Raw genomic sequence first — 413,483 nt, forward strand, 5'->3', positions numbered from 1 at the left:
CTGATCGTCTAGCTACCTATCAAAAGGTATCAGGAGCTGCTCTAGGAAACAATCGCAACGCCGTAATGAAGGATTTAATAGCTTGGTCGATGGTAGCAGTTCCTTCATCAAAGTGGGCATCGAAGGTGTTCCCGAATTTAGCAGCTGAGGATCAAGTACCAGCATTATGGGAGGCTATTTTTAAAGCTGTTCGTATCGGTGAAGGAAAGGCGGTTGAAAAATGGCGTGAACATGTAACAAATATAGAATCTCGTGCGGTCCTATTAAACAATAAAAAATATGCGATGCTTCACTATACAGCGCCAGGTACTCATTTAACAATTGCATTAGCGTCACAGCATAAATGGATTACTGGAGGTGGTAAAACGCCAGATGATACTACCTTTATGGCTAATATGCCGACAGAAGAGGTTTATACGTTACCGATGAAACAAGGTGTAAATGGCTATGTAAGCAGTACAAAACCATTAGTTTATCAAGGGAATATTATCGACGGTTTTAAACTGACATTTGAAGAAGGAAAAATTATTAAAGCTGAAGCACAGATAGGACATGATTTATTACAGGAGCTTATTAATGTGGATGAAGGCGCCTGCTATTTAGGTGAGGTAGCACTTGTACCACATCTATCGCCAATTTCAGCATCGGGGATTTTATATTTTAATACATTGTTTGATGAAAATGCCTCGAACCATTTAGCGATTGGTAAAGCTTATCCAACTTGCTTAGAGGGTGGAAGGGATTTAGATAACGATCAGCTTGAAACGTTAGGTGCAAATAGTTCAGTAATACATGAGGACTTTATGATCGGCAGCAGTGAGATGGACATCGACGGTATTCTACCTGATGGAACTGTAGAGCCAATTTTCCGTAAAGGAAGCTGGGCATTTTAAGTTTTTAATTTGAAGAAAGGAGTATAGTGGATGAAACGATTATTAAGCATAATTGGTGCAACTATATAGGTGTTTCATCTGTTTTTGCTGAGACTGAAAACTACCTCTTTAATTTAGAAGTAAAATGCATTTAAAGGAGATAGGCCAATGAATTTCTGGGAAGTCGTTTTGATAGTTGTGAATTTTAGTCTATTGAGTTGGATACTGTTTGTAGCCGGGGAAACGAAAAAATGGTTTAAATTAGCTACTTTGGTTGCTGTTGTAATGGTTACAGTTCAGCTATTGTCAGAAGGTTTTAGATGGCAGATGATTCCGGCATATGTATCCCCAGTTATCTTGATTTTATGCTATTTATTAGCTGGACGGAAAAAGGGATTTAGAAGCCGGGGGATATTCATAGTTAAGACTTTGTTGTTGTGCATCTATTTGTCTGTAGCAGTTGCGCTACCCTTACTTATGCCAGTATTTTCATTTGAAGAACCAACTGGTCCACATAGGGTCGGTACGAAGCTATATCATTGGGTTGATCATCAAAGAAATGAACCATATTCGAAAAATCCAACTGATCGACGCGAACTGATGGTGCAAATTTGGTATCCTGCAGCTGAAAAAAGCAAGGGGGATCAAGAACCTTATATTCGTAACATAAATGAGCTCTCCAAGGGATTGGAAAAAACATTGTCTATTCCTGCATTTGCATTTAGCCACTTGGAATTGGTAAAATCTCATTCGTTTATGGATTTACAACTCTCAGACTCAGAGAATCAATATCCCATATTACTTTTCTCTCATGGTTTTAATGGTTTTCGTAATCAAAACACGTTTGAAGTTGAGGAGTTGGCTAGTCAAGGATATATTGTTCTAAGTATCGATCATACTTTTGATACTGCAGCTACCGTCTTTCCAGATGGTCGAACTGCTTACGTACAGCCCTTCAATTTAACTGATGACGAAGGGGATAGCCACATAAAATTATGGGAGGAAGATGTCACCTTTGTGCTTAATCAGATAGAGAAACTTAACCAAAACGATGAGACCGGCTTCTTTACAGGAAGGCTTGATACCTCACGAATTGGAATGTTTGGGCACTCTTATGGTGGAGCTACCGCAGCACAAATACTTGCAAAAGATTCTCGTGTCAAAGCAGCTATCAATATGGATGGCGCATTGTATGGGGAAATTTTACCTGAAAGTGGGATTGGAAAACCATTTCTGCTCATGAGTGCAGAAGAGCCTGATGAAGCAGATCCCGATAAAGTGAGGGAGCGATATGAACGTGGGTTAGCTGGCGGTGGTATGTCAATGGTCATTCCTCATACGGATCATACAAGCTTCACTGATTTACATTTGTTCTCCCCTCTGTTGCAGAGCCCAGGTGAAAATCCAAAGGAAGTTCATCGCGTTATCAACGAATTCAGCCTGGCATTTTTTGACCAGTATGTAAAACAGAAGGATGACGGCTCAACCCTTAAAAGGCTGATGACCAAATACCCGGAAGTAAATTTTAAAGTAAACCGATAACTTTATGCAGAAAGTACCTTCATATAAAAGTAGAAAAATTACTGTAATTATTAATTCTTCATGAAAAAATGCTGGGAAAATTAGCAAGAAGGATAACAATATTAGTGAAAAAAATAAAAATATCACAAGGGAACATCGTGAAAAATAGCTTAAAAAACCCAGCTAATGTGATTATTTTCTCTACTAAGAAAGCGACTCGTACCATTTCCTTTGGCTTTTGTATGTATTACATCAAAAAATTAATCTCTTCATCGTCATCTACATAATGAAATGCTAAAAATGAAACATTCAAAGTACTATCAGTTTCAGTAATATAATTCTTTTGGAAAAGCTAAATTCAGCAGCTGGACACTTTGTTTGAGATTGTTTATCATAATATCAAATGATATATTTATCTATCAAAAAATGACGACTTTATATATAAAAAGGGAGAGATTGACGATGAAGAAAGACTTATCAACGTTAAAGGAAGCGAGATTTAACGCAATTCTTGATTCAGCTACTATATTGCTTGTTGAAAATCCTACTGCTTCGATGAATGAAATTGCGGAATATGCGGGAATTGGCATTGCTACACTCCATCGTTACGTCGAAAGCAGAGAGAAATTGATGCTGTTCTTGGGCCATCGGGCTATACAACTGGTAAGTGATACCGTAAACCAGATCCCACTGGATGAAGAAAGAAGTGAAAACTATATTTCAGAACTCATTGAAGCGTTAATCCCTTTAGGTGACAAAATCTATTTTCTAGGTCATGATGCATCTGTATTTAACAACAAAGAATTAGGTGAAGCCGAAGAGAAGCTGAGGGAACCTATACGACGCGTTATTGAGCTGTTACAACAACGTGGTTACTTTCAGCAAACGGTTAGCAGCGAATGGATTTTGAATACGCTTTATGCCCTGATTTTCCATACTTGGGAACAAGTACATGAAGGAAATGTGGCTAAAAAATCTGCTGCAGAGCTTGTTTTAAATACATTTTATTATGGTTTCAAAGCTAAGGATGAGTTGAGATGCGAGTAAACTAATACAAATCCATGATAATTAACATCAATAATATATAAAGCGGAAAGGAGTACTGGGAAATGAATCAAATCTCTATAGTAAAGGCTGTTCAACAATCCATGGTCGGCGCCCAGCTAAATGTAATGGCATTGGAATATATGGCGTTTCCACTTGCAGGATCTGAGGAGAAGAACACAGTCGAAGGGACATTTTGTAAGCTATGGCGGCAGGGGAACAACCGTTTTAGTCATCAATACGCTTATGAAGCTCAAATGGACGGGAAAACTTTAGGGATGATTACTTGCTATCCCATCCCCGTTTTAAATCGTCTTGCCTGGCCCACTTTTAAACAGCTGCTTTCATTCCGAAAGTTGGGTTTTCTTGTTTATAACATTCGGAATATCAAAATGCTTTATTCCATGATTACCTTGAAGGAGGGAGAAGATGACGAGTTTCACATCGGAACAATTGCCTTATTTCCCGAAAGTCGAGGATTAGGGATAGGTACCAGACTACTTGAGTTTGCTGAGGAACAGGCTTCCCTGCAAGGCTTTGCCAAATGCTCTCTAACAGTAAAGAAAGAGAACCAACTTGCCATTAAATTGTATCAGAGATTAGGCTACCAGATTACAAGTGAAATCAATAAACCAAAGTTATCGTTGTACAGAATGGTCAAAAACGTAGGACGTTACAACCTTTTTTAAAAAATTTGTAACGTATTAGGGCAGTACTAATGGTACCGCCCCATCGCTATCAATCCAAGATTAAATAAAAAACAACTAAATAGATTTTTTTCAAAAATTTAATATAAACTATTTGAAGATTCGCACTAAATATTTAGAAAAAGAAAAAAACTCACCTGAAATTAAACGTATATTACCTTAGCTTGATGGGCATGAGGGAATACCACCGTTTCTTTAAAGTGTGATGTGCTGGGAGTACTTCAAATAGAGAGGAAATAGAAAAATGAGAAATAAGAAAAATATTTTTTTAGTTAGTCTTGTATGGAAGCGTAATTTATATATCAATGATGGGTGCCCCTGGTGCCGCAGTATTTGCGGATATTTTGGATGAGAAGTTAAAGAATTAATGGGATATGTTCATAATCATGAATTTTTGGAAAACCAAAATTACAATGTTAGGTTATTTTGAATCAGTAGTGGATAATATGCAAAATTGCATATTATAAAATAAACATCGTAATTTTTGGATTCTTAGTATAAAATACATTACTTAAACTATATATTAGAATGGAGAAAATGAATTGGAATTATTAAGAAACAGTAAGGTTGGTACAAAACTAAACATACTAATAGCTATATCAAGTATTGCATGTATAGTATTATCCCTAATAGGATTTTTTGGATTAGAAAGAGGGAAAAGTACTTCTTCTAATATGTATGAGGATAATTTACTACCAATTGAGAGGATTGGGATTGTAGAATCTAATTTTTATCATGTTAATATGAACTTTATGGAAATTATGTTATCAAAAGATGAAAAAAGAATGAATGAATTAATAAGAGAAATGGACGGAATTCGTAAGGAAAATGATCATCTTTTAAAGCAGTTTGAGGCTAAAGTTATTTCTACTAAAGAAAAAGAATTATATAACACGTTTCATGAAACATTTAATGAATTAAGAACTCAAATGAAGAAAGCGCAAGAATTAGGGGAATCTAATAATGAGGAAGCATATGCATATTACCTAAAAGAGATTGAACCTAATATGCAAAAATCAATTCAATCAATTCGTGAATTGATTTTATATAATAGTAATGATGCAGAGCTTTTACAAAAGGAAAATAATAATGGTGCTCAAAATACAATGATAATGTTTGTTAGTATTTCGATTTTAGCAATTTTAATAATTATGTTAATTGGATATATTATTAAATTAACTATCCGAAAACCACTTGCGTTACTACAAAATGATATGGAAAAAGTAGCAGCTGGAGATTTAACAACACGTACTCCTTATAAAGCAAATAATGAATTAGGGCATATTGTCCAGTCTTTTAATAGTATGTTAGATAACCTTCAACAATTAATTGCGAATGTTAAAATGACAACACAAGAGGTTATTTCTTCTACTGAGGGCGTATTACAAGATACAAAGCGAGCATCTAATATTTCAGCTGAGGTTGTCCAGACTGTTTTAGAAGTAAAAACAAAAATAGAAGGTCAAGTAACTAGTATTCAGGAGAGCTCATCCTCAATGGAAGAAATTACAACCGGGGTGCAAACTATAGCTGAATCTTCAGCAGTAGTCGCTGAGGTAGCAGTAACGACTACGGAACGAATTAATATCGGTAGTGAAGTGATAAATCACTCTATCCTTCAAATGAACAGTGTGCATGATGTTGTCGAGGAAACATCAAAAGTAATAAATAAACTTGTTACACGTACACAACAGATTGATACAGCTCTCGCTGCAATTACTAATATTGCCGAACAAACGAACCTTCTTGCCTTAAATGCTGCTATTGAAGCGGCACGTGCTGGAGAGAATGGGAAAGGATTTGCAGTGGTTGCCGCAGAAGTTAGAGACTTGGCTGAGCAATCAAAAGAATCTGCAAAGGAAGTTAATCATTTAATAAAATCCATTCAACAAGATACCCAAGATACAGTTAATGTCATGCAAAAAGGACAACAAAAGGCAGTAGAAGGAAAAGAAGCTGCTCACAAAGCGAAACAAACATTCTTGTCTATTATGAGAGATATTGATAAAATTACAGTTCAAATTCAAGAAGTATCCGCAGCGACAGAAGAGATGTCTGCTGGTACAGAAGAAGTAAATGCTTCTCTTTCGCTAGTTTCTGAAACTGCAACAGATGTAAAGAAGGAGACTCTTCAAACAGTAAAGTCAATTCAATCACAGGTCGTATCAATTGAACAAATATCAATTCAATCCAATAAAATGAAAGAAAAGGTGGAAGAATTAACGGAATTGGTTTCAAAATTTAATATTACAGAAAAAAAGGATGAGTAAATCGTAAAAGTTTAGGTACGGCTATCAGTCTAAAAATAATTGATTTTTTGCGATTAAAAAGATTTTAGTAATTAATTCAATCACAAGTATAAAAACATGAAGACTTAAGGGGCTTCGTGTTTTTTTATTGAATAATGTATGAAAAAAATATTGATCATTATACGATATTTCGGAAGTTAACACGAAATATTAATATATGCAAAATTACATACATTAAATGATTGATAATCATGAATTAATGTAACTATAATAATTACACTGATAAGTAACTTACTGACGACAGTTATAAGTGAAGAAGGAGGGTTTTATTGTATTTTGTATATAAAAAAATAGAAAAGGAGATATGTAAATGAAAAGGTTACTTGTTATAGGCATCATGTATACAATGTTTTTCCTCATAGGAAATATACACTTACATGCTGACGAACGAACAAATGTCAAAGAAATCACTAGTTTAGAAGAGCCTACGTGGATATTTCAAGCAGGAATAAGTAAGGGGAAATATCATGATCGACAAGATTTAGGATTTATTTTGCAGAGAAATACACCATTAAAGGTAAGACAAACGAATCCTAATTTTAAAGACAAATTAACATTACGTTTATTGTCTAATGACTCAAGAAATGAAAAGTCCATCCAAGTAGGAAATGAATGGGTTACGATTCAAGGTGATACGCCTTTAGTTCCTTTCATAGATACTCCGTATGGTGAAGAGCCTGCCATACTTGAGTACCAAGTAGAGAGTAAAAGTGCTACTAAGCCTCTTCCAATTTATAAACCACAAGAAAGTGTATCTCAATTTTTTAGTACATGGGATCAATTTGATGGAGAGTATGCATTAATTCAAGGGGAGAGTTTCCAATTATTTATACCTAAAAAAGATAAAGAGTTAGTAAGGTCTTTAAAAGATTTTCAATCGTTAGATGAGTTAATTGCGTATTATGAAGATATTTTTGCGATGTATGATTCAATTATTGGTTTAGATGGCTCAACTGTTGAAAATAGAAAAAGTCAAAATCGTTATTTCTTAAAAGCAGATATATCCGGTGCTGGCGGTGCCTATTATGGCGCAAATTGGACAGCGAATAGTACAGATAGTACAAAGATGTGGTTAGATAAACTTAGTTGGGGAACTTTACATGAAATTGCCCATGGATACCAAGCTGGTTTAGATAATCAAGGAATATTTACAGGAGAAGTTTCTAATAATCTATTTGGTGTTCAATATCAATATAGTAAATACGGCAAAAAAGCAGATCAAGTTGGTTGGTTATTTAATTTTGGGAAAAAGGAACAAGTAGAACGGAATTTATACAATGCTTTAATGAAAGAAAATAAAAATTATGATGACTTAGATTTACGACAAAAACTTATTCTTTTAACGATGGCGAAACAAAAAGCTGGCGATGAAGCTTTTGCAAAAATGTATAAAGGTTATCGAAAACTAGCTAGCAATGCTGCTTTTAAAAAAGGTGACCATTCTTTACCAGATTTAATGAATCAGTATTATAGCGAGAATGGACAAGTGGATTTTACACCTGTCTTTGAAAGATGGGGCTTTAAGCTTAATCATAAACAAATAGAGATGAATAGGGCGAAAGGTTATCCGGCTGTTACTTCTTTAGCTTATATAGTGCCTGAATCACAATTAGTTAAAGCGAGAGCTCTAGTTAATCCTGATATTCCGATAAACTCCAACTTTGAAATAGTTACAAATCAGCAAATTGCTTCACTTGGGCTAAAAGGGAATTTGCATATCCATTTAAATACAAATGAAATAGATACATTGAAAGGAGGAAAAATTAAATTAAAAGAAGGGAATAAAGTTATTCAAGAGAAAACAATTGAAACAACAGATATCAATTTACAAGACGTACCAAATGGAGTTTATACAGTTGAGATTTCAGGTGGAAAAACGGATAGTATGTACCATTTCAGTTCGTATTATGCCTATATAAAGGAAAAAGATAACAGTCTAACCATTGATGTTAACGAAATGAAAGTGAGTAAGTTGGTAAATGAAACGATTCAATTCCTAGGATTAGGAGATGACCAGTTTGCCGAATTAAATACAGACTTAGAGCAAGAGCAAGCTGTTTTTACGGTTACTACTAAAACGCCTCATAGCTATTATGCAGGTGAAAAATACGCATCAATAGAGGTGTTTAATGATAAAGGTGAAAAAATTTATACGAAGGAAATGGAAGGAACAAATGTAGCGATTGTAAAAGATACCATTCCACTAAAAGAAGGATATAGAATTAAAATCTATCATGATGAAATTAAAAAACGATTAACTAGTAAAGCTACTATTATGAATCCTATGAATAAAACAAATGAATTTATAATGACAAAATGGGGATTGAAAAATACTTATTTGCAAAATAATCCGGAAGAAAATCTTATGCAAAGAATTGATGAAGAAATGGAAGCAATTATAAGTAATCCTGTTTTAAAAGAGATACCAATGCAAAAATTAGAAATGAAAAAGAATGTGTGGATGGCAATAAATATGTTATCAGAACCACAAAAAATACTGTATATGAATAAATATAAAGATAGTTTATATAATGAGTAATTTTTGAGAAATGAATGGAATCTAAAAAAGTAGCAAACTATGTATGTAGAGGTATGTAAAAACGATTGACTATAGTTAAAATTTTTATCTATGCTTAAAATTCCAAACTACATTTATTTAATTATATAATAAAATTATAAAGGAGTAAGAATATGAAGAATTTCGTAAAGGTAGGTTTAACTACAGGAGTGGTGTTATCGGCGATTATGCCTTATGGAGGAGTACATGCGGCAACAGAAGATTTAAAAGTGGAAACAAAGGAGGATACGTTCCGAACAGGTAATTTAACAGCACCTTCTCAAAAATCAGCAGAAAATGTAGCGAAGGATGCGCTGAAAGGGAAAACAGAACAAGCATTATCATCAAAGCAAATTAACACGGAATCAAAAGTTAATTATAATGTTACGCAAAGTCGTAAATCTTATGATGGTACTACATTGGTGCGTCTTCAACAAACATATGAAGGACGTGATGTATACGGATATCAACTAACAGCACATATTAATGATGATGGTGTCCTTACGAGTGTTTCGGGGGATAGTGCCCAAGATCTACAACAACAAGAAGATTTGAAACAACCTATTACTCTATCAGAAGAGGATGCAAAGAAGCAGCTTTTTAAAATCTATGGAGATAATCTCACATTTGTTGAAGAACCAGAAATTAAACAAGTGGTATATGTAGATGAAAATACAAATAAAGCAACAAACGCATACCAAATTACTTTTAGTGCATCTACACCTGAATATGTATCTGGTACAGTATTAATTGATGCTTTTGGTGGTAATCTATTAAAAGAACTCGTTCAAAAATTGGGTATACAAGTAGATAGTAGTATTGTCCAATCTGCGACAGCAAATAAATCACAAGATCCTTCAAAATTAACAGGCACAGGAAAAGATGACTTAGGTATTAATCGTACATTTGGAATTACACAACGAAGTGATGGAACGTACATGCTTGCAGATTATTCTCGTGGTAAGGGAATTGAAACGTATACTGCTAATTATAAAGATTATAATAATTATAGAAGAAATGTATGGGGTTATTTGGATGATTTAGTAACAAGTAATTCTACAAATTTTACAGATCCTAAAGCAGTTAGTGCACATTATTTAGCAACGAAAGTATATGATTTTTATCAAGAAAAATATAGCCGTAACAGCTTTGATAATAATGGGCAAAAAGTAATTTCTGTCGTTCATGGCTGGAATACAAATGGTACGAATAAAGGAAATCCTAAGCAGTGGTTTAATGCATTTAGTAATGGAGCTATGCTAGTATACGGAGATCCAATTGTTAGAGCATTTGATGTGGCAGGACATGAATTTACACATGCGGTTACAAGAAATGAGTCTGGACTTGAGTACGCGGGAGAAGCTGGTGCAATTAATGAAGCGTTATCTGATATTTTAGGAGTAGCAGTTGAGAAGTATGCAAATAACGGAAAGTTCAATTGGACAATGGGAGAACAATCTGGTCGTATATTTAGAGATATGAAAAACCCATCATCTATCTCTTCTAGATATCCAGAGGATTATAGACATTATAATAACTTACCTATTGATGCTGACCACGATCATGGTGGTGTACACACGAACTCTAGCATTATTAATAAAGTAGCTTATTTGATTGCTAGTGGTGGAAATCATAATGGAGTAAATGTACAAGGCATTGGGGAAGATAAAATGTTTGATATTTTCTATTATGCAAATACCGATGAATTAAATATGACTTCTGATTTTAAAGAATTAAAAGAAGCTTGTATTCGTGTAGCAACGAACTTATATGGTAAAAATTCATCAGAAGTACAAGCTGTCCAACAAGCCTTTAAAGCAGCTTATATTTAAGACTATTGTGATGGATTACAAACCCTTTTATTTTAATATAATGATTGATTTGTATGTATAGACAAAAAACCTTGTAGAATTTTTCTGCAAGGTTTTTGAGAATGTTATGTTACTTCAAGGATTATCATCTCGTACTAATTGGTAATTCGGATAAGTAAAAAGTTGTTTTTAAATTACTCTTTTCTAAGTGTATAAAACTTCTTATAACATGGACAATAAGATGTATTATATAGTTTTTGAGTTAATTAAGATAAAAATAATCCTATAACTGTATGTAAGAATATCTAATTTTACACTCTTTTCTATGATAGAAAAGGATACTACGTTAGTAAATATAAAAAGTTAGAAATTATAGTATATAGGGCACTTTTTTGTTCCTATGGAACTTTAAAGTGCGTAATTTTCTTTCTAGTTAATATAGATCATAATGGTATTTACTAGTTGGTTTTAGCTTTACTCTGCAGTTTATGTGATTTTTTACATTAGAACGATGCAAAATGATTTGAAGCAGGATTATCGAGTAAATCACAATGTTGATAATTTCGATTTTTAATTCAGTGCAGAGTGAAATAGCTACATAATTTTCGTTTACCCCACTATTTGCCGGGCAGTAAGACCCCCCACCTCAAAATTCAGCGGAAGCAAAGAAGTTAGGTGGGGGGATCAACTGCCTGTAAAAGCCCGATTGGTGAGGGCTAATAATCAGTGGGGGATGAACAAAACCCCCACTGATTAAAGTTTCACTTTATACTCTTTTGAAAAAAGGTGGATCTACTTATTTTCTGTTAAAGATAAGAGAAGTGAACGACAATATAAACGTAATTATTTATTCCAACGTAAGTCAATAATCTAGCACATGAATTTGGAGGGGTCTATATGCATATGCAATTAAAAGGAAAAACAGCACTGGTTACTGGATCTACGGCAGGGATTGGAAAAGCAATTGCCACTTCATTAGTAGCGGAAGGAGCTACTGTACTTATTAATGGACGCCGTGAAGAAAATGTTAATCAAACGATAAAAGAAATTCGAGCGCAGTATCCTGATGCTATCCTTCAACCTGTAGTAGCTGATTTAGGAACAGAACAAGGGTGCCAAAATGTGATTGAAAAGTACCCTGAAGTAGACATTCTCATTAACAACTTAGGAATTTTTGAACCTGTAGAATATTTTGATATTCCTGATGAAGATTGGTTTAAATTTTTTGAAGTCAATATTATGAGTGGTGTTCGACTTACTCGCTCGTACTTGAAAAAAATGATTGAAAGAAAAGAAGGAAGAGTCATCTTTATTGCTAGCGAAGCAGCTATTATGCCATCTCAAGAAATGGCTCATTATAGTGCGACTAAAACGATGCAACTCTCACTTTCTCGTAGTTTAGCTGAGCTGACGACAGGAACGAATGTGACTGTTAATACTATAATGCCTGGTTCGACTTTAACCGAAGGAGTGGAGACTATGTTAAATAGTCTTTATCCTAATGAGCAATTGACAATAGAAGAAGCTGAGAAGCGATTTATGAAAGAAAATCGACCAACCTCTATTATTCAAAGACTTATTCGACCAGAAGAAATTGCCCATCTTGTCACTTTCTTAAGTAGCCCACTTTCTTCAGCAATTAATGGTTCCGCGTTGCGAATAGACGGGGGATTAGTACGTAGTGTATTTTAAAAAATTTAAAACAACATAGTATTCTGTTGAAGGTAAAGATAGTAAGACAAATGAGTTGTGTGTTACTTATTAACAGAAATATACAAAAAGTAAATTGTGATATGAAAACAGCCGGATTTTCTACTATAAGAAAATCCGGCTGTTATTTTGACTTGTTGTAAAGGATGGAAAACTTTTAGCGTTGTGGCATCTTTCATGTTAAATTGGTAATCAAGAAAAAGGTATGCTCCATTTGAAGCATATCTTTTTAGTGTGCAATTTTATTTATTTGTATCTAGCTCGTCTTGATTATCAAATTTCTCTAAAACCTTTAATAAAATAGTTAAGATAATTGTGGATACTATCGCTATAATTAGAATGCCATGAGGTGATAGTTGAACCGAAGTTAATCCAATTTTAGCTATCCCAAAATATCCTACATAAGTAGCTAAGAATGATGTAACCACTGAAATCGTAAATCCTAAAAATCCTAATTCATCTAGTTTCTTTTCAGGTAATCCACATACACTTAAAATCTTAGTAAAAATAGCAGCTACTATGAATAACTCAATGGACAGAATAAATAATGACATGACTCCAGAATATACAATTTCATCTGGCAGCCATTTCCCTAATGCTAGCATTAGAAGAGCAGGAAGGAAGAGTGGTAAAAATAGTCCTAAAATCATGACTATGATTTCCATTTTATTTGGTGTTTCATTATTATTTTGATTGCTCATAAATCCTCCTAAATAGTAATATGAATGATAGTCTCATGAAGAGTTCAACATATACTATCACATTAAATTAATGAATTTAATATTATTTTTTATTCAGAAAATGGGGTGCAATTGAGGTCCTCAAAATATGGGTTATTTTCGTATTTTAACTGTAAGAAATTATATAGTTGGATTCAGCTGGGGTTTTCAAGGATTAGATAGTTCAACAGTAAATTTTAGATATATAGGTTTTTATGGAAGAGGGACAGCAATTTGAAGTTTTCGTAATTCAGATATATCAATAACTTTTCCGTTGGACATGTATGTAACATACATGTAGAGGGGATTAAAAAACTATAATAAATAAAGTTGCATAAATTGACCTTTATGCAACTTTACTATTCTTCCTATGATCGCTAGCAGCATGAAATTTGATAAATGATGTTAGCGATAAAGGAGTTTTATTTACTCTGTTACTTTCTAGCAACGAGCAATCGTTATTTTTATCGGATTTTAGTTACCAAACGTTTTTCAACACTATTTTCCCAATTGCTTCCTTCGACTCTAAATGATCATGTGCTTGTGCAACTTTATCAAACGTAAAAGATTTAGAATCTAGCAATGGACGAAGTTTGCCTTCTTCTACAATTTGCGTTATTTTCGTTAAGATTTCTCCACAATCATTACGCTTATCTGTATGTAATATTTTTAACGCCATAAAAGTAACGTGCAGAGATAGTCCTTTTGCGTGTAAAGAAGAGAGGTCATGGGTTGAACGGGCTGCAATTGTTACGACAGTTCCATTGACTGCAGCAGCTTCAAAAGAATTATCAAGATTCTTGCCGCCTACCGTATCGAATATAACTTCAAATCCGTCGCCATTCGTATGTTTTTGAACATATTCTTGAACAGATTCTTCTTTATAATTAATAACTATGTCGGCTCCTAGACGATGAGCTATTTCAATTTTGTTCTGCTGAGAAGCAGTTGTAAAAACTTTAGCACCTGCCCATTTAGCTAATTGAATGGCTACGTGTCCTACGCCACCAGTAGCTCCATGAATGAGGACATTTTGACCTGATTTAATATTTGCACGATCAAATAAAGATTCCCAAGCCGTAATTGCGACTAATGGTAGAGCAGCTGCTTCTTCCATTGTTAAATTGTTAGGTTTGTGAGCAATCAATCGTGCATCAGCAAGCATAAACTCTGCAAGTGCACCACCAGTTTCCTTAAAACCTCCGGCACATCCATATACTTCATCACCAGTTTTGAATTTTGAAACGCCTTCTCCTACTTCTATAACAATACCTGCTACATCACCATGCAAAATAGCTGGAAATTCAGGAGCAACTGATGAAACAGCGCCACTACGCATTTTTGTATCGATTGGATTTACACTAGTTGCTTTTACATGGATTAGAACATGACCAGGTAAAAGTTTCGGTTTTGAAACTTCTTCTAATTGAAATACAGATGAATCTCCAAAAGAATGGATAATTTGTGCTTTCATTTTTTCGTACCTCCTGTTCGTGGTTATAGCATAGCAAAGTACAATAAATAAGTATAATATTATGATTTAGTTAAAAAATGAACGCCAGTTAGCGTTTCACTTAATTCCCAAAGCATTTCTGCATATTCTGTATTACTAGCCCAAGGTCTAACTCCTGATGGATCTGGATTGTCAGCAGAAACAGCTTCTGCAATATCAACATTTTCGCAATACACGCCACCTTTGTCATCAAGTTGATCGTTTGCGGCGCACCATACAATTGTAGCGGCTCCTTCTGGGATACTTTTAAATTCTTCATCGTATTTTATTAAAGCTCGATTTCCATGCTCGTCCAGTGCTCCCATTGAACGCATTTCTTCATCAGTTAAATTTCGAGATAAACTTGTGACGATTGTTCCAGGGTGGGCAGAGAATGCACGTACATGAAATTCTTTACCACGTTTATCTAATTCGACCGCAAATAATGCATTTGCTGTTTTGGATTGTCCGTAAGCTTGCCATTTGTCGTAATGACGATTATTAAAGTTTGGATCGTTAAAATCAACACCACAAATACGATGACCGCGCGAACTAACTGATATAACTCTTGCTCCATTTGCTTTAACTAAAGCGGGCCAAAGTCTTGCTGTTAACTGGAAATGTCCTAAATGATTCGTTGCGAACTGCGATTCATATCCTCGTACATCGCGTTTTAATGGGTTTGCCATTATTCCTGCGCCGTTTACTAAAATATGTAGTGGACGATCAGTGTTAAGAAATCTACTTGCAAAAGCATCTATAGAATTTGGATCCATGAGATCTAGTTTTTCTAATTCCACTCGTGCAATATTTGAAATGGCTTCTTGAGCTTGTTCTATTCTTCTTGCGGGTACGATAACTGTTGCACCAGCTTCCGCAAGTACGCGTGTTATTTCAAGTCCTAATCCTGAGTATCCTCCAGTTACAATAGCTATCTTTCCGCTTAAATCTTTTTCTCCTAGAGCTTCTTTAGCGGTAGTTCTTGCGCCGAATCCAGAATAAATTGGTTTTTGAATTGTGTTTTCATTATTTTTGTTCATTGTGTAACGCCATCTCCGTTCCTTCATTAACTTTCCCTGTTTTTATACGCTCAAAGTGAGTAATCTTATAATTTATAATATCCAAAGTCGATTGCAAATCCGTTAGTTGTATTATGATTTGCTTTTGATGTTCCTCAAGTATTGCTTTACAAGCTTCATCGTTTTTTGTTCGTGAGAATTCCATATATTTTTGTATTGTATGTAAGGGCATTTGTGTTCTTTTTAGATGATTAATGAAAAGTATTCGATCAACATCTAATTGAACATATTGCCTATTATTATTCCTATTTCTATTAGCTGGGGGAAGAAGGTTGATTTTTTCGTAGTATCTAATTGTATCTGTACTTAATCCTGTTTTCTTTGCAACATCTGATATTGTGAATATATCGTTCATTTGTAATCACGCTCCTTTCACTTCAAGTGTATTACTTGGAGTCAACTCCAAGTCAATCATTTTGTTTGAGGAATTTTTATAAAGAAAAGGAGATTACGTGAAATAGTGTAGCGCACATGCAAAAGCAACTTTGGAAGTTGCTGAAGGAAGGGGAATTGTTATTTTATGCAGCATACTAATTGCTAAAAGTGATAAGCAAGCATGTAGTATAGGTACTTAAAAGTGCCTACATCACTTTAAAGTACGTACTGTTATTCATGTTATGACCGATTTATAATAACACTCGTAGCACAAAGAAAGTTATCACGATGACAATCGGCAACAATGTGGTGTTACAGTATTGCTCATGAATTTTGAGAAGAAATATGAAAAGTAAAGAAAACTATAGATTGATATGAATGAAGGAAAGTGAGTGAAACACATGGAAAAGTTTGCGAATCATTTTGGATATAATCGTATGTTTGCGAAAGATCAACTTACATTAGGAGTTCACATTCCGATTGAAAATTATCAGTTTCATGCTCCAACGATGGAAAAACAAGTAGAGTTGGTACAAAAAGCGGAACAATATGGTTTTACAGGCGTATGGCTTCGAGATGTTTTACTGCAAGACCCTGACTTTGGTGATCCTGCAACAGGTCAAATTTACGATATGATGATTTATTTAACGTATTTAGCAAGCAAAACAGAGAAAATCGCATTTGGAACGTCGGCAACTGTATTATCACTTCGCCATCCATTGCGTGTGGCGAAAGAAATTGCGACATTAGATCAACTGTTTCCAGAAAGAATTATGCTCGGCGTTTCGTCCGGTGACCGACGTGCTGATTTTAAAGCGTTAGGTGTTAGTCATGAAACAAGAGGTGAAAAGTTTAGAGAAGCGTTTGCTTACTTGGAAGAGATTTTGTATAAAAACTTCCCAACAATTGAGTCGACACTAGGAGAAGTGCATGGTGCAAATTTAGTTCCAAAACCGTCTAAACGTGTTCCAACCTTTATTACAGGTTTTAGTCAGCAAAATATGGACTGGTTCGCTGAACATGGTGATGGATGGATGTATTACCCACGTAGTCCGGTACATCAAGCAGCAGCAATTGGACAATGGAGAGAACGAGTAGAGGATTATCATCCAGATGTATTCAAACCATTTATCCAACCGATGCATTTAGACTTATCGGAAGATCCAAATGAACGTCCTACGCCGATACGTTTAGGTTACCGTACAGGACGTAAGGCACTAATTGAATTACTTGATATTTATAAAAGTATTGGTGTAAATCATTTATTCCTTGCTCTATTTGATGGTCAACGCCCGGCTAATGAAGTGTTAGATGAGCTAGGAGAAGAAGTACTACCTCATTTTCCAGCATTGTAAAGGAGTGTAAAGAATGAAAGCGATAGGACTTATGCAATATGGAGATAAAAGTGTACTACAAGAGATTGAAATGAAAACACCCCTATTGGGAGAAAACGATGTACTGATTGAAGTATATGCAGCTGGTGTAAACCCCGTGGATTGGAAAATACGTGAAGGTTTACTTCGAGATGTGATTTCTTATGACTTCCCGCTCGTTTTAGGATGGGATGTTGCAGGTGTAGTTGCTGCTATAGGGCCAAACGTTACAGCATGTAAAGTGGGGGATGAAGTATATAGTCGTCCAGATATTGAACGAAACGGTACTTATGCAGAGTACGTGGCTGTAGATGAGAAATATGTCGCGAAAAAACCGAGAAATCTATCTTTTGAAGAAGCAGCATCAATCCCTCTTGTAGGTTTGACAAGTTGGCAAAGTTTAGTGAAGTTCGCTAATGTTCAAAAAGGTAATAAGGTTTTAATTCATGCTGGATCTGGCGGGATTGGCACGTTTGCTATTCAGCTGGCGAAAAGTTTCGGTGCACATGTTGCAACAACGACTAGTACGAAAAACATGCAGTTTGTAAAGGATCTAGGCGCTGATACTGTCATTGATTACAAAACAGAAGACTCTTCTTTACTTCTGCATAATTACAATATTGTATTTGATGTGTTAGGCGGGGATGTACTAAAGGATAGTTATAAAGTACTTGCACCAAATGGAAAGTTAGCGTCTATCTATGGTCCGAAAGGTATGGAAATTCCACAAACTGAAATAGCAAGAGAGAAAAATATTCAGAGTGACCATATATTTACTGAACCTAACGGATATGAACTTTCTCTTATTACAGAATTAATTGAGGGTGGGAAGATTAAACCTGTTGTAACACATGTGTTGCCTTTACATGTAGAAGGCGTAAAAAAAGCACACCACATAAGTGAGTCAGAACGTGCTCTTGGCAAAATTGTATTGAAGAAACATTGGTAAAGTATGAGGTTTTAGAGACAATATTGTGCTAAGTAGCGAATGAGCTTATATATTCTATTCTAGCAATTGTTTTAAAAGGGAGATAGCAAATGGATTCAATGACATTTCTTTTATTCGGAGCGACAGGGGATTTAGCGAAACGCAAAATTTATCCTGCTTTATACAATCTATTTAGTAATCAAAATATACCGCAATCTATTTCGATTATCGGTATTGGCAGAAGGGCAATGTCAGATGTGGAATTTCAAACAATAGTAGGACAATCCCTTACTACATTTTCTAGAATATCTACTGATGACCAATCAGGAGTAGAGGAATTTATTAGCACATTTCGTTATTGTCAATTAGATACAGCGAATATAGTGGGCTATCAAAATTTGCTGAGCCTTGTAAAAAAGCGTGAAACAGAATTAAACATTCCTGAAAACCGTATGTTTTATCTATCTGTTGTACCAGAAGTATTGAATGTGATTGCTTTAAATATTAAAGAGAGTGGATTGTGGGCTACAAAAGGATTAAACCGTCTTATTATAGAGAAGCCTTTTAATTATAATGTAACGTCTGCTCACGAGTGTAACGGAAAATTAATTGAAGATTTTGATGAAACTGATATTTATTATATTGATCATTATCTTTGAAAATGAATGGTAACTAGGAATACACTTAGAAAAGTATTACGAAATAAATAGTATTTAATTCAAGACATTTTTATTGACGATAATAATTTATGTGGTTAATATATTAGACATAAGATTACTTAATTACTAAAAGTAATTAGATATAAAATATTTCGTTAAGTTCTATAAATAAGTAAGTTGCAGTAGAAATGCTTTGAATTGCCACTATTAATATTGGGGACAATGAGAGAGCGAAAGGTATAAAAAGAATTGGAATTAGATAGCTCTTTGTTTTTTATAAAAACATGAGCTTCTGTACAATTCATTTTTAGTATATTGACGAGGATTATACAACAAGAGGGGGACTGAAATTGGAATCAATGACCTTTGTTTTATTTGGAGCGACAGGGGACTTAGCGAAACGCAAAATTTACCCCGCGCTATATAACTTATATAGAGATCAAAAGCTTCCAAAGCAGATATCTGTTATCGGGCTTGGAAGACGTCAAGTATCTCATGAAGATTTTCAAGAAAGAATAAAAGAATCAATAGAGACGTTTTCTCGTCAGAGGGAAGAAGGTACTCCGGAACTCGAAAGTTTTTTAGATAATTTTCGCTATTGTCCATTAGATGTGAGTAAACCGGAAGACTATGAGAGGTTATTACAAGTCGTTCGTGAAAGGGAAGAGGAACTACATATAAAAGGTAATAGAATGTTCTATCTTTCAGTTGCTCCTGAATTTTTCGAGACCATTGCTTTAAATATTAAGGAAAGCGGACTTGATAAAACAGATGGATGGAAACGCCTAATGATTGAGAAACCGTTCGGGCACGACCTTACATCTGCTCGTGAGCTGAATGATAAGCTTAGTCGCACGTTTGAAGAAGACGAGATATACCGTATTGATCATTATTTAGGTAAGCCGATGATTCAAAATCTTGAAGCATTAGAATTTGCAAATCCTGTTTTACAATCGATTTGGAATAAAGAACATATAGCGAATGTACAAATTACAGCGAGTGAAACAGTTGGGGTTGAAGAAAGGGCAGGATATTATGATCAGGCAGGAGCCATTCGAGATATGGTTCAAAATCATATGTTACAAATATTAATGATGACTGCTATGAATCTGCCGGAAAAGGTTAATGCATGTGAAATTCGAGAGGAAAAGCGAAAGGTAATGGAGACGCTTCGTAAAGTGAAAAAAGAAGACGTTCAAAACCATATCGTTCGCGGTCAATACGCTTCAGGAGAGATAAAAGGCGGGCAAGTTGTAGCATATAAAGAGGAACCAGGAGTAAATCCTTCTTCTAACATAGACACATTTGTTGCTGCTCGCTTGTGGATCGATAATCCATTTTGGACCGGCGTTCCATTTTATATACGAACAGGTAAACGAATGAAAGAAAAGTCCACTCGTATTGTAATTGAATTTAAAAATACGTTAAAACAGCAATATCAAGATAGTAATCCAAATGCAGCACCTAACTTATTAATAATTGAAATTAGCCCAGGTGAGAATGTTTCATTACAGTTAAATAGTAAAAATCCATTGAAAAATGGAGAAATTGAACCGATGCGTATTAACTTTACTTGTGAGCAAGCGGATGTGGGAGTACCTGAAGCGTATGAAAGACTCATTCATGATGCTGTGAGTGGAGACGCTACATTCTTTGCACATTGGAGAGAAGTTGAATTGTCATGGGAATGGGTACAACCAATTCTTGAAGCGTTCGAGGAAAACTTATTGCCGCTTCATGAATATGAGTCTGGTTCATATGGTCCAGAGGCGTCTAATGAACTGTTGCAAGAAAGTGAATTTAAATGGTGGTTAGATCAAGAAACGGAAAAATAAGTATATTCTTAAATGAAAGCATTTAGGGGGACGATTACTATGACACAAAACATAAATCAATTAGCAGTGAATACACTTCGTACGTTATCAATTGATGCTATTAATGCGGCAAATTCAGGTCATCCAGGTCTTCCGATGGGAGCAGCACCGATGGCTTATGCATTATGGGCGAATCATTTAAATCATAATCCTAATCATCCGAAATGGTTTAACCGTGATCGATTCGTTTTATCAGCGGGACACGGATCGAGCTTACTGTATAGCTTACTTCATTTAGCTGGATATGACGTTTCAATTGATGACTTGAAAAGCTTTAGAAAGTTAAATAGTAAAACACCAGGACATCCTGAGTTTGGTCACACTTCTGGAGTTGAAGCGACGACAGGACCGTTAGGACAAGGGATTGCAAATGCTGTCGGAATGGCAATGGCAGAAGCTCATTTAGCAGCGAAGTTCAATAAGGATGGTCACTCTATTATAGATCACAATACGTACGCTTTAGTTGGAGACGGTGACTTAATGGAGGGTGTCGCTTATGAAGCGATGTCAATGGCAGGGCATATGAAACTTGGCAAGTTAATTGTACTATATGATTCAAATGAAATTTCACTTGATGGTGAATTAAACATTGCTTTTTCTGAAGATATGCAGAAAAGGGTAGAATCTGCACATTGGCAATATGTAAGAGTTGAGGATGGAAACGATGTTGATGCGATTACAAAAGCGATTCAATTAGCGAAAGACAATACGGACCAACCTACTCTTATAGAGATTAGAACCGTTATAGGTTACGGAAGTCCAAAAGTTGCTGGAACGAACAAAGCACATGGTAACCCGCTTGGAGTAGAAGAAGCGACAGCGACAAAACAAGTGTATGGTTGGCATTATGAGGAAGACTTCTTTGTGCCTGAAGAAGTAACAGCTCATTTTAATGAACTGAAACAAAAAGGTATTGAAAAAGAGAACGAATGGAATGAGCAGTTCAACGTATACAGAGAATCGAACCCTGCACTAGCAGATGAATTAGAAAAAGCGATTACAGGCGAGGTTTTAATCGAAGCGAAAGACATTTTATCCTTCGATACTGAAAAAACGATTTCAACTCGTGTTGCAAGTGGGGAAGCTATTAATCATTATGTGAAATCGATTCCTTCTATTTTTGGTGGAAGTGCGGATCTTTCTCATTCTACGATGACAGATATAAAAGGTGAAGCAGTATATGCGGTAGAATCGTATGCTGGCCGAAATATATACTTTGGTGTACGTGAACATGCAATGGGCGCGGCAGCGAATGGGCTGGCACTTCATGGAGGAGTAAAACCGTTCGTAAGTACATTCTTTGTATTTAATGATTACCTTCGTCCATCTATTCGACTGGCTGCATTGCAAAAGTTACCTGTTACTTACGTATTTACACATGATTCGATTGCTGTAGGAGAAGATGGTCCAACGCATGAACCAATTGAGCAATTGGCAGCTCTTCGAGCAATTCCTGGTTTAACAGTTATTCGTCCGTCAGATGCAAATGAAACAGCGAGTGCTTGGGCTTATGCATTACAGCAAACGGATGGTCCAGTCATTTTAGTACTTAGCCGTCAAAATTTACCGGTGTTTAATGAAACGAAAGCGAACATAGAGAATCTTTCTAAAGGAGCTTACGTATTAATACAAACGAATGAAAATCCGGATGTGATTTTAATTGCGACAGGTTCTGAAGTTTCTTTAGCTGCTAGTGCAAAAGCAAAACTAGAAGAAGACAATGTCTCTGTTCGCATCGTTGCAATGCCAAGCTGGGAGCTATTCGATCACCAATCGAAAGAATATAAAGAATCCGTTCTTCCGTCTTCTGTAACGAAACGAGTATCTCTTGAGATGGGTGTATCTCTCGGTTGGGAACGTTATGTAGGACAAGAAGGAAAAATATTATCAATTGAAACATTTGGAGCTTCAGGAACTGGGGCTGAAGTCATGAATCTATTTGGATTTACGACAGAAAATGTTGTTCAAATTACAAAAAATGTATTGAATTCTTAAGCTATGACTGTGAATACCTTTCTGGACAGATCAACTTATCAGTGCTGAAAGGTATTCAAAATCGTAGTGATATGGATTTTTAATAAAAGATGATTTGAGGAGGAATTATATTATGCAAGTAGGATTAATTGGTTTAGGTAAAATGGGATTAAATTTAGGGAAAAATTTAATGGATCATGAACACGAGGTAGCAGCATTTGATTTAAATACGAGCGCAGTAGAAGAAATGAAAGAGTATGGGGCTACAGGTACATCTAGTTTAAGTGAACTTGTTCAGTCATTACAATCACCAAGAATTCTTTGGGTAATGGTACCACACGCTGTTGTTGATTCTGTTATTGATGAGGTTACACCATTGCTTTCAAAAGGAGATATTTTAATTGAAGCGGGTAATTCACATTATAAAGAGTCTATCCGCCGATATGAACAATTAAAGAAAGATGGCATTCACTTTATGGATGCAGGAACTTCTGGCGGAATGGAAGGCGCTCGTAATGGTGCTTGTTACATGATCGGAGGAGATCAAGAAGCTTGGGACATCGTTGAACCTATCTTCCGTGATACTGCTGTAGAAAATGGATTCTTATATGCTGGAAAAGCTGGTAGTGGTCACTTCTTAAAAATGGTTCACAACGGAATTGAATACGGTATGATGGCTGCTATTGGCGAAGGATTTGAGATTCTAGAGAAAAGTGAATTTGACTACGATTATGAAAAAGTATCAAGAGTATGGAACAACGGTTCAGTAATCCGTTCATGGTTAATGGAATTAACAGAAAATGCATTTTCTAAAGATGCAAAACTGGATGAAATTAAGGGTGTTATGCATTCTTCTGGTGAAGGGAAATGGACAGTAGAAACAGCATTAGATCTTCAAACAGCAACTCCTGTTATCGCAATGTCGTTATTAATGCGCTATCGCTCATTAGACAATGATACATTTACAGGAAAAGTTGTAGCAGCTCTGCGCAATGAATTTGGCGGACATGCTGTAGAAAAGAAATAAACATCTTAAAAATTTAACTCATTGACGTTTAAAAAATGGAGGGAATAGATCATGAAGTTTTTTATTGATACTGCAAATCTTGAGGACATAAAAAAAGCATATAAACTTGGAGTTTTAGCTGGTGTTACAACGAACCCGTCTTTAGTAGCAAAAGAGGGCATTAAGTTTGAAGATCGTATTGCAGAAATTTGTCAGGCAGTACCTAAAGTTGAATCTGTTTCGGCAGAAGTAACACCAGATGCTGTTACAGCTGAAGAAATGATCGCTCAAGCAGAAGAACTGATTAAAATTAACGGTGGCGATGAAAAAGTTACAATTAAACTTCCGATGACGCTAGCAGGATTAGAAGCTTGTCGCTATCTTACTGAAAAAGGTGTTAAAACGAACGTTACACTTATTTTCACGGTGAACCAAGCACTTTTAGCTGCTCGAGCAGGTGCAACGTACGTTTCTCCATTTTTAGGACGTTTAGATGATATTTCTGAAGATGGTGTGCTCTTAGTTGCGAAAATTGCTGAATTATTCGATATTCATCAATTAGATACACAAATTATTGCAGCTTCTGTCAGACACCCAGATCATGTAACTCGTGTAGCGATGGCAGGTGCTCACATTGCAACAATTCCTTATAAAGTAATTGAGCAACTTGCTATGCATCCATTAACAGATCAAGGTATTGAAAAGTTCGCTGCTGATTGGGCAAAAGCACCTAAATTATAATATATGAAAGTGAAGGAGGCTTTCCGAAAATTGCTTTTCATGAGAGAACAGATTCCTAGGTAACTTCATCGTTTAACTTGGATCCCGAGTTTGGAGTCTTACTACGTGAAAACAGCAAGAGAAGAAAGTGTCATTCACTTTCGAAGAAGGAAAAGTTGCTCACGTGAAGCGTTTATCACAATAACATTATAATTATGAAAGAGAAATCCCCTTATTAGAGAGATGGGTTAAAGTGTATCTCTGATAAGGGAGATTCTTTTTATATAAATCATTATGATGTGAATCTGCTTTTTAAGTGTATATCAATATGTAAATGTATCTTTTACTCAAGAAAGAACTATATAGGTTCTCTTAATTATAAAGTAATTTTGAAAGGGTTTACATAAAGGGTTAGGTGGAATTGAGTATGAATATGTATCTTTTAATTATTACATTATTATCGATTGTAATTGTTATTTTAGGGGTGTCGTGGTGGAGATGGCATGCGTTTATTAGTTTAACGATTGCAAGTTTGTTTTTAGCAATTATGTCTGGAATGCCTATGGATAAAATAGTGAGTGCTTATGAAACGGGAGTCGGAAGTGTTCTCGGGCATTTAGTAGGTATTTTAGTTTTAGGTACAATTTTAGGGAAAATGATGGCAGAATCAGGTGCAGGAATGCAAGTGGCAGAGTTCTTTATTAAATCCTTTGGAATAAAAAACTTACCATGGGCGATGTTAATTGCAGGTTTTATTATTGGAATTCCGGTGTTTTTTGAAGTAGGCATTTTAATATTATTGCCGTTAGTAATTTCTATTCATAAATCAACGAAACAAAATATTCTATTGATAGCATTACCAGCAATTGCTGGATTATCTGTTGTACACGGCCTTGTTCCTCCGCATCCAGGGGCAATTGTTGCAATTGGTATTTATAAAGCGAACCTTGGGAAGGTACTATTGTATTCACTCATTATTACATTTTTTGCAGCGATTATTGCTGGTCCTATATTCGCTAAATGGATTCACAAACGTGTAATTCCTGAAAATGAGCCAGAATTGATTCGTGTAAATACAAAATCAACGAAATTACCAGGAATAGGAGTTTCATTTTTAGTTATTTTGTTACCTGTTCTGTTAATGGTTTTAGCTGCAGCAGCTCCTTATGTGCCTCTTTCTACTACTTTGATGAAGATTGTCACATTAATCGGTAGTCCTATAATTGCGCTATTGATTGCATGTTTTGCAGCGTTTTATTTTCTTGGATTTCGTCAAGGTATCGATAAAAAGGCTATTAAGAAGGTAACAGAAGATAGCTTATTACCAATCGGTTCAATTGTTGCGATTATTGGTGCTGGCGGCGGATTTAAGCAAATTCTTATCGATAGTGGTGTAGGTAATGCTATTGCTCAAATGTCTGAGCATTTAGCTCTATCTCCAATAGTATTAGCATTTATGGTGGCTGGATTAATTCGAATTGCGACAGGATCAGCGACAGTCGCCTTAACAACAGCAGCGGGTATCGTTTCGCCAATCGTTGAAAATACGACAGGTGTGAATTTAGAATTACTTGTCATCGCAACAGGTGCAGGAGCATTAATGTTTTCACACGTAAACGATGCTGGATTCTGGATGGTAAAAGAATATCTAGGGTTAACAGTGAAAGAAACATTTAAAACATGGACAGTATTAGAAACATTACTTTCATTTATCGCTTTTGGAGGAGTTTTATTACTCGATATGTTTGTTTAAAATAAGGATACTTTTATATGAATTTAGAAAGACAACTTTAGCACACAACGTTATGAATAGATAAAATAAATGTATTTTTATGGTTTTTATATTATTAGGATACTATAGGGATTTTTGTTAGGAGGAAGAAATGGTGAGCTCAAAATATATGATTGGTGTAGACATTGGGACAACTAGTACAAAATCAGTTCTATTTTCTACTGATGGGTCTGTTATTGCAAGTCATGGAATTGAATATCCTTTATATTCTCCTACGCCTGAAACAGCAGAACAAGACCCAGAAGAAATTTTTCATGCAGTAATAAATACGATTAAAGAAACTGTACGAGTAAGTAATGTACAGCCGAATGATATTCTATGTGTCTCTTTTAGTTCGGCAATGCATAGTATCATTGCTGTAGATGAAACGGGAAAGCCGTTAACGAGATGTATCACTTGGGCAGATAATAGAAGTGCAAGCTGGGCAGAGAAAATAAAGAATGATATGAATGGTCATGAAATTTATTTGCGTACTGGGACACCAATTCACCCCATGTCACCACTTTCGAAATTAGTTTGGTTACAGAATGAGCAGGCAGAATTGTTCGCGAAAAGTTATAAATTTATTTCTATTAAAGAGTATGTTTTTTATAAGTTATATAAGGAGTATGTAATTGATTATTCTATAGCATCAGCAACAGGAATGTTTAATTTGAAATCTTTAAAATGGGATGAAGAGGCTTTACATGTTGCGGGAATTACAGATGAAAAGCTTTCTAAACTTGTTCCAACGACGCACAGCTTAACAGGATTAGATGAAGAACTCGCACATGAGATGAATGTACTTGTTTCCACTCCTTTTATAGTAGGAGCGAGTGATGGAGTCCTATCCAATTTAGGTGTAAATGCAATAGATCCTGGGGTTGTGGCTGTTACAATTGGTACAAGCGGCGCGATACGTGCTGTAACAAATCGTCCTGTAACAGATCCGAAAGGTAGAATTTTTTGTTACGCCTTAACTGAAGACCATTGGGTAATTGGTGGACCAGTTAATAACGGTGGTATGATTTTCAGGTGGGCTCGTGATCAATTAGGCACTTCAGAGATTGAGCTTGCGAAGCGTTTAGGAAAAGATCCATATGAAGTGCTTACTGAAATAGCAGCAAAAGTGAATCCGGGGTCCGACGGTTTATTATTTCATCCGTATTTAGCGGGGGAAAGAGCTCCTTTATGGAATGCAAATGCACGAGGATCTTTCTTTGGACTTGGATTGCATCATAAGAAAGAACATCTTATCCGTGCTGTTTTAGAAGGGGTAATTTATAATTTATATACCGTTCTTCTCGCTTTAAAAGAACTAATTGGCGAACCGAAAAAAATTCAAGCGACAGGCGGTTTTGCAAGATCGGAACTTTGGAGACAGATGATGGCAGATATTTTCCATCAAGACGTATATGTTCCGGAAAGTTTTGAAAGCTCTTGCTTAGGAGCTGCAATCCTCGGTTTATATAGTTTAGGTGAAATAGATACGTTGCATGTAGTTTCTGAAATGGTAGGTGCGAATTTCCACCATGAGCCAAACATGGAAAGTGTGGAAAAATATAAAGATTTAACACCAATCTATATTCGTCTGTCCCGTCAATTGGAAGAAGAATATGAAAGTATAGCAGCGTACCAAAAAAAGTGGGTTTAAAAGCTATTTAGCAGAGAAATATGGTAACGTATAAAGAGGTACTCCAATTTTTTTAGGATACTCTTTCAACATAAAATATTTTAAAAAGTACGATGTATGAAAAATATAGGGAGAGAGGGTTATGAAAATGAAGGATAACAAAGAGTTTATTGGATATGTTGGAACTTACACGAAAGAAAACAGTGAAGGAATATATAAGTTTACTTTAGATACGGAAGCAAAGAAAATTAGTAATGTAATACTTGCGGCTAAGCTGGATAACCCTACATATGTAACGATTAACAGAAATAATGAATATCTCTATTCCGTTGTTAAGGAAGGAGAATCTGGCGGTGTAGCTGCTTATTCAATTGATAGTAAAACTGGGGAGCTAAAGGAAGAAAATAGACAAGTAGTAGAAGGTGCTTCTCCTTGTCATATTAGTGTTGATAGTGGAAATCACACAGTAGTTACAGCGAATTACCATAAAGGAACGATTGAGTCTTTTGAAGTAAATGAAGAAGATGGAACTGTAAATCCTGCCGCATCTATTATGGCACATGAAGGTTCAGGTCCGAATAAAGAAAGACAAGAAAAACCACATGCACATTATGCGGGTTATACTCCTGATGAAAAATATGTGGTGGGTGTAGATTTAGGAATAGATAAATTAATTACGTATGAAATAAAAGATAGTACATTAACAGAAGTGAATAGTTTATCTGTAAATCCAGGGAGTGGTCCGAGACATATTACTTTTCACCCGAATGGAAAGTACGCGTATGTGATGACGGAGCTTAGTTCAGAGGTTATTGTGTTAACATATAACTCGGAAGAAGGATCCTTTACAGAGGTACAGTATATTTCTACTCTTCCAGAACAATTTGATGAAAATAGTCAAGGAAGTGCTATCCATATTTCTTCTGACGGCCGTTTTGTATATGCAGGTAATCGTGGACATAATAGTATCGCTGTTTATAGCGTGGATCAAAACTCAGGTGAGCTTACATTTGTGGAACACACATCTACAGAAGGAAATTGGCCAAGAGACTTTGTATTAGATCCTACTGAAAAGTTCCTTGTTGCTACAAATGAAAAGTCACATAATCTAGTACTATTTTCAAGAGATGAATCTACAGGTAAGTTAACATTTTTACAATCTGACGTTGCTGTGCCAGAGCCTGTTTGTGTGAAGTTTTTAAATATTTAAGTTGTGTTCGATATAATTTCATATACTCAGAAAACAATAAAAAGCAAAGCGATATCACTTTGCTTTTTATTGTTTCTTTTTCGGTCTACGTACTAACTCGCCGCCGCAGTTTGGACAAACGTTATGTCTTTCTTCTGTACATGGTGCGCAAAATGTACATTCATACACGCAAATGTATGCTTCAGAATCTTGCTCCAGCGATTGATTGCAAATTTGACAGTTTGTTTTCATTTGTAGTGCCATAGTAACTCTCCTTTTAGTTTGAATATTTATAATTTAATTATAATTCAATGGGCAGAGTTAGTCCTTTTCAATTGAAAGGAAATAGAATGATAAAGTTATGATTTGAAATGAAAGGCGCTCGTTTATTTTTAAATTGATTATTTCATGCAGTTAGAATATTATGAAATAGTCAAAAGACAACAGGGGGTATACGTTTTGACTAATCATAACGATCATTTAAAAGCAAACTGTGAAAAATGCTTCGGTTTATGTTGCGTGGCGTTACCGTTCGCAGCATCGGTAGATTTTGCGGTGAATAAAGATGGTGGTAAACCATGTTCTAATTTACAGTCAGATTATAAATGTAGCATACATAAAGATCTTAGAGGAAAAGGTTATAAAGGTTGTACAGTATTTGAATGTTTCGGCGCTGGACAGAAGATTTCTCAAGTTACATTTAACGGGATTGATTGGCGGAAAGATGCTAAGCATGCGAGGAAAATGTATGATGCTTTTCCAGTTATGCATCAACTTCATGAAATGCTTTGGTATTTAAATGAGGCTATTTTATTGAAGGCGACACAATCGATTCATAAAGAATTAAGTAAAGCGATTGAAGAGACAGAGCGACTTTCAAATTTAAATGCGGACGAGTTAATGAAAGTAAATATTCCATTACATCGTGCAGAAGTAAATACTTTACTTTTAGAAACGAGTGAGCTAGTTTGGAAGGAAATGAATGCTGCGCGTAAGAAACGAATCATTCACCGCGGAGCAGACCTTATGGGAGCAAATCTGAAAAAGAAAGATTTACAAGGGGCGAATTTAAGAGGAGCTTACTTAATTGCGGCTAACTTAAATGGTGCAGACTTAAGAGGAGCAGATCTCATCGGAGCAGATTTGCGAGATGCAGATATTCGCGGGACTGATTTTACAAATAGTATTTTTCTGACGCAAGTTCAAGTTAATGCGGCGAGAGGGGACAAACATACGAAATTGCCGAAAATGTTGTCTCGTCCATCGCATTGGGGTGCGTAAAGAGTGTATAAAAACAGGCAGAGACTAAGAATCTCTGCCTGTTTTGTTATTTCTTTTCAAAAGTAGTAATAAAAACACTACATATAATAAGAATACCACCAATAAAAAAGTTACTACTCAATGTTTCGTTTAATAGAAACCAACCAAGCAACGATCCCACGATAGGTTGGAAGAAGAAAAATAACGAACCGATGCTTGCGTCCATTAATTTTAATCCTTTATTCCAAAGGAAAAAGGCACCTGCCGTTGAGACAATTCCTAAATAAAGTACGCCTAATAATACATACATATTCACATGTTCAATAGGGCTTGATTGGAATTCCCATACCATAAAAGGTGTAATGAAAAAGAGTGAAAAGAATATGGCATACGTTGTAATAACTAAAGATGAGAAGCGAGTGGAAGCAATCTTCACATAAATGGATAGTAAAGCCCACGTAATAGCTGCTCCAACTAATATGATTGTACCGATAAAATAGGAGCCAATTTCAATATCCCATCCGATTACGATAATGACACCGATTGTCGCTATGATGGTAGATAAGAATCTACGAGCGGTTAGTTTTTCTTTTAAAATGATCGCTGCAAATATAACCATAAATGCAGGTGTAGCTGATGTTACTAAAGATCCTGTATGAGCGTCGGATAATTTTGTTCCGATAAATTGACAAGTGATCGAAATGAAATATCCGATAAATCCAATCCAAGCGAATAATAGCCAATCTTTTTTACGAATGGTTACTGTTTTCTTTTGCTTTTTCTCAGCTATTTTTAAAATCATATACAAAACAACAAAAGCAATGATAAAGCGTAGCCAAACGAGTGTTAGTGGCGGGATAAAGTCGAGTACGTATTTGCTAACAACATACATACCGCCCCATATACTAGCTGCTAGTGATAAACATATAGCTCCTAAAATGGTTTGTTTCATTTGAAGTACCTCCGTCTATTTTTAGGGTAATATGAGTTCCCTAAGACGAGGCATAGTGTATGTGTTATAAGCCCGTCTTAGTTTATAGACGGCCTACAGGTTGATCGTTTTCGAATGAAGTGTTGTAGTACATGCGTACATTCCTCCTTCATAATTTTATAATGATATTATAACTTAATTTTCAGTTTATTAGGATGTTTCTTTAGAAAATGGAAATGGTGGTTGTGTAAGAAAGCATAGTATAGTATATGGTAGAAAAACATATTTTTTAAATAAAAGAAACCAATTACATAATTGATAAGTATATTAAGAGTAGGATGAAAAAGTAGATTAATAGAGAAAGTGGAGGAGATTGTTATAACTACAACCGTTATTTCGCATTTTTACAATGAAGAGTATTTATTACCGTGGTGGCTTGCTCATCATACGAAACTGTTTGATCATGGCATTTTAATTAATAAAGGCTCAACAGATCGTTCGGTTGAAATTTGTAAAAAATTCGCGCCACACTGGGAAGTACGAGATTCTGTAAATCCAGAGTTTGATGCATATGCGACAGATCATGAAGTGATGAGGGTAGAACAAGAAGTACAAGGATGGAAAATGATTTTAAATACGACTGAGTTTCTTTGTGTGCAAGATAAAAATCAGTTTTGGAAGTCACTAAATGAATTGGGAGGGAGGATGTATTGGTTGGAAGGGCTTATTATGGTAGATGACCCTAACTACAGTTATCCGGACCTTAACTTTGGACTACCTTTAATGAAACAGCGATTTCATGGTTATTTACCAGAAGATTGGCCGTTGTGGAGAAGAGGTAGATTTATTCATAATCATGAACACGGAAGTTATACGGTTGGAAGACATTTATCCGCGCATGAATCGATGATTTATCCGCCTCTTGCTTGTATATTATGGTTTGGGTTTAGTCCGTGGAACGATGCGATGAGAAAAAGAAAGTTACAAATTGGTCCGACTCTTTCTGAAGCTAGTAAGCATGGAGGAATGGGTACGCATCATATTATTACGCCGGAAAGATTAGAAGAATGGTATAAGGAATTAGCGAGAGGAACGAAGGATTTACGTTTTAGTGATGCATATCGTTATGTTTTTGTATAAATGATTCCCACCATAAAATTGTTTCTTCGATTCCTGTATTCAGATCGTATGTTGGTTTCCAGTTTACTTCAGTTTTTAAACGTTCTACATTAACCCCGACGAATAAAGGTTCATCTTTAGAGAAAGGGATTGCACCTAGTTTAATTAAATGTTCTTTTCCTATCTTTTTAGCGATGATAGAAGCTAATTCTTTAATTTGTACAGATTGACCAGAAGCGATGTTGATTGTGCCTGTAACGCCATGTTCTAATACTGTTACGAGAGCGTCAGCGACGTCGCTCACATGGAGGAAATCTCTTGATTGTTTTCCATGTGTACATAGTGCTTCCTCATTTTTTAATAAAGAAGTGATAATGTTAGAAACGAGCCGATTCCCTTGTTCGTGAGGGCCATATAGATGAAAAATGCGGCCCCAACAAATGCTGAGGCCTGTTTGTTCGGCGTACGTTTGTAGCCAGGAGTGTAGTGCGTTTTTACATAATGAATACGGGGTTTTATAGGAAAGGAGCGGTGAATCTTCAAATAATACGCCGTTAAACCATTCATATTCTGCGCCAGTACCTGCAACAATGACTCGCTTTCCGCCGCATGTTGTGAAGTGTTGAATCAATGAGATGCTGGATGTAAGCCAATAGTAATTGTTAATGGATACATAACACGCTGGAGGCACTGCTTCCCAAGCTAAATGAATGAGATGACTAGGTTTCATGTCGTAAATGAGTTTTTCTATTTCTTTATCGCAAAGTAAGTTTACTTTATGCCAATGGCAAGAAAGGTAAGAGGGTTTATTTGTATTGTAAGTGGCGTGCACTTCATAGCCCTTTTGTATAAGAAAATGTACAACATATTTACCAATCCATCCGCTACCGCCTGTTACAAGGATTTTTTTCATGGCTCAATTACCTCAACTTCTGGTATTGTTACTAAAAATTTGCCGCCCCATTCACGAATGAAAGAGCATTCTTTCATAATTTCATCTTTCAAATTCCAAGGAAGTATGAGAATGTAATCAGGTTTTGTACGTTTTATTTCTTCTGGAGATTGTATTGGAATGCGGGTACCTGGTAGAAGGAGATTTTGTTTGTGAGGGTTTTTATCGACTGTATAAGCTAGAAATTCTTTTCCTATCCCGCAATAATTTAAAAGGGTGTTCCCTTTAGCTGGCGCACCATAACCGATAATTTGTTTGTTTAAAGCTTTCGCTTCGATAAAAAACTGTAAAATATTTATTTTCAATTGTTCGATGCGTTTAGAAAAAAGGAGATAGCAATCTAATGTATCTAGCCCATGATCTATTTCTTTTTGAATTATTTTTGCAACATTGGAATGGATAGAGGATTGGTCACTTAGATGGTTTACAAAAATCCGTAAGGAACCACCGTGTGTTGAAAGTTCTTCTACATCGACAATTTGTAAATGATGATGAGCTAAAATTTTTTGAAGGCTTATAAGTGAGAAATAGGAGAAGTGTTCATGGTAGATCGTATCAAACTGTTTAAAGGATATGAGGTTTAGTAAGTGAGGGAATTCAATTGTTATCGTGCCATCTTGTTTTAATAACGTTTTTAAACCGGCAACAAAATCATGCAAGTTCGGAACGTGTGCTAATACGTTATTTGCGACGATTAAATCGGCTTGCGGTAATTTTTTTGCTAAGTCGTTGCTGAAAAAATTCACTTCAGTAGGAATTCCTTTTTGGATAGCAATTTCTGCTACATTTTTTGCTGGTTCAATTCCTAACGTTTCGATATGTTCTTTTTGAAAGTATTGTAATAAGTACCCGTCGTTACTCGCAATTTCAACCACCTTTGAATGTTTCTTTAAGTGGAAGCGCTTAATCGCCATTTCTACATATTTTTTAGCATGCAGTAGCCAGCTTGATGAGTAAGAGCTAAAGTATAAATAGTCATGAAAAATATTGTGCGGAGATTCAAATTCATCTAATTGTACAAGTAAACAAGAGTGACAAACAAATGTGTGCAGCGGATAAAAAGGTTCCATTTTATATGAGTTTTCTGGAGTGACAAATGAGTTGGCGAGAGGAGAAACACCTAAATCTAAAAAAGTGTTTGTGAGTAATGAGTGGCAAAAACGGCATTTTTTCTGTTCCATTTTATAGCCCCCTTATAAATTTTTGAATGCATCGATTTGTTGCCGCGTGAAAGATTCTATATTTTCACCGAATGCATATTTTTTGTACCAATCAACAGTCCAAGTGATAGAATGATCTGTTGATAACTTAGGTGTCCAACCGAGTTTATTTACTGCCTTTGTACTGTCGAGTGTTAAAATAGGTGATTCATAAGGAGTGTTTGTAGGAGGGGAAAGGATTGTTAATGGTTTATTCCATAATTTTATTATAGATTGAATGACGTCATGAACTGTTCGGTTAGGTTCGTTCAGCGGACCGAAATTCCACGCTTCTGCATATGCAGCGTCTGTCCAAAGTTTTTCAGCTAAAAGGATATAGCCATGTAAAGGATCTAATACGTGTTGCCACGGGCGAATAGCGTTTTTGTTTCTAATAGTTAATGTACCATCTTTTAAATATGCACGAATGACATCTGGGAATAATCGGTCTTCTGCCCAATCACCACCGCCGATGACGTTACCTGCTCTTACTGAGGCGAGTTTCTGTGTATTAGTGCGGAAGAATGATTTTTGATAGGATGTTGCCACTAGTTCAGCGCAAGCTTTACTAGCACTATAAGGGTCGAAACCTCCTAGCCGGTCACTTTCCACGAATGCCCGGTTACCGCTCCCCTCATTTTCATAACATTTATCACTTGTAACATTAATGATACCACGTATACTTTCTATATGTTTTGCCGCTTCTAATATGTGAACAGTGCCTAAAACATTCGTTTTAAATGTTTCGATAGGATTTTTATATGAAGTGGTGACGATTGGCTGGGCTGCTAAATGAAATAGTATGTCAGGATTATGTTGTTTTAGGGCGTGGAATAAAGAATCGTAATCTGTAATGTCGCCATGAATTGTTATGCACTCTTGTGCTACGTTACCTTGTTCGAAAAGGTTAGGGATGGATGGGGGATGAGAAGAAAAGCCAACTACTTCTGCACCTAAAGAAGTTAAGAAAAGGGTGAGCCAGGAACCTTTAAATCCAGTATGTCCCGTAATAAATACTTTTTTCTTATTCCAAAAAGATGATGAAGCCATATTACCAAACCTTCCATGGAGCGTTATTACTTTCCCATAGCTCGACTAATTTATTTTTATCGCGCAATGTATCCATCGGATGCCAAAAACCAGTATGTTGATATGCTGATAGTTCGTTTTTGTTTACTAACTGAACTAAAGTGTCTGTTTCAAAAACAGACTTATCGCCACTAATGTAATTGAAAACTTCAGGGTTTAAAACGAAAAATCCACCGTTAACCCATCCGCCATCCCCGAGTGGCTTCTCTTGAAAGGATGTTACAGACTGTTTATCTAATATGAGAGAACCGAATCTACCAGGAGGTTGTACGGCTGTAACAGTTGCCATTTTGCCGTGTTTTTTATGAAATGCAATAAGTTCTTTTATATTTACGTTACTTAATCCATCGCCATAAGTGAGGCAGAAAGGTTCGTCTCCAACAAAATTTTGAATCTTTTTCACTCGTCCTCCCGTTTCGGTATTTACACCAGTATCGATTAGTGTAACTTTCCACGGTTCTACATGATGAGTATGGCTAGTAATTGTATTATCCCTTAAATGTATCGTGAAATCTGACATGTGTAGGTTGTAATTTAGAAAGAACTCTTTAATTGCATATCCTTTATAGCCTAAGCAAATAATAAATTCAGTAATGGCGTAATGACTATACAAACTCATAATGTGCCATAAAATGGGCTTTGTTCCAATTTCAATCATAGGTTTCGGTTTTAAATGTGTTTCTTCCCCAATCCTTGTCCCGTATCCACCAGCAAGAATAACAGCTTTCATTTTTTCCTCCTAAAATAAAAATTTATTATATATACAGTATTCATATTGTATGCAAATGGTTTTGTTTTTGACTAAGTGCGTAAAAATGTGTGGAAAATGATGATGTGAGAAATATTAAGGTTTAAATTTAGGGAATAATTGTTGATATTCAGGGTGATTACGTAGATCTTGTGTTATGTTACTAAGCTCTAAAAATCGAGTTTCGAGTTGCTCAGGGGACAGACCATAATGTGTTTGAAGTCCCATTCGAATGCCCTTTTTTGAAAGGGTAGGTGTTATTTGTAATTTTCTTGCCTTTGCATGTTCGTTCCAAGGGCTAAAATAAAATTTAACAATAAATGAAGGGGAGTTATAAACGATAGGTTGATGCCGAGTAAAATGTCTACCAGGTAAATATGCGCCATCAAGGTGATTGTGTATAAATCTCCAGGCACAGCTGATTTCTGGTTTATAAGGAAAGAGCCCGTGATATCGTTGTTCTACTAAAGGAATAGAATATCTTAGTTTTGAATAATGATAATCATGCTTATCAATCATGACAATCATTCTAATCGCATACATATTTTGACCTAGCATATGAAGTGAAGAGAAAAATTCTTCTACATTGTTACAACAAAGAAATTCCGTAGTATTTAATACCATCTTCCAACCTGAAACTTCTCTTTCGATTTCCATTACTTCCATATCAGTATTAGTGGGGTCAAAATCAAGGAATTTTGAATTTCGTACTTCCCAGTTGGGAGCAAATAATTTACAAATCTCAACGGAACGATCTGTAGAACCTCTATTAATTAATATGCCGTGATCAAATATTTTTGTGTGATGCATAAGCCACCATGGAAGTAGGTATTCTTCATTATAAAAATGAGAAATGAGTGTCTTTCTCATGTTAATCATCTCCTATACAAGCAATCATTATTAATAGGATATGTTTTTTAATAAAAAAGGTTAAAAGTTGCAGACAATGTAGTGATGAAGTAATAGTTTAGTAATTTTGTATAAATTATGAACGATAAACCGTCACGTTTGACTGTACAGTTTATGTATTGTATGATGTTAGTAATATAAACAAGGGGGGAAGATCGTTGGGAAGGTGTATCGAATCGGACAGTTGGCTCTCATGGCTCACGTGTCGAAACGAACGATTGATTATTATACGAATCTAGGTATCTTAAAAGCGGAGCGATCTCAATCTAATTATCGCTATTACGACGAAACAGCATTTGAGACATTACAATTTATTGAGAAGTGCAAAGAAATGCATATGCCGCTTTGTGAGATTAAAGAGAAAATCGAGGAGAAGAAGAAGCTGCTCGGTATCAATGAACACGTTTCGAAACAAGTGAATGAAGTGACAGACCATATTCATCGATTAGAAGCAGAGTTAACGGAGTTAAAGCCGCTTTTAGATGAATTGACTGATTCACAACGTGAAAAAATATCGAAATCTTTATCTGGTCAAACGACAGCTTTAATACAGACACTTGTTCTATTATTATAGAAAAAAGTGTAATCCGACCTCTTTAATTTTTGTATCGGGCTATGTTTTCTAAGAAACAAATAAGAAAACATTATAGTATACAGGAGGTGGACACCTTAGTTTTTTTAACTAAGGGGATTCATTGGAAATATTTAATTTAGTCATGGTTGCGATTTTAATCGCATTTACTGGATTTTTCGTAGCAGCAGAGTTTGCGATTGTAAAGATACGTTCAAGCCGTATCGATCAGCTTGTTGCGGAAGGAAAACGCGGTGCTTTAGCAGCGAAAAAAGTAACAACAAATTTAGATGAATATTTATCTGCTTGTCAATTAGGTATTACAGTTACAGCTATGGGATTAGGTTGGTTAGGTGAACCGACAATCGAAAAGTTATTACACCCGTTATTTGAGAAATGGAACTTAAATCCTTCTATTTCATCAGTATTAACATTTGGTCTTGCCTTCATGCTAATGACGTATTTACACGTTGTAGTAGGGGAATTAGCTCCGAAAACGATGGCAATTCAAAAGGCTGAACAAGTAACGTTGTTATTGGCAGGTCCGTTAATGATGTTCTATAAAGTCATGTATCCATTTATTTGGGTGTTGAACGGTTCTGCACGTATTGTAACTGGTTTATTCGGTTTAAAACCAGCTTCTGAGCATGAAGTAGCCCATACAGAAGAAGAGTTACGTCTCATTCTTTCAGAGAGCTATGAAAGCGGTGAAATTAATCAAGCTGAATACAAGTATGTAAATAATATCTTTGAATTTGATAATCGCATTGCGAAAGAAATTATGGTACCGCGTACGGAAATCGTTGGTTTCTACCTTGAAGATTCAGTAGAAGAACACATGAAAGTAATCCAAAATGAGCGATACACACGTTATCCGATTTTTGGAGAAGATAAAGATGATATTATCGGTATGGTCAACGTAAAAGATTTCTTTATTCGATATATGACCGAGGATCAAAAAGATTTATCATCTATTCGCTCGTATATGCGTCCGATTATTGAAGTGATGGAAACGACTCCAATTCACGATTTATTACTTCAAATGCAGAAGAAGCGAATTCCGATGGCTGTTTTATATGATGAGTACGGAGGAACAGCAGGGATTGTAACGCTTGAAGATATCTTGGAGGAAATCGTCGGCGAAATTCGTGATGAATATGATGAAGATGAAGCACCACCAATTCAGCATGTGAACGAGCAACATATCATTGTTGATGGAAAAGTGCTTATCTCAGAAGTGAAAGATTTATTTGGATTACACATCGAAGAAGATGATGTGGATACAATCGGTGGATGGATTATGATGCAAAATCATGAAATCGAAGAAGGACAACACGTTGAGGCGGAAGGTTATGAATTTAAAGTGTTAGAAAAAGACGCTTACCAAATTAAACGTGTTGAAATTCGTAAGATGGAACAAGAGCAAGAAGAAGAGAAAGCAGCAACTGTTTAAGTTGCTGCTTTTCTTCTAAAGTATAAAAAATGCGAAATTAGGAGCGGATATTTTGATTCAAGAAGCCTTACGTGTATATCGATTACAATTGTACGTAATCTTTAGTGGTTTACTACTTATGTGGACGATTACTCCGTTTGGAAAACAAGTAACAGGGTTTGGGATCGGATTAGCTGTAAGCGCATATTGCCTTTGGTTATTAGCTCGCAGAGTGGAGAAACTTGGGAAAAGTATCGTAATGAAGGAAAAGGCTCCCGGATTAGGAGTTTTAAACCGATTTGCGGCTGCCATTTTAGGAGCTATCATCATGTATGAAATTGAGCATGAAATGGAAATGTGGGCATTTGGTACAGGCATTTTAGGTGGTCACTTTTTAATGATTGCGAATCTAGCTTATGCAAATATGCAGTTAGTGAAAGAAGAAGAGAAGCAAAGGGAACATGCTTCGAAAAACATAGAGCTATGATGAAAGGGACCTAAAGAGGTTCCTTTTTTGAGTTTAAGCGAGTTAATGAAAGGAATCAAATTTACGACAAATATGATACGCTTCTTTTTTGCGTTTTTCAATAGTATGAAAAATAATGTAAAAAAATTTAAAAACCCATCGATTTCTAAAGGTTATGTATGTTATTATGACAAAAGACTTTTTGAAAGAGGTGGATACCAATGTTACAAGCGTTACTTATTTTTGTGCTTCAAATTATTTACGTTCCCATTTTGACAATCCGTACGATTTTGCTTGTAAAGAACCAAACAAGATCCGCTGCTGGTGTTGGATTGTTAGAAGGAGCTATTTACATTGTCAGTTTAGGTATTGTGTTTCAAGATTTATCAAATTGGATGAACATCGTTGCCTATGTCATTGGCTTTAGTGCGGGACTATTATTAGGCGGTTATATAGAGAATAAATTAGCAATTGGTTATATTACGTATCAAGTTAGTTTGCTAGACCGTTGTAATGAATTAGTAGATGAATTACGTCACTCTGGATTTGGCGTTACAGTATTTGAAGGCGAAGGTATTAATTCGATACGTTATCGCTTAGATATCGTTGCAAAACGTTCTAGAGAAAAAGAACTGTTAGAAATTATTAATGAAATTGCACCGAAAGCATTTATGTCTTCTTATGAAATTCGCTCATTTAAAGGTGGATATTTAACGAAGGCGATGAAGAAAAGAGCGTTAATGAAGAAGAAAGATGAACATGCATCGTAAAAAAGAGGAGTAGTACTGCATTAAAAGTTCAGTATAAGTCCAAATGTAAAAGAGAGGAATCTATTTTGATATAGATTCCTCTCTTTTTTATTGTTAATTGAAAAACTAAATCGTATAATTATTTTTTCTACTCATCCTCAAATTAATGATTAGCCATATAACTTGAAAAAATACCGGTATGATAAACGCGATTAATATAACGATAAGTGATATTGATTTAATTGCAGGTGTTTGAATAACACCAGCACCATCAACCTCTCGTAACCAAATAATAGCGGCCCATATTCCAAAAACGATAATCCAAAATAGGTTACCAATCCACCAAGAAATCCATCGTTTTTTCATGTTAACACCCCTTACATTTATCCACTGTTAAAGTATATTTTCGTTCGTTACATTTATAATGAAACAACTTTAAAATTAGTTTTTAACCGTATATCTAACTTGTTTGAAGGTGATTAATTCTCCATCATCATTATCATCTTTCGTTTGCAAAAGTTGAACTTTTGGTTTGTAGTCTGTCCTATGAGCGTGTTCGATATCTTTAATGTTAAGCTTGTAGGATTCGCCATTCTTTAGCGTTTGTTCCAACACTTTTTTATTGGCAACATAAATAAAAGTTACTTTATTTTCATCAATACCTTTAGTCTTAATTTCTAATTCATTATCTTTTGTTGTAATCGTTGGTGTTAATAATTCCATACTGCCACTTCCGGTTTCTAAAGAATTTTCTACTATAGTTGAACATCCTGATAATATGATTCCAGTGAATAGAAGAACAATTAATTTCTTTTTCATAACATCCCCCCGATTCTATGTGATTTCTGATTTTGGCATTGTTAGACTGCTAGTGTGGAGCGTAAATGTTTAGCTAGTACTCGTTTTAATTGTACCATAATATGTAAATCAGGGCAGGGTGTAAATCCAATTTAAGGGAGATTGAAAAGTTTACTTATTGTTGAGTATCAATATTTTTCTAGTAGGTATATATCTTCTTTAGAGCGCTCTTTTTTTATATTTAAAATATGAAGTGAAATAAAACCTATAAGTCCTATTCCGCCGAAAATAAGCCAGGGTGTATACATTCCGTTTAAGTTGGATGTAAACCATGTACCGGTATAATTACCGATGATAAAACCAAATGCGAGTGATAGTTGATAAAATCCGAAGAATGTAGCTGTATATGATTCATTACTGTAATTTGCAATAGCGATATCAGCGTTAGGTAACACGAGTGTTTCACCAATTGTAAAGAAAATTACACAAATAAATAGCCAATATGGGTGTTGAAATAAAGGTATGAGTAAAAAAGAAATACTCATTAATAAAATACCGTATTTAATAAATGAAAGCGTGTTGTATTTGTGAAAGAGTTTTCGGAATAACACCATAAATATGACGCCTGTTATTGCATTTATCGTAATGACTAATGTAGCAAGCTGATTGCTATTACTAATGTTTTTCATATGAAGTGGAAGTGCGACAGTAAGCTGAGTAAACATAATATAGAAGAAGATCATGATAAGTGAAAACAGAAGGAAAGATTTGTTTTGTAAGATAGTCTGTATTCCTAATGTAATAGACGTATTTTCAGTAGTGACTTGGAAGTGGTTTTTAAGTAAGTAAAAGATTAAAGCAAATATCAGCATAAGAGATCCTGTTAGAGAGAAAGCATAGATTGGATCGAGTAAGAGTAAAAAACCTCCTGCAATTGGTCCGATTATTGCACCGCAATTAAAACTAAGGTTTAAATATGTAAATAAATTTTTTCTCAAATGAGCTGGTTGTGAGCCGAATATAGCGCGAGCAGCAGGTTCGTAAAATGCAGTTCCGAAGCCAATAAGTGCAGAAGAAATAGAAATTGTATAGAAATCAGAGCATATTCCTAAAGCGATAAATCCGATTCCTCTTAAAAATAATCCGGTTATCATCATAATGATATAGCCTATTTTGTCAGCAATTAAACCTGAGAATAAAGGGATAACTCGTGATGTAATTATCATAACCGTCAACACTGTTCCTACTTGAAAAGCTGAAAAATAAAGAAAGTTTAGTAGATAAATAGCTAAAAATGCGTATACTGCAAAATATCCAAAAGACATAAAAAATGAAGAAATAAGCATGAAACGTATCGGTGTTGAGAAAATTTTCATAGAACTCCTCCTAATATTGTAACCGGTAAAATCATTTAATGGTTAACTATTTTATATTATAATTATACATAAAGTCAGAAAAAAGTAAATTTTAAGAAGAAGGTGGATGGAATTGAATCAGAGCGCACCACATGAATTAGAATATATTCGAGAATTTTTAAATACATGGAGAATACCAAACGATACGAGAGAAGCAATTGATTTGCTGCAAACAGAAGAGGATGTAAAGCTCCTTATAAAAGAATATTTTCATGAAGAGTGCCCTTTTCATACGATAGAGGAATTAAAAGGTTTTCGAGAAGATATTCGGATGACAATTGAAGGAGAAGGATCGTTGCAAAAATGGTTAGAGAGATACCCATTTCATGTACATATAAAGGAAAATATGAAAGGTATTATGCATGAGCCAGTATACGAAGCGAATGTGTATACAAAAGTATTAAGTATTGTCTTAATGTCGATTCAAGAAAATTGGTGGGGCAGGTTAAAAGCATGTCCAGATTGTCGTTGGGTATTTTATGATTATTCGCGAAATGGAAGTAAAAGATGGTGCGGTATGTATGCTGGAGAAGAAGGGGGAAGAGCGTGCGGTACAATTGCAAAAGTAAAAAACTACCGGTCAAAGAGAAAAGGAAGATCGGGTTATGATGTGTAATTGATATTAGGGGAAGAAAATAGGATGGGGGAATGTAGAATATGGAAGGTACACAAATGTTAGCGTTAAATAAAAAGTGTTGGGATACAGTTGCACCATACTTCTTTCAAGTGGATTGTTTACCTAAATATGGACCGTATACAGCGTCTGAAGATGAGCTTCATTTGTTCGATTCAATTAGAAATAAAAAGGTTCTTGATATTGGATGTGGAAGTGGGCATTCGTTGCAATATATGGCGGAACATGGAGCAGAGGAATTATGGGGGCTTGATCTTTCAAGTGAACAAATTAAAACAGCGAATGAAACGTTAAAGAGTTGGAATTCAACGTTAATATGCGGAGCAATGGAAGAAGAAGGAGATATTCCAAAGGGGTATTTTGATATTGTGTACTCCATTTATGCATTAGGTTGGACTTCAGATTTAGAGAAAACGTTAGAACTGATTTATTCATATGTAAAGCCAGGAGGAAGTTTTATTTTTAGTTGGGAGCATCCAGTGTATTCAAATTTACAGTATGGTACAGAAGCAATTGCTTTTAAGTCTTCTTATCATGAGGAAACCCCTATTACGTTTGAAACATTTAAAGGAGAAAATGTAGAAGCAACATTATATAAGAGAAAAATAAGTACATACATAAATGAGTTAAATAGAGCTGGGTTTACAATTGAGAGAATAGAAGAGCCTAAACCATCGAGCTTGTTTGATGGAGAACTAGCTGAGCCGTCTACGAAATATTATTCGTTATATAAAGCTAGAATGGTGCCAACTACTTTTATTATTAAGGCGAGAAAGTAAAGTGTTTTTATAAAAAGAGGTCAGGTGTGTACTTTTCTTATAAAAATGCATTTCATATAAAAGGTGTAATTATTTTGGGGGAAGGGGGATTGTTGTGCGTCATCATAGAAAGTGCAAAAAATTTGGAGTGGCACTGCCTCTTCCACTTATAGGAGCAACAGGCCCTACTGGTAATAGTGGCCCGATTGGTCCAACTGGAGGGCATGAAGGGCCAGTCGGGCCTCAGGGAATCACTGGACCTAGAGGAGCAACTGGTCCCCAAGGTCCACAAGGTATACCAGGAGTACAAGGGAATCGAGGAACAATTGGTGCTCAAGGAATACAAGGAGCAATTGGCGATACCGGTGAGCAAGGGGTAACAGGGCAAACTGGTCCCCAAGGTCTACAAGGATCAATGGGAGAGCAAGGTCCAATTGGTGATACTGGAGTACAAGGTCCAGAAGGGATACAAGGAGCGGCTGGCCCTGCCGGTAGTCAAGGAATACAAGGCACCCAAGGAATACAAGGAGAAATAGGCGAGCGAGGGCAAACGGGAGCAAAAGGAATGCAAGGCGTGATAGGTGAAGCTGGTATTACAGGTGTAACAGGTCCTCAAGGTAATCAAGGAGCGCAAGGAATACAAGGAGAGGACGGAACTACAGGTATACAAGGAGAAGAAGGTCCACAAGGAATACAAGGAATTAATGGAGAGGAAGGTCCACAAGGAGCGCAAGGAATACAAGGTGTAGTAGGCCCAACTGGTTCTATTGGAATACAAGGACCTCAAGGTATAAGCGGAATAAAGGGGATAACAGGTGTAATAGGCCCTCAAGGTCCACAAGGTGTTCAAGGAATACAAGGGATAACAGGAGCAACAGGTTTTCAAGGAGCAAAAGGAGTACGAGGGATAACAGGAGCAACAGGGAGTATTGGTATGCAAGGCACAGAAGGACCTCCGGGTGGTCCGACGGGTACAACTGGTCCGATTGGTCCATCTAGTGGAGTGACTGGTCCATCTGGGCCGCCCGGTCCACCTGGGGGACCAACAGGTCCAACGGGTGAAACAGGTGCACGGGGTGTAACCGGGGGAACTGGTGCAATAGGAATGCAAGGGTTACAAGGTATAACTGGTCCAACTGGTCCTCAAGGTGTAAGAGGAGCGCAAGGAGTTCAAGGTGTAGTTGGAGCAGTTGGATTTCAAGGAGCACAAGGTCCTCAAGGTAGCCAAGGTATAACAGGAGCAACGGGTGCAGAAGGTCCAATAGGCATACAAGGCCCGCAAGGAGAAATCGGTCCAACGGGTGCAGAAGGACCTAAAGGTGTGCAAGGAATACAAGGAGTAACAGGTCCAACAGGAGCACAAGGCATACAAGGTACACAAGGAATAATAGGTCCAACAGGAGTGGCAGGAGCGGCAGGAGCTCAAGGTGCACAAGGAATCCAAGGGGTAACCGGTCCAGCAGGAGCACAAGGCATACAAGGTGCACAAGGGATACAAGGAGAAACAGGGGCAGCTGGAGTGCAAGGAATACAAGGAGTTCAAGGGATACAAGGGATAACGGGATTGACAGGTCCTCAAGGTGCACAAGGTCCTCAAGGAGTGCAAGGAATAATAGGGCCGACTGGAGCTATTGGTTTGCAAGGACCTCAAGGAATACAAGGTATAGTAGGCCCAACAGGAGCACAAGGCTCTCAAGGTATGCAAGGAATACAAGGAATAACAGGTCCGACAGGTGCGCAAGGAATTAGAGGTCCCCAAGGGAATCTAGGAGAAAACGGGATAACAGGTCCCCAAGGAGTGCAAGGTGCGCAAGGTAGTCAAGGTTCACAAGGTCCCCAAGGGAACGTTGGAATTATTGGTGAAACAGGAGACACAGGAGTGACGGGAGCAACCGGAGCGACTGGATCACAAGGTGTTCAAGGAATACAAGGAATTATAGGGATACAAGGGATGACAGGACCGACAGGAAATACAGGAGCAACGGGTCCACAAGGAATACAAGGAATACAAGGTATTCAAGGCTTGCAGGGTCAGGCTGGTGTAATAGGGATGACAGGAGTTAGCGGAAGTATAGGACCGGTTGGAGCACAAGGTAGTCAGGGCCCAAGTGGCGTGGTGGGACCGACAGGCGCAACTGGTAGTGCAGGTTCAATAGGTTTCTTGGGAATAGCGGGAGCGACTGGTGCAACAGGACCGACTGGAATACAAGGCATACAAGGCATAACTGGAGCGACAGGGGGAACAGGAGTAACAGGCCCAACAGGTGCTACGGGCCCAACCGGTTTAACAGGAGCAACAGGATCATCTGCTCTATCGACAGGTGGTGGATATTTCTTTTCTACCTCAACAAGTACAATTGCAGCAAATGCCAATATTCCAATTAATTCAGGATCTACTGTATATGGAACTGGTGTATCATTAACTAGTGCTACAACTGTCACAGTATCGACGCCAGGAATATATTTAGTAAGTTATTATTTCCAAGGGGACGCAAATGGTGGGAATGAGACAGTATCTGTTAGATTGCTATTAAATGGAACACAACTAACAGGGAGTTTTATACAAAATGTAACGACATCAACTGTAGTAATCGAACCAGCCATTTCAAATACGCTCCTCGTGAATGTAACGAGTGCTAATTCAACGTTAGTATTACAAAATGGTCCATTAGGTGTAGGGCATGTAACGACTATAGCAGGCGCGATTACAGCAAGTTTAAATGTAGTGAGAATTTTATAAAAAATATAAAAAAACACAAGGAATGTCTTTTTAGACACACCTTGTGTTTTTTATTCTAAATGAACATTTTTTATCGTTTTGGTTGAAAAATATGTTGGAAGAAGTATTTGTGATGCAAATTATCTACAACTTTATTTGCTTGATATGTGCGATGTTGCTCTAGTCGAAGTCTTTGCTCCATCATTTTTATTGCGTGATCAGATAAACGTAACATTATACATATCTCCTTTTCTATAAAGATAGGTGACTATTTGGTATCGTTCCCATATTTATAATTAAGGAGGCACACTGTGTAACATAGGCAAAAAGCACCTTCCTCTCCCATTACGCTTACGAGGTTAGCTGTCGGACTCGGGAAGTGAGAGTTCCCTACTTAAAAAAGATTCGCCCCAAGTAGCATAGCTACAAAAGTGGTTCCCCCGCTCCAAAATTTGGACTCAGCAAAAGGTATTATAAAGTAAAAGATAACATAAATAAACTGATGAGTCAAACTATTTATTGTTTTCTGATTTTTTGAGTGAGGTTAAAATTACTCCATCGGGTAATATGATATCCTTTAATTCAATAAAGCCATGTTTTTTATATAAAGACAGAGCGGGTGTATTTTCTTTCCCTGTTTGTACAATATATGTTTTGGAAGGGGAGAACATGTCAAATACATAAAGTAGTAGTTTTGTAGCAATTCCTTTATGAAAATGATCGGGGGATACTACTAAACGATGAATATCAACTTCCTCTTCATCTATTTTAAAAGAAATAAAACCGGCAAGTGTATCTTCATAAAAATAGCCGTAGAAAATTTCATCACATGATTGAATATCAGCTACAGTATCATAAAGGCGAGGGATAGCTGTACTATTTATATATTTTGCCTCGATTTCATAAGCGGGTATTTGAATATTTAAAATAGAAGTAGCCGTGTTGTGAGAAGTTGTTATTAATTTTTGAATCATAGTGTAAAAACCTCCTTGTAGACTTTATTTTCATAGATTTGACAACATTTTTCTTTTTTGGATATAATAATTATAATAGTTACATAATCATTTAGTATTAAAAAGAAATACACCGTAATAGAAATGGAGGACTAAAAATGGGGTGGATTATCACATTAATAGTTGGTGCTATTATAGGTGCAATTGCTAGTTCTATAACGGGTAAAAATTTCCCAGGCGGTATGTTCGGCAATATAATCGCAGGTTTATTAGGTGCTTCGTTAGGCGGTAGATTATTTGGGTCTTTTGGGCCATCTTTTGGTGGGATTCATGTTGTGCCAGCATTATTAGGAGCAATCGTGTTAATTTTTATTGTATCATTTGTAGTGAAAGCTGCAAAGAAATAGATATATAGATTATGATGAAAAGCCCTGAATAAGGGCTTTTCATCATTCGAAGAGGTGGTTTCGTTGGAAAAAATAAATATAAGAAAAAGAGATAAGCTGAAAAGGTTTTTTAGAGAACACAATTATTTAGCAGTGTTACTTGGGTTTGCACTATTGTTCATTAATATTTTATTACTAACAAAAATATCATTTGTTTTTACACCGTTTATCGTCTTTTTAAAGACAATTTTCTTCCCAGTGTTATTAGCGGGCGTGCTATTTTATATATTGCATCCATTTGTTTCGCTTTTAGAAAAGAAGGGTGTTTCAAGAATCGTATCAATAGCTTCTATATATATAATAGTACTAGGATTATTTGTATTTTTAGTTGTAACAGTAATCCCAATTATTAAAGATCAAATCGATGCGTTGATAGATAACTTACCGTATTTCGGCCATGAAATTGAACGCGCAGCACGTAGATTTGGAGAAAGTAATTTACTAGGGAAAATTCAGGAGAATTTAAATATTGATGTAGCGGGTATGGTAAAAGACTATACAGTTGATTTTACGAAATCTTTATCATCAGTAACAGGGAATGTAACTGGATTTTTAAGTACTGTTACAGAGGTCGTTTTAACGTTTGTAATGGTTCCGTTTATATTGTTCTATCTTTTAAAAGATGGTGAGCAATTACCGAATCACTTTTTAAAGTTTATTTCAGAACAAAGACGACCAGCAGCGATGAGAATACTAGATGATATGCATTATGCAATTAGCTCGTATATTAGAGGGCAAATTATCGTTAGCTTGTTTATCGGTATTATGCTATTAATTGGTTACCTTATTATTGGTATTAAATATGCGGTACTACTTGCTATTTTAGCGATGATTGTAAATATCGTTCCGTACGTAGGACCAATTATCGCAATAACTCCAGCATTAATTATCGCATTTATTGATTCGCCAGGAATGGTTTTAAAGGTAATTATTGTTATGATGGTTGTACAATTAGCAGAAGGTAAATTTATTTCTCCGCAAGTCATGGGGAAAAAGCTAGATATTCACCCGATTACTATCATTTTTATTATTTTAACTGCCGGAAATTTATTTGGAATTATGGGGATTATTTTAGCAATTCCAGGGTATGCAATATTAAAAGTGTTAGTTACGCACGGATATCGATTTGTTAAGTTGAATACGTGAAAAAAGCTAGAACAGATATTACTGTTCTAGCTTTTTTGCTCTTTCTATAGTAGACAAATTGATCTTATGCGTAGGCTTTTAATTCAACAATAGGTAGATTGCTTTCCTTCAGTTTGTAATCAAATATTAAATCGTCCATGCGAAAATTAGCATCCACTTCAAGAGAAATAAAAGTACCCCCGATTTCTACTTGATTTCCGTTCTCATTTTCAAAAGTGAGCGCACCTTCAAATGATTCTATATACTCATCGCAGGTGTATAAATATATAGCGATAGGTGTGAAATGTATAATTACTCCTAAAGTATCACCTTGCGTTGTATCATCCTTTTTAAACTCATCAATCTTTTCATTGTTCTTTTTAGTAAACCAACTCATGACATCACCTCTTTTTTGTATTACAAATAGCTTCTATATATATTGATTATATATTGCACGGAATAAATTGGTAATATTTATTGTTAAAATGATAATAAGTTTGAATATTTAGTTTTTCGTTGAGGGAAAATGTGATAAACTGTAAAAAATAACAAAAAGCGATGAAAGAGAAGAGTACATATTCGAAACTTTTCAGAGAGCTGATGTATGGTATGGTGGGAATCAGTAAGGGATGAATGTGGAATGGGCTCTGGAGCTTCTAACTGAAATGAGTAAGTAAAGACGGTTGCTTCACGTTAAGAAGTTAAAGTGAGCTATAATGATAGCTAATTAAGGTGGTACCGCGGGAGTCTCTCGTCCTTTTTTAAGGATGAGGGACTCTTTTTATTTTGAGAAAGGAGGAGTTAGGATGGATGGAAAAATAATGTTAACAGGAATTAAGCCGACAGGTTATCCGCATTTAGGAAATTATATTGGTGCGATTAAACCTGCGTTGCAAATGTCAAAGAAGAATGAAGGAAAAGCATTGTATTTTATAGCGGATTACCATGCGTTAAATGCTGTGCATAATCCGAGCCAGTTTAGTAGCTACACGAAAGAGGTAGCAGCTACTTGGTTATCACTTGGGCTTAGTGAAGACGTTATTTTTTACCGACAAACAGAAGTGCCAGAGATTCTAGAATTAGCTTGGATATTAGCTTGCCTAACTCCGAAAGGACTTATGAACCGTGCCCATGCGTATAAAGCGAAGGTAGAGCAAAATAAAGAGGCGGGGTTAGAAGTCGATGCTGGAGTGAATATGGGATTATATACGTATCCGATTTTAATGGCAGCGGACATATTACTATTTCAAGCTACTCATGTACCTGTCGGAAAAGATCAAATTCAGCATATTGAAATCGCGCGTGATATTGCGACGTATTTTAATCATACTTTCGGCACGACATTTACACTTCCGGAGTATGTCATACAAGAAGAGGGCGCAATATTACCAGGGCTTGATGGAAGAAAGATGAGTAAAAGTTATGGGAATGTGATCCCATTATTTGCAGAGCAAGAAAAACTACGAAAGTTAATATTTAAAATCAAAACAGATTCTTCACTTCCAAATGAACCGAAAGAACTAGAAACGTTATATACAATATATAAAGAATTTGCTACAGAGGATGAAATACAGTCTATGCGTGAAAAATATGAGACTGGAATCGGATGGGGCGATGTGAAAAAAGAGTTGTTTCGCGTTGTAGACCGTGAGTTAGCTGCACCTCGGGAGAAATACACAATGTATATGCAGGAGCCGAATTTATTATATGAAGCGTTAGAAAAAGGTGCTGAACGGGCAAGAGAAATCGCGAAGGTAAATTTAGCGGAAATTAAAAAACGGATTGGATTTGAAGGGGGACGTTAAGCGTTCCCTTATTTTTTTACAAAAAAACCGAACGAAATTTCAATTTGTTACCAATATAGAGTGAGGAGGGATAAAAATGGTTACAATTCTCGAATTAAAAATGTTGCTCGTTCAAATAGGAACAGAAATTGTACCACCTAGTAATCTAAAAGAAAAAATTTTAATTCAAGTTAATCTAATGGAGGAAATAACATTTAATCATGTTGAGGTGAATAAAGATGAGTGAAATTGTGTTAGCAGTTCAAGATTTAAGTAAAACATATGAGAGTGTAGATACAAATGTTAGAGCATTACAAAATGTATCTTTGGAGTTAAATAAAGGAGAACTCCTTGCCATAATGGGAACGAGTGGATCTGGAAAGAGTACATTACTAAATATTCTTGGTGCTCTAGATAAGCCTGATGAGGGGGTTATCTATGTAAATGGTGAAGTGCCTACAAATATGTTTGTTGAACCATATGCGACGGAGTACAGGCGGGATAACATAGGATTTATTTTTCAGTCATTCCATTTATTAAAGGATTTATCTGTAGAAGAAAATATTGCGTTACCTCTCATATTATCAACTGATTCACAAGAGGAGATACGAGAAAAAACAAATAACATATTAGATGTTCTTGGTTTAGTAAATTGGAGAAATCATCGACCAGTTCAGCTTTCTGGGGGACAACAACAACGTGTTGCAATTGGTAGGGCGTTAATAACATCTCCTCCCATTATTCTTGCAGATGAACCTACTGGAAATTTAGATTTCAATACGTCTAATGATATTTTACTAGTATTAGTCGATATGAAACAAAAATTTAATCAAAGTATGATTCTTGTTACTCATGATCCCCACATTGCTACGTATGCAGATCGGGTTCTCTTCTTTCATAATGGAGAAGTTGTTGATGATTATACATGTTCTCATGGAGTAAATGATATCAATGTTATTTTAGATAAATTCAAAAAATTAATGGAGAAATCAAAATGATAAAATCAGTACGAGGATTAAGTTTACGCTTTTTTAAGACGAATAAATTCACTGCTATTTCCTCTATAGTTAGCGTTATGTTGGCCGTTTCTCTAATTGTTACGATGATTGTATTTTCGAGTCATGCGAAGCAGTCTGTTATAAATGAAGTTAAAAGTTTATATGGAGATATGGATTTATCTGTTGGATATAACCCTGATCAAAATAAAGTGATTGATAAATCTTTATTACAAAATATTCAGGAACAAGAAAATATTGAATACATGTCAAAAGTATTAGTAAATCATTTGCAAGTGAATAAATTGAATACAGCTATTTATACAGTAGGTGTTCAAAATGATTCGTTATCTAAAAATCTATCAAATGAAGAAGTAACATTAAATCATGGATTAGCAGAAACTTTACAAGTGAAAGTTGGGGAAAAGATTGAAATAGAAAATAAATCCTATGTAGTAAAAGAAGTGTTACCTGATATAGAAGCTGGAGGTTCAGCTCCAGATATACTCATTTTATTGGAGAGTGCGGTGAAACAGCACGTATATGAAAAAACGGGTAAATATAATGAGGCTACTTATGTGTTGATAAAAGCAAAAGCGAATTCGGATGTACTAGCTTTGTCTAATCAAATTCATAAAATAGACAAAGAATTAAGAATTGATATTGCTGAGGAAGACGAGTTTTTAAAAAGTAACTTAGCGTCATTACATATTTTTATAGTTATTTTATCTGTATTAATACTTATTATTACTTCGTTATTATTGATGTCTAATTTTGAAGTATTTTTATATAAATATAAAAGTCAATTTGCTATTATGCGATCAATGGGAGCCACAACGAAACAAATGTTTACAGTTATATTCATTCAATGTAGTGTAATCAATTTCTTTGGTGGAATATTAGGTTTGTTACTAGCTGTAATAAGTAACCGTTTTTTACAAAGTTGGCTAGAGAATTTATTTGCTTTTCAAATTAATTCAATGAATTTTGACTATAAAATAGCAATTGTAACAGTAATTTGCAGTATCTTTTTTATTGAACTGTTTATGTTATATCCGTCATACAGAAGTTCAAAAATATTGCCAGTAAAGCTTATGCGTGAGAATGAAGAATCCGATTTTTCTAATAAAAAAACACGCAGTATTATGGGGAAATTCCTTTTAATTAGTAGTATATTTTTAACTGTTTTAGGTGGATTTGTAGCAAATACGGGAGATACGCCGGCAATAGTGATATTAATAGGAGCTATATTTCTCGTTTTAGGAGTATATATTTTATTTCCGACGTATCTTTCTTCGATATTAATAGTATGTCTACCTATAATGAAAAAAATATTTGGAAGGAATACATTTGTTGCTATTAAAAATGTAATTCCGCAAGTAAGAAAAAATACATTTGTTATCTTAATGATAAGTACAATGATGGTGATAGTCGTCTTCGGTTCCACTATATTTAAAACGATGCAAAAAAATAATGAAAGATATTTAAAACGAGAATTTCCAACACATATTGTTGTGGAAAATCGTTTGAATAATGATTCAACAATTACCTCATCTCGTATACAAAATATATTTAAAGAAATAAGTAGTGTAAAAGGAGCTAGTACAATTAGTACGAACTCACTGGCAGAATTAAAGCAAGGTGAAACATATATTACTTTTGACTATAATTTAGGTGATGTAAAGCAAATGGAAAAGCAAGGATTACTGCCAGAAGTGCCTGCAAATTTGGAGAATAGTATAATTGTTACAGAAGAGTTGGCGGGGCGATATAAACTTCATGTAGGCGATATCGTTCAATTGGGTCTATTTTCAGAACAGGAACAAAAAGTTAGACCGACTGGTAAGGTAGAAGTTGGATTAATTGTTAATGAGCTACCGAATTCTCCTTCGGTACTCATGGATTGGAGTAATGTAACATATAAACAAGATTATACAGTTTTTGAGCGTGCATTTATTAGTTCAAATAATGAGAGAGAGACGTTGGAGCAATTAAAGAAAGTGAAAGGTCAATATCCACAATTAAAAATAAGTAGTTATACTCAATCGTTAAAACAATCTAATTTAATGTTTCAGCAAAGGTGGTCCATTTTCATCGTTGTTATTGTAGTAATTTTGTTTAGTGTAACATTAGGGGTATGTAATACACTTATAAATAATATTCAATCTAAAAGAAAAGAGTTTGCTATTTTACGAGCAATAACAGTTAAGAAAAAAGGGATTGTACAAATTATTTTGACGCAAGTTAATTTATATGTACTTATTGGAATCGTACTAGGGGCTGTTATAGGAGCATTATTAACCTATATGGTAAGTATAATAGATCGTACACCTTTATTTTTTGATTTCAAACTTATCGTAACGGTAATAGCGGGGATGTTTGGAATAGTCCTTATTATTTTTATCCCTTTTGCTAATAGAATAGGGAAAAGGGACATTGTAGAAGAGTTGAATAAAGATAATAAATAAAAGAGGTTAACCCAAGTAGCTATTCAGCTACTTTTGGGTCAATCTCTTTTTTATTAACAATTGATTTCCATATTGGAGTGCTCATTCATAAATGTATAGTGCATTATTTTAGTTAAATGCCACCGAGTAATATCATTAGGTGAAGTAAGGAGTTCACATTTCTTTTTGAACCTTTTTAGTTGTATATGTTAAAAAGTATGCTACTATAGGAATACTTATTAAAGGAGTTTAATAAGTGGAGTTCATTCGATAACGAAGGAGAGGATTGTATGAAAACAGAAAAAGAAAAGATGTTAGCGGGAGAAATGTATATTGCGGATGACGAAGAGTTAGTAGCTGATAGGGTGGAGGCAAAACGTTTAACACGCCTTTATAACGAAGCGATGGAGACAGGAGATGAACAACGTTTTACGTTGTTAAATCAGCTTTTAGGTTCTTCAGCTGATGGGAAAGCGCAAATTAATCCTGATTTTCGTTGTGATTACGGCTACAATATCCATGTTGGAAAGAGCTTTTTCGCTAATTTTAATTGTGTAATTTTAGACGTTTGTGAAGTTCGAATCGGTGATCATTGTATGTTTGCACCTGGTGTTCACATTTACACTGCTACTCATCCTTTACACCCAGTAGAGCGGAATTCTGGTAAAGAATATGGAAAGCCTGTAAAGATTGGTAACAATGTTTGGGTTGGCGGGGGAGCTATTATTAACCCTGGTATTTCAATTGGAGACAACGCTGTAATTGCTTCAGGGGCAGTTGTGACAAAAGATGTACCTAATAATGTAGTAGTTGGTGGTAATCCAGCTAAAGTTATTAAAACGATAGACTTATAGAAATCGTTTTTCATGGGTATATGAATAAACTGGTGTCGTATCGTATAGACAATGTGAAAGGTGTTTTATTATGAAGAAAAATAGTGCGGACAATTGTACAAAGACATTACTTGCTTCTTGAAACGCTCTTTTTCTCTTATTTGTTTTGCCGGGTTTTTCGTTTGCTGTAAGTTTCTATCATCGGTTATACAGCCTTTTTAGTTGGCTGGTATACTAGGGGAATCATTTGGAACACGTAATGCCTTGCTAGCTGTTTTATTATTTGTTCTCTTATCTGGAATTGTATGAATACATGAAGCGAAACAGAGAGTGCATGCAGCGGAAATATATCATCTCTATTGCTTTAGAAAATGATGTATGATATATTGTCAACGCAACTTATTAAAAGTGTTTAATAAGTATGTTGATTAAGGTGGTGAGCGATTTGAGTGAGCAATTTGTTACTCAAAAATCGATTAAAGAGACGATCCTTCGTGGCATTCGTACAGCTCTTCTAGAGCGAGGTAGTGCAACGAAAGTTGAACTTAGTAATACATTAGAAATTAGTTTTCCAACGATAAGTAAATTTATAGAAAAAATGAAACAAGATGGTGAAGTCACTTTAGTTGGTTTAGATGATTCAAGTGGCGGAAGAAGAGCGAAACGATATGCGTATAATCCGGAATATATGTTAGGTTTAGCGATATTTTTAGAAAAAAATGAAACAAACTATACAATTTTCAACTGTTTAGGGGAAGTAAAAGAACAAGGAAGTACTTCAAGTGTATTAATTGATACTGGCGTAAATGTATTATCTAAACATATAGAAAGTCTTATCTCTACATTCCCGAAAATAAGCTCTATATCAATTGGTGTGCCTGGTTCGGTTGATAATGGTCGTATTTTCTATATTCCTGGATATGAAAAGTTCCAAAATTTTAATTTGAAAAGTCATTTGGAGGAACTGTTTTCTATACCAGTAGTAATAGAAAACGATATGAATGCTGCAGTACTCGGTTATCATAAAAATAGTGGGAATAATGAAAAATCCTCTCTTGTATATTTGTATTCAGGTCAAAATGGCCCAGGTGCGGGGATTATGGTAAATGGAGATGTCGTACGCGGAAGTACATTTTTCTCAGGAGAGATATCTTTCGTTCCGCAATATGATAATAAAAATTTCTTACAAGCTTTGAGAAGTGAAGATTCGAACAATCCAGAGGAATATAATATAGATGCTATTACTCGTTTAATAGCTACATGTATAGCTATTATTAACCCTCATGCCTTTATCTTCTGTGATGATGAAGTGAATCAATTTGTAATAGAGCAAATTGTAAAAACTTGTCCGCAGTACATTCCAGCGGAACATATTCCGAAAATAACAGTGAGCAACTGGAAAGAAGATTATTTATATGGGTTAAAAAGCCTTGGACTTGATCTTATGATTACGAGAACGAATAAAGAAAATTAAATGTACTGGCAATGAAGCATCCGATTGTCAGTTGAATCATATAAAAGAAAAGGTGTCATTTATGAAAATTGAACATGTAGCAATTTGGGTGAATGATTTAGTAGGAATGCGTGATTTTTATAAACAGTACTTTAATGGTGAAGAAAATAACTTATATCACAATCCGAAAAAGCAGTTTGAATCTTATTTTATAACTTTTGAAGGTGGTGCGCGTCTAGAACTTATGAAGCAGGTAGGGATAGATGATGCATTACAAACACAAACAATAGGATATGCGCATATTGCTTTTTCTGTAGGTAGTGAAGAAAAAGTGAACGAATTAACGAATACATTAAGAGAAGCAGGATACCCTGTGTTAAACGGACCGCGTACTACAGGGGATGGTTACTATGAAAGTGTAGTAAGTGATCCTGAAGGAAATCAAATTGAGATAACAATCTAACATTTTATCCCGCTTTAATGGGCAGTAAGACCCCCACCTCAAAATTCAGCGAAAGCAAAGAAGTTAGGTGGGGGGCGGGCTGCCCATTAAAGTCCGATTGGTGAAGGCTAATAATCAGTGGGGGATGAAGAAAACCCCCACTGATTAAAGTTTCACTTTATTTACGGTAAACGATAAAAACCTCATTTCACGTTGTAATGACGAGAAATGAGGTTTTTATATTACTATATAAAATGAAAGGAAGAGCCATTCTATTTCACGTATAAATTGGATTGTTGAAACTCCTTAATAATCCTCTCAATAATAGGAGGAAGATTACTCGGTAACTCATCCAGTGAAAAGAAGCGTAGTTCTTTCGATTCCGTATGGTCGCATACAAGCTCACCGTGAAATTCGTGGCAAATATAAACAACGAGTACACCGTGTACTTGATCACCGTTTGGATAGATTTGAAAGTAATCTGGTCCAGAGTATGTACGGAATAGTTCTGGATTTTTAATAATAAGTCCAGTTTCTTCATATACTTCTCGCTTTAAAGCGTCTTCTAACGTTTCGTTATATTCTAAGGCGCCGCCAATAATGCCCCAGCGGTTAAAGTCAGTGCGTAGTTGTAGTAATATTTCATTTTTCTCATTTACTATAATGGCGTGTGAACCTATTAAAATAAGTGGATGATTTCCTACTAAATTTCTCATGTCTTCAATATAACCCATATTTGTTCTCCTTATATGTTAATAATAGTTAGGAAGTTCTTTTAACATTCTTTCTGTTTTACGTGCTGTAAAGGCTAAGTTATGATCATCTTTCGTTCTGAAAAATAAAGTGCGTAAAAAGGTTTTAATATTGGCACATAAAATACAATATTCATTAAGTGAAAGGCGTTTTCTAATTTGAGGAAGCCTTTTTATTTTTTTATAAATAATAGAAATTAACTCCTCTTGTGGAAAGTCATGATACAACATTGCTAGTAATGGCGTAACAATTCGTTCATCTTCGTTATTATGAAAAAGGTCAGATGGAATGAAGATTTTATTTAATAAGCAATGAATTAACTCTTCGTACCATTCAAAAGTTGTATACGTATTATGAACAATTTCAGTAAAAGCATCAGATACGTGAGCAAGACAATGAGCCCATCCTTTATTTTCAATATAGCCCCGAAAATCCGTTTCTAAGTTTGTATATGTAATGAGTTTATTTTTTATTTCCTCGATATCCTCCTCTGTAAAAAAGTAGTGCGAGTTAGCGAATTGGAGTATTAATGCAATTAACGAAACAGTGTAAGAACGTGTGAAAACCCCATCTGAATGTGGGGAATAAATGTCACAATATAAATACTCATCACTTAAACAAGTTTGCAACAGTAATTTCAGTTGATCATCCATAAGGAATTCATGGTGAATGAAGTGTGAAAAACATTTATATATAAGTTGGTAACGAACGTAACTATCAGTCGTTCCGATAAACTGAAGCATATGGAGCGTCAATTCATTAATATCTATATGTCGCAGTTGCGTATAGTCATTTTGTTGTATAAGCTCTAACTGTTGTTGCAGTGCTGTAATATCCAATGGAGAACCTCCTCCGCACTTTAAAGATGCGATGTTTTCTAGTATTCTATATATTCAAGGACAATCCTGCTCATGCAAGGAGAACAAGTAGAAATTCGAGTATGACATAGATGAGGGAAGTATATGATGAATAAAGAACAGTTAGAAAAACATTTTAAAATAAGAAAAAGCGCTTCTTATATAATGATAAAAGAAAATAATGCAGAGGCTTTTACAGAAGAGCAATTAAAGGGACTCATGCAATATTGCGTTGCTGAGGCTGAAAAAGAGGGGATAGAAAACTTACATTTTGAGATTTCTTCAAAAAGTCCTAATTATGATGTGTATAAAAAATGCTTCGAAACGTATTCATTTGAATATGTTACTAAAAACATGATCGTATGTAAGGATATATACGAGGTAGAAGATGTAGAAAGTGAAATTGATTTTAAGCTGATTGAAGAAGTAGGTGAAGATGCTTTTTATTCTCTTTGGAAGGAAACGACTGGAGAACAAATCGCTCATGATCAATTTGTAAATATGATGCTACAAGAAATTGGTGAGCAATGGAAAGAACATTGTTTAACAGCGAGTGTAGGTGAAGAGCCGATAGGAATTGTAATCCCGCATATTGAAAGGGGTACGATAGAAGAAGGGAAACTCATGTATTTCGCAGTCGCTCCAAATATGCGAAAGAAAGGGTATGAAGCAGCATTCTTTACAGGAGCAATGTTTGTTTTAAAAGAAATAGGAGCATCTTATTATATCGGTGAGACAAATGTGCAAAATGAGTGGATGAAGGATATTTTTAAAAAGAATGGATGTCAGCTGCTGAGTTCAACTGAGAGATATGTGAGAAAGTTTTAGAAGGATGAATGATGTATACTCTCGAACTCGTATAGCGGGAGGGGACTATATATGTTAAAACAATCCATGCATTCATTCGTTTTACTGTATCCACATGTATTGTTAGAAGGTTGGAAAGTTGAAGAGGTTTCAGAACGTTATGAAGGTGAAAAGTGGGAAACTTTTTGGTTTCAAGTTGTTACTCCAACTGGAATGTTTCGGGTAAAAGAGTTTTTTCTCGATATAATGGAGCCAGTATTTCCAGATACCTGTATTTCTCAAGCAAAAGGGGATTGTTTTCAATATAAAAAGCTTGTGTATTGGAAAGGTGTAAATTATAAAGGAAAAGAAAGTTACGTTACATCTGCATGGAAAACACAAGTTGAAATTTCTGTTGATCATGGATATGTAAACCAAGGCGAAATGGAAAGGTTTCTATTCGGATTACAACCGGTACATACAGAGTTTGCGAAAACGATATTACATACACCATTTCACTTATTAAGCTTTCAAGCTAAGAGAGGTGAAATGGGCGAGATAGGAAGATGTAGAGAGTGGAATGCTCCAGATGACGTATCCTATGTAAAATTGTCAATTCATGAAAAGCTGAGTGGGAAACTTGAATCGGTCGGTTTTGGAAATGATGAAACGCAGTATGTATACTGGGACGAAGATAATAAACTATATGCACTTTGGGTTTGTAGACATAAAAACAAAGCGTATTATCCTGTTTCTTCATGGGCAATGAATTATGGTCCACAACAAATTATAAACGGATTAGAGTTTTATTCTCACCCTGATCGCGGAATAGTTGTATATGAAAATCTCGGTAATGAACAAATCGCATACGTATTTCGAGGGAATCCATGTACAAATTTTGAACAAGTAAAAGAACTTTTTGCCTGTTTGTAAGGTAAAAAGAAAAATGAGAACGACAAATTAGATATTCCTATAATACAATGAACACTCCCCCACTTAGCGAAGCTTGAAGTGGGGGTTTCTAACGTTTCGACCTAACGGACGATTAACGTCAGGGGAGTTAACACATTAGCGAGCTGTTTCACGCCTAACCCCTCTATCCCATTTGTCCATGCATTTGGGATTACTTTTCGTAAAATGTTAGCCGCAGCATTTACATCTGCATTAATTAAAGTTTTATTTGCTGAACTATATATGCCGCGCTTTATTCGTTTTCCTGAAAAAGTTGTATTTTGGTCATTTTCTCCATACGTTGGAATGAAGTCGTTATCCAGAAAACTTGCTTTCGATGTATATGATTCTTCAGTTACAACAACTTGAATGCCTACAGCATTTGCTTTGTATGTAATCATTTGAATCAATAAACTATGTGGGATATGACAAAACGATTGGTTATTTCTTTTTCCCATATTCGTTTCTTGTTTCCAATTTTTGTTTTGACCAATAACGATTTTACAAACTTCTTCTTCTTGAGCTAGTTTTACGATATGGTGACTAACTTTATGGAAGACGTCTTTTATTTTCAAATAACGTTTTTGATGAAGTTTTTCTATCCTTTTAGAAGTAAAAGGTCTTTCATTAGTTTGTTTTCCATTTCTAAGAACGCTTGTAAAATGACTCTTCATTTTGTTGTAATATTGATTTATGCTTTTGACATGTTTGCCCTTAACAAGGACAGGTTTCATACCTGTGTTTGTTACGATGGTTGCAAGGTTATCAATCCCTAAATCAATGCTCATATAACGTGCATTCTCTTCAATCATTTGTTGTTCAGAAGGAACATCAATTACCAATTCCACTACATATTCATGGTATTTTGGAATCACACGAACTTGTTTCAGTTTACCTTCAGTGAAACCTAGTTTCCCAATATTTAATTGCAATTTCGTCTTTGGAAACTTTAAAAATCTACTGTTTTTAATGATGCAATCTTGGTTTGTATACAGAATCTCTTTTTCAGAAGAACGAATATACTTTGGAATCCTAGGCATTCCAGCATATTTGTTTGGATTCTTTTTATAGTCTTTTAAACTAGAAAAAAAAGATTTCCAATTTTGGAACACACCTTTCATGATTGACTGGCTACATTGCGTAGGCAAAGCTCGATAATCATTTTGAATCATAGCCTTAAATAGTGCATCTAGAAAGTTGTAATCTACATAAGGTTTTTCAAAATTAGGTTCTGAAAACAAATTACATGTAATCTCTTTCTGTTCTTCTTTAGGTTTTAATTTCTCTTTTTCCAATTTCTTCTGATAGGCAAGAAGTTGTGTGTCATTCATCTTACCAATATTTTTATGAATATTAGCCAGAACTTCTTTTTGCAAAGGCTGCAACTCTTTTTCTTGTGTTAATCCAGTGTACACCTGGCGTATATAAAAGTTTGTGGTGTTGTACATGTTCTTAGCGTTATGACAACATTCTTGAAAATAAGAATACATACGATGCCCTTTTTTAATCCAGATTCGAAGAGTTTTATAGTTTGATGGATTTTCTTTTGCCATTTTATTCACCTCCTTGTTAAGGATATTATAGCAAAAAAAGAACGTATGTTTCTGTTTTTTATTTTTTTGAAAATAAAATATTTCTTTCGATTCACCTCACCACCTTCACTTACGTTTAGAGGTGGGAGTCCTCTCGAAAGGTATGATAGAATAAGATTTGACTATAAGAGAAAGCGTTGGTGAAAGAATGGAGCAGCAAAGACATTGGTTACAAGCAACTGTAGAAAGAAATAAAGATAATACGTTACAAATAAAGTGGGAAAATAATATAAAGGAAGTTCGCATTTACTGGAGTACTTCGCCAGATCATATTGAAGAAAATGGAGAATTACTTGCAACGGTAAATGGAGAATCATCATATTCAATTGAAAACCCGAGCGACAATGAGCGTCCATATTTTAGACTAGTAGGTAGTAATGGACAAGCAGTGACAGTAGCTGAGCGTAGATTGCCATTACAAGGTGCGTTTAACTTCCGTGATATGGGTGGATATGAAACGACAGATGGACGTAAAGTGAAATGGGGCAAATTATACCGTTCTGAAGAATTAGCAGGACTAACAGAGTGGGATATCGACTATTTACAAAAGTCTGGTTTAAAGTTAATTTGTGACTATCGTACAGACTTTGAGGTAAAGCATAAGCCAAATCCTGAGATTACAGGTGCTCGTCAAGTGTGCTTACCAGTTATGCAAGACCTAGCGAAAGATTTAAATATAAACGAGTTTTTCCAAGTTGGTGACCTTTCTCTGTTAGGAAAACCAGGCGAATACCTTGTGAAAATGAATCAAGACTTCGTAAGTGGTAACGAAGCATTCGTGAGCTTCTTAAAACTTGCGCAAGACCCGGAAAACTTACCGTTAGTAAACCATTGTACAGCTGGAAAAGACCGTACTGGATTTGGATCAGCATTATTATTACTTTTACTAGGTGTACCAGAGAAAACAGTAATGGAAGATTATTTATTAAGTAATGGTTTCCGTGAAAAGTTAAATGAAAAAATGATGGCCTTTTTAGGTGCAAAACTACAAAACGATGAAAGTAGAGCGATATTAGGTGCGATGTTCGAAGCACGCGCTGAATATTTACAAGCTGCGATTAATGAAGTGAAAAAGCAATACGGTTCAGTTGAAGCGTATGCTGAAAAAGCACTTGGCTTTACGAAAGAGTCGTTAGAAGAAATGAAAGTTTTATTGTTAGAAGATAAATAAAGAGGAGGGAGGCTAATTGGATTAGCCTCCGTTTCTTATTGTTCCATAAAGTGCTCCATAACTAAATATCGTTGTCTGTTTGGTCGTATTATGAAATTTTTCGTTGCCTTATGATTCCTAGAATAATTGGAATAGCTGTCCCAATTAATAATATCGGTAAAAATAATTTACCAAAACCACCGCTCCAATTTAAAGCTATTGAAATTGTTTCAAATTGGATGAAAGAAAAAATAAGTAAACAGACATTTTTTAATTGATTAAGCATTTTTCTGCTATTTAAATAAAACTGATCAGCATTCGATTCATTAAATCTTTTTGGATAGTTATGAACTTCTGGAAACTTTTCTAAAGTCTGCATTAAAAGGAGTATGAATGCTCCTATTCCTGGTAGAAGTAAAAGCTCCCATTTGGATCCCCAACGATCTACAGCCCCATATGCGTTATAATGTGCGGGTACTTCCTCAGGTAATCTTCCCCAAATGATAATCAAAAAAATGAGTGATCCAAAGAACAATGAATATCCAATAATATCTCCAATCCATTCACTTTTTGTTTTTGGGATTTGTATTTTTGGTCTTCCCCATGAATTTACTATATTTTTCCGCCCCCTTCTATAGTAATACAATTCTTGTAGTATCTTTTTAAAATTTGGATTTATTATCCAAATTATCTCAAATTTATAGTGCTTTCACAATTAATTATTGTTGAATAATGTGACTCATGTGTCTTAAAACAACTGTAAGATCTCTGTACAGCAACTATTCGTAAAGGAAAAAGTTCGACTTAAGAGACAATTAATGAGAAAATACAAGTTGTAAATAACGTACTAGTTGAGGAGAGCGTAATGAAATACAAAGTTATATTATTTGACGTAGATGATACATTATTAGATTTTCCTGAAACGGAAAGAAACGCATTACATAACGCGTTTGTGCAGTTTGGCATGCCTACAGGGTATGATGATTATCTAGCAAGTTATAAAAAGATTAGTAATGGGTTATGGAGAGATTTAGAAAATAAAATGATTACGTTAAGTGAATTAGCGATAGATCGATTTAGACAATTATTTGCACTTTATAATATAGAAGTAGATGCGCAGCAATTTAGTAATGTATATCTTGAAAACTTAGGGAAAGAAGTACACCTCATAGAAGGTGCAGTGCAATTATGTGAAAATCTACAAGATTGCAAGCTAGGTATTATTACGAATGGATATACGAAGGTGCAACAATCTAGAATCGGAAATTCACCTTTAAGTAACTTCTTTGAACATATTATTATTTCTGAGGAGGTTGGCCATCAAAAACCAGCCCGAGAGATTTTTGATTATGCGTTTGAAAAGTTTGGGATTACGGATAAATCAAGTGTACTAATGGTTGGAGATTCACTCACTTCTGATATGAAAGGTGGAGAAGATTACGGCATTGATACGTGTTGGTATAATCCGAGTTTGAAAGAGAATAGGGCAGATGTTAAGCCGACTTATGAAGTGAAGAGTCTGCTACAAATTTTAGAAATTGTGGGAGTGGCTCAAGAAAAGGTAGCCTCATTTTAATTGTGTTGAAATTTGATGAATCGTCGATATAATTTCGTATACTAAGATATGGAACAAAAAAGATGGCACCAAGTCAAAACAATTTTACTGAAAGAAAACAGAAATAAAATCAGAACCATTTAAACAAGCTGGAATTAAAATTGAGGGTTAATGTGGAGAAGGTTTTGGAAAACAGAAATAACACGAAATAATATTTTAAGCAGTTTGTAATGACAAATTACAAACTGCTTAAAAATAAAAAAAGATTGCCTCTTAGGATATGAGCAATCTTTTTTATTTTGTTAGGAGATGAAATGTATATTTTTGTACCCTATCTCCATCAAGTAAAAAAATGTTTGTTCCCCAATAATGAAAAAATGAATTTAATTTTCATAAATAACTGTAAAGTGGTAAAAATTTCGTTTTGGAAGTAATTCGAAATTTTAAGTTAATGGGCATGGGTTGGAACCATTTCCTTGTTTAGACTGGATATCCGCCTGTTGGCGGTGGCCAAGCACTAAATAATCTGCGGATCAGCACAATTTCTCCTAAATGGTAGGAGTTGTGAGATGCAATATTGCGTAGAACACCGCCAGTGGTTTCACCAGGCCATTCCTCCAATATTTTGTTCAATTGAACAGTTTGGGCAATCGTGCATGCCTGTTCAATCCCTTGAAGAAAATACTGAATAATCTGTTGCCACTCTTCCTCACTGGCAGGACATTCTTCTTCAGGCCAGCTCTCTTTTACATGGGCGGGCAATGCAGGCTTCTTCCCCTGGGCGGATAATAAGAGAAAATCTTGCCAGTAGGTCATGTGTTTTACTAATTGATAAATAGAATAAGGTAGTTCCTCTCTGCGTTTTCCCGCAAGCACCATGTCTATATCCGACAAAGCATTTTTGATGGGAAGATGTCCTCGTTCTCCTCTTAACGATTTTACTAATGCTAGGCTAAATGCCTTATTTGATTGAACCATAATAATTGACTCCCATCCTGTTTTATTTTCTAATTTGCTGATTTTAAGGTTCCGTTTCATTTATATGTACTAAATAAATTATAGAAGATTTATGACTATTAAGAGAAAGTAAAATAAGGAAAAAATAACAAGAATCACTGACTTCTTAACGCACAGGAAATCGTTATTTTTTATTTGAATAGTCCTTAATATACAATTGTAGTAACAGATAAATCAAAGGTTCGAATGACAATATCCAGGTCTGCGATAATGTCAGCCACTTTTGATTTTAACTATTCCAATCCCTCCTGAATTTTATCCAATTGATTTTATTGTGAATGAACTATGAGTTGATTATAATGGTTAGAGTGAACTCTAAGTCAAGAAAAAATAATAAAAGGATAGTTATTCTATTATGAGGGAGTTCGTAAAGCGAAAATAGTGTTTCTATACTAAGGTCATTTACGTGTTATAATACATGAATTAAATGTGTATATATACATAGTTTCTCAGAGTGCTGCAATGTTAGGTATGAACTGTGTAACAACTAGAGGTGAATAAAGAATGTTAAAGTTTTTATTTGAGTTAGATAAGGCTATTCCGCAGAAGGATGAGCCAAAGTATGATGCTTATACAAAGGGCTTTATTGAAGGGGAATTAACGATTCTCGCGAATGACAGCGTACTTTTTCAGAAGTCATGTATGAAGGTCGCAGAGCTTGGCATTTATTTAGGACAGTGGATGGAACAAGTGCAACACGGGCAGAATGTACATATGAATTATGAAACGCCTGACCGTGATGAGATCATTCTTAGTTTCTTTTATGAAGAAGACGATCAGTGGAAGATTTCTTCCAGTTGGCAACAATTTGAACTTCAGGAGAGTATCTCGACTACAACATTAGTAGAGAGCGTGCAACGCTATTTATATGAGTTAAATAAGGAACTGCGCGCGATAGAATATCCTGTGACATTTGATCAGTACTTAAGAGGAGAGCGGATGATGAAGCTTTCTTATAAACGGCTGTGTGATAGTAAAGCGGATACGACATCTATAGAGGTTTATAAGGAAAGCAAACAAGTAGGCGTAGTACGGGGCTATTATAAAAATACGTTGATGAGAGTGCTAGATTTCATTCCGAAAGTCGGTAGTAATATCATTTATGAAATAAAGGATAGTAAGGACAATATTCGCGTCATTGCAAAGGATGTAAGTAGGCAACGTCAAAGAAGGATTTTAGTAACGTACAAAGATAATAATGATGCAGATCATGAAATACTTGTATGTGATGGAAAGTTATTGGATGCAAATTTCTTATTTACCTTTACATATAAGGGAGAAGAATATGTTGTTCACAAAACTTCTTTTGGAATGGGAAAGTTATTACGAAAAGGCTATGTAATTGCAGATTGGAATATTCTTCTTGAGGAAGATATGTATCACATCGAGATGAATGTATACGATGAAGATTATATAGAAGACCAATATTTACTGTTAGGTGTATTTCATGCAGTTTTGTATGGGTGATCGTTGTATAAATGAAAAATACCGGTATTCTTTGTGAAAAGAATGCCGGTATTTTTTATTTATCCTCAAAAATAAAAACTTCATCAATCGTACTATGAAGTGCCTTCGCTATATCGTGAGCAAGCTGCAAGGAAGGATTATATTTTCCTTTTTCAAGATGGCTAATTGTTTCACGACGTACACCAACACTTTTTGCTAAATCTTCTTGTGTCATATTTAATTTGGTGCGGTACTCTTTTATTTTCGTTACGAACGCCATGGTGCATCTTCCATTTCATCAACAGGTTTATCGTAAAAGAACATAGAGAACCCGAATGTAAGAATGAGTGTGCCGAAAATAAGAGCGATATCAATCTCTTGTAGCGCCGGGTTTGGAAATAATATTTCAATAAACATAATGATAGCAGTAGTTAGTAATGTAACGATAAAGGCATTGCGGCACGATTTATTGACGATTTGTTCAAATAGTTCATCGTGTTGAACTGTTCTATACGTTGTGAAAAAGGAGAAGAAACAAAACATAGTAAACAATCCTTTTTCATAAAAAAATCCGAGGAAACCGAAGAAACCGAGAAATCCTAAATATTTTATCCAAGTTGTTTTCATGATAGGGACTCCTTTCAATGTTAGAAATAAAGCACATTATGTTATAAATATATCACATGGGTAATGTATAGTAATAATAGTTTTCCAATTCTTTTCATAATAATAGTAAAAAGAGGAAATATACTGCGGAATAAAGAGGATAATATTGTAAAATGGTTGTAAGGAGGGGGAGGAAGGAATGTTAACTTGGATCATGATTGTTGTATTACTTGTAGTGATTACTGTAGTGGCGACGGTGTTAATTGGACGAAATGGTGATGCAAATTATAGTAAAGCGACAAAAGGGAATATTAAACGACTAACGATGATTTATATTATACTAGCTGTCGTTTTAATCGTTGGATTAGGGGTTTACATTTATTTTAAAGGTTAAATAAACTGAAAAATACAAAAATCTGAAAATAAAAGTATGCTATAATGTTAATATAGTTATTTGGTAATTAAGGAAAGGATTGGATGTAATGATTGAAATTACGAATGTGTCAAAAAGTTATAATGGGTCTACCTATGCAGTAAAAGATTTAAGTTTATCTGTGCCTAGCGGAGAAATCTTTGGATTTTTAGGACCGAATGGTGCCGGTAAATCAACGACAATTAAGATGATTACTGGTATCCATGGGGTGGACAAAGGAACAATTACGATTAATGGTATAGATATTATGAAAAATCCGATGGAAGCGAAAAAGACGTTTGGTTATGTTCCAGATAGTCCAGATATGTTTTTACGGTTAAAGGGAATTGAATATTTAAACTTTATGGCAGATATGTATGAGGTGCCGAAAGAAGTACGCCAAAAACGAATCGAGTCTTTAGCGAAGAAATTTGATCTTTACAATGCATTATCGGATCAAATTCAAAGTTACTCACACGGTATGAGACAAAAAATCGTTATTATTGGTGTGCTCGTGCATGAGCCAGATGTATGGATTTTAGATGAACCGTTAACAGGGCTTGATCCGAAATCGGCATATATTTTAAAAGAAATGATGAGAGAACATGCGGATAAAGGAAAGATTGTATTTTTCTCTACACACGTATTAGAAGTAGCGGAAAAAATATGTGACCGCGTTGCAATCATTAATAAGGGGAATCTTCAGTTTAAAGGGAATTTAGATGAAATGAGAGATCATTTTAAATCCAATGAATCACTTGAAAAAATGTTCTTGGAGATGACGGGCAATGAGTAAAATTTGGACGTTAACGAAAGTATTATTGAAATTAAATTATGCAGATTTTTTAACAGATAAGAAGAAGCGATCGGCGTACGTATTTTCATTTATAGCCATTTTATTTGTCGGCTTTTTACTGTTTGGTTCTATCACGCACGGAATGTATGAAGGTATGATACATTTAGGGCAAGACCCAGGAATGATTGTCGCAATGGGACTTGCGATTGCGAGTATATGGGTATTTTTAATGAGTATTACGAACATTTTAACTGTATTTTACTACAGCAATGACATTGAAATGTTATTACCATTACCATTAAAACCAGCGCAAATTATTTCGGCAAAATTTTTAACAGTATTAATTACACAATACGTAATGAGTTCATTCATTCTATTACCAATATTTATTACGTACGGTTTAAAAAGTGGTGCATTTATTACATATTACATATATATGATTTTCATTTACTTACTCTTCCCGATTGTGCCGTTAGTACTAGCTTCGTTACTGATGACAGTTATTATGAGGTATACAAATATAGGGAAAAATAAAGACCGAGGCAATATATTTATCGGAATCGTAAGTATACTATTTATTGTAGGAATTAACGTATTTTTGCAGTGGAAAAATAAAAGTTCGTTTTCTGAAGATGCAATTGCGGATTACCTTGCAAACAACCAGTCTTCTCTTTTAGTACAAATGACAAACTATTTTCCAACTACATATTTTGGAGCAGTGGCATTAGTAGAAAATGCAAATTGGAAGGGACCTTTATACGTAATAATCTTTGCACTTATTTCATTTGTATTCTTTGTGTTGTTTTATTACATTGCAGAGCGTACATATTTAAAAGGGGTTATTGGACTTTCAACGAGTACGGCAAAAAAAGAGGTCATTTCAGCAGAAGGTTTACAAAAATCAACGGTACAAAGTTCACATTTAAAAGCGTATGTGAAAAAAGAATTTAAAACGTTATTTCGTACACCGCAATTTTTCTTAAATTGTATCGTGCAAACTTTCGTTATGCCGATTATGTTATTCTTTGTTTTATTCGTGCAAGATGGAAATTTAAAGTGGATCACAGGTTATATTGATAATCCAAAATCAGCAGGTCTTGCAATTGGTGTTGGGCTTTGTGCCTCTCTATTTTTAATGGGAAGTAACGTCATCGCAACAACTTCATTCTCACGAGATGGAAGTTCATGGTTTGTGAATCGCTATTTACCAGTAAAGGCTTCAGATATCTTTTTTGCGAAAGCGATAACGGCTTGGTTAATTAATGTGATCATTTTAGCAGTATTCGGTATTACGATGGCAGTTGTAGCGGGAATTTCTGCAGTATTTATGGTTCTTTGGTTCTTATTAAGTGCGAACGGTTTATTGTTAATTAATTTAATCGGTACACGCTGGGATGCACAAACTGCAGATATACATTGGGATACAGAACAAAAATTATTTAAGAGCCGATATACAACATTGTGGAATTTTTTAGCTAATATTTTAATAGCTTTAGTTATTGTAGCGGGAGTAAGTCTATTATACTTCTTCCTTCAAGTAGGACTTTGGGTTATGTTTATCGTTTTATTTGTAATGTTTACGATAGTAAATTATATCTTTATTAAAATTTTAAAATTAGGTGCAGAACGCATATTGTCAAATATTGAATAAAAAGATAGATCCTCTGTATTCGTGCAGAGGATTTATCCATAGATGGAGGAGAAAAGGTGAAGAAAATAGCAATTGTAACAGGGGCAACTCGTCTGAATGGAATTGGTGCAGCTGTATGCAAGGTGCTTGCTCAAAAAGGAATAGACATTTTTTTCACGTACTGGTCTCAGTATGATAAAGCGATGCCATGGGGAATGCATGACAAAGAGCCCTTTTTGTTGAAAGAGGAGATTGAAAGTTTAGGTGTTCGATGTGAAATGGCAGAAATCAATTTATCGCAGTCATATTCGCCGAATCGTTTGTTTTATATGGTCTCAGAACGTTTAGGTGATCCATCTATTTTAATTAATAATGCAGCGTATGCTACTCATACGAGAATTGAAGAATTAAATATAGAACAGTTAGATAAACATTATACAGTAAATGTTCGCGCTACTATGTTATTAAGTTCATTATTTATAAAACATTATGCAAGCAAGACGAATGGAAGTATTATTAACCTTACTTCAGGACAGTCACTAGGGCCAATGCCTGATGAACTAGCATACGCAGCAACAAAAGGAGCAATTGAAGCATTTACAAAATCAGTAGCACCAGTTGCGATGGAGAAGGGGATTACAGTGAATGCTGTTGATCCAGGACCGACGAATACAGGATGGATTACAGAGGAGCTGAAGCATCATTTAGTATGGAAGTTCCCGCAAGGTAGAGTTGGAGAACCAGTGGATGCAGCGCGTTTAATTTCTTTTTTAGTAAGTGAAGAAGCAAAATGGATTACTGGGCAAGTCATTCATTCGAATGGTGGTTACTCATAAATATATTATGTTAACAATTATTGAGAAACAAAAAAACGAAAGAAAATTTTATTTTTTTGTATAAATAAAATGTCAAGAAAGATAAAAATTTGATGGAAGAGTATATCGTCATATGAAGATCGTAATTCTTCATGTGACAATATACTCTTTTTCTTTTACAACAGAGAAGAAAAATGAAGTAGAAGAAACTCGAATATTCAAATTGATTTATCAGTTTTTGTACGTATTATTATGAAGATTACTGTCGGAAAGATGGTAATTCGTATGAAAAGGGATTTTTTAAGGAGAAATCGAATCGTAAAGGGGAGGATAAATTATATAAACATAGGGGGATTTATATGAAAATGAAAAAGGTCGCTATCGCATCGATAACAATTGGTACAATGCTTACTATGGCAGCTTGTAGTCCTTCAGCAGATAAAGAGACAGAAAAGAAAGAGCAAGTAACAGCGCAAAATGAAGGAGAATCAAAAACGACAAGTGCAGATGAAGCGTCAAAAACAACGAAAGATACTGAAAAAGAAACAAATACTTCTTCAAATGAAAAAACAGATAAAGATGCAAAAAACACGAAAGAATCATCAGGAACAGAAAGTAACGGTAAAACGTCAACCCAAAACGAGAATGTAAAAACAAAAGAAAAAGAGACGACAGGAAAAACCAATGATCAAACGACTAGCGGGAAAACAACAGATCAAAGTACAAGTACAAACTCAGACGGAAAAACAACGAAAGATCCGAAGAAAAGTGTAGCTGTGAAAACGAGTGTTAAAGAAGTTGCTGCATTAGTTGATAGCTTAGACAAGCAGTTAGCTGCTAATCCGAAATTAGATACAGTAAATAAACTTGGAAAACAAATTAATGCAAAGTGGGATGTAATTGAGAAAGAGTTAGAAACATCACACCCAGCTGAATATAAAACAATTGGACAAAGTATGTATCCATTAATTGTAGGAGCGGAGAAAGAAAAGATAGATATAAATAAAATGAAATCATTAACGACGAAAACGAAAAAAGATTTAAATCAGTTATTGACGAAACTTTCGTAGTTTCAAAAGCCTACTTGTGTGAGTAGGCTTTTTTTATGTAGAGAGTGTAATTAAAGTTTATGGGAAACCTAACGAAAAAGGATGGTGATAAAAGTGACAATCGATCGAGTTTGTACAATTGGCCCAGCAAGTAATAATAAAGAAACGTTAGCGCAATTAATAAGCAATGGTATGAAAATTGTTCGGCTAAATTTATCACATGGCACGCATGAAGGTCATAAAGATATCATTCGTTTAGTCAGATCGATAGATGATTCTATTAAAATTTTAGGCGATGTACAAGGTCCTAAAATAAGGTTAGGTGAAGTAAAAGGAGAACAAATTACACTTCAGGCGGAAGATTCTTTTATTTTACATACGCAACCAGTTACAGGAAGTAATAGAGAAGCAAGTGTTGATTATGAAGGTATCGCGAATGACGTGAAAATTGGCAGTAGAATTTTAATTAATGATGGAGAAGTTGAATTAATTGTTGAAAAGGTAAGTGCGGATAAAATAGAAACAAAGGTCAAAACAGGTGGTAATATCTCATCGCATAAAGGGGTGAACTTACCAGGGGCAATCGTTAGTTTACCAGCTATTACAGAGAAAGATAAAAAAGACATTCAGTTTCTTTTAGAAGAGGATGTTGAATTTATTGCATGTTCTTTCGTAAGAAAACCTAGTCATATAAAAGAAATAAGGGACTTTATAAAAGAGCATAAAGAAACTGCTCCTAATTTAATTGCAAAAATAGAAACGATGGAAGCGATTGAGAATTTTCAAGATATATGTAAAGAAGTAGACGGAATTATGATTGCAAGGGGCGATTTAGGAGTAGAGTTGCCGTACCAATTTATTCCGCTCTTGCAGAAAATGATGATTCAGGAATGTAATCGAACGAATACATATGTTATTACAGCAACACAAATGCTTCAATCTATGGTAGATCATTCTATTCCAACAAGGGCTGAGGTAACTGATGTGTTTCAAGCTGTACTGGACGGAACGAATGCCGTTATGCTTTCTGCTGAAAGTGCATCAGGCGAGCATCCAATTGAAAGTGTAAAAACATTACGTCTCGTTTCTGAATTCGCTGAGCATGTGAAAAAAGACGGGCCTTTTGTGATGAAAGATGTACTGGAATTGCTGCATAAGATTTTGGATGAGTGATGAATAAAAAAGAGGGCGGATATGTATCCGCCCTCGTGTTTTTCATTCATATTATTCTTGCTCTTGCTCATCCAAAATTTTATCAAAAGCAGCAGATACTTTATCAAACTCTTCATCATTTTCAATGTATGAAAACTCATTATCTTCTTCTACTTTTAAAAAGAAAATATCAATGTCTTCCTCAGATTCTGTTTGAATGTCCTCTACAAAGGCAACTGCGATATATTCAGCGCCTTCGACATCCATCGCTCCGAGTACTTCTACTTCCTGATCCTCATTATTCTCATCGCTAAGAGTAAACACTTCGCCAACTTCAATATCAGACATATTCATTCTCCTCCTGTTCGACTCTAAAAATAGAGCGTTCAAACTGCATACATACTAATATATCTTTCCATGAAAAATTAATTTCATACATAAGAAAAATCAAATTCTACTTCTTTCGTATGAGTATCCAGTAATAAGGAGCATGATTTTTTGCGTGCTATATAACTAAATCCATTCAACAATTGTATCTATAGTCTGTCTTGTTTTATCACGCTTTGGCTCTTCTTTACGATAACCAAAGGCAACCATAACAGATACTTCAAAGTTATCGCCATTGATAATGCCTTCTTGACGAAGTAAAGAATCTACTTTCTCTTTATCAAATCCTTCTATTGGACAAGAATCAATGCCAATTTGAGCTGCGCTCGTCATCATATTGCCTAAAGCAATATAGGTTTGTTTTGATGCCCAATCAAATACAGCACGATCGGATTGTAACAAGTTAAAATCTGTTTCCTGGAACTTTTTGAAGAATTCATATCTAATTTTTTGCGTGTCTTCAGGTAATTCAATAATATCGTTCATCATATATTTAATATACTCTGCATCATAATGCATATCTTTCATGTTTCTTGAAAGAACAATGACAAAGTGACTAGCAGTTGCAAGTTGCCCACCAGCGCCCCATGAATATGGTTGTAGTTTTTCTCTTACTTCTTTATTTTGTACGACAATAAATTTCCAAGGTTCATATCCAAAAGAAGAAGGAGATAATCTGCCTGTTTCTAAAATGAAATTAAAATCTTCTTCTGAAATTTTTTGCATAGGATCGAACTCTTTACATGCATGTCTGAAATGGAAAGCCTCCATAATTTTTTCTTTTGTAATTTGGTTTGTATTTGTCATAAAAGTTCCTCTTTTCATTCATTTATTTTGTAAGTAAATTATATTTTTAAAGTAACATAGAAACAAGTACGCACATTTATGTGGTATAGTATCAAAAAAGATACTAATGTTAAGGGAAGGGATTTATTATGGATTGTTCAAAAGAAAATAATATAAATTACCCATTTCTAAATAAATATTCTTGTCCAGTGGAAGCGATGGTTGAGGTGATTGGAGGGAAATGGAAAGGGGTTATTTTGTATCATTTATTAGATGGTACAAAGAGGTTTAATGAATTAAAAAGATTAAAACCAAATATCACACAAAGAATGTTAACGCTGCAGTTGAGAGAACTCGAAGCAGATGGCATCATACATCGTGAAGTATACCGTGAAGTGCCTCCGAAAGTAGAATATTCGTTAACTGAGCTTGGTGAATCACTTCGTCCAATGATTCTATTAATGATGGAGTGGGCAACTCATAATATGGAGAAAGTTTTGGAGAGTAGAAATACGAAAAATAACAGTTAAGAGTTTTAGAAATAAAAGGTGTTTTCCATATGTGAAGACACCTTTTATTTCTATGTCTTTTACTTTTTAACTTCAACTGCTGAAATTACAAAGTCATTCAAGTTTACAGTTTTTCCATACCAATCAGCGTGTTTAAAAAAAACACCTTTTCCATATCCTTCAGTTGAAGTACGTTCCCATAGCGTAGTTGAATAGCTAGCAGTAGGGGATGCTGTACTTACAGAAGAAATTCTATTTTGCCAACTAGGGGGCAAATTTTTAAAACCGCTACTAAGAGAAAAATACTCGCCACCTTTATTTGCATGTTCATAGAAGTCGGTACTATTAGGTCCGCTCCCGCCAACACCAAGGGGAGTGATTGCATGATTCAACCGTTGTTTATCTTTTTTAATAAAAGACTCTAAACTTTCTTTGCTCGAAAAACCATAAGATAACCAGTCTCCATTTTGATTTTGTTTCGGTAGAACTCACGTTATTTTTACGTCTTCCTTTGATGGAGCACCAAACTTATTAAACGCATCTACAGTCTTTTCATCTACAGTTACATATTCAAAAGAGGAAATCGTATAATCTTTTTCGGTACTAGCTGATACTGATCCTAATCCCACAGTTAATGATGAAATGGCGATCACTGCACCTACTATCAATTTTTTTAGCATGCATTCATCTCCTTTAAATTTAGATTTTTTACATAACTAAAATGTATGATAATTAAGTTGTATTGTAAATATTTAGAATTTTATAAAAATAAAACAGAATATTCTTTTATTAATTTGAAGTAAGGAAAGTAAATTCTTTTTGGGTGTTAGCGATAAAGTTATTGTGTGAATTTTGCAATTTGCTAACTGACTTCAAAATTCTACTGATTAAAGTTTCATTTTATCCCGTTATGAATCATAAACTTCTTTTGTATTCATAGAAGCTGCATCTAATAAAAGGAAAGCGGCTGCTATCATATGTAGAACGATTACTATATAAGGAAAGAAGGCAACTAGAGTAACGATAATGCCGATATAATGAGGATACGTATTCATGCCGCCTTTTTTAGCTAATAAAATAGTAGTGATATGTAAAACAATCAATAGTAGTAAAGGTATCCCATGTAGGTTAACAAGACTTGGAAATAAATAATAACAAGGAAGTAATAAAAGATGATAGATCCCTGTAGTCCACTTTAGTGCTTGGATGTAGGTTTTCAAAGTTAATCCTCCTAAAATAATTTACAGCTATATATTACCAAAAATAATAGGTAATTGGATATTATATATTTGTAGTTTTTAGTAGATTATAATTATTTTATGTAAACTAATTATTGGTAGCTATAAAATAAAAAAACCACCCAAACGAGGGTGGTTCGTATTATAAATAATTACTTAAAGAAGAAAGCGAAACCTTCACCTCACTACCTTCCTTCATATTCCGCAGCACAACAGTGTTTGTACTAAGTTCTTCTTCCCCAATAATAAGCACATAAGGGATATTCTCTTTATTGGCATAATTAAGGGCACGTTTTAATTTGCGTCCTGCTAGTTCAAGTTCGACTTTTAAGGAAGTGGTAGAACGTAATTGCTGGGCGATTTGTAAACATTGTAATTCTGTCCCAAGCGGGATGATAAATATATCTGCTGTAGATGATATCGTTTCTTTTTGTGATAGTGCCGTATAAATAACGTCTAAACCGAATGAAATACCGACTGTTGGATAGTTCATATTATCACCACGGAATGCTCCGATAATATTATCGTATCGACCACCGCTACCGATGCTAGATGTAATCGAGCCATCTTTTAAAAAGATTTCATATACGGTACTTGTGTACATTGTGAGTCCTCGTGCTAAAAATGGATTGAATATAGCATTTTCATTTATTCCAAGGGCGATTAAATATTGCTGTAATTGTTGCAATTCGTTTACTCCATCGATAATGAGTGGATTATTGAAAGTTTCTGTAAAGTCAGCAATTGTAAGCTTTAGACAAGATAAAACGGTATTACATATCGTATCAGCCATTTCTTCAGAAATTCCGCGCTCTAATACATCTTTTCGTATACCATCAATCCCAATCTTTTCGATTTTATCTAATGATAAAATGACGTCACTCGTTAACTCAGTAGGGATGTTAATGGCCTGAAGGATACCGTTTAACAATTTTCGGTTATTATATTGGATTGTTACTTCTAAGTTTAACGTTTGGAACAGCTCAAACGCCATGCTCATGAGTTCCGCTTCTGCCATGACAGACTCAACACCGACTATATCAACGTCACATTGTATAAACTCACGAAATCTTCCTTGTTTAATAGGGCCATCTCGAAACACTTTCCCAATTTCATAGCGTTTAAAAGGAAGGCGGATGTTCGGATTCATTGCCACAACTTTTGCGAATGGAATTGTCAAATCGTAACGTAAGGCAAGTTCGCGTTTTCCTTGATCCTTAAGTGTATATATTTCTTTTAAAATTTCATCGCCACCGCCGTACTTGTATGACATAAGCTCATACATATTTAACGTTGGTGTCTCTAACGGTTTACAGCCATAACGTTCAAACGTATCTTCACACGCTCTTTTAATTTTATTTCGCAGTACTTGTTCTTCTGGTAAATAGTCTTTCGTTCCTTTTACATTTCTCATTTCCATCATAATCACTCCTTTTTTAAATTAAAAAAAGCTATGCAGGTATAAAAATACCCACATAGCTTTATGAACGCTTCGTGGGTCAACAGGAAAAGCCCTGTACCCACGAAGAAAAATTTTTCTTCAGATACACGGCGTTACGTATGATGATGAAGTTGGAAAGAAGTATTAAAATTTTGCATTAGAAATCTCTCCTTAACAATAAGTTTTTCCAAATTATATCAGATGATTTTTGAATTATCAATATTTTTAGTTTTGAAATATACGTGAAGTTATGTAGGAGAAATGGAAAAGGGTGTATAATAAAACTTAATAATATGAAATAACCTTTTAAGGAGAACGTTATGAAAAAAGATAAAACAAATGCGATGCGAATATTAGATAAAGAAAAAATTGAATATTCGATAATGTCATATGATCCAGACGATGGGAAAATTGATGGCGTATCAGTAGCCGAGAAAATTGGACGAGAAGTGAGAGAAGTATATAAAACGTTAATCGCTCAAGGGAATAGTAAAAATTATCATGTGTTTATTATTCCGGTAGATGAGGAACTAAATTTAAAAGCTGCCGCAAAAGCAGTAAGTGAAAAGAAAATTGAAATGATTCCTGTAAAAGATATTACGAAAGTGTCAGGATATATTCGAGGCGGTTGTTCACCAGTCGGAATGAAAAAGTTGTTTTCTACATGTGTCGATGAAAGCGCCCAATCGCTTGAAACGATCATTGTAAGCGGCGGGAAAATCGGTATACAAATTGAGCTTAAAGTGGATGACTTGGCGAAAGTGACGAGAGCGCGGTTTGGTGAGATAACAAAATAATGATACACAGGAAAAGAAACTCTAGTTTTATTAAATTTAGATAAAGATTTATAGGATAATTAGTCCATTATGAGGGCGGATTATCCTTTTTATTTACGTAATAAAACGTTATGTTAACCGACTATGTATACAGTATTCAACCGAAAACAAACAACATATCAACTCTCTAAAATGGTAAAATAGGGAAAAGGGCATTCTGAATAATACCTTTAGAAACCACTATTTATCACATAGGGTTTTTCAAAAAAGTAAAGGGGGGGGATAAATGAAATATATTAATGGATTGTACATATCACTTATATTGATGATGTTCATTAATTTACTTAATTTCACAATTTTTGATAATAAATACTCAGGGATAACAATGTATCTTTCTTCCGTTATATTCATAATTGGGAGCGCATTTTTCGGAAGTGCAAAACGGCTTAAAATGAGTGAGAAAAAATAAACCATTTAGGAGGTGATAATCATTAATGAAACAACAAGAGCGAGTTATCTTTCGTGAGGTTCAGCGATCCCCAATTTGGGTATGGATACTCATATTAGGGATCGCCATGCTGATGTGGTATGGATTTATTCAACAAATTATTCTTGATATCCCGTTTGGAGATAAACCAGCTCCTAATGGTGTATTAATTGTTATATGGTTGTTTTTCGGGATTGCCTTTCCTGTATTAATGCTTGGAGTATTGAAACTGATCATTGAGGTCCGTGAAAAAGGTCTTTATGTCCGCTTTGTTCCTTTTCATTTTCAATATAAGCAGTACCTTTTCAAAGATATACATCATTATGAATGCATTACTTACAGTCCTATAAAACGATTTGGAGGATGGGGAATTCGTTTTAATCTTAAGAATGAAAAAGCCTATAACATGAATGGAAATAAAGGTATAGAGTTAAAGTTGCAATATAACACAGTAGTAATCGGCACTCAAAAATCAGACGAATTAAAAAAAGCACTGGACTCAGTACAAAAAGTATAATGAAAATTAAACTTCAACAAACGGGCACAATTCAAAAATTTCTACTAGGTATACCTACTTTAAAAACAACTTAAATTTACTTCCAATATCGAAAATTATGTAAAGAAGCTGTTCACTGGATTACCATAGAAAACTGTGGTGAAATGAGATTTTTGATTTTGAAGTACTTTAAAATCTTAGCTAGATGGCTATGTAGCGGTACCCACATTAAAAAGGCAGGAACATATCAAATATGTTCCTGCTTTTGATTTTATTTTAGACAGATGTTTCCTAACAGTTGATTTTGTTAACGGAAATCCACTTTAAATCCATATTTTGTGTGAAATAAAAAACATATACTAAAAGTAAGAGGTGATACAGTGAGAGAGATTCATATTCATAAAAAAATTGCGGATAAGAGAAAAGAAAAGGGAATTACGCAGGAAGAATTAGCGGCGTATATAGGTATTACGAAGGCGTCTGTTTCCAAATGGGAGACGGGGCAAAGTTATCCGGATATTACATTTTTACCACTATTAGCATCATACTTTAACATTAGTATAGATGAGCTAATTAGTTATACACCGCAAATGAAACAGGAAGATATTAAAAATTTATATCATAGACTCGCAGAAGCTTTTAGTGAAAAACCGTTTGATGAAGTGATGATAGAGTGCAGAGGAATAATCAAAAAATATTATTCTTGTTTTCCATTATTACTTCAAATGGGACTACTTTTTATTAATCACCATATGTTAACAGAGGATACGGATAAAAGAATTGAAATTTTAGAAGAGGCAATGTCTTTCTTTAGCAGGGTACAGGAAGAAAGTGACGATGTTTCTCTTGTGAAAGAGGCGGTATCGTTTCAAGCAACTTGCTATCTTATACTCAATAGACCGAATGAGGTGCTTCAATTACTTGGCGAAACGATACGTCCTAACGTCCCAGCGGAAGATTTAATCGCACAGGCGTATCAAATGCTTGGAAATACTGAAAAAGCGAATGAAATAATGCAAATTAGTATGTACCAACATTTAATACAACTTGTTGCGACAATACCGAATTATGTAGTAGTAAATGCCTCAAGCGCTGAAAAGGTAGAGGTAATTTTAAATAGAGCTTTCATGTTAATAGATATATATGAAATAGAAACATTACATCCCAATATGACTTTAAAAGTATACTATGCTGCTGCACAAGTATATTGTATGCAAGGGAATTTTGAAAGAGCATTAGAAATGTTACGGAAATATGCAGCGGTTTGTGCGGCGAGCTTTACAGTAAATAGTCTACATTTACATGGAGATTCCTATTTTGATGCGATTGATGAATGGTTTGCAGAGTTTCCGCTTGGCGCTAAAACGGTTAGAAATGAAGAGATTATAAAGAAGAGCATGCTACAAAGTATTGAAGAGAATCCAGTTTTCGCTCCGATGAAAGATGTAAGAGAATACAAAAATATAATAGCGAGTTTGAAATTTAAATTGGATTTAAAAGAATAGAGGGAGGAAAAAATGATGACTTTTGATGAATATGAAATAGCGATAAATAGTGAATTTACTTTGCATGGAACGATTACAAAGCCGAAAGTTGACGGGAAGTATGCTACTGTTGTCATTATCGCTGGATCTGGAGAGATTGATCGTGATGGAACGATAGTACCGCTAAAGCTTGAGGCAAACATATATAAAGATTTAGCGCATGTAATGGCGAAGCTGGGAGTAGTGACGCTCCGCTTTGATAAGCGCGGGGTAGGAAAGAGTGGTGGAGAATTTCTAAAGACTGGAATGTGGGATTTAGTTAGTGATATAGAGTCTACGATTACGTATTTAAAAGAACAACCATTTGTTGATTCGGAAAATATCATTTTAGCTGGTCATAGTGAGGGATGTATGTTGGCAACAGTAGTAAATGCTAGAACACCAGTTAATGGTCTCATCCTTCTTACAGGAGCTGCGGAATCATTAGAAGAGGCTACGAAAAGACAAAGAGAGATTGCTTATAAAGAGTTAAAAGAACAAAAAGGAATAAAGGGAAAACTAATGCGCCTTCTCAATGTGGAAAAACGTGGAGAGAAGCAGATGGAAAAAATAAAAGAGAAAATGATGAACACAGAAAAAGATACGATTAAAGTTGGTTTTAAACCGATGAACGCAAAATGGTTTAGAGAGCATTTTCAGCATGACATTTATAAAGATTTACAACAAGTAACATGTCCAGTGCTAGTTATTGCTGGTGATAAAGATATTCAGGCTGATCCTGAAAGAGCGAAGCGGATCGGTGATTATGTGAAGGGTGATTCTGAAGTATATGTAGTACAAAATATGGATCATAGTTTGAAAAGTTTTGAAGGTGAGTTTAAAGCATTAGAGTTTAAAAAGAATTATGAAGAAGGGGCAGGAAAGCCACTACATCCAGAGCTGGAAGAAATAATTGTGAATTGGATGGAAACACATTTTATCTCGCAACATGCGGGTAGTAAGATCCCCGGCTCAATATTAGGAGAAAGTGAGGAAGTCGGAAGGGAGAGTAATTGTCTGTAAAAAAACGGTTGTTATAGGTTGATTTAGTCATAGTATATGAATTTATTTTTTTGTGAATTCATTCATTATAAAATGTTCGTTTTTATTAATTAACGAGATAAAAACGAACATTTTTTTATTTTAAATAAATTGGATAATTAGTTTATGACGTTATTGTGTATTATTGAATATCATAATAACATAATGGAGGTGATGTTATATGGCTCTTACTACAGGACCAATTGAAAACGTAGGAAATCAACCTGCTAATGCAAATAGAGTTAGGGTGAAGATCCTTAATCGTACTGCTGGCCCACTTACTGGAGTAGCTAGAGTTTTTAGACTTGACGGTTCATTAGTATTAATTGAACAGGTAAACTTTAATGTGAATTCTAATGCTTCTACTATTGAAACCTTAAGTTTAGTTCATCCTACTTTTGGACAAGCACTTGAATATGAAGTTCAAATTGTTCCTAATCAACCTGGTGGACTATATAGTGTTTATGGGCTAACAGCTGAAAGTGTTATTATTACTGCACAACGTGTTGTGAACTCAGAATTGACACAGTTTCTTTAAGTAAAATAGATTGGTTCCTACATGGTATCCAATCTATGTTTGTACGTATTATTCAGAGAAAGAAAGGTTTTACACAAAAATAAAGACAGTTATGGAAAAAGGAAAAGTCGAGCTATCATCTTAATTTTTATTATTTCTGTCCTAAACGCTATCTTTTTTGTTGTATGGTTTTCTTTGAATGCTTTTTATTCAAACTGCTTTTTGAAGTATTTATCAAATATGCATTATTGCATAAATAAATTGAAATTTATAAGTTAACATTAAACTACTTTTAAATTGCAAAGAATATTTTAACAATCTTTACTAGAGAGGAATATTCCTTGTGAAAAGTAGATAAGCCAAAAGTGTGGAAATGATACAGACTCATTAGAGTTTTGTATTAAATAAAAAGAAAAGGGGTATGGGCTTCTAAAAGTTTTTTTGGGGTTAGAAAGTATTTTTTAGTTAATAGCTTCAAATTATATATTAAAGGGGAAATGGGTATATGAAGTTTCGAAATACAAAAATTGCTATGGTTACACTATCTTCATTTTTTATTTTAGGTTCTGCATCTCTATCATTCACAGATACTATACACGGTGAAGTAGCTTCTGCATCACCACAAGAGATTACTGTAAAAAGCTATGACGATACATATTATAATAATGCAATAGGAAAGACTGGTTTAGAATTAAAGAAGGAACTTCATAATATTATTGATGATCATACAAAGTTATCATACAGTGCGGTTTGGGAAGCGCTAAGAGATACTGATGAAGATCCGAATAATAAAAATAATGTGATACTCTTATATACGGGGCGTTCGCAAGGGAAACTTACGAATGGTTCAGGAGTTGATAACTGGAATCGAGAGCATGTTTGGGCAAAATCACACGGTGATTTTGGAACGACTGCAGGACCTGGAACAGATTTGCATCATTTAAGAGCGACGGATGTATCTGTAAATAGTTCACGTGGAAATCTGGATTTTGATAATGGTGGTGTGAATCATTCAGAAGCGACAGAATGTAAATATGATAGTGATTCTTGGGAACCTCGTGATAGTGTAAAAGGAGATATCGCTAGAATGCTATTTTACATGGCAGTTCGTTACGAGGGAGATAATGGTGAAATAGACTTAGAACTAAATGAAAAGGTGAATAACAATAAAGACCCATACATGGGCAAACTATCCGTTTTACTAAAATGGAATGAACAAGACCCGGTCGATGATTTAGAGAAAAAGCGTAATGAAGTGATTTTTACGAAATATCAACATAATCGTAATCCTTTCATTGATCATCCGGAATGGGTAAATAAAATTTGGAACTAAAATATTTAAAGGTATTTTATCTTGAGAAAAGGGATTAATCATTATGATTAATCCCTTTTTATATCTATACTAGAATAAGTGATTTTTATAGGATTGGAGAGGAAAATAGGATAGATATTTTATCAAGTTAAGTATAATACGCGTCTTTTAATACGGTCCCCACTCAATATTCACCCCAACAATAAGAAAAATAAGTCCAATGATAAACCAAATGAATGCAAGTGGAGCCATAAATCGAATCCATTTTCCGTAAGAAATGCCGCTCGCCGCGAGTACTCCCATTAAAACACCGGAAGTTGGATTGAGGCAGTTCACTACACCCTCGCCGAGCATAACAGCTTGTACTGTAACTTGGCGCGTAATGTGCATGAAATCGGCTAATGGAGCTAATATCGGAATGAAAATAACAGATTCACCTGTCCCTGATGAAATAAGGAAATGTAATGCGGCACTACTTACATACATACCGATAACGCCAAATACAGGGCTTTGTCCTTCGAGAGACTGGGCGAGCTGGTTAACGATTGTATCAAGTAATTTTCCTTGTTCTAAAATGACTGAAATACAGCGGGCCATTCCGACGATTAGAGCACCGTATATGAGATTTTGGCAGCCTGCTAGAAAAGTAGAAGCGATATCGTTTGCTTTCATACCACCTATTATTCCCGCTGTAATTGCGATGAAAATAAAAGTAGCGGTCATTTCTGCATCTGTCCAATGTAGACGAAAAGCGCCTATTAAAAATGCAATTAACGATAAAGCTGAAACGAGTAAAATTAATTTATGACGTATTGTCCAAGGAACTTCAGTTTTCTCTATTTCTTTCTCACTTGAAAGAGCATTACTTGGAAACCAATTATCTCCGAGTATGCTTCCTTTATTCGATTTTTTCAAGCGTTTTATATACCAATTAATATATTGAATGGTAGCCAATAAAAAAGAAATATAAATTGCCGTACGTAAACCAATTCCCGAAAACATCGGAAGTTCTGCGATTTTTTGTGAAATGCCTAAAGGTGAGGGAGATAAAATAGTAGCATTAAAACCAGCATAAGTGCCTAAATAAATAATTGCTACGCCAACGATAGCGTCCCATTTCAATGTGCGTGCCACGATGATGCCAATGGGTATAAAGCCGATAACCGAGTTAACGATAATACCAGTCGTTCCGAGAATAGAAAAAAGTGCGGCGACAATGCATATAAAAAGTAATTGCTGATTACGAAATTTGTTAATAACATGATAGATTAAACCGTCAAGAGCGCCTGTTTTTTCAAGAATGGCAATGGCACCACCGGTAAATAAAATTAAAAAGATGATCGGAGCAGCAAGTGTCATTCCTTTTTCAATAGCGGTAAAAAAAGAAACAAACCCTACCGGTGATTGCGGAACAGAATGGTAACTTCCTGGTATTGTCGTTGTAACAGTCCCGTTTGTCACTCTTTTAAATTCTCCAGCAGGAACGAAATAAGTAGCTATTGCACAAAGTAAAGCAATAAAAAATAGTAGTACGTACGCGTCAGGCATTTTAAACTTTCGTTTACTAGGCTGTTTTTTTGCCTCGGTTTGTAATTGCATAAAACTCCCTCCTTTTTTATTTAGTTAATTTTTAATATTCTGAAATTTATCTGTGAAATAGATTATAATAAAGGTGGCTTCTTAAGGCAATAGTTTTTCTGTCCTTTCACGCACATACAAATTATTGCAACATTAGACAGGGAAACGAGAATAATCAAAGAATATGTTATATAGAAAGAATAAGGAAAAGAGGGAAAAAAGATGTGGAAAACTACGGATCTATGTGATGAGTTTGAAAATGAATTGCAAATATGTCGCCAGTCTTTTCGGTCTTTTGGGAAGAAAGAACAATTCTACGGGAAAATTGCAACGGTAAAAGTGAAGGATGATAATGTACTAGTGAAGGAAGGATTACAAACATTACCAGAAGGAACGGTATTAGTTGTTGATGGGGGAGCGTCTACGAATTGTGCGTTACTCGGTGATAATTTGGCAGCTATTGCGGAGGAAAGAAAGCTAGCAGGAATTATTGTATATGGATACGTTCGTGATTCTAGTGAACTAAAGAATATAAATATAGGTATTTTAGCGTTAGGGACAATGCCGAATAGAAGTGTAAAAGAAGGGAAAGGAGAACGAAATATTTCATTGCAATTTGGGCAAGTTGAATGGAAGCCGAATGAATATGTGTATGTGGATGAAGATGGCGTCATTATTAGTGAAAAGAGTTTGCATCGTTAAAGGTTAGTACGTTACTATTCTTAGAAAATAAATCCAATAAAGCATGGACAAAATTCTATGTCAATAGTAAAATAATACAGAAATTTATAATTTACAGAATGTATAGGTTTATCGTTTTACGATAACTTAAATGGAAGTAAGTTGTGCCTAGAAAAGTGAATGTTATCACAATGATACGTTCATGAACAAAATTATTTTTCCTATACAAATATAGCCGCGAATGATGCGGGTAGGAGGTGTTGCACAGTTTGTTCGACACTTACAAAAAAAGAGTGTCAATTGCACGCCCTTGAAGGGCCTTTTTTTGTGTGAATAGTAGTAAGGGAGGAAATTTTGGGATGGCAATCTTTAAAAAATGGCTGCTTATGTCGTTAATGGCAGTTACACTTGTATTTGTTTCTTTTGCGAATACAGTACATATTACGTTTGCTGAAGGAAATACAGCAAAACTTGCAATTATAGGTGAATCACAAAAGGGCATTATGTTATGTCCGAAAGAAGAGCAAATTAAAGATGGGGAAACAGCTTTAAGTTTGCTGCAAAAAGTCATGGGGGACAAAGTAGAAGCTGAAACGATGTCGTTTGGAACGTATGTGAAAGGCATTGATGGGCTAATGGCCGGGGCTACAAGTGGCTGGCTGTATGATGTAAATGATAAATCTGCAGAAGTTGGAGCGGATAGTTATAAATTAAAATCTGGAGATGTTGTTGTTTTTCGCTTTGTTTCAGACTGGAGCAATATGAGCCAAGAAACATTACAACAAACATTAGATAAATTTGGTACTTGTAAAACGGTAGAAGAACCAAAGACAGATGATCCAAAACAAGAAAAACCAGAAGAACCAAAAACAGAAAACAAGAAAAGCCAGAAGAACCAAAGACGGATGATCCAAAACAAGAAAAGCCAGAAGAACCAAAAACAGATGATCCAAAACAAGAAAAGCCAGAAAAACCAAACACAGAACAAAAGACAGATGATCCAAAACAAGAAAAACCAGAAGAACCAAAAACAGATGATCCGAAACAAGAAAAGCCAGAAGAACCAAAGACGGATGATCCAAAACAAGAAAAGCCAGAAGAACCAAAAACAGATGATCCAAAACAAGAAAAGCCAGAAGAACCAAAGACGGATGATCCAAAACAAGAAAAACCAGAACAACCAAAACAAGAGAACATTCAAGTTCCAGCAGCACAAGTAAATGAAGCAATCTCTAAGACATCTGAAAAGATGTTACAAGATGGAATTGAAAGTGATTGGGTAGCATTAGGCCTTTCTCGTTCTGGAAAGAATGTGCCAATTGAGGCGAAATTAAATTATGTTAATGCAGTAACTGAAAAGGTAGAAAAGCGCATGAATCGTTTTTCAGCGACAGATTTAGCTAGAACGATTATTATGATGAATGCAATGAATGCAGACCCGAAAATGGTAGGCGAACATAATTTAGTTCAAAAATTGTACGAATCAGATAAAGTAAATTCTGTTACAGGTTATACATTTGCTTTACTTGCATTTGATACGAAGAAATATGAAGTTCCAGTGAATTCAAAATGGAATCGAGTTGCTTTAGTAGAGGCACTTATAAACGCGCAACATACGGATGGCGGCTGGACTTACGATAGTGCAAGCAGTAAAGATAGTGCTAGTAGTGTTGATGTAACAGGTATGGTTTTATCAGCGTTAGCTCCTTATCAAGACCGAGCAGATGTGAAACCAGCTGTGCAAAAAGCTGTTGCATACTTATATAATGAACAACTAGAAAATGGTGGTTTCTCTGCTGATGGACAAGAAAATTCTAATAGTGCTGCACAAGCAATTATTGGATTATCACTTGTGAAAGATGTAGATCAAAACCGTCTACATAAGGCAGTGCAAAATCTATTATCATATCAACTTCCAAATGGTGAATTTAAATGGTTACCAGGCGATCAAAACGGTAGCGGAATGGCAACAGAGCAAGCGTTATTAGCTTTACTTCAGTTTAAAGACCTTGGAAAATCGATTTATGACTGGTCAACTGAATCTGTTACTGAAATTAATCCAAAGCCAAATGTAGATTCAGAAAATATTGTAGTAGAAAAAGAAGTTACTGAACAACCACAAGAACAAAAACAAGTACAACAAGAAACAAAAGATGACAATTTAAAAGTTGTTGTCGATAATGAACCGGTTAAAAATAAAAAGTCTGGAAACGGTAGCACACTACCGAAAACAGGAGCATCTTCTCATAGTGCAGCTACAGAAGTAGGTATGGGTGTATTATGTATTGCTTCTGCATATGTATTATGGAGACGTAAAGCAGCTTAACAAAAATTAGGAGCAATCATTTGCTCCTAATTTTATTATGAAAGGTGAGAGACAACATGAGTAAGATGAAGTGGTTTATTTCTTTCATGCTTTCACTTGGGCTACTTGCCGGATGTGAAGAGGCAGCTGTAAAGCCTGAGAAGAAAGTAGAACCAAAGCAAGAAGAGGTAGCAAAACAAGAAGAGAAAAAAGATGAAGCGAAGCCGGAAGAAAAACCGGAGGAAAAACAAGCTGAACAAGAGCAAAATAAGCAAGAAGAGCAGAAAGAGAAACAAGAACAAAAAGTAGAAGAAAAGTCGAAAGAAGACAAGACGCAGGCACAGCCGGAAGTAAAGAAAGAAGAGAAACAGCAGGAACAATCGAAAGAACAACCAGCTGTAAATAAGCAACCAGAACAACAAAAAGCACAAGAAGAGAAGCAACAGCAACCGAAAGCGCAAGAAGTAAACGAAGAAGCGAAGGTTGTGAATCAGCCGAAAGAAACACCGAAGCAGGAGCAAAAGGTTGATCCGAATAAAGAGGAGAAAACGATACCGACTCCGCACGTCCCAAATTCTGAACAACGAAAACCAGACCCAGTTCCACCACCAAAACCACAAGCAAAACAAGTTACAATCTCAGTAAAAGGTAATGAAGGATATTTATTAGGTGCGAAAAAGGTTGATGTACAAGAAGGCGATACTGTGTATAAAGTATTGCAGCGTACAGGTTTAGATGTTGATGCAATGGGCTCTAAAGATGGAGTTTATGTAAAAGGTATTAATGATTTATATGAAAAAGATATTACCGCTACTAGTGGATGGAAATATCGTCTGAACGGTGCATTCCCAAACCATAGTGCAGGTGTAGTTACAGTAAAACCAGGTGATACAATCGAGTGGGTGTTTGTATTAAAATAAGAAAGGCATTCGGTAAAGGACTATGAAAATAAGTTTTTCTTCTTTACATCCTTTTGTGAATTTTTTCTATTATATTGGGGTGATGATACTATGTATGATGTGTCTTCATCCTCTTTTTTTAATTGGGGCAATACTATTAATTGTTATGTTAAATGTGATGCAAGGGAATAGCGAAAAGATAAGAAAGATGTTACCGAGCACAATCGTTTTCTTTTTTATGGTCATTTTATTTAATTCGTTATTCACGCATAGGGGCCGAACTACGTTATTTTGGTTAGGTGATAGCCGTATTAAACTTGAGGCAATTATGTTTGGAGTAGTAATGGGGTTATTACTAGTTGCGATTATGTTTACGTTTGCTTCGTATAATGATATTATTTCAAGTCATAAATTTTTATATTTGTTTTCTAGAATTTCACCGAAAGTAGCATTGTTAACGATGATTACAGTAAGGTTTGTTCCTTTGTTTATGAGACGATTACAGAAAATAACACTCGTCCAAAAAACGAAAGGTGTACAAGTAGATGCAGGTTCCATTGTTGAACGCGTGAAAAATGGTATGCAATTGCTTCAAGTATTATTAATTTGTTCATTAGAAGATGCACTGCAAACGGCAGATTCTATGCAAGCTCGTGGATTTGGTGTAACGAAGCGTACGACATATATTCGGTATAGAATGGAAAGACGCGATTGGTACACGCTCAGTTATTTAAGTATTCTATTTATAATTGCTATTATATGTAGTACGTATGGCGGAGGAAAGTTAATCATTTATCCGAAAGTCGAATCGATTTTATTTCAGCAATACGATGGGATGATGTTTGTCGTATTTACGATGTTTATTAGTTTACCAATCATAATGGAAGGAAGGGAATGGATATGGTGGCGCATGCAGAAATAAACAATTTATCATTTGTATATGCTGATGAAAACGAAAAAGCGTTACAGCATATTTCTCTTTCTATTCAAAAAGGAGAGTTTATTGCACTTGCTGGAGGATCAGGATCCGGTAAGACGACTTTATTAAAACATTTTAAAAAGGAATTACTTCCAATCGGTAAGCGTACTGGGGATACATATTATGATGGTACTTTATTAGAAAATGTACCGGATTTGTTATCTGCTCAAGAAATTGGCATGGTATTTCAAAATCCAGAAAACCAGCTCGTAATGGATACAGTAATTCAAGAATTAGCATTTTCTTTAGAAAATATCGGATTACCATCTCATATTATTCAAAAGAGAATAGCTGAACTTATTAGTTTCTTAGGGTTTCAAGATTTATTGCATCAATCTGTTCATACGTTATCTGGCGGGCAGAAGCAACTTGTTAATTTAGCTGCAGTATTAGTGATGCAGCCGAAACTATTATTATTAGACGAACCGACGGCGCAGTTAGATCCAATTGCTGCGAAAGAGTTTTTAGGATTGTTAAAACGTATTAATGAAGAGCTTGGAATTACGATAGTATTAAGTGAACATCGTTTAGATGAAGTAATTCCGCTTGCAACACGCGTTATTTGTATGAATAATGGCCGAATCGTGTATGATGGTAGTCCAAAAACAGTTATAGCGAATATGTGGGAAGTTGAAAAGTTCCGTCCATTTATTCCGCAAATTCCAAGATTATTTTTAGAGTGGAATGCGAAAGATATTCCGTTTACAGTGCGAGAAGCACAAATGAAAATGAATGATTTTTCAGCGATATCATATGTAAATGAGCCAATAGCACAAAGGGAAAAGCAAGAAGTCATTTTAAGTGCAGAGCATATTTCGTTCCAATATGAAAAAAATAGTTCGCTTATTTTACGAGATTTAACAGTTTCGATTGAAAAAGGGAAATGGGTGGCTCTCGTTGGAAAAAATGGTACGGGTAAGTCTACACTGTTAACGATTTTAGCTGGATTACAAAAAGCGAGAAGAGGGAAAGTAAAGTGGAATGGGAAAGTGATACATAAAATTGATTCGAAAGAACGATTTAAAAGGATCGGGTATGTATCACAGCATCCATATTATCATTTTACATTTGATACAGTGTGGGATGAGGTTTATGAACGAGCGCGTGAATTATACGGAGAACAAGGAAAAGAAATAGCAGAAGATACGCTAAAACAGTTTTGGTTGTATTCGCTTAAAGAGCGCCATCCGCATGATTGTAGCGGGGGAGAGCAACAACTACTTGCATTATGTACAACGTTATTATCAAAGCCGACTTTATTATTACTGGATGAACCGACAAAAGGATTAGATCCGTGGAAGAAAGAAAGAGTAGGAGAGCTATTTAGGAAGTTGCAAAAGGAAGGCACAACAATTGTAATGGCAACGCATGATATTGAATTTGCGGCGAAATACGTGGATCAATGTATGATGTTATTTGACGGAGCAGTTATTATGAATGATGCACCGAAAGAATTTTTTAGTGGTAACTTCTTTTATACAACATCTATTAACCGATTTATTCGAAAAGAATTGCCATATGCATTAACGTGGGAGGATGTGTACGAAGCGTGTCCAAACGATATGTTGCATTCATAATATGTATTTTTGCAGTAATAGTAGGCACATTACTCTTTACTACACTGATCATGGATGGGTATTACCTGTTAAGTAGTTTGTTTTTATTAGTTGTTATTATGTTACCTTTCTATATCCGTTTTGAAAGGAAGGCATTTGTTTCACGTGAAATTGTTCTCGTTGCCGTATTAGCGGCAATTGCAGCAGTGAGCCGCGTGCCATTTTCTATTTTACCGAGTGTACAACCGACTTCTTTTGTCATTATCGTTTCTGCAATTGTGTTTGGAAGCGAAACTGGATTTATGATCGGGGCAACAGCGGCTATCGTATCTAACATTTTTTTAGGACAAGGTCCGTGGACGCCGTGGCAAATGTTTTCATGGGGTATGATTGGTTTTATAGCAGGCTTACTTCGCAATACATTTTTAATGAAAAAGTTATGGGGAAGACTACTATATGGGTTCTTCGTGGGCTTTTTATTTGGCTGGATCATGAATTTCTGGGGGCTTCTCGGTTTTATACGTGAAGCAACGTGGGAAGCTGTCATTTCATATTATATAGCAAGTTTTTATTTCGATTTGAGCCATGCGATTTCGAATGTTGTGTTCTTACTATTATTTAGTACTTCTTGGATTACGATTCTTACAAGATTTAAAAGGAAATACGGCATATTAGATAAGCATAACATGGCATAGAAAAGCATACTCATATAAGGTAGGGTCGCGACTTACATATTCGTTTGCCTCTTTCATGCTTCTTACATATTGTAAGGAGCATTTTTTATTTGTCAAAAAATCGATTCAATATATATCCGTTGTTATATAAAATTATTCGTATAATAGTAGGTGAGAACTATTTTCAAAAGGGAGGTGTATAGTTAATGAAGTTAGTTATTCCGAAGCAACATGGTGCATGGGCCATGCTTGTTATACCATTTCTATTAAGTGTTATTCTTGGGAAACCTACTATGTATCATATTCCATTGTTTTTAGCTTGGTTCTTTATCTATTTAGCTACGTATCCATTTCTTATATACATAAAACAAAAAAGAAAAAAAGACTATTTACATGCTTCAATTGTATATTTTATTATTGCGTCCGTATTTGGGATGATTTCTCTATTATATGAATGGCGCATTCTTTTATTCATAGCAGTCATGATTCCCTTATTTATAGTAAATATGTATTACGCTCGTCAAAAGAATGAAAGAGCATTACTAAATGACATTAGTGCAATTATTGTTTTCTGTATAGGTGGTGTAGTTAGTTATTATTTTTCAATGAAGCTTATAGATAAAACAGCATTATTTATTGCGCTTATTTCATTTTTATATTTTTTAGGAAGTACGTTTTATGTGAAAACGATGATTCGTGAGAAAAATAATCCGAAGTATCGTTTTATATCTTGGGGTTATCATATCGTGTTAACGATCATCGTATTTGCTATCAATCCATGGTGTTCACTTATTTTTATACCAAGTGTCATTCGAGCGATTATATTGTATGGCAAGAAAATTTCAATTATAAAAGTAGGGATTTTAGAAATTGTTAATTCTGTATATTTTTTAATTATAACGGCAATAATTATGGAGTATGCCATTTGAAAAAGCTTCCCATCAATTGATGGGAAGTTTTTTCAATCTTTTTCTAAAATGTGAACGGTGTAATCGCAGCGTTGAATAGCTTGTTCGATCGCATAAAGGGATTGCTCAATACGAGCGCGATTAAAATCTTTTTCAACAGTCTGTAATGCTTCTTCTAAACAATGTTTTGCTTCTTGTAATGATTGAAAAGAATCTTGTACATATCCGCGAGCATTTTGATGCATTTCATAATCCTCCTTGAATACTCATATATGTATAGTATGAACAGTAAAGAAGAAAATATAATTCGTTATATTTGTTTGACAATTGAAATGAAATTACGTATAGTAAGAATTAAGTGAATATTTTCTTATCCAGAGAGGTGGAGGGACTGGCCCGATGAAACCCAGCAACCGCGATGCAGGTGCTAATTCCAGCAGAACATATTTGTTCTGGGAGATAAGACGAAGATATATACGTAACTTCTTCTTATCGGAGAGGTTTTTTTGTTGCAAAAAAACCGATTACGAAAATTTATATTAAGAAGAAAGGGGTTGCGCATTACTGTGACACTCGAAAAATACGTAAAACTGCGTAGTACAGTTTATGAATATATGATAGAGCAAGATAAGCCGATATCATTGTTAGATATTCAAGAACATATCGTTTCGCATCATGAAGGAAAATTCACGAAAAAGATGTTACATCAATTTTATTTATCAAGGCTATTAGATGAACTGAAACTGGATGGGAAAATTACATTAGCTGATGAATATCTGTATACTGAAAAAGGGGTATTTTATAAGGCGAGAAAGGGGAGCTAAGCTCTCTTTTTTTTGAAGTATGTAGAGTAAAAGACTGCTAAAGCAGCCTGATACAGGGAATGGTGTTGAGTGTGTAGTGTCAAAGATTGAATGTGCCTGAAAGAGGCACTTCATATCGGCTGCAAATGAAAAGAGACACCTCCGCCGAATAGGTGTCAGTCGTTTTGTCATATAGACTTGCTATTTGACAGTTATTAGAATAACATGCAGTGGTTGTGGAAGTCAAAAGGGAATTAAAGGAAGAGGTGCTATTATGTACGCTTACTTATTACATGATATAACGAAATGGATTCCTAAGTACATTATAGATAAAGGTTATGAATATTATGAAGAAGGACATGTAGAAGATGTTGAAATACAAGACAAAAAAATATTTGCTTTCGTTACTGGAAATGCGGGAAACTATGAAGTAATTATTAATCTCGAAGATTTTACAGAAAGTAGCTGTGAGTGTCCGTATGAGAATCTTTGCAAGCATATGGCGGCAGTTGTTTATGATATTCAAGATGCTGGTGAGAGTAAGGTGAAAGAGAAACTGAAAGATTTAGAAAAGGAAGAGTTACTCACAGTATTAAATCGTTTGTTGCAAAGTTCGAAAAACGTGCAAATTGTAGAGAAGATGTTAAAGAAGGGGAAACTTTAACTTATAGAGGGAGTTGTTTGGCAGTGAATGTACTAATTGTATACGCTCATCCTAGTCCTTCAAGTTTTAACGCAGCAATTTTAAAGCATGTACAAAACGGACTACAGGAAACAAATCATTCAGTTACGGTACTTGATTTATACAAAGAACAATTTGATCCAGTCCTTGTTTTTAATGAAGAGAAGAAAAGGCGTGATTTAGTAAATGAAGAAGAAACAGCTCGGTACAGAACGTTAGTGGAAGAAGCGGATACTCTTCTCTTCATTTATCCAATATGGTGGTGGGGGATGCCAGCTATTTTAAAAGGGTTTATTGATCGCATTTTTGTAGCTGGATTTGCTTATAAATATGAAGGTGCCCTGCCGAAAGGATTATTGAAAGGTAAGAAGGCGTGGGTAATTAATACATTAGACTCACCGTTGTGGTATGTCGCACTATTATATCGATCCGCAGATTGGATTATGATGAAGAGAGGTGTTTTACGTTTTTGCGGCATCCACGATATAAAACGGTCAGTTTTTCAATCTGTGAAAACGAGTAAACGAGAGAAGCGGGAAAAGTGGTTATTACAAATAGAAGAAAAGGCTCGTACATTATGAATGAAATCGATCGTATTATAAACTGTTGTGGGTATGATGACGAACTTTTTCGAACGTATATTACATGTTTACTTCAATTGAAAAAATGTAGTGAAACATTTCAGCAAATTCAAATACAATTAAGAAATGACTACTTGATAAGAGGAATTTGTGAAAGAGAAGTGGATGAAGTAGTAAGGGGAAGTAAGGAGTATGAAATGCATTTTCTTCCTAAAGCGTTACAGTGGGATTTCTTGAGGGGAAATCCGCATCTAATTGAAAAAGTATGTGAACATTTTTTTGCATGTGAGGCATTACATCTTACGGATATAGAGTGGAAGAAGATTATAAAATGCGTGGGAAATAAATGATTTATTATGTAAAAAAGCTAGTATAAAACTAGCTTTTTGTTTAAATAAATAAGAAACATAGACTTATGATGAATCCTGCATATAGTAAGTTCACAACGCAAAATCCCATAATATCACGAGCGCCTAAACCGGCTATCGCTAATGCCGGTAATGCCCAGAAAGGTTGAATCAAATTCGTCCAAGCATCTCCCCACGCAATGGCCATTGCTGTTTTTGCAGCGGGTACACCAAGTTCAGCGCCAGCTGGAATCATAATGGGTGCTTGCACAGCCCATTGACCGCCACCAGATGGAACGAAAATATTAACGATGCCAGCACTTAAAAAAGTAAAGAGCGGGAAAGTCGTTTCGTTTGAAATGCTAATAAAGAAATTCGAAATAGCTCCTCCAAGTGAAAGTCCATCACTATTTACTCTAATCATCATCCCCATAATTCCTGCGTAAAAAGGAAATTGAAGTAAAATACCAGAAGCACTTTTCGTGGAATCTGAAAAAGCACGAATATATTGAATCGGAGTACGGTGGAAAATAAGTCCAGCAATTAATAACATAAAAATAACGATATCTAGCGTAAGGTTAAAACCTTTCGTATAAAAGTAATTGAAAATATAAATGAGACCTAACAATCCAACGCAAAGTGTAATGATGATACTATTTTCCATTTTCTCAGCGAACGTATTGTTTCCTACTTCTTGAGCGGCAGCTTCTTCATGGAACACGCTAGGGTCTACTGTAATCGTATGTTTTTCATCTGGATGCATCGCTTTATTAATGAGAGGCATCGTAACTAAAAAGATAATAACCGGAACGAGAGCGTATGGTGAGAATAACGTTTCTGTGATTGGAATCGCTTCTTTAATACTTCCAGCTGTCGTTTTAATTAATGTTTCGCCGCCTGTTGCTAACGTAAGAGGAATAGAAGCAGAAAGCCCCGCATGCCAAATGAGAAATCCAGAGTAGGAAGAGGCAATGGCTAGTCTATAATCTAATCCTTCTAACTGCCTTGCTACCTCTTTTGCATATAAAACAGATACAACAATACCAAATCCCCAGTTTATGTATGCCCCTAGTAAACTTACGATTGAAATGGCAATAATACCTTGTCCAGTCGTTTTCGGTAGTTTTGCTGCTTTCGTTAATCCTTTTTTAATAAGAGGTGCGTTTGCTAAAGCCGATCCTGTCACGAGTACAAGTGCCATTTGCATAGAAAAGGCGAGAAGCCCCCAAATGCCATCACCCCAATGAGTGATCATCTCGACTGGTGTTTGGTGCGTTGCAAACATGCCGAAGAAGATAACAAAAACAGTTAATAAACATGATAAAATAAACGGTTCTGGCAAGAAACGTTGCACCAAGGCGACGCAACCATTTGTAAAAGAACGAAACAAAATAGATCAACCTCCTTATGTATATTTATTACAATTATTCGAGGTTTTTAGTTCATAACCTTTTATAATTGGAAAATTCAGATATTTTTATAGGGATTGAAATATTTTTAATAAGAGTAGTAGCATCTTCACCTTGACAGAAAAAGTTGCTTTTTCCCCAATATGAAATATTGCATATAAAAATGAATTGATGTAAGTGTAAAAGCTTATTATAATGAAAGCATAAATATTCAACACATCTTAATACAACAAAGAGGAGGAAGTAATATGGAGATCGCAATGGCAGTTTTGAAATTTTTAGGTGGAGTAATTCCGTTAGTCCAAGAACTTTTAAAAGCGTTTATGTAAGTTTATTCGTTAGCTATCATTTATCAATCATTATTATATCTTACTAAAAAAAGAACGGGGTGATTTTTCTGAACATTAAGAAAAATACCAAAAGAAGTAAGTTCCTTGCATGTTTATTAGTTAGTTTATGCACTCTTAATTATTCATCTATTTCTTTCGCAGAAACACAAGCTGGTAATGCAACTGATATAACTAAAAATGCTAGTAGTATTGATACTGGTATAGGAAATCTTAAATACAATAATCAAGAGGTTTTAGCTGTAAATGGTGATAAAGTAGAGAGTTTTGTTCCGAAAGAAAGTATCAATTCAAATGGTAAATTTGTAGTAGTGGAACGCGAGAAAAAATCACTTACAACGTCACCAGTCGATATTTCGATTATTGATTCTGTAGCGAATCGTACGTATCCAGGAGCTGTACAACTTGCCAATAAAGCTTTTGCAGACAATCAACCGAGTTTATTAGTGGCTAAGAGAAAGCCTTTGAATATTAGTATAGACTTACCTGGTATGAGAAAAGAAAATACAATCACTGTTCAAAATCCGACATATGGTAATGTGGCTGGAGCAGTAGACGATTTAGTATCTACCTGGAATGAAAAGTATTCTACAACACATACGTTACCTGCAAGAATGCAATATACAGAATCTATGGTTTATAGTAAATCACAAATCGCAAGTGCTCTTAATGTTAACGCTAAATATCTTGATAACAGTCTAAATATTGACTTTAATGCGGTAGCAAATGGAGAAAAGAAAGTGATGGTGGCCGCATATAAACAAATATTTTATACTGTAAGTGCTGAACTACCAAACAATCCATCTGATCTCTTTGATAATAGTGTTACTTTTGGTGAGTTAACTCGTAAAGGAGTAAGTAATGCGGCTCCACCTGTTATGGTTTCAAATGTAGCTTATGGTAGAACGGTGTATGTAAAATTAGAAACAACATCTAAGAGTAAAGATGTACAAGCTGCTTTTAAAGCCTTACTTAAGAATAACAGTATCGAAACGAGTGGACAGTATAAAGATATTTTTGAAGAAAGTACCTTTACTGCTGTAGTATTAGGCGGAGATGCGAAAGAGCATAACAAGGTTGTTACAAAAGATTTCAATGAAATCCGAAATATCATTAAAGATAATGCTGAATTAAGTCTTAAAAATCCAGCATACCCAATTTCATATACAAGCACTTTCTTAAAAGATAATGCAACTGCTGCTGTTCATAACAATACAGATTACATTGAGACGACAACAACAGAATATTCAAGTGCAAAAATGACACTTGATCATTACGGTGCTTACGTTGCTCAATTTGATGTATCTTGGGATGAATTCACATTTGATCAAAATGGGAAAGAAGTACTAACGCATAAAACATGGGAAGGTAGTGGTAAAGACAAAACGGCTCATTACTCTACAGTTATCCCTCTTCCACCAAATTCCAAAAATATAAGAATCGTAGCAAGAGAATGTACAGGTCTTGCATGGGAATGGTGGAGAACAATTATTAATGAACAAAATGTTCCATTAACAAATGAAATAAAGGTTTCAATTGGAGGAACAACATTATACCCAACTGCTAATATTAGTCATTAGGTTGGAGCAAAGCGCCCTGGTTATAGGGCGCTTTTTTAATTAGGTGGAAGGTGAATCGGCGTTTCTCCCTATCAGATTTATATTTTACTCTAATAGTCTATGAAATTTAATTGATTAAATGTAAAATTTATATAGTAAGTTATAATGATTTTTGGAGAACTTTAAATATATTATTCTACAATTCGGCCAAATTGTAGAGTGCAAGTTCTACTAGGCTTAAAACTATTGAGAAATATGAGGAGAGGATTACATTGACTATTTATGAGCAATTCATAGAGGTTCTTAAAGAAAAGATAGGTGATACTGTAACATCTGCAGAGATAAAGGACAGATTAATAACAAAATTTAATACAAAACCGGGGAGTATTAATCCTGCTGATTATTGTTATAACCGTTATAACAAAGGGAGAGCTGTTAATAAAAATCTGTTTATATATATAAATAAAAAACTTATAGATATGTAGGTGAAAATTATCCTTATACAGGATTAGTTTTTCACAAACCTAAAGGGACAGATTGTGAATCTGTTGTAGGTGAGTGGGATAATGGGAAACTTCTTGTCTATGGAGATAAGGATAAAATAGGAATCTCACAAATTAAAAAGTTATATGAGGCATACTTTGAAATGTTACGATTTGAAATGAATGTTCTTGGTTGTAAGGCGACTGAATTAAGACATCTTATAGGTCGTCTAGGTGAATTTTTTTGTGTTCTTTATACGAATGGTGAGCTATCCAAAGTGACGAATCAGCATGGATATGATGTCATCAAAGAAGGGAGAAGAATAAGTGTTAAAACAACTGCCCAAGAAAAAGGGTTTATTACGATCAATCAAAACACATTTGACCAATTTGATGACTTCTTCGTAGTTCAGTATAAAGATGATGATTTAAAACTATTATTTTATGGGCCGAAGGAAGAGATTCCATCGCTTAGACCATATGGGAATACTTATGAGGTTGATATAAATTCTTTAAAGAGAGTAGAAAAGACACTTGTATAAGGGTGTCTTTTTCTATAGTTTTTTAGCAGAAGCAAGTAGCTATAACAATAATTATTCAGCTTTGTAATTATTATAGGAATCATATGAAAAAAGGACTGCTATTGAATTTATAACCCTTTGTTTGTTACTCATTAAAAACTATTAGTGCTCAGTGATTGATATTTTCTATCCAGACTCATCAAGCTAAAAAAGAATATATGCCAACATAGCCTTATAGAGCTGCATTTAACTTTTTTAAGACTTCATGTATCAATGTTATTTATACATTCACTTGATTGTTGAATATGCAGGTATGATCCTCATCGCTCTCATGTTTTACCTGTTTCAAGTTGAAAAATTAGAAAATTTTAAATACCTGTTGTATATTGGCCATGCCCATCAACTTAAGAAAAGGAAATACCCCAAAAACGAAAAAAGAGCAGACTTCTCCAAATAATTAACTGTAGAAAAAGGGAATTTTCATTTTGGGGATACTTCAAAATATTAGCTTGATGGCGATGTGGCTGTACCTCTATTAGTAAATTATTTAAACTAGTTCTACGATTAGCGTACAGAAAATAGATTTAAATGTGTTGAAATTGTACCAATATTTGTTCCAAAATCCTTACTTTTTGGAACAAATATTAGTGTGTTGCTTATCAGTATAATGGATTGAGAAAACAAAAGAAAATTACATAATTAAAAAACTGAAACCCGTTAGGGTTTATTTGGTATACCTATTTTTAAGAATATACTTTTATTTTAAGAATGTTTTAATCCGGCTGAACAAAAGTTCAATTTGTTTACACTTTTAAGTTGATGGGCATGTATGATGACCCCTAATAGAAAGAATGATTTGTCTAACCAATACGTACAATAAATAGATTGGGATTTTGTAATACAAATTGTTTTTAAAATTGATATACATAGTATGTAAATATTTTCTTGCTATTGGAGGGGTTCCCTATTGGTTGATAATATTCAACAACTTATTCAAGAACATAAACAATTTTTCCATCATGATCATACAAGAAGTCTTCAATTCCGGCTTGAACAGTTAGAACAGCTAAAAAATTCTATTCAAAAATATGAAAATCAAGTGCTGAATGCATTATATCAAGATTTACACAAAAGCGAGTTTGAAGCATATGCTGCAGAAATTGGTTTCGCCTATAACAGTATCAATTTTATAATGAAATACTTAAAACAGTGGATGAAACCTCAAAAAGTAAAAACACCTATTCATTCTTTGCCTTCCAAAAGCTACATAATAAAAGAGCCTTATGGTATAGTGCTAATTATTGGACCTTTTAATTATCCATTCCAATCATTAATGGAACCTCTTATCGGGGCAATAGCGGCAGGAAATTGTGTAGTTCTCAAGCCTTCAGAAAATGCACCCAATGTTTCAGCTGTAATTAACAAAATGATAAGTGAAACATTTGATAAGCAATATATTCGTGTAATTGAAGGAGACAGAGAAATAACTTCTTTATTAATTCATGCACCATTTGACCATATCTTTTTTACAGGTAGCATTCAAGTTGGAAAAATTGTTATGGAAGCTGCGGCGAAAAATCTTATACCAGTAACATTAGAGCTTGGTGGCAAAGGACCAGCTATTGTCGATGAAACAGCTAACCTCAATATAGCTGCCAAACGGATTATCTGGGGAAAGTTCATAAATGCTGGGCAATCCTGTATTGCACCTGATTATGTTATTGTACACGAATCTGTTAGGGTAAAACTGATTTCAAAAATGAAAGAAATCATCACAAGCTTTTATGGATCAGATGTATTAAAAAGCAATGATTATGGTCGAATTGTCAATGAGAGACAATTCGATAGACTTATTTCTATATTAGAACAAGACCAAAGTCATATAATATTTGGTGGTAAATCATCTAGAAGTCATTTATATATTGAACCAACACTTCTTGAAGTAAAATCATGGGATGTTGCAGCTATGAAAGAAGAAATTTTCGGGCCGATTTTACCAATCATGGAGTACATCGATTTAGATAAGGTTATCCATATGGTTAACAACCATCCTAAACCGCTAGCTTTGTATGTGTTTACTGAAAATAAAAGCGTTGAAAAACAAGTATTAAGCCGGATTTCTTTTGGAGGAGGATGCGTCAATGATACAATGTCACATATGGCTAATCTCCACTTGCCTTTTGGGGGAGTAGGAAGTGCGGGGTTCGGTGCCTATCATGGGAAACATAGCTTTGATGTTTTTACACATCGTAAAAGCATTTTAAAGAAAAGCTCAAGGATAGACTTAGGGATTGTATTTCCGCCATATAGGGACAAAATTAAAATTTTGCGAAAGATTTTTAAGTAATCAAAACAAATTAGCGACCGCCCTTGGTGAAATGGGACGAATAGAAAAAACTATCTTTACCTTAGACTATATCTCAAGTAAATCGGTGAGAAGAAAAATACAAAAAGGCTTAAATAAGGGTGAAGCCACAAATGCCTTAGCCAGAGCCATATTTTTCGGAAAGAGGGGAGAGTTTAGAGAGCGAGCCCTTCAAGATCAATTACAACGGGCTAGTGCACTTTTAACATTATTATTAATGCGATAAGTGTATGGATTGCGGTCTATATGGAAAAAGCCGTAGAAGAATTAAAACGTACAGGCGAATTTCGAGAAGATTTAATGCCGTATATATGGCCTTTAGGTTGGGAACACATCAATTTCTTAGGAGAATATAAGTTTGAGGTATTGCATTCAACAAGTTTACAATCCTTACGCCCTTTAAATATGAAAGAGCCGATTTACTCTTAACGGGGTAAAATTCGGCTCTTTTTTCAGATGGATTCTCTTAGCGTGGTTTTTTCTGAAATGCTGGCGGTACCCCATGCCCATCAACTTAAGAATTTAGAACTCCCCCAAAAAATTATGAGTTTTTTGTTACAAGTTATCACAAAATTTTCGTTTTTTGGGTAGTTTTATTTTCTTAGCTTGATTGCGATGAGCGGTACCCCATAAAGGCCCCTGATACATAATTGATGTTCTGCCATTTGTAGAAAACAATCCACTTATACCATTTTAACAAGAAGAAATATCTCGTCCATGTTGTAATATTGGCTTACGTTAAGCTTGTGAAAAAAACATATTCATGTATAATACAATTGATGTATGATACATTAGTTATAGGAGGGTGACCTATTTGAAAAGAGAAGATGCCTTAAAACTAAGAACAGATATTAAGAAAATGATTATAATAACTGGGGTTTTTGAATCTCAAAATTTGCCCAATGGACCATTTGAAAAACCTTTACCAACTTCTCAAATGATGGCGTTAGAGGAACTAGAGGTGGAAAAATTAACTGTTTGGCAACTATCCAATAAACTTAGATTAGAGACTTCAACTGTAAGTAGATTGGTAGATAAGTTAGTAAAAAAGGGGCTTATTTATCGTGAAGTAAATGAAAAAAATAGAAGAGAACTTTTTCTGCACCTCACAGAAAAAGGTCACATAACTGTTAATTGCTTAAGAGAGCAATCCATTACATTTTATCAAAGTATTCTCAATAATTTATCAGAATCAGAACAAAAAATAGTTGTGGATGGTTTTGAATTATTTATTGATTCTATTTCTAAGCCTTTTGATTAGAGTGAGGTAAATCATAACATTTGGAGGGTAAAATGAGTTTGGATTTTGAACGTCCTATTATTGAATTAAAAGAGAAATTTGATGAATTAAAGAAAATTATGAAAGAAAATAATGTAGATTTATCGCCAGAAATTCATGTATTAGAAAAACGTTTAAATAAAATGCAGGATAAAATTTATTCTAATATTACACCTTTTCAACGAGTTCAAATTGCAAGGCTACGTAACCGGCCCACGACATTGGACTATATACCTTTATTATTTACAAACTTTCTCGAACTTCATGGTGATCGATTATATGGTGATGATAAAGCAATGATAGGTGGTATTGCAAAATTTAAAGGGATGCCCGTTACGGTTATTGGTCATCAAAGAGGTAGAAATACAAAGGAAAATATAGAAAGAAATTTTGGAATGGCACATCCAGAAGGTTATAGAAAAGCGCTAAGACTTATGAAACAAGCTGATAAATTTAATCGCCCTATTATTACATTTATTGATACAATAGGCGCCTATCCAGGGAAAGGGTCTGAAGAACGTGGAATTTCTGAAGCGATAGCTCGAAATCTATTTGAAATGGCTACACTTAAAGTGCCAATTGTTTGTATTGTAATTGGAGAGGCATCAAGTGGTGGAGCTCTTGGCATTAGTGTCGGTAACCATATCCATATGTTAGAGTATTCATGGTACTCGGTAATTTCGCCAGAAGGAGCAGCATCTATCCTATGGAAGGACGCTAAGTATGCTCCAGAAGCTGCTGAACATATGAAAATTTCAGCAAAAGATTTAAAACATTTAGGAATTATTGATGAAATCATTCCTGAAATTAAAGATGGAGCACAAAATGATATAAAATCACAGGCAAAAGTGATTGAATCTGTAATCGAATCATCTCTGAAAAAATTGATACTATTATCCGCGGAAGAGCTTATACAACAGCGGTATGAAAAGTATAGACAAATAGAGAATTATAAATGAAAATATTTAAAGTCCGTATTACATTTCGGAGGATTATCGCAAAAAAATTCTAAATATTTCGTGAGTAACCTCTTAAACTGGGATATGCTGATACTATTACTCTACAAAAGGTGTGTGATCGGTATGGAAAAGGAAAATTTGTTCAAATGGATGCATTATCACATACCCATCAACTTAAGAAATTGATTGTTCCCCAAAACGAAAAAATGAGCTGAATTCTCATAAATAACTGTAAAAAGGTGAAAATTTCGGTATGGGGGTATCTCAAAAGCTTAGGTTGCTGGCAATGGGGTATCGCCAGCATTTTGGAAAAAACCACGCTAAGCCAAAAATAAAATAAGCCCGGAAAGCGGAAGTATCAATAATTCATATATGATAAGACAAGTTTTCCAACCCATACAAAAACAAGAATCCAAATAACAATGAAAATAGCACCTGTTATCCAATTTTTAGGTTTACCTGTTGTTTGTCTTTCTTCTACTTTTCTTTTACAGTCCTCCAACACTTCTTTAGGAATTAGTTTTAATGCCAAGGAAACACCCAATGGTACAAGAATTACATCATCAAGATACCCCAAAATTGGAATGAAATCTGGGATTAGATCAATAGGGCTAAAAGCATACGCAACAACCAGCATTGTAAATAATTTTGCATACCAAGGAACTCTTTCATCTCGATATGCAAAATAAAGTGCAAAAAGTTGTTTTTTTAAGTTTTTAGCCCATTTTTTTAGTTTTTGTATGATAGATAAATTCTCTATTGCTTTCATCGATTTATCTTGGTTCAAATTACTTCCCCCAATTTCTTTGTTCTAAGTTTATAGTATCAGAGTAGTTACACAAAAACATTATGTATATTTTATACATATTAAGTTAACATAACGCATCATTATCAGTAGTCAATACTGCATAGAATTTTTGTTATGGAGAGGTTTTATTACTTCGAGATAGGCTAATATATGTTCACCTGTGTTTTTAAGAAATAGCCTATTCTTGGTCCATTGGAGAAGTAATATTATCTTTATATGTGTCAATATAAATGTTTCCATTTGCTGCAAGTACAGCATACGTAACATCTTTGTAGCTAAGGTTACGTTTTTTTAGCTCACATTGTAATTCTAACTCCGTCTGATTGTTTTGCCTTTGGTTTTCTGTCATAATTTCTCCATCCATAATTAGCTCGATGGGGAGTTTACACTCTTTTTTTGTTGGTATATTTAAATCTTGTTTTGTAACAGTACGATATTCAGGTTTTTTCAAAATAGATATTTTACCATTTGTTTCAACTACGACATAAAGAACTTCTTCAATGTTAAAAATACCATTCTCTCTTAATTGTTGGTTTAAATAATCTAGAGAATAGCGCATTTTCCGCATATTATTTTCTAAAATTTTTCCGTTTTCCATAATGACTGTTGGATTTCCAGCAAATACTTTTCTGCCTATCCGACTTTTCATGGATATATAGCTAACCATTAAAATGACAAATACTAAAATAAGAAAAGCTATAACTGTATGATGAGTTTTTACATTTAAATTAAATGCTAAATTTGCAATAATACTTCCGATAGAGATAGCACCAATAAAATCAAAGGTATTCATTTCAGCGATAATCTGCTTTCCCAATATTTTAGCTCCGATAAATAAAATCGAGAAAGATAACAGTGTTCTCAAAATAATCTCTATATGTTCAGACATAAGTAGCTCCTCCTCTTAAGATTGCATGTTCGTATTATAACGATTTATATAAGGATAGTATGTATCATTGTAAAAGAATTTATTAGATTCAATGGCATTAAATAGTTCGTGTAGATGAATTAATCTCGGTTCTGTTGTCAAGTTTCTCAAGAAATAAAAAGAGACATGAATGTAAGAGGAAATATAATGATGTTGAATGTTTTGATACAGAGTATATTTTTTGAAAGCAAATAAAATATGAATTATCAAAAAGAGATTGGATTCCCTTAAAGAGTAATAACTGGATAATATGAACTGATTTGAATTACTGGGATATGTTTTCTACCTACAAGATCCTGTATCACTCTTACCTGTCCAGAAAATCATAACTTTTTTAACTAATGATTTCTTTGAGGAAAAACAATCATGTATCGACAAGTATTAATATTTTAAGAACATCCTAAAAATATATTTTTGGTGTTTTTAAATTAAATGAGAAGTGAATATGATATGCATTGTTTTCTTATTATCTAAATAAGAGTTACTTAAATTACTTATATAAAAGCTAATGGACGAGTATTAATACTTATATAGTAACTTTTATCTGATAAGAAAGGGGTATAAGATTTATGAACAACCTTAATTTTCTTTGTGAACAATTTGCTAAAATTCTTAATGGAAAAAGCAACATAAATCAGGGTGTTTGTTCTGTCTCCTTGCGTCGTAATATTAAAGTGCTGGTTCAAGGACGACCAAGCACCTCAGTGATACCGGTTGGGATATCTTTTGAATCGTTAGATCAAAATGGCAATGCGTTGAACTTTGGAGAAATCGCTATTTTACAAGAAGAAGTTCCTTTATTTATGCAATCAATTGTTCAACAAGGGATTATTGTTAGCGCCTTACATAATCATTGGTTATATATGAAACCATTGATTATGTATATTCATATCCAATCTATTGAACCACCATTGAGTTTTGCAAAAAAATTGGCAAATTCCTTTTCGGTTTTAAGTAGTTATCCAATTACTGATAACGGGAGCTAATGTTAAGTAGATACTATTTATTGATTTTCTATATCGAGAATCATGAGAATTAAAAAAGCCCTCCAGTTAAGCAATCTGGAAAGCATTTTCATAAATTTCTAGATACATTGAATTGCGACTTATTGTATTTTTTGCTTGGCGTGAGGGGCTCCGAAATGCTGGGGGTAGCCCCTCACCACATAGTTATCAAACTGAAATTTTTTAGTAACCCAAAAACGAATTTTTGTGCTAGCTTGTAACAAAATTGCTTATTTTTTGGTTTTGGGGTAATCCTGAATTCTTAAGTTGATGGGCATGTGTATATTGGCTCATAACAATTTTTCATATAATTCCGCAAGAATATTTGTTTAAAGATTATGAAGACCCTATTTTAGTAGCATGGAACTGGTCTTTTTTACCCTTGGATTTGTTAATCTCTTTAACGGGACTTTTAAGTTTGTATATGTATTCTAAACAAATACATATTTGGAGCCACTTTGCGTTTTTATCATTAATTTTAACTTTTTGCTCAGGGTTACAAGCTCTAGCATTTTGGACAATCCGTTTAGATTTTGATATGTCTTGGTGGATCCCTAATTTTTACCCATGCTTCTTTTTAAAAAGTGTTTGGAGAGAGTGTGGATCGTATGAGACTAACACGAGAAAAGAAAGAAAAGAGTTTATTTAATACAAGAAAGACAGGATCTTTAAGCGCATTCTAATACTAGATTTTACAATATTTCAGCTCCTAGATAAGTTTTTTCGCGAGCCATACAGTAAAGGCTAAAACAATTTTCGAAATGAAGATAGCCGATGTTTCTGATGGGAAGGAAGCATCGGCTTGTATGATGTATATTGAGTGAGTTCACGTTTCTGGAATAATTGTAATAGCGATGGTCCGAACCGGAGCCACTATTTCATCTTTATTTTGGCTATTGTAGTATTTAATCATTAATTCGTTAAGTTCGCTTTGGAATTTTCCAAAGTGTTCTTCATCTAGCTTTAATTCTACTACAGAAAAAGTAGCAGTATCTTCTTGACTGTTTTGTTCCTCTAATTTCTTAAGGTAACTTTGATATTGTGTCATAAGTGACAATTGATAATAGGAAATGTAGTTTAACTTTTCATCATCAGATAATCCTTTCCATTCACTTCCTTCAATTTTTGCATCTTCTTCATTGATTGCATAATATTTTTCAGAAACAGATTTCACCTTTTTTTCTTTAATTACATGGACGATACCAGAATCAACCATAGTTTGTAGCTGTCTATATAGTGTGGCTTGTGGTACATTTTTAATGATTTTTACCATTTCTAATGGTGTTAGCCCATCTTCCTTATTTCTCATTAACACTTGGCAAATTTTCATTCTTACCGGATGCATTAAAATTTCAACTTTATTACTCATTATATCACCTTATGTATTGTTTTTTTATTCTCATTATAAATAATGAGAATAATGATTGCAATCCATCCGTTTTTATTTTATCATTATCAATAATGATAATGAAGTTAGAAAGGAGTGGTAATAATGAAAATACATTATGGATTGAATGATCTTAAAGACATTGATATTATGGCTTTTCTACCCATTATATTACCAGTTATTGCAGTAGGGGCACTTTTAGTTTTCATTGCATTCATTGATTTATATCGAAATAGGAAAACAAGAAAAAATGTAATTGTATGGACGTTCATTATTCTTTTCGTTAATATATTGGGACCTATTTTGTACTTTGTTATAGGGAGAAAGGACAGTGAGAAATTATGAAATTAGAGATTAAAAATGTAACAAAATCATTTAAAGGAAAAACTGCGGTCAATAATTTCTCGATGGAATTGCAAGCGGGGGAATGCGTTGGATTAATTGGACCAAACGGAGCAGGGAAATCCACATTAATAAAAGTAATTTCGGATATTATTCATCCAACTGTTGGTGAAGTTTTATTGAATGGAATAAAAATATCAAAAATGAAAAGTGAAATTGGTTATTTACCTCAATATCCTAATTTTTTTCATTGGATGACAGCGAGAGAAACGCTTACGTTTATGGGCCAACTTTCGGGATTGAAAAAAGAAGAATTGTCAAAGTCGATTCCAAAAATGTTGGAGAAAGTTGGACTAAGGGGCGAAGAAAATGCAAAGGTTAGTACATTTTCTGGTGGAATGAAACAACGACTTGGCATTGCGCAAGCATTATTGCATAAACCTTCGCTTATTGTCATGGATGAACCGGTATCCGCATTAGATCCGATCGGCCGGCGGGAAGTATTAAATCTGATTGAAGAAATAAAAAAAGATACAACGATTTTATTATCAACCCACATCTTAAGCGATGCAGAAGAAATCTGTGAACGATTTGTCATTATAAAAGATGGAACAAAAATAGAAGACACAACGATTACGGAACTTTTACACCGTAATAGTGAAAATAAATTGATTATTGAAATAACAACTAAAGATCAAAAGTGGATTGAAGTTGTAAAAAAATTACCGTATGTGAAGGACGTAGAAGTAGTTGGGCTTAAAATCAAAGTGAAGGTTGAAAGTATCGAAATAAACAAAAATATGTTACTGCAAAATGCACTCGAACATAAAGTGGACATCGTTAAATTTGAAATGAGCAACGATACTTTAGAAGAAATTTTCTTGAAATTGGTGGTGCAAAAATGAATAACTCAATTGTATTGATAAAAAAAGAATGTGTTCAAATGTTACGTGATTTTAAGATTATTTGGCTACCAATTGTTTTTATATTTTTAGGCGCAACACAACCGATAGTAACTCATTATTTGCCATCAATTTTAGAAGCGTTAGGTGGAGGACAGGGAATTACTATTGATCCGAATATGGCAGCGCAACAAGGGAGTGAAGTATTAGCGAGTACTTTGGGATCTCAGTTTGATCAGCTTGGACTTATGATTCTAGTGATTTCTATGATGGGTACTATTCAAACAGATAAAGCAAATGGTATGTTGGCTTTTATTTTAACAAGACCCGTTACTGTTACTTCATATGTAGGTGGGAAAATAGTGTCAAACTATTTAATGGTAGCGTTTAGTGTAACAATTGGATACGTAACTTCTTATCTATATGTAAATTTTCTTTTTACTGCCGTTCCATTTGCACACCTAATTACTGGATTACTATTTTATCTAATTTGGGTTTTTTTTATCGTATCTTTCACAACAATGATAAGTGCTATTTTTCACAGTCAAGGTATGATTGCATTAATTTCAATTGTTTTCCTGTTAGCCTGTAGAGTAATCGTCGGTTTGAATCCAATAATGGATCTGCTTAATCCAGCCAGTATGAGTAAGTATGCAATGGAAACGTTAGTTACGGGGGGAGTAAATTCAAACGCAATAATTACTGGATTACTAACTATAGTGTGGATTTTATTGACACTCTTCGTAACGTATTATTGGATTGCTAATAAAAAGTTTCATTATGAATAAACGTGATGAGGGTAGTGGGTTTAAATAAAACACCCCAACAATGAAAAGCTTCCACTACTGTGGAAGCTTCTCTAACTGAAAGTGTTGGAAGTACTACGAGAACAGTGGTGCCTTATGAATAAGGGACAATAAAAAAACTTCTGGATGCAAGAGGATTTTTTTATTGGGAATAGTAAGGATGAGGGGAGGTGTATTACATATGGGAAAAGGTAGAAGTAATAATGCTGGTAAAAAGCAACCAAATTTCGATGATTCATCTAATTTCGCTAAACAAAGTCAACCGACAGAAAAGAAGAAGAAATAAAAAAAGGAGCTCTCTTTATCAAGAGAGCTCCTTTTTTAGATATATTGATGTTTCAACACAACAGATTGAGTGTTCAATGTTGAATAATCAAGTGGCTTAATTCAAAAAAATAAACCTTTAGGGTTTATTTAGTATGCAAATCTTTAAAATTTCTACACTTAGCCTTTAGAAAGAAGAAGCAACCTCTACTATAATTGGCGTTGTATGAGCTTAGCTTGATAGCGATGGGATAGCACCAATAAAACGTGAATACCGTATGCTGAGGGGTTTTTAAGTTAAAAAAGTTCCGTAAATGATATTTCATGCTGCATTTTGATATGTAGTATGGGAAAAAATTTTATTTTATTAGCTGTATCCTATAGACTTTGAAGTTACTTTAAGGTTTATACTAATTAATGATTATATAAAAAGGCCTCTTTATATTTGATTAATTAGGGAATGAGGAAAAATATATGGATATATACAATAGAAAAAAATTATCTTTAGCTTTAGTATTATTTAATTTATTTATCGTGTTTTTAGGGATTGGTCTTGTTGTCCCCATAATGCCAACATATATGAAAACATTACAATTAGGAACTGATATTATGGGGTATTTAATTGCTACTTTTGCATTTTTCCAACTATTAATATCTCCTATTTCTGGAATATGGGTAGATATATTTGGTCGAAAAAAAATGATCATAATAGGGTTAATCATTTTTTCCTTTTCTGAGTTTTTATTTGGATTTGGAAATCAAATATGGGTATTATTTCTTTCTAGAGCATTAGGGGGGATTAGTGCTGCATGTATGATGCCGGCAGTTACTGCTTTTATTGCTGATACAACTTCGTTAGAAAACAGGGCAAAAGCATTAGGATACCTATCGGCAGCAATCAGTACAGGATTCATCATCGGTCCTGGTATTGGCGGTTTTATATCTGATTTTGGCATACGTGCACCATTCTTTTTTGCAGCAGTAATTTCTGGTATCGCTGCGTGTTTTTCAGTATTTATTTTAAAAGAACCTGTATCTAAAGAACAACGTATTAAAATGCGAGATAACAAAACACAAATTAGTTTTGTTAATGAAATGAAACAATCTTTTCACCCTGTATATTTTATCCCATTGGTACTTGTTTTTGTTTTAGGATGTGGTTTATCAGCTTATGAACATATGTTTAGCTTTGTAGTTGATAAAAAGTTCGGTTTTACACCTAAGGATATATCAACGATTATTTCAATAAGCGCCATATTAGGAGTAATAGCACAAATCTTGTTCTTCGATAAACTAGTAAAAAGATTTGGTGAAAAAAGAATCATTCAAGGTAGCTTATTCATAGCCGCTATATTTATATTCGTGTCTACATTTACTAGTCATTATGGGGGCATCATGATTGTAACATTTGTCACTTTTTTGGCATGTGACTTACTTCGACCAGCAATTACTACACTACTATCTAAAATAGCTGGAGAAAATCAAGGGTTTGCTGGGGGGATGAATTCTACTTATACAAGTCTCGGAAATATAGTAGGTCCAGCAACGGGAGGTGTTTTACTTAATGTAAATGTTAATTTACCTTATATCTTTGCAGGAGTAATACTTATTATTGGATTTTGCATAACGGTATTCTGGTCTAAATATATAACAGTCAACAATAACAATTACAATAACAATAATATTAAAGTTTCAATTTAATCCTAGTTTATACGATAAAGAAAATAGCATTTCGATAATATTTTACGTTTAAATACAACTCAGAAATATTTGAATCAGTTCCTTAACGTACAATTTTTCTGTAATTGTATTGTAATCCCTAATAGAAAGTATTTTTTATATTGAATATTTTAAAAAATAATTAAATGAAACATCTATCAGTATAACCCCGTCCTAAATTTAGAACGGAGTTATACTGATTTGAGCTTTTAAAATTAAATAGTTTTGTTGTCATTCTCACTATATAGTTATATTTATTATTTAGCTTTTTCAAAACTTAATAAGTATCTAATGAAAAGGGGACATTCTCGCATGCTAAATCATTTTGAAAAACGATTGCTCCATCACCAATCGCATGAATACGGATTTAAAAGCCTTCTCGATCAGCCTCTACTATCCATTTTTTAATTGTCTTTGGAGAAACAGCTGTTTCCCCAAAGGTTTCTGGTTTATCTGAATATGGTTCAACTAAATACGCGGTATAGCCGGTTATTACTCCATCAGCAAACTGTTTCAACCCGGAGACTCGACGCTTGCCTGATGCATAAGTATCACGCAATTGTTTCGCACGTTCTATATCATCATTTAAGAGAGGGGAAAGATGAATCCGCGCAGTTAATTCTCCGCTTTTATCGAGATGACTAAACAATTCGAAATCCAGTAATTTTTCCATAGCAGGCGATCTATATAAATCGTTAACTGACGTCACACCTAGCGAAGCTGCCTGTTCGAGAAACTTTTTCATCATTTTCATACGACGTTCCTTTGAAAAATTGAATGCCTGATTTGATACTAACACAATCGTTGTCTCATACAAAACACCTGTTGATTCTCCATTACAATGATCACGTAGGGTGGATTATCTGTATATCTATTAATACCCGCAATCTCAAGTGCTTTGCTGTTTACCTAGATATAATGACTTTTTATTTGTAATAGAATAACAGGACGCTCTGGGAATATGTGATCGAGTGCTGCACGGTTTGAAAGCTGCAACGTGCATTCTACCACCGTAGCTTTGCAGTAAATTATTAAAGAAAATAATAGAAAAAAACATCATGAGCTAACTCGAAAAAGATGCAAAGCCTGTCCAAGCGAATTCACCAATTGTCTTAAGATTAATCATTATATCTTTTATTTTGGGTTTAAGCTTTGTTTTACCGAACCAAAAGTAATTAGTAAAACAGGGGTAGGTTGTACAATGGTGTTTGCCCAGGCGGAACCCATCATACCCATGTCATATTTCGTTACCATAATCCACTCTGTAATTCCGGCAACACTCGCCGCAACTAACCAGCTTTTCATTGATAATACAGGTCTTTCATCGGTATTGGTTAAAATACTTAGTACAACCGCCAATATCATTTGATTTACCGATCGATGGTATTTTTATCCACAGGAACCTTTCCATGTACAATACTTAATTCTTTTTGTCTGAGGGATAGGATGACCATACAAGCGAAAATCGCTAATATACCAATCACGAACATCCCATTTGAAACTGATAATTTCCCGAAAATCATAGGACCCAAAAAACCACCTAAACTTGCAAATGCATTAACCGTTGCAATGCCGGCTGGTGCGGTTGATTCCGTGAAAAACAGAGTCATAAATGAGAAAAAGGCGCCTACAAATCCATATAGTCCAATTGCTGCGAAAGCGATTAATACGATCATTGTTAATGCGTTACCAGCAAATCCACACATAATAAAGCCTGAAGCTGCAATGAGGAAGCTTGCAATCAAATGCTTTTTATGCTCATTTTTTTTATCAGAACTCCATCCAAAGAGTAACATGGAAGGGATTCCGATTAGTGCAGGTATAATTGTTAACCAGCCAATTTCCATATTATTTGAACTAGTAGCAAATGATTTAATGATACTTGGCAGCCAAAAACTAAGAGCGTACATTGCTGTATAATTAGCAAAATAAATAAAAGCTAATTTCCATACCTTCGTGTCTTTAAACATTTCTAATTTTGACGCTTTATTTACTGCAATGCTTTGACTTCTTTCTCTATCTAATTCATTTTCTAGCCAATTCTTTTCTGTCTCATTTAACCATTTAGCGTCTTTGGGAGCATTATTTAAGTAAAACAGCGTGACAACTCCTAAAATAACGGCTGGGATCCCCTCGAGGATAAACATCCATCTCCAACCAGATATCCCATACCATGCAATGTTGTCCATAATCCAGGTTGATAAGGGGGCTCCTATAATCGTACCAATCGGCAAAGCCATAACTAGAGAAGCGGAAGCGCGTCCTCTTTCTTTATTCCGAAACCAATATGTGAAATATAAAATAACTCCTGGGAAAAAGCCTGCCTCAGCAATTCCAAGTAAAAAACGAGCAATGTACAAATGAGTGGCTGATTGTACAAATGCTGTTAAAGCTACAATGATCCCCCAAGAAATCATAATTCTAGCAATCCAAATTTTTGCACCAATTTTGTGCATAATCAAGTTGCTAGGTATTTCAAACAGGAAATATCCAAGAAAGAAAATACCTGATAATAACCCAAAAACTTCTGCGGATAATTCCAGGCTTGCATTCATTTCCAAAGCTGCAAAGCCTAAATTCACACGATCCAAATAAGCAACGACATAGCATATAAACGTAAATGGTAAAATGCGTATCATTGTTTTTTTGATTGTTGTACTTTCAATTGATTGATTCATTGAATTCATACTTATAAATCCCTCCTAAAATAACGAAATACCTTTAGGCTCTACAGTATTTAGTAAATTGCTTTGGTAAAAATACTTATAGATTTGACACCTCTTCTTCAATCACAAACCAGAGAGCATTTTCAGTCAGTTCAGCCTTCATCTTAAATTCGGATAAAGTCCCATGAAGAACGAACAAGATTTCTGCTGTGAAAGATACTTTTATTAGTAGGAGGACATGTTTTGGCTTTTGCGTATAATTTTCAGTTGTAAACGCTAATATTTTTAGGTCTGCCAAATATTTAAGATCTAATCTACGAATTCTTTGTGTAGAAAATGACTATTCGTTAAAATTAGATTTCTGAAAAAACATAATCGATCTGCTTCATACACTGTTCATTCCGTTCTTTTGGACCTGTTTCTTTAATTTCCCATTTGTAAGTTCAAATAAATTCCTCCTTTTTAATGATTGGACTGATAGTAACATGGGATTTTGTCGTATATAAATAATAAAATTCTGCTATGTGATAATTTATATTATTTTAAAAAAAAACAGAAAAATGAATCGTGTTTTAAACTATCAATTGGTGACAGTTAAAATACTGCTTTTACTTTGAATTTGTATTGATAATAAGGAGTTTATCTATCTAAATATTGATCTAGCTTGAGCGTAAGATTAAACGGATAAAATAAATAGACATTTGAATTCTCCTTTTTGTTATGCTATTGAAAAGATATATTTTAATGATTGAAAATTGTTAAAATACGATATAAAGAGGTAATATGTATTACAAAATGGTAGAGAATATAAAGGGGTGAATGAGATTAATAGAGATTATACAATCCAGACTGTGCAAAACGCTATGCAAATCTTACGTTTGTTCACCGTAGAAAAACGTGAATGGACATTGTCGGAGATTGCTCAAAAAAAATCTATGAGTATTAGTACTACTAAGCGTCTTTTGAAGGTATTGGAAAAATACGGGTATTTGGAGAGAGGTTCAAGAACTAAAAAATATAGACTTAGCCTGTCAATTTTAAAATTATCGGGTATTGTCAAAACAACAATGGAAATTCATCAAGAAGCTCGGCCGACTTTAAATAAATTAGTTATCGATTTTGGCGAAGCTGTTCATATTGGAGTTTTAGAAGGAACAGAAACTATATATTTGGAAAAAATAGAAGGCTTACATCCAGTTAGATTATCTTCTCACATTGGAAAGAATAATCCAGCATACTGCACTGGATGTGGGAAAGTTTTATTAGCTTTTAAAGAACAAACAGAACAGGAAGAAGTCATTAAAAAGATTGAACTGCAACAATTTCATCAATTTAGTTCAAAAACAGTTAGGAATGTAAAAGAATTAAAGAGTCATCTTAGTCAAATCAAAAAGCAAGGATATGCAGTTTGTATAGATGAATTTAGTGAAGGCATAACCAGTATTGCAGCTCCTATCTACGATTATAATGAATCTGTCGTCGCGTCGATCAGTATTACGGGGCCTAGTAACCGGATAGACCTCCCACATGTTGTAGAAGGTGTGGTGAAAGCAGGAAAAGAGATTTCGAAAAGTCTTGGATTTATATATTAATATAATTATATAACAAGAAATAAGGAAAGGTTATGAAACGAAGTAGCTTTTCATCACTTGAAAATGCATTACGTATATTGGATGTATTTAGTATTGAAGAACCAGATTTTAGTGTGAAAGAGATTGCAGAGCGACTTTCGATCGCTGATAGTACAGCTCATCGATTGTTGTCCACTTTAAAAAAAGAAGGATTCATTGCTAAAGATAATATCAATAATAAATATCGTCTTGGTGTTTCTATACGCGCATTAGAATCAGTATTAATAAAAGATTTAGTCCTATATAATGCATCTATTTCAATTTTATATTCACTAACTAAAAAGGTGAATGAGGCATCCTCACTCTGCATTTTATATAATAATCAAACTTTTTATGTTAATACAGTAGATTCTGATCGTCCTATGTATGACGGATTGACATATGTAGGGAAATCTCAGCCTCTCTTAAGTACAAGCGCAGGAAAAGTGTTAATTTCCACTAAATCGAAAGAAGAAATAGAGGCAATTATTTCGATGGAAGCAACACTTAATACAATAGATAAGCTTCAATATGATTTAACGGAGTTATTGCAAGTTCAAGAAAAGGGGTACACAATTAGTTATAACAACTTTTCCTCTGGATTAACATCAATTGCTGCCCCCGTAAAAAACAAGAACGGAGACATTATAGCTGCTATTGAATTAATTGGCCCTGAGCAACGCATTCGGCCATCTTCTGTTAATACGTATGTAAAAAAAGTGATAGAAGCCACGAGGGAATTGGAAACACTTTTAAACAGTAAAAATTAATGAAGAATAAGTGAAAAACTTTCTAACAATTAGAAAGTTTTTTGTATTGTATCTTTAAATATTCACTGCGTTAATTTGTTGCGATATAAAGAGACGAAGAAAGATTAGGTCGTGGAAACGGTTTTATACAAGAAGATAACCTATTTTTGAAGGAAAAAAGGTTATCTTTTCGTTATTATTGGGAAACGTTAGGGATATTTATGATTTAATATTCTGAAAATAAAAACATGATTTGCTACATAGAAGAATATTCGGTTTATAACTGGTGAAAAATTGTGATAATATTCAAAAAATAATTATGGAAGTAATTACAGTTAAAGGGGAATGAGAATAATGATTTCTGAAAAGAAAACAGAAGTATTTATAGAACCTGACATTTGCGTAGAGGATATTCAATCTCGAAAAATTCAAAAACAAATGGATTATATTTTTGGGAACTCTAAATTTTATCAGAACAAGTTTCAAAATTTTAATATTGAAAGAAGCGATATTAAAGAGTTAACTGATTTAGCCAAACTGCCGTTTACCTATAAGGATGAAATTAGAGAAAGCCAAAATGTATTGCCGCCACTAGGTTCTCATGCCATTGTCGATATGAAAGAAGTTGTTCGTGTGCATTCATCATCTGGTACGACTGGCCGACCGACTTATGTTGGAATAACAAGACATGATTATGATGTTTGGACTGAAATGCTAGCTAGAGCTGCATATACTCATGGGATTAGAAAAGAAAGTAAAGTTGTTTTCGCAATGGGTCTATCCTTTTTTGTTGGAAGTTCTTTCAAGGATGGAATAGAAAGATTAGGTGCCACTTTTATTCCGATTGGTACAGGGGCTTCGGATCGAGTTATACGAAGTATCATCGACTTTAAAGCTGATGCGTTGTTCTGTACGCCATCTTATGCATCCCATTTAGCTGAATTTGTAAGAAAAAATTACAACATGAACCCTTCCGAGTTAAGCATTAAAATCATGTCTGTCGGTGGAGAGCCAGGCGGGGGATTACCTGAAGTTCGTAAAAAAATTGAACAGGATTGGGGCTGCAAAGTCGTGGAAGCGATGGGAAATGCTGATATGGCTCCTGTGATGTTTAGTGAATGCCAAGAGCAAAATGGTATGCACTTCATCGGATCGGATTACGTCATTTGCGAGATAATTAATCCTGAAACAGGAGAAGTTGTTACACATAGCGATCGTATGGAGGGGGAACTTGTTTATACAGCTATTGACCGCGAATGTGTCCCGCTTGTCCGATTTAGAACAAGAGATTTAGTTCAAGTCGATACAACGCCATGTAAGTGTGGTCGACGCAGTTTCCGTCTGCGCTGTGTTGGAAGAACCGACGATATGTTAATTGTTCGTGGAGTGAATGTTTTCCCATCAGCGATTAAGGATGTAGTGAATAGTTTTAGGCCGAAAACAACAGGTGAAATTCGAATTTTACTGAAAGAGAAACCGCCTTTAGCAGAGGCACCACTTCCAATTAAGGTGGAGTATTTCGAAGGATTAAATGAAAATGAAAAAGGCGCATTGAAGAAAGAAATCGAATCTGTTTTACGAGCTAAACTATTTTTTACTGCTGATATTCAGCTCGTTCCAGGAGAATCGCTACCACGTTTTGAAATGAAAGCAAAATTAACTGAAGATTTATATGAAAAGTGAAATAGTTTGAATTTAAGAAGGGATGAATAGAGTGAGCAACATCGTATTGATAGAAGGAGCACGTACTGCATTTACGGAAATTTCAGGCACATTTAGAGAGATTTCTGCAATAGATTTAGGAGCAGAAGCAGCCCGAGAAGCGATTTGTAAAGCAAAAATTGACCCAGTAGAAATAGATCAAGTCGTATTTGGGAATGTCCAACAGTCCAGTAAAGATGCACATTATCTCGCTCGCCATGTTAGTTTAAAGGCAGGACTTCCCATCCATGTTCCTGCATTGACAATCAATCGCTTATGCGGAACGGGTGTAGAAGCCATTTTAACGGCCGCACGCTTAATTATGACTGGCGAAGCAAAAGTGGTATTGGCCGGAGGGACGGAAAGTATGAGTCAGGTCCCGCACGTGATTCCTGGACTCAGATGGGGGAGCTCGTTGGGTGGGCCTACTATAGAAGATTGGGTGTGGGATGGATTATATGATACGTACGGTGGATGTAGTATGGCTGTTACTGCGGAAAATTTAGCGGAAAAATATAGAATCACTCGTGAAGAGATCGACAGTCATGCATTATTAAGTCATGAGCGGGCGCTGGCGGCTATGCAAAAAGGATATTTGAAGAAAGAAATCTTCCCGATAACGGTTCAGGACAGAAAAGGGAGCAGAGTGATTGAAGAAGATGAACATGTTCGGAAAACGAGTATGGAAAAGCTCGGTAAACTAAAAGCCCGCTTTATCGAAAATGGTGTTGTGACAGCTGGAAACGCGAGTGGGATGGTCGATGGTGCAGCAGCTGTTATTGTCACTTCAAGCGAGTATGCAGAAGAGAAAGGCCTGAGACCTATTGCGAGATTAGTTTCCTGGGATGTGGTTGGTGTTGATCCACAATACATGGGGATTGGACCAGTACCAGCGATTCAAAATGCTTTACAAAAAGCAGGATTAAGAGTGGAAGATTTAGATTTAGTTGAAATTAATGAAGCTTTTTCTGCGCAGTATTTAGCATGCCAGAAAGAGCTAGGTTTTGATCCTGAGAAAGGAAATGTAAATGGTGGTGCGATTGCGCTAGGTCATCCACTTGCGGCTAGTGGAACAAGAATTACACTTTCTCTTGCTTATGAATTAAAAAGGCGTAACAAAAGGTATGGAGCCTCAGCGGTCTGTATTGGTGGGGGGCAAGGGATAGCATCCATTTGGGAACGATTGTAATAGAACGATAAACTACTTTATAGAAATGCAGATATATCTGATTTTAGATATCGTAATATTCTGAGTTTAAAAGGGGTGGTGAAAATGATCGTAGATTACAAGTTCAGAGTAAGATGGGGTGATACTGATGCTGCGGGCATAGTATTTTATCCTAACTTTTATAAGTGGATGGACGATGCTACACATGAGTTTTTAGCTGTTATAGGATCTCCATCATCTACTTTGTACGTTGAACAGAAAATTAGTGTTCCACTTCTTGAAGCGGATTGTCAGTTTAAGAGCCACTATTTTTTGAAGATTATGTAATAGTTCGTAGTTCAGTCGTGGAAATGCACCGAAAAGTGTTCAAAATAAGCCACATGTTTTTTAAAAATGAAAAGATGGTAGCGGAAGGATATGGAATTCGGGCTTGGACATCGTTTAAAGAAAAACCGAAGGCTCATCCGATTCCGAATCATATCCGAGAAAAAATGATGGCTGAAAATATTGGGATATTGAAAAAGTGATTCACTTTTTTTACCACTTTTTTCAGATAGTACTCTTAAAACAACAATAGATTATAGCCAGTTCATCATTCATAGTTATAAGCTTTTAATTTTATATATTCCATAAAACTTAGAAATGAGGCATAATTTCATGAAAAGTGTAAACGTGATGGATATACAACCGCGCTTCGCCATTTGTAGGGAGTAGAAAAAGAAATTCATATGAAACGAGCAGTCGCAGTTTCTCTCACATCCATTATTCCAAGACTTGGTCTTTGGCTAGATGAAGATCCATACGGTCCGAAGTTTTAAGGTTTTAGTATTGAAAACTATTTAATAGGGACGTCAAACCTACATGGAATGTTCAAGTATTAATTATGGTGTAATTTAAAATGACTTATATATAAATCTAATTTTAGCTAGGTGATAATCTTATTATTAAAAAAACATACTAAGATATGTTGTCTTCAATGTGAATCATTGGTAGTAGAGATAGAAAAAATTAGAGGACTCATGGTATTTACTGCCCTTGAAAAAGGATTTACAGATCCTAAGACAATAGAGATAAGCCAGAAACTAGATCAGCTGTTGAATAGAACTAACTAATAGAGGCCTAAATAGATGTGCAATTTAGTTCTCTATTTTTTGATTATTGTTAGTTTGATGGGGATGGAGTAGTACCAATAAAACACAAATTTCGTATGCTACGACAATGTAAAGATTTTATGCTGCCCGTAAATAACTGATTAATGAGGGCTAATAATTAGTGGGGGGGATGTCCATCCTCATGGATCTAAGTTTCACGTTATAAAAAAAGCTTCCACTACTGTGGAAGCTTCTCTAAATGATGTGCAATATCAACATACATATTAGAGTAAACGGAATGGATTTCATTACTTGGTGTAGCGTTAGAAGAGAAGTGGACAATTACCATATTCGCTTTCGGATCGATGTAAAGTGTTTGTCCGTAACTACCTAACACTTCAAAAGCACCTTGTTCATTGTGCGGAATCCACCATTGATTATGATAAGAAATGGAAGCTCCAGGGCCAACTGCAAGTTCGCCTTCTTGAACATTTTTTATATCTTCAGTAATAGAAGAAGGGAGAATTTGTTTTCCGTTATATTCCCCGTTATTTAATAATAATTGTCCGAATCTCGCCATATCTCTAGCAGTTGCATTTAAACCAGCGCTAGCTTGTTCTACTTTTGTTTCATCTGTAACGTAATACGCGTTTTCTTCCATACCAATTTGAGACCAAATTCGCTCGCTAACATTTTCAGCTAATGATTTACCAGTGATTGTCCGAATAACCCAAGCGAGTGTTTCGGCTGACCCGTTATCGTAAGAGAAATCGGAACCAGGCGGTGCAGTTTCTTCTGCTTCTCGTAACATATCATAAATTTTCATCGGGCCGTCGTAGTTTTTACCTCGAGGTAAAATGTTGCTCGCTAAGTATAGTTGTGCATCTTGATTTTCTAACGCTGGATGTTCGTATCCGTGAGTAGGGTACTCTGCAGACACTTGCATGTCCATTAATTGTTGCAGCGAGGCTTTACCGAACGGTGTATTTTTTAATTCTTTTATATATGTGTCAGCTGTTTTTGCTAAATCAATACGTTTTTCTTCAGCGAGAGATTGTATAATTGCTCCGGTAAAGACCTTTGCTAACGATGCCATACCATGAGGTTCACTTTCTTTATAACCATTGAAATATCGTTCATATACAAGTTGTCCATTATGTACAACGACGAAAGCATCCGTTTTGTTATCATCTAAAAGTTTTTTTAGAGGAGTTGTATTTCCAAATCTACGTTCCACAGCAAAATCGTCTAAGTTTTGCAATGCAGTAGGGAAGTGGGAAATTTGATTAGGGTTATTATTTACCTCGTTAATTAAAGTGAATTCTTTCATATGTGTGTACGACCAGCGTAAGTACGGATCATCTAGCCAATTTTTTTTCGTCACGTTATTTTTCGATGGGATTGTTTTATTGTGTTTGAAGTATGTAAAACCGAGCCCTGTAATTACAAATATGAATGTGATTATGAGTAAGAGTAGGGGAGATTTTTTAAGTTTCATATCGGTCCCTCCTTTTTATTTCTATTATAAGTATACGCTTCAATTAAAAGAAATACAAAATAAGGAAAGTAAACGGATAAGTTTACTTTCCTTATTTACGTTAAGCGGATATTTGTCCGTCTGTACGCTGTTTCTTGAATTTTTGTTTTCGTCCGTGTAATCCATAGTATAAAAGTAAAGTGAACGCAACGATAATAGCTGCGATAAAATACATATTATGATAACTTGATTTTGCTGCGACGATACCTAAAATGAAAGAACCAAAGCCAATACCACTATCAAAGAATGAGAAGTACGTAGCTGTCGCAGAACCACGTCGATGGTTTGGAGCGGCAGAAATTGCAATCGTTTGGAAGCTAGGAATTAATGTTCCGTAGCCTAAACCGATTAACATACCTGCACCAAGGAACCAAAATGAAGTTTGTGCTTGGCTTAAAATGAACATCCCAATTGTGAAAATAATGATAGCTGGGTAAATAAGTACATTTTCACCGAAGCGATCAAAAATCTTACCTGTAAATGGACGAGAAATTACAACAACAAGTGCGTATAAAATAAAGAAGTAACTTGCAATGTCAGCTAAACCGAGCTCTTTTGCATAAATAGGAATAAAGGATAAAATGCCACTATAAGAAAAGGCTAAAACAAATCCTGTAAGAGCGATCGGAATAGAAGATGGTTCAAGTAAGTCTTTCCATTTCATTTTTTCTTGTTTGTGTTTCTTTACTGGTGCTTCATGCGGAATATTGACAAGTAGTCCTAATAAAAATGCAAGCAATGAAAATACGGAACAAACGATAAATAATACTGTAAATGAAAAATGAGAAATAATTGTTAAACCTAAAAAAGGACCAATTACCATCGGCAGACTCATAAATACGCCGAAATAGGCAAGTGCTTCGCCGCGTCTATGAGCTGGCGCAACATCTGTGACAATCGTACCCGTTGCAGTTGTTGCCATACCGAACCCAATACCATGTAAGAAGCGAAGGGCAAGTAATAAAAATAAACTTTGCGCACCGAAATACATAACAGTGGCGGCTAAAAATAATGAAAGTGAAATAAATAATATTTTCTTTCTTCCTAAATCATCGAGCCATTTTCCTGTAAATGGTCGACATAAAACAGATGAAATAAGAAAAACAGTTGCAACTAAACCAATTTCCTCAGGTTTTCCTTTTAGGCCGTCTATTACATAGACAGGTAAAGTAGTCATAAGCATATAAAATGTTAAGAAGAGAAATAGACTACTAAAACAAGTTCCGAGGAAATCCTTCGTCCAAAGTTTCTCACTTTGCATGGTCATCCCTCCAAGTTAATCTAAGTTTTTAATAATTTGTTGTAATACTTGAAATGCTTGATGTAAATCATCTTCGTTAATACCTTCTAGCGTCTTTTCTTCGAAAGTATCAACTTCTTCTTGCCATACCGGAATCATTTTTATCGCTGTTTCTGATAACGAAATGAGCTTCTCACGGCGATCTTTTCCTTCTGTACGAATAATCCAGCCCATCGTTTCCATACGTGTTAACGTACGGGTCATCGTTGGTGATTCAACATTTAAATACTGACATAATTCTGTTTGCGTACAAGAACCAGTTTGATTGATACGGAAAATAACAGCCCACTGCGCACTAAATAACCCAGTTGGAGATACGCGTTCATTAAATTTCTTCGTAAACTTGCGAGAAGTCTGGCTGACAATGTGAAAAAAATGTTGTTTTTCGTCCATATAGTTAGATCCTTTCAAATTAGTTACCTAGCTAACTATATACTTTTTTATTTTAATTGTCTAGTAATAGACATGTTGATTTATGTAAAAAATTCGTATAGCTTTTTTGTTGAGAACATACATTCTGCGTGTTATTCTTTAAGTAAGTAAAGAATTTTCTTTCTATTAAAAAGAATGGGGGAACTTGTGATGATTAAGCCTGCAACAATGGAGTTTGTTTCACTATCGAACGGAGAAACGATTGCGTATCAGGAAGTTGGAAGGCAAAATACAGAAATTCTTGTGCTCATTCACGGGAACATGACATCGTCACAACATTGGGATTTAGTTATTGAAAAGCTGCAAGATCAATACCATATTTACGCTCTTGATTTAAGAGGATTTGGTCAATCAACATATAATCAATCGATAGATTCATTACAAGACTTTGCAAGAGATGTAAAACTATTTATCGATCAATTAAAATTAGAGAAATTTTCATTAATGGGCTGGTCAATGGGCGGTGGTGTTGCGATGCAATTTACAGCGAATCATCCAACGTTTGTCGAAAAGTTAATTTTAGTAGAATCAGTAGGAATGAAGGGCTATCCAATCTTTAAAAAAGATATTAACGGGCAACCGATCGTAACGAGTCTATTAAAAACGAAAGAAGAAATCGCGCAAGATCCAGTACAAATTGCACCAGTGCTAGATGCGATAAAAAATATGAATAAACTATATTACCGCACAGTATGGAACTTATTAATATATACACATAATCAACCTGAACCGGATCGTTATGAAAAGTATTTAGATGATATGTTAACGCAACGTAATTTCGTAGATGTGAATTATGCGCTCATTACATTTAATATTTCGGATGAACATAACGGGGTTGTAGAGGGAAATAAACAAATTCATCATATTAAAGCTCCAACACTCGTCATACAAGGTGACAGAGATTACGTCGTACCGCAAGTAGTCGGTGAGGAATTAGCAAAACATTTGCCAAATGCAGAGTTGAAGATATTAGAAGATTGCGGACACTCACCGTTTATAGATTGTTTAGATGTATTTATAAAGCATGTAGAGCATTGGTTAGAACAGAAATAATCCCCGAAATGAAAGGTATTGCATATACTATAACATTGTAGGTAAAAGGGGAGATTATCCATGCATCATCCGCTCTTAATTGCGCATTCGCCATATAATCATCATGTATATACAAAAATGATGATAGCTCCGCTGTATATGCAAGTTTCACCAGCCGTAGTTCCGTTACAAATACAACAGCCACCAATTGTTCATTCGCATCATTATTTATATGAAACTGCTTTTTATAAACATCCGTATTTCAAGCAATTCCATAACAATGTGAAAGCACAAGTTTGGGAAGGTTAAGAAGCTGAAAGGTTCATTCTTTTAGCTTCTTTTTTATTGATAATATTCGTACACGCATCTAAAGAAACAGTTTATAATGAAAGGTGGAAAGCGTGAGAAGGAGAGGGAAATGGATGTCAATGCGTTTTACTTTTTGGATTATGGTTGGGATTGTAGCAATCTCAGGTTTGTCACAAGGTATGCTTTTACCAGCCATTGCAATGATTTTTGAACAAGAAGGGGTTAGTTCAAGTATTAATGGTATTCATGCGACGGCACTATACATTGGGATATTAGTTATTTCACCGTTTCTTGAAAAACCGATGCAAAAGTTCGGAATGAAGCCAATTATTGTGATTGGTGGGTTTCTCGTTATCATTTCATTATTCTTTTTTACACAAACTTTTTCATTCTGGGTATGGTTTATCCTTAGATTTCTAGTTGGAGTCGGAGATCATATGCTGCATGTCGGAACACAAACATGGATTACGACAACATCAGACCCGAGTAAAATAGGGAGACAAGTATCGATATACGGTGTATTCTTCGGAATTGGTTTTGCCGTCGGTCCGTATTTAGCAAGCACTGTGCAGTATGGTCTTGCAACGCCATTTATTATATCTACTATACTGTGCTTAATAGGTTGGCTCCTATTACTGCCAACGAAAAATGCATTCCCAGCGCAAGATGAAAGAGAAGTGAAGAGTGAATCATCATTTTCTCGTTATAAACAAGTTGTTGGATTAGGATGGATTGCGTTACTTGGGCCACTTGCATATGGCGTACTCGAAGCAATGTTAAATAGTAACTTACCAGTATACGCGCTTCGTAAAGGATGGTCTGTTTCAGAAGTATCCTTCTTATTACCAGCATTTGCAGTTGGGGGCATTATTACACAAATTCCACTTGGTATATTGAGTGACAAATACGGAAGGGACCGTATATTAACGTGGACGTTTAGCATAAGTACGGGTATTTTCCTACTGGCAGCCGTATTTGATCAATATTACTGGATCGTCTTTGCCTGCATGTTGTTAGCGGGTATGGTCATTGGATCTTGCTTCTCTTTAGGACTTGGATTTATGACAGATTTATTACCGAGACATTTACTACCAGCGGGTAATATATTATCTGGAATCGCCTTTAGTTTAGGAAGTATACTGGGACCTGTATTAGGAGGCGTATTTATAGAAAAAATACAGTATACAAGCTTTTTCATTGCGGTTATGATTATAATAGGAATTCTCGCAATGGTATATATGATCTACATGAAGAATCAATTCGCATCAAGAAAAATAGAAAGTAGGTTAGGGCATGACAAAACAACCTAATAAGAAAAAATTTGAAGTACTCGAAAATGAAACAATTACAGACTGCTTAGCACGTATGGAACAAGAAGGCTATGCACCGTCTCGTCGCATGGAAGAGCCAATTTTTCATGAAGTGAAGAAAAACGGCAAAACAGAAGTTGAACCGTGCGGTAGAAAAATTGTTTTTGAGGGGAAATTGAAGTAATAAGTTATTTAAAAAGAATTTGCTTTCAGGTACAAGCAAGATAAAAGATATAGTCACATAAAAAATCGCTATTGATTCCAATATCAATAGCGTTTTTGTTTTTAATAAATATATAGATCAAAATGAATTTCTGCTTGAATGAAACTAGCAAAGTCAATAATCTCTTTTTGTAAATACATTGCGGGTGATTCGTTATTCTCCACTTGAATCACTATCATAAAAAGAAACTCTAAACCAAACTTCTTCTTGAGATGTTTTAATTGTTCTGTTTTTCCTTCAAGGGATTTTAGAATAACATGCAACTGATCATTTATATCATATGATTCTTGATAGCCAGTGCTTAAAGTCCAATCCGTAGCTTTTCTATATAGGGTTTTGGTAGATACAAGATTCGGATTATCACGTCTTACAACAACATCACCTTTTTTATAAGTTTGTGTCGGCTCGATACTTAAGGCCTCGGTAATTGCTTCAACAGGGAACATTTCACCTGTTACACTAAAATAAGCCATAACTTTAGTTTTATCCAGAACGGTTCCTCCTCTATTATTAAGATGTTACTTTTATTACATTATAAAAATTTATGAATGTATTTGCTAGAATGTAAATGTGTTTTTTTATTGAATTTTGACGTTGGTATATGAATGATAAAGCTAGATATATACCTTTGTAGGAAAGAACAATTATACAAAAGTAGGATGATTTCAAATGTGTTTATTTGTATTATAAAAACAAAATATTTTTAAAAAATTGGAATGTAGGGAAGGGGGATCATAATGATACAAAGCATATATGAAACGCATTTACATGTAAGAAATTTAGAAAAGGCGATAGATTTCTATCAAAATAAGTTAGGTTTAATATTAGCAAAAAAACTATCGAAAAGGCGGGTTGCTTTCTTTTGGATAGGAGAAAATAAAAAACAAATGATTGGATTATGGGAAGTACATCGTAATGAGGATTTTGAGATAAAACACTTCGCTTTTCGTGTAGATTTAGAGTTTTTAAAGACTGCTAAATTGTGGTTAGAGAAGCGGGGAATAGAGGTAGTAGGGAGTCAGGGGAAAGGGAATGAAGAGCCAATTGTTCAAAGGTGGATGCCAGCTGCAAGCGTATATTTTCTAGATTGTGATGGAAATAAATTAGAGTTTATTTCTATGTTACATGATGATCCAGATGAATTAGAATATGCAACGTATTTAAGTGAATGGGATGCGGAGCATCAAGAAAAATAAAGTTTAATCAGTAGGAGTTTCATAGCTTTGTATGATGTAAAATAGCTAGAAACAAAATAAAACCCTTCAAGAATAAGGGTATCCTTGAAGGGTTTTTTCTATATTTTATATTGCTTGTAACGTATTAATGATGTTCAATTTTAGATATTTCGGCGCGTTGAATATAACCATCAGAGAAGCTGAAATAAAGAGAATAGCTTTCTCGATTATATATAAAGCCTTCACTAGTCATATCCTCTCCGACTCCATCTGGTTCACCAAACCACTCTTTTAATTCGTTGATAGAGATATCCATTTTCACCCATATATATCTAGCGTCTGAAGGATACATATCAATATTATAATCTCCGTATACCGCTGTATTAGGTGCGTCACATTCTGTACATGGTGCTTTTTTCAAAACATCAGGCACTCCATATTCTTTTTTTACATCAGATAGATCTTTACCCAATGAATTTAATTTAAATGGACCAAACGTCCCATTCTCTAAAGCAGTTGTTAACATTTGTTTCAGTTCTTCTTTTGAATTGATGTTGAAATTATGATCTCTGTTTTTTGCTATTGCATTATAGAAAAATTGTGCATACTGCTCACGCTTCACAAATGTGTTTCCGTTAAAATTACCTGCCTCGTCACCTTGTGCTATACGGTTACTACGCAGTGTATTTACAGCTTCATAAGCCCAATGACCTTTTGGTACGTCTTTAAATTTTCCTTGTTCTTTTGATTCTAAATGAAATGCTTTTTGTAATATTACTGCCATTTCATATCGAGTTAATACATCATCTGGACGGAATGTACCTGTTCCATCACCTGTCATTATTCCAGCTTGCGCAATGGCTTTAATATCTTTTTCAAACATATGATTTGCAATATCACTAAACATATTTCCTTGTTTATCGTCTGCTATTAAACCTAAATGTCGATTGACTAAAGAAGCTACCTGTCCTCTAGTGATGTTGTCCCCAAAACCAAATTTGCCATTTCCATATCCCTTATAAATCCCTGCTGCCGCTAAGTAATCAATAGCATCTTTTGACCAGTGGTCCTTTGGTACATCTGTAAATACAGTGTTCGTATTGCTAGTTACCTTATAGCTATTCGTAGTTGTTTGTGCATTTACTGTACCTACCATCGTTGTAGTTGCTAGTGCTGCGGTGATTACGAATCCGAAAAATTTTTTAGCTTTGCTTGTTTTCTTGCCCATTTGCGAAAGCCTCCCCAGTTTCATTTAACTTTATTAAATATACTCATTACACATATGCATGTAATACAACTAAATGCATGCATCGTAATTATAACATGTAAATTATAATTATTTGTCATTTATTTCCGTAATATGGATAAAATTTTGATAATATAACTGAAAATGTAATATTTGGATAATGGATATTAAGTAAAACATGCTGCTTTCCAATCTGTAATAGAAAACAGAACGTATATTTGGTATAATCGAAATATACTATATGCAACGATGTACATGAGTTTGACATTTATGTATTAAGGTACGTACTACATAATAATAACTACGCTATAGAATTCAGTTCATGTTATACAAATCAATCGTTAGAAAGGAAAAGAAGTAATGAATCAAATTTCATTTGAAGATTTATTTGAAGAAGAAAACAAACCAGAAAAGGTGGAGGTAGCTGATATACCAGTACCTTTATCGCCATTACAAAAAGATATATTGGAATTAGTGGATTTTGAAGAAATAAGTGCACTTGAGCTATGTGAACAATTAATACGATCTGGCAAAATATCAGATGAAAGATTCACAACGAATAAGCCGAAAGCATATGGACAAGTATGCTTAGTATTAGAAGATTTTGTTAAAGAAGGAAAGCTTATTTTTGTCAAAAGCGATGAGAAAAGAGATAGAGTTTATAAATTAAATGAAGAAGTTTCTAACATATAAGTTGTCCAGAGGTAAATGAATGTTTTCTAAGAAGAGAGTTCAGTAGTTAAAGAAAAAGGTGGTATCAATCAGGAAAGATTGATACCACCTTTTTCTTTTTTAACATCTTACATACTTACGTTTGAAACCAAGTCTGCCTCTATCAAGTTCTTTCTGAATACTTTCGGAAGCATTTAGCAAACTGTTTTTTTTATTATCGCGTTTTACTTCAACTATACCAACTTCTTTTGCAATCTCGACTGCCTTTTCGTGTAGTGGCACATATGAAATTGCTACAGTGTTTAGGAAATTATTCATAGCGGATTTAGTTCGTTCTGGCGAATCATGGATTGTCTTTTTCACCATTTCAAGCATATCGGAAATTTTACTTTCAGAAAACTCATTGTCTTTGCGATTTCCTAAAAGCCAGCAGTAGCAACTCCAGCCCGCTGACATTCGTAGCTCGTCTCCACTTGCAATCCATTTATCAGCAACATCTTGTGCAATATTTGATTCTGATAAAGTGACTGCCACGACATAATCAGACAACATATAAAAATATGCTCCGTCTATCCAGCGATCAAAATCAGACTCATTCATAACTTTTGGATCCGCAATAATACCTGCAAAGTACATAGCATCGTAGTTGCCTGTCACATAAAGTTCTTCAGCTAACTCTTGGTTTACTTTTATTTTTTTAGCGATTGGTTTCATAGCACCTGTAGCAACGCCGAAAACTGGCTCGTGCGCACCGTTAGATATGTATATTTTTTTCGTTCGTTCTTTGCCTAGGGCTTCAAGCTCCTGCATAACGGTTTTAAAATCCAAAGCTGTGCACTTCCTTTCTTCATGTAAAGACCATTTTAATTGCGAACAACTAGCCTATATTTTTTATCATGTTTTCCATACATTCTAATTTTAAATCTTATGTGAGTAGGATGTCTACTTTCTATAATTTATCGATAATTCAGTTAGTAATTTTGAAAGTCTAGCTATCTATAATTGTAAGGGTACTATATGAAAGTAGACGGGAAGGAAATACAGAAGTATAGCTTTTTACATAGATTGTTGGGATGAAAATAATATTGTACCTTTGGCTCTTTCTCGATATTATCATGTTATTATTTGGTAAGGGGATAAATGGAATGTAAAGTTAAATATGTGAGGTTGGTTATAAATGATAAAGAAATTTACGAGAGTAATATTAACTGCAGTTATGCCAATTGGTATTATTGCGGGTTGTGGAACTGCTGAAAAAACTGAAGAAAAAGAGCCGAAAGCGGTACAATCGGAGAAAAAGGACTATACGGATTACTCGTATGGAAGCAAAGGTATATTAGTAAGCGGCAAAGCGAAAGAACGTCAACAATACGAGGTTGGATATATGGATGACAATAAGTTAATTGGAATTGATGAAAATATTGAGGATTGTATTATTTTAGATAATAAAGATGAAGCAGGTCTCGTTTGGAAACAAATAGAGCGTGGATCTATTATTGAAGTGCAATATGGTAAAGGTCGCAATGATATTGTAGGCGTACAATTAGTAGGAGATCGTGAGCCATATGAAATTAGTGATAAGTTTGATCGAAATACGATAAACGAGATTGTCGAAAACGTTAAAGGAAATTTGTAATAAAAGCTAAAATGAAAAAATATTTAAGTTTACTATTAATAAAGTCGATTCCTTATTGAGATAAGAAATCGACTTTATTAATTATCTTTTTTGTAAGTTGTCTTTCCAAAAATTATAGCTATTATCAATAACTTCTTTTAATTTGAAATAGTTTTCCCAAGTATCTTTTACGTGGTAGAGAGTTTCTTCGTCTATAAAAACGTCTGAGTAATCACTTATATACTTCCATTCCTCATCATTATTAAAGTAATACATCGCGAATTGGTTGCCTTCGTCATTTAACATGTCGTCTGCCAAAACGCCATCCCAGTTCATATAAATTTCTGTGCCAGTCATTTGTCTAAGTTTAAACTGATTAATTTCGTCTTGAGACTCTTCTTCAAATTCTTCACTAAATAAATTATGTTCAAGTATCCAGCCTAAAAACATACCAGTATGTACAAAAGCTTGATCAATTGGTAAGTCCTCAGGAAAATCACCTTGATAATGGTACTTCGCTTTATCGTAAACAATCGTATCTAACAATCAGTTCATCCCCTTTAACTAATAAACTTGTACTGTTTGTTTTAATAGTTCAACTATGTTTTCAAGCCATTCTAGCGGTGTTATTTCTAGCCCTTCAAAATATATCCCATCTGCTGAATATCGTATGTATGCTTGTTTTTCTTCACTACTATAATCACTTTTTAGAAATTCAGATAGAAAAACGATCGCGTCTTGTAAATATTCCTTGTGTGTCTCTTCTAATAATTCTTTAAGTGCGTCTTCGTAGAAAGTATCTTGATGGAAAGTGCCAGCTAGAAATTGGAAAACTTCATCATCTTCCATATTTTCTATTCGTAGCATACTCATCCTCCTTGTTTCGTATATAGTGATATCGCACAATTAATCTAGAATAATTAATTGTGAAAATAAACTTTCTATGTCTTTAGCATCTTTCTTGAAAAATTTAAGTATGCGTGCCATAACGTAGTAATTTTCCCCACCACGCTTTGATACTAGAACATTCTTTTCGTTTTCTTTTGTAACTTCATTTTCTAATACAGAGTAGATGTGTTTGAAATCGCCTTTTTCAAATACTACACAACATGTTAATAATGCTATGCTGTAGTAATAGCCAATCACATCATACATAGCAAATTGATTGTTTGGCATTAAATCTAATTGGTAAGAGTGTACTGTATTGGCAACGAGTCTAGTTATTCCTTCAGATTCAATAAAAGGTTTCATACGTAAGCAGTGATTTTTAATTAGTGGTGTATGAGCAAAAGATTTTAACTTATTAACTAGTTTCTTTACAATTTTTTGGTCTTCTTCATTTAATGTATCAATATTAGTGAGTAAAATATGAGCAATTTCTTTCATATAAAAACTCCTTTCAATGTAAAAAGATGACAACTATATTATAACGAAAAATTGAAAAAGTTAGTGTCTTCAAATAGGGAAATTACATTAAAACAGGATCTAATTAATAGATACATAGTAGTTATGAAACATCATAAAATTCCTTCTTATTGAAAAAATAAGTAAAAGGTATCCTAATCTATTTTTTGAGAAGTAGTAGGGTGTAAGGTGGATAAGTGCTTTTGACGGCAATTGCAATTGGTCTTAAAATAATGTCTGTTAAGGAATTTTATAGAAACTATCATTCACCTGCTGGGGAAAGTATTTATAAAAGGGTGGAATAAACATAGTTTTATACATACATAGTAGATTCATAGTCTTTCACGAATGAGAAAATAAAGGGAGGTTAGAATGCTTACACGAACTGTGTAGGTATTTCATACAGCAATGAATATTAAAAAACAAGTAATCACACTATCAACAAGTTTAGTAATGTTAGGGAGCGCACCTTTAGCAATATCAGCAGAAGAGAGTAAAAACCTTCAAACGGATCAACTTCGTATCGCACAAGGGGAACATGGAACGAACGGATTAAGCTATTCTAATTTCAATCTAGAAACTCCTGATCACATGCAAATTAACGAAACGGAAGTATCAGAGAATGAGAAAATACTTCTAGAAGAATATAAGCATAAACATGATGAAACAGAAGAACTAAATAAAATGAAGGAAGCTAAAAAAGGTCAAGTAGCAGAAGATGAAGCTATTTCAAACATTGAAAAGGCATTTGAAAATGTAGACGGTCGAAATGATGGCTCTACTCGTGAAATGAAGCCGGTTGAAAAGCCAAGAGCTATTCAGTATAGTGCATCGATGACTACAAAGAAATATGGAACACTTGCAGGTACTCCATTTGTAGAGTGGATTGTTCCAGCAGGAAATCCTGATATTCGCCCTGCTAATCCGATGAAAGCACGCTACATTACAATTCACGAGACTGCAAACACAGCCCGTGGTGCGAATGCTGAAAATCATGCGAAATATTTGTATAAACAAGCAACGGAAGGTACGTTCCGAACAGCTTCTTGGCATTTTACAGTGGATGATAAACAAATTTATCAGCACTTACCAACAAATGAAAATGGATGGCATGCAGGAGATGGCGATGGCTCAGGAAATAGAGAGTCTATCGGTATCGAAATTTCAGTTAACCAGGATGGAGATTACAATAAAGCGTTAGAGAATGCAAAGAGACTTGCAGGTTATTTAATGAACAAAGAAGGAATTAGCGCGGACCACATTTATAGGCATCAACAATGGAGTGGAAAAAACTGTCCTGATATTTTAATTTCTCGTGGGAATTGGACTGGCTTCGTACAAGGTATTCAATGGTATGCAAATGTTAACGCACAAATTGATTCGCCTTTACAAGAAAGAAATGAGCTATTTGATTCAAATGAATATAATCCAGCTGAACCTAATATGGAGCTTGTAGTGAATGGTGATGGTATAAACGTACGTAGTGGTGCAGGACTTGAACATCATATCGTTCGTAAAGCTTCAAACGGAGATCGTTACAAAGTGTTAGCAGTTAAAAACGGTTGGTATAAAGTAGGTAACGATGAGTGGATTTTCTATAACCCAAGTTGGATTAAGATAAACTACAATGTGCCAAATAAAGAAGTGCAAAAACCAAAAGATGATATTACAGGTGGATGGTTTGAAGGGCATATTCGTAAGCTGAACAGCCTAGGAATTATGCACGGTGAAGGAAATGGTGTATTTGCGCCTTATCGTAATGTAACGAGAGCTGAGTTTGCGACATTAATCTCAAATGCTCTAAAGCTACCAGAAGGAAATAAGTCATTTGTAGATATGAACAAAGCGCATCCATCCCTTCATAGCGGTATTAAACGTAGTGCAAGTGCAGGAATTATTAACGGTCGTGGCGGCGGGATTTTTGATCCTAACGCATCTATCACACGCGAAGAAGCATCGATCATGATTGATAACGCATTACAGTATAAAGGTGTTACAGGTGAATTAGTCGCATTACCATTTAGGGATCAACATTTAATTACATACAAACAGCATGTTCAACGATTATATAGTTTAAAGGTAGTTACTGGTGTTGGAAATAATGAGTTTAATCCTAAAGGGACAACAACTCGTGGTGAAGCAGCTGCCTTTTTAGTGAAGATGTTAAACTCTATGCAGAAATAAATGAATTGTATAGTTTATATTGGTACAAGGAAAAGTAATAAGGATTTTAAAGGAGCTATTCAAATGGAACAGCTCCTTTTTATATTAACCACTATGAAGCCCCTTCCAAGCCCCTTATAAGCACCTACCAAGTAATAAATCACTAAGAAAAAACAAAACAAAACAAAAACAACTACAAGAACAAAAAGCGCGAAAAATAAAACCGTCGTTGTAGTAGTTAAAAAAATTTGAAATTCAAATGCAAAAACCAAGCCCTCATTCCTATATGTATATTGAAGGATTGAACTCTGTCTTTTTATGAGTGACAGGAGGAGGTAAACATATGGCGGTGTACCGTAATGTGCAGGTGAACTTTTGGCAAGATGAATTCATATTAGATTTAACGCCAGAGGAGCGTTATTTTTACATATATTTGTTAACTGGTACGAAAACGAAGCAATGTGGAATTTACGTATTACCGAAGCGTGTGGCAGAACTTGAAACAGGCTACAATATGGAGACTGTTGAGAAGCTATTAAATAGGTTTGTTGAATATGGAAAGATTTTATACGATGCGGAAACGAAAGAGTTATACATACTAAATTGGTTACACTATAACCCTATTTTAAATAAGAACGTAGAAAAGTGTGTGTTACGTGAATTAAAGACTGTAAAAAATAAAGAGTTCGTACATATGTTTTTACGTAAATGTCTTGAAGAAGAATGGAAGATTCCGTTGTTATTGCAGCATTTTGGTATGCCAGAAGAAGAGGATAATAGTAGTTTAGAAGTAGTTGTTGAAGAAGAGATAGAAGAGGATACTCCGCATGGTGAAGTTTATAAATTTTACGAGCAACATATAAGTAGTCTATCTCCATATATTGTGAAGGAATTGAAGGGGTGGATACGAAAAGTTTCAGGAAATACCGTACTAGAGGCACTTAAAATTGCGTTTGAACAGAATAAGCGAACGCTTGCTTATGTGAAGGGGATTTTGAGGAATTGGTGTAAGAAAGAACGGGGGGATTTAAGGGAAGGAAAGGAAGGAGTATTCAGTTTACATGATCCATAGCATGAGCAAGGAAGGATTTTTTCTTTTCTAAAAGGTTCTATCAAAATAGAAGCGAATAGTTTGAGAAAGGAGGGGGTTAACATGGAAGTCGTTATAAAGAAGAAACGAACTAGGGGTAAGAGAATTTTTATTTGGTCCAGTAGTATCGTTCTTTTGTTAATGATTTGTACAGCGATTTTTTTGAACATATATACGCTTAGTTCTGTGCCAAAGATAGATGGAACGATAAAGCTAGAGGATTTACAACATGCTGTTAAGGTGAAGCGAGATAGTAAAGGGGTACCGCATATTAAAGCGGAAAATGCACATGATTTATATTTTTCGCAAGGGTATGTACAAGCGCAAGATCGTTTGTTTCAAATGGATTTAAGTAGAAGACAAGCTTCTGGTATGTTGAGTGAAGTTGTAGGAGAAGCAGCTGTTGATCGAGATAAGTTGTTTCGAACGCTCGGTTTACGGCGTGCGGCAGAAGCATCTGTTAGTCAATATGATGGAGAAGCAAAATATGCCCTGCAGTCATTTGCTGATGGGGTGAATGCTTTTATACGTGAGGCGAAAGAGGAAAAGAAATTGCCGGTCGAGTTTACTATATTAGGTTATGAGCCGGCTGAATGGTCAATTGTGGATTCTTTAACAATTGGAAAGTATATGGCGTTTGATTTAGGTGGACATTGGCACGGACAGGCGTTTCGGTATTGGGCGCTGAAAAATCTACCGAAAGAGCAAGCAAATGAGCTATTTCCTACATATCCGAAAGATGCACCTAGATTGCTAGCTGAACTGAAAAATACAAATGTGGATGTAGCACAAAGTTTTGCAAAAGCGATCATTCCACCAGAGTTTAATGGTAGCAATAACTGGGTCATAAGTGGTGAGAAGAGTGCGTCTGGTAAGCCGATTTTAGCAGATGATCCTCATTTATCTCTTGCGACGCCTTCTATTTGGTATCAGTCGAAACTTGAAACGAAAGATTTACATGTGAGTGGCGTCATTTTCGCTGGAGTGCCAGGTGTTATATTAGGTCACAATGACAAAATAGCATGGGGCGTTACGAATACCGGTCCTGATGTACAAGATTTATATATTGAAAAGAGAAATCCTAATAATGAAAATGAATTTCTGTATAACGATAAGTGGGAAAAAGCTACTGTTGTGGATGAATCTATTAAAGTAAAGGGCGGAAAGACAATCCCGTATAACGTTACAGTTACGAGGCATGGCCCAGTTATTTCAGAGTTTGCGGATAAAGGGAAAGAGAAAACGAAAACAGTATTTGCTTTAAAGTGGACAGCTTTGGAGCCTTCCGCTGAATTAAAGGCTGTATTAAATATGAATAAAGCGAAAGATTGGAATGAGTTTGAAACGGCTCTTCAAGATTTTCATACACCAACTCAAAACTTTGTATTTGCATCAAACGACGGCACTATTGCTTATAAAGCGAATGGAAATATACCAGTACGTAAAAAAGGTGATGGTAGTTTACCAGTGCCAGGGTGGACACATGAATATGAATGGGAAGGGTATATCCCGTTTGATCAGCTGCCAAAAGTAATCAATCCAAAACAAGGGTTTATTTCCACTGCGAATAATAAAATTGTTGATGATAATTATCCGTATCATATTAGTAATACGTGGGCGCAGCCATATAGGCAAATGCGTATTCAAGAGTTTTTGCAAGAGAAGGAAAAGTATACGGTGAAAGATTTAGAAGAGTTACAGATGGATCAAAAGAATTTATACGGGAAAGAGTTTACCCCTATATTTTTAAAAGAGTTAAATAAAGCATCTTTAAATGAAGTAGAGAAAGAAGGCGTAAAACAATTAACAAAGTGGAATTATTACGATAGTAAAGATGAAGCTGCACCATTAATATTCCATTTGTTAATGAAAGAGATTTCAAATACGTTATTTTCAAAAGAAATACCGAAAGATGTGATGGAGTTATTTGAAGGGAAGGCACAAGTCGTTGATGAATTAATTCGAAAAGAAGTAGCAGGAGAAAAGAGCGCTTGGTTTACGAAGTACGGAGGCTTCACAAAAGTTGTGCATACATCGTACGAAAATGTAATGAAAAAATTACAGAAGGAATATGGACCAAATGTTACGGAGTGGAAGTGGGGGGATTACCATCAACTTGCTTTTACACATCCAATCTCAAAATCATCTAGTATGTTAGCACTACTTGCATTTAATCGTGAGAAACCAGTTCCAATTGGCGGAAGTCAAGTTACCGTTCAAGCAGCGAGTTACGGAGATAACGGTATTGTCAATCACGGGGCTTCTTGGCGATTCGTTATTGATACGAAAGATATGTCAAACGGTTATCATATCGTAGGGCCAGGACAATCGGGACATTTTAGAAGCGATTGGTATCATGATCAAATAGATGATTGGGTAAATGGAACGTATCATACGACTTCACTGAATACGGATGGCATAGAGGGGAAAGTGTTAACTTTGCAGCCGAAGTGATAGGATGTTTTTGTTTGGGGATGGGGCTGTTAGATAGTATGAATCGAATAAATTAGATACTGAGATTGAGAGTCCTGTAACAACTATAACTAGGGAGGATTAAATAAAATATTGAGGGTTGTTAAATTTGTTTTTTTGGGATTAGGAATACCTGAAATCGGAGTTTATGCTTCAATTCACTATGAAAAAGAGCATCTTTATTTACTAAGATGCTCTTTTAAGGCTTTACGCAGCGTGTTATTTGAGAAGTAAGAATGATTTTATCAAAAAAATCCATTGGAGATCCAATGGATTTATATATAACAATTTTTTCGAGACTTCATTCAACATCATAACAAATTATTAATAAATAGTCTATATTTTGGGTTAGATTTTTTATATAGTTTGGTTGATAGCAAAACTATATAAAAGGGGTGTTATTCATTGGAAAACACTTGTCACCTTGATCAATCTGATTTACAGGAGTATATGCAAAAGGTCTTTGGTACCAGTTATTTGGTTTCTAATGTAACGAAAATGCATGGAGGTGCACAAAAGGTAGTCTATAAGATTGATTGCAGCAATGGATTTTCCAGCGTTCTGTATGTGTGGGATCTTACCATGAATTATTTTCAAGAAGAAATAGCAAGCGGAGATATACATGAGCAATCTTATAGTAGTGATTTATTCGAATTAAATAACAATTTTTTAATTCAACAAGGAATTCAAACCCCCATTTTATATGATCTGAATAAGGAAAGAAACCGTTATCCTTATGATTATGCTCTCGTTGAATATGTAAATGGACAAAAGGCAGAAGTGTATTTTCAACATACTGATTCATATGTGAAAGATAAAGTGTTTCAGCAGATAGGAGATATGCTGACAGGCATGCATGCCAATGAGAGAAATACTTATGGGAAAGCGAATCAAAGTGGAATCAACACGGAAAAATGTCATCACTTGCAAATGAAGCATGCAAAAAAAGATTTAGATTACGCATCACAACATATTGAGAGCATAAAGGCAAGTCATAGTAAGCTACTCGATACATTGTACGAGCTTGAATCAAAAATTGAACCAAGAAGTCGATATGGATTTATACATGGGGAATTAGGCCCAGATCATGTATTAATTAATGACAAACTAGAACCTTATTTGATTGATATCGAAGGAGCCAAGTTCTTTGATATTGAGCATGAGCACAGTTTTTTACAGTTTCGATTTGGGGATTATTATCGATATTTAAAGAATGATACTCTTGATTCCGACAGGATTTTATTTTATCGGTTCCATCATCATATATCCTTAACTTCAGGCGGATTGAAATTGCTTCACAGAGGCTTTCCGAATCAACAATTTGCAAAAGATCTAACCGATTACCATTTCCGTTGTGCACTGCGTTTTATTGAAGGTTGAACTTATGTCCTTAAGTTACATATTACCTTTCCTTATAACGACAAAACTACCATGTTAGAAAGTGATTTTCATACATTTCCTGTGGTGAGGCTCTGTTTCATGGTTGGCTAACAGCATGTTTTTTTAGAAAACAATCTTCTTAAATACAAATTTAACTAGAAATGCTTTTCCGCAATCGGGACTATTGTGGAATAAAGCTTAGATTTTTAAACGACTTTATTATTATATTTTTACCCCCATCCTAAATTTAGAACGGGGTTATGCTTGTGTGAGCTTTTAAAATTAAATAACTTTATTTTCATTTTAGGGGAATTTATTTTTCTTAGTTTGATAGCGATGTGTCATTTCCACTATATGTTAAAATGAAATTAATTTAAATTAATTAAGAAAGCAGGAGTGAATATGGCATATTGCAAAGTTCGTCAAGCTGATATCTATTATGAAGATATAGGGGAGGGGATACCAATCGTGATGATACATGGCTATTCTTATGATCATCGATTAATGAGTGGTTGTATGGAACCTATATTTACTGAAAGAGATAAATAGAGACGTATTTATATTGACCTTCCTGGAATGGGACTAACAAAAGAATATAACGAAATAAATTGCTCTGATGAAATGTTGGATGCTGTTTTAGATTTTATTCAAGCTGTTCTTCCTAATCAAGAATACTTAATTGCTGGGGAATCCTATGGTGGCTATTTAGCTAGAGGAATTATTGAAAAGCAAAAAGAAAGAATACTCGGAGCGGCTTTTATATGTCCTGTTATTGTTCCTCTAAATAAGAATAGAAAAGTTGAGAAACATATAATTTTGAAGACTGATAATGAATTTATTGGCAGTTTATCAAAAGATGACAGGGAGGATTTTAGTGCTAACCATGTTGTGCTTGATGAGTACAATTGGTTACGATACAAAAATGAAATCCTGACAGGTTGTAAAGTTGCAAATGAAGGATTTTTAAATAAGGTTAAGAATAACTTTGAGTTTTCATTCAAAGTAGATCATTCTGATTTTGATAAACCAAGTGTATTTCTTTTAGGAAGACAAGACTCTTCTGTTGGATATAAAGATACACTCGACATCATAAACAAATATTCAAGGGGAACATTCGCTGTGCTGGATACAGCTGGTCACGATTTACAAATAGAACAACCACAAATTTTTAATGCTCTAATAAATGAATGGTTGGATAGAGTTGAAGAAACTTATATTTAACTATGAGGTCCCGCCCATCACTATCAAGTTAAGATAAATTTGTATCCATATCAAAAATAGGGTGTAATAAAGTGAACTGATTTCATAGTAAAGAATTAATCAAAGCTTTTAAAAGAATACATAGAGCAGTTAAAATTAAATCTTAATTTTATTAATCTTGGAAATAACACTGTACTGAGATACTACTCAAATCTTAAATAACCTTAAAAGCCTACTAACAGTTAAGTGGATAGTAGGCTTTTGTATTTTAGAGAAAAAATTCACTGATTTTATTATTACAAAACAGTAAGTGTTTTAATATTTACTTATACGATAACGGGCCTTATTTACTCTGTTACAAAGGAAACCACACAAAGCGTTCTGTTTCTTTGTTACTCATTTTTATACACCGCAAAATATTTTGTTATTCAATAATTCCAATTTCTAGAGCCTTTTGAACAGCCTCTTCTTTGTTACGGACTCCTAGCTTTGTATAAGCTGTGGAAGCATAATTTCTGACCGTACCATTCGATAAATATAACCTTGATGCTATGGTAGTGTATCGAAGTCCTTTTGCTACTAGCTGCAATATTTCTATCTCCCTTGTTGTTAGCTCATAAGCGGTTGCTTTTGATTGTGGTGTCTCTTTTTGCTCATCAAACTTCTCAAATATTTTGTGAGACATTCCCTGATCAATCAGTGTCCCACCTTTGTGAATAAGTCGAATCGTATTAGCTAGTTCCAACGTTTCAATAGATTTGAGTAAAAAACCATCCGCACCGTTGCGAAATGATTCCAACGCTTGTTCGGTATCCTGAAAAGTTGTAAAAATCAATACGCGGATATGTGACCATTGTTGCTTAATCTTTTTGGTTGCTTCGACTCCATCCATGTGCTGCATATCTAAATCCATAAGTATAACATGGGGTTGAAGGCGCCCACACAAATCGATGGCTTGATTGCCATCCTCGGCCAAGCCGACTACATTTAAATCTTCATATCTATCGAGTAGTGTCCTCAAACTTTCTCGAACAAATGGCTGATCGTCTACAATTAACAAACGAATAAGTCCATCTTTTATTTCAGTTTGTCGCGGTATAGTACATGTAACAAGCATTCCTTCATCTGGCTTTGTATATACAGATAATTGACCTTGCAAATTCATTGCCCGTTCTTTCATCGCATTCATACCGAAGCCTTCCTGCCATTCTACATTTCCTTTTCCATTATCTTGAACTTCTAACCTCGTATATTGTTGTTCAAACTGCAATGAAACTATAATTTCAGTCCCTTGACCATGACGTACTGCATTCGTAAGGGACTCTTGTAAGCAACGAATGAATGCGATTTTCGCTTGCCGAGACAATTGATACTCCTCTCCGAATGTCCTAAAACTTACATTTACCTGAGCGTGCTCCTGAAATTCGGCTCCAAGGTTTTGTAGGGATTGAATCAAGGAAGGCGATTGACACGGAGAATCCATTTGATGTAGGTAACCTCTCACGTCCTCGATGCTTTTACGTCCCATTTCAAGCAGAGAATCTAGCCTCTGTATACCCATTTCAGTAGCAAGTTCGGTGCGCAACGTTTCCATTCCCATAATAATAGAAGTATAAGCGTGACCAACTGTATCATGAAGCTCATTCGACAGTCTGTTTCGTTCCTCTGCCAGCGTAATGCGTTCAATTTGAGACATATATTGCTCAAGTACTGCGTTTTGTTTACGAATTGCTTCATTTTGCTTATGATTGACGATTAATAAATGGAAGGCGAATCCCATTACATAAGCGAATCCATAATAAATGACCATAACCCAATAGCTATTACTTGGCGCAACCGCATAGAAAATTCCAGTTGTTATAAAAACTGTTATTGGAGCTGTCCAATAATAGGACAAATGCTTACTATTTGCTGCGAGAAGAAACACTGATATAAGAAAAATATTGTAAGCCTCTGGAAATAAAGAGGTTAAATATATACATAGTCCACCATAAAGCAATATTTCTGTGAATAAATAATATTTATAATTGAATAGTAAGGCTACCCATGGAACAGAGAAGGCAATAATTTCCCAAAGAATAATAATCCAAAGTGGTAATGTTAAACCATCCTGAAAATTTAATGTAGCTAGAATGATAGACACACTAGCAAGCAGACGGATTCCTAACATAATCCAATCATACCAAAACCAATATTTAACCATATCAAACAAGTCATTTACCCCCTAAATAACCTACCTTTTTACTTCCTATATTATAATTTAATCCTTTCTGCCTTATTATACTTTTTATTTTAAAACTGCGATACTACTCACAGACTGCAAATTTCTATTGATTTAGTTGCCGAATCATACTACGTGTATAGCCTCCAATTTCCTTTGTCAAACCATCGACTATTCTAATACTTATGGCGGTAAATACTATACCTATAGACATTACAAAGAGTGACTTGGCAAAAGTATCTATCTGTATGAATATAATGTTCATTTCGATGTATCGATATAGTAGTGGTGCCAACAGCAACATAAGTGGCATTACATAAAAAATGGTTGCAATAATGAGACTAATAATGCCAATCGCAAATTTCTGCATTAACCAATAGACAGCAGACCAAGTGCGACGATCTGTAAGCACTAATTTCACCTGAGCCCAGTTCGATGTATCCATTGTTATACTTCTATCGTAAGAGTCTGTAGAAATATCTGTATAAATTTTCGTTTGTATGCGCTCGAATTGGATAAAAGGTGTAGTAGTTTGTAGTACGCGTATAACTAGTGGAATCCCAACTACCGTAAATGAAAGGGTGAAACTGAATAGCAGAGCTATTAGATAAAAACAAAAATAAAACAATCCTGTAACGAAAGTTAGCAATAAAAAATAACCATTCTGGATGAATCTTGATTTCATAATGTTCATCGCTCCTATCTATGTAATAACCGAATCATACTGCTTTTTTTGTCATTCTCACCAGTGTAAAAGTGTCATATGACATTTCTAAATGATGTTAAAAAGGGGAGGGTAACCTACTTATGGTTAAAAAAGATGCTTTTATTAATCCTCCACAAAACAATCCCGCTTTTGCATCTGCAAGAACGGGATTGTTTTGTACTTTTATTTAATATGAGATGGACTTGTTTTTCGAATGTGAAAAATAATATCAAATTGCTCAAGCAATGAAGTATCAAAGTATAATGAACCGTTCGGGAGGATTTGTCCCCCTATACTTAGTAATGGTCTTTTTGCTTTAACCCATTTCTCTGCTTGACCTTTAAGGTGACGGTTATCCAACAAAAACATATTATATGGTACTTTTCCAAGGGTATAATTAAAACTAGTTACATCTTGTGAAATCGTATCTGTTGTAATCTTACCTCCGGTGGAAGGGTTATATTCGCTGTATAAGGTGAAATTCCCCTCCGTAGTTGTACTACCAATTGTGACATAATTATTGTTTAAACGTTCCTTCAAAAATTGCCCCGCAACATAAGGGTATAATTCCTCATCGATAATTCCTTTAGCTATATGAATATTGTGTGCCCATACCATCGTTTTACCACCAAATGTCTCTTGTGCCCACATTGCATGATCGGCCAAGTATTGCTCATGTAGTTTTATTATGCTTGGATAGTCGTTAGGAAGTAGCATTGTGGTAAATTTCTCTATTGCACTTGCTGTTGCTTTCACCCAGCTGTACTCGGATGGAATTATTTCTGTGTTGGCTTGCTCATTCTCATCTTTTAGTAATCGGACTACTCTCTCAGCGTTTGCTTTGAACTTCTCTTTCATTTCAGGAGCAAGTTTCATATATTCCTGTATATTTCCAGTAAAAGATGACAATTCTTTATAATTTTCTTCTACTTCTGCCAGCAAATCTGGTCGATGCACCCTTACATAATCAATTACTTTATTAAAGCTACCTTGGTCCAACGTTTTTAAGTCGAGCCCAATAAATTGGATCTTTTTTTTATTGGATGGATCAGCATTATAATCTTTCATCCACTCAATCATGGCTATAATTTCATCAGTAGGATATAACAAGTTTAAAAATTCCCTAGGGTTTCCTTTTCCTGTTTGGATATATTCATTTAGCTTTAAGCCGTTTCCCCAATCTTCTTCCATTGTGAAATTTGTAAAACCCATCTCAGTAACTAAATATTTCACAAGTCGAAACTTCATAGTGAAAATTTCAGAGCTTCCATGAGTATTCTCTCCTAATCCTACATATTGTGCACTCCCAATCATTTTCTTAAGTGGTTTTAAATCCTCAAATGATTTTGACGGCTCAATCGTTTTTAATGGGTAAGCCTGTGATTGTATGGATTTAATTATATTTTTTTGAATTGATTGACCTGAATTTTCGACTGCTGTCGTTTGAGCGTTTCCTACTTCCACACATCCTGTGACTAATAAAGCTGTACTAACCATTGCAATGATTCTTTTCTTATTCATCTCTGCCACCTCAATTGAATTGTTTTTATAAGCAAGATTGATTCATGTACTTGCACGAATCAATTGCCTTAATTCAATTGTTATCTATTCCATATCATATTTTCTAGTTACATATTGTCATAAGGTTAAATTGACACAAGTCATAGGTTAATCATTACACTTTTGTACTATCGGCTATGACAACTTATAAATAATACTTACATTGATGAGTCGCAAGTAAGATTAGATTATGAGTTTGGGAGGGATTTTAAAGATGAATGATCTGTATGCCAAAATGTTTTTATTCTAAGTTGTGTGTTTGGAAATGACAAGAAGTAAATTCGATAAACAAGTGAATGAAAGGGGAAGGACGGATTACAATGATATTACACGCAAAATCGTTCCGCAATAAAGATAAAATCCAACGTGCTAAAATAGGACTTCAACTCTTTCTGAGTATCTTAATCATTACTTCTATTATCCTAAATGTAGTAGTAATGGTTACTAAAAGTATGCCGCTTATTGTGGTATATATGTTTACCCCAGCATTTTCTTCTATTTTGACTCGCATCATACTGAAAGAAGGGTTTAAAGATGTATCTTTTAGTCTCGGTAACTTAAAGATATGGAAGGGGATTGGTCTTGGTCTGTTAATACCTATGATAATATGTGGAATTACGTATTCTATCGCCTGGTTGAGCGGAATTGCGAGGTTTCAGCATCCCGAAGGTGGTATGTTAGAACCAATCTACAACATACTGGGACTTCAGTATGTACCGGAACCATTCAGTTTCATTTATTTAGTAGTATTGAGCGGCATTTTAGGAAGTTTGTTTAACTTAATCCCAGTTTTGGGAGAAGAAATGGGCTGGCGAGGTTATATGCTTACAAGGCTAGTCGATGCAGAGTTTTCACAGCCTATCCTTATTAGTGGATTGATTTGGGCAACGTGGCATGTTCCAATTGTTATTGCTGGTCTATATGTAGAGGGACCATCTGCCCTACTTTCAGTACTTGGCATCTATTTTTGTATTGTGCCATTCAGTTATATTACAGCTTATTTACGACTTATCACAGGTAGCGTTTGGCCTTCGGTTATCATCCATACCACTTGGAATGCCATTATTCAAGGACCTTTCGCACGTGCAAGCACAGGATATCAAACTGAGATTTGGATTGGAGAATCTGGCTTGATAACCGCTATTATTATCTTAATTACTGCAATAATTACGTCTCGGATAGTAAATCTTACGAAATAGCATACGGATGTGCTTTAAATTCAATTAGTGAAATATAACAAGGCGAAATAAGATGCTCCTAAAAATATAGTTAACTTATGCATAAATATCATAATTAGGCAGGTGTAATGTGCAAATATAATGAAGGTGCAATTATGAATATTCAAAGACATGAAAGTAATACAAATGAAGTAAATGTAAAAGTAATACAAACAAAAAACGAATATAGATAAAAATTTTTTGATACATTTATGAGCATAAAAATTTAATTATACGAAAAGATAGATGTGGTTAGATTATGAGAAAAAGTTCAATAACTTCAATCGTAAAAAGATAAAAAAGGGGCGGAAATACGCTCTTTTTTATTTACCTTACTATTTTTAGGAGGTTAGTATGAATAAGATGTGAATAAAGGATGAATAGCATTTTTATCGATAAAAATTTATTGGATTTTTTGTGGAATATATATGAAACGTTGTATAAAATAATCAAGAAAGCCAAAAATTATAGGGGGAAAGTTGTGAAGAAAAATAAGAGATTAATAAGTTTTTTAGGAGTGTTTATTATGCTGTTTTCTTTTTGTTTTCAAGGAAATGTACAGGCAGATGTAAATACTGTTCAATCTGGAAAAATCAAATCAGGAAATGTAACGGTATGGGAAGTTGGAAATGTGGCGAAAGTGTTAGCTGATGTAGAACGCTTGAATTTAAATACAGTAAATGTGCCGATTCAGGTAGATATTCCGAACGTGACTTCTACGAACATGGTAATTAATCAAGCGCAAAAGCAACAGGCTATTATTTTAATTCAAGAATTATTAAAGCGTAATATTCAAGTTATTGTGGAACCGTTCCCATATATTCAGCAAGGGAATGTTGGGGAAACGGAATGGAATCCAAGTAATATTAATGATTTCTTCTGGAATTGGAAAACAGTTATTCTACAAGATATTTTTAATTCGATTACAAGTAAATACAATGTATACGGGCTCAAGATTGCTTCTAATTTCGTAAATATGGAATATGCAGAAGGATATTGGAGCGATACGATTGATTTCGTCCGTCAGCAGTATAAAGGAAATGTTTTGTATCAAATGAATTGGTGGTTAACTGCAAGCTTTGATTCTTCCTATGAAGCGAAGTTTGTAGAGAAAATAAATCGTCCGTATTTAAAAAAGGTTGATATTGTAAGTATTGATAGTTGGTTTGAAGTTTCAGGAAAAAGAAATCCAACATACGAAGAAGTAAAGAAAAGTTTATTTGCGACGACAGTGTATAATCGTGGGCAAAATGTTGTGCAGCAATTGGAACAATTACATAAAGCAACAGGAAAACCAGTTTACTTTGGGGGATTTAACGTTCCAGCACGTGAACTTGGACTACAAAATCCGTGGAATCCAGATGTTTCTAATGTGTTTTCAAAAGACGTACAATTAAACGGATGGCGCGCTTACCGTGATGTGTTAGAACCGAAACCATATTTTAAAGGTTTTTCAATTTGGTTTATTGGTTCTAATGATAGTACGCATGCGTATCAAATACATAGTAAAGAAGCAGAGGCAGTTATTAACGGCTGGTATCGAAAATAATTTTTATAAAATAGGTAAGTTTTGAAGTTTACCACATATATTTCTAGTGAAAGGCCTTTCACCATCTTATCACCTAGGGGGCAATCATAATGAAATTTTTGTCTTACCTTACAGTAATTTTGGTGATTCTTGGCGGTTTGAATTGGTTATTTGTAGCGTTAGATTACAATGTAGTTGAGAAATGGTTTGGTTCTATGCCGGCGCTTGTGGACACTATTTATTGGCTCATTGGTCTTTCTGCTATTTATCAAATTTTTGATCGGTTCTTCACGGACAATTAGCAATTATACTTTATTACTAGAGTGTTAAGTACGATTATGTACTTAACACTTTTTTATATGGTTATAAAAAGTAGTCTGCACATGCAAGCGATTCCATTGCGTCTTACGCCGTAATAATAGAAAACAAATTGACCACGTATTATATTTCGGGTTATAATTCAGAAAGTTTAAAAAATAATAAAGATGAGAAATAGGGAGGTTATTAGGGTGATGGAGAGAGTATATAATTTTTCAGCTGGACCATCAATACTCCCTTTGCCAGTTTTAGAGAAAGTGCAAAAGGAGCTTGTAAATTATAACGGGACAGGCATGTCTATTATGGAAATGAGTCATCGATCTTCTTATTTTCAAAGTATTATAGATGAAGCGAGTAGCCTAATTCGTGAATTAATGAACATTCCTGATGAGTATGAAGTTTTATTTTTACAAGGCGGTGCGTCATTACAATTCTCTATGATACCGCTGAATGTAATGAATACGTACAAAAAAGCAGGGTACGTATTGACTGGCTCATGGTCTAAAAAGGCGATGCAAGAAGCTGAAAAAATAGGGGAAGTACAAGTGATTGCATCTTCTGAAAAAGAGAAGTTTACTACAATTCCTAAACTGGATGGTTTACTAGGCGATGAAAAACTAGATTATGTACATATTACAACGAACAATACAATTGAGGGGACGAAATATGTGGACATTCCACATGTAGATAAAGTACCACTCGTTGCGGATATGTCCTCAAATATTTTATCAGAACGATATGATGTTTCGAAGTTTGGTCTTATATATGCGGGAGCGCAAAAAAATTTAGGGCCAGCGGGCTTAACGATTGCTATTATAAAAAGAGATTTAATTGGAGGAGCAGATCGCTCTTGTCCTACGATGTTAAACTATGAAACTTACAGCAAAAATAACTCCTTATATAATACACCGCCATCCTTTAGTATTTACGTAACGAAACTTGTATTAGAGTGGTTGAAAGAGCAAGGCGGCGTATCTGCGATTGAAGAACAAAATAGAATGAAATCTTCACTTCTTTACAATTTCTTAGATGAATCAAAATTGTTTACTTCACCAGTTGATTCTACGTATCGATCACTTATGAACATTCCGTTTACAACGCCATCAGAAGAGCTTAACAATCAATTTTTACAAAAAGCGAAAGAACGCGGCCTTGTTACGCTAAAAGGACATCGCTCAGTCGGTGGTATGCGCGCTAGTATTTACAATGCGATGCCAGTACACGGTGTACAGCAATTAGTAAATTATATGAAGGAATTTGAGCTTGAGAATAGATAGGGAGATGGGGATATGTTTCGTGTTCAAACGTTAAATCAAATTGCAGAAAAAGGTTTACAAGTACTTAGCGGAGAGCGCTATGAAGTAGGGGATAGAATTAATCATCCAGACGGCATTTTACTTCGCAGCTATTCTTTACATCAAGAAGAGTTTTCAAAAGACTTAAAGGCGATTGCAAGAGCTGGTGCCGGTGTAAATAATATTCCTGTCGAGCGATGTACAGAAAAAGGGATTGTAGTCTTTAATACGCCAGGGGCAAATGCTAATGCAGTAAAGGAACTTATTATTGCCAGCCTTATTATGTCTTCACGTAACATTATTAACGGCGTAAGCTGGACGAAAAATTTAGAGGGTGAAGAAGTACCGCAGCTTGTTGAAACAGGAAAAAAACAATTTGTTGGATCAGAAATTGCGGGAAAACGTCTAGGAGTTATCGGCCTTGGTGCAATTGGTGCTTTAGTTGCGAACGATGCGTTAGCTTTAGGGATGGACGTTGTCGGATACGATCCTTACATTTCAGTTGAAACAGCATGGCGCCTTTCTACACATGTGCAAAGAGCATTTAGTTTAGATGAAATTTTTGCAACATGTGATTATATTACACTGCATATACCGCTTACGAATCAAACGAAGGGAATTATTGGTGAACACGCTGTAGAGAAGATGAAAAAAGGAATGCGTCTATTCAATTTCTCTAGAGGGGAACTTGTGGATGAAAAGGTTCTTCAAAAAGCGTTAGAAGAAGAGGTTATTACACATTACGTAACGGACTTCCCAAATGAAAATGTGATAAAGATGAAAAATGTAACAGCGACGCCACACCTTGGTGCATCTACATCTGAATCGGAAGAAAATTGTGCAGTTATGGCAGCACGTCAATTACGTGAATATTTAGAGACAGGAAATATTCGTAATTCAGTCAACTATCCAAACGTAGAACTTCCGTATATCGGAAAGAAACGAATTACGATTATGCATCAAAACGTTCCGAACATGGTAGGACAAATTACAGGATGTTTAGCAGAACATCATATTAATATTGCGGATATGATAAATCGTAGTAAACATTCTTGGGCGTATACAATGATTGATATTGATAACGGAATTGATGATATAATAAAAGAGAATATAGTGGAAAATATAAGCAAAATTACAGGTGTTGTAGCCGTTCGAATGATTGTGTAAAGGAGAGAGGGAATTGGCAAAAATCCGACCGTTTCGGGCCATTCGCCCAGTAGAAGAAAAAGCAGCACAAGTTGCAGCTTTACCGTATGACGTTTTAAATAGTGAAGAGGCAAGAGAGGTTGTAAAAGGGAATCCATTTTCTTTCTTACACGTTGATAAAGCAGAAATTGATTTAGACCCGGCACTTTCACCGTACGATGATCGCGTATATGAAAAAGCGGGTGAAAATTTAAATCAATTAATACGAGAAGAAGTGTTCATTCAAGACGAAGAGCCAGCACTATACATTTATGAACTGACGATGCATGGAAGAACGCAGTCAGGTCTTGTCGTTTGTACATCTATTGATGAGTATGAAGATGATACAATTAAAAAACATGAAAGAACGCGTCATGAAAAAGAACTAGATCGTATTCGGCACGTAGATGTGTGTGACGCAAATACAGGTCCTATCTTTTTAACGTACCGTACAAAAGAAGAGGTAAAGCGTTTCATTGCAAGCTGGAAAGAAGAACATGCGCCAATCTATACATTTACAGCAGAAGACGGCGTAGAGCATGTTGCGTGGAAAATAGCTGATGAAGAAGTAATTGCAAGTTTAGTAAGCTTATTTGAAGATATCCCAAATCTTTATATTGCAGATGGACATCACCGCTCCGCATCAGCTGCTAAAGTAGGGCTTATGCGAAGAGAACAATATCCGAATTACACAGGAGAAGAAGAGTTTAATTTCTTCTTATCAGTGTTATTCCCTCACGATGAATTATCCATTTGGGATTATAACCGAGTTGTGAAAGACTTAAACGGCTTATCAGAAGAACAGTTTTTAAAACAAATCACGCAATACTTTTATGTAGAAGAAGCATCTGTTTCTCCGTATAAACCAAATGAGCCAAAAACATTTGGCATGTATGTAAACGAGAAATGGTATAAGCTCATAGTGAAAGAGGAAACGTTTGATGCGAACGACCTTGTAAAAGGTTTAGATGTATCTATCTTGCAAGACCATTTATTAAGCCAAGTACTTGAAATACATGATCCGCGATCTGATTCACGTATCGCTTTTGTCGGAGGAATCCGCGGATTAGAAGAACTAGAACGCCTTGTAAATAGCGGTGAATATAAAGCGGCATTCTCGTTATATCCGACATCAATGGAAGCTTTATTAGCAATCGCGGATGCCGGGGAAGTTATGCCGCCAAAATCAACGTGGTTTGAACCGAAACTGCGTAGTGGGTTGTTTGTACATTCTTTAAAATAAATATAGACTTCATTAGTTTGAAAAACCGAAATGATTTTAGTTTCGGTTTTTCTTATTTTAAAAGAGCTTTTGAGGAGGGGTATGGATGAAATTGCAAGTAGGCGAAAAAATCACCTTTGAACGAACGTTTACAAAAGAAGATGTTGCGTTATTTACGGAAGTATCAAAAGATGAAGGTGTTCATCATGTGACACCAGATGAGCAGGGGAGATTTGTTGTACAAGGCCTGTTAACATCAACACTACCTACAAAAATTGGCGGTGATTATAACGTGTTAGCTCGCAAGATGGATTTTGAATTTATACGTCCTGTTTTTAGCGGTGATACGATTCGTTGTGACGTAACCATTGAGCAATTTGAGCCTGATGAAAAAAATCGCATGAAAATCATTGCGATGTTTATATGTGTGAATCAAATTGAAAAAGAAGTTATGAAGGGGAGTTTTTCTGGGATTATTCTTTAATTGATAGGAAAAGTAATGAATAAGTGGGGGGCCGTGCCTATCAGGCTTAGAGTTTTAATTCCCCCCATAACGAAAATTTTATGTATTATACTCTGTTCTTTTCTTAACGATTAGAAAATAATTGAATAGCTCGTCAATAAAAAGGACATTCCTAGTATTACAAGAAATGTCCTTTCCACTAAATCATAGCATATTTTGCTAAAATTCAAACTCTAAAATTAGTTTACTAGTTTGACCTGTAAACTGATAATTATAGGAACCTCTCAGACTTTCTAAGTTACCGGTAGCTTTAATAATTGTTCCTGGGGAATCTAAATTTCCTTTATCAAATATTCCTTGCTCTATAGCTGTAAATGTCCCTTGTTGTCCTTTATAAATTCCTTCAAAGTGTAAAAATCCAGAAATTTTAGCAGTAGCCAAGTGACCATCATTTATATTTGAGTCTAAATAATATAATAAGTATTCAACAAAAGCTTTTCCTTTTAATTCACCATCAATATCATATTCAACATGAGCAATATTAATAGGGAAATCTTTTCTAGTATCATCAACTAGTTTTTCATCCCATTTACTAACTGTAAATGTTACTTCCATACACGTAAATCCCCCTTTATCATTAGATAAGTAATTTCCATATCGCTATCAAACTAACAAAATAAAATACTCCCTAAAATGAAAAATAGGATCAGGAAAACATAATTATTAAACTTATGCTTCTACTTATTTAAAGTTTCACGCCACTTTCCAAAATAGAGAAAGATCTATTTTCACAATCAATTTCTGCCATTGCGCCGTAAGGTAAAATAAACTTCGGTTCAGTATGGCCAAAATTTAAATTATAAAGAATCGGCAAATCTTCTAAATGATGTTCCTTCATAACCTGCAGTATTTCATGTTTATATTCTTCATAATACATTTCGTCTTTTGGCTTACCAAAAATAATTCCTTTTGCTTTTTGCAGAATGCCTTGCGCTGCATAATTTCGTAACCAATACTTTATATAACTTGGTTCTGGATGATCTTCAGAGGTTTCAAAGAAAAGGATACTATTCTCCCAATGCTTTTTCTCAGGCCAAAGTTCTGTTCCTTTTGCAAATTCCAGTACTTCTATACATCCACCAATTAAACGCCCTTGTACAGTAGTAGAGCCTTGAAGTACCTCATATCCATTGTTTTGCTGCATCGTACGTCTTGTATCCTTATTTACTTCTATCCATTCTAAACGCTCACTCGTCCATTCATGAGCGGGCTGAATCTCGCCAATCGTTTCATTTGAAAAGAGAGTTCGATTTACCATTTCAACCGTATATGGATCCATCTCTACATTTTCAGCAAAATCCGTTAAAATTGCTGGACCGTAAAAAGAGGAAATCCCTGCTTTATGACAAAATAGATGTGAGATGGTAACGTCAGAGTATCCCATAAAAATTTTCGGGTTTTCACGTATTACATTAAAATCTATATAAGGAAGTAAGCGAATGCTATCTTCACCGCCGATATTCGCAATAATTGCTTTCACACGCGTATCTTTAAATGCTGTCATTAAATCTTCCGCACGAGCCTGTGGGTTGTTATAAATGAATTCGCTACCTTTTAAACTATTTGGCATTGGGATAACGGTAAGACCGAAAACTTCTTCTAATCTTTTAACTCCTTGTTTATAACGCCATCTTATTTCAGAATCACCTGCGCCTCCCCATGAAGGACTTACTGTCGCCACGATATCTCCTGGCTGTAATCTCTTTGGTTCTATTAACATATGAATCCCGCTCCTACATAATGTAATGAACTACGGCTATACAAATCGTAGCGCTGAAAAATATGATGCATAACATTAGCTTCTTCATCATCAACAATTTCACCTGCTGTAACTCGAGAATCTAGACTCATTGTTGTATATTTAAAAATTACAGTATGCATCATTGCATGAGGAAAACGGTTGTTATTTTTATAACCTGTAACTATAATGATTACAGGTTGGTCGATACCAATCAAAAAAATAAAATCATCATGAATGGAGATGTTACATATGGGTATGAAAAAAATAATTTTAGCAGGTGCTTTAGGGATCGCAGCATTATCAGGAACAAATGTACCAGGATTAGAACTAACAAAAGCGAGTGCAGCTCCTATTGAATCGAATTTCTCGACGTTAGAAGGACGAGTAGTAGAAGTAGATAACGGTGTGATTGTTGTAAAATCTAAGCAATATGAGGAACCTGTTAGTGTGTATATTGATTCACTTTCAAACGTGAAAGTAGGAGATGAAGTAAAAGCTACTGGATCTATGATGCGTAATTTTACAGAATATATGGTTGCAACTGCAGTTGAAAATACAACAAACAAGTTAGGTATGCACATGAAAGAAGATGGTTCACCTAATTATGTAATTGGAGAAGTATCAAAAGTAGGAACGATGGAAGATGAGGGAGACGGTGCTACTAAATATGTTGTAGTTGAGTATCCATCGCTAAATGGGAAGAAAGATATTATTGATGTTTTCTTAACAAAGGGACAAGTATTTCATACGGGTGAGAAAGTAAAAATTGATATGAAGTATGTAGGCTGGGGCGGAAGTTCTATTAATTGGAACACAGTTGACCATATTGAAAAAGTTCATGAAGCAAAGACGAACGCTGAAAATAATGATGATGTATGGATTTGGTCTTAATAAGGCGAGTATAAGTCGTTATTTGCAATTTTCTCCAAACAATACATGTAAAAACTAAATATATCATGCAGTACCTATCAAATTATTATGTGTATAACAATTTGATGGGTACTTTTTGTTTTGTGTTTTTTTGAGAATAACGGATTTCCAATAAGAATATGATGTTAACACTGGAGCGACGGTGAAAAAATACAATATTGAAAGAGGTGTTTAAGGATGGAGCCAGATGATGTTTATTTACGAGCTAAAAAAAGGGTGGAGAATTTAAAAGCTTTTTACATTCATTTAACGGTTTATATACTAGTGAACTTAATGCTTTTTATTATAAATATAAGTTCTGATTCAAGTAAATTATGGTTTTTATATCCACTTGCAGGCTGGGGGATTGGTATCGTTATACATGGTTTGACAACTTTTCCAGTGGGGATATTCGGAAAGGAGTGGGAAGAACGAAAGATTAAAGAGTATATGGAGAAAGATAAGTAAATCCATTTTGATCATTCGATTTTCAAAATAATACTGAGGATGGGGGATTGTTCTACGTCTGTTTAGAAAAATGGGATACAAAGCAGTAAGTTGTGATGCTCGTGGTAAAGACCTTACGGAGGATTTCCATTCATGTAAATCTCTTTAAAAAAACAAAGATGCGAAGTCTCTTCTATGACTTTGCGTCATTGTTTTTTTGTTTAGAAGGATAAATGATCCATTCTCGAATTCACATAAGCGGCTAAAATAACATGTCCAATGATAATAATAGAAGAAATAATTTTATAAACGAAGTAATAGCGATGGAGAAGCGAAGAGATCTATCGCTACACTTCTAGGTTTTATTTATGTACATTCTATAAATCGTTGAGCTCTTTTAGAAAGCTTTCGATCTTTCAGCCATATAATCGATGATTCAGACTCATAAGGGAAATCTATTAAATCAACTATTTTTATTAATTCTTGCGGGATATGAGATACAGCGCTTTTCGGCAAGATAGAGGCGCCGATTCCAGTCATGATAAGCATAAGAATAAATGCTGAGTCCGGACATTCGCATGCTATATTTAATGTTATACCAAGGTGCTTGCATTCATCGATGACGAGCTGATGATAGCTATTTTCTTTATCTTTATGTAAAAGTAAAAGGGGAATATGACTTAAATCGGTTAGAGGAATTGGGAGGTGTGAATGATATAGTTCCCATTTAGCAGGCATGACTAATACGAAAGGTTCCTTTGATAAACAAATACTAGAAAAAACATCTTTATTAAAGGGTGTACGCAAGATAGCAAGTTCGATATACCGATTTTCTAATTGCTCTATTAAGTATAAAGGGCCACCTTCCCATATTTTTAAGTTCACATTTGGATAGTTATCTTGAAAATAGCGGATTTTTTCAGAGAGAAAAGGAATGCAAGAATGAAATGCCCCAATAGATAGATTGCCCCTTAGCCCTTCACCGGTATCTTTAATCTCCGTAATAGTTTCTTCTAATTGATCAATAATGTTTTTTGCTTTCGTATATAAAATTTTTCCTTCTTCAGTCAAATACATATTTCGACCGTTTCTTTCAAATAAGTTTACTGATAATTCTTGTTCTAGTAGTGATAGTTGTCTACTTAGAGGTGGCTGTGCCATATGAAGTCGGTGGGCAGCACGGGTAAGCTGTTTTTCTTCAGCGATTACAATAAAGTAACGAAGTTTTCTTATATCCATTGTAAAGTCCCTTTCTATACCATTTTTGTATACAAAAACAACCTTATAGATAGTTTTCATATAATATCCCACATGATATCATAAACAAAAAGTTTTAAAAATAGAAAATTCTAAAAATTTAAAATAATGTTCAGAAAAGTAATAACTTGAAAATAGAACATATCGTTTTGAGGGGGGATTTTGATGAAAGTCTCGTTATTTATTACTTGTTTATCGGATGTGTTTTTTCCTGAAGTGGGTAAGAGTGTCGTAGAAATTATGCAGCAATGTGGAGTGGAACTAGATTTCCCAGAAGTACAGACTTGTTGCGGGCAACCAGCTTACAATAGCGGATATCAAGAAGAAGCAAAATTAGCAGCAAAGCAAATGATTAAAGCATTTGAACATAGTGAATATATTGTGACTCCTTCAGGTTCTTGTGCTAGCATGGTTCATCATTATTATAAAGAAATGTTTAAAGATGATAGTGAATGGTATGAAAAAGCGGTTCATTTAGCGGATAGAACGTATGAGTTGACGGATTTTTTAGTGAATGTACTTGGGAAAAGTGATTTGAAATCTAAGTTGGTCGAGAAAGCCGTTTTCCATCAATCTTGTCATATGAGTCGTGCGCTCGGGATCAAAGAGGAACCACTGAAGTTATTATCGCAAGTAGAAGGTCTAGACGTAAAAGAATTACCATATTGCCAAGATTGCTGCGGATTTGGTGGTACTTTTGCAGTAAAAATGAGCTCGATTTCTGAAACGATGGTTGATGAAAAAATAAAACATATTGAGGCGACAGAGGCGAATCTCTTAATTGGAGCAGATATGGGATGTCTTATGAATATTGGAGGAAGATTACGTAGGGAAAATAAAAATATTCAAGTGTTACATGTAGCAGAAGTACTGGCGAAGGGGCTGAATAAATGAGTGTGACGGGGGAAAAAAGGTTTTTGACAAGAGTGGATAAAGCGTTGCACAATCCGCAGCTGAGAAGCGCGGTACCATTGACACAAGATAGGCTTCGGATGGGACGGGAACAAGCTATACATGAATTAGGGAATATGGAAGAATGGCGTGAAGCAGCATCTGAAATTCGGATGCATACAATTGAAAATTTAGATAGTTATTTGGAACAATTAGCTACTAATGTTCGAAAAAATGGGGGGCATGTTCATTTCGCTTTCAAAGCAGAGGATGCCGTATCGTACGTTTCTGAAATCGCAAGAAAAAAAGGAGCGAAATCAGTAATTAAGTCAAAGTCCATGGTTTCAGAAGAAATACACCTTAATAAAAGCTTAGAAGAGATAGAGGTGAAAGTAGTAGAGTCTGATCTTGGAGAGTATATTATTCAACTAGCTGGAGAAACTCCATCCCATTTAATCGCGCCAGCCATTCATAAGACAAAGGAACAAGTAGCAGAGCTTTTTTCTAAGGAAGCAGGAAGAAAGATACCAGTTGATACGAATCAATTACTACAATTTGCAAGGGAGAAATTGCGTAAAGAGTTTTTAGAAGCTGATATTGGTATTTCTGGTTGTAACTTTGCGGTAGCGGAATCTGGATCAGTTGTTCTTATAAGTAATGAAGGAAATGCTCGCCTTACTACGACATTGCCAAAAGTTCATATTGCTATTATGGGGATGGAACGCCTTGTTCCCACATGGAAAGATCTTGATGTAGTCGTTTCGATGTTAACAAGAAGTGCTACAGGCCAAAAGATTACATCTTATGTAACTGGAATTAATGGGGCGCGTTTACCTGAAGATATGGATGGACCTGAAGAATTTCATTTAATTATTTTAGATAATGGCCGTTCTGATATTTTAGGAACCGCTTATGAAGAAGTATTAAAGTGTATAAGGTGCGGAGCGTGTGTAAATGTTTGTCCGGTGTATCGTAATATTGGGGGGCATGCTTATGGAAGTGTTTATAGCGGGCCAATTGGGGCAGTACTAGCGCCTTTATTAGAAGGATATGAAGAATTAAAAGAATTACCTTTTGCATCAAGTTTGTGCGGAGCGTGTACAGATGTTTGCCCTGTGAAAATTCCATTACATGACCTTCTCATTGAACATCGTAAAGGTGTGGTGGAACAAGGGTTTATAACAAAATTTGAGCAACTTGCCTTTAAAGGTTTCACGTTTATGGCGAGTCATCCATTCGTTTATGAGAAAGCGATTAAATTGGCACACACAGGTTTATCGATATTTGCAAAAGATGGCTATATTGCGAATGGTCCAGGCCCATTAAAAGGGTGGACAGAAAGTAGAGATTTTCCAAAACCTGCGAAACAATCATTCCGTGATTGGTGGAAAAAAGAAAAGAGGGATTCATAATATGAATACGGATGATGTACAACAATCTTTTTTAAACAATATTGCACGTAAACTAAATCGAGAACGTCGCTCAGGAGTCAATCCTCCCAGGTGGAAAAACAATCCACTCAGCCACTTTCCTAAAGAGATAGATCACGAAAGTTTAATAGAGCAGTTTATTGCAAACTTGAATAATTTACATACAGAAGTAAGTCATATATACCGTTCAGAAATAGAGAGTGCACTTCATTATGTTGTACATAAATTTAATGTTCAATCTGCGTTATATTGGGATGATGATAGATTACATCAGCTTGAAATAGGAAAGCATTTAACAGGAAATTTCGTTTCTCATCGAATTTGGAAAAGTAAAGAAGGTGAGAGAGAAAGAGAACTACGGGATTATGCAGCTCAAGTGGATATGGGAATTACATATGCGGAAATGGGACTCGCTGAGACTGGAACCGTTGTGTTATGGAATGGTGGTGGACGCGGACGTTTAGTTAGCGTTTTGCCAGCAGTTTATGTAGTGGTTCTCTCAGAACATACAATTTATAGACGTTTAACAGAAGGAGTAACTAGAATTTACGAACAAGTTTCGAATGGATTACCTGCCTGTATTAATTTTATCACTGGGCCTAGTCGGACAGGTGATATTGAGATGGAATTAGCTTTTGGAGTTCATGGTCCTGGAAAGGTTCATGTCATTCTATTAAAGGATTAGAGAGAAAAATAAAAGAATACGAGGGGGAGTGGAGATTTTGATGAAGAACAAATTTCGTTATTATGTCTTTACAATGCTCACGTTTATTACGATGGTGAATTATATTGATCGAGGGGCCATCGCTTATGCGCAGTCTTTCATTATAAAAGAATATGGCTTTGACCCGAAGGAGTGGGGAGCTATATTAGGGTATTTTGGTTACGGTTACATGATTGGTTCTTTATTAGGGGGTATTTTTTCAGATAAAAAGGGACCGAAATTTGTATGGATTGTAGCAGCAACGGCTTGGTCTATTTTTGAAATTGCGACTGCTTTTGCTGGAGAAATAGGAATTGCTGTTTTTGGAGGGTCTGCTTTAATAGGATTTGCTATCTTCCGCGTTTTATTTGGATTAACAGAAGGGCCATCCTTTGCGGTTTCGAATAAGACAGCTGCAAACTGGGCAGCTCCCAAAGAAAGAGCTTTTCTAACATCTCTTGGTTTTGTTGGCGTTCCGTTAGGAGCAGTATTAACTGCACCTGTAGCGGTCTTCTTACTATCTTTCACTAGTTGGAAAGTAATGTTTTTTATTCTCGGTATAATTGGGATTGTATGGGCGATTATTTGGTATTTTACTTTTACGAATATGCCTGAGGATCATCCACGAGTGACAAAAGAAGAACTAGCTGAAATACGAAGTACGGAAGGTGTGCTTCAATCAGTAAAAGCAGAGAAAGAACTTCCAAAAGAGCCATGGTACTCCTTTTTTAAAGTTCCGACATTCGTTATGGTTACAATAGCATATTTTTGCTTCCAATATATCAATTTTTTAATATTAACTTGGACACCGAAATACTTGCAAGATGTATTCCATTTTCAATTATCATCCCTTTGGTATCTCGGGATGATTCCTTGGCTTGGAGCTTGTATCACATTGCCGCTAGGGGCGAAGCTATCTGATCGTATTTTACGTAAAACAGGGAACCTTCGTTTAGCTCGAACAGGGTTACCAATTATTGCTTTATTACTGACAGCAATTTGTTTTAGCTTCATTCCTGCGATGGACAATTATGTAGCTGTATTAGCGCTTATGTCGCTTGGAAATGCATTTGCTTTTTTACCGAGTTCCTTATTTTGGGCAATTATTGTCGATACAGCTCCTGCTTACTCAGGAACATATAGTGGAATTATGCATTTCATCGCTAATATCGCAACAATTTTAGCACCGACTTTAACTGGATACTTAGTCGTAAGTTATGGCTATCCTTCTATGTTTATTGTAGCTGCCATTTTGGCTGCTATTGCAATGGGGGCAATGTTATTTGTGAAACCAGGGCAGCAAACGAAGACTGAGAGCTTATTTAACTGGAGAAGTAAAAAGAGGCTAGAGGAACCTCGAGCGAATTTTGAATGAGTAAAGTAAGGTATAAAAAATGACTTATATGCATTTGAAGTGAATCCGAATAGTGGTATATGAAAAAACTCCTGAATTCGCATACTAAGTATGCAAATTCAATGGAGTTTTTTTGTTTGATGACAAAAGTTCATTATCAGGAAGAAATAAAGTGGAAAGAGAAATGGTCAATTAAACAGAATAAACTGCCCGTAAAAACACGATTGGTCCAACTAATAATCAGTGGGAGGTGTTCATATTCATTTATTAACGTGAATTGCATGTGAAATCAAAACTTTACTTGTAGTACATAATAAATAAAGTTGTTCCCCTTTTAAAATTACATGTCGATATAGGCTAAAGCTGATTTATCATCCTATATTAAAATAAAAATAAACCACTGTTCGATTTGAATATTCCACGATATAATGGTGAGAGTTTATGACAGAATAAATATTTACATAAGAAGTGAGGTACTGTATGAAAAAAAGAACGACAGACATTATTTTTATTATTATCGGTGCATTTCTTTTTGCGTTAGGTGTCAATTTATTTGTTATCCCGAACGAGTTTGGTGAGGGCGGGGTAACAGGTATCACGATTATTACGTACTACTTATTTGAGTGGTCGCCAGGTTTAGTCAATTTAATTTTAAATGCGATTTTATTAATAGTCGGCTATAAATTTTTAAATAAGATCACAACGATTTATACGATTATCGCTGTAGTTACGAACTCGCTATTTCTTCATTTAACAGAAGGATGGACGATTACTTCAGATGAAATGCTCGTAAATGCCATTTTCGGTGGAATATTTATCGGGTGCGGGATTGGTCTTATCATCCGCGTTGGTGGAACGACAGCAGGTACTACCATCTTAGCAAGGATGACACATAAGTACTTAGGGTGGAGCATTAGTTATGGTTTACTGTTCTTCGATTTAATTGTTGCGTTTTCATCTTATTTCATCATTGGTGCAGAAAAACTGATGCTAACAATTATTATGCTATATGTAGGAACGAAAGTAATGGAATTTGTAATTGAAGGTTTAAATCCGAAAAAGGCCATTACAATTATTTCTGATAATCCGGATGAAATTGCCGGGAAGGTGACAACCTTAATGGGCAGAGGGGTTACTGTGTACTCAGGTCATGGCTATTACACGAAAACGCCGAAGGACATTCTTTATGTTGTTATTAATAAGCAAGAAGTAGTGAAGCTAAAGAGGATTGTTCAAACTACGGATCCAGCTGCGTTCATTGCTATACACGATGTTCGTGACGTATTTGGAGAAGGGTTCGTTGATATTTCTAAGGCTTAGAAATTATTTTTGATTAAAATAATCTTAATACTAAAACGTGAGAATCTATTTTGAATAATCTTTTTTCAAAATAGATTCTTTTTCTTTTTCTTGCAAAAAATCCAATTGTTTCTTAATGTAGTGATGTAGAAGGATGAACAAGAGAGGGTTTAATGAAGATGATACATATTTTATTAGCTGATGATGATAAGCATATTAGAGAGTTATTGCATTATCATTTACAAAAAGAGGGTTTTAAAGTTTTTGAGGCGGAAGATGGAAAGGTAGCGCAAGAAGTATTAGAGAAGGAAAATATTCATCTTGCGATTGTAGACATTATGATGCCTTTCGTTGATGGTTATACGTTATGTGAAGAAATACGGAAGTATCATGATATACCTGTTATTTTATTAACAGCAAAGGATCAGTTAGTCGATAAAGAGAAAGGATTCATTTCTGGTACGGACGATTATATCGTAAAACCATTTGAACCAGCTGAAGTCATTTTCCGTATGAAAGCTTTATTACGCCGTTATCAAATGCTGAGTGCTGACATAATTACACTCCATGGAACGACAATTGATCGTAAAGGTGTTGAAGTGAAGTGTAACGGCCAGACGATTTTACTTCCGTTAAAGGAATTTGAATTATTATCACAACTAGCTAGTTATCCTGGGAGAACATTTTCAAGAGAAGAGTTAATTGAGTTAGTATGGGGAATGGATTTTGAAGGGGATGAACGAACAGTTGATGTTCATGTGAAGCGACTAAGAGATCGTTTCTCAAAACGAACGGATGATTTTCAAATTACAACGGTGCGCGGACTCGGTTATAAGTTGGAGCTGAAATAAGATGAAATCACTATATTCTAGATTTGTTTTTATGACAGTCGGTATTATGCTACTCAGTAGTATTATCGGCTTTTTATTAACGAACGTATATTATCAAGTGAAGTTAAAACCGTATAACAGTGCGAAGATTTTAACGTATGCGGAAGAAGTTAAGTCATTATATGAAAAGCAAAGTGAAGGAAATCAAGAGGCATATTTACATTCTATTGCAAAATTAGGGTATGAAATTTATATTGTCGATGATCAAAAGAATGGAAAGCGTATCGGTAATGCGTTTCGTAAGACGACAATAAGTGATGATACCGTCCGTAAAGTATTGAATGGCGAAACGTTTAATGGTGTTTCCACATATCCGACTCGCCTATTTATTACCGGTTTTTTCGATAATGAATTAATAAATAGTGTCGGTGTACCGGTAAAGCACGGTGATAAACAGTACGCTTTATTTATTCGTCCCGATATTCAGAACCAATTTGGCGAGATGCGAATTTTCTTAGCGGTATTACTTGGGTTTATCGTACTATTAAGCATTATCTTTATAGCGATTGCAGCAGGTTACATCGTTCGTCCCATTCGTAAATTTACGAATGCTACGCAAAAAATTGCCAGTGGTGAATATGAAATTGAATTAGACGTAAAACGAAAAGATGAAATAGGAACGTTATCTACAAGCTTCCAAAAGATGACGAAAAGTATTAAAGAACTAGATGAAATGAGACAAGAATTCGTTTCGAACGTTTCACATGAATTCCAGTCGCCGCTTTCTTCTATACAAGGTTTTTCGAAAACATTGCAAACAGAAAAGATGAGTGAAGAAGAAAGAAACCATTACTTACAAATTATAGAGGGCGAAAGTAAGCGAATGTCTAGTTTATGTAAACAGTTACTTACGCTCGCTTCATTAGATAAAGAAGAGAAAGTATTACAAATAAAAGAATTCAATTTACAAAAGCAAATTAAAGACGTCATTTTTATGCTCGAATGGAAATGGCGTGAGAAAGATATCGCCGTTGAGTTTGATGTGCCGGACATTACAATACAAGGTGATGAAAACTTACTTCATCAAGTATGGAGTAACATTTTCACGAATAGTATTAAGTTTTCAAACGATGCTGGGACAATTGAGTTTTTTGTCGAAGAGTTAGAGTCTAGCGTTATCATTTCGATATCCGATAACGGAATCGGTATGGAGCAAGCAGAAATGGATCGTATTTTTGATCGTTTTTATAAGGTGGATACAGCCAGAGCAAGAAACGTAGAAGGTAGCGGATTAGGGTTATCGATTGTGCAGAAGATTGTTGAACTGCATCATGGAAACGTTTCAGTGTATAGTACGAAAGGGGAAGGGACGACTGTTCGGGTGGAACTTCCTAAATAGATAGAAGAGGCTGTTTGGGAGCAGCCTCTTCTTTTTTTATCGTAGTATACGTGTAAAGTGAAAAAATATAAGTCATTTTAATTGCATAATCGGACGAGTTTGTAGCGTGAAATCAGGAGGAAGTTTATTTGAAAATGTAGAATCTCTACATAGTTATAAAGTTTTTATTGAAACTTTAGCTATTTAGGGAGGAAATTACTTTGAAACGAATTGATTTGTTATTAAACGTACTAGATTCAACATTCGATAAAGAGAGTTGGTATGCACCGTTTAAACATGCTATAGAAGGACTTACAGCTGAACAGGCTATGTGGAAACCATCTGGTGATGCAACGAATACCATTTGGGAGAACGTTAATCATCTCATTTATTACAAAGAGAGGCTTGCTGCAAACTTGGAAGGCCGTGAATGGACACATAATCTTGACGGTAATGACACCTTTTATCTTACTAAGCAATCTAATGATGATATGGAATGGAAGAAAGTCGTTGAACGTTCTGAAGATGCTCAACGTAATTTAAGACAGGTATTAAGTGCAATTTCTGAAAGAGAGCTTGAGCAAAATTCACTAGAGGGGAAATTATTGGACATCATGCTTCATGATGCTTATCATACAGGACAAATTATTCAATTAAGGAAAATGCAGGGGGCTTGGCCATCAAAGCGTTAACTGAACGTTTTAGTTGGTGCTATTGTTGAATAAATTTTAGATATTCAAACGACTTTATTGTTATATTTTTATTGAAGTATGTTACATCCAAAATGAAATAACTATATTGTTAACCCCGTCCCAAATTCAGAACGGGGTTATGTTTAGTTTGCTATAAAGCAGCACCTTTCCCGCGTTCCTCCTTAAACAGAACGCCAAAAGTATCCGCTGTAATCTCATCAGCTTTCGGCAATGAACGTAATTTCGGATGAAGCAGCCATACGAGAGAAATGAATAAAATCCCGGTGCTAGCGAGCGCGAAAATGAGTTGGCTACTAAATACATTTGCGGTGTATCCGCCAATTAAAGAACCGAACGGCATAGCAATTGTGCCCATACTTCGCATGACTGAATTGATCCGTCCAATATATTGATTTGGAATTACAATTTGACTAATTGTCGCAAATAATATGTTGGTCGCACCAATTGGAATCCAAGCTAGGCCGAATAAGAAAATAGATAGCCATTGAAACGGTACAATCGTAGAGAAAAACCAAAAGAAAGAGCCAGCCGCAAAGCTAATAATGGAGACACGACCAACATTTCTTTTACCGACCCATGAACTGAATAAAGCACCGATGAGACTACCTGCGGATATAGCTGCTAAGAAGAAACCATATGATTTCACGCCTCCTAAAGAATCAGCGAAAGAAGGGAGTATTGCCATCGTCATACCGATTGAAAAATTAGCGACAACTGAACCGATTAAGAATACGCCCATTAATGAACGAAAGACGATCGAAAAACCTTCTTTTAAATCAGAGAAATATTGCTTGGTTGAAAGTGTTGTGCCTGCTTCAGTTTGCTTTGGCATTTTTAATGAAAAGAACAAAAGGGCAGTAATCGCGAATGTGAAAGAGTCGATTACATATAAAGTAATGGCACCAAGTAGTGCTACTAATATTCCAGAAAGAGTCGTACAAATTAAATCAATACCTTGATACGCAAATGAAAAGAGAGAGTTTCCTTTTAATAATTGTGTTTTATGCAGTAGAAGTGGTAAAGCTTTCGATTGTGCGGGATAGGCGAATTGTTCGATAAAGGCTACGATGAGCATAATGATGAGTAGTAGTTGAACTGTTAATAGATCGAAGTAGTGTGTAATAGGAATAATTAAAATAAGAATGCATTGCAAAACTTGTGTGATGACGAGGGTGTTTTTTATCGACCATCTATCAACAAATGGACCGGTAAGAAATTGTAATGCAGAAGGTAGTAAAGTAAGAAAGCCTGCTAATCCAGAATAAAAAGGATTACCACTCAGCTTATAGACGAGCCACATCGCGGCTACATAATACAAGCTATCTCCTATGTTTGTAAAAATTCTCCCTAAAAACAATAAGAGGAAATTCCGGTTTTTCAATATGTCCATTTAATCTACTCCTTTATAATAAAGTGAAACTTTAATCAGTGGGAGGTTCATCCACACTGATTATTAGTTGAACCAATCAGAATTTTACTGCCCGTTAATGTCGGATAAATTTATTCGGTAAAATAAATTTGACCGTTTATGTAAAAAAAATCGTATTACGATTTTTCTTCTTTTTTCACAAAGCGCTGCATTGCTCGTTCGTCGATTTGTAGTGCAGTAGTAGAAATGTAATAAGACTTACTATTTGGATCTTTATCCGCATCTTTTGCGATATCATTTAATTCAGCCATTAATTCATGAAACTTTTTCACCCACACTTGAAATTGTTCTGGCGTGGCATCAAACTCCCAGCAAGATGAAACGTAATTCCACTCAGCTGGGTCTTCGCTTACTTTTCGTAATGTAAAAGCTTCTTCTGGTGCAGCGAGAATGTGGTTTTTCGTTCTTTCTGTCATTTGTAAAAAGATTTGGCGACCTGATTCGCTCAACATTTCTAAATGAGGTAATAGGTCTGCGGCAGGGGTGAAGCCTCTAGCGACAGATTGATAAAACTTTTGAATGATGCCATTCTTTTCTTCTGTATAAACAATTTCTATAAAACCATTCTTTTCTAATTCTTTTAAATGATAATGAATTTTCGCCCTTGCAATGCCGAATTTCTCAGATAGTAGTTGCCCTGTATAAGGACGTTCGCATAGTCGCATCATCATTTCGACACGTAGTGGATCGCTTATTGCTTTTAGTTGGCTATAAGTAGTGAGTGTTAACATGGGCTTCAAAATGATCAACTCCTTAAATGAAATTACTCGGTCAAGATTATTTGACTGAATTGTATCAAGGATTTTAATTGTTTTCAATACTTTCTGAAAATTTAATCTTAATCTCTGTAATCTTCTGTTCATATTCCGTTCATATTTCTTTTTTATGATAAGTGCATAGAAAGAAAGAGGAAGGAGCGAGCGAAATGTTTTTAGCTCTGCGTGAATTAAAACAATCAAAATTAAGATACGGATTAATTGGACTGATTATGGTGTTATTATCATTTTTAGTTCTTGTTATTTCAGGATTAGCAAATGGATTATCATATGATAATGCTTCATCGATTCAAAATATGGAGGCAAATAAGTTCGTTTTAGCAGATGATGCAGAAAATAAATTACTTCGTTCACAAATTAAGAAAGATGATGTAGATAACGTAGTAAATCAAGTAGGCGAGAAAGAGGCTGTTCCGTTTCGTGTGAAAGTTTCAACATATGAAAAGAAAGATAGTTCGAAAAAGGTTGATATCGCTATTTTCGCTAGTGAACGTGATTCATTTTTAGAACCGAACATTGTAAAAGGTGAGAAGTTAGGTACAGCAAACAACGAAATGGTTGCTGATGAATCAATTACAGAAAAAGGAATCGATATTGGGGATACAATTATCGATCCTGTTTCAAAGAAAGAATTTAAAATCGTCGGATTTACGAAAGATCAAATGTTTAGCCATACACCAGTCGTTTATGTAAATGAAGACGTATGGGGGTCTATTTCACAACCAAACCAAAAAGATTATAGTGCAATTGCACTGAATACAGATAAAGAAATTAAAAATGCACATGTTATCGACAAAAAAGAAGTGCTGCAAAGTATTCCAGGATTTAAAGAAGAACAAGGAACATTAACAATGATCATTGCGTTCTTACTTGTTATCGCTGCGCTATTAATCGGTGTATTCTTCTACGTAATTACATTGCAAAAAACACAGCAATTAGGCGTATTAAAAGCAATCGGTACAAAGAACTCTTATTTAGCAAATAGTTTAGTCGTGCAGGCGTTATTCTTATCAGTCGTTGCGATGGTAATCAGTATCGTTCTTGTACAAGGATTAGAACAAATTTTACCAGCAGGTATGCCGTTCTTATTAACAACACCGATGATTGCACAATATGCAGCAATCTTTATCGTAATTAGTATTTTAGGAACACTTATTTCGTTATACCAAGTATTAAAAGTTGATGCGCTAGAGGCAATTGGAGGCGGGATGTAATGACTTCATTATTAAAATTAGACAAAGTAAGTAAAGTGTACGGAGAAGGGAATACGGAAGTAACAGCCCTTCATCCGATATCACTTGATGTGAAAGCTGGAGAGTTTATCGGAATTGTCGGTCCTTCTGGATCAGGGAAAAGTACATTATTATCAATCGCGGGTGCTTTACTATCACCGTCAAAAGGGGATATTTACATTCGTGAGCAAAATATTACGCAGTTATCAGAAAAGGAAATGACAGATATTCGTTTGAAAAAAATCGGTTTCATCTTCCAGTTTGCAAACCTTGTCCCATATTTAAATGTGAAGGAACAGTTACTTTACATTGCTAAGCTGAAAAAAGAAAACAAACAAGAATCAGAAAAGCGTGCGGATCATTTATTAGCGGCATTTGGATTAGGAGAAAGAAAAAATCATTATCCAAATCAACTATCTGGCGGGGAAAAACAAAGGGTAGCAATTGCTCGTGCGTTCATGAACAACCCAGATTTAATATTAGCAGATGAGCCAACGGCAAGCTTAGACTCAAAACGCGCACGTGAAGTTGTTGAAATGATGAAACGCGAAGTGAAAGAGAGCCAAAAAGCAGCCATTATGATTACACATGATGAAAGAATGCTTGATGTATGTGATCGTATATTGACGCTTCGAGATGGACAGTTAATATAAAGAAAAAGGCCAACCGTACATGCGGTTGGCCTTTGTATAATTGTTTTTAATAAGTATAATGGCTTTATTTTGAGAATAACGTTTTAATTTTATTTCGTGTTACTAATAAAATCCCGCCTAATACAGATAACATACCTAAAGCCATATTATTTGATTGCTCACTACCAGCGTTAGGAAGTTCTCTAGCATTATTGTTTGCATTTGTAGTACCAGTCTTTGTTTCTGTTTGTTTCGATTGAGATACTTCATTGATCTTGTTAGCTACATTTTGCTTCGTTGTATGTATCTCAGCTAATTTGTCATCAATTTTTTTCTCAGTGTGTTTAAAGTCGTTGATTTTAATATCTAAGTCTTGTTTTTTCTTTGATAAATCGTCTGAAACAGTTTGTTTTGATTGTTTAATTTCGTTAATTTTATTTAGTAAATCTTCTCTAGCTTTTTGTAATTCAGCAAGTTTGTTTTTTACATCTTGCTTAGCTAGTTCTAAGTTAGCGGAAAGGCTATCTAAATTGCCTTTAATTTTCTTAAGCTCCTCTAACGTGTTCCCAGTATTCGGCTTGTTTTCTTTTAGCTCAGCAAGTTTGTCCTCAGCAGTTTGTTTCGCTTTCTTTAACTCAGCTAATTTTTCATCTACTTGTTTTTTAACTTCCTTAAGTTCATTAACCTTCTGATCGATGTTCTCTTTATGTTGTTTCATTTCATTCACTTTTTCATCGACAGTTTGTTTATGTTCTTTAATCTCATTAACCTTATTATCGATATTTTGTTTATGTTCTTTAACTTCAGCAACTTTATCTTCTACTTGTTTTTTATGCTCTTTTATTTCCGCGATTTTATCTTCGGCGATTTGTTTGTCTTGCTGAAGTTTTGCATCTAGCTCTTGTTTATGTTGTTTCATTTCGTTGATTTTTTCATCGGCAACTTGTTTACGTTCATGTAGTTCATTCACCTTCGTATCAACATTTTCCTTAACCTTGTTAAGTTCATTCAATGTTTGATCCGCGTTTTCTTTGTGTTGCTGTAATTTCGCATCTAACTCTTGTTTATGTTGCTTAATTTCAGCTAATCGATCTCCCGTACTTTGCTGAGGAGTAGCATCATTTACTTCTGCATGAGCAGAGTTTGCGCCAGCAATCATTGCTAAAGCTAGTGTAGACGCAGCGATTGTTTGTTTTGTTTTCATATTTTTGTACCTCTTTTCTTTCATATGCATGAGCTGTTTTGTGTAAAAATGAGCATATAGAAGTAGATTCTTCCATCATTATATACCATCTGCGCCGTCTAGAGGAAGTATTTGCATAATAATCTATGATTATGTAATTTTTATAGTCTCTTATTTTGGAGTAGGGGAGAACTCTTTAGCAAGATGGACAATTTTTAATATAGTAGAGTTTACATCCTTACTGTTACGAATAACAAACAAATAATCAGCCTCGTTTTCTATAGGACCTACCACATCATCGTGAAGTGATTCAGTTTGTTGTCGATCGAGTACTTCTTTGAAATTGGAATAACCACCTCTAAAAATATTGGTACTTCGCGTGCTTCGAGCTACTCTTTCATAAAGTACCTCATCTGGAATGTCAAAATGAACGAGTATGCGTACATATTCATTTTGTGGAAATAATTCGTTTAGTAAATATAACCTTCCATTTTTACTGCGATTGGAGTTACTAATAATAAGGTGTAAATTTGTATGTTCTTTCGCATAATCAACAATGAATTTTGAAAGACCATGCTTAAATGTATTAGGGCCTTCAGCTGGCTGTAATTTTTCGTAATGCGTGTTAATAAATTCAGCTTGATTATCTTGATCCATAACGAAAGAGTTGGGTAATTCTTTTTCTAACGCTCTTGCAAATGTAGTTTTTCCGCTGTGAGTTTTTCCTACTGTAATAATGACGAATCGTTTCATATTGGCCTCCATGTGTATTTTTATAATATGGGATATTCGGTGTAAATCGACAGTTTTCCTGTCAGAGAATATATAAAGTGTCGGGGTGTTAGCAGGCTGGAAACTTGACAAAAAAACTTATTTGTGCTATAATTTACCAATATGAAAATAAAGTGTATAATAGGGTTCTCCTGGCCAGGGGAACCCTATTTTTGTTGTGAAAATGAAGGAGAGTGTATGTGCGTGAAAAAAGGTGAAGCAAGTGTAACGTCGTTAGTATCAGCTTTCGGAAGAGCATATCACAGTGAATTTGATAGTCCGAAAATATTTGATGATTATGTAGCTAAAGAGTTCATATCGCCAAAAGAACGAATTAATATTGAAACGAATATGGTTCAAGGGATACATTTTTTCAATACAGACATTGCTGAGCAGTTTCAAGATAATCCGAAAGAAATATTAAAATGGATTACACAAGTTCAGTTATCACCAACACCTTTGGCACGCGCGGCATATTGTGAGAGAGTATTGTTACATGAAATTGCATTAGGCGCAAAACAATACGTCATACTCGGTGCAGGCTTAGACACATTTAGTTTTAGACACCGAGAGTTAGAGGATAAAATAGAAATATTTGAAATAGATCATCCTTCTACGCAAAGATTTAAGAAGGAGAGAATAAAAGAAGCAGAATTTGAAATTCCAAACAACCTTCATTTTGTTTCAATGGATTTTACGAAAGGATTTTCCAATGAACAGTTACGGAATGAAGGATTTGAAAATAAAAAGACTTTCTTTAGTCTTTTAGGTGTTACGTACTATTTAACGAAAGAGGCACTTTCCAGTTTAATAGAATGTCTATTTGAAATGGTTCCAGCAGGAAGTTCTATCGTTTTCGATTATCCTGATGAAAACTTATTTACGGAAAAGGGATTGTCCAATCGAGTGGAAAATATGGTGAAAATGGCTGTGGTAGGTGGAGAACCGATGAAATCATGTTTTTCTTATGCTGAAATGGAAGCACTGTTAGAGAAGGCGGGCTTACTCATTTATGAGCATTTATCGCCAGAAGACATAAATAAATTATATTTTGAAGGACGAAGCGATTATTTAGAAGCTTTTGAAACAGTGCATTATGTACATGCGGTGAAGAAGTAGAGGATTAGTAGGCATGGGGAGGAATCTCTGTGTCTTTTTTTTAAATAAAAGAGGAAATAGAAGATGTTAAAATTACATGTATGTTCGTTCCATATGTTTATATTTGCTGCTCAATAAACTAGTATCACACATAAGTTTGTACCACATATTCACTTTTATTCACAAAAAAATACTATTAATTATTTTCGGATAATTGTTATAATATAGTTAAATTGATATAAAAGTTTTTTCTAGATTATGTATTTGAAGAATTCTCATGCCAAAAGAGCCAGTTCTCAAGTAGAGAGCTGGCTCTTTGTTGAAGAAAAATAGAATTAGATGTACATAATGGGATAGCAGAGTTTCACAAAAACATCTGTATGTATCCACAACAGTAGTTATATATAACGGAATTTTTAAATTTATAAAAAGATTAAGAGGCGATAGAAATTGAAAAGATATATTAGTATAAAAGGAATTGGCACATATCTTCCAAAACGAAAAGTAGATTCTCTTGAAATAGATCGTATGCTAGACGTACCAGAAGGCTGGACGTTAAAAAAAGCTGGGGTGAAAACAAGATATTTTGTTGATGGAGAAACGTCTTCTTATATGGGGGCGGAAGCTGCAAAAAAAGCTGTAGAAGATGCGAAGTTAACTTGGGATGATATCGATTGTATTATTTGCGGAAGCGGAACGATTCAACAGGCGATTCCTTCTACTGCATCACTTATTCAAGAACAGCTCGGGCTACAGCATTCTGGTATTCCATGTTTTGATATCAATTCAACATGTCTAAGTTTCATAACAGCACTTGATACAATTTCGTACGCAATGGCATGCGGGAGATACAAAAATGTTGTTATTATTTCTTCTGAAATTTCTTCTGTTGGATTAAATTGGGGACAAAATGAAAGCAGTATTTTATTTGGTGACGGGGCGGCAGCTGTTGTCATAACAAAAGGTGATCATTCATCTTCTATTATTGCTTCCCATATGGAAACATATAGCTCTGGTGCGCATTTATCAGAAATTCGTGGCGGTGGAACGATGATTCATCCTAGGGAGTATAGTGAGGAACGAAAAGAAGACTTCTTGTTCGATATGAATGGAAGAGCCATTTTTAAACTATCTTCTAAGTATTTAATGAAGTTTATCGACAAGCTCCTTATGGATACTGGTTATTCTCTAGCCGATATTGATTTAATTGTTCCTCACCAAGCAAGTGGACCAGCTATGAGACTTATTCGTAAAAAATTAGGGGTAGATGAAGAACGCTTTATGACCATTTTTGAAGACTACGGTAATATGATTTCCGCATCTATTCCAGTCGCTCTTTTCGAAGCAATTAAGCAAAAGAAAGTGCAACGCGGAAATAAAATATTATTATTAGGTACTTCTGCGGGACTTTCTATCGGGGGCATCCTTCTTGAATACTAAGAAAACAGTATTAATTACAGGGGCACGTGCACCAGCAACTCTCCATTTATGCAGACTGTTTCATAACGCTGGACATACCGTTATTGTTGCAGATAGTATTCCGTATCCGTTAAGTAAAGTTTCCAAGAGTACGGATTACTTTTATGAAATTCCATCTCCAAAGTGGAAAACAAATGAAAGTATTCGTGCGCTACTATCCATTATTCAACATCACAATGTAGATTTGCTTATTCCAACTTGTGAAGAAGTATTTTATATATCTAAATATAAAGAGGAATTAAGTGCATATTGTCATGTATTAGTAGATGATTTTCAAAAACTTTCATTCCTGCATAATAAGTGGGAGTTTATTCAGTTCGTAGCGAATTTAGGGTGGCAAGTACCTGCAACATATAGAATAAATAATGAAGAAGCGATAAGGTCAATGATGCACAAAACACCAGCTCATACTCCTTTTGTATTAAAGCCGATTTACTCCCGGTTTTCTGATAAAGTGGAATTTATTACAAAAGAGGATGCTTTAAAAGAAAGCGTGATACATAAGCCGAATTATATTATGCAAGAGTTTATACAAGGGACGCAGCATTGTTCCTATAGTATTGCACAATCTGGGGAAGTGTTAGCTCACTCTACGTATAAAACGGAATTCACGGCAGGCTTAGGTGCTACCATTGCGTTTCAGCATATGAATCATCCTAAAATTGACCAGTTTGTTACGCATGTTGTAAAAGAGCTAAATTTCTCAGGACAAATTGCCTTTGATTTTATCGTTACAGAGAATGGAGATGCGATTCCAATTGAATGTAATCCACGTACTACAAGTGGATTACATTTATTCGATGAGGAAATATTGCCCGCTTTTTTTTATGAAAAAGTAAACAATTCATTCATTCCAAAACAAAATTCGGAGTGTGCAATTCGGTTAGCGATGCTTCTATATGGATTTCCTTATTTAAAAAGTAAACAAAAACGTAAGCGATGGTTAAAAGTTCTATGCTCTTATCCAGATATCGTTTATCGTCACAATGATTGGAAACCATTTTTTTATCAGTTTTTTAGCATGTATAAATTATGGCGTGAAAGTTATAAACATGAACGGACTATTTTAGAGCAAACAACATATGACATATCGTGGGATGGTGAAGATTTATGAAAATGCTAGTAACTGGTGGAACGGGCTTTCTAGGACAAAAACTCGCCTTTCGACTGAAGAATATGGGCTATGAAGTAACGGCAACGGGAAGAAATAAAACAATCGGTAAGGTATTAGAACAAAATGGAATCGAGTTTGTTCATTGTCCTCTTGTGGACAGGGAGCGTGTGCTAAAAGTTTGTAAAGATAAAGATTATATCTTTCATAGCGGTGCACTTTCTTCCCCTTGGGGCAAATATGAAGATTTTTATAATGCAAATGTGTTAGGAACGAAACATATTATCGAGGGAAGTCAAAAATACGGTATAAAACGCCTTATCCACGTATCAACACCAAGTATTTATTTTTATTATGATGAGCGACAAAATGTAGTAGAAAATGCGAAACTTCCTGATACGTTTGTAAATCATTATGCAACAACGAAGTACATGGCTGAACAAGCTATTGATCAAGCTTTCGCACATGGTTTACCAGTTATCACAATACGCCCGCGCGCTTTATTTGGACCAGGAGATAACGCGATTCTTCCCCGTCTTATTAAAGTATGTGAAAAAGGGGCTTTACCGAGAATTGGTACAGAAAATGTTCTTGTTGATATTACGTATGTTGAGAACGTTGTAGATGCTTTACTTCTTTGTATGCATTCCCCAAAACATACATTAGGGCAAAAGTATAATATAACAAATGACGAACGTATCAATTTATATGAGGTCATAGAAAATGTAATGAAGCGCCTTGATAAGGAAGTACGATATAAAAAAATTTCCTACAAAACTGCTTTTACACTAGCGGCTATATTAGAAGGAATCTCAAAAACTATTTTATTTGGAAAAGAACCTGTTCTTACAAAGTATACTGTTAGCGTCCTTTCAAAAAGCCAGACGTTAAGTATTGATAAAGCTAAAGAAGAACTAGGATATGCTCCAAAGGTCAGTATAGAAGAAGGAATTACAAAATTTGTAGACTGGTGGAAAATACAATGAAAATCAAATCTTTAAAGCTATATGATACAGGATATTGCACACATCCAGAAAAAATCGCATACTCCAAGGGCAGTTGGAAACAAATCTGTTTTCCAGCAACAGTAGGATTACTCCAGCATCCAGAATTAGGATATATTTTATTTGATACTGGATATGCAGGACACTTTAAAGAAGCGACAAAAAAATTCCCTTACTCTGTATATGCAAAACTGACGCCTGTTCATTTTACGGAAGAGCAAGCTATTAAACAACAACTTCTTCTTGATGGTATTCAGCCAGAAGAAATTAAATATATTATTCTTTCTCATTTTCATGGCGATCATACAGCTGGTTTACCCGATTTTCCAAAAGCGAAAATATTAACCTTCGCAAAAGCTTATGAGGATATTAAAAAGAGAAGTAAATTTGGTGCTCTATTAAAAGGGTGCCTAAAAGATACACTGCCGATGGATTTAGAGCAGAGGATGTCATTCATTGATCAAACTCCATCTCTTAACTTACCTTCTACATATGGAAAGTTTGAAGAGGGGTATGATGTATTTGATGATGGCTCATTATTTGCTGTTGACTTAACAGGACATGCAACTGGTCAATTTGGTATATTCGTCCATTTACAGAGTAATAAAATTGTCTTTCTTTGTGCAGACGCAGTGTGGCTAAGTAAAACGTATCAAAACCTTGTATTTCCTAGTAAGATTGCCAACCTTTTAACGAGCGATCCAAAGTCTTATCGGAAGAATATTGAGAAGTTACACTATTTATCACAAACATCACCTGAGATTGAAATTGTACCGACTCATTGTGAACATACATGGGATAAAATTAAAGCAGGGGTGTACTATGAATAAACTACGGATTCTCAAGCAATACTTGAAAACAAAATATGGCTTGAGATTTTCAAATCGCAAACAATTGGAACAGTTTCATAAACAACAAATAGAAAAACAACTTTTGTTCACGATAGAGGCGTCGCCTTTTTATCGCCAGTTATATAAGCCGTTTTTACATGAAATTCAAAAGGGAAATTTGTCTGCACTCCCCATTATTGATAAAGAAGTAATGATGGAACATTTTGATACATTAAATACAGTCCATATTTCAAAGGAAGAAGCGTTTCATGTAGCATCTGAAGCAGAGAAGACCCGGAATTTCTCACCAACCATTCGTAATATAACTGTCGGTTTATCATCAGGCACTAGTGGAAATCGTGGGGTTTTTCTCGTTTCCGAGGAAGAACAAACGTTGTGGGCTGGCTCGATTATTGGAAAGGTGCTTCCTTCTAGCATTCTACATAAACACACGATTGCTTTTTTCTTACGTGCAAATAGCAATTTATACGAAGCGACAAAAAATAAGCGAATCTCATTTCATTTTTTTGATTTACTAGATTCGTTTCAACAGCATATTACGCGATTAAATGAAGTAAAGCCATCTATTTTAATTGCACCTCCGTCTATGTTACGGAAAATTGCTTACTGGCAGCAAGAAGGACTGATTACAATTTGTCCTAAGAAAATTATCTCTGTAGCAGAAGTGCTTGAAGATATTGATAGAGACTTTATTTCTGCAACTTTCAAACAGACAGTACACCAAGTTTACCAATGTACAGAAGGTTTTCTTGCTACCACCTGTAAGCAGGGGACATTACACATGAATGAAGACCTCGTTCATATTGAAAAAGAATACTTAGATCAAGAGAAAGGGATATTCGTTCCCATAATTACTGATTTCATGAGGAAAACACAGCCTATTATACGCTATCGTCTCAATGACATATTAATTGAGAAAAAAACGCCGTGCAGCTGTGGCTCACCTTTCTCAGCATTAGAACGTATTGATGGTCGATGTGACGATATATTTATTGGAATAAGTGAAGTGGATCATGGCGAAATATTTATTTTTCCAGATTTCATTAGAAGAGCAATTTTGTTTGCATCTAGTGACATTCAAGAATTTAAAGTAATACAGCACAGCGTAGATAAAATTGAAATTAAACTTAAAGCACTACCTGAAAATCTCGAATTATGTCAATCAAAGGTAATGCAAGAATTACATACACTATGGTCTACGAAAAAGTGTGCTATACCACATTTTTTCTTTTCACATTACGATATTCAAGTATATGATAAAAAATTAAAAAGAATAGAAAGTTTTGTAAGGTGTGGTGAACATAAATGATTCAGTTACATGATGTTCATTCTTTACATAGCATTGATTGGGAATCCAAAAAAGATGGAGCGTATGTACGAGATAGTTTCTTGCCTCTTTTTCAAAAGGGCGTTACAGCATTTATTGAAAATGTTAACACGCAGCTCTTTCTATTAGAAATTGATGATCTCATCTTGCCAGTCACTCTTAATAACGCAGAGTTCGAAAATTCATATGTATGTTCTCCTTATACACATTACATATCTTATGCGTTAGAAGAGCTATGGGAGTTGAAAAAACCATGGCTAGAGAAGCTATTAACCTATCCGATTCATTTTATGGGAAATTGGCTAAGACGAACGAATATTAATAAAGTAATTGTCGTAAATAATTGGATGCTTTCAACAAATCTTTATCACTCTATCAACGAACAACAAATCGAACAAATAACGAAAGTATTAGTTGAGAAATTTCCAGAGCATACTATTCTATTTCGCTCTTTAAATAACAAATTATATCCCGCAACGACAGAAGCACTATCTACAGTCGGTTACAATAAAATTATGTCTCGTTCTATATACTTATTTGATCCGAAACACTATAAAAAAATGAATCGAAAAAAACGAAAAGACTTATTAAATGATAAAAGTTTATTAGAGAAAAGCAATTATGAAATTATTACGAATGAAGAATTAACAAGGGAGGATATTTTACAAATTTCCCAGCTATACAACCAACTATATATTGAAAAATATTCCGCCCATAACCCAATGTTTACACCCGCTTATTTATGGAATGCTCTTCAGCATCGTTTATTTGAGATAAAGGCCATAAAAAAAGGGAATACAATTGATGGTGTCATTGCTTATTTTATTAGGGACGGAGTTATGACAACGCCAATCCTTGGCTATCATACAAACTCTGACCAGCAACAAGGTTTATATCGTATACTTTCCCTCCTTATTACAATGGATTCTATCGAAAAAGATTTAATTTGTCATTGTAGTGCTGGGGCTGGAGAGTTTAAACGAAATCGTGGTGCAACACAGCAAATTGAATACAGCTATGTATATAACGCTCATTTACCACCTAGCCAACAAAAGGTATGGAAAGTATTAATGTGGATATTAAATACATATATAGAACCGATGGCAAAAAAACATCGCTTTTAAACAAAAAGACTTTTATGATTGCTTGTTACCTGAAACTCTTTGTTTAAGTGTAGCTGCAATACCTACGTTATGGAGTTTATATAGTATATTTTTAATAATTTATTTTATATGTATCGTTTGGATGAAAGAGAGAAGTGCTTGAAGAGTAGTTCTCTTTTTTATTAAGTTTTTGAAACAGCGCATTATGTACATACAGTAAAGAAGTAGAAGATTAGTAGGCATGGGGAGAAATCTTTATGTCTTTTTTTATGAGGATTTTTAATTTTTAAAATATATCGTAAGAAATAATTTACAAATTGTAAAAAATAAATTACAATTATCTAAAGAGGTGTTACTATTGTTGCATAATAAAATTGTAGTTTGTCGAGCAGAAAAAGGTTGGACCCAAGAAGAACTGGCAACAAGAGTAGGAGTTAGTCGTCAAACTATCGCTACTCTTGAAAAGAATAAATATAACCCTTCTCTAATTCTTGCCTTTAAAATTGCAAATGCATTTGAAAAGCCGTTAACCGACGTATTTGATTATCTAGAGGAGTGATACATATGTTGTTGTTAAAAATTTTGTTATTTGGTTTAATAGTGATAAGTAAGATGTATGTAATAAAATTTCAATCAAGTGATGAAGCAAATGACGAAAGAGGAAGAGAAATTCTATATAAAACAAATAATGCTTTGTACAATATTCTATATTTAGGTATCCTTGCCATTATTGTTTTACAATTAATTGATATTATTCCTTTGCAATTTCTACCTGATTTGTTGTTATATTTTGCACTTTCATTAAGTGTGTTAGGTAGTGTTTTTATATTTATTAACAAAAAAGGGAGAAATTACTAATACGAGCTAAGTGTTTCATCTTGTTCTGTCAGTTGATTGAACAAAATGTTTTTTTAGTAAGCTACATAAAATAATAAATCTTTTTCATAAAAATTTAAGAAAGCCAAAAGGGCCCCACACATTTTAATCAAAATGTGTGGGGTTCTTCTTTTTATAAAATGAATATTTGTAGTGTAGAATATATCCAATTGATTAACCGAACTAGTATTTTAGGGGCCTTAACTGAAACAATAAATATAACTTCATATCAATCTTGTTAATGAATTTCATTGCCTTCGGATAAAGGACAATAGTAGATCTTTGATTTTTATTACGATTTTGTAAGGTTAAGTAATAAAAATCGATAGAACGGGATATTAGAATGGGATACTCTGATTGATGGGTAGAATATTCTGAAAAAAAGGGTAGAGCAAATGAAGAATAGGCAAAAAGCATCGATAATATGCAAAAGTATTTTATGTTTAATGATTTGTATATTCATTATGAATGAAGCATGGTTTACAAATGTGGTAAGGGCAGAGTCGGGCACGTTAACTGATAGGAATATAGAGAATTTCAAGAAAAAGATGGATGAACAGGTACCAAAATGGCAGGGAAATTATAATGTACCAGGGGTTGCAATAGGGATTGTACATGAGGGGCGTATTGCTTATACACTTAACTACGGTTATGTAGATAAAAAGGCAAAAAAAGCGGTGAGTGATGATACTTTGTTTCAGGCTGGTTCCATTTCTAAAAATCTTACAGCGTGGGGAATCTTGCATCTTGTAGATGAAGGACGTTTATTACTAGATGATCCCGTTGGAAAATATCTGACCAAATGGAAATTACCTAATTCAGAGTTTAATAATAAGGAAGTAACCATAAGAAGATTGTTAAGTCATACTGCAGGGCTGTCTGCACATAAAGGATATCTCGGGGTTGCACCAGGGAAACAACTTGACTCTATTGAGGAATCTCTGTCTGGAAAAGGATGGCTTAATGAACCAGTGGAGATTACTAATAAACCAGGTTCAGAAACAATTTACTCTGGTGGCGGATATACAATTTTACAACTTGTAATTGAAGAAGTTACCGGAATACCGTTTGATCGTTATATGGAAGAACAAATTATGAAACCTTTAGGAATGAAATCTAGTTCATTCTTACAACGTCCTGAAAACCATAACCTTTCAAAAGCTTATGGATATTTTGGAGAGGAGCTCCCTAGTTACCAATTTACCGAACAGGCTGCTGCAGGTCTTAAGACAAATGTTACCGATATGATGACATTGATACTTGCAAGTATGGATGCAAATAATAAAGGTAATGGTGTCATCAAAAGTGAACGTGTTGAGGAAATGCAAAAGCCAGTATTAGGGGAGAATGGTTTAGGTATATTTGAAAAAAAACTATCTAATCAATGGAAATTACTTTATCATTCTGGTGACAATCGAGGCTGGCACTCTTTTTATGGTTTCATTCCTAATACAAAGGATGGATTGGTAATCCTTACAAATGGTGAAGGTGGTATAGACTTACGACAGGATATTTACCACGCATGGATTGAATATGAAACGGGAAAATTACCTGAAAGTCACTTCGCTCTAGCTGAGCAGAGAAAAAGTAATTCCATTATATCAATTGTTATTGGAGCCATACTTAGTGTATATTTGCTGTTATTTGTAATTAGATTGTACAAAGGTAGAAGAACTTTCATTCTTAAGCAAGAGAAGAAATCTTACATCGGATTAGTAGTTAGGACATTTTTACTTGTTATTACTGCTGTTCTCGTTTTTTGTGCTGCCTATTTGTGGAGAGTGTTTAGTTTGAATTCCGGTAATACAGTAAATTTCATTCTAATAATGGTATGGATTATAACATTATTAATTAGTGGATTTTTCCCGAAAATTAAAAGTAATAAAAACAACGTATGAAACGAAAAGATTCAACATCAAAATTTACATGTATGTAATGTTAAAGGCTAGAAAGCTAGATTGGCGTGAATCGCTAATTGTGGAGTGCAAAAAACGACAAAATCTCTTAAAAAACACTTAACTTTTAACTCCATCTATCTTTACAATCCCTCTTTATAATGTGAATTGGACAAGCACCTAAGAGAAAGCAGAATATGTCAGTTTGTAGATTTTATAATTAGGGGGAGAATTTGTATGAAAAAGACAGTTGCTTCGTTAGCAGTTATGGCGGCATTATTACCGACATTTTCAGCACATGCGGAAGGGAAAGAGCAAGTTCGAAAATCAGCTACAACTTTTAACGTTATTAGTGACATTCAAGGTGATTTAGGAGATTTTGATCACGTATTAAAAGATATGAACAAAGTGACGCCACTTTCTAGAGCGCTTATTATGAATGGGGATATAACGCCAACTGGACAACAGTCACAATATGATGATGTGAAGCGTGTGTTAAATAAAAATAAGCATCCCGAGAATGTATGGTCAACTGTTGGGAATCATGAGTTTTATGCTGGTAAATGGACAGCTGATGGGAAGCTCTCTCAAAGTACATGGCCTAATGGTGTAACGGAAGAAACGCTATTTGGTCGCTACTTACAATTTAGCGGACAAGAAAAGGTATATCATAAAAAAGAATTAGATGGTTATCCGCTTCTATTTTTAGGAACTGAAAAATATATGAAATACCACGATTCAAAAATGTGGGATGAAGTATATATGAGTGATGAGCAACTAGGTTGGTTAAAACAAAATTTAGAAGAGTACAGCCAAAAAGATAAAAATAAACCAATTTTCATTTTCTCTCATCACGTTTTACCTGATACTGTGTCTGGATCAAGACAATCACCATATTTACAAGACTATTTAAACGTTGATAAATTGTACGATATATTAAAAGACTATCCGCAGGTCGTTTTCTTTACGAGTCATACGCATTGGGATTTAAACTTACCGGACTGGGCTGGTAAAAAGAAGATTGCAGGTGGAGATGAAAAAGGATTTACAGTTGTAAATACGGGCGGAATTGAAACGGGCTGGATGTCGGCTGGACCAAATGGCGGAGAGAAGACTGCTCCGGATGGATATTCATTTAAACAAGGACTACAAATAAAAGCATACGGTAACGATGTAATCGTAACAGCTTATGATTATAAACGTGATAAAGATATTAAAAAATTATTAATTAGCGATTCGAAAGTTGCACAAATGGCACCAAATGTTACAGCAGATGACAGTAAAAACGTAATCGTCGGTGCAACAGAATACATGGAGTATTCTATAGAAGGAACGAATGAGTGGCATACGTATAATCCAGGGAATCCTCCGAAATTTGATGGGGACAAAATTGTATACGTACGCCATAAGGGGGAAATGAATTTACAGCCGGGATTAACGCAGCTACTTCGTTTTTCTGTAAATAAGTGATTGGAGGGAGCCCACGTTTAAATGTGTGGGCTCTTTTTGTTTTGTCGCTTTTTGTCGGTAAGTCGATATATTTGAAAAATCGCTGATATAAATTAAAAATCGCTGATATAAATTAAGAATCGCTGATATATTTTGAAAATCGCCGATATAAGTTAAGAATCGCTGATATAAATTTCATGCACCGTATTGAAGTCCAAAGCACTCATATAATTTCATGTACCGAACTAGAATAAAAAATTCATCAGTATAATTTCATACACCAACACCGAATTCCAATACATTTTTCCCCAGAAAGATGACTTCATCATTTTTACATGCAATAATAGTATCGTTACATACATTGTGAAAGAAGTACAAAAGGAGCGTTATTTATGAATTTAGCTAAATTCCCGAGAAAAAAATATACAGAGTCATATACACCAATCGAAAAATTAAACAATTTTTCTGAAGCGCTTGGTGGGCCGACTATTTATTTTAAACGAGATGATTTACTTGGTTTAACAGCTGGTGGTAATAAGACGAGAAAGTTAGAGTTTCTAGTTGCAGATGCACAGGCAAAGGGTGCAGATACGTTAATTACAGCTGGTGGTATTCAGTCAAATCATTGCCGCCTGACACTGGCAGCGGCGGTAAAAGAAAAAATGAAATGTATCCTTGTATTAGAAGAAGGGCTTGAACCAGAAGAGAAGCCAGATTTTAACGGGAACTATTTCTTATATCATTTATTAGGTGCTGAAAATGTAATTGTTGTACCAAACGGAGCAGATCTTATGGAAGAGATGCATAAAGTAGCGAAAGAAGTTAGTGAAAAAGGGAATACACCATATGTCATTCCAGTTGGTGGATCAAATCCTACTGGCGCAATGGGATACATTGCTTGTGCGCAAGAAATTATGGCGCAATCATTTGACCAAGGAATTGATTTCAGTTCAGTCGTTTGCGTAAGTGGTAGCGGCGGTATGCACGCTGGTTTAATTACAGGTTTTGCTGGAACACAAAGTAACATCCCAGTAATCGGAATTAACGTAAGTAGAGGAAAAGCAGAGCAAGAAGAGAAAGTAGCAAAACTTGTAGAGGAAACGTCAGCTCACGTTGGTATTCCAAACTTTATCTCGCACGAAGCTGTTACATGCTTTGATGAATATGTAGGACCAGGTTATGCGTTACCAACACCAGAAATGGTGGAAGCAGTGCAGCTGTTAGCGAAAACAGAAGGTATTTTACTGGATCCAGTGTATACAGGTAAAGCGGTAGCGGGATTAATCGATTTAATTAGAAAAGGTACATTTAGTAAAGAAGACAACATTTTATTCGTACATTCAGGTGGTTCACCAGCTTTATATGCGAATACGTCTTTATTTGTGTAAGTGTGAAAAAGCATTGGGTAACCAATGCTTTTTGTTATATAATGGAAGGTGAGAAGGGGGAGTATATGAGTTCAAATTTAAAATGGATTATATACACGGTACTCGGCATTTCTATTTTATTCATTTTATTTGTGGCTTATGGAGTTTATTTATACTTCACTTAAGTGAAGTGGTAACCGAACCAAAGGAAAAATAAAATAATTGCTGTATTAAATAGAGTAAAACATAAACCGATAATCGCTAAAATTTTCCTTTCATTTCGACTGCAAAAAGATATAACCGCTAATAGGATTACTATAACAGCGGAAGCTAATATGAAGTAGGCGAAAGGCACGACATATTCTACTCCAACTCTGTCTAAAATAGGTGTGAAGAGAAAGAGATTAATAGTAACGAATATACTTACAATAAGAAACGTATAACTTTTCCAAGTGTATGTTTTTAACTGCATGGACGGCACTCCTCTCCTGTTATTCTTTATATTTCTAACCATAAAATAATTTACTTTATTTTACAATTTTCATATTTTGATTGAAATGAGGAAGATGAATATGAAGGGTAGAAATTTATCTGTGTTTTTTATTGCAATAATTATATTCATAGTAACGGGCTGTTCGAATATTATAGGGAATGAAGAACAAACAATTAAAGTGCAAAAACGTGTTGATGATACATATGAAGATTTGAAGGTAGTTACAGATAATAAGCAAGTTCGACAGGTAAAGAAAATATTAAATGATGCTCATTTTGAAAATAAAAAAGTGGAAATGTCTCGTTCAGCTGATTATCATTTTGTTTTTCAATTTAAAAATCCGAAAATAGAGGCGAAAGCTGTGTTGTATCAAATTTGGATAATTCCTAATAAGGATAAAATAGAAATCATAGCGGGAGATAGTCAGTACGTTCAATTAGAAGGGAAAAATGCAGCCACTTTGTTTCAGATTGTTACGGGAGAGAAGTTAGCTGAATAAATGTATATAGGGTTATAGGAATTTAGTTCGTAATTTTCATTTTGGAAGATACTTAGTTTTCAACAAAAATAGCTATCTTTTATATTAGCATAAACTCTGAGAACGAATTAAATAGAATTTGAATCTTGACTTGGTGAACGTGAGGTTTTACCCTTATAAGTGCAAAAAGCATCTCAAGGTGCCCATTAATCCTCTAATGAAAATAAAACTAGGAAATATATTGTTTTTACAAAGATTCGATGTTATGTTTAATTTTCTCAATATAATATTTCGCTTATATAGGAGTGGCTATTTGAATAAATTAATATTATTGGTTTTATTGACTACATGCTGCCTTATTATTGCAGGATGTTCTAATAATAGGATTACACCAAAGAATGATTCTAAAACTTCAACACCTGTAAAGGTTGAACGTATCAATAAAGCGTGGTACAAACATATATAATAGTTTAAAGAAATTTAAAATTGTTGATGATAAAAGGTCATAAGGTGAAATTGGTTAGGTCGATAGTAGATGTTGTGAACCTTGGTGAAAAGCGGGAAGCATAGGGAAATTCTATTTTTATAAAAAAACGATATTAAAATGTTCACAAAAAAGAGTCTACATGTAGACCCTTTTTTGTGGATATTTTTCATAAATAGAAGACATTCTAAGATGCTATCCTCTAACTTGAACCTTCTAAAAATTATTTCACTAAGTTAAATTTCATTGAGAGTATCACTCTTTAAAATTCGGGGAATGCTAGGAGCCCGTAATAGCTCAATTGGTGTAGTTCCTTTTTCACTTTATCTACCATATTTATATATCTTTCTATGAAAAATCTAACTTTTAACGATTAAATGAGATAAAACCTAATTAAAAACAATGAAATTTGAGGAAAAATAAGGTACACTATTCAATGGTTTTGGTTTAAAATCAATTGACGTTAATGTATACGGGGGAAAGATTGATGAACAACAATACAGTAAATGAATCTGTTGAAGAAGTTGAGAAAAAACGGGTAAGATCCAAAAAACGTTTTACAAATTGGAAGCTTATCGCAGCAGGTGGCGGTGTAATTGCACTTCTCCTTGGAGGAATGAGCTATTATCAGGCAACTCACTTCAATTCTAATGTTACGATTAATGATACAAAAGTCGGTGGTTTGAGCGCTGATCAGGCAATACAGAAATTAAAAACAGCTGGATTAGCAAACAAAGTCTATATTGATCAACAACAAATTTTAGATGAACAAGAGACAAAGACGGAACTGACGGAAAAAGATTCGCCACAAGTTAAGAAACTATTAAAAAGCCAGTGGACATTTTTCCCTTCTTCAAAGGAAAAAGATTATTCATTGCTACCAGAAAAGGCAGAGCAGTATCGTAGTGAAACGATGAAAAAACTTGTAGAAGAAAAGCTTGTTTCTATGAATACACAATTAAAAGAGCCTCAAGATGCTATGGCGAAGCTTGAACAAGGAAAAGTTGTTATCTCGAAGAGCGTTGATGGAAAACAGTATGACGTTACGAGTTTACTAAAAGAGTATGATAAGCAGAAGCATAAAAGCGAAATTCACCTAAAGTCTGCCTACATACAGCCTATTAAAGAAGACGATCCGATTATCAAAAAAGAAGAAAAGGCATTACAGAGTCTTCTTGGGCAGTCTGTTGATTATAAAGTGCAGGATGAAGTGTATTCATTAAAAGCGAAAGATTTAATTCAAAATGCCTCTATGTCAAAGGATATGAAGGTGACAATCGATGCGAGCGATATTAAGAATAAGATTACAGAAATTAATAAGGCTAAATCTACATTACATAAAGACTTCGCTTTTAAAACACATTCTGGTTCGGTCATATCAGTAAAAGGACAAGGATACGGCTGGGCATTAGATGTGGAAAAAGAGACAAAACAAGTTCAACAAGCCTTTGAGAAAGGCGAAAAATCACTTTCTGCTTCTAATATTCACGGAAATGGTTGGGAGAAGGAAGGTATCGGTTATAAAACAACATCGAATAATGGCATCGGAGACACATATGCAGAAGTTTCAATTGCGGATCAGCAAATTTGGATTTATAAAGATGGGAAATTAGTCGTTACAACAAATGTAGTAACGGGTAAACATAGCACGGGTGAAGATACATCACCAGGTGTGTGGTACGTCCTATACAAACGAACACCATACACGCTAAGAGGTAGCGCAGTAGGTAAAGCTGATTATGCAGTTAAAGTAGATTACTGGGTTCCATTCACAAATAGCGGTCAAGGATTCCACGATGCCGGCTGGCGAAAAGACTGGGGAAATAATGCTTATTTAACAGGGGGATCAGGCGGGTGTGTGAACCTTCTTCCTAATGTTGCAAAAACTGTGTATGATAGTTTGAACACGTATGATCCAGTTATTGTGTACTAGAAAATAGCTACGTATCAAGAACTTAAACGAATAAATAAAGCAGGAAATCTTACTTGATGGTACATGGAAAAACACCTCTTGCATTCGCATACTAAGTGTGCAAATGCAATGGAGGTGTTTTTGTTTGAATACAAGAGTTTATTGCGTATAAGAAACAAAGTAGAAAGAGATTAAGATGAAGAAACAGGTTTTCAAATAGTCAATAAAATTGACACTGAATATCATTTTCATTTATGATGGAATCGTCGTATGTAATTGGACATGAATTTTGTGAAAAAGTCTATTTCTTATATTCATATAATAGATTTCTATTAAGGTATCACATTCAAGAACTATTACTAAATCTTTTAAGAACTTAAACGCAGGAAAGGGTAATATAAAAATGAACTGGAAAAAAGGCGGATTGTGGGTTATTATTTTTTTCATTGTAAAAGGTACGATTTCTACACTTTTAATAGTTACAGGTGCTAAATATTTTGATCTATCATTTATGCAACTTTTCTTATTGATCCTGACTTTATTAGTGATTTCTCTAATAAGTCGAAAATTACTGTATAGACATAAACAAAATAAAAAGCAAAAAGAGTTAAATATATAATGAAGCCCCAGAGACCTTTGGATTTCTGGGGTTTTATTTCGATTGTTTTTTCCACATGTATATCAACTTAACGGAACAGGTTGTCCAAAATGATAAAATCGATGATGTTTAAAATGCGTCAATTACTTTTATATAAGGGTTGAAGAGAGCTTTTGAATCAATCTTTATTCTGAAGCTACAGACGTGCATAAATTATGCTTGTTTTTCAATTGGTAGTTTAAATGTAAAAGTACTGCCTTCTCCTAATTCACTTTCAACCGTAATTTCTCCTCCGTGTAGTTCGACAATCCATTTTACCATCGACAATCCTAAACCTGTGTTTCCGATATTTGAAGATGTTCGTGCTGCGTCAACTCGATAGAAACGGTCCCAAATTTTCTCAATATGTTGCTCGCTGATGCCTATGCCATTATCGGAGACTTTACCTATTATGTTGGTTTCATCACGGTACAGTTGTATATGAACAGTTCCGTTCGCTTTGCTATAAGCAATCGCATTCGTTAGTAAATTCATTAATAAACGCATAATTAATGTTTGATCTGCTTTCATAAACAGGTCTTCCTCTATATTAGTTGTTATATCAATCGAAGCTTCTTGAACCATTAATGAAAGTTCTTCTACAACGATTTCCGTTAATTCACTCATATTGATACATTCAAATTGGAAAGTATTACGGTTTCCTTGGTCAGCTCTTGCTAATAGTAAGAGTTGTGAGATTAGCGAGGACATCTTACGTGATTGCTTTAAAATTACTTCTAACGATTCTTCCATTTCTTTCGGATTATTCCTCTGCGATAAAGCGTATTCGCATTGCGAAATAATAACAGATGTTGGTGTTCTTAATTCATGAGATGCGTCAGATGTAAATTGTTTTTCACTTTCAAATGATGTCTCCAAGCGCTCAAACATTTTGTCAAAGGTTTGTGCTAAATGATACATTTCGTCTTTCGGTGAACCTTTTAAATTAATTCTCTTTGAAAGGTCTTTACCATCACCAATTTTACTGGCTGAATCACTCATTTGTTGCACAGGTCGAAACGCTCTTTGCGTAATAAAATATCCTCCCACTGCTGCAATGAGAATAAGTACTGGAAATGAGATGAGTGTTACTACGATAAGCGTATTCATCGTTGATGATAATTGGTTCATAGTCATTATTCCACGCACCCAGACTTGCTCACCGCCGCCTACATTATGGAGAAAATCATATACAATCCATTCTTTATTACCGTCCTTAATAGTTTGTATTTCATCGGATTTAAGCGATATCTTATTATTAAAGCTTGTTGGACTATGTCCTGCCAGCAGCTCACCTTGTTTATTATAAATGATGATATTTACCCCATCTTCAAAGGTTTCAAAATCATCTTCCATCTTTAATTGCCCATGCTTATACTCGATATCTTCAATACTTTCTTTTACTGTGCTCTTCAATTGATCTTTCATATTAAAAAGCAAAACTTTATCGGAAGAAGTTAAAATAAAAGCTAACACGAGTGCCATAATAATTACAATTAGCCCCGTATACCACAGGGTTACTCTCATTTTTATCGATAGTCTTTTCATGATTCTACTCGCAATACGTAACCAGTTCCTCGTACTGTATGAATTAACTTCGTTTCAAACTGGCTATCAATTTTTTTACGAAGATAGCGGACGTAAACATCAATAATATTCGAGCCACCTTCATAGTCGTAATTCCACACATGTTGCTCAATTTTATCTCGTGTCAACACAACGTCCTTATTCCGAATCATATATTCTAAAATAGCAAATTCTTTACTGGAAAGAGTGATAACTTGGTCTCCTCTTGTTACTTTATGCATTTTGCAATCTACCACTAGGTCGGCGATTTCAAACACATTAGATGCATTACCTGTTTTTCTTCGCATTAACACTCGAATTCTTGCTAATAGTTCGTCAAAAGCAAACGGCTTTACTAAATAATCGTCCGCACCTAAGTCGAGTCCTGTTACGCGATCATCAATTGTATCTTTAGCTGTAAGGAGCAAGACAGGAGTTGTATGATTGTCCGCGCGTAATCTTTGTAATACTTGTAAACCATTTATTCCTGGGATCATAATGTCAAGCACAATCAAATCGTAGGTAGCCATGTTTATATAATCCAAGGCATCTTCTCCATTCCCACATGCATCGACACTATAATGTTCTGCATTTAATCGCTTTACCAATATATTTTGTAAGTCTTGTTCATCTTCGACAATAAGAACTCGCATTAACATTCTCCTTTTCTTCTTATTAATATGTATCACTATAATTCCAAAACATTAAAGAAAGATTAGAAACGATTTAATTATATCATTTTATTTTTTTGTACATTAATCTTCCTTTAATGTTTGTTCAGTAATATAAAGGCAAGGATAAGGTGCACATGTAAAGGGAGGAAAACAGAATGAGAAAATGGATGCTGATTGGAGCAATGTCTTGTTTATTCTTAACAGCTTGTTCTACTCATGCTGATAACAATACAGAAGTACAGCAACTGAAAGTGGAAAATGATAAATTACAAAAAGAAGTTGCTCAACTACAACAAGAACCACAAAAAACAGGGCCTGCTGTGAATGATTCGAAGCAAATACAAGATTTTAAAAACGAAGTCACAACTATTGTTGAAAAGGCAAATAACACGAAACCAGTTGGAGCAAAAGAAGATGACTTAAATACGTACATAGCAGCCAAAAAAGAAATTGACCAATTGGATGACAAGATAGATCTATCTGATAATCAGCTAGAAGCAGATTATCGTGCTGGAATGATAACGATTGAACAATATCAAACGCAAGAAAGAGAACACGATATACTGGAAGATCAATTAGAACAAGCAGAAAATGCACTTGAAGCAAGATTTGGAATAGATGATTAATCATTAAGGAGTGGATGGAAATGTTAAAACATAAAAAGAAAATAATTATAAGTGTAATTGCTATTTTAGTAAGTGGTATTGCTATTGTTGGTGGATATTATGGTATGGGTTACAATTATGCAAAAAAGAATGAAAACTACACAGAGAAACAAGTTCGTGAAATTTCTTTAGCTCATACAAATGGAGAAATTATGAATGTGAAAAAAGAATTCGAATTAGAAGATGACAACTTAGCACAATCTAAATTTGAATATGAAGTGGAAATCAAAACACCTGATAATCTGTTAAATATTTTAAAGGTTAGTGCTAGAACAGGTACAATAGAAATCAATCATGAAGATTAAATAAATATCGCGTATTTGAAAAAACTCCTAACAAAATTTGTTAGGAGTTTTTTCATGTTTCTACTCTACTATTTTAAATGAGGGACCCAAGCTAACAAAACAAAATACCACCTAATATGAAAAAATACGCTATTCTTTCTGCATAATTATAGGAAAAGTATCGGTCCAATCCAAGTGTATATTTGTGATGGATTGAATTCAAACTTAATCTTAGATTCACAGATTTTTCTTTTTCTCCAATCGTGCGAATTTGATTACGTATCATTACATAACAGCTTGTCATTGTAACTTTGATATCTTGCTGTTACATTCCAAAATGCGTACAACAGCGTGCCTTCAAGGTTATACTGATGCTGGAGGTGATGTGAAGTGACATACGATTGGGAAATGAATTCGAAACAAACTAATTAACAATCAGATTTTTACAAGTGAATTTCATCCGTATATCAATTGGTTTATAAACGAATGTGGAAGTATCTTTCGGAAGATGAGCTTTTCATTAGTCAGAAGATTTTTAAACATCTAGTCTTCATTTTGAAACTAAAATCGCTTTTATATTAGGTTTCAAATTTCTATTTGGTACAGACATTAGTTGAAAGATAGGTTTTTCTGTTCTTGCTTATATCGTAAACTTGATAATTTATAAAGGTGGATTTAACGGGGGGATATTATGAAAGATAGCAAACATTTTAATTTTAACAAGCTTTGGCTAGGACAGTCTATAAGTTTATTAGGTACTCAATTTACAATAGTAGCTTTGCCGCTTTTTGCATTAGAGGTGTTACAAACAAGTGAAGCAAATGCTGCTATGCTTCGTGGGGTTATATTCGTCCCTTATCTAATTTTTGGGTTAGTAGCCGGTGCTTTAATAGACATTTTTCATAGGAAAAATGTCTTGCTAATTTGTAGTATATGTCAAGGGATATTGTTTTTATCAGTATTCATACTGACTGTAACAAATATTATAACGTTCCCCTTATTGGTATTCATCATGTTTTTAAATGGAATATTCACCACGTTTTACAACATTGCTATTCCTTCATTCTTACCGGAAATCGTAACAGATAAAGACAACTTAAAAAAAGGAAATGCGCAACTAGCACTTTCGGAGTCTATTTCTATAGTGATTGGTCCTATGCTAGCTGGAATTGTCATTACTCTAGTTGGATTAACAGGTTCATTCATTGTTGACGCAGTAACGTATTTTGTTTGTTTTATATTTGTATTATTCATTTCAAAGTTTAAACCGCATACAGAAGGTTCTTTAAAAGATGTAAATTTAAAATCCATATACCAAAATATATATGAAGGGTTGATATATTTCAAAAAACACCCTGTATTGGAACCAATTGTGACATGTGGTGCTGTTTATGGTTTTTTTAAATACATACTAAATAGCATTTTAGTAATATTCCTTTATAAGGTAATGGGTCTATCTGAAATTGAGATAGGGTTTGTTGTAGGTTCAGTAGCGATCGGATTTTTAATAGGTAATACGATACTCATGAAAAAAAGTCAACAAATTAATAATACAAAAATGCTTATTTATAGTGCTACTGTATCAGTTACCGGTTTGGCTTTTATACCGATAATGGGATATATGGGAACAGTTTACGGAATAGTAGCTGCAAGTATCATACATGGTATGGGAGAAGGTGTATTTGGCCCTTACGCTGCAACTATACGACAACTTGCTTCGCCAAATCATATGCTAGGCCGAGTAAATGCTGTACAGCGTACGCTGAATTGGGGAGCTTGGGCATTGGGGAGTTTTGCTAGTGCCTTTTTAATTTCTATATTCGGGCTTCAAACTACGTTATTTATAGGAGGTTTCGGAACAACATTGTGTTTAGTTGCGTTGTTAAGACGAGGCGTATCAAAAGGAACTGACATAGAAAATAAACCACACATTTTATTTATAGGGGGGAAACCTGTAACTGAATCCTAATATAGGTGTTTTTGTTTAAATTTTGCTTAATTCTCACCGGTAATTAACTAAAAATTTGGAAATTGTTATATAATGAATTTAATTTAAAATTAGGAGTGTTAGGGGTATTGGAAAGGTGTTAAAACTTCTAATAGAAAGCATATTCGATTAAGAAAGAAGGGGTAGTTATGAAAACTAGTGAAGAAACGCATTGGCAAAGGTTTAAACGTAAGAGTAAATCCCCGAAAGAGTGGTTAAAGAAAGTATATGAATTTTTTATTAATGAACACGTATGGGATGCTATCTTTAAAGTGTTCCTTAAACTAGTATGGGCAGTAAAAGGTATGGGAAAAAGCTTGAAACGGGTAATAGAAAACATATTCAATTAAATTAAGAAAGATAGGGTATTGCAATGGAAATGAAACAGATTGGTAGTAAAGGGAAACCAATTGTTCCATTTCACATTAGGGGTAGCACCACATTGCTATCAAGCTAACAGAAATAGAAAACTAAAGTCCGATGAACTTACGTTCAACGTCTGTCTGTTTCTTGTATTATTCACTCTTATATTTAAAAATGAGTATGCTAAAGAAACATCCGAATTTTGGATGTTTTTTACATGTTTCTCTATCTTTTCAATTCTTCTTTTAAGAGAAGCAATAACGGCATTTTGATTGTTATCGTTTTGTTTAAACCTAGAGTCCACAAATACTTTTTCTTGTTGATTTCGCAAGAAGTGATGTGTTCTTTGAGCTCTGTATGGTTATACAGTGTGGTTTTACTCACTCCGGCTTCTTTTTACCACACTCTTGAAGTTCATTATATTTTTCTACGTACTAAATAAAAAGATAAGGACCCCATAATAACAGGTGCAACGAAATCAAAGAAATGGGGAAAATTAAAAGGAAAAAGAAAAAGAAATGGTATAAGTGTATAGAGAACTGCTTGTCCTATAAATACAGGAATTCCAAATTGAAATTCCCTACATCGTTTGATTTTCCTGTATAACACTTCTCCAATTAGACAAGCTATAAGAGCCGGTATACTACCATAAGTGACGATTGTTTTAATGAATCCTAATACAACGTTCGGGTGAATAAAGATAGGATGAGAAATATATGAAATCAAGAACCATCCAAAAATAAAAGCAAACAAACTTGCAGCATAACTAATTACAAATTTTATCAACGTAATCATCCTCATAGTTTTCTAATATTAACTCCATTGTAGGACATAAAATCCTATTATTAGTAGCAAGAAAAAAGCGGATCCCTACTTTAAAAAGGCATCCACTCATCCTGCTATACTTGTTTTATTTTCTTTGCTCTTGCAAACTTCCAAAAAGCTGCAAGTAGTATGAGAAATGGTATTCCCTGAATTAAGAGAAATCCTCCCAAAAAATAAAGTGCACGACTAACTAGAGGAGGGGACGTTGCCGACTCACCCGCAAAATAAGCTCCATAATTAGCCGCCACACCTGCATAATCAGCTATCCCACCTATAAGAAAAGCCGCTGGACTTATGATTAGATTTATCCCTAAACAGACCATTATCGATGATAGGTTTTTAGCCTTAATTTTTGGTGAAACAGACAAGAAAAACAAGAATATTGCAGTGCCGTTTATAAGAAGTAGTGTTATTACATAATAAATTCCCATAATATCCCTCCATGATTTTAATTGTACCATCAGCAAAGACAACTTTGTGTAAATTTGGATGAATAGGGTCTTCATGTGAGGTTAACATAACGTCTCATTAACAGTAGTCAATAATGCATATAATTTTCGTTTTTGCTTTCTTTTCTGAGCTGGATAGCGATGGGGTGAGTCATAAATTGTGGAACATATTCTTAAGTAATTATAATATGAAAAAATTCAATTCTCCTTCTGCAATTTATTCAAATTAACAAATATCTACATCTTTTGAATGCCCTGAAAATGCTAAACTTAAGCAAAAAAATTAACCATCCTATGCAAGAAAGTTGAGGTAGCTAAAAGCATATGTTTTATTGAAGGGATGTGAATGAATGATGGAACGGCCGAATTGGGGAATTGGAGGATTAGTATTCGTTGGCTGCATGTTTCTTGGTGGAGGAGTGGGATCTATGTTAGGTAATTCCCAAACTGGATGGCTCATAGGAATGGGTGTTGGATTTCTTGGGATGGCTTTAACGAGACTGATTAGAAAGTAATATAACGGAGATTCTTAATGCCATAAGAGCTCCATACATTACAGTTAGAAGCTTCTCTTTTGTATTTGTCTTTTTTGAAATTTTTCCATACATAGATAGGATTCTCAAGTCGCAGGATGGCACCTTAGGGTGTATTTTTTATGCTTTCTAAAAATGTCGTACCATATAATAGACTTCGTTAGGTTCTGATAATCTTTTTTTTAATCGAATAGATTCATTACCGTTTCAAACCTATGTATTCATTCATAACCTAATAGTAAAAGGGGGGATGATGAAAGGTATGGCGTGTAATGATGAATTAATTTGTCAAAAGTTTGCAAGAATTATCGGTGGCCAAGAAGGGTTCGCCGGTGGGAAATGTGTAGCAACAATAAATCGGGATGAAATAAAGGCAACTATCTTAGGAAAACGTTTTAGAGTAACAACTTCCTTTTCATTCGAATCAAGAAATCATAAAACTGGACAGGCATTATGTCTAGGCCGGGTAGCGCTCTTACAAAAGGAAGTCACTGGATTTGTTGCTACAATTATTAAACAAGGAATAATCGTTTCGTCTATACACAATGAGTGGTTATGTGATGATCCAAATTTAATTTACGTTAATATCGAAGACGTGGATGATCCGCTAAGCTTCGCAAGAAAAGTTAGAAGAGCGTTATGCAATTAACTCATTTCTTTCGTTAAATGAGTGATTTTGTTAAGTAGAATATTTCGATTGCTGTAAAGTTTTATACAGTGTAAGAGGGCGTTCCATATTTGGAATGCCTTTTCTTGATGTTTTTGTTGCTAATGTGGGGTGTTACATTGTTTTAATTGATTATATGTTACTTATTTTACAACAGCAGGAATTGGCTGAAGTATCCTTTAAATTCAAATTTAACAGGTCTTAAAAAAGTTTTTCTAATGTATTTTTTCATCTTTACTATTAAATAAAATCTCATATAAAGCGTTACTAATTGGAAGTTCAACATTGTAGCGCAAGTGTTTTAGTGGAAATTAAATATATACGACAAATTTTGACAAAGAAATACATAAACTTTTGTTATGCTATGAAAGTTATTAATTTGTAATGTATATATAGGAGGATTTTTTAATGTTAAAGAAACTGTTATTATTTGTACTTATGAGCTTGTGTGTAATGGCTTTAAGTGCTTGTAAAGGCGATGAAGAAAAATTAAAAGTAGCACAAGAGGAGCAAAAAATAGATGAAGATAAAAAAGTAGCAGAGGAAGAAAAGCGTAAACAAGAAGAACAACAAAGAGTAGAAGAAAAGCGTAAACAAGAAGAACAGCAAAGAGCAGAAGAAGAAAAACGTAAACAAGAAGAACAGCAAAGAGCAGAAGGAGAAAAACGTAAACAAGAAGAGCAAAAGACTCAGCAACAGCAGTTTACACAACAGGAGAGAACACAAAAACAAGAAAAACCAACACAAGCAACAGGTGGGAAACCAACAAGATCACAAATTTCAGTTGGTTCACAGGTAGTTATTCAATTGGATAATGACTATAGCAAAACTGTAAGTGGTGTTGTGAAAGACATTTTGACACATAGTGAAACACACACGTACGGAATTAAAGTTCGCTTAAAAGATGGACAAATTGGTCGTGTTCAAAGTGTCAAATAATGAAAAAAAGATTTGACTACTTTTCCAATAAATAAATATTAAAAAAACCGGTTCTTTTGTACAGGAACCGGTTTTTGCATTTTGTTGGTGCTACCACATCGCCATCAAGCTAAATTTTATAATACCCCCAGAACGAAAATTTCTTCGTTTTGGGGAACTACCAATTTCTTAAGTTGATGGGCATGTATGGTGACCCTATATAAAGAAATTTTAAACATTTTAATCTGCCTTTCCTTTATGTAAATATGGAAATAAAGAAATTACCCCAAGGATAGCTAAACAAGCTCCAATCCATAGCGGAGATACAAAACCATATCCTTTACTGATTCCAAGACCACCTAGTGAGGAACCAATAACAATACCCAGCGTAATAAAAGAACTATGAACGGTATTTATCATTGTTCCATTACTAGCTGTTTTCATTACTCTCGCAACCATAGCCGGATTCAATGCTACACCAGTTAAACCAATAAAAATTGTAGAAATAACCGCAATGTATTTATTCTCTGCACCTAAAGCAAATAAAGACAATGCTACTATTAATATAATCAATCCACTCACCAGTATTTTCATTGTATATTTATCAGCAAACTTGCCAATCACTATATTCCCAACTACCGTCGCACTACCATAGAGAGCAAGTAAATATGGAATACTTGCACTTGAAAAGCCTGTGATATTTGTAAAGATAGGAGTGAAATAACTAAATGCTGCAAACGTACCACCAATAATGAACATACTTGTTACGTACGCTGCCCAAAGATGAATATTCTTAAATCGCAGAAGTTCGTCTTTCCAATTCAATTGCTCTTTATTTGAAGATGATGGTAACAACCATTGAATCATGATCCCTGATACTAGCACAAGAACAGAAACAGCCCCAAAACTAATACGCCAGCCAAAATATTGTGAAATAACGGTTGTTATAGGTAAACCTAATACAGTTGCGAACATTAAACCTGCAAGTACAATTGATGCAGCTTTTCCCCTTGAATCAGAGTGAACCAATGTTGCAGAAAAGGAAATCGCAACTCCAAAAGATGAAGCTGAAGCAATACCAGTTATAATACGTGAAATCATCATAATATCATAGTTCCAAGCAATAGCTCCGAGCGATTGACCAATTAAAAATACGAACATTAAAAACAATAATGCTTGTTTGCTGCGCATTCGTAAGAGGATTGCAGTTAAAATGGGGCCTCCTATTACCATTGCTCCTGCATAAGCTGAAATTAAATACCCAATAGATGATACAGAAACCTGGAATGCAAGAGCAAGTTCATTCATCATACCTGCAACCATAAATTCTGATGTAGTCATACAAAAGATTGCTAAAGCTAATAAATAAATAATCGATGGCATAAAAACACTCCTTATTCATTATTGTAATGGTCGGTACAAAAATAGCGCGAAAAAAGAGCGCACTAAGCGCCACAAATAGACTCCATTGTTCCTTTGATAACTTGTTCAGACAACATCCGATTTTGCATCGATACATTAAGAACACGGAATCCGTAATAACTACTTAAAAGCAGACTAGCTAATTCCTCAGCCGATTGCTTCTTTGGAATTTCACCTGTTTGCAATCCTTCCTCCATCACTGCTTCAATAGCTTGTTTAAGAAGTTCAACATGCTTCGAGAAAATTTCTTGTACCATTAAATCGTTTTTAGCACGTTCTATACTGGCATTAATCAATAAACATCCTTTTTGATTAATATTCTCAAAGTCTTCTTTCAATGCCCATTCAAAAAAATTACTTAATCGTTCTTTAACTGGAATTGGAGTATCTAACAATTTCCTTTGTTCCCTAATCCCAATTTCATGGTAGCGTTCTAATACTTGTTTATACAGTTCATGTTTACTACCGAAAGTATTGTATAAACTTCCTTTTCCAAGTCCTGTATCACTGCATAAATCTTGTGTAGAACACCCTTCATATCCTCTTAACCAAAATGTTTTCATTGCAACATCTACAATTGAGGAATAATCAAACTCTCGGGGTCTGCCGCGTTTATTCAATCGTATCATCCTCTCATTTTAAAGATAACATTAATAGAATACTCTTTTTTGTACCGAGTGGTCAATATTTTGTTTTATTGTTACTGTAAAATATAATTTGATTATTTTAGATTACGAATAATTCAAAATAGCTCCCTAATTCAAATACAAGTCTTATTTGAATTAACAATTTCATCAATCTTTATTATTAATTATCAAACTTTGTTATAAATGATCAATCTATTTTACAAAGCCACAAAAAGACAAAATATAAATTGTTTAATCATTTGTTTTTCTACGTTTCCATAGGAAAAGTCGGGGAGCGAAACTCAGCCAAGGAGAAATCGTTGGTCTAATTGGGGTTACCATACATCGCTATCAATCTAAGGTAAATTTGTATCCATATAATCAAAAAAACGCTATTCTTTTTGTAGAAAAATACAGAAAGGATGGCGTTTTGTATGACTCTATCGATTCAAGATGAGTTTCATTTATTCGCTGAAGAATTACAGCGATATCTATCCCCAAGTATCCTTCAACAGCGACGGGTTTCGTAAAACGTAAAAGTAAATATGGCGCACGAGATTTGGCCGCTTTATGTATTTGGATTAGTCAACACGTAGCAAGCGATTCTCTTACTTGATTATGTAGTCAGCTTTATACAAATACAGCTACACTCATGAGCCCAGAAGGACTGAATCAACGCTTTAATCCAGCAGCTGTCGCATTTCTTCGAGAAGTGTTTACTTCCCTTCTCACACAAAAACTCTGTTCAAATCACTCACTTTCTGCACATATAATCTCTACTTTTAATCGTATCCGTATTCTAGATGCAACAGTGTTTCAATTACCTGATCAATTCGCTACTGACTATCAAGGTTCAGGTGGGAGTAGTAATAAGGCAGGCGTGAAAATCCAATTAGAATACGATTTACTTAGTGGTCAATTTCTTAACGTGCAGCTTGGGCCAGGAAAGAATAATGATAAAACATATGGTACCATCTGCCTTGAAACCGTAGAAGCAGGCGATTTGTGTTTACGTGATCTTGGTTACTTCGATTTAGGGGACGTACAAACCATTCATGATAAAGAGGCTTACTATATCTCTCGGTTGAAGCTGAATACACGCATTTATACCAAGAACCCTGAACCCGAATACTTCAACAATGGTACGGTAAAAAAGCAGACAAAATACATCCAGCTTGATATGACACAAATGATGTCTGATCTAATCCCTGGTGAAACGATAGAAATCCCTGAGGCATACATTGGCCAAAATCAGATACTTCCAGCACGTGTTATTATCCATTGTTTAACCGATGATCAAACGCAAACACGTCTGAAAAACCAAGCGATACGTGAAAAGAAGAAAGGCATTGTCATGAAGGATAAAAGTAAACGTTTAATGGGCATGAATGTATATATCACGAACACGTCGCTAGAAGAAGTACCGACGAACTACGTGCATTCATTATATTCACTTCGTTGGCAGATTGAAATTTTGTTTAAAACGTGGAAGTCATTCTTTGAAATTGATAAATGTCAAAATATAAAAAGAGAACGCCTAGAGTGCCATTTATATGGACAACTCATCGGCATTCTCCTCTGTTCTTCCACGATGTTTCAAATACGTCAGCTTCTGCTTGAAAAGAAAAAGCAGGAGCTGAGTGAATACAAAGCGATTTATATGATTAAAGATTACTTTCCATTACTGTTTCAAGCGATAGCCGTTGGCACAGAAGAACTTTTAAAAATTCTGCATCGCCTTTATCAGCTGCTCAAAAAAAAACGGTCGTAAATGTCATAGGTATAAGAAGATGACCGTCTTTGATATTCTAGGGATTGTGTATAAAACGGCGGTGAAGCATAGACAAGCTGCCTAGCGAAAAAATCGCGTTTTAATAGGCTTCTTTAGCATGCCTACTTTTCTATCACTTGCTACTTTTGAAACAAGGACCATTTCGTACCTATTAAATTACTTGGTTAGCTTGATGGGCATGTGGTGCTACCACACTTCTATAAAGTTATTAGATACAAGATAATAGATGTTTTTATAATTTGAAAGACGAGGAAATGAAATGGGGGGGAGTATTGGAAGCGTACAATCAATACGTTAAGGGGGATGTTTGAGAAGATCAAATCGTTGGAACAGGAAATGTTTTTTAATTCTGGGTTAAGGACCTATCCTTCCGTTCTAATTAACTAAAAGAAGAACTTCCCCATACCGATTAGACTGCTAATCATTCCTATTCCATTCATGCTGCTTTTTCCTACTGCAAGTAAGTTTCCAAGCATTCCTGGCTGACCGTAACCGCCGTTATTCCCCCATCCCATGGGACTGATCTGTCCTCCCCATCCTGGAGAGTTTCCGAAAGTCCCCCAGTTGTTGGTACTAAATTTAAAAGCTTTAGCTGGCGGCGATAGTAAAGCGGCAAGATGCCCTTGTGCGAACATTCCCGTATGATTGAATGGTTGAGCCCAGGGGAAGGGAGGTTTTTGAAAATGAAAACCTGCATGAACTGGTAATGGAGTCCAACTAACAGGATGTCCTTGGGGCATCATTCCTGCATAATGGATTGGCTGACCTAAAGAGAAGGGAGGGGGCTGGGGATTAAAACCCGTATAATTGGCTGGTGAATCCCAACCAAATGGATAGACTCGAAAACTCCAATTCTCAGGGATCTTCAGACCATTCATTTCCTTAGCTTTTGTGGGCTGTAAATATAATGATGACATTGAAGTTTGGTTATTATATTGCTCTCCGTATCCCTCTGAATTCAAATGCCAATATTGGTGCATAAGCTTATTCCCCTCACTTTAAAAATGTAATGTTAGACTTAGCCTATGTAATATTCCTTTTTGTGGATGGTTACATAACTAGATTTACAAGCCTGTATTTAAAGGAATGGGTGTGTGGTCTTGTTGATTTATCTCGCTATTTGTTGTGGGCTACCTGTAAAAGCCCCATGGATTAAAGTTTCGCTTTATTTTAGAAGGGTATTTTCAGTTGTTTCTTTTGTTTATTTCAGCCTAATTTAATGTCGGTTAACAAACGTGTTTATAAAGGTTTAATTAATAAAAAAGATTTTAAAATGTTATGTTGAGCAAGTAGAATTGCTAAAAAGAGAATATCTATTCGAAGAGTTTGGCAAAATACTGCAAGGATAATGTATTCTTGTGCAAATATGCAAACGATTTAAACGAATCAATGGAATTGATAACGAAGGGACAAATAAATATATGAGTGAAACGTTACATAAAAGAAAACCACCATATGTAATGCTTGTAATCCTTTTTATTGGGGCATTTGTTTCATTTCTAAATAACTCACTTTTAAATGTAGCCTTGCCATCAATAATGAAGGATTTAGACATTAAAGATTATTCAACGATTCAGTGGCTTTCTACAGGGTATATGCTTGTAAGTGGTATATTAATTCCGGCATCAGCATTTTTAATAACCCGCTTCTCCAATAGGAGTTTATTTATTACATCTATGATGATTTTTATTCTTGGTACGGCCTTAGCGGCTGTAGCACCGAACTTCGGTTTATTACTTACTGGCCGAATGGTTCAAGCAGCAGGTTCTTCAGTCATGGGGCCTTTGTTAATGAATATTATGCTAGTAAGCTTTCCAAGAGAAAAAAGGGGAACAGCAATGGGGATTTTTGGATTAGTTATGATTACAGCTCCAGCCATTGGACCGACACTATCAGGTTATATTGTAGAGTATTATGACTGGCGTTTGCTGTTTGAAATGATTTTACCGTTAGCAATCATTAGCTTACTGTTAGGGATTTGGAAATCTGAGAATGTCATGAAACAAAACAAAAATGCAAAACTTGATTATCTCTCATTACTATTATCTTCTATCGGTTTTGGCGGTTTGTTATATGGGTTTAGTTCTGCAAGCTCCGATGGTTGGACGAATAAAGTTGTCTTAACAACCTTATTCATAGGCGCTATTTCCCTAATTGCTTTCATTATCCGTCAATTAAAAATGAACGAGCCTTTATTGGATTTACGTGTTTACAAGTACCCAATGTTTGCACTTGCGTCTGTAATTGCAATTGTCAATGCGGTGGCTATGTTTTCGGGTATGATTTTAACACCAGCTTATGTACAAAATGTCCGCGGTATTTCGCCGCTGAGCTCTGGGCTGATGATGCTTCCAGGTGCGGTAATAATGGGGGTTATGTCACCAATTACAGGTAAACTATTTGATAAATATGGCCCTCGAATTCTTGGCATAGTAGGACTTTCCATTACAGCTGTTTCAACTTATATGTTGGCAAACCTGCAAATCGACTCTAGTCACACACATATTATTCTTATTTACACACTGCGGATGTTTGGGATGGCGATGGTGATGATGCCACTTATGACAAATGGCCTTAATCAATTGCCAACTCGCTTAAATCCGCACGGTACGGCTGTTAATAATACAGCTCAACAAGTATCTGGTTCGATTGGTACTGCTATTCTTGTTACGATTATGAATTCTGTAACAAAAACAAAAGCTGAAAGTCTAATGGCTGATGTAGATCCAACAACCTTCACAGAAGCTACGAAGACAATGTTAACTCAGAATGCTTTATTATCTGGAATTCAGCATTCATTCTATGTAGCGCTTGGCATGAATGTTGTTGCACTCCTATTAGTTTTTTTTGTTAAACGTGTAGATACAAGCCCGGAAGCAGTCGAGAGATTAAATCGGTAAAGCAAAATAAAACTCTTGATAATGATTCCTACAAGTTTTTTGCTGTTTAGTTAGACCATGAAGAAATGCAAATTTCTGCTACTAAGGCGCTGTTATTTAAATTTGGAAAAGAACCAGTGATATAATTATATATATAGTAAAAAGGATCTGATATTCATATCAGATCCTTTTTCATTCGTAACAGAGTATACTTGCTTTTCGTATTTGTTTGAATTGACATTAGAAATTACTGGTTTTCCCAATACTACAATCTTTAGCTCTCAATTTCTCATAAACATTATAATAATACGCTTCATTTTAATTTAGTATTTTTTCTGCAAGGTATAAATCTAATGTTAATAGACGGTTTAGATTACCAACCTTATAAGCAATATCATAATCGTGAATAGTTAGGGAAAAGATAAAAAAGGTAATCAATTACATATTTTTATCCCAGGCGATTTATTGTATCTTCTTTTTATTGAATGGGATATTTTATTTCATGCTTTTTGAAAGGGTGTTTGTAATGGATAAAAAAGTATCTGCTATTCCTCAGCCGAAAACATACGGCCCGCTGGGTAATCTCCCATTAATCGATAAAGATAAACCGACTCTATCGTTTATTAAGCTGGCGGAAGAGTATGGTCCCATTTTTCGAATTCAAACTTTAAGTGATACCATTATTGTCGTTTCTGGCCATGAACTGGTAGAAGAAGTCTGTGACGAAACAAGATTTGATAAAAGTATAGAGGGTGCTTTAGCAAAGGTTCGTGCCTTTGCTGGAGACGGATTATTTACAAGCGAGACTCACGAGCCTAACTGGAAAAAAGCTCATAATATTTTGATGCCTACATTCAGCCAACGGGCAATGAAAGATTACCATGCCATGATGGTCGATATTGCCGTACAACTCGTTCAAAAATGGGCAAGACTGAATCCGAATGAAAACGTAGATGTTCCAGAGGATATGACTCGCCTTACATTAGATACAATTGGTCTATGTGGTTTTAATTACCGATTTAATAGCTTTTATCGTGAGACCTCTCATCCTTTTATCACTAGCATGACCCGTGCTCTAGACGAGGCGATGCACCAATTACAGCGATTGGATATAGAAGACAAACTCATGTGGAGAACGAAACGTCAATTTCAGCATGATATCCAATCTATGTTTTCTTTAGTAGATAATATTATTGCTGAACGTAAAAGTAATGGGAATCAGGAAGAAAATGATTTACTTTCCCGTATGCTAAATGTGCAGGATCCGGAAACTGGAGAAAAATTAGATGATGAAAATATTCGTTTCCAAATTATTACCTTTTTAATAGCTGGGCATGAGACAACAAGTGGATTGTTATCTTTTGCAATCTATTTTTTATTAAAGAATCCGGATAAATTGAAAAAGGCCTATGAAGAAGTAGACCGTGTTTTGACAGATTCTACTCCAACATACCAACAAGTTATGAAACTAAAGTATATCCGGATGATTTTAAATGAATCGCTACGTCTATGGCCTACTGCTCCAGCATTCAGTCTCTATGCGAAAGAAGATACAGTGATTGGTGGGAAATATCCAATTAAGAAAGGAGAGGATCGTATTTCGGTCCTTATTCCACAGCTACATAGGGATAAAGATGCGTGGGGAGACAATGTGGAAGAATTCCAACCTGAACGATTTGAAGACCTGGATAAGGTTCCTCATCATGCTTATAAGCCATTTGGAAATGGTCAAAGAGCATGTATCGGTATGCAGTTTGCACTTCATGAAGCCACTCTCGTAATGGGAATGCTTCTTCAACATTTTGAATTCATCGATTATGAAGACTATCAGCTGGACGTAAAACAAACATTAACGCTAAAGCCTGGTGATTTTAAAATTAGGATTCTACCCCGAAATCAAGCTATTAGCCATACTACTGTTCTTGCGCCTACAGAGGAGAAACTGAAAAAACATGAAATTAAGCAGCAAGTTCAGAAGCCAACTTCTATTATTGGAGCCGATAATCTTTCGCTTCTTGTTCTGTACGGATCAGATACAGGGGTAGCAGAAGGTATTGCAAGAGAACTAGCAGATACAGCTAGTTTAGAAGGTGTTCAAACGGAAGTGGTAGCTCTTAACGATCGAATTGGAAGTCTGCCAAAAGAAGGGGCGGTTCTTATTGTAACTTCTTCTTATAATGGAAAGCCACCAAGTAATGCAGGACAGTTTGTGCAGTGGTTGGAGGAATTAAAATCGGATGAGCTAAAAGGTGTTCAATACGCAGTTTTTGGTTGTGGAGATCATAATTGGGCTAGTACCTATCAGCGAATTCCAAGATACATTGATGAGCAAATGGCTCAAAAAGGAGCAACAAGATTTTCTGCTCGTGGAGAAGCGGATGCAAGTGGTGATTTCGAGGAACAGCTCGAGCAATGGAAACAAAGTATGTGGTCTGATGCAATGAAGGCATTTGGATTGGAACTTAACAAAAACATGGAGAAAGAACGCAGTACTTTGAGTCTGCAATTTGTCAGCCGTCTTGGAGGATCTCCTCTGGCGCGAACATATGAAGCAGTTTATGCATCTATATTAGAAAATCGTGAACTTCAATCATCTAGCAGTGAAAGAAGCACGCGACATATTGAGATATCATTGCCAGAAGGGGCTACGTATAAAGAAGGAGACCACCTTGGGGTGCTACCAATTAATAGTGAGAAAAATGTCAACCGAATTTTAAAACGCTTTGGATTAAACGGGAAGGACCAAGTCATATTGAGTGCAAGTGGGCGCAGTGTAAATCACATACCGTTAGACAGTCCTGTTCGTTTATATGACCTTCTTAGTTATAGTGTTGAAGTGCAAGAAGCAGCCACTCGAGCACAAATACGAGAAATGGTGGCATTCACAGTATGCCCTCCTCATAAAAAGGAATTGGAATCATTATTGGAAGAGGGAGTTTATCATGAACAAATATTAAAGAAACGTATTTCAATGTTGGATCTTCTTGAAAAGTATGAGGCTTGTGAAATCCGATTTGAACGTTTTTTAGAACTTCTTCCTGCGCTCAAACCGCGTTACTATTCTATTTCAAGTTCTCCACTCGTTGCACAGGATCGTCTGAGCATTACGGTTGGTGTTGTGAATGCGCCTGCATGGAGTGGGGAAGGGACATATGAAGGAGTCGCTTCTAATTATTTAGCTCAGCGTCATAATAAAGATGAGATTATCTGTTTCATTCGAATGCCACAATCAAACTTTCAATTACCTGAAAATCCAGAAACACCAATTATCATGGCTGGACCAGGTACTGGAATTGCACCATTCCGTGGATTCTTACAAGCACGACGTGTTCAAAAGCAAAAAGGTATTAACTTAGGACAAGCACATCTATACTTTGGTTGTCGTCATCCTGAAAAGGATTATCTCTATCGTACAGAATTAGAAAATGATGAAAGAGATGGATTAATCTCTTTACACACAGCTTTTTCTCGCTTAGAAGGGCATCCTAAAACATATGTACAACATGTAATAAAAGAAGATAGAATCAATTTAATTTCGTTATTAGATAATGGAGCTCATCTTTATATATGTGGTGATGGAAGTAAAATGGCTCCTGACGTAGAAGATACCCTTTGTCAAGCCTATCAAGAAATTCATGAAGTCAGTGAACAAGAAGCAAGGATTTGGTTGGATCGTCTGCAAGATGAAGGGCGATATGGAAAAGATGTTTGGGCTGGTATATGAATGTTTCTTAATTAGATAAGTAATATGTAACGAAGGAACTTCTTTTGAATAAGTGAATAACTCATTTATAAAAATCCCGTATTTTTAATGAATACGGGATTTCTTTATTTTTAATAAGCTGGACTGATATTGTAGAAAAATAATAGGTCATTCAATTTGACAATTAAAATGACCTACTATAATATATATGCCATAGCATATAATTAATAAAATGAATACATTCACTGTGAATAATTGACTGGTATGCTATACTCTTTTATATATTAATTTATAGAGGTGATACATGAACTTACATGATTTAATAGGCTATCTTGTTCATCGTACTGATGTGAAAATGACGAATTATTTTACGAAGAAATTAAAGCCTTTTGGAGTTACGCCAGAGCAGTGGGGGATTATCAGTGTTCTTTGTAGCCAAAGAGCCACTACTCAAAAAGAGTTAGCAGAAGCAATTGATAAAGATCAAACTACTGTCGTAAGAATGATACAGTCAATGGAGAGAAAAGGGATTGTAAAGAAGGCTTTGAATGACCAAGATAGGCGTTCACACAACCTGTTTTTAACTGAAAAAGGTGACGAATTAAAGAAAATAATCTTGCCTGTAGTGACAGACGCTCACCATTTCGTTACGAGTAATTTGAGCGAAGAAGAGATTAAAGTATTACAATCATTATTAAACAAATTGTATGATACACGCTATTAATACTTGTTCCTTATTGATGCTATGCTATTTATAAGGAACAAACTTTGTTTTAGGTATTATATATGCTATAGCATGTAATTTTCGTTTGTTTCGAGGAATGGTGGAGATAGCTGTATTTTGTATGATATCTGATTCAGGATTACTTTTTTTGCCTAGTACCAGTCAAGTTTTTGTATTATATATGCTGTAGCATATAAATTCATCAAATAAATAAGAAAGATGTGATTGCTATTTTAATATTAATCAATGTAGTAAAAGTTGTATTGTTTCTGTTCTTTATAATGACAGGAACGAAAATTATATCTGGGAAAATGGCAGATGAGTTCAAACGATTTGGTTTACCTTCGTTTTTTAATTTCTTAACTGGGGCTTTTGAGATTGTAGGAGCGATTGGAATGTTGATAGGAATTTGGATTCCAACAGTAGCTTTATTGGCAGGATTGTTGTTAGGTGGTACGATGCTTGCAGCTGCATTAACTCTTATTGTATTAGCGAAAGATCCCTTTAAGAAAGCGATACCTGCGCTTGTTTTGTTTGTCCTTAGTTTAGGGGTAAGTTTGTATCATATTTTTTAAACATAACCGAAAAATGTTCAACTTTATGAGTTCAAGTTGATATCGTTTTGTAATTATATTATAGATAAGGGGTGTGAAAACGTATGAATGAGTTATTATTTTTCAAATTTTTAGCGTTTCTATCTATATTGACAACAAGTATTGTTGCTGGAACCGTTTTTGCATACTCTAATTCTGTCATGCCTGGTCTGCGTAATTCGGATGATCGTACCTTCGTTCTTTCGGTTAGACACTTTACCTCATCAGTGGCTAATCCGATGTTTCTCTTCATTTCAAACGGTGCTCTTATAGCGCAGATCGGTTTTGTAGTATTAGCCGTTTACCAACAGCAATTTGACAAAGTCATTTTAGGATTAATCGCATTGATTAGTTATGTTGCCACTCTACTGATCACTTTCACAGGAAACCTTCCGATGAATAGAGCGATTATTTCAGCTGAACTACCTGTAAGAGATTCTGGATGGGAGGAACTCAGAGTCGAATTTGAATCCCGTTGGACGTTGCTGAATCACACGCGTACCTTAACGTGCATTTTGAGTGTGTCGGCATTACTAGTAGCGTTACTCATTAATTAGTAGTATGAATATATTTAGATGAAAAATAATCAACCGGACAATTCTTAAGAAATGTGTCATCGGAAAATAACTTATCGTTCCTGATTTTATCAGATGAAAACCGGATTGATTTAAAAGCTTACGATGTATTATCATGGCCATGTTGCTTCTTATGGAAGCCTCGCGGTACTCATGAAAAACCTGCTTACTTTCATGTGGAGAAAAATGAACAACTACTATATTAACAGAGACAAACGATTCCATTTGGTCGTTCAATATCGACAGAGTTTAGAAAAATTGCTCAATATATAGGCAAGAATTTCAAGTCTAAATAGATCTCTTTTTTATTCAATAAAGAATAGGGGAAGTCTTAAACTAGTAAGGGAATAATAGCGGCACTAACTTAAGATATTCCTATCATTCGAATCAAAATCATTATAATTAGTAAAAGAATGGCAAGAATTTTATATTAAAAATAGGAGTGAGTGAAAATGGCATATTTATTACAAGTTGATTTTCCGTTTGAAGGTCCTTTTGGTGAAGAAATGGAAAAAGCATTTTGGGATCTAGCAAAAAGTATTAACGAAGAAGAAGGATTCCATTGGAAAATATGGACTGAGAATCAAGAAACAAAAGAAGCTGGAGGCATCTATGTATTTGAAGAAAAACAAGATGCTGAAAAATACGCTGAAATGCACAAGAACAGACTTGAAGCAGCTGGTGTTAAAGATATTAGAGTAAGAATTTTTAACATCAATGAAAAATTAACGGAACTGAATCGTGGGTATATTAAATAATTTCGACAGTCGGAGCAAGCGTAAAAGGAGGGGGGAATCCCCTTCCTTTTTTTATTTTTAAATTGATGGTGAGGGGTATAAATTTATATAATCCAATATATATTAATAACTTCGAAATGCTTTATAATAACTAATTTTTATGCATTATTGATTAGCGTTGCTTATTGTGCTAACGAATCAGGATAGTGTGGCGACCGACCAACTAAATAGTTGCTTATCCTTAATTATTAGAAGGAAAGTTTTATCATTCCGCGAATTTATTAGACATAGACGAGTGCTATAATTTTCTATATTTACATAAAGAGGTGACTACGCATGAATCAAAGCCCTTCAGAAGAAGAATACACCGGGAGCTCCGGCGAATATATCCGTTTGGTACCGGACGGTAACATCATCGATATTCTGCTCGCCCAGGAAAAGCAAATGATCGAGCTCCTGGCATCGTTGACCGAAAGCCAGGCCGCATATCGGTATGCGGAAGGAAAATGGACGCTGAAAGAAGTCGTGGGCCACATCGCAGACGCGGAACGTGTCATGACCTACCGCCTACTCCGGTTCGCAAGAGGGGACCAGACGCCTCTGACCGGTTTCGATCAGGAATTGTTCATGCCTCCTTTCGGAAGTTGGACAACCGCGCAATTGGCCGAAGACTACCGGGCCGTACGGCAATCAACGATCACATTGCTGCGCGGGCTACCGGCGGAGGCTTGGACCCGCAAGGGCACAGCCAACAATCTAAGCATTACGGCGCGCGCCCTCGCGTACGGCATCGCAGGACATGAACTTCATCACATGAGGGTCATCCGAAATCGGTACTTGAGTTAATTGTCGGCTGAGACCTTTGGAATTGAACTAACGGATAACTTTAACAAAATAAGGAATACAATTAAATAGCCTAAAATATGCAAGTTTTTATGCAAAACTGCTTGCTTATTTTGGCTATTTTTGCATTCATAAAAGATACTGCTATAAGTAAACAGCATTTTTAAATTGCTAAATACCCCCCATGAGATCAATGGGACTTATATTCCACTTCCTTATCGGGATTATATAAAGAAGTGGAAATAGTATAAGTACCCAAAAAACAATAATAAAAACTGTACTCATCAGTTTCTACTCCTTATGTGGATCATAAAGTTATTATCCCGCATTAACGGGCAGTAAAATCCCACTTCAAAATTCAGCGAAAGAAAAGAAGTTAGGTGGGGATCAACTGCCCGCAAATGTCCGATTGGTGAGTGCTGATAATCATTGGGGAATGAAGCCCCCCAATGATTAAAGTTTCACTTTATCTCTCCGTCTCAAAAAACTCAATCCACTCTCCATCAGGGCCAGCGAAGAATATGTAACGTGTTCCATCTGGTAATGTTTCAATTTCTTCCCCTAGTAAAAATGTTACGCCGTGTTTTTGTATTTTTTCAATTTCATCCTCTAATGAATCCACTTTAAAGCAAATGTGATGTACTTTTCCTTCTGCCGGAAGAGAGGAGTTGTAACCTTCAATGAGTTCCAGTATCGTTTCCTTCGATTCTTCCACACCTAAAAAAGCGAGTTTTAAGTCTGGGTTTGGATGTCCCATTCGCTTAATAAGCTGTAAGCCAACTACTTTTTCATAAAAAGTAATAGATGTTTCTAAGTTTGCAACCATAAGTCCAACGTGCTCTATTCTTCTAACTGGCATGTAGATTCCTTCTTTCTGAAAATTATATACAATATATTATTGAAAATTAAGAAAATAAGCAAGATAAAAACCTTACAAATTTTAGCGTGTTATATGGTATAGTGAGAAAGTATGTTTGGGGAGAAGGAAGGAGATTATACGATGAATACAACTACTCAAACTCCTTCATTATCAGAAACGATGAAAGAGTGGCATTATGCATTAGCGTATGAAATTAAACATTGGAAAACGATAGGTGGTAGTAAAATTTCTATCATGAACGGTCGTTTTTTATATACAGATTATGAAAGTACAGTATACGTATTTCAGCTTATTTCGGAAGTAAGCTTACCTGAAGGTTCACCCATTCGAATTGAGTTCGATGGTGAGGAAGCGACAGGAGAAGTATTATCTGTACATGGATTAGAAATAGAATTGAAGTTAAATGATTATATACAAGGTGAAATAAGAGAAGCTGTTTTATATAGTGAACCGTGGCAGCTTTTGGAGCAACTGCAGGAGCGATTGAAAGAGGCGCATAAAGATAAGCTAAAACGTAATCGTATAAAGCGTCTTGTTGATGGGACGAGTAGTCCGAAGCATCTTGAAAAAATGAAAAATACGAAAAATGAATTGGCGTATCGTTCGTTTTACAATCCGACAACGTACGTATGGGGACCGCCTGGAACAGGGAAGTCTTATAATTTATCACGTATTATTTCAGCTCATTATCAAAAAGGAAAATCGGTACTTGTGTTAGCTCATAGTAACGCAGCAGTGGACGTATTAATGAGTGAAGTAACGAAGCAAATTGAAAAGAAAAAGAAATGGACGCCTGGCGAAATTGTTCGTTACGGTTATAGTCAACATGAACATATAAGAAATCATGAAACGCTACTTGCGTCGAAGTTAGTTGAAACGACGAACGGATCTTGGGGAGAAGAAAGACTCTATTTAGAAGAGATACGACAAGATCTTCGTGAAAAGATTTTATCGTATAAAGCAACATCTGCTGATAAGAAGCGTATACAAGAGATTGAAAGTGATCTTCGAAAGCAAAAGGCGAAAATTAAAGAAGTAGAAAAAGAATACATTGAAAATGCGAAAGTAATTGGCGCAACTTTATCGAAATGTGCCATTGATTCACTTATTTATGAGCGTACATTTGATTTAGTTGTTGTAGATGAAGTGAGTATGGCATATGTTCCGCAAATTGCATTAGCTGCTTCACTTGGAAAACGCATCGTCGTTTGTGGAGACTTTTTACAGTTACCTCCAATTGCTATGGCGAACCACGAACTCGTTCGCAAATGGCTCGGCGAAGATATGTTTTACCATGCTGGGATTGTTGAGTCTGTTAATAAATCAGAAGCACATCCGAACCTGTTTATGTTGCAGGAACAAAGACGTATGCATGCGGATATATCTAAGTTTACAAACTCATTTATTTATAAAAATAGAGTATACGATCATCCGTCTGTTTCAGAACGTAAAGAACTTGCGAAACTACAACCGTTCGCAAATGAGGCGAGCGTTTTATTTGATACGAGTCTAATGGGAGCATTTTCGTTAAAAGATGCTGCTTCAGGATCTCGTTTTAATATTATGTCTGGTTTAGTAGCGATGCAAATGATGTTAATCGGACTGTTAGATGGTGTTCAATCAATTGGTGTTGTGACGCCTTACAGGGCGCAGTCTCGCTTTTTATCAACATGTATTAGAGAAATGTTACAGAGAACGAAATATCAAAACATACCTGTTTTAGCAGCGACAGTTCACAAGTTCCAAGGGTCTGAAAGAGATATGATGATTTTTGATACAGTGGATAGTTATCCGCAAGAAAGACCTGGCGTATTGTTCTTTGACCATAAAAACCATCGCCTCGTCAATGTAGCAGTGACAAGAGCGAGAGGGAAGTTCATTCAATTATCGGATTGTCATTATATGCGTAAAAATCTTTCAAGAAAACAAGCGTTATCACAATTAACAGCTCATATAGAACGTCATGGAGATGTGTATGATCGTACGACATCAAGGCAATTGTGGGAACGAAAAATATCGAAACGATTACGCTGGTTTATGGAAATGAATCTTGAGGAAACGAAAGGGCTATTAAAAGATATTTTGGCTGCAAAACGAAAAATCATAATTTCACTTCCAAGTACAAAGCAAGTAGATAAACGAGTATGGCAAGCGTTAATGCGTACAAATGCGCAAATAACAGTGTATAGTGATGGACCAGTTCCACTGAAAAATGTAAGGTTACAAAGACAAAATAAAGCCTTCCCATTTATCGTAATCGATGATGAAATCTTCTGGGCAGGGGCACCGCTTACATCTCAAATGATGTTTGAAGGTAGTACGGAATTCCCGTATATATGTGCAAGATTGCAAGCACCTGAGACAATTGGTGTATTAAAAGGATTTTTAGATATCCGGTAAATTCGGATAGGAATTCCTTGACTTTTAATCGGAATGAACTTAGAATGAATGTAATTTAATATAATTTTATGAAAATTCTTATCACGAGAGGTGGAGGGACTGGCCCTATGATACCTCGGCAGCGGATTCTTTATGAATACTGTGCCAATTCCAGCAAGGTAACTTGAAAGATAAGAAAGAAGCTCATTTTGACTGTATATACAGAAGCCTCTTTCTATCTTTTAGAAAGAGGCTTTTTTACGTGAAAATAAAAGGAGGAAGAAAAATGGGAGCGACTGGAGTAACGTCACAAAGAAAAACAATTGAAGAGAGTATCGAAAGAAATAAGGAAAAGTACATAGAAACAAGTCATGATATTCATGCGAATCCGGAGATTGGTAACCAAGAATTTTACGCATCTAGAACGTTAAGTTTATTGCTAGGTAGTGCAGGATTCCAGTTGCAGCACAATATAGCTGGTCATGAAACAGGTTTTATCGCACGAAAAAGTTCAGGGAAACAAGGACCAGTTATCGCATTTTTAGCTGAGTATGATGCTTTACCAGGACTTGGCCATGCGTGTGGTCACAATTTAATTGGCACAATTAGCGTTGCAGCAGCAATTGCATTATCAGAAACGCTTGAAGAAATAGGTGGAGAGGTTGTCGTTTTCGGAACACCGGCAGAAGAAGGCGGGCCAAACGGTAGCGCAAAATCGAGTTATGTAAAAGCAGGTTTATTTAAAGATGTTGATGCGGCGCTTATGATTCATCCGAGCGGAAAAACAGCGACAACGAGTCCTTCACTAGCAGTCGACCCACTTGATTTTCATTTTTATGGAAAAACAGCTCATGCTGCAGCTTCACCAGAAGAGGGAATTAACGCATTAGATGCGGTTATTCAGCTGTACAACAGTATTAACGCACTTCGCCAACAACTTCCGTCAGACGTGAAAATTCATGGTGTCATTACAGAGGGCGGAAAAGCACCTAATATTATTCCTGACTACGCTGCAGCAAGGTTCTTCATCCGCGCAGCAACGCGAAAAAGATGTGCGGAAGTAACAGAGAAAGTGAAAAACATCGCACAAGGGGCAGCGTTAGCAACAGGCGCAAAAGTAAAAATCCATCAATTCCAAAATGAAATTGATGAACTACTCGTAACAAAAACATATAACGATATCGTAGCCGAAGAATTAGAACTACTAGGTGAAGATGTAAACCGTAAAGAAAGAGTTGGCATTGGTTCAACGGACGCAGGAAACGTCAGCCAAGTCGTACCGACCATTCATCCGTACATAAAAATCGGCCCAGATGACTTAATTGCACATACGAATGAATTCAGAGAAGCAGCGCGTTCAGAATTAGGAGATAAAGCATTAATTACATCGGCAAAAGCATTAGCAAATACGGCGTATCGATTAATAACAGAAGAAGGATTGTTAGAGAAGGTGAAGGAGGAGTTTAGGGAGGCGCAGAGGAATCAGGGGTAAGGGGATTAAGGTGCTCTTTTCGAAGAGTAATCTAATTAATAAGAAGAGATACAAAAAAGAACATTGAAATATCAATGTTCTTTTTTGTTTACTAGTCATTGATTTTGTTGGTTTTTCTCAAGAAAGAGAAACTTTTACTGTTAGTGAGGATAATACGTATCCCTTTATCAAAATGACAATTTCTCCTCAAACTCACTCTTTAAAACAATTAAAGGAGACGATAAGCCAAATTGCATTAAAGAGTCTAAAAATGTAGCGAGGGAATCCATCGAATCGCTCATGACCTTCATCATATAATTAAATTCTCCACTAATTCGATATAAATCAGTTACTTCAGGTGCGGCATTACAATATTGGATAAAATCAGAGCATTGACTCGTTTTAAACATGATGAATGCTTGAATATTTTTATTAATTTTGGAAGGCTCAAATTTTGTTCGGTAAGCTGCTATAACTCCTTGATCTTCAAGTTTATTCATACGCTCTTTTACAGCAGGCTGCGTCATGGATATAATCCGTCCTATTTCTGAAACTGAAATTCTGGCATTTTCATACAATAAGTTCATTATTTTATGGTCAATGTCATCCAGTTTTACTGCGTTTTGCACTGTGTAGCCTCCTTATTTTGTTTTCTAAAGTAAATCACGAATTATAACTATAATATCATAAGTGAACGAACTGAATTACCAATAAATATATATTTAAAATGATTAGTGTTTACATGAAAATATAAGTATAGGTTTTTATCAAACGGAAATTTAGGAAGGATGGAAAAAATGAAGAATCTTGATGGGAAAGTAGCGTTAGTAACAGGGGCGAGTCGCGGCATTGGTCGTGCGGTTGCGATGAGATTGGCAAACGATGGTGCATTAGTAGCGATTCACTATGGCCGAAATAAAACAGCTGCAGATGAAACGATTAGAGAGATTGAATCTAATGGAGGAAAAGCGTTCTTAATTGAAGCTGAGCTCAATTCAATTGATGGTGTCCAAAAGCTAGTAGAACAATTGAAGAATGAATTACAAAAAAGAGTTGGTACATCAGAGATTGATATTTTAGTAAACAATGCAGGGATAGGTATACAAGGAACGATTGAAAATACGACAGAAGAAATTTTTGATGAAATTATGTCTGTAAATATTAAAGCACCGTTCTTCTTAATTCAGCAAACATTACCGTTACTACGATCAGAGGGGCGCATTATTAACATTTCATCAGCTGAAGTAAGACTTGGTTTTACAGGCTCAATTGCATACGGCTTAAGTAAAGGTGCATTAAATACGATGACACTGCCTCTTGCTAAACATCTTGGAGAAAGAGGTATAACTGTGAATACAATTATGCCTGGATATACGAAGACAGATATAAATGCGAAATTGCTAGATAATCCAGAAATACGAAATTTTGCTACGAATTCATCTGTGTTCGGTCGAATCGGGCAAGTTGAAGATATTGCGGACGCAGTAGCATTCCTTGCTTCTGCTGATAGCCGCTGGGTAACGGGGCAAATTTTAGATGTTTCTGGAGGGTTTTGTTTATAGGATAAAGTGCTCCATAATCATTAGTTTTATGTCCTTTAATTTATGAATTTAATGGTTATAGAGTAACATCATTTACGTATTAACTTAATTATTGTATCGTTTTAAACCTACTTCTGAAATAGATAGAGGATATTCTGCCGAATTGATAAGGTTAGAATAGAATGATTTCAGGAGGGCGGTTTAGCTTATGATATTTTGGTGATGAGGGGATCGCGAATAGTGTTTACTCTCATTTTTTTATGAGATCAGAGTGGAACGCAAAATATAAAATGTAATAAATTATCCCAATGGGGTTACTCCTGTGGGATTTTTGTAGTTAGATAGAAGTGATTCTAAGGGATTTAGAAAAGATTGATTTGGAATAGAATTTAATTTCAAACCAATATAAAAACTGCTTTTTTATTGCTTAACACAGTATTTCATTTAACTAGATTGAAATAGAGTTTCTATATTCTGAAGGTTTGATATTATTAGTTTCTTACATACTTTTCCTATTTATAATGGTATAGTAAAATATAGTAAAAAGAGAGGGGATTAGTATGGCGATAATTGGAATTGATTTAGGGACAACTAATAGTTTAGTAGCAACATGGTCGGAAGATGGTGCAACACTTATTCCAAATGTTTTAGGTGAATTTCTCACACCATCGGTAGTTAGCGTTGATGAAACGGGGGAAGTTTTAGTTGGGCGTATTGCGAAAGAGCGACTAATTACTCATCCACAACTGACGGCAGCAACTTTTAAACGTTTTATAGGAACAGAGAAAAAATATGAGCTGGGTACATATACTTTTTCATCTGAAGAGTTATCATCTTTTGTTATTAAATCTTTGAAACAAGACGCAGAAGCATATTTAAATGAAGAGGTTACCGGTGCTGTAATTAGTGTCCCTGCCTATTTCAATGATACGCAGAGAAAGTCAACGAAACGTGCAGCGGAAATAGCAGGATTAACAGTAGAACGTCTTATTAGCGAACCAACGGCTGCGGCAATTGCTTATGGTTTATACCAAGAAGAATCAGAAACAAAATTTCTTGTATTTGATTTAGGTGGAGGAACTTTTGATGTTTCCATTTTGGAATTGTTTGAAGGGATAATGGATGTAAAATCTATTGCTGGTGATAATTATCTTGGTGGTGAAGATTTCACAAGAAGTTTAATGACCTTCTTCCTCGAATCGCATCAACTGGATCCAGATTCACTTGATTCAAAAACACTATCATTAATTTATACACAAGCAGAACGTTGTAAGCTTACTTTATGTAATGAATCAGCTGCGACTATGAATGTTGTGATTCATAATCAAACATATGAAACGAGTATAAATAGGGGAGAATTCGAAAAAATTGTAACGCCGCTACTGTTACGTCTTCGTTATCCAATTGAACGTGCTCTTCGCGATGCTTCGTTAAATCCGAATGATTTAGACGCTGTAATATTAATTGGTGGAGCTACTCGAATGCCTCTTGTGAAATCTGTTATTTCTAAAATGTTTGGGCGTATGCCTTATGCAAATATAAATCCAGATGAAACAGTTGCTTTAGGTGCTGCAATTCAAGTTGCCTTAAAAGAACGAAATAAGGCTTTAGAAGAAGTGATTTTAACCGATGTCTGTCCATATTCTTTAGGAACAAGTGTGGTTCAAGAATTTGGAGATGGTAAGTCAGAGTCTGGGTACTTCTTTCCTATTATAGAGAGAAATACACCAATTCCTGTAAGTAAGGTGGAGCGACTATATACAGTAAAGGATAAACAACAATTTATAACTATTGATGTATATCAAGGGGAAAACCGTAGGGTAGTAAATAACTTAAAACTAGGTGAGCTCAAAATTAAGATTCCTCCTGCTCCTGCTGGAAATGAGTCGGTTGATATTCGTTATACATACGACATTAATGGCATTCTTGAAGTTGAGGTAATAAGTACATCAACTGGAGAAAAGAAAAGAACGATCATACAGCAAAACGCTGGAAATCTTACAGATGCAGAAATAGAAAAGAGACTTTTAGAGTTAAGAGATATTAAAATTCATCCGAGAGATAGAGAAGAAAATCGACTTCTTCTTGCAAAGTGCGAAAGGCTTTATGAAGAGTTACTTGGTGATGAACGCAAAAAGATTTCTATACTACTGCAACAATTTGAGAGCGTGCTTACAACGCAAAATGATAAAAAGATTAAAGAAGCTTCCAGTATATTAAAAGAACATATTGAAAGTCTGGAAAGGTGGGCAAATCGCTAATGAGTATTTGGAATACATTGGAGATTGAACCTACTGACAATATTTCAGTGATTAAAAAAGCTTATGCAAAACTCCTGAAAATACATCATCCAGAAGATGATCCAGAAGGCTATCAAAGATTAAGAGAAGCGTTTGACCAGGCAGTGAAAAGTGCGAAAAATATGAAAGATAAGCCGTCGATTCAAATAGATGAAATGAATGCTTCTGATAGAGAACTTGTATTTTCTCCATGGACTGACAGTGATGCAGAAATTGCTACTACTACAATTGCTGAACATCCAGTCTATACATTCATGGAAAGTGTTGAGACGCTTTATGATAATTTCTTTGCACGGATAGAGCAGGGGAATTGGGAAGAAATATTGCGTTCAGATGTGATATGGGATGTTCAATATGCAGCAGCACTACAAGATCAGTTAATTGAATTTTTCTTATATCATTATCACTTCCCACATTCGATTTGGGAATTAATTGATCAAGTATTTCGATTCAGTGAGCAAAGAAATGATTTAGTAAATGAATATGGAGAAAATACAATCCAATTTTTATTAGAAAGAATTAGCGGCGAAAAAGAAATGCGTTATGATATTTTTGAAAAAACTGCTGATTTAGATTTTGAGTTGTATTTCTATATACGAGAAGAAATACAAAGGAAACTGATAGCAAATGAATTAGAAGATGTAAAAGAAGAACTGGATCGTGCGTTTGCAATATATGAAAGGGACCCTGAATTATTACGTATGCAAGGTATTTATTATTTACGTATAGATAATAAGGAGAAGGCATTACAAGCATTTAGCAATATACTGTTGATTGATAAAGACGACCCAGATGCATTATTATATCGTGCCCGTATTCAGTATAATCTTGGGCAATTTCACGATGCTATCAAAGATTGTGAACATCTTCTTTCTGTCCATCCAGAGCATATGGATGCGATGCTCATGATGACAAAATGTTTAGAAAAAGTGGGAGAAATAGATAAAGCTGAAAAAATAGTACAGGATGCTTTACAGATAGATATAAACCATGTTGAGTTTCTATCATATTTCAATTCATTTATGGCACAAAGAGGAAAGAAACCAAATAAACCAGGGTTTACAATGGCTTATGTATTTAGTTGGATATTGATGTATAGTGGCATGTTTTTAAGACGTACTTGGGTGTATATTTTATTTTTTATTCTGGCTATTATTACGCGATTACCTTTCAAATATATCCTTCTTCTTCCGGTTGTTTGGGAAGCGTGGAAGTTTTATAGACTGAAAATCAAAATATAAGGAGGAGATTAAGTGTTCGTTTCAAGAAAGAAAAAACAGGTAGAACAATATTTTCGATGCATGTCTACAATATGTATGGATACTTATCTTCTTATTCATTATTTTACAAAATATGAATTTACATTTATAAGAGACCGTATACTTGGGAAAAAGTTTTTGAAAGAACAATTACGAAGATTTGATTGTAAGGAACCGGAACAATTAAAAGAAATGATTGAGTGGTTATTAAAAGAAGGATCACGTCAAGAATTTCAAGCTATGCACAATCAATTAACTCCTCTTTCAGAAGCACAGCGAAAGCTATTACTTCCAAGACAGACAAACGATGAAAAAATGTACGTTGTGAATTACTCATTGCACATGTTACCTGATGCTGGGATTGCTGCATTTGATTATGCATGGTGTATTGCTTTAAGTCGAATTGGTAAAAGATTAGGTTATTTATCTAAAAAAGAAGCGGAACATTATATGATACAAGCGGCAAAACTTGCTCAAAACTCCTATTCAGATTGGCATGAGTATTTTCTTGCTTTTCATATCGGTAGTCACTTTAATAAATTGGACATAAAATTCACGAACGAAAATAAATACAATATTTGTTACAACCTGGATATGTTTAGAGTTAGAGGTTCTTACCTGAATACAATTGCATGGAAGAATGACCTTCTTACAGATTTGAAGGAGGGATAATTTTTGAGGGGAACCTTATACTAGATCGGATTATAATAAATTTGTTGCTAAATAATAATTCACCAAATGAAAAATTAGCAATATATTCGTTTGAAAATCTAAATTTAGTTCCATAACAGTGCCTTATGTTAAATCAAGAGAAAAATGAGAAGGTTCTTCAAAGATTCTTCATTTAGAGTTGATACTTCTCATTTCGTATAAAAATAGTACGTTATCCTATTTATGAGAATCATAGTAAGGATAACGTACTATTTTTTCTAGTATGTAATTACATTAAAATATAATGATTTATTTGTTAAGGGACTACAGATGTATTCTCTATAAGATGTGAAAGAAGAGAAGGTTATATTAATCAAAAAAAATTGATTTATAACTTGCATAAAGAACGAAACAGCGTATATACTATAAACATCAAAAAAAGTTGATGAAGGGAAGTGAACTACAATGGCACAAGACTTTCAGCTATATGAGAAAAAGTTTAAAGCTTTGGCGGATCAAAAGCGTTTAGAGATTATGTATGAACTTTGCCAGCGGGGACAGACATGTGTATGTGATTTAACAGAGATTTTTGAAATGACGCAATCTAAGCTGTCGTATCATTTGAAGATTTTATTAGACGCAGATTTAATTGTAAAAGAAACAAAAGGTACGTGGAGTTATTATGATTTAAATGATGCGGAAGTGAATAATTTATTATCAGAAGAATTGTGCTGTATCTTTAGAAAAACAGGAAAAGGAAGCTGTTGTTAAAAATTTGTACTATTAATCAAAAAAAATTGATTAATAATATGTAAAGAGGAGGAATAAGGTATGAGATATGTTCACGTTGGTATAAATGTTACGGATTTAGAGAAGTCTATTGAATTTTACGAAAAGGTATTTGGTGTATCACCAGTTAAGGTGAAAACAGATTATGCAAAATTTTTATTAGAGACGCCAGGACTTAATTTCACGCTGAACGTGCGAGATGAAGTGAATGGAAATCAGGTAAATCATTTTGGTTTCCAAGTGGATACAGCTGAAGAAATCACATTACATAAAGAAAGATTAGAAAAAGAGGGTTTCTTTGCACGCGATGAGATGGATACGACTTGTTGCTATGCGGTTCAAGATAAGTTTTGGGTAACGGATCCTGATGGGAATGAGTGGGAGTTCTTTTATACAAAAGCACATAGTGATGTTCACAAAATAGAAGATTCATCTTGTTGTACGACTTCTAACGTAGTAGAAAAAAATTCTTGTTGTTAATAGGGGATGGAAAATAAAATGAAACGTTTATCTTTTCTAGACCGATATTTAACACTATGGATTTTTCTAGCGATGGCGGTTGGGATTTGTTTAGGATTTGTGTTTCCTAGTGTAGTAGACGGACTGAATACATTACAAGTGGGAACGACGTCTATCCCGCTTGCTGTTGGTTTAATTGTAATGATGTATCCACCATTGGCGAAGGTTCGCTACGAGGAAATGGGCCGAGTATTTAAAGATGTAAAAGTGTTAGTTCTATCTTTAGTACAAAACTGGATTATTGGTCCGGTACTTATGTTTGTTTTAGCAATTATTTTTCTTCCTGATAAGCCAGAGTACATGGTTGGTCTCATTATGATTGGATTAGCACGTTGCATTGCAATGGTAATTGTTTGGAACGATCTTGCTGATGGGGATAAAGAATATGCAGCTGGTTTAGTTGCTTTTAATTCGGTATTTCAAATGCTTTTCTTCTCGGTTTATGCATACGTGTTTGTAACAGTAATCCCAGAATGGTTAGGGATTGAAGGTGCTATTGTCGATATTACAATGGTAGAAGTAGCAAAATCAGTATTTATCTATTTGGGAATTCCTTTTATAGCAGGTATGTTGACACGTTTTGTACTCGTTAAGTTAAAAGGAAGACAGTGGTATGAAAAGGTGTTTATACCGAAAATTAGTCCACTTACATTACTTGCATTACTATTTACAATCATCGTTATGTTCTCCTTAAAAGGGGAAATGATTGTTAGCGTACCATTAGATGTTGTAAGAATAGCGATTCCGTTATTAATCTATTTTATTGTGATGTTTTTTGTTTCTTTCTTTATGGGAAGAAAGATTGGTGCAAACTATCCGGTGACTACAACATTAGCATTTACAGCAGGTAGTAATAACTTTGAGTTAGCAATTGCTGTAGCAGTTGGTGTGTTTGGTATTCATTCTGGCGTAGCATTCGCAGCTGTTATCGGTCCTTTAGTCGAAGTACCTGTCATGATTGCACTTGTAAATGTCGCTTTTTGGTTTAAACGTAAATATTTTAATGATCAACCAGTCTAAATTAAAAAATAAAGGTGGAAAACAACATGGAGAACAACATGGAGAACAAAAAGACAATCTACTTTTTATGTACGGGAAATTCATGCCGAAGCCAAATGGCAGAAGCATGGGGCAAACAATATTTAGGAGATAAGTGGAATGTATATTCTGCAGGAATCGAAGCACATGGAGTGAATCCAAATGCTATTAAAGCAATGAACGAAGTAAATATCGACATCACAAATCAAACATCAGATATAATTGATGCAAACATTTTAAATAGTGCTGATTTAGTCGTTACGCTTTGTAGTCATGCGGATTCTGTTTGTCCATCTACTCCGCCGCATGTGAATCGTGTTCACTGGGGATTTGATGATCCAGCAGGAAAAGAGTGGTCCGAATTTCAACGTGTTCGTGATGAAATTGGTGAACGTATAAAGCGATTTTCTGAAACAGGGGAGTAAATAAAGGAAAGAGTCAATCTTCTATTGTGTTGGAGATTATCTCTTTTTTTACTACACATATTCACTATTGGGGATTAGTTGAAAAAGAATAGATAATATTTTGTAAAATGACAAAGTTAAGATAAGAAATTTTGAAGAATGGTGAGGCGTTACTGATAACAAATACTAAATCAGTCAGTTTAGAAAAAATGATTGTTTAATCTATTCAAAAGAAAAATAAAAGTTATTTTTTGAAAAGCTGAATGATTTTTTGAGAATTATTCTCACGTAAATCATACCCTTCGCCGTGCGTTTCATCACTTGCCTTTGCTATTACGATGTCATCGTCAGATTCTATCCAAACAAAGAATTCTTGAATAGAATTATCTTGATAAGTAACCTTCATTTTTGAATGTATATAGTTTTTGGCATCTTGATCTAGAAGTAGTGTTTTTTTCTCTGCGCTTTCCATACTTGTGAAAATTGTTTTCATATTTTCTTTATTTATGATTTTGTAAACATCTTTTGAATTTACGTGACTAATCTCAAGTTTTTTCACTTCTTTTTGTTCAAACATAATTTGTTCGGATACATTTTCTTTTATTGTTGTGGATACTTCTGTATTGGAAGCTTTCGTTTCAGTTGAATGACCTGCACATCCAACTAATCCAGCGACACATAATACTCCAATTACCCCAAACTTTAAGTTCTTCAATCATAGTCCCCCCATCTACTATTTTCTATAATTCTATTTCATATTTGTAATATCCTAGGTATGCTTAATTAAGTGAAATAAATTTTGTTATGGGAAGCACAATGAATTACATGTACCCTAGTTTTTTGTATGGAGGGAGAGAACGGGGTGAAACACATAATAAGAAATGTAGTAATGAATTATTTTAAAGAAATTCATACATTAGCAGTGGAAGAAGAATTACATAAGAACAGTTGGCATACAGATTTACACTATAAAATCATCGTAAATGGAAAGCGGTATTCCGCAAGATTTATAAATAGTAAGCGAACAATCAATCCAGCTTTTGGGGCGTTATTAAATGAACAACTGATAGAGCAAGTACAGTATACGTATTATTTACGCAAGCATGGGATTCCATTTATGCAGATTAACAAGAATAGAACGGGAGAGTCATTTACATTTGTCACTTGGAATGATGAACAATACCGATTTGTATTGTCTAATTGGATTGAAGGAGAACATATTACATATTGTACAGAAGCTATCGCAAAAGCCTTCGGAAAGGAAGCAAGAAAGATTCATAATATTTCTAATGCATTTCAAAGCTCGATTTTTCAAAAGAAATCACATTTGGATGGGTATGCCCAGTTTATTCATATGCTAGAAAGTAAGGCAAGCACCTGCAAAGAATTACGTGAGTATATAAATCTAGCTAAATATCATATAGAGTGCGCATATACAAGTGAATTAGAATTTATCGTACAAACAGACTTAAATCCGTTGAATGTTTTATGGGACTCAAGTGAACAGGTAAAAGGAATTGTAGATTTTGAATCGATTGGATATGTTGATCGTATTGAAGGACTAGCCTTTTTACTAAAGTGGTATTCTCGAACAGAAGGCATACAATCACATGAAGTCAGTTCAAGTGTTGCTAGTGCATTTTTAGAAGGGTATAAGGCTCATAATATTGTAACATCAAATGATTATAAAAGACTTTCATCATTGTTATGGTTATCCGGTAGTTTGAATTGGAATTTTGTGAAGAAAACGCTAAGTGTAATAAGTGATGAGAGGGAATTGGAAGAACATTTGGAAGTTTATAGAGTGAGGGGAGAGAGACTATCTTCATTATTAATTTGTACATAACATGTATGCTCCTAATTTGGGGTTTAAAAAGAAACCATATGAGGTGTTCTAAAAATGAAAATACAAATTGTATTGTTTGATGGCTTCGGAGAGCTCGTCTCCTTTGCACCGTTTGAGGTACTCAAAAGAGCGATATTGCCAATTTAATACTTGAAGTAAACGACAATGCAGTAAATGTTTTTATTCAAAACATCCGGAGAAGATTGTCCATTTTAGAAAGACCTTTAATGACAGCTCGTGAAGACGGTAAAAGTTATATCTATTCTAATTTTAATCCAAAATACGCACGAATGGTTCTAACGATACTTCGAACCCATTATAATTTTTGTATGCTATTTATCACAAAGGAAGGAAAAAAGAAAACAGTAAAAACACCAGCACAACGATTGGGGATTACTGACAAAGTGGTTGATTTAAAAGATATAATTTACTTTACATAGTTCACTCAAATAATAGTGGACTATATTTTTTAAAATGTAGATGGAAAATTTATGTTAAAATAATGATAGAGATTGTGAAAAAATGTTCTTAAACTAACGGTCAGGTTACTTTAAGAAGAATTTTTCAAAGGAAATGGTGAATATCATATTTTGAAGGGGTGATTGCAGTGAAGTAAGTGATTTTTTAATCTTGGTTAAATACTTTGAAGGAAGGGATTTATAATTATGAATACAAAACTAATAATAGTAGAAGGTTTACCTGGATTTGGAAAATCAACCACTGCAAAGCTAATAAATGAAATTCTAAGCCAAAATAAAATTGAAATTGAACTATTTTTAGAGGGAAATTTGAACCATCCAGCCGACTATGATGGTGTATCTTGTTTTAATAAATTTGAATTCGATAGATTATTATCTAACAGTGGAGATTTTAAAGAAGTGCTTCTTAAAAGAGTTCTAAAAAAAGGAAGCAATTATTTATTGCCATACAGTAAGATGAAAAATGAGTTTGGTGATCAGTTTTCAGACGAATTATTTAACATTATTTTTAAAAACGATATATATGAATTACCATTCGATAAAAATGTTGAATTAATTGCTGACAAATGGAATGACTTTGCTGAAATTGCTCTAGAAGACAATAAGGTTTATATCTTTGAATGTTGTTTCATACAAAATCCATTAACGATTGGCATGATTAAATATGGTGAACAAAAAGAAAAAATAATAAATCATGTAATGAAAGTTGCAAAAATCATAGAGAATTTAAATCCAATGTTATTGTATGTAGAACAAGATAATCTTGAATTTTCATTTAGGAAGGCATTAAAAGAAAGAACTCCAGAATGGTCCACAGGAATTGTCGACTATTACACTAACCAAGGCTATGGGAAAGAACATAACCATTCAGGTGTAGAAGGAGCGATTAAAGTTCTTGAAGCTAGAAGGAATTTAGAGTTAGAAATATTCGATATGTTAAAAATGAAAAAAGAAAAAATCAATAATACAAAATATGAAATTGACTCATATAGGTCAATGTTAAAAGATAAGTTAACAATACAAATGGTGAAATAGCTTTTTACACTAACTGGTGCAATTCTTTAAAAAGGCATCGCTGTTTTTGATACTTAAAGTAACATATTGCGAAATATTGTACTTACGCTAACGGGTACTTTAGTTGAAGAAGGAAATAAAAACGCTCAGAATATTTTCTGAGCGTTTTAGTTTGCTATTTATAGTGCGAAATGCATACAAATTATTGTATTATTTCTAATGGTTATTAGCATTTTTCTCTCCCTAAACGGAACCCGTTACTCATACGAGCAGGCTCTTTCTTTTATGTATTCATTTTCTATGGTTAATAATTTGGCTGAATATACCCTGATTTTATTCCCTTTGTGACAGCTTCTAAAGAAGATGAAACAATATTACAAGGAGCACCACCTTCAAAAATCTCATCAGCCTATAAAATAAGGGAAGTTCAACATAATGGACATAAACGGTGCTTATACATGTAAAGTAAGATGTCACGAAAATGAATAAAGCCTGATAATTTTTGTGCGCTTTGATTATGTAGAAATAGGGGGAAATGATATGAAAGAAAATATTCCTAAGAAAATTTTATTTATTCAATCGGGAATTCCTTTTTATTATCCAATGATCGAAGCAGCAATTTTGAATAGTTTACAAAAGGTAAACAGCAATACGATTATGGTGAGTCCAGAAAAAGCTATAAAAACTGCATTGAAAATGAAACCAGATTTTATTTTGGTACTAAGTGGTTTAAGTGAAGAATTTAGTAGTGTCATGCCAGTCCTAAAGAACGCAGGCTTTACTACTGGACTTTGGCTGACAGATGATCCTTATTATACGGATGTAACACAAAATCTTGTTCCGTATTATGACTACATATTTACGCAAGATTTAAATTGTATCAAGTTTTATAGGGCGATAGGATGTAAGAATGTGTTTCATCTCCCTTTAGCAGCGAATCAGGAGGTATTTAAGCCTTCTCTTAAAGAAGATACATATAAGTATGATCTTAGTTTTATAGGTACAGCATTTGAAAATAGAATTAACTTTGTTGATTCTATTTCAGAGTATTTAGCAGAAAAAAACACAAAAATTGTAGGGTTCGGTTGGGAGAAGTTAAAGAATTATGAAAGGTTAAAGGATAAAATACAACTCTTGCCACTTGCAAACTATGAAGATGCGTTACAATTTTACGTATCTACTAAAATCAATATAAATTTGCATCGTTCACTAATTGATCAGGAATTGAATTGTAATTCTGCAAATATTCAAGCGTATTCAGTAAATAATAGGACGTTTGAAATTAATGCCGTAGGTTCTTTTCAATTAACTGATATACGCCCAGATGTAGCAAAGCATTACATACCAGGTGTTGAAATAGAAACTTTTAATAGTGCATCGGAGTTTATACAAAAAGCGGAGTATTATTTGGAACATGTACAAGAAAGAAAACGTATAGCAAAAAATGGGCTGGATAGGACTTTGAAACATCACACATATGATAAACGAATCATACAATTATTAAACTATATTACTTTGAGGGGCGTGAAGATGTAGTTTAACCATTAACTTAAATGAATTATCATCGGTATACATGAAGTTAAGCGTTTGGTGCTTTCAACGAGAGTTAACTCTTGCATTCTACAAAAATCATTTACGAAAAAGGATTTGGATAATTTTTTTAAATTTATTTATTCTGAAAAGACAATTTTGCATTGGAACTAATTTATATCTAATAATTAGAGGAGATTAAAAATGAATCACTTTTTTGTAGAATTTGGTGAATATAAGGCAAGTGTTTGTGAATGGGGGGATAAAAGTAACCCTCAAATCATTTGTTTTCATGGTTTAGGAAGTACAAAATTAAGTTTTATAGAAATAGTGGAACTTTTAAAAGATAAATATCATATCGTATCATTTGATTTACCTGGACATGGGAAAACACCAAATTTTGAGAAGGATGAAGATTACGGTGCATACCATTTAACAAACTGGGTAGTAGCGTTACTTGAGCAGATAGGAAAAGAAACATTTCATATAGTAGCACATTCATGGGGCGCAAGCGTTGCGCTTCACTATGCAGCAGAACGGCCTGAAAAAGTGAATAAAATGGTTTTGTTAGATGGTGGTTATCATCATGGAAAAATGAATGCAGACTATTTTGCGAAGCTATATAAAGATGCGAAAGAGGGAGAGTGTCCACCGCGATCATTAGAAGAAGAAATCATTCATTACGAAAAAGATTTTGATGAATATATTTTTGATAGTAAAGAAGCGTTCATCCAATCAGAAAAAACGGTTTACAGCAGGTGGTCACCATTAATAGAACATGCGGTTTATGACTTAATGCGAGAAGAAGATAGTAAAGTAAAATGGCATGCTACTGGCGATACCGCTAGAGGTGTAATTAAGTTTCAATATACGGTGTATAAAACATTGAAATCGTATAAAATTAAAAGCGATATTTTATTATTGTATTGCGACCTTCCCGATAATTATTTAGAAATAAGAGAATTGCAGATAGCAGAATGTAAGAAGCGTATTAACATTACGACTAAGCTTTACAAAGATACAGGGCATTTAATGCATTGGGATAGACCAGAAGAGATTGCTGAAGATGTTTTAAAATGGTTCATATAAAGAAAGTCCGTTGTTCGAATGTGAGCAACGGACTTTCTCTTGAAAAACTTAATGTAGTTGTCATAGCCAGTTCCTTTTAAATAGACGCAATAAAACCTAGTTATAAGTTCAAAAGGCAAAAAGTGATGAGAATAAAGAATTAACAAAGCAAGCCAATGCATTGCAAGGTAAGATTCAACAAGAATTTTTAGCTACATTTAATAAGTTGAACATGAAAGATATTACTGGCGATGTAAAAGAATCCCGTAAATCTTTAGATGATCTTATGGCTTGGAGAAGGTTGAGAGTAATAAGCTTGACAGATTGTTCTGTAGTCGTTTAAATGAGTTATCAACTACAGAAAGAAGTGAAGAGAATGAATGAAGTTATCATTGAAGAAGGATTTTAAAAAAAAATAATGGAATGCAAGCAATGCGGATGGGAGGCAGAATTTATTACTTCCAAAAATGCTGCAATTTTGAAAAATGAACGCCGGATTGCAGGAGAAAAGGTCACGTACCAATGCAGAATCCTTAGTTGTTCTGCAAAATCGGAATATTACTTTAATCGATCGTAATTAAGCACTAAGCATCCATAATGGGTGCTTTTTTCTTTGTTATATAGAAATTACACATTAAACGTATTTAAATACTGTTTTAGGTATAACATGAATTGACTCACCCAATGGTACAGATAACGGATATTTTTCTATTTAGATTAGATGTTAAATGTACCGTGAAACTCTTGGAAATACAATGCTGGAAAAATATAATGATATTGATATATTACAGAAGAAGGCGCAATTGTAGGAGTAAAGGGGATATGACCAGGTTGCATACCATATTGACCATATGAAGGATGGTGAAGTAAATGTTGCCAAGTCGAAGTTGGAGCTACAAAAATCCTCATCGGGAAAGGATTCATAATATAATCACTCCTAAAGTAGCATTCATGTAATAGGGTATGCACTTACTGAATATAGATGTGCATAATCTAGGTTTATAAACATAATAATCAACGGACAGAAAATAGGGTTACTAATCTTATGATGTGTTCATTATGGGTGTTTTATTTTACTATGTAGATAGAACAAACATGTGTATAGCAATTATCGTAGGCGCTGCCGTGATCTGGTGGTGTCTTGTTCGTTGTCAAGCAAAGATAAGGGGTAAATAAAAAAAGAGAGCTAATGCCCTCTTTTTTTGATCTGGTAATTAATCGCAGATTGGTATTCCAAGCACTCTTAGAGCTAATGCAACTTGAAGAGAAATCTCTAATCTAGCAATTTCAATACCAGCTACTGAAAGAACTAAAAAAGGTTGTCCATTTACAAACACAACGCAACTATCCATGGTTACGCCTCCTTTCTAGTAATCTAATATAGTATATGAATTAATCATTAATATGTAATAGTTGGATTAATTGATTTGATAAAATTGATAGCTTTGCCCATTTAAACAAAACAAACGAACACAACGATTGAAAATAGAGGGGGAAGATAGACTCGCAAATTGAAATATTATTAGTCTAAAACACAAAACATAGACTAGTAAACAAGCTGTTTTCCCTTTTTAAACATAGAATATGATGAATTCTATTTTTAGAGGAGGGAATCATATCTATGGGATGGAATAATAATTTTGGGCATTCTCGAGATCGTAATAACTTTTGGGATGATTTAGTATTTTGCGGATGCGGTCGTAGACGTAGAAGAAACGATTTTAACGATTGTCATTGTAGACGTGACTGTGATTGTGATGAGTGTCGTCGCAGACGTAATCATGACCGCGACCAAGATCGTGAACATAATCATGATCTTGGTGATCATCGAGATTGGTAAAATCTTTTGAAAGAGTGCACATCTTAATCGCACTCTTTTTTATTATGTTTTTATGAATACTTATTAACTCGAAGGATACAGTTTCAATTTGATTTAACATCTGACAAAATGAACGAACACAACGAACAAAAATAGAGGTGAAGAATTATGAACTCTAACGTTACATTTTCCATGCAAATGAATGGCGAAAGCAAAGATGCTACGGCTTATGTTAGTGGTATTGCAAATATATCTGCATTTCTGTTAGCTAACGCAGATAGACATATAGTTGATAAGTTGATAGCTCAAGTTGACATAGAAGAGAAGATGTTCATCGAAGCTACTTTAGCAGGATTAAAACATCATTATTAATAAGTACAGTGTCTCAAAAACATTTTATTAATTAGCATGATATACCATCACATCATCAGAAAGACTAATATAAATTAGTATCCATACAATAAAAAACGTCATCATTTCTAATCTGGCCTGTTTAGAAATGATGACGTTTTTTTGTATTTAAAGGTATTAAAATTTCTTAAGTTGATGGGCATGGGGTCTCACCACATCGCTATCAAGCTAAGAAAACAAGTCACCCCCAAAACGAAAAATTTATAATCCTATTAGTACACACGAGTTTAGGAAATTCTTTACAAGAATTTTGACCATTAAAATAGGAATTAGTTTATATTAAAATTAGTTACATAGATTGAATATTGGAGGTATAGAATTAAGTTGGAAAAAGAATTTATGGTAATCAATAGCTTTTCTGGTGAAAATTTAACTGGAAATCCCGCTGCTGTTTTTTTTGATTCCAGTGGTTTAGATAATAATACTTTGCAAAACATCGCTAAACAGATAAACCTTGTGGAGACAGTATTTGTCTATCCCTCTTATAATGCGGATTTTCTATTTCGTTATTTTACTCCTAATAAAGAAGTATCGCTTGCTGGACATCCAACAATTGCAGCATTTATGGCACTAGTAAATTCCAAGAAGATTGATCTCAGTAAAAAGAAAATATATCAAATTGAAACTCAAAATGGAATACGTGAAGTTGTTATTGAAAATGTTAGAAATCAAGTGCTTGTAAAAATGAAGCAAAGCTCTCCTAAGTTCATTTCACCAATAATAAACAAAAAGACAATCGCTAATACTTTTGGAATTAATGAAGCAGATATTGCTTTCAATCTTCCAATTCAAACGATTGATTTAGGCGTGAAATATTTAGTGATAGCAGTAAATTCTTTAAATGCATTAATGTCAGTTAAACGCGATATTCAATTGTTACAAGAGTTGTGTGAGAATTTGGGTGTTCGTGAAGTGCAAATATTCACATTTGATACTTATGGAGAGAATTTTGATTTCCACACTAGAAATCTGTGCCCCAGGGAAGGTATGGAAGATCCTGCTTGTGGAATGGGGAACGCTGCTGTTGGAGCATATCTTGCCAATAATTATTATAATAAACAAAAGTGTATTCACCTTCGAGCCGAGCAAGGTACGATTGTAAAAATGCCTTGTTTAATAGAATTGTTTATATCTAAAAAAGAAAAAGATATCGAACTTTATATAGGTGGTACTGGTAAAAAAGTGGTTGAGGGTAAGTTCTTTATTTAATTTATAGTAGAGACATCAACCTAAGATGAATTTATATCTATAATTCCCAAAAAACGCTATTCTTTTTGTAGAAATATATATAGAAAGGATGGCGTTTTTGTATGTCTATTTCTGCATCTGATGAATTACAACTATTCGCTCAAGAAATTCAAAGCTTCTTATCTCCAAATATCTTACGAGATTTTGCTAGAGATGTTGGTTTTGTTCAACGAACCAGTAAGTACCAAGCAAAAGATCTAGTCGCTTTATGTGTATGGATGAACCAAAATGTCGCTACGACGTCTTTAACTCAGTTATCTAGCTGTTTAGAAGCATCAACAGCAGTACTCATCAGTCCTGAAGGACTGAATCAACGATTTAATCAAGCAGCCGTCCAATTTTTACAACACATACTAGCTGAACTACTAAACCAAAAATTGGCCTCATCTATGCCGATTTCTTCTCCATATACTTCTATTTTCAAGCGTATCCGTATTTTAGATTCAACCGCATTTCAACTCCCAGATCCCTTTTCGTTCGTTTATCCGGGTGCAGGAGGATGCAGCCATACAGCGGGGGTGAAGATTCAACTTGAGTATGATCTATTAAGTGGACAATTCCTTCATATTCATACAGGTCCAGGTAAACAACATGATCGAACCTACGGTTCCCTGTGTGTCCCAACTGTAACAGCGAATGATTTATGTATCCGTGATTTAGGTTATTTTCATTTGAAAGATCTTCAACATATACAAGATAAAAAGGCTTATTATATTTCACGTATCAAATCGAATACACGTATTTATCAAAAAAATCCTAACCCTGATTATTTTCAAGATGGCAGAATCAAGAAAGGTACAGAGTATATCCGGATAGATATGGAGGTTTTAATGAACTCTCTTCAACCAGGACAAACATGTGAAATATCCAACGCTTATGTAGGAATGATTGATAAAGTCCCAACTCGTGTGATTGTTCATCGACTAACCAAAGAACAACAACAAAAACGATTACAGGATCAAGTTGTACGAGAAAAAAAGAAAGGAATGAAATATTCTCCTCGTAGTAAACGACTTAGTGGTATCAATGTTTATATGACCAACACTCCGGCAGATATTGTTCCGATGGAACAAGTACATGATTGGTATTCTTTACGTTGGCAAATCGAAATTTTATTTAAAACGTGGAAATCATTCTTTCACATTCATCATTGTAAAAAGATAAAACGAGAACGATTGGAATGCCATTTGTATGGGCAACTGATTGCCATTCTACTTTGTTCTTCTACCATGTTTCAAATGCGGCAATTACTTCTTATAAAAAAGAAACGAGAACTGAGTGAATATAAGGCCATATATATGATTAAAGATTACTTTTTTCTTCTTTTCCAAGCGATACAGAAAGACACCCAAGAGCTATCAAAGGTGTTACTTCGCCTGTTCAATCTCCTACAACAAAACGGGCGGAAATCTCATCGATATGAGAAGAAAACAGTCTTTGATATATTAGGTGTCGTTTACAATTGTGCCGTGTCTGATAATCAAGCGGCTTAATTCAAAAAAGTAAACCCGTTAGGGTTTATTTCGTATGCAAATCTTTAAATTCCCTACACGTAGCCTTTAGAAAAAAGAAACAACCTTCTACTATAATTGACGTTGTATGAGCTTAGCTTGATAGCGATGTGGTGAGACCCCAATAGGAAAAATTATCTATGATTATTAAAGTGGCCCACCTTCAAAACCGATCGGCCATCCATTGTCTTTAAATTTTACTTTATACTGAAACTCATAAGTGCCTTCATAAATAAACGTTAAACTAAAACCAGGCAATATATAATCGTCAATATTAGCCATCTTTCCAAAAGATATTGTGGATAGGTAGTAGTTATTCATTTCTTGATTAGGGAAAAATTTCTGTAGATATTTTAATGCACAGCTTATATGGAGATAGAGTTCATCGAATATTTTTTCTGCCATATCTATAATCTCAACATTAGGATTTTCATTATTTCCTTGAATGATAATTTCTACATCTTCCCACTCTCCAATATTCATACTACAAAACCACCGTGCCTGTATGAGATACTTCTCATTTTCGCATACAGTAGGATTAACTAGGTTTAATTTTTTTACCTCATCTTTAGTTATTGGTTTATCAAGAATGAGCTTTTTATACAGAATATCTTTGATGTTAGAGATAATATATTTAGATTTATTTAATTCTAAAGAGTCCATTTCCCACCTCATAAATTATAAAATAAAGTAAATTCCCACTTAATTATATCATCATCCTAATTGAAGATTCCGCCTTATTCCTTGCTACGTGTTGACTAATCCAAATACATAAAGCGGCCAAATCTCGTGCGCCATACTGACTTTTACGTTTTACGAAAACCGTCTCCTGTGTGAGCTGTTGAAGAATACTTGGAGATAAATATCGCTGTAGTTCTTCAGCGAATAAATGAAACTCATCTTGAATCGATAGATTCATACAAAAACGCCATCCTTTCTGTATATTTCTACAAAAAGAAAAATAGAATTGAAAAACCCCTGTGTTTCTATTTGATAAATATATTTATTGGAAAATACTTTGAACTTTCAGGTACAGATTCTCCTTCTATCCTATTATAGAAGCTATTTTGAACGTAAGTAATTTGTAAGGAATAGGTAAGAAAAAAGAGATTTTCATTGTGTAGGATAAAAATATAAGGAGGTGTGAAAGGCGGAACAGATATGACTTATATATGAAAAACAAATCAGTAACAAGAGTGTTTCAAGGAAAAGAAGTAATTTCTGGGGTTAACATACATGTGGAAGAAGAGCGATTTACCGTTTGTTAAGACAGAATAGCGTTTGTAAAAATAATAATTATGAATATGATTACGAATTCAATTCTGACTTTTTGTCATTGGTGGAGATAATAGCTGTGTGATTAATACGAAACAGCAAGCAACTAACTTTACAATTTAAATAAAGGAGAGGATGCTTTATGAAAACATGCAGTAAAATTACATGTGCAAGTCTATCACTTTTAATAGCTGGAAGTTCCCTGTTATACATAACACCAGCCTCAATTGTAAAAGCAGAACCCACGCAAAATGTATCTAGTTCGTTACAAACAAGTAATCAAAGCGATCGTACTTCCGTTAAGAAAGCAATGCGGGATTCACTCCAACTTGGATACCCTGGAATACTCGCTCAAATTTCTAAGGGTGGTAAAAATTGGAGCTATGCCGCCGGGATATCGGATCTGAGAACCAAGAAGTCGATGAAAACAGATTTTCGCTTTCGCATTGGCAGTACGACGAAGACATTCATTGCAACAGTTCTACTTCAATTGGCTGGAGAGAACCGCTTGAATCTAGATGACTCCATCGAAAAATGGTTGCCTGGCGTCATTCAAGGAAACGGATATGATGCTAACCAGATTACGATTCGGCAGATATTGAATCATACAAGTGGGATTGCTGAATACTTAAAGTCAAAAGACTATGATATTATGGATACAAAAAAATTGTATACGGCTGAAGAATTAGTAAAGATGGGAATTTCTCTTCCACCAGACTTTGCTCCAGGTAAGGGCTGGTCTTATTCAAACACAGGATACGTAATACTGGGTATCCTTATTGAAAAAGTAACTGGAAACAGCTATGCGGAAGAGGTTGAAAATCGGATTGTTGAACCGCTCGAATTGTCGAATACATTCCTACCTGGTAATTCAACTGTTATTCCAGGTACCAATCATGCCCGTGGATATGAAAGATATGACGGAGAAAGTGAGCTAAAAGACGTTACTTATTCTTACCCAGGTAGCTCGGATGGAGATATGATTTCTACTGCTGACGATTTAAACAAATTCTTCTCTTACTTACTCAGTGGCAAATTACTGAAGGAACAGCAACTAAAACAAATGCTTACTACAGTTCCTACAGGAATTGCTGAAATCGGCAGATATGGTCTTGGAATCTATGAAACTAAACTTCCAAACGGTGTCTCGATATGGGGACACGCAGGTGCCTCTCCAGGGTTTTCTACTTTTGCTGGAGGTACACTTGGAGGCAAGCACACATTGGCTATCAATTTGAATGGCCATAAAACTAGCCGTTCTAATCCTTTTAAAAATATTTTACTTTCCGAATTTAACAAGTAGTCAAAAAGGAAAGTCAAGTAAATTTTTTTATATTTAAAAATATACGTTATAAAATATTTATAGACTAAAAAGAGGATTTTTATGTTACATGATGATCCAAAAAGTATACATTTGCAACCGGCATCCAACTTTGGATAATTGGCTCTTGATTTCCTGTCCCATCACTTCTATTTCATAATTCTCTAACTAGAATTTAGAAGTCTTTAAAAACTTGAAATCTGCACCAAAAGCTCAATACAATTCGTGAATAATTTTTAAATCTCAGATAATCAAATTCTAGCAGTCAGGATACTGACTGCTAAAATTTGATTATAGAACTATTTTTCTGTGGCAAAATAAAGCAAGGCTATGGTCGGAAAAGCGATTCCTATCCATAATGTTAGATTCCATCCTCCTAAGGCATATGCCCATCCTCCAATAAAGGATCCAACAGCACCTCCTAAAAAGAAAATAGCCATAAATACCCCATTTAATCGACTACGAATTTCTGGACTCAACGAGAAAATTAAACGTTGGCTAAGCACAAGGTTTGCAGATACTCCCATATCCAACAGGATTGCAGCAATTACTAAAACAGCTATTCCAAAGGGCGAGCTACTTTGAATAAAAAGTGGGAGTATTAAAGAAATAATAACAACAGTGAGAGCTACCCCAGTAGCGGGTCGTGTCCAGCCAAGATCAGCTAGACGACCACCTATTGGAGCTGCTATTGCACCTGTAATCCCGACAAGTGCATATAATGCTATGGCAGTCTGAGAAAAGTGAAAAGCAGGACTAGATAATAATAATGGAACAGTGGTCCAGAATAAGCTGAAAGCCCCAAATACACAAGCATGATAAATGGCACGGCGGCGTAAAATTGGAGTAGTTCGTAGCAGTTGCCACATTGAATTAAGTAAGGCTATATAATTTGTTTTTGCCTTTGGTTTCCTAGTAGGGAGTACTTTCGATAATACAAATGCCAAAACAATAATTACAGTAGCAGATAAAGCAAATATTGCATTCCATCCCCAGATATCAGCTACTAGACTAGATATCGGACGCGCAAGCATAATACCTAATAACAGGCCACTCATAACATTACCAACTACACGACCGCGTGCATTTTCCGATGAAAGGTATGATACAAAAGGTACGAGCACTTGCGCTGCGACCGACCCCAGTCCGATAAAGAATGAAGCTACTAATAACATGATTGCGCTCTTTACAAAAACTGTGGCAGTTAGAGCAACTGCACTTAGTAATAACAATATAATTATCAATTTTTTATTCTCAACAATATCCCCCAATGGTACAAGAAATAGTAAGCCAACAACATATCCAATCTGGGTTAGCGTTACAATTAATCCGGCACTACTATTAGAAAGACCAATTACATTACTAATTAACCCAATTAAAGGCTGCGCATAATAAAGATTAGCCACGATGATACCACATGCGGTTGCCAGAAGAATGATTAAACCCGATGAAATTTCCTTATCACTTGCTTTATTTTTAACATTAGACATAATAATTTCCCCCCATACTTTTATTTCAGAATTACCTTGGTGTATTTTGGAACTTAGATAAAGCCATGGCCATTACAAGATTTCTTAACAATTAATAAACTAAACGTTTAGTTTATTAATTAGCTAAAATATATACTAAACGTTAAGTTTTGTAAATGGGCTATTTTATTATTTGTTCATATTAAGTATACTAAACGTATAGTTTATGTTCTTGAAAGGAATGATTAATGTGCAAGGTAAAAGAGGTAGACCGCGTAATATTGAAACCCAAAAAGCTATCCTTTCTGCATCTTATGAGTTATTACTGGAAAGTGGCTTTAAAGCAGTCACAGTCGATAAAATTGCAGACCGTGCTAAAGTTAGTAAAGCTACGATTTATAAATGGTGGCCTAATAAGGCTGCTGTAGTAATGGATGGTTTTCTTTTTGCTACCGCAGCTAGATTGCCTATACCTGACACAGGTTCAGCATTGAATGATATTTTAATTCATGCCACAAGTTTAACCAAATTTTTGATAAGTCGGGAAGGGACTATTATTATTGAGTTAGTTGGCGAAGGACAATTTGATTCAAAGCTGGCAGAGGAATATCGTACTCGATATTTCCAGCCACGTCGCCTGCAAGCAAAGCAACTTCTGGAGAAGGGAATTAAAAGAGGAGAATTAAAAGAAAATCTCGATATTGACTTAAGTATCGATCTCATTTACGGACCAATTTTTTATCGGTTGCTAGTAACCGGTGAAAAGTTGGATGATTCCTATGTGCATGACTTGGTAATAAATGCATTTGAAGGAATATGCTTGAATTGATTAATATTAAAATAAAGATTTAGAAATTCTACTGTCTCCTATGCGAAGGCAATTTATATTAACTTGGTAAATAAAGTATTTTATTTTTTAAAAACTGATGTATATGGAGTGGTTTCCCTATACATCAGTTTAAGAATTAAGTGGATGTTAAAAATAATCAAGATAATTACTCTAAATATAAAGTAATGCAATTAATTTTCGTTATGGGGGAATCTAGGATCAATCCATTTTCTCAGTTCCTTGGGACTCATTTCTAATACTTCCGTCAATATAATCACTCCTTTTTTCTTGCTATTATGTACGATTGCGGATGCTTTTAAACCATGAAAATAGAATTCTAAAATATAGATTGAAAAAAGTAGTTTGCTCCATTTATTAAATTTTCATCTTATCTTACATAGCTTAATCTGCTTCAACATCTTTTTTACCTAATTTTTGAACAAATCTTAATAGATAACCATCAGGGCCCATAATTAAAAATTCTTTTTGTCCCTTTAATTTTAGTATCAGCTCTATACCAATTCTCTTGGATATCAAATTTAATTGGATACTCGTTCTTTTTCAAACTATCATATAGTGGATCAATATCATTTTATGATAACTTGAAAATTAATTCCTCTTCCGTAGGGATAAGATAACTCCCCAGTACTCCAATGACCATTTACTTCTTCAATTATAATCTGACAGTCATCTAAAGACAGTAAAGCAAACTTATCCTCTGGTCTTTGATATTCAATTTTAAACAGGAGAATCTCCGAAAAAAATTTAAACTTTGCTCCATATCTGAAACCGATAGCTCTGGTATTAATGCATTAAGTTTGTGCAAAAATGCGTCCCCCTTTGCTTAAGTTAGTGAATATTATAACACTTACTATAGTTTCTTCTTCCATTAAACTACTTCGTTAGTCCTATAAGAAGTAAACAATTTTATTATTTTTTAAAGGACTTTATTGTCACTGAACACTTATCACATTTAAATTAAAATACGGCTCTAAGAAGAAATTGAGTCGATCCTTTTGAAAATAAAAAAAAGACGCGATAAAGCGCCTTCCAGGGAATTATGTTGAATACAATAATGAGGAGAAATGGTTTATGTCTATATTATTTTCTCTTCCAATTACTATATATTTTTAGCATACTATTAACTATAAGGAGGGAGTGCAGAAGTGGAAGAAAAGAAAGTGACGTGGTTAGAACTCTTTTATGATTTGTTATTTGTGGCGGCAGTGACGGCTGCGACTCATGTTTTACTTCATGTTGAAGATGGTCAAATCCATGCAGAGTATTTAGTAAAGTTTGTCTTAATTTTTATTCCGATCTGGTGGGCTTGGGTAGGGCAAACTATCTTTGTTAACCGGTTTGGAAAAGATTTATTTCATCAAAGGATTTTTTTGATCCTGCAAATGTTTTTTGTCCTAATAATGACATCAAGCTTATCAGCTGATTTTGATCCTTATTATCTTTCTTTTTTAATTGGCTATATTGGCTTAAGGGTCGTGACTGCAATTCAATATCTTGTTATCCAGCGTATAGAAGAGGGGGCTCGAAAAAAAGCAGCACTCTTTTTAGGAAGATATTTTTGGATTGGAATCGTTATTTCATTATTATCCGTTTTTTTTGATTCTTGGATTCGATATGCTGTGTTATATTTTGGGATTCTTATCGATATTGTTGTCCCACTGCTTGGAAGGAAGTGTCTAGAAAAGGTTCCTACAAATACAGCCCACTTGTTAGAGAGATTTGGTCTATTTTCCATTATTCTCTTTGGGGAAGCTCTTGTAAGCACTCTTGTGGTCATTCAACCTAAACAAGGAAATTGGGATTCAATAAGCTTTGCGATCATTTCATTTATCCTCATTATTTCGATGTGGTGGCAATATTTCGATAACATGGAGAAGAAACTCGACAAGTCTAAACAAACTTCTGGTCAAATTATTATTTACGGTCATCTATTTATTTTAATGTCTTTGAGTATGGTTGCAGCATCCATTAGATTATTATTTTTACATGAGGTCTATTATTCTTTTATCTTATATTTTGTTTTTGGTTCTGTATTGCTCTATTTCCTGTCAACTACAATTGTTTTTCATCAATACAGATTTGAACAACACCGCTTGAACATTTATCATTTATGCTTGTTTTTAGGAATTTTAGCAGTCTTTTTTGTTATTAATTTAATTATAGCAGTGCCGAATATTGTGATAATAGGACAATTAACCTTATTTTTTATCATCTATGCTAAATTAACAAGTACATAAATAAAAGCATCAAATAAATCAGTATCAAACTATAATACTGGTTTCTGTGTATATATTGGTAGCTTTTACATTTTGATATTAAATCTTATTATTCACGGTGACTCTGATGCAACTGTACCTTTTGAGTTAAGTGGAAAACGCACATATGATTCCATTCCTGATAGTAAACTTGCTCTAATACAGGGTGGTCCTCATGGATTAAACGCAACTCATGCAAAAGAATTTAATGAAGCATTATTAACATTTTTAAAAGAATAATCTTTGAGGAACTACCGGAGGTGGTTCAACAGCAATATCAAGAATAATAACACGAATTTATCGATTATATGTAGCGAAAGGTTATGAACTAAACAGGGAAAAAGTTGAACCAGTAATTACAACAAAAAAGCTGAATCCTATCATTAGGTCAGAATATAGAGCCGGGGAGTTTGGTTATACAATTTATCAATCTGACATTTTAGAAAGAGGAAGAGATCCATTTTATCAGTGAATTAATGACAATGACAAGATAGAAAATTATGAACTGGAAGGAGCACAATTCATATTTGGTAAAATGACCGGAAGTAATGTAAAGGGCATGAAAATGATTGTTCCTGCAAAAGGAAAGGACAGTACTTATCAAGTTGTAATCATTGATGATGTTTTAAATAAGGCTGAATTAGAGAAAATCATGATTTCCTTTTTATTTCAGTTCGAACGAAATCTTCATGTGATAAAAGAAATTAATAATCTATAAAACAAAAAAGTGAGATAGAATTTTTTTGGGTTACTTCAAAATTTTAGCTTGATGGCGATGGGGGACTACCCCATACTAGAAAAAATGATATTTTGATGCAAAGTTATGGTGCAAGCAAGAGCATTACAGTTCTATTACCAATTCATTTTTTGATATAATAGATGCGTGGCAGAAAACAGATAGAAAGATACTGCTAGTAATTGATACTTAAATGTAGGGAGATTGAACAGTGTTATGGGGACAGAAAAAGAAATTAGTTCCGCTAAATTAATATGGAAGATGACGCGCCCGCATACGTTAACGGCGACATTTTCTCCTGTAATTTTAGGGACGGTGGCATCACTTTATGTTGCCGAAATTGATTGGCTTTTATTTATTGCGATGATGGTTGCATGTTTAGCATTGCAAATCGCAACGAACTTATTTAATGAGTACTATGATTTCAAACGTGGATTAGATACAGCTGATTCTGTTGGAATTGGTGGTGGAATTGTTCGTCATGGATTGAAACCAAAAAATGTGTTAACAGTTGCGCTTTTATTGTATGTAGTAGCAGCAATTATTGGAGTTTATATTTGTATGAATAGCAGCTGGTGGTTAGTCGTCATTGGTTTAATTGGAATGGCGGTTGGCTATTTATATACAGGTGGTCCATTGCCAATTGCGTACACTCCGTTTGGAGAATTAGTTTCTGGATTGTTAATGGGGACATGTTTTGTACTCATTGCTTTCTTTATTCAAACGAATACGATAACGACTGAAAGTGTATTGATTTCCATCCCAATTGGAATTTTAGTCGGTGCAATCAATATGTCGAATAACATCCGAGATATCGAAGAAGATATTAAAGGAGGAAGAAAGACATTGGTAATCCTCCTTGGGAGAGAAAAAGCAATAGTAACACTAGCTGTAGCCTTTTTCATTGCTTATTTATGGATCGCGGTGATTGTATTGATGGGTTATATAAGCCCTTGGGCATTAGTTATGTTCCTAGGCTTGAGGAAACCAATCTCTGCCATTCAAAGTTTCCAAAAAGGGGCAAAGGATCCCGGGTATATGCGCATCGCAATGAAATCAACAGCGATGACAAATACAATTTTTGGCTTCTTATTATCAGCAGGATTATTAATTAGTTACTGGTTTTAAATAAAAAATATTGTTAAATAACTTAACCCCAATCTCTCTATATTAAAATTGAGAAATTGGGGTTTTTATTTTGCTTTTGTTTAACGGTAAGAACATTTTCATTTGAAATGCAAATACCAATACATTGCAACTTCATCACTTGTCATATCCAAGCCTTTATAAACAAGAAAATCAAATCCACCAATTACAAATCCGCATTTTTCATAAAATTTACACGCTGCGACATTATTATTTTGCGTTTCAAGCATGATACCCGTCATATTGTCTTTCTTTGCCCATTTCTTTGCTTGATCAACTAATCTTTTACCAACCCCGAGTGTACGATATTTTTTATCCACCGTTATATCTTCTATGTAAGCATAGTGATTCCAATTCTTTTTCAATACTATGAATCCAATGATTTGGTTATGTAACAGTGCTATGTAAATTACTTGATTAGGGTTATTAATATATTCATTGTACTCGAGTTCTTCATTATCATTTTGATTTTGTAAATAACTTTTTTCATAACTCGGAACGTCTTCTACTGTATATTCTATGCGTCTATTTACTTTTGAAAGAGAAAGAATTAACCGAGCATTCACTATAAAACTGTCATCAATCTCCGGGAAATTATCTAAATCATTTGTTTCTAACTCCCTAATTAAAAGGCTCATTGTGATACCTCCAAATAATAGTATTTCTTCTGGTTCTTTATTTGATCCGAATTCATTCCAATTACAAAATTATAATAGAATTTCAATAGTAAGGCTATCATTACAAGCTTTTCCTGAAAGTATTAAATTTTATAAAGAGAAAGGGTATGAATTTGGAATATATAGTGATGAGGGGCATTTTCGTTTAAACTTCCAGAAAGATCAATGTCTATAGTATAAGCTTATTTCTTTTAAAAAGTGTTTTTATTACTAAATCAATAATTAAGACAAAAGTCGATTTACTATTTTATCCCGCTTTAATGGGCAGTAAGACCTCCACCTCAAAATTCAGCGAAAGCAAAGAAGTTAGGTGGGGGATCAACTGCCCATAAAAGTCCGATTGATTCAACTAATAATCAGTGGGGGATGAAGAAAACCCCCACTGATTAAAGTTTCACTTTATAAAGAAATCGGCTCTTTCGTTTATGTATTACGTTACAAGAGCTTTCTTATTTTACCTGGAATGTCCTTTTTAGAAATACATGCAACAGAGTCTTTGTAGTAAGAGTATTTTGTTTAGGGATAATCAAAAAAACGTATATCGCAATATAAAAATTTATTTTAATACTAAAGGATACTTTACAACGATTCCTATAAATCTTTCTCAATAATTGAAAATAAAATCAATCCAGATTATTATATTGTTATTGTAAATTTATTTTATTTAAGGAGGATACATAAATGAAAAACTCAAAAGGCACTATTGAAGCAGAGATAAGCAAAGCAATTACGCACTGGGAAAAGGACTACTTAGGACGCGGGTCTATATCCGTTAAGACAGATATATTACGGGATATGATTATCGTAAATTTACAAGGTATTTTAACGCCGGCCGAATATACTGTTTGTGAAACGAAAGACGGTATGCTAACGATAAAGAAAAATCGTTCGGAGCTAGTTGAATCTGGAATTGAAGATCTGAAAGAGATTATACTCGAATTGACTGGAGAAAAAGTGAAAAGCTTTCATACGGATATAAGCTCTCGTACAGGTGAACGAGTAATGATTTTTAAATTGTTTCATAATCTTGAGGAAAAGTTTTAAAAATTAAAACCACCGTAGTGTTAGTGGGAGATAACTAAGAAGCCTAAAAGTTTTGCACTTTATTTATATTTATTAACATGATAATAATTAAAAACTTGAAATTATTTACGTATAATGAATTTTGATTGAAATACCGCTTGAAAAAATGGAAAAATAAATTGACAAACTGCTTAATATGGTTTATCTTATAATTGTTTTAAAAATTAATAGATGCTTATTTTAACTGTTTGCTATAATTAAGGCTTTAGCATTTTTTTAATATGTAATATTGACTAAATGAAAAAGTTTCTTAATTGAAAGAGAGCGCATAACATAAATTGATATATTGATTGCATAATCTAGGAGATCAGAGATATACTGCTATTTTTAATAGGAGTAATACATACATTATTATCCTCTATAAAATGGGAGCTCTTCAAAAAACTTTATTGAAGTTAGTTGAAGTGAAACCGACAATCTCCATAATTTAATGATGATATAAAATCATTGAATTATGGAAGTTGTCGGTTTTTTTTATGGAAAAAACGATGTACGAAAAAGAATTTTTACAAGTTATTTTCGTTTGGAAGGGAGTATTTTACATGTTAATTTCGCTGAGTTCATCAACACTGTTAACATTATTTTTTATGGCGCTTAGTGCTTCTTGGTTAAGTGGATTATTGTTTTTACATGCAAGGATGCCTTTACGTTTTGTTCATATCCATATTGGTATCGCTGCATTGCCTTCATTGGTTTCTTTACTCGCACTTGTTAATCACAATGGAGATAGAGTTGTAGGGCCTTGGCATCTAGATACTTTAGCTTGGTTCATGGCTTTCTTTGTTCTTACAATTGGTTTAATCATTCAGCGTTTTTCTGTACGTTACTTAATGGGAGATCGCTCATATCGAAAATACTTTGCACTTTTTACATTTACTACAGGTGTATCTTCGGTTGCATGGTTAAGTAATGATCTTCGTTTCATGATTATTTGTTGGGGAGCAACTCTTATAGGATTGGTTCTACTCATCGGGCTAAATAAAAGGTGGAAAGTAGTTAGTGAAGCAACTAAAATCTCAGGCTATTTATTTACAATAAGTTGGATTGCCTTGTTATCAGCTATCATTTGGCTGTTTCAAATAACTGGACAGTGGCAGTTAACATCAGTTTTAACGAATGAAAATGTAGCTCAATTTGGAACATTGGAGAAAACAGGAATTAACTTATTGATTATAGTAGCTGTGATGATTCCAGCAGCACAATGGCCTTTTCAGAGATGGTTAATTGAATCAGCTGTTGCTCCGACGCCTGTTTCTGCTATTATGCATGCAGGTTTAGTAAATGCTGGCGGTATCATGTTAACTAGATTTTCACCTCTTTTTCATGATGATATTGCACAAATTATTTTACTTATTTTCTCTAGTATTTCTGTCTTAATAGGAACAGGAATTAGTTTAGTCCAAGTTGATTACAAACGTCAGCTAGTAGGATCAACTATTGCCCAAATGGGATTTATGCTTATTCAATGCGCATTAGGCGCTTATTTAGCGGCTGTTATTCATTTAATTTTACATGGTTTGTTTAAAGCTACACTGTTTTTACAAGCTGGTTCTTCAGTACAACGTTTTGGGGTAGTGAAGCAGTCTAACGAAAAGATGTCCAATTTATGGATGATATTCGGGCGTGTTTTAGGATTATTTATAGCAATTGCTTTCTGGTTTATGACTTCTAGAGAGGGATATCAATTAGTTAGTGCGATCATCTTAGGCTGGTCATTATACTTTTCATGGAAACAGCTTGTTGTTTTTGGAGAGGGAAGAATGGGACGAATTGCGGGCTTAATTGTTTTGATTGGATTTTCTCTCATTTACTTTACCGTTCATAATTCTCTTTATAAATGGTTGCATACTGACATGTATCAAAGCGTTCAACCTTCAGCTCCAGCCGTTATCTTTGTTATATGTATCTTATTATTTGGTAGTGTTATTAGCACTTTCGTTACTCGTAATCAATCTTCTACTTTATTCGCTGTACTTTATCTTTGGTTCGTTCGAGTAGGTGAGGCGAGACGAAAGTCAGTAGAAAGTCACCCAAGCTATCTGAAACATTATGTATCAAAGGGAGGTAATTCGTGATGAGCATACCGTCAATATTAAGGAAAGAGACTTTAAAAAAGAAAGATACAAACATTGATCTACAAGAAAATAATATAAATGATTTAGTTGTATTTGCTAGCCGAGTTATTGCACCACTTTGGCCTATCTCTACATTTGCAGCTCATCACCCTTGGATGGGACTTGAAAAGCAATCATTTGAACAAGTCGCAAATTGGTTAAAAGAAGTTCGTAATGTGGATATTTATCCTAGTGCCTCCATGATTCATTCGGCAAAGGCGAAGGGTGAGATTAAGGAATCGTATTTACAAATTGGCTTGTCTCGTTGGCTTGATTCACAATCTTTTCATATTCCGCGAGAGACAGCGGAGCGTTTTTGCCAAGAAGCTTTAAAGTTAGAAAGATTACCTTCTAGTTTATTATCATCGCCAGAATTAAATAAATTCGCAAAGGAAATGAGTTATGTAAATACAGGAAGTATGGAAGACTCTTCTATGCAGCCAATCAGTTCACTTATAGAGAATCAAAATGGTGACAACCTATCAGATGTTCTTAATTATCATATTATTAAATGGTGTAAATTATATCTTGATGACGCTGGGGCAAGTTGGACGATGCCAAATCGGGAGAAAGGTTTTTATCGTGCATGGCACCAACTTATTAAATTCGATCCAGCGCTCAGTAAAAATGAGCGTAAAGTTTTAAAAGATTGGCCACAAGATGCCCATGTAGCTTTAACAAAAGCATTATCTGAACTAGGAATTTCTGAATCTAACATACAAGCTTACCTTGAAGGGCACTTACTTTCTTTGCCTGGGTGGGCAGGAATGATACGATGGCGCTCGCAACAATCAATTGAGGAACAGGAACTTATGATTGAATATTTAGCAATTCGAATTTCTATGGAACTGACCATTGTAAAACCTTATTTGCCTTTAACAAATCAAAAGGCTGAGAAAAAAGTTTCGATTGTCCCACTTATAGCTTCTTGGATCTATTGGGGTAATATTTCAACCCAGGAATGGTCACAAATGCCTGCAGCTGAACAAAGTGAATTATTAGCATTTGCATATCGTTTTGATGAAAATATTCGCAGGAAACTGTGGCTGGAAGCTTGGGAACAGACGCATGCAGAGCAATTAAGGGAGAAAATTGCTTCTAAGCAATGTGCAACTAATGATAAAAAACGTGTATTAGCTCAATTAGCATTTTGTATTGATGTACGTTCAGAACCGTTTCGTCGCCACCTAGAAAAATTAGGTCCGTTCGAAACGTTTGGAATAGCTGGTTTCTTTGGGTTACCAATTGCGACTAGTGAACTAGGTAGTAATGACAGCCATCCTTCTTTGCCAGTTATATTAAAACCGAAACATCAAATAAAAGAGCTCACAGATGAAAATGAATTTAAATCTTATGAACAACGTAAGATGGTAGGCAGTTCGTTACGTTATACATTTAAAACGATGAAACAGAACGTACTGACAAGTATGTTGCTACCTGAAGTAAGTGGTCCTTTACTTGGTTTACAAATGGTGACAAGGAGTTTTGTGCCAAGAAGAGTAGGTGGCTTCATTCGTAACCTTCGTAAAAATATGTTGCAAAAGCCTGATACAACTTTCTCGCTTAATCATGTTCATGATACAAACTGTGAGATACCGATCGGTTTTACGAAAGAAGAAAAAGTGAACTATGTGCGTCAAGCTTTAAAAATGGTGGGATTAACAGAAGGTTTCGCTCCTTTAGTTGTAATGTGCGGCCACAGTAGTCAAAGTACGAACAACCCTTATGCTGCAGCGCTTGAGTGTGGTGCTTGTGGCGGAGCAGCGGGAGGATTCAATGCAAGAGTTTTCGCTACTTTATGTAATCTTCCAGAAGTGAGAGAGGCGTTGTCTGCTGAAGGCATTAAAATTCCTGATGACACCATTTTTGCAGCAGCTGAACATAAAACAACAGTGGATGAATTAGAATGGATTTACGTCCCAGAACTTTCGGAAACTGCGCAAGAAGCATTTGATTGTATTGAGTCGATTATGCCGAATGTGAGTCAACATGCAAATAGAGAACGTTTAACGCAATTACCTAATTTTAAAACGAAAATAAAAAATCCGAGTAAAGAGGCACACCGATTTGCAGAAGATTGGAGTGAAATACGTCCGGAATGGGGATTAGCTCGTAATGCATCTTTTATTATCGGGCAGCGTGAATTGACTCAGGATTGTGACTTAGAAGGTAGGGCTTTCCTTCATAATTATGATTGGAAACAGGATGAAAGTGGCGATATATTAGCTAACATCATAGCGGGACCAGGAACAGTAGCTCAGTGGATAAACCTGCAATATTACGCTTCAACTGTAGCTCCTCATTATTATGGTAGTGGAAACAAAACAACCCAAACCGTAACGGCAGGTCTCGGTGTTATGCAGGGAAATGCAAGTGATTTGTTGCCAGGCTTACCTTGGCAATCCGTTATGCAGTCAGATAGTGAGACGTATCATTCACCACTTCGTTTACTAATTGTAATTCAAGCGCCTATTACATTTATAGAACGTTTGCTAAATAGTAATTTCACATTTCGAGAAAAAGTTCAAAATGGATGGGTTAGACTTGCAAGTATGGATCCAGAGGGACGTTGGAAAAACTGGTAACAATCATGTAATGAATAATCAACTATTGTTACTAGTTTAAAAGTTTCATAAATACAATCATGAAGAAGGAGTGCTATATATGAATGCAAAGAATAAAAAGGTTTTATTGTTAACAGACATTGAACACGGAATAGAGCCTATCATACAACAAGTAACTAACATTCAACGAGAAAATATGTTGACTATACACAGTTGCGATTCTGTAATTGTACATCCTTTTGGAGATATAATGAGGTCTATTATTATTGCTATTTATCAAGAAAATGTGGAAGAAATTTTTATTGTCGGAATAGAGGATAAAGAAACTGATGTAGTTAATCTACAAATTCAACTTGATTCCATAAAAAATAACAGGGAACTAGACTATCTCTTTGAAAATTGTATGCCTGAATTTTCAAGTGGTAGCCTTGATGAATGGCTAAGCGGAAAAGAAAATGTTAGTGAAAATATTGAGAAGAGTATAGACATGATTCGTCATCATCCATTAGTACCGTCGGATGTTAAAGTTTATGGTTTCAAGATTGATAAAACAGGTGGAAAAGAAACTGTTATTAAAATTCCTACTAATAAAATAGTTGAAAAAGTTAACTAATTTATTAAGGACAAATAAATTCTTATGTATGAATTGCTGTTGTATAATAAAATTTATTATGTTTTAAGAATCAGAAGGGGTAGCCATGCAAAATAAAATTATCGTTATGTTTCAAAAAGATTTTCGTTTATATGATAACCCAGCTCTATTTGAGGCTGCTCAGTCTGGTGAGGTTCTTCCGGTATATGTACAAGATGAAGCTTTTTCAATAGGAAGTGCGTCAAAGTGGTGGTTACACCATACTATAATAGATGTAAAGAAGCAACTTGAGGCATTGGGTTCTACTTTAATAATCCGCAAAGGAAATACACAGGCAGAAATACTTTCTCTCATAGAACAGTTAGGTATAACGGCCGTATATTGGAATATTTGTTATGATCCGGACAGATTACAATCTAATCAAAAAATGAAAATGATGTTAGAAGATAAAGGTATTATCTGTAAGGAATTTAATTCACATTTATTATTAGAACCGTGGATTATTAAAAAGAAAGATAACACTGAATATAAGGTGTTTACGCCTTTTTACAATGCATTTCAAAAGCAGGTAATACATAAGCCTATTAGTAAAGTGCAGAGTATAAAAGGGGGAAACTCTTTACCATCAAGCTTATCTGTTTCAGAATTACACTTGCTACCGACTATACCTTGGACATCTCATATTGAATCAATATGGGAGCCTACAGAAGGAGGGGCATACAAAACATTTAAGAAATTTTTCTCTAGCAAATTAGTCTCTTATAGTGAAGAAAGAGATTTTCCAAATCAAAATGCTCATTCGATGTTGGCACCGTATCTTTCATTTGGTCAAATATCAGTAAAGCTAATGTATCATTTCTTAATAAATAAAAGTACTGAAAAACAATGTAGTCTTTTTGAACAACAAGTGAATAGCTTTATACGTCAATTAATTTGGCGAGAGTTTTCTTATTATTTGCTATACCATTATCCATTTACAGTATATAAGCCTCTTAATAAGAACTTTGAACATTTTCCGTGGAATAATGAAGAGGAGTTATTAAGAGTATGGCAAAAGGGCGAAACTGGTTATCCGTTTATTGATGCAGGAATGCGGGAGCTATGGCAAACAGGTTTTATGCATAACCGAGCAAGAATGGCTGTGGCCTCTTTTCTTGTCAAGCATTTGTTAATTCCGTGGCAAGAAGGGGCAAAATGGTTTATGGATACACTACTAGATGCTGATATTGCAAATAATACAATGGGATGGCAATGGATTGCTGGAAGTGGAGCGGATGCATCACCATACTTTCGTATTTTTAACCCCATCACACAAGGAGAAAAGTTTGATAAAAATGGGGAGTATATAAGAAAATGGGTACCAGAATTAAGAGATATACCGAATAAATATATACATAAACCGTGGGAAGCACCTGAGCATGTTTTACAAAAGGCCAATATACAGCTTGGTCATACATATCCTTTGCCAGTTGTTGATCATAAGGCAGCGCGGGAGAGAGCACTTTGTGCATATAAAAGTATGAAAGAATTTGTATAAAATCAACGAGTCAATACTTCCAATTTATCTAAAGTATCGGCATGGTTGTTCATTCCATATTTTTTACGGGCTGCATTTGCTACATATTTATCTTGGACAATTTACAGTATAAATTAAAGAAGTAAATAAAAACTTGAGCATAATAAAAATGCTCGAGTTTTTATGTTTATTAATGATAATCTAAAATATAGAATATATACATTTTAGGGAGGTCATCTTTGTGAAGAAATGGATAAAAATTACGCTGTACTCTTTACTTGGTATTTTACTTATAGGAAGTATTAGTTTTTTTGTTTGGTCTCAGTTTAGTTATAAACCGACGAAAGAGGCTTTGTCGTTAGTGGATGATAAAAAAGATGAAGATCATATAGTTTTTGGAGAGAAAGATGCTAAAATAGGGGTTATTTTTTATCAAGGAGCTAAAGTAGAAGCCGAGGCTTATAGTTACTTAGGGGAAGCACTTGCAAAAGATGGACATTTTGTAGTAATGCCTAAGTTACCATTAAACTTAGCGATACTTGGAATAAATGAGGTAGACAGTGTAATTGAAAAGTATCCTGAAGTTCAAAAATGGTATGTTGCAGGGCATTCAATGGGCGGAGCTATGATTTCTAAGTATGCCTCTCAGCATGAAGACAAGGTAGACGGAATCATTTTCTTAGGTTCTTATCCTGCAGAGGACTTCTCTACGAAATCGATCCCGATGTTATCAATTTACGGAGAAGTAGATGCTTTAGCAACTGTAGAAAAAATAGAGAACAATAAAAAGTTCATGTCAAAGAATTCAACTATGCACATGATAAAAGGGGGAAACCATGCTCATTTTGGCATGTATGGTGAGCAAAAAGGAGATAATGCGAGCTTAATTACGCCAAAAGCACAACGAGATGAAACAGTGAAAGTAATGGAAGAATGGCTATTGAAACAATGATAACAAGTTTAATAAATTGATGGAGATCATAAAAAAAGATTCTTACTATGTAAGAGTCTTTTTTTTAAGTAATTGCTAGCATTTTTGATGTATATCCATATCTTGAATGGATCAATTCGCATGAAATAACCTTATTTGGGTATAAATATTAAAAAATTGAAGGAGTTTAATATGAAAAAAATTATAGCGGTTTTGTTTACTTGTAGCTTTCTTTTACTAGGTGTACAAGGGATGGTAGAAGCAGCGGATTCTTCAAAAGAGATTTCCTATATAGAAAACAATGCAAGTAAAATCTTTGAAAATCCAAAAGTTTTTTATAGTAAGGTTAAAAATCATACGTATCGTTCTTTCTATGTCCCTTTTAATGACGCTGAAAATCATATACAGAAAACAGTTCTATATAAAGATTTACAATCGACTATGCAATCCGAAATAGGACCGTTTGTAAGTAGAATGGCTGGCAAAGAAAAATTACTGAACATTAATCCGAATAGACAAGTTTACTTAATAGCATCATGGACAGAAACGGAAAAAAATTTCCGTGTAAAATATCTTATCGCTGATGCTGAAACAAAGACTACTCTTTGGACTGGAGAAAGTAAGGGAATGAAAAAAATAAGCTGATTCAATCAGCTTATTTATTATTTATTATTTATTATTTATTATTTATTTACTAAGTTCAATTGTCCTCTTATTTTCTCCGGAATATCCTTTTCTGCAATAATATCGTAAGAATAAACATATTTTCCTTTTACATGAATCTTTAAGTAAGTTTTTCTAATAAAATCATTAGGGGTGTTCGTTCCCACTTTATATTCTTTCTCATTGCTTAATTCATCAACACTTTTTAGTGAGTAAATAGCCCGGCCTTTATAATGATAATCTGGAACGCCATAACCTTGCGCAATGGCGTATACATTTTTTTCTTCAGCAATCGGATTAAATCTGTCTAAATCCCCGTGTAATATGAAAGGTAGTAAGTATATAGGAAGACCTATTCCTATTATGCAAATTACAAATTTCTTCATGATCGTTTCTCCTCTTGTTCATTTACATGCTTCAGTATAGAAAAAAATTCTTATGAATAAAGAGAGATTTTCTTAAGTTTTTCTTAAAAAGAGTTTTAAGGGTATTTTAACCAAACATCATGTTACTAGAACATATAGAAGAGAAAAGAAAAACTATCATCAACATGTTAAACATCTACTTTGATAGGGGAGCGAATATAGGAGAATTTACGCAATTTAGATTCTGAAATTGCACGATTAGTAGTCGTTAGGGAAGAAAGAGGGTTTAGAGTTTCAGATGTGTATCAGTTACAATTGAAAAGTTTCATCAACAACAAGAGGGAATACATGAGTAAACAAGGTAGCGAGAGATGTATTTAATGTCTTAATAGTGTAATTGTGGGAACTATTAGGATATTTTTCCTTAATATATGCATACTAAACATACTATAAAAGGTACATAGAAAGTGAGGGAATCATGGCTAAATTTTTGACACGTTTAAAATATAGAGACAACCCTAAGTCATGTTCAATACGAGACAATACTCATTTTCAGGAAAAAAATATTGAAGACTCCCTCTTAGACGCTGATTTATCCGAAAACATAGCTCATATTCAGAATATATTTCGTCAAGCGCCTGATTTAGTAATTCGGCAGTTTCAAATAACAGTAGGTGGATTAGAAGCAGCTTTAGTATATTTATCTGGATTAACAGATAAAGAATTGATTCAAAATCATGTTCTAAGCCCTTTGATGAATAGAGATTTTGATACCAATACAGAACTTCCAATTCCATTAGGACAAATTAAGATTATTAAAACATTGAGTCAGATTGAAAATGCTATTTTTGGGGGAGATAGTGTTTTATTAATTCACAGTCGAACAACAGCACATCAATTGGATACAAAAGGATGGCCACAAAGAAGTGTTGAAGATGCACATAACGAAATAGCTCTAAAAGGTGCACATCAAGCATTCATAGAAACTGGAAGTCAAAATATCGCAATGATTCGAAGATATATTCCTCATCGTGAATTAGCGATAAAAGAAATAGTAATTGGTGTACGAAGCAAAACCAAAATTTCTATTTTATATTTGAAAGATGTAGCTTCTGAAGATGTGCTGAAGGAATTAGAAACACGAATTCAAAATATTACAATCGACGCAGTGACTAGTAATGGCGAACTTATAGAATTCATTGAAGATCACCCTTACTCGCCGTTTCCGCAATTTATATTAACTGAAAGACCTGATTTGGCTGTATCTCACATTTTACAGGGCAGATTTGTAACTGTAATGGATCATTCACCTAATGTATTAATTACTCCAACAAATTTTATTTCCTTTTTTCAAGGAGTGGATGATTACGGTACAAGGTGGTTAGTTGCTTCGTCTATTCGGTTGCTTCGTTTTGTCGCCTTTATGGTTGCTTTATTTCTGCCGGCGAGTTATGTTGCGTTTATTTCCTTTAATTTTGAAGTTATTCCTGTAGAGCTATATTTATCTATTGCTGAATCAAGAACACGCGTACCCTTTTCTCCAGTTATGGAAGCATTACTTATGGAAATAACATTGGAAACGATGAGAGAAGGGGCTTTACGGATACCTACTCCGATTGGTCAGACAGTTGGAATTGTAGGTGGTATTGTCATTGGTCAGGCGGCTGTTCAGGCGGGAATTGTAAGCAATATTATGATTATTGTTGTCGCTGTTACCGCTATCTCTTCTTTTGTTATTCCTAACTATGATATGGGAGCGGCAGTAAGACTTTTACGTTTTCCAATGATGCTAGCAGCTGCCTTATTTGGAATTGTAGGACTTGTTATCGGGTGGATGACTTTAATTGGGCATCTAAGTAGTCTTAAATCGCTAGGTACTTCTTACGGAACACCATTAGCACCCTTTCGTTTTGCAGATATGAAAGATGTTTTTGTACGCTTTCCTTTATGGACAATAAGAAGGCGTCCTAAGGGGAATGGAACCAATCAAACTATTCGACAAGGAAAGAATCGTAATAAAAGGTGAAATTATGAAAAAGTATGCCTATAATGAAATCACTCTTATGCAGTATATTATTTTAATTAATGGAGTGCAGGTGGGCACTGGCGTTTTATCGCTTCCACGTGTGCTTGCAGAAAAGGCTGGAACAGATGGATGGATAGCTATATTGATTGGTTGGATTTTCTCCACAATATCAGGTGTGTTTATAGTGAAAACAGCTGCAAGATATCCTGAGGATACGATTTATGATATTCTTATACGATTGTTTGGAAAAATAGTAGGGAAAGCATTCGTTGTTATTTACATGATGTACTTCGCTTTTTATTCTTGTATCGTTCTTATAAACGCTATGCTTTACCTTAAGGGATGGCTTCTCCCGAAAACGCCTGACTATATCGTTATCTTTTTGTTTTCGATTCCTACCTATTTTGTTGCACGTAACGGTCCTAGTATTTTAGGACGATACGCCGAACTTTTTTTTTATATGGCGCTTTGGATTCCGATATTTTTTTTAATCCCTCTTATAGGGAATGGAAGTTGGATGCCGTTCTTTCCGCTTTTAAAAGAAGGGTGGAAACCTATACTAACCGCTGTACCAAGCACTGTTTATGCTTATTTAGGGTTTGATATTGCTTTCTTTTTATATCCATTTTTACAAAAAAAACAGTATGCAGTTCATGGAATGGTTATAGCAAACACCTTAACAATGTTATTTTATTTATTTGCTACTATTGTTTGCTTTGCCTATTTTAGCCCTGATAGCATTACGCAATATAATCAACCGGTAATAAATTTACTGAAAGTAATTGAATTTCGTTTTTTAGAACGTTTTGACATGATTTTATTGGCTGTTTACTTAACCATTGTTTCCACATCATGGATCCCTGCCCTATACTGTTCTGTATTTTGTTCTAGCCAATTACTTAGAAAACAAAATCACAGCTCTCATGTAGTTGTTCTCTTATTGCTTATTATCGGATTCACATTTTGGACCCATCCTAGTTGGAATGAATCCGAAATTTGGCAACAGGTATTATCGAATACTGGATTAGGAGTAACATATATATTACCTATTATCTTATGGCTGTATTGCTGTCTATATGAGAAGTTTCGCCAGGGGAGGATACATTGAAAAGAAAAGTACTATGTTGTATTTTGTTATTGGTGTTCTTGATGACTGGATGCTTTGATCAAAGAAATGTTGAAGATGTTTCTCTTACTCTTATTCTTGGTATCGATTTAGATCCTAATGATAATTTATTAGTGTATATATCAAGCCCTGTTTTCAATAAAGAAGCAAAAATAAAAGAAGAAACTACTGGTGTGAAATCTGCTACGGTTCGAAAAGCAAGAGACCAATTTGATGCTACGGTTATGGCGCTTACCGCCGGAAGTAAAACGCAGGTTATTTTAGTTGGAAAAAGGCTACTGAAACAAAAAAACTGGGAAATTTACCTTGATCCATTTTACCGTGATCCCAAAAATACAGTTACCGCAAGGGTTGTCGCTGTAGATGGACCTGTTTCAGACGTCATCTTCTATAGTCCAAAAGATAAACCGCGACTTCCTATATATTTAACAAAACTAGTTGATACCGCTTTTTTAAGAAATATCACGGTGAAAACAACACTTCAAGAATTATATGAACAAAGAGCAGACAAAGGGCTAACAGCAAATATTACTGAACTGAAAAAAAAGAATAAAATATGGGTGACAGGTACAGCCTTATTGGATGAAAAAGGAAAGTATAAATTAACGCTGAAACCTGATGAAAACAAACTCTTACGCATTTTGCAACAAGGAACTGCAGGGGAGTTACCATTTACAGTTCCAATTAAGCTAAATTCAGATAGTCAAGATAAAGATTTGATAAGTTTTACTGCCTATGGTATTAAAGTAAAGACAAAGGCAAGATATGATGATCATTTTATATTTAATGTAGATGTAAAGATGAGAATCGGTATTACAGAACGACTTTTTTCGTTTAACACTAGAAAGGACGCAGCAAAATTACAAAAGGCGATTGAAACTAAGTTGGAAGCTGATTTCAAGCAATTAATAAAAAAAATACAAACCGCCAAAATTGATCCTATTGGGCTTGGAGGATATGCAAGAACATACACATATCCGGAATGGAAAAAAATACAAAATAATTGGGGTAACGAATTAGCAAAAGGCGATGTAAACGTCAAGGTTAAGATTAAAATTGCCGGAATGGGTACGATTAAGTAACATGAATTCAACTGTGATTCGTACTAAGATTGCAAGTACTGTCTGTTTTAGAAGGAGAAATGCCTTTAATAATAGTGCCGCCACATCGCTATCTGGGCTTTTCCGTTATAGGTAACATTTTTCAATGCGTAAATAAGAAGGTTCTAGTGTAAAAACTTCAGAGCAATTGCGCCAGAATCACTATTGGATCAGTTTAGTTCCATAATAATTAAAAAAAAGATTCGATATTCTGAAGTTAAAAGTAAAAAATGAAATTATGAAAGGTAAATTTCAAATAATGCTAATGTTTTATAAAAACATTGTATACGAAGGGATGTACCATTTATGATTGATGAGAAAACAATACAAATTGTGCAGTCAACGGCTCCAGTATTAAAAGAGCACAGTATAGAAAAGGAATTGATTCATTATGAATCGTTTAGCCCATTTGCAATTTTAGGTGAGTAACTAATACCGGATAGGGTTATAGTCATAATAATGTAAGTAAATAGTTTTTTTGCGATACTTCAATAGTGAAGTATCGTTTTCTTTGTATAACTAAAGTCCAACTATGGATTCTGATGTAATGTTGAAAAAGGATCCCAAGTAATGATTGGTCTGTTGTAATACTAAGTAACTATGATGAAATTGAATCTAAAAAGTATTATGCTAATAAAATAGCGAAAAAATTTTTGGAAAAGCAAAAAATAATAGAGCTTAGATTTGCAATAATAAATGTTTTTTCATTAGATAATTACTTTACCAATAATCGGGATGTTTGCGGATACATTTATTTTTGGGATACATAATTATATTTAGAGAATACCCAGTTACAGTATTTGAATTTTTAATAAGAAGGGATGCGAAGGAATGAACTCACAGAGACAAGGCTATGCAGGCTGGTGGCAAGGCGGACACGGTGGTTGGCCGGGGGTGGTTGGCAAGGTGGACACGGTGGTTGGCCGGGTGGACACGGTGGTTGGCAAGGTGGACACGGTGGTTGGCAAGGTGGACAAGGGGGTTGGCAAGGAGCAAACGGCGCTAGGAAAGGTGGACACGGTGGTTGGCAACAGGGACATGGTAGATGGGTAGGTGGAAAGGGGGATTGGCTAGGTGGACACGGTGGTTGGCAGGGTGGACACGGTGGTTGGCAAGGTGGACATGGTGGTTGGCAAGGTGGACATGGTGGTTGGCAAGGCGGACATGGTGGTTGGCCGGGCGGACACGGTGGTTGGCAAGGCGGACATGGTGGCTGGCAAGGTGGACATGGATATTAAAAAGATACTATAAAATCATTTTTTTATGCAAAGTTTGTATATTTAGTATAATTGTATATTTTCATTTGTATAGTAAGGATATAATGAAAACAGCAAAAAAATCCTGTGAAGTAGGGATTCTATCCGTAAAATTAAAGCAGTGGAAATGTCAAAAGAACAAAAGACACCACTTTTTATTATTCAAGAAGAAAGAGACTATCAAGTTCAAGCGAAAATCGAAATTCCTCTTTGGAAAGAACAACTAAAAGAACGAGATAACATGGATTATCGACTATATCCAAAGTTAAATCTCTTATTTACAGAAGATTATAGAGAAATAAGTAAACCGGATGAATATTATAATTCTGCTAATATCCCTGAGTATGTTATAGATGCTATTGCTGCTTGGGTGCAAGGAAGATTGCAATTAAATTAGCAACCATATGTTTTAATAAAGACTTTCTTTCTGTAATCAAAATAGAAACATTTTTATTAGGTTATCTGTTTTTTAAAAGCACTCTTTGAAAAGGAGTGTTTTTTTTATTTTTCTTTTGATTTAATTACCGAAAAAAGTATCTTGTACTCCATTTGTAACTTTTTCTAAATAGAATTTTTCTATAAAATAAGGGGCTTGCCTTTTAAACAAATCGTTATTTGTAACACTTTTATCAAAGCAAAGTTCTCGTGACATCACTTTGATATTCAAAGACATTAATAACCTATTGTATGAAATTTTTCGAAAATTTAGGTTTAACATCTTTAAAATAGGTGTATTACATATTACATAACAACTAAATAAAAAATCTAAAGGAGGAAAAATACAATGCATAAGAATGAAAGAAAACCGGTGGTTCATGAATATGATAATGAACATGAAGTAGCTATGAAAGTAAAAGAGCTAGAATTACAAGGGATTCACCAAGATGACATTTACGTCTTAACACATGAAAAACATCTAACAAAAAAGATTGCGGATGATACAAACATAAATACGATTGGAGTAAAAGAACAAGGATTGGGAACAAGTATTATCAACTTTTTCTCCAAAAAAGGGGACGAACTTCGAAATCAAATGGAAGAAATGGGGTTGTCGAAGGAGGAAGCTAACTTATATGAAGAAAAACTAGATCAAGGGAAGATTTTACTCCTAGTAACAGCTGAAGTACCAATGGCGAATGATAGGCAGCCGCAAAACTATCATTCTCTGTAATAAATTGCAACATCTGATAAATAGGTAAGGTAATTATTTTAGGTTGTAGCATGGAAAAAAATAGAAGTAGAGAAGGGTGAGAAAAATGAAACATACAATATTTAAATATGCTGTGATTGGGGTTACGACCGGAATCATGGTCTCCTTATTAAAAAAAGAAAATCGGAAAGCTATACAAACAGCAGGAAAAAGCGTAAAAGACAAACTACAAGAAGGGAACATAAAGGAAACATTAGAGAAGGTAACTGAGACAAGTAAACAATTCTCTGTAAATGCAGCTAATGTTGCAAAACAAACATTACCACAACTGCTTACAGCCACACCAGTTGTCATTTCTACCATTAAAGATTTAACAGAAAACGAAAATAACAAAAAGAAAAAAGATGAAAAGGATTACGAAATAAATCAAAGTAGTAAGGACATAGACGGAGAAAAAACGAAAAATGAAAAGAAATATATGAAAGAAGGGAAAGAAGAGAGTGCTTAGATTTAATTCTAAAAAGAGAAAGTGAGGAAAAAAGTATGAAATCTCTGTATGCAATTGACGTAGGAATTGGCTTTACCAAGCGGGCATATCGACAGGATGTAGATTCTGAGGTGACGATTAAGAGTGAAGCCTCTACACTAGCACCTGTACCCAATCATGCTGAAAGTGAAGATTTAACAAAGGTAAGTTTTATAGACTTAGACTTTGCATACTACATGGGAGATGAAGCACATCAATCTGACGCTTCATTTCTTCCTCCATTTGGTGAAGAAATAGAAAATTATTATGAAAGCGACCGGTTTAAACAACAAATATTTGGTTGCATTGCAAAGGATTATAAAGAAAATGTCGTGTTGCCTTTAGTTGTTACCGGGCTTCCCGTTACTTGTTTTGGTAGTCAGCATGAGCAATTACAACGTGCACTAAAAAAAGAAACTTCCGTGCAAATTGATGGGAAATTTATTCATATTACGGTGGAAAATGCTTTGATTCTTCAGCAACCGGTCGCTTTACATGCCTATTTCTTAAAAGAGGGAATCATTCAGGAACGAGATCGTATCTTAATTATTGATGGCGGATTTCGTACATTAGAAATGACAGATATGAAACAGAATGTCATTTTAAATCATTATGAGACGGAACTAGGATGTAGCAAGCCTTTGAAAAATATTAAGAATATCGTGCAGAATCATACGGGTGAAAGTAATCAATTCCATATTAACGACATGCCAAACATATTAGAAAAAGGATATGAATGTCGAGAAGAAAATCATCAGACAAGTCAGGTTGATACTTTGATTCAAAAAGAGTTGGATGCACACTTCCAAGATGTTATGCGTGTATTACAAGAACAATTTAAGTTAGACCAGTATGACACTATTATTTGGACAGGAGGAATAGTAGATCTCCACAAAAAACGAATTGAAAAAATGCAAGGTGAAATTTCTTCTTTCCGTATGGTAGACGCTTCGAAAGAGGCTGCACTTCATGGATACTACATGATTGGAAGTCAAGTATTTGACGACATCACCAATCAATCTGCATATGAATCTAAATTATAATAACGATCGAAATGGATTTCGTTGAATAGACGTGCCAAATTATGTGGCTTCTTTGCCACATATAAATAAGAAAAGATAAAAAGTGCTTGTATAGAGGAAATGTTTAAAATTGAGAATAAAAATAGCTAATATATAGGGGGTCTTCCTTTTAACAGAATAAGACCTCCTATGCCATTTATTTTGTAATTTAGTTGATTTAAAAACTTTTTCTCCAAGGCATGAATACCTACATACAAATTTCATATTACGGATATGATTCGATCAAACATAAAACTATTTAGAAAGGAAGAATAATATGGAATGTATAAAAATGCCGAAATGGAGTTGGTATCATGTGAAAACTAGTGAGCTTGAAAAACTTTCTTCTATAATCCCTCGTGATGTAGCATCTTATTTCTCTCAATTTGTAAAGAAAATAAGTTCTCCTTGTGAAAATGGATTATATGTTTATACGTTATCACCAAGTCAAACTTGTGTATATGGTTCGTTTTTATTTGATCAAGATAAAAAGGACGCCAAAATTCAAAAATTCCTTCATTATTTCGTAGCTCATGGAATATTGATAACGTTTCAGGAAAAAGAGGAAGAGGACTTTCAGAAATTAATACATAATGCCTCTTTTAGTGCAAAAAATTGTAATAGTTCCGCTGAAGGATTATGTGCTATCTTATCAATGTTTATATCTCACTACTTACGAAAGGTCGACTATTTCGAAAACAATTTTAGGAATGTCTTATGGGATTTTTATCATCATAATAACATAGCAGTTTTAGAAAGGATTTATCATATTCGTCATGAATTATTTATGAACACACATGTGTTTCGCTTAATACAAGAAGTGTTACAAGGCCTGGAGGAAGCTTGGTTAGAAAACCTAACAAACACCCTTTGTTATAAACAAACAAACGTAAAATTAGAGCGTGGATTACAACTTGTTAAAGAGTATCAAGAAGAATTAGACACGATGATTCATTTACAAGAAGTTGTTTCTTCTCATCGTGGGAATGAAATTATGAAAGCCCTTACTGTATTAACTGCTGTAAGTACGCCTTTGACGGCCTTAGGAGCATTGTGGGGGATGAATTTTAAATATATGCCTGAACTAGAATGGAAATATAGCTATTTAATTGCTCTCTTATTTATTATTTTCACAACAGGAGGTATGTATATGTATATGCGATTCAAAGGATGGACAGGTGATTTATTACGAGTAAAGAAAAAGAAATCTTTTTTTAAATCAAATTAATCCTGTTTATAAAAAATATGATAGATATATGGTTAGTAATATTTCTTAATTGGGGTAGCTTCACATCACCATCAAGCTAAGATTTTGAGACACCCCCATAACGGAAATTTTACCTTTTTACAGTTACTTATGAGAGTTTGGCTTATTTCTTTCATTTTGGAGAACAATTAATTTCTAAGTGGATGGGCATGGGGTATCGCTAGCATTTTGGCAAATAACCACGCTAAGAGTATGCAAGATTATATACAGTTAAAGGCGAACCCTAAAACCGCGCCAGGATAGGAATATATATAAATATGCATAGAATTATAGAAAAAGAAAAAGGTGAATCCCTTGTGAGAATAAGATTTCGCCTTTTCCTTGCTACCGATAATAAGACGTTATGTCTACAAATCTTGTATAGAATATACATAGAAAAACTGTAAAACTACTACTGATTCAAGTCACGATCTTCGTTTACATATTTTAGGTTTTGTTTCCGTATAACACCTCATTGGGATTTATAACTATATTAAAACCACAACTATTAAATAAAAAATTGTATTTTACATAATTAATTCAATCAATTGACTATTTATTATGCCTATAAAAAAATTTAAAAAAAGTGGATGATAATTGGAATAATCAAATTGCAATTTAAATTATAAAATGTTGGCATGAGTATTGTAGTAGATATAATTGAAACCATAAAAAACAAAATATATTTGATTAAATGAATGCCTGTAAAACCTGTAGTAAACTATATAGGAAAATGCCACATTCCCCACCAAAAACCGATAATTATTGAAGGTTTTAATGGGGAATATTTTTTTGAAGCTCCATTAGTGTAACACCTCTCCAACCTAATTTTTTCTCCTAGAGGTCCGGAAACAATAGTTTTAACAAAGTAATAAATTAACAAACCCCATGAAGTTCTATTAAAAATTGAATCCGCTTCACTGTTAATTGACACAAGAAACAACATCATCAAAAATATAATTACTTGAATGGTGCTTACTGTAAGAATTATAGATAACCTAATCTTATTTTTAAATCTATCTTTTACGAATTGTAAGAAACTCTGACCAGGATAGAGTTTCTTAAATAGCAAGACAAAAGCAAAGATGGAAGACCATGCTGATATAGCATTACATCAAAAATCCAAACTGGAAAATTTAATAACTTTATTACTCCTACAAGAAGAAACAGTGGACAAAAAATAATGTTGGTTAATCAAATAAAACTTACCACTGTTTTATTTGATTTTTCATCTCCATTTACATACATTCCCACCTTAGGTTGAATTTTAGAAATAATATTTTTGTTCGGCCCAGCATTAAAATAACGCCGAATTTCCTTACTATTATAGCTGTATATTTAAAAGATATTACATCAGGACCAATACTTGAAATAGGTGCATCTACATTAGCTACCGAAACTCCATTCACAAAGAGATAGTGAAGAGATACATTATATTCATGAAAAGTTAACATAGTACCCCTATACTTAAACTTCACCATTTTCACTTCGCTTAGAAGTGAGGAATTCCTAAGTAAAGTGTTCAATAGAAATCAAATTTATTAGGCTACCCCTGCAGTCTTTGCGGTTAGAGGCCTTATTGCATCATCATTTAGATTGCTACTTGTTAATATTCCAATCACGAGGTGCGCCACAAGAAGTGCAGTCCCATTAGATTCAGATTTTTAACGTCTTTGTTTTGATATCCACAAATAGAAGTGATTTGAACGTAAGGAAATTGTAAGAAATGCATAAGAAAAAAGAAATGTTTATTGTATAGGATACAAATATAGAGAAGCGTAAAAGAGGGAGGTAAATAGGATATATTTATGTGAAAGCCAAACTAGTAATAAGAGCATTCTAAATGAAAAAACATTTATGGTATTAACATACATGTGAAAAAGAGAGGATTTACCGTTTTTTATCACAGAATGGTGCCTGTAAAAATAATCAATATGAAGATGCTCTCTGTTTAGTTAGTAAGAAATAATATACAACCGCCCATACTATATGAATAGAGAGCAAGAGTGTTTTATGAAAATATATAGTTAACTTCCATTTGTAGATATGGCATTTTTCATTGCCGGAACTTCTTTATTATACCTAACACCAGTCTCAATTATAAAAACAGGCTCCACTCAAAATATACTTAGGTCATTACAAATAAGTAATCAACGAGATCATACTTCCGTCGAACAAGTAATGCAAAATACATTGCAACTTGGATACCCCGGGATAATCGCTATAGAAAAACGTGGGGGGATGCAGTGGCTGTAGCGGATATAAGAACTAAGAAACCGATGAAAACAGATGTTTGCTTTGACATTGGAAGTGTAACGACTTAAACAATTTTTTTCTTATTTGCTTGGTGGCAAATTACTGAAAGAACAGCAACTAAAACAAATATTCACTACAGTTTCTACAGGAAAGGGAGGAATCAATGGATATGGTCTAGGAATCTATGAAATTAAAATTCCTAACGTTGTCTCGATAGGGGGACATACAGGTGTTATTCCAGAATTTAATACTTTTGCTGGAGGGACACATGGAGGGAGGCATATGTTGACGGCAATTTGAACAGTATGGGTAGAACCGAGAATCCTGGTCTTTTTAAAAGTATTTTACTTGTTGAATTTAGACAGTAGGGATAAAGACGGAATAGTAGTTTATGTGATGTTTGTAATTGAACAAATAAAAGATGAAATCAATCATTTATCTAAGGAGGCATTTTTCTTATGGAAAATAAATTATCTGGGGTGTTAGCCGCTACTTTGGCTCTAACGATGAGTCTACCAACAGGAGCTATAGCCTCTTCTAGCAGTAAGACTCCGGTTGTATCTAGCCAAGAAGTTGGAAGCAAAGATTTGGAGAAGATTGCTGCAGAGAACGCTGAACTACTCACGAATTCCTATGAGACTACTAGCGTGCAGTATGCGCTGATTGATAATGGTAAACTTATTTTGTCGGGGCAGACAGGCAAGAACGACATAGAAGGGAAAGAGCCACTAACCAAAGATACTCTATACGGAATTGGTTCAACCAGTAAAGTATATACAGCTGCGGCTGTTATGAAACTAGTAGACGAAGGAAAAGTTGATTTGGATGCCCCTGTTGCCCGCTATATTCCTGAGTTCAAAATGAAAGATAAACGATATAAGCGCATCACACCGCGTATGTTGTTGAATCACTCTTCGGGTTTGCAAGGTTCCACGTACAATAATGTATTTTTATTTAAAGATAATGATGCTTATGCCCATGATATCTTGTTGCAGCAATTGTCCAACCAAAACTTGAAGGCAGACCCTGGTGCGTTCTCAGTATATTGTAATGATGGTTTTACGCTGGCTGAGATCTTGGTAGAGAGAGTCAGTGGTATGAGTTTTACTGAATTTCTACATCAAAAGTTTACAGAGCCATTAAAACTGAATCATACGATAACATCGCAAAACAAATGGGAAGACGAAAAGCGGGCTGGACAGTATTCTCCGAAATACCAGGGACAGCTTCCAAGTGAAATGGTAAATGCGATTGGTACGGGAGGAATCTCTTCTACTGCAGAAGATGTGGTGCGATTCTCACAAATATTTATGGGACAGGGAAAAGAAATTCTCTCTAATAAAGCAGTCAAGGCGATGGAACAAGAAGAATATAAAAGAGGCATGTGGCCGGAAGATAGCGAAAACGTGTTCAACTATGGTCTTGGCTGGGATAGTGTGAAACTATACCCATTTAGTGAATATGGGATAAAAGCGTTGACTAAGGGTGGGGATACGGTACTGCAACATGCCACATTGGTCGTGCTTCCAGAGCAGAAGATGGCAGCAGCTGTATTGTCCTCCGGCGGCTCCAGCACGACAAATCAACTGTTGGCAAACAAATTACTGTTAGCTAGGCTTAAAGAGAAAGGGACAATTAAGGATATTAAACCAGATAAATCCTTCGGCAAGCCAGTCAAGGCTAAAGTACCTCAAGATGTGGTAAAAAAAGCGGGTTTTTATGGAAATATCCAAAGCCATTTCAAAATAGAAATTACGAAGAAGGGAGAACTGTTTTTACCAACTAAACTGGAAGAAAAATATGTATATACGGCGGATGGAAGCTTTATAAATGAGAAGGGTACCTCCAAGCTTAACTTCGTTACTGAGAAGAATGGAAAAGTTTATTTGAGAGAGAGCACATATGAATTATCGCCGGGATTGGGGCAAAATGTGTTGACTCAATATTTAGCCCAAAAATTAGAAAACAATGTGTTACCGAAGAAAACAGCTGCTGCATGGGCGAAGCGTGAGGGTAGCAAGTTCTACCTTGTTAACGAAAAATTTAATTCAATGAACTATCTAGGACTACTAATGCCACTAAACACACAAATTACGCTCAAGGATGGGTATTGGGACGGCAAAAAAATTACAGGTCCAAATTCGGCGGCACATCAAATTCAGATTCCCGTGATAAATGGGCGGGATACGACGGAAGCTCATTTCTATACAGAGAATGGTAATGAATATATGGAGATGGCCAGCTTTTTATACGTCAGTGAATCTAACGTAAAATCCCTTGACACAGGTCAATTATCGAAAGTTACACTGCAAAAAAATGGGCATGCGAAATGGTTTACAATCCCGCAAGAGGCAGCAGGGAAAACGATGAATGTGGAGTTGCCACCAGGAAGTTCATTTGCGGTGTATGATGAGAATGGAGTATGCGTCAATTTTACCGTTGTTAGTGCCAATAACAAAGTAAAACTACCAGAGAACGGGACGGTTGTATTTGCTGGCGCACCGAACTCAGAATTTACAATTGCGTTGAACTAGCTACAATTTAAGATGACCTTTAACAAAACCAGTAAGGCACAGAAAAGATGTGTTACTGGTTTTGTTTGTATTTATGCATTCTCAATGAAAAAACTTAAATAATACCACGTTTAAGCACTTTGAACTCCCAAAAATTCTGATATTTTTTGTCCTATGCCAATTAATTCATCTCCACCTACTCACTTCGCGTTCCTTGAGGAAGGAGTCTCCTTGGCTAAAATGATAAAATTATCGATAAGATTGGCACTTTTTCATGTAACCAATAATGTACCGCTATCATTTCTACTTAAGAAATTAATAATCTAAAAACGAAAGAGCTATCTTGTTACAAGTTAGCACAAAATTTGTGCTGGGGGTAGTTGTATTTTCTTAGCTTGATAGCGATGGATCCTGCCAACAAAACAAGAATTTCGTACGCTAAGGAATTATTAGGTGTCTTACATCTATATTTGCTAATAAAATGATTTATATAAATAATTTGTTATAATTCCGTTTTTCGTTTTGAGGAAATTCTGAATTCTCAACTTGATGTGCATGGTGTAGTGCCATATCCTCATCAAGTTAAAGTTTTGATGTCCCCGCAATGATAAAAATGGTGAATATTTATTTGAAAGATTAGAGCTCTCCTTCTTATAGGAGGGCTCTAATCTGTGTTTAAAAACTATATCATATACATGGGGGGCAGACTCATTATCTGAAATTTGTCCGGATTCAATTTAGAACATGGCAAAAGAGAACTTGCGATTAAAAACAAGCTCTCTTTAAAAGAAATAACGTAATTGAGATACTTGTATAGTAACAATTGTTTTCTTTTAATTCCATATGTCTTATGTTGAGAAATAAATTATAAGTGGCTTGATAAAGCTAAAATGAATGATTGACATAATATTTTGACGATAATATAATGAATCTCGAATTCAAGATAACTTGTAAAGGATTGGTAATTATGAGCGTGATTAACGATGAAAGCCTATCTTTAAAGTTATTTGTTATATTATCAAGGGAATTACAGTCAATCACTAAACGTATTGAAAAGGATAAAAAAATTTATGGACTTAAACCAACTGAATTTGCAGTGCTTGAGCTACTATACAGTAAAGCCGATCAGCCTATAAAAAAATTTGGGACAAGATATTACTTGCAAGTAGTAGTATCACGTATGTAGTGGATAGGTTGGAAAAGAAGAGTTGAAAACCATGTCCTAAAGACTGCCGTGTCACGTATGCATCAATTACTTCAGAAGGTATTGAATTGGTGGATACTATTTTTTCTCAGCATAAAGAGAGGATTCAGCAAATATTTGGTAGTTTGGACTATATTGAGAAAAAATGATAAGTAAACAGTTGAAAAAGTTAGGATATTACGCACAGAAATTGTAAGTTTTTAGAGATTATTTCTGTTTAGTAATATCCTAATTAAATATAAATTAAATAAATAGGAGGAAAAATTAATAAATGGTAGTAATTTTATTATAATGAAAAATGAATAAAATATGTAATTTCAATTGGTATAGTAGGAAAGAAAGTTGTTCTGTTAACGTATACATATTGTCCTTTTCATTATAAATCTTTCATAAAGCGGAGAGTGGGTATCAAGAATGGAATTACGTCATTTAGAGTATTTTATTCAAGTTTGTAATAATAATAGTTTTACTAAAGCTGCGGAAGTTCTAGGTATTTCACAGCCGACTTTAAGTCAACAAATCCGTGTGTTGGAAGGTGAACTTGATACACCCTTGTTTCATCGAGTTGGAAGAGGTATCAAAATGACAGAAGCGGGTAAGCTGCTATTTGATAAAGGAAAATTTATCATGCAACAATTTGATGACGTTTATAATGAAATTTTTGAATTAAAGGGTGTAAAAAGAGGTGTGATTACTATAGGAGGTTTATTAGAGGATCTCACTTATCTAACACCTTATATTATGAAGTTTCAACAACAATATCCCAACATCATTGTAAAAATTATAGAGTCCGAAGTTGCTGTAAATCAAATCGTTGACAAAAATATTGATATAGGGATTACACGTAGTGCTCAAATTCCAGACACATTAACAAGCACCCTTTTGTATAGCGAAGAGCTTGTCCTTGTCATTCCAAAAAAACATCCTTTGAATGAAACATCATTTGTTTCTTTTCGAGAATTAGTAGGACTGAGTAGAATAATGGTTTCATGTAGTTGTCGTGAATCTATTAAAATATATTGTGAGAGTTTAGGATTATCTTTATCTGAAGCAAATATAGAAACAAAATCTTCTATTTCTCTATTGAGCCTTGTATACAATGGTCATGGGGTTGCCATAATACCTCTTTCACTGGTTGATTTTGTTAATAATGATACTTTGAGCATAGTTCGTATTACTGATCCAACACCAAGGCAAGATATTAATCTTATTCACTTTGATGATAAATTTTTAAGTTTTGCAGCACGTATCTTTATGCAGAAGTTAAATGAACCTGAAAAAGTATTAGTATAATAGAAATAATAATGATTATAGTGTGAGAATTAAAAATGATACATAATTCTTAGGATAAGACCTAAATTACAGTCAAAGGGCAAGTAGATTTATCCCGCTTTAACGGGCAGTAAGACCCCCACCTCAAAATTCAGCGGAAGCAAAGAAGTTAGGTGGGGGATCAACTGTCCGTAAAAGTCCGATTGGTGAGGGCTGATAATCAGTGGGGGATGAACAAAACCCCCACTGATTAAAGTTTCACTTTATATGTGTGGTGTAGTCGCTTCAAAAGGGAATATCATGGACTTTTACTTAAGGGAAAAAGGGCAGACTTTGCAAGGAGAGAAGACTGTTAAAAACAAGTCAAGTTAATCAATAATTTCTTCGGTCTTATCGCATAGTAATAGATTCCATTAGGGATATACTGCTATTTCTTTCTACATATCCTTATTGCATAAAGAAAACCACCGGCATTATACCGGTGGTTTTGACTTAGAAAGCAAAGCAAGTACAACCAATACCCCATTTAGTTCCATCTTTTCCTATTACGGTATGAGTGTGTTGATGGAGAGGGTTACTGCAACTATGTAACTTGTGATCATGGGCATCGTGAGAAAGTATAGTGTGGGCTAGATTAGCACCACCATAACCATAAACTCCCGTCGGTGACCAATCAGGTGATGCTGGCGGCAATTCAGGTGATAAATTTTTAAATTCATCATTTCCATAAACAACCTGCCCACCCATAATGGTGAGTAATGATTCAAGGTTCTTGATTTCTTCTTCTGGCACAGTAAAGTAGTCAGCAGACAATACAGCAATATCAGCAAACTGACCTACTACAAGGGTTCCCTTTTTACCTTCATCACCAGAGAACCACGCACTTCCTTTTGAATATAATTCCAGGGCTACTTTTCTATCAAGTTTATTTTTTTCATCGTATATCGAAAGACCACCAATGGTTTTTCCGGCAACCATCCAGTAAAGAGCGACCCAAGGGTTATAACTGGAAACTCTAGTTGCATCACTACCAGCACCAACAGGTATACCTAGGTCTAACATACGGTAAATCGGGGGAGTATGCTTTGCAGCTTCCTTTCCGTATAAATCAACAAAGTATTCACCTTGAAAAGCCATGCGGTCTTGAATGGCAATACCACCATTTAAAGCCTTAACACGTTCCATACTACGAACTGAGATTGTTTCTGCATGGTCAAACCACCATCGTAGACCATTGAAAGGAATTTCTTTGTTAACTTCCTCAAAAACATTTAAGAATCGTGTGATTGACTCGTCATAAGTTGCATGTAAACGGAATGGCCAACGGTTTTCTACCAATAGAGAAATCACTTTCTTTAAGTCAGCTTCCATCATCGTAGCTAGTTCGGGCCGTGGCATTTGAAATTTTTCAAAATCGGCTGCCGAGAATACTAACATTTCTCCGGCACCATTCATTTTATACTTATCATTTCCTTGACCTGGAGAAACAATTTTTGCCCATGAAGCAAAGTCTTCATATTCATGATTAGGATTTTGCGTAAATAGATTATAAGCAATACGCAAAGTTAATTGTTCCTTCTCGGCTAAATATTCAACAACTTTGTAGTCGTCAGGATAATTTTGGAAACCGCCGCCTGCGTCAATGGCACTTGTAATACCTAATCGATTTAATTCGCGCATAAAATGGCGAGTTGAGTTAATCTGGTCGTCAAAATTAAGTATTGGAGCTTTACCCAAACTTGAATAAAGAATAGAAGCGTTAGGATTGGCAATTAAAAGGCCCGTAGGATTACCTCGTTTATCCCGCTCAATTAAACAACCTGGAGGGTCTGGGGTATCTCTTGTGTATCCCAGTGCACGCAGCCCTGCACGATTTACAAGTGCTCTATCGTAAAGATGTAGCACAAAGACAGGTGTGTCTTCAGAAACAGCATTAATCTCTTCTAAAGTTGGCATCCGTCTCTCTTTAAATTGAAATTCAGACCAACCTCCAACTACTCTTACCCACTGAGGAGCAGGTGTACGCCTTGCCTGCTCTTTGAGCATTTCGAGAGCAATGGTAATTGAAGGAACGCCTTCCCATCGTAATTCCATATTATAATGAAGACCGCCACGAATAACGTGTATATGAGAGTCATTCAGGCCTGGAATAGCTCTTTTTCTTTTAAGGTCTATTTTTTTTGTTTTTTCTGTGGCACTATTAAGAAGCTCATCTCCACCTACTGCAGTTATTAAACCATCAGTTATGGCGATAGCAGATACCTCAGGTTGAGAGGGATCAAGGGTAGTAATTTTTCCGTTATATAAGATTATATCCGGTACATTCATATTCACACCTCGCCTACTTCCTATTATTTTGTAACCATGGATGAAATAGTTTGCCGAAAATCGGCATAACTACCCATGATAGCAAGGACACTATACATACAGAAACAAAAAAAGCCGACATAATAGGATTCATATGTTTTATAATAGGTCCTATCAATTTAGGAACTAACATGCTAAGAGGCCATACCCCCAGAAGGGTAACGATAGACATTTTCCATTTTGGCGGTGGAAATGGTGTTTTCGGAGTAACAAACCAATAAGCCAAACTGCTTTCAGTTTTGTAAGTTGGATTAGTAACTTGAAATTGTTCTGCGGTTTTTAACAAATCTCGGCGAATATCTGATTCTTGCCAAGCACGTAGATGCTCATACGTATCAAAGCGAAAAATAACAGTATACTCTCTGGATTCGTTATTGGGGACTATTAGATTTACGCCTAAATGCCCTGGGAATTTAGTAGCGGCAGCTTCGATTTCATGTCTCCATGTTTCAAACTGTTTTTCTTTCCCTTGTTGAATTTCCCATGTAACAATCGTTGTTACTGGATCAGCAGCATCCATCGTGTTCCCTGTATAAGTCTCTTCGACAGCTACTCCTTCTTGTTTCATATTTTCCTGCTTGGAAGCGCGCCATGCACCATAGTATATGCGTATTCTACACCTTGACCATAAGCACCAGTGTGTTCCTTTACAATCTCCATTACAGCATCATAAGTGTCTTTGTGTGCCCAGTCACGTTGGTATTCAAGTAAAACTTGAATGGCTGTCACTGGAATTGCACCAGCTTGTTCTACACGACGCATAGCAGCGTTATGTGCTGTCAAACTAGTACCACCTGAAGCATCGTCAACTGCATACACCTCATAGCCAGCTTTCATTGCTTCAAGCACAGGGAATGCAAGGCAAACTTCAGTCCAAAGTGCTGCAAATATTAATTTCTTTCTACCGGTTGCTTTAACCGCTTCAACAAATTTTTGATCTTCCCAAGAGTTCATTGAACTGCGTTCTATAATTTCATGGTTTGGGAATATGTCAAGAATTTGTGGCCAAAAATAGCCAGAAAAGCTGCGTGTCTCAACTGTAGTAAGAATAGTAGGTACGTTAAAAGTTTTTGCTGATTTAGCAAGCAACATAACGTTATTAATCAATGTTTGTCTATCAATACTTGCAACTCCAAAAGTCATTTGAGGTTGAAAATCAATCAAAATTAAGGCACTATTCTCCGGATTTAACAATTCTAAATTACTCATAATAAAACACTCCTTTTGTAATTGTTCAAAATATTTTTGAAAGTAATGTTTTTTCTGTTAATTAAAGTTGTAATCATAAAAATAAAAGCTCTGCTATACTTTTCAATTTAAAAATCTAGTGCTGATTTAATCAGCACTAGATTTATACTATCCACTTAAAGAAGGGATTTAAAGCGGTACATTTATGCATTTTGTTTACTAAGATCTCGCTGAGCTCCCATATAGCTTCCAATTATATTTTGATAGCCTGGAAGATTACTAGCAAGCAAATTACCAAAACCTTCGACATCGTTGCGCCAATCGCGTTGTAATTCGCAAGCTACGCTAAACCAGTTCATAAGTTGTACACCATTATGTGCCATACGCGTATTGGCAGCATCTGCAACTTGTTTGCTGAAAGTTCCTGAAGCATCAGTAACAGCAAATACTTCATATCCAGCTTTTATAGCGGAAAGTGCCGGGAAAGCAACACAAACGTCCGTAACTACGCCCGCGATGATAAGTTGCTTTTTTCCAGTTTCTTCGATTGCTTTTACAAAATCATCATTATCCCATGCGTTAATTTGTCCAGGTCGAGCTATTTTTTGTGCGTGAGGAAAGAGATCAACCAATTCTTGCATTAAAGGTCCATTAGGCCCGTTTTCAAAGCTTGTTGTTAAAATAACTGGTAAATCAAAAAACTTAGCAGTGTGAGCAAGAGCTAAAACATTGTTCTTGAATTCATCAACACCATAGTCACGTACTAGTCCAGACATAAGACCAGTTTGATGATCTACTAAAAGCACGACAGCATCATCTTTGTTAATACGAGAATAGAGATCAGTCATTATGTATTCCTCCTAAAAATTAAGTAATCGAAGAAAGTTTAAATAGTCGAATACTATCATAAGTTTCTTCGTTTATAACTAAGCTGACCAATAATATTGGTTATAGCAGCATTCACAGAACATGAAGTGCTATACAAATTTATAGTATTTGAAAACCGATTCGTTAATCAATTCTAAATTATCTATAATTTGTATAGGTCGTAACTATAGTTATTTTCACTATAAAATAGATTGATTTTACCTATACATTCTATAGATAGAACGATATTGATAGTCACCTATTTTTGTTATTACAATTGAATAGGAGTAATATTCAGTAATTATTTTATGATGAAAAAGGTATTAGAGGGGGGATTGTTCCAAAAGGAGAAAATGAATGCATTGGAACAATAGAGTTTCATACTTAGAGTTCACAACATAAACGTGCATGAATAGGTTATGAGATTCATCCGAATTATTGAAGAAAAGGATACATATTAGAATATTTTTTGGAGGTAGAAGCATGGCTAAAATTACTGTAGGAACCGAAAATCAAGCACCAATTGAGATATATTATGAGGATCATGGCACAGGAAAACCAGTTGTACTAATTCATGGTTGGCCGTTAAGTGGTCGATCTTGGGAATACCAAGTTCCCGCTCTTGTTGAGGCTGGATACAGAGTTATAACATATGATCGTCGAGGATTTGGACAATCATCTCAGCCGTGGGAAGGGTATGAATATGATACCTTTACTTCTGATTTACATCAACTATTAGAACATTTAGAGCTTCAAAATGTCACACTTGTTGGTTTTTCTATGGGTGGAGGCGAAGTAGCCCGGTATATTAGTACGTATGGAACAAATCGTATTGAAAAGGCTGTTTTTGCTGGGGCAGTTCCTCCATATTTATACAAATCAGAGGATCATCCTGAAGGGGCATTAGATGATGCAACAATTGAAGCATTCAAAAGTGGTGTGATAAATGACCGCCTTGCATTTCTTGATGAATTTACTAAGGGATTTTTCGCGGCTGGTAATCGAACAGATTTAGTTAGTGAGCCATTCCGTTTATATAATTGGAATATTGCATCCAGTGCATCACCTAAAGGAACACTTGATTGTATTACCGCCTTTAGTAAGACAGATTTTAGAAAAGACTTGGAGAAGTTTAATATACCTACTCTTATTATTCACGGTGATTCTGATGCAACTGTACCATATGAATATAGTGGGAAATTAACACATGAAGCAATTCCTAATTCTAAAGTAGCCTTAATAAAGGGTGGTCCACATGGGCTAAATGCAACGCATGCTAAAGAATTTAATGAAGCACTCCTATTATTTTTAAAGGACTGATTACAACTATATAATTGTTAATTGATAAATTATAAACAAGTAAAAAATAAAGCTTTATAAAAGATGCTCTTGGATAAATCCAGGAGCATCTTTTTAAATGGTGATATTGAGATGTTAGGTTGATAAATCTCCATTAATTTTGGATTGAATACTCTTCTTAACAGCTAAAATATATTGATTAGAGTTTTTTAGATTTCTTAGAAGTATTGTTATATTACTATCAAGATAATATTTTGAATAATCCTCAAAACAAAGAAATATACATTTTTTTGAGGAAGAAATATCTTGTCAGAAAACAATAAAATCTTATTAATTTTTATAATTGGTAGAATTTTTGTGGAAATAATTCTCTTAATATATTAAAATAACATCGTATTATGTCAGATTTTAATTAGGGGAGAGAAATTTTATGTTGAAAAAAATCATTCCAGTTGCTTTAGCATTAAGTACAGTTACTTTTACTAGTGTATTTGCTGCGCCTTCAATCCAAGCAAGTACAGAACAAAACCGCTACATAGATGTACAAATGCTCGGTATTAACGATTTTCATGGGCAACTAGATACTGTAAAAAAAATTAACAATAAAGATGCAGGGGGAATTGAGTACTTAGGGGCTTATTTACGTGATCGTGAAAAACAAAATCCAAATACATTAAAGGTACATGCCGGCGATGTTGTTGGAGCAAGTACTCCTGTTTCAGCATTATTACAAGACGAACCTACAATTGAATTTCTAAATGATTTGAAATTCGATGTTGGAACGATAGGAAATCATGAATTTGATGAAGGTGTTGAAGAAATGAACCGCCTTATTTATGGTGGATACCATGAGAAAACAGGAAATTTTAAAGGAACAAAATTCCCATATGTTGCTGCAAATTTCTATAATAAATCCACCGGTCGTTTATTTTTACCACCATTCACTATAAAAAAGGTACAAGGAGTTCCTGTTGGATTTATCGGAGTCGTAACAACGGATGTTCCTAACCTTGTTATGCCTACTATGCTAAAGGATGTAGAAATTACAGATGAAGTTGAAGCTATTAACAAATCCGTAAAGCAATTAAAAAAACTAGGCGTTAAATCTATCGTTGTTCTTGCACATAACGGAGGTATAACAGATGGGAACGGCGTAACAAATGGTGATATCGTCCGATTAGCAAATGAGACTGATCCAGAAGTCGATGTTATTTTTGGTGGCCATAGCCACACCTATGTAAATGGAACTGTTAATAATAAACTTGTCGTACAAGCAAATTCATATGGTATGGCTTTTGCTGATGTTGATGTAAAGATTGATCGTAAAACACAAGATATTGTTGAGAAAAAAGCAGAAATTGTTACAACTTATCATGAAGGCATAGAGCCTGATAAAAAAATAAAGAAGAAGATGGAGAAATATCAAGCAAAAATCGCACCTCTTGTTAATGAAGTTGTAGGTAAGTCTATTGCGCCACTAGATCGCAAACTCAATATGGCTGGTGAATCTACTCTCGGAAATTTAGTTGCTGATGCCCAGCGTACAACAATGCAATCCCAAATTGCACTTATGAATCCTGGTGGTATTCGTAATGACTTAGATGCTGGTGATATTACATGGGGAGAGATATATGGTATTCAACCATTCGGAAATCAATTAATAAAAGTAAATTTAACAGGTCAAGACATTCGTGATATTTTAAATCAACAATGGCAAAAAGACATAACAAGAATGCTTCAAATTTCAGGGATCCAATACACTTGGGATGCGAACAAGCCTAATGGAGAAAAAGTAACAAGTATTAGCTTAACAAATGGAGAAGAAATCATTCCTTCTAAAACTTACAGCGTCGTTGCGAACGCATTTCTAGCTTCAGGTGGAGATGGATTTGTATCCTTTAAAAACGGTAAAGATGCTGAAACAGGACCAACTGATTTTGAAGCATTAGTAGATTATATAAAAAAATCAAAAGAACCAATTCAGTCTATTATTGATGGAAGAATTCAAAAAATAAATTAGTTTTTTATTAATCTCAAAAACAAATAGATTACCTATACTTTTTAGTGTACAGGTAATCTATTTTTTGTAGGTTTGAAATAAAGTCTTACTGTGTCCAATTAATAGTGACGGTGAAGTCGGCCCATATGGAACATTAAAATCGGATGATTCAAACAGTTATAACTACATTTTTGGACAGGTCAAAAAAGATCAATTTTTTATTGATTTACGTAAGGCGAACGGCGTGACAAAAACTTGGTTAAACGAACAACATCCAATTTTCGCTGGAATAACTACCGAAGGGCCTGATATACCAAAAACTGTTGATATATCATTGGGTAAAGCGTTTGATATACTTGTTCAAATTCAAAAAGTGAGTCCATCTCAACTACATCAATAAATTTAGAATCATGTGCCTTAATGACAACTTGAGAAGTGTTTCATATAATACTATGAATTTTGTTTTATATAGTAAGAAGAATAATTGTGTTGGAAAAAAATAGCAATTCAACCTGTTAAGAGTAAAATGAATCTTCAATATGTAAAGCGCAAAAAACACTGAAGCGAAAAGCATCGGTGTTTTTTGCGCTTTCGGGCACAGATGCTACTTCAATCCTATTGTAGAAGTGATTTTGTATGTAAGGAATTTGTAAGGAATAGGTAAGAAAAAAGAGATTTTCATTGTGTAGGATAAAAATATAAGGAGGCATGATGGGGGGAACAAGTACGGCCTACATATAAAACAAATAATCAGTAACAAGAGTGTTTTAAGGAAAAGAAGTAATTTCTATGGTTAATATGTATGTGGAAAAAGAGTGATTTAGAGATTGTTAGAACACAATGGTGTTTGTGAAAATAATGATTAGTACGTTGATTGCAAATTCAGTGTTGACTTTTATCATTGGGAGAGTTGATAGCTGTGTGGTTAGTATATGAGACAGCTATCAGCCATCAATACAATTTAAATAGAAAAGAGGAATTCTTTATGAAAACACGCAGTAAAATTACATGTGCAAGTCTAGCACTTTTAATAGCTGGAAGTTCCCTGTTATACATAACACCAACATTAATTGTAAAAGCAGAACCTACGCAAAATGTATCTAGTTCGTTACAAACAAGTACGCAAAGCGATCGTACTTCCGTTAAGAAAGCAATGCGAGATGAACTGCAACTTGGATACCCGGGAATACTCGCTAAAATTTCTAAGGGGGGTAAAACTTGGAGTTATACAGCTGGGGTAGCGGATCTGAAAACTAAGAAACCAATGAAAGCAGATTTTCGCTTTCGCATTGGCAGTGTGACGAAAACGTTCATTGCAACAGTTCTACTTCAATTATCTGGAGAGAACCGTTTGAATCTAGACGACTCCATTGAAAAATGGTTACCTGGTGTTATTCAAGGAAACGGATATGATGGTAACCAGATTACGATCCGGCAAATATTGAATCATACAAGTGGTATTGCTGACTATATAAATTCAAAAGACTTTGATATTACGGATATAAAAAAATCGTATACGGCTGAAGAATTTGTAAAGATGGGGATTTCACTTCCCCCAGACTTTGCCCCAGGAAAGGGTTGGTCGTATTCAAATACAGGATATGTAATACTAGGAATCCTTATTGAAAAAGTAACAGGAAACAGCTATGCGGAAGAGGTTGAAAATCGGATTATTGAACCGCTTGATTTGTCAAACACATTTCTACCTGGTAATTCAAGCGTGATTCCAGGCACAAAGCATGCCCGTGGCTATTTGCAACTAGACGGAGCGAGTGAGCTAAAAGACGTTACTTATATTAACCCAGGTAGCTCGGATGGAGATATGATTTCTACTGCTGACGACTTAAACAAATTCTTCTCTTACTTACTAGGTGGCAAATTACTGAAGGAACAGCAGTTAAAACAAATGCTTACTACAGTTCCTACAAATAGAGAGGGAACCGGATATGGTCTTGGAATCCTTGAAATTAAGCTTCCGAACGGTGTCTCGGTATGGGGACACAGGGGGGCCGTTCCAGGGTTTTCCACTTTTGCTGGTGGAACACTTGGAGGAAAACATACACTCGCTATCAATTCGAACAGTTTAAACATTAATAACCCGGAAGTTTTTAAAAACATTTTACTTGCTGAATTTAGAAAGTAGGAAAAACGGATAAATTTTGTCATTTGTAATTTCCATCGGAATGGATTACCGCTTGAAAGAGTATAGAGGGATTAAGTATCTAGAAACAATCAAGCCAATCATGAAGAATGGCTAAGTAAAAGGATTTGTTTATACATTGGCCAATTAAAAGAGCAACAGATATAATGAGTGATTAGTATGTATCTAGTATTGCATTTGTATTGGTATCGTCACGGATTGTAAATTTGTATAAGGTGCGAAGTCTAATTTAAGACTTCGCACTTTTGCTGTTTAACAGCTTTTATTACGAAGCTATTAACAATAGAAAAAAGGAGAATGTAACTAGTTATGTGGATACTACTGTATGATTGGTGCAACAAATTGTGACTCTAACGTATTTGAAAGGCCTGATAAATTCAACGTTTATTGTCCTGACATTGATATTAAAAAGGCATTTAGTGGTACTGCAAGACATCTTGCTTTTGGATCAAGTATCTATAATTGTGTAGGAGCAGCATTTGCAAAATTAGAAATTGAAATAGATTCAACCATCAAAGATAATATTAGCGGGAAAAAATTGAGGGACATTAAGGATTTTGTGAAGAAGACTTCAAAAATGAACTGAAATCTAATAAACAACGTAAAAGCTAAAAGATTTTCGCTGTGAGAACATCTCAAAATATTAAATTGATGGTAACTTTGTTGTAGCTCTTTAAACATACCTATATTAAAACCCAAATATCTCAGCATTAAATTGAGAAATTTGGGTTTTTCTAAAGGAATCAATTTTTTAAAAAATTTTTAGAAATTTAAAGATAAAGTATTGTATACATGTAAGTATGATTAAAAATGAAAAGTTGTAAATGCTAAATTTAATTAAATATGCCTTGCTCTCTTCACCATTGACCTGGGTGAATAGTTTATAGGAAATTACACTGGCTAAAGATGCGATAATTGTTCCAAGCCCTCCAATATTTACTCCTAGTAATAAAGCTTTCCAATCAGAAGTAAAGTTTGATAGAAGAATTGAAGTAGGAAAATTGCTAATCAATTGACTCAAAAATATGGAACTAAAGAATACTGAAGTATCTCCTCTTAAATTAGCGCGAGCGAATGTCTCCAGCGCATCTGAATGGGAAATGTTCCCGATAAAAATAAAAAAACAGACAAAGGTTATTAGAAGAAAGTAATCAATCTTAAATAGTAAGTTTCTATCTAACGTAAATGCTGCCATCAATGTGACTATTAGCGCAATGTAATAATTAATAACACCAAAAATAGATGCAATGATAGTGATAAGTATCAAAATCCAGACGGTAGCTTTTTTTCGATTTTTCACGGTAATAACAGGTAGTTCTATTTTCAAATCTGTTTTTTGAAGTTTTTGAGTAAATATAAATAACAAACTAATTCCAAGTACAGCTAAAAGCAGGATTGAACCTAAAAATGGGATGAGCTTAATTCCATAGTAAGAATATAGGTATAAATTTTGTGGGTTTCCCATAGGCATCAAGCTACTACCGATGTTTGCCGCAATTGTCTGCAGGATGATTGTATCCATCATGTTCATTTGTGTTTTTTTACTAATGACAAGTGTTATTGGCACAAAGGTGAGGAGAGCGACATCATTTGTTACAAACATGGAGCAAATAAAGCATAACAAAATTAGAATAATAGATATTGATCTGCTGTTATTGCATTTATTTAAAATGGCAACGGCAAGTTTGTCTAATATCTTTAGCTGTTCAAAGGCCTTAATGGCCACCATTAGATTAAATAAGCTAATTAACACTTCAAAGTTAATATATTCGATCTTTGGCGAATGTATTAGGCAGCTTACAATTGCTAGTATCAGTGAAATGGTAAGTACTAAATCCTTTTTTAAAAATTTGAATTTCATAAGGAGTCTTTTTTTATTTTGAACGAATACTATTTCTTTCACAATACACCACCTGTAATCTATGTTAGTAAATATACGTTTTTTGGGATAACTCGATATTGCTAGAAAAGAGGATGTCATAAGGTCCTAAATAAGAGTTTTGTAATGTTTCATCCCTTCAACAAAATGCTTTTTTTCTTAGTGTCTTTAATGTTGTAAATATGTGCAATATAGACGAATCCAGCTAGGGGGATTAATTGAGAAAATAAATGTTTTTTGTATGATACCATAAATAAATTAAATGTTTTATTTTTTTAATATTCTTATAATATTCTATTGATTCTTGATTTCAAATACTTTATAAGAAGTTCTAAAAGAGAAAAAGTATGCATGTTTTTATGAAGAAAATAGAGGCTTGTCAAAGGATAGGTAGAACAAAATCTGCGACGTTTGGATACTGTATAAAATTCAGAAAATCTCACTGTTTTTTAGATGAAAAAAACTTAAAATATTTTTTTGTTTTTATAAAAATCTGTACTTTTTCGTAACATTCTGTACTTTTAATTATAAATTAAAGACAAGCTTCTCTTAGTTGAATAGTGAAAGCGCTTTATAGATTTTTCGCGAAGTTTTTACCTAGCCTATTTTTGAGATTAGTAGTGAGAAAGGAGATATTTCCATGTTCTTGAGAAAATTAACAAAAAACCACTTAATCACTATTGATTATTATGATTTAAATCACCGGTAAACGAAACAAACATAATAGTACAACAATGTTAGTGGATAAAAATATTAGTTTGCAGAAAGGGGTAGAGCATCCGTTTGTATAAGCGTTAAGTACTTCAAAATTTCAGTTTTACGGTTACATGTTGTGATTTTTGCTTAAACAGGCCAATCCGATTCATATAGAAAATTTTTATCCTTGTTGTATTTGAATATGAAAGAGGTATTTATACCAGGAAATATAGGTGATTTTATATAGATTATGATATATAAATTTTGGCATGGAGTGATGATATGGAAAGGTTTTTTGTAGAGTTAGTCGGATCAACAAATGATTTTTTATGGTCTAAATTGTTAATTATTATGCTTGTTATTTGCGGAATTTATTTTACATTTAAATTGAATTTTGTACAGTTTCGAATGTTAAAAGAGATGGTCCGTGTATTAATGGAGGGGAAAAGTGGTTCTAAAGATCAAATCTCTCCTTTTCAAGCGTTTTGTATTGGTATGGCAGCCCGCGTTGGAACAGGGAATATCACAGGAATTGCGATTGCAATTGCATTAGGTGGTCCTGGAGCTGTATTTTGGATGTGGATCATTTCTATTATTAGCTCGGCCTCCAGTTTTGTCGAAAGCACATTAGCACAGATATATAAAGTAAAAGATAAAACTGGTTTCCGCGGTGGTCCATCCTATTATATGGAAAAAGGGTTGAATAAACGTTGGATGGGAGTATTATTCTCTATTTTAATCACAATTACTTTTGGTCTTGTATTCAATTCAGTACAATCAAATACAGTTACAATTGCTTTTCAAAACTCATTTGGTACAGATCGTCTAACAGTTGGGATAATCATGGCCATTGCTTTCGCTGCGATTATTTTTGGTGGTGTACAACGTATTGCAAAAATGGCTGAATACAAGGTGGTATTTTTAGCGGTATTATACATTGGAGTTGCATTATTTGTTGTAGTTACCAACATATCAAAAATGCCGGAAGTTCTTTCTCTTATTGTTCAAAACGCATTTGGTTTTAAACAAATAGCAGGCGGTTCAATTGGTGCAGCACTTATGAATGGAGTTAAACGTGGTTTATTTTCAAATGAAGCTGGTATGGGAAGTGCACCAAATGTTGCTGCAACAGCAACAACAAGTCATCCGGTGAAACAAGGACTGATTCAAGCATTTGGTGTATTAACGGATACACTAATCATTTGTACTAGTACTGCCTTTATTATTTTGCTGTCTGATGCATATAAACAACCGGGGTTAAATGGTATTGCACTTACACAAGCAGCATTAAGTGAACACATAGGTCCTTGGGCATCGGGTTGTCTTGCTATCTTTGTTTTTTTATTTGGATTTGGTGCGTTAATTGGCAACTATTATTATGGTGAAACAAATATTCGCTTCTTACATACAAGTAAAGTGTGGTTAATGATATACAGAATAAGTGTATTGGCTATGATTGTATTTGGTTCTGTTGCAAAGATTCAAATTGTATGGGATTTAGCGGACTTATTTATGGGCTTTATGGTTATTATTAATTTAATTGCTATTACCTTACTTTCAAAAGTAGCATTTGCGGCGTTACAAGATTATATAAACCAGAAAAAAGCTGGTAAAGATCCTATTTTTTATAAAGAAAACATTAAAGGGCTTGAAAATATTGAATGTTGGGATAGTTATGAGAAAACTTCAAAAAAGAAAAGTGTGTAATAAGAAAGATATTCAGACTGCAATATGTCTGAATATTTTTCTTGGTTCTAGTGCAAATATTATTGATTATAGTAAAGAAAAAATCATTCTATATAAAGTTAATAGTACGGGGGAATATGATTAAATGATAAAGGATTCTAGCGTTCAAGTTGAGGGTCAAGAAAAAGTTTGCTTAGATCAATGGGTAGCTCATTATCGAACGTATGCAGCTAAGGGACGAAGCGCCAGTTATATTCCCGCTCTGGGGGAAATAAATGTATCGCAGTTAGGTATTTGTATAGTAAAGCCAGATGGAGCAATGATAAAGTCAGGAGATTGGGAGATACCTTTCACATTACAAAGTATATCAAAAGTAATCGGTTTTATAGCCGCTTGTTTAAGTCGCGGTATTTCTTATGTATTAGAACGAGTTGACGTAGAGCCAACTGGAGATGCCTTTAATTCAATTATTCGTTTAGAGATACATAAACCAGGAAAACCTTTTAATCCTATGATTAATGCTGGAGCGATTACGATAGCTTCACTTTTGCCAGGGACATCGGTGCAAGAAAAATTAGAATCTATATACGTATTAATTGAAAAAATGATAGAGAAGCGTCCCGCTATTAATGAAATAGTATTTCAATCAGAATGGGAAACGGCTCATCGTAATAGAGCATTAGCATACTATTTAAAGGAGAACGGTTTTCTAGAATCAGATGTGGAGGAGACACTAGAGGTTTACCTAAAACAATGTTCGATTGAAATAAATACAGAAGATATTGCCTTAATAGGGCTTATACTGGCACATGATGGATATCATCCTATTCGCAAAGAACAAGTGCTCCCTAAAGAAGTAGCTAGGTTAACAAAAGCTTTAATGCTTACTTGTGGAATGTACAATGCTTCTGGAAAATTTGCTGCTTTCATTGGATTACCAGCTAAGAGTGGGGTATCCGGCGGAATTATGACACTTGTTCCCTCAAAATCTAGGATGGATTTATCGTTCCAAGATGGATGTGGTATTGGTATTTACGGACCAGCCATTGATGAATATGGGAATAGTTTACCAGGAATTATGTTGTTAGAACATATTGCAAAAGAATGGGATTTAAGTATATTTTAAAAAGGAGCACAGATATTTTGGTGTTAGAGCGAGTCCAAAAGTGTTCAGACCTTATATTGTGTCTGAACATTTTTGAGTTATAAAGTATCTTTCTAAAGTAGAAGAGTGTAATGAATACTCACAATCTATAATGCTTTCGTTTATATCTTATTTATCAGTTTTTGAAAAAAATAGAGTAAGTATTGTATTAATGCAAATAGGTTTGTATACTGACTGTTAGGCGAAAGTGAGAAGTGATTATTTTGAATCTTAGTAATTTAGTAAAAAAAGACATCTATATTCTCGTTTTAATGATACTTACTGTACCCTTAGTAGGTGAAATAAAGTCATTTCCCTTAAATGAAACATTTAGAATGAGCTTTGGTGCACCAACATTTTTCTTTTTTTTGTTATTGTTTCGACGAATTCCAGCATTTTTACCGGGTTTTTTAACAGCGATAGTCGTGGTAGTATTTCGTATCTCAATGGATGTCATTATAAAGGGAAATATGGATTGGCTAGCCGCTTTTCATACTCACTATCCTAGTTTTTTCTTTTATTTTACTTATTCGTATCTCTTTCATTTAGCAAAAATCAAACGTTTTTATCATCAACCACTAATGATTGGTTTGATTGGTTGCATGATTGAAATACTGTCAGACTGTGTGGAATTAATGATTCAATATTTCGTATTAAAAACATCGATCACATCCGAGGCAATAAATGAGATCATTGTTATCGCATGTTCCCATAGTTTTATAGTTCTAAGCTTTTTCAATATGATGAAATTGTATGAAGCGCAATCAAGGGAGAGACACATAAAGAAACAAAATGAACACATGCTCATGCTCATCTCTAATTTATATGAAGATGCTGTTCATTTAAAAAAAACATTACAAGATGCTGAGAATATAACAAAAAAATCCTATGATTTATATAAAACTTTAGACTCTTTTGAGCACAAACAGATGGATTTTCATTTTGGGGATTTAAGGCAACAGGCATTACAAATTGCTGGTGAGGTCCATGACGTTAAAAAGGATAACCAACGTATTTTTGCAGGACTTTCAAAATTAATTTCTGATGAAAGTTTTACAGATTATATGTCTGTACATGAACTAGTAAATATCATTATACGGGCAAATACGAAATATGCACGGTTGCTAGAGAAAGACATCCAATTTGTGTATAAAATTGATGGTGTGCATCCTCATTATCATATTTACACAATCTTATCTATTATAAATAATATCGTTACAAACGCTGTAGAAGCTATCCAAGGTATGGGAACCATCACAATTGACATTAATAAAGACCACCATTTTGTTGAATTTCAAATAGGCGATAATGGTCCCGGTATTTCTTCAAAATATAAAGATTCAATTTTTGAGCCTGGGTTTACTTCTAAATATGATGATTTAGGCAATCCATCGACAGGTATCGGATTATCGTATGTTAAAGAAATGGTCGAACAACTTGAAGGTGATGTTACGCTTGAGGACAGAACCGAAGGAAAAGGATCAATTTTTATAATTAGATTAGGGATTGATCATATAATTTCGAAAGGGTGATTCTATGTATTTTTATATAGTAGATGATGAAAAAGCGGTTCGCTCAATGTTGGCTCAAATTATCGAGGATGAAGATCTTGGGGAGGTTATAGGAGAAGCTGAGGATGGTTTATCTTTAGAGCAACAAATGCCAATCCTTAAAAATATAGACATTTTATTTATCGATTTGTTAATGCCGATTCAAGATGGAATAAAAACAATTCGTCAAATAAAACCTTCGTTTAAAGGGAAAATCATCATGGTCTCTCAAGTAGAATCAAAAGAATTAATTGCTGAAGCTTATTCGCTTGGCGTTGAATACTATATTATTAAGCCAATTAACCGGATTGAAGTATTAACAGTTGTTCGGAAAGTCATTGAACGAATTCGTTTGGAAAAATCGATAAAAAACATTCAAGAATCGCTTAATACGGTACTAAAATTGGATAGTAATTCAAGTGTGCAAGAAAAATACCGTAATGAAAAACATTTAAATACTTTTAATCATTTTCAAAATTCCATTCATTTTCTTTTGTCTGAATTAGGAATAGCCAGTGAAAATGGAAGTAAAGATTTAATGGATATGCTAGATTATTTATATAAATATGAACAAGATAACACGTTGGAACAAGGTTTTCCCTCACTAAAAGAGATTTTTATGAATTTAGCTCAAAAAAAACTTGGGAATTCAGCTGAAGATACCGAATTAAAAAGGTTCATAGAAGCTTCCAAACAACGGATTCGGAGAGCAATTTATCAATCATTAAACCATTTAGCATCCCTTGGACTTACTGATTTTTTAAACCCGAAGTTCGAAAATTATGCTTCTAGATTTTTTGATTTTACTACCGTAAGGAGAAAGATGACAGAATTGAATAATGAACCAACATTACCTGCTCGTATTGATACGAAAAAATTTATTCAAGTTCTTTATTTTGAAGCAAAACGAATACACTTGGAATTAAGATGATAAACTCTTGCTCATTATTACTTTCAATTAATAGATTGATAGTTGTTTTCATGTTATTTGTTTTATATAGTTTTTCTAAGAAAGGATTTTCCTTTATTTCATATTGAATTTAAAATCAGAAAATTCCGTATCGATTTGGTAGAAGTGTATGAACTTAGAACAAAAGAATATGTATTTTTTATTTTTTTAAACATTAATATTCATTTAAAAAAACGAGTATTTCCACAATAAAATATAAATACATAGTAAGTTGAGTTGAAAAAAAGATGCTATCTTATAGCATCTTTTTTTCTTTAAGAGGAAATATCATCGATCCTTATATTATTTAAAATTCAAATGCGGGCATATAAATAAGGGAAAAGGAGATAATATCTAACAAATTATAATTGGAAATGGTATTTTAGGTCAGAAATGTTTTTATACTAACTAGGTTATTGGTACTAAATAAGCATAATGTCTCGCTTTTCTGCTCTTTAATTTTATCGTTATTTTTTATTAAGTACATATCGTTTTTTAGAAATCTCAATCCTAGCAGAGTATATAAATTGGGTGATAAAAATGTGGAACATAATTACCTCTTATCTTCCAGATTGGAAAGTCTTTGTACAAGCTTTTATCTTGTTTTTAATTCCGTATACTATCTCAAGATTTTTTCATTGGGTTCGTATGTCAGAGAAAGAGTGGGAAGAATGAGTTGGTGGAAGTCAAGAGACAAACAAGTGAAAAAAAATAATATTCAAAGTAAAACGAAACAAGAGCATAAACCTTCTCAAAATACAATCGTTCATTTCACAAATGATTTTGCCTCTAACTTAGAACTTATAAAGCAACAAATCGGACATAATTCTGATGTTCGCTTTCGGAAGTTTAATATTGGACGCACAGATATTCAGGCTGGGATCGTTTTTGTTGACGGTCTATCAGATAAAGAGATAATTGACAAACATATTATGAAATTACTAATGGATGATTTTTCTGATGAATATAAAAATGAATCTTCTTATGTGGAGGGGACTGTTTCAAAAGAATATATTAAAAATAAAGTTCTTACAATTAGTGAAGTAGCAGAAGTCCATTACATAAAAGATTTAATACCCAAAGTATTGATAGGTTCAACAGCTCTTTTAATTGATGGTTTAGCAGATGTGTTTATTCTTGGTACAACAAAAGCAAATAAACGAAACATTGAGGAACCGGTATCGGAGGCATTAGTCAGAGGTCCACGGGTCGGATTTACTGAAGTATTAAGTGATAATACCTCACTTTTGCGACGGCATTGTGCAGATGATAATTTATCATTAGTAAAGCTACCAGTAGGAGAACGTGCAAAGAAAGAGTTAGTTGTCGCATTTATTAAAGATCTTGCTAGTACGGAATTGGTGGAAGAAATAAAAAATAGAATTCAGAAAATTGACATAGACAGTGTACTCGAATCTGGTTATATAGAGCAACTCATTGAAGATAATTATCTCAGTCCTTTTCCGCAGATTCAAAATACAGAACGACCTGATCGTGTTATTAGTGCTTTGCTGGAAGGGCGAGTAGCTATTTTGTTAGATGGAACACCATTTGTTTTAATTGCTCCAGTTACATTTAGTATGCTACTGCAATCACCAGAAGATTATTATGAAAGGTGGCTTCCTGGTACACTTCTCCGCTTATTACGCTTCATGACAGCTTTTGTTTCATTATTTGCTCCAGCACTGTATATTTCTTTCATTTCATTTCATCCAGGATTAATTCCCACTAAGCTCGCTATTTCTATAATCGGATCGCGAGAAGGAGTTCCTTTTCCCGCTTTAATAGAAGCGTTAATTATGGAAGTAGCTATCGAAGTTTTACGAGAAGCAGGTTTACGTCTGCCTAAACCGATTGGACCTGCAATGGGAATTGTGGGCGGTTTAATAATTGGTCAGGCTGCCGTAGAAGCAGGAATTGTTAGTCCAATAATGGTTATCGTTGTTGCGGTAACAGCTATTTCTTCTTTTACTATTCCGCAATATAGTGTGGGAATTACGTTACGCATTCTTCGTTTTGTAGCTATGTTTTGTGCTGCGATATTTGGATTGTATGGAGTTATTCTCTTCTTTCTTTTACTTTGCAGTCATTTAGTGAAACTGAAAAGTTTTGGCGTTCCTTATACCAGCCCTGCTGTTCCATATCGATTCAGTGACTGGAAAGATTTTATGGTTCGCATGCCATTAAAAATAATGAGACGTCGACCGAAAATAATGCATACCAAAAAAACTATCCGCAAAAGGTAGCTGATGACGAAAGGAAGTGGCCTTCAGTGATTACTATACCTAAAGACCGAATAACAACTTCACAAGCAGTTGTTATTATTGTAAATTACATACTTGGGACAGGAATTCTCACTTTGCCCAGAGCATCTGTGGAAAAAGTGAAAACACCAGATGTATGGTTAAGTGTGATATTAGGTGGGATACTCGCAATGGTTTCAGGAGTAATTATGGTCAAATTAAGTCAGCAGTTTCCAGAAAAAACATTTTACCAATACAGTCAAGATATTGTAGGGAAATGGATAGGCAGATTGCTTAGTTTTCTTATTATAGGGTATTTTCTTACAACTTCAGCATTTCAAATTCGTTCAATGGCAGAAGTAATAAGCTTTTTTTTGCTCGAAGGAACCCCCACATGGGCTATTGTTATGCCTTTTATGTGGATAGGTCTCTATTTGATTATGGGTGGTATTAATTCAATTGCACGGATGTTTGAAATAATATTTCCTATTACTGTTTTTATTTTTTTAATCATTTCCTTTATGAGTATCGGAATATTCGAGATAGATAATCTCCGTCCCGTATTAGGTTTGGGAATTAAACCAGTGTTAGATGGGATAAAAACAACGTCTCTCGCATATACAGGTCCTGAAATTATGTTAATTCTTTTGGTATTTATGGAACGACGAAAGAAAGCAGTAAAAGCTATTTTAGTTGGAATTTCTATTCCGTTAATCTTTTATGTAATAACTGTTGTAATGGTCATTGGTGCATTATCAATTGATGGGGTTGTAACAAGAACATGGCCGACAATTGACCTTATGCGCAGTTTTGAAATTTCTGGTTTGATATTTGAACGTTTTGAATCTTTACTGCTTGTAATATGGATTATGCAAATATTTGCTACCTATACGATTAGTTATTATGCAGCTGCATTAGGATTAGCGCAACTCTTTAAAAAGAGTATTCATCCGTTTATTTTTGCTTTGATTCCAATCATTTACATCATTGCTATGACTTCGAAAAATATAAATGACTTGCTTAAATTGGGGGATATGCTTGGTAATGTTGCATTATTTTTATTTGGTTTACTGCCACTGCTTCTTCTTATTATTACGCGATTAAAAGGAGGAGTAGTGTGAAACATAAATTTAATTATATGCGGTTCTATTTGGCTTTGTTATGGACGCTTTTGCTTCTATTTTTAACAGGGTGTTGGAGCAGCAAAGAAGTAGAAGAGTTGAGTTTAACTGCAGGTATAGCACTAGATAAAGAGAAGGATTCAACAATTGAGAAAGAGGATGAGGAAGGAGGTTATCCTAAAAGAAATCTTATAACAGCTACTTATCAAATTGTTAGTTCGCAAGCACAAAGTAAAGGGAACGGACAGCAAAAACGTTATATAAATGTTTCTGAGACCGGTGATTCCATTCATCAAATTGTTCGTGAGTTTTCATTGAAAAGAGAGAGCACAATGTTCAGCCCACATTTAAAAAACATTGTTATCAGTGATAGTCTTGTACGTACATACAGTTTAGAACAATTACTTGAACAGTATCTCCGTGACAATGAAGTTCGGCTTAGCTGTATGATCTTAATTAGCAAGGGTCTAGCGAAGGAGGTACTGGAATCAAACAAAAAAGGAGAAATCCCAGCATTTCGTTTGTCTGGAATTGCAGATAATAGAAATAGAACAACAAGGATTTTACCTCCTGTATCGCTCGCTAAATTGGAAGGAAAGATGCGGTCAGGGGCCAGTTTTCTTTTGCAAAATGTAATCTCGATAAATGGGGAAACAAAATTTGCAGGAGCTGCTGTAATTAAAGGGAAGACAAAAAAGTTGATGGGCTTTTTAAATGAACAGGAATTGGAAGGAGTAGTATGGATAAACGGAAAAAGGAATGGTGGTGTGGTAAAAACTTTTGATAAAGAATCAAAGAAACTCATTATATACGAAATAAAGTCAATAAAAAGCAAAATCATACCACATGTTAACGGAAATAATATTTCCTTTGATGTAAACATTGAATCAGAAGGGCGTTTGTCCGAAAATTGGATGCAATCAGGAAAAGATTTTGAAAATGAATTTTTAAAAAAGGAAGAAAAAGCTATTGAAAAAGAAGTAAAGCACTTAGTACATCATGTTACAAAAAAAATACAAAAAGAATATCAAGTCGATATTGCGGGTTTTGGAAACCAATTAAGAATTAAACACCCGAGAACATGGGAGAAAGTCAAAAAAAATTGGGATCGAACATTTAGTAAGGTACCGATTAAATATCATATAAATGTAACTATACAAGATTATGGAGCATCAAGTTTAAAACGATGAGACGTCTCAATTGACCTTGTATTTACATAAAAACAAAAAGTTACGAAAATTTTAATTTGAAAATTTTTGTAACTTTTTGTTTTTTTATGTCCTTCTTATTATAGATTAAAGGAATGATTTTATCCCGCTATTTGCCGGGCAGTAAGACCCACACCTCAAAATTCAGCGAAAGCAAAGAAGTTATTAGAGGTATATGTAAGCTCTATATAGGAAGGAGAATTTTGAAATTCTATTGATAAACCAAGTAATTGTAATAGCCCTTATTTAGACTAATAATTTCAAAATCAATAAAATTTAGAGTAGAAGGAGCAAGAGCAAATTATTATGAATAAACAAATAGGATTCATCGGATGTGGAAACATGGGTATTGCTATGATAGGTGGGATGATTAAAAAAAATATAGTTTCTCCAGATCAAATAATTTGTTCAGATTTAAACGTCATTAATTTAAAAAATGCTAGTAATAAATATGACATAACTATAACTACTAACAACAATGAAGTCGCTAACAGTGCTGACATTTTAATTTTATCAATCAAACCAGATTTATACTCATCGGTAATTAACCAAATAAAAGATCAAATAAAAAATAATGTAATCGTTGTAACTATTGCTGCAGGAAAAAGTATTAAGAGCACTGAGAATGAATTTGGTAGAAAGTTAAAAGTTGTTAGAGTAATGCCTAATACACCGGCACTTGTTGGAGAAGGAATGTCTGCGTTATGTTTTAATGAAATAGTTACAGAAAAAGATATAAAAGAGGTATTGAACATATTTAATATTTTCGGCCAGACGGAGGTCATAAATGAAAAACTAATGGATGTTGTTACATCTATTAGTGGTTCTTCTCCAGCATATGTGTATATGTTTATAGAAGCCATGGCAGATGCTGCTGTACTTGGCGGTATGCCGAGAAAACAAGCTTATAAATTTGCGGCTCAGGCTGTATTAGGTTCTGCAAAAATGGTATTGGAAACAGGAATACATCCAGGTGAATTGAAGGATATGGTTTGTTCTCCAGGTGGAACGACGATAGAAGCTGTAGTAACGCTAGAAGAAAAAGGTTTAAGAACAGCTATCATTTCAGCTATGAAACGTTGTACGCAAAAATCTATGGAAATGTCTAGTTTAACTAGTAAGTGAGAAGTGAATTTATATAATATTTCAAATCTATTTAATGTAAAAGAAATATTATGAGGCTAGTTAATAACTAAGTAAATTTATATACAACACTAACGAGAAGAACAAACCTTATTTTAAAGGGGATACAGAAAATATGAGTAATTTACTAAAAAAGAAATCCGTTACACAATTGTTAGAGCATAATCAAAGTAAGACTTTAACGAAAACATTAGGAGCATTTGATTTAATTATGTTAGGGGTAGGCTCGATAGTTGGAACGGGTGTTCTTGTGTTGACTGGATTAGTAGCAGCAAGAAATGCTGGTCCAGCAGTTGTTTTTTCATTTATACTTGCAGCAATTATATGTGGATTTATAGCATTATGTTACGCGGAAATTGCTTCTACACTCCCGGCGTCTGGTAGTGTATATACGTACTCATATGCAACAATTGGTGAGTTTGTTGCTCATCTAGTAGGTTGGTCATTGCTGTTAATATATATCGTGGCAACAGCGGCTGTCGCTGCTGGATGGACAGGCTATTTCCACAATTTAATAAAGGGATTTGGATTGGAGATACCTAAAGCTCTTGTAACGATTCCTTCGCATGGTGGTATTGTGAATCTACCAGCAGTAATCATTACATTGATATTAGCATGGATGTTATCCCGTGGTACGAAGGAAAGCAAACGAATCAATAATACAATGGTATTGATTAAAATTGGAATGATTCTGTTGTTTATTACGGTTGGTATATTCTATGTAAAACCAATGAACTGGATACCAATTGCACCATACGGTTTAAGTGGAGTTTTTACGGGTGGAGCAGCTATTTTATTTGCTTTTACGGGTTTTGATATATTAGCAACTTCAGCAGAAGAAGTAAAAGATCCGAAACGTAATCTTCCGATCGGTATTATTGCATCATTAATCATATGTACAATTATTTATGTTATGGTATGCCTTGTTATGACAGGAATGGTTTCCTATAAAGAATTAAATGTTCCTGAGGCAATGGCTTATGTAATGGAAGTTGTAGGACAAGGAAAAGTCGCTGGTGCAATTGCTGCAGGTGCTGTAATTGGCCTTATGGCTGTTATTTTTTCCAATATGTATGCGGCAACACGAGTATTCTTTGCAATGAGTCGTGATGGATTGTTACCGAAATCATTTGCGAAAGTTAATAAGAAAACTGGAGCACCCACTTTTATAACTGGATTGGCAGGAATAGGGAGCTCTTTAATAGCTGGGTTTATTGACTTGAAAGAATTAGTTAATTTAGTTAATATCGGTAGTTTGGTGACGTTTGCGTTAGTTTGTCTATCAGTTATTATCCTACGTAAATCACACCCAAATTTAAAACGTGGATTTATGGTACCTTTTGTACCTGTATTACCATGCATTGCAATTGTATGCTGTGTGTTTTTAATGCTAAATTTACCGTTAAGGACATGGGTGTACTTTAGTATTTGGATTATTATTGGGGTAGTAATATATTTCCTTTATTCGATAAAACATAGTAATTTAAATGAGGAAACGATCTCGAAATTACATGATAAAATTGCGAGATAATAACGATAGAAAATTTTATTAATAATTATATTGATAGTTGAGTAAAATAGAAACAGTTTTTTGATATTTAGCAAGAACTAAAATGAAAAATCCTAGGACAGCAGAGTGCCTTTTTTAGAAACCTTGCCTGTTTTTCATGATTTAAAACTAATAAGGAGAGGAAAGTATGAGTGAATTGCATTTTATGAGTCTAGAAGAACTGGATAATGAATTAGAAAAAGATGACAGTGGTATTTATTTCATTAAAGATTATAATGACAATATTATTTATATAGGCAAGGCTTTTAGTATAAAAAGTAGAGTATTAGCTCATTTTAATAGTTATTCCAATATTAAGGAATATGTACATTTATTTAATAAAGTAGCGTATCTCATTGAAGATAGTTTGTTAAAACGCTCATTGTTACAAGTTACTTATATGATTAAATATAAACCAGTATTAAACAAAGAAGTCCAAAAAGAATTCCCAGAGTTATATACTCAATACATTAAGCAAACAAATAAAAAATCCATGTTGTTAGAAATTGATGAAGCTAAAGAAAAAAGGGATGAGTTAAAGAATAGATTAGTAAAATTAGTGGGTGGAAAAACTATGTTTTATGACATAATTTCTCTGTTAAACAATGGATATAACTATCATGTTCTCGCAAAAGTATTGAGCATAGAACTTCAAACTTTAATTATAATGAAAGAACACCGAAACAAATTCCCGATACCACATAATTATAAGAGGACAATCAAGCATCAAGATATAATGTATGCTTTATCTGGAAAAAAGAATTTAAGTACGTCAAGGTTAAACACTTAAATTTAAAGTAGTAAATTCGTTGCTTTTGTAGCTTTTGTTGTTATATTGAAATGCAATTTTCTGCTACTACAAGTACTATTGAGCAAATGAAGTATGAAATTGCTTTTGAACTAGGAGTCACACTGGGACCTGATACATCATCATCTGTAAATGGTTCGGATCGGTGGAGAGATTACAAAACGCTTAGTTCGAATGACTGAAAAACAGTTAACAGGTCAATGCAGATTACACTAAGAAAATAATCCGTATATATACGGATTATTTTTCCTTTAATTTACAAAAAAATAAATTTTGGAATTAAAAAAACTTCTCAGATTCCTTTGTAATGATCTTTTGTAGTTGTGTTAATGACATAGGTATCGAAAGAGAATTAAATCAATACGAATGATGTATGAGTCCTTAAAAGAGTTTTGGTGTTATTTGCAATTTTGATTCCATAATACTTAAGCCGATATAATAAAATGTTTTATGTCTAAATCGATATAAAGTAATAATTATTAATTAATATTTCTTTTTTTATAGAATAAGTAAAAACTGATACTGTAGTAATTACTGTTTTGAGGTCAATTTACTGTGCACCTTAATTATTGAAGTTTTTTTGTTGATTAACAACTATTGTATTTGGAAATTAATAATAAGTTTATCCCGCTATTTGTGGGCAGTAAGACCCCCACCTCAAAATTCAGCGGAAGCAAAGAAGTTAGGTGGGGGATCAACTGTCCGTAAAAGCCCGATTGGTGTGGGCTAATAATCAGTGGGGGATGAACAAAACCCCCACTGATTAAAGTTTCACTTTATGTGATGCGGTAATAAAACTATCTAGTTTGATATTCTTAGTATTTGTAAAGTATATATATTTTTTCCTCTTTTGTGGAAATTAAAACTAATGTTGCGACCAGTAATATAATGCCAATTAGATAAAACTATTTGGCATTATACCGACAATATTTCGAATATTCCATTCATTTTTTATTCTTATTTTTGTTGATGAAAAGACATTTCTCTCAATTAAAAGTTTAATTGAGTACTTGAATTTCCTCCACCTTGTACTTTTCAAAGCATAGTGCTTCAAAAATAGCCTTATCGCTTTCATCTTTTTCCGATTTCACGACTTCTTTATTATCTTTTTCTAAAATTTGGAACAAAATAGTTTTTCAGTTTCACATTTAAATTGGCAGTATTTATTTTTTGAATTCAATTTGTATAAATGATTGAATTGGAACTTTGACTGTTGTTTCTTGCGGTGGTACAGTATCTCCTTTTACTTTCGCTTTATTTTAAATCTTTTTCCAGCTTGGTCCTCGCATTGACTACCACTGTATTTTGTAGTACTTCACTGTTTTCTCAAGTTCAATAATTATATCTTGTAGAATTAAGAAAAGAACTTAGCTTATTTCATTTACTTATCTACTCTGATATTTAGATGCTAACTACAATTAAATAATATATGATTTTTATAAAAAAGATATAGTAATATTTTGTTGTGAATTGTACTAATTTGATATTTTATAGTATTATTTGTCGTGAATTATATATAACAGAATATATTTTATGGATCTATAAAGGAGAAAGTAATGAATACTTCCATCGATATACAACACTTGTGTGATCTTGCACATAAAGCATTTAATGCCCCTGTACATATTTTATCTACAGACAGAAAAATTTTATATCATTCTATATCTGATAATGTTTGTAGTCCTTTTTATTCTTCAAAAGAAGAACATCTTAGTGATATTTATCAAGAAAACGATCCCTGTAACTTGCCACTTTTCCGAAGTAACAACTATCTTGAAAATTTTGTTCTAATTCATATAGAAAATCATGATGATATTAAAGGGACTATTATAATCGGTCCTACTATACATCCAAAAGATTCAGATGATATGATCATAAAATTTCAGAAAGAATTTAAATCAAATGATAACATTCAAGAAAGACTTGCCTATTATCAGTGTTTATCTGAGATTAAAAAAACTACATTAATTGATATGGGAATTTTATTACATTACATGATTTTCAATGAAAAGTTAGATGTAGATATTGTCCTGGAAAAAAATAAAGTGCTAGAGGAAATTCCTAATAAAAATGTGAAACCTGATTTATATATTTTAAAACGCCGACAAAACAAACCTAAAACGCACAATATGGCATTAGTAAATGATTTCTTTTCGACTATTAAAGAAGGGAATAAAAAAAAGTTAATACAGTATATGTATGCGGTTTCGCAAGAAGATGTTGAACTTATGCTAATAGAGGATCCGCTCAGGAATCAAAAAAACCTTGGAATTATTGCGATTACCTTAGCCACTCGATATGCAATAGAAGGAAACCTGCCACCAGATATTGCTTTTGCTCATAGTATTTTATATATACAAACCCTGGAACAATTAGATAATGTAGAATCTGTAAAGCGATTGTCAGGGGATGCTTTACGTACCTTTGCAGATCGTGTGAAAGAATACAATGCAAAAAAGTATTCTTACGCGGTTACTACATGTATAAAACATATTAATAAAAATGTTTACGATGGAATATCTCTGAATGAACTTGCTAATCATTTAGAAATTACGCCTACTTATCTGTCTAAACTATTTAAAAAAGAAATGGGAATCACTTTAAGCGAATATATTCAAAGAGAACGAGTAGAAGAAGCAAAAAAATTATTAACACTCACCACTTATTCGTTATCAGATATCTGTGCTTGGCTTAACTTTAATGACCAAAGTTATTTTATAAGAGTTTTCAAAAAAATCACTAGCATGACTCCTAGGCAGTACCGTGAAAAATATACAGTAATATAAGCTTGTTATCTGCTGTCTCCAATGTAAAGACTTAAACATGGGTGTAAGTATCCCTAAAAATGAAAATACTGAACTTATTACTCTAGAAAGAGTTTGTGATTTGTCTAGAAAAAGAACCTATATTCAAATAGACGTATGAGATTAACCTGATATTATCTTGTTAGCGGAGCAGTTCAATTTTTAGAAGTTAGAAAAATAATGGAGAAGCAAAGTGTATCTATTTTTTTAATAACAATCATGTGCTGAATTTATCGGTATAGTTTTGAATTAGATAAACACCAGTCTGACGTCAGCTCAAACAAATAGCTCTTGAAGATTTGATAAACACATATGTGAGCAAAAGCTCAATGGAAATGTTTGTACCGTATAGTTAACTTGAAAAATACACTAACCATTATTTTGCTAAAGAAAACAAAAAGACAGAAGGCTGCAAAGTGTTTCAAGGAAGCTTTGCAGCTTTTTTGTAATTTAAAACCTACGTTTATAACGAAGATAAGTTTATAGACTAATATCTTCATATAGATATTTATTAATAATGATATTAGGATGTTTTGTAAAAAAATCAACAATATAACATATATTACTAAATATATCTACATTTTATGCAATTATACATAACTAAATAAAGGTAAAAAAGTATAAAAAGACCTATTATATTATTCTATAAGTATTTTTTCTAAAATAAAATTTCTTGGTTGAGCTAAAATAGTTCTTTTTAACCGTATACACATTAATTTGTAATCATTACAATTACAGAAATGAAATTTACGAATAACTATATTTATATAATTTTTTTGGGTGCATATTTTTATTTAACAGTAAATTATCGAGCTTAATCGACAAAATTTTTCTATTTACGCATTAAAAATTTAATGTTTTAATGAACAACATAACTGGTATGACCAGACAGAAAGGAGAAGGTTACGCTAATAGGAATTATAGTGAAGTTGTAAGTAACATTATGTTGAAAATAATTTTCTAAATAGTCTATTTATTTACAGGTGGTCAAGAATCAAATTTGTAATAAACGTGTTCTAAGTTTCTGCATAACAAAAGTGAAGTTATTCCGCAATAAAAGTATAAGCGATGTACAGTATAATTTCACCTTTTGTTGTCTAGTCAGGAGTTTGCTGACAAAACTAAGAGATATATTATCAAATTGAAATTAAACAATGTTATGACAAGATTAACTGTAAGCATTGGTTTATGGATTCTCGCGGTTCTGTAGGTTAAACCGCAATTCTAGAGAAGAATTAATAATTTACTATTCATAGGGTGCTTGATTCAAATATAGTTAATAAATTTTTGTTATTTATATTTGAAAAAATAGAGTATCGAAATGAGAGATAAGTAAAATCCTTACATCCTATTAGAAGTAAAAAATAACGATATTACCCTATCTGAAAGATTTCTCCTTCCTAACCAGTTTACAAAGAGAGAGGTCGTACAAGTTATATGAATTAAGTTATAAAAACAGTGGTAAAGGAGTGTACGGAATGAAAACTAAAATAATTACAGGATTATTAGTCACATCCATTGTAACTGGAGGAAATATTCCTATCAATACTCTTGCAACACCAATCGTCCAAGCAGAAACTCATCAGGAAGGCATGGATATTTCCTCTTCATTACGAAAATTAGGTGCGCAATCTAAATTAATCCAAACGTATATTGATCAATCTTTAATGAGTCCTAATGTACAGTTAGAGGAAGTCACAGCTTTAAATACAAATCAATTCCTAATCAAACAAGATATGAAGGAATGGTCATCGGAACTCTATCCACAGTTAATTCTATTAAATTCAAAAAGTAAAGGATTTGTAACAAAATTTAATAGCTATTACCCGACATTAAAATCGTTTGTAGACAATAAAGAAGATAGAGAAGGGTTTTCGGATAGACTTGAAGTACTTCAAGAAATGGCTATGACGAATCAAGAAAATACGCAACGGCAAATCAATGAATTAACAGATCTTAAATTACAGCTTGATAAAAAATTAAAAGATTTTGATACTGATGTGGCAACTGCGCAAAGCATACTAAGTACAGATGGAACAGGAAAAATAGATCAGTTAAAAAATGAAATATTAAATACCAAAAAAGCAATTCAAAATGATTTACAGCAAATTGCATTAATACCAGGGGCTTTAAATGAACAGGGATTTGCTATATTCAAAGAAGTTTATAGTCTTTCAAAAGAAATTATTGAACCAGCCGCTCAAGCAGGGGTGGCAGCGTATAACAAAGGAAAAGAAATTAACAACTCTATTCTAGAAGCTGAGAAAAAAGCAGTGCAAGAAGCAACAGAGCAAGGTAAAACTGCTCTAGAGATTGAATCAGCAAAAAAAGCAGCTCGTGAAGCAATTGAGAAAAGCAAACAAGGTGAAATAGCAGCCGCAGCCGCAGCAAAAACACAAGAGTATGACCTGATGAAGGTCATTGATACCGAAAAGATTAAGAAAACATTTGGCGTTTTTGCTGAAGTAAATAAATTAACAGCAGAACAGCGAGCATATTTAGATGATTTAGAGAAACAAAATCAAAAAATATATGATTTAACAACGAAACTATCAATAGCTGATTTACAAAAATCAATGCTTCTTCTTACACAAAATGATTTGCATACGTTTGCAAATCAAGTAGATGTAGAACTTGATCTACTAAAGCGCTATAAAGAAGATTTAAATCTAATAAAAAATAGCATTACAAAATTATCTACTAATGTTGATACAACTAACGAGCAGTCTCAAAAAGATACATTAAGACAATTAAAAAATGTAATAAGTTACCTTGAAGAGCAAGTATATAAATTTTGATATTACGTTTTTGGAAATCTATAAAGATTATAAGCATTTAGCGAAAGAAGGAGAATAGTCATGAAAAAATTTCCATTCAAAGTACTAACTTTAGCTACATTAGCAACTGTTATAACTGCTACTACCGGTAACACTATTCATGCATTTGCACAAGAAACGACCGCTCAAGAACAAAAAGTAGGCAATTATGCATTAGGCCCCGAAGGACTGAAGAAAGCATTGGCTGAAACAGGGTCTCATATTCTAGTAATGGATTTATACGCAAAAACAATGATTAAGCAACCAAATGTAAATTTATCTAATATCGATTTAGGCTCAGAGGGGGGCGAGTTGCTCAAAAATATTCACCTTAATCAAGAGCTGTCACGAATCAATGCGAATTACTGGTTAGATACAGCGAAGCCACAGATTCAAAAAACTGCTCGTAATATTGTAAATTACGATGAACAATTTCAAAATTATTACGGCACATTAGTAGAAACTGTACAAAAGAAAGATAAGGCGAGTCTAAAAGAGGGTATAAATGATTTAATTACTACAATCAATACAAATTCAAAAGAAGTTACAGATGTGATTAAGATGCTACAAGACTTCAAGGGGAAACTATATCAAAATTCTACAGATTTTAAAAATAATGTTGGTGGTCCCGATGGGAAAGGTGGATTAACTGCAATATTAGCAGGTCAACAGGCAACGATTCCACAACTTCAAGCTGAAATTGAGCAACTTCGTTCTACTCAGAAAAAACATTTTGATGATGTATTAGCATGGTCAATTGGTGGTGGATTGGGAGCAGCTATTTTAGTTATTGCAGCTATTGGAGGAGCGGTAGTTATTGTTGTAACTGGCGGTACAGCAACACCGGCTGTTGTTGGCGGACTCTCAGCTCTTGGCGCAGCTGGTATTGGTTTAGGAACAGCGGCTGGTGTCACAGCATCTAAGCATATGGACTCCTATAATGAAATTTCTAACAAAATCGGAGAATTAAGTATGAAAGCAGATCGTGCTAATCAAGCAGTTCTTTCGCTTACTAACGCGAAAGAAACATTGGCATATTTATATCAGACTGTAGATCAAGCGATATTGTCTCTAACAAATATTCAAAAGCAATGGAATACAATGGGCGCAAATTATACAGATTTACTGGATAATATCGATTCTATGCAAGACCACAAATTCTCTTTAATACCAGATGATTTAAAAGCCGCTAAGGAAAGTTGGAATGATATTCATAAAGATGCAGAATTCATTTCAAAAGATATTGCTTTTAAACAGGAGTAGAACTGAAATTTAAAACCTAAATTGGAGGAAAATGAAATGATAAAAAAAATCCCTTACAAATTAATCGCTGTATCGACGCTATTAACTATTACAACTGCTAATGTAGTTTCACCAGTAACAACTTTTGCAAGTGAAATTGAACAAACGAACAATGGAGATACGGCTCTTTCTGCAAATGAAGCGAGAATGAAAGAGACCTTGCAAAAGGCTGGATTATTTGCAAAATCTATGAATGCCTATTCTTATATGTTAATTAAGAATCCTGATGTGAATTTTGAGGGAATTACCATTAATGGATATGTAGATTTACCTGGTAGAATCGTACAAGATCAAAAAAATGCAAGGGCACATGCTGTTACTTGGGATACGAAAGTAAAAAAACAGCTTTTAGATACATTGAATGGTATTGTTGAATACGATACAACATTTGACAATTATTATGAAACAATGATAGAGGCGATTAATACAGGGGATGGAGAAACTTTAAAAGAAGGGATTACAGATTTGCGAGGTGAAATTCAACAAAATCAAAAGTATGCACAACAATTAATAGAAGAATTAACTAAATTAAGAGACTCTATTGGACATGATGTTAGAGCATTTGGAAGTAATAAAGAGCTCTTGCAGTCAATTTTAAAAAATCAAGGTGCAGATGTTGATGCCGATCAAAAGCGTCTAGAAGAAGTATTAGGATCAGTAAACTATTATAAACAATTAGAATCTGATGGGTTTAATGTAATGAAGGGTGCTATTTTGGGTCTACCAATAATTGGCGGTATTATAGTGGGAGTAGCAAGAGATAATTTAGGTAAGTTAGAGCCTTTATTAGCAGAATTACGTCAGACCGTGGATTATAAAGTAACCTTAAATCGTGTAGTTGGAGTTGCTTACAGTAATATTAATGAAATGCACAAGGCGCTTGATGATGCTATTAACGCTCTTACTTATATGTCCACGCAGTGGCATGACTTAGATTCTCAATATTCGGGAGTACTTGGACATATTAAGACCGCATCTCAAAAAGCTGAACAAAATAGATTTAAATTCTTAAAGAATAATTTGGATGCGGCTAAAGACAGTTGGAAAACATTACGAACAGATGCTGTTACATTAAAAGAAGGAATAAAGGAATTAAAAGTGGAAACTGTTACTCCACAAAAATAGGGAAATGTTAATTCTGATGTAAAGTGAACTAAACTAAAACATAGAAAGTCTATGATTACACCGTTAAACAGAAAAGTGATAATTAATAAATCCTTATATAACAGAAAGGCGGAGTCTCATTAAAGACTTCGCCTTTCAATTATATATAAATATGATTCGAATAAAAAATAAACTTGTAGTTTATTTGTTTTTTTAAAATTTGCAACAGAATCGGTTAATTTAAAGTAGATTATATACATTTTCTTTAATAATTAATGATTTGAAGGCTGCTAAAGAAAGTTCAAACGATACTGATAAAAGATTTAGAACTTATTTTGAAAGACATCGCTTTTTAATAAGATCAGAACTTGAAATCATACCCTATATAGGAGGAATACGAAATAATGAAAAAAATCCCTAATAAACTACTCGCTGTATCAGCATTTTTAACTATAACAACTACTTATGCAGTCATACCGATAGAAACTTTTGCAATTGAAATTGAACAAACGAACACTGAAAATATGTCTCTTTCAGCAAATGAAAAACAGATGAAAAAAGCTTTGCAAGATGCTGGTTTATTTGCAAAAGCTATGAATGAATATTCTTATTTGCTAATTCATAATCCAGATGTGAGTTTTGAAGGAATAACTATTAATGGAAATGCAGATTTACCTAGTAAAATTGTACAAGATCAAAAGAATGCAAGAGCACATGCTGTTACATGGAATACACAAGTAAAAAAACATCTTTTAGATACATTGACAGGCATTATAGAATACGATACAAAATTTGAAAATCATTATGAAACATTAGTAGAGGCGATCAATACTGGAAATGGAGATACTTTAAAAAAAGGGATTACAGATTTACAAGGAGGAATTCAACAAAATCAAAAGTCTGCAAAAGCATTAATAGAAGAATTAATTCAATTAAAAAATGCTATTGGAGAAGATGTTAGAACATTTGGAACTCATAAAGAGACATTACAATCGATTTTAAAAAACCAAGGTGCTGATGTGGAGGCTGACCAAAAGCGTCTAGAGGACCTTTTAGGACAAGTAAAATATCAAAAAGACATAGAATCTAAGGGATTAGACATGGTGAAAATCCCCTTTATTCCAACCTTGATTGCTGGTGGCATAATGATAGGTGATGCAAGAGGTAAGTTAGGTTGGCTAGAACCTGAATTAGCAAAATTGCGTCAGAATGTAGATTATAAAATAACATTGAATCGTGTAGTTGGAGTTGCATTTCATAATATTAGTGATATGCATAGTATGCTTGATAGTGCTATCACTGCTCTTACTTATATGTCTACACAATGGGAGGATTTAGATTCTCAATATTCGGGTGTACTGGGACATATTGATAAAGCTGATCAAAAAGCTGATCAAAATAAATATAAATTCTTAACCCCTAGCTTGAATGCAGCGAAAAACAGTTGGAAAACATTAAAAACAGATGTTGTCACTTTGCAAGAAGGGATAAAAATTGCAGAGAAAAAAGAACAGGATTTTTTGAATCAGCTTCGTCCAGCAAACGTTTTATACTTTTATAAAAAGATTCATAATGCATACACTTTTGAAATAAAGACTGGAACAAATGCGCCAAATGCGTCTTATAAAGTTATGAATTTAACTAAAAACACTGTTCATAATATGTGGAGTGGAGGGGCTAATACTAACATGTGGGCTGATTGGCTTTCATTCAATCCAAATGATGAATTTGTGGTAGTAGCAGTAGTGGATGGTAAAGAATATGTTGTGTATAAAGACAAAGTACAAAATATAATGAACTGAATCTGAAAAGTAACAAAGTAATTGGAGCTGGACAATAAACTAGATACCAAGTTAATTGAAAAATCTCCTTATATCCTAGAATACTTTGCACAAGAAAAAGAATTTGTTCAACGAAAAAGTAAATATTGAACCAAGGAGTTAGTTGTATTATGTGTATGGTTTTAACGAAAGGTTTCAAGTGCATTACTCATACAATTATGTAGTTATCCTGAAGTATCTACAGGTGTTCTAATCAACCCTGAAGAATTACTTAGCTTCCTAAGTGGAGTAATTTTATACCAAATTAAGTGAACGTTTTTGTACATAGATTAGTTGACATTTATATAGGCTTTTTCTAGTTTTAAAGATAGTTTTGTTTTTTGTGTTATTTTTCGGAAGTTTCAGATGAAATTTCTATATTCATGAACTTAGCGCATAATGATTGTTCGATGAAACGACATACCACGTCCCTTAGAGTTTCAGACATATTACGATAACTTAAAGAAAAAAGATAATAGTATCAACGGTTACTATTATCTTTTTTGAACTATTTTTCATTAAAATATCTCATCTGCTGTGCCCCTTATTTACTTTTCTAGATTTTATCCTAGTTTAAAATTTATGCATTTGAACTGTTTATACAATTTGTAGGATTTTTAGCTTTTTTGTCGAATACACTTAATGCAAGGAGGGACATTACATGATTATTAAAGATTATTTCATCAACCTTTCTATTTTTTCTTTATTAGTTAGCGCAGCAATATTTATTCAAGTGTTTACAATTAATTCTAGTCGATATTTCGAAAAGCTCTATGGAGGGATTATTGCAGTTACGTTAATGTTCTTTTCTTTTCCATACATGGGATTTTCCTACGATCTTCGAGTTGTTCCTCTTATTCTATCTTTTATTTACTTTGGTCGTATTGCTGGTTGGATTACGTTAATTAGTATAATTGTAATGCGTATCTTTTACATTGGAGGGTATTGGGAACCTCCTGTGATTGCTTATTTAGGTATGGGGATTCTATTTTCTACTTTTAAAACTTATTTTAAAAAACTACATCCTTTTAAAAGTGCATCTTTCTATTTTTCTATTTTTATTGGAATAAAGTGGTTAGTTGGCATGTTATTTAATACTACATTACTTTACACAGGAGGCTTATTATATATAGCGTTAGGACTTTTAATTGGGCTATTTCTTATGGAAGCCTACCAGAGATTGTATTATTTAACACAGGACTTATCTAAAATGAATCGAGAATTAAAAAAATCGAAGCAAGAACTTGCAGATACCGTACATGAGCTTCAAGGAGGAATTTTTAAATTTAAAAAAGTGGGTAAGCACTTTATACACACTTTATGTGATGGACAGTTTTATTATCAAAACGGATTTTATTCTGAACAGGTGGTAGGAAAAAGCTTACGTACTATTGATGCTTCTATTATTCCTCCACATTTAGTTCCACAATTGATGAAGTACTATCTTCAGGCATGGGAAGGAAAAGAAATTATATTTGAATTACCTTGGCCAAATGATAAAACTATTATTCTTATTGCGCTTAGGCCGATTAAACGAAATGGAAAAGTTATTGAAGTTGTTGGTTCTACAGTTGATATAACCGAAAGGAAAAAGGTAGAATCAGAATTAAGCGCTACCAAAGAATTATTGGAATCATTTATAAAGCACAATCTAGATGCTATTACCATTTCTGATCGAGAAGGGCATATTTTACAAGCCAATAAAGCTTATGAAAAGATATTTGGGTGGTCATCACAAGAAATCATAGGTAAGAGATTACCTTGTGTACCAGATTTTTTAATGGAAGAATCGCTTAAAAATATTCAGAAAATTCTAACAGGTGAATCGGTAGTTACTAGATTAGAAACTGTTAGACAACGGAGCGATGGGAGTCTTCTTGATATCAGTCTGACAGTTTCTCCTATACTAGATGTAAGAGGAAATGTGATAGCTTTATCAGCGATATGCAGAGACATCTCTGAAAGAAAACAAGCAGAAAGAGAACGGCATCGATTACACCAGCAATTAAGAGATAGTGAAATGAAGTATCGTGCACTAATTGAACAAGCAACTGATGCGGTATATGTAGTAGAGCTGAATGAAGATAATGCTCCAAGTCGATTTATTGAGGTAAACCCTGTTGGGTGTATAAGATTTGGATATAGTAGAGAAGAGTTGCTCTCATTATCATTTTCAAATATAGTACCACAAGATTCTCAAATGATCGTAAGGTTATTAGAAAAAATTAAAAAGGGAAAAACTTCCTTCACTTTGCAAGATGAATATGTTTTTCCAACAGGAAAAGTAATAACAACTGAGTTTAGTGTTCGTGTTTTTAACTTAAATGGTAAAAAGGTTTTCCTAAGTATTTCTCGTGATATCACTGAACGGCTAAAAACAGAAGAATTATTACGAAAATCTGAAAAACTTGCTGTTGTAGGACAATTAGCGACTGCAATGGCTCATGAGATTAATAATCCATTAACTGCAATGAAAGGGTTCATGCAATTACTAAAATCAACGGAAAATGAGAATAATCAGGGTTATATTAATATAGTATCATCAGAGATTGAGCGTATAGAGAGCATTACAACTGAATTTATGGCGGTAGCCAAACCACAGGTGGTAAAAATACAGCCTAATGACATTAGTGTGCTAATGGATCAAGTTTTAATGCTACTACAACCTCAAGCAATGATGCATAATATAAAATTTAGAATTGATCTTAACCCTGGTATTCCATTGATTTCATGTGAAGGAAATCAATTAAAACAAGTATTTGTTAATATATTAAAAAATGCAATTGAATCTATGCCGATGGGAGGGGAAATTCTCATTCAATTAAATATACTTGATAATAATCAAGTAAGCATTCGTTTTATCGATCAAGGGTGTGGGATTCCAAAAGAACGTATACCATACCTCGGAGAACCTTTTTATAGTATTAAAGAAGAGGGGATTGGCTTAGGGTTAATGATCTGTTATAAAATCATTGAAACACATCAGGGAAAGATATTTATTGAGAGTGAAATGAATAAGGGGACTATAGTTGAAGTCACTCTCCCTATTTGTACACTTCAAAATTAATATATTCTTTTACTGAAATTTTTTAAGAAACCATACAGAATGTAGTGTTATTAAACAAAACTGTATAGAACTTTCTATCGCTGTTTACAAGAGGAAATGACAAACGCAACAAGACATGGAGAAGCGGGAAACGATACAAGTCTTGTTACAATATCATACAAATCATGTAATACTTCCAAAACAAGATTGTCTGTATATGTCGAAGAGTTATATCGATATACGCTTCCAGATACACTTAATCAATTAACTATAGAAGCTGGTGGAATAAAACGAAAATATAAGTATCATAGGCACCATTTTCTATCCTAATTGGTTAGTTAATACTAAAATTCATTTTTTTACCAGTTAATTACTATCTCAAAATGCAAAGTTTTTGGAAATAACTATTTTCGATGTGAGATGAAAATGGGAGAATAGATACTTAAAATTTAATAAAAAAGATAAGATTACGGAGTGTAATCTTATCTTTTCATTAAGAATAATACATTGTATCTTTAAGGTTTTAAAATGACTTTTATACAATCATCTTCACGATTATTGAAAATTTGATAACCGTAGCTCGCTTCTTCAAGGGGGATTTTGTGCGTAATAATCTCTTTTGGATCAAATTCTTTATTTGTTATTTTTTCAAATAGTTCCGGCATAAAATGAATGACAGGTGCTTGTCCCATTTTAAGATTAATATTTCTAACCCAAAATGCACCGAGTGGGAAGGCATTATAGTTGCCGCCATAAACGCCGGTCATTTGAACCGTTCCATATTTTCTTACGGCTTTCGTAGCTATTTGAATAGGGCCGAGAGTTCCGCCTTGTAATTTCAATTTTTGTTCCAGAAATTCTAGAGGCGATTTTTTTCCATCCATCCCTACGCAATCAATGACTACATCGGCACCACCATGTGTAATTTCCTTTAAATGTTCTCCCATATCGGGGGATTTTGTAAACTCAAATACCTCAACATTGTTAATCTTTTTTGCATAATTCATCCGATAATCTAAGTAATCCACTGCAATTACACGTTTAGCACCTTGCATCCAGGCAAATTTTTGTGTCATTAATCCAACAGGGCCACAACCAAGAACGATAACAGTATCACCTCGCTTAACACCTGCGTTTATTACACTCCAATAGGCTGTTGGTAAAACATCTGATAAAAATAGTAGGGATTCATCTTCAAGTTCGCATGATTCTGGTATAACAAATGGAGTGAAATTTCCAAAAGGAACTTTCAAATATTCAGCTTGTCCGCCTGGATGATTACCAAATTTCTCTGTGTAACCAAAGTATCCACCAGAATCGTAATGAGGGTTCGAGTTATCACATTGACTTTCCATTTCATGTTGGCAATAGAAACAATGTCCACAAGCAACGTTAAAGGGGATTACAACACGGTCTCCTTTTTTTACTTTAGTAACATCTGGACCAACTTCTTCAACAATTCCCATTGGCTCATGACCAATAATGTACCCTGGAGGTAAAGGCATGTTGCCTTGATATAAATGTAAATCAGAACCGCAAATAGCAGTTGAAGTAATTTTTACAATAATATCATCTTTTTTCTCTAACTTTGCATCATCCACCTGTTTAACTTGTACTTGGTTTGGACCTTGATAGGTTACAGCTTTCATCTCATGTCTCCTTAGGAATCATTTTTCATAATTTATATGTATCTCTTGGCAAAACAGAAATCTTTAGTAAAGAGGAGTCTATACATAGTGTTGTTATGACAGTATGTTATAACAACTCTTCTTTCTTGTGTCTTCTGCCCTATTTTAAGAAGAAACTCAATATTTATTCATAATCTAATTCCCACAAAAAGGATAATTATTATTTCATAATTTGAAGCATATTAAAAACATTGGAGGTGAAACGATATGACAAATAAAAATAATGGAAGTCGTAATGAATTGTTAGTTCGAGGTGCCGAGAATGCACTTGATCAAATGAAATATGAGATTGCACAAGAGTTTGGTGTACAACTTGGTGCAGACGCAACAGCTCGTTCAAATGGATCTGTTGGTGGTGAAATTACAAAACGTTTAGTAGCAATGGCTGAACAGCAACTTGGTGGTAGAGCTAACCGCTAAGTAAATTGGCATACAATATAGCAGATATATAAATCAATTTCTTTTGTGAATGTATAAAAACAAACCCTTATAGTAAATGAATTCTCACTCAAAGATTATTGATAATCTTCTTTCATAATCTTTGGGTATTTAATTTGTAAACTACTTTCCTAAACAATAAACACGCAGTGTTGGAAAGGTGTTTTCCATGCATAGTAGAAAATCTTTTGCAGGAAAAAGTATACTTAAAAATTTGATTTCAATATTGAAATCAATATTTATTATGATATTTTCGAAAGGTAGGAATTTAAAAATGGGTATATTAAGTGGAAATCCTCAAAATGAACCTTTACATTACGGAGAAGTATTTGATATTTGGAGTTATCTCCTTGCTGCACAGGGGGCAATTGCAAGCCATCAAGTATTTATGAATCACACAGGTGACGAAGATTTGAAAAAGTTTTTAGAAGGCTTAATTGAAAATGATATGAATTCGGAAATAGAAGAATTAAAAGCTCTTTTAAAAATTAATGGGGTCGCTTTACCGCCTGCTCCTCCAGAACGACCAGTTGCATCTATCGAAGACATTCCTCCTGGAGCACGTATTAATGATGCTGAAATTGCTGCAGCTGTTTCTACAGGATTAGCAGCTGGACTTGTGACATGTAGTCAAGTGATGGGAAAATGTCTTCGAGAAGATGTAGGCATGTTATTTGGACAATTTCATATGAAAAAAGCGCAGGCAGGTGTAACGCTGCTACGTTTAAGTAAGAAAAAGGGATGGGTAGTTCCACCTCCATTACATGTAAGAAATTCTGATCAAGCGTAATAAACAAAAATAAAAAAGTGGCGTTGGCCACTTTTTTATTTTTTAGATGTATCCTCAAGCTTGGATTTATTTATTGTGGAAGAATCTATATATTCATCTGACATTTCCATAGCATATTTATCATGTTGAATATGATTGTGATTTGTTAATTCATCGTCGTTACGTAGCACTAGCCTCTTCATATAAATATGGAAGAAAACTTCTGTTCCACCAATAATTAAAGCGGCTATAAATGAAGAAAGTCCAATATTACGAGTAGCATCTAAATTAGTAAACAAGGATGTTAATAACCAAGTGCCGAAAAAGCTTAATCCGAAATCTGCCATTGTAGCAATCATGTTTCCGTATTTAGGTAAAATGAAGAGGTCTCCGATTAAATAGGCAGCTCCTGTAAGGAAAAGAGAAATGAGTAATACTCTAGGAATTGAAATGCCTTTAAAGATACTAAGTATGACTAGTAATACTGCAGTTATCGCTGTGTATTTAATTAATAAAGCAACAATATGTTTCATCATTTTCCTCCATTTTTCAAACGTATATGGAATAAAATATTTCATTAAAAACGGATTATGCTTTTATATAGCGTAACCCGTTTTAATCACCCTTTAATGGTAAGAAGTACAACCTGGGTAAGAAGCAGGCTTATACTATGGATAGTATTTGCGGAATATCGAGCTTTATTCACAAAGGGTAGTTCCATTCTTATAATAGAGATGTTGCCTAAGTGCAATGTTTTTTCAAATGAAACTTAATATTTTTTGGTGTTTTGATTTTGTATTATATTTTGATTCGTTAATATAAAAATAAATAAAGTATTTTCGCGTTTAATGCATCTTTTTATCTATATATTTTCCGTAATCAGGTACAGCAATTTCATCAAACTCTTGAACGAGTGTTTTGAGGCTTGTTGATAGCAATTCACCTGACATCGGTACCCCATGTCCAGTAATAGCGACTAGAGGCTTTAACTTTGCTAGTTTAATAACGGATTCTTTAGCAGCGTTCCAATCTGTTGTTAAATAACGAGGTGGTCCGCTGATTTCCTGTTCCTGAGTAAATACTTTATATAGATATTCCTGCTTCACTGTAACAAAAGCGTCCCCAGCAATTAAAGTTCGATCTTTTTCTCGGAATAATGAAATATGCCCTGGAGTATGTCCTGGTGTATGAACCCATCTAAACTCTGGCATATGAGGAACAGTTCCATCTGCAGGTAGTACTTTTACGCTATTTCCTAAATCAATCGGTTCGTTAGGGAACAGAGGCGACATTTTCGCTACCATACCACCTTCAACTGTTGGATCTGGTTCAGGATAGCTTTGTTGTCCAGTCAGGAACGGTATTTCCATTTGATGTGCATAGACTGGAACATCCCAATACTTGATGAGTTCAATTATTCCCCCAATATGATCAAAATGCCCATGAGTTAAAATAATTGCTTTTGGGTGACTATTTGTACCAAATCGCTTCTCAGTGACAGAGATAATTTCATTTGCACATTTAGGCATTCCAGCATCAACTAAAACAAAATTATTGGTATGCGGATGTCCAACAAAACAGATGTTGACGATTTGAATTGTGTAACAAAATAAATCAGGCAATACTTCGAGGCCATGCCCACTTTCAATTGAAGTTGCCGGAATAAACTTGTAATCACTTCCATAATTCATTTCATTGTCCACTTTTTATCCCCCTTAATATATGTTATACAACATTATAGTTCCCTAATTTTGAAAATCCATTTTGAAGCATTTGAGAAAAGAATGAGTGGGGGATTACAAAAAACAATAATTTAGTCTTAGAATTAAGGGGGAGATATGTCAATTTATATAAAATGTAAACAAAGAATATTGATTTTAAAGTCGTAGTTTATACTATTTTTTTGAGTGTAAGTGTATATCTTTTAAGAGGACATGCCAAGTTCTTTTATTTTGATAATTACTTGAAACTTGAATGGGAAACACATGATCTAGCCCCCATTCTAATTCGTTTATTTCATTTTCAAGTCCTGTTGGATAGAGTAAAAGAATCTTAAAATTATTTTTAACAATATTTGATAAAACTGTTTGTAATTCTAGCGCTTCAGTCAAGTTTCCGCCCCATCTAACAAATAAAATGGATTGTGAATTATGAATTTTTTCGTAAAAATTATCAATTCTTCGATCTAATTTTTGTTTAAAATCATGGTATGTGATGAACCAATCTTCATTCGGAATAACAGGGAAATCATGATAGGATGTTACGTTATATTTTGTGTCTTTTATAATATGAGAAAAAACAGGTTGTATCACGCCATCATTAAACACAATATTTTGATCCGGCATTGCGTGCATGTTTTTTAAATCCATAAAGTCTATAAAATTATTTTTCAATAATTTGTTGATAGAAGAAAGATTCGGTGATTCAAACCAATCTAGAGGACCTGAATATTTCCGCAGCCTATATTTTTTCAGATGAATAGCAGTATAACAATTTTGTCCTAAACTAATAACATCATCATAAACTCCTTGAAGCTCTTTCATTTCCAATACAATCATCCTTTTTTTAGAAAAATTAGAAGGTATATATAAATTCTAAAAAGTGTTACTATGACATAGAATATGATTTTGAAAAATAGGAGAACTGATTAATTATAAATAATATATGTATGTATAAAACCTCCTGTGAAAAGGCTCACAGGAGGATAAACTAAAGCGTATTTCGGGTTATATACCATTTGTTGAGGTAAGAATTGTGTGTGATAATTAATGGCATTTTTTAATCTCTTCCTAACTTAATTATATCATGTAAATCAAGTTCGAAATAGACTGTTTATTCTCATGTACTACTGCTACAATCAAGAACACATGCAAAATAAGGAGAGATGTTATATGAGTTCTTTCGTTCTCGATTTTCAGGAAATAGAAAAAACACAGCTTTCACTCGTTGGTGGAAAAGGTTTGAATTTAGGGGAGTTATCAAACATTCCAGGTATACAAGTACCAGAAGGTTTTTGTGTTACAACGGTAGGATATGAAAAGGCTATCGAGCAAAATGAAGATCTTCAAACTTTGTTACAGCAGCTAACAAAGTTGAAACGTGAAGACCAAGCTCAAATTGGTGAAATTAGTAAGAAGATTAGAGAAGTCATTATGGCAGTAGAAATTCCTTCTGATGTAGTGGAAGCGATAGCTCATTATCTCTCATGTTTTGGAAATGAACATGCGTATGCCGTGCGTTCTAGTGCTACGGCTGAAGATTTACCGTATGCCTCGTTCGCTGGTCAACAAGATACGTATTTAAATATTATCGGAGAAGAAGCAATTTTGCAGCATGTAAGAAAGTGCTGGGCTTCTTTATTTACAGAGCGAGCAGTCATATACCGTATGCAAAATGGTTTTGAACATAATCAAGTTTCTATATGTGTTGTTGTTCAAAAAATGGTTTTCCCTGAGGCTTCAGGCATTTTATTTACTGCTGATCCGGTTACTTCTAACCGAAAGATGTTATCAATCGATGCCAGTTTTGGACTTGGCGAGGCATTAGTATCAGGACTCGTCTCTGCTGATAATTATAAAGTAAAAGAGGGGAAAATCGTCGATAAGGTGATTTCAACTAAAAAAGTAGCTATCTACGCCTTAAAAGAGGGAGGAACAGAGACGAAACAGATTAATTCAGCTCAGCAAAAGATTCAAACATTATCTGAACAACAAATATTACAACTCGCACAGATTGGAAGACAGATTGAAGCTTATTTTGGTTGTCCGCAAGATATTGAATGGTGTTTAGCTGGGGATACATTTTATATTGTCCAAAGTCGCCCAATCACGACTTTATATCCAATTCCAGAAGCAAATGATGGGGAAAATCATGTGTATGTATCGGTTGGTCATCAGCAAATGATGACAGATCCTTTGAAGCCATTAGGAATGTCTTTATTCCAGTTAACATCTTTTGGACCGAGGTTTCATGCTGGGGGAAGGTTGTTTGTTGATGTTGCACAAAGATTGGCTTCGCCAACAAGTAGAGAACTTTTATTAAATACGATAGGGAATTCGGAACCGCTTATTAAAGATGCATTAACGACTGTAGTCGAGCGAGATGATTTTATTAAATTGTTACCGGATGTTGAAGCAGGAAAGAGTGTTGATAAAAGTGGGTCACCTGTAAGCTCACAACCAGGAGTCGAAAACAATCCGGCAATCGTTACGGATTTAATAAAGATGAGTCAAGCATCAATCGAAGAGTTAAAACGAAACATGCAAACGAAATCAGGGGTGGATGTACTTGATTTTATTTTTGAAGATATTCAGCAATTAAAGAAAATATTATTTCATCCGCAAAGCATGGCGGTCATTATGGCGGGTATGAATGCTTCAACATGGATCAATGAAAAAATGGAACAATGGTTAGGTGAAAAGAATGCAGCAGACACGCTTTCTCAATCGGTACAAAACAATATTACGTCGGAAATGGGCTTAGCATTACTCGATGTTGCTGATGTGATTCGGCCGTACGAAGAAGTTATTGCGTATTTACAACATGTAGAAGATGACAACTTTTTAGATGAATTAGTTCAGTTTAAAGGCGGGGAAAAAGCTCGAGAGGCGATTGATGCTTTTCTAAATAAATACGGAATGAGATGCAGCGGAGAAATTGACATTACGAAAATGCGTTGGAGTGAAAAGCCAACTACAATTATCCCAATGATTTTAAATAACATAAGAGATTTTGAAGCTGGTGCTAGTAAGCGGAAGTTTGAAGAAGGACTGCAGGAAGCTTTGAAAAAAGAAGAAGAATTATTAGATCGATTGCAGCATTTGCCGGATGGTAAACAAAAAATAGAAGAAACGAAACGAATGATTCGTAACATCCGTAATTTTATCGGTTATCGTGAATACCCGAAATACGGCATGATTAATCGTTATTTCATATATAAGCAGGCGTTATTGAAAGAAGCTGAGCAACTTGTGCAAAGCGGTGTCATTCATGAAATCAATGATATATACTACCTAACTTTTGAAGAGCTTCACGAAGTCGTCCGCACGAATAAACTAGATTACGAGCTTATTCATAAACAAAAAAATGATTACAAATTATATGAAAAACTAACACCTCCGCGTGTAATGACGTCTGATGGAGAAATCATTACAGGTAAATATAAACGGGAAAACCTCCCAGCTGACGCGATTGTAGGTCTGCCTGTTTCTTCTGGAGTTATTGAGGGAAGGGCTCGCGTTATTTTAAACATGGAAGATGCGAATTTAGAAGAGGGAGATATATTAGTTACTGCTTTTACTGACCCTGGTTGGACACCATTATTTGTATCTATAAAAGGATTAGTCACTGAAGTCGGCGGACTTATGACGCACGGGGCAGTTATTGCACGTGAATATGGATTGCCAGCAGTTGTTGGGGTAGAGAATGCTACGAAATTAATAAAAGATGGGCAACGAATTCGAGTACATGGAACAGAAGGGTATATTGAAGTGCTGTAGTTGTATTTTAGATAAATAAAGAAATCGTCCACTATATTTAGTGGACGATTTCTTTATGATTTTTATTGAAACGGAAGACTGAAATAAAAAGGAGCATATGATATACAGAGATTTTAATATTTTTATCAACTTTCATCAATATTTCCTGAAACATTGATGAATCAGAATGTATGTTCATCTAAAATAAAGGATTTTTTCAAAAATATTACAAATCAAGACAATATATTGTTAATTATCTGAATTTTCTATAATATATAAACATTGTATCGTATTTAATATTGGGGAGGAATAGGGATGAAGAAAAAGCCTTTTAAAGTGCTGTCTACGTTTGCGGCGGCAGCTGTGCTTAGTTGCACATTTGGGTATGGGGGTCAATCTGCTTATGCGGCAACGCCGTCTAATGCAGGAACTTTAAGTCCAATTGATGAAAATTTAATTCAAGAGGAGCGTTTAGCAGATGCGCTCAAGAACCGCGGTGTAATTAGTGAATCTACGTCGAAAGAAGACACATTAAAAGCTGTTGAAAAATACGTAGAGAAGAAAAAAGGTGAAAATGCTGGAAAAGAACCAGCAGCGGGGGATAGTGTTACGAGAGAAGCTGCTGACTTTTTGAAAAAAGTCAAAGATGCAAAAGCAAATGAGAAAGAAAAAGCAGATCAACCTGCTAGTGGCCCGGTAGTTGGACAGGAGCCGGTTAAAGGGGGATTAAACGGCAAAGTACCAACTACTTCAGCGAAGCAAAAACAATATAACGGTGATGTTCGTAAAGATAAAGTTCTTGTATTGCTAGTAGAGTTTGCTGACTTTAAGCATAACAATATTGATCAAGTACCAGGTTATATGTATTCAAATGATTTTAATCCAGAACATTATCAAAAAATGTTATTTGGTAATGAGCCATATACACTCTTTGATGGTTCAAAAGTACCAACATTTAAACAATATTATGAAGAGCAATCTGGTGGTAGTTATACAGTAGATGGGACAGTAACAAAGTGGTTGACAGTTCCTGGTAATGCGGCAGATTATGGCGCAGATGCAGGAGATGGCGGTCATGATAATATGGGACCAAAAGGGCCACGTGATTTTGTAAAAGAGGCATTAAATGCGGCTGTAGAAAGTGGTATTGATTTATCTGAATTTGACGAATATGATCAATATGACAATAATGGTGATGGTAATAAAAATGAACCAGATGGTCTGATTGATCACTTAATGGTTATTCACGCTGGAGTTGGGCAAGATGGAGGCGGTGGTAGACTAGGTGATGATGCAATTTGGTCACATCGTTGGCACCTTGGAACACCATATCCAATTGAAGGAACAAAAGCAAAAGTTGATAACTGGGGCGGTAAAATGGCAGCATACGACTACACAATTGAGCCAGAAGACGGAGCAGTTGGTGTATTCGCACATGAATTTGGTCATGATTTAGGTCTTCCAGATGAGTATGATACGAAGTACACAGGAGCGGGTGAGCCAATTAACTCTTGGTCTGTTATGAGTGGCGGTAGCTGGGCTGGTAAAATTGCAGGAACAACACCACCGAGTTTTTCTCCCCAAAACAAAGAGTTCTTTCAAAAGAACATGGGCGGGAACTGGGCCAATATTGTAGAGGTTGACTATAATAAATTAAATCGCGGTATCGGTTATGCGACGTATTTAGATCAAAGTGTGACGAAATCAAATCGTCCTGGACTGATTCGTGTTAACTTACCAGATAAAGAAGTAAAAGGTATTCAGCCTGCATTCGGTAAGAAGTACTACTATAGTACAAAAGGTGATAATCTTCATACAACATTAGAAACGCCAGTATTTGATTTAACAAATGCAACAAATGCGAAGTTTGATTACAAATCAATGTATGAAATTGAAACGGATTATGATTTCCTTGAAGTACATGCAGTGAAAGAAGATGGTACGAAAACGTTAGTGGATCGAATTGGTGAAAAGAATGTAAAAAATGGTCTAGACACAACAGATGGTAAATGGGTAGATAAGTCTTATGATTTAAGCAAATTCAAAGGTCAAAAAGTAAAATTAGTATTCGAATACATTACAGATGGTGGTTTAGCGCCGACCGGTTTTACTTTTGATAATGCTACATTAACTGTAGATGAAAATGTTGTGTTCTCTGATGATGCAGAAGGCGAAACGAAATTTAAATTAGATGGTTTCGTTGTAGCAGACGGTTTTGATAAGAAGAAGCATAACTACTATTTAGAGTGGAGAAACTATGCTGGTGCTGATCAAGCGTTAAAATATAGCAGTGGTGTACCGTATAATACAGGTCTTCTTGTATGGTATGCAGACTCTAGCTTTACAGATAATTGGGTTGGTTTACATCCAGGTGAAGGTTTCTTAGGAGTTGTTGACTCTCACCCAGAGGCAATTGTTGGAACGCTAAACGGAAAACCAACTGTTAAAAATAGTACAAGATTCCAAATCGCAGATGCTGCGTTCTCCTTTAACCAAACGCCAGCATGGAAAGTTGTATCTCCAACACGCGGAACATATGATTACAAAGGATTACCAGGTGTAACGAAATTTGATGATTCTAAAGCATATATGAACGACTTAATCCCAGATGCAGGACGTAAAGTACCGAAATTTGGATTGAAATTTGAAGTAGTTGGACAAGCAGATGATAACTCTGCAGGTGCAGTTCGTTTATATCGTTAATAATGTAGAAGCTGTTGAAGGGGAGTCCTTTCAACAGCTTTTTTACAGAAACATAAATTTCAAGTTATTAATAAAATAATAGAAATTACTAAGCAAGCGGGCTTATTTCTTTAAACCAGCTGCATAAAAAGGTCCATGAACTGCGATTGTTGATAAAATACGAGCAATTTCCTCAGGTGTTTCTTTTTGGCCACTATTTAACCATTGCTGGATGACACCTATATGAGCGGATGCCATATAAGAAGTTAAGTATTGGCTTGGAACAAGTAAATTCTCCTTATTAATGAGAGCACCATTCGTATCTTCAAATAATGTTTTCCACATAAAGTCTTTCAACTTTGTTTGAAAAGATAAATCTCCTTTTGGGCTTAATACAGCTTTCATAAAATCACTATTTTCATTTAGAAATTCAAGAATAGAAGTGATGAGTAGAAAGGGCATTGTTGGAGAAGGATTCGATCCGAGATCCGCAATTACTTCTGGGAATCTCTTTTTGGCAATGCTAGAAAACTCATACATAATGTTTTCTTGGCATTTTGTCATTAAATCAAATTTATCTTGATAGTGCGCATAGAAAGTACCGCGATTAATGTTTGCTTTCGTTGTAATATCTTTCACTGTAATGGCGTCAAAACCTTTTTCTTCAATTAATTCCACCAATGCATTTCGTATGGCAGTTTTCGTACGAACAACACGTAAATCTAAATTACTATCGCGCAAAGCATGTCCCTCCTTAATTTTAGCCAACACATTTCAAGAAAGTGTCTTATAACCGACACATTCACGATTTTTGATTATTGTATAAGGTTCAACTCGAACATATAATTCAAAATATAAATAAACAACACGTTGTTGGTTATTATAAATTAAATGTAAGGAGGAGAAAAGAAAATGTTTAAAAATAAACTTTTATTGTTATCACCGGTTCTTGCACTACTTGTTGTATTTATTTTTTCATTAACATTATTTCCAACCGTTCAACCTCAGCCGAAAAATTTACCAATCGCAATTGTAAATGAGGATCAAGGAGTAGAAATTCCGAATCAACCGAAAATGAACATGGGGCAAACAATTGTTGATAATATGAAAAAGACATCAAAATCAGAGGAAGAACCTGCGGTAAAGTGGGTAGAAGTAAAAAATAAGGAATCCGTGCAAAAAGGTTTAAATAATCAAGAGTATTACGCAGCATTAGTCATTCCGAAAGACTTTAGTACAAAGAAGGCATCACTACGAACACCAAAGCCGTCTTTGCCAGAGGTAGAAATATTCATAAATCAAGGAATGAATACAGCAGCATCAACTATGGCAGGACAAATGTTAAATGCGATCGTTGATAATATGAACAATAATGTCCGTGCACAAATATTAGAAGGATTGAAAGCAAAAGGGGCTACATTAACAGCAGATCAAGTTTTAAATATAGTAACACCGATTACGAAAAAAGTAACAAATGTAAATGAAATCGGCAAAAATAGTGCGAACGGTAACTCGCCAATTTCATTATTCCAGCCGTTATGGATCGCAAGTTTAGCGAGTGCAGCGATTATCTTTATTGCGATAAATAAAATGCCGATTCGTACAAGAAACGAGAACTTTTTATTAAAACTAAAGCAAATCATAACAGGCGCAATTGCCGCACTTGTAATTGGGTTCGGTCTTACATGGATTGCGGATGGAGTGGTAGGACTAAATATTTCAAACTTCACTGATACGGCACTGTTTTTATCTATTACATCGTTTAGTTTCTTCTTAATGATATCGGCGGTACTTTCATTAGTTGGACTAAAGGGAATTGGTTTATTTGCACTTTTACTATTCTTTGGGGCACCGTTATTATCACTAGCACCTGAAATGTTGTCGCCATTTTATCAAGACTGGGTTTACTCATGGTTACCAATGAAATTTATGATTGAAGGACTTAGAGAAATCTTCTTCTTTGGAAAAGGATTTAGCTGGAGTACACCCCTTACTGTGCTTGTGTGGATTGGTGCGGTAAGTATGGTTATTATTTTAGCGACTGCTTTCAAACGTAGTGCAATAAAGGAACATAAAACAGAATTAAAAGCTTAGAAAAAAGAACGTTTCACTCGTAGTGAAGCGTTCTTTTTGTGGTGAAATGATTATTAGTCTATAGGGAAATGGAGAGTTCGTATTTATGATTCATTTTGTATACATGCTCCTACTATTTCAAATTGCATAAAATGTTATGTGAAATAATGGAGGGGATACGATGTATAGTTCGAATTATTATGATTGGTATAGGCAGAATGATAAGCTGATTCGTGATATTGAGAAAGCAATTAATGGAGAGTTTAGTGCTATAAATTGCTATGCGAAATTAGCTAATATGGCTCCAAATGCGGCGGAACGAAATCAAATTCTTGAAATTCGTAATGATGAAATAAAGCATTTTCATCAGTTTGTACAGATCTATACAAATTTAACTGGTCAGCAGCCAAAACCACAAATTACAGAAGAATGTCCGAATACGTACTTACAAGGATTAGAATTCGCAATACAAGATGAACAGAAGACAGTGGATTTTTATTTGGAAATTGCAGATGAGACATCGGATGCACATCTGAAAGAGTTATTGCGCAGAATAGCTGCCGATGAACAAAATCATGCGGTATGGTTTTTATATTATTTTGTGAAGACGAAGTGAATGCTTAAGGAATTAAAACCGTTTCACTAGTAGTGAGACGGTTTTTGGATGAAATACAAGTTGTAAAATAGATACTTTGAAGTTGTAATAATTATTTTTGGTATATAATGTATAAAACGTAAATTAATAAAGAGAGCAGTAAGGTTTGAAAGGGGAACGGCAATATGGAGAGAAATATAAGTAAAGAATATACAATTCGAACCGCTACTGAAGAGGAAAGCGATAACATTATTACTCTATTAAAAGAAGTAGCACAGTGGCTACAACATAAAGAAGTGGATCAGTGGCAGTATCTGTTAGGCGGAGAGGCTACAGCTGAAATACTAGAATGTATAAGAGAGAAATATACATATGTGGCTACGAAAGAAGATGAAATTATCGGTACAGTTACAGTATCTCCTAAACAAAATGAATGGGATGAATATATTTTTGGTAAAGAGGAAGTTTCTAATTCATTATATATTCATAGATTTGCGGTGAAACGGAAGTATAAGGGGAATGGGATTGGAGAATGGATTTTACAGTGGGTAGATGAGAATGTGCAATGTGATAAAGAATTTTTGAAACTAGATTGTGTTGGACATAATTTTACGTTGAATGATTTTTATAAGAAAAATGGTTTTGAATATGTTGGGAGTACAGATGGGTTTAATAAATTTCAAAAGAAAAGGGGGATAAGTGAATGAATCAAATTCATATTGAGTTAGTTCAAAGATTGATAGGGGAACAGTTTCCTGAATGGGCGCATTTAGAAGTAAAGCCTGTAAAGTTTAGTGGACATGATAATAGAACGTTTCACCTAGGGAATGAGATGAGTGTAAGGTTGCCAAATGATGCAGCATATGCACCGCAAGTAGAGAAAGAAAATAAGTGGCTACCTATATTAAGTAAGGAGCTTTCTTTACCCATCTCTACACCACTTGCGAAAGGAAGTCCATCTGAATCGTATCCATGGTCTTGGTCTATTAATAAGTGGATAGAGGGAGAAACAGTTACGACACAAAACGTTCGTGACTTAAATGAATTTGCAGCGGATTTAGGAGCATTTTTAGTAGAATTGCAGTCCATTGATGCGAGTAACGGACCGGTAGCTGGAGCACATAATTTTTACCGAGGCGGGCTAATATCTGTATACGATGAAGAAGCGAGAGGGGCTATCGAAAATAATAAGGACGTTTTTGATGAAACAGTATTAAAATATCTTTGGGATTTAGCACTTCAGTCAACGTGGGAGCGTAAGCCAGTTTGGATTCATGGGGATGTTGCACCAGGGAACTTACTCGTTAAGGACGGAAAGCTTTGTGCCGTCATTGATTTTGGTATTTTAGGAGTAGGGGATCCGGCTTGTGATGCAGCGATGTCATGGACATTTTTTGATAAAAGTAGTAGAAAGATATTTAAAGAAGTACTGCAAATAGATGAAGAAACGTGGAATAGAGCGAGAGGATGGGCACTTTGGAAGGCGTTAATTACGTATGATGCGAATAAGGTTAGTAATAAGATAGTGGCAGAAGAATCGCATCGTGTCATTCAAGTAATTATTGATGATTATGGGAAGTAATAAAAAAAGCCTATTTTGAATCATACGATCAAAATAGGCTTTTTTATATGATTAATCAATACTTAAAGCTTTTTTACCCATTTGATTATAACTGTGCTCAAATCGGGATTTTACCATTGGCTGATCTTTTTTACCGTCTAATGGGTCATTATAATAAATGTTACGATCATCTACACCAGTTATGATAATAGTATGTGCATTTCTGTATCCATTTACGGTTTTACCTTGAGGTGTTTTCCAAGTTTGTTCTAGTTGTGGAGCAGTTATTTTGTTTCCTACCCACGCTACAACGGGTTTACCATTACGTACATAGCTTTCTAATACAGAGAAATCCTGTCCTGTTAAATCTGTACCTCTTGCATGTTTATCAAGTAATTGTTTCAATGGTGCCGGGTTAATAGAGTAACCATAATTTATTCCTCTTACATCACCAACGAATCCGATGTCTGGATCACCCCAAACTGAAATTTTCCCATCTCCTGTAGTCTGGCGTCGAGTTGTATCAAATGGCATTTGATTAGCAAAGTCTACTTTATTTAATGAACGTCCTGTATAGTATTCTAAAAGCATTTGGAGTGAAACAACTGTACTTCCTTTTTGTAGTTCCGGCAATTGATTAATGGCAGGAACATTTAAGAGGAGCTTTGGACGTAAGAGATAAGACATGTTTATCCATTTTGGTCCTTTATCTGTACGAATTTGTACCCATCCGTCATCTCCCATAGCTAATTCTTCTATGCCACCTTGTGGAGCATACTTTCCAGATATTTTAGAAGAAAAATTAGGGCTATCGTAAGCGAAAAATGTTCTTGGTATATATGTTAGTTCTTTTCCCTCACCCTCTTTTAAATATGGATTCATCCATTGAAGACCTTCGCTAGTGCGAATTTTTAACCAGATGCTATTTTCTTCAACGACTGTTACAGTTTGAGGGGGATATTTACTAACCACGTATCCTGTTCTTGACGGTCTATCAAAGGTAACAAAGTTTTTATCAATGTATACTTGTTTCTCTTTTAATGGTGTCCACTTTAACCCATGATCCGTAGCAATTTTAATCCATCCATTTTCAGATTCATCGAATACAGTAACGGTTTGTGGAGCATATTCAGCAAGTATACCTGAATGAAGAGAGGTTTCAGGATAAATAAAATAATGTTGTTTCATAGTAACTTGCTTTAATTTAATTTCTTTATCTTTCGATTGGTCTGTGCGAGCAACTAAACTTGCAGCTTCTGCACGGGTAATAGTTTTATCTGGATACCAATGACTACCACCATAACCTAGTGAAATACCAAGAGCAACAAGAAGGTTGGCCGATTTTTCACTCCAGTGTCCTTTTAAATCTAGGAATACAGTAGGGAGTTTTTCAGTGGCTTTTTTGTCTAAGTTATATGAATGAACAAGCATAGAAGCCATAGCCGCTCTTGTTAGTTTTCCAGAAGGCTCGAAATTACCATTACCGACTCCTTTAATAATCCCAGCTTTTTCAACTGCAGCAATATAAGGAGTAGCCCAATGTTCTTGAGAATCTTTAAATGATGGTTTTGCTGAAGCGTCTATTTGTAAGTTTAATATTTTTGCCATGATAATTGCGGCAGAAGCTCTATCAATTTCAAGATTAGGTCCAAATGTACCGTCTGGTAAGCCAGATAAGACTTTTTTCTTTACTAAATAATCAACGGACGGCTTTGCCCAGCCAATAACATCAGGAAACTGATAGTAGTAATCATCTTCGTCTTCGTAATTCCCCAACTGCGCATTATTTTTTTGTGTTACAGTTTCACTCACAGCTAGAGAGCTAGATGGAGCGATGATAGCACCAAATAGCAACGCACTTGCCATAGTTATTTTTATTGTTTTCAAATTCCCATTCTCCTTCTATTTTTATGTAGATTAATTTAAAGAGTAAATTGAAAAAAGAAATAATTTAGTTACAAAATATATGTTTAAAATGAGTATATGTAACATGTATGAAAGATATTATATGATAATTTTTGGAGACTGACAATAAAAAAGTAAGATTATTGCTTGTATAATTTTCAAATGAAAAGAAGGGATTTAATATAATTATACAGAATATTTAGATAATAGGAGGTGTAGAATTTTGAGTGAAATTGAATTAAAAAGGAATGTAATTAAGACAGGAAGTGAGAAGAGCATTATTCTTCGGTTTATACTCGCTAGTTTAGTAGGAGTGTTTATGTTTTTCGTACCGGTTACGATAAACGGTGCTTCTTCCATAATGATTGATCATATCGTGTCGTGGATTAGAGCCTCGGTTCCGAGCATCGTACCTTATTACGCACTACTCGTTATGATAATGGGTGCGATTTATCCGTTTTATACGAAAAAATGGAATGTATCCCTCGTAGACATTTGTTTTTCTATTTTAAAAGTAGTTGGCGTCGTTTTCGGTGTACTATATTGTTTGAAAGTAGGGCCAGCTTGGTTCTTTGCGCCAGATGTTGGGCCATTTTTATATGAGAAGCTAGTTATATCGGTAAGTTTACTCGTTCCTATTGGTTCGGCTTTTTTAGCATTATTAGTCGGATATGGATTGCTTGAATTTATCGGTACGTTTTGCCGTCCGATTATGAGGCCGTTATGGAAAACACCTGGACGATCAGCAATTGATGCGGTTGCTTCTTTCGTTGGAAGTTATTCGCTTGCACTTCTCATTACTAACCGAGTTTATAAAGAGGGAAAATATACGACAAAAGAAGCAGCCATTATCGCTACAGGCTTTTCTACAGTATCGGCAACATTTATGATCATCATCGCAAAAACATTAGACATTATGCATTTATGGAATGTTTATTTTTGGACTACTCTCGTTGTAACATTCATCGTAACTGCTATCACCGTAAGACTCCCGCCCCTTAGTAGAAAACCAGATACATATGTAACGAAAGAAGGGTTCCCAGAGCCTGTTTATAAAGAGAAAATGTTAGAGCGTGCTTGGGAAGATGCGCTAGAAGTATCGAAATCTGCACCGAGTATTATAAAAAATATCGCAGTGAACTTAAAAGATGGGTTTATTATGACAATGGGAATTTTACCTTCCATTATGTCAGTAGGATTAATTGGTATCGTCTTAGCGAAATTCACACCAATATTTGATTGGGTCAGCTATATTTTTTATCCTTTTACATGGGCTTTACAACTGCCAGAAGCAGACTTAGCTGCTAAAGCGGCATCTGTCGGTATTGCGGAAATGTTTTTACCATCATTATTAGTAGTTAGTGCACCACTTGTGACAAAGTTTGTCATTGCGGTTGTTTCGGTATCATCTATATTGTTTTTCTCAGCATCCATCCCTTGTATTTTATCGACAGATATTCCGTTAAAAGTATCAGAACTTATTATTCTGTACGTACAAAGAACGATATTAACATTGCTTATCATTACGCCGATTGCTTATTTGTTGCTTTAAAAGGAAAAGTATTATCAAAGTCATTTTAACTTTATAAAGATAGAGTAACGAAAAAGGGACAGGTATAAAAAAGTAGAATTGAAAATAGTAGTAGTATACATGTGGTAACTGTTACTTTTAAGTTTTAAAAAGATACAACTAAACAAAAGAATCCTTCTGTAAAAGGAAGAATTCTTTTGTTTAGTATTTTTATCAAGTAAATACCTTTTTGATGTTTTATTTGTTTTTTGTATATGACGTAATACTTCTTAAGAAAATTCCTAACCCCGCAAAAAAGAATCCTAAGCATAATAAGCTGCCTGGTGTTCCCCAAGTAATTTGATCTAGCATTTTTATATCCTCCCATTTAACCCATATTAATTAACAGTGAAACTTTAACTGATTAAAGTTTCGCTTTATTATTATATAGTATTTTTTGGTTATAATCCATATTTATCCATACTATCAAGCTGAAAAATTGATTCATAAATGAAAAACAATAATCTATTTGTAGAAAAAATAGCGTTTTTGCTGTGCAAATCTTTAAAGAACGCACATTAGACCATTAGAAAAAGAAAAATTTCATATGAAACGAAACCAATATAAATTTAGCTTGATACAATGAGATGTAAACGATATTTGTTAGAGATTTTTGGTTGATTATGATGTGAGAAGTTATTAAAAATTGAATGTAAGTGCATTTAAAAGTGGATTTAACATTTAATATCTATATAATTAAATGTTGCTTTGTATGATATAGTTAAGAAAAAGGGGGATTACAAATGGAAATCATTCACGAAAGAGTAAAGTTACGGTTAATGGATAGTAATGATGTCGAAACTTTGTTTTCGGTTGTAGAAGGAAATCGGGAAATTTGGGCGTATTTAATCTCTAAAATGGATAGTGTGCAAGATATGCAGCAATATGTGCAGAAAGCGATACAAGGTTATGGAAAGGGTACGCAAATCCCTTTCGCTGTAGTGGATCAACAGACAAATGCGATTGTAGGAAGTACACGTCTATATAATATTTCAGCAGAAGATAAAACAGTCGAGTTAGGACAAACGTGGTATCATCCAAGTGTCCAGCGTACGAGTATAAATACAGAGTGTAAGTATATGCTTCTACAGTATGCTTTTGAAAAACTGCATATGCTCAGGGTACAAATTAAGACGGATGCAAGAAATGAAAAAGCACAACGAGCAATCGAAAGGTTAGGCGCAGTAAAAGAGGGCGTGCTTAGAAATGAAAGAAAATTACCGAATGGTTATGTGAGAGATGCAGTTGTATACAGTATTGTCTCGAGTGAATGGCCAGGCGTAAAAGAACAATTGTTAGAAAAATTAGAGTTGTATAAAGAAAAGTTATAATTCGTGTTTTGAAAGGTATATTGTTCGTAAGACATAAAAAATATACCTTTTTTCTTACAAAATGCTACTTTATTTTAATTCCTTTTGTTTCATCGTTCCCTTCTGAGAAAAAATTCGTTACAATGTAGTTGTATGGTAATAAACTTATGAATTTAAAACATGTAATGAAAACCGCAAATGAAAATGAATTGATAATCCTCAATTTTAAATGAAAACCCTTTTATACATAAATAACAAGTAAAGTTCCTTCTTTTAAATAAACTCAAACAAAACGATTTGATACAAATGTTTTTTTATAGAAGTATGGATGATGTACGGAGGCAATTACAAATGAAAGAAAATAAGAAGAGTAAGAAAAGACGAATCTTTCAAGTATTTTTACTAATGATTTGTTCTGCTATTTTATATGTAAGTTATGCAGCTTACGATATTTGGAGTTATCGTTTTAAAACAGATGATAGCGTGAAAACGGATGCTGGTATCGTACTAGGAGCAGCTTCATGGAATGGAAAACCATCTCCTGTATTTAAAGAAAGAATTAATCATGCGATTTCTTTATATAAGAACGGAAATATTAAAAAGATTATTTTTACAGGTGGTACAAAGTTCGAAGCAGAGCTTGAGGAAGCGCGTACTGCAAGAGTATATGCAATGAAACAAGGTGTAAAAGAGGAAGATATTTTAATTGAAACAAAATCCCTTTTCACTGAAGAAAATTTAAAGAATGCGAAGGAAGTTGGAATAGAGAACGGAATACGCACATACACGATTGTAAGTGATCCACTTCATATGAAACGCGCAATGAGAATCGCAAAACATATTAATATTGAAGCGTATGCTTCACCAACGCCGACATCAGCATATAAAACGTTAGATACAGAAATACCATTTTTCTTTAAAGAATTATTCTCGTATATTGGATATGTAACCTCTTTGCCGTTAAAGGCATTGAAGGGAGACTAATAAGAAAAGAACCTATCTTTCAATAGGAACTTTTCTTATTAGTCAAAAACATTGTATTTTTATCGGAATAGTGAAACAATAGAGAGGTAGCTTCATATAATCATAATGACACAATGAACGGTTTATGAATCGAGCATAAAGGAGATTATAGTATGGCACTCTCATTTGTTGAAACAGAAAAACAATCTTTAATTATTGAACAAATAAATAAATTGATTCCGAAGTTCATGGAAAGGGAGCATCAACTAAGTGAATTAGGATCATTTCCGTATGAAAATATAAATGATTTGAAAAATATCGGATATACGAAATTAACCTTACCGAAGGAAATTGGTGGTCGTGCGATTTCTTTATATGACTTCGTTTTATTTCAAGAGAAAATCGCGGAAGGCTGCGGGGCTACTGCATTATCGATTGGCTGGCATCTTGGTATTGTGAAAGAGCTGGCGGAAAATCGTTCTTGGAATGATGAGATGTTCAAATGGTTTTGCGAAGAAGTTCGTAATGGGGCGCTCTTTAACAGGGCAGCAACAGAACCGAAAACAGGGAGCCCGACGCGTGGCGGTAAACCAGAAACAATAGCGGTTCAACAAGGCGAGAAGTGGATTATAAATGGAAGAAAAACTTTTACAACGATGGCGCCAGTACTTGATTATTTTATTATTTCAGCGAGTATTGAAGGTCGAGAAGAAGTTGGTGAGTTTGTCATTCCAAGAAATACGCTCGGTGTATCCATTGAAGAAACGTGGGATAGCGTTGCGATGCGAGGGACTGCTAGTCACGACCTTGTCTTACAAAATGTAGTGATAGAAAGTCGCTTTTTTACAGATGTAAAGGGCGGGAAAGTAAAACAAAAGGGTATTGGCTGGTTGCTACATATACCAGCATGTTATTTAGGAATTGCACAATCAGCAAGAAATTATGCAGTTCAGTTTGCGGGATCATACAAGCCAAATAGTTTAAACCATTCTATTAGTTTATTACCGAATGTTAGAAGATTAGTCGGAGAATTAGAACTCGAGCTTATGCAAGCTCGCGTCTTTTTATATCAAATTGTGAAAAAGTACGATGAGGCAGAAGATAAACTATCACTGCAAGAAGAATTAGCAGCCGTGAAATATGCTGTAACAAATGCGGCGATATCCATAGTGGATAAATCGATGCGCATCGTAGGAGCAAAAAGTTTATCAGAAAAAAATCCGCTCCATCGTTACTATTTAAACGTCAGAGCAGGACTGCATAATCCACCGATGGATGATGCAACATTATCTATGCTGGCAGATGCGGCGTTTCGGTCGTAGTTTTTAAATTTTACATTTTACATTTTATTGTTTGTGGATATTATAGTTGTTTTGAAAGCACGGGTTTGATTAGTAATCAAACCCGTGCTTTTTATTCGCTGGATATACTAGTTTAAAATACAGCGTTTTAATATAAATAATCATTATGATTTTGTGAGTGTTCCTTGATGGAAAAACATTTGCCATCTTCCATCTATCAGTTTCCAAATGGAGCTTCGCAATGTATTCTGCATTCTAGTTTCATCCCTTACAAGATATGTGGCCAATACAGTATCCTTTGATAAAGGGTATATTTCAAAATTAGAAAGGGTCATTTCTCTTACACTAAGTCCGTCTCCACCAACAGAGTCCTTCTTATACCAAACGTTTCCCGAACTTCCAAACTCAAAAAAATTGTCTGCAAGTAACTTGTCCAGTTCAGCTGGATTTGTACGAGTTTTAGGTTCTAATAGTTTTTCCTCTAGTTCACATAAATGCTTTTTTAATTCAGAGTGCTTTTTCACGTGATCATCCCCATATATTAATTATTGTACAACAACTAAACTGCTCTTTTTTTAACTAATGAAAAGGATTTTGACTAGTTAGATAATTGGTTGCGTATTATTATAATGCCAGTATAGAAGCGTTGTAAACATTTGTCTTATTTAATCCCAAATCAAGGGTCTTTCCAAATCTACCATTCGTAAATATTGTAAAAATTGACCTGCATGGACCGCATCATGATAAGCAATTCGTAATAGCATATCGCCTAAATATCGTTGATAGCCAACATCGCTTCGATCAATAAGTCTCGAATCTAGCTCTGTTATGCTTATTGATTGAACATATTCTATGAAATCGGCAAAACATGATTGTGCTAATTCAATTTCTTTTTTAACACAAGTAATTGGCTCGTCATCATACGGGATATGTATGTCGTTTATTGAGCCGTTGTTTTTTAAAATCATATGATAGTAAAAAGTTGAGCTCCATACGTGACGAATCATTTCACCAAAGGACATAGCCTCATGATCAGGCTTCCAATTAAGAAAATTATCGGGAAGAGAATTCCATAATTTTTCTGAGCGCCTTCTCGTTTCTTTCAAATTTAATATACTAAGATCAATTGCATTCATAATATATTCTCCTTTACTATTAAACTTAAAATAATTGTATCAATTTAATAGTTAGGGTATCATCGAAATATGAATGTATATCCGAATATCTCATATATAGCTAAACTAATTGCTGAACCTACAAGAGCAATCATCTTAGATTGTTTAATGAATAATCAGGCACTACCTGCTAGTGAATTGGCTTATATGGCAAGAGTGTCACATCCAACAATTAGTTCTCATCTTTCTAAATTAGTAGAGGGGAATCTACTTAAAGTTGAACAACATGGTAGACATCGTTACTATCGACTTGCTAATCACGAGGTAGCAGAGGTTCTTGAAAAGTTAGGAACAATCGCACCAACAGTTCAAGTTCGGTCTTTAAAACAATCGGATCAACTAAAACAAATTCGTTATGCTCGAACTTGTTATGATCATCTTGCAGGCAGACTCGGTGTAGAGATAACAGAAAAATTATTAGATAAGGAATTTATCATTTTAGAGAAAGGAGAATACATTGTAACGGAACAAGGTGGAAAATGGTTTCTGAATTTTGGAATAAATATTGAAAAGGCAGATATAAAGAGGAGAGTATTTGCAAAACCTTGTCTTGATTGGAGTGAAAGACGCTACCATATTTCTGGTTGGTTAGGATCTGCAATAGCAAAACTATTTTTTGAACAGGAATGGATTACAAAAACGGATAAGAATCGGGCTGTCCATCTTACAAGAAAAGGTATGAAGTTATTGAAGGATCAATTAGGCATTGACATGGAAAATAAAAAAATCCATCAAAATGCAGTGCCTCCTATCGAGTAAACAGTATTAAATAACCTGAGTTCTATATTTATATAGACTCAGGTTATTTAATTTGTTTTAAAACCTTTGATGATATTTGCATATGGCAACTTTAACCTCATTTGCTTTACGGAAAGAGATTAACTGCAAAAATAGTAGTTGAGACGATGCTATTAAATTAGTAATCATATTCATTGAAAATTATGCGTAAGAATATAGTAAATGAAGGGAGATATAAAATGAATAAAGTGAAACTGAAAGTATTTAATATAAAGTATGTAATGATATGTATTTTATTCACGATTATATGTATTCTCACTTCATTCTTCATTTCTAGTAATTCAAACGTATTTAAATCTTATTATATTAATCAATTATTAGGAACGAATTCTACTAAAGGCCTTATGTATATGATAGGTAGTGAAAATCGTTATTTTGCAGAAGAATTTCATAAAGAAAAAGGACGAGCGTCTTTGGAATCTTTTTTACTTTCACTTTCTACAAATATTAATGTAAATGACCTCCGAAGCTTATTAACTCGAGAACTTCCAAATATGAATCAATTTTATTCGGAAATATTAATTGCAGGGGAAGGAACAGATTATACGAACATTCCTGAAGAATCTAGTATTCCTTTAGAGAATATTAAAGATAAAGGATCTGCTATTGAGCACCCAAAGAGTGAGAAAGAAAACAATTCAAATACACAAAATAACGGTGAAAATAAAGTTTTTATTTATCATACACATAGTTGGGAGTCGTTTATTCCTCTCATTCCAGGTGCTACTATACCTGATGATGCCTCTAGTACAAATAATGAAGTGAATATTACGTTTGTTGGAAATTATTTAAAACAAAAGTTAGAAGAAAAAGGAATAGGCGTTTCACATGATATGACAAATATGAGGGATTTTCTGCGAAATAAAAATTTAAACTGGGCCCAATCCTACAAAGGATCCCGTCAAATATTACAAGATAAATTAGCACAAGATAAAAATATTATGTTTCCAATTGATCTTCATAGGGATGATGCACGAAAAAATATTACGAAGAAAACGATTAATGGAAAGGCTTATGCTCGGCTTTATTTTATTTTAGGACGAGAAAACCCTAACTTTGAAAAAAATAAAAAAATAGTAACGGCAATAAATTCATATTTAGATGAGAAGTATTACGGTTTAAGCCGAGGAATTTTTATTAAAGATCGTAAAAGTGGTAACGGAGTATATAATCAAGATCTTTCTCCAAATGCATTACTTATTGAAATGGGAGGGGTAGATAATACACCAGAAGAATTATATGCTTCCGTTGATGCATTAGTAGAAGCATTTAGCCATTATTATAATGAAGTAACAAAGAAAAATAACTAAATGTATAGGGAAAACTAGTATTTTTGTAAAATAAAAAGGAGTGACACCTAGTCAGACGTTCTAGGGGTTTACTCCTTTTTTGTAGAATATGAGAAATATAACACTACCAATACACGTTATCAATTGAAAAAATCTTTCTTTTCATTCTTCTTTTTATCGTTTTATAGGAGAATGCTATGCTTCTTATTTCACCTACTGTATAATAAGAAAAAAGCACGAAAAGAGGTCATCTCATGCTAGAGGTTATTGCAACATGTTTAGAAGATGTGAAACGAATTGAACGAGCTGGCGGGAAGCGAATTGAATTAATTACATCTTATACAGAAGGCGGTTTAACGCCGAGTTATGCATTTATTAAAAAAGCGGTAGAAGCAGTACATATACCGATTCACGTTATGATTCGTCCGCATGCGAAGTCTTTTACATATACGGAAGAAGAAATTGAAATGATGAAGGAAGATATTATCATTGCGCAGAAGTTAGGTGCAGCTGGTGTTGTATTAGGCGTATTAAACGAACGAAATGAAGTGGATGAAGAGAAATTAGCGGATTTATTGTCTGTTGTAGATGGAATAAATGTAACGTACCACCGTGCAATAGATGATATAGAAAATCCAGTAGAAGCGATGGGAACTTTAAAGAAGTTTCATAAAGTGACTCACGTTTTAACTTCAGGTGGACAAGGAAATATAGTTGATAATATTCCGGTGCTTACAGAAATGCAAAAGGTAAGCGATGGTCAAATTCAGCTTGTAGCTGGAGCTGGCGTGACGAAAGAAAATATAAAGCGATTGCTAGATGAAACTGGAATTTCGCAAGCTCATGTCGGTACAGCGGTAAGAGAAGGCAAATCATGTTTTGCTGAAATTGATCTTAATTTCGTACAAGAATTAGTTCAAATCATACAATAAACAATTAAGAAAGAGGAGAAACGATGAAGGAAAATACGAAGAAAGAATTATTCTCATGGGCTAAAACGATAGGATTTACCCTTGTATTAATCGCAATTATTCGCGGTGTTTTATTTACACCTTCATTAGTACAAGGCGAATCGATGATGCCCACTTTAGAAAATAACGAACGAGTTCTCGTGAATAAGATTGGTTATAGTATAAGTGGATTAGATCGCTTTGATATTATCGTTTTCCACGGAAAAGAAGGATATGATTTAGTAAAACGAGTAATTGGTTTACCAGGCGATACTGTTGAGTATAAAAATGATGTTTTATATGTAAACGGCAAAGCGATGGAAGAACCATATTTAAAAGAGTTTAAAGAAAAAGCAGCAGGCCGTGTATTAACTCCAGACTTTACGTTAGAACAAATCACAGGAAAAACGAAAGTGCCAGAAGGTCAAGTGTTTGTTTTAGGGGATAATCGTGAAGTTTCTAAAGACGGTCGTATGTTTGGATTTATTTCAGAAGATGAAATTGTCGGAAAAGGACAAGCTGTTTTCTGGCCGTTGAAACAAGTAAGAGCGTTATAAAGAAAAAGTATGGGAGAAATATTCTTCCGGTGGATTTAAATCACATTTTTTGTGAAACTGAATGTTCATTTAAGAAAGACAGACAGAGGTCATTTTGATTATTATTTTTCAAAATGGCCTCTGTTTATTTGAAGATAGTATTGCAAGGAGGGATTTTAAATGATAACGAAAGAATCAGAAGTTATCTTAAACAGGAAAGGAGCCAGGAAAGTAAACGAAATTCCTAATGAGGTCTTACAATTACTACAGCAAGGGAAAATAGAAAGTGCTAATCTAACAGAATGGTTAGCTATAAATCATATTGAATTACTTAAAAATGTCTTACCTTCAATAGGACTCAAGAATAGTTTGGAATGTATAGTAGCTGAATTAGAAAAACAGAACGTTGAAACAGGAATGAAAGTCATACGAATAACAGGAACTTTATTGGATGAAATTATACTCAAAGAGAATGAAGGAAACAAGGAAGACGTACTGTTAAAATTATCTAAGCATATTTCAGATAGTGTACGATGTTGGGCAGCGGTTATGAATAAAAAATCAAATAACACATTAAAAGATATATTAACGTATATTCAACCTTTTGCGGCGGATCATCATTTTGGTGTTCGGGAAATTGCTTGGATGTCTATTAGAGAAGATCTTTCACAAAATATAGAAGAAAGTGTGGAATTGTTAGTAGAATGGGCAAAAAGTGAAGATGAGAATATTCGCAGGTTCTCTGTAGAGTCTATTCGTCCTCGAGGTGTATGGAGTAAACATATTGAAATATTAAAACAAGAACCTGAAAAAGCACTTCCCATTCTTAATTTACTTAAATCAGATCCATCAAAATATGTACAAGATTCGGTTGGAAACTGGTTAAATGATGCAAGTAAAACGAAACCGGATTGGGTAATGAACCTGTGTGAAGAATGGGCTAAGGATACTGACATACAATCAACTAGTAGAATTATTAAAAAAGCTAAAAGAACGATTTTGAAAAATAAGTAATATGTAACTAATAGATTTGCTAGTTCTACGAAGAAACAATCAATCATGTAAAAAAAGAATACTTTGAATAACTATGAGAAGAGCATGTATTGATCAATACATGCTCTTTATATTTTCTTTTATATCAGCGTTATTAATGAAAGGTGATCAAATTTTATTTCAAATCTAAACTTCCGTACTTTTTTATTGTAACTTTTATTCAAATAGTTTTGTAGCAACATGTACTTTGGAAAGTGAACCGTCTCTATTTCTAAAAATAATTTTATATTCACCGTCAGGAAGCCAATCACCCCAATTTATACTAAATTCACTTATCGCTTGTTCCCCTGGTTTTAAAGTTCCGTCAATCATCCAAGCGCCTTTAGCGTTATATAAAGTATAACTAAAAGGAGAATCACCAGTATTTTGTACAAGAACGCTTAAGTTATCTCCATTAAAATAGTTGAAATTATAAGTGGTTGATCCGAAAAATGCAACGTCTTCGTTAGTTATGGCACGTTGTTCAATTTGAGAGTCTAGCTTCGTATCTTCGTTTGTAGCAAATGTCACATTATAACCTATACAAAAAGATAGCATAATAGCAGGAATCACTAGCAACTTTTTCAAAAGAAACACTCCTTATATTTCGTATTATGTATATAATAATTGAAAAATATTGAAATGTAATAGTTTAATGTGAAAATTTACAAATGTATGTAATGATTTACGCCTAATTTAAATTACTGACAAAATATAAAGGTTAAGTAGTTGAAAAATATATTGATAGAATTGAAAGAATATTTTATAATTTTAAATTATATGTTTGTTTCGAAAAACGGAATTTAAGTTCCGTAATTCGGAACAAGAGGGAGATAAAATGAGTATAAATAAAACGGCAGTTAAGACAATGGATATTTTAGAGTTGTTTTATGAGCATGAAGAGCTCAGTTTAACAGAGATGGTTCAGCTTACAAGTATGCCGAAAACATCTGTTTATCGTTTAATTGGCTCGTTAGAAGAAATGGAGTTTTTACAAAAAAATGAAAAGGGGAAATATCGTCTAGGAGTCGTTTTTTTACGGTTCGGTCAACTTGTCTCACAAAGATTATCAGTAAGAAATATTGCGATTCCATATATGAAAGAGCTTAGAGATAGCTTAGGGCAGGCAGTTAATTTAATTATCCAAGATGGCAATGACGCAATTTATGTGGAAAAGATGGAAGGCGCTCAGCCTGTACGTGTGTATACGGCGGTTGGAAGACGAGCTCCACTTTATGCCGGTGCATGTCCGAGGATTTTATTATCGTATTTCTCAGAGGAAGAGAAACAGAAGTACGTAGAGGAAACGGATTTAAAACAGTTTGCAGATGGAACAATCGTTGATAAGAAACAATTGCTAGAAGTGTTACAAATGGCGAAAAAGGAAGGACATACAATTAGCTACTCTGAGTTAGAAAATCATACAGCGGCTATAGCAGCGCCCATTTTCGCAAGCGATGGAACGGTTGTAGCAGGTATTAGTATTTCGGGATTAGCAATTGAATACAGCGAAAGTAATATTTCATATTTTATCGCGAGGGTGAAAGAGACAGCAAAGCGCATTTCGAAAGAACTCGGCTTTTTGGCATAGAAAGAGGGAGTGGGATGAAATTTTCTGCGTTAGGGGATCAAGCAATTATTATTACATTTGGTGAAGAGATTGGGATGGATGTATACGAAAAAGTACAACGACTATTTCAAGCGTTGCAGCAACATCCGTTTACAGGAATGATTGAATGCGTTCCGTCGTTTACTTCATTAGCCGTTTACTACAATTTGTATGAAGTATGGAAGGAAAATGGTAGAAAGATAAGACCGTATGATTACGTATGCCAATACATAACTGGAATGTTTGATACGTATAAGGAAGAGCTGAAACGAGATGTGAAACATATTTCTATACCAGTTTGTTACGGAGGAGAATATGGACCTGATTTAGAAGAAGTCGCACATTATCACGGTTTGCAAGTAGAAGATGTCATTCGAATACATAGTGAAACAACATATTTTGTGTATATGCTAGGTTTTACACCAGGGTTTCCGTATTTAGGAGGACTATCAAAAGAATTAGAAACACCTAGAAAAGAAATACCGCGGTTACAAATCTCACCTGGTTCGGTAGGAATCGGCGGAAATCAAACAGGTATTTATCCACTTGAAACACCGGGTGGATGGAATATTATTGGTCGAACACCAATCTCCTTATTTAATCCGGAAGAAGAAACACCAACCTTTATTCAAAGCGGTATGTATTTACGATTTATCCCAATAACGAAGGAAGAGTACGTATCACTTGAGGGGGCTAAAGAATGGATGTAGAGGTTTTGCATGCAGGAATGTTTACAACAGTCCAAGATTTAGGACGATCTCATTATCAACAATACGGCGTACCTGTTGGCGGGACCATGGATCAAAGTGCACTTCGGATGATCAATATGTTGGTTGGTAATGAAGAGAATGAAGCGGGACTTGAAATGACGATCATGGGGCCTAAATTGTTAATAAAGAAAACGACGTTACTTGCGATTGGCGGTGCGGATATGGAACCGTTATTGAATGGAGAACGTATCCCGTTATGGCGTCCTATTTTAGCGGAAGAAGGTAGTATGCTTTGCTTTGGAAAAGTGAAAACTGGTTGCAGAGCGTATGTGACTTTTGCAGGTGGTATACATATTGCCCGTACGATGGGAAGCAAAAGTACTTACATACGTGCTGCGATTGGTGGTATTGAAGGAAGGATGCTAAAAAAAGGAGACTATTTTCAACTTGGTGAACGATCAGAAATGGCTCATCGTTTCATCCAAGACTTACAAAAGGGGGAGCGCATAAAAACGAAATGGGCAATTAGCGGCAGCGTACGACCAAGACATAAGAAGAATCCTAAGCTTCGTGTCATAGTTGATTTTGAATATGATCAGTTTACAGAAGAAAGTAGAAAGGCATTTTTTACGAAAGAGTATAAAGTATCTAATTATGCTGACCGTATGGGCTATAGGGTTGAAGGGGAAATTTTAAATAGAGCTGTTGAAAAAGAGATTTTATCGAGTCCAGTTACATATGGAACCATCCAAATTCCAAATAGCGGACAGCCGATTATATTAATGGCAGATAGACAAACGACAGGTGGCTATCCGAGAATGGGGAATATCATTTCAGTAGATTTACCTCTTCTTGCTCAACTAAAACCGGGGGACTATGTTTCATTTGAGAAAATTACGCTTGAAGAAGCGGAACAATTGTACATAGAACAAGAAGTAAATATGAATCTATTAAAGAAATTCATCACTTTACAAAGCTGACATTAGGAGGGAATATCGTGACGACAATCGATTTAAATTGTGATTTAGGAGAAAGTTTTGGCGCTTATAAAATGGGGAATGATGATGAAATTCTTCCATTCGTATCCTCAATAAATGTTGCTTGTGGTTTTCATGCGGGTGATCCGGCCGTAATGAGGAAAACGGTCGAAAAGGCACTGCAGCACAATGTAGCAATAGGCGCACACCCTGGGTTTCCAGATTTAATTGGATTTGGTAGAAGGAACATGAATGTTTCAGCAAGTGAAGTATACGACTATGTTTTATATCAAATTGGCGCATTAGACGCTTTTGTGAAAGCGGCAGGCGGGAAAATGCAGCATGTAAAGCCACACGGTGCCTTATATAATATGGCGGCGACTGATCCGGAAATTGCAGATGCAATTGCAAAGGCAATTTCTCATGTGAATCCAAGTCTATTACTTTACGGATTAGCAAATAGCGAGGCGTTTATACTGGCTGCAGAAAAGTACAATGTAACTCTCGTACAAGAAGCCTTTGCAGATCGTACGTATAAGCAAGATGGAACGCTGACAAGCCGTACAGAAGAAAATGCGCTAATAAAAGATGAAGACGAAGCGATAAAACAAGTGCTTCAAATGGTGAAAGAAGGATATGTAAATTCGGTGAATGGCGAGAAAGTAGCGGTTCAGGCGAAAACGATTTGTTTACATGGTGATGGGGAAAAAGCAGTTCAATTTGCGGGAAAAATATACAGAACATTCGTACTTAATGGTATTTCTATTTGTGCACCAAAATAAAAAATAGGGGGAAGTGCTGGAATGATTAAATTAATCGGGATACTACTTGTTGCAGTTGGCTTTTTATTTAGATTAAATACACTGTTAGTCGTTATGGTTGCAGGTATTGTTACTGGTATGGTTTCAGGATTAAGTTTTTATGATGTGATCAGCATGTTCGGTAAATTTTTCATAGAAAATAGATATATGTCTATGCCAATTATATTAACTTTACCGGTAATCGGAATTTTAGAGCGTTACGGTTTAAAAGAAAGAGCAGAAGCACTTATAACGAAATCAAAAGGTGCAACAACTGGAAGAGTATTAATGTCATATTTTACGATAAGAGAATCATCAGCAGCACTAGGGCTTAATATTGGTGGTCATGCGCAAACAGTAAGACCGCTTGTTGCACCGATGGCAGAAGGAGCGGCACAAGGTAAATACGGTAAACTACCTGAAAAATTAAGAGAGAAGATTAAAGCAAATGCAGCAGCTGCGGAAAATACAGCTTGGTTTTTCGGAGAGGATATATTTATCGCGACTGGTGCGATTCTATTAATGAAAGGGTTCTTCGATTCAGTAGGTATGCATGTCGGTGTATGGGATATGGCACTTTGGGGTATTCCAACTGCAATATCTGCACTTATTGTAAGCTGGATCAGATTTAGAAGATTTGATAAATATATAGCGAAAACGATGAAATCAAAAGAAAAAGAAGAGAAGGAGGCAATATAAAATGAACATCATCACAATGGATACAATCTATTACGTATTAGGTATAATCGTTGCCTTTATCGCTGTTCGTATTGCGTTTGATCGTGAACATCCAAATCGATTTGGTTCTAGCTTATTTTGGGCGTTATTTGCAGTTACATTTTTATTCGGAAATGTAATCCCTTCGTTTTACGTTGGCTGTATTGTGCTCGCAATGGTTATTTTAGCTTCACTAAATAAAGTAACAAAGTCTCAGGAGAAAGAAGTTCCAGTACAAGAACGTGTAACACATGCTGAGAAATTAAAAAATAAAATTTTTATGCCTGCACTATTAATTCCTATTTTTACAATTATCGGTACGTTAACGTTAGGGAAAATCAAATGGGGGAATGTCTCCCTTGTTGATCCGGATAAAGTAACGCTAGTAGCTTTAGCACTAGGAGCATTACTTGCATTCGTTGCGGCGATGCGTATTACAAAATCAAAAATAACAACGCCTGTGCAAGAAGGAAGTAGACTATTACAAGCTGTCGGCTGGGCTGTTATTCTACCACAAATGTTAGCAGCACTTGGCGGTATTTTCGCAAAATCTGGCGTTGGCCAAGTCGTTTCTGATTTAGTCGGCAAAGTGTTACCGACAGAGTATCCGTTTGTTGCTGTTATGGCGTATTGTTTAGGAATGATGCTCTTTACAGTCGTAATGGGAAATGCTTTCGCGGCGTTTGCCGTTATTACTGGCGGAATTGGCTTACCTTTAATTGTTCAAATGCACGGGGGGAACCCAGCAATTATGGCAGCACTCGGGATGTTTGCTGGATATTGCGGAACGCTGCTTACACCAATGGCAGCAAACTTTAATATCGTTCCGGCAATGCTTTTAGAGCTAAAAGATAAAAATGCAGTTATTAAAGCGCAAGTACCAATTGCTCTTTCAATCTTTATCATAAATATGTTTATTATGTATGGCCTTGTATATCGTTTCTAATTAGGAGGATAAAACTATGAAAACAGTATTATTAACAGGGTTCGATCCGTTCGGCGGAGAAAGTATCAACCCAGCTTGGGAAGTCGCAAAAAGTTTGCATGAAAAAACAATCGGAGAGTACAAGATTATTAGTAAACAAGTCCCAACCGTATTTCATAAATCAATCAGCGGATTAAAAGAGTATATAGAAGAATTAGCACCGGAATTTATTATATGTATTGGACAAGCAGGGGGTAGACCAGATATTACGATAGAGCGTGTCGCAATTAATATTGATGATGCAAGAATTGCTGACAATGAAGGGAACCAGCCGGTAGATGTACCAGTCGTAGAAGAAGGACCAGCTGCTTATTGGTCTACACTTCCGATGAAAGCAATCGTTAAAAAACTTCAAGAAGAAGGCATACCAGCGTCCGTTTCACAATCAGCAGGTACATTCGTTTGTAATCACTTATTCTATGGTCTTATGCATGAAATAGAGAACCGTGGTAAGAAAATAAAAGGTGGATTTGTCCATATTCCATTTTTACCAGAACAAGCGAGTAACTATCCAGGCCAACCGAGTATGTCACTTACTACTATTAGTAAAGGGATAGAATTGGCAGTTGAAGTAACGACGACAGTTGAGGTGGATATTGTAGAGGTTGGGGGTGCGACGCATTAAACAAAACGAATCATACAACACCTCCTGTAAACAACTGGTATAATAAAAATAGGAAAATACATAGAGGTGATTGTTGTGCAACAATTTGAAGTAGTACGTTCAATTTTAGAAAAAGCGAAGAAAATTACAGTATTAACAGGCGCTGGTGCAAGTACGGAAAGTGGTATTCCAGATTTTCGTTCAGCAAATGGATTGTATGCTGATGCGAATGTGGAGATGTACTTATCAAGAGGGTATTATAACAGAAGTCCGAAAGAGTTTTGGAAGCATTATAAAGAAATATTTCAAATTAATACGTTTCATCAATATAAACCAAATCGTGGGCATCGCTTTTTAGCTGAATTAGAAGAGCAAGGGAAAGATATTACAATTTTAACGCAAAATATTGATGGTTTACATCAATTAGGTGGTAGTAAACATGTTATTGATCTACATGGAACACTGCAAACAGCGCATTGTCCAAAATGTAAAGCGGGATATGACTTGCAGTATATGATTGATCATGAAGTGCCTCGCTGTCAGAAATGTAATTTCATTTTAAATCCTGATGTTGTTTTATACGGAGATACATTGCCGCAATATCAAAACGCGATAAAACGTTTATATGAAACAGATGTGCTTATCGTTATGGGAACGTCATTAAAAGTACAGCCTGTCGCTTCATTCCCGGAAATCTCAAAGAGAGAAATAGGAGCAATAACCATTTTAGTAAATGAAGAGTTAACAGGACAGGAATATAACTTTGATTTTGTTTTTCAAAATAAGATTGGTGAATTTGTTGAAGGGTTTTCTTCAATGAAATAAGTTATCGAAAAAACTGAGGTATCCACCTCAGTTTTTTATTTGAGTAATCGCTGTTTTAAACCACGTGAAAACATGTTGATAATGTAGTAACCACATTTTTATAACCTATAAAAAAGGTTTTAGTCGGCAAAATAGCATAATAGGAAGAAATGTTTTCTTTAGCGAACACACAATCGTCATAAAGTAAGCTAATATGTAGCTGTTGTGAAGGTTTTATTTGGAGTTGTTTTAGGTATAAAACTAAGTCATTATAAAGTTGCGTACTATACCCACTTACGGAACATTCTAATGAATGCTGACCTACTATGCTGGTCCACCATACTTTAAAACTACATATTAATTCTTTAAATGATTCCTCATCACATAAATGAGCGTCAAAAAGCTTCTCGTAAAATATATGATTCTTCTCGTGAAAAATCTGCAAATCATATCTGTCGTTAGTAGTTTGCTTACGAAAAGTCAGCCATAATTCTTTGAAATTTGTTTTAAAGTCAGTGGAGAAATGTAATGTTTTTGCTATGTAAGGAAAACGTAAATTTCCTTTTTTCTCTTTTTGGTTGAGATACATATTTTGAATATAAATCATAAAGTTTAAACAATGAGACGCATTAGTATGTATTGTAAATGAATCTGTCATTTCATGTTCTCCTTAATAATGTTTTTTATTATTAGTATACAAATAAATGTAAATAAATGGTATGAAAAAATAATTATATAAAATTTTTCTTTTAGAATAACATTCATGTTATTCCTTAATAAGGGGATGGTAATAAATAGGATATAAAATCAAAAAACTGAAAATTAAATCTTTTAATTCTTTTGTAATTAATATAAAATTCTATATATATCATATAAATAAATTTGTTACATAATGATTCTGTGTAGAAATGTTAATAGAATGAAGCGAGGGAGCGAAATGAGACAGAAAAAGGAGCAGAAGAAACAATCGAAAAAGAAAAAGACTCATATTCCATTTCGATTAAATGTACTATTTTTTATCGTTTTTCTTTTATTTTCAGCTATTATAATTCAATTAGGTAAAGTACAAATCATTGATGGAGAAACGTATAGAAATGAAGTGAACAAAAAAGAAGATGTAACGGTAAGCACACCTGTACCTAGAGGGAAAATGTTTGATCGACAAGGTCATGTGATTGTAAATAATAAACCGCTACGAACCGTTACATATACGAAAATGAAAGGAGTAGATTCGAAAGAAGTTTTACAAGTAGCAAGAAATTTAGCCCAGCTAATTGAAATGTCGCCAGAAGATATAGATAGGTTGACAGAAACAGATAAGAAAGATTTTTGGATGCAGTTAAATGAAAAACAGGCAGCAGCAAAAGTAACGAAAGAAGATGAGAATACATTTAGGAAGCAAGAGATAGAAGGGAAAGAATTAGATAAAAAAGTAGAAGAGTTACGTAGGGAAAGAATTACACAAGAGGAATTAAGCGAACTTTCAAAAGAGGATCTAGAAGTACTAGCAATTAAAAGTAGAATGAATGCAGGATATAAAATGACGCCGCAAATCGTTAAAAAAGATGTAAGTCAAAATGAATATGCGATTGTTAGTGAAAGATTGGCAAGCTTGCCAGGAGTAGATACGACAGTGGATTGGGAACGTGAATATCCAAATGATAAAATACTTCGTTCTATCCTTGGGAGTGTTTCTACTGAAAATGAAGGGTTGCCAAGAGAACAATTGGATTATTACTTAGTACGTGATTATAACAGAAATGATCGTATTGGTAAGAGTTATATTGAAAAACAATACGAAGATGCACTACATGGAACGAAAGAACAGACTAGAAATATTACAGATAAAACAGGGAATATTATTCGAACTGAAAAAGTGACTGAAGGAAAAAGTGGAAATAATTTAATGTTAACAGTAGATATGGATTTACAGAAAAAAGTAGAGGAAAGCCTTGAAAAGAACTTACGAGCATTCCATTCTGCAGAGCCGATGATGGATCGTGCGTTCGTTGTAATGATGAACCCGAAAAACGGTCAAATTTTATCGATGGCAGGAAAGAAAATTGTAAAAAAAGATGGCGGCATGCAAATAGAAGATTATGCTTTAGGAACGATGACAAGTTCTTATGAATTAGGATCAACTGTAAAAGGGGCTACTTTATTAGCCGGATATCAAACTGAAACAATTAAGCCGTATACGCATTTCTTTGATGCACCAATGTATTTTAAAGGAAGTACTAAGCCGAAGAAATCGTGGAAAGATTTTGGTGATATTGATGATTTAAGAGCTTTACAAGTTTCATCAAACGTTTATATGTTTAATACAGCTTTAAAAATGGCGGGTATAAATTATGTGCCAAACAATCCGTTAGACATTAAAAAAGAGACATTTAATAAAATGCGCTACTATTTTAGACAATTTGGTTTAGGTGTACCGACTGGTATTGATTTGCCGAATGAATCGATTGGTCAAATGGGTAGAACTGATAACATACCTGGTTTTTTACTTGATTATGCGATTGGACAGTACGATACATATACACCTCTTCAACTTGCTCAATATATTTCAACGATTGCAAATGGCGGTTACCGAATGAAACCGCAAATTGTACAAGAAGTGAGAGAGCAACCACATAGACCAGAGGATGTTGGAAAAGTTATTCGATCTATTGAACCAGTTATTTTAAATCGAGTAGATATGAACACTTCATACATTAATCATGTAAAAGAAGGGTTTAGAAGAGTGTTCCAGGAAACTGACGGAACAGGTGCTGGAACGTTTAAAGGATTACCATATAAACCAGCTGGAAAAACAGGGACAGCTGAAACTGTATATGGTGGAGAAAGTGATATTGGAAGAGATGAAAACAATAACCGAAAAAAATGTTATAATTTAACTCTTGCCGGTTATGCACCATATGATGCTGATCCAGAAGTAGCTTTTTCAGTTGTTGTACCATGGGTAAATGATGACAAATCAGGAATTAATTCCGCGATTGGTAAAGAGATTTTGGATGCGTATTTTGAATTGAAAACGAAAAGATCGGGTGGAAATCCAGTCCCAGTAGAGCAGCCGAACAAGAACCAGTAAAAATAATATCACTGCATTGAGACATATGGTGCAGTGATATATTTTTTGATTTAAAAAGTGTTTGAATAAGGTGGGAATGGATATGAAACAGGAGATTAAGAAAGGTTGGGGGAAATACATACTCTTCGTGTTTGTTTTGGTAGTAGCCTATCATTCTTTTACTTTATGTAAAGTAGAAGGGAAATCGATGCAACCGACTTTATATGAAGAAGACTACGTATTTGTAAATAAAGCAGCAGTGCATTTTTCTAATTTAGAGCACGGAGAAATTGTCATTATAAAGGAAGATGATGAATCGAAATATTATGTAAAACGAGTAATTGGACTTCCTGGTGACGTAATTAACATAACGAATGGATCAGTATATGTGAATGATAAAAAGCAAGAAGAACCGTATACAAATAAAGATTTATTCAATAATACGCAAGTGTTTTATAACTTTCAAAAAACAAAAATCCCGCCAAATAAGTTATTTGTCATGGGAGATAATCGTGAACTTAGTAGAGATAGTCGAAACGGTTTAGGTTATATTGAGGAAGATAATATAATAGGAAAAGTGGAATTTGTTTATTATCCATTTTCAAAAATGAAGATCATAGAATAAGTGGGGAGTTACAAAACCCCACTTATTAACATTTCACTTTATTCTCTTTAAAAAACCTTTTGGGTTAAATGATATGAAAAACTTATGTTTAGATTCATCGATTATGAAATTGTTATTTGTAGCTAAAAACTCTTCAACAGCTTCCATTGGGCCAGGCCCCCAATCGGGAGAAACAGGATTTCCATTAATAGATGTATCCTCTACAATAATATAACTGCCATTAGAAACGATAGATTTATAAAGCAATAATTCTTTTGCTACATGATCTTTACTATGATCTGAATCTAAAATAACTAAAATCACATCATCAGGTTTACGCATACTTAAAATTGTTTGCACAGCGGTTACTGAAACAGAAGAAGCTGTTAAATACGTAATGCGATCATGGGATGGACGATTTGGTTGTGGAAATACATCGATAGTCAGAACGTGTCCTTTTCCAATTAAATCTAATACAGAAGCCAAATACAATGCGCTACCACCATAACAAGTGCCACATTCAATAATTAAATCGGGTTTTAATTCGTAAATAATTTCTTGATACAAAAAAAGATCAGAGGGAAGTTTGAGAATGGGGACCCCGAGCCAATGTGTATCATATAACCAGACTCGACTATCGTAATATTGTTTTAAAAATTCGCTACTTATGTTATCGATTTTGAACACTCCTTTCTGAAACGAAAGTTGTACAATATATTATGTAAGATATGATTATAAGGAGAATGATTTTTAATGAAATTGAGCAAAATACCTCATTAAAAACCTGTATTCAGCAAGTTTAATCAAAATCTGTAGATGAGAGGAAAAAGAAAGGAAATGAACGTATGTATAAGTACACAATTTGCTTCATTAGAAAAGGAAATAAAATACTCTTATTGAATAGAAATAAAAAGCCGAATATGGGAATGTGGAATGGTGTTGGTGGAAAAATTGAAGATAATGAAACGCCATATGAAGGAATAATTAGAGAAACGCTTGAGGAAACAGGCATAGATCTTCCAAGTGTATCGTATAAAGGGAATGTGGTTTTTAAGAGTAAGGACGAGCATCGGGGTAGTGAAGGGATGTATGTATTCCTTGCTCATCTGCCAGATGGAGTACATATGGACACGCCATTAAGTACGGCGGAAGGATTATTAGAATGGAAAGAACTTGATTGGATATTAGATTGTGATAATAGAGGTGTAGTTAGCAATTTACCAAAATACTTACCAATATTATTAACGGAAGATAACAAATTAGAGCATATATTTACATATGATAACCGGAATATTATTAATTACACAACTTCATTTTTGACAGAAGATGATGCCAACAAACGATATGAAAAACAACTCGTTTCTCAATAGAAAAAGGTATGAAAACATCACTCTTATAAACTAGTAGAGAATATTTTAATAGAGCAATCGGCATTTATTTGTCGATTGCTTTCACTATATATGTGAGGTGATTACATGCTAAAGAAATATATTTCCTTAGTCAAAGTTATAATATGTACAATGTTTCTTTTTGTAGGTTGTTCTAAAAATGTTAATGGCGGTAAAGAACTTAAAAACATTCAACAAGCGGACTATCTAGTATCCTATTCAAATGCCATGAAAGCCGGTAGTTACATATATGCATATGATAAGAAAGGAAATACGATTAGTAAAATGGAAGTAGATGGTCAAAGTATGATGAGCAATGCAAAAGATGAAAAGGGATACTACTTTTCATCAAATAGAAATAACAATCATTATGCAATAAATAAGACAGGCAAGGTACAAGGGATTAATAGACCTAAAGAATTACAAGATGTAAACGCAGGGGCATATTTCATCCATGCAGAACAAGGATATGTATATTATGATGTGAATATTGGATTGGTAGACGAAAAGAAGGGATATACAAGTGAACTTGTATACTGGAAAGATAGTGACAAAAGGCAAGAGAGTGTAGAACTAAAGGGAACGATTCAAGGTGCGCATATTATTGATAATCATATATACGCATTTTCACAAACGCTAGACAAAGTATATATTTCTGAAATAGATTTGGTCACAAATAAAAAAACAAACGAATTTGAAATTCCTAATGAAAATGTGTATTTTGCACCAACTGCTCAAAAAATAATTTTTCAAAAGTATAATGATAAATTATTACTCGCATTGAGTGATAATGTAAATCAAAAGTTACCATCTAAATTAATGATGATAAACCCGAAAACTAGAGTAGTAGAAAAAGAAACGATTTTAGATGAAAAACAATTCATACCTATTCTAGTGCAGGTGATTGATAATAAGGTTTATATTTTAGATCAGGATGAAAAAGTGAAAGAGCTAGATGAGAACTTGAACAGTATACGTTCATATTCATTACAAAGTGACAAAAATACAAAAATCACTAGAGAGGACAAAGGGATTTCTGATATACAAGTACATGGTAATAAGTTATACATCTTATACAAAGATATGAATCCAAAGAGTAAAACGAAACAATTGGTAGCTGAGATTGAAGGATATGATCTGTTAACAGGGGCTAGCGTTGACAAGACTACTTTACAATTAGAGAGGAAATGGGATGATATAACTTTTCTTATGGTGAAAGAGTAGAGAATATATGTAAACGGAACAAAAAAGGAGGTGGCTTTGCCACCTCTTTTCCGTTATTCACGAATCGCCTTAATGATAAATCGATGTTGCTTCACATCAAAATATCCTTTTTGCAAGATGATTTCATGTATACGATATAGTTCCTTATAATACCTTTCGACAGTAAAATCAGGAATTTGCCACGGAATCGTTTTTAAATAATAGACGATAGCGCCAATATCATAAAAGCGTTGAAGAGGGAATTCTTCCTTTGCATCTAAAATAGTAAATCCATTTTCCTTTAGCTCATTACAGGCAGTTTCGAGTGACCAACTTGCAAATTCGCTATTTAGTGGTGTGCCAAACTGCTTATTAAGTTCTGCGCAATCAAGACCACCAGCTTGTTGTGTAAGAAATATTCCATTAGGAGAAAGGATTCGGTTTACCTCAGAAGCAGCATAGGATTCATGTTGGTTCACAATTAAATCAAATTGAGCATCTTGAAGCGGTAGGGCATCATCATCCTTTACTTCTACAACAATAACCCCTAAAGGCTCTAATTTCTTTCGGGAAATTGGCACGTTTGGAGCGTAGCCCTCAGTAGCATAAATAGTTGGCGGGAACGGTTGTAACATAGATAAAAGCTCTCCACCGCCAGTGCCCATATCTAGCATTGATTTTGCGTGTTGTATAAGCTGGAAAGCAGTGCTACCGTACGACCACGATAAAGGCTCACTTTTCATTCGACCCGTTTCTGAAATGAAAGAAAAATCCCAGCCGCTAAAATTTGTATTTGCACTGTCTAATAAAGTTAAAAATAATGGATCACGTTTCATAATTGTACCCTCCTATTTTGTAAATGAATGGTATGATGAGAAAAGTAAAAAGGAGGACCTCTTATAAAAGTGAAACGGATTTACGTTTCGTGTTCGAATAGATGCATATAAATTCGCTCCTTGCGAGAATGATTATTTATATATTCGGGATTTTTGAGAGGAATTCCTTTGAAATATAAAGAGAAGGTAGATATTTAATGAAAAATTGGATTGAGTTTACAGATAAAGAGTACGATCGAATTTGGGATAAAGTATATAGTGACTATGAATTTTCACCAAGTGTTTCAATATTTCCATCGTTTAAAGTACCAGGACCGTTTATCACATATGACATCTCTCATTATTTTGGAGAATCGGTAGATTTAAATGTATATGATGAACTTGAAGAAAAAGCATTAAAAGTTTTCAAAGAGAATACAGCATTGAATGAATATATGATGGCACTAGATTGGCAACATGAGTGTTATTGGGTAAATCCACACTTAGAGTTTGAAAGAAATGAATTTTATGAGTGGCGTATACCAATATTTCCGAATGGTGATTACTATTTCTTTATTCAGAAAGACTTTAAGTGGGGGTATTTAGGCCATCCTTGGGAGAAGAGTATAACGATATTTGGAAAAGAAATAATAGAGAGTTTTAAACAAAATAAACCGGAAATGTTTCAAAATATTTTAAGGCAGGGATAATGTTTTAAAGAGAAAAAACGCTTATACTTCATTCTTGAAGCATAAGCGTTTTTGTTTTGGCCGTTTTCATTTAAAAATACTTAAAAATAAAAATCTTTTGGTAAAGTACCATTTTTTATCACCGTTCTTAACCCATGTTTTATAATCCAAGGGTTAACAGGATGCTGTTTATCACGTAATTGCTGCAACCATTGAAAAACGAGTTCTTTATCTTCCTTCGTAATATCGTTAATATGATTGGCTACAGATTTTTGAACATACTTAGAAGGGTCATTCATTAATGGTTCAAGAAGCTGTAAATTGTTCTTAAAGTTACCTTTTAGAGCTCCTGTTTTTTTTGCCCAAGGAAGTCTTGGTCTTGTACCTTCAGAAATTAATCTCCTAATGTGGCTGTTTTCGTCATGAATCCACTGTTGTAAAATATTTAGTGTGTCTTCATGGTACGTTTCAAGAAAAGGCCGAATGGCATATTCAGCAGTATTCCTTTTTGTTATTTCATACATTGCATGGAATGAGGAGTCAAAATCGTTAAGCCCATATTTTTCAACGTATTTTGCGATAGGCATGTACATATAGCCGTTTGTAAATGTACCTACTTCTGTTGTATTTTCTGGTCCCAATGTTTTCAGTAATATATGTATTGCTTCATTAAAATCTTTTTGTAAAGCATTGTGTAATTCATCTGCTATTACTTCAATCCGTTGCTTTAACTCTAAACCTTCAACTTTACATGTTACGGAGGCTATAAAGTTTTTTTTAGAGAAAGTAGAATCGTGTTTACAAATAGAATCAGCCATTTTTTCTGCTAATTCATCATTAAATAAAAATTTTAATGGAACGTATTTACCCATTTTTTCACCTCATTGATCAGTTGAAAATAATTTTTATTTTTTAATCGACAATCCATAAACTAACGTCTCACTAGGAGTCGTAATACTAAAACCAGTCGTCTTATAATCAAGTTTCACTGTATCACCAGTGTAATCTTTCATGAATGAGTCCATTTGTACAATAAGCATTTCATCCTCATATACAATATCATCTGCATTGTATGTATCCCAAACTAAATCAACATCAACGAAAATGCTACAAGAGTTTGTCATTGTTCCTCTAATGCGAATGATCTTTTTATCTTCACGTTCTAATCTATGTATAGCTGCCTTTGCTTCATCAGTAATACGAATGTTCATTGTATCCCAACCTTTATTTTTATTTCTTTTATTATTGCAAAAACAAAAGAAATAGGGAAGTAAAGAGAATTGTAAAAAAAACGAGCAAACAAAATTGTTTGCTCGCTCTACTTTATTTTAGTTCACATTTATCAAGTGGAATCACTTTTGTTTTCTTTGTAAATTTATATCCTAACCATAGTACTAAGAAGAGCGGTAAACCGATGTAAGAAACGAGTACGCCGTTCCAATCGATTGATTCACCCATAAATGCGCCGTAGTTTTGTCCTAAAATTACGATGACGCAAAGTGTAAATGCGAAGATTGGACCGAATGGGAACCATTTTGCTCTATATGGTAAGTCTTTTAAATCTTTTCCTTGTGCGATATATGCTTTACGGAAGCGGTAATGACTAATTGCAATACCAACCCATGCGATAAAGCCAGACATACCAGAAGCGTTTAATAACCAAATATATACAACACCGTCACCGAATAAAGAAGCGATGAAAGCGACGCTACCAACTACTGATGTTGCGATTAGAGCGTTAACAGGTACACCACGGCTATCTAATTTACCTAAAAACTTCGGTGCTTTTCCTTGACGAGCTAAATCCCAAAGCATACGAGTTGATGCGTACATGCCAGAGTTACCAGCAGATAAAACTGCCGTTAAAATAACAGCGTTCATAACAGAAGCAGCAAAGGCAACGCCCGCTTTTTCAAATACAAGTGTAAATGGACTTACTGTAACATCACTTGCTGCAAGACTTTCAGTTGTATAAGGAATTAATAAACCGATAACGAGAATTGCAAGGATATAGAATAAAAGAATGCGCCAAAAGATCGAACGAATTGCTTTTGGGATATTGCGTTCTGGATCAGACGTTTCACCAGCAGCTACACCTAATAATTCAGTTCCTTGGAAGGAGAAACCAGCAGCCATAAATACACCGATAATTGCCATGATACCGCCGTTAAATGGAGCATCTGCAACAGTGAAGTTTTTAAAGCCGACAGATTCGCCGCCCATAATTCCAAAAATCATCATGAAGCCGACAACTAAGAAGATAATAATAGTAACTACTTTAATAAGTGCGAACCAATATTCAGATTCACCAAAACCTTTAACAGATAAATAGTTTAAGAGAAAAATAATAGCTAAGCATAATCCACTCCAAATGAGGGAAGGGGTATCAGGGAACCAAAATTTCATAATTAATGTTACGGCCGCTAGTTCTGCCGCAATTGTAATCGCCCAGTTATACCAATAGTTCCATCCAAGTGCAAAGCCAAGTGATGGATCAACAAATTTTGTTGCATACGTGCTAAAAGATCCAGTAACAGGCATGTAAGCTGCAAGTTCAGCTAAGCTTGTCATTAAGAAATACACCATAATTCCAATTGCGGCGTATGCGATTAGTGCACCGCCAGGACCAGCTGAATGGATTACACCACCGCTGGCAAGAAATAGTCCGGTACCGATTGTACCACCGAGAGAAATCATCGTAAGGTGACGAGATTTTAATCCGCGTTTTAATTCACCTTGTCCTTGTGTAGTTTGCGTTTTAGAGGTAGATTGATTTGTTGCGCTATTCATGTTCAACACTCCTTTTCTTGTAGGTTAGGAAGGAGCGGGGGAGAAAAATACAAAAAACCGCCAAAGGAATTAGGCGGAACGTTTCACAAATAACCACCCCATCATACCCTTCCGTTAAGATAGCACCCCACGTTTACACGGTAATTTTGTAAACGTGACAGTTCTGTTCCTTTCGGAGACAGCCCCAGCTCATACTTCCAGAGAAGAAATACAAACTTCGGCAACTTTTCCTTTCAAACGGAGTCAGTGACATTCTCTGTGTCTCGTCCGTTTTACTCTTAAAAGTCGCAACCTCTACCTCATCGGATTGATGAGGATTTATATATTGCTAAGATATTTAATATATGGCAATTGTAATGAGTTTCTGAATATATTGCAAGGGATTTTGTTAGAAAAAGTCAAAAAATATCGGTTATTGTATAGGAAACGCTTGCATAACTCCACCCGAACCTACTATTATGTAGCAATAAGCAAAGAAAAAATTGTTATACAAATGTTTCGCAAAAAATATTGAAAAACCCTTTAAAATTAAAAGAAAATTCAGAAAATATAATTCGACATAACGTTTGAAGGGTATCACTTCTTTTATTTTGTTCTAAAGAAAAAACATATGTGTAAATAAAAAGAGTGAATATTCTTTCTTTTTGTAGTAAAATTGAAGTACTGTTTAATTAAAAAGGGGACATCGTTATGAAATTAAAAACAGAAAGATTACATATTATCCCGTGTACGGAAGAATGGGTTCAGATTGCGAAGAATCAAGGATACAATAGCGGCCCGCATATTGCAGGGCATGTAGAAAATATAAAACAAGATAAGGATTTATTACCGTGGGGTGCGTGGTATGTCATTCGAAAAGAAGATAACATCGTACTAGGGGATATAGGATTTAAAGGGAAACCGAACGAGAAACGTACAGTAGAAATTGGTTACGGTTTTATTGAGAAATATTGGAATAAAGGGTATGCTACAGAATCTGTAGATGAATTAATAAAGTGGGCTTTCCAGACAGGAAAGGTAGATACAATTATTGCGGAGACACTCTTTGAAAATGGTAGTTCAATTCGTGTATTAGAGAAATTACATATGAAGAGAGTAGATACAACAGATACGATGATTAATTGGAAAATAGAAAAATAAAAAATACCGCTCGATATAGTTCGAGCGGTATTTTTTATCATTATGGTAGCATTTGTTTTTGATCTTTCGGATAGCCGCCTGTTGATGCGTTAGAACGATTGGAATGATTACGGACAGCAATGAAAATAGAAATAATAACGACAAGACCAACTGCCACGTAAGAAAGTGAAATAATAGTTGGATCCACTTTAAATGTTGTAAGTAGTGTACGAATATTCGTAAAGATAATAAGGCCACCAACTAATACCCCAAGTAAATGAGGTGGAACGATACGTACTAACCATGCGGCAATTGGAGCTGCGACAATACCGCCAAGCATTAAGGCGAATACCCAAACCCAGCTTACTTGTTCCCAGCCAAGTGAGATGAAGAAACCAATTGTTGCAGCGAGTGAAACAGGAAACTCACTCGTATCTACAGATCCAATAACTTTTCTAGCTTCATTTCCTCTTGCTAGCAGTACAGGTGTCGTAATTGGACCCCAGCCACCGCCACCAGTTGAATCGACGAATCCAGCGAATAAGCCGAGTGGCACAAGTTGTTTGGCAGACATGCGCTTTTTGGAAGTAACAATTTGTTTTTGAATGATGAATCGTAATAAAATATAAACCCCTAAAGTAAATAAAAATACGGAAATGTACGGTTTAATGACATCGCCAGGTAAATTACTTAAAAAACATGCCCCAATAAATGCACCAACTGCTCCGGGTAATGTTAATCTGGAAACTGTATATTTATCAACGTTTCCAAATTTGATATGAGATGCACCAGAAGCGGCGGTTGTAACGACTTCAGCTAAATGAACAGAAGCGGAAGCTACAGCCGGCGCGATACCAAACATTAACAATAGCGAGGTAGATGTTACCCCATACGCCATTCCAAGCGCTCCATCGATCAATTGAGCGAAAAATCCAATAATAGCAAAGACAATTAATTTCTGCATAAATAATCCCCCTGTAATAATAAATGAAAAAAGCACTTTTCCCGTATGAGAAAAGTGCCTTTGGTTTTTCCAATCAGCAATAATTAAATTTGTTTCATTATAATACATATTAATCGTATAAATCAACTAGGTTTTAAAGTTTTTTGAATTGAATGAAAGAAAAATAAAATATACAATAAAAGGATGGAGAGAAAGGGGAGAAAGACATGTTACGATTTGATCATCTCGTACACGCAGTGAATTGTACACCGAAGGAAGCGGCAAAACAAATGCAGGCGCATGGATTCCATACTACAATAGGTGGAGAACATACGAACTGGGGTACTTGGAATAGTTTATGTTATTTTGATTTATCGTATATAGAGTTTTTAGCAGTTCAGCATGAAGAAAAAGCGAAAGAAGCAGACAATCCATTAGTACAAGAAACAGTAGTGAAATTACAAGGTGGAGAAGGGATGCTACAAATCGCAATTCGAACAGATGCCATTGAAGAGCTAGCAGTTAAGTTTAGTAAGCACGGTTTACATACGATAGGACCATTTGAAGGAAAACGTATGAGGAAAGATGGCCGCCTTTTAGAATGGAAAATGTTATTTGTAAAGCAAGAGGAAAACGGACCGAAATTCCCCTTCTTTATACAGTGGAATGAAACAGACGAAGAAAGAAGAAACGATTTACGTAACATTGGGACGATCACTGAACATAAAAACAAAGTACAACAAATTGAAACGATTCATTACGCAGTGAAAAATGTTCGAGAAACAGTGCGGAAATGGAAAGCAGTCATGGGGCTAGCTGCAAGCCCAGTCGTGAAAAATGAAGAATGGAATACGGAGTGTCAAAATGTATCGTTTGGTGACATTCAAGTACAGTTTTGTGAACCGGTTGGAGAAGGTCTAGTGCAAGAATACATAAAGAATCATGGCGAATATCCATTTGCAGTGGAATTTAAAGGAGAAAATAAACGAGAGCATGAAGTGTTAGGTAGTTTGTACATATATTAATGAGGTGAATGCTTTGGAAGAAATGATTAGAGAGATAGAGAGAAAACTAGAATGGCCTCGTATTGTAAAGTGTACAGCTATTTCAAAAGGTTTTTCACATGAAGAGAAATATAAAATGGAATTAGAAAACAGAGTAACATATTTTGTGAAAGTATGTGATGCTGTTCATTTTGAACATAAACAAGAAGAATATGCGTATATGAAACAATTAGAGTCATTATATATTCCAACGCCTAAGTTAATTCATTTCATAAAACTTGAGGAATTAAATAAATGTGTTCAAGTATTTGAATGGGCCCAAGGTGTAAATGGTGAAGAAGGTTTAGGGAAGCTATCGGCGGAAGAACAGTATTATGCGGGAAGAAAAGCTGGAGAAGTATTAAAGCGAATTCACTCAATTGAAAGAGAAAGTGCAAGTGATAAATGGGAAACATCTAGATGGAATAAATACGAAAAATACATAGAGGCATTAGCAGATTACGAAGTGAATTTTCTAGATTTGAAGCCAGTATTAACCTTTGTAGAAAATCATAAAGACTTATTAAAAAATCGTCCAATCACATTTTTACACGATGACTTCCATCCAGCAAATAGTATGATTCATAATAAGGAATTTATCGTTATCGATTTTGGTGGATATGATTTTGGTGATCCAATTCACGATTTTTATAACGTAGCGATTTTTACTACAAGAATAAGCAAACCGTTTGCGGTTGGACAAGTTCGTGGTTATTGCGGGGGAGAACCGTCACTTCATTTTTGGAAACTGTACTCCTTATATGCAGCAATGACATTCCCAGCTGATATCGTATGGACAAACCGAAGTACGCCTCATTTAGTAGATGATATGAAGGCAAGATTGAACGGAATTTTAGAAGATCATAATCATTTTTCATCCTATATTCCAAAATGGTATCAATCACAACATGAGGATATAATAAACTATAAGTAATGGAGGGATTCATATGGATAAAATAGCAGTAATTTCAGATATTCACGGTAATATTCCGGCATTAGATTCTGTACTGAAAGATATTAAAGTAAGAGGAATCGAACGCATTATTTGTCTTGGAGATTTAGTAGGAAAAGGTCCTCATTCTAGCGAAGTAATTGAAATCATTCGTAAAGAATGTGAAGTAGTCGTAATGGGAAACTGGGATGATTTTATTACAAAACCGACTGAATTTGAAGCGTTAAAATGGCATCAAAAACAATTATCAGAAGAACAAAATGACTATTTAAGAAGCTTACCATTTTCAATCGAATTTTTTATGAGCGGCAAACTGATTCGTATGTTCCACGCTTCACCGAGAAGTTTATATGAAAGAATACAACCACACGCTTCAAGAGAAGAGCGTATGAGTATGTTCGAAAACAGTGAGCTCACGGAGAATATAGAAGGAGAAAGAAAACCAGATGTCGTTTGTTACGGTGACGTTCACCAAGCGTTCGTTCAAAACTTCAGAGGAAAAACGTTATGTAATGCTGGTAGCGTAGGAAATCCTCTTGAAATTACACAAGCTTCTTATTTAATATTCGAAGGATCTTACAATGAAAAAGAAGCAGCGAGTTTTTCCATTCAACTCGTACGTGTACCGTATGATATTGAATTAGCTATCAGACTAGCAGAAGAACTCGATATGCCAGAAATTGAAGAATACAAACAAGAATTACGGACTGCATTGTATCGAGGGTTTAAGGGGAAGTAAGCCAATCATAATATATCAACGATTTTTTCGATATATAGACGATTCGACATAAGATATCGATTTACCGACAAATAGTAACATAAATTATTGATCATAATTATATTATGCAAACTTATTGTAGGAGGAAATATCATGAATCGAAAACAACGTATGAAAGAAATAGTGGATCATATTATAAAATTAAATTTAATCCATCCGACAAGAGTTGGAGTAAGCGGTATTACAGCATCAGGAAAAACAACATTTGCAAACGAATTAGCGGAAGAAATAAAAAAACGAGGGTTACCAGTAACACGCGCTAGCATTGACGATTTTCATAACCCAAAAGTGATTCGTTATGCACAAGGTAAAGAATCTGCAAGAGGGTATTATGAAGATGCACACGATTATACAGCTTTCAAAGAAAGACTATTAAAGCCTTTGGGACTTAATGGGAATTTACAGTATGAAACGATTTCTCATAACTTAATAACGGATATTCCAGTATATAATACGCCTATACTCGCTCAACTCAATATGGTACTCATAGTAGATGGAACATTTCTATTGAAAAAAGACATTGAGTATTTATTTGATTACAAAATTTTTGTAGATACAGATTTTGAGATTGCGAGAAAACGTGGTGCGAAGCGGGAGACAGAAGCTTTTGGAAGTTATGAAGAAGCAGAGAAAATGTTTTTGAGCAGGTATCATGCGGCTTGTAAAATGTATATAGATGAGCATAATCCGAAAGAGTGTGCGGATGTTTTATTTCAGAATAGTGATTTAGAAAATCCGGAAGTTATATTTCAAGAGCGAATGTAATACACAATCAAAAGTATATGTATAGCCTTTTATTAATAGTTATAATTCTCGTATAATTATATTAGCTTTAGAAAGTAAAAACGGGGGATAAGGCAATAAAAAAACGAAAAAAGGGGACAGGAAATATAATGAATGAAGTACTAGAATTAAAAGAAGAACTACTACAAATTAAAAATAATAATTATGCTGTACCAGAAGACGTAGATGCATATCCGTATGCGCAGTGGATGCTAGATTATATTGGATCACCTGATGCTGAATTACGTGATGATTTGATTTATAGTACGCTTCATACATGGATTACAAATAATGTGTTTAGACAAAAAGAATTACGAGGATTAATGCTACAAGCAATTAGTCCTGATTATTTATTTTATAAAATTGGTGAAAAGGGTACAGACTCTGTTTTTAAACGTGCATTCTCCGTATTAATTCCACCACTTATTTTATCTGTTCATGAAAGAGAACCGTTGTTATCGGAAGAACAACTGTACAGTGTAGCAGAACAAGTGCTGGAATATGTATATTTAGAAGAAGATGTAAGAGGCTACGTAGAAGGAAAAGGATGGGCACACTCTACTGCACATGCAGCGGATGCGCTCGATGCGTTAGCTCGTACAATACAAAATCGTGAGTTTTCATATGCGATTCTTGCAGCTGTTCGTCAGAAGGTTCGATTGAGTGATTACGTATATGTACACTTTGAGGATGAGAGATTAGTAAAGCCAATTATGTCGTTACATAACCAAAAGCTTTTAACTGAAGAAGAGTGGAGCAACTGGCTACATAGTATAGCAACTGTTGAAGATATCCGACATCCGCAGCATGCTATTTTAGTACAAAATATTAGATCTTTCCTAAGAAGTTTATACTTCAGAGGTTTAGAGGCAGAGGGTAGTACAGCCTTTACAGATGATATATTGGAAACTTTGATGGGTTTGCGTAGGTACTAAAAATACATTTTGCTAAGAGAAAAGCACATAAAACCAACGCTCCTCAACCATACTAATAAAATGTGTTGGAGGTGAGTTTTATGGACAAAAAAGACTTTGAAAAAGTTTATAATGATTATTTACATCAAGGAGAAGAGCAAGCTCAATTTGAAGTAGACCATGAAGGCAATTCAGGGGCAGAACAAATAGTTGCCGTTCGTAAAAATGATGACGGGGATTTAATAGCGTTTAAAACAAGTAGCGGGAGAGAGTTAGATTATATGACTGCCCTTAGTGAAGCAAAATCAGGGAAGTTAGCTCATGTGGACGTATTTCATAAGTATGGAAGAGATATTATACGTAGTGAACCTGATGGAATAAAAGAAAATAACTTAGATAATTTACCTGCATTTTAAACGGGTAAACCTGAAGAAGAGAATGTTCATTTGGATATTCTCTTCTTATCTTTCTCTACAAATAGACGGTTCATTTCTACAGTGCGATCATACTTTTAAAGAGCGCTCTAAATTTTTCTTTATCTTCTGCTGTAAATGGTTTCGGTCCCTTTGTACGTTTACCACTTTTTCGAACCATTGCACTTAAATATCGTGTTTGTAACAATTGTTCAATGTTATCATTCGTATACTTATAGCCTTTATGGTGTAGTACGATACAGCCTTTTGCTAAAGCGAGCGAAGCAAGACCGTAATCTTGTGTTACGATTAAATCTTCTTTTTTTGCTAACTGCATAATTCGGTAATCTGCAGCATCTGCTCCGGAATCAACATATATTGTTTCCACACCTTTTGGCTGTTCCGCATTAGAATAATGAGAAAAGCTAGTAACGAGGGTAACGGGAATTTCTGCCTTCTTAGCTTCAAAAATAATTACATCTTTTACAGGACAAGCATCTGCATCAACGTAAATTTTCATTGGTACCACTCCTATAAATAGGTTCGTGTTGATAATAATGGTAGATTTAGGTTTTGTCAAACGAGAAAACTTTAAATAATGTTATTTTTCACATACCAAAATAGCCTCACGTAAACGAGAAATACCTTCCTCAATTTGATTAATATTCACTTTTCCATAAGATAAACGTATATAACCATCTTTCGCGCCGAAAATACTACCTGGCATAAATGCTATTTCTTGTTTTAAGCTTTGCATAATAAGTTGTTTTTCGTTTATCGGTTCTTTTAATTTTCCCCATATGTATATACCACCAGTAGGATTGGAAAAAGAGATTTTATCATGAAGTTGCTTGTTTAGAGCGCGGACGATAACGTCTCTTTTTTCTGCTAGTTGTTTTCGTAACGGTACGATATGAGACTGAAATGGTACGGTTTCGAAAAATTGCTGCATAAGCCACTGTGGGAATATGCTCATACCTAATTCCATTTGGTGTCGTGCGTCAGATAATCGCTCAACTACAGACTGCGGAGCGACAAGCCAGCCAACTCGAAGACCTGGTGCAATCATCTTTGATAAAGAATGCACATAAATGACAGTTCCATTTTCATCAATCGATTTCAAAGTAGGGCAAGGTTGTTTCTTTTCTAACGTAAGTAAACTAGACGGATCATCTTCAACAATCGCAATTCGTAAGTCTGCACAAAGTGATAATAGTTTTTTTCTACGGTTTGGATGAAGCATCGTCCCCGTAGGGTTTTGGAAATTTGGATTTAAAAAAATCATTTTAATGCGGTGCTTTCTGTATAGCTCTTGTACATCGTCTGGATTAATGCCGTGTTCATCGACAGGTAACGGGAAAATACGAATACCTGCTGATTGGAATAACGGCAGGGAATAACAGTGCGATGGACTTTCAAAAGCGACGGCATCACCGGGATTTAATAAACATTGCACGATAAGGTGCAGTGCTTGTTGAGCGCCGGATGTAATCATAATGGATTGTTCAGTCGCCTCAACTTTTAAATATTCCTTCATATATTTTACGACCGCTTGTCTTAGCGGGAGATAGCCTTGCGGATGATCGTAACTTAATGAATGCGTTAACGGTTGTTCACGTAAAATCGTTTGTAGTTGATCGTGAGGATAAAGATTACAACCGAGTTCTCCATTAGCGAAATCTATAATATTTTCATTTTGTTGTACTTCCGCCCTAATATGGCGAAGTAACGGTAGATTTGGTAAGAAAGTACCACCTTCTACGAAATTTCTCCAGTTCGGCGTTAATGTTGGAGAAACGCCCCACATATGTGTACTCACACGTGTACCTTTACCAGTCGTACTTTCTACAATTCCCATAGCACGTAGCTCATTATAAGCAGTCGTGACTGTACTTCTGTTTACATTTAACTGTGTAGCTAATTTCCGTTCGGAAGGGAGGAAGCTACCTGGAGGAAGTTCTCCATATGTAATACGTTTTTCAATAAAGTCAACAACTTGCTGATAAATAGGGATTTTACTGTCACTATCTAGTTTCCATTCCATAAAAAACGCCTCCGTATCTCTTATATAAATCCAGTATAGCAAATTGGCTGGGTAAAAAAACAGCCAATTGGACGGTGTTATATCCAGCCAATTTTACTATGCTAAATATGGAAGGGGAGATTCGGATGAAAAGATGGCAAATGGAATGGCTCCTAGTATCAGTAGCATTAGTATGGGGAGCAAATTATACAATAGGAAAGTATGGTGTGGCATTTATGTCATCCATTCAATTTAATAGTTTACGATTTTTAGTAGCATCACCGGTATTATTACTTATTACTTTTATGATGGAACGCTCATTACGTATTGAAAGAAAAGATTGGTTACGATTAGTAGCAGTCGGTATCGTTGGAACGACAATGTATCAAACGATGTTTATGCTATCTGTGAAATATACTTCAGCAACGAACGCCTCATTATTAATTGCGATGTCACCTATATTTACAGGGATATTAGCAGTATTGCACAAACAAGAACGTTTTTCGATGAAAGTACAAATTGGTTCAATAGTAGCCTTTTTTGGTGCAGCATTCGTTTTATTAACAGGGCATACGGGAGGAGCTACCTACGAGTATGCATGGCTTGGAAATATAATTGGATTAGTCGCAGCAATTGCTTGGGGATGGTATCCAATTTTAGCACAACCTCTTATTAAGAAATACTCCGCAATGAGAGTTACATCTTGGTCTACTTTAATTGGAATTGTACCTCTCGTTATATACTGTTTATTCAACGTAAACACATTAACGTGGCCAGTAGATACGCCAAGCTGGGGATCTCTAGCATATTCAATCATTTTTGCGACCATCTTTGGGCTAGCAATGTGGTATGTTGGTATTAGTCAAATAGGTTCAACGAAAGTAATGGTTTATATGTATCTTGTGCCATTGTTCGCAGTTATTTTTGCGGCAGTAACAATAGGGGAGCAAATCAATATGATGCAACTCGTTGGCGGACTTATAATCTTTATCGGTTTATATGTTGTAAAAAAAGGCGGAATCAAAAAAACAGCTCTCAATTTGAAAAAAGTAAGTTAACAGTAAAAAAGATCTCTGTCATATTGAAGGAGATCCTTTTTGTTTTCGTAATAAAAGAGCTTGTTCAATGGCCCATCTTTGATGATCGTGAATGAGAAGCCCTACAGCATGTAAAGGAGACATCCACCTTAAAACATGATCCTCCTCGCAGCTTTCAGTTTGTTTCTGCACCATGTTCGCAATATAAAAGAACCCATCATTTAAATAATATGTATCTTCCTTTTCCGCATAAAAATATCGCGCTGCATTACCAATATACTGTTCAATTTCAATTGCCCATCCTAATTCCTCTAGTAATTCACGATGTAAACATTCTTCTTTTGTTTCATTACCTTCCATACCACCACCAGGTAAAAAATAATGGTTTCCTTTTTGGATAGCAGCAATCTTTGAAGAAGAATTAAAAATAATCGCATAACAACTAGGTCGTAATACATATTGTTCAGTAGGCTTTTTATAACCAAAAGTAAGTTTAGACATCATAAAACACCTCATTTCTCTATAAAATACATAAAAGGAATATTAAGGTAAGAACAGGATTATATAAGTATAATCTTATGAGATTGGAGTGATACCAAAATGATAAATCGAAAATGTTCAAGGTGTAAAGAGATAACAGGTAAGATGCACGGTGGTAAAAAAATTAAGGAAGAATTTCTATGTGAAGACTGTTTGCAAAAAGGAATTGCGAGTGGAGAAATCGAATTATCACAAGTGGAAGAAAAGAAAACTTCTTATCTTTCTATAAAGATATTGAAAATAATGAGTGTGATTTATTTAATAGGATCTATTTTAATGGCTTTTTCTGCTGGATCTCTTATACATGACCCAGGATTTGGGGAAGTATCAATTTCAGGATCAGGTGCAGTTGGTGTTATTATTATTGGATCCATATTCCAGTCTGTACTTGTATTTTGCGGTATTTGGGTATTCATCCTATTAGTAGAAACAGTCATTAAAATTTATGAAAAAATGAAGTAAGTGAGAGGGAGAAACACATGCGAGTAAGAAACATACAAGGGGAAGATTATGTAAAGATTCATTCTGTTTTAAATGATTGGTGGGGCGGGAGAGACATGGCTGCCTTGTTGCCAAAATTGTTCTTCGTTCACTTTCAAGAAACGAGTTTTATTATTGAAGAAGAGGGAGAGACGTTAGGTTTCTTATGCGGATTCTTTTCCCAAACGCATAAAGAGGAAGCGTACGTTCATTTTATTGGAGTAAATCCGAAGTATAGAAGAAGAGGAATCGCATCGACATTGTATTCTTATTTCTTCGATGTCGCTCGTGCAAATAATCGTAAAGTTGTAAAAGCAATCACATCACCAATTAATAAAAAATCGATATTATTTCATCAAGAAGTAGGTTTTCGAATTGAGGCTGGGGATGATGAGGTAGAGGGTGTATCGGTACATACAAATTATGATGGGAACGGCGGGAGTAGAGTATTATTTTTGAAACATGTGTAGGGAAATAAGCTTTACCTAAACGCACTGAGTTAAATATATATGAAAATGTTATCAGTTGCATGAAAAATGACTAACTTTGTTAGTTTAATAGAATCTAGTATGATAGTCGAAAGGAATTTCCGTAACATAATTCCATCTAAAAAAGAGGGATCTATATGAATTTTGAGAGGGATAGATATTTTTTACAGATGGCATTGGAAGAAGCTGAAAAGGCATTAAAAGAAAACACATATCCAGTAGGAGCAGTTATTGTTGATGGAAATAATAATGTCATTGCAAGAGGAAGGAATAGAGTGCATCCAGAAAAAGACATAACAGCTCACGCAGAGATAGACGCTATTCGCAATGCAGGGGAAGCAATGTTTGATGCAAAAATAAAAAATGAGAAGTTTACTATTTATAGCACGTTGGAACCGTGTCCAATGTGTACAGGTGGTATTTTATTTGCGAAAATACAGAGAGTAGTCTGGTTGCTAAATGATGACTTAGGTTTTGGTGGATATAAAAAGATAAAAAATGCTTTAGTTTTCGAAGGGAAATTTAATAAAATCGACATGGTGGAAGAACCATTTGAAGACTTAAAAACAAGACAAAAAGAACTTATGAGACAATGGGAGCTAAATCCCAATAATATTATTAACTTGCGAAGAGCTATAAAAAAATAGTTGTTTCTTTAAATTAAATTGGGATACCGCCATATTACCATCAACTTAAAAAAATATATAGTGAAATTATATCAATTTAACAATAAAATATGGAAGAACCTATTACGAATAGAAAGCCGTCCTAAAGTATTCTAGGATGGTTCTTTTTGTTGTGAGGAGCTAGAAGTATGGAGAATAAACAAAGTAGAAATGAGTATGTAAGACGCATACATACAGTTCAAGATTATATAGAATCCAACATAGATAGTTCACTATCCATTGAAGAGCTAGCCGATGTAGCAGGATTTTCAAAGTTTCATTTTCATAGAATTTTTAAAGGAATAGTAGACGAGCCGTTATCTCGGTATGTGAATCGCTTGAAGTTAGAAAGGGCAACACATCTACTTACATACCGAGCGGATATGACGATTACGGATATCGCTTACCATTTTGGTTTCACAGATTCAGCAGTTTTCTCCCGTACATTTAAAAATTATTACGGAGTAAGTCCATCTCAATATCGAAACGACAATAGCAAGAATTGCAAAGACGTAAGCGGAACTTCTCAATACAATGAGTGTAAGAAGGTTCGAGGTAATGTTGAAATTGTAACAGCGGATGATATAAACGTCGCATACATAAGACATATCGGTACATATGAAGAGTTAACTAGAGCTTTTCCGAAAATGATAGAAAAACTATTTCATTACGCAGCTAAGCAAAACTATCATGTATTTGAGGATACGAAAGTATTAACCATTTACCACGATCATCATGAATTTACTGAGGATTATCATTTAAGAACAAGTCTATGTGTAACCATTTCAGATGAATCCACAGTAGAAACGAACGACGTTGGAATAATGGTAATACCTTCTGGAAAGTATGCGATAGGTCACTTCGAAATACGCCAAGATGAATACAAGGGTGCATGGGATTTTTTATATGGTGAATGGCTACCAAATAGCGGATATAAACCGAGGGATGCGTATCCTTTTGAAATGTATAAAAATGACCCAAAGCAGCATCCAAAGCATAAACATATAGTTGATATATATGTACCTATCGAACCTTTTTAATTATAGGTTAAAGGGGAAGGAATAATGAAAACTGCTGAAAAGTTAGATCAGATTATAAAAGAAGAATATGAAAATGTTAATGGTATGTTAGTAGTACAGAAAGGTAATGTTATTTTCGAAAACTATTATAAAGGTCACGGTCCAAATGATACATTTCATATAGCGTCAGTTACAAAAACAATTATTTCTGCGTTAATTGGGCTATGTGTAGATAAAGGGTATATAAAAAGTGTTGATCAAAAAGTAATAGAATTTTTCCCTGAATATAAACTTAAGGCATCTGAAGTAACAGTGCGACACCTACTTACAATGACAGCTCCATATCCTTTTGTAGACTGGCAGGAACCGTTAGAAGAATTATGTACGCAAGAGGATTGGGTACAGTATACACTTAATAGAATGGGGAATGGTGGAAAAATCGGATCTTTTAAATACTCATCTGCAGGAACTCATGTACTATCAGCAATCATAACGAGCGCAACAGGAAAAAGTGCCCGTGAATTTGCGAATGAATACTTATTTCAGCCACTTAGCATGAGAGAAATTCCAAACTACAATATGAAAGCATTTGGATTTGATGACTTATTTGGAAAAGATGTAAAGGGATGGGTTCATGATCCAAATGGTATTTCGACGGGCGGCTGGGGACTAACGTTAACAGTTAAAGATATGGCTAATTTTGGACAGCTGTATTTGAATGAAGGTATTTATAAGGGAAAACAAATATTAGCAAAATCATGGATAAAAGAATCGACAACAATGAACCAAAATCAATATGGTTACTTATGGTGGTTACGAGAAGAGGAGGGAATCTTTTCATACTGTGCAATGGGCGATGGTGGGAATGTGATTTGCTGCGTACCAGAGAAGGAGTTGGTGGTAGTGATTGCTTCTGAGGTTATACCGAATGCAGGGGATAGATGGAAGTTAATTAAAGAGTGCATATTTCCTTATTTAAAAGATTAATATGGCTATTTTTATAAAAATAAGACTAAAAGGTTTAGTTATACTTGTTATATTCTCCATGATTGAAATAAGTGTTGTGAGAACAAAGTTGTTCAACTATAGTTAGAAAACTTCAACACCTATACGATTATTGAATAATTGCAAGGTGTTGAAGTGCTTTATAATTTGTTTAGGTACTTTTAACTATTTTTTAACTTTTCGATGTATTAGATACATCATGCCAAACACAATTACGAGCAAGATAAATTTAATTAATTCCATTAGGCTAATATCCCATCTTGTTTCTACTCCATCTGTTAAATAAAATACATTAAACATACCATGTAAAATTGCGGGTGTTATCACAGAACGGCTATACTCTCTCGTATACGTCAAAATTATAGATAATATAAATAATAACGAGAGATAGCTTAATATACCTACAAACCATAATTCATAGTTTTTATAAAAGATTGATACTGGTAAATGCCATAAAGACCAAAGCGATGCAGTCATGATTGCTGTTTGTTTTAATGAATATTTTTTTCGTAAATGGTAATGAAAATTTCCACGCCATATGATTTCTTCTAAAAATGCAGATAAAGCAGCAATTGTAAGACCAATGAGTAGGAGAAACCCTAATTCATTACAATGATTAAATAAGAATTTTATATTATAAATATAAAAATAGAAATGCAGACATAGCCCTAGAAGTATTGGGAATAAAATGGAGAAAATCAAAGTTCTTATTTTTGGACGTGAAATTCCAAATGTATGAACTATTTTTTGTTTCTTATATAATTTCTGATATAAAATAGCAGCTAAAAGCGGAATAACCATCGTAAACCCTAAATAATTACGACCATTTTCTATGTTCAGTAAGATGATATATACAAGCGATGTAAGGCAATACATACATAATGTTGAATGATAAACTATGTTACTATTTATATTTTTCACCTACTTACATGTATAAGTGATTAATCAAATATCCGATATTTTAATTATATATGAAATGGAAATTACATATGTTGAACTTGTAGAAAAAGTTAGACTAACCCCGTAACTTTTCACAACAAAAAATCGTTTAACAAAAGAAAGGATTATTAATCATGAATGGGGGGGAACCATGAAAATTCTAATTCTAGGTGGTACACGATTTTTAGGCAGAGCATTTGTAGAAGAGGCTTTGAACAGAGGGCATGAAGTTACATTATTTAACCGCGGAACAAACAAAGAAATCTTTCCTGAAGTGGAGCATCTTATCGGTGACAGAAATGGTGATGTATCAAGTTTAGAAAATCGAAAATGGTATGTTGTCGTGGATACATGTGGGTTTTCTCCGCATCACATTAGAAATGTTGGAGAAGTACTTAAAGATAATATTGAACACTATATATTCATCTCAAGCCTTTCCGTATATAAAGATTGGATTCCGCATGCCATAAAAGAAGATTATATATTACAGCCCGAACCAACGGATGATCAAATAAAGGCTGTAGAGAATGGTGAAGTTTCACCTTATGAGTATTATGGTGCACTGAAAGTATTATGTGAAAAAGAAGCAGAGAAGTATTGGCCGGGGCGTGTGTTACATGTAAGAGCAGGACTTCTTTCAGGAATGTTTGATTATACTGATAGGCTTCCATACTGGATTCAGCGTGTAGCAAAAGGAGGTAAAGTATTAGTACCAGGAAGAAAAGACCGTCCAGTGCAGATAGTTGATATAAAAGATGTCGCAAGATTTGGACTCGACATGGCAGAAAATAATAAAGCAGGAACATTTAATATAACAGGTCCGAATTATAAATTGACGATGGAAGAACTATTAAATACGTGTAAAAAAGTTACGAAAAGCGATGCCGAATTCGTCTGGGTAGATGAATCATTTATGAAAGAACATAAAGTGCATCCTTGGACAGAAATGCCGTTATGGCTTCCCGAAACTTTTTCATTAGAAGGTGAAACGAAGCCATGGAAAGGTGGGTTTTCTATTTGTGTCGAGAATGCTGTTAAAGAAGGGCTTACTTTTAGAAGATTAGAAAATACTGTTACAGACGTGTGTATGTGGATGAAGGGGATGGAAGATAGGGAATTAAAAGCAGGTATTTCAGTTGAAAGGGAGGGAGTATTATTAGAGAAGTGGTATAAAGAAGGGTAGACTAGTAGAGTAATTTTAGAATGATTTGATTTTAAGGGATGGTATCATTTATTGTATATATTCTATAAATTACTAAAATATATTAGTTATTATGATTATAAAAGCGCACACTTATCCATAGCGAAAGTGTGCGCTTTTCCTTATTTATATTGTGATGGTGAAATATGGTCTATCCATAATATGCCATCGTATTGTTCAATCGGCTTCAAAATCTCTTCGAATTCTTTTAGACCCCAGTGTCTTGCGGTAGTAGGAGTAAACATCCAAGATGTTTCAGGCCGATTGCTTTCTCCTTTTAAATCAACAAATACATTAGAATTTTGAGATTTCCTTAATATATTCTCGATACTTTGTTCAGCGTGGTCTGTATCTATAGGGACTATTTTATTAAGGTTACTACTATCCCAACTCTTTCCGCTATATGCATATACGCCAATTGTATACATTTGATCTTTTATCCGTTGAGGTAAATAATCAATCATATTTGGCGCTTTAAAATTGTATTGTTGGGATTTGGTCCAATCAAGTATCATTTTTGAATTTTGTTTTCGGATATGATAGTTATGTCCCCATACAATGATTTTTTTATTTTTGTATTGAATATCACTTAACCAAGCTAAAGCTTGTCCCATCTTTTGATCTCGAATATAAAATGATAGATCTGTAGGTTTAAAGTTTGTTGGATAAATAAAGTTTTTTTCTTTTACAGCAGCATCTTGGAGTGTTTTGATTGTATCAATGCGTATACTAATAGTCTTTTCTAATAGATTTACATCGTATGTGTTTGATGGAGCTATCTTATTTAATTCGGCTTTATATTGTTGAATAAACGTTTTAATTTTTTCATATTTCGCTATTACTTGCTGAACTTCCGCTTTATATTGTTCGTATGGGTACTTATTATCTTTAGATTCAATTTTTTCCTCAATATTAAGTAATTCTGTATGAGCCTTTTCTATATCATTAGCAATTTCAGGATTGATTTTTTCTAACCATTCTTTTGCAAACTCAGGGAAATAAGAATACCATCTGAATTGAGCATCAAACCCTGTTAGTATAAGAGGTGTTCCTTTTTCTTTTTGATCTTTTAAATATTGAAATAGCTCTAAAATTTCTTCGGTATGCCAAACACCGTATAAAGATTTTTTCATGGCCTGCAAAGCATTTAATTGATCGAGGTTTTGATTTACAGCATTTGCTTCCGCAAATCCTGTTTCAAATGCAATAACATCATATCCCATTTCTTCATGTAAATACTTAATCATACGTACTTTTGATTGATTTATTTCCTTAGCCCCATGTGTACTTTCACCAAGTAGAACAATGCGTTTATCCTGTACTTTTTCTTTTAAAAAGAATAAATCTTCATTTGTCTGTGCATTTGGTTCGTTTAATTTTTGTGCATTTTCCTTTATCCACTCTTCCCATTTTGGCTGATCTTTTGGTTTCTCTTCAGCAGAAATCACAGATGTAAATGCTGTAAAAGCAAGAAGAGAAGTAATCATTCCTATTTTCCATTTAGTAAACACATATTTCCCCCCATGAAACAATATTGTTTTTAACCGCGGTAGATATATCCAAAAATCTACTGTTCTTCCACATATTTATATTAATTGATAATAATAAAAGAAACAATATAAAAAATTAAGAATATTCAACCTGTTATTGTATGATATAGAATATTATTTTTATTTATTACAATTGATTAGTTAATAAAAACTAACGAACCAATAGTTAGAATAGTGGTTTTTATCAAAAAATATTGAAAGATATAAGTGGATTTAGTAATCTTAATTTATTAATAATAGTGTGCAATTAGGTAAAGTGCTTGTGAAAATAGTTTTTTTATTGAACTTACTTTTAATTACAATTGTTTTATCTCTTAATCCAAAACTATATAAAGGTGGTAAAAAGATAGTGGATCTTACATTCAAAGTTGAGGAAACATGTTTTAATTACCGAGTCGGGGCAATTTGTAGACAAGGTAATAAAATTTTGATTCTGCAAGGTGACGGTGAAGATTTTTGGTACGTACCAGGCGGAAGAGTGAAAATGTTAGAAAACAGTGAGGATGCGTTACAACGAGAACTTGCAGAAGAACTAGCTGTTCCTATTAAAGGGAAGAAATTAATATGGTCAGTAGAAAATTTCTTTACACTTTCGGAGCGGAAGTTTCATGAAATTAGTTTCTACTATGAAGTAGAGCTACATGAGTTACCTGCAAATGGAGCGGATCAATATATTTTGGAAGAAGAGGGTAGAACGTATTTGTTTAAGTGGGTGCCGGTAGAAGAGTTACATGCATATAATTTACAGCCTGCATTTATAAAAGAGAAAGTAAAGGATATAGCAGTACATACAGAACATATCGTTTTACAAAAATAAACGTATTCGGAGGGAAAAAGGGTGAAGGGGACTAAAAAAGAGGTACATATAAATGACAAAGTAATTCGTTACACACATATCGAAAAAGGTTCTAGTACGGTTTGCTTTATGTTTTCAGGTTCAGGATACAATTACGATAAGCCGTTATTTTATTACGCGACGATGCTTATGCTTGAACATAAAATTGATGTTGTACATATTCATTACTCTTACGACGAACAGGTAATGAATAAACCAATAGAAGAACTAACGAAAGTAATGATGGATGATATTTATCCTATAATGAATGAAGTATTAAAAGGTGAGCAATACAACGAGACTTTGTTTTTAGGGAAGTCACTCGGAACGATTCCGATTGCAAATGATGTAATGAAGAGAGAAGAGTTTTTACAGTCAAAAATGATACTACTTACACCTTTACTAACATTTGAATCTATTTTCGACTCCATTTTACATAGTCAACACGAAGGGCTTTTAGTTATTGGGGATAAAGATCATCAATATAATGCAGATCAAGTTAAGCAGTTATATAAAACGAATTTAACAATCGATGTTATCAAAAATGCAAATCATTCTGTAAATGTGGGGGGATATGAAACAGGTAATTCAATTGAAGCGATAGCAAATATAATGAGAAAACTGAAAGAAACAATAAGCACAATTAAAGTTGAATTATAATTGTTCTGATACATACAAAAAGAGGTGCTTCATGCACCTCTTTTTATGTTGGAATTAACGAAACTCTGTATGACGAAATGTTTCTTTTCCCTCTAATAATGTCAGTAAAATTTTCGTTTTATGGATATCCTGTTTTGGAATTTTAAATAAGTTTTTGTCTAATACAACGAGGTCTGCTTTTTTGCCGACTTTAATAGATCCAGTTTCTTTCTCTAAAAAATTGGCGTAGGCTCCATTTATAGTATAAGTCTTAATCATTTCTGCTAAACTTACTTTTTCTTTTGGGTTTAAAGCGTTTTGTGAATTTGTATCTTGTAAACTTGTACGAGTAATCCCCATTTGAATGCCAGCTAGAGGGGAGAAGTATGGTCCTTGTGTAATGGGATAATCACTAGAAGAAGCCATAACAACACCTTTATTTATGAAACTTCGCATAGGATATTGTTCATTTGCACGATCTTCTCCTAATAATTCGACAGCTTGTGCAAAGTATTCTCCGTCTTTAATAAACCACGTTGGTTGTGGAACACCAATGACACCTAAATCTTTAAAACGATTTATATCATTTTCTTTTACTAATTGTAGATGTGTAATCTTATGGCGACTATCCCGTTTTCCGTTTTGTTTTTGAGCGATAGCTAACGTATTTAATGTTTCTGTAGTGGCAGCATCACCGATAGAGTGGATATGAACTTGGAACTTCTCTTTGTCTAATGTTTGAACCATTTGTTCAAATGCTGGTTTTTCCCAAACAGGAACGCCATAATAGTTTGGTTTATTGTTATATGGTTCATGTAAGTAGGCAGTTCCGCCTTCAAGTACACCATCCATAAATAATTTGACCGCATTCATTTTTACAAGTGGACCTTTTAATTTAGCACGCTGTTCCTTTACATATGGAATACGCTCTAGACCTTCATTTGGTTGTATCGTTAACGTAAGATTATGTCTAATAGATAATGCTCGTTCTTTCTCGAGTATTGTTAGTGCTTCAATGACAGTATCTTGCTGCGGAACAACAACATCATTTACTTGTGTATATCCATTGCTCGCTGCGAGTTGTTGGAAAGTTTTTAAACCTTCTTTATACTGCTCCGTATTGTACTTTGGTAATTTGTCTAAAACAAGATTTGTTGCGGTATCACGAAGCGTGCCGGACGGTTCACCATTTTCATTTCGTTCAATTACGCCGCCGTTAGGATTTGGAGAATCTTTTGTAATTTCAGCAATCTCAAGTGCTTTAGAGTTTGCCCAAACGGAATGATAATCCTCGGAAATTAAAGCGACAGGAATGTCTTTCACAACAGCATCTAATAAATCTTTTGTCGGACCAGATGATGAGAAGAGGGTATTGCTCCAACCAGCCCCATGAATAACTTTTACATCACTATGTTCTTTCCTATACTGTTCAACTGCCTGAACATATTCATCAATGGTTCTAGCATTTGCTAAGTCAACAGAATAAAGAGAGTTTACCGTTTCGGATGCGTGGAGATGGCTATCAACAAATCCTGGAAGTAACATTTTTCCCTCTAAATCAATGATCTTTGTATTCTTATTCTTGTATTTTTTTGCACCTTTCGTATTACCCACATAAATAATTTTCCCATTTTTAATCGCAACTGCTTCTGCCCAAGGCTGCTTTGCTTCTACCGTATAGACATTTCCATTAATAAAAATGGTGTCTGCTAGTTTTGTAGTGTCTTTTTTTGCCTGTTCAAATCCTGTTAACATAAAAAGTATAGTGAGACTAATGAAAATAGAAATAAACTTTTTCAATGTATCAACCCCAATTCTCTATAATTTGATTTTGCTTTGCTACTTTCATATACAGAAGTTCGATAGACGGAAATTCAAATCCTATGAAGCGAAGCCCGCTAATTATAGGAATATTACTTTTCGTTTTCCTATAATTAGCGGATAACATTTTTCAAAAGTAATGATTACAATTTAAATACGGAAAATTCAGAAAAGTTTTTAGGAAATTAGAAAGGGATAATTGAAAGCGTTTACTAGTTTTGGAGGGCGTGAAAATAAAAATCCCCATTTAAGGAGGTTATTAAGATGAAATCGATTAACCCAATGAATGTGATAGATGAGAGTCGTATTCATTCCATGCACCTTTGGTTAATATTTTGGCTATTCATCGTAATTGCATTTGATGGATATGATGTTGTTATTTATGGAGCAGCTGTACCGTCGCTCATTAAAGAGTGGGGGATATCAGATGTTACAGCAGGGGCAATTGGTAGTTATACAGTTATTGGAACAGCAGTTGGTGCGATTTTCTTCGGTTTATTAGCTGATAAAATTGGTCGTAAAAATATTATACTACTAACTACAATCTTATTTAGTCTATTTACATTTCTATCTGGTTTTGCGAACGATCCTGTTACATTTACAATCTTCCGCGTCATCGCTGGTATTGGGCTTGGCGGAGTGATGCCGAATGTAATTGCTATAGCAACAGAATTTTCGCCGAAACGAGTTCGAACTGCTATTGTATCTTTTATTTTTTGCGGATATTCGGTGGGGGCAATGGCAGCAGCACTTACAAGTCGATCACTTCTCATGACAGCAGGATGGAAACCTGTCTTTTGGTTGGCAGGACTTCCGTTATTATTTCTTCCGTTTTTAATGAAAAGTATTCCAGAGTCTGTTGGTTTTCTTCTAGGGAAAGGAAAAATAGAAGAAGCTAAAAAAGTAATAGCGAAAGTAAATCCGAAATTAGGTGAATATGCGGCAATTGAATTTATAAAACCACCAACTAAAGAAGCTGGTTCTCCAGTTGTTAAGTTATTTGAGGAGAAACGTGCTGTAAGTACGATTATGTTTTGGATTTCCTGTTTTAGTGCTTTCGTGCTCATTTACTCTATGAATACATGGCTGCCGCGACTTATGATGCAGTCAGGATACGATTTGAAATCAAGTCTTTCATTTACAGCTGTCATGCAAATTGGTGCTATCGTTGGAACACTCATCTTCGGTCCAATCGTGGATAAAGTTGGATTCAAAAAGGTACTTGTTCCATTATTTTTCTGTGGAGCGATTGCGTTATCCCTAATTGGATTTGCGAATAACATGTTTGTTGGATTTTTGTTAATTTCTATAATTGGTGCTTCTTCAGTTGGACTGCAAAATATGTCCAATGCATTTGTTTCCCAATACTATCCTAGCAATATGCGCTCAACAGCGGTAGGAAGTACAATGGCGTTTGGACGTCTTGGAGGTGTTGTAGCTCCTACCTTTGTAGGCGTTCTCCTTTCTATGCACTTCATGCCTCAATATAACTTTGCGGCTATTGCGAGCGCTGCTGTAATTGGTGGTATAGCAATGCTGTTTGTGAAAGAGGAACATGGAATTTATTATAAAGAGAAAAAAGAGATAGTAAGCGGAGATAGTAACGTAACTACAGCAAAATAATAAACAATTAATCCCGGGGATATATTTCTTCGGGATTTCAAATTGTCTACTGAATAATTTTAATATTTAGTTTTATTTTATGTAACGCTTCTTATACAATAGATAGAAAAGATAAAGTGGGGGATGGGACATGTCTGGTAATAAGAGAGAGCGGTTAATGAAAAGAATTGAATATCATTTGCGAAATACATCACGTCAACTTATTAAAATTGATACGGAAGAAGAAGCACTTCAGTATTTAACTCATTCCTTTTGCTCAGAATTACATTGTAATTTCGTAGCTGTCATTTTTAATGAAGGAGGACAATTTTTACCAAAGGCTTGGAGCGGAAATTTAACTGCTTTAGCTTCTGCTTTTCCTCTTCACTCTGATGAATGTTCATCAAGACTCCAGTATCAAAGTATAACGGATCAAACGGCAGATTCAATAGAAGTGTGCCTACTAGCGGAAACGCTGAAAAATGCTGGTGTAGAGACTTGGTTTACTGTCCCATTAAAAGATGACATACAGCATTTTGGTTTTTGTGTTGTTGCATTTTCAAGTTACGTTCCACTTTTAGATATGGAAATATCATTCGAAGAATTTGGAAGAGATATAGCCGTGGCAATAGCTGTGGCTAGACAAAAAGAATCGCAGTTGAAAAAAATTGAAGGTTTTGGATGGATTAGCAAAAACCTGTCGTTAGATGTTCCGTTAGAAAAGCATGTATTGGAGGTAACTTCTAAAGCGGGAATGGAAACGAATGCTGATTTTTCATGTGTTTACCTGTATAACGAAGATGAAAACTGTTTTGTTTTTCAACCACCATCATATGGAGAAATGAAGCGCCCATTTAAAATTATGGTTGAAGATAAATATGTACTAAAAGAGCACTTTCCGTTTTTTGAAACGGTTGGTGGTGAACAGTTTACAGCTCCAATCATTATTGATATGAAACCGATTGGCGTTTTACATGTTGAAAAGAAATGCGAAGGGGTGTTTACGGAAGCAGATGCAAAATCATTTGAAATGATAGCGAATCATTTGGCCACGATACTAGATAATGCAAGATTATATAATGGTGAGAAAGAACATAAGCAACGACTACATTTTCTATTAGATTACCAGCAAGCTTTATTAAAAGAAACGGTCGATGATAATAACTTTGAAGGTATAACAACAATGCTTGGTAGTCTGTTTCAAGATACGGTGTTTATTTTCGATAGATTTATGCAACCAATAGCCTTTCATGATGAAAAAGATAGTCGTTTAGCAGAACATTTAGCCGATTTAGCAAGAGAAGAACGTAAAAATCAAAGAATGAATGATATGTTCCATATTACTGATCCAAATCATATTGATTATTGTTTTTCATTTTGGATTATAAATGGGGGCGGTAATTTCTTAGGATATTTAGCAGTACGAAGAATGCATGGAGGAATGGATGAATTTGATCAACTAACAGTAGATTTAGCCCGAAATATATGTTCCATCCAGTTTATTAAACAAAAGCTCGTTCTGGATACGAAAGAACAAATGAAGGATAGCTTTATTAGTAAATTACTCACTGAAAAAATTGAAGATCGAGATAATATTTTGCAATATGCCAACTTGTATCAATGGAATCTGTTCAAAAAACATCGAGTAGCCGTATTATCCATTTCACTCGATGAAAAAGAATTGAAAAAGGGAAACTTACTTGAACAACAAGCGAAAAAGTCACTTATATGGGACTTAATTAAGACCCGTCTTCCGGAACTAGGGACAGGCATTTTAGCAGTATCTCATAATGATGAGCAACTTTTAATTGTTCCTATTGAAGATCAGAAGAAGAGAGCCGATACATTTTGGGAATCAATGTTTCATAGCATTCAAAAATGGACACATGCATCACCTATTGGTTGCCAAGTGTTATTAGGGATTGGTGGCGTGACAAAACAATTAGAAGACTACTATATTAGTTATCAGCAAGCCGTGCAGGCTCTAAATATTTTAGATAGCCGCTTCAGAAAAAAAGGGTATGCACTATTTGAAGATTTAGGATCGTACGCTATTTTACATCATTTAAATCATTCAACAGCCGTAGAGCTTTTTGTAAAAAAACAAATTGGTCCGCTAATTGCATATTCAGAAGGAAAGAATATTGATTTATATCATACATTACATGTATTCTTACAAAACAATGGAAATGTAAAAAGCGCTGCAGAAGAACTCTTTATTCATCGAAGTTCTCTTCTGTACAGACTCGAAAAGATTGAATCACTCATTTCAGTTGATTTAAATGATGCCGAAGTGAGATTTAATTTAATGATGGCATTAAAACTGTATGATATGCATGGTGAAGTAGTAGGGTAATTAAAGTCTATATTATAGTTTGAATTTGATAAAAAAAGGTATTGTATTCATACCAAATCTCTTTTTATCAAATTGTGTTTCAAAACTTGTTACACTATAAAGGTATTTGTAGGAATTATATATTTGAAGGTGATATGGCATGAAGAAATATAAAATAGGAGAAGTAGGGAAGGAATTTGGTTTCTCAATAGATGCTTTACGATTTTATGAAAAGAAAGGATTCCTAAAACCACAAAAAGATAAAGATAACGGTTTTAGATTTTATACATATGAAGATTTCGGCGTATTTGTAGCAATTAGAAGTTTTCGACAAATGGGGTTTCATGTTAAAGAGATTGGATCAATTTTTAACGGTTTAGAATATGATGACATCATGAAGAAATGTAATGATAAAATAGCTGAAAAAAATGAAGCGATAAAACAGTTAGAATTAGAAACAAAACAAATAAATGAATTTATGATTGTATTAAAAGAGTATAAAGAGAAAGGACAGAGATGGATAATTAAACCGACTGGAACGTATTGTTTTTTTAAGCATTTTCAGTTAAATGAAGGGACGTTATGTGTAAACCCTCTATTAAAAAAATGGATGGATTTTTTACCCACAGTGTTTCCAGCATTATGTATTCCTTTAGAACAATATAAAGTGAAAAATATAGATAACAGTTATTGGGTCATGGCAATTTCTGAACTGAAAATGAACGAGCACCAATTACCAATTGATGAAACAGTGTTGCGTGTTGATATGGGAGAGTGTTTACATTATCTATATGAAAAAGGTGTGAATGAACCGCTATCAGCATTGGTTTTAGATGAACCGTTACAAATTATGAAGGATCTGGGGTACAATTTAAACGGAGATGTTTTATGTCGATACGTTTGTGAAATAAAGAATCGAGAAAAAACAGTTGAACAGTATGTTATTGTGATCCCTATAATGAAAAGTGAATAATTACATATAGAAGTATAAAAAGCATTTGATTGTTAGACAAAGTCTACAATTAAATGCTTTTTTGAAGTGATAAGATATTTTTACATACGCTTAAATTGATTTGTAGAAAATATATGAACAAAGATATTGACCCTAGTCTAAGCCCATAGTTTATATTGAAATCATAAAGAAAACGCTTACAAAGTTAAAGAGTATACTTAAAGCTAAATACAAATATAAGAAGATTGTATTGTTTTGCTTAGTAGCGTCTTTAACAGCTTCCATGTTTGGATGTTTATCTAATAAAACAGAGAGAGCTAAGTAGAAGAAAGAAGAGAAGCCGGTGTGTATTATTTGGTGAAACATGGAAAAACGATATTAAATACGACTGATAGAGTACAAGTGTTTTGAAGTGCGCACTTTTTATTTGAAAAAAACTGAACCGTTTTGAAGATCGAAAATAAAGCCATTTAAGTTGGAATGAATACCCTCAAAATGTACGAAAGAAATATATGTATTTCCTATACTATGTACATACAAAAACTTTTTGGATATAGATATAATTTATTTACAGAATATTTAAAAAATCATTACAAGGGGGTAAAAGAATGTCAATTCAAACAATTGGTATTGTCGGTGCAGGATCTATGGGTTCTGGCATTGCAAATTTAGCAGCATTACACGGGTTTACAGTTATTTTACATGATATTGAAGAGCGTTATTTAGATAGTGCAATGCAACGTATGAATGGTTTTATGACGAAAAGCGTTAAGAGAGGAAAAATGACGGAAGAAGATAAAGAAAAGGCGCTTGGCCGAATTCGTCTCACTACAGCTTTAGAAGATATGAAAGATGCGGATGTAGTTATTGAGGCCGTGTTAGAAAAATTAGAGCTGAAGAGAGAAGTGTTTGCAGCACTGGATCGAATCGTCCCAGAAGGAGTTATATTGGCAACAAACACTTCATCTATGTCGATAACAGAGATTGCTTCAGCGACGAATCGTCCAGATCGTGTAGCAGGTATGCACTTCTTTAATCCGGCACAACTTATGAAACTTGTAGAAGTTGTTCGTGGCTATAAAACGAGTGATGAAACAGTGGAAGAATTGAAAGCGTTATCTAAAAAGCTTTCGAAAGAACCAGTTGAAGTAAAGAAAGATTCACCTGGATTTATTGTAAATCGAATTATGATTCCGCAATTTATTGAAGCAATTAAATTGCTTGAAGATGGGGTTGCGTCTGCAGAAGATATTGATAAGGCTGTTACACTGGGACTCAATTATCCAATGGGACCGTTTACACTACAAGATTTTGCAGGTGTAGACATTGGCTATCATGTGATGGAGTACTTTAAAGAAGAATTAAACAATGATCAATATGCACCGCCGCTTCTTTTAAAACAGTTAGTTAGAGCAGGTAGACATGGTAAAAAAACAGGCGCAGGTTTTTATGATTATGAATAAAGAATGGGGGATAAAGTTATGAATTACGAGTTTTTAATTTGTGAAATTGAAAATAAAGTTGCGATTGTTACGATTAATCGACCACCTGTAAATCCGCTAAATACACAAGTGTTTCATGAACTTTCCAGTCTATTTAGTGAACTAGAAGCAAATGAAGATGTACGAGTAATCGTTCTTACAGGAAGCGGAAGGAAAGCATTTGTCGCAGGTGCTGATATTAATGAAATGGCAGAACTTGACCTTGTCGGTGTAAACAAAATGAATAAAACTTCACGAACGGTATTTAGCAAAATTGAAAATATGTCAAAACCAGTTATTGCTGCGATAAATGGATTAGCTCTTGGCGGTGGTTTTGAACTTGCACTCGCATGTGACTTACGTATCTGCTCGGATCAAGCAAAATTCGCTTTTCCAGAAGTAGGACTTGGAATTATTCCTGGAGGCGGAGGAACACAGCGTCTTCAAAAGATTGTTGGCCAAGGTATAGCGAAAGAATTACTATATTTCGGAGACATGTTTGATGCGAAGCGTGCGTTTGATTTACATATTATCAACAAAATAGTACCTGCAGAAGAGTTATTTGAAGCAGCAAAGGAATGGGCATATAAATTGGCAAAAAAACCTCCAGTAGCACTTCAAATGTTAAAAACGGCGGTAAATGTAGGAAGTAATGCTGACCTTGAAACAGGCTTAATCATCGAAAGCACCTGCTTTGGGAATGCTTTCGCAACAGAGGATCGTAAAGAAGGATTACAAGCATTTGTTGAAAAAAGAAAACCAGTTTATTTAGGGAAATAATGAGGTGAAAAGGATATGAAAGAAATTGTTTTATTAGAGGGAGCAAGGACTCCGTTCGCTGAAATTTCTGGATCGTTTCGAGGATTAAATGCAACAGATTTAGGAGCTATTGCTGCTAAGGAAGCAATACGAAAAGCTGCCATTTCTGCAGAAGAAATTGATCAAGTTGTATTTGGTAATGTACAGCAATCTAGTAAAGATGCACATTTATTGGCAAGACATGTTGGTTTAAAAGCCGGAGCGCCTATTCATGTACCAGCTTTGACGATCAATCGTCTTTGCGGAACTGGTGTTGAATCTATTTTAACAGCAGCTCGTTATATTCTTAGCGGGGAAGCAGATGTTGCGCTTGCCGGAGGAACAGAGAATATGAGCCAAGTTCCACATGTAATACCTGGAATGAGATGGGGAAGTCCACTCGGCGGTCCGGTAATAGAAGATTGGTTGTGGGATGGTCTGTATGATACGTATGGTAAATGTACGATGGGAGAAACGGCTGAAAACTTAGCTGCAAAATATAACTTAACGAGAGAAGAAGTAGATCAGCATGCACTATCGAGTCATGAACGAGCTCTTTTAGCAAGGGAAAAAGGGTATTTCAAAGAAGAGATTGTTCCAGTAACAGTGAAAGGAAGAAAAGGAGAACAGGTCATTGAAGAGGATGAGCATATCCGTCATACGAGTCTAGAAAAACTTGCAAAGTTAAAACCTCGTTTTGTGGAAAATGGTGTCGTAACTCCTGGTAGTGCAAGCGGTATGGTGGACGGTGCAGCCGCAGTTGTTTTAGCATCGAGCGACTTTGCAAAAGATAGAGAATTACAACCAATTGCTAAGCTCGTTTCTTGGGCTGTTGTAGGAGTAGAACCGAAGTATATGGGAATCGGTCCAGTTCCAGCCATTCAAAGTGCATTAGAAAAAGCAAATTTAACTTTGGCAGACTTAGATTTGATTGAAATTAATGAAGCATTTTCTGCGCAGTACTTAGCTTGTCAAAAAGAATTAGGGTTCGATCTTAATAAAGCGAATGTAAACGGTGGAGCAATTGCGATAGGTCATCCACTTGCTGCGAGTGGAACGAGAATTTCTCTATCCTTAATTTATGAATTAAGAAGAAGAAATAAGAAATATGGAGTATCTGCTGTTTGTATTGGCGGAGGGCAAGGAATTGCAGCGATTTGGGAAGCGTTGTAATAAGGATAAAACCAGGGAGAGTCCTTCCTGGTTTTACCTACATCGTTTCTTAAAGTGGAAAATTCGGGCTAGTTGGTAAGACGATAGAAAGTGAGTGGGAAAATGAAAAAGGATAAAAACTTATTGTCGGTGTATGAACTATTAGAAACGGTGAGTTCATCTTGCGGTGAAAAAGAAGCAATATATGATTTAACGAGACGTATTACATATAAACAATTGAAATATGAAGTAGATTGTTTGGCTACAGCATTTAAGAGACTAGGAGTAGGTAAAGCAGACCGTATCGCAGTATCTCTACCAAACTGGTCCGAAACAGTAGTTATATATTTTGCAGCTGCGAAATTAGGAGCAATAATTGTTCCATTTAACCCAAAATATAAATCATATGAAATTGAGTATATATTGGAAAGTTCAGCTCCAAAACTATTAATAGCTTCAGGGGAATTTGAAAAGAATTTTGGTTTTGAAAAAGTCGTTAATAAAGTACAAAAGGTTATTACAGTACGGTTTTCACAAGAGAATTACTGTCCGTATGAGGAGTTAATTCGTACAGAAAAAATGGATATTGAACCAGTTCATATAAATGTGAACGATGATTTGTTTTGTATTTTATATACGTCAGGGACGACGGGAACTCCAAAAGGTGTAATGGTTACACATCGTGCCGTTGTACAATCTGCAAGAACGATAGGAACAGAGCTGCATTGTACACAAAAGGATGTATTCATTATTTCAGCACCACTATTTCATATTTTCGGTATGGCAATTAATATGCTTTGCGCCGTAGCGATGGGGGGACGGATTATTTTACAAGAAAAATTCCACCCACGCGAAACTTTACAATTAATTGAACAAGAAAAGGTAACCATCCAAAAAGGTGTACCAACTATGTTTATAAAGGAACTAGAGTTAGAGGACTTTGATAAATATAATTTATCTTCATTACGTGCCGGGTTAGTTGGCGCAGCACCTATTCCAGCAAAAACAGTGACGGAGATTCGTGAACGGATGGGCATTAACCTTTGTCAGTCATTTGGGATAACTGAAACGGTTTCGATTACGATGACCTCGTATGATGATACAAAGGAGAACATAACAGAAACTCTCGGAAAGGCAATCCCAGGAGTAACATTAAAAATTGTAGATGAAAATAGAGTAGCGCTCCCGCCAGGAGAAGTAGGAGAAATTGCAGTTAAAGGATTTGGAGTAATGAAAGGTTATTATAATATGCCTGAACAGACAAATCAGGTTTTAGATAATGAAGACTGGTATTATTCAGGAGATTTAGGCACACTTGATTCTCAAGGTTATTTAAGGTTCGTAGGACGAAAGAAAGAGATGATTATAAGGGGTGGACTTAACGTTTATCCTCAGGAAATTGAAGCAGTCATTATGAAACATCCAAAAGTAATCGAAGCAGCTGTTATAGGCCTTCCAGATAAAGTGCTAGGGGAAGTTGCCTGTGCGGTCATACGATTAAAGAACGGGGAAATAAGTACGGAAGAAGAAATAAAAATCTACCTTAAAGAAAGAATGGCAATTTATAAACTACCAGAGAAAGTGATCTTTACAGATGAATTTCCTGTTACTGCAAGTGGGAAAATTCAAAAATTGAAATTGAAAGAACAAGTATCTTCAAATATTAGTCCGACAGTTTAATAGATAGGGGCGAAGAAATAATGGAAGAGTATACTTTTCAAGTGAGATGGGGAGATACAGATGCGGCAGGCATTGTGTATTATCCTAATTTTTATAAATGGATGGATGAAGCAACTCATGAGTATTTTAAAAAAATTGGTTTTCCTTCGGTTGAACTTTACGAAGAACAACAAATTGGTTTGCCCTTATTAGAAGCAAAATGTCAATTTAAGTCACCTCTTCGTTTTGAAGATCAAGTAATTGTGAAAAGTACTGTGAACGAATTGCATAATAAAGTTTTTACAATTCAGCATGTTTTTGTAAAAGGAGAACAGGTTGTGGCAGAAGGCTATGAAACTCGTGCATGGACCTCTTTTAAAGAAAAAGTAAAAGCGCAACCGATACCTGGATATATTCGGCAGAAGATGATGCCAGAGATAAAAACTGTAGAAAGTTAAAGAAGAACGAGTAAGGATACCGTAACGAGAAATTGTTAATAAAGGGGAGATAGTGATGGGAAAAGAAAAAACATATGATGCCATTGTAGTTGGGGCGGGACCAGTCGGACTTGTAGCAGGACTTGCATTACAAAAGAAAGGGATATCAACGTTAGTAATTGAGGCAGATTCATATGGAAGACCACGTCCAGGAAGTAGAGCAATTTATTTGCATAGTGCTTCGTTAAAACTACTAGAGGAAACGGCAGAAGGCCTCGGTTTCGCGCTTGCTCGTAACGGAATTATTTGGCCGGTAAAACGAACGTTTTATAAGGGGAAAGAAGTATATGTAAGAGATTACGGTAAGGATGAAAACCTTAAGTTTAACCGATTACCTCATTTCACAGCACTACATCAAGATGAAATTGAAAAACATATGTATGAGGCGTGTATAAAAGAAGGTGTTGAATTCCTTTGGGATGCCCCGGTCAAGAAGTTACACATTACAGATTCTGGAGTAGAACTAACAATCACAAATGACGAAATCTTAAAGGCGCAGTATGTAATTGGATGTGATGGAGCACGTTCCATCGTAAGAGAAGAAGCTGGATTAACGTTTGAAGGCCCACGTACAGCAGATACTTTTATTGTTGTGGATGCAAAAGAAGATGAAACAGATCCACTTCCTTTAGAAAGAATATTCCATTATCAGCATCCAGCTATGGAAGGAAGAAATGTAATGTTTGTTCCGTTTAAAGGCGGGTGGCGTATCGATTTACAACTGCTTGAATCAGATAATCCAGATGATTATACAAATATGGAAAGTGTAAAGAAATGGTTGCCGAAAGTCATGGATGCTAAATATGCGGAGAGAATTACGTGGGTGTCTTCTTATCGTTTCCATCAAGTAGTGGCAAATTCGTTTACTGACGAAAAACGTCGTGTTCTTCTAGCTGGAGAAGCAGCACACTTATTTGCCCCATTCGGAGCACGTGGATTAAATTCTGGTATTCCAGATGCTGTTCTTGCTGCAAGAGGAATTGAGAAAGCACTACATTCTCATTCTGAAGAAGAGCGAGTAGAAGCAATTGAAGCAGCTGCAAAAGAACGCCGAATTGCAGCGCAGTGGAACCGCGATGCATCAACTACAGCACTTCACCATCTTCAAGGGAGTTCTCCTGAAATGAATATGAAACGTGACATTGCTGCTTCGCTAGTATCTATCGTTCCGAGGCTTGGAAGATGGCTAGACGAAGGACCATATGGACCGAAATTTGGACCTCCTGAACTGACGACAAAATATTAAAATGATAAAAAATTAGATAAGTAATGTGAAAGGAGCGATAAGAAATGGCTTTGTCTCAATTCATAAATGAAGAAAAGTATGGTTCCCATGCCCGTTCTACAAATGGAATGATTGAGCGGTTAATGACGATGAACTGGTATAGCGACATTGGAAAGCAAAATGTAGAGGCTGAGAAAAAAATAGATCAATTTATGCGTGCTCTACACATTAGTGAATATGAAATTAAATGGATTTCAAGAAACCAATTAAGTGAGACAATTGAACGAATTTCATTTGAGGATAATGATTTATGGGGGATGCTAGCAGAAGTACCGGATCAGTTGAAAGAAAAAATTATAAGTGTAGGTAACGAAAAACTTCTTATAGATGTTGTAGATAAAGTGCCAGAAGCAATTTTTCATGGTGTTTATAAAGAAGCGTTCAAACATTTCAGTGAGGAAAAAGTAGTGAAATTTCTAGTTGGGCATGCGATGTATATAAGTACTGTTGCATGTGCTGCTGAATTAGCTGAAGAAAAAAATGAGTTTCTGCCTATAGTAGAGTTATTAGAATTGGGACATATACCAATTGGTCCAGAGCGAAATACTTTTTATCTTTTATAACAAAAAGTGGGGCGGGAAAGTTATACGCTATCATTGTTCTCGATTATTTGAGACGGTAGAACTTTCAATTATTTAGAGGAAAGGGAGATTACTATGAAACTTGTTACTTTTACACATAATGGAGAAACGAGAGTTGCAGCTTTAGAAAACGGGAATTTGATTGATTTACATGCTGCTTATAAAGCAAAACTGACAAGTGAGGGAAACCTTCGGGCCACTCAAATTGCAGAGGCGTATATACCAAAGGATATGAATGGGTTTTTACAAGGTGGATCAGAAAGTATGAATCTAGCAAAAGAAGCGATCGATTATGCACTTATGAAAAACCATAAAGAAAAATTGGTATTTGAAGAAGGTGAAGTGAAGATTGAGGCTCCAGTACCTTCGCCAGGAAAAATTATATGTGTAGGTCACAATTATCGTGAACATATTTTGGAAATGAAACGAGAATTACCTGCTTTTCCGGTTATCTTTGCAAAGTTTGCGAATACAGTAGTCGGTCCGCAAGATGATATTCCATTTTATCCAATTTCAGAACAATTAGATTATGAAGCTGAATTTGCTTTTGTAATTGGAAAGCGTGCTCGTAATATTTCAGAAGAAGATGCCCTCCAATATGTAGCTGGTTACACAATTGTAAATGATATTACTTATCGTGATATTCAGCGCCGTACAATTCAATGGCTTCAAGGGAAGACTGTTGAAGGAAGTGCTCCAATGGGACCATGGTTAATTACTTCAGATGAATTAAAGAACCCATCTGGTTTGGAAATTGTATTAACGGTAAATGGAGAGAAACGTCAACAGTCTAATACTGCTAATTTAGTATTCTCGGTACAATATCTCGTTTCGTTTTTATCCGGTCTAATGACACTAGAGCCAGGGGACGTCATTTTAACAGGTACGCCAGGTGGTGTAGGAGTTGCACGTAATCCGCAAGTATTTCTTAAAGATGGAGATATCGTTCGAATCGAAGTTGATGGAGTAGGTGTACTAGAAAATAAAGTGAGACAAAAGTTAGAGGTGCCAGTACTATGACGAAAAACTTACAAGTCCACGCGACCGAGTCTATTCATGAATCAATCAATAAGATAAAAACGATTGTTAAGCCTTTACCAGAGGAAATCATCTACTGGAAACCTTCAGAAGATGAATGGTCAATTATGCAGATCATTACACATGTAGCGGAATCTATTCCGTATTGGGCGAAAGAAATTAGCAATATTAAAGTAAATCATGAAAATTTATGGGGTCGTGGTTTAACAGATGAAGTGCGCCTGCAAGCAGTTTCAGAAGAGAATATTCGTAAGCAATCTATAGAAGAAGTCATTCAGCAAATTTCTTTAATACCACTCACTATAGAAAATGTACTAAGCACATTAACAGAAGACGAGTTGAATATTCAGGCTCCAAGTCGTAATCCTCGTTTTAATAATAAGTCGATTGATTTTATTGTGAATCACCTCATCGTAGAACATACAGAAAAGCATTATAAACAAATCGAGCGGAATTTAAGTAAGTTTAATGAACGATAAAGGAGGCAAATAAAATGGCGGAAAAAAATGCTTTTTTTGAAAGTGACCTTGTACAAGATTTCAATCGTGATATCGAACAATACCATCTTGGCCCGCTATGGAACGCAATCCCAGATTTAATGAAACATACACCGGAACCTCATGCACAAGCATACCTTTGGAAATCTGAATTGCTCCAAAAAAAGTTAACGGAAGCAACGCAAATATTTACACCAGACCGAGGGGGAGAACGCCGGGCCATCTACTTACAAAACCCGGGACTTAATTATAGAAAACCGTGGGGATGGGCATCGACTACACAAACGTTATATGCAGCGGTTCAATTAATACAACCCGGTGAAACTGCTCCATCACACAGACATGTCCAGAATGCTTTGAGATTTGTCATGGAAGGAGAAGGAGCATATTCAATTGTTCAAGGAGAACGTATTTTCATGGAACGGGGTGACTTCTTAACAACGCCAAATGGCCTTTGGCATGGACATGGTCATACAGGTGACAAACCGATGATTTGGATGGATTGCCTTGATATTCCGACCATTTATTATCTTGGCGGTACGTTCTTCGAGCCATATCCAGAAAAAATTGAACAGCCTAATGTGCCGGACAATTATACTGCTCAGCGTTATGAAGGCGGAATGGTTCGACCAATTTCGGACCGATATGTAAAGAAAGCTCCACTTAGTTCTTATAAATGGGCAGGGACGGAAGTGGCGCTTAACGGACTAAGTCGTTTTGAACCAGATGCATACGATGGTTATGCGGTTGAATATATAAATCCATCGAATGGTGAAACAGCGTGTCCAACGATTGCAGCTTGGATGCAAAAATTACCGAAGGGATTCAAAGGAAAAGCGCATCGCCATACACATGCATCAATCTATCATGTGCATGAAGGATCAGGATATACGATAATTAATGGCGTTCGCTTCGACTGGTCTAAAGGAGATTTCTTTGTCGTACCAAACTGGGCATGGCACGAACACGTTGCACTAGAAAATAGTTATGTATTTTCAACAAATGATCTTCCTATTTTAGAAAAATTCGGGTTAGAGCGGAAACAGGAATATGAGAACAATAATGGATATCAAACAATCACTGGAGAGTTTGAACCAGCGTTACCATAATATGAATTGCAAAAAAGAAGCGCCCACATTTCATGCTAGTGGACGCTTTTTGTTATTAATATGTTCTAATAAGCCTTCAACACATGAAGCAAATAATCTTTTCGGTTCAGCGGATTATAATCAACACGTTTTCGAGTAGGGAAGGGAGCCATAAGCTTTGTGAAACCAGCTGGCTTCGTTGTAAATATGCCTTCTCCTTCTGTAAATGAATGTAGTATTCGTTTGAAACTCTCTGTTTTCGCAACAGGTAATGATCCTGTTAGCTGATAAGAATTGTTATTGAATATAGGCTCTGCAAAAGTTGCTGGAACGGCAGCGAGTTTATACATTGCAGTACTAATTGCGTGCTCCGGTACAGTTAATTCAAACTCATTTACTGGTTCATATACATATGTTTCAGCTTTCTTTAAAGCATCCATTAAAACGAGAGGTGTTAAGTTTCTAAAGTCACTCGCTGTTGTAACAGGACTAGCATAACCAGTATGCGTTAACGTGACGATAATATCTGTAACTCCCCATCCATATAATCCTTGTTTTAACGTTTGAAATACCGTATCTTCAATCGCTTTATGAAATGCTAAAGGTAGTGATCCGAGTTCAACGCCTAATGTATATTTTATACCAGAATTAAGTTTACCACGTTCAACTTTGAATCCGACTGTTGCGTAAAATGGATTCGTTTTTTCTCCCATTATTTCAACGGAATTCCCAATGCCAATTGGTTTCTCAATACAGACAACTCGTGTATTTGAGAAAGTAACCTGTAAATTATATTTATCATGAAGTATTGTTTCGATCACTTCTTTTTGTACTTCACCGAAAAGGCGAATGTATAGTTCATTATGAACATCGTCTTTCCACACTTGAATGAGCGGATCTTCTTCACTTAGTTCCATAAGAGCAGCGTATAAATCATGAATTCTCTCTTTTTGTAATGCTTCAATAGCAGCTTCCATTTGTGGTTCGGCAAAGTGAATGTCTTTTATATAATCCGTTCGTTCACCGATAATATCACCAATTTTAATATCACTCAGTCCCCACACTTTGCAAAATTCTCCGCTAGAAACGGAAGAAGATTGAATAGCATTTCCGTTATGAAACATGCATATTTTCTTAATCTTTTCTTTATGTGCCAGAGCATCATCACGTTGTATATCAACATATTTTCTAACGTGTAAGCTACCAGAAAAAACTCTTACATATGCAATCTTTTCCCCAGAAGGTTCACGTTCAATTTTAAATACAATACCGGATAATATTTCATTTTCTGCCGACTTATTAGCTGGAAATAAGGACGGAATATTTTCGAGCAGTTCAGTTACACCTATACCCGTCATTGCTGAACCGAAAAAGATAGGGTACACATTTGCTTGCTGTATTTGCTTTTCTAGTTCGTTTCTTAATAGTGCATCCGGAATTATTTCATTATTGACATATGATGCAAGCAGTGATTCATTATATGGCGCTAATCGTTCTATACAATCTTCATATGATTTATATTCGATAATACGAGCTTCCTTTGTTCCTTCGTTTGGCGCAGAGTAGAAGGGGAAAGCATTATTCGAAAGAATCGCTTTTATTTGTTTCACGACTTTTTCTGTATTTGCGCCACTACGGTCTATTTTATTAACGAATAAAATAGTCGGTATGTTTAGTTTCTGTAATGTTCGCATTAAAATTTTTGTTTGTGCTTGCACACCTTCAACGGCAGAAATAACTAAAATTGCACCGTCTAGAACGCGGAATGATCGCTCCACTTCAGCGATGAAATCAGCGTGTCCAGGTGTATCAATTACATTTACTTTTAAGTCATTGATGTAGAAAGAAACGACAGATGCTTTAATCGTAATGCCGCGCTGCCTTTCTAATTCCATTGAGTCAGTTTGTGTATTACCACTATCTACTCGGCCAATTTCTTTAATCACATTCGTTTCATAAAGAATACGCTCAGTCAAACTCGTCTTGCCAGCGTCTACGTGCGCGACAATCCCTATATTTATTGTTGTCATATATAAATATCCTCATTTCATTTTCCATTTTCATTTCCTCATTTCTATTTGTGTATTGCCGCATTACAATCACTCTCCAGTCATTTAAATTATTACTATTATAATGTAATTTACATTTTTTGTAACGTTGTAAAGCGCCTTAATTTGGAAAAATAAAAATGAAAACAAAAAGCTTGCAATCTAAATCGATATAGATTATATTATTTGATATATCAACTATTGATATATCAAATATTTTTGTTTTGTATGTAAAGGAGGGATAGTTTGACAAGTTCATGCTCAAAAGAAGCGATTATTTTATATAAATTACACTTTCTAAATAAAGAAGTAAGTTCGAAATTTGAAGGGTGTACGGGTATGAGCCAGTCTCGATTAGAGCTTATACTTCAGTTATATGAAGTAGGTGAAATTAGTCAAAAAGCACTTCAACAAGAAGTGAATATTGATAATGCGGCGATTACGAGGCATTTAAAGCAGCTTGAGGCTAATGAAATGATTGTAAGACGTAAAAATCCAGATGATAACAGAATTACGTTAGTTTCTCTAACTGAAGAGGGACGAAATAAAATTCAAGCGTTTCAAGAGGAAAAAGAACGTTTTGCAGCATCTGCATTTAAAGGATTAAGTGAGGAAGAACGCGATAATCTTTTAAATATGTTAAATCACATTCAAGAAAATATAAAAGAATTATAAAAAGGGAGAATACAGCTATGACTAACTCAGTAAAAACAAATGATTTTAACGAAATTTTAACAGGACGTCGTTCAATTCGTAAATACGACACATCAGTGAAAATTAGTAAAGAAGAAATGACAGAAATTCTTACTGAAGCAACACTTGCACCATCTTCAGTAAACATGCAACCATGGAGATTTTTAGTGATTGAAAGTGACGAAGCAAAAGCAACACTTGCACCGCTTGCGAAATTCAATCAATCACAAGTAGAAACATCTTCAGCGATGATCGCTTTATTTGGTGATTTAAACAACTTTGATAACGCAGAAGAAATTTATGGTACAGCAGTAGAGCGCGGACTTATGCCAGCTGAAGTAAAAGAAGACCAAATAAAAAAACTTTCAGCTTATTTCTCAATGGTTACACCAGAAGTAATGAAAGACACAGTACTAATTGACGGTGGTCTTGTAGCAATGCAATTTATGCTAGCAGCTCGTGCTCACGGCTATGACACTTGTCCAATTGGTGGTTTTGAGAAAGACCAAATCGCTGAAGCGTTCGGATTAGATAAAGAACGTTACGTACCAGTAATGTTAATTTCAGTCGGAAAAGCTGCTGACAGTGGTTACCAATCAGTACGTCTTCCAATTGAAAAAGTTGCAGAGTGGAAGTAATTTTAAAGAAATAAGTGGAATATGAAAGGGGAAACACCATGATTATTATTCACGCAATATTTCAAGTAAATCCAGCGAAACAACAATCATTTTTAGAAGAAATTCAACCACTACTTCATGGTTCAAGAGAAGAAAGTGGAAATGTATCTTATGACTTATATAAAGATACAGAAAAAGAAAGTGTTTATACGATGGTAGAAGTATGGAAGGATGAAGAGGCAGTTGCGAGTCATAATACGAGTGAACATTTCACATCTTTCGTTAGCAAAGCAAAACAGTATTTAACTGCTCCACTTGATATAAAAGCTTATAATGGAGAATTAGTAAAATAATGAGATAAAAAAAGATGACTTTAGCTTATAGTGCTAAGGTCATCTTTTTTATTTTGATAGGAATATATTTACTTTTATCGGTATGTGTTATAATTTGGAAAAATATAATTCTTAATTTTCTGAATAAATAAAGGCAGGGGATAAATATATGAACATATTAAAGAAAATCACTAATAATATTTCGAAAGTTATTATAGGAAAAAATGAATCCATAGAACTTGCAGCCATTGCTCTAATAGCAAAAGGACATATTTTATTAGAAGATGTACCGGGGACAGGAAAAACAACACTAGCGAAAAGTTTGGCTAAAAGCGTGGACGCAAAATTTCAAAGAATACAATTTACAGCGGATACTTTGCCCGGAGATGTTATTGGTCTTGAATATTTTAATGTGAAGGAATCGGATTTTAAAACGAGGTTAGGTCCTATTTTTGCAAATATAGTATTAGTGGATGAAATTAATCGGGCTGTACCGAGAACGCAATCTTCATTACTGGAAGTTATGGAAGAGCGTACTGTTACGATTGCGAAACAGACACATTCATTACCCGAACCTTTTTTAGTAATTGCAACGCAAAATCCGCTTGAATCTGCTGGTACATTTCCTTTACCGGATGCTCAATTAGACCGATTTTTACTTACGATTTGCCAAGGTTATCCTACGAGAGAAGCTGAAAAGGAAATGATGAATCGGTTTCAAATGAATGATCCGTTAGAAACATTACACTCTATTATTTCAAGTGAAGAAATTATTATGATGCAAAAACGTGCAAGAGAAGTGTTAGTAGGAAATGATGTGCAAGATTATCTTCTTGAAATTATTGAGGCAACGCGTAAGCATGAGCTAATTGAAATTGGTGTAAGTCCGCGGGGGACGTTGGCATTTATGAGAGCGATTCAAGCACGGGCTATATTAAATGAAAGAGATTACTGTACGCCAGATGATATAAAGATACTTGCTGCATCTATATGCGCTCATCGTTTAACGTTAACGATTGAGGGGGAGATGAAAACAACAAAAGAACAAATCATGAAAGAAATTCTTCATACGATTAGTGTGCCAGTGGAGAATGTACGATGAATCAACAACTTGTGTATACACCTTTAGCGGAGCCTTTCGTAATGGGAGTTATGTCAGTTGTAGCCGTTATTTTATGTGTATTTTCAAGTAATCTACTCATATTATCTCTCGTATTTTTGTATGTAATTTTAATAGGTGCTATGCATGTTTATATACGTAAAGTATCTCGTGTTAACTGGGAATACGATCAAGGAAATTCGAATGTTTTTATCGGTGAAACGAACAGGTGCAAAATAAAAATTTCAAACAAATCAATTTTCCCTATTTTTAATGTTGTATTCCGATTTAAATGTGAAAATAAGATAACTTGGAATCATGATGAAATAAATAAAAATAATAGTACAGGTTCAAATTATTATATGAATTTTAATTTAAAAGGAAGAGAGTCAGTTTCATTTGATTTACAAGCTGTGGCATTAAAAAGAGGCATTGCGAAATGGGAAGAGGTTGAAATTGTTATTACTGATCTCTTTGGATTTATAACGAACCATATCACATATAAACAAGTTGATACGCCCTCCTATTTAGTCTTACCAGCTGTTCCAAAAATACAAGTTCCTGAATTACAAGAATGGTCACGAGGATTTCGAAAAGCGATGTCTTCACCGCTATATGATGAAACGAAAGTAATGGGAGTGAAGTCTTATGAAAACGAAGATTTTCGTTCCATCCACTGGAGTGCAACAGCGAAAACAGGGACGATAACCGCGAAAAAATATGAGCGAACGCAATCAGATAAATACGCAATTTATCTCAACTTACAAAATAAAAGTGGTATTTCTTTGCGAAATGATACAGAAGAACTAATCGAATTAACGGCGGGTATATGTAAACAACTTCTTATGCAAAACTGTTCATTTGAAGTATGGATCAATAGTGTAAAAGATAACGGGTTATTGCATATAAAAAATGGGGATAATCGGAAACATTTGCAAAATGTATTAAAAGTACTTGCCTCAATATCGGATCAGGATACGCCTATATCTTCTTCTTATTTTTACACAGCGGGCTTTCGGCGAAAGGAATTGGATGCGGTTCCTTTAATCCTTGGTACTTCTCCAAAGAAATATAGTAGAACAAACAAATGGATTGTAATGAAAGAATAAGAAAGGGCTTATGTCATGGTGAATAAAGCGCGGCATATGAAAGTGAAGTTGTGGAGTGTAAGAGCTTTAATCATACTTTTTTTTGCGATTAGTACAATAACGTTATCACAAGGTGTTGTGTATGTGCAAGACATAGTAAAAGAACGTTTTTTTAATAAGACGGAGACAATGTTGGAAAGAAATTATGATTTTACTAGTATAAACGAACAGTTTGATGAGCCTGAAAGAATTATAGATGAAGAAACAGGAGTTGTAGATACAAGAACGAAAATAAATAGGAAAATCCCGCTTTTCAAACGGGAGAATTCATGGAGTGATGTGCTTTCTGTACTTTCAAATTCATGGATTAGTATAGTTTTTTATGTAATGCTTGCAGGGATAATTATATATTTTCTTTATAAATCTGTTAGGAAAAAGGTAACGAAATCTCAAATAGAACAGGAGAAAAAATCGATAACAAAAGAAAATACGGTAAGAACCGAAAATAACAAGAAAGTCATTAATCAGTCAGAGCAGCCGTTACCGACAGATACGATAAGAAAAACGTTAGTTGAATGGGAAAGAACATTACCATTTCATGAGCAGAGAAGATCCTATGAAACGATGCAACAGTGGTTAAAAAGAATTAGTAGAACGAGAAATATTACTTCGTTATATGAGTCTGTTCGTTATGGTGAAAAGACGTATACGGAGTTAGATGTGGAAAAAATAATGAAGTGGGTAGAGGGAGATGGGAAGGTGGATATGTAAATATCCACCTTTATTTTTTTGTAGAGAAATTTGATTATCATGAATCATTTTCATATATAAAACTGCCTTCAAATAAGAAAATGAAATTAACTGTAAATTAACTTTATTTACTTATACTTCATTACATGTTAACCTATTCTTAATTTTTATAAATTATAATTAATTTTTAAGTTTTTTAAGGGTGTGAATGTGTAATGAAATCGGTATTAAAAAGCATACTTATTTCCTTTGTTTTTTCAGCAGTAGGTATGTGTTGGTTACTGTTCTTATTTTTCAAAGGGGACGGAGACTGGTTATTGTCTTGGATAGGCGTATTAATGGCATATTTATCTTTATTCACTTTAATAGATTTATATTGTAAAACTACATACGACAAAAAAATAAATAAATGGCTTATAAAAACAGCGGTGACTAGCTTTAGTTTTGCTGTGTTAGGAATTTCATTTTGTATCATACACGAGCTATTAACACCATGGAGTCTCAGTTTAATGGTGTGGTATTGGTTGGTAATGTTAGTGTTATTTTTAACGACCATACTATCATTAGTCAGTCTCGTATTTGTTAATCGTAAAAATCATAATTTCACCGGTGTATATAGAATACTTATACTTCTAAATCTACTGCTTACGTTAGGACCAGTATTATGGCCACTATTACTTTCTATTATCGGAAATGGTATGAACGCTAGTGCAGGATGGTAAAGGTGAATATAGATTAATTGCTTAAATAAAAAAGAACGTGTTTACATAAAAAATGAAAACACGTTCTTTTTTTATTCATTTTAATACGAACACAATGAATCATCTTAAAATAATTAAGATAAGGTGAAATAAAAACGGGGGAAGTTAAGGGACTTTCCTTATTTTTTATGCCCTTTTTATTTTCATACATAATTCTTTCTCAGCAGATCGTATCAAACTTTGAACGTAAGTATTTCGTAAGGAATGGATAAGAAAAAAGAGAGTTTTATCATATAGGATAAAAGTATAGCTTGAATCAATATGATATGAATAGGGGGAGAGAAAACCTTATGAAAAAATGTAATTCAATGAAGTTAGCGAGTTTGACAGTTTTATTAGCGGGTACTACTCTATTTACACCTGGTTTTACTGTGAAAGCAGAGTCTACTCAAAGTATTTCTAATTCGTCACAAGAACCTAATCAAAAGAATCGGAATGGATGGAAACAAGTAATGCAGGAAACAATACAAATTGGGGCGCCAGGGGTATTAGCTAAGACGTCTAATAAAGGGAAAATTAATAGTTATACTGCTGGTGTGGCGGATTTAAATACAAAGAAACCGGTGAAATCAGATTATCGCTTTCGGATTGGTAGTGTGACGAAAACTTTTACTGCCACGACTGTTCTTCAATTAGTAGGAGAAAATCGCGTACAACTTGACGATCCAATTGAAAAGTGGCTGCCGGGTCTCGTGCAAGGAAATGGGTATGATGGAAATCAAATTACGATACGACAACTTTTGAATCATACGAGTGGTATCGCTGAATATTTAAAGTCAAAAGACGCTGACGTAATGAATTCGAAAAAAACGTATACAGCAGAAGAAATAGTGAAAATAGGGCTTTCTCTGCCTCCAGATTTCTCGCCGGGCAAAGACTGGTTGTATTCAAACACAGGATATGTAATATTGGGAATGCTAATTGAAAAAATAACTGGTAATAGTTATGCTGAAGAAATTGAAAATCGAATTATTGAACCTTTGGATTTGTCAAATACGTTTTTACCAGGAAATTCACCCGTCATCCCAGGAAAGAATCATGCTCGTGGATATGTGAAAATGGAAGAAACAGGCGAGCTGAAAGACATTACGTATTATAATCCGAGTTTAGCTAATGCAGCTGGAGATATGATTTCTAATGCGGATGATTTAAACAAGTTCTTTTCATCTTTACTCGGTGGTAAGTTACTGAAGGAACGCGAGCTAAAAGAAATGCTTACTACAGTTCCTGTAGAAGGAAAAGGGGTTGGTGATGGATATGGTCTTGGAATCTATGAGACTAAACTTCCAAATGGTGTCTCAGTATGGGGTCACGGAGGATCAATTCCTGGGTTTATGACTTTTGCTGGTGGAGTAATTGGAGGCAAGCATACATTTGCTGTCAATGTTAACTCTTTAGGTCCGGTTGATATTCTTAAACAGTTTGATAAAATGATGCAAGTTGAATTTAATAAATAGATGATGAGAAAGCGAATAGGTTTCTATAATAGTTGTAAATAAAAGTGATGCTTTTTAAATTTCGCAAATAAGGACAGTATTAACATTCATGGTATGGTATTAAGTATATGTAGAACATAAATATGATACAAGAGTATTTCAAGGTACAATTCAATCTTATAGTTTAGTATAAAAATAAAAAGAATGTCAGTTGCATGACATTCTTTTTATTGTGGGGCAAAGAGGTGTTTTTCTATTTTGAAAATTGTTATTTTTAAAAGTATTCAATATAATGAGGGGTATAGGGGCTATACAGGGGAGTTATGAATGGATAATACTTTAGTTTGTTAATTATTTTGTTTTAATAAAAAAGTAAATTGATTTGGAGTGAAATACATTGGGACAAAATCAGTTTAGATGGAGTAACAAGCAATTACGAGAACATGTTGAAATAATAGACGGTACAAGAAGTCCACACAAATTATTAAAGAATGCAACATACTTAAATTCCTATATACGTGAATGGATGCAAGCAAATATTTGGATTTATGATGACCGTATTATATATGTAGGAGAAAAGTTGCCAGAGCAACTATATGAATGTGAAGTCATTGATTGTGATGGAAAGTATGCAGTTCCTAGTTACATAGAACCGCATGCACATCCATATCAATTATATAATCCAGAGACGTTAGCGAATCATGCGATGCAATTTGGAACAACAACTTTTATTAATGATAATTTAACTCTATTTTTCACATTAAAGCGTGAAGAATCATTTCATTTATTAGATGAATTTAAAAAGATTCCAGCTAGTATGTATTGGTGGTGCCGTTTTGATGGACAAACTGAATTGCAAAATGGGGAATCTTTATTTAATAGTGAAGAAATAATAGAGTGGCTACAGCATGAAGCAGTTCTTCAAGGAGGAGAGCTAACAGCATGGCCAAAATTATTACATGGCGATGATGAAATGCTAAATTGGGTGCAGGAAACAAAGCGATTACAGAAAAAAGTAGAAGGACATTTCCCAGGAGCATCTGAAGCAACGTTAGCGAAATTAAAACTGTTAGGTACAGATTGTGATCATGAAGCGATGACAGGGCAGGAAGCATTAACTCGTCTTATGCAAGGTTACACTGTTTCGCTGAGAAACTCTTCAATCCGACCAGATTTAGAAGTTTTATTAAAAGAATTACTGGAATTAGGTGTGAAGCAATTTGATAGATTCTTTTTCACAACAGATGGTTCTCATCCGTCCTTTTATGAAAACGGAATGACGAATGTAATGATTACTACTGCTATAAAGCAAGGTGTTCCAGTAATAGATGCGTATCATATGGCAAGTTATAATATTGCTCGTTATTATAATATGGAGCATATACATGGTTCAATCGCGACAGGTAGAATTGCTAATATCAATATTTTAGAAAGTAAAGAAAACCCAGTACCAGCGAGCGTTATTGCAAAGGGGCAATGGGTGAAGCGTGACGGTGTAAATACACATGAATCATTACATATAGACTGGAATAAATGTAAAGTAACTCCATTATCATTAGATTGGTCAATAGAAAAAGAGGATATGATTTTCTCAAATAAAACAGGCATACACTTATTAAATAACGTTATAACAAAATTATATACTAGTGAAATCAACATAGAATGTGATGAATTGTCCACAGATCATGATGAATGTTTCCTTATGATGATTGCTCGTGATGGCAGTTGGAGAGTAAATACCGTTGTGAAAGGTTTTGCGAAAGAACTAGGTGGGCTTGCTAGCTCTTATTCTGGTACAGGTGACATCATTCTTGTTGGAAAGAGTAAAGGAGATATGCTTATAGCTTTTCAAAGGATAAAAGAGCTTGGCGGGGGAATGGTAATAGCTGAAAAGAATGAAGTATTACACGAAATAGCATTACCATTGCTCGGGATTATGTCTAATTTAAAAATGAGTGAATTAATACAAAAAGAGAAACAGATGGTGAAATTGCTACAAGAGCGTGGCTACGCGTATGATGATCCCGCATTTACAATTTTATTCTTTTCTGCGACGCATTTGCCTTTTATAAGGGTAACGCCTATAGGGCTATATGATGTGAAAAGTGGAAAGGTAGTTGCTTCGCCGGTGAATGTAATAAATCAATATTAGACGGAAAGATCCTATAAAAGATTTATTTTATAGGATCTTTCTCATTTCTAGCATAAGAATATTGTAAGCCTCAAATGATACAGTATATAAATCATTTGAGGTGATATGTAAATATGAAAAAAATATTATACATTTTAAGCATATTTATTCTGTGTGTATCAATACAACACGTTGTACACTCCCAATCAGATGCACCAAGGTTATCTTCGGATTGTCTTGAAGAAAGGAAAATTCGAGATGAAAAGTATGTGAAGAATATAATACAGGACATTAAATCCACATTTAATTTAAATATTGATGAACATAGTTTTTTGGAAGTAAGTAAAAGAGATCTGGAGGCTGCCCATTTGATGTATGGTGGAAAGGAAAATGATTCTTATTATAATTCGCTAACTAAAATTTATGATAGTGGTGGATTTAGCGAGCAACCCAGCTTATTTGTGAGGGCGCAAGAAGCATTTTTACTTTATAAAGAAAAAGATAATATCAATGTAATGAAACACTTAAACTTAGATGTTGAAAATGGGGAATGGCTTGTTATAAAAACGAAAAAGAAGAAAGGGAAAAAAGTGAAATTCAAGCCGTTGCAATGTGAAAAAGAATATATGAAAAAGAGAAATGAATAACAAAATACTTATTAATGCTGTTTTTATTCAACGATATTTTGTTGTTGATATGAAATAACAAAGGTAAACGAACATATTAGCTTTATGGAATATGTTTGTTTACCTTTTTTTGAGAGATTTAAAAATTTGGGATGTTGTTAGTTGAAAATTATTTACTGGCTAATGAACTTATAACATTCAATGAATTTGTTCTTCATAAACATTAGATTTTGTGTCAAATGATTTATACATTGCCGAACCACCTATGTATATTTTATTCTACAGTATTTATAAAAGAATGTTGGCTATTCATAAGAAATATGATTGGCACAGTTTTTGCTTGTATTAAATGTAAGGAAGGGAGATTGTATGTAAGGAATCTGTAATCGTAATAGTATAAAACAAGCTACTATTGCATTATTGATCATAGTTGTATTTATAGCGGAAATGTAAATACCTACAAATAAGAGTTTTTTGATTTTAAAATTCAGAATTTTCTTTTAAATTATTAGGGGGGCAATGGTATGGTTAAATATTCGAAAATTTCTAAGTGGATTCTTGGTGTTGGACTAGTGACAATAACATGTAATGGTTTGCAAATTCAAGCAGAGACAAAAGAGAAAAATGTGAAGAACGTATTACAAATGGAGCCGGTAGGAATACAGAAATCTGTTGATGAATTGGCGCATCCTTCAAAAGTACAAGAAAATGCATCTTTTACAAAACGGTTAAAATTAGCGGATTTATCGCAGCGTCCACTAGCACTAACCGATAATATTAAACCGTTAGCTGAAGAAAAAAAGTATTCGATGGCTGAGTTAAATCAATTAAATAACAAACAATTAACTGATCTTCTTGTGACAATTAAATGGTATCAAATTCCGGAGTTATTTCAGTTTAATAGTGATAGTCTTAAATTCTATCAAGATGATAGCCGAATGCAAGCAATTATTAATAAACTAGCAGAACAAGGACAAGCTTATACGAAAGATGATTCAAAAGGGATTGAAACATTAGTAGAAGCTCTACGTGCAGCATTTTATTTAGGTTTTTACCATGATGAATTAAGCAAACTAAATGAGCGTAGCTACCATGATAAATGTTTACCAGCTTTAAAAACAATTGCAAAAAATCCAAATTTCAAACTTGGTACATCAGAACAAAATAAAGTAATTGCATCATATGGAAAATTAATTGGAAATGCATCAGCAGATGTTGAAACAGTTTTATATGCAGGTGAAATTTTCAAACAATATAACGATAATCTTGCAACTTTCATTGAAGACCGAACAAAAGGAGACGCTATATATGAGTTGATGAAGGGAATTGACTTTGATATTCAGACGGATATGTACACGACTGGAAAAGAGCCGAAAGATACAATGTGGTATCGAAATATCGATAACTTTATTAATGAAGTAAGTCGTTTCGCACTTATTGGTACTGTATCGGATAAAAATGGATGGTTAATAAATAACGGAATTTACTATGCTGGCCGATTGGGCAAGCTTCATAGCACGCCGACAAAAGGGCAACAAGTTGTTACAGATGCAATGCGAATTTATCCATATTTAGGGGAGCAATACTTTGTTGCGGCAGAACAAATTACTACAAATTATGGAGGAATAGATGCGAACGGAAAAACTGTAAATTTAGATCAAATTCGAGAAGAGGGTAAAAAGAAATATTTACCGAAAACGTATACGTTTGATGATGGAACAATTGTCTTTAAAACTGGGGATAAAGTTAGCGAAGAGAAAATTAAACGTCTATACTGGGCGGCAAAAGAAGTGCGTTCGCAATTTTATCGTACAGTTGGTAGCGATAAACCACTTGAAAGTGGACATGCTGATGATGTGTTAACGATGGTTATTTATAATAGCCCAGATGAGTATCAATTTAATCGTCAACTGTACGGATATGAAACGAATAATGGTGGGATTTATATTGAAGGGACAGGGACTTTCTTTACATATGAACGTACACCACAGCAAAGTATTTATAGTCTGGAAGAATTGTTCCGCCATGAATTTACGCACTACTTACAGGGAAGGTACGAAGTTCAGGGATTATGGGGCCAAGGGGAAATGTATCAAAATGAACGTTTAACATGGTTTGAAGAAGGGAATGCAGAGTTCTTTGCAGGTGCAACGCGATTAGATAGTGTAGTACCGCGAAAAAGTATAATTGGTGGGTTATCTAATGATCCTGCAAAACGTTATACAGCATCACAAACATTAAATGCGAAATATGGAACGTGGGATTTTTATAATTATTCGTTTGCACTGCAATCATATATGTATAATAAGCGCCCAGAAATGTTCGATAAAGTGCATGATTTAATTCGCGCAAATGATGTTTCAAGTTACGATGCATACCGTGCTACATTAAGCAAAGATAATAAGTTAAATGAAGAATATCAATCTTATATGCAAATGCTTATTGATAATCGCGATAAGTATACAATTCCACAAGTATCAGATGAGTATTTAACTCAGCATGATCCAAAATCGCTTTCGGACGTTACTTCAGATATTACGAATGAAGCGAAATTAAAAGATGTGAAAGTAACAAAGAATAAATCACAATTCTTTAATACATTTACACTACAGGGGACATATACAGGAAGTGCAGCTAAAGGAGAAGTTGAGGACTGGAAAGTGATGAATGAAGCAACAAATGATATGTTGAAACGTCTTTCAGGAAAAGAGTGGACTGGATATAAAACATTGACTGCTTATTTTGTAAATTATCGTGTAAATAATGCTGGGCAATATGAATATGATGTTGTGTTTAGCGGAGTGAATACGGAAGAAGGTACGGCGGTAGAAAAAGAACCAAATAATTCATTTGAAACAGCAAACCCACTATCTTTGAATATTTTGTTAAGAGGAACCTTGAGCGATCAAGATCAGGGAGATAAATTTGTTATTGATGTAAAGGATCAAAAAGATTTACAGATTTCTGTTACGAACGAACAAAATCTTGGACTGAACTGGGTATTATATTCTGAATCAGATCTAAATAATTATGTAGCTTATGCAACAAAACTTGATGGAAACAAATTGCTTGGAAATTATAATGCAAAGCCAGGGAAATATTACTTAAGTGTATATAAGTATGGTGGTGGAACAGGGAATTATACGGTGCAAGTAAAATAGTTTACTATAGTTTGTTTTGAAAGGCTACTTATTGTATTTTTTAGCTGAGTAAGGTATTTAATGTTAAACATTAAACTACTTCAATATACCCTTGTTCTAATTATAGAACAAGGGTATATTGATTTTATATTGTTAAATTAAATAACCTCATTAGATTTTGACAAGAAAATAATTAATATTGATTGGAATTCTCATTCGTAATGCATGTTTTAATCTTCTTAATGCTCTTTCATTTTTGTCTCAATGCTTGTTTTCAAATCAGTTGATACTTGATTGAAATACTCCAAAACTATTTTCCTAATATCATCGGATATAACTTTCAAATCACTAGCTAAGTTTTCAGCAAGATGTTCTTTTTCTATCGGTTTTAACTTTGCATAAAATTCACCAGCCTGTGTAAAGTCATCTTGTTTCGTTATAGAAGTTCTCTCAAGTTTACCTTCAACGTATCTTCCGTCACCGCTCGTTATTTGATTAGCGGGTGTCCAATTTTGTTGCTTGTTAATCGTTAATTTCCGAAATTCAGGACCAATTCTTCTTCTTTGAGAATCACTATAAATGTTCGCACGTCCTTGCAACATTTTATCATCTGATAATTCAGCACCGTCAAGTAAATTAGAAGGGGAGAAAGCGACTTTTTCTACTTGTTCCATATAATTTTCAGAGTTTTTATTTAATACCATTTTGCCGACTGGTATAAGAGGATATGCTTTTTCATCCCATATTTTTGTATCATCTAAAGGATCGTAAGAAAGATGCGCTTCGTCTTTTGGGTCCATAAGCTGGACATATAAACCATATTCCACTGGTTTACTATTTGCAATTGTATTATATAAATCTTTCCCGCTGTAATCAGGGTTTTCGGCAGCAAGTTTATTTGCTTCCTCGCTAGTAATGAATTGTACACCTTCAAATGGGTACCAATGATACTTTACATACTTTCGATTTCCTTCTGCATTTCTCCAAACATATGTATTTACACTATGTCCTGGGATGTGACGAAGGCTTTTGGCCGTACCATTATCAGAGTACAAACGGACAACGAAATGAATGGATTCAGGCGCTCTAGCGACAAAACTCCAAAATCTATTAGGGTCTATTAAGTTATTTTTAGGTGAAGGTGACAACGCTTGAATGGTTTCAGGGAAACGCATCGGATCGCGAACAGAAAAGACAGGAATGTGATTACATAATAAATCGAAAATACCTTCTTTTGTATAAAATTTTGTGGAAAAACCGCGTACATTTCTAGATGTGTCAGGTGTTCCTTTCGTACTAACAGCTAACGAAAATCGAACCATAACAGGAACTTTCTCATTAGAATTTTGTAGAAAACTTAGTTTAGTATGTTCAGACATTGGATAGATCGTTTGAAAATAACCGAACGCACCAAATCCTTTTACATGAACAGGTCTTTCTAAAATTTTTTCGTGAATAAATTCTTGTAACGCCTCGTGAAGCACACTATCTTGCTCTAAAACAGGTCCACGTGAACCAACTGTTTGAGAGTGAAGTATAGCTTGTTCGTTACGTTCTCCATTATCATTAAAGTCTTTCCCTAGTAGAGATTGCCTCTGTTTATCATAGTTTTCATCCATCAATATAGCCTCCAAATTTTTTTGTCCATTGTTACTAAATATGATTTCATAGCCTTGATTATGTATAACACGCTAAGTTCAAATTAGTAACAGACCGCTAGATGAGAAAAACGCGTATGTAGTGGACCTGTTGAAATAGAAGAAATTATGGAAAAATGAATATCGGGAAGAACATTACTATTAAAATTTCAATCTTAAAAATGAATTTATACATGACTTTCTTTATAGAAAATGAACATAAATAAACTGGGAAAATAACTAGGAGGAATTAAAAATGTCGGATTGGTTTCAATTAGATACAGAATATATGATGTCAACGTATTGTCGTACGAAGGTTGCGATAGAAAGAGGAGAAGGATGCAAGCTTTATGATGTGGATGGTAAAGAGTATTTAGATATGTTTTCTGGTGTAGGAGTAAATGTATTAGGATACAATCACCCGAAAATCGTGCAAACAACGATGGATCAAGTTATGAAGTCGTTGCATCTACCGTTTCATTTTTTAAATCCAGTTGCGATTGAGTATGCAAAGAAATTAGTTGAAAGCTCTTTAAAAAACGGAAAGGTCTTTTTTACAAACTCAGGTACGGAAGCGACAGAAACGACATTAAAATTAATTGATAAATATAGAGCTATTAAACATGAAGAACGTGAAGGAATTGTAGTGCTGAAGAATAGTTTCCACGGGCGTACGTTAGGAGCACTTCATTTTACGAGACAAGAAAGTGTATATCAAAATTTCCCTAAAACATCGATCCCGGTATATGAAGTTGAGCGCGAGAATATAGAGCAATTAGAAGAAATAATTATTCATGAAAATCCAATTGCAATTATGTTAGAACCTGTATTAGGAAGCGGGGGAATTTATCCATTATCGGGTGAATATTTACATGGTGTTCAAAATTTATGTGAGAAATATAATGTACTACTTATCGTTGATGAAGTTCAAAGTGGTATGGGGAGAACAGGAAAACTATTCGCTTATCAAAATTTCAATATTACACCAGATATTATTCAAATTGGTAAAGGAGCAGGAGGCGGAATACCGCTAGGTGGAATTATTGTAGGTGAAAAGTTATGTGATGTATTTGCACCAGGAGACCACGGCACAACATTTGCTCATTCATCAATGGGAACGGCTTTAGGTTTAACGGTATTAAATACATTACTTGACGATGGTTTAATGCAAGAAGCATATGAAACGTCACTATATTTGAATGACAAACTGCAAGACATTCAGAAAGAAAATTCTTATTATATTCAGGAAGTGCGTCATGCGGGGATGATGTTTGGGATAAGTGTGAATGACACGAATGAAAAAGTGAAGAAATTGCAGATTGAGTTAATGAATAAAGGAATGTTAGTCGATGTAACACAAGGGAATATTATTCGATTACTTCCGCCGTATATTATTACGAAAGAGGAAATTGACGCATTCACTTATGAGTTTATTTCTTGTGTTCATAACATAGCTGCTACAGCAAGTATTTAAAAAAATATAAAAAAATATAAAAAACTGAAGAAGCC

The 413,483-nt window shown here is 34.6% G+C and carries 374 protein-coding genes, 26 pseudogenes, 4 riboswitches and 1 other annotated feature (1 of these 405 only partly in view); of the genes and pseudogenes, 292 read left to right on the forward strand and 108 right to left on the reverse strand.

Going from position 1 to position 413,483, the window contains the following annotated elements:
- The 8 genes from DN390_RS06925 to DN390_RS06960 form a co-directional block, all read left to right on the forward strand.
- Nucleotides 1-893, forward strand: partial view of an aminopeptidase gene (locus DN390_RS06925; protein ID WP_098951300.1) — the 3' portion only. 337 nt of this gene lie to the left of the window's left edge; 893 of the gene's 1,230 nt are visible here — the last part of the coding sequence; its start codon lies off the left edge, out of view; its stop codon occupies nt 891-893.
- Between the two features lie 147 nt (nt 894-1,040).
- Nucleotides 1,041-2,414, forward strand: a complete 1,374-nt coding sequence (locus DN390_RS06930; RefSeq protein WP_147806925.1) for an alpha/beta hydrolase family protein — start codon at nt 1,041-1,043, stop codon at nt 2,412-2,414.
- A 441-nt stretch (nt 2,415-2,855) separates the two neighbouring features.
- Entirely contained in the window at nt 2,856-3,440 is a 585-nt protein-coding gene (locus tag DN390_RS06935; RefSeq protein WP_147806926.1) for a TetR/AcrR family transcriptional regulator, read from the forward strand.
- Nucleotides 3,441-3,502: 62 nt separating this feature from the next.
- The gene (locus DN390_RS06940; protein WP_147806927.1) at nt 3,503-4,126 is read left to right on the forward strand and encodes a GNAT family N-acetyltransferase; all 624 of its coding nucleotides are present in this window, start codon (nt 3,503-3,505) and stop codon (nt 4,124-4,126) included.
- 560 nt (nt 4,127-4,686) lie between these two features.
- The gene (locus tag DN390_RS06945) at nt 4,687-6,414 is read left to right on the forward strand and encodes a methyl-accepting chemotaxis protein (protein ID WP_147806928.1); all 1,728 of its coding nucleotides are present in this window, start codon (nt 4,687-4,689) and stop codon (nt 6,412-6,414) included.
- 349 nt (nt 6,415-6,763) lie between these two features.
- Nucleotides 6,764-8,992, forward strand: coding sequence for a putative mucin/carbohydrate-binding domain-containing protein (locus DN390_RS06950; protein WP_147806929.1), 2,229 nt, complete (start codon nt 6,764-6,766; stop codon nt 8,990-8,992).
- A 152-nt stretch (nt 8,993-9,144) separates the two neighbouring features.
- Nucleotides 9,145-10,842 (forward strand): M4 family metallopeptidase, encoded by a 1,698-nt coding sequence (locus DN390_RS06955; RefSeq protein ID WP_147806930.1) that lies wholly within the window; start codon nt 9,145-9,147, stop codon nt 10,840-10,842.
- 876 nt (nt 10,843-11,718) lie between these two features.
- The gene (locus tag DN390_RS06960; protein ID WP_088312341.1) at nt 11,719-12,513 is read left to right on the forward strand and encodes an SDR family NAD(P)-dependent oxidoreductase; all 795 of its coding nucleotides are present in this window, start codon (nt 11,719-11,721) and stop codon (nt 12,511-12,513) included.
- Nucleotides 12,514-12,773: 260 nt separating this feature from the next.
- Here the strand turns inward: DN390_RS06960 and DN390_RS06965 are convergent, their stop codons facing one another.
- The 4 genes from DN390_RS06965 to DN390_RS06980 form a co-directional block, all read right to left on the reverse strand.
- Entirely contained in the window at nt 12,774-13,232 is a 459-nt protein-coding gene (locus tag DN390_RS06965) for an epimerase (protein ID WP_147806931.1), read from the reverse strand.
- A 496-nt stretch (nt 13,233-13,728) separates the two neighbouring features.
- Nucleotides 13,729-14,724, reverse strand: a complete 996-nt coding sequence (locus DN390_RS06970) for a zinc-dependent alcohol dehydrogenase family protein (protein ID WP_147806932.1) — start codon at nt 14,722-14,724, stop codon at nt 13,729-13,731.
- 59 nt (nt 14,725-14,783) lie between these two features.
- Entirely contained in the window at nt 14,784-15,782 is a 999-nt protein-coding gene (locus tag DN390_RS06975) for an oxidoreductase (protein WP_147806933.1), read from the reverse strand.
- Nucleotides 15,769-16,176, reverse strand: coding sequence for a MerR family transcriptional regulator (locus DN390_RS06980; RefSeq protein ID WP_147806934.1), 408 nt, complete (start codon nt 16,174-16,176; stop codon nt 15,769-15,771). Before DN390_RS06980 ends, DN390_RS06975 begins: the two co-directional genes overlap by 14 nt.
- Before the next feature lie 421 nt (nt 16,177-16,597).
- On the opposite strand from DN390_RS06980, the gene DN390_RS06985 reads away from it, so the two are divergent.
- The 10 genes from DN390_RS06985 (at nt 16,598) to DN390_RS07030 (ending at nt 29,344) form a co-directional block, all read left to right on the forward strand.
- Nucleotides 16,598-17,551 (forward strand): LLM class oxidoreductase, encoded by a 954-nt coding sequence (locus DN390_RS06985; protein WP_087970380.1) that lies wholly within the window; start codon nt 16,598-16,600, stop codon nt 17,549-17,551.
- Nucleotides 17,552-17,564: 13 nt separating this feature from the next.
- A complete protein-coding gene (locus tag DN390_RS06990; RefSeq protein ID WP_147806935.1) occupies nt 17,565-18,518 on the forward strand; it encodes an NADP-dependent oxidoreductase in 954 nt (317 codons plus the stop codon).
- 89 nt (nt 18,519-18,607) lie between these two features.
- On the forward strand, nt 18,608-19,156 hold the full coding sequence (locus DN390_RS06995; RefSeq protein WP_147806936.1) for a glucose-6-phosphate dehydrogenase: 549 nt from the start codon (nt 18,608-18,610) through the stop codon (nt 19,154-19,156).
- A 350-nt stretch (nt 19,157-19,506) separates the two neighbouring features.
- Nucleotides 19,507-20,991, forward strand: a complete 1,485-nt coding sequence (gene zwf, locus DN390_RS07000) for a glucose-6-phosphate dehydrogenase (protein ID WP_128975205.1) — start codon at nt 19,507-19,509, stop codon at nt 20,989-20,991.
- Nucleotides 20,992-21,030: 39 nt separating this feature from the next.
- Nucleotides 21,031-23,025, forward strand: coding sequence for a transketolase (gene tkt / locus DN390_RS07005; RefSeq protein WP_147806937.1), 1,995 nt, complete (start codon nt 21,031-21,033; stop codon nt 23,023-23,025).
- Nucleotides 23,026-23,137: 112 nt separating this feature from the next.
- Nucleotides 23,138-24,031, forward strand: a complete 894-nt coding sequence (gnd, locus tag DN390_RS07010) for a phosphogluconate dehydrogenase (NAD(+)-dependent, decarboxylating) (RefSeq protein WP_128975203.1) — start codon at nt 23,138-23,140, stop codon at nt 24,029-24,031.
- Between the two features lie 51 nt (nt 24,032-24,082).
- Entirely contained in the window at nt 24,083-24,751 is a 669-nt protein-coding gene (gene fsa, locus DN390_RS07015) for a fructose-6-phosphate aldolase (protein ID WP_000667675.1), read from the forward strand.
- A 406-nt stretch (nt 24,752-25,157) separates the two neighbouring features.
- On the forward strand, nt 25,158-26,483 hold the full coding sequence (gntP, locus tag DN390_RS07020) for a gluconate permease GntP (protein WP_147806938.1): 1,326 nt from the start codon (nt 25,158-25,160) through the stop codon (nt 26,481-26,483).
- A 130-nt stretch (nt 26,484-26,613) separates the two neighbouring features.
- Nucleotides 26,614-28,155, forward strand: coding sequence for a gluconokinase (gntK, locus tag DN390_RS07025; protein ID WP_147806939.1), 1,542 nt, complete (start codon nt 26,614-26,616; stop codon nt 28,153-28,155).
- A 121-nt stretch (nt 28,156-28,276) separates the two neighbouring features.
- Nucleotides 28,277-29,344, forward strand: coding sequence for a lactonase family protein (locus DN390_RS07030; protein WP_147806940.1), 1,068 nt, complete (start codon nt 28,277-28,279; stop codon nt 29,342-29,344).
- A 66-nt stretch (nt 29,345-29,410) separates the two neighbouring features.
- Here the strand turns inward: DN390_RS07030 and DN390_RS07035 are convergent, their stop codons facing one another.
- On the reverse strand, nt 29,411-29,587 hold the full coding sequence (locus tag DN390_RS07035) for a DUF1272 domain-containing protein (RefSeq protein WP_001207878.1): 177 nt from the start codon (nt 29,585-29,587) through the stop codon (nt 29,411-29,413).
- A gap of 195 nt (nt 29,588-29,782) precedes the next feature.
- Here DN390_RS07035 and DN390_RS07040 point away from each other — a divergent pair, with 195 nt between their 5' ends.
- On the forward strand, nt 29,783-30,604 hold the full coding sequence (locus tag DN390_RS07040) for a pentapeptide repeat-containing protein (RefSeq protein WP_147806941.1): 822 nt from the start codon (nt 29,783-29,785) through the stop codon (nt 30,602-30,604).
- Nucleotides 30,605-30,650: 46 nt separating this feature from the next.
- Here the strand turns inward: DN390_RS07040 and DN390_RS07045 are convergent, their stop codons facing one another.
- The gene (locus DN390_RS07045; RefSeq protein WP_147806942.1) at nt 30,651-31,535 is read right to left on the reverse strand and encodes a DMT family transporter; all 885 of its coding nucleotides are present in this window, start codon (nt 31,533-31,535) and stop codon (nt 30,651-30,653) included.
- A gap of 342 nt (nt 31,536-31,877) precedes the next feature.
- Here DN390_RS07045 and DN390_RS07050 point away from each other — a divergent pair, with 342 nt between their 5' ends.
- Nucleotides 31,878-32,654 carry a glycosyltransferase family 2 protein gene (locus DN390_RS07050; RefSeq protein WP_060631630.1) on the forward strand — a complete coding sequence of 259 codons (777 nt, stop codon included), beginning with the start codon at nt 31,878-31,880 and terminating at the stop codon, nt 32,652-32,654.
- On the opposite strand, the gene DN390_RS07055 is transcribed toward DN390_RS07050, so the two are convergent.
- The 5 genes from DN390_RS07055 to DN390_RS07075 form a co-directional block, all read right to left on the reverse strand.
- Nucleotides 32,623-33,546: an NAD-dependent epimerase/dehydratase family protein gene (locus DN390_RS07055; protein ID WP_147806943.1), complete on the reverse strand. Its 924-nt coding sequence runs from the start codon at nt 33,544-33,546 to the stop codon at nt 32,623-32,625. The two genes, DN390_RS07050 and DN390_RS07055, sit on opposite strands and share 32 nt — an antisense overlap.
- Nucleotides 33,543-34,766 carry a class I SAM-dependent methyltransferase gene (locus tag DN390_RS07060; protein WP_147806944.1) on the reverse strand — a complete coding sequence of 408 codons (1,224 nt, stop codon included), beginning with the start codon at nt 34,764-34,766 and terminating at the stop codon, nt 33,543-33,545. The genes DN390_RS07055 and DN390_RS07060 overlap by 4 nt, the downstream gene beginning before the upstream one ends.
- 12 nt (nt 34,767-34,778) lie before the next feature.
- Entirely contained in the window at nt 34,779-35,834 is a 1,056-nt protein-coding gene (gene rfbG, locus DN390_RS07065) for a CDP-glucose 4,6-dehydratase (protein WP_147806945.1), read from the reverse strand.
- 1 nt (nt 35,835) lies between these two features.
- Entirely contained in the window at nt 35,836-36,603 is a 768-nt protein-coding gene (rfbF, locus tag DN390_RS07070) for a glucose-1-phosphate cytidylyltransferase (protein WP_147806946.1), read from the reverse strand.
- A gap of 114 nt (nt 36,604-36,717) precedes the next feature.
- On the reverse strand, nt 36,718-37,500 hold the full coding sequence (locus tag DN390_RS07075) for a glycosyltransferase family 2 protein (protein ID WP_147806947.1): 783 nt from the start codon (nt 37,498-37,500) through the stop codon (nt 36,718-36,720).
- A gap of 196 nt (nt 37,501-37,696) precedes the next feature.
- On the opposite strand from DN390_RS07075, the gene DN390_RS07080 reads away from it, so the two are divergent.
- From DN390_RS07080 to DN390_RS07095, 4 genes are all read left to right on the forward strand, one after another.
- Nucleotides 37,697-38,104 carry a MerR family transcriptional regulator gene (locus DN390_RS07080; RefSeq protein WP_147806948.1) on the forward strand — a complete coding sequence of 136 codons (408 nt, stop codon included), beginning with the start codon at nt 37,697-37,699 and terminating at the stop codon, nt 38,102-38,104.
- 121 nt (nt 38,105-38,225) lie between these two features.
- Nucleotides 38,226-39,554 carry a hemolysin family protein gene (locus DN390_RS07085; RefSeq protein ID WP_060631624.1) on the forward strand — a complete coding sequence of 443 codons (1,329 nt, stop codon included), beginning with the start codon at nt 38,226-38,228 and terminating at the stop codon, nt 39,552-39,554.
- Nucleotides 39,555-39,606: 52 nt separating this feature from the next.
- Nucleotides 39,607-40,020 (forward strand): ATP synthase subunit I, encoded by a 414-nt coding sequence (locus DN390_RS07090; protein WP_000613876.1) that lies wholly within the window; start codon nt 39,607-39,609, stop codon nt 40,018-40,020.
- A 200-nt stretch (nt 40,021-40,220) separates the two neighbouring features.
- Nucleotides 40,221-40,769, forward strand: coding sequence for a DUF2179 domain-containing protein (locus DN390_RS07095; protein WP_000938438.1), 549 nt, complete (start codon nt 40,221-40,223; stop codon nt 40,767-40,769).
- 105 nt (nt 40,770-40,874) lie between these two features.
- Here DN390_RS07095 and DN390_RS07100 read toward each other — a convergent pair whose 3' ends face one another.
- The 3 genes from DN390_RS07100 to DN390_RS07110 all read right to left on the reverse strand — a co-directional run bounded on the left by DN390_RS07100 (nt 40,875) and on the right by DN390_RS07110 (nt 42,922).
- Nucleotides 40,875-41,114 (reverse strand): DUF3923 family protein, encoded by a 240-nt coding sequence (locus DN390_RS07100; protein WP_098951839.1) that lies wholly within the window; start codon nt 41,112-41,114, stop codon nt 40,875-40,877.
- 75 nt (nt 41,115-41,189) lie between these two features.
- Nucleotides 41,190-41,567 (reverse strand): hypothetical protein, encoded by a 378-nt coding sequence (locus DN390_RS07105; protein ID WP_147806949.1) that lies wholly within the window; start codon nt 41,565-41,567, stop codon nt 41,190-41,192.
- Nucleotides 41,568-41,734: 167 nt separating this feature from the next.
- Entirely contained in the window at nt 41,735-42,922 is a 1,188-nt protein-coding gene (locus DN390_RS07110) for an MDR family MFS transporter (protein WP_147806950.1), read from the reverse strand.
- A gap of 112 nt (nt 42,923-43,034) precedes the next feature.
- Here DN390_RS07110 and DN390_RS07115 point away from each other — a divergent pair, with 112 nt between their 5' ends.
- The 3 genes from DN390_RS07115 (at nt 43,035) to DN390_RS07125 (ending at nt 47,093) form a co-directional block, all read left to right on the forward strand.
- Nucleotides 43,035-43,577, forward strand: a complete 543-nt coding sequence (locus tag DN390_RS07115; protein WP_147806951.1) for a CGNR zinc finger domain-containing protein — start codon at nt 43,035-43,037, stop codon at nt 43,575-43,577.
- A 41-nt stretch (nt 43,578-43,618) separates the two neighbouring features.
- A complete protein-coding gene (locus tag DN390_RS07120) occupies nt 43,619-44,374 on the forward strand; it encodes a class I SAM-dependent methyltransferase (RefSeq protein ID WP_098951847.1) in 756 nt (251 codons plus the stop codon).
- Between the two features lie 94 nt (nt 44,375-44,468).
- Nucleotides 44,469-47,093, forward strand: a complete 2,625-nt coding sequence (locus DN390_RS07125; RefSeq protein WP_147806952.1) for a collagen-like protein — start codon at nt 44,469-44,471, stop codon at nt 47,091-47,093.
- A gap of 70 nt (nt 47,094-47,163) precedes the next feature.
- Here DN390_RS07125 and DN390_RS30580 read toward each other — a convergent pair whose 3' ends face one another.
- Entirely contained in the window at nt 47,164-47,307 is a 144-nt protein-coding gene (locus DN390_RS30580) for a hypothetical protein (RefSeq protein ID WP_000945246.1), read from the reverse strand.
- A gap of 97 nt (nt 47,308-47,404) precedes the next feature.
- A riboswitch (cyclic di-AMP (ydaO/yuaA leader) is annotated at nt 47,405-47,546 on the reverse strand.
- Between the two features lie 38 nt (nt 47,547-47,584).
- The gene (locus DN390_RS07130; protein WP_147806953.1) at nt 47,585-48,046 is read right to left on the reverse strand and encodes a GNAT family N-acetyltransferase; all 462 of its coding nucleotides are present in this window, start codon (nt 48,044-48,046) and stop codon (nt 47,585-47,587) included.
- Between the two features lie 137 nt (nt 48,047-48,183).
- Here DN390_RS07130 and DN390_RS07135 point away from each other — a divergent pair, with 137 nt between their 5' ends.
- Both DN390_RS07135 and DN390_RS07140 read left to right on the forward strand, forming a co-directional pair.
- Entirely contained in the window at nt 48,184-48,432 is a 249-nt protein-coding gene (locus tag DN390_RS07135) for a GlsB/YeaQ/YmgE family stress response membrane protein (RefSeq protein ID WP_000539730.1), read from the forward strand.
- 63 nt (nt 48,433-48,495) lie between these two features.
- Nucleotides 48,496-49,617 carry an AI-2E family transporter gene (locus DN390_RS07140; protein ID WP_147806954.1) on the forward strand — a complete coding sequence of 374 codons (1,122 nt, stop codon included), beginning with the start codon at nt 48,496-48,498 and terminating at the stop codon, nt 49,615-49,617.
- Nucleotides 49,618-49,681: 64 nt separating this feature from the next.
- Here the strand turns inward: DN390_RS07140 and DN390_RS07145 are convergent, their stop codons facing one another.
- Nucleotides 49,682-49,993, reverse strand: a complete 312-nt coding sequence (locus tag DN390_RS07145) for a hypothetical protein (protein ID WP_147806955.1) — start codon at nt 49,991-49,993, stop codon at nt 49,682-49,684.
- Nucleotides 49,994-50,145: 152 nt separating this feature from the next.
- Nucleotides 50,146-50,358 (forward strand) — a binding site (T-box leader).
- A 44-nt stretch (nt 50,359-50,402) separates the two neighbouring features.
- On the opposite strand from DN390_RS07145, the gene DN390_RS07150 reads away from it, so the two are divergent.
- From DN390_RS07150 to DN390_RS07180, 8 genes and pseudogenes are all read left to right on the forward strand, one after another.
- Nucleotides 50,403-51,401 (forward strand): tryptophan--tRNA ligase, encoded by a 999-nt coding sequence (locus DN390_RS07150; protein WP_147806956.1) that lies wholly within the window; start codon nt 50,403-50,405, stop codon nt 51,399-51,401.
- 76 nt (nt 51,402-51,477) lie between these two features.
- Entirely contained in the window at nt 51,478-51,627 is a 150-nt protein-coding gene (locus tag DN390_RS30585; protein ID WP_000256358.1) for a hypothetical protein, read from the forward strand.
- The gene (locus DN390_RS07155; RefSeq protein ID WP_147806957.1) at nt 51,620-52,378 is read left to right on the forward strand and encodes an ABC transporter ATP-binding protein; all 759 of its coding nucleotides are present in this window, start codon (nt 51,620-51,622) and stop codon (nt 52,376-52,378) included. The genes DN390_RS30585 and DN390_RS07155 overlap by 8 nt, the downstream gene beginning before the upstream one ends.
- Nucleotides 52,375-54,843 carry an FtsX-like permease family protein gene (locus DN390_RS07160; protein WP_147806958.1) on the forward strand — a complete coding sequence of 823 codons (2,469 nt, stop codon included), beginning with the start codon at nt 52,375-52,377 and terminating at the stop codon, nt 54,841-54,843. The genes DN390_RS07155 and DN390_RS07160 overlap by 4 nt, the downstream gene beginning before the upstream one ends.
- Before the next feature lie 269 nt (nt 54,844-55,112).
- On the forward strand, nt 55,113-55,676 hold the full coding sequence (locus tag DN390_RS07165; protein ID WP_147806959.1) for a maltose O-acetyltransferase: 564 nt from the start codon (nt 55,113-55,115) through the stop codon (nt 55,674-55,676).
- Between the two features lie 170 nt (nt 55,677-55,846).
- A pseudogene (locus DN390_RS07170) lies at nt 55,847-55,964 on the forward strand (MFS transporter); the annotation flags it as partial.
- 136 nt (nt 55,965-56,100) lie between these two features.
- On the forward strand, nt 56,101-57,129 hold the full coding sequence (locus tag DN390_RS07175; protein WP_147806960.1) for an ROK family transcriptional regulator: 1,029 nt from the start codon (nt 56,101-56,103) through the stop codon (nt 57,127-57,129).
- Nucleotides 57,130-57,190: 61 nt separating this feature from the next.
- Entirely contained in the window at nt 57,191-57,571 is a 381-nt protein-coding gene (locus DN390_RS07180) for a VOC family protein (protein WP_147806961.1), read from the forward strand.
- A 251-nt stretch (nt 57,572-57,822) separates the two neighbouring features.
- Here DN390_RS07180 and DN390_RS07185 read toward each other — a convergent pair whose 3' ends face one another.
- Both DN390_RS07185 and DN390_RS07190 read right to left on the reverse strand, forming a co-directional pair.
- A complete protein-coding gene (locus DN390_RS07185) occupies nt 57,823-58,284 on the reverse strand; it encodes an NUDIX hydrolase (RefSeq protein WP_147806962.1) in 462 nt (153 codons plus the stop codon).
- A gap of 18 nt (nt 58,285-58,302) precedes the next feature.
- Complete coding sequence (locus DN390_RS07190) at nt 58,303-59,142, reverse strand: DUF2785 domain-containing protein (protein ID WP_147806963.1); 840 nt, start codon at nt 59,140-59,142, stop codon at nt 58,303-58,305.
- A gap of 123 nt (nt 59,143-59,265) precedes the next feature.
- Between DN390_RS07190 and DN390_RS07195 the strand changes: the two genes are divergently transcribed.
- A complete protein-coding gene (locus DN390_RS07195) occupies nt 59,266-59,988 on the forward strand; it encodes a GNAT family N-acetyltransferase (protein WP_147806964.1) in 723 nt (240 codons plus the stop codon).
- A gap of 51 nt (nt 59,989-60,039) precedes the next feature.
- On the forward strand, nt 60,040-60,879 hold the full coding sequence (locus DN390_RS07200; RefSeq protein WP_147806965.1) for a hypothetical protein: 840 nt from the start codon (nt 60,040-60,042) through the stop codon (nt 60,877-60,879).
- Nucleotides 60,880-60,980: 101 nt separating this feature from the next.
- Here the strand turns inward: DN390_RS07200 and DN390_RS07205 are convergent, their stop codons facing one another.
- Complete coding sequence (locus DN390_RS07205) at nt 60,981-62,450, reverse strand: RNA-guided endonuclease InsQ/TnpB family protein (RefSeq protein WP_147806966.1); 1,470 nt, start codon at nt 62,448-62,450, stop codon at nt 60,981-60,983.
- 187 nt (nt 62,451-62,637) lie between these two features.
- On the opposite strand from DN390_RS07205, the gene DN390_RS07210 reads away from it, so the two are divergent.
- Complete coding sequence (locus tag DN390_RS07210; protein ID WP_147806967.1) at nt 62,638-63,660, forward strand: tyrosine-protein phosphatase; 1,023 nt, start codon at nt 62,638-62,640, stop codon at nt 63,658-63,660.
- A gap of 88 nt (nt 63,661-63,748) precedes the next feature.
- Here DN390_RS07210 and DN390_RS07215 read toward each other — a convergent pair whose 3' ends face one another.
- Entirely contained in the window at nt 63,749-64,174 is a 426-nt protein-coding gene (locus DN390_RS07215; RefSeq protein WP_147807185.1) for a DUF1648 domain-containing protein, read from the reverse strand.
- Nucleotides 64,175-64,504: 330 nt separating this feature from the next.
- Here DN390_RS07215 and DN390_RS07220 point away from each other — a divergent pair, with 330 nt between their 5' ends.
- The gene (locus DN390_RS07220) at nt 64,505-65,215 is read left to right on the forward strand and encodes a YjjG family noncanonical pyrimidine nucleotidase (RefSeq protein WP_147806968.1); all 711 of its coding nucleotides are present in this window, start codon (nt 64,505-64,507) and stop codon (nt 65,213-65,215) included.
- 459 nt (nt 65,216-65,674) lie between these two features.
- Here the strand turns inward: DN390_RS07220 and DN390_RS07225 are convergent, their stop codons facing one another.
- Nucleotides 65,675-66,172 carry a DinB family protein gene (locus tag DN390_RS07225; RefSeq protein ID WP_147806969.1) on the reverse strand — a complete coding sequence of 166 codons (498 nt, stop codon included), beginning with the start codon at nt 66,170-66,172 and terminating at the stop codon, nt 65,675-65,677.
- Between the two features lie 543 nt (nt 66,173-66,715).
- Here DN390_RS07225 and DN390_RS07230 point away from each other — a divergent pair.
- A complete protein-coding gene (locus DN390_RS07230; protein ID WP_147806970.1) occupies nt 66,716-67,678 on the forward strand; it encodes a tubby C-terminal domain-like protein in 963 nt (320 codons plus the stop codon).
- Between the two features lie 55 nt (nt 67,679-67,733).
- Here the strand turns inward: DN390_RS07230 and DN390_RS07235 are convergent, their stop codons facing one another.
- Nucleotides 67,734-67,937: a helix-turn-helix transcriptional regulator gene (locus tag DN390_RS07235; RefSeq protein WP_147806971.1), complete on the reverse strand. Its 204-nt coding sequence runs from the start codon at nt 67,935-67,937 to the stop codon at nt 67,734-67,736.
- On the reverse strand, nt 67,925-68,284 hold the full coding sequence (locus DN390_RS07240; RefSeq protein WP_147806972.1) for a DUF3796 domain-containing protein: 360 nt from the start codon (nt 68,282-68,284) through the stop codon (nt 67,925-67,927). Before DN390_RS07240 ends, DN390_RS07235 begins: the two co-directional genes overlap by 13 nt.
- A gap of 178 nt (nt 68,285-68,462) precedes the next feature.
- On the opposite strand from DN390_RS07240, the gene DN390_RS07245 reads away from it, so the two are divergent.
- The 6 genes from DN390_RS07245 (at nt 68,463) to DN390_RS07270 (ending at nt 74,138) form a co-directional block, all read left to right on the forward strand.
- Nucleotides 68,463-68,657, forward strand: coding sequence for a hypothetical protein (locus DN390_RS07245; RefSeq protein WP_000958865.1), 195 nt, complete (start codon nt 68,463-68,465; stop codon nt 68,655-68,657).
- 88 nt (nt 68,658-68,745) lie between these two features.
- On the forward strand, nt 68,746-69,471 hold the full coding sequence (locus DN390_RS07250) for an ABC transporter ATP-binding protein (protein ID WP_147806973.1): 726 nt from the start codon (nt 68,746-68,748) through the stop codon (nt 69,469-69,471).
- Nucleotides 69,464-71,122: a putative ABC transporter permease subunit gene (locus tag DN390_RS07255; RefSeq protein WP_147806974.1), complete on the forward strand. Its 1,659-nt coding sequence runs from the start codon at nt 69,464-69,466 to the stop codon at nt 71,120-71,122. Before DN390_RS07250 ends, DN390_RS07255 begins: the two co-directional genes overlap by 8 nt.
- A 56-nt stretch (nt 71,123-71,178) precedes the next feature.
- The gene (locus tag DN390_RS07260; RefSeq protein ID WP_147806975.1) at nt 71,179-71,937 is read left to right on the forward strand and encodes an SDR family oxidoreductase; all 759 of its coding nucleotides are present in this window, start codon (nt 71,179-71,181) and stop codon (nt 71,935-71,937) included.
- A 338-nt stretch (nt 71,938-72,275) separates the two neighbouring features.
- Complete coding sequence (locus DN390_RS07265; RefSeq protein WP_147806976.1) at nt 72,276-72,986, forward strand: hypothetical protein; 711 nt, start codon at nt 72,276-72,278, stop codon at nt 72,984-72,986.
- An 81-nt stretch (nt 72,987-73,067) separates the two neighbouring features.
- Nucleotides 73,068-74,138 (forward strand): pyruvate kinase, encoded by a 1,071-nt coding sequence (locus DN390_RS07270; RefSeq protein ID WP_147806977.1) that lies wholly within the window; start codon nt 73,068-73,070, stop codon nt 74,136-74,138.
- 51 nt (nt 74,139-74,189) lie between these two features.
- Here DN390_RS07270 and DN390_RS07275 read toward each other — a convergent pair whose 3' ends face one another.
- Together DN390_RS07275 and DN390_RS07280 are read right to left on the reverse strand one after the other, a co-directional pair.
- Nucleotides 74,190-74,471 (reverse strand): DUF1292 domain-containing protein, encoded by a 282-nt coding sequence (locus DN390_RS07275; RefSeq protein ID WP_098413156.1) that lies wholly within the window; start codon nt 74,469-74,471, stop codon nt 74,190-74,192.
- 159 nt (nt 74,472-74,630) lie between these two features.
- Complete coding sequence (locus DN390_RS07280) at nt 74,631-75,311, reverse strand: NAD(P)H-dependent oxidoreductase (RefSeq protein ID WP_147806978.1); 681 nt, start codon at nt 75,309-75,311, stop codon at nt 74,631-74,633.
- Nucleotides 75,312-75,439: 128 nt separating this feature from the next.
- On the opposite strand from DN390_RS07280, the gene DN390_RS07285 reads away from it, so the two are divergent.
- Complete coding sequence (locus tag DN390_RS07285) at nt 75,440-75,820, forward strand: winged helix-turn-helix transcriptional regulator (protein ID WP_000340640.1); 381 nt, start codon at nt 75,440-75,442, stop codon at nt 75,818-75,820.
- A gap of 59 nt (nt 75,821-75,879) precedes the next feature.
- Here DN390_RS07285 and DN390_RS07290 read toward each other — a convergent pair.
- The 3 genes and pseudogenes from DN390_RS07290 to DN390_RS07300 all read right to left on the reverse strand — a co-directional run bounded on the left by DN390_RS07290 (nt 75,880) and on the right by DN390_RS07300 (nt 78,457).
- Nucleotides 75,880-76,479, reverse strand: a pseudogene (locus DN390_RS07290) (hypothetical protein).
- Between the two features lie 228 nt (nt 76,480-76,707).
- The gene (locus tag DN390_RS07295) at nt 76,708-77,019 is read right to left on the reverse strand and encodes a hypothetical protein (protein WP_147806979.1); all 312 of its coding nucleotides are present in this window, start codon (nt 77,017-77,019) and stop codon (nt 76,708-76,710) included.
- A 160-nt stretch (nt 77,020-77,179) separates the two neighbouring features.
- The gene (locus DN390_RS07300) at nt 77,180-78,457 is read right to left on the reverse strand and encodes a histidine--tRNA ligase (RefSeq protein ID WP_147806980.1); all 1,278 of its coding nucleotides are present in this window, start codon (nt 78,455-78,457) and stop codon (nt 77,180-77,182) included.
- 341 nt (nt 78,458-78,798) lie between these two features.
- On the opposite strand from DN390_RS07300, the gene ybaK reads away from it, so the two are divergent.
- The 7 genes from ybaK to DN390_RS07335 all read left to right on the forward strand — a co-directional run bounded on the left by ybaK (nt 78,799) and on the right by DN390_RS07335 (nt 84,651).
- On the forward strand, nt 78,799-79,275 hold the full coding sequence (gene ybaK, locus DN390_RS07305; RefSeq protein ID WP_147806981.1) for a Cys-tRNA(Pro) deacylase: 477 nt from the start codon (nt 78,799-78,801) through the stop codon (nt 79,273-79,275).
- A gap of 265 nt (nt 79,276-79,540) precedes the next feature.
- On the forward strand, nt 79,541-79,723 hold the full coding sequence (locus DN390_RS07310; protein ID WP_000875162.1) for a hypothetical protein: 183 nt from the start codon (nt 79,541-79,543) through the stop codon (nt 79,721-79,723).
- A 25-nt stretch (nt 79,724-79,748) separates the two neighbouring features.
- The gene (locus tag DN390_RS07315) at nt 79,749-80,258 is read left to right on the forward strand and encodes a DUF6141 family protein (RefSeq protein WP_147806982.1); all 510 of its coding nucleotides are present in this window, start codon (nt 79,749-79,751) and stop codon (nt 80,256-80,258) included.
- A gap of 359 nt (nt 80,259-80,617) precedes the next feature.
- Complete coding sequence (locus DN390_RS07320; RefSeq protein WP_147806983.1) at nt 80,618-81,742, forward strand: helix-turn-helix domain-containing protein; 1,125 nt, start codon at nt 80,618-80,620, stop codon at nt 81,740-81,742.
- 15 nt (nt 81,743-81,757) lie between these two features.
- Nucleotides 81,758-82,783, forward strand: coding sequence for an alpha/beta hydrolase family protein (locus DN390_RS07325; protein WP_179955740.1), 1,026 nt, complete (start codon nt 81,758-81,760; stop codon nt 82,781-82,783).
- A 199-nt stretch (nt 82,784-82,982) separates the two neighbouring features.
- Nucleotides 82,983-83,339, forward strand: coding sequence for an ATPase (locus tag DN390_RS07330; RefSeq protein ID WP_147806985.1), 357 nt, complete (start codon nt 82,983-82,985; stop codon nt 83,337-83,339).
- 484 nt (nt 83,340-83,823) lie between these two features.
- Entirely contained in the window at nt 83,824-84,651 is an 828-nt protein-coding gene (locus DN390_RS07335) for an endonuclease I family protein (protein ID WP_147806986.1), read from the forward strand.
- A gap of 147 nt (nt 84,652-84,798) precedes the next feature.
- Here DN390_RS07335 and DN390_RS07340 read toward each other — a convergent pair whose 3' ends face one another.
- A complete protein-coding gene (locus DN390_RS07340; RefSeq protein WP_147806987.1) occupies nt 84,799-86,229 on the reverse strand; it encodes a YfcC family protein in 1,431 nt (476 codons plus the stop codon).
- A gap of 201 nt (nt 86,230-86,430) precedes the next feature.
- On the opposite strand from DN390_RS07340, the gene rraA reads away from it, so the two are divergent.
- The 8 genes and pseudogenes from rraA (at nt 86,431) to DN390_RS07375 (ending at nt 94,231) form a co-directional block, all read left to right on the forward strand.
- On the forward strand, nt 86,431-86,910 hold the full coding sequence (gene rraA, locus DN390_RS07345) for a ribonuclease E activity regulator RraA (protein WP_000266066.1): 480 nt from the start codon (nt 86,431-86,433) through the stop codon (nt 86,908-86,910).
- Nucleotides 86,911-87,248: 338 nt separating this feature from the next.
- A pseudogene (locus tag DN390_RS31595) lies at nt 87,249-87,716 on the forward strand (DUF4430 domain-containing protein); the annotation flags it as partial.
- Nucleotides 87,717-87,871: 155 nt separating this feature from the next.
- Nucleotides 87,872-89,215: pseudogene (locus DN390_RS07350) on the forward strand (prenyltransferase/squalene oxidase repeat-containing protein); the annotation flags it as partial.
- A 56-nt stretch (nt 89,216-89,271) separates the two neighbouring features.
- Nucleotides 89,272-90,114: a DUF4430 domain-containing protein gene (locus DN390_RS07355; protein WP_147806988.1), complete on the forward strand. Its 843-nt coding sequence runs from the start codon at nt 89,272-89,274 to the stop codon at nt 90,112-90,114.
- A gap of 22 nt (nt 90,115-90,136) precedes the next feature.
- Entirely contained in the window at nt 90,137-91,015 is an 879-nt protein-coding gene (locus DN390_RS07360; RefSeq protein WP_147806989.1) for an energy-coupling factor transporter transmembrane component T, read from the forward strand.
- Complete coding sequence (locus tag DN390_RS07365) at nt 90,988-92,649, forward strand: ABC transporter ATP-binding protein (RefSeq protein WP_147806990.1); 1,662 nt, start codon at nt 90,988-90,990, stop codon at nt 92,647-92,649. Before DN390_RS07360 ends, DN390_RS07365 begins: the two co-directional genes overlap by 28 nt.
- Nucleotides 92,622-93,323: an ECF transporter S component gene (locus DN390_RS07370; RefSeq protein ID WP_147806991.1), complete on the forward strand. Its 702-nt coding sequence runs from the start codon at nt 92,622-92,624 to the stop codon at nt 93,321-93,323. The genes DN390_RS07365 and DN390_RS07370 overlap by 28 nt, the downstream gene beginning before the upstream one ends.
- A gap of 185 nt (nt 93,324-93,508) precedes the next feature.
- Nucleotides 93,509-94,231: a YwiC-like family protein gene (locus DN390_RS07375; protein WP_147806992.1), complete on the forward strand. Its 723-nt coding sequence runs from the start codon at nt 93,509-93,511 to the stop codon at nt 94,229-94,231.
- 32 nt (nt 94,232-94,263) lie between these two features.
- On the opposite strand, the gene DN390_RS07380 is transcribed toward DN390_RS07375, so the two are convergent.
- Nucleotides 94,264-94,455: a hypothetical protein gene (locus DN390_RS07380; protein WP_060631564.1), complete on the reverse strand. Its 192-nt coding sequence runs from the start codon at nt 94,453-94,455 to the stop codon at nt 94,264-94,266.
- A 122-nt stretch (nt 94,456-94,577) separates the two neighbouring features.
- A riboswitch (SAM riboswitch) is annotated at nt 94,578-94,676 on the forward strand.
- Nucleotides 94,677-94,716: 40 nt separating this feature from the next.
- On the opposite strand from DN390_RS07380, the gene DN390_RS07385 reads away from it, so the two are divergent.
- From DN390_RS07385 to DN390_RS07400, 4 genes are all read left to right on the forward strand, one after another.
- Complete coding sequence (locus DN390_RS07385; protein ID WP_060631563.1) at nt 94,717-95,034, forward strand: hypothetical protein; 318 nt, start codon at nt 94,717-94,719, stop codon at nt 95,032-95,034.
- A gap of 253 nt (nt 95,035-95,287) precedes the next feature.
- On the forward strand, nt 95,288-95,677 hold the full coding sequence (locus DN390_RS07390) for an SWIM zinc finger family protein (RefSeq protein ID WP_060631562.1): 390 nt from the start codon (nt 95,288-95,290) through the stop codon (nt 95,675-95,677).
- Nucleotides 95,678-95,700: 23 nt separating this feature from the next.
- Entirely contained in the window at nt 95,701-96,276 is a 576-nt protein-coding gene (locus DN390_RS07395; RefSeq protein WP_060633156.1) for an NAD(P)H-dependent oxidoreductase, read from the forward strand.
- Entirely contained in the window at nt 96,273-96,626 is a 354-nt protein-coding gene (locus tag DN390_RS07400) for a group-specific protein (protein WP_147806993.1), read from the forward strand. Before DN390_RS07395 ends, DN390_RS07400 begins: the two co-directional genes overlap by 4 nt.
- Nucleotides 96,627-96,666: 40 nt before the next feature.
- Here the strand turns inward: DN390_RS07400 and DN390_RS07405 are convergent, their stop codons facing one another.
- The gene (locus DN390_RS07405; RefSeq protein ID WP_147806994.1) at nt 96,667-98,013 is read right to left on the reverse strand and encodes a short-chain fatty acid transporter; all 1,347 of its coding nucleotides are present in this window, start codon (nt 98,011-98,013) and stop codon (nt 96,667-96,669) included.
- A 407-nt stretch (nt 98,014-98,420) separates the two neighbouring features.
- Between DN390_RS07405 and alo the strand changes: the two genes are divergently transcribed.
- From alo to DN390_RS07440, 6 genes and pseudogenes are all read left to right on the forward strand, one after another.
- Nucleotides 98,421-99,959 (forward strand): anthrolysin O/cereolysin O family cholesterol-dependent cytolysin Alo, encoded by a 1,539-nt coding sequence (alo, locus tag DN390_RS07415; protein ID WP_147806995.1) that lies wholly within the window; start codon nt 98,421-98,423, stop codon nt 99,957-99,959.
- A gap of 251 nt (nt 99,960-100,210) precedes the next feature.
- Nucleotides 100,211-100,962, forward strand: a pseudogene (locus DN390_RS07420) (DUF7225 domain-containing protein).
- A 946-nt stretch (nt 100,963-101,908) separates the two neighbouring features.
- The gene (locus DN390_RS07425; RefSeq protein WP_147806996.1) at nt 101,909-103,288 is read left to right on the forward strand and encodes an aldehyde dehydrogenase; all 1,380 of its coding nucleotides are present in this window, start codon (nt 101,909-101,911) and stop codon (nt 103,286-103,288) included.
- A pseudogene (locus tag DN390_RS07430) lies at nt 103,284-103,735 on the forward strand (Tn3 family transposase); the annotation flags it as partial. The gene DN390_RS07425 and the pseudogene DN390_RS07430, both read left to right, overlap by 5 nt.
- 385 nt (nt 103,736-104,120) lie before the next feature.
- A complete protein-coding gene (locus DN390_RS07435) occupies nt 104,121-104,567 on the forward strand; it encodes a MarR family winged helix-turn-helix transcriptional regulator (RefSeq protein ID WP_000817662.1) in 447 nt (148 codons plus the stop codon).
- Between the two features lie 32 nt (nt 104,568-104,599).
- A complete protein-coding gene (locus tag DN390_RS07440; protein WP_147806997.1) occupies nt 104,600-105,544 on the forward strand; it encodes an acetyl-CoA carboxylase carboxyltransferase subunit alpha in 945 nt (314 codons plus the stop codon).
- Between the two features lie 358 nt (nt 105,545-105,902).
- Here the strand turns inward: DN390_RS07440 and DN390_RS07445 are convergent, their stop codons facing one another.
- Both DN390_RS07445 and DN390_RS07450 read right to left on the reverse strand, forming a co-directional pair.
- Nucleotides 105,903-106,313: a YkvA family protein gene (locus DN390_RS07445; RefSeq protein WP_179955745.1), complete on the reverse strand. Its 411-nt coding sequence runs from the start codon at nt 106,311-106,313 to the stop codon at nt 105,903-105,905.
- A gap of 217 nt (nt 106,314-106,530) precedes the next feature.
- Nucleotides 106,531-107,241, reverse strand: coding sequence for a DUF421 domain-containing protein (locus tag DN390_RS07450; RefSeq protein ID WP_147806998.1), 711 nt, complete (start codon nt 107,239-107,241; stop codon nt 106,531-106,533).
- Between the two features lie 608 nt (nt 107,242-107,849).
- Here DN390_RS07450 and DN390_RS07455 point away from each other — a divergent pair.
- Together DN390_RS07455 and DN390_RS07460 are read left to right on the forward strand one after the other, a co-directional pair.
- Nucleotides 107,850-108,266, forward strand: coding sequence for a DUF1259 domain-containing protein (locus tag DN390_RS07455; protein ID WP_060631554.1), 417 nt, complete (start codon nt 107,850-107,852; stop codon nt 108,264-108,266).
- Nucleotides 108,267-108,591: 325 nt separating this feature from the next.
- Nucleotides 108,592-108,933 (forward strand): DUF5360 family protein, encoded by a 342-nt coding sequence (locus tag DN390_RS07460; protein ID WP_370513470.1) that lies wholly within the window; start codon nt 108,592-108,594, stop codon nt 108,931-108,933.
- A gap of 177 nt (nt 108,934-109,110) precedes the next feature.
- Here DN390_RS07460 and DN390_RS07465 read toward each other — a convergent pair whose 3' ends face one another.
- Entirely contained in the window at nt 109,111-109,653 is a 543-nt protein-coding gene (locus tag DN390_RS07465; protein ID WP_147806999.1) for a transcriptional regulator, read from the reverse strand.
- Between the two features lie 123 nt (nt 109,654-109,776).
- On the opposite strand from DN390_RS07465, the gene DN390_RS07470 reads away from it, so the two are divergent.
- The 4 genes from DN390_RS07470 to DN390_RS07485 all read left to right on the forward strand — a co-directional run bounded on the left by DN390_RS07470 (nt 109,777) and on the right by DN390_RS07485 (nt 113,686).
- On the forward strand, nt 109,777-110,016 hold the full coding sequence (locus tag DN390_RS07470; RefSeq protein WP_147807000.1) for a PLD nuclease N-terminal domain-containing protein: 240 nt from the start codon (nt 109,777-109,779) through the stop codon (nt 110,014-110,016).
- Nucleotides 110,013-110,918, forward strand: coding sequence for an ABC transporter ATP-binding protein (locus DN390_RS07475; protein ID WP_147807001.1), 906 nt, complete (start codon nt 110,013-110,015; stop codon nt 110,916-110,918). Before DN390_RS07470 ends, DN390_RS07475 begins: the two co-directional genes overlap by 4 nt.
- Entirely contained in the window at nt 110,915-111,703 is a 789-nt protein-coding gene (locus tag DN390_RS07480; protein WP_147807002.1) for an ABC transporter permease subunit, read from the forward strand. The genes DN390_RS07475 and DN390_RS07480 overlap by 4 nt, the downstream gene beginning before the upstream one ends.
- 756 nt (nt 111,704-112,459) lie before the next feature.
- Nucleotides 112,460-113,686 (forward strand): MFS transporter, encoded by a 1,227-nt coding sequence (locus DN390_RS07485; protein ID WP_147807003.1) that lies wholly within the window; start codon nt 112,460-112,462, stop codon nt 113,684-113,686.
- Nucleotides 113,687-114,071: 385 nt separating this feature from the next.
- Here DN390_RS07485 and DN390_RS07490 read toward each other — a convergent pair.
- The 3 genes and pseudogenes from DN390_RS07490 to DN390_RS07500 form a co-directional block, all read right to left on the reverse strand.
- Nucleotides 114,072-114,530, reverse strand: a pseudogene (locus DN390_RS07490) (amidohydrolase family protein); the annotation flags it as partial.
- Nucleotides 114,531-114,689: 159 nt separating this feature from the next.
- Nucleotides 114,690-115,066, reverse strand: a pseudogene (locus DN390_RS07495) (MATE family efflux transporter); the annotation flags it as partial.
- An 8-nt stretch (nt 115,067-115,074) separates the two neighbouring features.
- Nucleotides 115,075-116,391 (reverse strand): MFS transporter, encoded by a 1,317-nt coding sequence (locus DN390_RS07500; RefSeq protein WP_255443921.1) that lies wholly within the window; start codon nt 116,389-116,391, stop codon nt 115,075-115,077.
- Nucleotides 116,392-117,185: 794 nt separating this feature from the next.
- On the opposite strand from DN390_RS07500, the gene DN390_RS07505 reads away from it, so the two are divergent.
- The 7 genes and pseudogenes from DN390_RS07505 to DN390_RS07535 all read left to right on the forward strand — a co-directional run bounded on the left by DN390_RS07505 (nt 117,186) and on the right by DN390_RS07535 (nt 122,710).
- Nucleotides 117,186-117,962 (forward strand): IclR family transcriptional regulator, encoded by a 777-nt coding sequence (locus DN390_RS07505; RefSeq protein ID WP_147807005.1) that lies wholly within the window; start codon nt 117,186-117,188, stop codon nt 117,960-117,962.
- Nucleotides 117,963-117,994: 32 nt separating this feature from the next.
- Complete coding sequence (locus DN390_RS07510) at nt 117,995-118,750, forward strand: IclR family transcriptional regulator (protein ID WP_147807006.1); 756 nt, start codon at nt 117,995-117,997, stop codon at nt 118,748-118,750.
- Nucleotides 118,751-119,083: 333 nt separating this feature from the next.
- Entirely contained in the window at nt 119,084-120,412 is a 1,329-nt protein-coding gene (locus DN390_RS07515; protein WP_147807007.1) for a phenylacetate--CoA ligase family protein, read from the forward strand.
- A gap of 31 nt (nt 120,413-120,443) precedes the next feature.
- The gene (locus DN390_RS07520; protein ID WP_179955742.1) at nt 120,444-121,619 is read left to right on the forward strand and encodes an acetyl-CoA C-acetyltransferase; all 1,176 of its coding nucleotides are present in this window, start codon (nt 120,444-120,446) and stop codon (nt 121,617-121,619) included.
- Between the two features lie 84 nt (nt 121,620-121,703).
- Nucleotides 121,704-122,125 (forward strand): annotated as a pseudogene (locus tag DN390_RS07525) (acyl-CoA thioesterase).
- Between the two features lie 195 nt (nt 122,126-122,320).
- Nucleotides 122,321-122,416 (forward strand): annotated as a pseudogene (locus tag DN390_RS31045) (FAD-binding monooxygenase); the annotation flags it as partial.
- A gap of 111 nt (nt 122,417-122,527) precedes the next feature.
- Complete coding sequence (locus tag DN390_RS07535) at nt 122,528-122,710, forward strand: aspartyl-phosphate phosphatase Spo0E family protein (protein WP_255443922.1); 183 nt, start codon at nt 122,528-122,530, stop codon at nt 122,708-122,710.
- Nucleotides 122,711-122,927: 217 nt separating this feature from the next.
- Here DN390_RS07535 and DN390_RS07540 read toward each other — a convergent pair whose 3' ends face one another.
- The 3 genes from DN390_RS07540 to DN390_RS07550 form a co-directional block, all read right to left on the reverse strand.
- A complete protein-coding gene (locus tag DN390_RS07540) occupies nt 122,928-124,187 on the reverse strand; it encodes a serine hydrolase domain-containing protein (protein ID WP_147807009.1) in 1,260 nt (419 codons plus the stop codon).
- A 100-nt stretch (nt 124,188-124,287) separates the two neighbouring features.
- Complete coding sequence (locus tag DN390_RS07545; RefSeq protein ID WP_097951820.1) at nt 124,288-125,487, reverse strand: MFS transporter; 1,200 nt, start codon at nt 125,485-125,487, stop codon at nt 124,288-124,290.
- Between the two features lie 15 nt (nt 125,488-125,502).
- Nucleotides 125,503-125,919: a MarR family winged helix-turn-helix transcriptional regulator gene (locus DN390_RS07550; protein WP_000343680.1), complete on the reverse strand. Its 417-nt coding sequence runs from the start codon at nt 125,917-125,919 to the stop codon at nt 125,503-125,505.
- Between the two features lie 174 nt (nt 125,920-126,093).
- Here DN390_RS07550 and phaZ point away from each other — a divergent pair, with 174 nt between their 5' ends.
- The 4 genes from phaZ to DN390_RS07570 all read left to right on the forward strand — a co-directional run bounded on the left by phaZ (nt 126,094) and on the right by DN390_RS07570 (nt 128,793).
- Nucleotides 126,094-127,011 carry an intracellular short-chain-length polyhydroxyalkanoate depolymerase gene (gene phaZ, locus DN390_RS07555; RefSeq protein ID WP_140350440.1) on the forward strand — a complete coding sequence of 306 codons (918 nt, stop codon included), beginning with the start codon at nt 126,094-126,096 and terminating at the stop codon, nt 127,009-127,011.
- A gap of 60 nt (nt 127,012-127,071) precedes the next feature.
- Nucleotides 127,072-127,299: a hypothetical protein gene (locus DN390_RS07560; RefSeq protein WP_060631546.1), complete on the forward strand. Its 228-nt coding sequence runs from the start codon at nt 127,072-127,074 to the stop codon at nt 127,297-127,299.
- Nucleotides 127,300-127,412: 113 nt separating this feature from the next.
- On the forward strand, nt 127,413-128,609 hold the full coding sequence (locus tag DN390_RS07565) for an MFS transporter (protein ID WP_060631545.1): 1,197 nt from the start codon (nt 127,413-127,415) through the stop codon (nt 128,607-128,609).
- Complete coding sequence (locus tag DN390_RS07570) at nt 128,593-128,793, forward strand: NETI motif-containing protein (protein WP_000166305.1); 201 nt, start codon at nt 128,593-128,595, stop codon at nt 128,791-128,793. Before DN390_RS07565 ends, DN390_RS07570 begins: the two co-directional genes overlap by 17 nt.
- Before the next feature lie 101 nt (nt 128,794-128,894).
- Here DN390_RS07570 and DN390_RS07575 read toward each other — a convergent pair whose 3' ends face one another.
- Nucleotides 128,895-129,305, reverse strand: a complete 411-nt coding sequence (locus DN390_RS07575) for a DUF4279 domain-containing protein (RefSeq protein ID WP_147807010.1) — start codon at nt 129,303-129,305, stop codon at nt 128,895-128,897.
- A gap of 264 nt (nt 129,306-129,569) precedes the next feature.
- On the opposite strand from DN390_RS07575, the gene DN390_RS07580 reads away from it, so the two are divergent.
- A complete protein-coding gene (locus DN390_RS07580) occupies nt 129,570-130,028 on the forward strand; it encodes a VOC family protein (protein ID WP_147807011.1) in 459 nt (152 codons plus the stop codon).
- A gap of 124 nt (nt 130,029-130,152) precedes the next feature.
- Here DN390_RS07580 and DN390_RS07585 read toward each other — a convergent pair whose 3' ends face one another.
- Nucleotides 130,153-131,235: an S-layer homology domain-containing protein gene (locus tag DN390_RS07585; protein WP_147807012.1), complete on the reverse strand. Its 1,083-nt coding sequence runs from the start codon at nt 131,233-131,235 to the stop codon at nt 130,153-130,155.
- A gap of 378 nt (nt 131,236-131,613) precedes the next feature.
- On the opposite strand from DN390_RS07585, the gene DN390_RS07590 reads away from it, so the two are divergent.
- A complete protein-coding gene (locus DN390_RS07590) occupies nt 131,614-131,946 on the forward strand; it encodes a DUF3895 domain-containing protein (RefSeq protein WP_060631541.1) in 333 nt (110 codons plus the stop codon).
- Between the two features lie 99 nt (nt 131,947-132,045).
- On the opposite strand, the gene DN390_RS07595 is transcribed toward DN390_RS07590, so the two are convergent.
- Nucleotides 132,046-132,753, reverse strand: a complete 708-nt coding sequence (locus DN390_RS07595) for a DNA alkylation repair protein (protein WP_147807013.1) — start codon at nt 132,751-132,753, stop codon at nt 132,046-132,048.
- Between the two features lie 349 nt (nt 132,754-133,102).
- Here DN390_RS07595 and DN390_RS07600 point away from each other — a divergent pair, with 349 nt between their 5' ends.
- Nucleotides 133,103-133,561 carry a hypothetical protein gene (locus DN390_RS07600; RefSeq protein WP_147807014.1) on the forward strand — a complete coding sequence of 153 codons (459 nt, stop codon included), beginning with the start codon at nt 133,103-133,105 and terminating at the stop codon, nt 133,559-133,561.
- An 81-nt stretch (nt 133,562-133,642) separates the two neighbouring features.
- Here DN390_RS07600 and DN390_RS07605 read toward each other — a convergent pair whose 3' ends face one another.
- The 3 genes from DN390_RS07605 to DN390_RS07615 are packed head-to-tail and all read right to left on the reverse strand — an operon-like array spanning nt 133,643 to nt 134,926.
- The gene (locus DN390_RS07605) at nt 133,643-134,086 is read right to left on the reverse strand and encodes a DUF7832 domain-containing protein (protein WP_147807015.1); all 444 of its coding nucleotides are present in this window, start codon (nt 134,084-134,086) and stop codon (nt 133,643-133,645) included.
- 18 nt (nt 134,087-134,104) lie between these two features.
- On the reverse strand, nt 134,105-134,407 hold the full coding sequence (locus DN390_RS07610) for a contact-dependent growth inhibition system immunity protein (RefSeq protein ID WP_147807016.1): 303 nt from the start codon (nt 134,405-134,407) through the stop codon (nt 134,105-134,107).
- A gap of 39 nt (nt 134,408-134,446) precedes the next feature.
- Complete coding sequence (locus tag DN390_RS07615) at nt 134,447-134,926, reverse strand: hypothetical protein (protein WP_147807017.1); 480 nt, start codon at nt 134,924-134,926, stop codon at nt 134,447-134,449.
- A 426-nt stretch (nt 134,927-135,352) separates the two neighbouring features.
- Between DN390_RS07615 and DN390_RS07620 the strand changes: the two genes are divergently transcribed.
- The 5 genes and pseudogenes from DN390_RS07620 to DN390_RS07640 all read left to right on the forward strand — a co-directional run bounded on the left by DN390_RS07620 (nt 135,353) and on the right by DN390_RS07640 (nt 143,270).
- Nucleotides 135,353-137,128: an S-layer homology domain-containing protein gene (locus DN390_RS07620; protein WP_147807018.1), complete on the forward strand. Its 1,776-nt coding sequence runs from the start codon at nt 135,353-135,355 to the stop codon at nt 137,126-137,128.
- A 322-nt stretch (nt 137,129-137,450) separates the two neighbouring features.
- A complete protein-coding gene (locus DN390_RS07625; protein WP_147807019.1) occupies nt 137,451-138,179 on the forward strand; it encodes a DnaD domain-containing protein in 729 nt (242 codons plus the stop codon).
- A gap of 81 nt (nt 138,180-138,260) precedes the next feature.
- Entirely contained in the window at nt 138,261-140,651 is a 2,391-nt protein-coding gene (locus tag DN390_RS07630; RefSeq protein WP_147807020.1) for a penicillin acylase family protein, read from the forward strand.
- A 468-nt stretch (nt 140,652-141,119) separates the two neighbouring features.
- Nucleotides 141,120-142,049: a phosphotransferase gene (locus tag DN390_RS07635; protein ID WP_147807190.1), complete on the forward strand. Its 930-nt coding sequence runs from the start codon at nt 141,120-141,122 to the stop codon at nt 142,047-142,049.
- Between the two features lie 402 nt (nt 142,050-142,451).
- Nucleotides 142,452-143,270, forward strand: a pseudogene (locus tag DN390_RS07640) (alpha/beta fold hydrolase).
- Between the two features lie 403 nt (nt 143,271-143,673).
- On the opposite strand, the gene DN390_RS07645 reads toward DN390_RS07640, so the two are convergent.
- The 3 genes from DN390_RS07645 to DN390_RS07655 form a co-directional block, all read right to left on the reverse strand.
- Nucleotides 143,674-145,461, reverse strand: a complete 1,788-nt coding sequence (locus DN390_RS07645; protein ID WP_147807021.1) for a helix-turn-helix transcriptional regulator — start codon at nt 145,459-145,461, stop codon at nt 143,674-143,676.
- Nucleotides 145,462-145,576: 115 nt separating this feature from the next.
- Nucleotides 145,577-146,155, reverse strand: coding sequence for a sensor domain-containing protein (locus tag DN390_RS07650; RefSeq protein ID WP_147807022.1), 579 nt, complete (start codon nt 146,153-146,155; stop codon nt 145,577-145,579).
- 204 nt (nt 146,156-146,359) lie between these two features.
- Nucleotides 146,360-147,697 carry an erythromycin esterase family protein gene (locus DN390_RS07655; RefSeq protein WP_147807023.1) on the reverse strand — a complete coding sequence of 446 codons (1,338 nt, stop codon included), beginning with the start codon at nt 147,695-147,697 and terminating at the stop codon, nt 146,360-146,362.
- Between the two features lie 359 nt (nt 147,698-148,056).
- Between DN390_RS07655 and DN390_RS07660 the strand changes: the two genes are divergently transcribed.
- The 7 genes from DN390_RS07660 to DN390_RS07690 all read left to right on the forward strand — a co-directional run bounded on the left by DN390_RS07660 (nt 148,057) and on the right by DN390_RS07690 (nt 154,985).
- Nucleotides 148,057-148,935 carry a CPBP family intramembrane glutamic endopeptidase gene (locus tag DN390_RS07660; RefSeq protein WP_147807024.1) on the forward strand — a complete coding sequence of 293 codons (879 nt, stop codon included), beginning with the start codon at nt 148,057-148,059 and terminating at the stop codon, nt 148,933-148,935.
- A 499-nt stretch (nt 148,936-149,434) separates the two neighbouring features.
- Entirely contained in the window at nt 149,435-150,502 is a 1,068-nt protein-coding gene (locus DN390_RS07665; RefSeq protein WP_147807025.1) for a glycoside hydrolase family 113, read from the forward strand.
- Nucleotides 150,503-150,591: 89 nt separating this feature from the next.
- The gene (locus tag DN390_RS07670; RefSeq protein WP_000670803.1) at nt 150,592-150,783 is read left to right on the forward strand and encodes a DUF378 domain-containing protein; all 192 of its coding nucleotides are present in this window, start codon (nt 150,592-150,594) and stop codon (nt 150,781-150,783) included.
- 210 nt (nt 150,784-150,993) lie between these two features.
- Nucleotides 150,994-152,076, forward strand: coding sequence for a 3-phosphoserine/phosphohydroxythreonine transaminase (gene serC, locus DN390_RS07675; protein ID WP_097951964.1), 1,083 nt, complete (start codon nt 150,994-150,996; stop codon nt 152,074-152,076).
- Between the two features lie 12 nt (nt 152,077-152,088).
- The gene (locus tag DN390_RS07680) at nt 152,089-153,261 is read left to right on the forward strand and encodes a 3-phosphoglycerate dehydrogenase family protein (RefSeq protein WP_097858663.1); all 1,173 of its coding nucleotides are present in this window, start codon (nt 152,089-152,091) and stop codon (nt 153,259-153,261) included.
- Between the two features lie 13 nt (nt 153,262-153,274).
- Nucleotides 153,275-154,522: a DUF1015 domain-containing protein gene (locus DN390_RS07685; protein WP_147807026.1), complete on the forward strand. Its 1,248-nt coding sequence runs from the start codon at nt 153,275-153,277 to the stop codon at nt 154,520-154,522.
- A gap of 85 nt (nt 154,523-154,607) precedes the next feature.
- A complete protein-coding gene (locus DN390_RS07690) occupies nt 154,608-154,985 on the forward strand; it encodes a hotdog family protein (RefSeq protein ID WP_097951835.1) in 378 nt (125 codons plus the stop codon).
- Between the two features lie 198 nt (nt 154,986-155,183).
- Here the strand turns inward: DN390_RS07690 and DN390_RS07695 are convergent, their stop codons facing one another.
- From DN390_RS07695 to DN390_RS07705, 3 genes are all read right to left on the reverse strand, one after another.
- The gene (locus tag DN390_RS07695; RefSeq protein ID WP_060631525.1) at nt 155,184-155,579 is read right to left on the reverse strand and encodes a DUF3224 domain-containing protein; all 396 of its coding nucleotides are present in this window, start codon (nt 155,577-155,579) and stop codon (nt 155,184-155,186) included.
- 130 nt (nt 155,580-155,709) lie between these two features.
- Complete coding sequence (locus DN390_RS07700; RefSeq protein WP_147807027.1) at nt 155,710-156,744, reverse strand: S66 family peptidase; 1,035 nt, start codon at nt 156,742-156,744, stop codon at nt 155,710-155,712.
- Nucleotides 156,738-156,980 (reverse strand): hypothetical protein, encoded by a 243-nt coding sequence (locus tag DN390_RS07705; RefSeq protein ID WP_147807028.1) that lies wholly within the window; start codon nt 156,978-156,980, stop codon nt 156,738-156,740. Before DN390_RS07705 ends, DN390_RS07700 begins: the two co-directional genes overlap by 7 nt.
- Nucleotides 156,981-157,014: 34 nt before the next feature.
- Between DN390_RS07705 and DN390_RS07710 the strand changes: the two genes are divergently transcribed.
- Nucleotides 157,015-157,656, forward strand: coding sequence for a hypothetical protein (locus tag DN390_RS07710; protein WP_147807029.1), 642 nt, complete (start codon nt 157,015-157,017; stop codon nt 157,654-157,656).
- Between the two features lie 216 nt (nt 157,657-157,872).
- Nucleotides 157,873-158,142 carry a 2TM domain-containing protein gene (locus DN390_RS07715; protein WP_147807030.1) on the forward strand — a complete coding sequence of 90 codons (270 nt, stop codon included), beginning with the start codon at nt 157,873-157,875 and terminating at the stop codon, nt 158,140-158,142.
- A 345-nt stretch (nt 158,143-158,487) separates the two neighbouring features.
- Here DN390_RS07715 and DN390_RS07720 read toward each other — a convergent pair whose 3' ends face one another.
- Nucleotides 158,488-159,360, reverse strand: coding sequence for a LysR family transcriptional regulator (locus tag DN390_RS07720; RefSeq protein WP_147807031.1), 873 nt, complete (start codon nt 159,358-159,360; stop codon nt 158,488-158,490).
- Nucleotides 159,361-159,543: 183 nt separating this feature from the next.
- Here DN390_RS07720 and DN390_RS07725 point away from each other — a divergent pair, with 183 nt between their 5' ends.
- From DN390_RS07725 to DN390_RS07760, 8 genes are all read left to right on the forward strand, one after another.
- Nucleotides 159,544-160,272: a (Fe-S)-binding protein gene (locus DN390_RS07725; protein WP_147807032.1), complete on the forward strand. Its 729-nt coding sequence runs from the start codon at nt 159,544-159,546 to the stop codon at nt 160,270-160,272.
- Nucleotides 160,269-161,681, forward strand: coding sequence for a LutB/LldF family L-lactate oxidation iron-sulfur protein (locus tag DN390_RS07730; protein WP_147807033.1), 1,413 nt, complete (start codon nt 160,269-160,271; stop codon nt 161,679-161,681). The genes DN390_RS07725 and DN390_RS07730 overlap by 4 nt, the downstream gene beginning before the upstream one ends.
- A 1-nt stretch (nt 161,682) precedes the next feature.
- Entirely contained in the window at nt 161,683-162,384 is a 702-nt protein-coding gene (locus tag DN390_RS07735; protein WP_147807034.1) for a LutC/YkgG family protein, read from the forward strand.
- 40 nt (nt 162,385-162,424) lie between these two features.
- Complete coding sequence (locus DN390_RS07740) at nt 162,425-163,777, forward strand: MFS transporter (protein WP_179955746.1); 1,353 nt, start codon at nt 162,425-162,427, stop codon at nt 163,775-163,777.
- Nucleotides 163,778-164,236: 459 nt separating this feature from the next.
- Entirely contained in the window at nt 164,237-165,076 is an 840-nt protein-coding gene (locus tag DN390_RS07745) for a YitT family protein (protein WP_000747503.1), read from the forward strand.
- 152 nt (nt 165,077-165,228) lie between these two features.
- On the forward strand, nt 165,229-165,906 hold the full coding sequence (locus tag DN390_RS07750) for a response regulator transcription factor (protein ID WP_000781966.1): 678 nt from the start codon (nt 165,229-165,231) through the stop codon (nt 165,904-165,906).
- Nucleotide 165,907: 1 nt separating this feature from the next.
- Nucleotides 165,908-167,284 (forward strand): sensor histidine kinase, encoded by a 1,377-nt coding sequence (locus tag DN390_RS07755; RefSeq protein WP_147807036.1) that lies wholly within the window; start codon nt 165,908-165,910, stop codon nt 167,282-167,284.
- A 200-nt stretch (nt 167,285-167,484) separates the two neighbouring features.
- The gene (locus tag DN390_RS07760; protein ID WP_098857693.1) at nt 167,485-167,955 is read left to right on the forward strand and encodes a DinB family protein; all 471 of its coding nucleotides are present in this window, start codon (nt 167,485-167,487) and stop codon (nt 167,953-167,955) included.
- A 151-nt stretch (nt 167,956-168,106) separates the two neighbouring features.
- Here DN390_RS07760 and DN390_RS07765 read toward each other — a convergent pair whose 3' ends face one another.
- Nucleotides 168,107-169,366, reverse strand: coding sequence for an MFS transporter (locus DN390_RS07765; protein WP_147807037.1), 1,260 nt, complete (start codon nt 169,364-169,366; stop codon nt 168,107-168,109).
- Between the two features lie 155 nt (nt 169,367-169,521).
- Entirely contained in the window at nt 169,522-170,145 is a 624-nt protein-coding gene (locus tag DN390_RS07770) for an ArsR/SmtB family transcription factor (protein ID WP_060631514.1), read from the reverse strand.
- Nucleotides 170,146-170,330: 185 nt separating this feature from the next.
- Between DN390_RS07770 and DN390_RS07775 the strand changes: the two genes are divergently transcribed.
- Complete coding sequence (locus DN390_RS07775; protein ID WP_147807038.1) at nt 170,331-171,395, forward strand: ABC transporter permease; 1,065 nt, start codon at nt 170,331-170,333, stop codon at nt 171,393-171,395.
- Complete coding sequence (locus DN390_RS07780; RefSeq protein WP_074555322.1) at nt 171,395-172,066, forward strand: ABC transporter ATP-binding protein; 672 nt, start codon at nt 171,395-171,397, stop codon at nt 172,064-172,066. Before DN390_RS07775 ends, DN390_RS07780 begins: the two co-directional genes overlap by 1 nt.
- Before the next feature lie 64 nt (nt 172,067-172,130).
- On the opposite strand, the gene DN390_RS07785 is transcribed toward DN390_RS07780, so the two are convergent.
- Together DN390_RS07785 and DN390_RS07790 are read right to left on the reverse strand one after the other, a co-directional pair.
- A complete protein-coding gene (locus DN390_RS07785; RefSeq protein WP_147807039.1) occupies nt 172,131-173,249 on the reverse strand; it encodes an LPXTG cell wall anchor domain-containing protein in 1,119 nt (372 codons plus the stop codon).
- A 150-nt stretch (nt 173,250-173,399) separates the two neighbouring features.
- Nucleotides 173,400-173,981 (reverse strand): ATP-binding protein, encoded by a 582-nt coding sequence (locus DN390_RS07790; protein WP_147807040.1) that lies wholly within the window; start codon nt 173,979-173,981, stop codon nt 173,400-173,402.
- A 216-nt stretch (nt 173,982-174,197) separates the two neighbouring features.
- On the opposite strand from DN390_RS07790, the gene DN390_RS07795 reads away from it, so the two are divergent.
- From DN390_RS07795 to cuyA, 12 genes are all read left to right on the forward strand, one after another.
- Nucleotides 174,198-175,118 carry a class I SAM-dependent methyltransferase gene (locus DN390_RS07795; protein WP_147807041.1) on the forward strand — a complete coding sequence of 307 codons (921 nt, stop codon included), beginning with the start codon at nt 174,198-174,200 and terminating at the stop codon, nt 175,116-175,118.
- 429 nt (nt 175,119-175,547) lie between these two features.
- On the forward strand, nt 175,548-176,537 hold the full coding sequence (locus DN390_RS07800) for a beta-ketoacyl-ACP synthase III (protein ID WP_060631505.1): 990 nt from the start codon (nt 175,548-175,550) through the stop codon (nt 176,535-176,537).
- Complete coding sequence (locus tag DN390_RS07805) at nt 176,527-177,690, forward strand: ATP-grasp domain-containing protein (RefSeq protein ID WP_147807042.1); 1,164 nt, start codon at nt 176,527-176,529, stop codon at nt 177,688-177,690. Before DN390_RS07800 ends, DN390_RS07805 begins: the two co-directional genes overlap by 11 nt.
- Complete coding sequence (locus DN390_RS07810) at nt 177,687-178,673, forward strand: NAD-dependent epimerase/dehydratase family protein (protein ID WP_147807043.1); 987 nt, start codon at nt 177,687-177,689, stop codon at nt 178,671-178,673. Before DN390_RS07805 ends, DN390_RS07810 begins: the two co-directional genes overlap by 4 nt.
- Nucleotides 178,670-179,521 (forward strand): MBL fold metallo-hydrolase, encoded by an 852-nt coding sequence (locus DN390_RS07815; protein ID WP_097951854.1) that lies wholly within the window; start codon nt 178,670-178,672, stop codon nt 179,519-179,521. The genes DN390_RS07810 and DN390_RS07815 overlap by 4 nt, the downstream gene beginning before the upstream one ends.
- Nucleotides 179,514-180,851, forward strand: a complete 1,338-nt coding sequence (locus tag DN390_RS07820) for a F390 synthetase-related protein (RefSeq protein WP_147807044.1) — start codon at nt 179,514-179,516, stop codon at nt 180,849-180,851. The genes DN390_RS07815 and DN390_RS07820 overlap by 8 nt, the downstream gene beginning before the upstream one ends.
- The gene (locus DN390_RS07825; protein WP_147807045.1) at nt 180,848-181,993 is read left to right on the forward strand and encodes a hypothetical protein; all 1,146 of its coding nucleotides are present in this window, start codon (nt 180,848-180,850) and stop codon (nt 181,991-181,993) included. Before DN390_RS07820 ends, DN390_RS07825 begins: the two co-directional genes overlap by 4 nt.
- 337 nt (nt 181,994-182,330) lie before the next feature.
- A complete protein-coding gene (locus tag DN390_RS07830) occupies nt 182,331-182,531 on the forward strand; it encodes a helix-turn-helix transcriptional regulator (RefSeq protein ID WP_000903048.1) in 201 nt (66 codons plus the stop codon).
- Nucleotides 182,532-182,536: 5 nt separating this feature from the next.
- Nucleotides 182,537-182,830 (forward strand): hypothetical protein, encoded by a 294-nt coding sequence (locus DN390_RS07835; RefSeq protein ID WP_147807046.1) that lies wholly within the window; start codon nt 182,537-182,539, stop codon nt 182,828-182,830.
- A 413-nt stretch (nt 182,831-183,243) separates the two neighbouring features.
- On the forward strand, nt 183,244-184,746 hold the full coding sequence (locus tag DN390_RS07840) for a serine hydrolase domain-containing protein (RefSeq protein WP_147807047.1): 1,503 nt from the start codon (nt 183,244-183,246) through the stop codon (nt 184,744-184,746).
- 234 nt (nt 184,747-184,980) lie between these two features.
- Complete coding sequence (locus DN390_RS07845) at nt 184,981-186,213, forward strand: DUF4073 domain-containing protein (RefSeq protein ID WP_147807048.1); 1,233 nt, start codon at nt 184,981-184,983, stop codon at nt 186,211-186,213.
- Nucleotides 186,214-186,584: 371 nt separating this feature from the next.
- Nucleotides 186,585-187,580, forward strand: coding sequence for a D-cysteate sulfo-lyase (gene cuyA / locus DN390_RS07855; protein WP_147807049.1), 996 nt, complete (start codon nt 186,585-186,587; stop codon nt 187,578-187,580).
- Between the two features lie 160 nt (nt 187,581-187,740).
- On the opposite strand, the gene DN390_RS07860 is transcribed toward cuyA, so the two are convergent.
- On the reverse strand, nt 187,741-188,031 hold the full coding sequence (locus tag DN390_RS07860) for a hypothetical protein (RefSeq protein WP_147807050.1): 291 nt from the start codon (nt 188,029-188,031) through the stop codon (nt 187,741-187,743).
- Between the two features lie 100 nt (nt 188,032-188,131).
- Here DN390_RS07860 and DN390_RS07865 point away from each other — a divergent pair, with 100 nt between their 5' ends.
- From DN390_RS07865 to DN390_RS07880, 3 genes are all read left to right on the forward strand, one after another.
- Nucleotides 188,132-188,551, forward strand: coding sequence for a YhfM domain-containing protein (locus DN390_RS07865; RefSeq protein WP_147807051.1), 420 nt, complete (start codon nt 188,132-188,134; stop codon nt 188,549-188,551).
- A 950-nt stretch (nt 188,552-189,501) separates the two neighbouring features.
- Nucleotides 189,502-190,947, forward strand: a complete 1,446-nt coding sequence (locus DN390_RS07875; RefSeq protein WP_147807052.1) for a L,D-transpeptidase family protein — start codon at nt 189,502-189,504, stop codon at nt 190,945-190,947.
- A gap of 382 nt (nt 190,948-191,329) precedes the next feature.
- On the forward strand, nt 191,330-191,545 hold the full coding sequence (locus DN390_RS07880) for a hypothetical protein (protein WP_060631492.1): 216 nt from the start codon (nt 191,330-191,332) through the stop codon (nt 191,543-191,545).
- A 192-nt stretch (nt 191,546-191,737) separates the two neighbouring features.
- On the opposite strand, the gene DN390_RS07885 is transcribed toward DN390_RS07880, so the two are convergent.
- Nucleotides 191,738-193,111 (reverse strand): sensor histidine kinase, encoded by a 1,374-nt coding sequence (locus tag DN390_RS07885; RefSeq protein WP_147807053.1) that lies wholly within the window; start codon nt 193,109-193,111, stop codon nt 191,738-191,740.
- Nucleotides 193,108-193,782 carry a response regulator transcription factor gene (locus tag DN390_RS07890; protein WP_097951864.1) on the reverse strand — a complete coding sequence of 225 codons (675 nt, stop codon included), beginning with the start codon at nt 193,780-193,782 and terminating at the stop codon, nt 193,108-193,110. Before DN390_RS07890 ends, DN390_RS07885 begins: the two co-directional genes overlap by 4 nt.
- Before the next feature lie 176 nt (nt 193,783-193,958).
- Between DN390_RS07890 and DN390_RS07895 the strand changes: the two genes are divergently transcribed.
- From DN390_RS07895 to DN390_RS07910, 4 genes are all read left to right on the forward strand, one after another.
- Nucleotides 193,959-194,429, forward strand: coding sequence for a hypothetical protein (locus DN390_RS07895; protein ID WP_147807054.1), 471 nt, complete (start codon nt 193,959-193,961; stop codon nt 194,427-194,429).
- A gap of 20 nt (nt 194,430-194,449) precedes the next feature.
- On the forward strand, nt 194,450-194,773 hold the full coding sequence (locus DN390_RS07900; protein ID WP_098951895.1) for a PepSY domain-containing protein: 324 nt from the start codon (nt 194,450-194,452) through the stop codon (nt 194,771-194,773).
- A gap of 670 nt (nt 194,774-195,443) precedes the next feature.
- Nucleotides 195,444-196,721 carry an MFS transporter gene (locus DN390_RS07905; RefSeq protein ID WP_147807055.1) on the forward strand — a complete coding sequence of 426 codons (1,278 nt, stop codon included), beginning with the start codon at nt 195,444-195,446 and terminating at the stop codon, nt 196,719-196,721.
- 167 nt (nt 196,722-196,888) lie between these two features.
- On the forward strand, nt 196,889-197,089 hold the full coding sequence (locus DN390_RS07910; RefSeq protein WP_000858032.1) for a hypothetical protein: 201 nt from the start codon (nt 196,889-196,891) through the stop codon (nt 197,087-197,089).
- A gap of 430 nt (nt 197,090-197,519) precedes the next feature.
- Here the strand turns inward: DN390_RS07910 and DN390_RS07920 are convergent, their stop codons facing one another.
- Both DN390_RS07920 and DN390_RS07925 read right to left on the reverse strand, forming a co-directional pair.
- Nucleotides 197,520-197,897, reverse strand: a complete 378-nt coding sequence (locus DN390_RS07920; RefSeq protein ID WP_147807056.1) for a hypothetical protein — start codon at nt 197,895-197,897, stop codon at nt 197,520-197,522.
- Nucleotides 197,898-198,001: 104 nt separating this feature from the next.
- Entirely contained in the window at nt 198,002-198,358 is a 357-nt protein-coding gene (locus DN390_RS07925; RefSeq protein ID WP_098951900.1) for a hypothetical protein, read from the reverse strand.
- A 368-nt stretch (nt 198,359-198,726) separates the two neighbouring features.
- Here DN390_RS07925 and DN390_RS30590 point away from each other — a divergent pair, with 368 nt between their 5' ends.
- From DN390_RS30590 to DN390_RS07935, 3 genes are all read left to right on the forward strand, one after another.
- Nucleotides 198,727-198,891, forward strand: a complete 165-nt coding sequence (locus DN390_RS30590; RefSeq protein WP_170955069.1) for a hypothetical protein — start codon at nt 198,727-198,729, stop codon at nt 198,889-198,891.
- Nucleotides 198,892-199,159: 268 nt separating this feature from the next.
- Nucleotides 199,160-199,558, forward strand: coding sequence for a DUF1259 domain-containing protein (locus DN390_RS07930; RefSeq protein ID WP_147807057.1), 399 nt, complete (start codon nt 199,160-199,162; stop codon nt 199,556-199,558).
- 426 nt (nt 199,559-199,984) lie between these two features.
- The gene (locus tag DN390_RS07935; RefSeq protein WP_147807058.1) at nt 199,985-200,515 is read left to right on the forward strand and encodes a YwbE family protein; all 531 of its coding nucleotides are present in this window, start codon (nt 199,985-199,987) and stop codon (nt 200,513-200,515) included.
- 219 nt (nt 200,516-200,734) lie between these two features.
- Here DN390_RS07935 and DN390_RS07940 read toward each other — a convergent pair whose 3' ends face one another.
- Both DN390_RS07940 and DN390_RS07945 read right to left on the reverse strand, forming a co-directional pair.
- Nucleotides 200,735-201,877 (reverse strand): MFS transporter, encoded by a 1,143-nt coding sequence (locus DN390_RS07940; protein ID WP_147807059.1) that lies wholly within the window; start codon nt 201,875-201,877, stop codon nt 200,735-200,737.
- Between the two features lie 62 nt (nt 201,878-201,939).
- Entirely contained in the window at nt 201,940-202,536 is a 597-nt protein-coding gene (locus DN390_RS07945; RefSeq protein ID WP_098951908.1) for a TetR/AcrR family transcriptional regulator, read from the reverse strand.
- 440 nt (nt 202,537-202,976) lie between these two features.
- Between DN390_RS07945 and DN390_RS07950 the strand changes: the two are divergent.
- Nucleotides 202,977-204,398: pseudogene (locus DN390_RS07950) on the forward strand (IS4 family transposase).
- 319 nt (nt 204,399-204,717) lie between these two features.
- Here the strand turns inward: DN390_RS07950 and DN390_RS07955 are convergent.
- On the reverse strand, nt 204,718-205,314 hold the full coding sequence (locus DN390_RS07955; RefSeq protein ID WP_147807060.1) for a hypothetical protein: 597 nt from the start codon (nt 205,312-205,314) through the stop codon (nt 204,718-204,720).
- 441 nt (nt 205,315-205,755) lie between these two features.
- Here DN390_RS07955 and DN390_RS07960 point away from each other — a divergent pair, with 441 nt between their 5' ends.
- From DN390_RS07960 to DN390_RS07990, 7 genes are all read left to right on the forward strand, one after another.
- Nucleotides 205,756-207,234, forward strand: a complete 1,479-nt coding sequence (locus DN390_RS07960) for a DHA2 family efflux MFS transporter permease subunit (RefSeq protein ID WP_098951913.1) — start codon at nt 205,756-205,758, stop codon at nt 207,232-207,234.
- A gap of 505 nt (nt 207,235-207,739) precedes the next feature.
- Nucleotides 207,740-210,937, forward strand: coding sequence for a bifunctional P-450/NADPH--P450 reductase (cypD, locus tag DN390_RS07965; RefSeq protein ID WP_147807061.1), 3,198 nt, complete (start codon nt 207,740-207,742; stop codon nt 210,935-210,937).
- Between the two features lie 283 nt (nt 210,938-211,220).
- Nucleotides 211,221-211,640, forward strand: coding sequence for a MarR family winged helix-turn-helix transcriptional regulator (locus tag DN390_RS07970; RefSeq protein WP_097951877.1), 420 nt, complete (start codon nt 211,221-211,223; stop codon nt 211,638-211,640).
- 224 nt (nt 211,641-211,864) lie between these two features.
- Complete coding sequence (locus DN390_RS07975; RefSeq protein WP_147807191.1) at nt 211,865-212,215, forward strand: DoxX family protein; 351 nt, start codon at nt 211,865-211,867, stop codon at nt 212,213-212,215.
- Nucleotides 212,216-212,298: 83 nt separating this feature from the next.
- The gene (locus DN390_RS07980) at nt 212,299-212,790 is read left to right on the forward strand and encodes an anthrone oxygenase family protein (protein ID WP_147807062.1); all 492 of its coding nucleotides are present in this window, start codon (nt 212,299-212,301) and stop codon (nt 212,788-212,790) included.
- A 470-nt stretch (nt 212,791-213,260) separates the two neighbouring features.
- The gene (locus DN390_RS07985; protein WP_098198540.1) at nt 213,261-213,566 is read left to right on the forward strand and encodes a monooxygenase; all 306 of its coding nucleotides are present in this window, start codon (nt 213,261-213,263) and stop codon (nt 213,564-213,566) included.
- Between the two features lie 315 nt (nt 213,567-213,881).
- Nucleotides 213,882-214,391: a DinB family protein gene (locus DN390_RS07990; RefSeq protein WP_147807063.1), complete on the forward strand. Its 510-nt coding sequence runs from the start codon at nt 213,882-213,884 to the stop codon at nt 214,389-214,391.
- 463 nt (nt 214,392-214,854) lie between these two features.
- Here DN390_RS07990 and DN390_RS08000 read toward each other — a convergent pair whose 3' ends face one another.
- Nucleotides 214,855-215,247, reverse strand: a complete 393-nt coding sequence (locus DN390_RS08000) for a VOC family protein (protein WP_147807064.1) — start codon at nt 215,245-215,247, stop codon at nt 214,855-214,857.
- Between the two features lie 111 nt (nt 215,248-215,358).
- On the opposite strand from DN390_RS08000, the gene DN390_RS08005 reads away from it, so the two are divergent.
- Both DN390_RS08005 and DN390_RS08010 read left to right on the forward strand, forming a co-directional pair.
- Nucleotides 215,359-217,668 carry an AAA domain-containing protein gene (locus DN390_RS08005; RefSeq protein WP_147807065.1) on the forward strand — a complete coding sequence of 770 codons (2,310 nt, stop codon included), beginning with the start codon at nt 215,359-215,361 and terminating at the stop codon, nt 217,666-217,668.
- Between the two features lie 75 nt (nt 217,669-217,743).
- Nucleotides 217,744-217,845: riboswitch (SAM riboswitch) on the forward strand.
- A gap of 88 nt (nt 217,846-217,933) precedes the next feature.
- Complete coding sequence (locus tag DN390_RS08010; RefSeq protein WP_098951926.1) at nt 217,934-219,139, forward strand: M20 family metallopeptidase; 1,206 nt, start codon at nt 217,934-217,936, stop codon at nt 219,137-219,139.
- A gap of 167 nt (nt 219,140-219,306) precedes the next feature.
- On the opposite strand, the gene DN390_RS08015 is transcribed toward DN390_RS08010, so the two are convergent.
- Nucleotides 219,307-219,747 carry an Lrp/AsnC family transcriptional regulator gene (locus DN390_RS08015; protein ID WP_147807066.1) on the reverse strand — a complete coding sequence of 147 codons (441 nt, stop codon included), beginning with the start codon at nt 219,745-219,747 and terminating at the stop codon, nt 219,307-219,309.
- Nucleotides 219,748-219,915: 168 nt separating this feature from the next.
- Here DN390_RS08015 and DN390_RS08020 point away from each other — a divergent pair, with 168 nt between their 5' ends.
- The 8 genes from DN390_RS08020 (at nt 219,916) to arsC (ending at nt 227,640) form a co-directional block, all read left to right on the forward strand.
- Nucleotides 219,916-220,680 carry an SDR family oxidoreductase gene (locus DN390_RS08020; RefSeq protein ID WP_147807067.1) on the forward strand — a complete coding sequence of 255 codons (765 nt, stop codon included), beginning with the start codon at nt 219,916-219,918 and terminating at the stop codon, nt 220,678-220,680.
- Between the two features lie 539 nt (nt 220,681-221,219).
- Nucleotides 221,220-222,920: a molecular chaperone HscC gene (hscC, locus tag DN390_RS08025; protein WP_147807068.1), complete on the forward strand. Its 1,701-nt coding sequence runs from the start codon at nt 221,220-221,222 to the stop codon at nt 222,918-222,920.
- Nucleotides 222,920-224,200 carry a J domain-containing protein gene (locus DN390_RS08030; protein ID WP_147807069.1) on the forward strand — a complete coding sequence of 427 codons (1,281 nt, stop codon included), beginning with the start codon at nt 222,920-222,922 and terminating at the stop codon, nt 224,198-224,200. The genes hscC and DN390_RS08030 overlap by 1 nt, the downstream gene beginning before the upstream one ends.
- Before the next feature lie 12 nt (nt 224,201-224,212).
- Nucleotides 224,213-224,890 (forward strand): DUF1266 domain-containing protein, encoded by a 678-nt coding sequence (locus DN390_RS08035; protein ID WP_147807070.1) that lies wholly within the window; start codon nt 224,213-224,215, stop codon nt 224,888-224,890.
- A gap of 444 nt (nt 224,891-225,334) precedes the next feature.
- A complete protein-coding gene (arsR, locus tag DN390_RS08040) occupies nt 225,335-225,640 on the forward strand; it encodes an arsenical resistance operon transcriptional regulator ArsR (RefSeq protein ID WP_147807071.1) in 306 nt (101 codons plus the stop codon).
- 60 nt (nt 225,641-225,700) lie between these two features.
- A complete protein-coding gene (locus DN390_RS08045; RefSeq protein ID WP_060631472.1) occupies nt 225,701-226,138 on the forward strand; it encodes an ArsI/CadI family heavy metal resistance metalloenzyme in 438 nt (145 codons plus the stop codon).
- Between the two features lie 18 nt (nt 226,139-226,156).
- Nucleotides 226,157-227,197 (forward strand): ACR3 family arsenite efflux transporter, encoded by a 1,041-nt coding sequence (gene arsB, locus DN390_RS08050; RefSeq protein ID WP_098265663.1) that lies wholly within the window; start codon nt 226,157-226,159, stop codon nt 227,195-227,197.
- Between the two features lie 38 nt (nt 227,198-227,235).
- Nucleotides 227,236-227,640, forward strand: coding sequence for an arsenate reductase (thioredoxin) (gene arsC / locus DN390_RS08055; protein ID WP_000428354.1), 405 nt, complete (start codon nt 227,236-227,238; stop codon nt 227,638-227,640).
- 223 nt (nt 227,641-227,863) lie between these two features.
- On the opposite strand, the gene DN390_RS08060 is transcribed toward arsC, so the two are convergent.
- Complete coding sequence (locus tag DN390_RS08060; protein ID WP_147807072.1) at nt 227,864-228,334, reverse strand: YhfM domain-containing protein; 471 nt, start codon at nt 228,332-228,334, stop codon at nt 227,864-227,866.
- 147 nt (nt 228,335-228,481) lie between these two features.
- Between DN390_RS08060 and DN390_RS08065 the strand changes: the two genes are divergently transcribed.
- The 6 genes and pseudogenes from DN390_RS08065 to DN390_RS08085 all read left to right on the forward strand — a co-directional run bounded on the left by DN390_RS08065 (nt 228,482) and on the right by DN390_RS08085 (nt 233,577).
- On the forward strand, nt 228,482-229,465 hold the full coding sequence (locus DN390_RS08065) for a phosphotransferase (RefSeq protein WP_147807073.1): 984 nt from the start codon (nt 228,482-228,484) through the stop codon (nt 229,463-229,465).
- A 54-nt stretch (nt 229,466-229,519) separates the two neighbouring features.
- Nucleotides 229,520-229,600, forward strand: a pseudogene (locus tag DN390_RS30595) (DJ-1/PfpI family protein); the annotation flags it as partial.
- Nucleotides 229,588-229,905, forward strand: a pseudogene (locus DN390_RS08070) (insertion element protein); the annotation flags it as partial. The pseudogenes DN390_RS30595 and DN390_RS08070, both read left to right, overlap by 13 nt.
- A gap of 225 nt (nt 229,906-230,130) precedes the next feature.
- The gene (locus tag DN390_RS08075; RefSeq protein ID WP_147807074.1) at nt 230,131-230,979 is read left to right on the forward strand and encodes a P-loop NTPase family protein; all 849 of its coding nucleotides are present in this window, start codon (nt 230,131-230,133) and stop codon (nt 230,977-230,979) included.
- A gap of 519 nt (nt 230,980-231,498) precedes the next feature.
- The gene (locus DN390_RS08080; RefSeq protein WP_147807075.1) at nt 231,499-232,494 is read left to right on the forward strand and encodes a CgeB family protein; all 996 of its coding nucleotides are present in this window, start codon (nt 231,499-231,501) and stop codon (nt 232,492-232,494) included.
- A gap of 198 nt (nt 232,495-232,692) precedes the next feature.
- A complete protein-coding gene (locus tag DN390_RS08085; RefSeq protein ID WP_147807076.1) occupies nt 232,693-233,577 on the forward strand; it encodes an alpha/beta fold hydrolase in 885 nt (294 codons plus the stop codon).
- Nucleotides 233,578-234,273: 696 nt separating this feature from the next.
- On the opposite strand, the gene DN390_RS08090 is transcribed toward DN390_RS08085, so the two are convergent.
- The gene (locus DN390_RS08090; RefSeq protein WP_029438876.1) at nt 234,274-234,480 is read right to left on the reverse strand and encodes a hypothetical protein; all 207 of its coding nucleotides are present in this window, start codon (nt 234,478-234,480) and stop codon (nt 234,274-234,276) included.
- 290 nt (nt 234,481-234,770) lie between these two features.
- Nucleotides 234,771-234,908: a DUF3956 domain-containing protein gene (locus DN390_RS08095; RefSeq protein ID WP_000376554.1), complete on the reverse strand. Its 138-nt coding sequence runs from the start codon at nt 234,906-234,908 to the stop codon at nt 234,771-234,773.
- A gap of 269 nt (nt 234,909-235,177) precedes the next feature.
- On the opposite strand from DN390_RS08095, the gene DN390_RS08100 reads away from it, so the two are divergent.
- The 4 genes from DN390_RS08100 (at nt 235,178) to DN390_RS08115 (ending at nt 238,527) form a co-directional block, all read left to right on the forward strand.
- A complete protein-coding gene (locus DN390_RS08100) occupies nt 235,178-235,396 on the forward strand; it encodes a hypothetical protein (RefSeq protein WP_147807077.1) in 219 nt (72 codons plus the stop codon).
- Between the two features lie 147 nt (nt 235,397-235,543).
- Nucleotides 235,544-235,747, forward strand: coding sequence for a hypothetical protein (locus DN390_RS08105; RefSeq protein ID WP_060631462.1), 204 nt, complete (start codon nt 235,544-235,546; stop codon nt 235,745-235,747).
- 363 nt (nt 235,748-236,110) lie between these two features.
- Nucleotides 236,111-236,995, forward strand: a complete 885-nt coding sequence (locus DN390_RS08110) for a PhzF family phenazine biosynthesis protein (protein ID WP_147807078.1) — start codon at nt 236,111-236,113, stop codon at nt 236,993-236,995.
- A 101-nt stretch (nt 236,996-237,096) separates the two neighbouring features.
- Entirely contained in the window at nt 237,097-238,527 is a 1,431-nt protein-coding gene (locus DN390_RS08115) for an IS4 family transposase (protein ID WP_147807079.1), read from the forward strand.
- Nucleotides 238,528-238,692: 165 nt separating this feature from the next.
- Here DN390_RS08115 and DN390_RS08120 read toward each other — a convergent pair whose 3' ends face one another.
- Nucleotides 238,693-239,208, reverse strand: a complete 516-nt coding sequence (locus DN390_RS08120; protein ID WP_097951904.1) for a hypothetical protein — start codon at nt 239,206-239,208, stop codon at nt 238,693-238,695.
- An 82-nt stretch (nt 239,209-239,290) separates the two neighbouring features.
- Nucleotides 239,291-239,464, reverse strand: a pseudogene (locus DN390_RS08125) (IS4 family transposase); the annotation flags it as partial.
- A gap of 498 nt (nt 239,465-239,962) precedes the next feature.
- On the opposite strand from DN390_RS08125, the gene DN390_RS08130 reads away from it, so the two are divergent.
- Nucleotides 239,963-241,123 (forward strand): serine hydrolase domain-containing protein, encoded by a 1,161-nt coding sequence (locus DN390_RS08130; protein WP_147807080.1) that lies wholly within the window; start codon nt 239,963-239,965, stop codon nt 241,121-241,123.
- A 317-nt stretch (nt 241,124-241,440) separates the two neighbouring features.
- Here the strand turns inward: DN390_RS08130 and DN390_RS08140 are convergent, their stop codons facing one another.
- Entirely contained in the window at nt 241,441-242,631 is a 1,191-nt protein-coding gene (locus tag DN390_RS08140; protein ID WP_147807081.1) for an MFS transporter, read from the reverse strand.
- A 220-nt stretch (nt 242,632-242,851) separates the two neighbouring features.
- Between DN390_RS08140 and DN390_RS08145 the strand changes: the two genes are divergently transcribed.
- The 5 genes and pseudogenes from DN390_RS08145 to menA all read left to right on the forward strand — a co-directional run bounded on the left by DN390_RS08145 (nt 242,852) and on the right by menA (nt 247,579).
- Nucleotides 242,852-243,439 carry a TetR/AcrR family transcriptional regulator gene (locus tag DN390_RS08145; protein WP_147807082.1) on the forward strand — a complete coding sequence of 196 codons (588 nt, stop codon included), beginning with the start codon at nt 242,852-242,854 and terminating at the stop codon, nt 243,437-243,439.
- Nucleotides 243,440-244,605: 1,166 nt separating this feature from the next.
- Entirely contained in the window at nt 244,606-245,697 is a 1,092-nt protein-coding gene (locus DN390_RS08155; protein ID WP_060631456.1) for a low temperature requirement protein A, read from the forward strand.
- A gap of 75 nt (nt 245,698-245,772) precedes the next feature.
- Nucleotides 245,773-245,955, forward strand: a pseudogene (locus DN390_RS08160) (alpha/beta fold hydrolase); the annotation flags it as partial.
- 325 nt (nt 245,956-246,280) lie between these two features.
- Entirely contained in the window at nt 246,281-246,433 is a 153-nt protein-coding gene (locus tag DN390_RS31055; protein WP_255443924.1) for a hypothetical protein, read from the forward strand.
- Nucleotides 246,434-246,667: 234 nt separating this feature from the next.
- Nucleotides 246,668-247,579, forward strand: coding sequence for a 1,4-dihydroxy-2-naphthoate polyprenyltransferase (gene menA, locus DN390_RS08170; protein WP_147807084.1), 912 nt, complete (start codon nt 246,668-246,670; stop codon nt 247,577-247,579).
- Nucleotides 247,580-247,677: 98 nt separating this feature from the next.
- Here the strand turns inward: menA and satA are convergent, their stop codons facing one another.
- A complete protein-coding gene (gene satA / locus DN390_RS08175; protein ID WP_147807085.1) occupies nt 247,678-248,235 on the reverse strand; it encodes a streptothricin N-acetyltransferase SatA in 558 nt (185 codons plus the stop codon).
- A gap of 97 nt (nt 248,236-248,332) precedes the next feature.
- Here satA and DN390_RS31060 point away from each other — a divergent pair.
- The 9 genes and pseudogenes from DN390_RS31060 to DN390_RS08220 form a co-directional block, all read left to right on the forward strand.
- A pseudogene (locus DN390_RS31060) lies at nt 248,333-248,449 on the forward strand (polysaccharide deacetylase family protein); the annotation flags it as partial.
- A gap of 506 nt (nt 248,450-248,955) precedes the next feature.
- Nucleotides 248,956-249,318, forward strand: a complete 363-nt coding sequence (locus DN390_RS08185; RefSeq protein WP_147807087.1) for a Na-translocating system protein MpsC family protein — start codon at nt 248,956-248,958, stop codon at nt 249,316-249,318.
- A gap of 581 nt (nt 249,319-249,899) precedes the next feature.
- Nucleotides 249,900-251,432 carry an NADH dehydrogenase subunit 5 gene (locus DN390_RS08190; protein ID WP_147807088.1) on the forward strand — a complete coding sequence of 511 codons (1,533 nt, stop codon included), beginning with the start codon at nt 249,900-249,902 and terminating at the stop codon, nt 251,430-251,432.
- Complete coding sequence (locus DN390_RS08195) at nt 251,432-254,056, forward strand: DUF2309 domain-containing protein (protein ID WP_147807089.1); 2,625 nt, start codon at nt 251,432-251,434, stop codon at nt 254,054-254,056. The genes DN390_RS08190 and DN390_RS08195 overlap by 1 nt, the downstream gene beginning before the upstream one ends.
- 79 nt (nt 254,057-254,135) lie before the next feature.
- Nucleotides 254,136-254,648, forward strand: a complete 513-nt coding sequence (locus tag DN390_RS08200; RefSeq protein ID WP_147807090.1) for a carbonic anhydrase — start codon at nt 254,136-254,138, stop codon at nt 254,646-254,648.
- A gap of 85 nt (nt 254,649-254,733) precedes the next feature.
- The gene (locus DN390_RS08205) at nt 254,734-256,164 is read left to right on the forward strand and encodes a cryptochrome/photolyase family protein (RefSeq protein WP_147807091.1); all 1,431 of its coding nucleotides are present in this window, start codon (nt 254,734-254,736) and stop codon (nt 256,162-256,164) included.
- Nucleotides 256,165-256,179: 15 nt separating this feature from the next.
- Nucleotides 256,180-256,281, forward strand: a pseudogene (locus tag DN390_RS08210) (tryptophan-rich sensory protein); the annotation flags it as partial.
- 103 nt (nt 256,282-256,384) lie between these two features.
- Nucleotides 256,385-257,095 carry an alpha/beta hydrolase gene (locus DN390_RS08215; protein WP_147807092.1) on the forward strand — a complete coding sequence of 237 codons (711 nt, stop codon included), beginning with the start codon at nt 256,385-256,387 and terminating at the stop codon, nt 257,093-257,095.
- Nucleotides 257,096-257,266: 171 nt separating this feature from the next.
- Nucleotides 257,267-257,719 carry a hypothetical protein gene (locus DN390_RS08220; RefSeq protein ID WP_147807093.1) on the forward strand — a complete coding sequence of 151 codons (453 nt, stop codon included), beginning with the start codon at nt 257,267-257,269 and terminating at the stop codon, nt 257,717-257,719.
- A 38-nt stretch (nt 257,720-257,757) separates the two neighbouring features.
- Here DN390_RS08220 and DN390_RS08225 read toward each other — a convergent pair whose 3' ends face one another.
- Complete coding sequence (locus DN390_RS08225) at nt 257,758-258,123, reverse strand: YxeA family protein (RefSeq protein WP_147807094.1); 366 nt, start codon at nt 258,121-258,123, stop codon at nt 257,758-257,760.
- Between the two features lie 457 nt (nt 258,124-258,580).
- Here DN390_RS08225 and DN390_RS08230 point away from each other — a divergent pair, with 457 nt between their 5' ends.
- From DN390_RS08230 to DN390_RS08255, 6 genes and pseudogenes are all read left to right on the forward strand, one after another.
- The gene (locus DN390_RS08230; RefSeq protein WP_147807095.1) at nt 258,581-260,128 is read left to right on the forward strand and encodes a spore germination protein; all 1,548 of its coding nucleotides are present in this window, start codon (nt 258,581-258,583) and stop codon (nt 260,126-260,128) included.
- Nucleotides 260,129-260,132: 4 nt separating this feature from the next.
- Entirely contained in the window at nt 260,133-261,236 is a 1,104-nt protein-coding gene (locus DN390_RS08235; protein ID WP_098538965.1) for a GerAB/ArcD/ProY family transporter, read from the forward strand.
- A complete protein-coding gene (locus DN390_RS08240) occupies nt 261,233-262,336 on the forward strand; it encodes a Ger(x)C family spore germination protein (protein ID WP_147807096.1) in 1,104 nt (367 codons plus the stop codon). The genes DN390_RS08235 and DN390_RS08240 overlap by 4 nt, the downstream gene beginning before the upstream one ends.
- A gap of 324 nt (nt 262,337-262,660) precedes the next feature.
- Nucleotides 262,661-262,783, forward strand: coding sequence for a flavoprotein (locus tag DN390_RS08245; protein ID WP_000564622.1), 123 nt, complete (start codon nt 262,661-262,663; stop codon nt 262,781-262,783).
- A 402-nt stretch (nt 262,784-263,185) separates the two neighbouring features.
- Nucleotides 263,186-263,592: pseudogene (locus DN390_RS08250) on the forward strand (hypothetical protein).
- Nucleotides 263,593-263,707: 115 nt separating this feature from the next.
- Nucleotides 263,708-264,007: pseudogene (locus DN390_RS08255) on the forward strand (alpha/beta hydrolase); the annotation flags it as partial.
- Between the two features lie 120 nt (nt 264,008-264,127).
- On the opposite strand, the gene DN390_RS31065 reads toward DN390_RS08255, so the two are convergent.
- The gene (locus DN390_RS31065; RefSeq protein ID WP_147807098.1) at nt 264,128-264,283 is read right to left on the reverse strand and encodes an acyl dehydratase; all 156 of its coding nucleotides are present in this window, start codon (nt 264,281-264,283) and stop codon (nt 264,128-264,130) included.
- 111 nt (nt 264,284-264,394) lie between these two features.
- Between DN390_RS31065 and DN390_RS08265 the strand changes: the two genes are divergently transcribed.
- From DN390_RS08265 to DN390_RS08280, 4 genes are all read left to right on the forward strand, one after another.
- The gene (locus DN390_RS08265; RefSeq protein ID WP_147807099.1) at nt 264,395-264,781 is read left to right on the forward strand and encodes a YflT domain-containing protein; all 387 of its coding nucleotides are present in this window, start codon (nt 264,395-264,397) and stop codon (nt 264,779-264,781) included.
- Nucleotides 264,782-264,866: 85 nt separating this feature from the next.
- Nucleotides 264,867-265,268: a peptidase U61 gene (locus tag DN390_RS08270; RefSeq protein ID WP_147807100.1), complete on the forward strand. Its 402-nt coding sequence runs from the start codon at nt 264,867-264,869 to the stop codon at nt 265,266-265,268.
- Nucleotides 265,269-265,303: 35 nt separating this feature from the next.
- Entirely contained in the window at nt 265,304-266,329 is a 1,026-nt protein-coding gene (locus DN390_RS08275) for a ParM/StbA family protein (RefSeq protein ID WP_147807101.1), read from the forward strand.
- Between the two features lie 295 nt (nt 266,330-266,624).
- Nucleotides 266,625-267,575, forward strand: coding sequence for a magnesium transporter CorA family protein (locus tag DN390_RS08280; RefSeq protein WP_060631436.1), 951 nt, complete (start codon nt 266,625-266,627; stop codon nt 267,573-267,575).
- Nucleotides 267,576-268,040: 465 nt separating this feature from the next.
- Here the strand turns inward: DN390_RS08280 and DN390_RS31070 are convergent.
- Nucleotides 268,041-268,778, reverse strand: a pseudogene (locus tag DN390_RS31070) (CPBP family glutamic-type intramembrane protease).
- A 1,134-nt stretch (nt 268,779-269,912) separates the two neighbouring features.
- On the opposite strand from DN390_RS31070, the pseudogene DN390_RS31750 reads away from it, so the two are divergent.
- The 4 genes and pseudogenes from DN390_RS31750 to DN390_RS08310 form a co-directional block, all read left to right on the forward strand.
- A pseudogene (locus DN390_RS31750) lies at nt 269,913-270,217 on the forward strand (serine hydrolase domain-containing protein); the annotation flags it as partial.
- Between the two features lie 90 nt (nt 270,218-270,307).
- Nucleotides 270,308-272,383, forward strand: coding sequence for a serine hydrolase domain-containing protein (locus DN390_RS08295; protein ID WP_147807102.1), 2,076 nt, complete (start codon nt 270,308-270,310; stop codon nt 272,381-272,383).
- A 946-nt stretch (nt 272,384-273,329) separates the two neighbouring features.
- Nucleotides 273,330-273,762 (forward strand): annotated as a pseudogene (locus DN390_RS31075) (MarR family winged helix-turn-helix transcriptional regulator).
- A 218-nt stretch (nt 273,763-273,980) separates the two neighbouring features.
- Nucleotides 273,981-274,859 carry a LysR family transcriptional regulator gene (locus DN390_RS08310; protein WP_147807103.1) on the forward strand — a complete coding sequence of 293 codons (879 nt, stop codon included), beginning with the start codon at nt 273,981-273,983 and terminating at the stop codon, nt 274,857-274,859.
- A gap of 471 nt (nt 274,860-275,330) precedes the next feature.
- Here the strand turns inward: DN390_RS08310 and DN390_RS08315 are convergent, their stop codons facing one another.
- The 4 genes from DN390_RS08315 to ycaC form a co-directional block, all read right to left on the reverse strand.
- Nucleotides 275,331-277,166 (reverse strand): amidohydrolase, encoded by a 1,836-nt coding sequence (locus DN390_RS08315; protein ID WP_147807104.1) that lies wholly within the window; start codon nt 277,164-277,166, stop codon nt 275,331-275,333.
- Between the two features lie 13 nt (nt 277,167-277,179).
- Complete coding sequence (locus DN390_RS08320) at nt 277,180-277,773, reverse strand: antibiotic biosynthesis monooxygenase (RefSeq protein ID WP_147807105.1); 594 nt, start codon at nt 277,771-277,773, stop codon at nt 277,180-277,182.
- The gene (locus DN390_RS08325) at nt 277,770-278,414 is read right to left on the reverse strand and encodes a hydrolase (RefSeq protein WP_147807106.1); all 645 of its coding nucleotides are present in this window, start codon (nt 278,412-278,414) and stop codon (nt 277,770-277,772) included. The genes DN390_RS08320 and DN390_RS08325 overlap by 4 nt, the downstream gene beginning before the upstream one ends.
- Nucleotides 278,415-278,596: 182 nt before the next feature.
- On the reverse strand, nt 278,597-279,241 hold the full coding sequence (gene ycaC, locus DN390_RS08330) for an isochorismate family cysteine hydrolase YcaC (RefSeq protein ID WP_000131220.1): 645 nt from the start codon (nt 279,239-279,241) through the stop codon (nt 278,597-278,599).
- A gap of 502 nt (nt 279,242-279,743) precedes the next feature.
- Here ycaC and DN390_RS08335 point away from each other — a divergent pair.
- From DN390_RS08335 to DN390_RS08360, 5 genes and pseudogenes are all read left to right on the forward strand, one after another.
- Nucleotides 279,744-280,580, forward strand: a complete 837-nt coding sequence (locus DN390_RS08335; RefSeq protein WP_147807107.1) for a bromoperoxidase — start codon at nt 279,744-279,746, stop codon at nt 280,578-280,580.
- A 409-nt stretch (nt 280,581-280,989) separates the two neighbouring features.
- Nucleotides 280,990-282,579, forward strand: a complete 1,590-nt coding sequence (locus tag DN390_RS08340) for a bifunctional metallophosphatase/5'-nucleotidase (RefSeq protein ID WP_147807108.1) — start codon at nt 280,990-280,992, stop codon at nt 282,577-282,579.
- A gap of 100 nt (nt 282,580-282,679) precedes the next feature.
- A pseudogene (locus DN390_RS08345) lies at nt 282,680-282,958 on the forward strand (erythromycin esterase family protein); the annotation flags it as partial.
- A gap of 585 nt (nt 282,959-283,543) precedes the next feature.
- Nucleotides 283,544-284,701 (forward strand): serine hydrolase domain-containing protein, encoded by a 1,158-nt coding sequence (locus DN390_RS08355; RefSeq protein ID WP_147807194.1) that lies wholly within the window; start codon nt 283,544-283,546, stop codon nt 284,699-284,701.
- 343 nt (nt 284,702-285,044) lie between these two features.
- Nucleotides 285,045-285,305: a cytochrome gene (locus tag DN390_RS08360; RefSeq protein ID WP_147807109.1), complete on the forward strand. Its 261-nt coding sequence runs from the start codon at nt 285,045-285,047 to the stop codon at nt 285,303-285,305.
- A 165-nt stretch (nt 285,306-285,470) separates the two neighbouring features.
- On the opposite strand, the gene DN390_RS08365 is transcribed toward DN390_RS08360, so the two are convergent.
- Complete coding sequence (locus DN390_RS08365) at nt 285,471-286,622, reverse strand: anion transporter (RefSeq protein WP_147807110.1); 1,152 nt, start codon at nt 286,620-286,622, stop codon at nt 285,471-285,473.
- A 954-nt stretch (nt 286,623-287,576) separates the two neighbouring features.
- On the opposite strand from DN390_RS08365, the gene DN390_RS08370 reads away from it, so the two are divergent.
- The 11 genes and pseudogenes from DN390_RS08370 (at nt 287,577) to DN390_RS08425 (ending at nt 300,911) form a co-directional block, all read left to right on the forward strand.
- The gene (locus DN390_RS08370; RefSeq protein ID WP_000439283.1) at nt 287,577-289,001 is read left to right on the forward strand and encodes an alanine/glycine:cation symporter family protein; all 1,425 of its coding nucleotides are present in this window, start codon (nt 287,577-287,579) and stop codon (nt 288,999-289,001) included.
- 124 nt (nt 289,002-289,125) lie between these two features.
- Complete coding sequence (glsA, locus tag DN390_RS08375) at nt 289,126-290,106, forward strand: glutaminase GlsA (protein ID WP_147807111.1); 981 nt, start codon at nt 289,126-289,128, stop codon at nt 290,104-290,106.
- A 233-nt stretch (nt 290,107-290,339) separates the two neighbouring features.
- Entirely contained in the window at nt 290,340-291,656 is a 1,317-nt protein-coding gene (locus DN390_RS08380; RefSeq protein WP_147807112.1) for a sensor histidine kinase, read from the forward strand.
- Between the two features lie 4 nt (nt 291,657-291,660).
- A complete protein-coding gene (locus DN390_RS08385; RefSeq protein WP_147807113.1) occupies nt 291,661-292,605 on the forward strand; it encodes a response regulator in 945 nt (314 codons plus the stop codon).
- Nucleotides 292,606-293,294: 689 nt separating this feature from the next.
- Nucleotides 293,295-294,869, forward strand: coding sequence for a spore germination protein (locus tag DN390_RS08395; RefSeq protein ID WP_147807115.1), 1,575 nt, complete (start codon nt 293,295-293,297; stop codon nt 294,867-294,869).
- A gap of 26 nt (nt 294,870-294,895) precedes the next feature.
- Nucleotides 294,896-295,987 carry a spore germination protein gene (locus tag DN390_RS08400; RefSeq protein WP_147807116.1) on the forward strand — a complete coding sequence of 364 codons (1,092 nt, stop codon included), beginning with the start codon at nt 294,896-294,898 and terminating at the stop codon, nt 295,985-295,987.
- A complete protein-coding gene (locus DN390_RS08405; protein WP_147807117.1) occupies nt 295,984-297,177 on the forward strand; it encodes a Ger(x)C family spore germination protein in 1,194 nt (397 codons plus the stop codon). Before DN390_RS08400 ends, DN390_RS08405 begins: the two co-directional genes overlap by 4 nt.
- Nucleotides 297,178-297,501: 324 nt before the next feature.
- Nucleotides 297,502-298,320, forward strand: a complete 819-nt coding sequence (proC, locus tag DN390_RS08410; RefSeq protein ID WP_147807118.1) for a pyrroline-5-carboxylate reductase — start codon at nt 297,502-297,504, stop codon at nt 298,318-298,320.
- 133 nt (nt 298,321-298,453) lie between these two features.
- Nucleotides 298,454-299,869: an amino acid permease gene (locus DN390_RS08415; protein ID WP_147807119.1), complete on the forward strand. Its 1,416-nt coding sequence runs from the start codon at nt 298,454-298,456 to the stop codon at nt 299,867-299,869.
- Between the two features lie 166 nt (nt 299,870-300,035).
- Nucleotides 300,036-300,677 carry a nucleotide excision repair endonuclease gene (locus DN390_RS08420; protein ID WP_001292174.1) on the forward strand — a complete coding sequence of 214 codons (642 nt, stop codon included), beginning with the start codon at nt 300,036-300,038 and terminating at the stop codon, nt 300,675-300,677.
- Nucleotides 300,678-300,727: 50 nt separating this feature from the next.
- Nucleotides 300,728-300,911 (forward strand): annotated as a pseudogene (locus DN390_RS08425) (small, acid-soluble spore protein, alpha/beta type).
- 782 nt (nt 300,912-301,693) lie between these two features.
- On the opposite strand, the gene DN390_RS08430 reads toward DN390_RS08425, so the two are convergent.
- Nucleotides 301,694-301,822, reverse strand: a complete 129-nt coding sequence (locus tag DN390_RS08430) for a peptidase (protein ID WP_147807120.1) — start codon at nt 301,820-301,822, stop codon at nt 301,694-301,696.
- Nucleotides 301,823-302,251: 429 nt separating this feature from the next.
- Between DN390_RS08430 and DN390_RS08440 the strand changes: the two genes are divergently transcribed.
- From DN390_RS08440 to DN390_RS30600, 8 genes and pseudogenes are all read left to right on the forward strand, one after another.
- On the forward strand, nt 302,252-303,481 hold the full coding sequence (locus DN390_RS08440; RefSeq protein ID WP_147807121.1) for a helix-turn-helix domain-containing protein: 1,230 nt from the start codon (nt 302,252-302,254) through the stop codon (nt 303,479-303,481).
- A 1,496-nt stretch (nt 303,482-304,977) separates the two neighbouring features.
- Nucleotides 304,978-306,297, forward strand: coding sequence for a hemolytic enterotoxin HBL lytic component L2 (hblC, locus tag DN390_RS08445; protein ID WP_147807122.1), 1,320 nt, complete (start codon nt 304,978-304,980; stop codon nt 306,295-306,297).
- A gap of 60 nt (nt 306,298-306,357) precedes the next feature.
- Nucleotides 306,358-307,578 (forward strand): hemolytic enterotoxin HBL lytic component L1, encoded by a 1,221-nt coding sequence (gene hblD, locus DN390_RS08450; RefSeq protein ID WP_147807123.1) that lies wholly within the window; start codon nt 306,358-306,360, stop codon nt 307,576-307,578.
- 36 nt (nt 307,579-307,614) lie between these two features.
- A complete protein-coding gene (gene hblA, locus DN390_RS08455; RefSeq protein ID WP_147807124.1) occupies nt 307,615-308,742 on the forward strand; it encodes a hemolysin BL binding component B in 1,128 nt (375 codons plus the stop codon).
- Nucleotides 308,743-309,122: 380 nt separating this feature from the next.
- Entirely contained in the window at nt 309,123-310,523 is a 1,401-nt protein-coding gene (hblB, locus tag DN390_RS08460) for a hemolysin BL regulatory component HblB (protein WP_147807125.1), read from the forward strand.
- Between the two features lie 21 nt (nt 310,524-310,544).
- Nucleotides 310,545-310,772, forward strand: a pseudogene (locus DN390_RS31755) (hypothetical protein); the annotation flags it as partial.
- Nucleotides 310,773-311,202: 430 nt separating this feature from the next.
- Nucleotides 311,203-313,608, forward strand: a complete 2,406-nt coding sequence (locus DN390_RS08465) for a PAS domain S-box protein (RefSeq protein ID WP_147807126.1) — start codon at nt 311,203-311,205, stop codon at nt 313,606-313,608.
- A gap of 96 nt (nt 313,609-313,704) precedes the next feature.
- The gene (locus DN390_RS30600; protein ID WP_088116017.1) at nt 313,705-313,917 is read left to right on the forward strand and encodes a hypothetical protein; all 213 of its coding nucleotides are present in this window, start codon (nt 313,705-313,707) and stop codon (nt 313,915-313,917) included.
- Nucleotides 313,918-314,102: 185 nt separating this feature from the next.
- Here DN390_RS30600 and DN390_RS08470 read toward each other — a convergent pair whose 3' ends face one another.
- Nucleotides 314,103-315,236 carry a zinc-dependent alcohol dehydrogenase gene (locus tag DN390_RS08470; RefSeq protein ID WP_147807127.1) on the reverse strand — a complete coding sequence of 378 codons (1,134 nt, stop codon included), beginning with the start codon at nt 315,234-315,236 and terminating at the stop codon, nt 314,103-314,105.
- Between the two features lie 246 nt (nt 315,237-315,482).
- On the opposite strand from DN390_RS08470, the gene DN390_RS08475 reads away from it, so the two are divergent.
- The gene (locus DN390_RS08475; RefSeq protein WP_147807128.1) at nt 315,483-315,695 is read left to right on the forward strand and encodes an alpha/beta-type small acid-soluble spore protein; all 213 of its coding nucleotides are present in this window, start codon (nt 315,483-315,485) and stop codon (nt 315,693-315,695) included.
- Between the two features lie 292 nt (nt 315,696-315,987).
- Nucleotides 315,988-316,503, forward strand: coding sequence for a DUF3231 family protein (locus DN390_RS08480; protein WP_098288938.1), 516 nt, complete (start codon nt 315,988-315,990; stop codon nt 316,501-316,503).
- A 35-nt stretch (nt 316,504-316,538) separates the two neighbouring features.
- Here DN390_RS08480 and DN390_RS08485 read toward each other — a convergent pair whose 3' ends face one another.
- From DN390_RS08485 to DN390_RS08495, 3 genes are all read right to left on the reverse strand, one after another.
- A complete protein-coding gene (locus DN390_RS08485; protein WP_141531705.1) occupies nt 316,539-317,015 on the reverse strand; it encodes a YndM family protein in 477 nt (158 codons plus the stop codon).
- 312 nt (nt 317,016-317,327) lie between these two features.
- Nucleotides 317,328-318,185, reverse strand: a complete 858-nt coding sequence (locus tag DN390_RS08490; RefSeq protein ID WP_147807129.1) for an MBL fold metallo-hydrolase — start codon at nt 318,183-318,185, stop codon at nt 317,328-317,330.
- Nucleotides 318,186-318,377: 192 nt separating this feature from the next.
- Nucleotides 318,378-319,040, reverse strand: coding sequence for a DUF1796 family putative cysteine peptidase (locus DN390_RS08495; RefSeq protein ID WP_098288901.1), 663 nt, complete (start codon nt 319,038-319,040; stop codon nt 318,378-318,380).
- Between the two features lie 333 nt (nt 319,041-319,373).
- On the opposite strand from DN390_RS08495, the gene ppsA reads away from it, so the two are divergent.
- Nucleotides 319,374-321,980 (forward strand): phosphoenolpyruvate synthase, encoded by a 2,607-nt coding sequence (gene ppsA / locus DN390_RS08500; RefSeq protein WP_147807130.1) that lies wholly within the window; start codon nt 319,374-319,376, stop codon nt 321,978-321,980.
- A gap of 294 nt (nt 321,981-322,274) precedes the next feature.
- Nucleotides 322,275-324,662 carry an immune inhibitor A domain-containing protein gene (locus tag DN390_RS08505; RefSeq protein WP_147807131.1) on the forward strand — a complete coding sequence of 796 codons (2,388 nt, stop codon included), beginning with the start codon at nt 322,275-322,277 and terminating at the stop codon, nt 324,660-324,662.
- A 102-nt stretch (nt 324,663-324,764) separates the two neighbouring features.
- On the opposite strand, the gene DN390_RS08510 is transcribed toward DN390_RS08505, so the two are convergent.
- A complete protein-coding gene (locus tag DN390_RS08510; RefSeq protein WP_304521080.1) occupies nt 324,765-325,382 on the reverse strand; it encodes a TetR/AcrR family transcriptional regulator in 618 nt (205 codons plus the stop codon).
- Nucleotides 325,383-325,553: 171 nt separating this feature from the next.
- Here DN390_RS08510 and DN390_RS08515 point away from each other — a divergent pair, with 171 nt between their 5' ends.
- The 4 genes from DN390_RS08515 (at nt 325,554) to DN390_RS08530 (ending at nt 328,891) form a co-directional block, all read left to right on the forward strand.
- Nucleotides 325,554-326,735, forward strand: a complete 1,182-nt coding sequence (locus DN390_RS08515) for a YhgE/Pip domain-containing protein (RefSeq protein WP_147807133.1) — start codon at nt 325,554-325,556, stop codon at nt 326,733-326,735.
- A 160-nt stretch (nt 326,736-326,895) separates the two neighbouring features.
- On the forward strand, nt 326,896-327,330 hold the full coding sequence (locus tag DN390_RS08520; protein ID WP_098609126.1) for a ferritin-like domain-containing protein: 435 nt from the start codon (nt 326,896-326,898) through the stop codon (nt 327,328-327,330).
- Between the two features lie 164 nt (nt 327,331-327,494).
- Nucleotides 327,495-328,016 (forward strand): GNAT family N-acetyltransferase, encoded by a 522-nt coding sequence (locus tag DN390_RS08525; RefSeq protein ID WP_097950296.1) that lies wholly within the window; start codon nt 327,495-327,497, stop codon nt 328,014-328,016.
- Nucleotides 328,013-328,891, forward strand: a complete 879-nt coding sequence (locus tag DN390_RS08530; protein ID WP_147807134.1) for an aminoglycoside phosphotransferase family protein — start codon at nt 328,013-328,015, stop codon at nt 328,889-328,891. The genes DN390_RS08525 and DN390_RS08530 overlap by 4 nt, the downstream gene beginning before the upstream one ends.
- A gap of 51 nt (nt 328,892-328,942) precedes the next feature.
- On the opposite strand, the gene DN390_RS08535 is transcribed toward DN390_RS08530, so the two are convergent.
- Nucleotides 328,943-330,757: an S-layer homology domain-containing protein gene (locus DN390_RS08535; protein ID WP_097950294.1), complete on the reverse strand. Its 1,815-nt coding sequence runs from the start codon at nt 330,755-330,757 to the stop codon at nt 328,943-328,945.
- A gap of 241 nt (nt 330,758-330,998) precedes the next feature.
- Between DN390_RS08535 and DN390_RS08540 the strand changes: the two genes are divergently transcribed.
- The 4 genes from DN390_RS08540 (at nt 330,999) to DN390_RS08555 (ending at nt 335,940) form a co-directional block, all read left to right on the forward strand.
- On the forward strand, nt 330,999-332,327 hold the full coding sequence (locus tag DN390_RS08540) for a YjiH family protein (protein ID WP_060631408.1): 1,329 nt from the start codon (nt 330,999-331,001) through the stop codon (nt 332,325-332,327).
- Nucleotides 332,328-333,088: 761 nt separating this feature from the next.
- Complete coding sequence (locus DN390_RS08545) at nt 333,089-333,676, forward strand: GNAT family N-acetyltransferase (RefSeq protein WP_097950292.1); 588 nt, start codon at nt 333,089-333,091, stop codon at nt 333,674-333,676.
- A gap of 330 nt (nt 333,677-334,006) precedes the next feature.
- Entirely contained in the window at nt 334,007-334,639 is a 633-nt protein-coding gene (locus DN390_RS08550) for a YdcF family protein (RefSeq protein WP_000662223.1), read from the forward strand.
- Nucleotides 334,640-334,791: 152 nt separating this feature from the next.
- Nucleotides 334,792-335,940 (forward strand): acyl-CoA dehydrogenase family protein, encoded by a 1,149-nt coding sequence (locus DN390_RS08555; protein ID WP_097950291.1) that lies wholly within the window; start codon nt 334,792-334,794, stop codon nt 335,938-335,940.
- A gap of 143 nt (nt 335,941-336,083) precedes the next feature.
- On the opposite strand, the gene DN390_RS08560 is transcribed toward DN390_RS08555, so the two are convergent.
- Both DN390_RS08560 and DN390_RS08565 read right to left on the reverse strand, forming a co-directional pair.
- Entirely contained in the window at nt 336,084-336,443 is a 360-nt protein-coding gene (locus DN390_RS08560) for a nuclear transport factor 2 family protein (RefSeq protein ID WP_097950290.1), read from the reverse strand.
- A 141-nt stretch (nt 336,444-336,584) separates the two neighbouring features.
- Complete coding sequence (locus DN390_RS08565; protein WP_097950289.1) at nt 336,585-337,055, reverse strand: DinB family protein; 471 nt, start codon at nt 337,053-337,055, stop codon at nt 336,585-336,587.
- Between the two features lie 69 nt (nt 337,056-337,124).
- Between DN390_RS08565 and DN390_RS08570 the strand changes: the two genes are divergently transcribed.
- From DN390_RS08570 to DN390_RS08590, 5 genes are all read left to right on the forward strand, one after another.
- The gene (locus tag DN390_RS08570; RefSeq protein WP_098199066.1) at nt 337,125-337,853 is read left to right on the forward strand and encodes an ArsR/SmtB family transcription factor; all 729 of its coding nucleotides are present in this window, start codon (nt 337,125-337,127) and stop codon (nt 337,851-337,853) included.
- 218 nt (nt 337,854-338,071) lie between these two features.
- A complete protein-coding gene (gene spoIIP, locus DN390_RS08575; RefSeq protein ID WP_060631405.1) occupies nt 338,072-339,202 on the forward strand; it encodes a stage II sporulation protein P in 1,131 nt (376 codons plus the stop codon).
- Between the two features lie 233 nt (nt 339,203-339,435).
- Entirely contained in the window at nt 339,436-340,113 is a 678-nt protein-coding gene (locus tag DN390_RS08580; protein ID WP_097950287.1) for a copper homeostasis protein CutC, read from the forward strand.
- 23 nt (nt 340,114-340,136) lie between these two features.
- Complete coding sequence (gene lepB / locus DN390_RS08585; protein ID WP_000662489.1) at nt 340,137-340,688, forward strand: signal peptidase I; 552 nt, start codon at nt 340,137-340,139, stop codon at nt 340,686-340,688.
- A gap of 159 nt (nt 340,689-340,847) precedes the next feature.
- On the forward strand, nt 340,848-341,681 hold the full coding sequence (locus tag DN390_RS08590) for a DNA alkylation repair protein (RefSeq protein WP_098264692.1): 834 nt from the start codon (nt 340,848-340,850) through the stop codon (nt 341,679-341,681).
- Between the two features lie 195 nt (nt 341,682-341,876).
- Here the strand turns inward: DN390_RS08590 and DN390_RS08595 are convergent, their stop codons facing one another.
- Complete coding sequence (locus tag DN390_RS08595) at nt 341,877-342,287, reverse strand: hypothetical protein (protein WP_098264693.1); 411 nt, start codon at nt 342,285-342,287, stop codon at nt 341,877-341,879.
- 250 nt (nt 342,288-342,537) lie between these two features.
- Here DN390_RS08595 and DN390_RS08600 point away from each other — a divergent pair, with 250 nt between their 5' ends.
- The 8 genes from DN390_RS08600 to DN390_RS08635 all read left to right on the forward strand — a co-directional run bounded on the left by DN390_RS08600 (nt 342,538) and on the right by DN390_RS08635 (nt 348,926).
- On the forward strand, nt 342,538-343,290 hold the full coding sequence (locus DN390_RS08600; RefSeq protein ID WP_098264694.1) for an IclR family transcriptional regulator: 753 nt from the start codon (nt 342,538-342,540) through the stop codon (nt 343,288-343,290).
- Nucleotides 343,291-343,304: 14 nt separating this feature from the next.
- On the forward strand, nt 343,305-344,018 hold the full coding sequence (gene pxpB, locus DN390_RS08605; RefSeq protein WP_098264695.1) for a 5-oxoprolinase subunit PxpB: 714 nt from the start codon (nt 343,305-343,307) through the stop codon (nt 344,016-344,018).
- Entirely contained in the window at nt 344,009-344,998 is a 990-nt protein-coding gene (locus tag DN390_RS08610) for a 5-oxoprolinase subunit C family protein (protein ID WP_147807135.1), read from the forward strand. Before pxpB ends, DN390_RS08610 begins: the two co-directional genes overlap by 10 nt.
- Nucleotides 344,999-345,015: 17 nt before the next feature.
- Nucleotides 345,016-345,777 (forward strand): 5-oxoprolinase subunit PxpA, encoded by a 762-nt coding sequence (gene pxpA / locus DN390_RS08615; protein ID WP_098558807.1) that lies wholly within the window; start codon nt 345,016-345,018, stop codon nt 345,775-345,777.
- 21 nt (nt 345,778-345,798) lie between these two features.
- The gene (locus DN390_RS08620; RefSeq protein WP_000593387.1) at nt 345,799-346,494 is read left to right on the forward strand and encodes a DUF969 domain-containing protein; all 696 of its coding nucleotides are present in this window, start codon (nt 345,799-345,801) and stop codon (nt 346,492-346,494) included.
- Nucleotide 346,495: 1 nt separating this feature from the next.
- Nucleotides 346,496-347,458, forward strand: coding sequence for a DUF979 domain-containing protein (locus DN390_RS08625; protein WP_097950282.1), 963 nt, complete (start codon nt 346,496-346,498; stop codon nt 347,456-347,458).
- 16 nt (nt 347,459-347,474) lie between these two features.
- Nucleotides 347,475-348,122 carry a pyroglutamyl-peptidase I gene (gene pcp, locus DN390_RS08630; protein ID WP_097950281.1) on the forward strand — a complete coding sequence of 216 codons (648 nt, stop codon included), beginning with the start codon at nt 347,475-347,477 and terminating at the stop codon, nt 348,120-348,122.
- 75 nt (nt 348,123-348,197) lie between these two features.
- On the forward strand, nt 348,198-348,926 hold the full coding sequence (locus DN390_RS08635) for an NAD-dependent protein deacylase (RefSeq protein WP_147807136.1): 729 nt from the start codon (nt 348,198-348,200) through the stop codon (nt 348,924-348,926).
- Nucleotides 348,927-348,981: 55 nt separating this feature from the next.
- On the opposite strand, the gene DN390_RS08640 is transcribed toward DN390_RS08635, so the two are convergent.
- A complete protein-coding gene (locus DN390_RS08640) occupies nt 348,982-349,563 on the reverse strand; it encodes a hypothetical protein (RefSeq protein ID WP_147807137.1) in 582 nt (193 codons plus the stop codon).
- Nucleotides 349,564-349,842: 279 nt separating this feature from the next.
- Here DN390_RS08640 and DN390_RS08645 point away from each other — a divergent pair, with 279 nt between their 5' ends.
- Complete coding sequence (locus DN390_RS08645) at nt 349,843-351,996, forward strand: peptidoglycan D,D-transpeptidase FtsI family protein (RefSeq protein ID WP_097950278.1); 2,154 nt, start codon at nt 349,843-349,845, stop codon at nt 351,994-351,996.
- 82 nt (nt 351,997-352,078) lie between these two features.
- Entirely contained in the window at nt 352,079-352,600 is a 522-nt protein-coding gene (lepB, locus tag DN390_RS08650; protein ID WP_097950277.1) for a signal peptidase I, read from the forward strand.
- Between the two features lie 33 nt (nt 352,601-352,633).
- On the opposite strand, the gene DN390_RS08655 is transcribed toward lepB (DN390_RS08650), so the two are convergent.
- A complete protein-coding gene (locus DN390_RS08655; protein WP_097950276.1) occupies nt 352,634-353,266 on the reverse strand; it encodes a cephalosporin hydroxylase family protein in 633 nt (210 codons plus the stop codon).
- A 158-nt stretch (nt 353,267-353,424) separates the two neighbouring features.
- On the opposite strand from DN390_RS08655, the gene DN390_RS08660 reads away from it, so the two are divergent.
- Both DN390_RS08660 and DN390_RS08665 read left to right on the forward strand, forming a co-directional pair.
- Nucleotides 353,425-353,949 carry an NUDIX hydrolase gene (locus DN390_RS08660; protein ID WP_147807138.1) on the forward strand — a complete coding sequence of 175 codons (525 nt, stop codon included), beginning with the start codon at nt 353,425-353,427 and terminating at the stop codon, nt 353,947-353,949.
- Between the two features lie 105 nt (nt 353,950-354,054).
- Nucleotides 354,055-355,191 carry a hypothetical protein gene (locus DN390_RS08665; protein ID WP_147807139.1) on the forward strand — a complete coding sequence of 379 codons (1,137 nt, stop codon included), beginning with the start codon at nt 354,055-354,057 and terminating at the stop codon, nt 355,189-355,191.
- Nucleotides 355,192-355,244: 53 nt separating this feature from the next.
- Here DN390_RS08665 and DN390_RS08670 read toward each other — a convergent pair whose 3' ends face one another.
- A complete protein-coding gene (locus tag DN390_RS08670; protein ID WP_147807140.1) occupies nt 355,245-356,006 on the reverse strand; it encodes a class I SAM-dependent methyltransferase in 762 nt (253 codons plus the stop codon).
- A gap of 197 nt (nt 356,007-356,203) precedes the next feature.
- Here DN390_RS08670 and DN390_RS08675 point away from each other — a divergent pair, with 197 nt between their 5' ends.
- Complete coding sequence (locus DN390_RS08675; protein WP_000800378.1) at nt 356,204-356,695, forward strand: DUF2716 domain-containing protein; 492 nt, start codon at nt 356,204-356,206, stop codon at nt 356,693-356,695.
- 80 nt (nt 356,696-356,775) lie between these two features.
- On the opposite strand, the gene DN390_RS08680 is transcribed toward DN390_RS08675, so the two are convergent.
- The 3 genes from DN390_RS08680 to DN390_RS08690 form a co-directional block, all read right to left on the reverse strand.
- Nucleotides 356,776-357,546: a DNA alkylation repair protein gene (locus DN390_RS08680; protein WP_000521685.1), complete on the reverse strand. Its 771-nt coding sequence runs from the start codon at nt 357,544-357,546 to the stop codon at nt 356,776-356,778.
- Between the two features lie 33 nt (nt 357,547-357,579).
- A complete protein-coding gene (locus DN390_RS08685) occupies nt 357,580-357,885 on the reverse strand; it encodes an iron-sulfur cluster biosynthesis family protein (protein ID WP_097959355.1) in 306 nt (101 codons plus the stop codon).
- Between the two features lie 112 nt (nt 357,886-357,997).
- Nucleotides 357,998-359,464: an amino acid permease gene (locus tag DN390_RS08690; protein ID WP_001083390.1), complete on the reverse strand. Its 1,467-nt coding sequence runs from the start codon at nt 359,462-359,464 to the stop codon at nt 357,998-358,000.
- 112 nt (nt 359,465-359,576) lie between these two features.
- A riboswitch (Lysine riboswitch) is annotated at nt 359,577-359,769 on the reverse strand.
- Nucleotides 359,770-360,154: 385 nt separating this feature from the next.
- On the opposite strand from DN390_RS08690, the gene DN390_RS08695 reads away from it, so the two are divergent.
- Nucleotides 360,155-360,604 carry a GNAT family N-acetyltransferase gene (locus DN390_RS08695; RefSeq protein ID WP_147807141.1) on the forward strand — a complete coding sequence of 150 codons (450 nt, stop codon included), beginning with the start codon at nt 360,155-360,157 and terminating at the stop codon, nt 360,602-360,604.
- Nucleotides 360,605-360,644: 40 nt separating this feature from the next.
- On the opposite strand, the gene DN390_RS08700 is transcribed toward DN390_RS08695, so the two are convergent.
- The gene (locus DN390_RS08700; protein ID WP_147807142.1) at nt 360,645-361,655 is read right to left on the reverse strand and encodes a sulfite exporter TauE/SafE family protein; all 1,011 of its coding nucleotides are present in this window, start codon (nt 361,653-361,655) and stop codon (nt 360,645-360,647) included.
- Nucleotides 361,656-361,753: 98 nt separating this feature from the next.
- Between DN390_RS08700 and DN390_RS08705 the strand changes: the two genes are divergently transcribed.
- From DN390_RS08705 to DN390_RS08730, 6 genes are all read left to right on the forward strand, one after another.
- Nucleotides 361,754-362,551: a VOC family protein gene (locus DN390_RS08705; RefSeq protein WP_147807143.1), complete on the forward strand. Its 798-nt coding sequence runs from the start codon at nt 361,754-361,756 to the stop codon at nt 362,549-362,551.
- Between the two features lie 13 nt (nt 362,552-362,564).
- Nucleotides 362,565-363,503, forward strand: a complete 939-nt coding sequence (locus tag DN390_RS08710) for an aminoglycoside phosphotransferase family protein (RefSeq protein WP_147807144.1) — start codon at nt 362,565-362,567, stop codon at nt 363,501-363,503.
- 13 nt (nt 363,504-363,516) lie between these two features.
- Nucleotides 363,517-364,260, forward strand: coding sequence for a metallophosphoesterase family protein (locus tag DN390_RS08715; protein ID WP_097950267.1), 744 nt, complete (start codon nt 363,517-363,519; stop codon nt 364,258-364,260).
- Between the two features lie 132 nt (nt 364,261-364,392).
- Entirely contained in the window at nt 364,393-365,064 is a 672-nt protein-coding gene (locus DN390_RS08720) for a nucleoside/nucleotide kinase family protein (RefSeq protein WP_147807145.1), read from the forward strand.
- Between the two features lie 128 nt (nt 365,065-365,192).
- Nucleotides 365,193-366,017 (forward strand): DUF2785 domain-containing protein, encoded by an 825-nt coding sequence (locus DN390_RS08725; protein WP_147807146.1) that lies wholly within the window; start codon nt 365,193-365,195, stop codon nt 366,015-366,017.
- 80 nt (nt 366,018-366,097) lie between these two features.
- Complete coding sequence (locus DN390_RS08730; RefSeq protein WP_060631374.1) at nt 366,098-366,412, forward strand: DUF3892 domain-containing protein; 315 nt, start codon at nt 366,098-366,100, stop codon at nt 366,410-366,412.
- Between the two features lie 76 nt (nt 366,413-366,488).
- Here DN390_RS08730 and DN390_RS08735 read toward each other — a convergent pair whose 3' ends face one another.
- On the reverse strand, nt 366,489-366,929 hold the full coding sequence (locus DN390_RS08735; protein WP_060631373.1) for a YaiI/YqxD family protein: 441 nt from the start codon (nt 366,927-366,929) through the stop codon (nt 366,489-366,491).
- 81 nt (nt 366,930-367,010) lie between these two features.
- Nucleotides 367,011-368,453 carry a MocR-like pyridoxine biosynthesis transcription factor PdxR gene (pdxR, locus tag DN390_RS08740; protein ID WP_147807147.1) on the reverse strand — a complete coding sequence of 481 codons (1,443 nt, stop codon included), beginning with the start codon at nt 368,451-368,453 and terminating at the stop codon, nt 367,011-367,013.
- A gap of 125 nt (nt 368,454-368,578) precedes the next feature.
- Between pdxR and DN390_RS08745 the strand changes: the two genes are divergently transcribed.
- Nucleotides 368,579-369,490 (forward strand): DMT family transporter, encoded by a 912-nt coding sequence (locus DN390_RS08745; RefSeq protein ID WP_147807148.1) that lies wholly within the window; start codon nt 368,579-368,581, stop codon nt 369,488-369,490.
- A gap of 18 nt (nt 369,491-369,508) precedes the next feature.
- Here the strand turns inward: DN390_RS08745 and DN390_RS08750 are convergent, their stop codons facing one another.
- The gene (locus tag DN390_RS08750; protein ID WP_147807149.1) at nt 369,509-369,973 is read right to left on the reverse strand and encodes an NUDIX hydrolase; all 465 of its coding nucleotides are present in this window, start codon (nt 369,971-369,973) and stop codon (nt 369,509-369,511) included.
- A gap of 96 nt (nt 369,974-370,069) precedes the next feature.
- Between DN390_RS08750 and DN390_RS08755 the strand changes: the two genes are divergently transcribed.
- The 5 genes from DN390_RS08755 to DN390_RS08775 all read left to right on the forward strand — a co-directional run bounded on the left by DN390_RS08755 (nt 370,070) and on the right by DN390_RS08775 (nt 373,648).
- On the forward strand, nt 370,070-370,471 hold the full coding sequence (locus DN390_RS08755; RefSeq protein ID WP_147807150.1) for a DUF3980 domain-containing protein: 402 nt from the start codon (nt 370,070-370,072) through the stop codon (nt 370,469-370,471).
- A 17-nt stretch (nt 370,472-370,488) separates the two neighbouring features.
- The gene (locus DN390_RS08760) at nt 370,489-370,959 is read left to right on the forward strand and encodes a GNAT family N-acetyltransferase (RefSeq protein WP_147807151.1); all 471 of its coding nucleotides are present in this window, start codon (nt 370,489-370,491) and stop codon (nt 370,957-370,959) included.
- 155 nt (nt 370,960-371,114) lie between these two features.
- Nucleotides 371,115-371,624: a nucleoside deaminase gene (locus DN390_RS08765; RefSeq protein WP_147807152.1), complete on the forward strand. Its 510-nt coding sequence runs from the start codon at nt 371,115-371,117 to the stop codon at nt 371,622-371,624.
- A 167-nt stretch (nt 371,625-371,791) separates the two neighbouring features.
- Nucleotides 371,792-372,682: an AraC family transcriptional regulator gene (locus tag DN390_RS08770; RefSeq protein WP_147807153.1), complete on the forward strand. Its 891-nt coding sequence runs from the start codon at nt 371,792-371,794 to the stop codon at nt 372,680-372,682.
- A gap of 24 nt (nt 372,683-372,706) precedes the next feature.
- A complete protein-coding gene (locus DN390_RS08775) occupies nt 372,707-373,648 on the forward strand; it encodes a serine hydrolase domain-containing protein (RefSeq protein WP_147807154.1) in 942 nt (313 codons plus the stop codon).
- A 183-nt stretch (nt 373,649-373,831) separates the two neighbouring features.
- Here DN390_RS08775 and DN390_RS08780 read toward each other — a convergent pair whose 3' ends face one another.
- Complete coding sequence (locus tag DN390_RS08780; protein WP_147807155.1) at nt 373,832-374,587, reverse strand: CPBP family intramembrane glutamic endopeptidase; 756 nt, start codon at nt 374,585-374,587, stop codon at nt 373,832-373,834.
- 169 nt (nt 374,588-374,756) lie between these two features.
- On the opposite strand from DN390_RS08780, the gene DN390_RS08785 reads away from it, so the two are divergent.
- Nucleotides 374,757-375,788, forward strand: a complete 1,032-nt coding sequence (locus tag DN390_RS08785; RefSeq protein ID WP_147807156.1) for an SDR family oxidoreductase — start codon at nt 374,757-374,759, stop codon at nt 375,786-375,788.
- A gap of 140 nt (nt 375,789-375,928) precedes the next feature.
- Here DN390_RS08785 and DN390_RS08790 read toward each other — a convergent pair whose 3' ends face one another.
- A complete protein-coding gene (locus DN390_RS08790) occupies nt 375,929-377,317 on the reverse strand; it encodes an erythromycin esterase family protein (RefSeq protein ID WP_147807157.1) in 1,389 nt (462 codons plus the stop codon).
- A gap of 388 nt (nt 377,318-377,705) precedes the next feature.
- Here DN390_RS08790 and DN390_RS08795 point away from each other — a divergent pair, with 388 nt between their 5' ends.
- Both DN390_RS08795 and DN390_RS08800 read left to right on the forward strand, forming a co-directional pair.
- The gene (locus DN390_RS08795; protein ID WP_147807195.1) at nt 377,706-378,173 is read left to right on the forward strand and encodes an NUDIX hydrolase; all 468 of its coding nucleotides are present in this window, start codon (nt 377,706-377,708) and stop codon (nt 378,171-378,173) included.
- 21 nt (nt 378,174-378,194) lie between these two features.
- Nucleotides 378,195-378,851, forward strand: coding sequence for a hypothetical protein (locus tag DN390_RS08800; protein WP_060631362.1), 657 nt, complete (start codon nt 378,195-378,197; stop codon nt 378,849-378,851).
- A 54-nt stretch (nt 378,852-378,905) separates the two neighbouring features.
- On the opposite strand, the gene DN390_RS08805 is transcribed toward DN390_RS08800, so the two are convergent.
- Nucleotides 378,906-380,585 (reverse strand): amidohydrolase, encoded by a 1,680-nt coding sequence (locus DN390_RS08805; RefSeq protein ID WP_147807196.1) that lies wholly within the window; start codon nt 380,583-380,585, stop codon nt 378,906-378,908.
- A 330-nt stretch (nt 380,586-380,915) separates the two neighbouring features.
- Between DN390_RS08805 and DN390_RS08810 the strand changes: the two genes are divergently transcribed.
- The 13 genes from DN390_RS08810 to DN390_RS08875 all read left to right on the forward strand — a co-directional run bounded on the left by DN390_RS08810 (nt 380,916) and on the right by DN390_RS08875 (nt 395,637).
- Complete coding sequence (locus tag DN390_RS08810; RefSeq protein WP_128975081.1) at nt 380,916-382,274, forward strand: MFS transporter; 1,359 nt, start codon at nt 380,916-380,918, stop codon at nt 382,272-382,274.
- A gap of 130 nt (nt 382,275-382,404) precedes the next feature.
- Complete coding sequence (locus tag DN390_RS08815; protein WP_147807158.1) at nt 382,405-384,609, forward strand: helix-turn-helix domain-containing protein; 2,205 nt, start codon at nt 382,405-382,407, stop codon at nt 384,607-384,609.
- Nucleotides 384,610-384,748: 139 nt separating this feature from the next.
- On the forward strand, nt 384,749-385,561 hold the full coding sequence (locus DN390_RS08820) for a MerR family transcriptional regulator (RefSeq protein WP_147807159.1): 813 nt from the start codon (nt 384,749-384,751) through the stop codon (nt 385,559-385,561).
- 587 nt (nt 385,562-386,148) lie between these two features.
- Nucleotides 386,149-387,003: a 3-hydroxyacyl-CoA dehydrogenase family protein gene (locus tag DN390_RS08830; protein WP_147807160.1), complete on the forward strand. Its 855-nt coding sequence runs from the start codon at nt 386,149-386,151 to the stop codon at nt 387,001-387,003.
- Nucleotides 387,004-387,021: 18 nt separating this feature from the next.
- Complete coding sequence (locus DN390_RS08835) at nt 387,022-387,801, forward strand: enoyl-CoA hydratase/isomerase family protein (protein WP_147807161.1); 780 nt, start codon at nt 387,022-387,024, stop codon at nt 387,799-387,801.
- 15 nt (nt 387,802-387,816) lie between these two features.
- A complete protein-coding gene (locus tag DN390_RS08840; protein WP_147807162.1) occupies nt 387,817-388,992 on the forward strand; it encodes an acetyl-CoA C-acetyltransferase in 1,176 nt (391 codons plus the stop codon).
- A gap of 102 nt (nt 388,993-389,094) precedes the next feature.
- Nucleotides 389,095-390,651, forward strand: a complete 1,557-nt coding sequence (locus tag DN390_RS08845; protein ID WP_147807163.1) for a class I adenylate-forming enzyme family protein — start codon at nt 389,095-389,097, stop codon at nt 390,649-390,651.
- 20 nt (nt 390,652-390,671) lie between these two features.
- Nucleotides 390,672-391,088 (forward strand): acyl-CoA thioesterase, encoded by a 417-nt coding sequence (locus DN390_RS08850; protein WP_147807164.1) that lies wholly within the window; start codon nt 390,672-390,674, stop codon nt 391,086-391,088.
- Nucleotides 391,089-391,143: 55 nt separating this feature from the next.
- Nucleotides 391,144-392,373: an FAD-dependent oxidoreductase gene (locus DN390_RS08855; protein ID WP_147807165.1), complete on the forward strand. Its 1,230-nt coding sequence runs from the start codon at nt 391,144-391,146 to the stop codon at nt 392,371-392,373.
- A gap of 44 nt (nt 392,374-392,417) precedes the next feature.
- Nucleotides 392,418-392,975 (forward strand): hypothetical protein, encoded by a 558-nt coding sequence (locus DN390_RS08860; protein ID WP_147807166.1) that lies wholly within the window; start codon nt 392,418-392,420, stop codon nt 392,973-392,975.
- Nucleotides 392,976-393,068: 93 nt separating this feature from the next.
- Nucleotides 393,069-394,013 carry a fumarylacetoacetate hydrolase family protein gene (locus DN390_RS08865; RefSeq protein ID WP_060631347.1) on the forward strand — a complete coding sequence of 315 codons (945 nt, stop codon included), beginning with the start codon at nt 393,069-393,071 and terminating at the stop codon, nt 394,011-394,013.
- Nucleotides 394,010-394,510, forward strand: a complete 501-nt coding sequence (locus DN390_RS08870; protein WP_147807167.1) for a DinB family protein — start codon at nt 394,010-394,012, stop codon at nt 394,508-394,510. The genes DN390_RS08865 and DN390_RS08870 overlap by 4 nt, the downstream gene beginning before the upstream one ends.
- A 14-nt stretch (nt 394,511-394,524) precedes the next feature.
- Nucleotides 394,525-395,637 (forward strand): cupin domain-containing protein, encoded by a 1,113-nt coding sequence (locus DN390_RS08875; protein WP_060631345.1) that lies wholly within the window; start codon nt 394,525-394,527, stop codon nt 395,635-395,637.
- Nucleotides 395,638-395,702: 65 nt separating this feature from the next.
- Here DN390_RS08875 and DN390_RS08880 read toward each other — a convergent pair whose 3' ends face one another.
- Complete coding sequence (locus DN390_RS08880; RefSeq protein WP_147807168.1) at nt 395,703-397,646, reverse strand: elongation factor G; 1,944 nt, start codon at nt 397,644-397,646, stop codon at nt 395,703-395,705.
- Between the two features lie 264 nt (nt 397,647-397,910).
- On the opposite strand from DN390_RS08880, the gene DN390_RS08890 reads away from it, so the two are divergent.
- The 11 genes from DN390_RS08890 to colA all read left to right on the forward strand — a co-directional run bounded on the left by DN390_RS08890 (nt 397,911) and on the right by colA (nt 410,358).
- Nucleotides 397,911-398,339, forward strand: a complete 429-nt coding sequence (locus tag DN390_RS08890) for a MarR family winged helix-turn-helix transcriptional regulator (RefSeq protein WP_000204172.1) — start codon at nt 397,911-397,913, stop codon at nt 398,337-398,339.
- A gap of 17 nt (nt 398,340-398,356) precedes the next feature.
- Nucleotides 398,357-398,995, forward strand: a complete 639-nt coding sequence (locus DN390_RS08895) for a nitroreductase family protein (RefSeq protein WP_147807169.1) — start codon at nt 398,357-398,359, stop codon at nt 398,993-398,995.
- Nucleotides 398,996-399,033: 38 nt separating this feature from the next.
- Nucleotides 399,034-399,327, forward strand: coding sequence for a putative quinol monooxygenase (locus DN390_RS08900; RefSeq protein WP_147807170.1), 294 nt, complete (start codon nt 399,034-399,036; stop codon nt 399,325-399,327).
- Nucleotides 399,328-399,475: 148 nt separating this feature from the next.
- Nucleotides 399,476-400,408, forward strand: coding sequence for an AAA family ATPase (locus tag DN390_RS08905; protein WP_147807171.1), 933 nt, complete (start codon nt 399,476-399,478; stop codon nt 400,406-400,408).
- Complete coding sequence (locus tag DN390_RS08910; RefSeq protein ID WP_147807172.1) at nt 400,405-401,514, forward strand: DUF58 domain-containing protein; 1,110 nt, start codon at nt 400,405-400,407, stop codon at nt 401,512-401,514. The genes DN390_RS08905 and DN390_RS08910 overlap by 4 nt, the downstream gene beginning before the upstream one ends.
- Before the next feature lie 15 nt (nt 401,515-401,529).
- Nucleotides 401,530-402,264, forward strand: a complete 735-nt coding sequence (locus tag DN390_RS08915; protein WP_147807173.1) for a signal peptidase II — start codon at nt 401,530-401,532, stop codon at nt 402,262-402,264.
- Between the two features lie 194 nt (nt 402,265-402,458).
- A complete protein-coding gene (locus DN390_RS08920) occupies nt 402,459-402,965 on the forward strand; it encodes a DUF3902 family protein (RefSeq protein ID WP_147807174.1) in 507 nt (168 codons plus the stop codon).
- A gap of 329 nt (nt 402,966-403,294) precedes the next feature.
- The gene (locus DN390_RS08925; protein ID WP_147807175.1) at nt 403,295-404,461 is read left to right on the forward strand and encodes a serine hydrolase domain-containing protein; all 1,167 of its coding nucleotides are present in this window, start codon (nt 403,295-403,297) and stop codon (nt 404,459-404,461) included.
- A 376-nt stretch (nt 404,462-404,837) separates the two neighbouring features.
- Nucleotides 404,838-406,592 carry an adenine deaminase C-terminal domain-containing protein gene (locus DN390_RS08930; protein WP_147807176.1) on the forward strand — a complete coding sequence of 585 codons (1,755 nt, stop codon included), beginning with the start codon at nt 404,838-404,840 and terminating at the stop codon, nt 406,590-406,592.
- Between the two features lie 113 nt (nt 406,593-406,705).
- Nucleotides 406,706-407,218 carry a hypothetical protein gene (locus tag DN390_RS08935; protein WP_147807177.1) on the forward strand — a complete coding sequence of 171 codons (513 nt, stop codon included), beginning with the start codon at nt 406,706-406,708 and terminating at the stop codon, nt 407,216-407,218.
- Between the two features lie 503 nt (nt 407,219-407,721).
- Nucleotides 407,722-410,358, forward strand: coding sequence for a collagenase ColA (gene colA / locus DN390_RS08940; RefSeq protein ID WP_147807178.1), 2,637 nt, complete (start codon nt 407,722-407,724; stop codon nt 410,356-410,358).
- Between the two features lie 218 nt (nt 410,359-410,576).
- Here the strand turns inward: colA and DN390_RS08945 are convergent, their stop codons facing one another.
- Nucleotides 410,577-411,956, reverse strand: coding sequence for a catalase (locus tag DN390_RS08945; protein ID WP_147807179.1), 1,380 nt, complete (start codon nt 411,954-411,956; stop codon nt 410,577-410,579).
- Nucleotides 411,957-412,230: 274 nt separating this feature from the next.
- Between DN390_RS08945 and DN390_RS08950 the strand changes: the two genes are divergently transcribed.
- Nucleotides 412,231-413,448 (forward strand): aspartate aminotransferase family protein, encoded by a 1,218-nt coding sequence (locus tag DN390_RS08950; RefSeq protein ID WP_147807180.1) that lies wholly within the window; start codon nt 412,231-412,233, stop codon nt 413,446-413,448.
- The last annotated feature ends 35 nt before the right edge of the window (nt 413,449-413,483 follow it).

Origin of the sequence: Bacillus sp. SH7-1 (assembly GCF_008042405.1) — a bacterium.
In the GTDB taxonomy this organism is placed as follows: domain Bacteria; phylum Bacillota; class Bacilli; order Bacillales; family Bacillaceae_G; genus Bacillus_A; species Bacillus_A thuringiensis_N.

Bases quoted from the DNA above. Each gene is read 5' to 3' on its own strand.
- DN390_RS06930 (WP_147806925.1), top strand. From the start codon at position 1,041: ATGAATTTCTGGGAAGTCGTTTTGATAGTTGTGAATTTTAGTCTATTG.
- DN390_RS06935 (WP_147806926.1), top strand. From the start codon at position 2,856: ATGAAGAAAGACTTATCAACGTTAAAGGAAGCGAGATTTAACGCAATT.
- DN390_RS06940 (WP_147806927.1), top strand. From the start codon at position 3,503: ATGAATCAAATCTCTATAGTAAAGGCTGTTCAACAATCCATGGTCGGC.
- DN390_RS06950 (WP_147806929.1), top strand. From the start codon at position 6,764: ATGAAAAGGTTACTTGTTATAGGCATCATGTATACAATGTTTTTCCTC.
- DN390_RS06955 (WP_147806930.1), top strand. From the start codon at position 9,145: ATGAAGAATTTCGTAAAGGTAGGTTTAACTACAGGAGTGGTGTTATCG.
- DN390_RS06960 (WP_088312341.1), top strand. From the start codon at position 11,719: ATGCATATGCAATTAAAAGGAAAAACAGCACTGGTTACTGGATCTACG.
- DN390_RS06965 (WP_147806931.1), bottom strand. From the start codon at position 13,232: ATGAGCAATCAAAATAATAATGAAACACCAAATAAAATGGAAATCATA.
- DN390_RS06970 (WP_147806932.1), bottom strand. From the start codon at position 14,724: ATGAAAGCACAAATTATCCATTCTTTTGGAGATTCATCTGTATTTCAA.
- DN390_RS06975 (WP_147806933.1), bottom strand. From the start codon at position 15,782: ATGAACAAAAATAATGAAAACACAATTCAAAAACCAATTTATTCTGGA.
- DN390_RS06980 (WP_147806934.1), bottom strand. From the start codon at position 16,176: ATGAACGATATATTCACAATATCAGATGTTGCAAAGAAAACAGGATTA.
- DN390_RS06985 (WP_087970380.1), top strand. From the start codon at position 16,598: ATGGAAAAGTTTGCGAATCATTTTGGATATAATCGTATGTTTGCGAAA.
- DN390_RS06990 (WP_147806935.1), top strand. From the start codon at position 17,565: ATGAAAGCGATAGGACTTATGCAATATGGAGATAAAAGTGTACTACAA.
- DN390_RS06995 (WP_147806936.1), top strand. From the start codon at position 18,608: ATGGATTCAATGACATTTCTTTTATTCGGAGCGACAGGGGATTTAGCG.
- tkt (WP_147806937.1), top strand. From the start codon at position 21,031: ATGACACAAAACATAAATCAATTAGCAGTGAATACACTTCGTACGTTA.
- gnd (WP_128975203.1), top strand. From the start codon at position 23,138: ATGCAAGTAGGATTAATTGGTTTAGGTAAAATGGGATTAAATTTAGGG.
- fsa (WP_000667675.1), top strand. From the start codon at position 24,083: ATGAAGTTTTTTATTGATACTGCAAATCTTGAGGACATAAAAAAAGCA.
- gntP (WP_147806938.1), top strand. From the start codon at position 25,158: ATGAATATGTATCTTTTAATTATTACATTATTATCGATTGTAATTGTT.
- gntK (WP_147806939.1), top strand. From the start codon at position 26,614: ATGGTGAGCTCAAAATATATGATTGGTGTAGACATTGGGACAACTAGT.
- DN390_RS07030 (WP_147806940.1), top strand. From the start codon at position 28,277: ATGAAAATGAAGGATAACAAAGAGTTTATTGGATATGTTGGAACTTAC.
- DN390_RS07035 (WP_001207878.1), bottom strand. From the start codon at position 29,587: ATGGCACTACAAATGAAAACAAACTGTCAAATTTGCAATCAATCGCTG.
- DN390_RS07045 (WP_147806942.1), bottom strand. From the start codon at position 31,535: ATGAAACAAACCATTTTAGGAGCTATATGTTTATCACTAGCAGCTAGT.
- DN390_RS07055 (WP_147806943.1), bottom strand. From the start codon at position 33,546: ATGAAAAAAATCCTTGTAACAGGCGGTAGCGGATGGATTGGTAAATAT.
- DN390_RS07060 (WP_147806944.1), bottom strand. From the start codon at position 34,766: ATGGAACAGAAAAAATGCCGTTTTTGCCACTCATTACTCACAAACACT.
- rfbG (WP_147806945.1), bottom strand. From the start codon at position 35,834: ATGGCTTCATCATCTTTTTGGAATAAGAAAAAAGTATTTATTACGGGA.
- rfbF (WP_147806946.1), bottom strand. From the start codon at position 36,603: ATGAAAGCTGTTATTCTTGCTGGTGGATACGGGACAAGGATTGGGGAA.
- DN390_RS07075 (WP_147806947.1), bottom strand. From the start codon at position 37,500: ATGATTAACATGAGAAAGACACTCATTTCTCATTTTTATAATGAAGAA.
- DN390_RS07095 (WP_000938438.1), top strand. From the start codon at position 40,221: ATGTTACAAGCGTTACTTATTTTTGTGCTTCAAATTATTTACGTTCCC.
- DN390_RS07100 (WP_098951839.1), bottom strand. From the start codon at position 41,114: ATGAAAAAACGATGGATTTCTTGGTGGATTGGTAACCTATTTTGGATT.
- DN390_RS07105 (WP_147806949.1), bottom strand. From the start codon at position 41,567: ATGAAAAAGAAATTAATTGTTCTTCTATTCACTGGAATCATATTATCA.
- DN390_RS07110 (WP_147806950.1), bottom strand. From the start codon at position 42,922: ATGAAAATTTTCTCAACACCGATACGTTTCATGCTTATTTCTTCATTT.
- DN390_RS07120 (WP_098951847.1), top strand. From the start codon at position 43,619: ATGGAAGGTACACAAATGTTAGCGTTAAATAAAAAGTGTTGGGATACA.
- DN390_RS30580 (WP_000945246.1), bottom strand. From the start codon at position 47,307: ATGTTACGTTTATCTGATCACGCAATAAAAATGATGGAGCAAAGACTT.
- DN390_RS07130 (WP_147806953.1), bottom strand. From the start codon at position 48,046: ATGATTCAAAAATTAATAACAACTTCTCACAACACGGCTACTTCTATT.
- DN390_RS07135 (WP_000539730.1), top strand. From the start codon at position 48,184: ATGGGGTGGATTATCACATTAATAGTTGGTGCTATTATAGGTGCAATT.
- DN390_RS07145 (WP_147806955.1), bottom strand. From the start codon at position 49,993: ATGAGTTGGTTTACTAAAAAGAACAATGAAAAGATTGATGAGTTTAAA.
- DN390_RS07150 (WP_147806956.1), top strand. From the start codon at position 50,403: ATGGATGGAAAAATAATGTTAACAGGAATTAAGCCGACAGGTTATCCG.
- DN390_RS30585 (WP_000256358.1), top strand. From the start codon at position 51,478: ATGGTTACAATTCTCGAATTAAAAATGTTGCTCGTTCAAATAGGAACA.
- DN390_RS07155 (WP_147806957.1), top strand. From the start codon at position 51,620: ATGAGTGAAATTGTGTTAGCAGTTCAAGATTTAAGTAAAACATATGAG.
- DN390_RS07160 (WP_147806958.1), top strand. From the start codon at position 52,375: ATGATAAAATCAGTACGAGGATTAAGTTTACGCTTTTTTAAGACGAAT.
- DN390_RS07165 (WP_147806959.1), top strand. From the start codon at position 55,113: ATGAAAACAGAAAAAGAAAAGATGTTAGCGGGAGAAATGTATATTGCG.
- DN390_RS07180 (WP_147806961.1), top strand. From the start codon at position 57,191: ATGAAAATTGAACATGTAGCAATTTGGGTGAATGATTTAGTAGGAATG.
- DN390_RS07185 (WP_147806962.1), bottom strand. From the start codon at position 58,284: ATGGGTTATATTGAAGACATGAGAAATTTAGTAGGAAATCATCCACTT.
- DN390_RS07195 (WP_147806964.1), top strand. From the start codon at position 59,266: ATGATGAATAAAGAACAGTTAGAAAAACATTTTAAAATAAGAAAAAGC.
- DN390_RS07200 (WP_147806965.1), top strand. From the start codon at position 60,040: ATGTTAAAACAATCCATGCATTCATTCGTTTTACTGTATCCACATGTA.
- DN390_RS07205 (WP_147806966.1), bottom strand. From the start codon at position 62,450: ATGGCAAAAGAAAATCCATCAAACTATAAAACTCTTCGAATCTGGATT.
- DN390_RS07210 (WP_147806967.1), top strand. From the start codon at position 62,638: ATGGAGCAGCAAAGACATTGGTTACAAGCAACTGTAGAAAGAAATAAA.
- DN390_RS07220 (WP_147806968.1), top strand. From the start codon at position 64,505: ATGAAATACAAAGTTATATTATTTGACGTAGATGATACATTATTAGAT.
- DN390_RS07225 (WP_147806969.1), bottom strand. From the start codon at position 66,172: ATGGTTCAATCAAATAAGGCATTTAGCCTAGCATTAGTAAAATCGTTA.
- DN390_RS07230 (WP_147806970.1), top strand. From the start codon at position 66,716: ATGTTAAAGTTTTTATTTGAGTTAGATAAGGCTATTCCGCAGAAGGAT.
- DN390_RS07235 (WP_147806971.1), bottom strand. From the start codon at position 67,937: ATGGCGTTCGTAACGAAAATAAAAGAGTACCGCACCAAATTAAATATG.
- DN390_RS07240 (WP_147806972.1), bottom strand. From the start codon at position 68,284: ATGAAAACAACTTGGATAAAATATTTAGGATTTCTCGGTTTCTTCGGT.
- DN390_RS07245 (WP_000958865.1), top strand. From the start codon at position 68,463: ATGTTAACTTGGATCATGATTGTTGTATTACTTGTAGTGATTACTGTA.
- DN390_RS07250 (WP_147806973.1), top strand. From the start codon at position 68,746: ATGATTGAAATTACGAATGTGTCAAAAAGTTATAATGGGTCTACCTAT.
- DN390_RS07255 (WP_147806974.1), top strand. From the start codon at position 69,464: ATGAGTAAAATTTGGACGTTAACGAAAGTATTATTGAAATTAAATTAT.
- DN390_RS07265 (WP_147806976.1), top strand. From the start codon at position 72,276: ATGAAAATGAAAAAGGTCGCTATCGCATCGATAACAATTGGTACAATG.
- DN390_RS07270 (WP_147806977.1), top strand. From the start codon at position 73,068: ATGGTGATAAAAGTGACAATCGATCGAGTTTGTACAATTGGCCCAGCA.
- DN390_RS07275 (WP_098413156.1), bottom strand. From the start codon at position 74,471: ATGAATATGTCTGATATTGAAGTTGGCGAAGTGTTTACTCTTAGCGAT.
- DN390_RS07280 (WP_147806978.1), bottom strand. From the start codon at position 75,311: ATGACAAATACAAACCAAATTACAAAAGAAAAAATTATGGAGGCTTTC.
- DN390_RS07285 (WP_000340640.1), top strand. From the start codon at position 75,440: ATGGATTGTTCAAAAGAAAATAATATAAATTACCCATTTCTAAATAAA.
- DN390_RS07300 (WP_147806980.1), bottom strand. From the start codon at position 78,457: ATGGAAATGAGAAATGTAAAAGGAACGAAAGACTATTTACCAGAAGAA.
- ybaK (WP_147806981.1), top strand. From the start codon at position 78,799: ATGAAAAAAGATAAAACAAATGCGATGCGAATATTAGATAAAGAAAAA.
- DN390_RS07310 (WP_000875162.1), top strand. From the start codon at position 79,541: ATGAAATATATTAATGGATTGTACATATCACTTATATTGATGATGTTC.
- DN390_RS07315 (WP_147806982.1), top strand. From the start codon at position 79,749: ATGAAACAACAAGAGCGAGTTATCTTTCGTGAGGTTCAGCGATCCCCA.
- DN390_RS07325 (WP_179955740.1), top strand. From the start codon at position 81,758: ATGACTTTTGATGAATATGAAATAGCGATAAATAGTGAATTTACTTTG.
- DN390_RS07330 (WP_147806985.1), top strand. From the start codon at position 82,983: ATGGCTCTTACTACAGGACCAATTGAAAACGTAGGAAATCAACCTGCT.
- DN390_RS07335 (WP_147806986.1), top strand. From the start codon at position 83,824: ATGAAGTTTCGAAATACAAAAATTGCTATGGTTACACTATCTTCATTT.
- DN390_RS07340 (WP_147806987.1), bottom strand. From the start codon at position 86,229: ATGCAATTACAAACCGAGGCAAAAAAACAGCCTAGTAAACGAAAGTTT.
- rraA (WP_000266066.1), top strand. From the start codon at position 86,431: ATGTGGAAAACTACGGATCTATGTGATGAGTTTGAAAATGAATTGCAA.
- DN390_RS07355 (WP_147806988.1), top strand. From the start codon at position 89,272: ATGAGTAAGATGAAGTGGTTTATTTCTTTCATGCTTTCACTTGGGCTA.
- DN390_RS07360 (WP_147806989.1), top strand. From the start codon at position 90,137: ATGAAAATAAGTTTTTCTTCTTTACATCCTTTTGTGAATTTTTTCTAT.
- DN390_RS07365 (WP_147806990.1), top strand. From the start codon at position 90,988: ATGGATATGGTGGCGCATGCAGAAATAAACAATTTATCATTTGTATAT.
- DN390_RS07375 (WP_147806992.1), top strand. From the start codon at position 93,509: ATGAAGTTAGTTATTCCGAAGCAACATGGTGCATGGGCCATGCTTGTT.
- DN390_RS07380 (WP_060631564.1), bottom strand. From the start codon at position 94,455: ATGCATCAAAATGCTCGCGGATATGTACAAGATTCTTTTCAATCATTA.
- DN390_RS07390 (WP_060631562.1), top strand. From the start codon at position 95,288: ATGTACGCTTACTTATTACATGATATAACGAAATGGATTCCTAAGTAC.
- DN390_RS07400 (WP_147806993.1), top strand. From the start codon at position 96,273: ATGAATGAAATCGATCGTATTATAAACTGTTGTGGGTATGATGACGAA.
- DN390_RS07440 (WP_147806997.1), top strand. From the start codon at position 104,600: ATGAGTTTGGATTTTGAACGTCCTATTATTGAATTAAAAGAGAAATTT.
- DN390_RS07445 (WP_179955745.1), bottom strand. From the start codon at position 106,313: ATGAAAGCAATAGAGAATTTATCTATCATACAAAAACTAAAAAAATGG.
- DN390_RS07450 (WP_147806998.1), bottom strand. From the start codon at position 107,241: ATGTCTGAACATATAGAGATTATTTTGAGAACACTGTTATCTTTCTCG.
- DN390_RS07455 (WP_060631554.1), top strand. From the start codon at position 107,850: ATGAACAACCTTAATTTTCTTTGTGAACAATTTGCTAAAATTCTTAAT.
- DN390_RS07465 (WP_147806999.1), bottom strand. From the start codon at position 109,653: ATGAGTAATAAAGTTGAAATTTTAATGCATCCGGTAAGAATGAAAATT.
- DN390_RS07470 (WP_147807000.1), top strand. From the start codon at position 109,777: ATGAAAATACATTATGGATTGAATGATCTTAAAGACATTGATATTATG.
- DN390_RS07475 (WP_147807001.1), top strand. From the start codon at position 110,013: ATGAAATTAGAGATTAAAAATGTAACAAAATCATTTAAAGGAAAAACT.
- DN390_RS07480 (WP_147807002.1), top strand. From the start codon at position 110,915: ATGAATAACTCAATTGTATTGATAAAAAAAGAATGTGTTCAAATGTTA.
- DN390_RS07485 (WP_147807003.1), top strand. From the start codon at position 112,460: ATGGATATATACAATAGAAAAAAATTATCTTTAGCTTTAGTATTATTT.
- DN390_RS07500 (WP_255443921.1), bottom strand. From the start codon at position 116,391: ATGAATTCAATGAATCAATCAATTGAAAGTACAACAATCAAAAAAACA.
- DN390_RS07510 (WP_147807006.1), top strand. From the start codon at position 117,995: ATGAAACGAAGTAGCTTTTCATCACTTGAAAATGCATTACGTATATTG.
- DN390_RS07515 (WP_147807007.1), top strand. From the start codon at position 119,084: ATGATTTCTGAAAAGAAAACAGAAGTATTTATAGAACCTGACATTTGC.
- DN390_RS07540 (WP_147807009.1), bottom strand. From the start codon at position 124,187: ATGAAACTTAAAAAATCTCCCCTACTCTTACTCATAATCACATTCATA.
- DN390_RS07545 (WP_097951820.1), bottom strand. From the start codon at position 125,487: ATGCAAAGTGAGAAACTTTGGACGAAGGATTTCCTCGGAACTTGTTTT.
- DN390_RS07550 (WP_000343680.1), bottom strand. From the start codon at position 125,919: ATGGACGAAAAACAACATTTTTTTCACATTGTCAGCCAGACTTCTCGC.
- phaZ (WP_140350440.1), top strand. From the start codon at position 126,094: ATGGGGGAACTTGTGATGATTAAGCCTGCAACAATGGAGTTTGTTTCA.
- DN390_RS07560 (WP_060631546.1), top strand. From the start codon at position 127,072: ATGCATCATCCGCTCTTAATTGCGCATTCGCCATATAATCATCATGTA.
- DN390_RS07565 (WP_060631545.1), top strand. From the start codon at position 127,413: ATGTCAATGCGTTTTACTTTTTGGATTATGGTTGGGATTGTAGCAATC.
- DN390_RS07570 (WP_000166305.1), top strand. From the start codon at position 128,593: ATGACAAAACAACCTAATAAGAAAAAATTTGAAGTACTCGAAAATGAA.
- DN390_RS07575 (WP_147807010.1), bottom strand. From the start codon at position 129,305: ATGGCTTATTTTAGTGTAACAGGTGAAATGTTCCCTGTTGAAGCAATT.
- DN390_RS07580 (WP_147807011.1), top strand. From the start codon at position 129,570: ATGATACAAAGCATATATGAAACGCATTTACATGTAAGAAATTTAGAA.
- DN390_RS07585 (WP_147807012.1), bottom strand. From the start codon at position 131,235: ATGGGCAAGAAAACAAGCAAAGCTAAAAAATTTTTCGGATTCGTAATC.
- DN390_RS07590 (WP_060631541.1), top strand. From the start codon at position 131,614: ATGAATCAAATTTCATTTGAAGATTTATTTGAAGAAGAAAACAAACCA.
- DN390_RS07600 (WP_147807014.1), top strand. From the start codon at position 133,103: ATGATAAAGAAATTTACGAGAGTAATATTAACTGCAGTTATGCCAATT.
- DN390_RS07610 (WP_147807016.1), bottom strand. From the start codon at position 134,407: ATGCTACGAATAGAAAATATGGAAGATGATGAAGTTTTCCAATTTCTA.
- DN390_RS07615 (WP_147807017.1), bottom strand. From the start codon at position 134,926: ATGAAAGAAATTGCTCATATTTTACTCACTAATATTGATACATTAAAT.
- DN390_RS07620 (WP_147807018.1), top strand. From the start codon at position 135,353: ATGAATATTAAAAAACAAGTAATCACACTATCAACAAGTTTAGTAATG.
- DN390_RS07625 (WP_147807019.1), top strand. From the start codon at position 137,451: ATGGCGGTGTACCGTAATGTGCAGGTGAACTTTTGGCAAGATGAATTC.
- DN390_RS07630 (WP_147807020.1), top strand. From the start codon at position 138,261: ATGGAAGTCGTTATAAAGAAGAAACGAACTAGGGGTAAGAGAATTTTT.
- DN390_RS07635 (WP_147807190.1), top strand. From the start codon at position 141,120: ATGCAAAAGGTCTTTGGTACCAGTTATTTGGTTTCTAATGTAACGAAA.
- DN390_RS07650 (WP_147807022.1), bottom strand. From the start codon at position 146,155: ATGAAATCAAGATTCATCCAGAATGGTTATTTTTTATTGCTAACTTTC.
- DN390_RS07655 (WP_147807023.1), bottom strand. From the start codon at position 147,697: ATGAATAAGAAAAGAATCATTGCAATGGTTAGTACAGCTTTATTAGTC.
- DN390_RS07660 (WP_147807024.1), top strand. From the start codon at position 148,057: ATGATATTACACGCAAAATCGTTCCGCAATAAAGATAAAATCCAACGT.
- DN390_RS07670 (WP_000670803.1), top strand. From the start codon at position 150,592: ATGAAATTTTTGTCTTACCTTACAGTAATTTTGGTGATTCTTGGCGGT.
- serC (WP_097951964.1), top strand. From the start codon at position 150,994: ATGGAGAGAGTATATAATTTTTCAGCTGGACCATCAATACTCCCTTTG.
- DN390_RS07680 (WP_097858663.1), top strand. From the start codon at position 152,089: ATGTTTCGTGTTCAAACGTTAAATCAAATTGCAGAAAAAGGTTTACAA.
- DN390_RS07690 (WP_097951835.1), top strand. From the start codon at position 154,608: ATGAAATTGCAAGTAGGCGAAAAAATCACCTTTGAACGAACGTTTACA.
- DN390_RS07695 (WP_060631525.1), bottom strand. From the start codon at position 155,579: ATGGAAGTAACATTTACAGTTAGTAAATGGGATGAAAAACTAGTTGAT.
- DN390_RS07700 (WP_147807027.1), bottom strand. From the start codon at position 156,744: ATGTTAATAGAACCAAAGAGATTACAGCCAGGAGATATCGTGGCGACA.
- DN390_RS07710 (WP_147807029.1), top strand. From the start codon at position 157,015: ATGGGTATGAAAAAAATAATTTTAGCAGGTGCTTTAGGGATCGCAGCA.
- DN390_RS07715 (WP_147807030.1), top strand. From the start codon at position 157,873: ATGGAGCCAGATGATGTTTATTTACGAGCTAAAAAAAGGGTGGAGAAT.
- DN390_RS07720 (WP_147807031.1), bottom strand. From the start codon at position 159,360: ATGGATATAAGAAAACTTCGTTACTTTATTGTAATCGCTGAAGAAAAA.
- DN390_RS07725 (WP_147807032.1), top strand. From the start codon at position 159,544: ATGAAAGTCTCGTTATTTATTACTTGTTTATCGGATGTGTTTTTTCCT.
- DN390_RS07730 (WP_147807033.1), top strand. From the start codon at position 160,269: ATGAGTGTGACGGGGGAAAAAAGGTTTTTGACAAGAGTGGATAAAGCG.
- DN390_RS07735 (WP_147807034.1), top strand. From the start codon at position 161,683: ATGAATACGGATGATGTACAACAATCTTTTTTAAACAATATTGCACGT.
- DN390_RS07740 (WP_179955746.1), top strand. From the start codon at position 162,425: ATGAAGAACAAATTTCGTTATTATGTCTTTACAATGCTCACGTTTATT.
- DN390_RS07745 (WP_000747503.1), top strand. From the start codon at position 164,237: ATGAAAAAAAGAACGACAGACATTATTTTTATTATTATCGGTGCATTT.
- DN390_RS07750 (WP_000781966.1), top strand. From the start codon at position 165,229: ATGAAGATGATACATATTTTATTAGCTGATGATGATAAGCATATTAGA.
- DN390_RS07755 (WP_147807036.1), top strand. From the start codon at position 165,908: ATGAAATCACTATATTCTAGATTTGTTTTTATGACAGTCGGTATTATG.
- DN390_RS07765 (WP_147807037.1), bottom strand. From the start codon at position 169,366: ATGGACATATTGAAAAACCGGAATTTCCTCTTATTGTTTTTAGGGAGA.
- DN390_RS07775 (WP_147807038.1), top strand. From the start codon at position 170,331: ATGTTTTTAGCTCTGCGTGAATTAAAACAATCAAAATTAAGATACGGA.
- DN390_RS07780 (WP_074555322.1), top strand. From the start codon at position 171,395: ATGACTTCATTATTAAAATTAGACAAAGTAAGTAAAGTGTACGGAGAA.
- DN390_RS07785 (WP_147807039.1), bottom strand. From the start codon at position 173,249: ATGAAAACAAAACAAACAATCGCTGCGTCTACACTAGCTTTAGCAATG.
- DN390_RS07790 (WP_147807040.1), bottom strand. From the start codon at position 173,981: ATGAAACGATTCGTCATTATTACAGTAGGAAAAACTCACAGCGGAAAA.
- DN390_RS07795 (WP_147807041.1), top strand. From the start codon at position 174,198: ATGTGCGTGAAAAAAGGTGAAGCAAGTGTAACGTCGTTAGTATCAGCT.
- DN390_RS07810 (WP_147807043.1), top strand. From the start codon at position 177,687: ATGAAAATGCTAGTAACTGGTGGAACGGGCTTTCTAGGACAAAAACTC.
- DN390_RS07815 (WP_097951854.1), top strand. From the start codon at position 178,670: ATGAAAATCAAATCTTTAAAGCTATATGATACAGGATATTGCACACAT.
- DN390_RS07820 (WP_147807044.1), top strand. From the start codon at position 179,514: ATGAATAAACTACGGATTCTCAAGCAATACTTGAAAACAAAATATGGC.
- DN390_RS07825 (WP_147807045.1), top strand. From the start codon at position 180,848: ATGATTCAGTTACATGATGTTCATTCTTTACATAGCATTGATTGGGAA.
- DN390_RS07835 (WP_147807046.1), top strand. From the start codon at position 182,537: ATGTTGTTGTTAAAAATTTTGTTATTTGGTTTAATAGTGATAAGTAAG.
- DN390_RS07840 (WP_147807047.1), top strand. From the start codon at position 183,244: ATGAAGAATAGGCAAAAAGCATCGATAATATGCAAAAGTATTTTATGT.
- DN390_RS07845 (WP_147807048.1), top strand. From the start codon at position 184,981: ATGAAAAAGACAGTTGCTTCGTTAGCAGTTATGGCGGCATTATTACCG.
- cuyA (WP_147807049.1), top strand. From the start codon at position 186,585: ATGAATTTAGCTAAATTCCCGAGAAAAAAATATACAGAGTCATATACA.
- DN390_RS07860 (WP_147807050.1), bottom strand. From the start codon at position 188,031: ATGCAGTTAAAAACATACACTTGGAAAAGTTATACGTTTCTTATTGTA.
- DN390_RS07865 (WP_147807051.1), top strand. From the start codon at position 188,132: ATGAAGGGTAGAAATTTATCTGTGTTTTTTATTGCAATAATTATATTC.
- DN390_RS07875 (WP_147807052.1), top strand. From the start codon at position 189,502: ATGAACAACAATACAGTAAATGAATCTGTTGAAGAAGTTGAGAAAAAA.
- DN390_RS07880 (WP_060631492.1), top strand. From the start codon at position 191,330: ATGAACTGGAAAAAAGGCGGATTGTGGGTTATTATTTTTTTCATTGTA.
- DN390_RS07885 (WP_147807053.1), bottom strand. From the start codon at position 193,111: ATGAAAAGACTATCGATAAAAATGAGAGTAACCCTGTGGTATACGGGG.
- DN390_RS07890 (WP_097951864.1), bottom strand. From the start codon at position 193,782: ATGCGAGTTCTTATTGTCGAAGATGAACAAGACTTACAAAATATATTG.
- DN390_RS07895 (WP_147807054.1), top strand. From the start codon at position 193,959: ATGAGAAAATGGATGCTGATTGGAGCAATGTCTTGTTTATTCTTAACA.
- DN390_RS07900 (WP_098951895.1), top strand. From the start codon at position 194,450: ATGTTAAAACATAAAAAGAAAATAATTATAAGTGTAATTGCTATTTTA.
- DN390_RS07905 (WP_147807055.1), top strand. From the start codon at position 195,444: ATGAAAGATAGCAAACATTTTAATTTTAACAAGCTTTGGCTAGGACAG.
- DN390_RS07910 (WP_000858032.1), top strand. From the start codon at position 196,889: ATGAAAACTAGTGAAGAAACGCATTGGCAAAGGTTTAAACGTAAGAGT.
- DN390_RS07920 (WP_147807056.1), bottom strand. From the start codon at position 197,897: ATGATTACGTTGATAAAATTTGTAATTAGTTATGCTGCAAGTTTGTTT.
- DN390_RS07925 (WP_098951900.1), bottom strand. From the start codon at position 198,358: ATGGGAATTTATTATGTAATAACACTACTTCTTATAAACGGCACTGCA.
- DN390_RS30590 (WP_170955069.1), top strand. From the start codon at position 198,727: ATGATGGAACGGCCGAATTGGGGAATTGGAGGATTAGTATTCGTTGGC.
- DN390_RS07930 (WP_147807057.1), top strand. From the start codon at position 199,160: ATGATGAAAGGTATGGCGTGTAATGATGAATTAATTTGTCAAAAGTTT.
- DN390_RS07935 (WP_147807058.1), top strand. From the start codon at position 199,985: ATGTTAAAGAAACTGTTATTATTTGTACTTATGAGCTTGTGTGTAATG.
- DN390_RS07940 (WP_147807059.1), bottom strand. From the start codon at position 201,877: ATGCCATCGATTATTTATTTATTAGCTTTAGCAATCTTTTGTATGACT.
- DN390_RS07955 (WP_147807060.1), bottom strand. From the start codon at position 205,314: ATGCACCAATATTGGCATTTGAATTCAGAGGGATACGGAGAGCAATAT.
- DN390_RS07960 (WP_098951913.1), top strand. From the start codon at position 205,756: ATGAGTGAAACGTTACATAAAAGAAAACCACCATATGTAATGCTTGTA.
- cypD (WP_147807061.1), top strand. From the start codon at position 207,740: ATGGATAAAAAAGTATCTGCTATTCCTCAGCCGAAAACATACGGCCCG.
- DN390_RS07970 (WP_097951877.1), top strand. From the start codon at position 211,221: ATGAACTTACATGATTTAATAGGCTATCTTGTTCATCGTACTGATGTG.
- DN390_RS07980 (WP_147807062.1), top strand. From the start codon at position 212,299: ATGAATGAGTTATTATTTTTCAAATTTTTAGCGTTTCTATCTATATTG.
- DN390_RS07985 (WP_098198540.1), top strand. From the start codon at position 213,261: ATGGCATATTTATTACAAGTTGATTTTCCGTTTGAAGGTCCTTTTGGT.
- DN390_RS07990 (WP_147807063.1), top strand. From the start codon at position 213,882: ATGAATCAAAGCCCTTCAGAAGAAGAATACACCGGGAGCTCCGGCGAA.
- DN390_RS08000 (WP_147807064.1), bottom strand. From the start codon at position 215,247: ATGCCAGTTAGAAGAATAGAGCACGTTGGACTTATGGTTGCAAACTTA.
- DN390_RS08005 (WP_147807065.1), top strand. From the start codon at position 215,359: ATGTTTGGGGAGAAGGAAGGAGATTATACGATGAATACAACTACTCAA.
- DN390_RS08010 (WP_098951926.1), top strand. From the start codon at position 217,934: ATGGGAGCGACTGGAGTAACGTCACAAAGAAAAACAATTGAAGAGAGT.
- DN390_RS08020 (WP_147807067.1), top strand. From the start codon at position 219,916: ATGAAGAATCTTGATGGGAAAGTAGCGTTAGTAACAGGGGCGAGTCGC.
- hscC (WP_147807068.1), top strand. From the start codon at position 221,220: ATGGCGATAATTGGAATTGATTTAGGGACAACTAATAGTTTAGTAGCA.
- DN390_RS08030 (WP_147807069.1), top strand. From the start codon at position 222,920: ATGAGTATTTGGAATACATTGGAGATTGAACCTACTGACAATATTTCA.
- arsR (WP_147807071.1), top strand. From the start codon at position 225,335: ATGGCACAAGACTTTCAGCTATATGAGAAAAAGTTTAAAGCTTTGGCG.
- DN390_RS08045 (WP_060631472.1), top strand. From the start codon at position 225,701: ATGAGATATGTTCACGTTGGTATAAATGTTACGGATTTAGAGAAGTCT.
- arsB (WP_098265663.1), top strand. From the start codon at position 226,157: ATGAAACGTTTATCTTTTCTAGACCGATATTTAACACTATGGATTTTT.
- arsC (WP_000428354.1), top strand. From the start codon at position 227,236: ATGGAGAACAAAAAGACAATCTACTTTTTATGTACGGGAAATTCATGC.
- DN390_RS08075 (WP_147807074.1), top strand. From the start codon at position 230,131: ATGAATACAAAACTAATAATAGTAGAAGGTTTACCTGGATTTGGAAAA.
- DN390_RS08080 (WP_147807075.1), top strand. From the start codon at position 231,499: ATGAAAGAAAATATTCCTAAGAAAATTTTATTTATTCAATCGGGAATT.
- DN390_RS08085 (WP_147807076.1), top strand. From the start codon at position 232,693: ATGAATCACTTTTTTGTAGAATTTGGTGAATATAAGGCAAGTGTTTGT.
- DN390_RS08090 (WP_029438876.1), bottom strand. From the start codon at position 234,480: ATGAATCCTTTCCCGATGAGGATTTTTGTAGCTCCAACTTCGACTTGG.
- DN390_RS08095 (WP_000376554.1), bottom strand. From the start codon at position 234,908: ATGGATAGTTGCGTTGTGTTTGTAAATGGACAACCTTTTTTAGTTCTT.
- DN390_RS08100 (WP_147807077.1), top strand. From the start codon at position 235,178: ATGGGATGGAATAATAATTTTGGGCATTCTCGAGATCGTAATAACTTT.
- DN390_RS08105 (WP_060631462.1), top strand. From the start codon at position 235,544: ATGAACTCTAACGTTACATTTTCCATGCAAATGAATGGCGAAAGCAAA.
- DN390_RS08115 (WP_147807079.1), top strand. From the start codon at position 237,097: ATGTCTATTTCTGCATCTGATGAATTACAACTATTCGCTCAAGAAATT.
- DN390_RS08120 (WP_097951904.1), bottom strand. From the start codon at position 239,208: ATGGACTCTTTAGAATTAAATAAATCTAAATATATTATCTCTAACATC.
- DN390_RS08130 (WP_147807080.1), top strand. From the start codon at position 239,963: ATGAAAACATGCAGTAAAATTACATGTGCAAGTCTATCACTTTTAATA.
- DN390_RS08140 (WP_147807081.1), bottom strand. From the start codon at position 242,631: ATGTCTAATGTTAAAAATAAAGCAAGTGATAAGGAAATTTCATCGGGT.
- DN390_RS08145 (WP_147807082.1), top strand. From the start codon at position 242,852: ATGATTAATGTGCAAGGTAAAAGAGGTAGACCGCGTAATATTGAAACC.
- DN390_RS31055 (WP_255443924.1), top strand. From the start codon at position 246,281: ATGATTGTTCCTGCAAAAGGAAAGGACAGTACTTATCAAGTTGTAATC.
- menA (WP_147807084.1), top strand. From the start codon at position 246,668: ATGGGGACAGAAAAAGAAATTAGTTCCGCTAAATTAATATGGAAGATG.
- satA (WP_147807085.1), bottom strand. From the start codon at position 248,235: ATGAGCCTTTTAATTAGGGAGTTAGAAACAAATGATTTAGATAATTTC.
- DN390_RS08185 (WP_147807087.1), top strand. From the start codon at position 248,956: ATGAAAAACTCAAAAGGCACTATTGAAGCAGAGATAAGCAAAGCAATT.
- DN390_RS08190 (WP_147807088.1), top strand. From the start codon at position 249,900: ATGTTAATTTCGCTGAGTTCATCAACACTGTTAACATTATTTTTTATG.
- DN390_RS08195 (WP_147807089.1), top strand. From the start codon at position 251,432: ATGAGCATACCGTCAATATTAAGGAAAGAGACTTTAAAAAAGAAAGAT.
- DN390_RS08200 (WP_147807090.1), top strand. From the start codon at position 254,136: ATGAATGCAAAGAATAAAAAGGTTTTATTGTTAACAGACATTGAACAC.
- DN390_RS08205 (WP_147807091.1), top strand. From the start codon at position 254,734: ATGCAAAATAAAATTATCGTTATGTTTCAAAAAGATTTTCGTTTATAT.
- DN390_RS08220 (WP_147807093.1), top strand. From the start codon at position 257,267: ATGAAAAAAATTATAGCGGTTTTGTTTACTTGTAGCTTTCTTTTACTA.
- DN390_RS08225 (WP_147807094.1), bottom strand. From the start codon at position 258,123: ATGAAGAAATTTGTAATTTGCATAATAGGAATAGGTCTTCCTATATAC.
- DN390_RS08230 (WP_147807095.1), top strand. From the start codon at position 258,581: ATGGCTAAATTTTTGACACGTTTAAAATATAGAGACAACCCTAAGTCA.
- DN390_RS08235 (WP_098538965.1), top strand. From the start codon at position 260,133: ATGAAAAAGTATGCCTATAATGAAATCACTCTTATGCAGTATATTATT.
- DN390_RS08245 (WP_000564622.1), top strand. From the start codon at position 262,661: ATGATTGATGAGAAAACAATACAAATTGTGCAGTCAACGGCTCCAGTA.
- DN390_RS31065 (WP_147807098.1), bottom strand. From the start codon at position 264,283: ATGTCTTTGAATATCAAAGTGATGTCACGAGAACTTTGCTTTGATAAA.
- DN390_RS08265 (WP_147807099.1), top strand. From the start codon at position 264,395: ATGCATAAGAATGAAAGAAAACCGGTGGTTCATGAATATGATAATGAA.
- DN390_RS08270 (WP_147807100.1), top strand. From the start codon at position 264,867: ATGAAACATACAATATTTAAATATGCTGTGATTGGGGTTACGACCGGA.
- DN390_RS08275 (WP_147807101.1), top strand. From the start codon at position 265,304: ATGAAATCTCTGTATGCAATTGACGTAGGAATTGGCTTTACCAAGCGG.
- DN390_RS08280 (WP_060631436.1), top strand. From the start codon at position 266,625: ATGGAATGTATAAAAATGCCGAAATGGAGTTGGTATCATGTGAAAACT.
- DN390_RS08295 (WP_147807102.1), top strand. From the start codon at position 270,308: ATGGAAAATAAATTATCTGGGGTGTTAGCCGCTACTTTGGCTCTAACG.
- DN390_RS08310 (WP_147807103.1), top strand. From the start codon at position 273,981: ATGGAATTACGTCATTTAGAGTATTTTATTCAAGTTTGTAATAATAAT.
- DN390_RS08315 (WP_147807104.1), bottom strand. From the start codon at position 277,166: ATGAATGTACCGGATATAATCTTATATAACGGAAAAATTACTACCCTT.
- DN390_RS08320 (WP_147807105.1), bottom strand. From the start codon at position 277,773: ATGAAACAAGAAGGAGTAGCTGTCGAAGAGACTTATACAGGGAACACG.
- DN390_RS08325 (WP_147807106.1), bottom strand. From the start codon at position 278,414: ATGAGTAATTTAGAATTGTTAAATCCGGAGAATAGTGCCTTAATTTTG.
- ycaC (WP_000131220.1), bottom strand. From the start codon at position 279,241: ATGACTGATCTCTATTCTCGTATTAACAAAGATGATGCTGTCGTGCTT.
- DN390_RS08335 (WP_147807107.1), top strand. From the start codon at position 279,744: ATGGCTAAAATTACTGTAGGAACCGAAAATCAAGCACCAATTGAGATA.
- DN390_RS08340 (WP_147807108.1), top strand. From the start codon at position 280,990: ATGTTGAAAAAAATCATTCCAGTTGCTTTAGCATTAAGTACAGTTACT.
- DN390_RS08355 (WP_147807194.1), top strand. From the start codon at position 283,544: ATGAAAACACGCAGTAAAATTACATGTGCAAGTCTAGCACTTTTAATA.
- DN390_RS08360 (WP_147807109.1), top strand. From the start codon at position 285,045: ATGATTGGTGCAACAAATTGTGACTCTAACGTATTTGAAAGGCCTGAT.
- DN390_RS08370 (WP_000439283.1), top strand. From the start codon at position 287,577: ATGGAAAGGTTTTTTGTAGAGTTAGTCGGATCAACAAATGATTTTTTA.
- glsA (WP_147807111.1), top strand. From the start codon at position 289,126: ATGATAAAGGATTCTAGCGTTCAAGTTGAGGGTCAAGAAAAAGTTTGC.
- DN390_RS08385 (WP_147807113.1), top strand. From the start codon at position 291,661: ATGTATTTTTATATAGTAGATGATGAAAAAGCGGTTCGCTCAATGTTG.
- DN390_RS08395 (WP_147807115.1), top strand. From the start codon at position 293,295: ATGAGTTGGTGGAAGTCAAGAGACAAACAAGTGAAAAAAAATAATATT.
- proC (WP_147807118.1), top strand. From the start codon at position 297,502: ATGAATAAACAAATAGGATTCATCGGATGTGGAAACATGGGTATTGCT.
- DN390_RS08415 (WP_147807119.1), top strand. From the start codon at position 298,454: ATGAGTAATTTACTAAAAAAGAAATCCGTTACACAATTGTTAGAGCAT.
- DN390_RS08420 (WP_001292174.1), top strand. From the start codon at position 300,036: ATGAGTGAATTGCATTTTATGAGTCTAGAAGAACTGGATAATGAATTA.
- DN390_RS08440 (WP_147807121.1), top strand. From the start codon at position 302,252: ATGAATACTTCCATCGATATACAACACTTGTGTGATCTTGCACATAAA.
- hblC (WP_147807122.1), top strand. From the start codon at position 304,978: ATGAAAACTAAAATAATTACAGGATTATTAGTCACATCCATTGTAACT.
- hblD (WP_147807123.1), top strand. From the start codon at position 306,358: ATGAAAAAATTTCCATTCAAAGTACTAACTTTAGCTACATTAGCAACT.
- hblA (WP_147807124.1), top strand. From the start codon at position 307,615: ATGATAAAAAAAATCCCTTACAAATTAATCGCTGTATCGACGCTATTA.
- DN390_RS08465 (WP_147807126.1), top strand. From the start codon at position 311,203: ATGATTATTAAAGATTATTTCATCAACCTTTCTATTTTTTCTTTATTA.
- DN390_RS30600 (WP_088116017.1), top strand. From the start codon at position 313,705: ATGACAAACGCAACAAGACATGGAGAAGCGGGAAACGATACAAGTCTT.
- DN390_RS08470 (WP_147807127.1), bottom strand. From the start codon at position 315,236: ATGAAAGCTGTAACCTATCAAGGTCCAAACCAAGTACAAGTTAAACAG.
- DN390_RS08475 (WP_147807128.1), top strand. From the start codon at position 315,483: ATGACAAATAAAAATAATGGAAGTCGTAATGAATTGTTAGTTCGAGGT.
- DN390_RS08480 (WP_098288938.1), top strand. From the start codon at position 315,988: ATGGGTATATTAAGTGGAAATCCTCAAAATGAACCTTTACATTACGGA.
- DN390_RS08485 (WP_141531705.1), bottom strand. From the start codon at position 317,015: ATGAAACATATTGTTGCTTTATTAATTAAATACACAGCGATAACTGCA.
- DN390_RS08495 (WP_098288901.1), bottom strand. From the start codon at position 319,040: ATGATTGTATTGGAAATGAAAGAGCTTCAAGGAGTTTATGATGATGTT.
- ppsA (WP_147807130.1), top strand. From the start codon at position 319,374: ATGAGTTCTTTCGTTCTCGATTTTCAGGAAATAGAAAAAACACAGCTT.
- DN390_RS08505 (WP_147807131.1), top strand. From the start codon at position 322,275: ATGAAGAAAAAGCCTTTTAAAGTGCTGTCTACGTTTGCGGCGGCAGCT.
- DN390_RS08515 (WP_147807133.1), top strand. From the start codon at position 325,554: ATGTTTAAAAATAAACTTTTATTGTTATCACCGGTTCTTGCACTACTT.
- DN390_RS08520 (WP_098609126.1), top strand. From the start codon at position 326,896: ATGTATAGTTCGAATTATTATGATTGGTATAGGCAGAATGATAAGCTG.
- DN390_RS08525 (WP_097950296.1), top strand. From the start codon at position 327,495: ATGGAGAGAAATATAAGTAAAGAATATACAATTCGAACCGCTACTGAA.
- DN390_RS08530 (WP_147807134.1), top strand. From the start codon at position 328,013: ATGAATCAAATTCATATTGAGTTAGTTCAAAGATTGATAGGGGAACAG.
- DN390_RS08545 (WP_097950292.1), top strand. From the start codon at position 333,089: ATGGAAATCATTCACGAAAGAGTAAAGTTACGGTTAATGGATAGTAAT.
- DN390_RS08550 (WP_000662223.1), top strand. From the start codon at position 334,007: ATGAAAGAAAATAAGAAGAGTAAGAAAAGACGAATCTTTCAAGTATTT.
- DN390_RS08555 (WP_097950291.1), top strand. From the start codon at position 334,792: ATGGCACTCTCATTTGTTGAAACAGAAAAACAATCTTTAATTATTGAA.
- DN390_RS08565 (WP_097950289.1), bottom strand. From the start codon at position 337,055: ATGAATGCAATTGATCTTAGTATATTAAATTTGAAAGAAACGAGAAGG.
- DN390_RS08570 (WP_098199066.1), top strand. From the start codon at position 337,125: ATGAATGTATATCCGAATATCTCATATATAGCTAAACTAATTGCTGAA.
- spoIIP (WP_060631405.1), top strand. From the start codon at position 338,072: ATGAATAAAGTGAAACTGAAAGTATTTAATATAAAGTATGTAATGATA.
- DN390_RS08580 (WP_097950287.1), top strand. From the start codon at position 339,436: ATGCTAGAGGTTATTGCAACATGTTTAGAAGATGTGAAACGAATTGAA.
- lepB (WP_000662489.1), top strand. From the start codon at position 340,137: ATGAAGGAAAATACGAAGAAAGAATTATTCTCATGGGCTAAAACGATA.
- DN390_RS08590 (WP_098264692.1), top strand. From the start codon at position 340,848: ATGATAACGAAAGAATCAGAAGTTATCTTAAACAGGAAAGGAGCCAGG.
- DN390_RS08600 (WP_098264694.1), top strand. From the start codon at position 342,538: ATGAGTATAAATAAAACGGCAGTTAAGACAATGGATATTTTAGAGTTG.
- pxpB (WP_098264695.1), top strand. From the start codon at position 343,305: ATGAAATTTTCTGCGTTAGGGGATCAAGCAATTATTATTACATTTGGT.
- DN390_RS08610 (WP_147807135.1), top strand. From the start codon at position 344,009: ATGGATGTAGAGGTTTTGCATGCAGGAATGTTTACAACAGTCCAAGAT.
- DN390_RS08620 (WP_000593387.1), top strand. From the start codon at position 345,799: ATGATTAAATTAATCGGGATACTACTTGTTGCAGTTGGCTTTTTATTT.
- DN390_RS08625 (WP_097950282.1), top strand. From the start codon at position 346,496: ATGAACATCATCACAATGGATACAATCTATTACGTATTAGGTATAATC.
- pcp (WP_097950281.1), top strand. From the start codon at position 347,475: ATGAAAACAGTATTATTAACAGGGTTCGATCCGTTCGGCGGAGAAAGT.
- DN390_RS08640 (WP_147807137.1), bottom strand. From the start codon at position 349,563: ATGACAGATTCATTTACAATACATACTAATGCGTCTCATTGTTTAAAC.
- DN390_RS08645 (WP_097950278.1), top strand. From the start codon at position 349,843: ATGAGACAGAAAAAGGAGCAGAAGAAACAATCGAAAAAGAAAAAGACT.
- lepB (WP_097950277.1), top strand. From the start codon at position 352,079: ATGAAACAGGAGATTAAGAAAGGTTGGGGGAAATACATACTCTTCGTG.
- DN390_RS08660 (WP_147807138.1), top strand. From the start codon at position 353,425: ATGTATAAGTACACAATTTGCTTCATTAGAAAAGGAAATAAAATACTC.
- DN390_RS08665 (WP_147807139.1), top strand. From the start codon at position 354,055: ATGCTAAAGAAATATATTTCCTTAGTCAAAGTTATAATATGTACAATG.
- DN390_RS08670 (WP_147807140.1), bottom strand. From the start codon at position 356,006: ATGAAACGTGATCCATTATTTTTAACTTTATTAGACAGTGCAAATACA.
- DN390_RS08675 (WP_000800378.1), top strand. From the start codon at position 356,204: ATGAAAAATTGGATTGAGTTTACAGATAAAGAGTACGATCGAATTTGG.
- DN390_RS08680 (WP_000521685.1), bottom strand. From the start codon at position 357,546: ATGGGTAAATACGTTCCATTAAAATTTTTATTTAATGATGAATTAGCA.
- DN390_RS08685 (WP_097959355.1), bottom strand. From the start codon at position 357,885: ATGAACATTCGTATTACTGATGAAGCAAAGGCAGCTATACATAGATTA.
- DN390_RS08690 (WP_001083390.1), bottom strand. From the start codon at position 359,464: ATGAATAGCGCAACAAATCAATCTACCTCTAAAACGCAAACTACACAA.
- DN390_RS08695 (WP_147807141.1), top strand. From the start codon at position 360,155: ATGAAATTAAAAACAGAAAGATTACATATTATCCCGTGTACGGAAGAA.
- DN390_RS08700 (WP_147807142.1), bottom strand. From the start codon at position 361,655: ATGTATTATAATGAAACAAATTTAATTATTGCTGATTGGAAAAACCAA.
- DN390_RS08705 (WP_147807143.1), top strand. From the start codon at position 361,754: ATGTTACGATTTGATCATCTCGTACACGCAGTGAATTGTACACCGAAG.
- DN390_RS08715 (WP_097950267.1), top strand. From the start codon at position 363,517: ATGGATAAAATAGCAGTAATTTCAGATATTCACGGTAATATTCCGGCA.
- DN390_RS08720 (WP_147807145.1), top strand. From the start codon at position 364,393: ATGAATCGAAAACAACGTATGAAAGAAATAGTGGATCATATTATAAAA.
- DN390_RS08725 (WP_147807146.1), top strand. From the start codon at position 365,193: ATGAATGAAGTACTAGAATTAAAAGAAGAACTACTACAAATTAAAAAT.
- DN390_RS08730 (WP_060631374.1), top strand. From the start codon at position 366,098: ATGGACAAAAAAGACTTTGAAAAAGTTTATAATGATTATTTACATCAA.
- DN390_RS08735 (WP_060631373.1), bottom strand. From the start codon at position 366,929: ATGAAAATTTACGTTGATGCAGATGCTTGTCCTGTAAAAGATGTAATT.
- pdxR (WP_147807147.1), bottom strand. From the start codon at position 368,453: ATGGAATGGAAACTAGATAGTGACAGTAAAATCCCTATTTATCAGCAA.
- DN390_RS08745 (WP_147807148.1), top strand. From the start codon at position 368,579: ATGAAAAGATGGCAAATGGAATGGCTCCTAGTATCAGTAGCATTAGTA.
- DN390_RS08750 (WP_147807149.1), bottom strand. From the start codon at position 369,973: ATGATGTCTAAACTTACTTTTGGTTATAAAAAGCCTACTGAACAATAT.
- DN390_RS08755 (WP_147807150.1), top strand. From the start codon at position 370,070: ATGATAAATCGAAAATGTTCAAGGTGTAAAGAGATAACAGGTAAGATG.
- DN390_RS08760 (WP_147807151.1), top strand. From the start codon at position 370,489: ATGCGAGTAAGAAACATACAAGGGGAAGATTATGTAAAGATTCATTCT.
- DN390_RS08765 (WP_147807152.1), top strand. From the start codon at position 371,115: ATGAATTTTGAGAGGGATAGATATTTTTTACAGATGGCATTGGAAGAA.
- DN390_RS08770 (WP_147807153.1), top strand. From the start codon at position 371,792: ATGGAGAATAAACAAAGTAGAAATGAGTATGTAAGACGCATACATACA.
- DN390_RS08775 (WP_147807154.1), top strand. From the start codon at position 372,707: ATGAAAACTGCTGAAAAGTTAGATCAGATTATAAAAGAAGAATATGAA.
- DN390_RS08785 (WP_147807156.1), top strand. From the start codon at position 374,757: ATGAAAATTCTAATTCTAGGTGGTACACGATTTTTAGGCAGAGCATTT.
- DN390_RS08805 (WP_147807196.1), bottom strand. From the start codon at position 380,585: ATGTTAACAGGATTTGAACAGGCAAAAAAAGACACTACAAAACTAGCA.
- DN390_RS08810 (WP_128975081.1), top strand. From the start codon at position 380,916: ATGAAATCGATTAACCCAATGAATGTGATAGATGAGAGTCGTATTCAT.
- DN390_RS08815 (WP_147807158.1), top strand. From the start codon at position 382,405: ATGTCTGGTAATAAGAGAGAGCGGTTAATGAAAAGAATTGAATATCAT.
- DN390_RS08820 (WP_147807159.1), top strand. From the start codon at position 384,749: ATGAAGAAATATAAAATAGGAGAAGTAGGGAAGGAATTTGGTTTCTCA.
- DN390_RS08830 (WP_147807160.1), top strand. From the start codon at position 386,149: ATGTCAATTCAAACAATTGGTATTGTCGGTGCAGGATCTATGGGTTCT.
- DN390_RS08835 (WP_147807161.1), top strand. From the start codon at position 387,022: ATGAATTACGAGTTTTTAATTTGTGAAATTGAAAATAAAGTTGCGATT.
- DN390_RS08840 (WP_147807162.1), top strand. From the start codon at position 387,817: ATGAAAGAAATTGTTTTATTAGAGGGAGCAAGGACTCCGTTCGCTGAA.
- DN390_RS08845 (WP_147807163.1), top strand. From the start codon at position 389,095: ATGAAAAAGGATAAAAACTTATTGTCGGTGTATGAACTATTAGAAACG.
- DN390_RS08850 (WP_147807164.1), top strand. From the start codon at position 390,672: ATGGAAGAGTATACTTTTCAAGTGAGATGGGGAGATACAGATGCGGCA.
- DN390_RS08855 (WP_147807165.1), top strand. From the start codon at position 391,144: ATGGGAAAAGAAAAAACATATGATGCCATTGTAGTTGGGGCGGGACCA.
- DN390_RS08860 (WP_147807166.1), top strand. From the start codon at position 392,418: ATGGCTTTGTCTCAATTCATAAATGAAGAAAAGTATGGTTCCCATGCC.
- DN390_RS08865 (WP_060631347.1), top strand. From the start codon at position 393,069: ATGAAACTTGTTACTTTTACACATAATGGAGAAACGAGAGTTGCAGCT.
- DN390_RS08870 (WP_147807167.1), top strand. From the start codon at position 394,010: ATGACGAAAAACTTACAAGTCCACGCGACCGAGTCTATTCATGAATCA.
- DN390_RS08875 (WP_060631345.1), top strand. From the start codon at position 394,525: ATGGCGGAAAAAAATGCTTTTTTTGAAAGTGACCTTGTACAAGATTTC.
- DN390_RS08880 (WP_147807168.1), bottom strand. From the start codon at position 397,646: ATGACAACAATAAATATAGGGATTGTCGCGCACGTAGACGCTGGCAAG.
- DN390_RS08895 (WP_147807169.1), top strand. From the start codon at position 398,357: ATGACTAACTCAGTAAAAACAAATGATTTTAACGAAATTTTAACAGGA.
- DN390_RS08900 (WP_147807170.1), top strand. From the start codon at position 399,034: ATGATTATTATTCACGCAATATTTCAAGTAAATCCAGCGAAACAACAA.
- DN390_RS08905 (WP_147807171.1), top strand. From the start codon at position 399,476: ATGAACATATTAAAGAAAATCACTAATAATATTTCGAAAGTTATTATA.
- DN390_RS08910 (WP_147807172.1), top strand. From the start codon at position 400,405: ATGAATCAACAACTTGTGTATACACCTTTAGCGGAGCCTTTCGTAATG.
- DN390_RS08915 (WP_147807173.1), top strand. From the start codon at position 401,530: ATGGTGAATAAAGCGCGGCATATGAAAGTGAAGTTGTGGAGTGTAAGA.
- DN390_RS08920 (WP_147807174.1), top strand. From the start codon at position 402,459: ATGAAATCGGTATTAAAAAGCATACTTATTTCCTTTGTTTTTTCAGCA.
- DN390_RS08925 (WP_147807175.1), top strand. From the start codon at position 403,295: ATGAAAAAATGTAATTCAATGAAGTTAGCGAGTTTGACAGTTTTATTA.
- DN390_RS08935 (WP_147807177.1), top strand. From the start codon at position 406,706: ATGAAAAAAATATTATACATTTTAAGCATATTTATTCTGTGTGTATCA.
- colA (WP_147807178.1), top strand. From the start codon at position 407,722: ATGGTTAAATATTCGAAAATTTCTAAGTGGATTCTTGGTGTTGGACTA.
- DN390_RS08945 (WP_147807179.1), bottom strand. From the start codon at position 411,956: ATGGATGAAAACTATGATAAACAGAGGCAATCTCTACTAGGGAAAGAC.
- DN390_RS08950 (WP_147807180.1), top strand. From the start codon at position 412,231: ATGTCGGATTGGTTTCAATTAGATACAGAATATATGATGTCAACGTAT.